At 43.9% G+C, this 461,373-nt stretch carries 430 protein-coding genes, 35 tRNA genes, 6 rRNA genes, 2 other RNA genes, 10 pseudogenes and 1 riboswitch (1 of these 484 only partly in view); of the genes and pseudogenes, 324 read left to right on the top strand and 159 right to left on the bottom strand.

The window, feature by feature from the left end:
* From INT76_RS07935 to INT76_RS07905, 7 genes are all read right to left on the bottom strand, one after another.
* Positions 1 to 323: the 5' portion of a TIGR00266 family protein gene (locus INT76_RS07935; RefSeq protein ID WP_212569917.1), read on the bottom strand. It extends 436 nt beyond the left edge of the window; only the first 323 of its 759 coding nucleotides appear in the window; its start codon is at positions 321 to 323; the stop codon falls past the left edge of the window.
* Between the two features lie 117 nt (positions 324 to 440).
* Complete coding sequence (locus INT76_RS07930; protein ID WP_212569916.1) at positions 441 to 941, bottom strand: beta-class carbonic anhydrase; 501 nt, start codon at positions 939 to 941, stop codon at positions 441 to 443.
* Between the two features lie 159 nt (positions 942 to 1,100).
* Positions 1,101 to 2,477 carry a DNA repair protein RadA gene (gene radA, locus INT76_RS07925; RefSeq protein WP_212573049.1) on the bottom strand — a complete coding sequence of 459 codons (1,377 nt, stop codon included), beginning with the start codon at positions 2,475 to 2,477 and terminating at the stop codon, positions 1,101 to 1,103.
* On the bottom strand, positions 2,474 to 3,007 hold the full coding sequence (locus tag INT76_RS07920) for a histidine phosphatase family protein (RefSeq protein WP_212569915.1): 534 nt from the start codon (positions 3,005 to 3,007) through the stop codon (positions 2,474 to 2,476). Before INT76_RS07920 ends, radA begins: the two co-directional genes overlap by 4 nt.
* A gap of 3 nt (positions 3,008 to 3,010) precedes the next feature.
* A complete protein-coding gene (locus INT76_RS07915; protein WP_212569914.1) occupies positions 3,011 to 3,454 on the bottom strand; it encodes a dUTP diphosphatase in 444 nt (147 codons plus the stop codon).
* Between the two features lie 144 nt (positions 3,455 to 3,598).
* Positions 3,599 to 4,444: a helix-turn-helix domain-containing protein gene (locus INT76_RS07910; protein WP_212569913.1), complete on the bottom strand. Its 846-nt coding sequence runs from the start codon at positions 4,442 to 4,444 to the stop codon at positions 3,599 to 3,601.
* A gap of 570 nt (positions 4,445 to 5,014) precedes the next feature.
* Positions 5,015 to 5,374, bottom strand: coding sequence for a YbaN family protein (locus INT76_RS07905; protein WP_172057127.1), 360 nt, complete (start codon positions 5,372 to 5,374; stop codon positions 5,015 to 5,017).
* Positions 5,375 to 5,500: 126 nt separating this feature from the next.
* Here INT76_RS07905 and INT76_RS07900 point away from each other — a divergent pair, with 126 nt between their 5' ends.
* From INT76_RS07900 to INT76_RS07890, 3 genes are all read left to right on the top strand, one after another.
* Positions 5,501 to 6,106 carry an NADPH-dependent FMN reductase gene (locus INT76_RS07900; RefSeq protein ID WP_212569912.1) on the top strand — a complete coding sequence of 202 codons (606 nt, stop codon included), beginning with the start codon at positions 5,501 to 5,503 and terminating at the stop codon, positions 6,104 to 6,106.
* Positions 6,107 to 6,118: 12 nt separating this feature from the next.
* Entirely contained in the window at positions 6,119 to 7,354 is a 1,236-nt protein-coding gene (locus INT76_RS07895; RefSeq protein ID WP_212569911.1) for an NAD(P)H-dependent oxidoreductase, read from the top strand.
* 80 nt (positions 7,355 to 7,434) lie between these two features.
* On the top strand, positions 7,435 to 8,229 hold the full coding sequence (locus INT76_RS07890; RefSeq protein ID WP_212569910.1) for a formate/nitrite transporter family protein: 795 nt from the start codon (positions 7,435 to 7,437) through the stop codon (positions 8,227 to 8,229).
* Positions 8,230 to 8,317: 88 nt separating this feature from the next.
* Here INT76_RS07890 and INT76_RS07885 read toward each other — a convergent pair whose 3' ends face one another.
* Together INT76_RS07885 and INT76_RS07880 are read right to left on the bottom strand one after the other, a co-directional pair.
* Positions 8,318 to 10,081, bottom strand: a complete 1,764-nt coding sequence (locus INT76_RS07885) for an ABC transporter ATP-binding protein (RefSeq protein ID WP_212569909.1) — start codon at positions 10,079 to 10,081, stop codon at positions 8,318 to 8,320.
* A 1-nt stretch (position 10,082) separates the two neighbouring features.
* Positions 10,083 to 11,789, bottom strand: coding sequence for an ABC transporter ATP-binding protein (locus INT76_RS07880; protein ID WP_212569908.1), 1,707 nt, complete (start codon positions 11,787 to 11,789; stop codon positions 10,083 to 10,085).
* A 163-nt stretch (positions 11,790 to 11,952) separates the two neighbouring features.
* Between INT76_RS07880 and INT76_RS07875 the strand changes: the two genes are divergently transcribed.
* Together INT76_RS07875 and galU are read left to right on the top strand one after the other, a co-directional pair.
* Positions 11,953 to 12,969, top strand: coding sequence for an NAD(P)H-dependent glycerol-3-phosphate dehydrogenase (locus INT76_RS07875; protein WP_212569907.1), 1,017 nt, complete (start codon positions 11,953 to 11,955; stop codon positions 12,967 to 12,969).
* A 23-nt stretch (positions 12,970 to 12,992) separates the two neighbouring features.
* Positions 12,993 to 13,889, top strand: a complete 897-nt coding sequence (gene galU / locus INT76_RS07870) for a UTP--glucose-1-phosphate uridylyltransferase GalU (protein WP_212569906.1) — start codon at positions 12,993 to 12,995, stop codon at positions 13,887 to 13,889.
* A 48-nt stretch (positions 13,890 to 13,937) separates the two neighbouring features.
* Here galU and INT76_RS07865 read toward each other — a convergent pair whose 3' ends face one another.
* From INT76_RS07865 to malQ, 68 genes and pseudogenes are all read right to left on the bottom strand, one after another.
* On the bottom strand, positions 13,938 to 14,621 hold the full coding sequence (locus INT76_RS07865) for a rhomboid family intramembrane serine protease (protein ID WP_212569905.1): 684 nt from the start codon (positions 14,619 to 14,621) through the stop codon (positions 13,938 to 13,940).
* Entirely contained in the window at positions 14,602 to 15,144 is a 543-nt protein-coding gene (locus tag INT76_RS07860) for a 5-formyltetrahydrofolate cyclo-ligase (protein WP_212569904.1), read from the bottom strand. Before INT76_RS07860 ends, INT76_RS07865 begins: the two co-directional genes overlap by 20 nt.
* 36 nt (positions 15,145 to 15,180) lie before the next feature.
* Positions 15,181 to 16,308 (bottom strand): N-acetyldiaminopimelate deacetylase, encoded by a 1,128-nt coding sequence (locus tag INT76_RS07855; RefSeq protein WP_212569903.1) that lies wholly within the window; start codon positions 16,306 to 16,308, stop codon positions 15,181 to 15,183.
* Between the two features lie 11 nt (positions 16,309 to 16,319).
* On the bottom strand, positions 16,320 to 17,018 hold the full coding sequence (gene dapD, locus INT76_RS07850) for a 2,3,4,5-tetrahydropyridine-2,6-dicarboxylate N-acetyltransferase (protein ID WP_212569902.1): 699 nt from the start codon (positions 17,016 to 17,018) through the stop codon (positions 16,320 to 16,322).
* 81 nt (positions 17,019 to 17,099) lie between these two features.
* Entirely contained in the window at positions 17,100 to 17,816 is a 717-nt protein-coding gene (locus INT76_RS07845) for a PASTA domain-containing protein (RefSeq protein WP_212569901.1), read from the bottom strand.
* Between the two features lie 176 nt (positions 17,817 to 17,992).
* A complete protein-coding gene (locus tag INT76_RS07840) occupies positions 17,993 to 18,508 on the bottom strand; it encodes a hypothetical protein (protein ID WP_212569900.1) in 516 nt (171 codons plus the stop codon).
* Positions 18,509 to 18,614: 106 nt separating this feature from the next.
* Entirely contained in the window at positions 18,615 to 19,355 is a 741-nt protein-coding gene (locus INT76_RS07835; RefSeq protein ID WP_212569899.1) for a metallophosphoesterase, read from the bottom strand.
* A 64-nt stretch (positions 19,356 to 19,419) separates the two neighbouring features.
* On the bottom strand, positions 19,420 to 20,769 hold the full coding sequence (locus INT76_RS07830) for a glucose-6-phosphate isomerase (RefSeq protein WP_212569898.1): 1,350 nt from the start codon (positions 20,767 to 20,769) through the stop codon (positions 19,420 to 19,422).
* 82 nt (positions 20,770 to 20,851) lie between these two features.
* Positions 20,852 to 21,394, bottom strand: coding sequence for a hypothetical protein (locus INT76_RS07825; RefSeq protein WP_212569897.1), 543 nt, complete (start codon positions 21,392 to 21,394; stop codon positions 20,852 to 20,854).
* Between the two features lie 69 nt (positions 21,395 to 21,463).
* Positions 21,464 to 21,652, bottom strand: a pseudogene (locus INT76_RS07820) (DUF6572 domain-containing protein); the annotation flags it as partial.
* A 258-nt stretch (positions 21,653 to 21,910) separates the two neighbouring features.
* Complete coding sequence (locus INT76_RS07815; protein WP_212569896.1) at positions 21,911 to 22,306, bottom strand: DUF2147 domain-containing protein; 396 nt, start codon at positions 22,304 to 22,306, stop codon at positions 21,911 to 21,913.
* A 169-nt stretch (positions 22,307 to 22,475) separates the two neighbouring features.
* Positions 22,476 to 23,354, bottom strand: coding sequence for a CPBP family intramembrane glutamic endopeptidase (locus INT76_RS07810; protein WP_212569895.1), 879 nt, complete (start codon positions 23,352 to 23,354; stop codon positions 22,476 to 22,478).
* A gap of 149 nt (positions 23,355 to 23,503) precedes the next feature.
* Positions 23,504 to 23,601: signal recognition particle sRNA small type (gene ffs / locus INT76_RS07805), an RNA gene on the bottom strand.
* 29 nt (positions 23,602 to 23,630) lie between these two features.
* Positions 23,631 to 24,137 carry a tRNA adenosine(34) deaminase TadA gene (gene tadA / locus INT76_RS07800; protein ID WP_212569894.1) on the bottom strand — a complete coding sequence of 169 codons (507 nt, stop codon included), beginning with the start codon at positions 24,135 to 24,137 and terminating at the stop codon, positions 23,631 to 23,633.
* A 51-nt stretch (positions 24,138 to 24,188) separates the two neighbouring features.
* A complete protein-coding gene (tkt, locus tag INT76_RS07795; RefSeq protein WP_212569893.1) occupies positions 24,189 to 26,159 on the bottom strand; it encodes a transketolase in 1,971 nt (656 codons plus the stop codon).
* A 115-nt stretch (positions 26,160 to 26,274) separates the two neighbouring features.
* Entirely contained in the window at positions 26,275 to 27,366 is a 1,092-nt protein-coding gene (ulaG, locus tag INT76_RS07790) for an L-ascorbate 6-phosphate lactonase (RefSeq protein ID WP_024376139.1), read from the bottom strand.
* A gap of 117 nt (positions 27,367 to 27,483) precedes the next feature.
* Entirely contained in the window at positions 27,484 to 29,172 is a 1,689-nt protein-coding gene (locus tag INT76_RS07785; RefSeq protein ID WP_212569892.1) for a BglG family transcription antiterminator, read from the bottom strand.
* Positions 29,173 to 29,457: 285 nt separating this feature from the next.
* Positions 29,458 to 30,174, bottom strand: a complete 717-nt coding sequence (locus tag INT76_RS07780) for an L-ribulose-5-phosphate 4-epimerase (protein WP_212569891.1) — start codon at positions 30,172 to 30,174, stop codon at positions 29,458 to 29,460.
* Positions 30,174 to 31,037 carry an L-ribulose-5-phosphate 3-epimerase gene (locus INT76_RS07775; RefSeq protein WP_212569890.1) on the bottom strand — a complete coding sequence of 288 codons (864 nt, stop codon included), beginning with the start codon at positions 31,035 to 31,037 and terminating at the stop codon, positions 30,174 to 30,176. Before INT76_RS07775 ends, INT76_RS07780 begins: the two co-directional genes overlap by 1 nt.
* Before the next feature lie 4 nt (positions 31,038 to 31,041).
* Positions 31,042 to 31,707, bottom strand: coding sequence for a 3-keto-L-gulonate-6-phosphate decarboxylase UlaD (locus INT76_RS07770; RefSeq protein ID WP_212569889.1), 666 nt, complete (start codon positions 31,705 to 31,707; stop codon positions 31,042 to 31,044).
* A 12-nt stretch (positions 31,708 to 31,719) separates the two neighbouring features.
* The gene (locus tag INT76_RS07765) at positions 31,720 to 32,205 is read right to left on the bottom strand and encodes a PTS sugar transporter subunit IIA (protein ID WP_212569888.1); all 486 of its coding nucleotides are present in this window, start codon (positions 32,203 to 32,205) and stop codon (positions 31,720 to 31,722) included.
* A 63-nt stretch (positions 32,206 to 32,268) separates the two neighbouring features.
* Positions 32,269 to 32,547 (bottom strand): PTS sugar transporter subunit IIB, encoded by a 279-nt coding sequence (locus tag INT76_RS07760; protein ID WP_212569887.1) that lies wholly within the window; start codon positions 32,545 to 32,547, stop codon positions 32,269 to 32,271.
* A gap of 70 nt (positions 32,548 to 32,617) precedes the next feature.
* On the bottom strand, positions 32,618 to 34,066 hold the full coding sequence (gene ulaA, locus INT76_RS07755; protein ID WP_212569886.1) for a PTS ascorbate transporter subunit IIC: 1,449 nt from the start codon (positions 34,064 to 34,066) through the stop codon (positions 32,618 to 32,620).
* Positions 34,067 to 34,369: 303 nt separating this feature from the next.
* Positions 34,370 to 35,548: pseudogene (locus INT76_RS11090) on the bottom strand (G5 domain-containing protein); the annotation flags it as partial.
* 87 nt (positions 35,549 to 35,635) lie between these two features.
* Positions 35,636 to 41,935: pseudogene (locus INT76_RS11180) on the bottom strand (pullulanase); the annotation flags it as partial.
* Between the two features lie 151 nt (positions 41,936 to 42,086).
* Positions 42,087 to 43,031, bottom strand: a complete 945-nt coding sequence (locus INT76_RS07745) for a LacI family DNA-binding transcriptional regulator (protein WP_212569884.1) — start codon at positions 43,029 to 43,031, stop codon at positions 42,087 to 42,089.
* Positions 43,032 to 43,233: 202 nt separating this feature from the next.
* Positions 43,234 to 46,485 carry a Spy0128 family protein gene (locus INT76_RS07740; RefSeq protein ID WP_212569883.1) on the bottom strand — a complete coding sequence of 1,084 codons (3,252 nt, stop codon included), beginning with the start codon at positions 46,483 to 46,485 and terminating at the stop codon, positions 43,234 to 43,236.
* Positions 46,486 to 46,692: 207 nt separating this feature from the next.
* Positions 46,693 to 48,240, bottom strand: a complete 1,548-nt coding sequence (locus INT76_RS07735) for a Spy0128 family protein (RefSeq protein ID WP_212569882.1) — start codon at positions 48,238 to 48,240, stop codon at positions 46,693 to 46,695.
* A 448-nt stretch (positions 48,241 to 48,688) separates the two neighbouring features.
* Positions 48,689 to 51,010 carry a SpaA isopeptide-forming pilin-related protein gene (locus INT76_RS11075; RefSeq protein WP_249116142.1) on the bottom strand — a complete coding sequence of 774 codons (2,322 nt, stop codon included), beginning with the start codon at positions 51,008 to 51,010 and terminating at the stop codon, positions 48,689 to 48,691.
* Positions 51,011 to 51,189: 179 nt separating this feature from the next.
* The gene (pgfM1, locus tag INT76_RS07725) at positions 51,190 to 54,108 is read right to left on the bottom strand and encodes a glycosyltransferase PgfM1 (RefSeq protein ID WP_212569881.1); all 2,919 of its coding nucleotides are present in this window, start codon (positions 54,106 to 54,108) and stop codon (positions 51,190 to 51,192) included.
* A gap of 5 nt (positions 54,109 to 54,113) precedes the next feature.
* Positions 54,114 to 55,073 carry a glycosyltransferase PgfS gene (pgfS, locus tag INT76_RS07720; RefSeq protein ID WP_024383383.1) on the bottom strand — a complete coding sequence of 320 codons (960 nt, stop codon included), beginning with the start codon at positions 55,071 to 55,073 and terminating at the stop codon, positions 54,114 to 54,116.
* Between the two features lie 231 nt (positions 55,074 to 55,304).
* Complete coding sequence (locus INT76_RS07715; RefSeq protein ID WP_212569880.1) at positions 55,305 to 58,655, bottom strand: Cna B-type domain-containing protein; 3,351 nt, start codon at positions 58,653 to 58,655, stop codon at positions 55,305 to 55,307.
* A gap of 671 nt (positions 58,656 to 59,326) precedes the next feature.
* Positions 59,327 to 60,652, bottom strand: a complete 1,326-nt coding sequence (locus tag INT76_RS07710; protein ID WP_428843992.1) for an ISLre2 family transposase — start codon at positions 60,650 to 60,652, stop codon at positions 59,327 to 59,329.
* Positions 60,653 to 60,983: 331 nt separating this feature from the next.
* Positions 60,984 to 61,160 (bottom strand): annotated as a pseudogene (locus INT76_RS07705) (ParB N-terminal domain-containing protein); the annotation flags it as partial.
* A 56-nt stretch (positions 61,161 to 61,216) separates the two neighbouring features.
* A complete protein-coding gene (locus INT76_RS07700; protein WP_212569878.1) occupies positions 61,217 to 61,795 on the bottom strand; it encodes a hypothetical protein in 579 nt (192 codons plus the stop codon).
* Positions 61,796 to 61,840: 45 nt separating this feature from the next.
* A complete protein-coding gene (locus tag INT76_RS07695) occupies positions 61,841 to 63,448 on the bottom strand; it encodes a relaxase/mobilization nuclease domain-containing protein (protein ID WP_212569877.1) in 1,608 nt (535 codons plus the stop codon).
* Positions 63,420 to 64,076: a plasmid mobilization protein gene (locus INT76_RS11070; protein WP_249116141.1), complete on the bottom strand. Its 657-nt coding sequence runs from the start codon at positions 64,074 to 64,076 to the stop codon at positions 63,420 to 63,422. The genes INT76_RS07695 and INT76_RS11070 overlap by 29 nt, the downstream gene beginning before the upstream one ends.
* Positions 64,021 to 64,329, bottom strand: coding sequence for a hypothetical protein (locus INT76_RS07685; protein ID WP_212569876.1), 309 nt, complete (start codon positions 64,327 to 64,329; stop codon positions 64,021 to 64,023). Before INT76_RS07685 ends, INT76_RS11070 begins: the two co-directional genes overlap by 56 nt.
* Positions 64,330 to 64,338: 9 nt before the next feature.
* Complete coding sequence (locus INT76_RS07680; RefSeq protein WP_212569875.1) at positions 64,339 to 67,758, bottom strand: PBECR4 domain-containing protein; 3,420 nt, start codon at positions 67,756 to 67,758, stop codon at positions 64,339 to 64,341.
* Positions 67,758 to 68,450 carry a hypothetical protein gene (locus INT76_RS07675; RefSeq protein WP_212569874.1) on the bottom strand — a complete coding sequence of 231 codons (693 nt, stop codon included), beginning with the start codon at positions 68,448 to 68,450 and terminating at the stop codon, positions 67,758 to 67,760. Before INT76_RS07675 ends, INT76_RS07680 begins: the two co-directional genes overlap by 1 nt.
* Before the next feature lie 15 nt (positions 68,451 to 68,465).
* Positions 68,466 to 70,259: a VirD4-like conjugal transfer protein, CD1115 family gene (locus INT76_RS07670; RefSeq protein WP_212569873.1), complete on the bottom strand. Its 1,794-nt coding sequence runs from the start codon at positions 70,257 to 70,259 to the stop codon at positions 68,466 to 68,468.
* Positions 70,256 to 70,789: a DUF3801 domain-containing protein gene (locus INT76_RS07665; RefSeq protein ID WP_212569872.1), complete on the bottom strand. Its 534-nt coding sequence runs from the start codon at positions 70,787 to 70,789 to the stop codon at positions 70,256 to 70,258. The genes INT76_RS07670 and INT76_RS07665 overlap by 4 nt, the downstream gene beginning before the upstream one ends.
* Positions 70,790 to 70,843: 54 nt before the next feature.
* Positions 70,844 to 71,635: a hypothetical protein gene (locus INT76_RS07660; protein ID WP_212569871.1), complete on the bottom strand. Its 792-nt coding sequence runs from the start codon at positions 71,633 to 71,635 to the stop codon at positions 70,844 to 70,846.
* Positions 71,635 to 71,880 (bottom strand): hypothetical protein, encoded by a 246-nt coding sequence (locus INT76_RS07655; protein WP_212569870.1) that lies wholly within the window; start codon positions 71,878 to 71,880, stop codon positions 71,635 to 71,637. Before INT76_RS07655 ends, INT76_RS07660 begins: the two co-directional genes overlap by 1 nt.
* Positions 71,880 to 72,482 (bottom strand): hypothetical protein, encoded by a 603-nt coding sequence (locus INT76_RS07650; RefSeq protein WP_212569869.1) that lies wholly within the window; start codon positions 72,480 to 72,482, stop codon positions 71,880 to 71,882. The genes INT76_RS07655 and INT76_RS07650 overlap by 1 nt, the downstream gene beginning before the upstream one ends.
* A gap of 189 nt (positions 72,483 to 72,671) precedes the next feature.
* Positions 72,672 to 75,239 (bottom strand): phage tail tip lysozyme, encoded by a 2,568-nt coding sequence (locus INT76_RS07645; protein ID WP_212569868.1) that lies wholly within the window; start codon positions 75,237 to 75,239, stop codon positions 72,672 to 72,674.
* Positions 75,240 to 75,245: 6 nt separating this feature from the next.
* Positions 75,246 to 77,624: a VirB4-like conjugal transfer ATPase, CD1110 family gene (locus INT76_RS07640; protein ID WP_212569867.1), complete on the bottom strand. Its 2,379-nt coding sequence runs from the start codon at positions 77,622 to 77,624 to the stop codon at positions 75,246 to 75,248.
* Entirely contained in the window at positions 77,536 to 77,940 is a 405-nt protein-coding gene (locus tag INT76_RS07635) for a PrgI family protein (protein WP_212569866.1), read from the bottom strand. Before INT76_RS07635 ends, INT76_RS07640 begins: the two co-directional genes overlap by 89 nt.
* 55 nt (positions 77,941 to 77,995) lie before the next feature.
* A complete protein-coding gene (locus INT76_RS07630; RefSeq protein ID WP_212569865.1) occupies positions 77,996 to 78,421 on the bottom strand; it encodes a hypothetical protein in 426 nt (141 codons plus the stop codon).
* Positions 78,422 to 78,475: 54 nt separating this feature from the next.
* The gene (locus INT76_RS07625) at positions 78,476 to 79,225 is read right to left on the bottom strand and encodes a hypothetical protein (protein ID WP_212569864.1); all 750 of its coding nucleotides are present in this window, start codon (positions 79,223 to 79,225) and stop codon (positions 78,476 to 78,478) included.
* Positions 79,226 to 79,237: 12 nt separating this feature from the next.
* Complete coding sequence (locus INT76_RS07620; protein ID WP_024401924.1) at positions 79,238 to 79,468, bottom strand: hypothetical protein; 231 nt, start codon at positions 79,466 to 79,468, stop codon at positions 79,238 to 79,240.
* A 66-nt stretch (positions 79,469 to 79,534) separates the two neighbouring features.
* Positions 79,535 to 82,936 carry an SspB-related isopeptide-forming adhesin gene (locus INT76_RS11065; protein ID WP_249116140.1) on the bottom strand — a complete coding sequence of 1,134 codons (3,402 nt, stop codon included), beginning with the start codon at positions 82,934 to 82,936 and terminating at the stop codon, positions 79,535 to 79,537.
* Positions 82,937 to 83,007: 71 nt separating this feature from the next.
* Positions 83,008 to 83,718 carry an LPXTG cell wall anchor domain-containing protein gene (locus INT76_RS07610; RefSeq protein ID WP_249116134.1) on the bottom strand — a complete coding sequence of 237 codons (711 nt, stop codon included), beginning with the start codon at positions 83,716 to 83,718 and terminating at the stop codon, positions 83,008 to 83,010.
* Positions 83,719 to 83,778: 60 nt separating this feature from the next.
* Complete coding sequence (locus INT76_RS07605) at positions 83,779 to 84,087, bottom strand: hypothetical protein (RefSeq protein ID WP_212569624.1); 309 nt, start codon at positions 84,085 to 84,087, stop codon at positions 83,779 to 83,781.
* A 291-nt stretch (positions 84,088 to 84,378) separates the two neighbouring features.
* A complete protein-coding gene (locus INT76_RS07600; protein ID WP_212569625.1) occupies positions 84,379 to 84,603 on the bottom strand; it encodes a helix-turn-helix domain-containing protein in 225 nt (74 codons plus the stop codon).
* Between the two features lie 7 nt (positions 84,604 to 84,610).
* A complete protein-coding gene (locus INT76_RS07595; protein ID WP_212569626.1) occupies positions 84,611 to 87,115 on the bottom strand; it encodes an SEC10/PgrA surface exclusion domain-containing protein in 2,505 nt (834 codons plus the stop codon).
* Positions 87,116 to 87,129: 14 nt separating this feature from the next.
* Positions 87,130 to 87,267: a hypothetical protein gene (locus tag INT76_RS07590; RefSeq protein WP_212569627.1), complete on the bottom strand. Its 138-nt coding sequence runs from the start codon at positions 87,265 to 87,267 to the stop codon at positions 87,130 to 87,132.
* Between the two features lie 20 nt (positions 87,268 to 87,287).
* Positions 87,288 to 87,977 (bottom strand): hypothetical protein, encoded by a 690-nt coding sequence (locus INT76_RS07585; RefSeq protein WP_212569863.1) that lies wholly within the window; start codon positions 87,975 to 87,977, stop codon positions 87,288 to 87,290.
* On the bottom strand, positions 87,974 to 89,041 hold the full coding sequence (locus tag INT76_RS07580) for a replication initiator protein A (RefSeq protein ID WP_212569862.1): 1,068 nt from the start codon (positions 89,039 to 89,041) through the stop codon (positions 87,974 to 87,976). The genes INT76_RS07585 and INT76_RS07580 overlap by 4 nt, the downstream gene beginning before the upstream one ends.
* Positions 89,042 to 89,050: 9 nt before the next feature.
* A complete protein-coding gene (locus INT76_RS07575; RefSeq protein WP_212569861.1) occupies positions 89,051 to 89,215 on the bottom strand; it encodes a hypothetical protein in 165 nt (54 codons plus the stop codon).
* A 31-nt stretch (positions 89,216 to 89,246) separates the two neighbouring features.
* Complete coding sequence (locus INT76_RS07570) at positions 89,247 to 90,299, bottom strand: DNA cytosine methyltransferase (protein WP_212569860.1); 1,053 nt, start codon at positions 90,297 to 90,299, stop codon at positions 89,247 to 89,249.
* Positions 90,300 to 90,308: 9 nt separating this feature from the next.
* Entirely contained in the window at positions 90,309 to 90,983 is a 675-nt protein-coding gene (locus tag INT76_RS07565; protein ID WP_212569859.1) for a DNA methyltransferase, read from the bottom strand.
* A gap of 271 nt (positions 90,984 to 91,254) precedes the next feature.
* Positions 91,255 to 91,635, bottom strand: coding sequence for a hypothetical protein (locus INT76_RS07560; RefSeq protein WP_212569858.1), 381 nt, complete (start codon positions 91,633 to 91,635; stop codon positions 91,255 to 91,257).
* Positions 91,636 to 91,879: 244 nt separating this feature from the next.
* The gene (locus tag INT76_RS07555) at positions 91,880 to 92,410 is read right to left on the bottom strand and encodes a CHAP domain-containing protein (protein ID WP_212569857.1); all 531 of its coding nucleotides are present in this window, start codon (positions 92,408 to 92,410) and stop codon (positions 91,880 to 91,882) included.
* A gap of 257 nt (positions 92,411 to 92,667) precedes the next feature.
* On the bottom strand, positions 92,668 to 92,961 hold the full coding sequence (locus tag INT76_RS07550) for a bacteriocin immunity family protein (RefSeq protein WP_212573045.1): 294 nt from the start codon (positions 92,959 to 92,961) through the stop codon (positions 92,668 to 92,670).
* A gap of 247 nt (positions 92,962 to 93,208) precedes the next feature.
* A complete protein-coding gene (leuS, locus tag INT76_RS07545) occupies positions 93,209 to 95,710 on the bottom strand; it encodes a leucine--tRNA ligase (RefSeq protein WP_212569856.1) in 2,502 nt (833 codons plus the stop codon).
* 133 nt (positions 95,711 to 95,843) lie between these two features.
* On the bottom strand, positions 95,844 to 96,368 hold the full coding sequence (locus tag INT76_RS07540; RefSeq protein WP_212569855.1) for an ABC transporter permease: 525 nt from the start codon (positions 96,366 to 96,368) through the stop codon (positions 95,844 to 95,846).
* 109 nt (positions 96,369 to 96,477) lie between these two features.
* Entirely contained in the window at positions 96,478 to 98,001 is a 1,524-nt protein-coding gene (gene malQ / locus INT76_RS07535) for a 4-alpha-glucanotransferase (RefSeq protein ID WP_212569854.1), read from the bottom strand.
* 317 nt (positions 98,002 to 98,318) lie between these two features.
* Between malQ and INT76_RS07530 the strand changes: the two genes are divergently transcribed.
* The 6 genes from INT76_RS07530 to pulA all read left to right on the top strand — a co-directional run bounded on the left by INT76_RS07530 (position 98,319) and on the right by pulA (position 105,788).
* Positions 98,319 to 99,569, top strand: coding sequence for an extracellular solute-binding protein (locus INT76_RS07530; protein WP_212569853.1), 1,251 nt, complete (start codon positions 98,319 to 98,321; stop codon positions 99,567 to 99,569).
* Between the two features lie 141 nt (positions 99,570 to 99,710).
* Entirely contained in the window at positions 99,711 to 101,006 is a 1,296-nt protein-coding gene (locus INT76_RS07525; protein ID WP_212569852.1) for a sugar ABC transporter permease, read from the top strand.
* A 1-nt stretch (position 101,007) separates the two neighbouring features.
* Positions 101,008 to 101,850, top strand: a complete 843-nt coding sequence (locus tag INT76_RS07520; protein ID WP_212569851.1) for a sugar ABC transporter permease — start codon at positions 101,008 to 101,010, stop codon at positions 101,848 to 101,850.
* A 98-nt stretch (positions 101,851 to 101,948) separates the two neighbouring features.
* Positions 101,949 to 102,728, top strand: a complete 780-nt coding sequence (locus INT76_RS07515) for a DUF1189 family protein (protein WP_249116138.1) — start codon at positions 101,949 to 101,951, stop codon at positions 102,726 to 102,728.
* Positions 102,729 to 102,737: 9 nt separating this feature from the next.
* On the top strand, positions 102,738 to 103,721 hold the full coding sequence (locus INT76_RS07510; RefSeq protein WP_212569850.1) for a LacI family DNA-binding transcriptional regulator: 984 nt from the start codon (positions 102,738 to 102,740) through the stop codon (positions 103,719 to 103,721).
* 21 nt (positions 103,722 to 103,742) lie between these two features.
* Positions 103,743 to 105,788: a type I pullulanase gene (gene pulA, locus INT76_RS07505; RefSeq protein ID WP_212569849.1), complete on the top strand. Its 2,046-nt coding sequence runs from the start codon at positions 103,743 to 103,745 to the stop codon at positions 105,786 to 105,788.
* Between the two features lie 179 nt (positions 105,789 to 105,967).
* Here the strand turns inward: pulA and nrdI are convergent, their stop codons facing one another.
* The 24 genes and pseudogenes from nrdI to INT76_RS07385 all read right to left on the bottom strand — a co-directional run bounded on the left by nrdI (position 105,968) and on the right by INT76_RS07385 (position 132,353).
* The gene (gene nrdI, locus INT76_RS07500) at positions 105,968 to 106,429 is read right to left on the bottom strand and encodes a class Ib ribonucleoside-diphosphate reductase assembly flavoprotein NrdI (protein ID WP_212569848.1); all 462 of its coding nucleotides are present in this window, start codon (positions 106,427 to 106,429) and stop codon (positions 105,968 to 105,970) included.
* A gap of 27 nt (positions 106,430 to 106,456) precedes the next feature.
* Entirely contained in the window at positions 106,457 to 107,395 is a 939-nt protein-coding gene (locus tag INT76_RS07495; RefSeq protein WP_428843974.1) for a YitT family protein, read from the bottom strand.
* A complete protein-coding gene (aspS, locus tag INT76_RS07490) occupies positions 107,382 to 109,133 on the bottom strand; it encodes an aspartate--tRNA ligase (RefSeq protein WP_212569846.1) in 1,752 nt (583 codons plus the stop codon). Before aspS ends, INT76_RS07495 begins: the two co-directional genes overlap by 14 nt.
* A 105-nt stretch (positions 109,134 to 109,238) precedes the next feature.
* The gene (locus INT76_RS07485; protein WP_212569845.1) at positions 109,239 to 109,691 is read right to left on the bottom strand and encodes a GNAT family N-acetyltransferase; all 453 of its coding nucleotides are present in this window, start codon (positions 109,689 to 109,691) and stop codon (positions 109,239 to 109,241) included.
* Positions 109,691 to 110,053: a hypothetical protein gene (locus INT76_RS07480; protein ID WP_212569844.1), complete on the bottom strand. Its 363-nt coding sequence runs from the start codon at positions 110,051 to 110,053 to the stop codon at positions 109,691 to 109,693. The genes INT76_RS07485 and INT76_RS07480 overlap by 1 nt, the downstream gene beginning before the upstream one ends.
* Positions 110,050 to 110,964: an aldo/keto reductase gene (locus tag INT76_RS07475; RefSeq protein ID WP_212569843.1), complete on the bottom strand. Its 915-nt coding sequence runs from the start codon at positions 110,962 to 110,964 to the stop codon at positions 110,050 to 110,052. The genes INT76_RS07480 and INT76_RS07475 overlap by 4 nt, the downstream gene beginning before the upstream one ends.
* A 73-nt stretch (positions 110,965 to 111,037) precedes the next feature.
* Positions 111,038 to 111,724: a DUF4956 domain-containing protein gene (locus tag INT76_RS07470; protein ID WP_212569842.1), complete on the bottom strand. Its 687-nt coding sequence runs from the start codon at positions 111,722 to 111,724 to the stop codon at positions 111,038 to 111,040.
* Positions 111,705 to 112,451, bottom strand: a complete 747-nt coding sequence (locus INT76_RS07465) for a polyphosphate polymerase domain-containing protein (RefSeq protein ID WP_212573043.1) — start codon at positions 112,449 to 112,451, stop codon at positions 111,705 to 111,707. The genes INT76_RS07470 and INT76_RS07465 overlap by 20 nt, the downstream gene beginning before the upstream one ends.
* A 54-nt stretch (positions 112,452 to 112,505) precedes the next feature.
* Positions 112,506 to 113,027: a PepSY domain-containing protein gene (locus INT76_RS07460; protein ID WP_212569841.1), complete on the bottom strand. Its 522-nt coding sequence runs from the start codon at positions 113,025 to 113,027 to the stop codon at positions 112,506 to 112,508.
* Between the two features lie 220 nt (positions 113,028 to 113,247).
* Positions 113,248 to 114,732 (bottom strand): M56 family metallopeptidase, encoded by a 1,485-nt coding sequence (locus INT76_RS07455; protein WP_212569840.1) that lies wholly within the window; start codon positions 114,730 to 114,732, stop codon positions 113,248 to 113,250.
* A 15-nt stretch (positions 114,733 to 114,747) separates the two neighbouring features.
* Complete coding sequence (locus tag INT76_RS07450) at positions 114,748 to 115,119, bottom strand: BlaI/MecI/CopY family transcriptional regulator (protein ID WP_212569839.1); 372 nt, start codon at positions 115,117 to 115,119, stop codon at positions 114,748 to 114,750.
* Positions 115,120 to 115,490: 371 nt separating this feature from the next.
* Complete coding sequence (locus tag INT76_RS11175) at positions 115,491 to 120,254, bottom strand: Cna B-type domain-containing protein (protein WP_212569838.1); 4,764 nt, start codon at positions 120,252 to 120,254, stop codon at positions 115,491 to 115,493.
* 39 nt (positions 120,255 to 120,293) lie between these two features.
* Entirely contained in the window at positions 120,294 to 121,349 is a 1,056-nt protein-coding gene (locus tag INT76_RS07440) for a hypothetical protein (protein ID WP_212569837.1), read from the bottom strand.
* A 481-nt stretch (positions 121,350 to 121,830) separates the two neighbouring features.
* Positions 121,831 to 123,324 (bottom strand): flavocytochrome c, encoded by a 1,494-nt coding sequence (locus INT76_RS07435; protein WP_212569836.1) that lies wholly within the window; start codon positions 123,322 to 123,324, stop codon positions 121,831 to 121,833.
* 165 nt (positions 123,325 to 123,489) lie between these two features.
* A complete protein-coding gene (gene rpsD, locus INT76_RS07430; protein WP_212569835.1) occupies positions 123,490 to 124,101 on the bottom strand; it encodes a 30S ribosomal protein S4 in 612 nt (203 codons plus the stop codon).
* Between the two features lie 332 nt (positions 124,102 to 124,433).
* A complete protein-coding gene (locus tag INT76_RS07425) occupies positions 124,434 to 124,685 on the bottom strand; it encodes a Veg family protein (RefSeq protein ID WP_002938218.1) in 252 nt (83 codons plus the stop codon).
* A 2-nt stretch (positions 124,686 to 124,687) separates the two neighbouring features.
* Complete coding sequence (gene dnaB, locus INT76_RS07420) at positions 124,688 to 126,043, bottom strand: replicative DNA helicase (RefSeq protein ID WP_212569834.1); 1,356 nt, start codon at positions 126,041 to 126,043, stop codon at positions 124,688 to 124,690.
* Between the two features lie 32 nt (positions 126,044 to 126,075).
* Complete coding sequence (rplI, locus tag INT76_RS07415; RefSeq protein WP_212569833.1) at positions 126,076 to 126,528, bottom strand: 50S ribosomal protein L9; 453 nt, start codon at positions 126,526 to 126,528, stop codon at positions 126,076 to 126,078.
* A gap of 9 nt (positions 126,529 to 126,537) precedes the next feature.
* Entirely contained in the window at positions 126,538 to 128,505 is a 1,968-nt protein-coding gene (locus INT76_RS07410) for a DHH family phosphoesterase (protein ID WP_212569832.1), read from the bottom strand.
* A 116-nt stretch (positions 128,506 to 128,621) separates the two neighbouring features.
* Entirely contained in the window at positions 128,622 to 130,538 is a 1,917-nt protein-coding gene (gene mnmG, locus INT76_RS07405; protein WP_212569831.1) for a tRNA uridine-5-carboxymethylaminomethyl(34) synthesis enzyme MnmG, read from the bottom strand.
* Positions 130,535 to 130,996: pseudogene (locus tag INT76_RS07400) on the bottom strand (NUDIX hydrolase). The gene mnmG and the pseudogene INT76_RS07400 overlap by 4 nt, the downstream one beginning before the upstream one ends.
* A complete protein-coding gene (locus INT76_RS07395; RefSeq protein ID WP_212569830.1) occupies positions 130,974 to 131,417 on the bottom strand; it encodes an NUDIX hydrolase in 444 nt (147 codons plus the stop codon). Before INT76_RS07395 ends, INT76_RS07400 begins: the two are co-directional and overlap by 23 nt.
* A 16-nt stretch (positions 131,418 to 131,433) precedes the next feature.
* Positions 131,434 to 131,886 carry an NUDIX hydrolase gene (locus tag INT76_RS07390; RefSeq protein WP_212569829.1) on the bottom strand — a complete coding sequence of 151 codons (453 nt, stop codon included), beginning with the start codon at positions 131,884 to 131,886 and terminating at the stop codon, positions 131,434 to 131,436.
* 140 nt (positions 131,887 to 132,026) lie between these two features.
* Positions 132,027 to 132,353, bottom strand: a complete 327-nt coding sequence (locus INT76_RS07385; protein WP_212569828.1) for a winged helix-turn-helix transcriptional regulator — start codon at positions 132,351 to 132,353, stop codon at positions 132,027 to 132,029.
* Positions 132,354 to 132,478: 125 nt separating this feature from the next.
* On the opposite strand from INT76_RS07385, the gene INT76_RS07380 reads away from it, so the two are divergent.
* Positions 132,479 to 132,868, top strand: a complete 390-nt coding sequence (locus INT76_RS07380; RefSeq protein WP_002938206.1) for a nuclear transport factor 2 family protein — start codon at positions 132,479 to 132,481, stop codon at positions 132,866 to 132,868.
* A 140-nt stretch (positions 132,869 to 133,008) separates the two neighbouring features.
* Here the strand turns inward: INT76_RS07380 and INT76_RS07375 are convergent.
* The 3 genes and pseudogenes from INT76_RS07375 to mnmA all read right to left on the bottom strand — a co-directional run.
* Positions 133,009 to 133,125 (bottom strand): annotated as a pseudogene (locus INT76_RS07375) (NUDIX hydrolase); the annotation flags it as partial.
* A 130-nt stretch (positions 133,126 to 133,255) separates the two neighbouring features.
* On the bottom strand, positions 133,256 to 133,888 hold the full coding sequence (locus INT76_RS07370; protein ID WP_212569827.1) for an RpiB/LacA/LacB family sugar-phosphate isomerase: 633 nt from the start codon (positions 133,886 to 133,888) through the stop codon (positions 133,256 to 133,258).
* Between the two features lie 27 nt (positions 133,889 to 133,915).
* Positions 133,916 to 135,040 carry a tRNA 2-thiouridine(34) synthase MnmA gene (gene mnmA / locus INT76_RS07365; RefSeq protein WP_212569826.1) on the bottom strand — a complete coding sequence of 375 codons (1,125 nt, stop codon included), beginning with the start codon at positions 135,038 to 135,040 and terminating at the stop codon, positions 133,916 to 133,918.
* A gap of 208 nt (positions 135,041 to 135,248) precedes the next feature.
* On the opposite strand from mnmA, the gene sdaAB reads away from it, so the two are divergent.
* Together sdaAB and sdaAA are read left to right on the top strand one after the other, a co-directional pair.
* Positions 135,249 to 135,920, top strand: a complete 672-nt coding sequence (gene sdaAB, locus INT76_RS07360; protein WP_212569825.1) for an L-serine ammonia-lyase, iron-sulfur-dependent subunit beta — start codon at positions 135,249 to 135,251, stop codon at positions 135,918 to 135,920.
* 12 nt (positions 135,921 to 135,932) lie between these two features.
* Complete coding sequence (sdaAA, locus tag INT76_RS07355; RefSeq protein WP_212569824.1) at positions 135,933 to 136,805, top strand: L-serine ammonia-lyase, iron-sulfur-dependent, subunit alpha; 873 nt, start codon at positions 135,933 to 135,935, stop codon at positions 136,803 to 136,805.
* Between the two features lie 46 nt (positions 136,806 to 136,851).
* On the opposite strand, the gene INT76_RS07350 is transcribed toward sdaAA, so the two are convergent.
* The 11 genes from INT76_RS07350 to yfmF all read right to left on the bottom strand — a co-directional run bounded on the left by INT76_RS07350 (position 136,852) and on the right by yfmF (position 146,957).
* Positions 136,852 to 137,475 (bottom strand): DUF3642 domain-containing protein, encoded by a 624-nt coding sequence (locus INT76_RS07350; RefSeq protein WP_212569823.1) that lies wholly within the window; start codon positions 137,473 to 137,475, stop codon positions 136,852 to 136,854.
* Between the two features lie 120 nt (positions 137,476 to 137,595).
* A complete protein-coding gene (locus INT76_RS07345) occupies positions 137,596 to 138,264 on the bottom strand; it encodes a response regulator transcription factor (protein ID WP_212569822.1) in 669 nt (222 codons plus the stop codon).
* Positions 138,261 to 139,643 carry a HAMP domain-containing sensor histidine kinase gene (locus INT76_RS07340; protein WP_212569821.1) on the bottom strand — a complete coding sequence of 461 codons (1,383 nt, stop codon included), beginning with the start codon at positions 139,641 to 139,643 and terminating at the stop codon, positions 138,261 to 138,263. Before INT76_RS07340 ends, INT76_RS07345 begins: the two co-directional genes overlap by 4 nt.
* 119 nt (positions 139,644 to 139,762) lie before the next feature.
* Positions 139,763 to 140,368 (bottom strand): aggregation-promoting factor, encoded by a 606-nt coding sequence (gene apf, locus INT76_RS07335; RefSeq protein ID WP_212569820.1) that lies wholly within the window; start codon positions 140,366 to 140,368, stop codon positions 139,763 to 139,765.
* Positions 140,369 to 140,508: 140 nt separating this feature from the next.
* The gene (locus tag INT76_RS07330) at positions 140,509 to 141,303 is read right to left on the bottom strand and encodes an energy-coupling factor transporter transmembrane component T family protein (RefSeq protein ID WP_212569819.1); all 795 of its coding nucleotides are present in this window, start codon (positions 141,301 to 141,303) and stop codon (positions 140,509 to 140,511) included.
* The gene (locus tag INT76_RS07325; RefSeq protein WP_212569818.1) at positions 141,296 to 142,138 is read right to left on the bottom strand and encodes an energy-coupling factor transporter ATPase; all 843 of its coding nucleotides are present in this window, start codon (positions 142,136 to 142,138) and stop codon (positions 141,296 to 141,298) included. Before INT76_RS07325 ends, INT76_RS07330 begins: the two co-directional genes overlap by 8 nt.
* Entirely contained in the window at positions 142,114 to 142,950 is an 837-nt protein-coding gene (locus tag INT76_RS07320) for an energy-coupling factor ABC transporter ATP-binding protein (RefSeq protein ID WP_212569817.1), read from the bottom strand. The genes INT76_RS07325 and INT76_RS07320 overlap by 25 nt, the downstream gene beginning before the upstream one ends.
* On the bottom strand, positions 142,950 to 143,489 hold the full coding sequence (pgsA, locus tag INT76_RS07315) for a CDP-diacylglycerol--glycerol-3-phosphate 3-phosphatidyltransferase (RefSeq protein ID WP_212569816.1): 540 nt from the start codon (positions 143,487 to 143,489) through the stop codon (positions 142,950 to 142,952). The genes INT76_RS07320 and pgsA overlap by 1 nt, the downstream gene beginning before the upstream one ends.
* Positions 143,490 to 143,497: 8 nt before the next feature.
* Positions 143,498 to 144,346, bottom strand: a complete 849-nt coding sequence (gene rodZ, locus INT76_RS07310; protein WP_212569815.1) for a cytoskeleton protein RodZ — start codon at positions 144,344 to 144,346, stop codon at positions 143,498 to 143,500.
* A 77-nt stretch (positions 144,347 to 144,423) separates the two neighbouring features.
* Positions 144,424 to 145,707, bottom strand: coding sequence for an EF-P 5-aminopentanol modification-associated protein YfmH (gene yfmH / locus INT76_RS07305; RefSeq protein ID WP_212569814.1), 1,284 nt, complete (start codon positions 145,705 to 145,707; stop codon positions 144,424 to 144,426).
* Complete coding sequence (gene yfmF / locus INT76_RS07300; protein ID WP_212569813.1) at positions 145,704 to 146,957, bottom strand: EF-P 5-aminopentanol modification-associated protein YfmF; 1,254 nt, start codon at positions 146,955 to 146,957, stop codon at positions 145,704 to 145,706. The genes yfmH and yfmF overlap by 4 nt, the downstream gene beginning before the upstream one ends.
* 73 nt (positions 146,958 to 147,030) lie before the next feature.
* Here yfmF and yaaA point away from each other — a divergent pair, with 73 nt between their 5' ends.
* Together yaaA and recF are read left to right on the top strand one after the other, a co-directional pair.
* Entirely contained in the window at positions 147,031 to 147,417 is a 387-nt protein-coding gene (yaaA, locus tag INT76_RS07295; protein WP_212569812.1) for a S4 domain-containing protein YaaA, read from the top strand.
* Between the two features lie 2 nt (positions 147,418 to 147,419).
* On the top strand, positions 147,420 to 148,511 hold the full coding sequence (gene recF / locus INT76_RS07290) for a DNA replication/repair protein RecF (RefSeq protein ID WP_212569811.1): 1,092 nt from the start codon (positions 147,420 to 147,422) through the stop codon (positions 148,509 to 148,511).
* Between the two features lie 143 nt (positions 148,512 to 148,654).
* Here recF and guaB read toward each other — a convergent pair whose 3' ends face one another.
* Both guaB and trpS read right to left on the bottom strand, forming a co-directional pair.
* A complete protein-coding gene (gene guaB, locus INT76_RS07285; protein ID WP_212569810.1) occupies positions 148,655 to 150,136 on the bottom strand; it encodes an IMP dehydrogenase in 1,482 nt (493 codons plus the stop codon).
* 244 nt (positions 150,137 to 150,380) lie between these two features.
* Positions 150,381 to 151,406, bottom strand: a complete 1,026-nt coding sequence (gene trpS / locus INT76_RS07280; protein ID WP_212569809.1) for a tryptophan--tRNA ligase — start codon at positions 151,404 to 151,406, stop codon at positions 150,381 to 150,383.
* Between the two features lie 358 nt (positions 151,407 to 151,764).
* Between trpS and INT76_RS07275 the strand changes: the two genes are divergently transcribed.
* From INT76_RS07275 to INT76_RS07265, 3 genes are all read left to right on the top strand, one after another.
* On the top strand, positions 151,765 to 152,637 hold the full coding sequence (locus INT76_RS07275) for a YitT family protein (protein ID WP_212569808.1): 873 nt from the start codon (positions 151,765 to 151,767) through the stop codon (positions 152,635 to 152,637).
* Positions 152,638 to 152,700: 63 nt separating this feature from the next.
* Positions 152,701 to 154,323: an ABC-F family ATP-binding cassette domain-containing protein gene (locus tag INT76_RS07270; protein ID WP_212569807.1), complete on the top strand. Its 1,623-nt coding sequence runs from the start codon at positions 152,701 to 152,703 to the stop codon at positions 154,321 to 154,323.
* 43 nt (positions 154,324 to 154,366) lie between these two features.
* On the top strand, positions 154,367 to 156,949 hold the full coding sequence (locus INT76_RS07265; protein WP_212569806.1) for a YfhO family protein: 2,583 nt from the start codon (positions 154,367 to 154,369) through the stop codon (positions 156,947 to 156,949).
* A 53-nt stretch (positions 156,950 to 157,002) separates the two neighbouring features.
* Here INT76_RS07265 and INT76_RS07260 read toward each other — a convergent pair.
* Both INT76_RS07260 and INT76_RS07255 read right to left on the bottom strand, forming a co-directional pair.
* Positions 157,003 to 157,075 (bottom strand) — tRNA-Asn (locus INT76_RS07260).
* 5 nt (positions 157,076 to 157,080) lie between these two features.
* A tRNA-Glu gene (locus tag INT76_RS07255) sits at positions 157,081 to 157,152 on the bottom strand.
* 118 nt (positions 157,153 to 157,270) lie between these two features.
* Here INT76_RS07255 and INT76_RS07250 point away from each other — a divergent pair.
* Positions 157,271 to 157,344, top strand: a tRNA-Arg gene (locus INT76_RS07250).
* Between the two features lie 19 nt (positions 157,345 to 157,363).
* Here INT76_RS07250 and INT76_RS07245 read toward each other — a convergent pair.
* Both INT76_RS07245 and rlmH read right to left on the bottom strand, forming a co-directional pair.
* Positions 157,364 to 158,029: a YoaK family protein gene (locus tag INT76_RS07245; RefSeq protein WP_212569805.1), complete on the bottom strand. Its 666-nt coding sequence runs from the start codon at positions 158,027 to 158,029 to the stop codon at positions 157,364 to 157,366.
* 25 nt (positions 158,030 to 158,054) lie between these two features.
* A complete protein-coding gene (gene rlmH / locus INT76_RS07240; RefSeq protein ID WP_212569804.1) occupies positions 158,055 to 158,534 on the bottom strand; it encodes a 23S rRNA (pseudouridine(1915)-N(3))-methyltransferase RlmH in 480 nt (159 codons plus the stop codon).
* 192 nt (positions 158,535 to 158,726) lie between these two features.
* Here rlmH and INT76_RS07235 point away from each other — a divergent pair, with 192 nt between their 5' ends.
* From INT76_RS07235 to purH, 51 genes are all read left to right on the top strand, one after another.
* Positions 158,727 to 159,911, top strand: a complete 1,185-nt coding sequence (locus INT76_RS07235) for a S1C family serine protease (RefSeq protein WP_428843973.1) — start codon at positions 158,727 to 158,729, stop codon at positions 159,909 to 159,911.
* 64 nt (positions 159,912 to 159,975) lie between these two features.
* Positions 159,976 to 160,737, top strand: a complete 762-nt coding sequence (locus tag INT76_RS07230) for a ParB/RepB/Spo0J family partition protein (protein ID WP_212569803.1) — start codon at positions 159,976 to 159,978, stop codon at positions 160,735 to 160,737.
* A 202-nt stretch (positions 160,738 to 160,939) separates the two neighbouring features.
* A complete protein-coding gene (gene dnaA, locus INT76_RS07225; RefSeq protein ID WP_212569802.1) occupies positions 160,940 to 162,307 on the top strand; it encodes a chromosomal replication initiator protein DnaA in 1,368 nt (455 codons plus the stop codon).
* A gap of 153 nt (positions 162,308 to 162,460) precedes the next feature.
* Positions 162,461 to 163,597 carry a DNA polymerase III subunit beta gene (gene dnaN, locus INT76_RS07220; RefSeq protein ID WP_212569801.1) on the top strand — a complete coding sequence of 379 codons (1,137 nt, stop codon included), beginning with the start codon at positions 162,461 to 162,463 and terminating at the stop codon, positions 163,595 to 163,597.
* 60 nt (positions 163,598 to 163,657) lie between these two features.
* The gene (locus tag INT76_RS07215) at positions 163,658 to 163,849 is read left to right on the top strand and encodes a DUF951 domain-containing protein (RefSeq protein ID WP_212569800.1); all 192 of its coding nucleotides are present in this window, start codon (positions 163,658 to 163,660) and stop codon (positions 163,847 to 163,849) included.
* 149 nt (positions 163,850 to 163,998) lie between these two features.
* Complete coding sequence (locus INT76_RS07210; RefSeq protein WP_212569799.1) at positions 163,999 to 164,514, top strand: RDD family protein; 516 nt, start codon at positions 163,999 to 164,001, stop codon at positions 164,512 to 164,514.
* A gap of 113 nt (positions 164,515 to 164,627) precedes the next feature.
* The gene (locus INT76_RS07205) at positions 164,628 to 164,993 is read left to right on the top strand and encodes a helix-turn-helix domain-containing protein (protein WP_212569798.1); all 366 of its coding nucleotides are present in this window, start codon (positions 164,628 to 164,630) and stop codon (positions 164,991 to 164,993) included.
* An 88-nt stretch (positions 164,994 to 165,081) separates the two neighbouring features.
* The gene (gene ychF, locus INT76_RS07200) at positions 165,082 to 166,197 is read left to right on the top strand and encodes a redox-regulated ATPase YchF (protein ID WP_212569797.1); all 1,116 of its coding nucleotides are present in this window, start codon (positions 165,082 to 165,084) and stop codon (positions 166,195 to 166,197) included.
* Positions 166,198 to 166,273: 76 nt separating this feature from the next.
* Positions 166,274 to 166,843, top strand: coding sequence for an aminoacyl-tRNA hydrolase (gene pth / locus INT76_RS07195; RefSeq protein WP_212569796.1), 570 nt, complete (start codon positions 166,274 to 166,276; stop codon positions 166,841 to 166,843).
* Position 166,844: 1 nt separating this feature from the next.
* Positions 166,845 to 170,336 carry a transcription-repair coupling factor gene (mfd, locus tag INT76_RS07190; RefSeq protein ID WP_428843991.1) on the top strand — a complete coding sequence of 1,164 codons (3,492 nt, stop codon included), beginning with the start codon at positions 166,845 to 166,847 and terminating at the stop codon, positions 170,334 to 170,336.
* A gap of 42 nt (positions 170,337 to 170,378) precedes the next feature.
* Entirely contained in the window at positions 170,379 to 170,651 is a 273-nt protein-coding gene (locus INT76_RS07185; protein WP_212569794.1) for an RNA-binding S4 domain-containing protein, read from the top strand.
* Positions 170,638 to 171,009 carry an FtsB family cell division protein gene (locus INT76_RS07180; protein ID WP_212569793.1) on the top strand — a complete coding sequence of 124 codons (372 nt, stop codon included), beginning with the start codon at positions 170,638 to 170,640 and terminating at the stop codon, positions 171,007 to 171,009. The genes INT76_RS07185 and INT76_RS07180 overlap by 14 nt, the downstream gene beginning before the upstream one ends.
* Positions 171,006 to 171,131 carry an SP_0009 family protein gene (locus INT76_RS11170; RefSeq protein WP_282960480.1) on the top strand — a complete coding sequence of 42 codons (126 nt, stop codon included), beginning with the start codon at positions 171,006 to 171,008 and terminating at the stop codon, positions 171,129 to 171,131. The genes INT76_RS07180 and INT76_RS11170 overlap by 4 nt, the downstream gene beginning before the upstream one ends.
* Positions 171,128 to 172,408: a serine hydrolase gene (locus tag INT76_RS07175; RefSeq protein ID WP_212569792.1), complete on the top strand. Its 1,281-nt coding sequence runs from the start codon at positions 171,128 to 171,130 to the stop codon at positions 172,406 to 172,408. The genes INT76_RS11170 and INT76_RS07175 overlap by 4 nt, the downstream gene beginning before the upstream one ends.
* Entirely contained in the window at positions 172,405 to 173,676 is a 1,272-nt protein-coding gene (gene tilS, locus INT76_RS07170; RefSeq protein ID WP_212569791.1) for a tRNA lysidine(34) synthetase TilS, read from the top strand. Before INT76_RS07175 ends, tilS begins: the two co-directional genes overlap by 4 nt.
* A gap of 7 nt (positions 173,677 to 173,683) precedes the next feature.
* Entirely contained in the window at positions 173,684 to 174,226 is a 543-nt protein-coding gene (gene hpt / locus INT76_RS07165) for a hypoxanthine phosphoribosyltransferase (protein ID WP_212569790.1), read from the top strand.
* 20 nt (positions 174,227 to 174,246) lie between these two features.
* Positions 174,247 to 176,220 (top strand): ATP-dependent zinc metalloprotease FtsH, encoded by a 1,974-nt coding sequence (gene ftsH / locus INT76_RS07160; protein ID WP_212569789.1) that lies wholly within the window; start codon positions 174,247 to 174,249, stop codon positions 176,218 to 176,220.
* Between the two features lie 340 nt (positions 176,221 to 176,560).
* Positions 176,561 to 178,117 (top strand): 16S ribosomal RNA (locus tag INT76_RS07155).
* A 196-nt stretch (positions 178,118 to 178,313) separates the two neighbouring features.
* A tRNA-Ala gene (locus INT76_RS07150) sits at positions 178,314 to 178,386 on the top strand.
* Positions 178,387 to 178,905: 519 nt separating this feature from the next.
* A 23S ribosomal RNA gene (locus tag INT76_RS07145) occupies positions 178,906 to 181,809 on the top strand.
* A 91-nt stretch (positions 181,810 to 181,900) separates the two neighbouring features.
* A 5S ribosomal RNA gene (gene rrf, locus INT76_RS07140) occupies positions 181,901 to 182,016 on the top strand.
* The 16S, 23S and 5S rRNA genes sit together here with 17 tRNA genes alongside, the layout of an rRNA operon.
* A gap of 42 nt (positions 182,017 to 182,058) precedes the next feature.
* A tRNA-Val gene (locus INT76_RS07135) sits at positions 182,059 to 182,131 on the top strand.
* Between the two features lie 82 nt (positions 182,132 to 182,213).
* Positions 182,214 to 182,286: transfer RNA gene (locus INT76_RS07130), tRNA-Asp, on the top strand.
* A 52-nt stretch (positions 182,287 to 182,338) separates the two neighbouring features.
* Positions 182,339 to 182,411 (top strand) — tRNA-Lys (locus tag INT76_RS07125).
* A gap of 4 nt (positions 182,412 to 182,415) precedes the next feature.
* Positions 182,416 to 182,497 (top strand) — tRNA-Leu (locus INT76_RS07120).
* Positions 182,498 to 182,511: 14 nt separating this feature from the next.
* A tRNA-Thr gene (locus INT76_RS07115) sits at positions 182,512 to 182,584 on the top strand.
* A 6-nt stretch (positions 182,585 to 182,590) separates the two neighbouring features.
* Positions 182,591 to 182,662 (top strand) — tRNA-Gly (locus INT76_RS07110).
* Positions 182,663 to 182,670: 8 nt separating this feature from the next.
* Positions 182,671 to 182,754: transfer RNA gene (locus tag INT76_RS07105), tRNA-Leu, on the top strand.
* Between the two features lie 12 nt (positions 182,755 to 182,766).
* Positions 182,767 to 182,840, top strand: a tRNA-Arg gene (locus tag INT76_RS07100).
* A 47-nt stretch (positions 182,841 to 182,887) separates the two neighbouring features.
* Positions 182,888 to 182,961, top strand: a tRNA-Pro gene (locus INT76_RS07095).
* Between the two features lie 11 nt (positions 182,962 to 182,972).
* A tRNA-Met gene (locus INT76_RS07090) sits at positions 182,973 to 183,046 on the top strand.
* A gap of 12 nt (positions 183,047 to 183,058) precedes the next feature.
* A tRNA-Ile gene (locus tag INT76_RS07085) sits at positions 183,059 to 183,132 on the top strand.
* 4 nt (positions 183,133 to 183,136) lie between these two features.
* Positions 183,137 to 183,226: transfer RNA gene (locus tag INT76_RS07080), tRNA-Ser, on the top strand.
* 13 nt (positions 183,227 to 183,239) lie between these two features.
* Positions 183,240 to 183,313, top strand: a tRNA-Met gene (locus tag INT76_RS07075).
* 17 nt (positions 183,314 to 183,330) lie between these two features.
* Positions 183,331 to 183,403 (top strand) — tRNA-Phe (locus tag INT76_RS07070).
* Positions 183,404 to 183,423: 20 nt separating this feature from the next.
* Positions 183,424 to 183,497: transfer RNA gene (locus INT76_RS07065), tRNA-Ile, on the top strand.
* Positions 183,498 to 183,511: 14 nt separating this feature from the next.
* Positions 183,512 to 183,599: transfer RNA gene (locus INT76_RS07060), tRNA-Ser, on the top strand.
* Between the two features lie 67 nt (positions 183,600 to 183,666).
* Positions 183,667 to 184,491, top strand: coding sequence for a rod shape-determining protein MreC (mreC, locus tag INT76_RS07055; protein ID WP_212569788.1), 825 nt, complete (start codon positions 183,667 to 183,669; stop codon positions 184,489 to 184,491).
* A gap of 2 nt (positions 184,492 to 184,493) precedes the next feature.
* Entirely contained in the window at positions 184,494 to 185,009 is a 516-nt protein-coding gene (mreD, locus tag INT76_RS07050; RefSeq protein WP_212569787.1) for a rod shape-determining protein MreD, read from the top strand.
* An 84-nt stretch (positions 185,010 to 185,093) separates the two neighbouring features.
* Complete coding sequence (pcsB, locus tag INT76_RS07045; RefSeq protein WP_212569786.1) at positions 185,094 to 186,305, top strand: peptidoglycan hydrolase PcsB; 1,212 nt, start codon at positions 185,094 to 185,096, stop codon at positions 186,303 to 186,305.
* 161 nt (positions 186,306 to 186,466) lie between these two features.
* Positions 186,467 to 187,435 carry a ribose-phosphate diphosphokinase gene (locus INT76_RS07040; RefSeq protein WP_212569785.1) on the top strand — a complete coding sequence of 323 codons (969 nt, stop codon included), beginning with the start codon at positions 186,467 to 186,469 and terminating at the stop codon, positions 187,433 to 187,435.
* Between the two features lie 105 nt (positions 187,436 to 187,540).
* Positions 187,541 to 188,719: a pyridoxal phosphate-dependent aminotransferase gene (locus INT76_RS07035; RefSeq protein ID WP_212569784.1), complete on the top strand. Its 1,179-nt coding sequence runs from the start codon at positions 187,541 to 187,543 to the stop codon at positions 188,717 to 188,719.
* Positions 188,706 to 189,485, top strand: a complete 780-nt coding sequence (recO, locus tag INT76_RS07030) for a DNA repair protein RecO (RefSeq protein ID WP_212569783.1) — start codon at positions 188,706 to 188,708, stop codon at positions 189,483 to 189,485. The genes INT76_RS07035 and recO overlap by 14 nt, the downstream gene beginning before the upstream one ends.
* On the top strand, positions 189,482 to 190,480 hold the full coding sequence (plsX, locus tag INT76_RS07025) for a phosphate acyltransferase PlsX (RefSeq protein ID WP_212569782.1): 999 nt from the start codon (positions 189,482 to 189,484) through the stop codon (positions 190,478 to 190,480). The genes recO and plsX overlap by 4 nt, the downstream gene beginning before the upstream one ends.
* A 1-nt stretch (position 190,481) precedes the next feature.
* On the top strand, positions 190,482 to 190,718 hold the full coding sequence (locus INT76_RS07020) for a phosphopantetheine-binding protein (RefSeq protein WP_212569781.1): 237 nt from the start codon (positions 190,482 to 190,484) through the stop codon (positions 190,716 to 190,718).
* Between the two features lie 127 nt (positions 190,719 to 190,845).
* Positions 190,846 to 191,553, top strand: coding sequence for a phosphoribosylaminoimidazolesuccinocarboxamide synthase (purC, locus tag INT76_RS07015; RefSeq protein WP_212569780.1), 708 nt, complete (start codon positions 190,846 to 190,848; stop codon positions 191,551 to 191,553).
* Between the two features lie 17 nt (positions 191,554 to 191,570).
* Positions 191,571 to 195,296: a phosphoribosylformylglycinamidine synthase gene (locus tag INT76_RS07010; RefSeq protein ID WP_212569779.1), complete on the top strand. Its 3,726-nt coding sequence runs from the start codon at positions 191,571 to 191,573 to the stop codon at positions 195,294 to 195,296.
* A gap of 14 nt (positions 195,297 to 195,310) precedes the next feature.
* Positions 195,311 to 196,771, top strand: coding sequence for an amidophosphoribosyltransferase (gene purF, locus INT76_RS07005; RefSeq protein ID WP_212569778.1), 1,461 nt, complete (start codon positions 195,311 to 195,313; stop codon positions 196,769 to 196,771).
* 45 nt (positions 196,772 to 196,816) lie between these two features.
* Positions 196,817 to 197,839: a phosphoribosylformylglycinamidine cyclo-ligase gene (gene purM / locus INT76_RS07000; RefSeq protein WP_212569777.1), complete on the top strand. Its 1,023-nt coding sequence runs from the start codon at positions 196,817 to 196,819 to the stop codon at positions 197,837 to 197,839.
* Positions 197,836 to 198,381 carry a phosphoribosylglycinamide formyltransferase gene (purN, locus tag INT76_RS06995; protein WP_212569776.1) on the top strand — a complete coding sequence of 182 codons (546 nt, stop codon included), beginning with the start codon at positions 197,836 to 197,838 and terminating at the stop codon, positions 198,379 to 198,381. Before purM ends, purN begins: the two co-directional genes overlap by 4 nt.
* Before the next feature lie 23 nt (positions 198,382 to 198,404).
* Entirely contained in the window at positions 198,405 to 199,952 is a 1,548-nt protein-coding gene (gene purH, locus INT76_RS06990) for a bifunctional phosphoribosylaminoimidazolecarboxamide formyltransferase/IMP cyclohydrolase (protein WP_212569775.1), read from the top strand.
* Between the two features lie 82 nt (positions 199,953 to 200,034).
* Here purH and argS read toward each other — a convergent pair whose 3' ends face one another.
* Complete coding sequence (argS, locus tag INT76_RS06985) at positions 200,035 to 201,723, bottom strand: arginine--tRNA ligase (RefSeq protein WP_212569774.1); 1,689 nt, start codon at positions 201,721 to 201,723, stop codon at positions 200,035 to 200,037.
* Between the two features lie 115 nt (positions 201,724 to 201,838).
* Between argS and argR the strand changes: the two genes are divergently transcribed.
* The 14 genes from argR (at position 201,839) to INT76_RS06915 (ending at position 213,944) form a co-directional block, all read left to right on the top strand.
* A complete protein-coding gene (gene argR, locus INT76_RS06980; protein WP_212573041.1) occupies positions 201,839 to 202,279 on the top strand; it encodes an arginine repressor in 441 nt (146 codons plus the stop codon).
* A gap of 15 nt (positions 202,280 to 202,294) precedes the next feature.
* A complete protein-coding gene (mutS, locus tag INT76_RS06975) occupies positions 202,295 to 204,835 on the top strand; it encodes a DNA mismatch repair protein MutS (RefSeq protein WP_212569773.1) in 2,541 nt (846 codons plus the stop codon).
* A gap of 171 nt (positions 204,836 to 205,006) precedes the next feature.
* Complete coding sequence (locus INT76_RS06970; RefSeq protein WP_212569772.1) at positions 205,007 to 205,315, top strand: YjgN family protein; 309 nt, start codon at positions 205,007 to 205,009, stop codon at positions 205,313 to 205,315.
* Positions 205,316 to 205,394: 79 nt separating this feature from the next.
* On the top strand, positions 205,395 to 207,311 hold the full coding sequence (mutL, locus tag INT76_RS06965; RefSeq protein ID WP_212569771.1) for a DNA mismatch repair endonuclease MutL: 1,917 nt from the start codon (positions 205,395 to 205,397) through the stop codon (positions 207,309 to 207,311).
* Positions 207,312 to 207,357: 46 nt separating this feature from the next.
* Positions 207,358 to 207,948 (top strand): Holliday junction branch migration protein RuvA, encoded by a 591-nt coding sequence (gene ruvA, locus INT76_RS06960; protein ID WP_212569770.1) that lies wholly within the window; start codon positions 207,358 to 207,360, stop codon positions 207,946 to 207,948.
* A gap of 10 nt (positions 207,949 to 207,958) precedes the next feature.
* Positions 207,959 to 208,519, top strand: coding sequence for a DNA-3-methyladenine glycosylase I (locus tag INT76_RS06955; RefSeq protein WP_212569769.1), 561 nt, complete (start codon positions 207,959 to 207,961; stop codon positions 208,517 to 208,519).
* Positions 208,520 to 208,592: 73 nt separating this feature from the next.
* The gene (locus tag INT76_RS06950) at positions 208,593 to 209,003 is read left to right on the top strand and encodes a helix-turn-helix transcriptional regulator (RefSeq protein WP_212569768.1); all 411 of its coding nucleotides are present in this window, start codon (positions 208,593 to 208,595) and stop codon (positions 209,001 to 209,003) included.
* Positions 208,976 to 209,641, top strand: a complete 666-nt coding sequence (locus tag INT76_RS06945; RefSeq protein ID WP_212569767.1) for a CPBP family intramembrane glutamic endopeptidase — start codon at positions 208,976 to 208,978, stop codon at positions 209,639 to 209,641. Before INT76_RS06950 ends, INT76_RS06945 begins: the two co-directional genes overlap by 28 nt.
* 144 nt (positions 209,642 to 209,785) lie before the next feature.
* Positions 209,786 to 210,967 (top strand): competence/damage-inducible protein A, encoded by a 1,182-nt coding sequence (locus INT76_RS06940; RefSeq protein ID WP_212569766.1) that lies wholly within the window; start codon positions 209,786 to 209,788, stop codon positions 210,965 to 210,967.
* Positions 210,968 to 211,022: 55 nt separating this feature from the next.
* Positions 211,023 to 212,162, top strand: a complete 1,140-nt coding sequence (gene recA, locus INT76_RS06935) for a recombinase RecA (protein WP_212569765.1) — start codon at positions 211,023 to 211,025, stop codon at positions 212,160 to 212,162.
* Between the two features lie 251 nt (positions 212,163 to 212,413).
* The gene (gene spx, locus INT76_RS06930) at positions 212,414 to 212,812 is read left to right on the top strand and encodes a transcriptional regulator Spx (RefSeq protein ID WP_212569764.1); all 399 of its coding nucleotides are present in this window, start codon (positions 212,414 to 212,416) and stop codon (positions 212,810 to 212,812) included.
* Between the two features lie 115 nt (positions 212,813 to 212,927).
* Positions 212,928 to 213,194, top strand: coding sequence for an IreB family regulatory phosphoprotein (locus tag INT76_RS06925; RefSeq protein WP_212569763.1), 267 nt, complete (start codon positions 212,928 to 212,930; stop codon positions 213,192 to 213,194).
* Positions 213,194 to 213,613, top strand: a complete 420-nt coding sequence (ruvX, locus tag INT76_RS06920; protein WP_212569762.1) for a Holliday junction resolvase RuvX — start codon at positions 213,194 to 213,196, stop codon at positions 213,611 to 213,613. Before INT76_RS06925 ends, ruvX begins: the two co-directional genes overlap by 1 nt.
* 10 nt (positions 213,614 to 213,623) lie before the next feature.
* Entirely contained in the window at positions 213,624 to 213,944 is a 321-nt protein-coding gene (locus INT76_RS06915) for a DUF1292 domain-containing protein (RefSeq protein ID WP_212569761.1), read from the top strand.
* An 85-nt stretch (positions 213,945 to 214,029) separates the two neighbouring features.
* Here INT76_RS06915 and INT76_RS06910 read toward each other — a convergent pair whose 3' ends face one another.
* On the bottom strand, positions 214,030 to 214,794 hold the full coding sequence (locus INT76_RS06910) for a DpnI domain-containing protein (protein WP_212569760.1): 765 nt from the start codon (positions 214,792 to 214,794) through the stop codon (positions 214,030 to 214,032).
* A gap of 224 nt (positions 214,795 to 215,018) precedes the next feature.
* On the opposite strand from INT76_RS06910, the gene INT76_RS06905 reads away from it, so the two are divergent.
* The 15 genes and pseudogenes from INT76_RS06905 to INT76_RS06840 all read left to right on the top strand — a co-directional run bounded on the left by INT76_RS06905 (position 215,019) and on the right by INT76_RS06840 (position 228,797).
* Positions 215,019 to 215,918 carry a helix-turn-helix domain-containing protein gene (locus tag INT76_RS06905; protein ID WP_212569759.1) on the top strand — a complete coding sequence of 300 codons (900 nt, stop codon included), beginning with the start codon at positions 215,019 to 215,021 and terminating at the stop codon, positions 215,916 to 215,918.
* Between the two features lie 264 nt (positions 215,919 to 216,182).
* Complete coding sequence (locus INT76_RS06900) at positions 216,183 to 217,364, top strand: bifunctional folylpolyglutamate synthase/dihydrofolate synthase (protein WP_212573040.1); 1,182 nt, start codon at positions 216,183 to 216,185, stop codon at positions 217,362 to 217,364.
* 52 nt (positions 217,365 to 217,416) lie between these two features.
* Entirely contained in the window at positions 217,417 to 217,812 is a 396-nt protein-coding gene (locus INT76_RS06895; protein WP_212569758.1) for a hypothetical protein, read from the top strand.
* A gap of 222 nt (positions 217,813 to 218,034) precedes the next feature.
* Positions 218,035 to 219,591, top strand: coding sequence for a quinol oxidase (locus INT76_RS06890; protein WP_212569757.1), 1,557 nt, complete (start codon positions 218,035 to 218,037; stop codon positions 219,589 to 219,591).
* Positions 219,592 to 219,745: 154 nt separating this feature from the next.
* Positions 219,746 to 221,917 carry an anaerobic ribonucleoside-triphosphate reductase gene (gene nrdD / locus INT76_RS06885; RefSeq protein ID WP_212569756.1) on the top strand — a complete coding sequence of 724 codons (2,172 nt, stop codon included), beginning with the start codon at positions 219,746 to 219,748 and terminating at the stop codon, positions 221,915 to 221,917.
* Positions 221,918 to 222,017: 100 nt separating this feature from the next.
* The gene (locus INT76_RS11165; RefSeq protein ID WP_282960479.1) at positions 222,018 to 222,152 is read left to right on the top strand and encodes a hypothetical protein; all 135 of its coding nucleotides are present in this window, start codon (positions 222,018 to 222,020) and stop codon (positions 222,150 to 222,152) included.
* Between the two features lie 3 nt (positions 222,153 to 222,155).
* On the top strand, positions 222,156 to 223,502 hold the full coding sequence (locus INT76_RS06880; RefSeq protein ID WP_212569755.1) for a bifunctional metallophosphatase/5'-nucleotidase: 1,347 nt from the start codon (positions 222,156 to 222,158) through the stop codon (positions 223,500 to 223,502).
* A gap of 1 nt (position 223,503) precedes the next feature.
* Positions 223,504 to 224,007 (top strand): GNAT family N-acetyltransferase, encoded by a 504-nt coding sequence (locus INT76_RS06875; RefSeq protein ID WP_212569754.1) that lies wholly within the window; start codon positions 223,504 to 223,506, stop codon positions 224,005 to 224,007.
* Complete coding sequence (gene nrdG, locus INT76_RS06870) at positions 224,000 to 224,596, top strand: anaerobic ribonucleoside-triphosphate reductase activating protein (RefSeq protein WP_212569753.1); 597 nt, start codon at positions 224,000 to 224,002, stop codon at positions 224,594 to 224,596. Before INT76_RS06875 ends, nrdG (INT76_RS06870) begins: the two co-directional genes overlap by 8 nt.
* A 227-nt stretch (positions 224,597 to 224,823) precedes the next feature.
* On the top strand, positions 224,824 to 226,122 hold the full coding sequence (locus INT76_RS06865) for a glycerophosphodiester phosphodiesterase (protein WP_212569752.1): 1,299 nt from the start codon (positions 224,824 to 224,826) through the stop codon (positions 226,120 to 226,122).
* A 40-nt stretch (positions 226,123 to 226,162) separates the two neighbouring features.
* Positions 226,163 to 226,570 (top strand): annotated as a pseudogene (gene nrdG / locus INT76_RS06860) (anaerobic ribonucleoside-triphosphate reductase activating protein); the annotation flags it as partial.
* A complete protein-coding gene (locus tag INT76_RS06855; protein WP_212569751.1) occupies positions 226,567 to 227,121 on the top strand; it encodes a GNAT family N-acetyltransferase in 555 nt (184 codons plus the stop codon). The pseudogene nrdG (INT76_RS06860) and the gene INT76_RS06855, both read left to right, overlap by 4 nt.
* A gap of 660 nt (positions 227,122 to 227,781) precedes the next feature.
* The gene (locus tag INT76_RS06850) at positions 227,782 to 228,093 is read left to right on the top strand and encodes a type II toxin-antitoxin system RelB/DinJ family antitoxin (protein WP_212569750.1); all 312 of its coding nucleotides are present in this window, start codon (positions 227,782 to 227,784) and stop codon (positions 228,091 to 228,093) included.
* A gap of 12 nt (positions 228,094 to 228,105) precedes the next feature.
* Positions 228,106 to 228,441, top strand: coding sequence for a hypothetical protein (locus tag INT76_RS06845; RefSeq protein WP_212569749.1), 336 nt, complete (start codon positions 228,106 to 228,108; stop codon positions 228,439 to 228,441).
* 2 nt (positions 228,442 to 228,443) lie between these two features.
* Complete coding sequence (locus INT76_RS06840) at positions 228,444 to 228,797, top strand: hypothetical protein (RefSeq protein WP_212569748.1); 354 nt, start codon at positions 228,444 to 228,446, stop codon at positions 228,795 to 228,797.
* Positions 228,798 to 228,805: 8 nt separating this feature from the next.
* On the opposite strand, the gene INT76_RS06835 is transcribed toward INT76_RS06840, so the two are convergent.
* The 3 genes from INT76_RS06835 to INT76_RS06825 are packed head-to-tail and all read right to left on the bottom strand — an operon-like array spanning position 228,806 to position 230,284.
* Positions 228,806 to 229,039 (bottom strand): competence regulator inhibitor paratox, encoded by a 234-nt coding sequence (locus tag INT76_RS06835; protein WP_212569747.1) that lies wholly within the window; start codon positions 229,037 to 229,039, stop codon positions 228,806 to 228,808.
* Positions 229,040 to 229,077: 38 nt separating this feature from the next.
* Positions 229,078 to 229,923 carry an ImmA/IrrE family metallo-endopeptidase gene (locus INT76_RS06830; protein ID WP_212569746.1) on the bottom strand — a complete coding sequence of 282 codons (846 nt, stop codon included), beginning with the start codon at positions 229,921 to 229,923 and terminating at the stop codon, positions 229,078 to 229,080.
* The gene (locus tag INT76_RS06825) at positions 229,916 to 230,284 is read right to left on the bottom strand and encodes a helix-turn-helix domain-containing protein (protein WP_212569745.1); all 369 of its coding nucleotides are present in this window, start codon (positions 230,282 to 230,284) and stop codon (positions 229,916 to 229,918) included. The genes INT76_RS06830 and INT76_RS06825 overlap by 8 nt, the downstream gene beginning before the upstream one ends.
* 156 nt (positions 230,285 to 230,440) lie before the next feature.
* On the opposite strand from INT76_RS06825, the gene INT76_RS06820 reads away from it, so the two are divergent.
* The gene (locus tag INT76_RS06820; protein ID WP_212569744.1) at positions 230,441 to 230,716 is read left to right on the top strand and encodes a hypothetical protein; all 276 of its coding nucleotides are present in this window, start codon (positions 230,441 to 230,443) and stop codon (positions 230,714 to 230,716) included.
* Here the strand turns inward: INT76_RS06820 and INT76_RS06815 are convergent.
* Entirely contained in the window at positions 230,703 to 231,002 is a 300-nt protein-coding gene (locus INT76_RS06815; protein ID WP_212569743.1) for a hypothetical protein, read from the bottom strand. The two genes, INT76_RS06820 and INT76_RS06815, sit on opposite strands and share 14 nt — an antisense overlap.
* Before the next feature lie 737 nt (positions 231,003 to 231,739).
* Between INT76_RS06815 and INT76_RS06810 the strand changes: the two genes are divergently transcribed.
* The 27 genes from INT76_RS06810 to INT76_RS06685 all read left to right on the top strand — a co-directional run bounded on the left by INT76_RS06810 (position 231,740) and on the right by INT76_RS06685 (position 253,413).
* Positions 231,740 to 232,135, top strand: coding sequence for a hypothetical protein (locus INT76_RS06810; protein ID WP_212569742.1), 396 nt, complete (start codon positions 231,740 to 231,742; stop codon positions 232,133 to 232,135).
* Positions 232,136 to 232,181: 46 nt separating this feature from the next.
* Positions 232,182 to 232,268: a DUF7204 family protein gene (locus INT76_RS11250; protein ID WP_428843990.1), complete on the top strand. Its 87-nt coding sequence runs from the start codon at positions 232,182 to 232,184 to the stop codon at positions 232,266 to 232,268.
* Entirely contained in the window at positions 232,265 to 232,435 is a 171-nt protein-coding gene (locus INT76_RS06805; protein ID WP_212569741.1) for a hypothetical protein, read from the top strand. Before INT76_RS11250 ends, INT76_RS06805 begins: the two co-directional genes overlap by 4 nt.
* 50 nt (positions 232,436 to 232,485) lie before the next feature.
* On the top strand, positions 232,486 to 232,659 hold the full coding sequence (locus INT76_RS06800; protein WP_212569740.1) for a hypothetical protein: 174 nt from the start codon (positions 232,486 to 232,488) through the stop codon (positions 232,657 to 232,659).
* A gap of 13 nt (positions 232,660 to 232,672) precedes the next feature.
* Positions 232,673 to 233,098, top strand: a complete 426-nt coding sequence (locus INT76_RS06795; protein WP_212569739.1) for a hypothetical protein — start codon at positions 232,673 to 232,675, stop codon at positions 233,096 to 233,098.
* Between the two features lie 26 nt (positions 233,099 to 233,124).
* Positions 233,125 to 233,673 (top strand): hypothetical protein, encoded by a 549-nt coding sequence (locus INT76_RS06790; RefSeq protein ID WP_212569738.1) that lies wholly within the window; start codon positions 233,125 to 233,127, stop codon positions 233,671 to 233,673.
* Positions 233,674 to 233,786: 113 nt separating this feature from the next.
* Positions 233,787 to 234,194: a hypothetical protein gene (locus INT76_RS06785; protein WP_212569737.1), complete on the top strand. Its 408-nt coding sequence runs from the start codon at positions 233,787 to 233,789 to the stop codon at positions 234,192 to 234,194.
* Between the two features lie 59 nt (positions 234,195 to 234,253).
* Positions 234,254 to 235,918: a glycerophosphodiester phosphodiesterase family protein gene (locus INT76_RS06780; protein WP_212569736.1), complete on the top strand. Its 1,665-nt coding sequence runs from the start codon at positions 234,254 to 234,256 to the stop codon at positions 235,916 to 235,918.
* Between the two features lie 62 nt (positions 235,919 to 235,980).
* On the top strand, positions 235,981 to 237,798 hold the full coding sequence (locus INT76_RS06775) for a MucBP domain-containing protein (protein WP_212569735.1): 1,818 nt from the start codon (positions 235,981 to 235,983) through the stop codon (positions 237,796 to 237,798).
* Between the two features lie 64 nt (positions 237,799 to 237,862).
* The gene (locus INT76_RS06770) at positions 237,863 to 238,168 is read left to right on the top strand and encodes a cytoplasmic protein (RefSeq protein WP_212569734.1); all 306 of its coding nucleotides are present in this window, start codon (positions 237,863 to 237,865) and stop codon (positions 238,166 to 238,168) included.
* The gene (locus INT76_RS06765; RefSeq protein WP_212569733.1) at positions 238,168 to 238,623 is read left to right on the top strand and encodes a conjugal transfer protein; all 456 of its coding nucleotides are present in this window, start codon (positions 238,168 to 238,170) and stop codon (positions 238,621 to 238,623) included. Before INT76_RS06770 ends, INT76_RS06765 begins: the two co-directional genes overlap by 1 nt.
* A gap of 164 nt (positions 238,624 to 238,787) precedes the next feature.
* Complete coding sequence (locus INT76_RS06760; protein ID WP_346267589.1) at positions 238,788 to 240,311, top strand: FtsK/SpoIIIE domain-containing protein; 1,524 nt, start codon at positions 238,788 to 238,790, stop codon at positions 240,309 to 240,311.
* A 243-nt stretch (positions 240,312 to 240,554) separates the two neighbouring features.
* A complete protein-coding gene (locus INT76_RS06755; RefSeq protein WP_212569732.1) occupies positions 240,555 to 241,829 on the top strand; it encodes a replication initiation factor domain-containing protein in 1,275 nt (424 codons plus the stop codon).
* 26 nt (positions 241,830 to 241,855) lie between these two features.
* Positions 241,856 to 242,233, top strand: coding sequence for a hypothetical protein (locus INT76_RS06750; RefSeq protein ID WP_212569731.1), 378 nt, complete (start codon positions 241,856 to 241,858; stop codon positions 242,231 to 242,233).
* 116 nt (positions 242,234 to 242,349) lie between these two features.
* Entirely contained in the window at positions 242,350 to 242,622 is a 273-nt protein-coding gene (locus tag INT76_RS06745; protein WP_212569730.1) for a hypothetical protein, read from the top strand.
* A 51-nt stretch (positions 242,623 to 242,673) separates the two neighbouring features.
* The gene (locus tag INT76_RS06740; protein ID WP_212569729.1) at positions 242,674 to 242,922 is read left to right on the top strand and encodes a hypothetical protein; all 249 of its coding nucleotides are present in this window, start codon (positions 242,674 to 242,676) and stop codon (positions 242,920 to 242,922) included.
* Positions 242,923 to 242,952: 30 nt separating this feature from the next.
* A complete protein-coding gene (locus INT76_RS06735) occupies positions 242,953 to 243,162 on the top strand; it encodes a hypothetical protein (protein ID WP_212569728.1) in 210 nt (69 codons plus the stop codon).
* A gap of 2 nt (positions 243,163 to 243,164) precedes the next feature.
* Entirely contained in the window at positions 243,165 to 243,644 is a 480-nt protein-coding gene (locus INT76_RS06730; RefSeq protein ID WP_212569727.1) for a hypothetical protein, read from the top strand.
* A 13-nt stretch (positions 243,645 to 243,657) separates the two neighbouring features.
* Positions 243,658 to 244,593 carry a conjugal transfer protein gene (locus INT76_RS06725; protein ID WP_212569726.1) on the top strand — a complete coding sequence of 312 codons (936 nt, stop codon included), beginning with the start codon at positions 243,658 to 243,660 and terminating at the stop codon, positions 244,591 to 244,593.
* A gap of 6 nt (positions 244,594 to 244,599) precedes the next feature.
* The gene (locus INT76_RS06720) at positions 244,600 to 244,821 is read left to right on the top strand and encodes a hypothetical protein (RefSeq protein WP_212569725.1); all 222 of its coding nucleotides are present in this window, start codon (positions 244,600 to 244,602) and stop codon (positions 244,819 to 244,821) included.
* Between the two features lie 14 nt (positions 244,822 to 244,835).
* Positions 244,836 to 245,216: a TcpE family conjugal transfer membrane protein gene (locus INT76_RS06715; protein WP_212569724.1), complete on the top strand. Its 381-nt coding sequence runs from the start codon at positions 244,836 to 244,838 to the stop codon at positions 245,214 to 245,216.
* Positions 245,213 to 247,747 carry an ATP-binding protein gene (locus INT76_RS06710; protein ID WP_212569723.1) on the top strand — a complete coding sequence of 845 codons (2,535 nt, stop codon included), beginning with the start codon at positions 245,213 to 245,215 and terminating at the stop codon, positions 247,745 to 247,747. The genes INT76_RS06715 and INT76_RS06710 overlap by 4 nt, the downstream gene beginning before the upstream one ends.
* Complete coding sequence (locus tag INT76_RS06705) at positions 247,744 to 249,753, top strand: MFS transporter (RefSeq protein ID WP_212569722.1); 2,010 nt, start codon at positions 247,744 to 247,746, stop codon at positions 249,751 to 249,753. The genes INT76_RS06710 and INT76_RS06705 overlap by 4 nt, the downstream gene beginning before the upstream one ends.
* On the top strand, positions 249,750 to 250,484 hold the full coding sequence (locus INT76_RS06700; protein WP_212569721.1) for an LPXTG cell wall anchor domain-containing protein: 735 nt from the start codon (positions 249,750 to 249,752) through the stop codon (positions 250,482 to 250,484). Before INT76_RS06705 ends, INT76_RS06700 begins: the two co-directional genes overlap by 4 nt.
* A gap of 2 nt (positions 250,485 to 250,486) precedes the next feature.
* Positions 250,487 to 251,593 carry a CHAP domain-containing protein gene (locus tag INT76_RS06695; RefSeq protein WP_212569720.1) on the top strand — a complete coding sequence of 369 codons (1,107 nt, stop codon included), beginning with the start codon at positions 250,487 to 250,489 and terminating at the stop codon, positions 251,591 to 251,593.
* Between the two features lie 278 nt (positions 251,594 to 251,871).
* Positions 251,872 to 252,231, top strand: coding sequence for a DUF771 domain-containing protein (locus INT76_RS06690; protein ID WP_212569719.1), 360 nt, complete (start codon positions 251,872 to 251,874; stop codon positions 252,229 to 252,231).
* Between the two features lie 48 nt (positions 252,232 to 252,279).
* The gene (locus INT76_RS06685) at positions 252,280 to 253,413 is read left to right on the top strand and encodes a site-specific integrase (protein ID WP_212569718.1); all 1,134 of its coding nucleotides are present in this window, start codon (positions 252,280 to 252,282) and stop codon (positions 253,411 to 253,413) included.
* A 96-nt stretch (positions 253,414 to 253,509) separates the two neighbouring features.
* Here the strand turns inward: INT76_RS06685 and INT76_RS06680 are convergent.
* The 3 genes from INT76_RS06680 to INT76_RS06670 form a co-directional block, all read right to left on the bottom strand.
* A tRNA-Lys gene (locus tag INT76_RS06680) sits at positions 253,510 to 253,582 on the bottom strand.
* Between the two features lie 5 nt (positions 253,583 to 253,587).
* Positions 253,588 to 253,781: non-coding RNA, 6S RNA (ssrS, locus tag INT76_RS06675), on the bottom strand.
* Positions 253,782 to 253,871: 90 nt separating this feature from the next.
* A complete protein-coding gene (locus INT76_RS06670; RefSeq protein ID WP_212569717.1) occupies positions 253,872 to 255,158 on the bottom strand; it encodes a replication-associated recombination protein A in 1,287 nt (428 codons plus the stop codon).
* A 69-nt stretch (positions 255,159 to 255,227) separates the two neighbouring features.
* Between INT76_RS06670 and INT76_RS06665 the strand changes: the two genes are divergently transcribed.
* From INT76_RS06665 to INT76_RS06655, 3 genes are read left to right on the top strand one after another with little or no spacing between them, the layout of a single operon-like run.
* Positions 255,228 to 255,563 (top strand): MazG nucleotide pyrophosphohydrolase domain-containing protein, encoded by a 336-nt coding sequence (locus INT76_RS06665; protein WP_172018567.1) that lies wholly within the window; start codon positions 255,228 to 255,230, stop codon positions 255,561 to 255,563.
* Position 255,564: 1 nt separating this feature from the next.
* Positions 255,565 to 256,035, top strand: a complete 471-nt coding sequence (locus INT76_RS06660) for a DUF3013 family protein (protein ID WP_212569716.1) — start codon at positions 255,565 to 255,567, stop codon at positions 256,033 to 256,035.
* Between the two features lies 1 nt (position 256,036).
* A complete protein-coding gene (locus INT76_RS06655; RefSeq protein ID WP_212569715.1) occupies positions 256,037 to 256,390 on the top strand; it encodes an ASCH domain-containing protein in 354 nt (117 codons plus the stop codon).
* A 152-nt stretch (positions 256,391 to 256,542) separates the two neighbouring features.
* On the opposite strand, the gene INT76_RS11245 is transcribed toward INT76_RS06655, so the two are convergent.
* Complete coding sequence (locus tag INT76_RS11245) at positions 256,543 to 256,629, bottom strand: hypothetical protein (protein ID WP_428843989.1); 87 nt, start codon at positions 256,627 to 256,629, stop codon at positions 256,543 to 256,545.
* A gap of 110 nt (positions 256,630 to 256,739) precedes the next feature.
* On the opposite strand from INT76_RS11245, the gene INT76_RS06650 reads away from it, so the two are divergent.
* Genes INT76_RS06650 through INT76_RS06635 form a run of 4 tightly spaced genes read left to right on the top strand, consistent with a single transcriptional unit; the run spans position 256,740 to position 260,209 of the window.
* Positions 256,740 to 257,768 (top strand): AbiH family protein, encoded by a 1,029-nt coding sequence (locus INT76_RS06650; protein ID WP_212569714.1) that lies wholly within the window; start codon positions 256,740 to 256,742, stop codon positions 257,766 to 257,768.
* Between the two features lie 15 nt (positions 257,769 to 257,783).
* The gene (gene prmA / locus INT76_RS06645) at positions 257,784 to 258,737 is read left to right on the top strand and encodes a 50S ribosomal protein L11 methyltransferase (protein ID WP_212569713.1); all 954 of its coding nucleotides are present in this window, start codon (positions 257,784 to 257,786) and stop codon (positions 258,735 to 258,737) included.
* 1 nt (position 258,738) lies between these two features.
* Positions 258,739 to 259,485, top strand: coding sequence for a 16S rRNA (uracil(1498)-N(3))-methyltransferase (locus INT76_RS06640; RefSeq protein WP_212569712.1), 747 nt, complete (start codon positions 258,739 to 258,741; stop codon positions 259,483 to 259,485).
* Positions 259,486 to 259,489: 4 nt separating this feature from the next.
* Positions 259,490 to 260,209 carry a DUF554 domain-containing protein gene (locus INT76_RS06635; RefSeq protein ID WP_212569711.1) on the top strand — a complete coding sequence of 240 codons (720 nt, stop codon included), beginning with the start codon at positions 259,490 to 259,492 and terminating at the stop codon, positions 260,207 to 260,209.
* Between the two features lie 124 nt (positions 260,210 to 260,333).
* On the opposite strand, the gene INT76_RS06630 is transcribed toward INT76_RS06635, so the two are convergent.
* On the bottom strand, positions 260,334 to 262,697 hold the full coding sequence (locus INT76_RS06630; RefSeq protein ID WP_212569710.1) for a bifunctional 2',3'-cyclic-nucleotide 2'-phosphodiesterase/3'-nucleotidase: 2,364 nt from the start codon (positions 262,695 to 262,697) through the stop codon (positions 260,334 to 260,336).
* Between the two features lie 207 nt (positions 262,698 to 262,904).
* Between INT76_RS06630 and INT76_RS06625 the strand changes: the two genes are divergently transcribed.
* Together INT76_RS06625 and dtd are read left to right on the top strand one after the other, a co-directional pair.
* The gene (locus INT76_RS06625; protein WP_212569709.1) at positions 262,905 to 265,106 is read left to right on the top strand and encodes a RelA/SpoT family protein; all 2,202 of its coding nucleotides are present in this window, start codon (positions 262,905 to 262,907) and stop codon (positions 265,104 to 265,106) included.
* Between the two features lie 3 nt (positions 265,107 to 265,109).
* The gene (gene dtd, locus INT76_RS06620) at positions 265,110 to 265,553 is read left to right on the top strand and encodes a D-aminoacyl-tRNA deacylase (protein WP_212569708.1); all 444 of its coding nucleotides are present in this window, start codon (positions 265,110 to 265,112) and stop codon (positions 265,551 to 265,553) included.
* Positions 265,554 to 265,621: 68 nt separating this feature from the next.
* Here the strand turns inward: dtd and INT76_RS06615 are convergent, their stop codons facing one another.
* Entirely contained in the window at positions 265,622 to 266,269 is a 648-nt protein-coding gene (locus INT76_RS06615; protein ID WP_212569707.1) for a metal-dependent transcriptional regulator, read from the bottom strand.
* A gap of 136 nt (positions 266,270 to 266,405) precedes the next feature.
* Here INT76_RS06615 and INT76_RS06610 point away from each other — a divergent pair, with 136 nt between their 5' ends.
* From INT76_RS06610 to INT76_RS06590, 5 genes and pseudogenes are all read left to right on the top strand, one after another.
* Positions 266,406 to 267,335: a metal ABC transporter solute-binding protein, Zn/Mn family gene (locus INT76_RS06610; protein WP_428843972.1), complete on the top strand. Its 930-nt coding sequence runs from the start codon at positions 266,406 to 266,408 to the stop codon at positions 267,333 to 267,335.
* A 55-nt stretch (positions 267,336 to 267,390) separates the two neighbouring features.
* A complete protein-coding gene (locus INT76_RS06605; protein ID WP_212569706.1) occupies positions 267,391 to 268,155 on the top strand; it encodes a metal ABC transporter ATP-binding protein in 765 nt (254 codons plus the stop codon).
* Positions 268,148 to 269,008, top strand: coding sequence for a metal ABC transporter permease (locus INT76_RS06600; RefSeq protein ID WP_212569705.1), 861 nt, complete (start codon positions 268,148 to 268,150; stop codon positions 269,006 to 269,008). The genes INT76_RS06605 and INT76_RS06600 overlap by 8 nt, the downstream gene beginning before the upstream one ends.
* Positions 269,001 to 269,840: a metal ABC transporter permease gene (locus tag INT76_RS06595; protein ID WP_212569704.1), complete on the top strand. Its 840-nt coding sequence runs from the start codon at positions 269,001 to 269,003 to the stop codon at positions 269,838 to 269,840. The genes INT76_RS06600 and INT76_RS06595 overlap by 8 nt, the downstream gene beginning before the upstream one ends.
* Before the next feature lie 49 nt (positions 269,841 to 269,889).
* Positions 269,890 to 271,782: pseudogene (locus tag INT76_RS06590) on the top strand (M13 family metallopeptidase).
* 87 nt (positions 271,783 to 271,869) lie between these two features.
* On the opposite strand, the gene INT76_RS06585 reads toward INT76_RS06590, so the two are convergent.
* The gene (locus tag INT76_RS06585) at positions 271,870 to 274,485 is read right to left on the bottom strand and encodes a GBS Bsp-like repeat-containing protein (RefSeq protein ID WP_212569703.1); all 2,616 of its coding nucleotides are present in this window, start codon (positions 274,483 to 274,485) and stop codon (positions 271,870 to 271,872) included.
* 174 nt (positions 274,486 to 274,659) lie between these two features.
* Here INT76_RS06585 and purD point away from each other — a divergent pair, with 174 nt between their 5' ends.
* The 62 genes from purD (at position 274,660) to INT76_RS06275 (ending at position 311,862) form a co-directional block, all read left to right on the top strand.
* Complete coding sequence (gene purD, locus INT76_RS06580) at positions 274,660 to 275,925, top strand: phosphoribosylamine--glycine ligase (protein WP_212569702.1); 1,266 nt, start codon at positions 274,660 to 274,662, stop codon at positions 275,923 to 275,925.
* Entirely contained in the window at positions 275,915 to 276,349 is a 435-nt protein-coding gene (locus INT76_RS06575) for a 2-thiouracil desulfurase family protein (RefSeq protein ID WP_249116136.1), read from the top strand. Before purD ends, INT76_RS06575 begins: the two co-directional genes overlap by 11 nt.
* Before the next feature lie 8 nt (positions 276,350 to 276,357).
* Positions 276,358 to 276,846, top strand: coding sequence for a 5-(carboxyamino)imidazole ribonucleotide mutase (gene purE, locus INT76_RS06570; protein ID WP_212569700.1), 489 nt, complete (start codon positions 276,358 to 276,360; stop codon positions 276,844 to 276,846).
* Positions 276,833 to 277,915, top strand: a complete 1,083-nt coding sequence (gene purK, locus INT76_RS06565; RefSeq protein ID WP_212569699.1) for a 5-(carboxyamino)imidazole ribonucleotide synthase — start codon at positions 276,833 to 276,835, stop codon at positions 277,913 to 277,915. The genes purE and purK overlap by 14 nt, the downstream gene beginning before the upstream one ends.
* A 272-nt stretch (positions 277,916 to 278,187) precedes the next feature.
* Positions 278,188 to 279,480 (top strand): adenylosuccinate lyase, encoded by a 1,293-nt coding sequence (purB, locus tag INT76_RS06560; RefSeq protein WP_212569698.1) that lies wholly within the window; start codon positions 278,188 to 278,190, stop codon positions 279,478 to 279,480.
* Positions 279,481 to 279,893: 413 nt separating this feature from the next.
* Positions 279,894 to 280,247 carry a hypothetical protein gene (locus INT76_RS06555; RefSeq protein ID WP_212569697.1) on the top strand — a complete coding sequence of 118 codons (354 nt, stop codon included), beginning with the start codon at positions 279,894 to 279,896 and terminating at the stop codon, positions 280,245 to 280,247.
* A gap of 317 nt (positions 280,248 to 280,564) precedes the next feature.
* Positions 280,565 to 281,566 carry a Holliday junction branch migration DNA helicase RuvB gene (gene ruvB / locus INT76_RS06550; protein ID WP_212569696.1) on the top strand — a complete coding sequence of 334 codons (1,002 nt, stop codon included), beginning with the start codon at positions 280,565 to 280,567 and terminating at the stop codon, positions 281,564 to 281,566.
* Entirely contained in the window at positions 281,566 to 282,312 is a 747-nt protein-coding gene (locus INT76_RS06545) for a GNAT family N-acetyltransferase (RefSeq protein WP_212569695.1), read from the top strand. Before ruvB ends, INT76_RS06545 begins: the two co-directional genes overlap by 1 nt.
* A 1-nt stretch (position 282,313) precedes the next feature.
* The gene (locus INT76_RS06540; RefSeq protein WP_212569694.1) at positions 282,314 to 282,931 is read left to right on the top strand and encodes an HAD-IA family hydrolase; all 618 of its coding nucleotides are present in this window, start codon (positions 282,314 to 282,316) and stop codon (positions 282,929 to 282,931) included.
* A 534-nt stretch (positions 282,932 to 283,465) separates the two neighbouring features.
* The gene (gene rpsJ, locus INT76_RS06535; protein WP_212569693.1) at positions 283,466 to 283,774 is read left to right on the top strand and encodes a 30S ribosomal protein S10; all 309 of its coding nucleotides are present in this window, start codon (positions 283,466 to 283,468) and stop codon (positions 283,772 to 283,774) included.
* A gap of 107 nt (positions 283,775 to 283,881) precedes the next feature.
* Positions 283,882 to 284,508, top strand: a complete 627-nt coding sequence (gene rplC / locus INT76_RS06530) for a 50S ribosomal protein L3 (RefSeq protein ID WP_212569692.1) — start codon at positions 283,882 to 283,884, stop codon at positions 284,506 to 284,508.
* 24 nt (positions 284,509 to 284,532) lie between these two features.
* Positions 284,533 to 285,156 (top strand): 50S ribosomal protein L4, encoded by a 624-nt coding sequence (rplD, locus tag INT76_RS06525; RefSeq protein ID WP_212569691.1) that lies wholly within the window; start codon positions 284,533 to 284,535, stop codon positions 285,154 to 285,156.
* Positions 285,156 to 285,452, top strand: a complete 297-nt coding sequence (locus tag INT76_RS06520) for a 50S ribosomal protein L23 (RefSeq protein ID WP_212569690.1) — start codon at positions 285,156 to 285,158, stop codon at positions 285,450 to 285,452. The genes rplD and INT76_RS06520 overlap by 1 nt, the downstream gene beginning before the upstream one ends.
* A 17-nt stretch (positions 285,453 to 285,469) precedes the next feature.
* A complete protein-coding gene (rplB, locus tag INT76_RS06515; protein WP_212569689.1) occupies positions 285,470 to 286,303 on the top strand; it encodes a 50S ribosomal protein L2 in 834 nt (277 codons plus the stop codon).
* Positions 286,304 to 286,385: 82 nt separating this feature from the next.
* On the top strand, positions 286,386 to 286,667 hold the full coding sequence (gene rpsS, locus INT76_RS06510) for a 30S ribosomal protein S19 (RefSeq protein WP_000533766.1): 282 nt from the start codon (positions 286,386 to 286,388) through the stop codon (positions 286,665 to 286,667).
* Between the two features lie 17 nt (positions 286,668 to 286,684).
* Positions 286,685 to 287,029, top strand: a complete 345-nt coding sequence (gene rplV, locus INT76_RS06505) for a 50S ribosomal protein L22 (RefSeq protein ID WP_212569688.1) — start codon at positions 286,685 to 286,687, stop codon at positions 287,027 to 287,029.
* Positions 287,030 to 287,041: 12 nt separating this feature from the next.
* The gene (gene rpsC, locus INT76_RS06500; RefSeq protein ID WP_212569687.1) at positions 287,042 to 287,695 is read left to right on the top strand and encodes a 30S ribosomal protein S3; all 654 of its coding nucleotides are present in this window, start codon (positions 287,042 to 287,044) and stop codon (positions 287,693 to 287,695) included.
* A gap of 3 nt (positions 287,696 to 287,698) precedes the next feature.
* Entirely contained in the window at positions 287,699 to 288,112 is a 414-nt protein-coding gene (gene rplP, locus INT76_RS06495; RefSeq protein ID WP_002936660.1) for a 50S ribosomal protein L16, read from the top strand.
* A 9-nt stretch (positions 288,113 to 288,121) separates the two neighbouring features.
* Positions 288,122 to 288,328, top strand: coding sequence for a 50S ribosomal protein L29 (gene rpmC / locus INT76_RS06490; protein WP_002936659.1), 207 nt, complete (start codon positions 288,122 to 288,124; stop codon positions 288,326 to 288,328).
* Between the two features lie 23 nt (positions 288,329 to 288,351).
* On the top strand, positions 288,352 to 288,612 hold the full coding sequence (gene rpsQ, locus INT76_RS06485) for a 30S ribosomal protein S17 (RefSeq protein WP_000440801.1): 261 nt from the start codon (positions 288,352 to 288,354) through the stop codon (positions 288,610 to 288,612).
* A 24-nt stretch (positions 288,613 to 288,636) separates the two neighbouring features.
* Positions 288,637 to 289,005 (top strand): 50S ribosomal protein L14, encoded by a 369-nt coding sequence (gene rplN, locus INT76_RS06480; RefSeq protein ID WP_049617486.1) that lies wholly within the window; start codon positions 288,637 to 288,639, stop codon positions 289,003 to 289,005.
* Positions 289,006 to 289,084: 79 nt separating this feature from the next.
* Complete coding sequence (gene rplX, locus INT76_RS06475; protein WP_212569686.1) at positions 289,085 to 289,390, top strand: 50S ribosomal protein L24; 306 nt, start codon at positions 289,085 to 289,087, stop codon at positions 289,388 to 289,390.
* 23 nt (positions 289,391 to 289,413) lie between these two features.
* The gene (gene rplE, locus INT76_RS06470; RefSeq protein ID WP_212569685.1) at positions 289,414 to 289,956 is read left to right on the top strand and encodes a 50S ribosomal protein L5; all 543 of its coding nucleotides are present in this window, start codon (positions 289,414 to 289,416) and stop codon (positions 289,954 to 289,956) included.
* Positions 289,957 to 289,970: 14 nt separating this feature from the next.
* Entirely contained in the window at positions 289,971 to 290,156 is a 186-nt protein-coding gene (locus INT76_RS06465) for a type Z 30S ribosomal protein S14 (protein WP_002936651.1), read from the top strand.
* A gap of 336 nt (positions 290,157 to 290,492) precedes the next feature.
* Complete coding sequence (gene rpsH / locus INT76_RS06460; protein WP_212569684.1) at positions 290,493 to 290,891, top strand: 30S ribosomal protein S8; 399 nt, start codon at positions 290,493 to 290,495, stop codon at positions 290,889 to 290,891.
* 283 nt (positions 290,892 to 291,174) lie between these two features.
* Positions 291,175 to 291,711: a 50S ribosomal protein L6 gene (rplF, locus tag INT76_RS06455; protein WP_212569683.1), complete on the top strand. Its 537-nt coding sequence runs from the start codon at positions 291,175 to 291,177 to the stop codon at positions 291,709 to 291,711.
* A gap of 90 nt (positions 291,712 to 291,801) precedes the next feature.
* Positions 291,802 to 292,158: a 50S ribosomal protein L18 gene (rplR, locus tag INT76_RS06450; protein WP_002936641.1), complete on the top strand. Its 357-nt coding sequence runs from the start codon at positions 291,802 to 291,804 to the stop codon at positions 292,156 to 292,158.
* An 18-nt stretch (positions 292,159 to 292,176) separates the two neighbouring features.
* A complete protein-coding gene (gene rpsE, locus INT76_RS06445) occupies positions 292,177 to 292,671 on the top strand; it encodes a 30S ribosomal protein S5 (protein ID WP_212569682.1) in 495 nt (164 codons plus the stop codon).
* Positions 292,672 to 292,685: 14 nt separating this feature from the next.
* The gene (gene rpmD / locus INT76_RS06440; protein ID WP_024532340.1) at positions 292,686 to 292,868 is read left to right on the top strand and encodes a 50S ribosomal protein L30; all 183 of its coding nucleotides are present in this window, start codon (positions 292,686 to 292,688) and stop codon (positions 292,866 to 292,868) included.
* A 132-nt stretch (positions 292,869 to 293,000) separates the two neighbouring features.
* Entirely contained in the window at positions 293,001 to 293,441 is a 441-nt protein-coding gene (gene rplO / locus INT76_RS06435) for a 50S ribosomal protein L15 (RefSeq protein ID WP_002936637.1), read from the top strand.
* Between the two features lie 13 nt (positions 293,442 to 293,454).
* Entirely contained in the window at positions 293,455 to 294,765 is a 1,311-nt protein-coding gene (gene secY / locus INT76_RS06430) for a preprotein translocase subunit SecY (protein ID WP_212569681.1), read from the top strand.
* Positions 294,766 to 294,907: 142 nt separating this feature from the next.
* Entirely contained in the window at positions 294,908 to 295,549 is a 642-nt protein-coding gene (locus tag INT76_RS06425) for an adenylate kinase (RefSeq protein ID WP_212569680.1), read from the top strand.
* 120 nt (positions 295,550 to 295,669) lie between these two features.
* Positions 295,670 to 295,888: a translation initiation factor IF-1 gene (infA, locus tag INT76_RS06420; RefSeq protein ID WP_002936627.1), complete on the top strand. Its 219-nt coding sequence runs from the start codon at positions 295,670 to 295,672 to the stop codon at positions 295,886 to 295,888.
* A gap of 24 nt (positions 295,889 to 295,912) precedes the next feature.
* Positions 295,913 to 296,029, top strand: a complete 117-nt coding sequence (gene rpmJ, locus INT76_RS06415; protein WP_001808836.1) for a 50S ribosomal protein L36 — start codon at positions 295,913 to 295,915, stop codon at positions 296,027 to 296,029.
* Between the two features lie 19 nt (positions 296,030 to 296,048).
* The gene (rpsM, locus tag INT76_RS06410; protein ID WP_002936622.1) at positions 296,049 to 296,414 is read left to right on the top strand and encodes a 30S ribosomal protein S13; all 366 of its coding nucleotides are present in this window, start codon (positions 296,049 to 296,051) and stop codon (positions 296,412 to 296,414) included.
* Between the two features lie 17 nt (positions 296,415 to 296,431).
* The gene (rpsK, locus tag INT76_RS06405; protein ID WP_004195509.1) at positions 296,432 to 296,815 is read left to right on the top strand and encodes a 30S ribosomal protein S11; all 384 of its coding nucleotides are present in this window, start codon (positions 296,432 to 296,434) and stop codon (positions 296,813 to 296,815) included.
* A 44-nt stretch (positions 296,816 to 296,859) separates the two neighbouring features.
* Complete coding sequence (locus tag INT76_RS06400) at positions 296,860 to 297,798, top strand: DNA-directed RNA polymerase subunit alpha (protein WP_212569679.1); 939 nt, start codon at positions 296,860 to 296,862, stop codon at positions 297,796 to 297,798.
* Between the two features lie 14 nt (positions 297,799 to 297,812).
* The gene (gene rplQ / locus INT76_RS06395) at positions 297,813 to 298,199 is read left to right on the top strand and encodes a 50S ribosomal protein L17 (RefSeq protein WP_067087647.1); all 387 of its coding nucleotides are present in this window, start codon (positions 297,813 to 297,815) and stop codon (positions 298,197 to 298,199) included.
* Positions 298,200 to 298,439: 240 nt separating this feature from the next.
* On the top strand, positions 298,440 to 299,696 hold the full coding sequence (locus tag INT76_RS06390; protein ID WP_212569678.1) for a glutamate-cysteine ligase family protein: 1,257 nt from the start codon (positions 298,440 to 298,442) through the stop codon (positions 299,694 to 299,696).
* Between the two features lie 88 nt (positions 299,697 to 299,784).
* On the top strand, positions 299,785 to 300,261 hold the full coding sequence (locus INT76_RS06385; protein ID WP_212569677.1) for a sigma-70 RNA polymerase sigma factor region 4 domain-containing protein: 477 nt from the start codon (positions 299,785 to 299,787) through the stop codon (positions 300,259 to 300,261).
* A 339-nt stretch (positions 300,262 to 300,600) separates the two neighbouring features.
* A 16S ribosomal RNA gene (locus INT76_RS06380) occupies positions 300,601 to 302,157 on the top strand.
* Positions 302,158 to 302,353: 196 nt separating this feature from the next.
* Positions 302,354 to 302,426: transfer RNA gene (locus INT76_RS06375), tRNA-Ala, on the top strand.
* 519 nt (positions 302,427 to 302,945) lie between these two features.
* A 23S ribosomal RNA gene (locus INT76_RS06370) occupies positions 302,946 to 305,849 on the top strand.
* Between the two features lie 91 nt (positions 305,850 to 305,940).
* Positions 305,941 to 306,056: ribosomal RNA gene (rrf, locus tag INT76_RS06365) — 5S ribosomal RNA — on the top strand.
* 42 nt (positions 306,057 to 306,098) lie between these two features.
* Positions 306,099 to 306,171 (top strand) — tRNA-Val (locus tag INT76_RS06360).
* 9 nt (positions 306,172 to 306,180) lie between these two features.
* A tRNA-Gly gene (locus tag INT76_RS06355) sits at positions 306,181 to 306,251 on the top strand.
* Positions 306,252 to 306,285: 34 nt separating this feature from the next.
* A tRNA-Ile gene (locus tag INT76_RS06350) sits at positions 306,286 to 306,359 on the top strand.
* Between the two features lie 10 nt (positions 306,360 to 306,369).
* Positions 306,370 to 306,441 (top strand) — tRNA-Glu (locus INT76_RS06345).
* A 10-nt stretch (positions 306,442 to 306,451) separates the two neighbouring features.
* A tRNA-Ser gene (locus INT76_RS06340) sits at positions 306,452 to 306,541 on the top strand.
* A gap of 13 nt (positions 306,542 to 306,554) precedes the next feature.
* A tRNA-Met gene (locus INT76_RS06335) sits at positions 306,555 to 306,628 on the top strand.
* Between the two features lie 17 nt (positions 306,629 to 306,645).
* Positions 306,646 to 306,718: transfer RNA gene (locus INT76_RS06330), tRNA-Phe, on the top strand.
* A gap of 15 nt (positions 306,719 to 306,733) precedes the next feature.
* A tRNA-Tyr gene (locus tag INT76_RS06325) sits at positions 306,734 to 306,814 on the top strand.
* Between the two features lie 7 nt (positions 306,815 to 306,821).
* A tRNA-Trp gene (locus INT76_RS06320) sits at positions 306,822 to 306,892 on the top strand.
* Between the two features lie 11 nt (positions 306,893 to 306,903).
* A tRNA-His gene (locus INT76_RS06315) sits at positions 306,904 to 306,976 on the top strand.
* A 10-nt stretch (positions 306,977 to 306,986) separates the two neighbouring features.
* A tRNA-Gln gene (locus tag INT76_RS06310) sits at positions 306,987 to 307,058 on the top strand.
* Positions 307,059 to 307,071: 13 nt separating this feature from the next.
* Positions 307,072 to 307,155: transfer RNA gene (locus INT76_RS06305), tRNA-Leu, on the top strand.
* Positions 307,156 to 307,422: 267 nt separating this feature from the next.
* The gene (locus INT76_RS06300) at positions 307,423 to 307,869 is read left to right on the top strand and encodes a zinc-dependent MarR family transcriptional regulator (RefSeq protein WP_212569676.1); all 447 of its coding nucleotides are present in this window, start codon (positions 307,423 to 307,425) and stop codon (positions 307,867 to 307,869) included.
* Positions 307,866 to 308,570, top strand: coding sequence for a metal ABC transporter ATP-binding protein (locus INT76_RS06295; protein WP_212569675.1), 705 nt, complete (start codon positions 307,866 to 307,868; stop codon positions 308,568 to 308,570). The genes INT76_RS06300 and INT76_RS06295 overlap by 4 nt, the downstream gene beginning before the upstream one ends.
* The gene (locus INT76_RS06290) at positions 308,563 to 309,384 is read left to right on the top strand and encodes a metal ABC transporter permease (protein WP_212569674.1); all 822 of its coding nucleotides are present in this window, start codon (positions 308,563 to 308,565) and stop codon (positions 309,382 to 309,384) included. The genes INT76_RS06295 and INT76_RS06290 overlap by 8 nt, the downstream gene beginning before the upstream one ends.
* An 11-nt stretch (positions 309,385 to 309,395) precedes the next feature.
* On the top strand, positions 309,396 to 310,901 hold the full coding sequence (locus INT76_RS06285; RefSeq protein WP_212569673.1) for a metal ABC transporter solute-binding protein, Zn/Mn family: 1,506 nt from the start codon (positions 309,396 to 309,398) through the stop codon (positions 310,899 to 310,901).
* A gap of 99 nt (positions 310,902 to 311,000) precedes the next feature.
* Complete coding sequence (locus INT76_RS06280) at positions 311,001 to 311,471, top strand: CopY/TcrY family copper transport repressor (RefSeq protein WP_212569672.1); 471 nt, start codon at positions 311,001 to 311,003, stop codon at positions 311,469 to 311,471.
* Positions 311,472 to 311,652: 181 nt separating this feature from the next.
* Positions 311,653 to 311,862, top strand: a complete 210-nt coding sequence (locus INT76_RS06275) for a heavy-metal-associated domain-containing protein (protein WP_212569671.1) — start codon at positions 311,653 to 311,655, stop codon at positions 311,860 to 311,862.
* 31 nt (positions 311,863 to 311,893) lie between these two features.
* On the opposite strand, the gene INT76_RS06270 is transcribed toward INT76_RS06275, so the two are convergent.
* Complete coding sequence (locus tag INT76_RS06270) at positions 311,894 to 312,271, bottom strand: HIT family protein (RefSeq protein WP_212569670.1); 378 nt, start codon at positions 312,269 to 312,271, stop codon at positions 311,894 to 311,896.
* Positions 312,272 to 312,430: 159 nt separating this feature from the next.
* Here INT76_RS06270 and INT76_RS06265 point away from each other — a divergent pair, with 159 nt between their 5' ends.
* Positions 312,431 to 313,078 (top strand): DUF6287 domain-containing protein, encoded by a 648-nt coding sequence (locus INT76_RS06265; RefSeq protein ID WP_212569669.1) that lies wholly within the window; start codon positions 312,431 to 312,433, stop codon positions 313,076 to 313,078.
* Between the two features lie 37 nt (positions 313,079 to 313,115).
* Here INT76_RS06265 and tyrS read toward each other — a convergent pair whose 3' ends face one another.
* Positions 313,116 to 314,372, bottom strand: a complete 1,257-nt coding sequence (tyrS, locus tag INT76_RS06260) for a tyrosine--tRNA ligase (RefSeq protein WP_212569668.1) — start codon at positions 314,370 to 314,372, stop codon at positions 313,116 to 313,118.
* Between the two features lie 230 nt (positions 314,373 to 314,602).
* Between tyrS and pbp1b the strand changes: the two genes are divergently transcribed.
* The 4 genes from pbp1b (at position 314,603) to INT76_RS06240 (ending at position 325,267) form a co-directional block, all read left to right on the top strand.
* Positions 314,603 to 317,008, top strand: a complete 2,406-nt coding sequence (pbp1b, locus tag INT76_RS06255; protein ID WP_212569667.1) for a penicillin-binding protein PBP1B — start codon at positions 314,603 to 314,605, stop codon at positions 317,006 to 317,008.
* A 360-nt stretch (positions 317,009 to 317,368) separates the two neighbouring features.
* On the top strand, positions 317,369 to 320,941 hold the full coding sequence (rpoB, locus tag INT76_RS06250) for a DNA-directed RNA polymerase subunit beta (protein ID WP_212569666.1): 3,573 nt from the start codon (positions 317,369 to 317,371) through the stop codon (positions 320,939 to 320,941).
* 175 nt (positions 320,942 to 321,116) lie between these two features.
* Positions 321,117 to 324,752, top strand: coding sequence for a DNA-directed RNA polymerase subunit beta' (gene rpoC, locus INT76_RS06245; RefSeq protein ID WP_212569665.1), 3,636 nt, complete (start codon positions 321,117 to 321,119; stop codon positions 324,750 to 324,752).
* 155 nt (positions 324,753 to 324,907) lie between these two features.
* Positions 324,908 to 325,267, top strand: a complete 360-nt coding sequence (locus INT76_RS06240) for a DUF1033 family protein (protein WP_212569664.1) — start codon at positions 324,908 to 324,910, stop codon at positions 325,265 to 325,267.
* Positions 325,268 to 325,285: 18 nt separating this feature from the next.
* Here the strand turns inward: INT76_RS06240 and INT76_RS06235 are convergent, their stop codons facing one another.
* The gene (locus tag INT76_RS06235; protein WP_212569663.1) at positions 325,286 to 326,254 is read right to left on the bottom strand and encodes a S66 family peptidase; all 969 of its coding nucleotides are present in this window, start codon (positions 326,252 to 326,254) and stop codon (positions 325,286 to 325,288) included.
* Between the two features lie 87 nt (positions 326,255 to 326,341).
* On the opposite strand from INT76_RS06235, the gene comGA reads away from it, so the two are divergent.
* From comGA to INT76_RS06180, 11 genes are all read left to right on the top strand, one after another.
* Positions 326,342 to 327,292, top strand: a complete 951-nt coding sequence (gene comGA / locus INT76_RS06230) for a competence type IV pilus ATPase ComGA (RefSeq protein ID WP_212569662.1) — start codon at positions 326,342 to 326,344, stop codon at positions 327,290 to 327,292.
* The gene (comGB, locus tag INT76_RS06225) at positions 327,204 to 328,241 is read left to right on the top strand and encodes a competence type IV pilus assembly protein ComGB (RefSeq protein WP_282960473.1); all 1,038 of its coding nucleotides are present in this window, start codon (positions 327,204 to 327,206) and stop codon (positions 328,239 to 328,241) included. The genes comGA and comGB overlap by 89 nt, the downstream gene beginning before the upstream one ends.
* A gap of 1 nt (position 328,242) precedes the next feature.
* Positions 328,243 to 328,557, top strand: a complete 315-nt coding sequence (gene comGC / locus INT76_RS06220; RefSeq protein ID WP_212569661.1) for a competence type IV pilus major pilin ComGC — start codon at positions 328,243 to 328,245, stop codon at positions 328,555 to 328,557.
* Positions 328,517 to 328,945, top strand: coding sequence for a competence type IV pilus minor pilin ComGD (comGD, locus tag INT76_RS06215; protein WP_212573035.1), 429 nt, complete (start codon positions 328,517 to 328,519; stop codon positions 328,943 to 328,945). The genes comGC and comGD overlap by 41 nt, the downstream gene beginning before the upstream one ends.
* Positions 328,917 to 329,210 (top strand): competence type IV pilus minor pilin ComGE, encoded by a 294-nt coding sequence (comGE, locus tag INT76_RS06210; RefSeq protein ID WP_212569660.1) that lies wholly within the window; start codon positions 328,917 to 328,919, stop codon positions 329,208 to 329,210. The genes comGD and comGE overlap by 29 nt, the downstream gene beginning before the upstream one ends.
* On the top strand, positions 329,197 to 329,631 hold the full coding sequence (comGF, locus tag INT76_RS06205) for a competence type IV pilus minor pilin ComGF (RefSeq protein ID WP_212573034.1): 435 nt from the start codon (positions 329,197 to 329,199) through the stop codon (positions 329,629 to 329,631). Before comGE ends, comGF begins: the two co-directional genes overlap by 14 nt.
* Entirely contained in the window at positions 329,609 to 330,028 is a 420-nt protein-coding gene (gene comGG, locus INT76_RS06200) for a competence type IV pilus minor pilin ComGG (protein WP_212569659.1), read from the top strand. The genes comGF and comGG overlap by 23 nt, the downstream gene beginning before the upstream one ends.
* Positions 330,029 to 330,102: 74 nt before the next feature.
* Positions 330,103 to 331,047, top strand: a complete 945-nt coding sequence (locus tag INT76_RS06195; RefSeq protein ID WP_212569658.1) for a class I SAM-dependent methyltransferase — start codon at positions 330,103 to 330,105, stop codon at positions 331,045 to 331,047.
* A 58-nt stretch (positions 331,048 to 331,105) separates the two neighbouring features.
* Positions 331,106 to 332,293, top strand: a complete 1,188-nt coding sequence (locus INT76_RS06190) for an acetate kinase (RefSeq protein WP_212569657.1) — start codon at positions 331,106 to 331,108, stop codon at positions 332,291 to 332,293.
* A gap of 171 nt (positions 332,294 to 332,464) precedes the next feature.
* A riboswitch (THF riboswitch) is annotated at positions 332,465 to 332,555 on the top strand.
* Positions 332,556 to 332,596: 41 nt separating this feature from the next.
* A complete protein-coding gene (locus tag INT76_RS06185; protein ID WP_212569656.1) occupies positions 332,597 to 333,151 on the top strand; it encodes a folate family ECF transporter S component in 555 nt (184 codons plus the stop codon).
* 59 nt (positions 333,152 to 333,210) lie between these two features.
* Positions 333,211 to 334,452 (top strand): bifunctional folylpolyglutamate synthase/dihydrofolate synthase, encoded by a 1,242-nt coding sequence (locus INT76_RS06180; protein WP_212569655.1) that lies wholly within the window; start codon positions 333,211 to 333,213, stop codon positions 334,450 to 334,452.
* A gap of 36 nt (positions 334,453 to 334,488) precedes the next feature.
* On the opposite strand, the gene pepA is transcribed toward INT76_RS06180, so the two are convergent.
* On the bottom strand, positions 334,489 to 335,559 hold the full coding sequence (gene pepA, locus INT76_RS06175) for a glutamyl aminopeptidase (protein ID WP_212569654.1): 1,071 nt from the start codon (positions 335,557 to 335,559) through the stop codon (positions 334,489 to 334,491).
* Between the two features lie 175 nt (positions 335,560 to 335,734).
* Here pepA and INT76_RS06170 point away from each other — a divergent pair, with 175 nt between their 5' ends.
* Genes INT76_RS06170 through ytpR form a run of 3 tightly spaced genes read left to right on the top strand, consistent with a single transcriptional unit; the run spans position 335,735 to position 336,956 of the window.
* Positions 335,735 to 336,019, top strand: coding sequence for a DUF4651 domain-containing protein (locus INT76_RS06170; RefSeq protein ID WP_212569653.1), 285 nt, complete (start codon positions 335,735 to 335,737; stop codon positions 336,017 to 336,019).
* Positions 336,016 to 336,336: a thioredoxin family protein gene (locus INT76_RS06165; protein WP_212569652.1), complete on the top strand. Its 321-nt coding sequence runs from the start codon at positions 336,016 to 336,018 to the stop codon at positions 336,334 to 336,336. Before INT76_RS06170 ends, INT76_RS06165 begins: the two co-directional genes overlap by 4 nt.
* Complete coding sequence (gene ytpR / locus INT76_RS06160; RefSeq protein WP_212569651.1) at positions 336,333 to 336,956, top strand: YtpR family tRNA-binding protein; 624 nt, start codon at positions 336,333 to 336,335, stop codon at positions 336,954 to 336,956. The genes INT76_RS06165 and ytpR overlap by 4 nt, the downstream gene beginning before the upstream one ends.
* Before the next feature lie 58 nt (positions 336,957 to 337,014).
* On the opposite strand, the gene INT76_RS06155 is transcribed toward ytpR, so the two are convergent.
* Positions 337,015 to 337,953 carry an alpha/beta fold hydrolase gene (locus tag INT76_RS06155; protein WP_212569650.1) on the bottom strand — a complete coding sequence of 313 codons (939 nt, stop codon included), beginning with the start codon at positions 337,951 to 337,953 and terminating at the stop codon, positions 337,015 to 337,017.
* Positions 337,954 to 338,034: 81 nt separating this feature from the next.
* On the opposite strand from INT76_RS06155, the gene INT76_RS06150 reads away from it, so the two are divergent.
* The 34 genes from INT76_RS06150 (at position 338,035) to INT76_RS05985 (ending at position 368,844) form a co-directional block, all read left to right on the top strand.
* Positions 338,035 to 338,430, top strand: a complete 396-nt coding sequence (locus INT76_RS06150) for a single-stranded DNA-binding protein (RefSeq protein WP_212569649.1) — start codon at positions 338,035 to 338,037, stop codon at positions 338,428 to 338,430.
* A gap of 327 nt (positions 338,431 to 338,757) precedes the next feature.
* Positions 338,758 to 339,555, top strand: coding sequence for a Cof-type HAD-IIB family hydrolase (locus INT76_RS06145; RefSeq protein WP_212569648.1), 798 nt, complete (start codon positions 338,758 to 338,760; stop codon positions 339,553 to 339,555).
* A complete protein-coding gene (locus tag INT76_RS06140) occupies positions 339,545 to 340,516 on the top strand; it encodes a substrate-binding domain-containing protein (RefSeq protein ID WP_212569647.1) in 972 nt (323 codons plus the stop codon). The genes INT76_RS06145 and INT76_RS06140 overlap by 11 nt, the downstream gene beginning before the upstream one ends.
* Complete coding sequence (locus tag INT76_RS06135) at positions 340,516 to 341,835, top strand: sensor histidine kinase (protein ID WP_212573033.1); 1,320 nt, start codon at positions 340,516 to 340,518, stop codon at positions 341,833 to 341,835. Before INT76_RS06140 ends, INT76_RS06135 begins: the two co-directional genes overlap by 1 nt.
* A complete protein-coding gene (locus INT76_RS06130; protein ID WP_212569646.1) occupies positions 341,828 to 342,514 on the top strand; it encodes a response regulator transcription factor in 687 nt (228 codons plus the stop codon). The genes INT76_RS06135 and INT76_RS06130 overlap by 8 nt, the downstream gene beginning before the upstream one ends.
* A 1-nt stretch (position 342,515) precedes the next feature.
* Positions 342,516 to 343,766 (top strand): ABC transporter substrate-binding protein, encoded by a 1,251-nt coding sequence (locus tag INT76_RS06125; protein ID WP_428843988.1) that lies wholly within the window; start codon positions 342,516 to 342,518, stop codon positions 343,764 to 343,766.
* A 266-nt stretch (positions 343,767 to 344,032) separates the two neighbouring features.
* Positions 344,033 to 344,461, top strand: a complete 429-nt coding sequence (locus INT76_RS06120; protein ID WP_212569644.1) for a PTS sugar transporter subunit IIA — start codon at positions 344,033 to 344,035, stop codon at positions 344,459 to 344,461.
* A gap of 11 nt (positions 344,462 to 344,472) precedes the next feature.
* A complete protein-coding gene (locus tag INT76_RS06115; protein ID WP_212569643.1) occupies positions 344,473 to 344,967 on the top strand; it encodes a PTS sugar transporter subunit IIB in 495 nt (164 codons plus the stop codon).
* A gap of 313 nt (positions 344,968 to 345,280) precedes the next feature.
* Positions 345,281 to 346,126, top strand: a complete 846-nt coding sequence (locus tag INT76_RS06110) for a PTS mannose/fructose/sorbose/N-acetylgalactosamine transporter subunit IIC (RefSeq protein WP_212569642.1) — start codon at positions 345,281 to 345,283, stop codon at positions 346,124 to 346,126.
* 1 nt (position 346,127) lies between these two features.
* The gene (locus tag INT76_RS06105; protein ID WP_249116135.1) at positions 346,128 to 346,961 is read left to right on the top strand and encodes a PTS system mannose/fructose/sorbose family transporter subunit IID; all 834 of its coding nucleotides are present in this window, start codon (positions 346,128 to 346,130) and stop codon (positions 346,959 to 346,961) included.
* Positions 346,962 to 346,977: 16 nt separating this feature from the next.
* A complete protein-coding gene (locus INT76_RS06100; protein WP_212569640.1) occupies positions 346,978 to 347,268 on the top strand; it encodes a DUF202 domain-containing protein in 291 nt (96 codons plus the stop codon).
* A 126-nt stretch (positions 347,269 to 347,394) separates the two neighbouring features.
* Positions 347,395 to 347,676 carry a co-chaperone GroES gene (groES, locus tag INT76_RS06095; RefSeq protein ID WP_212569639.1) on the top strand — a complete coding sequence of 94 codons (282 nt, stop codon included), beginning with the start codon at positions 347,395 to 347,397 and terminating at the stop codon, positions 347,674 to 347,676.
* Between the two features lie 11 nt (positions 347,677 to 347,687).
* Positions 347,688 to 349,310: a chaperonin GroEL gene (gene groL / locus INT76_RS06090; RefSeq protein ID WP_212569638.1), complete on the top strand. Its 1,623-nt coding sequence runs from the start codon at positions 347,688 to 347,690 to the stop codon at positions 349,308 to 349,310.
* A gap of 336 nt (positions 349,311 to 349,646) precedes the next feature.
* Positions 349,647 to 350,060 carry a 30S ribosomal protein S12 gene (gene rpsL / locus INT76_RS06085; protein WP_002940030.1) on the top strand — a complete coding sequence of 138 codons (414 nt, stop codon included), beginning with the start codon at positions 349,647 to 349,649 and terminating at the stop codon, positions 350,058 to 350,060.
* Positions 350,061 to 350,076: 16 nt separating this feature from the next.
* Positions 350,077 to 350,547, top strand: coding sequence for a 30S ribosomal protein S7 (gene rpsG / locus INT76_RS06080; protein ID WP_212569637.1), 471 nt, complete (start codon positions 350,077 to 350,079; stop codon positions 350,545 to 350,547).
* Positions 350,548 to 351,038: 491 nt separating this feature from the next.
* Positions 351,039 to 353,120, top strand: coding sequence for an elongation factor G (gene fusA / locus INT76_RS06075; protein WP_212569636.1), 2,082 nt, complete (start codon positions 351,039 to 351,041; stop codon positions 353,118 to 353,120).
* A 239-nt stretch (positions 353,121 to 353,359) separates the two neighbouring features.
* Complete coding sequence (locus INT76_RS06070; RefSeq protein WP_212569635.1) at positions 353,360 to 355,351, top strand: M13 family metallopeptidase; 1,992 nt, start codon at positions 353,360 to 353,362, stop codon at positions 355,349 to 355,351.
* Positions 355,352 to 355,619: 268 nt separating this feature from the next.
* Positions 355,620 to 356,000 (top strand): hypothetical protein, encoded by a 381-nt coding sequence (locus INT76_RS06065; protein WP_212569634.1) that lies wholly within the window; start codon positions 355,620 to 355,622, stop codon positions 355,998 to 356,000.
* Positions 356,001 to 356,024: 24 nt separating this feature from the next.
* Positions 356,025 to 356,363, top strand: coding sequence for a hypothetical protein (locus INT76_RS06060; RefSeq protein WP_212573077.1), 339 nt, complete (start codon positions 356,025 to 356,027; stop codon positions 356,361 to 356,363).
* Positions 356,364 to 356,522: 159 nt separating this feature from the next.
* The gene (locus tag INT76_RS06055) at positions 356,523 to 356,780 is read left to right on the top strand and encodes a DUF3850 domain-containing protein (protein WP_212569633.1); all 258 of its coding nucleotides are present in this window, start codon (positions 356,523 to 356,525) and stop codon (positions 356,778 to 356,780) included.
* A 268-nt stretch (positions 356,781 to 357,048) separates the two neighbouring features.
* Positions 357,049 to 357,327 (top strand): hypothetical protein, encoded by a 279-nt coding sequence (locus INT76_RS06050; RefSeq protein ID WP_212569632.1) that lies wholly within the window; start codon positions 357,049 to 357,051, stop codon positions 357,325 to 357,327.
* A gap of 50 nt (positions 357,328 to 357,377) precedes the next feature.
* A complete protein-coding gene (locus tag INT76_RS06045; RefSeq protein WP_212569631.1) occupies positions 357,378 to 357,629 on the top strand; it encodes a hypothetical protein in 252 nt (83 codons plus the stop codon).
* Positions 357,626 to 357,787 carry a hypothetical protein gene (locus INT76_RS06040; RefSeq protein ID WP_212569630.1) on the top strand — a complete coding sequence of 54 codons (162 nt, stop codon included), beginning with the start codon at positions 357,626 to 357,628 and terminating at the stop codon, positions 357,785 to 357,787. The genes INT76_RS06045 and INT76_RS06040 overlap by 4 nt, the downstream gene beginning before the upstream one ends.
* Before the next feature lies 1 nt (position 357,788).
* Positions 357,789 to 358,754: a replication initiator protein A gene (locus INT76_RS06035; protein ID WP_212569629.1), complete on the top strand. Its 966-nt coding sequence runs from the start codon at positions 357,789 to 357,791 to the stop codon at positions 358,752 to 358,754.
* Positions 358,751 to 359,440, top strand: coding sequence for a hypothetical protein (locus INT76_RS06030; RefSeq protein WP_212569628.1), 690 nt, complete (start codon positions 358,751 to 358,753; stop codon positions 359,438 to 359,440). The genes INT76_RS06035 and INT76_RS06030 overlap by 4 nt, the downstream gene beginning before the upstream one ends.
* A gap of 20 nt (positions 359,441 to 359,460) precedes the next feature.
* A complete protein-coding gene (locus tag INT76_RS06025) occupies positions 359,461 to 359,598 on the top strand; it encodes a hypothetical protein (protein ID WP_212569627.1) in 138 nt (45 codons plus the stop codon).
* A gap of 14 nt (positions 359,599 to 359,612) precedes the next feature.
* Positions 359,613 to 362,117, top strand: a complete 2,505-nt coding sequence (locus INT76_RS06020; RefSeq protein ID WP_212569626.1) for an SEC10/PgrA surface exclusion domain-containing protein — start codon at positions 359,613 to 359,615, stop codon at positions 362,115 to 362,117.
* Positions 362,118 to 362,124: 7 nt separating this feature from the next.
* Positions 362,125 to 362,349, top strand: coding sequence for a helix-turn-helix domain-containing protein (locus tag INT76_RS06015; protein WP_212569625.1), 225 nt, complete (start codon positions 362,125 to 362,127; stop codon positions 362,347 to 362,349).
* Between the two features lie 291 nt (positions 362,350 to 362,640).
* Complete coding sequence (locus INT76_RS06010) at positions 362,641 to 362,949, top strand: hypothetical protein (RefSeq protein ID WP_212569624.1); 309 nt, start codon at positions 362,641 to 362,643, stop codon at positions 362,947 to 362,949.
* Between the two features lie 60 nt (positions 362,950 to 363,009).
* Positions 363,010 to 363,720: an LPXTG cell wall anchor domain-containing protein gene (locus INT76_RS06005; protein WP_249116134.1), complete on the top strand. Its 711-nt coding sequence runs from the start codon at positions 363,010 to 363,012 to the stop codon at positions 363,718 to 363,720.
* 71 nt (positions 363,721 to 363,791) lie between these two features.
* Positions 363,792 to 367,199 (top strand): SspB-related isopeptide-forming adhesin, encoded by a 3,408-nt coding sequence (locus INT76_RS11045; RefSeq protein WP_249116133.1) that lies wholly within the window; start codon positions 363,792 to 363,794, stop codon positions 367,197 to 367,199.
* Positions 367,200 to 367,252: 53 nt separating this feature from the next.
* Positions 367,253 to 367,762 carry a hypothetical protein gene (locus INT76_RS05995; protein WP_212569622.1) on the top strand — a complete coding sequence of 170 codons (510 nt, stop codon included), beginning with the start codon at positions 367,253 to 367,255 and terminating at the stop codon, positions 367,760 to 367,762.
* 83 nt (positions 367,763 to 367,845) lie between these two features.
* Entirely contained in the window at positions 367,846 to 368,073 is a 228-nt protein-coding gene (locus INT76_RS05990) for a hypothetical protein (protein WP_014638017.1), read from the top strand.
* A 21-nt stretch (positions 368,074 to 368,094) separates the two neighbouring features.
* Positions 368,095 to 368,844: a hypothetical protein gene (locus INT76_RS05985; protein ID WP_212569621.1), complete on the top strand. Its 750-nt coding sequence runs from the start codon at positions 368,095 to 368,097 to the stop codon at positions 368,842 to 368,844.
* Between the two features lie 209 nt (positions 368,845 to 369,053).
* Here INT76_RS05985 and INT76_RS05980 read toward each other — a convergent pair whose 3' ends face one another.
* The gene (locus tag INT76_RS05980; protein ID WP_212569620.1) at positions 369,054 to 369,755 is read right to left on the bottom strand and encodes a hypothetical protein; all 702 of its coding nucleotides are present in this window, start codon (positions 369,753 to 369,755) and stop codon (positions 369,054 to 369,056) included.
* Between the two features lie 61 nt (positions 369,756 to 369,816).
* Between INT76_RS05980 and INT76_RS05975 the strand changes: the two genes are divergently transcribed.
* The 24 genes from INT76_RS05975 to INT76_RS05860 all read left to right on the top strand — a co-directional run bounded on the left by INT76_RS05975 (position 369,817) and on the right by INT76_RS05860 (position 396,285).
* Positions 369,817 to 370,164 (top strand): PrgI family protein, encoded by a 348-nt coding sequence (locus INT76_RS05975; protein ID WP_024399446.1) that lies wholly within the window; start codon positions 369,817 to 369,819, stop codon positions 370,162 to 370,164.
* The gene (locus INT76_RS05970) at positions 370,124 to 372,478 is read left to right on the top strand and encodes a VirB4-like conjugal transfer ATPase, CD1110 family (protein WP_212569619.1); all 2,355 of its coding nucleotides are present in this window, start codon (positions 370,124 to 370,126) and stop codon (positions 372,476 to 372,478) included. The genes INT76_RS05975 and INT76_RS05970 overlap by 41 nt, the downstream gene beginning before the upstream one ends.
* A gap of 21 nt (positions 372,479 to 372,499) precedes the next feature.
* A complete protein-coding gene (locus INT76_RS05965; RefSeq protein WP_212569618.1) occupies positions 372,500 to 375,133 on the top strand; it encodes a phage tail tip lysozyme in 2,634 nt (877 codons plus the stop codon).
* 24 nt (positions 375,134 to 375,157) lie between these two features.
* Positions 375,158 to 375,787: a hypothetical protein gene (locus tag INT76_RS05960; protein WP_212569617.1), complete on the top strand. Its 630-nt coding sequence runs from the start codon at positions 375,158 to 375,160 to the stop codon at positions 375,785 to 375,787.
* Positions 375,780 to 376,058 (top strand): hypothetical protein, encoded by a 279-nt coding sequence (locus INT76_RS05955; RefSeq protein WP_024380958.1) that lies wholly within the window; start codon positions 375,780 to 375,782, stop codon positions 376,056 to 376,058. The genes INT76_RS05960 and INT76_RS05955 overlap by 8 nt, the downstream gene beginning before the upstream one ends.
* Complete coding sequence (locus INT76_RS05950; protein WP_212569616.1) at positions 376,006 to 376,797, top strand: hypothetical protein; 792 nt, start codon at positions 376,006 to 376,008, stop codon at positions 376,795 to 376,797. Before INT76_RS05955 ends, INT76_RS05950 begins: the two co-directional genes overlap by 53 nt.
* A gap of 12 nt (positions 376,798 to 376,809) precedes the next feature.
* Positions 376,810 to 377,328, top strand: a complete 519-nt coding sequence (locus INT76_RS05945) for a hypothetical protein (protein ID WP_212569615.1) — start codon at positions 376,810 to 376,812, stop codon at positions 377,326 to 377,328.
* Positions 377,325 to 379,121, top strand: coding sequence for a VirD4-like conjugal transfer protein, CD1115 family (locus INT76_RS05940; RefSeq protein ID WP_212569614.1), 1,797 nt, complete (start codon positions 377,325 to 377,327; stop codon positions 379,119 to 379,121). The genes INT76_RS05945 and INT76_RS05940 overlap by 4 nt, the downstream gene beginning before the upstream one ends.
* Before the next feature lie 17 nt (positions 379,122 to 379,138).
* A complete protein-coding gene (locus INT76_RS05935; protein ID WP_212569613.1) occupies positions 379,139 to 379,390 on the top strand; it encodes a hypothetical protein in 252 nt (83 codons plus the stop codon).
* Positions 379,391 to 379,392: 2 nt separating this feature from the next.
* Positions 379,393 to 383,175, top strand: coding sequence for a PBECR4 domain-containing protein (locus INT76_RS05930; RefSeq protein ID WP_249116132.1), 3,783 nt, complete (start codon positions 379,393 to 379,395; stop codon positions 383,173 to 383,175).
* A 70-nt stretch (positions 383,176 to 383,245) separates the two neighbouring features.
* A complete protein-coding gene (locus INT76_RS05925; RefSeq protein WP_212569612.1) occupies positions 383,246 to 383,671 on the top strand; it encodes a hypothetical protein in 426 nt (141 codons plus the stop codon).
* 228 nt (positions 383,672 to 383,899) lie between these two features.
* A complete protein-coding gene (locus INT76_RS05920) occupies positions 383,900 to 384,295 on the top strand; it encodes a plasmid mobilization protein (protein ID WP_172001681.1) in 396 nt (131 codons plus the stop codon).
* Positions 384,289 to 385,932 (top strand): relaxase/mobilization nuclease domain-containing protein, encoded by a 1,644-nt coding sequence (locus tag INT76_RS05915; protein ID WP_212569611.1) that lies wholly within the window; start codon positions 384,289 to 384,291, stop codon positions 385,930 to 385,932. Before INT76_RS05920 ends, INT76_RS05915 begins: the two co-directional genes overlap by 7 nt.
* Positions 385,933 to 385,961: 29 nt before the next feature.
* On the top strand, positions 385,962 to 386,378 hold the full coding sequence (locus INT76_RS05910) for a DUF7679 family protein (protein ID WP_212569610.1): 417 nt from the start codon (positions 385,962 to 385,964) through the stop codon (positions 386,376 to 386,378).
* A gap of 7 nt (positions 386,379 to 386,385) precedes the next feature.
* Complete coding sequence (locus INT76_RS05905) at positions 386,386 to 386,613, top strand: hypothetical protein (RefSeq protein ID WP_212569609.1); 228 nt, start codon at positions 386,386 to 386,388, stop codon at positions 386,611 to 386,613.
* Between the two features lie 860 nt (positions 386,614 to 387,473).
* A complete protein-coding gene (locus tag INT76_RS05900) occupies positions 387,474 to 388,799 on the top strand; it encodes an ISLre2 family transposase (RefSeq protein WP_212573030.1) in 1,326 nt (441 codons plus the stop codon).
* Between the two features lie 492 nt (positions 388,800 to 389,291).
* Positions 389,292 to 390,302, top strand: coding sequence for a type I glyceraldehyde-3-phosphate dehydrogenase (gene gap / locus INT76_RS05895; protein ID WP_212569608.1), 1,011 nt, complete (start codon positions 389,292 to 389,294; stop codon positions 390,300 to 390,302).
* Positions 390,303 to 390,459: 157 nt separating this feature from the next.
* Positions 390,460 to 391,656, top strand: a complete 1,197-nt coding sequence (locus INT76_RS05890; RefSeq protein WP_212569607.1) for a phosphoglycerate kinase — start codon at positions 390,460 to 390,462, stop codon at positions 391,654 to 391,656.
* A gap of 582 nt (positions 391,657 to 392,238) precedes the next feature.
* On the top strand, positions 392,239 to 392,754 hold the full coding sequence (locus tag INT76_RS05885) for an FUSC family protein (RefSeq protein WP_212569606.1): 516 nt from the start codon (positions 392,239 to 392,241) through the stop codon (positions 392,752 to 392,754).
* Between the two features lie 75 nt (positions 392,755 to 392,829).
* Positions 392,830 to 393,195: a MerR family transcriptional regulator gene (locus INT76_RS05880; protein ID WP_044676848.1), complete on the top strand. Its 366-nt coding sequence runs from the start codon at positions 392,830 to 392,832 to the stop codon at positions 393,193 to 393,195.
* Positions 393,196 to 393,239: 44 nt separating this feature from the next.
* A complete protein-coding gene (gene glnA / locus INT76_RS05875; protein ID WP_212569605.1) occupies positions 393,240 to 394,586 on the top strand; it encodes a type I glutamate--ammonia ligase in 1,347 nt (448 codons plus the stop codon).
* 48 nt (positions 394,587 to 394,634) lie between these two features.
* Positions 394,635 to 395,033 carry a GNAT family N-acetyltransferase gene (locus tag INT76_RS05870; RefSeq protein ID WP_212569604.1) on the top strand — a complete coding sequence of 133 codons (399 nt, stop codon included), beginning with the start codon at positions 394,635 to 394,637 and terminating at the stop codon, positions 395,031 to 395,033.
* Positions 395,034 to 395,265: 232 nt separating this feature from the next.
* Complete coding sequence (locus INT76_RS05865) at positions 395,266 to 395,799, top strand: YSIRK-type signal peptide-containing protein (protein ID WP_212569603.1); 534 nt, start codon at positions 395,266 to 395,268, stop codon at positions 395,797 to 395,799.
* A 102-nt stretch (positions 395,800 to 395,901) separates the two neighbouring features.
* Positions 395,902 to 396,285: a hypothetical protein gene (locus INT76_RS05860; protein ID WP_212569602.1), complete on the top strand. Its 384-nt coding sequence runs from the start codon at positions 395,902 to 395,904 to the stop codon at positions 396,283 to 396,285.
* A gap of 227 nt (positions 396,286 to 396,512) precedes the next feature.
* Here the strand turns inward: INT76_RS05860 and rnjA are convergent, their stop codons facing one another.
* Entirely contained in the window at positions 396,513 to 398,192 is a 1,680-nt protein-coding gene (gene rnjA / locus INT76_RS05855) for a ribonuclease J1 (RefSeq protein ID WP_212569601.1), read from the bottom strand.
* A 3-nt stretch (positions 398,193 to 398,195) separates the two neighbouring features.
* The gene (locus INT76_RS05850; RefSeq protein ID WP_212569600.1) at positions 398,196 to 398,426 is read right to left on the bottom strand and encodes a DNA-dependent RNA polymerase subunit epsilon; all 231 of its coding nucleotides are present in this window, start codon (positions 398,424 to 398,426) and stop codon (positions 398,196 to 398,198) included.
* A 557-nt stretch (positions 398,427 to 398,983) separates the two neighbouring features.
* Here INT76_RS05850 and tsaB point away from each other — a divergent pair.
* From tsaB to tsaD, 3 genes are read left to right on the top strand one after another with little or no spacing between them, the layout of a single operon-like run.
* Positions 398,984 to 399,667, top strand: a complete 684-nt coding sequence (tsaB, locus tag INT76_RS05845; protein WP_212569599.1) for a tRNA (adenosine(37)-N6)-threonylcarbamoyltransferase complex dimerization subunit type 1 TsaB — start codon at positions 398,984 to 398,986, stop codon at positions 399,665 to 399,667.
* Positions 399,664 to 400,104 carry a ribosomal protein S18-alanine N-acetyltransferase gene (gene rimI, locus INT76_RS05840; protein WP_212569598.1) on the top strand — a complete coding sequence of 147 codons (441 nt, stop codon included), beginning with the start codon at positions 399,664 to 399,666 and terminating at the stop codon, positions 400,102 to 400,104. Before tsaB ends, rimI begins: the two co-directional genes overlap by 4 nt.
* Entirely contained in the window at positions 400,094 to 401,107 is a 1,014-nt protein-coding gene (gene tsaD, locus INT76_RS05835) for a tRNA (adenosine(37)-N6)-threonylcarbamoyltransferase complex transferase subunit TsaD (protein ID WP_212569597.1), read from the top strand. Before rimI ends, tsaD begins: the two co-directional genes overlap by 11 nt.
* A 61-nt stretch (positions 401,108 to 401,168) precedes the next feature.
* Here the strand turns inward: tsaD and INT76_RS05830 are convergent, their stop codons facing one another.
* Positions 401,169 to 402,005: an AraC family transcriptional regulator gene (locus INT76_RS05830; RefSeq protein ID WP_212569596.1), complete on the bottom strand. Its 837-nt coding sequence runs from the start codon at positions 402,003 to 402,005 to the stop codon at positions 401,169 to 401,171.
* Positions 402,006 to 402,247: 242 nt separating this feature from the next.
* On the opposite strand from INT76_RS05830, the gene INT76_RS05825 reads away from it, so the two are divergent.
* From INT76_RS05825 to INT76_RS05810, 4 genes are read left to right on the top strand one after another with little or no spacing between them, the layout of a single operon-like run.
* Complete coding sequence (locus tag INT76_RS05825) at positions 402,248 to 403,522, top strand: ABC transporter substrate-binding protein (RefSeq protein ID WP_212569595.1); 1,275 nt, start codon at positions 402,248 to 402,250, stop codon at positions 403,520 to 403,522.
* Between the two features lie 58 nt (positions 403,523 to 403,580).
* Positions 403,581 to 404,474, top strand: coding sequence for a carbohydrate ABC transporter permease (locus tag INT76_RS05820; protein WP_212569594.1), 894 nt, complete (start codon positions 403,581 to 403,583; stop codon positions 404,472 to 404,474).
* A gap of 10 nt (positions 404,475 to 404,484) precedes the next feature.
* Positions 404,485 to 405,315: a carbohydrate ABC transporter permease gene (locus tag INT76_RS05815; RefSeq protein ID WP_212569593.1), complete on the top strand. Its 831-nt coding sequence runs from the start codon at positions 404,485 to 404,487 to the stop codon at positions 405,313 to 405,315.
* A gap of 9 nt (positions 405,316 to 405,324) precedes the next feature.
* The gene (locus tag INT76_RS05810) at positions 405,325 to 407,532 is read left to right on the top strand and encodes an alpha-galactosidase (RefSeq protein ID WP_212569592.1); all 2,208 of its coding nucleotides are present in this window, start codon (positions 405,325 to 405,327) and stop codon (positions 407,530 to 407,532) included.
* A 51-nt stretch (positions 407,533 to 407,583) separates the two neighbouring features.
* Here the strand turns inward: INT76_RS05810 and INT76_RS05805 are convergent, their stop codons facing one another.
* A complete protein-coding gene (locus tag INT76_RS05805) occupies positions 407,584 to 407,961 on the bottom strand; it encodes a DUF3021 family protein (RefSeq protein ID WP_212569591.1) in 378 nt (125 codons plus the stop codon).
* A gap of 224 nt (positions 407,962 to 408,185) precedes the next feature.
* On the opposite strand from INT76_RS05805, the gene INT76_RS05800 reads away from it, so the two are divergent.
* Together INT76_RS05800 and INT76_RS05795 are read left to right on the top strand one after the other, a co-directional pair.
* Positions 408,186 to 408,893, top strand: a complete 708-nt coding sequence (locus INT76_RS05800) for an AzlC family ABC transporter permease (protein ID WP_249116130.1) — start codon at positions 408,186 to 408,188, stop codon at positions 408,891 to 408,893.
* Positions 408,880 to 409,203 carry an AzlD domain-containing protein gene (locus INT76_RS05795; protein WP_212569590.1) on the top strand — a complete coding sequence of 108 codons (324 nt, stop codon included), beginning with the start codon at positions 408,880 to 408,882 and terminating at the stop codon, positions 409,201 to 409,203. The genes INT76_RS05800 and INT76_RS05795 overlap by 14 nt, the downstream gene beginning before the upstream one ends.
* A 190-nt stretch (positions 409,204 to 409,393) precedes the next feature.
* Here the strand turns inward: INT76_RS05795 and INT76_RS05790 are convergent, their stop codons facing one another.
* The 3 genes from INT76_RS05790 to aao all read right to left on the bottom strand — a co-directional run bounded on the left by INT76_RS05790 (position 409,394) and on the right by aao (position 412,989).
* Positions 409,394 to 411,019, bottom strand: coding sequence for a hypothetical protein (locus INT76_RS05790; protein ID WP_212569589.1), 1,626 nt, complete (start codon positions 411,017 to 411,019; stop codon positions 409,394 to 409,396).
* A 9-nt stretch (positions 411,020 to 411,028) separates the two neighbouring features.
* Complete coding sequence (locus tag INT76_RS05785) at positions 411,029 to 411,727, bottom strand: ABC transporter ATP-binding protein (RefSeq protein WP_212569588.1); 699 nt, start codon at positions 411,725 to 411,727, stop codon at positions 411,029 to 411,031.
* Positions 411,728 to 411,816: 89 nt separating this feature from the next.
* Positions 411,817 to 412,989 (bottom strand): aminoacetone oxidase, encoded by a 1,173-nt coding sequence (gene aao, locus INT76_RS05780; RefSeq protein WP_212569587.1) that lies wholly within the window; start codon positions 412,987 to 412,989, stop codon positions 411,817 to 411,819.
* A 93-nt stretch (positions 412,990 to 413,082) separates the two neighbouring features.
* On the opposite strand from aao, the gene INT76_RS05775 reads away from it, so the two are divergent.
* Positions 413,083 to 413,577 carry a DUF536 domain-containing protein gene (locus INT76_RS05775; RefSeq protein WP_212569586.1) on the top strand — a complete coding sequence of 165 codons (495 nt, stop codon included), beginning with the start codon at positions 413,083 to 413,085 and terminating at the stop codon, positions 413,575 to 413,577.
* 112 nt (positions 413,578 to 413,689) lie between these two features.
* Positions 413,690 to 414,658, top strand: a complete 969-nt coding sequence (locus INT76_RS05770; protein ID WP_212569585.1) for a hypothetical protein — start codon at positions 413,690 to 413,692, stop codon at positions 414,656 to 414,658.
* 58 nt (positions 414,659 to 414,716) lie between these two features.
* Here INT76_RS05770 and INT76_RS05765 read toward each other — a convergent pair whose 3' ends face one another.
* Positions 414,717 to 415,739 (bottom strand): AraC family transcriptional regulator, encoded by a 1,023-nt coding sequence (locus tag INT76_RS05765; protein ID WP_212569584.1) that lies wholly within the window; start codon positions 415,737 to 415,739, stop codon positions 414,717 to 414,719.
* Positions 415,740 to 415,899: 160 nt separating this feature from the next.
* Here INT76_RS05765 and INT76_RS05760 point away from each other — a divergent pair, with 160 nt between their 5' ends.
* Together INT76_RS05760 and INT76_RS05755 are read left to right on the top strand one after the other, a co-directional pair.
* The gene (locus tag INT76_RS05760; protein ID WP_212569583.1) at positions 415,900 to 417,648 is read left to right on the top strand and encodes an ABC transporter ATP-binding protein; all 1,749 of its coding nucleotides are present in this window, start codon (positions 415,900 to 415,902) and stop codon (positions 417,646 to 417,648) included.
* Positions 417,641 to 419,362 (top strand): ABC transporter ATP-binding protein, encoded by a 1,722-nt coding sequence (locus INT76_RS05755; protein WP_212569582.1) that lies wholly within the window; start codon positions 417,641 to 417,643, stop codon positions 419,360 to 419,362. The genes INT76_RS05760 and INT76_RS05755 overlap by 8 nt, the downstream gene beginning before the upstream one ends.
* Before the next feature lie 35 nt (positions 419,363 to 419,397).
* On the opposite strand, the gene INT76_RS05750 is transcribed toward INT76_RS05755, so the two are convergent.
* Both INT76_RS05750 and INT76_RS05745 read right to left on the bottom strand, forming a co-directional pair.
* Complete coding sequence (locus INT76_RS05750) at positions 419,398 to 419,940, bottom strand: GNAT family N-acetyltransferase (protein WP_212569581.1); 543 nt, start codon at positions 419,938 to 419,940, stop codon at positions 419,398 to 419,400.
* A 14-nt stretch (positions 419,941 to 419,954) separates the two neighbouring features.
* Positions 419,955 to 420,740: an L-threonylcarbamoyladenylate synthase gene (locus INT76_RS05745; RefSeq protein WP_212569580.1), complete on the bottom strand. Its 786-nt coding sequence runs from the start codon at positions 420,738 to 420,740 to the stop codon at positions 419,955 to 419,957.
* A 114-nt stretch (positions 420,741 to 420,854) separates the two neighbouring features.
* Between INT76_RS05745 and INT76_RS05740 the strand changes: the two genes are divergently transcribed.
* Positions 420,855 to 422,612, top strand: a complete 1,758-nt coding sequence (locus INT76_RS05740; RefSeq protein WP_212569579.1) for a glycerophosphodiester phosphodiesterase — start codon at positions 420,855 to 420,857, stop codon at positions 422,610 to 422,612.
* Between the two features lie 46 nt (positions 422,613 to 422,658).
* Here the strand turns inward: INT76_RS05740 and INT76_RS05735 are convergent, their stop codons facing one another.
* Positions 422,659 to 422,958, bottom strand: a complete 300-nt coding sequence (locus INT76_RS05735) for a YbaB/EbfC family nucleoid-associated protein (protein ID WP_212569578.1) — start codon at positions 422,956 to 422,958, stop codon at positions 422,659 to 422,661.
* 188 nt (positions 422,959 to 423,146) lie between these two features.
* On the opposite strand from INT76_RS05735, the gene INT76_RS05730 reads away from it, so the two are divergent.
* Positions 423,147 to 424,310, top strand: a complete 1,164-nt coding sequence (locus INT76_RS05730) for an SIS domain-containing protein (RefSeq protein WP_212569577.1) — start codon at positions 423,147 to 423,149, stop codon at positions 424,308 to 424,310.
* Between the two features lie 189 nt (positions 424,311 to 424,499).
* Positions 424,500 to 426,422: a fructose-1,6-bisphosphatase gene (locus tag INT76_RS05725; protein WP_212569576.1), complete on the top strand. Its 1,923-nt coding sequence runs from the start codon at positions 424,500 to 424,502 to the stop codon at positions 426,420 to 426,422.
* A 78-nt stretch (positions 426,423 to 426,500) separates the two neighbouring features.
* On the opposite strand, the pseudogene INT76_RS05720 reads toward INT76_RS05725, so the two are convergent.
* Positions 426,501 to 428,770, bottom strand: a pseudogene (locus tag INT76_RS05720) (Xaa-Pro dipeptidyl-peptidase).
* 298 nt (positions 428,771 to 429,068) lie between these two features.
* Between INT76_RS05720 and INT76_RS05715 the strand changes: the two are divergent.
* The 5 genes from INT76_RS05715 to recG all read left to right on the top strand — a co-directional run bounded on the left by INT76_RS05715 (position 429,069) and on the right by recG (position 434,454).
* Positions 429,069 to 429,803, top strand: coding sequence for a CppA N-terminal domain-containing protein (locus INT76_RS05715; RefSeq protein ID WP_212569575.1), 735 nt, complete (start codon positions 429,069 to 429,071; stop codon positions 429,801 to 429,803).
* Complete coding sequence (locus INT76_RS05710; protein ID WP_212569574.1) at positions 429,800 to 430,744, top strand: serine hydrolase domain-containing protein; 945 nt, start codon at positions 429,800 to 429,802, stop codon at positions 430,742 to 430,744. The genes INT76_RS05715 and INT76_RS05710 overlap by 4 nt, the downstream gene beginning before the upstream one ends.
* Before the next feature lie 23 nt (positions 430,745 to 430,767).
* Complete coding sequence (locus INT76_RS05705; RefSeq protein WP_212569573.1) at positions 430,768 to 431,307, top strand: DUF1697 domain-containing protein; 540 nt, start codon at positions 430,768 to 430,770, stop codon at positions 431,305 to 431,307.
* Positions 431,308 to 431,468: 161 nt separating this feature from the next.
* Entirely contained in the window at positions 431,469 to 432,275 is an 807-nt protein-coding gene (locus INT76_RS05700; protein WP_212569572.1) for a CHAP domain-containing protein, read from the top strand.
* 160 nt (positions 432,276 to 432,435) lie between these two features.
* Positions 432,436 to 434,454, top strand: coding sequence for an ATP-dependent DNA helicase RecG (gene recG / locus INT76_RS05695; RefSeq protein WP_428843971.1), 2,019 nt, complete (start codon positions 432,436 to 432,438; stop codon positions 434,452 to 434,454).
* 26 nt (positions 434,455 to 434,480) lie between these two features.
* Here recG and INT76_RS05690 read toward each other — a convergent pair whose 3' ends face one another.
* Positions 434,481 to 435,332, bottom strand: a complete 852-nt coding sequence (locus INT76_RS05690) for a helix-turn-helix domain-containing protein (RefSeq protein ID WP_212569571.1) — start codon at positions 435,330 to 435,332, stop codon at positions 434,481 to 434,483.
* A 293-nt stretch (positions 435,333 to 435,625) separates the two neighbouring features.
* On the opposite strand from INT76_RS05690, the gene INT76_RS05685 reads away from it, so the two are divergent.
* The 4 genes from INT76_RS05685 to INT76_RS05670 are packed head-to-tail and all read left to right on the top strand — an operon-like array spanning position 435,626 to position 437,901.
* On the top strand, positions 435,626 to 435,955 hold the full coding sequence (locus tag INT76_RS05685) for a hypothetical protein (protein WP_249116129.1): 330 nt from the start codon (positions 435,626 to 435,628) through the stop codon (positions 435,953 to 435,955).
* Positions 435,956 to 435,978: 23 nt separating this feature from the next.
* Positions 435,979 to 436,377, top strand: coding sequence for a hypothetical protein (locus INT76_RS05680; protein ID WP_212569570.1), 399 nt, complete (start codon positions 435,979 to 435,981; stop codon positions 436,375 to 436,377).
* Positions 436,374 to 437,231, top strand: a complete 858-nt coding sequence (locus tag INT76_RS05675; RefSeq protein ID WP_212569569.1) for a hypothetical protein — start codon at positions 436,374 to 436,376, stop codon at positions 437,229 to 437,231. The genes INT76_RS05680 and INT76_RS05675 overlap by 4 nt, the downstream gene beginning before the upstream one ends.
* Positions 437,224 to 437,901, top strand: a complete 678-nt coding sequence (locus tag INT76_RS05670; RefSeq protein WP_212569568.1) for an ABC transporter ATP-binding protein — start codon at positions 437,224 to 437,226, stop codon at positions 437,899 to 437,901. The genes INT76_RS05675 and INT76_RS05670 overlap by 8 nt, the downstream gene beginning before the upstream one ends.
* A 54-nt stretch (positions 437,902 to 437,955) precedes the next feature.
* Here the strand turns inward: INT76_RS05670 and INT76_RS05665 are convergent, their stop codons facing one another.
* The gene (locus INT76_RS05665) at positions 437,956 to 438,918 is read right to left on the bottom strand and encodes an asparaginase (RefSeq protein ID WP_212573026.1); all 963 of its coding nucleotides are present in this window, start codon (positions 438,916 to 438,918) and stop codon (positions 437,956 to 437,958) included.
* Positions 438,919 to 438,984: 66 nt separating this feature from the next.
* Between INT76_RS05665 and INT76_RS05660 the strand changes: the two are divergent.
* A pseudogene (locus INT76_RS05660) lies at positions 438,985 to 440,344 on the top strand (HAD-IIB family hydrolase).
* A gap of 54 nt (positions 440,345 to 440,398) precedes the next feature.
* Here INT76_RS05660 and INT76_RS05655 read toward each other — a convergent pair.
* On the bottom strand, positions 440,399 to 440,851 hold the full coding sequence (locus tag INT76_RS05655) for a universal stress protein (RefSeq protein WP_212569567.1): 453 nt from the start codon (positions 440,849 to 440,851) through the stop codon (positions 440,399 to 440,401).
* 300 nt (positions 440,852 to 441,151) lie between these two features.
* Here INT76_RS05655 and INT76_RS05650 point away from each other — a divergent pair, with 300 nt between their 5' ends.
* Both INT76_RS05650 and rpoE read left to right on the top strand, forming a co-directional pair.
* Positions 441,152 to 442,366, top strand: coding sequence for a pyridoxal phosphate-dependent aminotransferase (locus INT76_RS05650; protein WP_212569566.1), 1,215 nt, complete (start codon positions 441,152 to 441,154; stop codon positions 442,364 to 442,366).
* Between the two features lie 135 nt (positions 442,367 to 442,501).
* Positions 442,502 to 443,089, top strand: a complete 588-nt coding sequence (gene rpoE / locus INT76_RS05645) for a DNA-directed RNA polymerase subunit delta (protein ID WP_212569565.1) — start codon at positions 442,502 to 442,504, stop codon at positions 443,087 to 443,089.
* Positions 443,090 to 443,447: 358 nt separating this feature from the next.
* Here rpoE and INT76_RS05640 read toward each other — a convergent pair whose 3' ends face one another.
* The gene (locus INT76_RS05640) at positions 443,448 to 444,941 is read right to left on the bottom strand and encodes a nicotinate phosphoribosyltransferase (RefSeq protein ID WP_212569564.1); all 1,494 of its coding nucleotides are present in this window, start codon (positions 444,939 to 444,941) and stop codon (positions 443,448 to 443,450) included.
* Between the two features lie 333 nt (positions 444,942 to 445,274).
* Between INT76_RS05640 and INT76_RS05635 the strand changes: the two genes are divergently transcribed.
* The 15 genes from INT76_RS05635 (at position 445,275) to rpsI (ending at position 457,941) form a co-directional block, all read left to right on the top strand.
* Positions 445,275 to 446,657: a glycoside hydrolase family 1 protein gene (locus INT76_RS05635; RefSeq protein ID WP_212569563.1), complete on the top strand. Its 1,383-nt coding sequence runs from the start codon at positions 445,275 to 445,277 to the stop codon at positions 446,655 to 446,657.
* A gap of 24 nt (positions 446,658 to 446,681) precedes the next feature.
* A complete protein-coding gene (locus tag INT76_RS05630) occupies positions 446,682 to 447,797 on the top strand; it encodes a MupG family TIM beta-alpha barrel fold protein (protein WP_212569562.1) in 1,116 nt (371 codons plus the stop codon).
* A complete protein-coding gene (locus tag INT76_RS05625) occupies positions 447,784 to 449,760 on the top strand; it encodes a BglG family transcription antiterminator (protein ID WP_212569561.1) in 1,977 nt (658 codons plus the stop codon). The genes INT76_RS05630 and INT76_RS05625 overlap by 14 nt, the downstream gene beginning before the upstream one ends.
* A gap of 1 nt (position 449,761) precedes the next feature.
* The gene (locus tag INT76_RS05620; RefSeq protein WP_212569560.1) at positions 449,762 to 450,073 is read left to right on the top strand and encodes a PTS sugar transporter subunit IIB; all 312 of its coding nucleotides are present in this window, start codon (positions 449,762 to 449,764) and stop codon (positions 450,071 to 450,073) included.
* 1 nt (position 450,074) lies between these two features.
* Positions 450,075 to 450,407 carry a PTS lactose/cellobiose transporter subunit IIA gene (locus tag INT76_RS05615; protein ID WP_212569559.1) on the top strand — a complete coding sequence of 111 codons (333 nt, stop codon included), beginning with the start codon at positions 450,075 to 450,077 and terminating at the stop codon, positions 450,405 to 450,407.
* Positions 450,407 to 450,847 carry a DUF3284 domain-containing protein gene (locus INT76_RS05610; protein ID WP_212569558.1) on the top strand — a complete coding sequence of 147 codons (441 nt, stop codon included), beginning with the start codon at positions 450,407 to 450,409 and terminating at the stop codon, positions 450,845 to 450,847. The genes INT76_RS05615 and INT76_RS05610 overlap by 1 nt, the downstream gene beginning before the upstream one ends.
* Entirely contained in the window at positions 450,848 to 452,200 is a 1,353-nt protein-coding gene (locus tag INT76_RS05605; RefSeq protein ID WP_212569557.1) for a PTS sugar transporter subunit IIC, read from the top strand.
* Between the two features lie 125 nt (positions 452,201 to 452,325).
* Positions 452,326 to 452,411, top strand: a tRNA-Leu gene (locus tag INT76_RS05600).
* Positions 452,412 to 452,577: 166 nt separating this feature from the next.
* Positions 452,578 to 453,459: a class II fructose-bisphosphate aldolase gene (locus tag INT76_RS05595; RefSeq protein ID WP_212569556.1), complete on the top strand. Its 882-nt coding sequence runs from the start codon at positions 452,578 to 452,580 to the stop codon at positions 453,457 to 453,459.
* A 197-nt stretch (positions 453,460 to 453,656) separates the two neighbouring features.
* Complete coding sequence (rlmB, locus tag INT76_RS05590; protein WP_212569555.1) at positions 453,657 to 454,385, top strand: 23S rRNA (guanosine(2251)-2'-O)-methyltransferase RlmB; 729 nt, start codon at positions 453,657 to 453,659, stop codon at positions 454,383 to 454,385.
* A 9-nt stretch (positions 454,386 to 454,394) separates the two neighbouring features.
* Complete coding sequence (locus INT76_RS05585; protein ID WP_212569554.1) at positions 454,395 to 455,042, top strand: hypothetical protein; 648 nt, start codon at positions 454,395 to 454,397, stop codon at positions 455,040 to 455,042.
* Positions 455,043 to 455,078: 36 nt separating this feature from the next.
* Positions 455,079 to 455,939: a DegV family protein gene (locus INT76_RS05580; protein ID WP_212569553.1), complete on the top strand. Its 861-nt coding sequence runs from the start codon at positions 455,079 to 455,081 to the stop codon at positions 455,937 to 455,939.
* A gap of 49 nt (positions 455,940 to 455,988) precedes the next feature.
* On the top strand, positions 455,989 to 456,882 hold the full coding sequence (locus INT76_RS05575) for a DUF7916 family protein (RefSeq protein ID WP_212569552.1): 894 nt from the start codon (positions 455,989 to 455,991) through the stop codon (positions 456,880 to 456,882).
* A 200-nt stretch (positions 456,883 to 457,082) separates the two neighbouring features.
* Positions 457,083 to 457,529 (top strand): 50S ribosomal protein L13, encoded by a 447-nt coding sequence (rplM, locus tag INT76_RS05570; RefSeq protein WP_024414440.1) that lies wholly within the window; start codon positions 457,083 to 457,085, stop codon positions 457,527 to 457,529.
* A 19-nt stretch (positions 457,530 to 457,548) separates the two neighbouring features.
* On the top strand, positions 457,549 to 457,941 hold the full coding sequence (rpsI, locus tag INT76_RS05565) for a 30S ribosomal protein S9 (protein ID WP_002942223.1): 393 nt from the start codon (positions 457,549 to 457,551) through the stop codon (positions 457,939 to 457,941).
* Between the two features lie 56 nt (positions 457,942 to 457,997).
* Here rpsI and INT76_RS05560 read toward each other — a convergent pair whose 3' ends face one another.
* From INT76_RS05560 to INT76_RS05555, 3 genes are all read right to left on the bottom strand, one after another.
* A complete protein-coding gene (locus INT76_RS05560) occupies positions 457,998 to 459,044 on the bottom strand; it encodes a tyrosine-type recombinase/integrase (RefSeq protein ID WP_044763287.1) in 1,047 nt (348 codons plus the stop codon).
* 90 nt (positions 459,045 to 459,134) lie between these two features.
* Positions 459,135 to 459,323 (bottom strand): helix-turn-helix domain-containing protein, encoded by a 189-nt coding sequence (locus INT76_RS11040; protein WP_024417107.1) that lies wholly within the window; start codon positions 459,321 to 459,323, stop codon positions 459,135 to 459,137.
* Between the two features lie 88 nt (positions 459,324 to 459,411).
* Positions 459,412 to 460,467, bottom strand: a complete 1,056-nt coding sequence (locus INT76_RS05555) for a hypothetical protein (protein WP_228378351.1) — start codon at positions 460,465 to 460,467, stop codon at positions 459,412 to 459,414.
* Positions 460,468 to 461,373 lie beyond the last annotated feature (906 nt).

Genomic DNA, 461,373 nt, shown 5'->3' with positions numbered 1-461,373 from the left:
TACTGCTTAGCACCCAGCTCCAATGCAATAACCTGTCCTGGTGTAGATGGTGCAAGTGCCAGTTTGCCGTCGTCCGCATTAGACACCGCCTGTGTAATGAACATGGACTCGCCAGACACCATTGAGCGGCCGATAGCCCCCATCAACTTACCAAAACCAGACCCCCCACGCGCATTGAGCTTGGTATTCAAAGTCACGCTCGGTGTATGGTAAACCATACTTCCCTGCTGGATGTAGGCCATTTCCCCAGCTTCAAGAGCAATTTCGACTAACGGAAACTGCATATTGCTATCAATTGTGTACTTCATACGATTGTCTGCCATAGGTTGATCTCCTTTGTGTTATATTACTAGTACAAGTATACTCTTTTACTCATCAATTGTCAAGATATTTGAGAAAAAAAACACAAAAAAAATAGACGAAGCCTTACTGGCTCCATCTTATTTAGCTGTAACCTCCATCATGCGGCCTGTATCTACATCATAGACCGCTCCAAAAATTTCAACATCCTCCGGGATTAACGGGCAAGCCTTCAGGAGAGCAATGTCTTCTCTGACACTTTCTTCAACATCTGTAAAGGGCAGAAAATCCTGACCTGCTACATCCACCTGCAAATTCTGTTTGAGCTGTTGGACAAAACCCTCGTTGGTGAAGGTCTGAGCCCCACAGTCCGTATGGTGGAGAACCACAATTTCCCGCGTTCCCAATTGTTGCTGGGAGATAACCAAGGAGCGAATCATATCCTCCGTTACCCGACCGCCGGCATTGCGCAAAATGTGGGCATCCCCCAGAGCCAGCCCCAAGGCCTGCGCCACATGAAGCCGCGAGTCCATACAGGTTACAATCGCCACCTTGGTCTTGGGTTTAAGCGGTAAATGATAGGTACCATGCAAGTCAACATAGGCCTTGTTGGCCTTCATAAAATTTTGAAAATAAGACATAAGACCTCCTTGTCTGATAGATTTTCAGAAAATAGAGTGGTTCTAGCTTACTATAAAGCCCTACAAAAATACAGAAAAAGGCGTTCGACTGATACGAACGCGCTCTTTCTAATGTTGTTTCAAGTTGTCCGCTTGACCATTAAAATTCCCACACCCATTCTATTTAAATACTTTTTGCAGCACTTCACCGATGGTAGTGACGCCGATAACCTCAATTTCTTTCGGCAAGTCAATATCCGTCAAGGAATTTTTAGGTGCGTAGATCTTGGTGAAGCCTAGTTTAGCAGCTTCTTTTATCCGCTGCTCGATGCGGTTGACCCTACGAATTTCGCCAGTCAGACCGATTTCGCCGACGAAGCAATCTTGGGCATTGGTTGGCTTGTCCTTGTAGCTGGAGGCAATGGCCACGGCCACGGCCAAATCAATGGCGGGTTCATCCAGACGGACACCGCCTGCTGACTTGAGGTAGGCATCCTGATTTTGGAGGAGCAAGCCAGCTCGTTTTTCCAAAACGGCCATAATGAGGCTGGCACGGTTAAAATCCAAGCCCGTCGTCGTCCGCTTGGCATTGCCAAACATGGTTGGGGTAACCAAGGCCTGGACCTCTGCCAAGATAGGCCTGGTGCCCTCCATGGTCACGACAATAGCAGAGCCTGTCGCCCCGTCCAGCTGCTCTTCCAGAAAGACCTGGCTAGGGTTGAGGACTTCGACCAAGCCTTGGGACTGCATCTCAAAAATACCGATTTCATTGGTGGAGCCAAAGCGGTTTTTGACGGCCCGCAGGATGCGGAAGGTGTGCTGGCGCTCCCCCTCAAAATAGAGCACGGTATCCACCATGTGCTCCAGGGTCCGCGGTCCTGCCAGGGTGCCCTCCTTAGTCATGTGCCCCACGATGAACGTGGCGATATTGTTGGTCTTGGCCAGCTGCATGAGCTCGTGGGTGACTTCGCGGACCTGGCTGACAGAGCCTTGCACACTGGAAATATCGGGGCTCATAATAGTCTGGATGGAGTCGATGATGAGAAAGTCAGGCTTGATTTTCTCGATTTCGGTCCGAATGGCCTGCATATTGGTCTCGGCATAGAGATAAAACTCGCTGTCGATGTCGCCCAAGCGCTCGGCCCGTAGCTTAATCTGCTGGGCAGACTCTTCTCCTGATACGTAGAGAACGGTGCCGATGGTGGAGAGTTGGGTGGAAACCTGTAAGAGCAGGGTGGACTTACCAATCCCTGGGTCTCCCCCAATCAGGACTAGGCTGCCCGGCACCACACCGCCACCCAGGACGCGGTTAAACTCTTCCATGTTGGTCTTGGTTCTGGCCACTTGGATAGAGGTCACTTCATTAAGTTTCATGGGTCGGGTCTTCTCACCAGTCAGGCTGACCCGCTCGTTCTTGACTTCGGCTACCTCGATTTCCTCCACAAAAGAAGACCAAGCTCCACAATTGGGACAGCGGCCCAGATACTTGGGCGAATGGTATTCACAATTTTGGCAGACAAAGGTTGTTTTTTTCTTAGCGATGATGGTTCTCCTTATAATTCCACTTCAAACAGTTCACAGTAAGCAATGGTTTCTTTATAGACAAACTGGCGGATGAGCATGCCGTGGCAGACGATGACGACGGTATCGTATTGGCGGTAGTTTTCCAAGGCTTTGAGAAAACGAATCCGCACTTGCTCGGCGGTTTCATAGCGCATGGGCGAGTCGACCGCTAGCTCTCCCTTATTTTCCCAAAAGAGTCGATAGGCCTTGTTGGCCTCCTCTGCGCTATCATTCATCCCGTCCAAATCTGGTCGCCATTCATGAAAAAAGGGCTCTACCAAGAGGGGGAGGTTGTGATGACAGGCGATGTAGGTCGCTGTTTCCAAGGCCCTTGTCACACTTGAAGAAACCAGCACTTGGGCTTGAGCAAATAGTGGATTTTTCGCGGCTTCTTGGGCCAGATAGCGTCCATGTTTTGTCAAGGGAGCCAAATCACGGCCAAAACCTCGGTATTCCCACGGTGCTTCACACTGGTCCAACATGCTATAATCCGGCTCGCTATGGCGAACAAAGATGACTTTCATGTCCTAAGCTCCTGTTGAGCCAAACCCGCCAGTTCTCACTCCGTCCGCCTCATCGCCATCGACAACTAAGAAGGGCATAAAGACACCTTGGACAATGCGCTCACCGACCTCTAGGACGACTGGCTCATCTGTGATGTTTTTCATCTGGGCAAAGATATGCCCTTCGTTGGCTGGATTGCCATAATAATCCCCGTCGATGACCCCGACCGAGTTGATGAGGACCAATCCCTTCTTGCGAGGGTTGGAAGAGCGGTCAAAGAGGTAGAGGACCTCCCCTGCCTGCATGTAGGCCTTGACGCCTGTCGGCACCAACTTAATCTCGCCCGGTGCGATGGTGGTTTCCACCGCCACCTTCAAATCATAGCCTGCCGCATGGGCCGTTTCCCGTTTTGGCAATAAGTTTTTATCTGTAAACTGGCTGACCAGTTCAAATCCACGGATTTTCATACACATTCCTTTCATTATTCTTGTTCTATTATACACTAGTTCGCAATAATGGTTCCAAATATAAAAAATTTGAAACATTTCACTTGCCATAGCTCTATTATACAGGAAATTCATAGTGGCTGATACTCTTATGTTCTCAAAAGACTAGCCGTTCCTGTACTCCCCTGCTTCCTGCTCTAAGTTATCGGCTAGTTGGTGCAATTCTGCGACCCTCAACATGGCCAACCCCTTATCAATTAGCTTCTTGTCCTGTCTGAGAATTCCCATCCGAACATTAGCGAAGCCCAGATGGTCAATCCTCAGGCTTTCTTGAGCAATATCGTAAACAACCTGAGTTACCCGAAGGCACTCCTCCTGATGGCCACTATGGAAAAAGATACTGCTAACATTAGCTAATAGGGAAAATTGACTGGAACGAATGTCTTTGAAATCCCTATACTTGGCTAAGGAATCTAAAATTTTATCGACAATTCCCAACAAGCGATCCGGCGAAAAGAGAATCAGAACCGCACTGAGTTTCCGCAAATCTGCTAGATACCAGGTATCGCACTTTTCTAGCTCCTGCCAGATCTGCTGAGCCAAGGCCTGCGATGGATCACTATCTCCATGTTGCCGAATCATCAGATTCAGCCTAGCAATCTTGACGATGGTTTCAATCCGAATATCCTGATAGAGTTTCAGGTAGGCCTCTCCGTCCGCAATCAGTTGCTGCATCTCCTCCTTGCGCACAATGGAGATGTTGTTCTCAAAGCGCTTGATTATTTCCGACCTTCTGGATGGCGAAAAATCGTGGCAGATATAATCAAACTCTGCAAAGGTCATGTCCAATTGGCGCAGAATTTGTTCCATCGTCCAGATATTCGGCAGCTCCTTGTTGTTTTCAATTTTTGACAGAGTAACTCTGGAAATAAAATCACCGCAAACCTGAGCTTGGGTCAGCCCTTTGGATTTCCGAATATCTCGCAATACTCGGCCAAAATCATACCGCATACACCACTCTCCTCAAAAAAATGTAACTAAAGTTTACATTTTTTGAAAATTCTTTTTTTCTATTGTATCATAAGGGTGGTGACAAATCTATTGCCAAAGGAGTTTACGATGAAACAAAAAACAGCTATGATCCAACAACTTGTACTTACTTCACTGTTTTTCGCTCCTGTCGTTCTAGCAGGTGGCTGGTTAATCTGGTGGATGTAAGCACCCCTTTCCTTATGTTCTTCATATAACGGGGTAGTCCAAAGCAGTTGAGCAGCCTTGTCGGCAAGCTCGATGAGACAACAGGTCATCTTGCAATGGATTAACCCTTCTCCTAGTTTTTACCCCCCCATTTACCCTGCAGGCTCCTCCTTCGCAGGGGTATTTTTATGGCTAGGAGAAAAGCAAACGGCTTAAAACCCTATTCCTAAGAATGGTAGTTTTAAGCCGTTTTTACTTATTCAAACACAAACTGGTTATGGTAGAGTTCGGCATAGAAACCGTTGAGTTTTAATAGCTCTCGGTGGTTGCCTTGCTCGATCACCCTTCCGTCTTTGAGGACGATGTCAACCCTCAAATCTGACTTTATTTCTCCGGTATGACCCAAAACAAATAGTAAGTGATGAAGATTGTTAATAGTCCCAGTCCCATTTTGACCAATAAAATAGGAGCCAGCCAGATAGAAATTGCCATGAGTAAGTAAATTTGCCAGATGATTTGCTTTTTTCGTTTGCGGGAAATGGATTTGGTCTCAACGTAATCAGCTACGTAAAATTGATACATTTTTGTATTGCGTAGCCATTTTTCAAACCTTTTTGAACTTCTCGCAAAGCAAAAACCAGCTAAAAGTAAAAAAGGGGTTGTCGGAACTATCGGCAAAACAATCCCAATGACACCAACCATCAAACTAACAAAACCAAATACTAGATAGAATATTCTCTGCATACTAATATTATACCAAAAAACTCGTGAATTTTTGAACAATTTTATCACATTTTCAGAAAACGCTTGCATTTTATTGGATAAACGGGTATGATAAAGGTACCAAATTTAGGAAAGAGAGAAGACGCTATGAAACTTCTAGGACTGGTCGGAACAAACTCCGCTCGCTCAACCAACCGCAAACTCTTGCAGTACATTGAACAGCACTTCGCTGATAAGGCAGATATCGAACTGGTTGAAATCAAGGAACTCCCAATCTTCAATAAACCAGCCAATCGAGAATTACCAGAAACTGTTAAAGAATTGGTCGCAAAAATTGAGGCTGCTGACGGAGTCATCATCGGAACTCCCGAATATGACCACTCTATTCCAGCTGTCCTTATGAATGCCCTTGCTTGGGTATCATACGGTGTCTATCCACTATTAAACAAACCAGTTATGATTACTGGTGCTTCTTATGGAACACTTGGTTCCTCTCGTGCCCAACTACAGCTACGTCAAATTCTCAACGCTCCTGAACTCAAGGCCACTGTCTTGCCAGATGAATTTTTATTGTCACATTCCTTGCAAGCCTTTGATGCCAATGGGGAGCTCATTGATTTAGAAACTAGTCAAAAACTGGATGCCATCTTTGATGATTTCCGCCTCTTTGTCAAGATGACGGAGAAATTGTCCAATGCCAAGGCTCTCTTGAAAAAAGAAGCTGAGAATTTTGACTGGGAAAACCTAGACTAGGGAGGAAATGCTATGAAATTTGTTGCAATCGTTGGCTCTAATGCGGACCAATCCTATAACCGCATGCTTCTGCAATTTATGCAGCGCCATTTTAAAATCAAATGTGAAATTGAACTTCTTGAAATCAAGGATGTTCCCATGTTTAACCAGGACGAGGACCAGTCGGACTGCTTTGCTATCCGCTACCTCAACAACAAGATTACCCGTGCAGATGGGGTCATTATCGCGACTCCTGAGCACAACCACACCATCACTCCAGCCCTCAAAAGCACTCTAGAATGGTTGTCCTTCAAGCTCCATCCACTGGAAAACAAGCCTGTTATGATTGTGGGTGCTTCTTACTATGACCAGGGGACATCAAGAGCCCAAGTTCATTTGCGCAAAATTTTGGAAGCACCAGGTGTCAATGCCTATACGCTGCCAGGCAATGAGTTTCTGCTCGGCAAGGCCAAGGAAGCCTTTGATGTGAATGGCAACATCAGCAATGAAGGCACCGTCAAATTCCTGGAAAGCTGCCTAAATAACTTTATCAAATATGTGGAGGTGGTATCTAAATTGCGCAAACCAAAACCGATTGAACCAGAAGATTTGGACTGTGGGAAGCCGATTGCAACGACCATCACTGGTGTGGATCCCGATGATCCAGATTGGCTAGAAAAGGCTTCTAAATTGGTTAACGCAGTTGAGGGAGACACCTATGTTAAACTGGACAATGGTCTGTTGACCGTTAACCAACTCAATATGTTCCTCAATGCGATGCCATTTGAATTGACCTATGCAGATGATAATAACCAGTTCCTCTACTACAACAATAGTCACCAAGAACCTGATACCATGTTGGGTAAACGGGTACTTGCTCAAGTAGGAAATCGCCTGTCAACTGTCCACGGTACGCTACCTCCTGCCCGCATGAAGAATGTTGAATGGGTTGTCGGTACCTTGCGTAATGGTAACCAGGAATATGTTCGTACCATTGTACCCGGTACCCCTGCTGAAATTATCAACACCCACAACTACCAAGCTATGTACTATCCTGACGGATCCTACGCTGGTATCAATGAAATTATCTTTAATTTCAAACCATGGCTAGATTGGTATCTTGAAGCTACTGGTCAACGCTTGGTTGGTGGTTCGGGAACTGCCGCAGCTCCTGCACATGTTGACGCAACCTCTGGTGCATCAGATGCTGGTAGTGCCCCTGCTACTTCCACACCGACAGATGCAAATTCTGGTGCATCCGCTCACTAATCGTTCACATATAGTGGGAAGAACTCTTCCCACTATATTTTTCAAACAAAACATTGATATTGATTTCACAAGGAGTTCCTATGTCACCATTTCAAGAAAAAATTTCAGCTGCAGTTTCAAAAAAAGAAGCCCTCTTTGATGAGAGTCTCAGCCGCTATGCCCTGCGCTCCATGTTTGCAGGAGCCTATTTGACCATGTCCACAGCAGTGGGGATTATCGGTGCGGATGTCATCGCAGGTCAGTTTCCTGCCCTAGCCCGCTTTACCTTCACCATTATCTTTGCCATCGGCCTAATCTATGTTCTTGTCTTTAATGGGGAGCTGGCGACCTCCAATATGCTCTATCTGACAACTGGGGCCTACTATAAGAAGATGTCTTGGGCAAAGGCCACCAAGATCCTGGTTTATTGTACCTTCTTTAACCTGGTTGGGGCGGTTATTTTGGCCTACCTCTTCAATCAATCCTTCTCTTTCCTCAATCTCAAGGAGGATAGTTTTGTGGTGACAGCAGCGACCATCAAGCTGGGCAAGTCTGATTGGGGCAACTTTATCGAAGGCATTACGGCCAATATGTTTGTGAATATGGCAATCATGGGCTACATGCTGCTCAAGGAGGAATCTGCCAAGATTTTCGTCGCTATTTCTGCCATCTTTATGTTTGTCTTCCTGATTAACGAACACTTGGTGGCCAACTTTGCTGCCTTTATGCTCCTGGCCTTTAATCATGCCAAGGAAAATGTTGAAACCTTTACGCTCATGAATATCTTGCGCCAGTGGACGGTGGTTTTCTTTGCCAACTGGCTGGGTGGGGGGCTCTTTATCGGTATCGCCTACGCTTGGCTCAATCAAACCAAAACCAACCATATTGAGCAGTAAGCCGACCACAAAAACAGCCAAGATAAACCACGTCCTAAACGTTTAAGGATTGTGGTCTGCTTATCTTGGCTGTTTATTTTTCTATATATTATTCAAACACAAACTGGTTATGGTAGAGTTCGGCATAGAAACCGTTGAGTTTTAATAGCTCTCGGTGGTTGCCGCGCTCGATAACCTCACCATCCTTGAGAACGATAATCTGGTCAGCGTTGAGGATGGTCTTGAGGCGATGGGCAATGACAAAGCTGGTCCGGCCTGCAACGATGGCTTCCATGGCTGACTGGATTTTGCTTTCGGTCACTGTATCGACGTTTGAGGTCGCTTCATCTAAGATGAGAACCTGTGGGTCTGTCAAGAGGGTGCGGGCGATAGAAATCAACTGTTTCTGCCCTGTGGAGAAAACATTATTCTCATCGTCTACATAGGTATCGTAGCCTTCTGGCAGACTCATGATAAATTCATGAATATGGGTAGCCTTGGCCGCAGTCTCCGCTAATTCTTGCGGTACATCTCCTGCACCAAAGGCGATATTATCCCGGATGCTGCCTGAAAAAAGAACAGATTCTTGCAAGACGATGCCGACGTTTTGACGGAGGCTATCCAGATCAAATTCACGAATGTCTGTACCGTCAAATCGAATAGAGCCACTGTCTACATCGTAAAAACGGTTGATAAGGTTCATGATGGTGGTTTTGCCAGATCCTGTCGGTCCAACTACGGCTGTCATCTGCCCCTTTGGAGCTGTGATGGTCACATCCTTGAGGATGGGCTTGTCTGCTTCGTAGCTAAAGCAAACCCTGTCAATCTCCACCTGTTCCCGCAACTCTGTAAAGGCAGGAGCCTGTTGTGGACGCACTTCCTCAGGTTCATCAAACATCTCTTGGATACGGTGGGCGCCAGTGAAAGCCAGCTGCATTTCGGCCCAGCTAGAGGCAACCTGCATGAGAGGTTGATAGTACTGCTGCGAGTATTGAACAAAGGTAACAACCAAGCCGAGAGCTGCTGCTGTTGTCAACTGTTCATCTGCAAGAGCAATCGTTGAGCCGGCAAAGATAACAATAGCTGTATTGACCAGGCTAAGACCATTCATAACCGGAAAGAGCATTCCTGAGAAGATTCGTCCCTTAAAGGTAGCCTTTCTGACCTTGGCATTTTGCTCTAAAAAGCCTTCTACCACTTGATCCTGCAAGCCTTGGACAATGATGGCCTTTTGCCCAGAAATATTCTCATCCATATAGGCATTGAGCTTGCCGACCTCTTTTTGTTGCAAATCGGAATATTTCCGCGACAGACGGATAATGAAAAAGAGAAAGACAAAGGCAATCGGACTGGTAGCAAGCACTACTAACGCCAACTTGGCGTGTTGGACAAACATCATGACTACAATGCCTACATAGAGAACTGTCTGGGTCACAACCGTAATCAAGGACATATTGAAGGCATTTTGGATGTTATCCAAATCAGAAGTAAAGCGAGAAAGAATCTCACCGTCCTGATGGCGGTCAAAGAAGCTGACGGTCAATCTTCCCAACTTCCCAAACAAACCCTTACGCATCTGGTTGGTCGACCGTGAAATAATGCGATTAAACAAGAGCGAGTAGGTCACAGTGGAAAGAGTCAGGAGAACTACTACCAGTAAAACCGTCATCGCTGTTGCAAAAAACTGACTGGAATCACCTGTCTGCCCATCGGCCGCGGCTTGAACTAGCTGAGTCAGCTGAGCAACTGCTCGCCCCATTAGAACAGGGGTGAAGACCTGCATGAGGGTGGAAAGAAGAATCGTAACAAAGATAATTACAAAGGACAGCTTAAATTGCTTGAAATAGGTCCAAAAAAAGCGTGCTGTTTTCATCTTAATCCTCCTTTCCTTTTTGGGTTTCAAAGATTTCACGGTAAACAGGATTGGTAGCTACCAGTTCCTTATGAGTTCCTTGACCAATCAAGCGCCCCTCATCCAACACAAGGATGGTATCAGCCTTGACCACCGAAGAAATTTTTTGAGCGATGATAATGGTTGTCGTTTCTTTTAGCTCCTTATTGAGAGCCTCTTGAACTAGCTTTTCAGACTTGGCATCCAGAGCTGAGGTTGAGTCATCCAAAATCAAAATCTTAGGATTGGATACTAGGCCACGAGCGATGGACATCCGCTGCTTCTGACCTCCTGAGAAGTTGTTGCCTCGCTCCTCTACACTACTCTGGTACTTGTCCGGCATCCGATGGATAAATTCCATGGCTTGGGCGATGCCTGCCGCTCGTTCAATCTCTCTCTCCTCGGCATCATGCTTGCCCTGACGGATATTGGAAGCAATGGTTCCTGTGAAAAGAATGGCCTTCTGCAACACAATCGATACGGTTTGGCGCAGGGTGCCACGACTAACCGTTTTAATATCCACTCCGCCGATTTCGATGCTTCCTTCCTGTGGGTCAAACAAACGAGGAATCAGCTGGGCCAAGGTGGACTTACCAGCTCCTGTCGCCCCGACAACCCCCACCATTTGACCGGCCGCAATCTCAAAACTAATGTCCTTGAGAGTCGGTTTGTCATCTTTAGGATAGGTAAAGGTCACGTGATTAAAGCGAATCGTTGGACTTAGCTCTTGATCTGGCTTTTCTTCAAAAGTCATAGCCGGCTCTGTTGTCAGCACCTCGTTCATCCGCTGGATAGATACCATAGCCCTGCTGGCATTGCTGCCCATAAAGCCAACCATGATAATCGAGAACATGATTTGCATCAAGTAAGTACCAAAGGAAGCCAGCTTGCTGACCGCTTCTGGATTGCTGCCAATCATGTTGTAAACAGCCATATAAGCAGCATAGATAGACAGATAAGAAACTAGGATAAAGGTCGGCTCCAAGATGGAAAAGCCACGTCCAATAAAGAGGTTCAGATGAAGCAAATCGTCAGAAACTTCTTCAAATTTATCTGCCTGATTTTTTTCTTGGACAAAGGATTTAACAACCCGTACTCCACGCAGATTTTCCTTGGCAATCGCATTGATACGATCCACCAATTTTTGAAATCGACCAAAACGAGGCATCATAATCCCCATAATCGTCATCATCGCAAGACTGATGAGAATAATCATCAAAAGGACAATCCACCACAGTTGGGGCAAGGTTGTCACTGCAAAAACAATTCCTCCAATAAACAGCAAGGGCATCCGCAGCAAGACCTGAAAGGTCATCATGAGCAAGTTTTGCACCTGAGAAACATCGTTGGTCATTCGAACGACCAGATTGCCCGCGTTAAATTCTTCAATATTCGCATACGAAAAAGACTGTATCTTCCGAAACAGTTGCTCGCGCAAGTCCGCAGATACAGACTGAGCAATATAGGCAGCAAGAACGGTATTGCAAGCTCCTGCCAACAGACCCAACATAGCCACACCCAAAAGCCAGCCGCCCATCTGCAAGATGGCAGGCTGGTTATTTTCTGCCACAGCAGCCAAAACACTCTGTAAGAAACGAGGCTGCAAGAGGCTGGCTGTCACATAGAGGAGGATGAGGAAAACGGATCCCAGAGCCTGCCACTTGTATTTTAATACTGCTTTAATTACCATAAAAACTCCTTTTCAAATTACACTATATAGTAACACATTCAGCCTTGACTTTCAAACGCTTACCCCTCTTTTCTTCCTACTTTATTATTTTCTTCATTTCTATGCAAAATATTCACAAATATGGTAGAATGAAGATAATTACAATCTTAGGAGAATGACCGCTATGAAGCAACAAACCATCGCTGTCCTAGGACCTGGTTCTTGGGGAACCGCTCTTTCTCAGGTTCTTAATGACAACGGCCATCAGGTGCGCATCTGGGGAAATATCCCAGAACAAATTGATGAAATCAATGAACATCATACAAACACCCGCTATTTCAAGGACATCGTTTTAGATGAAAAAATCAAAGCCTACAAGGATTTGACTGAAGCCCTTGAGGGAGTAGATGCCATCTTGTTTGTCGTTCCAACCAAGGTAACCCGTCTAGTAGCCAAACAAGTAGCCGAAGTTCTCAAGCACAAGGTCGTGATCATGCACGCTTCAAAAGGCTTAGAACCAGACAGCCACAAACGCCTTTCCCAAGTGTTGGAAGAAGAAATCCCAGCGGAACTCCGCTCCGAAATTGTCGTAGTATCTGGCCCGAGCCATGCAGAAGAAACCATCGTTCGCGACATCACCCTGATTTCTGCCGCTTCTAAAGATCTAGATGCAGCCAGCTATGTACAAAATCTCTTTAGTAACCGATACTTCCGTCTATACACCAACAATGATGTTATCGGTGTAGAAACTGCCGGTGCCCTCAAAAATATCATTGCTGTCGGAGCTGGTGCCCTCCATGGCCTTGGCTACGGCGACAATGCCAAGGCAGCCATCATCGCGCGCGGTTTAACAGAAATCACACGCTTGGGGGTTGCCATGGGCGCCAATCCCTTGACTTACAGCGGTCTATCAGGTGTGGGAGATTTGATTGTAACAGGTACCTCTGTTCACTCCCGTAACTGGAGAGCAGGCGACCAGCTTGGCCGCGGTGAAAAGCTAGAAGACGTTGAGCGCAACATGGGCATGGTTATCGAAGGGCTTTCTACTACCAAAGCCGCCTACGAGCTAGCGCAAGAACTGGGCGTCTACATGCCCATTACTCAGGCTATTTATAGCGTCATCTATCAAGGTGCCAGCATCGATGAAGCCATCAAGGGCATCATGTCTGGCGAATTCCGTCACGAAAACGAATGGCACTAAGCTTTTGATAATAGGAGAATACGATGAAAAAAGTAAGAAAAGCTGTTATTCCAGCAGCAGGCCTCGGCACCCGCTTTTTACCAGCTACAAAGGCACTGGCAAAAGAGATGTTGCCTATCGTTGACAAACCAACCCTGCAATTTATCTTTGAAGAAGCGCTCAAATCGGGTATTGAGGATATTTTGGTGGTGACCAACAAGGCCAAGCGCTCCATTGAGGACCACTTTGATTCCAACTTTGAATTGGAGTACAACCTTAAAGAAAAAGGCAAGGACGACCTCCTGAAATTGGTTGATGAAGCAACCGCTATCCGCCTCCACTTCATCCGCCAAAGCTATCCAAAAGGTTTGGGAGATGCTGTTCTTCAGGCCAAGGCCTTCGTCGGAAACGAGCCCTTTGTTGTCATGCTCGGAGATGATTTGATGGACATCACAGACCCCACAGCCACTCCTTTGACCAAGCAGCTGATTGATGACTATGAGCAAACTCATGCCTCAACCATCGCTGTCATGCCTGTTCCTCACGAAGAAGTTTCCTCTTATGGCGTTATCGCCCCTCAGGGAGAAGGCATCAATGGTCTTTACAGCGTTGACACCTTTGTGGAAAAACCAAAACCAGAAGAAGCGCCATCTGACCTCGCCATTATCGGTCGCTACCTCTTGACGCCAGAGATTTTCAATATTCTGGAAAACCAAGAACCCGGTGCAGGCAATGAAGTCCAGCTGACGGATGCTATTGATACCCTCAACAAAACACAGCGCGTATTTGCGCGTGAGTTTAAGGGCAAACGGTACGATGTAGGAGATAAGTTTGGATTCATGAAGACATCCATCGACTACGCCTTGCAACATCCTCAGGTGAAAGACGACCTCAAACAATACATTCTCGATATTAGCAAACAACTAGCTGAAACAGAATAAGACTCTAAAACAACGAACAAGCCTCCCCCCTCGGATGGCTTGTTTTTGTTACAGAAGATAAAAAAGCGACAGAGCAATCATGCCCACTAATAATACAAGATAGCCTAATAGGGCCAAGAACTTTTGCTGTCGGCTAAAAAGCCTAGATTCTAGTAAAGGTGGTAAGAAAATGACTGTCAAACAGCCTCCAACAGCCCCACCAAGATGACCGGCCATACTGACTGCGGGGTTGAAAAATCCCAACATCAGATTGAGCACAAGCAAGGCTGTGTACCGCTGACCCAAAACTCTGAGATAGGGAGTCCGACTTCCGTAACGAAGCAGGGCCATGGCCCCAAATAAACCAAAAAGGGAGGTGGAGGCTCCTGCCACGATCACATTGGGAGTGAAAAAGAGGACAAAGACATTCCCCATAAGCCCAGACAAAAGATAGAGCAAGAAAAATCGTTTAGAGCCAAAGAGAGGCTCCAGTTGGTAACCTAAACTATACAGGGTGATGCTATTAAAGAAAAAATGCTGCCAGCCAATATGTACAAAGATGGGCGACAGCAAACGCCAAAACTGACTAATGTCCACTTTGAGAACGTCACCATAGAGCCCACCAAACTCATAAATCGTTCCAGCTGATGTCGCCTGTCCAAACCGCAACACCTGCATCAGTAAAAAGACCACCGTCGTCAACAGCAACAGTCCATTGGTTACCGGATAGCGTTTATCCATCCAAGTCCTCATAAATAATTACCTCCTCTACCGCACAATCAAAAGCCTCCTCCTGAAAGTCAGCTTCTTGCCAGCTGCATAGGATACTGACTGTCTTACCCTGATAGGTCTTCAAGTAACGATCATAGTAGCCACCACCATAGCCGATACGATAGCGAGCCGGATTCCAGACCAACCCCGGTACTTGGATAAGATCTATCTCAGAAGCAGGAACCGCCTCAGACGAGATGGGCTCCCAAATGCCAAAGGTTGATTGCACAAGCTGTTCAGGGTCATATTCTACAAAAATCATATCCCTCTTGCCATCCGTCTTAGGAACCAAAAGGCGCTTCCCATCTTTCTGAGCCTGATCAATCAGCATTTGGGTATCAAACTCATGTGGAAGAGATAGAAAGGTCGCCACTGTCTTTGCCTGCTGATAATAGGCCGTCTGAAACAGCTGCTGGCTTCCCCATACACTCCAAGCCTGTCTATCTGTACAAGACATAGCCTTCAATTTTGTCAGCATGAGCTTTCGAAGTTCCTTCTTAGACATCCTTCCTCACTTTCTGAAAAAGGCTGGAAATCCAGCCTACTTTACTTTCACTTTCAAAAAATCGCTCAACTTATCCACAGCAAAGGGGAGAACTTCCTCTTTAGGATTAAGACGGGGATTGTGCAGGGGATAAGGCGTGTCCACACCCAGCCAAAACATGACGCCCGGCACCTTGCTTAACAGGTAGCCAAAGTCTTCTCCCGTCATGGCAGGCGGACAGTCAATCACCTCCACACCATCTACACCGTCAAAATACGCCATCAATTCATCGGCTAGCTGAGGATGGTTTTCCACAGGCAGATAACCACTAGGATTGAGCTCGATTTCCAAGTCCACACCAAAGGACAGGGCAATCCCTTCCGCCACTTCCCGCACCCGCTTTTGCACCAAGAGGTTCATGCTTTGGGTCAAGGCTCGAATAGTTCCATGAAGAAAGGCGGTTTCCGCAATGACATTGTTGGTTGTACCAGCCTGCATATGACCAAAGGTCACAACCGCACCTTCAATCGGATCCACATTGCGGCTGACCACCGACTGAACCTGCGTCACAAAGTAACTGGCAGCGACTAAGGCGTCATTGGCGGTATGGGGAAAAGCTGCGTGACCACCTTTTCCTATAAACCGTATCCTGACCTCACAGGTGCCAGCAAAGAGGGTCGCACGGTTGGTGGCCAATTGACCGACTTTGAGGTCAGGTCGGATGTGGAGGCCATAAAATTCATCTGGCAGCCAATCACCAAAGGCTCCCGCTTCATACATGAGCATGCCCCCTGCGAGATTTTCCTCCGCAGGCTGAAAGAGGAAGAGAAGATTGTTTCTCGGTTGCTGCTCTGCCATTTTCTCCAAAAGCCCCAGAGCAATGGTCATGTGAAAATCATGGCCACAGGCATGCATCCGATCTGGATGGAGAGATTTGAAGTCCAGGACTGTTTCCTCCACAATAGGCAGACCGTCAATATCCGCTCGCCAGCCGATGGTTTTTTCAGGCGCAGAACCTGTCAGATAAACAAGGATCCCCGTCTTCCAAGTACGAACCTGGGAAAAAGAGCAATCTTGGAGCAGGCCCGAAATAGCCTCCATCAGAAAGGCGTGGGTTTTAAATTCCTCCATGCCCACCTCAGGAATCTGATGGAGGGCACGGCGTGTTGCGATTAAATCAAGCATATTTTCTCCTCTTAGAGGGTACGGAGGGCATCTTCCAAGGCTGTTTTTTGCTGGGTTTTTTCGTCGATTTCCTTGATGATGCGGGCTGGAACCCCTGCAACCACCACATTTTCAGGAACATCTTGGGTAACAATGGCACCAGCCGCCACAACCGAACCGTTGCCGATTTGCACGCCCTCGATGACCACAGCGTTAGCCCCGACCAGAACATTGTCACCGACACGAACTGGCTCAGCAGAAGCTGGCTCAATCACACCTGCAAGGACAGCTCCCGCACCGATGTGGCTGTTTTTACCAACGGTCGCACGACCGCCAAGGATAGCCCCCATGTCGATCATGGTTCCAGCCCCAATCTCAGCACCGATGTTGATGACAGCTCCCATCATGATAACGGCATTATCGCCAATGGTTACTTGATCACGAATAATAGCACCTGGCTCGATACGGGCATTGATGGTGCGTTTGTCCAGCAATGGTACAGCTGAGTTGCGGCCATCTTGCTCGACCACATAGTCCACATTCTCGGTCAAGTTTGCCAAAAGTGGCTCGACATCCTTCCAGTCACCGAAAAGGACATTGCCAAGTTTTGTCACCTCAGCTGGCACAGCTCCTGCCAATTCTCCTTCAAAAGTGACCTTAACATTGGTTTTTTTCACAGTATTACCGATAAAAGCAATAATTTCTTGTGCAGTCATTTTTTGTGCAGTCATAGTGGTTCTCCATTTCCCTTATGTATTTCCCCATTATATCAAAATTTTCTGATTTTTTATAGAAAAAGAAAACAAGAGCGATTACTCTTGCTTGTTTTGGGGTAGGAAATTGGGGATCCGGCCCACCAACTGCCCTAAATCTAACTGCTTCTTAGCAGCAGCCTGAGCCAGTTTTCGGCTCTCTTCAAGGGTTGCCTCGTCTATATACTTTAGTTTCAGGATACTTCCCTTGACAACGGTGCTACTAAACAGACTTACTTTAGGCTCCATATCTAGGACGGTGTTTACTTGCTGATTGGCCCAGCGCGCTTCTGCTTTCAGTAGTTCATAGGCTGGTTTTAAGCCTAGATCTTTAAGGTGTTCTCTGGCTTCTGTAATAGATAGACCAAGGAGATTGGGAATCGGGACATCTAGGTTGCTAGAGTCAATGATTTCTTGAGTGACATAATAGAGTTTGATGACGCTCCCCTTGTCTACCCGACCTGATTTTGGAATCATATCTACAATCTCATTGTCACGAGCCGTACTATATTTTTTATCTGGCTTAACAAGCGTTACTGTAACAAGGAAGCCAAGTTTTTCTAGCAGTTCTTTTCCTTCCAATAAATCCAAATCTAGGACATTGGGTATCGAAATCCTATTTTTTTCCTTTTCATAATTTCGATCCAAGGCTTTATCAAGAATCGGGGCAGCTGCCTGAACAGCATCACCAATAATTTTGGCAGTATCTGGTACAGTATTTGCCCACTTATCAAAACTTTTCAAGGGATTGTTTCCCCCTTTTGCTTTCTTCGCCATAGCATCCTCCTGAAGCTTTCTAACACCTATTATATATATATATATATATATGATTTGTCAAGTAGAATCGCAAACATTTCTTCCTGATATTTCAAGCCCATGCTTTGTTGATAAGATCCTTTTTTAAGCTCTCCGAGGGCAAAAAAATTCCAGCTGAGCTGGAATTTCCTGCTTTATTATTCAGCTGACTCCATTTGTTGACGGGCTGTTTCCATAGCCGATTTCAACTGGTCACGCGCAGTTTTCAGACTAGTTATAACGGTATCACGAGCTGAGTCTGGGATAACTGTATTATCATCTCCCAGAGCCGCGAATTGAGAAGCGAGGATTTGTTGCTGCTCATCCATGGTTTGAACCACTTTGTCACGGAAAGGTTGAAGGGTTGTCTTAGCGGCATCTGGTGCATCTGCAATGAGGGCATCGAAGTCTGCCACATAAGAATCAATGAGAGATTTGAATGCTTCTTTGAAATCTCCAAATGTCTGCACTTTATCAATCTCTTCATCTGTCAGGTAAGTAACCGTAGATTCTGCAGCACTACTTGAGCTTGAAGAGGAGGAAGAAGCCTCTGTGGTCGTTTCTTTCACGGTTGAAGAAGAAGACGCAGAAGTGTCATCCGTCTTACTGGAGCACGCTGTCAAACCACCGACAGCGAGAAGGGCAACAAGGGAAAGAACTAATTTCTTTTTCATCAAATTTCTCCTTTTTTATTGATACCACTATACTAATACAAATTTGCATAGATGTCAACTGATTATGTACTTGTTCAGCAAGATTGCATTTGTGAAAAACAAGATGCTAATCCTCTACCACCCGATGGGGCTCAACACAGCCAACGGTGTAATCTCGTACAACACCTGTATGATCCAATACAACTCCGTGCAGTACGCCGCCATAAACAGCCCCGCCGTCAATGCCAAGTTTTCCATCCTGACTAGTCCAAATCTGGCTGATACGCAGATTGGTCTGGTAAAGACTAAAGACCGGAGTGTGCCCAAAAACAATCCACTTGCCCGTATTGTTGTAGGCTTCGTGGAATTTCCCCCGCAACCAGACCTTATCATGGTCGCTGGTATCTCGCCAATCTAGCAAGGTCAAATCGACTCCTGCATGAACAAAAATATAGTGATCTGTTTCCAGATAGTAGGGACAGTCCTTAACAAAATGGATGAGTTCGCGATAGTTTTCTGCTACCCGATTTGCATCCACCATGCCATCCACCGGAGCATCTAAGGGGCGCCCCAAAAGGGAGTTAATAGTAGTATCTCCGCCATTTCGCCGGTAATGGTCATAGCGATCTAGCGGGTCGTTCAACCAGGCTAAAAACATCCGCTCGTGGTTTCCTGTCAAACAGATGGCTCCTTTTTTCTGTACCAACTCCTTGACCAACTCCAAGCAGGCCTTAGAATTTTCCCCACGGTCAATCAAATCTCCTATGAAAATCAACTGTTGGCGGTCTGGATTCCATTTTTTCAACAAATCTGTCAGCAGCTCATACTTGCCATGGACATCTCCGACAACAAAAAATTCCTTCTTCATCCCCATTTTCTTTTCTCTCCCCCTTCTCGTACCAAAAACTGACCGTTTCCGGTCAGTCTGCATGTTATAGGCGAGCGTTGAGTTCAGCGCCCAATTCTTCAAAGCCTGGTTTGCCAAGAAGGGCAAACATATTTTTCTTGTAGGCTTCTACACCTGGCTGGTCAAATGGGTTAACCCCGTTGAGGTAGCCAGATAGGCCGATGGCAAGCTCGAAGAAGTAGATGGTGTAGCCCAAGGTATACTCGTCTTGTTGTGGAAGTGTCAAGTACATGTTTGGCACGCCGCCATCTGTGTGGGCAAGAAGCACACCGTCAGTTGCTTTTTTATTAACGAAATCAACATCCTTGCCTTCCAAGTAGCCGAGGCCGTCAAGGTCTTCAGCCATTTCTGGAATCAGGACATTTTTTCTTGGTTTATCTACACGGACAACTGTTTCAAAGAGGTTGCGGTTTCCTTCTTGAATGAATTGGCCAAGTGAGTGCAAGTCAGTTGAGAAGTTGGCAGAAGTTGGGTAAATGCCTTTTTGGTCTTTTCCTTCTGACTCACCAGCCAACTGTTTCCACCACTCACTAAAGTATTGAAGAGATGGCTCGTAGTTAGCCAAAATTTCTGTTACATAGCCTTTTCTGTAAAGGATATTACGGATAGCTGCATACTGGTAGGCTTGGTTTTCTGCAAGTTTATCAGAAGCATAAGCCTTACGCGCTGCGTTTGCACCTTCCATAAGGGCGTCAATGTCTGCACCTGCTGCTGCAATTGGCAACAAACCTACTGCAGTCAGAACGGAGAAGCGGCCACCAACATCATCTGGCACAACGAAGGTTTCCCAGCCATTGGCATCTGCTTCTACTTTAACAGCACCACGCGCCTTATCTGTTGTTGCATAAATGCGCTTGTTGGCTTCTTCTTGACCGTATTTCTTCACAAGCAGTTCCTTGAAGACACGAAACGCGATGGCAGGCTCTGTGGTTGTACCAGATTTTGAAATCACGTTGACAGAGAAATCCTTATCCGCAACGTAGTCAACCAAATCAGCCAAGTAGCTAGACGAAATGGAGTTCCCTGCATAGAGAATTTGCGGTGCCTTGCGTTCTTCTTTTGAAAGCAAGTTGACAAATGAATGGTTCAAGAAATCAATAGCAGCTTTAGCGCCAAGGTAAGAACCACCAATACCGATAACGACCAAAACGTCACTTTCTTTTTGAATGGTTGCAGCCGCTTCTTTGATGCGGGCAAACTCTTCCTTGTCATAGTTTTCTGGCAGATCAAACCATCCCAAGAAATCGCTGCCTGCGCCTGTTCCCTTGCGCAAAAGTTCGTCTGCAGCGGTTACTTGTGTTTGCATATAATCTACTTCATGAGGCGCAACGAATTGGCCCAATACTTTTGAATAATCAAATGTAATATGTGTCATCTTTTTCCTCCCTTTATGTACCATATTTATGATAACGCTTTATTGTTTTTTTTTCAAGAATTATCTTCGTTTTCATATATTTTCATAAAACAGTTGCTTGTTTTCTTTTAATCGTTGCAAAGATGGGCCGACGCGCTTGTTGGTAGTGGTCTTCTAGGGTTTCCCCTGTCTTGGTCACCGTAATGAAGCGCGGAAAAATCTTGGAAAAAAGCCAGAGAAAGAGGGTGGTCGGGTACCAGATGGCCAGTACTTCAAAGATGAAACGCGCATTGTTGCCTCGCAGGAGATAGCGCTGCCGGTACTCCTCTTTGAGCGACGGGTGTGGAATAAAAATATGAAAGGCCAGCTGACGGCGCAGCAACATTCTAAAAAAGATTCGCAGGAAAAAATTGAGGGCAACTAGCACGGTCTTCCCCTCATCGTGCAGGGCAAAAGCCTTATCCACATAGGTTTTTCTATACTTCTTGTCTTTGATGGGCCTCTTGGTTGACTTCCGCTCTTCTTTGGTCAAATGGCTGACGCTGGTATTGTCATACTTGATGTCAGAGAGTTCTAAGTCAACCACATGCCGATAGCGTTGAGCCAGAGTGGTTTTTCCCATACCTGGAAAAGCAAATACAAACATACAATCACTCCTTTAATGCTCCTAGCATACCATACAAACCCTAAGAAATCCTAAAAGTTGATTGACAAACTATTCCGGCAAGACAGTTTTCAGGCTTATATCTGTCGGCTGCAGGATTTTTTGAACCTGGGCCAGAAAAGCCAAGCCATTGTCTGACGGGGAGTATTGGAAGGTGATATTGATGATCTTCTTATCAAAGTTATCGCCATAGCTGTCCACATACTGCTTGCTTTCGATAAAGTGGATGTAGTTGTTCAGCCAGAAAAAGTCTAGGTGGGGGATTTGCAATCGTCAAAATCAGCACTCGAATAGCAACAAATTTTCCTTCTGCGATTTGTCCATCTCACCCATTTCGTTTTGTCTGTGAATCGCGTGATATTCACTCAGAATCTCCTTGATAGACTCCCCTTGACCAGCTTTAGACCAAGCCTGTTCTAGCTGTCGGTTTTCATCAGTTTACTCTCCCATTATACCAAAAAAGCTATCTAGAAATGCGGTTCAAGATAGCTTATATATCTATTTCAAGTATTTATTACCGTATTCCAAGTAATTTGGTTTTTCATTTTTATTCAGTGCAAAAACCAAGGTTCCTGCCAATGGTTCTTCCAAATCCGTCGGCTGAATCAGGAGAGCCAAGGACTTATCTTTTTCTGGGAAAATAATCGTGTAGGTTTCTTGTTCATCCACTTCTATGGTGTAATAGCTCAAACTATTCTCAAAACCAAATCCATTTTGCACGTAATCTAGCTTTTCACCGTCCACGGTCAGTTGCTTTTTATCAATTTCAATAACAAGCTCTGTACCGTCGGCAGCCTGAGCATTCCAAGTTCCGATAATTTCATCCGAACCACTACAAGCTGATAGGCTAACAAGCCCTATCAAAAGTGAAAGAATGGTTAACACTTTTTTCATAATCTCTCCTTTATAAAGTACCATAACGTATCATTGGTTCGTCCATGTTTTGCCCCCCATAGGGGCCATTTACATGTACTCCGAATTTTGCTGCAACTGTATTCGGAAGCTTTCTCATTCTTCCATAAATCCCGTACAAAACCTATTCTCCTTGCCTCCGCTAGTAGTTTCATTGTCTTCTTGCTGGAAGTGATAACCAGCTAGCACGATTCTTTTTAAGGAGGTAGAGGTAAAAGCCGATTAGGCCGATTGCCAGAACTGTTACCACAAAGCCAGCTTCAAAGCCGTAACTTCCGCCAGTCAAAAAGGAGTGGCTCTCCTTTACCCTACTGGTAAAGAGGCTGGTCGGAAGCTGAAAGCCTGAAACAGGAATCCCCAAGATTGGCCCCAGAATAAAGTTCCAACCCGAATGGAAGCCGCTGACAAACCAAATGGTGTCATGGTAATAGAACATCATGCTCATAACCAAGCCAATCAATATGGTGTTGACGACACTGATGACAGAAGCACCTGCATTGGTCATGTGTCCAAGACCAAAGATGACGGAGTTTAGGATAATGGCGAGAACTACCCCTAGTTTCAAGGCAAATTGGGTCATCAGGAGGGAGCGTAGGAGAAATTCTTCTAAAAACCCTTGGAAAATAAAACCAACCAAGGTTAGGCCAAGTAGGAGCAGGTTCACATCCTGATTGATAGAGATTGCCAGCCCTCCCGCAACAAGATTGACCAAAAAAACAAGCAGCAGGCAGCCGAGTGAAAAGAGCCAGCCTGAGCCATAGCGGAGAGCCAGCTTCTTTTTTGTCATCCCTAGAGAGGCAGGGCTTCGTTTAAGATAGAAAAAGACAAAAAGAAGCAGGAGAATAACCACCACAGCACAAACCATCAGAAGAACCAGAAGATTGCCCTTTTTAACAAAAGGGGACAAGCCCCACTGCATTAGAAGCATCAGCACCAGATAGAACAGGTAGGTCAAGCCTACCGACTTCCAGCTGACCCTTTCGGTGCGGGCGGTGTTCATGGTCGAATTCAAATCCAGTATCGATTTCATAAAAGACTCCTTTCCTCATGTTATTACCCTCATTTTAACATATTTTGGGTGGCAAGTCACATTCTTTTGGGCAAATCCCCTATTTTGCCACCATTTCTAAAAATAAGACAAAGAAAACCCTCTGAAAGCTTGATTTCAAAAGGGTTTTTAGACTGTACGCAAAAAGAGCACACACCCGACTTCGCTTAGGGCTGCTGGATTCCTCCCCTGACCCGCTTCACGCACGAATGTTGCTCCAAGGATTATTATACCACAAAATCAAAATATGGCAAATCTCTAACTGTGGTCCGCATCGTCCATCTGTTTAGCCATCTTTTGTTTTTCCCGGCGTTGGCGAAAAAAATCCTGCATGATGGCGGCACATTCATCTTCCAGAATACCTGTTTCCACTGTGACCCGATGATTGAGGCGACTGTCGGTCAAAATGTTATACAGGCTGCCTGCTGCCCCGAACTTTTGATTGGCAGCCCCATAAATCACCTGTGGAATGCGAGCTAGACCAATAGCCCCGCTACACATGACGCAGGGTTCAATGGTGACAAAGAGCGTTGTATCCAGCAAGCGCCAGTTGCCCTCCAGTCGGTTGGCTTCTTGGATGGCCATGACCTCCGCATGCATGATGGCCTGATTGAGTTCCTCACGGGCATTGTGCCCTCTGCCAATAATCTGACCATCCTTGACAATGACACAGCCAATAGGAATTTCTTCCTTGTCCAAGGATTTGCCTGCTTCCCGCAAGGCTTCTCTCATAAAATATTCTTTTTCTTCTTGTGTGTAGTCCATGATTCCATTATAGCAAAAAACAGCCTCCAAGGGCTGTTTTAATAGACTATTTTAGAGTTCGCCAACCAACTTCACTACATTTTCCACGGTGAAGCCGTAGTTGTCGATAACAGTTTGGGCTGGAGCTGATGCACCGAAGGTGTCGATACCAAGAACTTTCCCATCCAAGCCAACATACTTGTACCAGCTTTGAGTTGCACCCATTTCGATTGCAAGACGGCGACGGATAGCGTTTGGAAGGATTTCTTCTTTATAAGCTGCGTCTTGAGCATCGAAGAGTTCAGTAGATGGTACAGAAACCACGCGCACCTTAGTGCCTGCTGCTTCCAGTTCCTTGGCTGCTTTCACTGCCAAGTTCACTTCTGAACCGGATGCCAGGAGGATGGTATCAAAGCCTGCTACCTCATAGACCACATAAGCACCTTTTGCAACCTTGTCAAAGTCTGTTCCTTCTTCGACAGTCAAGTTTTGACGAGTGAGAACAAGAGCTGATGGTGTAGACTTGCTGGTCAGTGACAAGTACCAAGCCGCCTGTGTTTCACGCGCATCCGCTGGACGGAAGACATTGAGGTTTGGCATAGCACGCAGACCTGCCAAGTGCTCGATTGGCTCGTGAGTTGGCCCATCTTCCCCAACTGCGATAGAGTCGTGGGTGAAGACATAGGTCACTGGAAGTCCCTGAAGGGCTGACAAACGAACGGCTGCTTTCACATAGTCTGAGAAGACGAAGAAGGTACCACCGTAAACACGAAGTCCACCGTGAGCTGCCATACCGTTCAAGATGGTACCCATGGCAAATTCACGGACACCGAACTGGATGTTGCGGTTGAGTGGGTTCACTGAGTCCTGCAAACCATCTTCTTTGATGTAGGTCATGTTGGAGTGCGCCAAGTCAGCTGAACCACCGAGGAAGGTTGGCAGCACCTTAGCTGCTGCGTTGAGGGCATCTTGTGATGAGTTACGGGTTGCTTGTGAGAAGCCATTTTCATAAACCGGGAAGTCTTCTGGCTTGATTTCAACTACATCGCGACCTTCCAAGATAGCTGTTACTTCAGCTGCTAATTCTGGATGAGCTGCCTTGTAGCCTTCTACCAATTTCACCCACGCATCGTAGGCTGCTGCGCCACGGTCTGCTACATTTTCCTTGAAGTCAGCATAGACTTCTGCTGGGATTTCAAATGGTGCGTAGTTCCAGTCAAGTGCCTTACGAGTAGCTTCTGCTTCTTCTGCACCAAGCGGCGCTCCGTGAACAGCGTTTGTACCTTGTTTATTTGGAGAACCATGACCGATGACAGTCTTGATTTCGATAAGAGATGGTTTGCCGGCTGCTTTGGCTTTTTCAATAGCAGCAAAAATAGCATCCACATCGGTACCGTCTGTCACGAGATCTGTATGCCAACCGTAGGCGTTGTAGCGGGCACGCACATCTTCTGTGAAGGAGTCTTTGGTTTCGCCATCCAAGTTGATGTCATTTGAGTCGTAGAGAACGATGAGTTTTTCCAGTTTTTGAAGACCAGCGTAAGAAGCGGCTTCAGCAGATACACCTTCCATCAGGTCGCCATCACCACAGATAACGTAAGTGTAGTGGTCAAAGATTGGGAAGCCGTCACGGTTATACTTCGCCGCAAGGAAGCGCTCTGCTTGGGCAAAACCAGTCGCAGTTGAGATTCCCTGTCCAAGAGGACCTGTTGTAGCATCTACACCTGCTGTGTGACCAAATTCTGGGTGACCTGGTGTTTTTGAACCCCACTGACGGAAGTTCTTAATTTCGTCCATGGTTACATCTGCAAAGCCTGACAGGTGTAGCAGTCCGTAGAGAAGCATGGAGCCATGACCTGCTGACAAGATAAAGCGGTCGCGGTTAATCCAGTTTGGCTGAGCTGGGTTGATACGGAGTTCCTTTGTAAATAGGCTATAAGCCATCGGAGCTGCTCCCATCACCACACCTGGGTGGCCTGATTTGGATTTCTCAATGGCATCAATTCCGAGGAAACGGATAGCATTTACGGATAGATTTGACATAGTTTTCTCCTCTTTTAAAAAGTCTCGTTTCTATTATAACATAAAGCGGTTACGGTGTCTTTGCTTAATCACTATTTACAAAAGGCAGGACTGTCGTCCCGCCCTGGAGGTTCTATTAGAGCAAGGCCTTGAACTGAATGTTGGAATCTTCCAAGAAGCAGTCGTCAAAGCCGCGTGGGTGATGGTATTCAATGCGGTCTTTATCCAGTGGATAGGTGTACTTGCCGCCAACTTCCCAGATGAATGGGTGGAAGTCATATTGGAGGCGTTCCTTGCGCATCTTCCAGAGTTGGAGAATCTCATCCGTTGAAGCCATAAAGTTGGACCAGATGTCATAGTGGACTGGGATGATGACCTTGGCACGCAGATTTTCTGCCATACGGAGCAGGTCGATAGAGGTCATCTTATCCTGAATACCGATTGGGTTGTCACCGTAGTTGTTGATGGCAACGTCGATATTGAAGTCACGGCCGTGTTTGGCAAAGTAGTTTGAGAAGTGGGAGTCTGCACCGTGGTAGATGGTTCCGCCCGGTGTTTCAAAGACGTAGTTGACTGCCTTGCGGGCCATGAGTTCATCGGTTACAGGAAGTCCTGCTAATTTGCCGCCATTTTCTTCGTAGCCTTCGATAGGGAGGGTCACCAAGCAAGTACGGTCGAAGGATTCCACAGCGTGGACCTTAATGTCTTTGAATTCAAAGCTGTCGCCTGGTGCGATGCGGATGATGCGGTCAGCTGGCACGCCCCATTTTTCCCAGATGTCGCCACTCTCAACTGGGCCGACAAATTTCACATGGTCCAGTTTCGGGTTGTTGATGATGGCTGCTGCGGTGCTGATGTCCATATGGTCACTGTGGACATGGGAAACTAGGTAGTAGTCCAATTCATTGATGGCAAATGGGTCAATGACCATGGGTTGCACGCGCAAGTTTGGCTGCAATTTGCGGACACCCGCCATGTTGGCCATTTGGTGGCCCCACACCATGTCTTTTACTTTTTTAGTGGATTTTCCACGAGATGACCAGAGGTCCATGACCACATTGGCTCCTCCTGGGGTCTTGATCCAGACGCCACAGTTGCCCAGCCACCACATGGCAAAGTTGCCTTCTGGCACGACTTCTTCTTCGATTTCTTCGTTGAGCCAAGTTCCCCACTCTGGGAAGGTTGAGAGAATCCATGATTCCCTAGTTATGTCTTGAACTTTAGCCATTTTCATTCCTCCTTAAATGGTTCGATAGTTTTATACACCTCTAGTATATGCCCATCACTCAACAAAAAAAAGACCAAATAAAACACAGGTCTGTGTTCACATTTGGACTTTTACAGCTTAATAAAGATCGGTTTCTACTTCTGCGTCTGATAAACTCGCCAGAAGTTCGTTGGTTACTAAGCTCTGCAGGCGCTGTTTGAGTTCCTGAGCAGTCTTTCCGTCTGGGATATAGGCGGCCAGTAACTTGTCCAATTCGGCGGAAAAACCGCGCTTGTCATCTGCCAGAAAACGATACTTGGCAAAACGAGTCAACTTCAGCACATCGTCAAAATCTAAGATGGGATGAACCTGTATGAGCGGATGCTTGGTTTCCAGAGCCTCACTGGTCGAGATGAGGAAATCGACTTCCAAGAGGTCTTCCACACTCTTGAATTGTTCGGTGGTGAAAATCCCTGAAACCAGCTTGCCTGGCAAATGGTGCTGGACTTGTTTGACCAACAGTTTTTGAACAGCTACACCTTCGTCGCAAATCAGATAAACCTTGCGGCTATTTTCTGTGCGACTGCCGCTGCGCCTCAAGGCTCCACCCAGATGAATGGTCAGATAGGCAATATCTTCGTCGGTCAGGCTAATCTTCCATTCTTCTTCTAGCAGGCGGGCCGACAACTTGGTCATACGAAAGAGGGTGCTGTACTTATCCTGGATTTGCTTGACCATGGGATTTTTAGACAGAATCCCGTAGGTTTTCCGAAAGAGTAAGGCTTTACAGTGGGCCAGAAGACTCTGAGCCAGTTCTTCCTTGTTTTCTAGCTCAAAAGAAGAGTGGACTTCAAAATGCCAGATAAACTGCTCCACCACGCGCTTGAGGTCAGCAAAATCTTGGCTGGTTACATGGATGTCCTTGTCCTTTCGGTAGGACAGCAGTAAGATGGCAATCAGAGAAACCTCAATTTCATCCAAACCAATGGCAAAGCTATCCTCTAGGGCTTGCTTGAGATTTTGGGTAATCTTGTACTCGATTCGTTTGCGAATCAGGGAAAAGTCTTTGATAATACTATCTTTTTCTTCCTGATCCAAAACCATATTTCGGTAACTGAGCAGCAGATAGGGGAGAACCTTCAGCATAAATTCAATTTCATACCGGTTAATTTTCTTTCCTAAGTCCTTTTCAAGCCGATAGACTTGCCCTTCTAAAAAGTGGGTCACTGCCATGGAAAGGAGCTGTTGGCAGCCTGGAAAGGCATGGACTTTTGTTTCCAAAACCTTAAGGAAACCCTCATTGGCCTCAGCAAAAAGATTATAGAGTAGGGAGTGCATGTATTGGATCTTATTGAGAGGGTGGCAGTTTAGGTCATAGCCCTGTGACTTGGAAACATAGAGAGTCATCTTGTACTGCTCCTTAGCCAGCTGGCTGCGAATCTCACTCAGGTCATTCAACACCGTATTGCGGGACACCTCTGTCAATTCCATCAGTTTTTCAATGGTCACTCGCTCGGTTGTAATACAGATATAAATCATCATGAGCTGAATCCGCTCATTCATGTTCATGATGTAACTATAAGAATCCAGTGAGTCCAAGAGAACCTGACAGGCGGCTTTTTGCTCTGGACTTAATAGGATTCCCACTCGAGGTTGGCTTTCAATGGACTCCACTTCCTTGGGGAGAGAGCTGTTAATTTTATCCAGATGGTAGTAGATTTTTCGGCGAGATTGCTGGAGTGCCCTTGATATGGCCATAATGGTTTCTGGCTTTTTCAAGCGGATTAGGTACCGTAAGAGGGCGCAACTACTCTTATCCAGTGACATCTTTTCCTCCTTATATTGGTATCGGTTTCATTTTAACATATTTTACCCTGATATCAAACCAAGTTGAACTGCTCATCCATCAAAAACACCACGGCCAAGCAAAAAAAGCTTCCCAGAACCACAAAAACAAGACTAGGCAATACGACAAGCATTCTAACCTAGTCTGATATTTTTATAGGTATTTTGATTTTTCTCTTGCTTGAAGGACAAGGCGACGAGATGTTGGCATGACTGCAATTACCCAAATCCAGTCAACGACGTCATTCAAGCTAAGAAATGCCAACATTAGTGGGCATCACCCTTTTGACCATAGTAGGCATTAGGGCCGTGTTTGCGCAAGTAGTGCTTGTCCATAATGTACTTAGGAGCTGGCTCAACCCGTGGGTTGATTTGCTCGGTGTAGCGGTTCATGCGGGCTACTTCTTCCAGAACGACACTATGGTAAACAGCTTGGGCTGGATCTTTCCCCCAGGTGAACGGACCGTGGTTGCGGACAACGATACCTGGAACGGCCACTGGGTCAATGCCACGACGTTCAAACTCCTCGATGATGACAGCCCCCGTTTCTTTTTCGTAGGCTGTATTCACTTCATCAGCTGTCAGGGAGCGGGCGCATGGCACCGGTCCATAGAAATAGTCGGCATGGGTCGTTCCGTAAAAAGGAATATCCCGACCAGCCTGCGCCCAGCCCACTGCTTCCGTTGAATGGGTATGAACAACGGCATGGACATTTGGCCAAGCCTTATAGAGGGCGACGTGGGTAGCCAAGTCTGACGAAGGATTGAGGTCGCCTTCCACCACATGGCCATCTAGGTCTGTCACCACCATATTTTCTGGAGATAATTTCTCATAATCCACACCAGAAGGTTTGATCACAATGCGGCCCAACTCACGGCAAACTTCTGAAACATTTCCCCAAGTGAACTTGACAAGTCCGTGAGCAGGCAGGGCCACATTGGCTTCATAGACGCGCTGGCGCATTTCCTGTAAATCTTTTGGCATTAGCGTAACCCCGCTTTCTCAATCAATGGGTAGAGGAAGTCTTGTGCTTCCTTGATAGCCGCCCGTGTTTCCTCTACACTTTCACAGTTTTCAGACCACATCTCAATCAAAAACGGCCCTTGGTAGTTGGTCTTTTTCAAGACATCAAACATAAGTTCCCAGTCCACACAACCTTGACCAAATGGCACATCGCGGAATTGGCCCTTGGAGTTTTCAGTTACTGCATAGGTGTCTTTGAGGTGAAGGGCTGCGATGGAGCGGTGGCCTAGGTAAAATTCACTCCAAAGGTCATTGTGCCAAGCAGACACGTTTCCAGTATCTGGGTAAACAAAGAGATAAGGCGAGTCGATTTCTTTCTCAACTGCTAGGTATTTTTCAATAGAGTTGATGAAGGGATCATCCATGATTTCAATGGCCAGCATAACTTGGGCCTGTTCTGCCCAGTCGCAGGCCTTGCGGAGATTTTTGATGAAGCGGGCTCTGGTTTCAGGCGATTTTTCCTCATAGTAAACGTCGTAACCAGCCAACTGGATGACCCGCACACCCAAGTCCTGCGCCAGTTCGATACACTGGCGCATGGTTTCTAGGGACTTAGCTTCAAGGGCAGGGTCATTGGAACCCAGCGGATAGCGGCGGTGGCCTGAGAAGCAGATGGTCGGGATGCGAACGCCTGTTTCATAGATGGCCTTGACCAGCTCCAATCGTTCTTCCTTAGTCCAGTCTAAGCGGGCCAAACGGGCATCACTTTCGTCCACCGACATTTCTACAAAGTCAAAGCCCAGTTCTTTGGCAAACTCCAAGCGCTCCTTCCAAGTAAAGTGCTTGGGCGTTGCCTTTTCATATATTCCGATTGGTCGTGCCATAGGCCTACCCCCAGATACGACGGATTTCGTCTTTGAATTCACGTGCTGCAGCTGCTGGATCGGCAGCTTCGGTAATACCGCGCCCTGCGATAAAGGTGAAGACATCCAAACCTTCAAAGAGTTTGAGGGTATCGACATCCAAGCCGCCTGTCACAGACACACGGAAGCCCATGTCAATCAGTTTTTTCACCTTGGTCAGGTCTTTTTCACCCCAAGTTTCGCCGGCAAGAAGGGCGTCACGGGATTGGTGGTAAATCGCTTGGGAAATACCAGCATCTAACCACATTTGGGCATGTTCATAGGTCCAGTCACCGTAGAGTTCAACCTGAATTTCTCCCTTATCACCGCGCACTTCTTGGATGGCCTTGAGGGCAGCTTTCATAGTTGGGATGGTTGCGGAACAGATACAGGTCATCCAGTCCGCCCCACGAACGGCGTTGTTTTTGGCAACCGTACCACCTGCGTCCGCGCATTTGGTGTCGGCTACGATGATTTTTTCTGGGAAGAGGCTGCGCAGCACTTCAACCAATTCGCTGCCCACCTGAAGCAGGCAGACGGTACCAGCTTCAATAACGTCAACCTCATGGCCAACTGACACAGCAGCCTTGATAGCACCCTGCAAATCTGAATGATCCAGAGCGACCTGTAAATTTGGGATATGTTTTGTCATCTGTCTTTCCTCCTAGCTTTCCAAGTCTAAGCCTTCTAAGTACGGGCTATTTTTTGATTCCTCAACCATGGCCAAAACTTCCTCTGGACTTTGACAGGCCAACAGACGCTCAATAGAATTTTCCAACTCAAAGAGGGCGATAATCTGCGGAATGGCTACTGAAGTGTGAATTTTTGGATCGGTTGCTGCCAAGGTCAGAAGGACTGAAACTTCTTTACCGTCTGAAAAAGTGACTGGTTTTGTCAAGGTTATCAAGGCAAAGGAGTCTTTCAAGACACCAACACCTGCCTGGGCATGCGGCATAGCCATGCCTGGCATAAGGACATAGTAGGGACCGTATTCTTCGGTAGAGGCAATGATGGCGTCGTAGTATTCTTCTGTCGCTGCGCCGCTTTCAATCAGGGGTTCAACTGCCAGATGCACAGCCTCCTGCCAGGTTTCTGCCGTCAAACCCAGACGGATAGAATTGTTTTCTGTGAATGCTTTTTTTAGATTCATTAGTCTTCCTTTCTCTTTATGTGAAAGGAGTTGGAACTTCCTCGCCCAACTCCTTTTCCACTCTTACAAAACTTCGCTGAGTTTTGCAGTGATTTCTTTATCGTCCATCAAGTTGTCCAAACCGATGAGTTTCCCTTTTGTGCGGCCTTCCAGCTCGCTAATTAGGTGAAGGGATGCGATGACGATATCATAGTTTGCAGCGAGGCCTTTTGCCTCACCAACACTGCAAGACGCTACGTCGAAATCTGTTTGACCAAGACTACGCAGGGCATTTTGCACTTTCATTTTGATCACCATAGATGATCCCATACCATTACCGCAAGCGGTTAATACTTTCAACATAGTTGTTACCTCCATTTTTTATTTTGTTTTAACTATCTAAGTTGGGGCAGCTACATGAGCTGAGAAATTGTTATTCGGTAGGAGCTTCACCGCGGTAGTAAGCATCCTTATCTTTTGCTTTTGCATACTGCAACTGAGGAATAATCAAGAGGAAGAGGCAGACTGCAACATAACCGATAACACCTAGGTACTTGAAGGCGTAGCCAAATGGCAACCATGGCACTTCAAAGTCAATGTTTCCGTGATAACCACCGCTCAACTCAAGCAAGCCGACACAAACTGCACCGAGGGCAACTTGCAGGACACCTGAGATGAAGGATAGAATCGCCGCTGCTTTCCAGCCACCGCGTTTATCCGCATATACAGCAATCGCAGCGTTGTCGAAGAATACTGGCACGAAACCAGTGATGATAAGGATTGGGCTCTTGAAGACAATCAGAAGAACAATGGTAATCAACTGACCGATGAGACCGAAGGCAAATCCTGAAAGAACCGCATTGGAAGAACCAAAGCCATAAGAAGCAGCAACGTCCACCGCAGGGAAGGAACCTGGAAGCAGTTTGCTAGAGATACCTTGGAAGGCGTTAGTCAATTCTGCAACGAACATCCGTACACCCTGCATCAAGATGAAGAGGTAAACAGAGAAGGTGAAGGCGGTTTGTACTACATACATGAAGAAGGCTTGTTTAGCTGGGTTGTAAAGTGTACCAGAGGTGATAACTTCTGGGTTTGCCATGATTTCCGGGCCCAAGACGAAGAGGATAATACCGAAGAAGACCAACATCAAGGTAGCAGATGCTACTACTGTATCATGGAAGATGGATAGGAACTTAGGCAATTTCAAGTTGTCAAGGTTTTCTTCCTTCTTGCCTAATTTTGGAGCAACCTTGTCTACGAACCAAATCGCAAATTGTTGTTGGTGACCGATGGCAAAACCACCGCCGCCAGTCAAGCGCTGAGTTGCTTCTACTGTCATGTTTGAACTTACTGCCCAGTAGATACCGCAAAGGATACCGATTGCTGCTGTACCGAAGTCATTGCGAAGACCTGGGATTAGGAAGAGAACCATAAGAGAGATGGTCGCAGCCTGTTGCACCATGATGTGACCGGTGATGAAGAGGGTCCGCACCTTTGTCAACTTACGAAGAGCAACCAAGAGAATGTTCACCCCAAAACCAATCAGAAGGGCTGTCGTTGCCGCGCTAACAAAGTCTGGAAACTCTTCTGCAATCTTAGTATTTGCTGCAGCCAGACCGAAGTAAGGGTCAATAACCGCCGCATCAATTTGGAATTTGAAGTTCAAAGCTGCCAAAATCGGACGGAAGGTTGTTACCAATCCACCAGCTGCCACGTTTAGAATCATGTAGCCGACAGTTGCTTTGATGAAGCCTGCAAAGACATCATGCGCAGGCTTTTTGAGGAGGGCGTAGCCGACCAACACCAAGAGACCTACGAAGAAAGCTGGGTTCTGCAAGATATTCTGTGAGAACCAGTTAAGAGGGACGTTTAGAAAATCCATTTCTCATTTCTCCTTTTTTGAATTGATTTTTTCTACAATTTCATTATAAGGTTTGAAAGCGCAAACAAAAAGACCAAGAATTACACAGGAGACTGTTCACTTTTGGACTGTCACAAAAAAACAATCCCCTCGTGAACACACAAAAACGGTTGAGAAGATTGTCTAGCCCAATTGGCTGGCAGAAGCCTGAACCTTGTTCCACTTCAATTTCAAGCTGTCCCCGAAGCTTCATTTACCGGCAATAATAGGATGCTTCCGATGAAAAAACTCCCAACAATTGTTGAGAGTTTATTTCTTGAAGGGCTATTGTTTCCGACGTTTGCGGCTAGCAAGACTCAAGCCTGCTGCTAGAGCTGTCAAGCCTACTGCTGTCGTGAGGGTCGAAGCACTTTCTCCTGTCGCTGGCAGAGTCGGTTTGGAATTTGTTGTAGCCTGTGGAGCTTCCTTCACTGGCTTCGCATTCGTTCCTTCTGCCTGTTGGAGAGGAGCCTGCTCAGGTTTTTCAGGAAGCGCCTGACCAGAACCAACCACTACCTTACGATGTTGAGCAGGAGTAGTTGCCTCTGTTAGCAGATTGCTTGCAATCAACTGACCATCCACCCAAACATCTTGGTAGGTACGCATCAGTCTGCCTGTTTGACCTTCTTGAAGAACCTTCTTGACTCCTGTTGCAAGATTAGGGTCTTTGATGACTTCCTCAAGGAAGGACAATTCTTCGACTTCTGTACGCTCTTTTACTAGGAAGTCAAGAGATGGAAGGCTGTGGCCTTGGTCCAATACTTCCCAAATGATACCTTCTACTACATCTCCCTTGACGGTCACGCGAATATCTGGTGCAACCAACTCTTCTGATAACAATTTGGTTGATACTCGCTGACCTTGAACCCAGACATCTTCATAAGTCCGAACTAGGGTTGCAGTTTTGCCTGCATCAAGTCCTTCTGTTAGGGTCACAGGTTCAGTTTCAACCCGTTCCTTCACTTGGAAGTCTAGCGCTGGAAGTTCCTCTGCGGTTGGGGCATTGTCTGGAACCTGAGTCACAAGACTGCCCTTAGCAACCAAGCGGTTGACGGCTTCTGTGCGCTCTTCGGATACCAATTCTGTCGCAACCACCTGACCAGCTACAAGAACATCGCGGTAAACCTTGACGATTTGCCCTGCCTGACCTTCGCGAAGGACGCGGGTCTGACCAAGCGGCAAATCTGCGTCTTCTTGTTCTTCTTCGACGAAGTTTAGAACCTGACGCTCTACACGCTCTTGAGTGGTAAAGTCTAGCGCTGGAAGTTCCTCAGCGGTTGGGGCATTGTCTGGAACCTGAGTCACAAGACTGCCCTTAGCAACCAAGCGGTTGACGGCTTCTGTGCGCTCTTCGGATACCAATTCTGTCGCAACCACCTGACCAGCTACAAGAACATTGCGGTAAACCCTGACGATTTGCCCTGCCTGACCTTCGCGAAGGACGCGGGTCTGACCAAGCGGCAAATCTGCATCTTCTTGTTCTTCTTCGACGAAGTTTAGAACCTGACGCTCTACACGCTCTTGAGTGGTAAAGTCTAGCGCTGGAAGTTCCTCTGCGGTTGGGGCATTGTCTGGAACCTGAGTCACAAGACTGCCCTTAGCAACCAAGCGGTTAACAGCTTCTGTGCGCTCTTCGGATACCAATTCTGTCGCAACTACCTGACCGGCAACAAGAACATCACGGTAAACCTTGACGATTTGCCCTGCCTGACCTTCGCGAAGGACGCGGGTCTGACCAAGCGGCAAATCTGCGTCTTCTTGTTCTTCTTCGACGAAGTTTAGAACCTGACGCTCTACACGCTCTTGAGTGGTAAAGTCTAGCGCTGGGGGTTCCTCAGCGGTTGGGGCGTCTTTAGGAACTTCAGTGATGATTTCCTTGCCCAGACGAAGAACGGTTGCTGTCAGTGGATCTAGGGTAATCCGATCTGCTGAAATTCTTACCCCTGAAGGGTTGGTCAAGGCCTTGATACCTGCCATCTGATTGTCAACCAGAACCTCTGCCTGAGCCAAATCTCTCAGATGTTCTGGCAGTACAAAACTACGTTCGCGGCTATCAGCGTTGACAAAGACTGCGTAGCGCACACCGTTTGAAGAGATGGTTTGGTAAGCGATCACTAAATCTTGCTCTCCAATGCCATCTTTTCCTGGCTGACTGATAAGACTTACTTTAGCATCCACTTCCGCCTTACTACCTAAACTAAAGGCATCTGTTGATCTTCTCAGCTCAATTAGACCTCTTGTATAGGCTTGGCTGCGTGTGTTTTCTGGGTAGCGTTCGCTATCTGTCGCCTTGGTCCAATCAAACTTGTTAACTGCATCGCTTGAATCGTAGGAATCATGGATGTAGTATGGGTAATCAAACGGGCGGCCGTCCGCATCGGTCAACAGATGAGATTTATTTGGCACCTTATCCTCTGTTACCGGCCCTTGGTAATCCGGATGACGGAATTGCTTGGTTCGTCCATATTCTTGTCCAGAATGGATGAATGGGGTTCCTTGAGAGGTCAGCACCAAGAGATTGCCCAAACGCAGGCGTTGGTGAATTTCTTTGTAGTTCTCCTCTTTGGATGGATCTTTCTTGATCGATTGGGCGATAATGTCAAAGAGGGTCAAATTATCATGCGCTGCAATATACTGGATGACATCACCCGGATCATCCGCGACAAAGTTGCCCGGTTGCGCCTTGATATTGTTAAAGAGTCCCCAGATATTTTTCGCTCCGGTAGTCAGGAAGGCTGGTTGACCTTCATTTGGATAACCTGATTTGAGAGTATTGCGAATATCGTCTGAGAAGACCGCTACTGTATCTGTTGACTTCATCCAGTCTTGGTCAGCGGCTGCTACTGGCTGGTGGGTATCCCCTGTAAAGGTGCGCCAGCCTTCTCCTAGCATAATAATGTTTGGATTGAGTGCCTTAGCCGCCGCAAAGGCTTCCGCCACACTAGCAGCATCATGATCTCCCATCATATCAAAGCGGAATCCATCCACCTTAAACTCATCCACCAAATACTTGATGGAATCTACCATCACCCGACGGCTCATATAATGGGTGGTACCAAGACGACCACCACCAAAACTGGTCTTAGCAGTTCCGTCTGCTTCCATGAAATGATAATAGTTTGGCTCTAAATCCTCAAAGAGGTGGGTCTTAGCTGTATGGTTATAGACCACATCCAGAATAACACCCATGCCGCGCTTGTGGATTTCATTGACCAGATTTTTAAATTCTTCAATGCGTTTTAGTGGATCTGTCGGATCTGTCGAATACATTCCTGTCAGGGCAAAGTAACCCTGCGGGTCGTAGCCCCAGTTATAATTACTGTTGCTGGAAGCATAGTCTGTCAGACGTTCTCCATTCTTCAGCTCATTGACATAATAGTAGCTCATGACTGGTAGGAGTTGAATGTGGGTAACCCCCAATTTTTGCAGGTAATCTAGGCGTTCAACAAAGGAAGCAAAGGTTCCAAACTGTGCCTTGAGTTCCCCAGCGATGGCTGGATCAGAAGTAAAGTCACGAACATGTGCCTCGTAGATGATGGCATCTTCGCGTTGCTTGAAGTTTGGAATATCCGCAAAGCCTAAATCGCTCGGACCAACCTCCTTGGTGTCTACGAAGGCAGCCTTAGCCACCTTATAAGCGGGGCTAGTGGTTGCCAAGTCGCTATTCCACTCTGCCAGAGATTTGGCATAAGGATCCAACACTAGCACGGTCTGACCGCCTCGACTAATTTCGTAATGGTAGTAGTACCCTCGGAAATCGCTGATTCCTGCAACAGAGTCTTGAGTCAGCTCAAGATTCCATTCTCCCTTGTCCCCCTTGACCATACTTACTCGGCCACGTTCAATGCTTTGGTCGTCCTTGTCGTAAACCACAACGGACACAGCATCCGCGCTTGGTGACCAGAGGGTCATGGCAACCTTGCTGCCATTTTCTTTGACGCGGGCACCTAGTTCACCCTCATACTTGTAGATGCTGTCCTTGAGCTGCCAGCTCATGTGGGTTGTAAAGGCGTCGCTGCCATACCGCACGGTGTAGTTGGCCTTGGTTGGGTCAAAATTCCCTTGTATGAGGACTTTTTTACCAGCAGCATCCAGCGTGATACCGGTGATTGTCACCGGTTGACCATCCTTGTCTGTCACCTGTAATTTCTCGCGGATGCTTGCTTCATCTGCTCCCTCTAGGGTTGTGAAATTCCCTTCCAACCGGTCTATTCCTGTATGTTGTGCTCCATTCAATCGCACACTATTGACAAAGTAAGGGTTGGTATAAATGGTTGGGTCATTATCCTTCAGGAAGATTTGGCTGTGTTTTTTCAATTCGGTAAAGATATAGTTGTTTGGCTGAATCTTGGCATCGTCATTGGTCTTGCTTTCGTCTACCAGCAGGAAACCAAGACTTTGAGGAAGATCCTTGAGGGCAATATCAACATAGCGCCCTTTTTGTCCGACCGCTTCAAAGTTGACACCATCTGGCCAGCTGCCAATTGTATCCGATGGTGTTTGAACATCTCCCCAGACCCAAAGACCCTTTCTATCATAATTTCCGTCTGTGCGGAAATAGTTGACACGGATCATGCCTGCTTCCAAAGGACGGTAGCTATGGATGTTGAAATCCTTGTCTACCCAAGCTTCATTCATCTCCTGACTGAGAACTTCGATATGCTTGTTCTCTGTTAGATTTTTGCCTTCGGTATTGTTAATCAAGAAGCTAATCTGATCACGGAAACCATCCGACATCTTGATGTCCATATAGTAGCCGTAGTCATCTTGACCCGCTTGCGAGAAGCTGAGGGCACCTGTCGGCCAATTGCCTGCTTTTTCAGATGGTGTTTCCACATCATCCCAAAGCCAAAGACCTAGATTGCCAACGGCATCAGATGGTAGAGATTTGAAGTGCAGACGGAAGTAGCCTTGTTCGATTGGCTTTTCCGCTTGAATCGGTGACTCCGCACCTAAAATACTTCCCTGGCTTGCCTTGAGGAGCATGGTACCGCCCTCTGACAAGCTTGGCGCTTCCAGACTGATGATCCACTTGCCATCTTTCTGGGTCGCCTGATACTCTCTTCCACTGTAATAATCTCTCAGAACCGTTGTAGCATCCGACGCCTCTAAGTGGATTTCCCGCTTGTCCGCATTACGTGAATAGAGGATATAGGCGCTGTCATTTTCATAGGTTCGTTTAGACAAGAGCCAGCCCTGATTGTCTTGGCCTGCCAGCGTCGCATTATCTCCACGCGCTAAGAGAAGGGAATTGTCCTTGCGGAATTGCAGCAGTTTTTGATAATGCTTGTGCACATCGCTGTTTTCTACCTGCGACCAAGCAAAGTCATATCGGTTATCGTATTGAGGCCAATTGTTTTTACCTGATTGACCCAGTTCCTCACCGTAGTAGATAACCGGCTGCCCCTTGGCTGTCAACAGCATGGTAGCCGCAAGTTTTAGTTTGTCAAGATTGCCCGCAACAGACGCTCCGCCCAGACTGTATAGGAAGCCATCCTCGTCATGGCTGCCCAAAAATTGTCCTAGGGAAGCCGAGCTAGTCAGAACCTGACCGCGAGCAGTTAGCTCATCATTAGCTGCTCGCATCTGGCCATTGACAAGCTGTTTGGCAATCGACTTGAAGCCAAAGTCCAGCAAGCTGTCCATGGTTCCGATACCCAAGTCACCCTTGTTGTCCTTGTAATTGGCATCCCAGGTTTCACCAATCAAATGGAAATCTGGGTCCTTGTCTACCAGTTCGTTCTTGAAGTGCTGCCAGGTTGTATCATCAACGTGCTTCACTGTATCCACGCGGAAGGCGTAGATGGAATTCCCCTTCTGCGTTTTTGATTTCTGAAGCCAAGCTGTCTGCCAGTCTACCAACTGGCGACGAACCTCATGGTTTTCGGTTTTGAAGTCTGGCAAGTCTGCTAGGGAACCAAGCTGGTCGTCACCCTTCTTGTCTTCTTCCTTGCTGCGCACCATATTGCCAAAGGTATCTTGAGTGCCATAACCAGCGTGGTTGAGAACCACATCCACAATGATGTTGATGCCACGTTCAGCGGCTTGGTCAATCAACTCATGGAACTCCTCCATGGTTCCCAAGTGAGGATTGAGCTGATTAAAGTCTTTAGCCCAGTATCCGTGGTAGGCGTAGTATTCACCGTCTGTTGGATTGCCCGCGTCAGCGGAAATATTTTCTACAATCGGAGTCACCCAAATAGCACTGACACCTAATTCTTTGAGATAATCAAGTTTTTGGGTCACACCCTTGAAGTCGCCGCCACGATAGACACCTCTCTGGTTCTTGGCACCGGCATAGTCCATGTTATAAGGATTGTCATTGCTGGTATTGCCATTATAGAAGCGGTCGGTGACCATAAAGTAGATGACTTGCTCATCCCAGTCTTTCTCGCCAGCCTGCTTATTCCGATCTGTGATGGTTACGTGTACTTGGGTTTCGTAGTAGCCATTGTTCTTATCGTAGGCCTTGACTGGCAAGGTGTATTGACCCGGTTGGATGGCTGAAGTAGCATTGATCGTCACGCGGTTCAATTCTGGAGAGATAGGAACGATACCGCCCCCCAGTTGAGTGGTATCTACCTCCATCTTCACAATCGGTACATTGGTCGGATTGGTTACATTGACCGTCAAAAGCCCGCTTTCGTTGTAGTGAAAGGCTTGCTTGACTTGGGCAGTCAACTGGATATTTTCTTTCCCAGCTTCAGCTTTACTGGTATCTAGCTCTGTTTTTTCCTCTACATAGTAAGGGTTGGTATAGATAGTGGTGTCATCATTGCGCAGGAAAATCTGACTATGCTTTACCCGATTTCCAAAAGCAAGGTTGACAGTCTGTTGACTGGTGTTTTGGTTAACTAAAAGAAACTCCAGACGGGAATTTAGAGCCTTGGACAGAGGAACATCCACATAACGGCCATACTTTCCTTGTTTGGTAAAATCAAGGGCATCGTGAGGCCAATTCTTGCTTGGTTCGGTCGTATCTCCCCAAGTCCAAACACCCCAGCCTTCATAGTTGTTATCATCGCGCAGATAGTTGATGCGGATGGTGTTTTCATCTTTGAGTGGCTCGTAGCTAGAAACGCTGTAATCACTAGCAATCCAAGCTTCATTTTGTGCTGGGACGAGGAGTTCAATCTTCTGGTCATCTTCTGTGACTTTTTTCCCATCCTTAAGCAGGAGGTAGCCGATGTTGCCTGAATTTGCTGCCTTCTTGATGTCAACATAGTGACCGTAGCTGTCCGTCTTATCACTGGAGAAATTTACTGTATCGTGTGGCCACTTAGCACCGTCAGATGGTTTTTCAACACCGCCCCAAACCCAAAGACCTTGTTTGTCAGCTTGTGTCCCGTCAATCGTTTCAAAGTGCAGACGAATACTGCCGTCTTCAATCGCAGGTTGGCTGGTCTGGCTGGCAGAATCAGCCGGTGCTTGCAGGGCCGCTGGTGCCACTGGAGTTGCTGTCGCATCAGAGTTAGGCTCAGCTACTGGTGTTTCCAGATTTGCTTGCTGCCCGTCAGCTGACGAGCCAGTGCTTGTTTCAGCAGATTTTGGAGCTTGCTCTGTCTGTATTGTTGCACTTGGCTGAACACTCGCATCTTCGCTCGTTGTGACAACAGTTGTAGTAGTTGTTGTTTCTTGCTTTTCTGTTTCAGATTGGTCTGGTGACACTACCTGAGTTGCTGAATTCTCTGCCAAAGCTTCTTCTGCCTGAATAGGGGCTGGCCCTAAGAGCATGAAAGAAGCCGCAATCCCAACCGATGCGATACCTACCGTTAATTTACGAATCCCGAAAACCTGTTTCTTCTCTAAACGGCCTTCTTGTTTCAACTTGCGAAACTGATTGTTTGCCATATAATCCTCCTTGTTTCACAACCCAATTCCTTGAGTCTATCCTATCCTAAGTATAAAGGATTATACAGTTTTTGCAAACGTTTTCCTAGATGTTACCGATAACAGAATATAATAAAAAATTGCAGGCCCCATTTGGGAACCTGCTACTGTTTTATCGTGTTGTTTCTCTGACAACTAGCTCTGCCTGACAGTAATGACCCGGTTGCGATAGACGCCCGCCATCAATCAAAGTCATCAGCTGACGGACGCAGATTTCTCCCATCTTAGTAATCGACTGCTTCATGGTTGTGAGTTTCGGCGATGCCACCCGGTCAAGAAAGACTCCATCAAAGCCAATAATGCCCACATCTTCTGGAATCCCTTTCCCCAGCGTCTGCAAGCCCCGCTCAATCCCCAGCGCTAGGCGATCCGAAGCGCAGATAAAGCAGGTATTGTCTGCTATATGAGGCAAACTCAAGATAAAGGCTTCTGCCTGTGAGGAGCGATTCTCCAGTTGATAAATGGTGCCTTGTAAGTTGTGACCTTCCAAGGCTTGGCGATAACCGGCCTCCCTAGCCCGCTCAAAGGACTCCGGCAGATTCATGCCGATAAAGACCAGCTGCTCATAGCCCCGCGAGATTGCGTATTCTGTTGCTTCAAATGTCGCCTTCTGATTGTCCGAGTCTACAAACGGAATCCCTTGAGCATTTTCTCCAAAAAGAATAACCGGCTTCTCCAGCTCCTTGATCCAAGTGTAGTCACTCTCCCGCATACCGGTAATGATATACCCATCGCACTGTCCCTGGGCCTGCTGAACATCCGTCACCAGCTGCAAGGCATAGTTGCGCCGCTCCAATTCTTTGGCAATTCCCGCCAGTAAATTCATATAATAGGGTTCAACAACGTCCATCTTCTCTAGAATGACCACCTTGACAACCAAGCTGCGTTGCTGGGCCAAGGCTTTGGCGACTACATTTGGCCGGTAATCCAAGTCTGCCATCGCCTGCAAGACTAGCTCCCTCAGTTCCTTAGTAACTTGTTCAGGGTGATTGAGAACTCGCGAAACCGTCATCTTAGATACATTGGCCCGTTTGGCCACATCCGCTAATGTTGTCATATCTCCCCCTTTCTTGCCACTCTTTGTGCAAACGTTTTCTTTATCCATTATACCCTATTAGACAAGAACCTGTAAAGAAAAATTTGATACTTATTACCAAAATGTCATGAAAGAGGGGGACAGACTAATTAAACCATAAAAAAGAACCCCTGCTCTTGCAGAGGTCCTCTCTACACAAACCTTATAGAATCATCGGTTTTGATTATGCATTCCGTTTGTGGAAGAAATATCCAAGTCCAGCTACCACAAGACCAATAATACCACTGATAACCATCCATACATTTGAGGATTCACCAGTATTTGGCAAGACTTGTTTAGATGGTGTGTTGCCACCTTTTGCTGGTGGTGGTGTTTGACCATCTGTTGTAGTCGTCGATTCAGTCGTGGTTCCTGTTGTAGTAGTTGCTTCTGTTGTGGTCGTTGACGCTTCAGAAGTAGTTGCTTCTGTTGTGGTCGTTGACGCCTCAGAAGTAGTTGCTTCTGTCGTGGTCGTTGACGCTTCAGAAGTAGTTGCTTCTGTAGTTGTTGTGGACTCTTCAGAAGTAGTTGTTTCTGTAGTTGTTGTAGACTCTTCAGATGTAGTTGCTTCTGTGGTTGTCGTGGACTCTTCAGAAGTGGTGGCTTCTGTTGTAGTTGTTGACTCTTCAGAAGTGGTGGCTTCTGTAGTTGTCGTGGACTCTTCAGAAGTGGTGGCTTCTGTTGTAGTTGTTGACTCTTCAGAAGTAGTTGTTTCTGTAGTTGTGCTTTCTGTAGTAGTTACAGTAGGCTCCTCAGTAGTTGTTGTAGTTGTAGTTGTGGTTGTAGTTGGCTCTACATAGATGTTCTTAAATGTAGGAACCGCTGATGTAACAGTTGCTACCAACTGACCTTGACCGTTGTCAACTACTTCTACTGTGACTTTGGCAGTTGTCTTATCGTAGGTAATACCTTCAAGACCTGCTTCTTTTTCGCTGATTGTGTAAGCGTAGGTGCCAGCTTGAGTGTAAGTGATTGGCGCAAAGGTAATCGAACCACCTGCAGCATTCTTCACTGTCTCAATTTCTGGACCATTTTCTGCTGACAAGACAAATTCAAATTCATCTGCTTTCAGCTCACGACCTTCCAAAATCTTCTTAGCTGACAATTGAGCACTTGCTTGAGTAGTGCTGTAGCCATTTTCAAAGGTTTGGTCATCATTCTCATAAGTAACGGCTGTTACCAACTGGCCTTGTTCGTTGTCTGTAACAGTGACAGTTGCCTTAACAGTTGTGTCATCGTACTGAACGCCACCGAGTGAACCTTTCACTTCTGAGATAGTGTAAGTGTACACATCTGCCTTCGTGAAGGTAAGGGCTGAGAAGTTGATGTCACCATTAGCAAGGTTCTTAACTCTCTCTACTTCTTGACCATTTTGGTCTGTCAAGACAAACTCAAATTCGCCCGCTTTCAACTCACGGCCATTCAAGACTTTCTTAGCTGAAAGACTTGCCGCACCTGGAGCTGCTGAATAAGTGTTTTCAAAGGCGTTATCACCATTTTCAAAAGTAAGAGCAGCTTGCAGTTGACCTTGACCATTGTCTGTCACAGAGACGGTTGCTTTGACATCAGTAGTATCGTATTGAACACCACCCAAGTTACCTTGTACTTCTGAGATGGTATATTTGTACTCACCTGCTGTATTGAAAGTAAGCTCTGCAAAATTGATTTGGCCGTCAGCAGTGTTTTTCACAGTTTCAACAACTGTTTGAGTTGCGTCTTCCTTCAATTGGAATTCAAACTCATCGGCTTTCAGAGTGCGGCCATCCAATCTCTTAACAGCTGGGATTTTTACCTTAACCGGACTAGCTGTATAAGTGTTTTCAAAAGTTTGGTCGTTGTTTTCATAAGTAACAACTGCTTCCAAAGCACCTTGTTGATTGTCTGTGACAACAACAGTCGCCTTAACAGCTGTATCGTCATATGTAACGCCACCTAAATTACCCTTGACTTCTGAGATAGTGTAGGTGTAGGTACCAGCAGTAGTATACTCAATCTCAGGGAATACAACCTTACCAGTTGTTGTATTCTTAGCTGTCAAGGAAGTTCCATCTGTACCAGTCAAGGCAAATTCAAACTCATCGGCTTGGAGAGTTCGACCAGTCAGGGCCTTGTCCGCTTCTAATGCTAGTTTGGTAGAGGCCGCCTTATAGGTATTGGTAAACTCTGTACGGTCATAGGTTATTGCCGCCTGCTTCATACCACCACTTTCAGTTACTTGAACTGTTACTTTAATATCAGTATCCGCATCGTCCGTCACACCTGCTAGGCCACTAGCAACTTCTCGGATGGTATATGTGAACTCACCAACTGTTGAAAACTTAATCTTCTCAAAGGTGACTGTTCCATCAGCTGCGTTCTTAACTGTTTGGACGACATTACCAGTCGCATCATCTACCAATTCAAAGGTAAATTCATCTGCATTGAGGGTACGGCCATCCAATACCTTGTTCACTGTGAAGACTGCTTCATCTGAACGCACACCAGAACCGACACCATCAGTAGTTGTGAGTGGCGCAAATGGACGAGAAACAAGAGCGGCCATCGGAGTGCCATCTGAGGTAACCACAATATCGTTATATGCCTTCTTATCAACCTTATCAACTGGTGCAGTCAAGAAGGTTTTGTAGATAATAAAGATACCACGGTTGCTCAAGTCACCTGCATTGATAGTGAAGTTGTTAGCATCTGTGATAGTAACAATAGATGGGTCATTAGCTGTGAAAGAGGTTCTAGGTCCGTTGTCCCAGTTAGCGAAGTAATAACCAGTGATTGGGGTTGCCAATTCTTGACCTTCTGGGATGACATCCTTAATCACAACTTGGCCAAGATTGTTCACATCTCGGTTAACACGGATACGCCAATTAATATAGTTTGGATTTGCAGAATCTTGAACTCCCCATTTAGAATAGCCTTGAGGCTCTTCATCCACCTTGATACGAGTCAAAGTATATTCTGGTGCGCCTTGGAGGGTAAAGGTTTGTGCTACATTGTAAGGAGTTGAATCATTCCATACAACCGTGAATAAGAAGGAAAGCTTCTTCGTTTCATTCAACCGAGCAAAATAAGCAGCATCTGTAATGGTCACAGTTACCTTGCCTGTGGATGGATCAGTCGCCATTTGAGCGATTGTTTCTCCCGTAGGCGCAGTAAGCGGCTGAGTCATTGGTTGCTCTAATTTGAAAACAGATGGTACTGAATAAACCAGTGTATCCCCGTTATTCAAGACAGTCGCATCATCAAAGGTATAAGTCGGATTCACATAGAACTTAGCTTCACCGTAAGATGCATTGTTAACTACAGGGTTATTATTGACAGTAAAAGCTGTAGAAACAGTATATCCAGATGTTAATTCATTCGCTAAAGTAGGAATAGATAGCGCCGAAAAAACAAGTACTGCCGCTGATAGTAACCCCATCAATTTGCGAAATACTTTCATTTTCTTTCTCCATAAGTATATTTTAGGTATAAAACACCTCTATTATTATATACTCTTTTAGCCAAAAATACAAGTAGTTTTGCTTGTGTTTTTGAAAAAAACTGACATTTTTTTGCTTGTTTCAAACGCAACATTTCCAATAAAAAAAGAACCTGAAATAATCCCAAGTCCTTTTTTTAGAGCAAAACAAATCCAGTATCTGTCCATTTAAGCCTTTGTAGATTTTCTGTAGAAGATACCTGCTACCACTAAAAGCACAAAACCAACAAAACCTGTAATTAAACCACTCTCTTCACCGGTCTTAGGAAGAATTTTGCCCTTCTTAGATGCCGGTAGTGGCTCTGTAGTTGTTGTTGACTCCTCAGAAGTAGTTGGCTCTGTTGTAGTCGTTGATTCCTCAGTAGTAGTTGCTTCTGTTGTAGTCGTTGATTCCTCAGTAGTAGTTGTTGTGGTGGTTGGCGCCACATAGGTATTTGTAAATGCTGTACGATCGTAAGTCGTAGTAGCTTGTTTAACCCCTCCATTATCAACGACAGTTACTGTTGCTTTAATATCAGTATCCGCATCGTCCGTCACACCTGCTAGGCCACTAGCAACTTCTCGGATGGTATATGTGAACTCACCAACTGTTGAAAACTTAATCTTCTCAAAGGTAACTGTTCCATCAGCTGCGTTCTTAACTGTTTGGACGACATTACCAGTCGCATCATCTACCAATTCAAAGGTAAATTCATCTGCATTGAGAGTGCGACCATCTAAGACCTTGTTCACTGTGAAGACTGCTTCATCTGAGCGACTACCCGATCCCACTCCATCAGTTGTGGTGAGTGGCGCAAATGGACGAGAAACAAGAGCGGCCATTGGAGTGCCATCTGAGGTAACTATAATATCGTTATATGCCTTTTTATCAACCTTATCAACTGGGGCTGTTAGCAGGGTTCTATAGACGATGTAGATACCACGGTTGCTCAAGTCACCTGCATTGATAGTGAAGTTGTTAGCATCTGTGATAGTAACAATAGATGGGTCATTAGCTGTGAAAGAGGTTCTAGGTCCGTTATCCCAATTCTCAAAGTAATAGCCTGAGATTGGACTTGCCAATTCTTGACCTTCTGGGATGACATCCTTAATCACAACTTGGCCAAGCTTGTTCACATCTCTGTTAACACGGATACGCCAGTTAACATAGTTTGGATTAGATGGGTCTTGGGTGCCCCACTTAGAATATCCTTGAGGCTCTTCATCCACCTTGATACGAGTAAGCGTATATTCTGGGGCACCCACAAATGTAAAGGTCTGCGCTACATTGTAAGGAGTTGAATCATTCCATACAACCGTGAATAAGAAGGAAAGTTTCTTCGTTTCATTCAACCGAGCAAAATAGGCAGCATCTGTAACGGTCACAGTTACCTTGCCTGTGGATGGATCAGTCGCCATTTGAGCGATTGTTTCTCCCGTAGGCGCAGTAAGTGACTGGGTCATTGGTTGCTCTAATTTGAAAACAGATGGTACTGAATAAACCAGTGTATCCCCATTATTCAAAACAGTCGCATCATCAAAGGTATAAGTCGGATTCACATAGAACTTAGCTTCACCGTAAGATGCATTGTTGACTACAGGGTTATTATTAACAGTAAAAACTGTAGAAACAGAGTACCCCGTTGTTAATTCATTCGCTAAAGCAGGAATAGATAGCGCCGAAAAAACAAGTATTGCCGCTGATAGCAGCCCCATCAATTTGTGAAATACTTTCATTTTCTTTCTCCATAAGTATATTTTAGGTACAAAGTACCTATTATATTATATAATCTCTTGCGAGGGATTGCAAGAATTTTTAATATCTTAAATCCAAGTAGCACGCTGGTCAGATATCATTAAATCACCCTTGCATTTCAAACAGTCTATAAATCCTGAAACACTAGATTCCGATGGGATACTAACTCAATATAAGAATACGCCCCAAGGAAATATTCTCCCTATAGTTTGTCACACCTTTTTGCTCACAAAATCCACAAATAATCTTAACTACACTGGAAACTCTATGAAGTCACAGCATGGCTAGTGATTTTCAGAAACCAAAAAAGAAACTAGGACAACCGTAGTTCCTAGTTTCTCTATTTTAGACATTGAATGCCAAAGATGGAGCTAAACTCTATCAAGTTTGTTGACAAAGTAGGCTACCTAGCCCAGAGGGTGTCAAACCTTAGGCCTTTTCTTTATGGTAGTAATAACCAATTCCTGCAAATAATAGAATCACAAGACCCGCAACTACATTCCAAACCGTACTACTTTCTCCTGTTTTCGGCAATACTTTCTTGGAACCGGTTGGGTTTACACCCAAGGTTACCGGTGGTACACCGCCTCCATCTGTAGTAGTGGTCGCAGGGTCTACCGTCGTTGAGGCGGTGGATCCTACTCCCTCAACACTAGTCGTTGACTCTGTTGTTACTGCTTCAGTTGTCGTTACCTCACTTGTAGATTCTGAAGTTGTTGGTTCCTCAGTAGTCGTTGTAGCAGTCGTGGTCGGCTCCGAAGTTGTGACAGTTGTCGTACTTTCTGTCGTCGTAGCAGTCGTGGTCGGCTCCGAAGTTGTGGCAGTCGTCGTGCTTTCTGTCGTCGTAGCAGTCGTGGTCGGCTCCGAGCTTGTGGCAGTTGTCGTACCTTCTGTCGTCGTAGAAGTCGTGGTCGGCTCCGAAGTGGTGACAGTTGTCGTACTCTCTGTCGTCGCAACTGTTGTTTCGGTAGTTGTTGTGGTAGTCGTTGTCGTCGGTGCTATATAGACATTAGTAATAGTCACTGGAGCAGATGTTACTGCAGCAGTCAGCACTCCTCCTGATCGTGTTACCTGGACAGTCACTGTTTTAGGAGTTGTGTCGTACGTCACCCCTGTGAGTTGTGTATCCACCTCACGAATCGTGTAATTGTAGCTGCCAACAGCCTTCTCCGTAACTTCAACATTAGCAAAAGTGATTAATCCGTTAATATCATTACGCGCTTCTGCAACTTCCATTCCCTTAGAATTGTACAGTTTAAAGGCAAACTCACTATCTACCAATGAACGACCTGTTAATTGCTTTTCTGCAGTAATCGTCACAGTAGCAGGAATAGGTTTATCCTTCACAGCAATTGCGCTGTTATTGACACCAAGCGTTACAGTGTATTCTGTTGTGTCAAGATAATAACCGGTAGGAGGGGTCTTTTCTTTGATAATAAACTGTTTCCCCAGCATTGTCTCTGCATACTGTCTGGTCACAGCAAGACCCTTATCATTGGTCGTAACTTCTTGAACTGGAACAGAACCATCCACAGCAGTAACTGTATAAACAGCACCTGCCACAGGAAGAAGAGTTTCCTCATCTACTTTATTAATCTTAATTTTATACGCTGTTGAAGCTGTAATCGTTCCGCTGAACTGCGATCTTGCTGTAGCAGTCATGCTAGTTCTGTTATTATTGCTCCGCTGAGTCAATACTGTACCATCTGACTTAGTTAAGGAAACTGTGTTAGCAACCATACTACCGTCATTTGGAGTAGTGGTCTTGTAGACGACAAAGTATTTTTTGGCTCCATCTTTGAAGGTAATAGTAAAGTGAGTGTATGTTGCATTCCATTGTAGACTATAGTCAACACCTTCTACTAACTTGGTACCACTTGGACCTGTCGCCGCATTGGCCATATTTGGATTATGCCACACTTCGACAGACTCAGGAATGTATCGGATTGTGGCATAAGCTGGGTCAGTTGGCAAACTGTCCGTCAATACAAGATTGCTTCCGTAATCCTGACCGCCAGTATTCACTCTCACACGCCAGTAAGAGTAGAACTCCCCTGAACTTTCCGCACCAATAGCTGCAAGTGCAGGCGACTCCCAATGACCCTTGTTTGCCATTCCACCATTCTTAGCAAAGTTTTCATATCCATTCACTCCCCCAGCGGTTATTGTTGTTGTGCTATATAAATGTGACTCTGTCTGCTTCAGGGAAGACGACTCGTAATTGATTCGTGTTTTCACCTGATCTGAGTCAAACCGATAGGAAATCGCAAAGTCACCAGATATGGTGTCTACCAAATCACCCTTAGTAATTTCAAGGTATTCCTGCAAATTTTGCAAGGTCACTGTGACAGTACCACCTTGTCCAGACCCCTTAGAAGCAAAGGTGGCAGTGGCGATTTTTACCTTGGTCTTTAGATGCTCCAATTGAATAGGAACATCAGAAGATAGCGTCATCGGAGCAGGAAGTTCAAATGTGAAGTAATCCCCATCTTGGAGATTGCCCTTATAATTAGTCAAGTCAAATGTCAGTCTTAAGCGACTTGAGCGACCTGTTATCAGTTGATAAACTCCTTCTGCGTCTGTCTGCAAAATAGTATCGTCATCTTTGATATGCTCAATACCAGTGACAACACCTGTCAACTCTTTTGCTTCAACCTTCGCTGCATTCAAGTTTGTCACAGTAAACAAACTAAATACCGCAATGATTGCCATCAATGTTGATTTTAAAGAAACAAATCTCTTCAAATTCATACATTACCTCCTTGATAGTAAGTATCAGAACGACCTTCTTTAAAGTTATTCCAATACTTACCATTATACCTCTTTTTCTCTCATAAAGCAACTTCTTATAGGTTTGAATATCAAATTTTTTTGTTTGAGGAAAGACAAAAAATCCCCCAAACAATAGCATTTGGAGGATTTGAACATCGCTATTTTTTCTTCTCTTTGTCTTTTCGCCAGAGGTCAAAGATGAAAAGTAAATCCACAATAGAGATAAGGGCGCCAGCCGTTGCTCCTTGAGGAGAAAAGGTCATTTCAATCTTATGCTCTCCACTGGTAATCGGGAAAGAGAGCAGGCTATCCCAAGCTCTGGTGGTTTTCACTTCTTTACCATCCACTTTCACCCTCCAGCCTTCACTGTATGGGATACTGGTCATCATGACAGTGCTGTCGTCTGTGATGTTCACCGTACCTGTCACTTTGGTGTTGGTCCACTCCTCCACCTTCATGTTTTGAGCCAGCCGATCGTTCAAGACACGCTGGATAGCATCATTGTTGGCGCGTATCAACCCAGCACCTGTCATATTCACTTCATCCATAGTAAAGCGGAACTCCAAGACAGTTTCCTGCCCTTCTGTGTTGGAAGTTAACTGCCAGAGTTGCTTTTGGGTGTAGGTTTGCTGGTTGGTAAACCATTTGTTGTTTAGGAGGATAGACACCTGATTTCGAGTCTGGTTAAAATAAACCGGCAGAAGGAAGTAATAGGTGTACCGGCTTTTAGGAACAATCTTATACCGTACGATTGCAGGCTGGTTCTTATCCACTCGATTGTAGAGTGTTTCGCCATTTTCATTGACAGTTTCTTCAACGTTTTCTGTTTCGATAGCTGTGAAACTAAAGGCTTCAAAATATTTCTCGTCCGTTCCAGCCATCGAATTAAGAATGATATTCTGGTTGGCCACCGGATTGTTGCGACCAAACTGAATGCTCTGGGTTACAGAATTGGTCCCAAAAGCCGCTGAGAAAACATTTGGATTTTCATAGACAATGTAACGGTCATCTTCATAGACTGTTTTGGTGTAGTAGGTCGGAATATCAAAACGATGAGAATAGCGACCAAAGTACATTTTTTCTGGATGCTGGTCAACTTCTTCCTGAGTATAATCCTTGCGATCCATATAATAGCGCACACCATAGAGCGCATCTGTCAACTGGGTTCCATTAGCGTACTGAGTCGCCGCATTGACCCCGGCATCTCCCATATAGGCAAAGAGATCCATGGTTGAACGCTCCAAACTAGAGCTAAAGGTCGCAAGCCCTGGATAGGAAATCAAACTCGGTACCGTTTTAGAATAAGCAAAACTACCGCCGATACGATAAAAAGTCGCATCGCTATTCGCCTGAACACTATCAGTAACCCGCTTGACCGAGGTGGTCGCATCGTGAAACTTATAGGCGTCCGCATAGCCCAAGGTGACCTGTGACAGGTAAGCATTGTAGCCCAGCTCTGCCACAGTCATAAGGACCAAGACTGACCAAAACGCCGCTTTAGGCTGCAGGTAAACAAAGAGAAGCACCAAGCCCCAGCTCATCAAGGTCAAAGACAATTGGGTCAAGAAGATTCCTTTTGACAAAAGGAAATAAACCAGAGGAATCGCTGCTAGCAAACTAGCTACCAAGACAAGCCGTAACTTAGAAGGCATGTTTTGTCTGCGCCAAACCAGAAGGGCCAGACTACCAAGTACCAAAACAAGCAAGATTCCCACGAGAACCGGCTGACCTTTCACAAACTCCGTTACAGCCAAGGGTTGTTCAGGTGCCAAATAAGTGTAGTCCTGACCAGACACATACAGACCAGTCAAGGTTAAGACGACTGCACCAACCGCCAAACCAACCAGAGGCATCTTTGTCGCAGCTTTCAAGGCCTGATAAGCTAACAGTACCAAGAAGAAGGAAACAATCCAAGAAAAACGGAAGAAGAAACCGGCCGGGTTCTGTCCCATGTGCCAAATTTTGCTGACAAACTCATTGATAAAGGACAAAAAGAATAGTAGCAGTACAATCCCCGCTCCAATCTTTCGATTGCGGTGCACACTCTTTGTCAAGAAATAAAGAATCGCACCAATAAGAGCTAGAGCTCCCACATAGATGTTCGGTAAGCTTGGACCTGCCGACCAAGAGTTGTTGTCAAAACCGCCGATCATCAGCTTAGACAGGATGTCCAAGGGGTTAATCTGTAAGGCAAAGCTAAAGGTCATTCCTCCATCTACCTGCCCTTTACTATTGAGGAGGTTAACAATAACCGGAGCTAACAGGAAGGTGGTCGCCAAAAAGCCTAAGACAGAGTAGAAAAAAGCCATAAAGAGCGGTCTGAAGTAATTAAGAAGGCACTCCTTTTTATTTTTTCCTTCTGACAGTTTTGGTGTCATGTAGTAACAAGCATAAAGAGCCACAAACAAGCAGATCATATAGCCCATGTAGAATTGCAAAAAGACTGTCAGCGCCAATGTAAGGATATAGCGATAAGGCCTGCCTCCATCAAGCATCTCCTCCAGATTAAGAATAACCAGAGGAAGCATAATCATAGCATCATAAAAAATCGGGTTCATCTGGTAAGATACCAGCATCCCAGACAGGGCATAGGCGGTTGCTAAGACCGGAACCAACCACACCTTGCCAGACAAGCCCTTGTAGCGTCTGATTAAGAGGTGGGCAAAACTCAAACCGATAACCCCATAGCGCAGCCAGATGGTCAAAAAGACTGCTAAACTATAATGCCCCAAAGGCATGATGATATAAAGGATATTAAAAGGACTCAGCAAATAATAGGCTACAACCCCTGTCATCTCTCCGCCTAGTGACTTGGTAAAAGAATAAAGAAATCCCGACCAATCCCCTGACAATAGGCTTTCCTTTAAAAAACCGTAAAAACTGATGTATTGCTGACCAAAGTCGACTGCCATTAGGCTCTTGTTACCAAAGGGATACATGCCCATAAAGAACCAGACGACTAGCATAATCATCATCGGCAAGAAGGCACTGGCCGCATACACACAAGCCTTGCGATGGCCTTTATAAAAAGCCGTCAAAGACTGAACCCAGCCTTGCTCCTGAATTTTCTTTTTCATCTCCATTAACCAACTCCATCTTTTCTAGCTTCGTCAATATTGGTTTCACCAACAATAAAGTGAGGACGGCGCTTGACCTCGTAATAAATTTTGCCGATATACTCACCTAAAACACCGATTGAAATCAACTGGACACCGCCGAATAAGATAATTGCCGCTATGGTTGTAAAGTAACCACTGACCGAATGTCCCGGATCCATAAAGTAGCGAACCAACTCGATAAAAAGGTACACCAAGGCCAAACCAATACTGAACAATCCAAGCTGGATGCAAATACGCAAGGGCTTGTCGTTGAAGGAAATAATCCCCTGAATGGCGTAGTTCATAGACTTTTTAAAACCAAATTTACTTTCACCTTCCTCGCGTACCTGATTTTTATATTGAATGACCTTTTCCTTGAAGCCAATCCACTCGTACAAGCCTTTGTTGAAACGATTGTATTCCGGTAGAGCAAGGAAGGTATCGACCGCCCGACGACTAAGGAGTTTTAGCTCTGACTTGCCATCTGTCAATCGAACATCCATCACCTTGTTGGACACATAGTAAAAGAGATGGGCAAACAGGCTGCCAATCTTAGATTCCCCAGTCCGATCACGCTGACCGCTAACCAAATCGTACCCTTCCTGATAGGCGGCTACAAACTGCGGAATCAGAGATGGTGGATGCTGCAAATCACCATCCATAACCATCACAGCATCTCCTGTCGCATACTTGAAACCTGCTAAAATACCGCCTTCACGACCAAAATTACGACTCAGACTGATGTAGCGAATCCGCTGATCCTGCTCAGCCAACTCTCGCATAATAGCAAGTGTAGCGTCCTTGCTCCCATCATCAATATAAAGCAATTCATAATCATCCAAGGTAGAGCCCAACATAGCCTGCAACTGCTCAGTCATCTTGGCATGGGTTTTTCTTATCATCTTTTCTTCATTGAAAAATGTAATCAATAGGGACAGTTTCATCTCTTCTCTCTTTTCTAAACTAGTAGGTCCTTTTCTAGTATCTTCTATCAGTTTCTATATTTTGCTATCACATTCTATTATATACTTTGCTGGGCATTTATTCAAAAATTGCTGCCCAATATACCCTCTCACTATTATACCTTTTTAAATGATTCTTTTTCAAGCCCCACACATAAAAAAGAGAAAGGATTTCCCCTTTCTCTCATTCACTTTTAAAGGTTATCCACCAGTTTAGGCCCTCTTCTTGTGGAAGTAGAAGCCAAAACCAGACACTAGAAGGATTACCAAACCAAGAAGGGTAGTCCAAATTGTTGAGCTATCACCAGTATTTGGCAAGACTCTCTTCGGTTTAGCCGGCGGTTCTTCAGTCGTTGTAGAAGGAACCGATGGTTCTTCCGTAGTTGTGGTCGTGGTTGTTGTTGACTCTTCAGTGGTTGCTTCTGAAGTGGTCGTTGTAGGCTCTTCAGTAGTGGTTGTGGTTTCTTCTGAAGTAGTTCTGGTTGGCTCTTCAGTGGTTGTGGTTTCTTCTGAAGTGGTCGTGGTTGACTCCTCAGTTGTAGTCACTTCTGAAGTAGTGGTTGTTGGTTCTTCAGTGGTAGTTGACTCTGTAGTGGTTGTGGTTTCCCCTTCAGAAGTGGTTGCTTCCTCGGAGGTAGTTGTCGTTGTTGCTTCAGTAGTCGTTTCTTCCGTGGTTGTTTCGGTAGTCGTTGACTCTGTAGTGGTTTCAACAGTTGTTGTTTCAGTGGTTGTGGTTGTTGTAGTCGGTGCATACTGATCCGTAACCACCAACTTACCATTCTTGTACTCAACGGCGTTGCTGTTGGTGTCAAGAACGGTTACACTGCCATCATAGTTCACTTGGAAGGTGATGTCCGTTACTGCGACATAGCCGTTTGGTGCCGCTTCTTCGTGGAAGACGTACTTGCCTGGTTTCAGGTTAAGCTCTTTAGACTTGCCTGCTTCTGAAGTCCATTCTTCAACCTTGTTCTGTTGCTCGTCGAAGATTTGGATAGCAGCGCCTGCGATTTCTTCACCGCCGAGGTTGACCTTAGAGAAGGTCACTTTCTTAGGTGTTTCGTCGTATTGGTCTGTGATAACCAGTTTGCCATCCTTGTACTCAACGGCGTTGCTGTTAGCATTGAGAACTGTTACACTACCATCGTAGTTAACCTTGAAGGTAATATCTGTTACCGCTACATAGCCGTTTGGTGCGGCTTCTTCGTGGAAGACGTATTCCCCTGGCTCTAGGGTTAATTCCTTAGACTTATCTGCTTCGGAAGTCCAACTTGCTACTTCCGTACCTTGGGTATTGCGGATTTTGATTTCCGCACCTGCGATTTCTTCACCGCCTAGGTTGACTTTAGAGAAGGTTACTTTCTTAGGGGTTGTGTCGTATTGGTCAGTAATCACCAATTTGCCATCCTTATACTCAACGGCATTGCTGTTGGTATCAAGAACGGTCACACTACCGTCATAATTCACTTGGAAAGTGATGTCTGTTACTGCTACATAGCCGTTTGGTGCCGCTTCTTCGTGGAAAGTGTATTCTCCAACAGGGAGATTTAACTCGTGTGACTGACCCTCTACCGAAGTCCATTCAGCCACTGGTGTACCTGTTGCTGTAAGGCCCTTGAAGATTTGAATCTGAGCGCCAGCAATTTCTTGGCCACCAAGGTTAATCTTGCTGAAGACTACTTTCTTTTCAACAGGGGTGTGGCTATTCTTGATGGTAAATCCAGTAGAGGCGTCGCCTGTGATAGTTTTTGTATAATCTGTTGGAACAACTTCATCAACAGTATAGTCAATTTTCACGCCAGCTTTGTAGACGTCTAAATTAGTAAATTCACCCTTCCAGTTGCCATCTTGGTCAACTTGAACATCTTTCCGTGCAACCTCGACGCCATTTGCATTAAGAACTACGGTGATAGTAATTGGGCGAATACCGTCTTGGTCATTGGCATCATCCCATTCTTTTACGAATGAAACTTTGGTTTTTTCGGGGGTATGACAGTTCGTGATGGTGAAGCCAGTTGTAGCATCGCCTTCTGTCTTAATCAATTTGTAACCTGGAACAGCTACTTCTGTGACAGTGTAGGTAATGTTTTGACCAGCAGCATCTGTTTGTGGAAGGTCTGTGAAACTTCCTTGCCATTGAGTTGCTTCTGTCAGTTCGATTGTTTTACCAGCAACTTCTTGACCATTTGCCAAAAGCTTCATAGTGACGGATGTTGGACGCTTACCGTCTTGGTTGTTGCCATCCTGCCAAACTTTCTTAACAGGGATGCTGATCAACTTTTTATTTGTAACGGTCTTTGTGAAGGTCTTGGTAACGGAGTCGAACTCGCCGCCTGTTACCTTGATTTCCTCAGATGATAATTGGTAGCCAGTTGGTGCTTCTACTTCTTTGATAGTGTAGTTACTACGAAGCAGGTTGCTGATGCTGCCTTTACCGTCTTCTCCGGTTACAATCTCACCGATTTTTTTACCAGAAATATCACGATAAACTTCAAACTTAGCCCCTTTCAGCGGCTCGCCTTGCTCGTTAACCTTTTCCAGTTCGATTTTGAAAACAGTTCCTTCAATGGTTGCACCCGCTTGTTGGTAAATTTCACGCTCGTTGTGCACTAAGGTTTTACCATTATCATAGGTGAGTTTACCAGTATTGAGGAAAGGCTCTCCATTCTCGGCGGTGTAGGTCAATGGCATTTCATAGGTAATCTCATAACCATATCCTGCTGGAATGTCGCCAATGTTAAGGCGGAACCATTTCTTACCATCTGGAGTAACACCGGTTTCTGGTGTAATGGCCTGTTCAACGCCGTTTACCATAACTAAGGCATTGCTGGCATTGTAATCCCAGTTACCCTTGCGAACAACTAGTTTGGTAAAGTTAGCGGAGATATCTGTTTCATCATAGTAAACAACATCTTTCATTTCTACCATTGGCTGGTTAACAAGGACGGTGTAACGAAGCGTTTGTCCGTTATCAATAAAGTAACCGTTTTTGAAGAAGGTTACAGGGGCCGCCTTTGGTACGCCAACATAATCCAGTTCGCCAAGGTTGATAATGCGACCTGACCCACCAAAGTCCACATTAAAGGTCATTGGGATCTTGTGAGCAGATACATTACCAAAATGGTCTACAGCCACGTTGACAAAGAAACTTCCTTTGATGTCAGACATGGTTTCTACATTTTTTGAGTAGGTAACCGTTGCTGTTCTATTAACTGAGTCAAAGACCAATTTCCCAAAGTTTTTGCCCTCATACACTAGATCAAGCGCAGGGACGGCTGATGAATAGCGAATTTCAGCCGGTAGTTTGAGAGTGGTCGTATCTCCTTCTTTGACTGAACCATCATTAGGAATGACAAATTTCACGTCAACCTTCATATTGGTCCAAGCACCGATTGAGAATGTGCTACCCGGCCCAGACAACACCTCTTGGGTTCCCATGTGTGTTACCTTTATTTCCGTAATCACATCTCTGGTTGCAGCTTTTGCCTCTGCAGACAAAGAAAAAGCTCCAAAGAGGGAAACCAGGAACAAAAGGGAAGCCAATAGGCCTTTTTTCAATTTCTTCATATTTCCTCCTATAGTTTTGATTATTGCAAATCAGATAGAGCAAACCATCGTATTTGCAACACTGCTACTTAATAGTAACAAAAATGTTCCCCAATCCAAGACGAATCCATGCCGTTCACATACTGCTCATTAACCCCCCGTTTTGTTAATTATCCAGCATATCTACAGTCAATAGGTCGATGCAACTATCTCGTCCAAAGAGTGTTACTCTCAGATAGCCTATAAATTGGGATTCACATTTGGGAACTCCTAAAGGAATGCTTATCCTTAAAAATGAGTTCCACAAATTATTATAGCAAAAATACCTATCAAAGTAAACAAGCCCCCAGCTGTTGTATGTGTCTGAATTTTTGGGAAAGCTCAAAATCCCTTTAAAACCCTAAGAAAGCAGATAGTTTTCACTTACGAAAAAAGACCGAAACAAAGTTTTTTCTTTGCTTCAGTCTTGACGTGATTGTTTGCTTTATGCTACAATACTGTTTGACTGATTAAGCAAAACACTACTTTGTCTTAATCGGTGGTGTAGGAGTTAGCGCTCCTGCACCTTTTTTTGTTTTCTTAATAAAATTATTGTATCACAAACCATACAAAAACACAAGCAAAACATGACGAAAAAGCCCCTAAAAATTTCATTTTTTAGCGGTATTCTATGGTTTATCTGTTAATAAATGTTACTTTGCATGCGTCAGCCATCGACCGTTCTTATGACCAGAACGATAGCGTCTGATATTAGGTGGTTCTATTATCTTCTTGTTGGCCCTTCCTGCGCTAAAACGCTGGTTCTGGTAAGGTTGATAGGATTTGCGCCAATCCCCAAAGAATAACTGTTCTAGTTGGTCTATCCTCTCAAGAAGAATCATCTTAGCCATCTTACAAGCTCCCTTAATCGACCAATACATCCCTCTATGTTTCATGCGATAAGTGATTTTATGATGTTGGCTCTCCATCACACCGACACCCTTATGAGATAAATTTCTTAGTTTAGCTGGCTTGGTATCCTTAAAGTTGCGTATCATCTTCTGTCGGAAGCTATAGTAAGTCTCATACTGTTCTTCTGTCTCAATGAGGGATTCTACCGTATCTAGTACTGTGATGAGTAGAGGTTTCTTGTGAGTTTGGATAGCTTTCTGAGCTAAATTGTATAAGGTTTCTGGATAGGGTTTGAAGAAGGTCTTCAGTTTTTGATTCAGATGGTACTCATCCCAGAAATGTTCATGACGTTTAATACCCAGTGCCTTTTTGATTTCTTGAAAGGTGCGCTTGGTATAGCCTTTCCCGTTATCTGAATTGGTAATAAGGATAGTTTGGTCTGTAATCTCAAAGTGATTATAGAGATAGTCTAGTAACTCTTCCTTAGCTTTCTCGTGATTGGCATGGACAATCTCATATTTATTTTCGAGGATATAGCGGTTCCTTCCTACCTTCTTGGAACCTGTATGAATCAGAAAGTGGGCTAAATCGGTGTTAAAGCGTTCATCTCCAGCTGAGGTTGTTTTGACCATCACACCATCCCCTTCTAGGTAGATTTTATTTGCTTTAATTTTTTCTGGTGCTTGTTCTTCCTCCAGGTAAAAGCGATAGCGCTCTTTTTCTTCCAAGAGTCGTTCGGATACTTTAGTGGCTTTCAATACGGCATCCTTCGTTACTTGGATACGGTATGCATCCCATACTGTTCGACAAACTTCCCTATAGGAGAGTTTTGAGGCATGTTTGGCCATATGAAAGATGAGTTCAGGAGAATAACGCATGTATTTCTTGAGACCTAACCAGTCATCTACTGGATAACGAGTTTGGTGTCCTCTTCGCCAGCGATTTCGTGAGAAGGTGATTTCTCCGAAAGTAAAGAGAATAGTTCGTTCCGTGGCATCGACTCGTTTATAGCCGTTCTTTCGCATAGTTGGAGCGATAGACTCATCATACTCCCTAATTCGTTTTAAGAACTCTTGCTTGCGCCATTCATCCATTTCTTCCACAAAGTGTCGTTCATTAAATGTCATCATGTTATCTATTCTACTGAATTTGAAAATAATTGAAAAATATTTGGAAGAGAAAGAGAAAATGTATTTACAAACTCCATATTTCATGAGATACTGTCCTTATGGTTGTCTTGAATTTAAAAAAATTCTGAGTTAAGCACATATCAAGATAGCCATTGCTCCCTTCGTCTTACGTGGGGAGCTTTTCTTATATCCTCATCAATCATCTACAGATGCATCTAATAAATCCTTGATTTGTTTAAATGCTGATACGTCTCCCTGCAGAGCTTTCTGAAGTATGACAAGAGAGAGTGCCATTTCATTTGTTGGGGCAAGCTCCATATTCAAAAGAAGCGAGATAGCGACCATGCCCCTCTATGATAACATTGTTCTCATCGATGGCAATCGGAACATTATTGCCAAACGATTGTATCGACTCTTTGATTTGTTGAATTTGATAACGTGGATGCTTCTTCGCATTGTTCTCATAAGGGATAATCTCCGATAAGTTGATGCTTTCAATTTTCATATAAGTATTGCTCCTGTTTTAATTTTCTAACCTATACGTCCCATTTTCATTCCGTCTTAATTTAAGATATCGTCAACCTTTTTGAAACATTGGTCTAGTTCTTGCAACAACCACACACATTCATCAAACGTTCGGATACTATATTCTGGAAACTCAACTCGGTAGCGGTGTCTACCAACTCGTCTTTCCAATTCTGACTCTTTTTCTTTAAAATAGTTGACTAGTTCCTCTTCACTCATTGAGACTGGATATGTTTTTAATTCATGCAGTTCGTTCTTCCAATCAAAAGTCACTTTCTCAAAGTAGAATGAAAACGGAAGATAACCAAAGACATTTATCAATGTATTCAAATCAGACAATGAGTTCACATGACACGGATTGTGTCCCCAAGCAATACCAAAATGACTAATTGTCCAATCTGTATGATAAACAGATAGTGTAACCTCGTGATAGATAGCATCTGTCGCATCCTGCAGTACGACATAATAATACCCTGCGAGCTGTTCTTCGTCCCTTACCTTATTTCTTACATACTTCGAGCTATCTTCCACATACTCCACAAAATCTAATTGTATTAGCTTCTCTACTAGTTCTTTCTGTAATGTCTCTTTAAAATAGTGATGTATTTTTCTCATAATAAACCTCTTTCTTTTATAGCCTTGTTTTATCACATACGATGATTATAGACTCAACGTATTTTCTTCTTTTCTGTGGTGTACATGGTCACGTATCTTCTCGTAGGTTTGATAGTTACCGACAATTGACTGAACCTTATCTTGTAAGACTTGTCGTTCCACATTGGTTTCTAAAAGCTGTTTCTCTATCCGTCCTCGATTGAGTTTCAGAGGATCAACTTGATACCGTTCAAATATTTCTTGACCGATGGTTTTTCCTTCTTCAAATGCTAACAATGCACCAGATAACTTATTCAATTTCTCGATCCGTTGTTCTAAAATAGAGAGAGTTCTCTCCGTTTTTTCAAGCTGCTTCATAAATTTAGTTTCTAACTCTTCAAACTGTTCAGGTGCTGTGACCTCGTGTTTGGATAAGAACTCAAATTCCTTAATCAAGTTATCGAGTTTGGAAATATAAGGGTGCTTGTTCAGAATAACTTGACCATTGTTATAAGCCAACTGTTTCATCACTGTATCACCCCTCATATAGCGATTTTTTTCGGACTTCTGTTCATTCATGAAATAAAAGTAGTCCGATTTTTTCAAGAATAATTCAAAGCGACCATCCTCTAATTGATCTACTTTATCAAGAGGAATTTTTATCAGCCCTTTATTATTGACTCCATAAACAACCTCTACATAAATCCCTGATGCAGTTTTCTCTTTGACCTGCCAATCCTCAATCGTTAATCGCATTTCAAAGTCAGCTTCTCGTTCACGAACCATCTTCTCATACTCAGATTGGATCACTTCAATAGAATGGACAACCTTATTTTTTGCAACTCGCTCTGCAATACTATTCAAACTATACTGCCCTTTTTTAGACAAGGCTGCCTCACGAGTGTTTCGTTCTTGACGATGATCAAGCAAACGATAGGTTGCTTCTTTGCCACTAAAATCGACATCCAAATTCATTGCTTTAGCTTTTGCCCTAAAGTCAGAAATAGAGGTGGAATGGTTCAAGAGAAAATCTAAACGTGACTTGATTTCTCGTTTGAAACTAAACTGTCTTCGATATGCACCATAACTAGAATGAGCATTTAATTCATTTTTTCGTTCAATGATTTTAGCTCCGTGTCGGTCTGCATACTTATCTGAAATGTTTTCTAAACTTCTCTTTGTTCCTTTTTGCCATCTGAATTTTTTTAAAGTGGTTAGGTTGGTAGATGAGAAAATGATATGGTTGTGGATATGGCCTTTGTCTACATGAGTTGCCATCACCATCTGATAGTGACCTCCAGTCAACTCTAAAATGGTTTGACGACCAATCTCATGAATTTCCTCTAGCGTTAGTCTATCGTTCGGACTGAATGATTGGATAATATGATGAGCAAGCGTACCTTTTCCTGTTTTTAAATCAGAGCGTTCTTCTCTTCCGAATCGTTGGTCTGAAAGTTTCTTCATCAATATCATTTCAGTTGCTGAATGACTTAGACTTTCCACGTGATGACCAGATGCCAATTGATGACACAAGGTAGATCCATTCGCAATCAATGGGAATAGACTATCCTCCTTTAGTGAGCCTTCCACCGTTTTTGCTTCATCCAAAATATAGTTAATGGATCGATACAGTCGCTCTACATTTTTAATCTGATGTACTTTCGTGTAGACCATCGTATTTTCCTACCTTCATGATATTTTTATCGCTTATATCTGCGAGCAACTCCTCAATCCGTTTCATTTCGTTTAAGAGTGTTATGACTTGTTCAGTTGAAACTTGTTCATCTGTGTTGGCTACTTTTGCGATTTGGTTGATATTGACACCGATTGAGTTAATCTCTTTTCTCAATTCTATCAGCCCATCAAAATTGACGACAACGACTTTTCCAGTTAATGCCATTAGACGTGCATAGTTTGAAAAGTTCTTCAAACCAACAGCTCTCATTCTCGCTTTTATATCTTTATTTTCTTGTTCGTTCACAAAAAATAGTTTTTGAATTGGACGACTGCGCTCTGTCTCTTGTCCCATTTTTTTCGGTTCCTTTCTACCTATTTTCCGACCTACCAGACCGACCTCCTTCCATCTGGCAAGCATAGCACTTGTATATACAATTGCGATTTTTGAAGTTTTTAGCCCTATCCCAATTGTGCCGACTGGCACTTGGGAGAGGACTAACTCTTCAAACTTTTGGGGAAATCCCCAAGCCCCTAGTGCGTGCTGGCGCACGTATCTCTGATGCCCTGCATCAGAAAAGCTCTCCCTCTCGTTTGAGCTGGTTTTTCCAAAATTCGAACTGTTCATCAGATGCTTCTTCCAATAAAGCGATACTGATTTGGTAGTCTTCTACCAAATCAATCTCTTGTTTTGCGAGGGCATCTCGGGTTGTTTTGAGTTCATGAAGCATAGCTTGTCGTGATTTTTCAAATTGTTCTTCTATCGGCTGAAGGACATGTTGGTCATCCAACCGATAAAGATGAGTGGTTAAAATATTATCCAGTGTTTTCATTATTTTGAGTTCCTTTTCTACTGCTGTTGACTTTTTTACTGAGTTCATCGAGAAGGCCTAGCGTTCCTGATTGGGCAGCTTGCCTTCCTGCTTTTTTGACTGTTCTTCCTCTTTTCTTTGTTGCTCGACAAGTGCATGAGATTGTTTTTCAGCTCGAGCGAGACGCTCCTCAAACGATAATTTTTCTATTGGCTTGACGACTTCTTTTGTCTGTTCCAGTTGTTTTTCCAGCTCTCTATCCAACGAATAGATTAGCTGTTGGGCTTCTTTTTGGACGATTTCTAATTGTGCTTCAAGGTCGGTTAACGCTGCCTTATCCTCCGTCCAAGAAGCTAAGTAAGCGAAAGTATAACTTCCTGTATCTAGACCATAATGGTTTGATACGATGTAAGCGACAGACTCCGCTTGTAATTCTGCATGGCTATACTTCAATTCTTTATCCGTCGTTTTTGAGGAATGGAGGTCCGCATGAGCCAGTTCATGATAGATGGTTTTGAGGGTCTGTTGTTCAGACATGCCAGACTTAATGACAATTTTTTGGTCCTTCCGTGAATAGTAGCCATTGGCTTCACCAAGGTTTGCCTCAAACTCGAAACGTAGTCCTTTTGACTGCGCATACTCTTTGGCAGAACGATAGAGTTTGGCATAATTTTCGTGAGTGCCCTCCAATTGATAGATGGGTTTGGGCAGCTCCTTTCCTTCTGTTTGAGAGACATCGAAGACCGGAACGAGTTTAAAAATAGTACGAGTGGCATCGTTCCCCTTGTCATCTTTTAGGATTTCCCCAGTCTCTGGGTCTTTTACTTTTACAACCATCGGAGCGAAAATACGTAGACTCTTTTCTCCCTTTTTGACACTTCTTCCAAAATCTTCTTTCCAACTCTTAAAGGAAGTGACAGCTTGCACATCTGGTTTTTGTGCCTTTAACAACATCATATTTCGATAAGAATAGTGAGGAAAGCGACTCATGGTTTTGAGAAATTCCTTGTACTGTGTGGAATCCAAGTATTGATGAATTCCCTCTTTTAGGTGTTGAGCCAATCCTGCTCGATCTTTTGAAGCTAGTAACTCATTGAGTTTATTTTGGCTACTTGGTTGAGCATAAGAGGATTGGTCAACGGATTCTGGTTTCGTTTTTTCTGACATCTGTCCCTCGAAAGATGGTTGGTTGTGGTAGACCATATCTTCTTCCATATTTGGTTCAGATGATATTGATTGAACCAAGTTTTCTACTACCTGAGCTAGGATTGGTTTAAAGACTTCTCCCCCATCTTTGATATATTCCTGGTTGATAGATAGTTGGTCTAATTGACTGTCTCGGTAGCGATAGACTCCTAGAATGGTCCTCTCCTCCATTGAATCTTCCAACTGTAAAGCTAAGGTTTGACGAAGTTTTAAGAGACTAGCAGGAAAGGTTGTGCCATCGACTGTTCGCATTGCTAGAACCACATCCTCATCTCCAGACCGAATGGCCTTATCCATATCCAACTGTTTCAATTTAGGGACTTCTGACAAATCTCCAAAGTAGAATGAGTCTGATTGGATAATGGCTTCCAGTTCTGGAAGAACCTTAATTTTATCAAAGGCTGCGCCCTTATTCGCAATTAAAATGGAATCAAAATCCCCTTTCCCATTCGCAAAATCCTCGAGGGTTTGGCTGGCAGTTTGGTGCTCACGATAAGGAAAGATACCTGTAAGATGCATGAACTTATCTCGGCCAAACTGGACAGCTAAACTAGAGATACTCCCCCCATCTTTATACAAATAGATGACATGAGAATCTGCGATGGTATCCAAATACCATTGAGCAGTTTGTTGGATGGTTGGTGCATACCGGTTCAATTTGGCAATATCTTTTTGATTGGCTGGATGATAGTACCTCTTTTCAATTGACTTTCCATCATCCTTTGTAGTAAAATGAAGTAAAGGCTGAGGCTCAGTTTGGCTTGGTGACAAGTCATTCAAAGGTTGCGATTCGTTCGCTTCAGGTAGAGGTGCTGCCTCCTGCTTAGCAGGAAAATCCCCGATTGTACCCTCAGCGCTTTTTTCATGCCCTTGAGCTTGCTCGAGGGCATTTTCTTTTTGGTAGGAGACGGCTGTTTGTTCTTGCATCCTCTCACTGATTTGTTTATCCAACTGGTCGATTGCTTGATGCACAGATAAAATCCGTGATGATTCAACTCGTTGAGTATCTAATACTAAGGAAAGACGTCTGGCAAATAATCGATCTAAGTCGGTTGTGATAAACGGTCCGACTACAGTTTCTAATTCAGACGCTAATTTGGGAGGGGATGGAAGTTGTAGCTGTTCCTGTACAGTAGCTGCCATCCTCTCGATCCAATCGAAATAATGTTCTTCTGCTGTTTTTGATGTCTTAGCCCTTGTTTCTTGATAAAGGACTTTATCTGCATTATTATCTTTTTCTGTCAACTGTTGTCTGTGCATCATTTGCTTTTCCGGCATTGTCTTCTCCTTTTTTATACGTTGTAATTGTTCATTCCAGTCGGACTTCTCTTCTCCTTGAACTAGAGGTGGTAAATCTGCCACAAAGCGAATCCCCTTATCCTCTAAACGAGAAAGAAACTTACGACCTGCAGAATCATTATCAACCGCTAATGTAATGACTGATTGATTGTCTACTTGTTTAAAATGCTCACTGCTTTTTGCGAGATTTGCGAGGGCTTTGGGAGTCTTCTTTCGATCCGCCTCATAGACTCTCCCACGTCTGATATATAAAATCTCCATATAATGTCGGCTGAGGACTCCTTCTTTTAATCCATCCATTGCCACTAAACGGACATCATTTAATTCGCTCTTATGGAGCTCGTAGTAGCTCATTAGGTCTATTGGGGCTTCTGCCACGATTAAACGCTTAGGTGTACCAATATCTACATTAAACCCACTTGAACCGTCTGAATGCTTCATGATTTGTTTGAGACGTCCTCTATCGTAAAGCTCTCTGTTTTCCACGATCCCTTGTAAGGAACCACCAATCATTTTTCCTGTGGCATCTAATGTTTTAAATAAGATGATTGGCTCAATGCCTTGTGCGTTCTGATAATTGGTCTGTGCTAATACCCCTTTTTCATCAAAGAAACGAATCGTCTCCTCTGATAAACCCCTTTCGTTTTTTAAGTAATCAACCATCAGGGTCTTGTCCTTACTTTCATAACGTGACAGGTAGTTCGAAAATTCCTTATGGGTATCGTCTAGTGACGTGACCGTCGGAAAAGAACCCGTCTCTACATACTGCTTCGCCTCTTTAAAAGAAACTTCCCTAATCAATCGAACGAGTGCAATAGGATCGCCATACTTATCTCGTGAGTACCAATTAAACCAATTTTTTCGGACATCAATGACAAGAGAATCATGGTCTTTCCATCTATAATAGCGACTATTATCTGGTTTCAGTTCCATTCCTAAGCTTTCTGCAACACCTACAATATTGACTTGTCTTAATTCTTTTACTGTAGCCATTAAAGTCCCCTTTCTAGTTCCTGGCTTTCTACCTTATCTTCCTGAGTCTGTGTTTCTAAGGCGAGTTCTTGAATCGAGGTAAAGCCCATCTGATGGAGTTCATTTAAGACAGCTCTCCCATCTCCAGTCAGTAGCGCTTGGTCCATAAAAACAGGAGTCGCTTCAAAGAATAGCTCAGATAGGTCATCTTTCTCGTATATCTCTTTAATCGGTACCTGGTAGAGCTGAATCACTCTTCCTTGATACAGGGCCTCGACGTGGTGCTTCAGATAATACTCTGCATCTCCTTTTTCTTCCTTTGTAGGGTCGTAGACCATCGCTACCACCTCTCTTGTTCCATCTATACAATCAATGGTCCGTACGAGAAGTGCTTGGTTATTTCTAGCCAATTCTCGGTTGACTTCATTAAGCATTTCTTGGGGGAAGCTGGTGTTTTCTACCTCTTCAAATGGGTGCGTAAGATGAGGAAGTGCTACTTCTAACCAATCCATCAGCTGTTGGTAAGAACTACGCTCATCTTGGTAGTTTGTGAGAAGGGGGCGATGTAAGAACTGTTCTTCATCGACCCAGTTACTTCTATAGTCCGCCACTAGGATCTCTTTTTCATCTTGACTAATACCAATCATGGCATAGTCCATTTCATTCGCAAGTGGTTCTTGTAGGGTATTTGTCAGTATTTTTTCTTTTTCCATTGGTATCCTTTCTATCTATGCGACACTGTCCTTTTTGATATTGTCATCCCATTCCTGAATATCGTGGTTAGCCATATTATAGGTAAACCATGTTGGATCCTTTGGATGATTTGCGAGCAAGTGTGCTCGAGGGTGACTATCTAGGTTGTATTTCTTATCCCTGAATACATTTTGTTTGGAAATAAAGACCAGGGCTTCATCTAGGCCAATACGTGCGACTTCATCAGGAGTGAGAAGGGGGCGACCAATTGTTTGGATGCTTTCACTCGATGAACCTTGTTGGCTATAAGTTTGACTCGTATTGCGTTGATGAATAGTTTGTTTTCCTGAGCGCATAGAGAAGTATTCCATTGTATCTTTGTCATTGGTTCCAAGGTAGAGCAGCGTCCCACAGTTATTGAGAATGGTTTTCCATTCATCTTTATAGGTTGTTTGAATCTGACTGATGGCTTGGACGATGATATCAATAGAGATTTCCCGTGAGCGCAAGGAAGAGAGAGACTCTGTAAAATAGGGAATTCGGTTTAATTGAGCGAACTCATCCATGATGGCTCGTAGATGGATGAGGTTTTCTGGATTGTATATAGGGTGGCGACCTTGTAAGATTTCATCCGCTATATTGGGGAGAATACGAAACATGGTCACAAACAACAAATTAGCTAAGAAGTTATAGGTTTTATCTGTTTCAGGGATGGCAATAAAGACAGCTGTTTTTTCTAATTGCCATTTCTCAATGTCTAGGGTATCCTCTTTCACGATATGTCTCACATCATCATGATCAAAGACCGCAAAGCGAGATGAGGTAATGGCCAAGACAGACATCAGGGTTTGACCCCCAAAGTTTTTCATAAAGAGGGTGAATTGCTTGGAGGCATAGTTATTGGGAAGGAGCTGTTCTAATTCGTCAAACATCAGCTCCACGGGGCTTTTTGTATCCGGATGTTCCCTCTTAAGCATTCGAAGCATATCGGCAATTTGTGCAAGATGAGGGGTCACTTCATGATACTTGGAGCTAAAATAGAGATAGCCAATTAAGGCACGTATCAATAACATCTCCGCCTGCGCCCAGAAGTCTTCCCCCTGGTTATCCGATCGCTTTGTCCCGTGAATAATGGACTCAGCCACCCTGTCAATATCCGTTTCCGTTGTCATATAGTGAAAGACATTGAATTGACAGGTATTCTGTAAGGTTACTAAATCAAACACCTTAATCTTATAGCCTGCTTGTTTTAGTGAATGCCCTACTTCATGGACCAATAAGCCTTTCGGGTCTGTAACGACAAAAGAGCTATTCGTTTGTAAGAGACCAGGCTTTACGAATGCCCGTGTCTTCCAGTCACCCGGCAACCCCGTCACTAAGGTATTCTTATTGACCTGGAATTGATAGGGGAGTCTGGCATTAAACATGCCCATACGTGCATGTTGGGTCAAAATCTTATCATTTTCAGGCTCTTCATCCCGAAAGTTCTTCAACTCTTCCACCGTCGCAAAGCGAGCTGAACCATGTTCTTCTCTTGAACGATACAATCGATTGTCCCCTGACCGAAAGTAGAGAGCGAGCACTCCTAGAAAACTGAGGCTACCTAGACAGAGGGAGAAGACACTAGGGACGGGGTCTAGCAACGGCTGATGAAAGGGGTGGGCTAAGAACCACGCAACTTGTCTCAACCGAAAAGGATCGTAGGAAGAGAGGGATACAGGAGCTAACTCGATGCTTTTCGCTATCCAGTGTCCTATATAAAACGCCACAAGTCCCATGATGATATACGGTTCTAGCAGCCGTTGTGACTTGTTTTTAGCTTGTGTCATTTGGTGACCTCATCTACTTTTTGAGTTACTTTTGAGGCAGCTACTGCTTCTTTCTGGAGTTCTTGTAGAGCTTCTGATTGTTTGGTCGCATCCTTTAAGCGTTCCTCAAAGGATTTCTTAACTGGTGGCTGAGACAAGAGCTTTCCAAAATCTGCGGCTGTTTCTGGATTGGTGGCACGCTCGATGACCTTTTCAAAAGCTGTCTCCATGACGGCATGATGTTTCGTTTCAAACGATAGTTGGGTCAGTCCATCGTCCAGTGTCCTCATAGAAAAGCTAATATCATACATATTCAGCACACTACGCAATTGTTCCAAATTCATCTCTGTTGTACGGAATTCCTTGATTTCTTTAGGGGCATTGGTCGCCATAAAACGATTCCACTTCTGTTCTCCAACCTTGGGGCGGTTCCGATAGAGATCAATAGCCCCCTCTCCTTTTTCCAGCAACAATAATAATCCCTTTACCAGGAATTCTCCGGTCAATTTTCCAGCATGTTTCAACTGGTACATACTTTTTTCTTGTTCCATAATTGTCCTTTCTGGTATGAAAAAAAGACTATATGATTGTGCATATAGTCTGTCTTATTCTGTAATCGGGTAGTCACTCAATTTGGGGTCTTTATCAACCGAAAAGCCAAATGTTCCTTTTTCATTGCTGATGATATCCAACTGGAGGAGTTCTCGACTGACACTTCCCTCACGATTGACATTGATCACATACCCCATCTGATACCCTGTTTTTGTAGCTGTGATCGACTCAAGGATGACGGACTGGACTGTGCCCGTTTGGGCTGACCAGTCGCCCCCTGTTCTAAAATTTTCCAAACTACTGGTATTGCCTGAAAAATAATGTGGAATAAAGTACCGACAAAAGACATCTAGCTTGCGACTCATCACTGTCAGCCTTTGTTCTTCTTTCAATCGTTCTGCCAGCTGTGTGATGGCGGTTTCTTGCGATTGAATCCGTGCATAAGCAAATCCTCCTAGACCAACTCCTGCTAAAGCAAGGACCAGCACCATAACAAGCAAGGGATTTCGTGAAGCCTTGACCGTTTGAGCGGGAGTTGCTTGTTCAACTTCTGTGTGTGGTTTTTGGGTAAAGGGGAGTTTTTTTGACAAAAGAGGTTGCTTCGTTGGTTTGTGATTGCCAAAGGTCATGACGACCTCATCGATCAGCTGTCCCTCAGGAAGAGGCAATCTCACCTCTAAGGTCTCTAGGATCTCTCCTTGTTCTGTCTTATGCATAAGCAAACAAGTCGCAGACAGCCCTTCTCTAGCGCATTTCGTCTGTTCTTGTTCCATTCGAGCAATCAAAGCGTCTTTATTCTCAAATTCCCCTGTATAGGAGGCTTGAGGAATACTCAATCGAAACATTAGTGGTCACCTCCTGAAGGATGGTGAGGATGGGGCGATAGAAAGAAGCGCTCCACTTCCGCATCTGTCTTCTCACCGCTATTATGGAGCTGAATCAAGTATTCCGCATAGGCTTCTCGATGAGACTGTTCTTTTTTCTTAATTTTAGCCTGTAGATCCTCTAGCTGAGCGTAGAGTTTTTGTAGTTCAGCTTCTTCTTTTTCTTTTTTCTTCTTGGCATCTTGCCAGGTTTGTTTTTTAACCATTATTCGTCTCCTGTTTCTGTAGTGGTGATGGTTCCATAATCTGGAAGGTTGGGTTCTTCTTCTCCGCTTAATTGGAGAACCGCCGGCTGAATGGCATTGAGCTTTAACTCTCCCTCCTTGTCTCGTATGTAAGACAATTTCAAAATGGTTCGATTACGAACATTTTTTTGCGCTTTTTCATAATTGTCCTTCTTCTCCAACAGAGTGTTGGTATAAGTGACTTGTACAAGGGCAATATTGGTTTTCGTATTGATATAGATATCTGCCTCTTTGAATTCAAAATCCACCACATAGCCCTTATAGGTTTGACTGACTGCTTCCTCCTCTTTGGAGACCTCTTGTTTATAGAGATTTTCTGTCATAAAGGGCTTGTAGCGATTGCGGTTTGTCCCTAAATCTTTCTTGGTATAGTAGGCGCTTAAGAAGTCGTTTACGTCTTGATAAGCTAATTCTTCCTTGGTTTTCGTCTGGGTAGATGTTTCCTCTTGGCTAGGCTTTGGGGCTGTTAGCTGTCCCACTCCATAGCTCAATAGTAGTAACAATACAAGTCCAATCCCTCCTGCGATCATGCGGAGGCGTTTGACTTTTTCTTCATTGATCATTGTCTTTCCTTTCCTAATTGAGGTTTATAAAAATCCCTCTCATAACCACTGCCAATGACAGAACATAATTCTCGTCTTCTGTCCCTCGCTTTTTCTGTTACCTGTGAAACAGGTGGTGGAAATGGCTCTAGTAGAGGTTGTGTGTTCTTTTTTCTCTTGAAAAATACCATTCTATGATGTTCTCCTTTATTACTTTGGTGTCGCAAACGTGTAGTACACACTAGGCTTACACACCCGCCAATGAATTTTATCTTGTACTCCGCCCCAATTACATTCAGACACTAAGAATGTCCCATCTGGGTTAACCGCTTCCACAATGCCTACATGTCCATACTGAGGAGGAGTTCCGTCAAATCCTCCCATGGTCGATACAACTGCACCAACCACTGGTCGTTCTCGCTTCTTCCAGCCCTTTGCGACTAAACTAGTCACCCAATCTTGGCCATTTCCAAGATAGCCATAGCTTCCAGATAGGTCTGTGATAGACCCCAACTCCACAAGACGGTTGTAACTAAACCAAGTACATTGACCGACAGGATAACCGCTACCTGGTGCCGTGCTCTTGACCGTTGCTTCAGATGGGAAATGGCTTATCTTGTTTCTGTAGGCTTCAGGGAAGTTCCACGAAGCGACAAGGCTACTACTGCCTCCAACTGGACTCTTTAAGTACTGCGCTACCTGTTTGGCATTGTTTTGGCGCTCTAGGAGCTTATCTCCTGCGTTGCCTTCCCAATAGACCAAGAAGCGTTCTGTTAAGCTCTCGACACTCTCATTGCTTGTAAGAATCTGACGAGCTAGTTCTCTATAATAGGGGACATCTCCATGAAAGAGAAAATCAATCTGTAATTCAAGGTCATACCACTTCTTGCCTTTTTGTTGGGTATATTGGCGCAAAAGGGTATGACGAATACTCCCGTCTCCTGTATCGGTCCACTGGCCTAGTCCTAACCCTCTCCTTAGGATATTGGGATAAGAACCATTGTATATGGCTGGGCCTCCCATCTCTAACCAAGCTGGGTCATCCCATGATGAAGCACTCGCCCCTACAGGAGGATTGAGGTAATCGCCTTCTGCACGTTTGGCTGTGATGGACGACTCTGTCCAGAAGTTACCCAACATGGCTGACATCCCATTAATCGTTGCTTGGGGTTCGTACTTTTTCACATAGTCAGCTGCTTCTTTGATGCGACCAGCCATATCCCCTGAAAAGTCAATAGTCGATAGGACACTCGTTGTCTGATTGTAATGGACAGACGGCAAGTAGAAACCTGGATTGACAAACACCCACTCTTTGGAGGTCTTGTCTTTGTCGGTTTTGAGTTTTTGATAGCTGATTTCTTGGCCGTTATCTGCGTTTACCTTAGCCAGTTCTTGTCCGGTAGTGACCTGATCTCCCGTTTGGACTCGCAGTTCTGACACGTTGTAGTAGGTAAATTTGGCACGACTGGTTTCAATCGTAAGGGTATTGTCTGAAACAGTGACCTTTCCTGCCATCGATGCGTAGAGCTGTTTGCCTCGCTCCACCTGAATCAGGGTATTGTTATACAGTTCATCTGTCGAAACATATCCAAAACGCTTTGTAATCACAAGAGGCTGGCCTACTCCTTCTTCTCGCTTGGAATAGATGGGATTTTCTAACTCTTGATAGCTCCTGTAGTAGCCAGTTTCTTTGGATATCTCCAGCAATTCCTCAAACTCTGCTAATTTTTTTTCAGAGAGTTTCCATTTAAAATGGCTATCTGGACCATATAGGTCTCTCATAGTTCTTAAATGGTCCTTATCATTATTAAGGTTATACCAAATACTGTATTCCATATCAGACATCGTTTTGGATGGACCTGGGTTGCCTCCTATTATGCTTTGTTGGTATCTTCTTTTCGATACCTCAGAAGGATCTTCCCAGATTTGGGTTTGACGGTAATCTTGATAAACGAAATTGGTATACTGTAAGACCTCATCGATATCTGTCCAATAGTCTACTTCTTCATTTGAACGGGAGCGGTCCAATTTTGAAAAGTGTAGCCAAGAATCATTGAGGTGAAACTCATTTTGTTGCATGGGACTGGGGTTGCCTAGATAGGCTGCCGCAACGACCACCATGATAAACACAAGCAGGTAAGACTTAATGGACAAGGGATTGAGTAGAATCTGTTTAAAGGGGCTACTTAGCCAGTTCAGCACTCGAAAGGTAGTTTTTCCTGTCTTGGCTACCTTGGTGCGAGCCATTCGTTTCCGTAGTTGTTGGATACGACTAGCTACCTTTGTTTCCCATCTCTCTTCTTTCAAGGTACGGGTAAAGCCATTTCCTCTGACAAAGTTATATCCTCTATTTCCTATCCCATAAGACAAGCGGACGGTATACTTTCCTAGTTTGGCCACTCCTTTAGTGGTTTGTTTCCCTTTTTGCAGGCCATATTTTGATTGGCGAATGGACTGGCGCTTACTCGCGATGTCTCCCATCACCTCGTGTTCGGATACACCACTTTCGGTCATCGAACGGCTCGTCTGATAGCCTTTCTTGACCAATTTTCTAGGAACAGACCCTCCGTTTCGCTTGTATTGGGTCTTTAGGACCTTTCGCTTCAGCTTGACTTGTTGCTTGGCTACTTGAATGGCTTCTTTATCCTCTTTATTGACCTTGGCTTTTCGTAGGGCACGTTTGCTTAATTTGTAGTCTCTTTTACTGAGTTTTACAGCCTTTCTTGGCTTATAAGAAGCATAGTGCCTGTTTTTTGCCGCAATCTCTTCCTTCTTCATCTCTAGCTACCCCTTTGGATCGGTATTGGTAATTCGGTAGAGTTCCGTTTCTTTTGGAATCAGATTCTCAAAGGGAACGAGGATCGGTTTGGCATACAGTAAGCCTGAGCCTTTTGATTTGGGGCGCTCGATATACTTGATCAATCCTTCTGGAATATCCAGGACTGTCCGAAGCAATTCAATATCTTTTTTATTGTGTTCCAAAAGCAAGAGGAAGTCCGTATTAGATAAGAGGTTTCTTCCCTCTTCATAGGCAAGAATGGTGCCTAAATTTTGGGTAATCCCTGTAGGCATCCCTCCGTATTTCCGAATACGTGCCCATAGCTCCGCAAAGAAAGCCGCATCCTTCGGGGTACGGAAGGTCAAGTGTAATTCATCCCAATAAAGGCGAATGGTTTTTCCTTGTTCTCGTGCCTGGATAACCTGTTGCCAAATATAATCCTGTAGCACCAACAAGGCAAAGGGTTTTAGTTTATGAGAGAGTCCCTTTAAGTTAAAGACAATCAAGCGAGAAGACATATCCACATTGGTCGGATGGGCAAACAGATTGAGACTGCCTCTGGTGTAGATTTCTGCCTTAGTAGCTAATTCTTCTGCGGCCTCTTCCTCTTGTTCTTCAAGGACGGTCTGCCAGTCCTGTAAGGTAGGGTGCAAAAAGCGCTGATAGGTTTCTATGGTGACACGGTCAATGATACTGATATGATTGTCTGTCACTTCTTTTAAGACCGATTCAAAGAGGTTCATTAGCAGGTTGGCTTTTTCCGCAATGAAATCGATCTCGTTTCCATCTGTGTCTGTTAGGACTTCATCTGTTTCCGGAAGATCCAATAGATTCAAGTGGGTAGAGGATTTGGTAGATAGCTGAATCACTTCTCCGTGAAAGGCTTCTGCGATATCCCCATACTCGCTCTCGGGATCGACCACAATAATCAGATCCTTTGGAAAGCGGAGCAAGGTGGGAATAATCTCCGTTGTTTTGACGGTCATTCCCTTACCTGCACCGGAGGAACCAAGGACAACACCATTTGACGCTTTTAAATCATGTTTCCGGTCTAAGGTAATGGTATTATTAGACAATTGATTCTGGCCGTAATAAATCGCTTTGGGGCTACTGGATTGCACATCTAAGTTTGTGAATGGGATTTGTGTTGCCACGTTAGCGGTTGTAAAGGGACGCATATAGGTTTGTTTGACATCGAGAAAGGCTTCCCCAATAGGTAGGATGGTATTTAGTCCTGCTTCCTGGTAATAGAAGCAATCCTCAAATCGGACTCCCAAGGTGCGACCTGCCGAAGCGACTTTTTCTCGATGAAGTAGTAACTGTTCCTTGGTTTCTGCGACAATCATCACAGCCATGACTCCTTGAAAGGCTTTCTGGTCTTTCTCCGTTGTCTCTTCTTTCCAGCGCTTTGTGGCTTGACTGGTTTCTTGTGCAAGGCCCGAGGTGGTCAATTCTGGATCAATCACCCCCGCCTGCATCCCGTCCATGTGCCCTCGAAAGAGTTCACGTTTAGCTAGTGCCTGTGTTTCTGTCAGCTTCTCTTCAAATTCTCCCTCTTCATACGGTGTCGCATGGACCGTAATGGCTAACTCAATGCCTATATCCAGTAATTTCTTAATGAGGCGGTCCGATAAGAAGGTCGGGTAGTGCTTGATGTACATCACTTTAGCCCAGTGTTGGTCCACTAGTAGATGGTCTTCTTTAAAGTGGATGCGATTAGGCGCAATGAAATCTTTTGCCCGTAGGCCAGACAAGGCGATGTCTTTATAGGTGTAAGGGAAATAAGGATAGCCCTGTAAGAGCCAGTAGAGAATGTTTAGGCGACCTAGACCGTCTACTTCTTCCACAGTCACACCAACCTGGTCAAACTGTTCTTGTATACTGTGAGCCATCTCATGGAGCTGGCTATCTGCCTGGATTTCTTCCCCTGCTTTCGTGGTTAGGGTCACATATTTCTCTATCTGGAAGTTTTTAGCATCCGCAATAAAGCGTTTTGAAATCAAATCGTTGTATTCTTGGCGATAGGTATCTAGTCCATCGCCTATGAGAGGATAGATAATATGATTAAGAGCTGATGACTCCTGACGTTTATTGATAACCAGCAGTTGAAAATGATGGTCTGCATCTAAACTATTTAAGGCTTCTCCATAGCTGTCAATCACAGCTTCTCGTTGGTCATCATTTGCGGAAGTATAGGCCACGTCTCCTAAGCGATAGGTTCGTGACCAACGTTCCTTTGCGATATGCATTAAGCCATTTTCTTTTAAACTCGTAAAGAAGATGGCATTTTGTGTACTAGGTTTGAGGGTTCGTTTCAGCCGATTCTTGCGTGCTTTCTCGGCTTTGGTCAACCTCTGTGATTTCCATATGCGATCTAAAATCATGGCGGGTAAACTCTCCTCCTTTTGTCGGTTGTTCGGTCCTATAGGACCGTTTTTGAATGGTTAGTGAAAAGCGATACCGTTCTTTTAGCTCGATATCCTTTTTCGTACCGTATAAAAAAACGGGAACTAAAATAGCTCCCAGTAGAATATAGCCAATCCACTTTGGAAAGTGGGTAACAGATAATAGGACAGACAGCCCTATCGAGCCGAAGGTCCCAATCGTCATGACCAGCTGTCTCTTTGTACGACCAAAGAGGACAGGTGGCTCATAGTCAGTAAATGTCCGTAGAAATTCGGATCCTAGTTTTTGTGCCATGGCACCTCCTCCAATAGAAAAAACCTCACTCTGTAAAAAAGTGAGGTTTTTCATACTATTCATCTCGTTTAGTATAAGAATCCCAAGTAACTAGCAACGCAAGAAAAATCGCTATCCCTGCAATGGTATATACTCTTGACTCTGTCCAAAGTAGTGTTGTCATATCAAGCTGAGCTCTTCCAGTATTAGCATAATATAAACTACCTATAATTGCATATATTAATGCTATTCCTAATCCAATTGATATAGCTGTCTTCAACCATGTAAAAAGAAAAAAAGGTGTGAGAAGCAACACAAACAAAGATCGCCACAGAAATATAGATACTAATCTAAGGAAAGAGAATAGTCTTGTCCAGAAGCCACCCCTGATTTTCTCCTGACTGTTCTCTGAGAACAATTCTTCCACAAGTCGATGGGCCTGTTCTTTATCTTTCGCATAGAGCGTAAATTCCTTGTAGTCTTCCATGTGTTCATTTTCCATAGTCGATTCTCCTAATCTTTCTCCTGCTTCTAGTATACCATAATTTCCCTTGTTTTACATAGCCGAAAGCAATTGTTTGGCCTTTCGTTGACTGCCCCATAATAGAACTATAAAGATGATTCCTTTACCGATAGAAGAAATCGCTGTCCCCCAAGTTTCAAAATCCCCCTGCATATTGACTTTCATTAAATCTTCCGTAACGAGGACTGGATAGAAACGAACAATCAATAAGAGAAGTAACCCTTGAAAGGCAGCTGCTCCAAAGTATTTTAAGATATTGATGGCTATTGAGCGTGTCGCATCCGACATGAAAAAGGCTATCAATAGTGATCCGACAGCCTTCAAGAGATACATTTCAAGCGCTCGCATATAGACAATCAACTTTGTGCTCAATTTAGCTATCCCCTCGGTAGCACCTCCAACTAGCCAGAAGATATTCTTGAAAAACCAACCTTCAGTTTGGTCATATTGACCTTGCCAGCTTACTTTTTCAGCTGGTATAACACCGTCAATCGTGCGGATGACCATATTTACTATCTCAAGAATCATATCAAAGATAGAGCCAGATAACATCACTAATAAATAGGCTAGGATATATTTAAAGGCGACATCCATCCAGAGTTCACGAGTAATACCTCCGCCCTCTTGTTTCATGTACTTATACCAGGAGTCCATCTCAATCAAAAAGAAGATAGCGATAATAACCACGGCAACAGGTTTGACTCCTTTATCTACTTGATTGACGGTATCGTTTAAGATAGGGCTATATTGTGAGAGATTTTTTGTTAGTTCTGCAACATCCACATAACCCCCTCCTTATCCAAAGTTAAAGCCTGTCATCGCAGCCACAATCGCCGCTGCAATAGAAGCTGCACCAACAGCCATCATGCCTCCGTAAATCATTCCGTCTTTTCCTCTCGTTTCTCGCTGAGTATCCCGTTCAGCTTTTCCAACAGAATATTCTTCCCAGCCCGACCAGACCGCAAATAAGCCACGGACCGTTCCCGCAACCCCTAGGGCTGTAATAACAGTTGTAACAGTATCCATGTGTGTACCTCTTTTTCTTAAAAATAAAAAGGCAGTTTTTGACATGCCTAGGTCAGATAGTAATTATTAGTCTTCCTTACGCTTACGGAGTCCAAGAAGGCTTGTAAACAAGGTTACTACACCTGCAATTGACAAGCTATAAGAAGCCGCATCACCTGTATTAGGCAATTGTGCTTTAGCCGGTGCTTGTGGTTTTGGAGCTTCCGGTTGTGGTGGCTCAGGTGTGTTCGTCACAACCTTGTTTGAGATAACAGGGTTACCATTGACATAGAGTGTGTACTCATTGACAACTTCTCCTGAGGCAACTCGTTTCACTGTGATATAGCCATCCGCACCGAATGCCTGGTCACGTGGAATTTGTGCCAAGAACGCTTCCTTGAAACGAGTCTCAAATTTGCCTGTTTGGGCATTGTAGACTGTTTCTGTATATGATGATAAGTCATCACCTTTCTTGATCACTGTTCCATCTGGTAGTGTAAAGTCAACCTTAGCTTCAATCACAAATGATTGGTAGTCATCGTAGCTGTGTTGGAGAAGGTCCACAAAGCGATACTCTTTAATATCGTAGCCACGTCCAGCAGGAATCACCCAACCTTCTAGCTTGTAAGTCACAAGGTCACCAATTTGGATAGTACCATTATTAATAGACTTACCGTCCTTATCCAGCACATCCTTATGGACGACGAGTTGTGGTACTTCGTTTGTGACGATGTTTCCGTAGTAGCCATTTCCAAAATCTACTTGGAATGTTTGGTTGGTAATGGTACCGACAAAGTCTTGTTTCATCTTGAATGACAAGTTGCGGGTAATATCTAAGCCTTGTTGGACGTAGGCCTTGTAAAAGGCTTCAGGGTTTTTAGCCACCCAGAGATAGAACTCACCTACTGGGCTAATACCCGAGTCTTTAATCAGCGCTTGGAGTTTTTTATCTAGGCTGTCTTTCGAAAGAACGTGAATCATATCAAACAGTTCACGGACATCATCTCCGTTGGCAGCTGTGATAGAGTTGACTACTAAGGAAGTACCGTCAATCGCTTCATCTAGGTAGTCATCTACGTACAAGAAGCCTTTTCCAATCGCATGTTTAGAAGCTACAATCCCTTTGTATTGATCAAAGTCTTGTTCTGCCACATAGTTTAGGACGGTGTTTGGTAGGACAGATTGACCGTTGATAGAGTTTCCTTTGTCATCGACCACATCTTTCTTTGGCTGGATGAGGTTATCGTCTGGAGTTGGATTTTCTCCATTTGGTGTTTCTGGAGTACGTGGCGTTTCTGGGTCGTTTCCTGGTGTGTAGATAACAGGAATGTTTGAGACCACCTTGTATTCGCCTTTAGGAGTAGCAATCAAGGTTGTAAAGGTATTTTTATACGTACCGCCATCATTGATTGGACGACCAACGAAATAAGCTAGTGGAATCGTCACATCTTGGTCACGTTTCGCATTAAGGTAGTCAAGCGTTGCTTGTGTAGCTAGTACAGTTGCCTTGCCGTTTTCATCATAGCTGATGGTCCAAGCTGTGTTTTTCGCTTCTGTCGCTTCACGGTCAATCTCAAATCCTGCTGGGAGTGGATCAAGCATGGTATAGCTAGTGACTACTTCACGACCTGCGACTAGTGGACTGTTTGTCAATACCCAAGTTTGAATCGAGCCCTTTGGAACTAGTTTACCATTTACATTGACACCATCTTCATTCACTACAGCTTTAATATTGGCTGGAGTTTGTTTGACGATAACTGGATGAACAGACACTGAATAAGTTTTCTTCTCAGGAATTTCTTTGGTGTTTGGTGTTCCTGGTTCTGGCTTTGGAATATCAACTGTTTTTGGTTGTGGAGGAGTTGGTTCTTCAGGAATCGTTATAATGAATGTCGGTACTTTCATATTGATTGAATAGCCAAAGTCACCTACTGCAACTGCGTTGGCATTTCCACCAGCAGAGTTATGTGTTTCAATGATAATGTCTCCTGCCTTGTAAGCTGTAAAAACTGCAACACCATCCGGAGTAGAGCTTGTCCCAGCTAACGCACGACTGTCACGAGCTTTTCCGTAAGTGTAACCTAAATCTTCACCTGATTTGACCGTACCTTGATCAAGTGCTGTCAATCCACCACCAATCGAAAGAATTAGGGCGTGTGGTAAACGAGTTGTCTGCCCACCATCTGTATCAACTGCGACATAACTCCAAAAGTAAGCATCATCTGAACCCTTGACACGATAATAGCGACGCAGACCATCTGCAGGGCGGTTTGTCAACCAATCAAAACCATCAATGGCATTGATAGCTCCGTCTTCATTCCATAAGACAACCCATTCTTTACCAAATGACGTTTCTTCACCATATTTTTCAAACTTGACTTCTAAATCACGACGACTACCATCTGCAAGAAGAATACCATTTGGAATGGTTACCCATTCATTAGGACGAACAGACCACACCTGGCTAGCATTGCCTTTTTCATAGGTGCTGATGCCATCATTTTCTTCTGTATGCTTATCTCCTGCATACAAGCTAGGAGCTCCAGTAGGAGCAACATTTCCCCATTCAACACGAGAAATGATATGAGCATTATCTAAGATTTTGTTGGTATCTTTGACAAGGACGTTATAGCCACCGTTCGGGTCTGCAATATCCGCCCAGCTAGAGACGTTCCCTTGTCCCATAGCTACCAACCTGTTTCCCAAATCCATTGGAGAGAAGTTGCCCCATTTCTCAGATGGGAATTCACCAACTGGAAAACTATGGCCTTGAATACCAGCAGAAGGATTGCCTACATCTTGGTTTTCGATTTGAGCAGTGATGGCATCATACTCTGCCTGAGCCTGTGCATTATGAGCTTCTCTAGCTGCTTTATCTCGATCATAGACTGCCTTGGCCTTATCATATTCTGCTTTGGCTTTAAGATAGTCTGGGTTATTGTAATCAATGACTGTTTTTTGTTTTTCCCACTCCGCAAGAGCTTCTTGGTATTCCCGCTCTACTCGCTCAACTTCTGCCTTGTTATATTCTTCTGCTTCTTTAATGGCAGATGTATTCGCTTCTTGCTTGACTGTAGCTTCTTGGACCGCTTCTACTTGTTTGGCAAGATCTCCTTGAGCCTGGTCTAGGTTGTCGTAGACGATAGGTTTACTGTCTTCAGTAACGGTAACCCCTGCTTCTTTAGCATCAGTCACAACCTTGTCTAGCTCAGTAGACGTTACAGGACTTGTCAATTCACCTGTTTTCTGACCTGTTTCTGCCTGAGTCGCTAGACTTTCAGCTGATGGAGCTTCTTGTACTGTTTCAAGGTTGGTGGCAGGATTAGGGTTGACGACCTCAACTGCTGGAGTCGTTTCTGTCACAATTTCATCTGCGAGAGCCACATTTGAAAATACTGTAACACCCATGAGCGTCACACCACAAGCTAGGCCTTTTGCCCATTTTTTCTTACGGAAGAATCCGTGACCTTTGACATCTTTTTGATACATACTCGTATCTCCTTTACTTTATTTGATTTTTCTTAGTTTAACGACATTTCGGTCAGTATTGTTTTTATGGATTAGATTGATTTTTTACGATAGTAGCCTATTGCACCTAGTAGGAATGTTCCAATTAGAGCGAGGAGAGATTGTGCTTCTCCTGTATTTGGCAGGGTCTTCATCTGACCATCCGCTGTTTTGACACTAATAGTCTTATCCTTGTTTACGACTGCGCCGATGGACTCCGCAGAAACGGTCGCTGTTGACCCATCCGCATAGCGAATGACTGGCTGGCTATTGTCCGTACTGATGATGGTATAGCCAGTATCTGTCACAATAGGTGTATCTGGAGTGACTGTTTCTACTGGTTGTTTGGTTTCTGTCGAGATAGTTCCAATTTGACTCTCACCCTTATTAGCCGCTTCTTCTGCGGTTTTAGGTGGGGTAGGAGTGTCAGGTTGTGGAATATCCTGCTTTGGTTCTTCCTTTGGGGTGTCTGGTGTCGTAGACGGTTCAGTTGGTTGGGTAGGAGTTTCCTCCTTTGGTTGATCCGTAGACGGAAGCGTTGGGTCTACTGGTACAGTTGGTTCTTCAGGAGTTGTTGGTTCTTCCGTTGGAGTTGTAGGTTCGACTGGTTGACTTGGCTCAACTGGAGTCAGAACGTCTGTACTCGGTTCTGTAGGTGTAGATGGTTGTGTGATGTCAATCGGGGAGGATGAGTCAATCGGAGTTGTTTCATCTGCGAAAGCTACAGCACTATTTGACAAGACAAGTGCTGATAGTGTAAGCATAGAAAGTATGTTCTTTTTGTTTAACATAGTGTTACCTCAATATTTGTTTTTATGTTTTGATTAGTTAGGACGGTGATACCCTTTTCCAGTCAAACGTAGGATAGACTGGTTCTTATAGCGTTCTCTTCTTGCAATCAATATATGATCACGCTTGATGGTTCTAATTTGTCGATAGAGCTTCTGAAATGGAATCACTTCCTCTACCATTTTTAGCTCTCCATCCACAATCGCTCTTCTTGGAGTTGTACCATAATTTGGACGAAGGGTGACAACCTCACCTGTCAATAGATACGCTGTTACATTCCCTTGACCTCCTAACTTTCGTAAATCAGAGAGTGTCATCTCTCTATCTGGTCTTATTTCATTCATGACAATTCTCCTTTTTTTGGATTGAATGAAAGGCTGCATTTACAGCCATGCCGAAAGCTCCCGTAGAGCTTTGCCGTGTTTCATGCGCACGTTTTGAGTCTAAGAAAACGCAAACTCTTACTAAAGCAGGACACGTCAACTAGCTTTAGTCGTGTTGTGGCTGGACTAGATATCCTTTTCTAGTTCGTTACTCGCCCCCATTTTTCTTTTATCCATAGCCACGCTGTATCAGGGCAAGCCTTGTATTTGATTGTCAATGTGCTGTAGTTTTATGACGTTTCGGTCAAGTCGTTATTTTTGCACGGTATCTGCTGGAATTTGTATGCCCAGCAGATCAGATACGGGGACTTGGAAGAAGGTTGCGATTCTCTCTATGTTTTCTACATTGGTTCGACTAGCTCCCCTTTCCCAATTTGAAATTGTTTCACGTAGTACTCCTATCTTGTCTGCCAGTTCCTGTTGACTTAATCCAGCTTGTTTTCGTAGGGTTTTAATGCGTTGTGCAGTATGTGTCACAAGTAGCTCACCCCTCTTTCTTTTTCCGTGAGAAGAAGACGAGACTAGCTAGAGCTAGACCGAGTACGGTCAAGGAAGAAGTTTTCGTTCCTGTAGCTGGTAGACTAGCTTGTGTGGTCTTTGTTGGTTGAGAGATTGGTTCGGATGTTTGTGTCGGTACTTTCGGAGCTTCGGATACATAGCCTGTGATACGACCTGTTTCATCCACAACTGGAACTGGTTGACCCCCTTCACGGATAATAGTCTCATACTGTTTAGCTAAGTCTACTTGACGCTGTGCTTCAAGGACGGCTTGGTAAGCAGATAGGACAGTTTGGTAGTGATTGGATGCTTTCACTTCTTCTTGTTTCAATTCAGCTAGTGTTTCAAGCGCTTCTGTCAAGAGGGCTTCTTTTGCCTTTAGGCTATTTGTAGCTTGTAAAAGATGAGCTTTAGCGTTTTCTAGTCGAGCAGGAGCTTCTTCTAGCTTGACGAGATAGGCTTGCGCTTCCTTCAGTGTTGTTTGAGCAGTAGAGAGTTGGGTTTGAGCAGCCACTACGTTTACTTGGGCAGCTTCTAGTTCTGCTAGTACTTGATTCAGTTTATCTTGTTCAATAGACAGTTGTTCTTTAGCTTTATCTAGAGTAGCTTGTTTTTGAGTCAAAGTTTGTTTGACTTTAGCTAGATTCGCTTGTTTCACCTTGACATCAGCCTGTAGGTTAGCTAGGTTTGCCTGTGCTTCTTTGTGTTCCACTTCAGCCTTTTGAACAGCTTCTTGGGCCAGTACAAGGTTAGTTTCAGCTTTTGGTGTCAAGATTGGCACTGTATTGGCAGTTGCCAGTCTTGATTGAGCAGTAGCTACTTGTGCTTGTGCAGCTGTCTGTTCGTTAAGAGCCTTTGTTTTAGCTTCCTGAGCTTGGTTATTTGCGGTAGTCGCTTGGGTAAGACTTGCTTGAGCTTGGTGATAATTGGCCAAGATTTGATCACTTGTGTGAGGATTGGCAATAGCTGTTTTATCAAAGCGAGTTTGGTCCATAACTTCTGAATCAGCGACAATCAGAAAATGTACTGCAGTCATTCCCTTAGTGGTCGACAGATCCACTCCAAGATACATATCTTGTCCAGATACACCAGCAATCGATAGAGCGTGGAGATACTCCATATCGCTAAATAGAAATGAGAGGAGAGCTTGATAGATCGAGCGCTTAGCATTCGCTTTGGTCATCGTTTTTTGTTGGATGCTTTCTGCATAGAGGTTCTCATAAATTTGGCTTCCTCTCTCCACTCGTTCATCTGAGATAGTAGTTAGACCCATTGTTCTAGCTGCGTCATTTATAGCTTTTGCATCATGACCTTTTTTCCCAATTTGTTCTAAGTTCCAATTATCTGCCACATAGCTAGTTGCCACTCTATTCGCAAATTCTACAGCTCCCAGAGTCACAACTGTTTCTTGTGTACCAAGGGCTCTACGAACCTGATTCAGCAAATCAGAAGCAAATAGAGATAGTTCAATCCGTTCTGCTTCTGTGAGGTTGTTGGTGTCCAGTACGACTGTCTCATCATTTGGATTGACTTTAAAACTGTTTTGTTTTCGTAACGTAGGTGCAAGGGCAATAAGTTGAGTAAATGAGGCATTGTCGTACTCTTTGCCATACTCTTTCAGAGCAGCGATGTACTCAGAACTGAGTGTGATAGTATTGATACTATTTTTCTCGTTTTCTGCTTCTTGAAAGGCAGTTTGAGCTGTAACAAGTTGCTTAGCTGTTTCCTCTGCCTGGGCTGTAGCCTCGTTGGCTAGCTGTGTTTTGACATCAAGTGTTTGATTTGCCTGAGTAAGAGCTTGGTTAGCTTCTTCGATAGCTGTTTGACGGTTTTCATCTGCCAGTTTAGCAGTAGTCAATTCTGTTTGAGCTGTAGTTAGAGCTTGTTTGGCTTCTGTTAGTTGTTTTTCAGCTTGTTCAGCTTTAGCGACAATTTCTGCCTGACCTGTACCATCTAGGATAGCTTGGGCTGTATCGACATCTTTTTGTGCTTCTGTGACAGCTTGTGTCTTCTCATTGACATCTGCCTGAGCAGTTGATACAACAGCTTCTTGGTCTGTGACAGCCTGCTGGGTACTCTCTTCTGCTTGTTTTTTGTCTTCTAGGTTTTGACTAGTTTCCGTAACAGTAGCTTCAGCTTGGTTGATTGTTTCTTTTGCCTTAGAGATATTTTCAGGTGTAGCTTGTTCAACAAGTTCTGCGGCTTCGACAAGCTCAGTCTGGGCTTGATTGACAGTCTCTTTAGCTTCGTCAACATCTGTTTGAGCTTGGTTCACCACTTCTTCTTGTGCTGTTACAGTTTGGTTAGCTTTATCTAGTTCAGCTTTAGCGGTTGTCATGTCTGCTTCTGTGACAGTAACTTGTTCGCTTGCGCTTGTTTCCGCAACTGGTTTTGGTTCAATTGTTTGTGGTACTTCTTCTGCATGGACCACTTCACGGCCTGTAGATAATACTGCGGTTGCGAGGGCTCCTAATACGGTTAATTGTTTCATGTTCTTTGTCTCCTTTAGTTTGGTTGTCGGCTGGAATGATAATCTTCCATCTCTTTCTCTAACTGTGCTAGTGCTTTTTTCTTCTCCTCGGGCGGTAAATCAAATATCGCTTTTGGGATGGTGATGTGTTCACCTTCTGTATTTAATATCATCTGGCTTCTCCTTAATTTGGTTATTTTATTTTCGTTGTACTTTCATTCGTTGCAGGGTCTAGCTGATTGACTATAGCCAACTCAAATGTTTGTTTCTCAGTAGCTGGAAGCTCAGAGATAGTCTTGTATGGGCTTTGGTTGGTTTCCCAGGGACTGCTAAATAGAGCCAGGTTTCTTTCTCTCCTCTTAATGAATGTAGCGTAGGTTTGAGAGAATTCGCTCAGGTCAAACCGTTCCTCATAGTCTCTTATTCGGTCAGATGGTAGGGAGAGATGGTGCGCAACAATGACTAATCGTTGGTTGGCATAGGGCTGAGGAATTAAGGTTCTTAATACTGTAAAACTCTGTGATTGACTCCTGTAAGAAAATGAGAGCTTCACATCATATTGAGTGTAAGACATAGTGAAATCATCTATCACATCGGTAGTGGTCACTGCATACTTCTCGAAGTAAGTTGATCGTTCGACACGAAGCTGATGTAAAGCCTGATCTAAGTTATCGTATAGATGTCTAAGGTGTTTAGAACTGAATGAGATACCGATGAGAAGCGAGAAGATTATCAAGATCCCCATCTTAGGTAAGTCCGAAGAACGGGAGATGCGAGTGAGTAAAAATAGGCTGATTCCAAATGCGAGACAGAAGGTTAAAAAAATCTTTTTTGTCGGGTGAACACAGTTTTCAAATTGTTTTCGTAGGTCTTCTTTTCTCATGCTTGACCTCCCTCATAAAAGCGTTGAGCATTTAAGTGAGCTACTCTCCTGACTTCTGCTTGTCTCTCTGTTTTGAGGTTTTCAAGCATAGCTAGTAGATAAGCCAAGGGCTTATCGCAATCATGAGGAATATGGTCAATCATATTCAAGACCTCTGTGCTTGTCGCAAAGCCTTCTGTGAGATACTGACCTATTCTCATTTTTTGATTATGGGTTAAGGTATAACCGTGAGGATAGATATACCGATCATTGTACTTATCCGCAATCACCTGTAGTAGCGAATAATATTCGGGTGCTACGTATTTCTCCTTATTTTTATTTGGTGGAGGTGTAGCAGCTCCAGCTCTCCTAGAACTATTATCTAGTAACTCAGTATTACTTAAATCTATCTTACTTCCGTCCGTATTATGGACGCCCTGATGTCCAGATTTTGGACGTCCATTTTCTGGACTCCCATTTTTCGTTGATTTTTCTGGATTTGTTGGGCGTCCATTTTTTGGACTCCCATCTTCATCTTCTGGAGCTTTAGGGAGTTCAAAGAGGACTTCTCCTTTCAGATTGACCGTTTTTACATGGGTATAAACGACCTTTCCTTTATCTCTTCCTGAGGGAATAAAATCTGCCTGATAATGCTCATACTCCTGGAGATTGGCATCGACATTCTGGAGATAGAGGCGGTTGGGACGATTAGCTCCTTGACTGACTTCTCGTAGTAGACCAATTTCTTGTAACTCCTTCTTGATTTTATGGACAGTCATTTTTCCTTTGTCCAATACCTCCATCAGTTCCTCTACTGTATAAACCATAAAGACTGAACCATTCTCATCGACATAATCTTTAACTCCCTGATGATATGAACGAATGCTCAATAAACACCGATTATAGAAAGCTCCATAAGCCAGCTTGGCATCATTGGATAGCTTTCTAGCATAAGGGCTGGTCAGCTTGATTTTCTTCTTTACTCTTCCATCAGAACCATACTCTTTTTCAATACTCGGTAAAAAGATTTGAGGAATTTGGTAAAAGGTTTGAGTGCTGATTTGATCAATTGTAATATCTGCCATTTGGGTCTCCTATCTTGTTTTCAATAAAGCTGTCTGTCCAGATGGTGTAAAGAATATAAGACCTGAGATCTCCCATTCTTGCATAATAGCGACTGCTTTAGAGAGCGAAACTCTTTGGCTATTCATAATATCAGTGATAACGCATTTTCTTGCGAGTAATTCTTTTTGTGTCATGTACATCTCCTAAAATAATGTAATATGTGACTTATATTCGTCTTGCTATCGCCTCAATCACATTTACCGTGACCGAGTTGCCAGCCTGCTTGTACAGCTGGCTATTACTATTTACTGCCTGGGCCTTATCAAAAGCCCAGTCTGGAAATCCCTGCAACCTCCAACACTCCCGAGGTGTCAGCTTGCGGATTCTGAAACCATCCGACAGATGATTATTCTCCTGCCAACTATTCCTAGTCAATGTCGGTGCCAAATCATGTTCACCACCAGCGTTGAAACCGTGGCCACGCTGAATGATTTTAGGCTCCAAGCCTCCACCCTGCATGGTTCGGATTGTTGGGCAAATTCCATTCGGATCATATACGCAACCGCTCTGATTAAAATTAGGCTGCAGAACACCAACTATTTTGATACCCTCGCCTTTATTCGTAGTAATAGTTGGAGAGAGCCCTTCTGTAGAATAAACCTCCCCATTCATACCATGGCCAGATGGATTGACATTTCCTACTCTTTTGGTGTTGACAGAGCTAGCTTCCGACTCATTTCCTCCGAAAGGAAAAATCGCTCGTCCACCTGCTCCTCTAAGATGTCCGATAATGAACACCCGCTCACGGTTCTGGGGGACTCCAAAATTCTTGCTGTTGAACACCTGCCATTCCGCATCATACCCCAGTTCCTCCAACGTGCAGAGGATGGTCTCGAATGTATTTCCGTCGTCGTGGCTGAGGAGTCCTGTGACGTTCTCAAGGAATAGATACTTAGGTCTGAGAATAGAGGCGAACCGAGCAATCTCAAAGAACAAAGTCCCTCTAGTATCCTCAAATCCTCGCCGCTTTCCAGCAATGCTGAAAGCCTGGCACGGAAATCCTCCACAGATAGCATCCACACGTCCGATTCCTCGAACAATGTCATCTGTGACTGCTGTAATGTCATGAAATTCAAACTCTCCTTCCGTATCGTGAATTGCTTTATAGCTCTTTCTGGCAAATGGATCAATCTCACAGAAACCGACACATTCATGGCCCGCACCTTCCATACCAAGACGGAAACCACCGATACCAGCAAATAGGTCTAGGAATTTCATCTATACCTCCTAAAATAACTTTATCTGTGATTTGTATTCATCAAGTCTGGCCAGAGCTGACTGATAAATCTGTCCGTCTTTCTCACAGCCGACATATTCCAGCCCATACTCTTCAAATGCAATTAAGCTACTAGCTGACCCAACATGAGTATCTAAAATTTTGTCACCCTCTTTGGCATATTTTTGAATAAGCCAAAGATACAAATTCACAGGTTTCTGCGTAGGGTGTATCCTTTTCTCATTCAATCGCTTGTTTCCTTGTTGGATATGACCTTCTGCAATGGATTTTCCTTGCATCATCCCATTCCACATATAGCGAAACAATCGCACGCTATCATGCAAACTGCAGTAAGCAATCTCGCAGTCTGAAAAACTTGATTCCCCATTGATTTTGTCCCAGACAATACGACCTGGACCAAAATCATACTGGTAATAATTTACACCCCAGATAATCTGATTCTTTGAAACTCTGATCAGTTCATCAAAGTAATCCTTGCCAGGTACATCCCATTCGCTCGTCTGTCCATACAAACGTTGGACGCCAATTGGGCTGATTTTCCGTCCATAGAACTTCCGCTTTTCGGGTCCGCTGAAGTACGGTGGGTCCGCAATCGCAAGGTCAAAGTAATTATCAGGGTACTCACGCATGACATCCATGCAATCTGCGTGAATAAATTTATTCATGCTATCCCTCCAATCCCTGTAAATAGGTCTAGGAATTTCATCTAACCTCCTCAAAACAATTCTATCTATCCAATTCTCCTGCTTCAATTTCATTTCAATAAGCCAAAATAGATAAATATACGGTAAAAAAATATTAGGGCATTCATCAGAAAGAGGAATAAGTTCAACAAGTAAGGTTCTCTTCGGTAATAGTTGATAATAAACATCGGATAAAAGGTTAACGCAAAGATAATGTTGACTAGACTTAATATACTCATATACTCTAACTCCTTTATATATGGTTCATCAACTTCGGATAAAACTCCAAGGTTAGCCACAAGGCTTCTTCATAAGTTAGTTGACTAACATGTCCCCAAGTATGATTCCTACAGCGTTGGTAATAGGGATAGCTCCCGTGTTTATTTTTAGGACTTAGTTCATGGATAATACCTTCTCTCTCATTCCTCCAAAGCAAGCTAGAAGGTTGGGAGGAATAACCTTTTCCTAGCCAAACACGTCCTAAATCATCGTGTGGAGATATTTTTATTTCTTCAGTGTGTGTAATAGCATTTTCCACGACTTCAATATCTTCTAAATCATCTTGACTATGATCAATAACTTCAAAAATTTCTAATGTATCTAAATTCATTATGATTTCAATTTGATTTGACATCCGATAAAGCATCCTTTCAACATTTTGAGCAAGCAAAAAAGAGAGCAAATTCATGCTCTCTTAGGCTAATGAGGTATTTTATTGTCGTTTTCCCAAAACTCTAGACACTTACCCAGCTGTTTTTTATGTACTCCCAGACCTGATTGCAAGTTCCCATTTCCTAGTCATTTTCGGTGAAATCCAAGCTGCCGAACAACGGAAAAAACGCAGTCCAAGACTGCGCTTCGCTCATGGAAAAGTCCGATTAGGCCAGCGGATAGATATAGCTCACCATTCCTTCGCCTGTCGTTGTGGGATTGAACCACCCACGCACGTTGGCTGGATAAGTCGTTCCCGCATAGTTGGATTCAACGATTTGGATAGCCCCGTCTTCACGGACTTCTGTCACATAACCAACATGACCGTAGCCTCCATCCGTCCAGACAATGACGGCGCCAACCTTGGGTACGGTTCCAACTTCAAAACCTGCTACAGCCGCGCTGACTGCCCAATCACCAGCATTCCCCCAGTAGTTCATCACCCATGGAGCCGCTTCTTTGGCTCCCCAAGTGCATTGGCCCCAAGGATAGGTATTGGCCGTATATTCCACTGCAACTTCAGAAATTTGGTTGTTGGACAAGTCCACAACTTCCTCCACTACTGCACTTGCCCATTCCAAAGCCACCGCATCTGAAATCCCTGCGGAAGCGGTATTCGCAGAAACCTCTTGACCAGCAAAGGCTAGCAAGCCCAAAAGAGTTGCACTGCCGAGAGTAAGTGTTCGTTTTAATATCATTGTGTTTTCCTCTTTTTCTTAATATAGGTTCATCTTAGCCCACTAGGCTTTCAGACACCTTAAAGAAAACTTAGAAAAAACTTAAACCAACTGAAAAACTGACTCCTTAAAAAAACATCTCTAACAGGGGCCAAAAATTTTTATAAAAAACACCGAAAATTTGTAAGAAAAAGGCCTATCCTCCGATAGAGGTAGACCTTGGTTGCTTTTTATCTTTGCCCATCAGCAGATGGAGCAGAATCTGAATATTTTGAACATCATGGAGCAGTATTGAAATGGACGCCAACCGAAAGCAAGCCACTGGCAAGATTTCTATCAAATTGACCAACTGTGGCTATTTGTTGATAGAAGGCGCCCACTTCAGGTGATAGGGTTCTTTCCTGAGCAAGGTTGCGTACAGCGAGCTGCCGAAGTTCTTCAGCCAAGCCTGCCATATGATTGGCTTCCTTTTGAGGTTCGAGCAGCAGCTTGTCCTTATACTCGACCAATATTTCTCGTTCCTCTGAAGTCAATGTTGGAACTAAAATCAGATTGATGATGTCATCTATCAGCTTTTCAGTTTTTTCATATCCTTTTTACCTCGATTCTTGGAGAGAGTTGGAAACAATCAAATAATTTGGTTATTTGACAACAATATTAACCAATTTAGTTGACTTCGATAGTCTACGGATAGACTGTTGAAGGTGGGAGATAAACAAACAAACGAGGCGATTGTTACTTAGTAACGATATTGACGAGTTTGTTTGGCTCCAACAGTCCAGTGAACTGTTGGAGGTTGGAAATGAGCAAATAAATTGGTTATTTGACAACAATATTAACCAATTTATTTGGTACACTAATCACCTTGACGATTTCTTTACCGGCTACTTCTGCCTGGATTTTTTCATTTGCGAGGGCGATGCTTTCCAGTTCTTCACGGCTGGCATCCTTTGGCACCATGAGTTTGGCTTTGACCTTGCCCTTGATTTGGACAACGATTTCCACTTCGTTCTCTACCAGCTTGCTCTCGTCATAACTTGGCCAAGCCACATGAGAGATGGACTCTTGATTACCTGTTACCAGCTGCCAGAGTTCCTCCCCCAAGTGTGGGGCAAATGGTGCCAGCAACTGGATGAAGCCCTTGGCATACTCGACATAGAGCTGGTCTTCCTTGTTGGCTGCGTTGACAAAAATCATGAGCTGGGCGATAGCGGTATTGAACTTGAGCCCTTCGATGTGCTCGCTCACTGTTTTCACGGTTTCATGGTAGACCTTGTCCAGGTGCCCATTATTTTCTGCCACCAGCTCCTTCTTGGTCAAGAGGCGGTAAACCCGGTCTAGGAATTTACGCGAACCTTCCAGACCTTCCTCAGACCAGGCGATAGAGGCATCCAGCGGCCCCATAAACATTTCATAAACCCGCAGGGTGTCCGCCCCGTACTGGTCAATGACATCATCTGGGTTGACCACGTTTTTCAGGGATTTAGACATCTTGGCTGGCGCTTGTTCCAGTTCTTCCCCCGTTTCGATATGGAAGAAGGAACCGTCCCGTTTTTCCACCTTATCGGTCGCAACCAGAGCCCCACGGCCATCGCGGTAGCTGGTTCCCAAAATCATCCCTTGGTTAAAGAGTTTTTGGAAGGGTTCCTTGGTTGGAACGACACCGATGTCATAGAGGAATTTGTGCCAGAAGCGGGCGTAGAGGAGGTGAAGAACGGCATGTTCGGCACCGCCGACATAGATGTCAACTGGCAGCCATTGTTTGAGCAGGTCTTCGTCAGCCAATTTCTCGTCATTGTGGGGGTCGATGTAGCGCAGGTAGTACCAGCTTGACCCTGCCCATTGTGGCATGGTGTTGGTTTCCCGGCGACCCTTGACCCCATCTTCGCGTACCACTTCCAACCAGTCTGTCAGATTGGCCAGCGGTGATTCACCCGTGCCGGAAGGCTTGATGTCAGCGGTTTTTGGCAAGACAAGAGGCAGGTCTTTTTCTGGTACAGCTGTGGATGTTCCATCTTCCCAATGGATGATTGGAATGGGCTCTCCCCAGTACCGCTGGCGGCTGAAGAGCCAGTCGCGGAGGCGGTAGGAAATTTTCTCCTCACCCAAGCCTTTTTCTTCTAGCCAGCTCACCATCTTGGCAATGGCTTCTTCCTTGTTGAGGCCATCTAGGAAGCCGGAGTTGATATGGGGACCGTCTTCTGTGAAGGCTGCTTCTGCTACATTGCCACCCTCCAGAACAGGAAGAATCTCCAGGTCAAACTGTTTGGCAAATTCCCAGTCCCGCTCGTCGTGAGCCGGAACGGCCATGATGGCACCTGTTCCGTAGCTGGCTAGGACATAGTCGGCAATCCAGATTGGAATTTCTTTGCCATTGACAGGGTTGATGGCATAGGCACCTGTCCAGACTCCCGTTTTTTCCTTGGCCAGGTCGGTGCGGGCCAGGTCTGATTTGAGAGAGGCTTGGCGCTTGTAGTCTGCTACAGCTTCTGCCTGCTCAGGCGAAGTAATGCTGTCAACCAAGTTGTGCTCAGGGGCAAGGACGGCGTAGGTCGCCCCAAAAAGGGTATCCGGACGGGTGGTAAAGACCGTGAAGTCCTTGTCTGTATTCTTGATTTTAAACGTAACATTGGCACCGGTTGACTTGCCAATCCAGTTGCGCTGCATATCCTTGATTGACTCTGGCCAATCAACCTCTTCCAGGTCATTGAGCAGGCGCTCGGCATAGGCTGTGATTTTCAGCATCCATTGGCGCATGGGCTTGCGGACAACGGGATAGCCACCACGCTCTGAGGTTCCGTCAGGAAGAACCTCTTCATTGGCAATGGCTGTTCCCAGTTCCTCCACCCAGTTGACAGGCACTTCTGCCTCGTAGGCTAGGCCTTTTTCATAGAGCTTGGTGAAAATCCACTGGGTCCACTTGTAGTAGTTGGGGTCTGTTGTATTGATTTCACGGTCCCAGTCGTAAGAAAAGCCAAGGGCGTTAATCTGACGCTTGAAAGTGGCGATATTTTGGGCTGTAAAGTCTGCTGGGTCATTACCTGTATCCATGGCGTACTGCTCCGCTGGCAGACCAAAGGCATCCCAACCCATGGGGTGAAGGACATTGTATCCTTTCGCACGCTTGTAACGGCTGAGGATGTCGGTCGCAGTGTAGCCCTCTGGATGGCCTACGTGCAGACCCGCACCAGATGGATAAGGGAACATATCTAGGGCATAGAACTTAGGTTTGGTGGCGTCTGTTCCTGTTTTAAAAGTATGATTGTCCGCCCAATATTGTTGCCATTTGGGCTCGATTTCCTTGTGATTGTAGAAGCTCATGTCTTTTTCTCCAAAAATAGTTTATCGCCCTATTATACCATGTTTTGGAATCTAGGGAAACCTAGGAGATAGAAATCCAACAATTCTGCCGACCCAAACCAAAAACCTAGCTCATTCCAAGCTAGGTCTTTGATTAAATATCTGTTGCATTCGGTGTCAAATTTGGTGTTTCTTTTGGTTTGCGGAGCAAGAAAAAGACCGTCAGACCAAAGTAGATTGCAAACAAGACAACGGATAAAATGTAACTGCCCAGTACCGTACCAGTCATAATAGAGCGTATTGTTTCATTGGCAAACTGGCTAAATAGACCACGCGTTACAATGAACGTGTAGGTCGCCATCAGCAAGGTACCAAACAAATAGCCCATATAAACATAGGATGCCAGTTCATTTTTCTTTTGAAGCAGGAAGACAGCTGCGCCGACCACCAGCAGCAATAACACTATACCAAAGATTTTTTGCACAATCCCTGTCTGGAAAGCCAACAAGGGTTCATAGATGGCAAGAAGTTCTGCTTCGGTTGCCACACCTGCAACTGCTTGCTGCTGCGCCAGTTGCTGAGCAGCATTAGGCGAAGAAGAAAACGCCCCGATGACACGCCATACGCTTGCAATCCCAGACAAGACAACAAAGATGTATAAATGAATTGGTTTTTTCATCCGGAATACCTCCTAAATTTTCTTAAGTATACTCCTTTATATTTGGTTTGTCAATATGTTTTGTTAACGACAAAAATATCTGACGGCAAAATAGCCATCAGATAGGTGTTTAGTCAACTGTTTCTAATTGGCTTAGGCGCTTGTTTTGACGGCGATAGGTAGTCGTCAAGTCTAACAAGTTTTCTTCAATAGCTGGGGTTAACTGGTCTGCCGTCATCCGCCATACCCAGTTGCCGCCTAAAGTGTTTGGCAGGTTCATCCGGGCTGTGCCGTCCAAGTCTAACAAATCCTGCATGGTGACAACAGCCATAAAGGCAACTGAGCCGAATAAGGTTCGCAACATGGTGTGGTTGATAGACTCATCCGGTCTGCGGTTGGTGTAACGATCCAAGTATTCCTTGGAGGCGTCATCCAGCTCTTTTTCATACCAGCCACGAATGGTGTCGTTATCATGGGTACCTGTATAGGCAACCACATTATTGCGGTGGTTGTGTGGCAACTCGATGCTATCTCCCTTTGGATCAAAAGCAAATTGCAACACCTTCATTCCTGGGAAACCTGTTGTTTCTCTGAGTTGGATAACCTTATCTGTCACAGTTCCTAAGTCTTCTGCAATAATGTTCAGATCTCCCAATTCCTGACGAATGGCTGCAAACAGCTCAAAACCAGGCGCTTCTACTCGATAGCCATTAACAGCTGTTTCTTCTCGGGCAGGGATTTCCCAGAAGGAGGCAAAGCCGATAAAGTGGTCAATGCGCACCATATCATACATCTTAAAGCTTTCCCTCAACCGCGCAATCCACCAGGTAAACCCATCTGCCTTCATGGTATCCCAGTCATAAATTGGATTACCCCAGAGCTGTCCAATTTCAGAAAATGCATCCGGCGGACACCCTGCTACAACACTTGGACGGCCCTCTTCGTCCGTTTTAAAGAAGTGTGGGTTTGCCCACATATCAGACGAGTCTGCTGCGATATAGATAGGCATATCACCGACAAACTCAATCCCCTTCTCATTGGCATAGGTTTTAAGAGCCTTCCATTGGCTAAAGAAAAGATACTGAGTGATGCGGTGGTAATCCATTTGCTCTGCTAGGAGCTGACGGTAGTGTTCTAGGGCATGAGCCTGTCGCAGACGGATGGCATCGTCTTCCCATTCTGTCCAAGCCTTGAGGTCAAAATGTTCCTTGATAGCCATGTATTCTGCAAAAGTGTGGATCCAGAAGTCATTTTCTCTCAAAAACGCCCAATATTCTTCTGGCAAACCGTGAGATTTGAGAGTCGCTACCGCCTTTTCAAGTACAGGTCGGCGACCGTGGAAGATTTTAGCGTAATCGACTTCTTCAGGATTGCTGCCAAAGTCAACCCCTTCCAAATCACTGGGACTGAGCCAGCCGTTTTCAATTAAGAAATCAATATCAATAAAGTGCGTGTTGCCTGCAAAGGCAGAGAAGGACTGATAGGGAGAATCCCCGTAACTGGTGGTTCCTAGGGGCAGGATTTGCCAGTAGCGTTGCTTGGTGCGGACGAGAAAATCAACGAATTCGTAGGCCTCTCGACCGAGCGAACCAATGCCATACTTGCCCGGCAAGGACGAAATATGCATCAGTACCCCACTTTGACGTTCTTTCATATAGGTATACCTCGGTCAGTGAAATTAAATAGTTTAAGAAAGTTGTTTGACGCGCAAACGTTTGCTACACCCATTATATAATGATAGCGCTAACAAATCAAGCAGAAATAAAGCATTTTTTCATTTTTATCATTATCTCCCCTTTTTCTTCTATTATATATCACTTTTCTAGAGTAGGACTTTAAAATTTTTTATAATTTCCTCGCAAAAACTCTTGCAAACGCATTCAACTTGTAGTATAATTACTTTAGTTTAAGAAAACGTTTGCGTTAAGCTGACGTATCATCAAATTTATTTTTATTCTTGGAGGGAATAATATGAAACACAAACTTCTTAAGAGCGTAGCTCTTCTTGCTGCATCCACTGCTGTCTTGGCTGCTTGCTCGAACTCATCAAGTTCTTCAAGCTCATCAGAGGCAAGCAAAGAACTGACAGTCTACGTTGACCAAGGCTATGAGGCTTACATCAACGACGTGAAAGCTTCTTTCGAGAAAGAAAATGGCGTGACTGTTACCGTTAAAACAGGTGATGCTCTTACAGGTCTTGACAACTTGTCACTCGATAACCAATCTGGTTCAGCTCCAGACGTTATGATGGCACCATATGACCGCGTAGGCAGCCTCGGTGCTGAAGGTCAGCTTGCAGAAGTGAAATTGGCTGAAACAAGCAAAACAGATGACGTTACAGAAACTCTTGTAACATCTGGCGGAAAAGTATACGGTTCTCCAGCAGTTATCGAAACCTTGGTAGCTTACTACAACAAAGACCTTGTTTCTGCAGCACCTAAGACATTCGCTGAATTGGAAGAATTGGCTAAAGACAGCAAGTACGCTTTTGAAGGTGAAACTGGTAAAACAACTGCCTTCCTTGCTGACTGGACAAACTTCTACTACGCATACGGACTTCTCTCAGGTTACGGTGGTTATGTATTCGGTGAAAACGGTACAGATCCTAAAGACATCGGTCTTGCAAACGAAGGTGCTGTAAAAGCAATTGAATACGCAAAAACTTGGTATGAAAAATGGCCTCAAGGTCTTCAAGATGCATCTGCTGCAGGTAACTTGATCCAAACTCAATTTACAGAAGGTAAAACAGCAGTTATCATCGACGGCCCATGGAAAGCAGCTGCTTTGAAGGAAGCTGGTGTAAACTACGGTGTAACTACCATCCCAACTCTTCCTAACGGTGAAGCTTACCAAGCCTTCGGTGGTGGTAAAGCATGGGTTATCCCTTCAGGTTCTAAGAACGCTGAATTGGCTCAAAAATTTGTTGACCACTTGACAGCTACTGAACAACAAAAAGCTCTCTACGACGCAACAAACGAAGTGCCTGCTAACACTGAAGCTCGTGAGTACGCTGTAAGCAAGAACGACGAATTGACAACAGCGGTTATCGAGCAGTTCGCATCTGCACAACCAATGCCAAACATCTCTGAAATGAGCACAGTTTGGGAACCGGCTGCTAACATGCTCTTTGAAGCAGTAAGCGGTAAGAAAGATGCTAAAACTGCTGCAAACGATGCTGTTCAGTTGATTAAAGACCAAATCGCTCAAAAATACGGTAACTAATCACTAATCGAACATAAAGTGGACTGGGAATTCCCCCAGTCCACTTTTCTTAAAAGCAGTCTATTACTATGTCAGTGTCACCGGGAGGAGAGGAAGTCTGACCTAAACTTCCCCCTCCCCTTTTATTTAAAAGGAGATTTTATGACTAAACAGCAAAATCCAGGTAAGGCACTCCTCTTGTCCCTTATCCCAGGTCTTGGACAGATCTATAACAAGCAAAAAGCCAAAGGATTTATCTTTTTAGGAGTTTCCATCGCCTTTCTCGCTTATTTCCTTACAATCGCAGCTGCTGAGTTGAGCAACTTGATTACCCTCGGTAGCGTCCGCGGGCAAGACAACTCCCTCTTCATGTTGATTCGCGGGTCACTCCACTTGATCATCCTTGTGGTCTATTTGGCTTTTTATGCCCTGAACCTAAAAGATGCCTATCAAACGGCCAAGCGTTGGAATGCGGGAATGCCTGTTGCAACTACCTTCCAAGAAATGCTGAAAAATATTTACAGCAACGGCTTCCCTTATTTATTGATTATCCCTTCTTATATTGCAATGACCTTTGCTATTATCTTCCCGGTCGTTGTAACCCTCTTTATCGCCTTCACCAACTACGATTTCCAACATTTGCCACCAGGCGCACTGTTGGACTGGGTAGGCGGTACCAACTTCGCTAACATCTGGCAATTGAGTACCTTCCGTTCTGCATTTGGCTCTGTCCTTTCTTGGACAATCATTTGGGCTCTCTGCGCTTCTACGGCTCAGATTGTTATCGGTATCCTGACCGCTATCATCGCAAACCAGCCATTCATTAAAGGAAAACGTATCTTCGGTGTTATCTTCCTTCTTCCTTGGGCTGTTCCTGCTTTCGTGACCATCTTGACGTTCAGCAATATGTTCAACGATAGTGTCGGTGCAATCAATACACAGGTCTTGCCTTTCTTGAGCAAATTCTTGCCATTTATCGATAACTTCTTGATTCCTTGGAAGACTGACCCATTCTGGACCAAAGTAGCCCTTATCATGATGCAGGCTTGGCTTGGATTCCCTTATATCTATGTCTTAACCTTGGGTATCTTGCAGTCTATTCCAAACGATCTCTACGAAGCTGCCTATATCGATGGCGCAAGTGCTATCCAGAAATTCCGCAACATCACTCTGCCAATGATTCTGGCCGTTGCAGCACCAACTCTGATTAGTCAGTACACCTTCAACTTTAACAACTTCTCTATCATCTACCTCTTTAACAACGGTGGCCCTGGTAGTGTCGGAGGTGGAGCTGGTTCAACAGATATTCTTATCTCATGGATTTACAAGCTAACAACTGGTACAGCACCTCAATACTCAATGGCCGCAGCCGTAACCTTGATTATTTCCATGATTGTCATCAGCATTTCGATGATTGCCTTTAAGAAACTAAATGCCTTTGAAATGGAGGATGTGTAAGATGAAATTATCTGTGAAAGCAAAACGCCGCATCAACCAGACATTGACCTATCTCTATCTGATTACCCTGTCTGTCATCATCATCTATCCTCTCTTGATTACCATCATGTCCGCCTTCAAATCAGGTAACGTGGTGGCCTTCAAGCTGGATAGCAACATCAACTTTACCTTTGACAACTTTAACAAACTCTTCAGCGAGACACTGTACGGCACTTGGTACCTCAACACCTTGATTATTGCACTCTTGACAATGGTCATCCAAACGAGTATAGTTGTACTTGCAGGATATGCTTATAGTCGTTACAACTTCTTGGCTCGCAAGCAGAGTTTGGTCTTCTTCTTGATTATTCAAATGGTGCCTACCATGGCTGCCCTTACAGCCTTCTTCGTTATGGCCCTCATGCTCAATGCGCTCAACCAAAGCTGGTTCCTCATCTTCCTTTATGTCGGTGGTGGTATCCCAATGAACGCTTGGCTCATGAAAGGCTACTTTGATACGGTGCCAATCTCTCTTGATGAATCTGCAAAACTAGACGGTGCTGGTCACTTCAGACGTTTCTGGCAAATCGTCCTCCCTCTCGTTCGTCCAATGATTGCGGTGCAAGCACTCTGGGCCTTCATGGGACCTTTTGGAGATTACATCTTGTCCAAATTCTTGCTTCGTGAAAAGGAATTTTATACTGTTGCGGTCGGTCTTCAAACCTTCATCAGTGATGCAAAAAATCTGAAGATCGCTTACTTTGCGGCAGGGGCTATACTCATCGCCCTCCCTATCAGTATCTTATTCTTCTTCCTACAAAAGAACTTTGTATCTGGTTTAACAAGTGGTGGTGACAAGGGATAAACTTTGTCCCACCCTTTTCCCGTTTTGGGGCCAGAAGTTCTTTCCTGAATCTCTAAAACTCTCATCTATTTACTACTAGAAGAAAGGTTGGTTTCTCTGTGCCCTATCCATTTTCCTACTTTTCAAGCCTTATCAGCCCTCACAAAATTTTTGGCAACCGCCACTTACTAACCCTCTGGCAGCGCTTGTTTACAACTATCTTTTTGATTGCGCTCTTGGTTATTCCTTCATCCCTGCAAACTGTGACACTAAAAACCTATCCGCTTGATAACTTTGTAGAAGGTGTTTACGATCCGTTGACAGATGAGGTGATGACCGACTTGAGTCAGCACATCCAAGTGACAGATGGCCAGTTGACTTACACTGGAAACAAGACCTATGAAAACATTACATTTGGCGACCAAATCAGTACAAGTTCCGGTTTTTCCTATCAGTTCCAGACAGATCGGTTACTCATTCGTAAAGGAGAATCCCTGCTGGTGGATGTGCCTTACCAAGACTTCAGCAGCCGTGACTTTGCAGACAAGGATTCGCTATCGGCAGCCATTTCGCGCGTCTGGTACCAGCAGAACCGCATTCCTGTAAGCCTGAGCATTACCTTCGTTTCCGCCTTCATTCTGGCAGCCAATATGCTCTTTATCCTGCTGGGGGCTACCTTCTTCTTATACCTGACTAAGAAGTCCAAACTGTTTCATTTTAATAGCTTCAAAGAATGCTACAACTTCTCTCTCAACTGTCTCGGACTTCCCACTATTATCGCCTGTCTAGTTGGCTTCTTTGGCCAGCCCTTGACAACACTTATTACAACACAAAATATCCTTTTTGTGTTACTCTTAATCTGGGTATTTTTCAAGACAAAATTTAGAGATAGGACTTAGGAGGTTTTTATGCGTGCTACCATTAAAGACGTTGCTAAATTAGCCGGCGTTTCGCCTTCAACGGTTACCCGTGTTATCCAAAATAGCCCGTCCATCAGTCAAAAGACCAAGGACGTGGTACGCAAAGCAATGAAGGAACTCAACTACCATCCGAACCTTAACGCACGAAGCCTAGTGAGCAGCTACACGCAGGTCATCGGGCTAGTACTGCCAGACGATTCAGATGTCTTCTACCAAAACCCCTTCTTCCCAACAGCTTTGCGGGGAATTTCTCAGGTAGCCGCAGATCACAACTATGCCATCCAAATCAGCACTGGAAAAAATGAAGAACAACGACTAGAGGCAATTTCTCAGATGGTCTATGGCAGACGGGTAGATGGGCTCATCTTCTTGTATTCCAAACCAGATGACCCGCTTGTCCAGTTGGCCATTCAGCACAAGTTTCCTTTCCTCATTCTAGGAAAGGCAGCTTCGCCTTTTATCTCCCTAGTTGACAACGACAATATTCAGGCAGGTTTTGAAGCGACCAGTTACTTTATCAACAAGGGTTACAAGGATATTGCCTTCGTAGCCGGTAACAAAGAGTTGGTCGTTTCCCAAGACCGTTATCAGGGCTATAAAAACGCCCTCAAAGCCTATAATCTTCCTCTTGATGAGAACAAGGTCAAATTCGTTTCCGGTTTCCTCTTGGAAGACAGCTCCTACAAGATTACTAAAAAGCTAACCAAACAAAAACTGGATGCGATTGTAACAACAGATACCATGGTGGCAGAGGGTATCGTCCGCTATCTGGATGAAATTGGCACAAAGCTGCCTATTATCTCCTTCGACTCTGTAAAACCAAAATTGAATATTGACGCCTATGTGGACGTCCACGCCATCAAACTAGGACGCGTAGCTTTCAACACTCTCCTTCAAATCATTAACGATAGCAAAGAAGACAAGCAGGTTTGCTACCGCCGCGTCATTCCACATACTATTATCGAACTTTAACAGAAAGGAGCCTTTTGGTTCATGGCATTACGACAATTCCAAGCTTACTTAGACGATGTAGCTACGATTCGCTTGGTCATGGAAAAACGATTCGATGCTGAACAGATGCATTTTACCGTCGAATCAGCAACTACATCCCAACTCTTTATCCATTCAAGAATTGAAGACAAGGATCTGGTTATCTACCAATTGACCAGCCTGACCGCTCTCAATCTGGAAACCAATTACAAGGTCTACGACCAAGACCGCAACGCCTGTGAATTGGGCTACGGTCATATCGTCCGCTCCAAACTCTTTGACCAACTCTTTACCTACGATCAGGAAGATTTGGGAGCTAGTTACAGCCCGACCCATACCACCTTCAAGCTGTGGGCCCCAATTTCCAAACATGCCTTTCTCGTTTTGGAAGGCCAACCCCATGCGATGAAACGGATGGAAAAGGGTGTCTGGCAGGTAAGTGTTGATGGCGACTTGGAAGGAAAAAGCTACCATTACCTCCACAAGATGAACGGTGAGTGGATTGGGGTACATGATCCCTACGCCCTGTCATCAGAGGCTGGACATGGCGACAGCTACGTTATCAACCTAGAAAAACTTGCCAAACCACGTCGGGCTAAGACCCAAGTACCTATGTCTCAAGCTATCATCTATGAAATGAGCGTCCGTGACTTTTCTTGGCAAAAGGAGGCTGGCTTCAAACATCGCAGCCAATTTCTCGGTTTGACCGAATCTCCCCAGCTAAACGGCCTGACACTAGGGATGGACTATGTAAAGGACTTGGGAGTAACCCATATCCAGCTGATGCCTCTCTACGACTTTGGCAGCGTGGATGAAACTTATCCGCAAGCGGTCTACAATTGGGGTTACGACCCCGTTCAATACAACGTTCCAGAAGGCTCATTCTCTAGCCAGCCCAACGATCCGTACGCGCGTATCCTTGAGCTGCAAGAAGCCATTCAAGCCTACCACGACGCAGACATCAGCGTGATTATGGACGTCGTTTACAACCATGTCTACCACGCTGAAGAATTCTCCTTTGAGCGCATTGTTCCAGGCTACTTCTACCGCTATGACCACAACGGCCAGCGAACAGACGGAACCTTCTGTGGCAACGATGTCGCCAGCGAACGCAGCATGGTACGAAACTATATCAAACAGTCCGTCAAACAATGGGCTAGCATTTATGGTTTTGATGGTTTCCGTTTTGACCTGATGGGGATTATCGATAGCGAAACCATGAACCAAATTGCCGATGAATTGGCGGCCATTCACCCAAATGCCTACATCTACGGAGAGGGTTGGAAGATGGGTACCGGCCTAGCCTTTGAAGAATTGGCTCACCAGTATAATGCAGAGCAATTGCCGACTATCAGCTTCTTCAACGATGACTACCGTAACACGCTGAAAGAAGTGCTGCTAGAGCCGCAACAACTCGTCTACAAGCAACTTCATGAGAAGATTCAACACCTGCTCACCGGAAGCCGTTATGGTCACTTCCTCAGTCCACGTCAATCACTCAACTACATCGAGTGCCATGATAATGCAACAGCCTTCGACTACTTCCACATCCAAAACCCACAGTGGACTACCCATCAGCAAAAACGGGCTGCCAGTTTAGGTCTTCAGCTAACATTGATTTCGCAAGGGATGGCCTTTATCCACAGTGGTCAAGAGTTCTTCCGCACCAAGGACGAAATCGACAATACCTATAACATTCCAGACCGTATCAACCGTTTGGACTGGACACGGGCCCTACGCTATCAAGAACATATCGAATTTATCCGCGCGCTCATTGCCTTCCGCAAGGGCAATCCGAGCCTAACCCAGGATAGTTACGACACCATTCATGATAGCTGTGATTTCTACTGGTTGACAGAGTTTGTCCTCCGCTATCGGGTTACCTCCGAAACAGGGACTATCCAGTTTATCATCAACTTCGCAGATACAGACTTTACCTTTGAAAAAGAAGACGGCAAGACCATTCTCTTCAACTATCCACCTATCGAGGACGAAGACAGCCCAACCATTCGTCTGGCAGGTCAAAGCATCTCGATTTCGATGAAGTAAGTCTACTAGCTCAGATTGAAGAAAGCCCATTTGGGTCAACTTTCTTCAATCTTTTTCTTTTCATCAAAAACAAAAAAACTCCTAGAAATGCGAAACGATCACATTTCTAAGAGTTTTTTATGTTGTACCCATTTGTAGGGGGCGACGTTTTGAAAATTACCTGTGCGGCAACTTGTACTTTATTCAGCCGCCATCAAATCCAACAGCTTGCGTCCTACGCGCTCAATATCATTTTGTAAACCGCGTAGCTCAAAGTTGTCTAAAACCGGAAAACCAAAGCGTTCCGCATATTGCTTGGCGGTGAGGCAGTACTGATGATTGAAATTGCGGTTGCCCGAACCGACCACTCCCAAACAGCGCTTGTAATTGTCCTTGTAGGCAATAAAATCCCCCAGAGGATTGGTCAAAATCTCGACATCCCCATTGTCTACTCCATTTCCTCCCTCTAGGTAGGTAGGCAGAAAAGCTGCAAAAGGAGCATCTAGGGCATAAAAAGGAATTTCCTGTTTGACCAGATCTTTGACATGCACTGTTTCTACATCTAAGTCCGATTGAAACTGTAAGAAGGTTGTCAGGCGTTTGACAAAACTCTCTGTATTGCCGCTTAGGCTAATATAGACTAGGTAAAGTTTGTTGTTCATTGTTTTCCTATCATTATGTAGCTTCCATCAATCGCTTTCGACAAAGCGACCGATAATGTTTACGTTATCTGATACCGATACAAAGGCTGATTTATCAGCCTTTTTCATGATATATTTGAAATCCGTGAACTCTGCTCGGGTTATGATGGTTAGCAAAATCGTTTTCTGTTCATGATTGTAGGCTCCTTCAGCCCCATTGATAATAGTCACCCCACGATGCAGTCGCTTGTGAATCATCTTGATAACACGCTCCGGATGACTCGTAATAATCATGGCCTGCATCCGCTTTTGTTTGACAAAGATAACGTCTGTCATGCGACTGGAGATAAAGAGAGCTACCATGGAGTAGAGGGCATACTGCCAGCCAAAGGTCATCCCAGCAATCAACATGATACTTGCATTGACAATGAGCGAGATGCTTCCTACCTGCTTGCCCGTTTTCTTGCGAATCAGAATACTGACAATATCTGTTCCCCCGCTAGATACATTATTGCGCAAGGCAAATCCGATTCCTGTTCCGAGCATCAAGCCACCAAAAATGGTATTGACCAAGGGGTCGTTAGTTAAGGTCACATGGGGCATGAATTGGATAAACAAGGAGCTGAAAGAAACGGTAATGAAGGTAAAAATGGTAAACTTGTTGCCAATTTTGTACCAGGCCACTATCAGCAAAGGAATGTTGAGGCCGTAGTAAACCAAGGCAATCGGAACATCCAGCTGGGCATAGGTTTCAGCAAGAGCAGATACTATCTGGGCCAACCCCGTCACCCCTGACGAGTAGACCTTCCCCGGCCTGAAAAAGAAGTTGACGGCAATGCTGGACAGAAGGCCATAGATGATGGAGCCGGAAATCCGTTCCGCATACTTCTCCTTGGAGATGCTAGAAATAACTGACCAGAATTTATTTTTTCTTGCCTTGCGGATAAATTGTATGCGTAGTTTTCTGAAAAATTTATTCATTTTCAACTGTAATGGAGAGAGCGAGTTCCTCTAACTGTGCTGTGGCAACTCGGCTTGGAGCCTGAGTCATCGGGTCAGAAGCCTTGTTGTTCTTAGGAAAGGCAATCACTTCACGAATATTGTCCTCTCCTGCAAGCAGCATGACAAATCGGTCTAAACCGATAGCCAAGCCACCGTGTGGCGGGAAGCCATATTCCATCGCCTCTAAAAGGAAACCAAATTGTTCATTGGCATCTTCTGCAGTGAAGCCAAGTGCTTTAAACATCTGCTCCTGCATCTCCTTGCGGTTAATCCGCAAACTGCCGCCACCCAGTTCGTAGCCGTTGAGAACGATGTCGTAAGCTACCGCACGAACCTGAGCCAAGTCACCCTCAAGATGGTGAGCTGTATCCTGAGTAGGCAGGGTAAATGGATGGTGGGCACTCATGTAGCGCCCTTCTTCTTCAGACCATTCAAACATTGGCCAATCCACAATCCACAGGAAGTGGAACTTGTTTTCATCAATGAGGCCCTGCTCTTTGGCCAGACGCGTACGAAGGGCGCCGAGGGTATTGTTGGCCACTTCCAGTTCATCTGCCACAAAGAGAACCAAATCCTTGTCAGCTAGTTGTAAACCTTCTGTCAAGTTTGCTGTAATGTCTGTTAAGAATTTCGCGACAGGCCCAACTAGCTCGCCCTGGTCGTATTTCACCCAAGCCAATCCCTTGGCACCAAACTGTTTTGCGTAGTCTGTCAGCTTATCAATATCTTTTCGGGAGTAGCTCTCCGCTGCTCCTTTCACTACGATAGCCTTGACAACTGGCGCCTGTGAAAAGACTTTGAAATCAATCTCCTTGACAAGTTCTGTCAAGTCCTGCAGGAGCATCTCAAAGCGGGTATCCGGCTTATCACTGCCATAGAAGTTCATGGCATGGTCATAGGACATACGAGGTAGGGGGAGGCTAATATCAATTCCCTTGGTATCTTTCAATACCTTAGCAATCAAACCTTCCACAATATCCTGAATTTCCTGCTCGGACAGGAAGGAGGTTTCCAAGTCAACCTGTGTAAACTCGGGTTGACGATCCCCGCGCAAGTCCTCATCGCGGAAGCATTTGACAATCTGGTAGTAGCGGTCAAAACCAGCATTCATCAATAACTGCTTGGTAATTTGCGGACTCTGCGGCAGGGCATAGAAATGCCCCTTAGACACCCGGCTTGGAACGAGGTAGTCACGCGCCCCTTCCGGCGTAGACTTGTTCAGCATCGGTGTCTCAACATCAATGAAGTCCAAGTCATCCAAGTAATTGCGAATGCTGTGAGTCACCGCAGCCCGCAGTTTAAAGTTGGCCAGCATCTCCGGACGACGGAGATCCAGATAGCGGTAGCGCAAGCGAGTATCTTCGCTAGCCTCGATACCATCCTTGATTTCAAATGGTGTTGTCTTGGCTGTATTCAAAATGGTAAGACCGGTTACTTGTAACTCCACTGCTCCAGTAGGCAAACTCTCATTGACCTGCTCACGATCCACCACAAGACCTGTCACTTCGATAATATATTCACTGCGCAGGCTCTCTGCCTTTGCCATCAAGTCGCTCGTAACTGTTTCAGGATTGATGACCAGCTGCATAATTCCCTCACGATCTCGCAAATCAACAAAAATCAACCCACCCAAGTCACGGCGACGGCCTACCCAGCCCTTTAAAGTAATTTCCTGTCCGACATGCTCCTTGCGAACACGTCCAGCATACATAGAACGTTTCATAAATTCCCTCTTTTACTGATATAATACCTATTCATTCTATCATACTTTCAGGTACTTTTGGGGAAATTGTACGCATTTTCTCAGTGAAAATCAGAAAAACCAGCATTAGTTTGCTGGCTTTTGATAGAGCATATCCATATGCGGGATTCCGTCTTCTAAATAAACTTCAGAAACCTGTTCAAAGCCTAAGGAAGCATAGAAAGCTTCTAGGTAAGCTTGAGCCCCAATTTTTATCCTGTCTTCCTTCAAAACTCGAACAATATAATCAATGGCTTGTTGCATCATGGGTCTTCCCAAGCCTTGGCCACGATGGCTGGCCCTAATGACAACGCGGCCGATTGAGGCTTCATCATAGGAAAGACCCGGCGGTAAAATCCGCAAGTAGGCGACTATTTCTCCATTTTCCTGAGCAAAAAGGTGGTAGGACTGCACATCTTTACCATCTACCTCTGGGTATGGACATTCTTGTTCCACAACAAACACGTCTGTCCGAAGGGCCAAAATTGCGTAAAGTTCCTTCAATGTCAATTCATCAAATGCTTTTAATTGCCAGTCCATCAGTCAACCACCTTTTCAAATTCAACAGCCACTGTTGTACCTTGCGCCCCCTCCTTGGCTAGTTGTTGGAAAGTTAGGAGTTGGGCACTTTTTTTCTCAATCTCATAGCGCGTTCCATCTGTTGCGGTCAAAAGAACCTGGCCTTCTTCTAGGGTCAAGGTAGCATCTGCTACGAGGACATAGTCCCCGGCAGAAATACTCCATTTCCCATTATCTTCGTCAAATTCATAAGTGACATTCCAAGCCTTGCTGTGCCAGTCACCTTCTAACCAAGCGGCAGTTTCCTTGCTTTCGTTTTTGCAGGCTGCCATTGTCAGGAGAGATAGGCAAGTGATAAGGAGTAGCATATATTTCTTCATCATGGTAAGGTATTCCCCGCTTTCTGATAAATTCTGTACCATTCTGGTCGTGTTAATTGAATCGTTCCTGCCTGAGCTATCTTTTGAATTCGCTCAGGATTCATAGAACCGACGATAGTCTGAATATTGGCTGGATGGCGCATAATCCATGCCACAATAATCGCTTCACAGGAAACGTTGTATTGGGCTGCTAAGTCTGCCACCGCCTGATTTAACGCCTCATAGTCCGGATGGTCAATAAAGATTCCCTTCTGCAGACTGATCAAGAAGGGTGACCAAGCCTGAACGGTAATGTTCTTCAGTTGGCAATAATCCAATAAACCGCCGTCCCGCATCGTGGCCGCATCTTCCTTCATATTAACATGAAGACCCGCATCCAAAAGCGGTGTATGGGCAGGTGAAAATTGCAGCTGGTTCACAGCCAGTGGAGCCTCTAGGTAGGATTGGAGCAGTTCCATCTGATAGATATTCTGGTTGCTGACACCAAAATGTCGAACCTTTCCGGCTTTTTTCAGTTGATAGAATGCCTCAGCCACCTCTTCTGCCTCCATGAGCGCATCTGGCCTGTGGAGAGCCAGAACATCCAAATAATCGGTTTCCAATCTGGAAAGAATCCCCTCTACGGAGCTGATGATATGCTCCTTGGAAAAGTCAAAATAGCCTTTGCGGATACCGCATTTGGATTGGAGGAATCGTTCTTCTCGTTTGCGCCCCAGAAGCTTGCAAGCCTGAGCGAAACGCCTTTCTGACTCCCCGCCACCATAGATGTCGGCATGATCAAAGAAGTCTATCCCAACCTGTGCGGCTGCATCAAGAACCTTGGCCGCCTCTTGTGGAGTTAGGGTCGCCATCCGCATGTAGCCCAGAGCAATCCTTGAAACTTCCAAACCTGTCTGACCTAGTGTTTGTTTCATACTGATACTAGCACCTGCTTTCTGTTTGCCTGTACTTATTATAGCATAGAAAAGAGAGATTGGTGCCAATCTCTCACAAAGTCTTTTTCTTCTGTGCTAGTTTACTGATGCTGATTTCAATCTCGTCACTGATTGCCAGCAGTTTGTCTATCACCTGCTTGTCGCTCAAGTTTGCATCCAACTCCACATTGTAAGATAATTCAAGACTGTTGGATTTTTTGATGTTTTTAATGCCAATCAACTCAACGTATTTACAAGCATTGATGAAGGTCGCCTCAAATAGCAATTCATAATCCAGATTGCGCGGGACACGGATCACAATGCTGCGTCTAGTCTGACTCACTGTTGCAAAGCTGCTATTTTCTAAAAACAGCAAGATCATGCAGACAAAAAAGGTAAACAGGGCAGAAAGAAGCAGGAAGCCCATCCCACTGGCTAAGCCAATGCCTGTTGCGATGAAGACCGATAATAGCTCTTTTGCCCCGCCTGCCGCCGAGCGGAACCGAATCATGCCAAAGGTTCCGGCGATAGCAACACTTGTACCCAAATTGCCATTGACCATAAAAATAATCATGGTCATCAATACAGGAAGGATCGTCAGGGTGATGACAAACTCTTTTGAATAAAGCGTTTTGTGCTTATATACGATTGCCAACAAAACCCCCAAGGCCAGACTGACCAGCAAACTCAAAGCAAGACTAGACGGATCTGCTGGGCCTGCGTTAGTTTCAAATACACTCTTAAACAATTGCTCTTTCAAACGAAATCATCTCCTCCTGATTTTCCATCAATTTCGTATGGGCTGTACCATATTTAGAAAAAGATACTCTGGTCAAGCCGTACTTATCAATAATCTCTTGCAGCCAATCTGGATAAACTTCTGGAACCTTAATCTCCATGATGACCTGATTATCATCCAACAAAGGATAGCCATATTTCCCTGCAAATAAATCAACATCGTAATGGCGGTAAAGAATGTTCTGGTCAATCGTCACCCGCACTTTCCGGTCTTCAATCCCTTTCAGAGAATAGCGATCGTAGTAAATATACATCATCGGCTGGATGGTTCCATAGCGCTGGCGAAGCTCAAGCATGGTCGCTTTCAGTTCTTCGTTTGAAATGCTGTCGTCTGCAACAGAATGTACGACATAGTTCAAAACAGACTCTGGCCGGCTCGTTAAGCGATCTTTCAGACCAATTCCCATGTCTTTTTTCTTGATTTCTAAAAATACCTGACTATCTGCCGTTGGATAGCGATCGTAGGTTCGCATACGGATCTTTTCACGCTTCCATAGCCGTTCAGCCGAATCCTGAATCATACGGTAATCAGGGGTATCAAAATAGATGTTGCTGATGGTGGAGCGTGGGTATTCATCCTCAACAAGATGCTGCTCAAACTCTGTAAGAATGGCTTCCAATTGATGGCGATCAACGAGGTATTTGGTTTCGATACGCTTGAATTTTGTTTCTAATTTCTTTTTCATAATTTTCTCTTTCTACATTTGTCGTTTTTAGTGTTAAGATGAAGAGTGGTTCCCCACTCAGTCATCATCTTCTTGTACGGATAGTATTTGAGGCTGCTTTGCATCAACCGTATACTCTTGTTCGGTTGATGAGTTCTTAGCCTGTACTTCTATCAAATAGACTGCCTGCCCTTGTTTACGCTTGAGCTGAACCTCGAGTCTATCGATATTCTGATAATTGACAGGAGCAATAGATACAGCTTCTTCTAAGGAAAGCGTCGTATCCTGCAGCAATTGACGCTTCTTATCAGACAGGCGCTTCACCTTCTTGCTTCGTATTTGTTTGGCGCCGAGATCAATTTGGTAATCCATCAAGCGACCATCCTGAGCAACTGTTACCTCATAAGAAACTTGTCCTGCTTCCTCCTCCATCTCTAGCTCAATGAGCGTCACAGGCCCTCCCTGTGTATCTGCTGCAATCATTGCTTGAAGCTCTGCTATGGGAAGCCCTGCCTCCAGAGCCTGAAGCTGAGTATAGGATGCCATACAACATAGGGCTAAAACAGCTGCTAGTATCGGTTTCAAACGATTAGTTTTCATAGGCAAACTCACTTTCTACAAATGTCGTTTTATTATATTCTACAGTTGTAGTATATAAATTGCAAGTATTTTGCTTTCATTTTTTAAAAAATTTGCAAAAAACGGACCAAGAGGTCTATCCGTTTTAATTTGAAGCCTTATCTTCAGAGAAAAAATAAAGAGATTGGATGGTATTTCCAATCTCTAATAAATGGGGGGGCAAGAAAAGAAAGGGAGCAGATTAGTCGTCACTGTCGGCATCATCTGCATCAGTATCACTCGTATCTGTATCTGTATCCGTATCTGTTTCGGTGTCTATCTGCTGCGTAGCTGTGCTGGCCGGAGTTTGTTGATTGACAACAGGAGTGCTTGTCGCCCCTTGTTGTTCTCCAGTGGCAGTGTCAACGACTGATTGGACTACGGGTTGTGAGCTTGTTTCCGACGGAACGCTAGTAGTTACAGAGGACGAAGTCGTTTGTTCAGATGAAGTGGTAGAGTTTTCTACCAAACGGACTGTTTCTTTTTCAAGAGTAAGGATGTCACCGGTCGCCTTGTCTACCAAGGCCTTATATTGGGTATCCCCTTTCTTGAATTGGATATGGTACTGATTGTCCTGAATCGTAATTTGAATATCTGTTAGGTCTGACGGCTTTAGCTTCTGCTGCTCGGTAACGAGCGCCAAGGCCTGATCTTTTGTTAGACCTTCTGCCTGGCTCATCTGAACCAGCTCATCTTGGGTGGTTCCCATTGCAACGACAAAAATTGACCCTGAAAAAAGGATAGAGAATAGTGTCACAAGGCTAACCAGAACGGTTAAGTATTTCTTCGGCAGCCTGCTGTCCATGATAGCAATAATCCGTCTTTTCAAGTTAAATTTATTTGAATAAAAGCAACTAGATAATAAAACAGGTTGTTGCTTGCTCCTGTGGATCATGGTAATAATGGTTTCTCCATAAAATGAGCGATAGGTTTCATCACGATTATGAAGAACGCTATGGTCACAGTAACACTCAGCGGCTTCTTGCACTTCTTTGCAAGCGAAATGAACAATCGGGTTAAACCAGTGAGCGGCTTTTACCAGAAGAACTAGGAGGTTCACATAAATATCCCGATGGCGATAGTGGGTCAGTTCATGCTCAAAAATTAAGTCCAGTTCTTCTAGTGTGTAGTTTGTATCTGGTAGCAGGATAACTGGGTTTCGTAAGCCAAAAATCATGGGGCTGGAAACCTGGGGATAGTGAACCAGACGAATGGCTTTTTTGATTCCAAATTCAGCCTTGATGGCATGAAAGCTCTCCAAAATCTGAGGGTCAGTAATCGGTTTGCCCCAACGCAGCAATAAATTGCGGAATTTTAAATAAGAAAAGATGGAACGACCGATGATGACTAAAAAGCCAATCAACCAAATACCCAAGAGGATATAGCCCCAAGGAAGGCCTGCCAACATGTCCCACATGCTAGATTGATGAACAGCAGCTTCTTGTGTGCCTGTTGCAACAGTCTGGCCACTAGTAGAAACGACTGAAACTGTTTCTTCTAAACGGATCCCCTGACCGATTCTTGGTCTAAAAGGAAGAATTAGGCTCACTAAAAGAGTGACCCAAACGACGTAGCGAATGCGGGCAGACACTTGATTTTTCAATAAGAGAAAAACTCCACTGAACAATACAATCAATAATGATTTATACAAACTAAGTAAAAGAAAAGAAAGAAGGTTGGTTTGCACAAGTACTCTCCTTTGTTATTTTTTATTGAGCAGCTCTCTTAATTCTGCCAATTCATCATCAGAAAATTGGTTGGATGAAAACAAGTTTTTCACCAATCCGCCAATTGAATTGCCCTCGTAGCGGTGTAGGAAGTGAGAGGTTTCAATCTTCATATAATCATCCTCTGAGATAATCGCCGAATAGTGGCGTTCCCGTCCATGGCGCTCACTTTTTAGGAAACCTTTTTCCGTCAGTCGCGCTAAAATTGTCAACAAGGTCTGTGGTTTCCAGTGATTATCTTCTCCCAATGAAGCAATGATTTGGGAAGAGGTGACAGGATTGGGCAAATGCCAAATCACCCGTAATACTATAAATTCTGCATCTGGTAACCGTTTAAAATCAACCATTTTTTATCCTCATACATTCTATTTTATTATATTCTACACTTGTCGTTTTGAATTGTCAACTGGCTTGATTGTCATTTTCATCAATTTTTTAAACTTTTTTATCAACAGCTTGTGGATAACTTTTGGGCTCCTTTGCAATCATAGGTCCCTAAATGATGGTTATCCACTGTCAACTCCCAGCTATTTCGATATACGATAAGGATTTTTTTGGAGTTAACCGACACTGCCACATCGTTTCAGTTTATTTCTTTACTATTACGACTCTCGCCAGCCATCCATTCTTTCCACAAACAGAAAAGCCCCCTACCCGGACCAGGATATGCCCAAGCAGGGTGGCTTTTACTTAGTGGATATAACACTATTTTTACCTATTAAACATTAGGTTCTTTTTTCCAGCCGAATCCTACCAAGCCAATCAGTAGGAATACCATTCCAACCCAAACCGCAGCAAGAGTGTTTCCGTCCCCTGTGCGTGGTAATGTTGTTTTTGGTTTTGGTGGAACTTTCGGTGGAATGTAGGTATTTTCAACTACAAACCCTTCAGAAACTGTACCGCTGACTGCCGATTGATAGCCATCTACCTTATCTTCTGTAATAGTGTAGACAATTTCCTTGCCATCCTTGTATTTCGGAAGATTTGTAAAGGTGTGCTTCCAATCAGTTTGTGCAGTCACATCCTGACTGGCTACTTCTTTGCCATCAGCCATAAGACGAACGGTAATTTTAGCTGGACGTTTGCTGTCCTTGTTTTCTTGATCAACCCATTTCTTGGTCACAAGAATATCGATAGTTGAAACGTCGTATTGGTCTGTGATAACCAGTTTGCCATCCTTGTACTCAACGGCGTTGCTGTTGGTGTCAAGAACGGTCACACTGCCATCGTAGTTCACTTGGAAGGTGATGTCTGTCACTTTTGTGTAGCCTTTAGGAGCCGATACTTCTCGGAAAGTATAAACTCCGACTGGTAGTGTAAATAGGTGCTCCTGCCCTTCAACCGTTGTCCACTCTTCTACTGGTGTACCTGTTGCCATCGCTCCCTTGAAGATTTGAATTTTCGCTCCGGAAATCATCTTCCCATCAGGATCGACCTTACGCAAGGTTACCTTGATATCTCCCGGCACATGCTTATTGGTAATTGTAAAGCCAGTTGCCGCATCGCCAGAGATTGTTTTTTCGTAGTAAATTGGTACATCTTCATCAACAGTGTAGACAATTTTCACGCCTGCTTTATAGACATCTAGATTGGTAAATTCACCCTTCCAGTTGCCGTCTGCATCCACTTCGACTAATTGACTGTCCACTTTTACGCCATCTGCAAGCAAATGAACCAATATCTTAAGCGGACGAACCTCATCATGATTATTAACATCATCCCAGACTTTCTTAAAGGAAACCTTGGTCTTCTCTGGCGTATGGCTGTTCTTGATGGTAAAGCCTGTTGCCGCATCGCCCGTGATTTCTTTGGTGTAGCCTTGTGGGAGTACTTCGTCTACCGTATAGGCAATCTTAACGCCTGCTTTATAGACATCTAGGTTGGTAAATTCGCCCTTCCAGTTGCCATCTTGGTCCACCTGAACTTCCTTACGGTCAACTTCAGTGCCATCTGCCTTGAGGATAACAGTGAGTTTGTCCGGACGAATACCGTCTTGGTTGTGGGCATCATCCCAGACTTTTTCAAAGGAAACCTTGGTCTTCTCTGGCGTATGGCTGTTCTTGATGGTGAAGCCTGTTGCCGCATCGCCCGCGATTTCTTTGGTGTAGCCTTGTGGAAGTACTTCGTCTACTGTATAAGCAATCTTCACGCCTGCTTTATAGACATCTAGATTGGTAAATTCACCCTTCCAGTTGCCATCTTGATCCACCTGAACTTCCTTACGGTCAACTTCAGTGCCATCTGCCTTGAGGATAACAGTGATCTTGTCCGGACGAATACCATCTTGGTTGTAGGCGTCATCCCAGACTTTTTCAAAGGAAACCTTGGTCTTCTCCGGCGTATGGCTGTTCTTGATGGTGAAGCCTGTTGCCGCATCGCCCGTGATTTCTTTGGTGTAGCCTTGTGGGAGCACTTCGTCTACACGATAGGTGATCCTGTTACCATTCTTGTAGACATCCAAGTTGGTAAACTCGCCCTTCCAATCACCAGCAGCATCCGTCTGAATCTCTTTGCGTTCTTTTTCGACATTATCTGCGTAGAGAATTAGGGTAATCTTATCTGGACGAATACCATCTTGGTTGTAGGCGTCATCCCAAGTCTTAGAAACTCGAATAGAAGTTACTTCAGGAATCCGCTTGTTGGTAATCGTGAAACCGTTAATCATAGGGATTTCATACCCTGGAACACGATCTTCCTGAACGGTATAAACAATCTCGCGACCATCCTTGAATCGAGGAAGATTGGTGAAGGTATGTTTCCAGCCAGTTGCAGCTGTCACTTGCACAGATTCGATTTCTCTACCATCCGCAAAAAGACGAACAGTGATGGCCGCCGGACGGAATCCGTCTTGGTTGCCGCTATCGCTCCAAATCTTGGTTACTTCTAATTCCATCCGCCCATCAAAGGTGTTGGTTACGGTCAGGCCATTTTCTTTCTTCAGATAATCCTGAGGAGTTGCTTCGTTGCCACTCGCATCCACTTCTTTGACAGAGAAAGTATATGGATTCTCGTTTAAGTCTTGAGCATAGAGATCTTCCCAAGCCACTGTGGTGGTGCCTGGTGCTAACGACTTGATAGGCACACCCGGCACTTCTTCAACAGGGCCACCTGCAATTTGGCGATAAAGTTTAAACCAAGTAGTCGGAACGGTCAGACCTGGTCCGATATTTTCCCAAACCTTTCTCGCTTCCACGCGAGTCTTCGGACGTTCGTTGGACACATAGATCCGTTCTCCATAGATTGGATACTGGGTATTGTTGGTTGGAATATCGACCAGTGAGAAGGTCACAGGCTCTGTCAGCGGTGTATAGCCTGTTGGTGACACTGTTTCTGTTAATAGATAGGTTCGACCATCTGCCCAAAGAACCCAGCCTAAGGTTGACTGGTTCCCTTCGATCAAGGCAGTTCCGTCAGGGCCTGTTGTAAAGGTTACTGGTTGACCGTTCTTATCCTTAACGTCCACAATGTTATTCCCGTCGCGATATGACAATTTGAAGGTTGCCCCAGGAAGAACCTTGGCAAAATCATTCTTGTCGCGCTTCACGATTGTGATACTTGGGTTAGAGGCAGTACCAGAACCTGATGAAGCGATATGAGTAGATGAAGAAATGACTTTCCGGTATTGACCCATCGATACCGTATTGCTGAAGGATACATTACCCGTACCCAGAACACGCGCATCATAGGTCACCCTGACTTCCTCGCCATCAGGCACATTGTTGAAGGTAATCGTATTGGTTTTTGAGTCAAATCCATAATCCAGAGTGTAGTTCCCCTTTGTCACTCTAATCAATTCTGGAAGCAGGCGAAGCTCTGGCGATAATTCATCCTTAACGGTGTAAGTATTGGCTTCTGGGAATACATCACTCTTTTCTTCGTTCAAAATCAACTCGAAAGTTGCCACATAGCTGTTGGCAGCTGTTGGATCGTGAATGAGGTGCTTATCCAATTTCGGGTTGTAGTTGTAGATAACCGATACCTCATCCGAAGTTAGCCCATTCCACTTAGCAACGTTCTTCAAGACCTTGCCTTGGTTGTTTTCATTTTGGAAAGCCTCTGTATTCAGCCGTTGCAGAGTTTGAGCATCCTTAACAATCAAATCATAAGTCAGTCGGTAGGTCGAATACAGTTGACCAGCATTCTTCGGCAAATTGGTAAGTGTGAAATCAACACCCGTTGCGGTTTCTTGAGGAGTGACCGTACCGTTTGTATCAAACACATCCCCTTCCGCATTGCGTCCCATGATTTGAAGATTTCCTGCCTGATATAGTTTCAGGTAGTCGGTATCAAAGGCGTCTGAAATAACCTGTCCATCTAGTGGGTTGGTAAACTCGATTTCATAGCTGAAAACAGGATATTGAACACCATTGATGTCGACCCGGTTAAAGCCTTTGTAGGTCTTCTTAATTGTCTGCTTCTTAGGAATGACCAGATCATACATTGGAAGGGTAGAGTCCGCCAGCCGCAATGATGCATTGTTGATGTGACGTGGGTTAATCACATTGTTAGATACAGCATAGCCCGCATCATGAGCCTTATTCAGCCATTCTTGGTTGATTCCCGTACGAATATAGACCGTCACTTCACGAATCTGGCCTGTCGCACTTGGTTGGAAACCTCTGGTGGTCTTCGCTTCATCTTGATAAAAATGAATATCTGGCCCCTGGTATTGTCCCCCTGTACGATTTACCAGAGTATAGCTTTCTCCAGGCTGAAGCCCTTGAATATCCACATCGATTAAGGTATCGTTGTAGGTGACTCCGTTGAAAATAGTGTAAGGAATATCATCTACCAGACGCACCAGCATATTATAACCTTGTGCTGGAATCGGAATGGTTATTTTCCAATAGGCTTCCAAAGAGTTATAGCTCAAGGCAACCTTTTTAGGTTTCAACTCTTCACCAATTCCCACAGAAATTGGTCGGTTTGGAGTTGTGTAGCGTTTCCCAACACGGATGCCGTTATTGATGTTGACGCTACCAATAACACCTGTTACATCTGTAATGGTTGTGGCTGTAATGACATAACTAGCCTTGCCATCCGAAGAAGGTGGCGTATAGTCCCAACCCGTGATTTTCCCATCTGCCCGACGTCGCACAGTCAACTGATTCCAGGTAAAGGTTCGGTTTTCTGTTGTGCCATTTTCATGGGTAACTGCCACGGTAATGCCTGTTCCTGTGAAATAGGTCCGGTCTGGCTGCAACACATTGTCTTCAAACTTGACACCGCCAACTGTCATCAATTTGTCCTTGTTGACATTGATGGTCCAGGTGATAGAGTACAAATTGGTCGAGCCCGAAACAGGATCTGCAGGGCCAGCAATTTTTGTCAGTCCGTCAAACTCAATTCGAACCGTCTTCTCCACTGTTTTTGGATCAGGATTTTCATCACTTTTCACCGTTGCAACGTTTTTGGTTTCTTCCGGCGTGCCAACCCCTGTAATATCATTGTAATTAACAGTGGCAGTATAAGTGATGGTCAAGACCTCTTCATGCTCCAAGTTCAAACCTGAAATAGTAAACTACTTACCGCTGTAATTCGGAGTAACACTGAGAACGCCTTTTTTGTTAGAAGTAACAGTCACATCCTGATTAGGGGTCAGGGCTGAACCAAGGAGGGTGTCCGTGATGACTACATTCCTGTTATCTCCTTCTGAAGTAACCTTCAGAGTGTACTGAACCTTACCATCTGCCTTAACGTGAGCCGCCTCTTTTTCCAAGGTCAGGCTTGACGTTTGATCAAAGGTGAACGTTTTGCGAATCTTAGAGTTAAAGGTAACCTCATTCACATTACTTGAAAACTTCCCTTTGAATTGGACAGTAAACTTAACGTTTGCCATCGCAGACAGGCGAGCAAAATTTGTGGCATCTGCCTGATTAAATTCTACATAGACAACGTTGTTAACAACTCGAAAAACGTTATTAGAGAGTGTCGCAGTTCCGTTAGAATCCTTAATCTCAATATCGAAAGTCGTGTTGGCAACATCGGCAACTTGAAAAGCTACCGGAATAGCATAGGACAAGGTCGCCCCGTTGTTTAGCTGTAAACTCTCCGTTTCAGCAAAATTCAAAATAATGTCATACTCACCATTTGGTCGAACAACATAATTTCCTTGTGCATCCTGTGTGGCATCAATGACTACATCCGTTAAAACGTTGGTCAAATCAGTTAATCCAGCACTACGAGGCATACTCCGGAAACTGGTTACTCCTTTTTGAGTGGCTGACGACTGCGTAGTCGTTTCCGCTACTGCTGCTTCTTCCTTCTGCTCAATAACAGGCGCAGCTTCTGTTGAATTACCTGCTTCAGTTACTGGCGCAGTAGCTTCTTCTGAGTTTGTCGCTACCGGCTCCTCCTTACTCAGCTCTGCTGTCGTACTTTCTTCACTAGCTGTCGGTGCAGCCTCTGTCTGACCAGTTGGTTGCGACGTCTCCGTTGTCGAAGTCGTCGTTGAAGTGGTCTGTTCACTGGTCACTTCTGTCGCCGTAACAGTTGTTTGGTAGCTAGTCAAACTAGGAAGAAATACCCCAAGCAAGAGCACTAATAATTGGAACCAGGCTCCAATTTTCCTTTTCATAAAACCATCCTTTCTAGAATGATGCATCACCATATCTCAATAATAGGCAACACATGACCCGTTCTTATCCGATTCCCCTAACCAAACAGATAAGAACAGAGCTTCCATTTTTGAATTTTCCGGCAGTATCTACCGAATGCTTGCAACAAACCCATTCTAAAATGTCATCCTAAGAAGGTCCCCCCATTTTAAAACAAGAATGTTTCAGCACGTTTATTATATAACAATCTTTATGAAAACGCACGCATTTATCGGTTTTTGACTTCTATCTTTCTTCTATGAAATACAAGGGTTATCCCTTGAAAAATGCGACTTTTCCTACATATTTCTTCATGTCAACCCTTCTCTAAATAATCTGTTTTTTCCGTACGTTTTATCTGTTTTTATGCTTTTTATTAAGCAAATAAAAAGGCTATCCATCACTTGTGGATAACCTTTTCGTTTATATGTCGCTACTCTATCACAAACAGAAGCGACGCCATTACTTCACATACGCAGCTGATTGTGTTCCCGCCTGGCGACCGAAAACAATGATGTCCGCCACTGCATTTCCTCCGATACGATTCTTACCGTGGACTCCGCCTGTTACCTCACCTGCTGCATATAGGCCTGGGATTGCCTGTCCGTTGGTGTCCAGAACTTCTGCATTCGTGTTGATCTTGACGCCTCCCATTGTATGGTGGACACCCGGAGCCACCTTGATGGCGTGATAAGAGCCTGTGTTCAGGGCATGATCCATACCTGATGTCCGGCCAAAGGCTGCATCGTTCTTGTCTGCCACTGCCTGATTCCATGTATCCAACGTCGCCTGAAGGGTTTCTGCTGGTACATCAATCTCTTTAGCCAGATCCGCTACTGTCGCGTCAGTTGTTACCAAGCCCTTTGACTCATATTGGGCAATGGCCTTCACCCGATCTTTCAGGGCATCATCAAAAATAACATACGCGTAGTTTGGTTCCAATGCATTGATGGCCGCGGAAACCTTGTCACGCGTTTCTAGTTCATTTACAAAGCGTTCTCCCTTGGCATTGACTAAGATAGCTCCCTCGCCACGGACTGCTTCTGTAATCAGATAGGAGGTCTCTTGCTCAACTGTTGGGTGAATTTGGATTTGTTCCATGTCCACCGTTGCAGCTCCCTCATCTTCAGCCAAGGCGATTCCATCACCTGTGGAGCCCGGCTGGTTGGTTGTTACATATCCTTCCAATGCTGGATTCAACTTAGCAACCATGTCTAAGTCTGCTCCAAAACCACCGGTTGCAAGAACGACAGCTTTCGCAGAAATCGTTTTTTCTTTGCCATCAATCTTCACTTTCACTCCTGTTACCGCTCCATCTTTAGCAGTAACATCCGTTACCTCGGCATTGACAAAAATTGGAACTTTCCGTTCTACCAAGTTATAATAAAGGCCGTTAACCAAATAGCCACCTACCGCTGAACCATCGGCAGGACGGTGAGTCCGTTTTTCACTCATACCTCCTGTTGTTGTGATGTTGCTCAGGGTGATTCCTAGACCATCCAGCCAGTCAATCGCACCAGCAGAATTATCCACTAGATAGCGTAACAAGTCTGGATTATTGGTTCCTCCACCACCTTTTAAGGTTTCTTCGTAGAATTTATCATTAGAGTCTGCGATACCCTCAGCTTCCTGAAACTTAGTCTGAGAGGCGTTCATCCCTGCAGAGGACTTAGCGGTATTTCCGCCAATCACTGGCATCTTTTCTAAGACGACTACGTTAGCACCAGCGTCCTTTGCGGAAATGGCAGCAGACATCCCAGCACCGCCTGAACCCACAACGATGACATCGTAGCTATCTTTCAACTCCGACGGATCTGTATAGACTTTCTCAGAAGCACCAGATACAGCTTCTTCAGTCGTTGTTGTTGTTTCCTTCGTCTCCGTCTTACCGCAGGCCACTAAGATAAATGCCGCCACAAAAGCCAACAAGAAACAAAACAAACTTCTCCTTTTCATATAAAGACCTCCTTTGGTTATATAATGTTTATCTGTTTCTATTTTATCCTATACTGAAAACATTTTCAACGGTTTTTGTTGTTTTTTTCACAAATTCTATTAGGCTTTCTGATAGCACAAAAAACCAGTCCAAAATAGGCTGGCTTGAAAATACAGATATAGATCTTAGAGCATTTTGTTGTAGAATTCTACGACAAGTGCTTCGTTGATTTCTGGGTTGATTTCATCGCGTTCTGGCAAGCGAGTGAGTGAACCTTCAAGCTTTTCAGCATCGAATGATACGAAAGCTGGACGGCCAAGAGTTGCTTCAACAGCTTCAAGAATAGCTGGAACTTTCAAAGATTTCTCACGAACTGAGATCACTTGACCAACTTCAACGCGGAATGATGGAATATCTACGCGTTTGCCATCCACAAGGATGTGACCGTGGTTTACGAATTGACGTGCTTGACGACGAGTAGTTGCCAAACCAAGGCGGTAAACAACGTTGTCCAAACGACGCTCCAAAAGAAGCATGAAGTTGAAACCAAGGGTACCTTGTTTGATTTTAGTAGCTTGTACGAACAAGTTACGGAATTGTTTTTCACCCAAACCGTATGAGAAACGCAATTTTTGTTTCTCAGCCAACTGCAAACCGTACTCTGACAATTTAGAACGGTTGTTTGGTCCGTGTTGACCTGGCACATAGTTGCGGCGTGCCAATTCTTTACCAGTGCCTGTCAATGACAAGCCAAGACGACGTGCTTGTTTCCAAGATGGTCCTGTATAACGTGACATGTGTTATGTCCTCCTAAAATAAAAAATATTTGTAGGAAATAACGGTTTAAGCAAACCTGATTCGTGCAGGAGGCCTTCATCGAAACAGCAACGATTACTCTTCTTGCTGGCCTTCTGTTGACGAGCTTCATTTTGCCCTGCTGTTATTTCGCACGAAGAATAGTATAACACAAAAAAAAGGCTCTGTAAAGCCTTTTTCACAACTTATTTCTACTTGTCAGCCATTAGATGCTCACACTAGTTCCTTTACAGAATAAAAGCGATTCTTTTTGTATAGTATAACAGAAATAGCCGTGGCTTTCCACAGCTATTCGTCTTATTGTAAAGCCCCATTAGTCCAAATAATGAATCAAAATCTTTTCTGTCAAAATATCAGAATAGGTATAGGATTCGACAAAGGTATTGTTCGGATCTTCAAACTCAACGATAAAGAGCGATTGATATACCTCCACAATACGTCCTTGCTTGTTCTTCTCACGCTTACGACCATTTTCCAGGGTCAACTCCACAATTTGTCCTTCGTGGTCCTTAATATCTTGCTTGATCTGCTTCATTTTTGCTACATCGGTAAATGCGTCACTCATTCTTATCCATCCTCTCTCTTGGAAATACTTGAAAACTTATTGTACTCTTTTTGGAACATGAGTTCCACAGTTCCACGCGCACCGGAACGGTTTTTTTCGATAATAACCTCAACTGTATTGTTTGGGATGCCGCCATCTTCCTGCTCACCACGTTCATAGTAGTCATCACGGTAGAGGAAGGCAACGATGTCCGCATCCTGCTCGATAGACCCGGACTCCCGAATATCAGACAAAACAGGACGCTTGTCCTGCCGCTGTTCGACCCCACGGGAAAGCTGGCTGAGAGCAATAACCGGCACCTTTAATTCCTTGGCCAAAATTTTAAGCTGGCGGGAAATTTCTGAAACCTCTTGTTGGCGATTCTCCCGGCCTGTTCCCGTAATCAACTGAAGATAGTCAATCAAAATCAAACCGAGATTCCCTGTTTCCTGCGCTAGTTTCCGTGAACGCGAGCGAATTTCGGTAATCTTAATCCCCGGAGTATCGTCGATGTAAATGCTAGCCCGAGCTAAATTAGACTGGGCAATCATCAATTTCTGCCACTCCTCATCATTCAGCTGACCGGTACGAATAGACCGAAAATTGATAACCCCTTCCGAGGCCAGCATCCGGTCTACCAAACTTTCTGCACCCATCTCCAAAGAGAAGATAGCCACGGTCAACCCCAACTTGGTTCCGATATTCTGAGCAATATTGAGGGCGAAGGCCGTTTTTCCGACCGCAGGACGGGCTGCTAAGATGATCAATTCTTCTTCGTGCAGACCCGTTGTCATCGCATCGAGTGCCGGATAACCAGTCGCAATCCCTGTGATATCCGAAGTCTGACGAGAACGAATCTCCAAGTTCTCGAAGTTGATATTAAGAATATCATCAATCTTTTTAAAACCGCTGCGGCTAGCACCCTCGCTGACATCAATCAAGGCCTTCTCAGCCTGGGCAATAATATCGTCCGATTGGTCAGAGCCTTCATAGGCCTGGTTAATCGAATCGGTCAACCGGGCGATCAGCTTCCGCAGATTGGATTTTTCTGCAACAATCTTGGCATAGTACTCCGCATTGGCCGAAGTCGGAACCGAGCTAATGACCTCAGCCAGATAGGTGAGGCCACCGATATTTTCTAAATCTCCGTGATTGGCCAAATAATTGCGCATGGTCGTCGCATCGATGGCTTCGTTGCGATCCGACAGGGCAATCATTGCCTTAAAAATCAGCTTATGGGCATATTTGAAAAAGTCATCCGCATCAATGTACTCACGGACGAAGACTAGTTTTCCCTCATCGATGAAAATGGCCCCCAAGACCGACTGTTCCGCCAAAATGTCCTGAGGCTGAACCCGTAATTCATCCAGTTCTGCCAAAATTTTCACCTCCTATCCCTTCTTTTTTCACCCTAAGCCTCTTTTATGCTCAAGTTGATAACACCTGTAACATCTTGATAGAGTTTTACTGGCACATCAATTAGGCCCACCGCACGAATTGGATGTTCCAACTGAATGTGGCGCTTGTCAATCTTGATACCGAATTGTTTTTGCAACTCCTCTGCAATTTTCTTGCTGGTAATAGAGCCGAATGTCCGACCGTCTGGCCCAACCTTCTCAACAAACTGAACCAAGGTAGCTTCTTCGGCCAACTTTGCCTTGATGGCTTGAGCTTCCGCTACCATCTCCGCATGGGCTTTCTCTTGTGATTTTTGCTGGCCGCGCAACTCACTGATGGCTTGGTTGGTGGCTTCTTTGGCAAGCTGTTTCTTAATCAGGAAGTTTTGTGCATAGCCAGTTGGCACTTCCTTGATTTCACCTTTTTTACCTTTTCCCTTTACGTCTGTTAAAAAAATGACTTTCATGTTCTTCTCCTATTCTTCCTTTTCATTCAGTTCTTCCTGAATCTTCTCTCGCAAACTTTCTTGAACATCTTCCAAGCTCTGGTCATAAATCTGAGCTGCTGCCTGATTGAAATGACCACCGCCGCCCATTTCTTCCATTATCCGCTGGACATTGATTTTACTGCGGCTTCGAGCCGAGATAGCAACATAGTCCTTCAAGTTACGAGTCACCACAAAGACTGCCTCAATACCTGCCATCTCCAGCAGGGTATCAGCCGCCTTACTTGGAATGACAGTATCATAGGCCACATCATCCTCACCACAGGCCAGAATGATATGATCATCTATTTTTCTTCCTCTCAGGATCAATTCATTGATTTGACGGTAATCCTCAAAATCAGTTGCCGCCAAATGCTTAATTTCCAAACTATCACTGCCTCTGGTTCGCAGATAACTCGCCACATCAAAAGTCCGACTGGTCACGCGCGAAGTAAAGTTCTTGGTATCTAGCATAATCCCCGCCATAAGCAGGCTGGCTTGCAGCCGATTAAGTTTGTGGTGTTTGTCATTTTGGAACTGAATTAGTTCTGTCACCAACTCACTTGCAGAACTTGCGCCACTTTCAATATAGGTCAGCACCGCATTAGCAGGAAAATCTGTATCTCTACGATGGTGGTCAATCACAACCACCTGCTCAAACAAATTGTAGAAGTCCTTCGACAAGGTTAAGCCTATCTTGGAATGATCCACCATAATCAGCAAGGATTGAGCTGTTACCTTCTTCATGGCTTCTTCAACTGTCAGAAGGTTGGAGCAATTCTCCTCTTTAAGTTTGTTAATGGCCCGAACAACGTCTGAGGAAGACTCATTTTCCTGATAGACTGTATAGGCATTGTTCATAACATTTTGAGCAAAATGCTGCATCCCCACCGCAGAACCCAAGGCATCCATATCCAGATTTCGGTGTCCAACCACAAAGACCGTATCAACTGAACGCAGCTTATCTGACACCGCCGTCATCATCGCTCGCGTGCGTGTCCGAGTTCGCTTGACAGAAGAAGCAGACCCGCCACCAAAGAAGAGCGGAGGCTTGCTTTCATCATTTTCTTTGACCACGACCTGATCACCGCCGCGCACCTCTGCCATGTTCAGGTTTTGCAGCGCCACCTGACCAATCTGCTGGTGATTATCATTGCCAAAAGCCAAGCCCATACTCAAGGTCAAAGCCAAGTCCAGATTTTTAGCCTCTTCACGAAACTTGTCAATCATTGAAAACTTGCCGTCAATCAATCGCTCTAAGACCGCATAATCCGTGAAGAAATAGAAGCGATCCATCGTACCACGGCGGTAGTAAATTCCATTTTCATGGGCAAAATCAGATACAAATTGAGCCAAGAAGGAATTGACCTGACTAATCTGAGAATCTGTCAGACTATCTTCTAGTTCATCATAATTATCGACAGAGATAATCCCAATAACCGGCCGGCTACCAATCAAATTCGTCGTAGCCTTGTACTCAGTAGAAGCATCGAAAAAGTAAAAAAGCCCCTGTTCAAAATCAACATGAACGGCATAGCGTTGGCCAGAAAAATCCGCATAAATCCGGTCTTCATCCAAACCAACATCAATAATTTCTCGCAGTTTCTTCTGGTCAAAATCACCGTTTTCTTGAGCAAAAATCAGTTCAGCATAGGGGTTGAACCATTCCACCTGATTGGTTTCCGGTGCCACCTTAATGACGCCTATTGGCATCTTGTCCAAGAGCTTCATCAAACCAGAGTTGGCTTGCGCATTTAGGTACTCAATCTGCTCCAACTCGTCAATTTCGTAGGAACACTTTTGATAAACAAACAATAATACCAGCAACAATAAGGCTATAAAAAGTGCCAAAAATGAGATGGTTGGCGCAGGAAAGAGACTATTGATTGCGGTCAATAGTCCAAATAAAATAAGACCAATCATCACAAAGTGAATTGTTGCAAATCGAAATTTTTTCATCACTAACCTCTGCCTGCCATTGTACCACAAAACCAGCTAAAAAGCTAGTTTTCATCTGATTTTAAAGCATTTGACACACAGCTGAAATATAGCAAGTATTGACAAACAGACAGTCTTTACAGACTGCCCTTTTCTTTGTTCTTGGAAATAGACCGACTCCGACCTTCCAAATACACCATCAGGATCGAAACATCAGCAGGATTGACACCTGAAATCCGACTGGCCTGACCAATGGTTTCCGGAGAAATCAATTTGAACTTCTGACGCGCCTCGGTCGCAATGGAGTCAATGTCATCCCAGTCAATGTCCGCTGGAATGCGCTTTTCTTCCATGCGCTTCATCTTCTCTACCTGCTCCAAGGCCTTGGCAATGTACCCCTCGTACTTGACTTCCGTTTCAATCAATTCAATGGTTTTAGCATCCAATTCCTCTGCCGCAGGACCAACGAAGGCTACCACATCCGCATAGGTCACATCTGGACGACGCATAAACTCTTTGGCAGTCAGAGCATCTGTTAGTGGTTTAAAGCCCATGGCAACAACCTTTTCGTTGGTTTCCTTAACTGGCTTGAGTTTGATAGACTCCAAGCGTTTCATCTCATTGTCAAACTGGTTTTTGTGGATTTGGAAGACCTGCCAGCGTTCATCATCCACCAAGCCCACCTGACGACCGATTTCCGTCAGACGCATATCCGCGTTGTCATGACGCAAAATCAAGCGGTATTCTGCCCGACTGGTCAAGAGGCGGTAAGGCTCCACCGTTCCCTTGGTCACCAAGTCATCAATCATAACCCCGATATAGCCGTCGCTTCGTTTCAAAATCAACTCAGGTTTGCCCTGCACCTTGAGGGCCGCATTGATACCAGCGATAATCCCCTGACCAGCCGCTTCTTCATAACCCGACGTTCCGTTGGTTTGACCTGCTGTAAAGAGCCCAGAAATCTTCTTGGTTTCCAGTGTTGCCCGCAACTGGTGAGGCATGACCATATCGTACTCAATAGCATAGCCTGTCCGCATCATCTGAGCATTTTCCAAACCTTTGATGGAGTGAATCAAGTCCTTCTGCACATCTTCTGGTAGACTGGTTGACAACCCTTGAACATAGATTTCGTCGGTATTACGGCCTTCTGGCTCTAGGAAAAGCTGGTGGCGTTCCTTATCCGCAAAACGAACAATCTTGTCCTCAATAGACGGACAATAACGTGGACCAATCCCTTTGACAATGCCCGAAAACATAGGTGCCCGATGAAGGTTGCTGTTGATAATTTCATGGCTGGTCGCATTGGTATAGGTCAGCCAGCAAGGAATCTGGTCCTGCAAGTAATCCTCATCCCTGGACAAGAATGAAAAATGGTTTGGTTTTTCATCTCCTGGTTGAATCTCGGTTTCGTCGTAGTTAATGGTACGAGCATTGACACGCGGTGGCGTTCCTGTCTTAAACCGACCGATTTCTAGACCTAGCTCTTTTAAATTATCTGCCAGCGTGATGGAAGCTAAGCTGTTGTTAGGCCCTGACGAATATTTGAGGTCCCCGATGATAATCTCACCACGCAAGGCTGTACCCGTCGTCACCACAACTGCCTTGGCTGAGAATTTCTGGTTGGTAGCCGTGCGGACACCGATAACCTTGCCATCCTCCACCAAAATCTCATCAATCATCGTTTGACGTAGGGTCAGATTTTCCTGACGCTCCACCGTCCGTTTCATCTCCGCTGCATACTCTGCTTTATCCGCCTGAGCCCGCAAGGCACGAACAGCTGGACCTTTGCCCATATTGAGCATTTTCATCTGGATATAGGTCTTGTCAATATTGCGGCCCATTTCGCCACCCAGGGCATCGATTTCTCGTACCACAATCCCCTTAGCAGAGCCACCGATGGAAGGGTTGCACGGCATAAAAGCCACCATATCCAAGTTAATGGTCGCAAGCAAGGTCTTACAGCCCATGCGACTGGTTGCCAAACCAGCTTCTACACCAGCATGCCCCGCACCAATCACGATGACATCATAGTTTTCTGCAAATGTGTGTGTCATGTTGTTTTCTCCTTCAAATTCATAATCTGTTTGATTTGCCCGTTCCAGTTTGGCAATTCCTCTGCCAGGAAAGCTGGTACGACATCTAGGTTGACAAGTTTGTCAACGTCTATCCATTCACAAGGTTGCTTCAACTTGCCTTCTATCATTTCATCAGGCATTTCTCCAATAGGCTCAACGACAAAATGAAACTCGATGTTGTGAAAGTGTATACCTTCCTGTGTAAATTGATTTTCGACAACAAAAGCCAGTTGATTGACACGACTGTCAACCCCTAATTCTTCTTTGACTTCTCAAACAACCGCATCTGCCGCCACCTCATTGACCGCAATAGCACCACCAATGGTATAATAACGGCCCTTATTATCTTTGGTCAGGAAAATCTTCCCATCCTTTATAATCAATGCAGTCGCCCGAACACCAAAAATTTGGTTGTCAACTTTGGTTCTGAAATCCATTCATCCTTCTCTTTTCTAAAATCTCTTCTAGATATGGAACTAAGTTGCTCTTGTTTTCATTGTTATAGGTTAACCATAGAAAGTCAGTATGCTCTTCTGGGTCAAGAAAGATTGTTTTCGGCTGTTCAGGAAGTGTTACTTCATAGACCAGCCTTGTAAACACCGTCTGTTTCTCTTCATCAAACTGACTATCTTCATGGATAATGGTCAGATTTTCCTTAGCTATCAAAATGCCTGTTTCTTCATAGCATTCTCGAACAGCAGCATCACGAGGCAATTCATTCTCCTCAACACGCCCCCCTGGAATATCCCAATGCTGCGGAAATACATTCGGCTCTCCACGCTTAATCTGCGAACGCTGAATCATCAAGTGACTGTCTGCAACAGTCAGCAAGACATGGGCAATCAATTTAACAGGCATGGTTTCCTCCGCTACTTTAGTTGTCTTTGTTCATAAAATGCTTTAGCTGTCCGTCCCAGTTGGCTAGCTCGGTCTTAAGAAAGGCTGGGTTGAGATCCAGTTTCTCTAAGTCCGCAAAAGCAACCCATTCACACTGGCGAACAGAATTCCCTTCTTCCAGATTGGTAGCTGGATTAGACAGTGGGGTAACTATATAGAGAAATTCAATCTGATGATAGGATTTCTCCTGCAAGGTGAACTGATTTTCAACGATAAATGCTAGTGGTCCAACCTCCACATCAATTCCGATTTCTTCTCGCATTTCCCGTTGCACAGCTTCCTCAGTCGTTTCATCAAGCTGAATGGCTCCGCCCAAGGTGTAGTAGTTCCCCTCCGGTGCTTTTACAAGAAACAGTTTCTCATTTTTTACTAACAATCCCGTCGTACGAACACCGAAAATTTGATTGCCGACCACTGTACGAAAGTCCATCTTCTCTCCTCAATAGCAAAAATAGCCAAAACTCTCGAAAATTGTACGCTAAAAAAGCCTACAATTCCCATGAGCTTTGACCATCATGATGATTGTTACTCTTATTCTATCAAAAGATTTGTAGAATTTCAAATCTAGTGTTACGCTAACGTTTCAATATATTCTAAGCCCCAAGCCTCAACAGCATCCAGCACCAAACGAAATTTTTCACCCATTTCAGTCAAGCTGTACTCTACACGAGGGGGGACTTCTGCATAGACCGTGCGACTAATAATGCGATCCTCCTCCAATTGTCTAAGGTGCCTTGTTAACATGGTTTGAGTAATACCTGGAATCAGTCGCTGTAGTTCATTGAAACGTTTCGTTCCTGTACTGAGTTGGTGGATAATCACCAATCCCCACTTACCAGTCAAGACTTTTTGCGTTGTTGCAAAAGGACAAATACCATATTCACTAACTTTTTTCAAAAAAATTCTCCTTTATTTATCACAATAGTATCACTTTTGATACCAACAAATGCAAAAGTACCTACTTGCATAATTGATTGATTGGACTATAATTGTACTATATCAAAAAAATTGGAGGACATCAAATGTCAACAAACTTGGAAATTTTTAATGCCTATAACAATGCTCTCATCGCTGGTGATTTTGCAGCTCTTTTTGAAACTATGGCAGATGACATTATCTGGCATCAACCCGGAAATCATTCAACATCTGGTGCTAAAATTGGTAAAGAAGTACTCGGAGCACATCTAGCAACTTTCGCCGAAAAAACAAATGGAACTTTCAAAGTAGTGACAAACTGGGTGTCAGATAATGATACTCTTGTTGCCGCTAACGTAACATTCCTCGGTACTAGAACAGATGGTGAAGAACTAAACATGAATGGCATCGATCTTTTCCGTATGGAAGATGGCAAAATCAAGGAAGTTTGGCTCTTCTCAGCCGACCAAACCGCCGAAGATGCTTTCTGGGGATAAGATAAAAAGCTCAGCACGAGGGTGCTAAGCTCAGACTGAAGACAAAGTCGTTAGAATTGTATTTCTAACGGCTTTTTCATATGTAAAGTAGTATAATAGAGATAGGAATACTAGTTAATATGAAGAGGGAGGATCGCTAAAATATCCCAATGTTGCGGAAATACGTTCGATTCTCCACGCTTAATCTGCGAACGCTGAATAATCAAGTGACTGTCTGCAACAGTCAGTAAGACATGGGCAATCAGTTTGACAGGCATGCTTCCTCCTAATCTCACAAAAAATAGCCAAAACTCTCGAAAATTGCAGGACAAAAAAGCCTACAATTCCCATGAGCTTTGACCATCACAGTTCTTGTTAGAAATATTGTATCAAATCTGCTTCTAAAGTTCAAACCTTATAAGCTGTTAACTTTTCTAAAAGGAGCTTATTCTTCCCGTTTTGATAAATGTAGTCAACAAATATTTTTCGACTTAAAATTTTAGTCAATAGATGTTTATCAAAGTGTGGTAAAATTTCCAAAAAAGAGCGTGTTGTCAACTGATGAAGTTGCACTAACTCAGTTGCTTCTTTCTTTTTACGTTCAGCATCTTGAACTGGATAGCCTGTATTAAAGTCTCCATCAAATAGTTTTTCCAAGGTATATCGCAAATTCAACTCGCCAGACCAACCAAAATTTAAGCCTAGTGGCAAAGAAACTACATTACCGTTGTTAATCCGACCAAATAGATAGGCATCCTGAGGCGTTTGAACAAATCCACAACGTAAACCTGGCAAACTATTGCAAGCCATCATCATTCCTTGACCAGAAGAACAGCCCGTTACAATAAAGTCAGCTGCATTTGTTTCAATCAACAGACTAACCATAACAGCAACTTCCACATAGGTGTAGTTTTCTATTTCTTCTGGAAACACGCCTAGATTAACAACATCATGGTGTCCATCCACTACCTCACAAACTGTGTCAAACAAGAGCTGGTTGATTTCAGTTCTTGTACTAGCTTGAATAACTACAACACGCATTCTCCCCCTCCTTGACATCTCTGTCAACTAGATATACTGACAAGCCTCTCCATCTTTATAAGCCATATCAATCATGCCGCCTCCCAGACACTCTTGACCGTCGTAGAAAACAACGGCTTGTCCTGGTGTGATAGCCCGTTGTGGCTCTGCAAAGATGACTTCTGCCTTGTCACCTCTCACCTTGACAGTCACTTGACTATCTGGTTGACGGTAGCGGAACTTAGCTGTACACTCAAGTGTGAATTCTTCAGGCATATCACGTGTAAAGTGCACTTGACTAGCCTGTAAAGAAGTTGACATCAAGGACTCATGATAGAAGCCTTGACCGACATAGAGGATATTTTTCGACAGGTCTTTTCCGACAACAAACCAAGGCTCATTATCCCCACCTATTTGTCCGCCGATACCAAGCCCGCCCCGCTGGCCGATAGTATAGTACATAAGGCCTGTATGCTCTCCCATGTCACGACCGTCAACCGTCATCATCCGACCGGGCTGGGCTGGCAGATACTGCCCTAAAAATTCTTTGAAGTTCTTTTCACCGATAAAGCAGATACCTGTCGAGTCTTTCTTCTTAGCTGTCGCCAAGCCTGCTCGCTCTGCTATTTCCCTCACCTGAGACTTTTGTAAATGGCCGAGTGGAAACATGGTTTTCTGCAGCTGTTCCTGTGAGAGTTGACTGAGGAAGTAGGTCTGGTCCTTGCCATTGTCTGCCCCACGTAACATATGGACGGTGCCGTCCTCGTCGCGTGATACCTGAGCGTAGTGACCTGTCGCCACATAGTCCGCACCCAAGTTCATAGCGTAATCCAAGAAAGCCTTGAACTTGATTTCCTTGTTACACATGACATCTGGATTGGGTGTGCGACCTGCCCGATACTCTGCTAGGAAGTATTCAAAGACCCGATCCCAATACTCTTTTTCAAAGTTGACAGAGTAGTAAGGAATTCCGATTTGGTCTGCTACCGCAGCCACATCTTTGTAGTCTTCTGTTGCTGTACAGAAGCCATTTTCGTCCGTGTCGTCCCAGTTTTTCATGAAGATGCCGATCACATCGTAGCCCTGCTCCTTGAGCAAGAGAGCCGTAACCGATGAATCCACACCGCCACTCATACCGACAACGACACGAGTTTTAGAGTTGTCAATTGACATAGTTTTCTCCCATCTTTTCGTTTTTAACGTACGATTTGAAGGTCGCCGTTTCCAAAAGTCGATTGAAGGTCGATTTTGAACATCTTGTATTATACCACAGAGCCCTAAATATTGCATGAAAGACACCGGTAAAAGATAGTGCCTGTCTTTATCATCTTCTCTTCAAATTTTTGTTATAATAAAGACAAGAAAGATTCTGAGGAAACCCATGAAAAATTTAAAATTTCAATCGGTCTTTGATATTATTGGGCCTGTTATGATTGGACCTTCCTCTAGCCACACAGCTGGAGCAGTTCGCATCGGAAAAATTGTATCATCTATCTTCGGCGAAAAACCAACCGAAGTGGAATTTCAACTCTTCAATTCCTTTGCCAAAACCTACCGAGGGCACGGAACAGACGTTGCCCTCGTTGCTGGCATTTTGGGCATGGACACAGATGACCCGCGTATCCCTGACTCACTTGAACTCGCTCGGCAGGAAGGAATTAAGGTTTACTGGCGTGTCAACAAAGACAGCAATACACCGCATCCAAATACGACACGGATTATCATCAAAAACGACCGCAAGTCTATTTCTGCAACAGGTGTGTCCATCGGTGGCGGAAATATCCAGGTTACTGAACTGAATGGATTCTCTGTCAACCTCAACATGAATACCCCAACCATCATCATCGTCCATCAGGATGTTCCTGGAATGATTGCTAAAGTAACCGATGTCCTATCCAAGTACAACATCAATATTGCTCAGATGAACGTCACCCGTGAAAAAGCCGGTGAAAAAGCCATCATGATTATCGAAGTTGACGCCCGTCAGTGTGAAAATTCAATCGCCGAGATTGAGAAAATCCCGCACTTGCACAATGTCAACTTCTTCAACTAGAAAGAGAAAACGATGTTTTATACCATAGAAGAATTGGTCCAACAAGCCACCGAGCGTTGCGGTGGCAACGTTGCTCAGCTAATGATAGAAACCGAGATTGAATTAACCGGTCGTAGTCGCGAGGAAATCTTGACACTCATGTCAAGAAACTTGACAGTCATGAAATCCTCTATCGTAGATGGACTTTCTGAGAGCAAGTCTGTATCCGGACTAACTGGCGGTGATGCTGCTAAGTTAGACCGTTATATTGCCACTGGAAAAACCCTGTCCGATCGAACAATCTTGTCTGCCGCTCGCAATGCCATCGCTGTCAATGAACTCAATGCCAAGATGGGGCTTGTCTGTGCAACTCCAACCGCAGGATCCGCAGGCTGTTTGCCAGCTGTCTTAGGTGTTGCCAGTGAGAAGTTACAACTGACTGAACAAGATCAGCTTGATTTCCTCTTTGCTGCTGGTGCTTTTGGCTTAGTCATTGCCAACAACGCTTCTATCTCTGGTGCAGAAGGAGGATGTCAGGCCGAGGTTGGTTCTGCTGCAGCCATGTCCGCCGCCGCTTTGACTCTGGCAGCAGGCGGAAGTCCTTATCAGGCCAGCCAAGCAATCTGTTTCGTAATCAAAAATATGCTCGGTTTGATTTGCGACCCAGTTGCAGGGCTAGTCGAGGTTCCTTGCGTCAAACGCAATGCAATGGGAGCCAGTTATGCTCTTGTTGCAGCAGATATGGCTCTCGCAGGTATCGAGTCTAAAATCCCAGTTGACGAGGTTATCAACGCCATGTATCAGGTTGGCTCCAGCCTTCCAACCGCCTTTCGTGAAACAGCTGAGGGCGGTCTAGCAACAACCCCTACTGGTCGCCGGTTAGCCCAGGAAATCTTTGGAGAATAGTTGACAAGGGTGTAAAGAAACTAAAAAGGAGCGTCCGCTCCTTTTCTTATTGTTTTGTAAAGGTAATCGTATCTTTATCGAAGAGATCGTTGTCAACCTCTGTCAATACCAATGTCTTGCCATCAAACGTATAGGTTTCTGCCTCGCCATCAACGTAGGCAATTTTTTTATCCAAATCAAAGATAACTTGCTCAATGTCTTGTTCTCCATCTGCCTCTAACTCTTGCAAGGTTGCTTGATTTCCCTTGACAGTCAAGGTATAGGTTTCGTTGAAAATGGTTGCGGTATAAGTACCATCCAGTTCAGACGTTTCCACCAAGGCAATGCCGTATGCTGCTGCCGCTTGGCTCGCCGCAGTGGCTGTCTGATTAGCAGTCGTCGTTGTGCTTGAATTGCTTGTATTGTTTTGGGAAACCACGACTTGATCATCATCATCAACGTCGTATCCAAGTTGCTGCTCCAAACGGTCATCCAAATCATCATGACGATCCATCAAGGCGCTAGCCCCCATAATAGCGATATTGGAAACAAGAACGATAGCAACCGCTGCCAAGATAACTTGAGTCTTACTCATACCATTGATCTTGCTTTTGATCTTTTGCCAAAAACCTTCTTTTTTTCCAGTTCCGTCTTGCACATCAATAATTTCTTGTTTGTGATTGTTTTCCATGATTCTTTCCTCTTAATTTTATTTTGTCTATTATTTCAACAGCTCTCCTGTTGATAATTTAATTATAGACTCCAAATATGAACTCTTTAGGTAGAACTTCTAAACAATTTCTAAACAATTCTAAACAGTTAAACGATAACCTGCTCCCCAAACCGTTTCAATCAGGTCTGCACCCAGTTTATCCCTAAGGCGATTGACATGAACTGTAACAGTCGCACTATCTCCCACATAATCATATCCCCATATCGCTTCAAAAAGATGTTCTTTTGAAAAGACGCGGTTGGGGTGCTTGGCTAGGTAGACCAAAAGCTCAAACTCGCGATTGGGAAGTTTGATTTCTTTTCCATCCTTTTCGACCTTCCAGTTCTCCAGATAAATGGTCAGATTTCCGACCGTCAGCTCTTCCTTGTTCACCGGCTTGTGAAAACGTTGGTAGCGAGATAGATGCGCTTTAACACGCGCCACCAGCTCCATCGGGTCAAACGGCTTGCTGATATAGTCATCTGCACCCAAACCGAGTCCTCGTACCACATCCATCGTTTCCTGCTTGGAGGTGACCATAAGGATTGGAAAATCCACCTGATCGCGCACATCGCGGCAAATATCGTAGCCTGTTTTATTAGGCAGCATGACATCCAGAATGAGGAGCTGATAATCCTCCTTTTGAAGCTGACTTTCTACCAAGCCACCGTCATGGAGGACATCTACCTGATAGCCCTGCATTTCCAAATAATCACGCTCCAAGTAAGCAATTTCCAAATCATCTTCTGCAATAAGTATCCGTGTCATCTTGCATCCTTTCTAGGCAGGAAAAAGGTAAAGCGTAGACCGCCTTGGTTTGCAACTTCTACACTACCGCCCAGACGGGTCATGATATTTTTGATAATAGACAAACCCAGTCCGTGGCCGTCAACCTGTTGCCGCGCCTGATCCACTCGGTAAAATTCATCAAACAAGGCAGGCAACTTATCCGCCTCTACTCCATGTCCATTGTCGGCAAAAGTCCAGATAACCTGATTATCCCTTGTCCATCCTTCAATAGTCAGAACCAACTGTTCCACATTGGCGTATTTGCGGGCATTGTCCACCAAGTTATCCAATATTCTGCGAAATTGAACCAAATCAACACTGGTTGGAAGTTCTTCAGGCAGATTGACCTCAAAACGAATTTTTTCATCAGCCAGCTCCGCCTCTTTTTCTGCAACATATTCTTGCAAAACTGTTCTCAATTCCACATTCCGACAGTCAAAAGGCAGTTTGTCCGTTTCCAGCTGAGAAAAAACAAAGAGTTTTTCCAATAACTTTTCCATAACCTGCGACTTTTGGTAGATAATGGACAAGTATTGCTTTTTCTTCTCCTCTGTATTGGCCACGCCATCTAAAATTCCCTTAGCATAGCCTTTGATAGAGGTTAGCGGAGTCCGCAAATCATGGGAAATGTCAGCTACCATCTGAGTCCGATTCTGCTCATAACGCTCATTTTGCTCTTTCGTTTCCAATAGGCTCTTCTGCATTTGATTGAAGCCCTGAGTTAAATCCTCAAACTCCCTATCTCCCTGATAGTGGATTGGGGTCTGGTAGTTCCCATCTTGGATTCGCTCAACTCCTCGATGCAATTCATCCAAGGGGAGCAGGATAACCTTGAGAATTCGCTTAGTAAAGATAAAATTGATGCCAACAATCAGCAAAATGCTGACACCGCCGATTACAGCGATTTGAAGAAGGAAGGATTGAAACTCATTTATCTCCTGCTGATCTTCCGTATCCTCGATCAAAGCGTAGATTCGATACGACTTTCCATCTGCTTCCATTTCACGACTGATGACAATCTCATCTTCCACATAGGAAATATGGGTCGTCTGCGAAACGGAAACATTGGTCACATCCTCCACATCCTCTTGGAGGGTTGAGTAGACTGTCTGTCCATTGTGAGAAATGTAGAGCTGGGCTCCATTTGCCGCTAACTGATTGGCCAACCCAGCAAAATCTGTGCCAGAAAATTGTTCCACACTGGTCTGACTTGCCGCTGTTTTTTGACTGGACGTCATTTGGCTGCTGCGATGCAGGTAAAGGTTGTTGACAACATAGACACTGATTCCCAACATGGCTACCAAAGAAATAATCAACATAGACATGTTGAGTCGAAAAATGCGTTTTTGTAAGTTCATCGTGATTTCATTTCTAATTTTTTTCACATTATAAATAAAATAAAGAAGTTTGTAAAGATAAATGAACAGAAAAAAGATTGGGGACTCCAATCTTTTCGTCTAATATTTCATTCCTCGGCTTAGTACCAACCGTTTGCCAACCAGAATTGGTAAGCTGCTGACCATGAACCGTAACGGCTTGTAACGTAAGCGTCTGCTACACGCTCTTGGTTCTCAGCTGAATAATCGCCATTCAAGTAAGTGTTGGTCAACTGGTAGCGACCAATGTAGATACCATTTTGAGCGGTATAGCTACCACCTGATTCTTTCTGAGCAATCCACTCCTTAGCAGCAGCATCTTCTGCACTCAGATTTGAAGTGTAGCCCCCTGTTGTAGTAGCAGTGGTAGTGGTTGTTGTCGTTGCTGCAACTTCTGTTGTTTCAGCTGCTGCAGTTTGTGCTGGTGCTTCTGTGGCTGGAGCAGCAACGGCTTCAGCACTTCCTTCACCCAAATCAAGAACCTGACCTACATAGATGAGGTCTGGGTTGCTGATTTTATTCACAGACGCCAGTTTCTCAACAGTTGTTTTGTGTGTTTCTGCAATTTGAGACAAGGTGTCGCCAGATTTTACAGTATAGGTATTGGCTGTTGTGTTGGCACTAACCAAAGATGCTGCAAGCATAGATGCAGTTGCGACAAGAGTTGTAAGGGTTGATTTGATTTTATTCTTAGTTGTAAATTTCATAATTGAATTCCTTTCTTTCAACTAAAGACTATCATACCCTCTTATTGTTACTTGCCCTTTATAGAATCATTACAAATATTACAAGTAAGTTGAGATTAGACAAAAAAACGCTTGTTTTAGCGTTTTTTCGGCGTTTTCTTCTAATTTTTCAGGAAGTAAAGGGCTAGACCCACAAGGAACATAACCGCAATTGCAAGGCTATCTGCCATTTTCCAACTCAATACACGGTACTTGCTGCGGCCATCTCCCCCTTGATATCCCCGCGCTTCCATCGCTGTTGCCAAAGCATCTGCCCGCTTAAAGCTTGAAGCAAACAGAGGAATCAGGATAGGAATCACCGCCTTAACCTTTTGCACGATACTTCCTTCACCAAAATCAACCCCCCGCGCCCGTTGAGCGTTCATGATGCGCGTTGTATCATCCATCAAGGTCGGAACAAAGCGCAGACTCATCGAAAGCATCAAGCCAATCTCGTGGACAGGTACCTTGAAGCGAGTCAGCGGTGCAAGGCCAGCTTCAATGCCATCTGCTAAACTGAGCGGCATGGTGGTTAATGTCAGCAGGGTCGAGAAAAAAATAATCAAAACAAAGCGAACAAAAATAATCCCTGCCTGCTCAATCCCTTCGACGGTCACCTTCAAAAACCAAAATTCCCACAAAACATCCTTACCAGTCGTAAAGAAAATTTGGAACAGAGTTGTGAAAAGGATAATCCCAATCATAGGCTTCAAACCGTTCAAAAAGAAACTCAATTTGATGTTTGACAGAAAGAGCAACAGCATAACAAAAGCAAAAAGGAGAGCATTGGTCACTAGATTATTAGCCCAAAAGACGATCATCAAAAAGAGGAACATGGACAAAAGTTTGCTACGAGGATCCAAGCGATGAATAAGGGAATCCCCTGGAATATATCGGCCTAAAATCAACTTATCCATGCTCTATCACCTCCGTAAATTCCGCCAAGGTAATCGGAAGGCGTTCAAACACAAAGCCACGGCGCTCCAAATTGGCAGCGAATTTAGTGATTTTTGGTACCCCAAGCTGAATACTTTCCAGAAAATCTACCTTTTGGAAAATATCGCTTGGCCGTCCTGCTTGAAGGATTTTCCCCTTCTCTAGAACATAAACAAAATCAGCAAAGTTAGCCACATCGTCCATCAAATGGGTCACCAGCACAATTGTCATCCCCGATTGGTGAAGTCCTTTAAAAAGTTCCATCAATTCCTTGCGGCCAGCCGGATCCAGACCTGCAGTCGGCTCATCCAAAACCAAGACATTTGGTTCCATAGCTAAAATCCCTGCAATGGCCACCCGCCGCATCTGTCCTCCAGACAACTCAAATGGACTGCGCTCAAATAGTTCTTCTGAAATACCGACCAGAGCCAGCTTTTCACGCGCAATTCTCTCAGCTTCTTCCTTGGAAACACCAAAATTTTGAGGACCAAAGGCCACATCCTTTAAGACTGTTTCGTCAAATACCTGACTCTCAGGAAATTGAAAAACCAAGCCCACCTTCTTGCGTACTTGTTTGATGTCCTTATTGACCGAAGTAGATGTTATTTCCATTTGGTCAATGAAGACGCTGCCTGAAGTTGGCACGTTCAAGCCATTGAGTAGCTGCAAGATAGTGGATTTCCCTGAGCCCGTATGCCCAATAATGGCCGTATATGAACCATCACAAATCTCCAAATCCACGCCAAAAAGCGCACGTCCCTCAAAGGGAGTGCCTGCTTGATAGGTATAGGTTACTTGTTGGAGAGTAATTCCCATAGTGTATCTTCTAATTCCTCTTCTGTAAAATAGCAAAGCGGCAAATCGATTCCCTTCTGACGAAGCCTTTCAGCCAGCTCAACTGAAAAAGGTCTATCCATGCCTAATTCCTGTAAATCAGTCCGCATAAAGAGTTCTGCTGGACTGCTAATCGACTCAATTTTGCCTTGTTTCAGCACCATTACCCGATCGCTAAGGGCCACCTCATCCAAATCGTGGGTAATGGAAATAACAGTCATCTGATGCCGATCCTTAATATCTTTCACAATCCGTATCAGCTCCAAGCGACCTTCTGGATCCAACATGCTAGTCGCTTCATCCAGAATGATGATGTTAGGGCGCAGTGCTACCACACCAGCAATAGCGACTCGCTGTTTTTGTCCACCTGAAAGACGGGCAGGTTCTCTCGTCTTGAATTCTGCCATCCCCACCAAGTCCAGAGCTTCCCGAACACGGCTACGCATATCTTCCAGAGGAATGCCTTGGTTTTCTAGACCAAAGGCCACATCATCTTCAACCGTTGCCCCAACAAATTGGTTATCTGGATTTTGAAAAACCATGCCAATCTGACGGCGCTTCTCCCAGACATTTTCAGGAGTCAGCAATTCACCATCAATGATAATTTCACCCGACTCCGCTTCCAGCAGACCATCAATCAAGCGAACAGTCGTTGATTTTCCTGAACCATTATGCCCGATAATGGACAGCCACTCCCCTTGTTTCACGTGAAACGTTACATCGTCCAAGGTGTAGGTAGAGGCCTCTTCATCGTACTTGTATTTGAGATTCTTTACTTCGATTATATGTGTCATTATCTAAAAGTATCTTTGAATAAATAAGCCGCGCCCTTAAAATAATCATAACCTGAATACAGGGTGAAAAAGAGGGCAACGTAAAGGGTAATTTGTCCTAAAACATTCCAATGCAGGAGCAAAAAAATCACCGCAAACATCTGGGAAAAGGTTTTTATTTTTCCAGGCATAGCCGCAGCCAATACTGTTCCACCATTTTCTACTAGAAGCAGACGCAGACCAGTCACAGCCAGCTCGCGACATATTATGAGAGCCACCACCCAAGCAGAGGCAAAACCTAGTTCCACCAACATAATGAAAGCAGTCATCACCAAAATTTTGTCTGCCATTGGATCAGCAAATTTGCCAAAATTGGTCACAACCTTCCACTTGCGGGCCAAATACCCATCTAAATAGTCTGTCAGACTAGCTAAAGCAAACAAAAGAGCTGCCAAAACATGGCTAATCGTCGTATCCCAGACGGTTAAAAGCAAGATAAAAAGTGGTATCACTAGAATGCGCCCGACTGTCAAGGCGTTGGGAATATTTTCTTTTTTCATTTTTTCCTTTACTCAATCGTTATCACAATTGTTGCAGACTGACCGGTCAAAGCCGATAAATCTACTTTTTGTCCTGCAATAGTAACATCAACACCCTCTACCACTCCCAGAACCAAACTTGCGCTAGTGATTCCTTCTGCCAGACTGGTTGACACTGTTGGACTTTCAGGCGACAAGGTAAAACCTGTCGCAATTGTTGAATCCGTCAAACTGACCCAACTGGTCGCATCCTTGACAGACAAGGCCACATCAACTGTACCAGTTACTCCTTTAACCGTCACCGCTAACTGATCTCCACCTCCGGATACTGTTAATTTTAGATTAGTATCCTGACTGCTAGACGAACTACTTGAGCTGGCTTCTGAAGACGAGCTAACTGATGAACTTGCTTCTGTACTTGTCTGTGACACAACAGTATAGGAGCTGGCAGGAGTTTGTCTGCCTGCCTGATTTTGAACACGAGTTAAAACAATATAGGTCACAAAAATCAAGATGAAAGTTGCGGCCAATAGAAGGTAAATCAAGGGAAGATAAGACTTTGGTCGATTTTTCTTCACCTTGTAACCCCGCTTCAATTCTGAAGCAGACTCTTCTTCTTCACCTTCTTCATAATAAATCACCAGCTGCTTATTATCGTAGGCATCTAACAAAACAGCCGCATCTAAATCCAGAGCTTCCGCATATTTTTGCAAAAAAGACCGAGTGTAGGCCGGATCTGGAATAAAATCGAAATCATTGTACTCCAAGGCCTGCAAATATTTAGCCTGAATCTTGGTCATCCGTTGCAATTCCACAAAATTCCAGCCACGACTCTCGCGAGCAGTCCTCAAAACCTCTCCTATACTTTTTTGCCTCATAAGCGCCTCTCTCAATCTATAATTTTCAATACACTATTGTAACAGATTTCTAAGGAAATTTCGATGAAAATCGACCACTATTTTGGAAAAATAATAAAATCTGTCATATCGCTCTGCTTGATAAAGCGCCGACCAGCGTCCAACACATCCTCCAAACAAATACCCATCAAGGTTTGAGGAATGTCAAAAATAGACTCTTCCCATCCATGAGATACAAAGTGACTAGCTGTGAACTCCAAGGAATTCAAACTTCGGATAAAATCGCCCATCATTTCCTGTTTTAACAGTTGCAAGTGTTCTTCTGTCACATCTGTGTCAGCTTCAAAATTCAAAAGAGCCTTTTTCAACAAACTGGACACTGCAATCGACTCCACCGTATCCCCTGTTATTACCAGAAAATGATAGTCTGGTCGTACGGTTAACTGGAAACTGAAAGAACTGTCTATTTTTCCCTGTTCATAAAGAGATTGGTAGCGTTTAGAAGTCCATCCCAACAGCATAGCAAATAAGAGTTGTAGCGATAGGCGGTAGCGTTGAATCTCCTCTATTGAAAAACTATTGTTTCCGCGCAAACCAAAGGCCAGCTTGGGCATAGCAACTTCCATAGTTTCTGTCCGATGCTCCACAATAGACTCCTTGACCAGTTCAGCACGCTCAATCACCACCTGCCCATCATCCAGCTGAGCTTGTTGGTAACTCTGAATTTGCTGCCAAACCTGCTCTAAATCAAAATTCCCAATCACAAACAGACTCATATTGCTGGGTTGATAAAAAAGCTCAAAGTTTTCATACAAGGCCTCAGCTGTTATATCCTGTACCGAAGCGACTGTTCCGGCAATATCAACAGCTAGAGGGGTATTAGGATAAAGGCTAGCCAACATCCCTGTGTAAAGACGATAATCTGCATCATCTTGGTACATCTCAATTTCCTGACCAATAATCCCTCGCTCTCTTTCAACGTTTTCATCTGTGAAATACGGCTCACGGACAAAACGTTGCAAAAGCGCCAAAGAAGGCAAGACATCTTCTGTGGTCGAAAAAAGGTAGCTAGTCTGGTGAAAACTAGTGTAGGCATTAGCACTTGCCCCTAAAGCTGCAAATTCCTGAAGAACATCTCGATCATCTTCAGTTTCAAAAAGCTTGTGCTCCAAAAAGTGAGCTATCCCTGTCGGATACTGAATAAACTGTGAACTTCCCTTCGGTTTAAAAATCGTATCCACCGCTCCAAACTGACTGGTTAACATCCCATAGGTTTCATGAAAGTCTGTTTTAGGAAACAAGATAACTGTCAACCCATTGTCAAGTTTGGTTTGGTAAACCGTACCTTTCATATAGGGGTAGGTTTTCTTTGTAAACTTCATTTGTCCACTCCTTCCATGAAATATACAGCCTGCAAACGAACAAGATGGGCTACCCGAACCAAATCATCGATTGACACTTGGTTGACAGCTTCTATCCACTCCTGCCAAGTCAGATAACGCTCTCCCAACACTGCCTGATTATAGGCTTGTTCTAATAAATTACTCGGTCGATCCTGAGCGAGTCTAGCAGAGTGTATCAACATGTTCTTGGTAAGGAGAATTTCCTCCTCTGTCACCTTGCCCTTTTTTATATCAAGAAGTTGCTGGTTAATCAACTTCATGGTCTTAAGACGATTCTTTCCATCAATACCCGCATATACCTTCATCATTCCAGAAAAAATAGTCAACTGACTACCGATTGTATAAGCCAAAGATTCCTTTTCTCGCACATTCATAAAAAGTTTAGAATGTGAAAAACCACCAAATAAACCATTAAAAACCATAAGGGCAGGGTAGTTTACATCGTTGTAAAGGACATCTACCGAATATCCCAATTCTAAAATCGACTGTCGAGCCGCTTTACGCTCAACCTTCTCTCTAGTAATCTTTGAATAATCTTGATGGTATTCCAATTCCAACTTGGGATTGCGGTGAGTGAAAGAAAAGCGTTCAAACCCCTTGACAATTGTGTCAACCTCTACTTGACCAACTATAAAAATATCAATCTTATCTAATTTGAGCATATTCTGCAAGGCTTGGTAGACCGTCTGAGCCGTTTCCTTAGCAACTAAATCAAAGCGCCCCACACGCGGAATCTGCAATGCTTCTTCCTGAAAAAAGAGTTTGTTCAACTCCACATCTGCATGGTAGTAGTTATCTTCTACCTCTGCCTCTAAAAAACTAAGGAGATTCTTTTGTTCAACCTCAAAGAAGTCTGTATCAAAAGCCGCGCCTTTCACTAAAGGATTATAAAGACAAGAATAAAGCAAGTCCAATATCTGAGGTGTCACATCCTCTCGGTTGGGTAAATGTTGGGCATTAACATAGGAAACTGTCACGTCAACAAAATGTGTTCGTCCCCGTTTGGCTACGGTTGTTGACAGACGAGCCCCGTAAAGTGCTGCCAACTTTTTCCGCAAAGCCTGCGCTGTTGGAAAATCTTGATTGGCAATTTCAAGTAAATTGGCTGCCAAAACACGACCTGCTATCCTATTTGGATCCATGGGTGCCGCAAACCGAATCTTGATACGGTTGGTTGTAAATTGATCTGTCGGAATAAAATGGAGATCTACTCCCTCTTGTAACTTCATTGATTCCCTCTTTCAAACATTGTAAACTTAATTATACCATTTTGTGGTATAATATTCCCTAAAGAGGTAACTTATGGAATACAAATTATTTGACGAATATATCACATTACAAGCCTTGCTCAAGACCACTGGTATCCTCCCTTCAGGTGGAGCTATAAAAAGTTTTCTAGAAGACTATCAGGTTCTTTTCAATGGTGAGGAAGAAAAACGCCGTGGCAAAAAAATACGTCTGGGTGATCAGATTGACCTCCCTCAGTTGGGCTTGACTCTGACCATCGTCGCACCCAGTCAAGAAGAAATTGCAGAACATCAGGAAAATTTGGCTGAAAAAGAGCGTGTAGCAGCACTTGTCAAACAGATGAACAAACAAAACAAGCAGAAAAAAACAAGCCCGTCCACCCCTAAAAAAGCAAGAAAATCAGTAGCGGATAAAAAACCTGTCCGCTTTCCAGGTACCTAATCATGTGGCTAGAATCACTGCATCTGCACCATTTTCGTAACTACGAAACATTAGATATTGACTTCCATCAGGGATTGAATGTTTTTTTGGGACAAAACGCTCAGGGTAAAACCAATATTTTAGAAAGCATCTATTTTCTTGCCCTGACTCGTAGCCACCGAACCCGAACTGACAAAGACTTGCTCCAGTTTAATCAAAAAAATCTATCTGTCAGAGGTATCCTTCATCGAACTAGCGGTAAAGTTCCACTTGACATCGAGTTGACAGAAAAAGGCAGGATGACCAAGGTAAATCACCTGAAACAAACGAAACTATCTGATTATATCGGTCATCTCAATGTTGTCCTCTTTGCACCAGAAGATTTACAGTTGATTAAAGGGGCACCAGCCCTCCGTCGCAAGTTCATAGATGTTGAACTCGGACAGATTAAACCCATTTATTTGTCTGACCTTTCAAACTACAATCACATTCTAAAACAACGAAACTCCTATCTGAAGTCAGCTGAAAAAATCGATGATACTTTCCTATCTGTCTTAGATCAACAGTTGGCTGAATATGGTAGTAGGGTTATTCAACACCGATTGGAATTTCTAAAGAAGTTAGAACATTTTGGTAGACAGAAGGTAGCAGATATTTCCAATCAAAAAGAGGAATTATCTCTTCACTACCAATCCTCCATAAACTTTACAGATGACGTCAATTTAGTTGACAGCTTTTTGACAGAATTGGAAAGATGCCGTAAACGAGATTTGTTCAAAAAAAATACAGGTGTTGGCCCTCATAGAGATGACCTCCAATTTTATATCAATGGTGTCAACGCCCATTACGGTAGTCAAGGACAACACCGTAGCCTTGTCCTCTCACTCAAGTTAGCTGAAATTGAACTCATGAAGGAAGTGACTAGAGAGTATCCCATTTTACTGCTTGATGATGTGATGAGCGAACTTGACAATACTCGACAAATCAAATTATTAGAAACCATCTCTGATACTATTCAAACCTTTATTACAACGACCTCACTCGATCATCTCCACAAACTTCCTGAAGAGCTTAAAATCTTCACGATTGAACAAGGTAGGATTCAGGAATCCTAATCATCACTTTACAGGAGTGTAAAGTTCAGTTACAAGAGAGGTTGGGCTCAAGCCCAGCCTCTTAATTTATCAACCAATCTTAAAATAAAGAAAAGAGGTGAAACCCACAGATAAACTCTCTGGTCTCACCTTTTTTTCATACATTATTGTACGGAGTAGTTTGGTGCTTCGTTAGTGATTTGAACATCGTGTGGATGACTTTCCTTCAGACCCGCACCTGACATTTCGATAAACTGGGCATTTTCCTGTAACTGTTCCAAGTTGGCTGCACCAACATATCCCATACCAGAACGCAGACCTCCAACCATTTGGAAAATCATATCTGCAACAGAACCTTTGTATGCTACACGACCCTCGATTCCTTCTGGAACTAGCTTGTTAGCTTCATTGACAGAAGATTGGAAGTAGCGGTCTTTTGAGCCTTGTTTCATAGCGGCAATTGAGCCCATTCCGCGGTAAGTCTTAAACTTACGACCTTGGAAAATTTCAGTTTCACCTGGTGCTTCATCGGTTCCTGCAAACATAGAACCCAACATAACCGCATGACCACCAGCTGCCAAAGCTTTTACAATATCACCTGAATACTTGATACCACCATCCGCAATAATGGTCTTACCGTATTCACGCGCAACACCAGCCGCATCATAAATGGCCGTCACTTGGGGAACTCCCACACCAGCAATGACACGAGTCGTACAGATTGAGCCTGGTCCAATACCAACCTTGACTACATCCACTCCCGCTTCATAAAGGGCACGCGCTCCTTCAGCAGTTGCAATATTTCCAGCAATCAAGGTCTTGGTTGGGAAATGATTTCTGATTTCTTTAATCTTGCGTAAAACACCTGCAGAGTGTCCGTGTGCTGTATCAATAACAATTGCGTCTGCACCCGCTTCAAAAAGAGCTTCTGCTCGCTCGAAGGTATCCGAAGTTACACCAACAGCTCCTGCAACTAGCAGGCGACCAAATTCGTCCTTGGCAGAGTTCGGAAACTCGATTACTTTTTCAATGTCTTTGATGGTAATCAAACCAGATAGACGACCATTTTCATCCACCAACGGTAGTTTTTCAATGCGGTGCTTGTGTAGAATTGCTTCTGCAGTTTCTAAATCTGTGCCAACTGGTGCAGTAACCAAATTTTCGCTGGTCATATTGGTTGAGATAGGTTGGCTATAATCTGTAATAAAACGCATATCGCGGTTAGTGATAATACCGACCAGTTTACGGTTTTCCAAGGTTTCAACAATAGGAACACCTGAAATCCGATAAGTTGCCATGAGTTTTTCTGCTTCTTCAATTGTATGCTCTGGTGTCAGGAAGAAAGGATCGATAATGACGCCATTTTCAGAGCGTTTTACCTTACGAACCTCGTCAGCCTGCTCCTCGATAGACATATTCTTATGAATAACACCAAGACCACCCGCACGGGCCATGGCAATCGCCATTTTACTGTCAGTTACAGTATCCATGGCTGCAGAGATAATAGGAAGATTCAGGGTCAAATTTGGTGCCAACTGTGTTTTCAAATCGATATCATGCGGCAAGACATGACTTTCTGCCGGTATCAGTAAGACATCATCAAAGGTGAAGCCTTTTTTCAAAAATTTAGTTTCCCAATTTGACATGGATGAATTCCTCTTTTCTTCTTTCATTATCAGTTCAGTCCTACGCTGAAAGGTTTTTTATTTTAATTATGATAAACATTTTAAAATCATTTGTCAACGATTATTCGCTTTAAAATCTATTCTCACAAAAATTCAGAAAATTCATTCCTATTTCCTTTTAAATTAACGAACGTTTTTTTATTTTTTGTTCTAATCAACAACAAAAGAGAAACATTCTTTTCTGTTTCTCTTTTTATTGTTTACCTTATTTAAAATAGTTGATTCCCATAGCAGTCTTAACCTGATCTAAGGTGCTAGCAGCAACTTGACGTGCCTCCTGACTTCCCTTGTGCAACATGGCATAAACCTGTCCCATATCTTTAGCAAATTCCAGACGGCGTTCACGAATTGGGCCTAATTCTCTCTCTAAAATATCGAGAAGATAGCGTTTCGTCTTAACATCACCCAGACCACCACGCTGATAGTGTTCTTTCATCTCGGCAATGGTTGTTGCATCTTCTTCGCGGCCAAATACATCCAGATAGTGAAAAACCATATTGCCCTCTATCTTCCCTGGGTCCTCAACACGAATATGATTTGGATCAGTATACATACTCATCACTTTCTTTTTGAGAGTATCCATATCATCAGCCAGATAGATCCCATTTCCAAGCGATTTGGACATCTTAGCATTTCCGTCCAGACCAGGTAGCCGACCAGCAGCTTCATTTTCAGGATAGATACCTTCTGGTTCTACCAAAACATCCGTATGATAGGCGTTATTAAAACTCCGGACAATCTCACGCGTCTGCTCTATCATGGGCTTTTGGTCAGTTCCTACAGGAACAAAATTTGCCTTAAAGGCTGTAATATCTGCTGCCTGAGAAATAGGATAAACAAGAAATCCTGCTGGAATTCCTTCACCAAAACCTTTCTGAGCAATTTCCGTTTTAACAGTTGGATTGCGTTCCAGACGTGCAACAGATACAAGGTTCATGTAGTACATGGTTAATTCAGCCAATTCCGGAATTTGACTCTGGATAAAAATTGTTGTCTTTTCCGGATCAAGCCCTGCTGCCAGATAATCCAAAGCCACATTCCCGATGGAGTCGATAATGGTTTGAGGATCTTTAGCATGATCTGTTAGCGCCTGCTGATCTGCAAGAAAGACAAATAACTCATGTTGTCCTTGATTTTGTAAAAGAACACGATTTTTCAAGGAGCCTACATAATGACCGATATGTAGTTTTCCTGTCGGCCGATCGCCTGTCAAAATAATTGGTTTCGTCATAATTCTCTCCTTTTTCCCAAATAAAAACCCACGCACAGTAAAACTGTGCGAGGGCGTCTAGGACACGGTGCCACCTCACTTTGAGCATTCCACTCATCTCTGCCTAAAAGGCTGCACATAAGGCCTGCTAGCCGAATCCTTATTGTTTCAGATTCCGTTTGTAAATCAGCCCATTCATCAACTGCTATCGCCTGTTTCCACCGACCACAGACTCTCTAAAGATAAGCAATCCACTACTCTTCTGATTCGTTTCAATTATATACCGTAAAAAAAAGAAAGTCAAGTTGTCCAATCTCTTGACGGCAAGGCCTTAATCAGCGATAATAGAGAATGGACTTTATGGAAAGGCATAGACACTATGAATCAAAAACTAAAAGATGTGGTCCTAGTAACGCTGGGATCCTTTATCATGGCTGTTGGTTTTAACACCATGTTTTTAGAAAATAAAATTGCTTCAGGCGGGATGGGAGGTTTGGCCATCAGTTTACACGCCTTGTTTGGTTGGGACCCAGCTGATTTCGTCCTCTACTCCAATATCCCGCTCCTAATTCTTTGTTTACTCTTTTTAGGAAAAGGAACCTTCATCAAGACTGTTTACGGTTCTTGGATTTACCCAATTTTCATCAAGTTGACAGCAAGTTTACCAACCTTGACACACAATACACTATTGGCTGCAATTTTCGGTGGCATTATTTTAGGTGTTGGGTTGGGTTTTGTCTTCCTTGGAAACTCCTCGACTGGTGGAACAGGAATCATCGTTCAACTCATCAACAAGTATACTCCATTTTCGCTGGGAGTTATCATGGGAGTAATCGATGGAATCGTTGTTGGAATTGGCTTTGTAGCTTTTGATCCAGACACGGTTATGTACTCTATTCTCTCCCTGCTAACCATCACTTATATTGTCAACATGATGATGACAGGTGCGGATTCTTCTCGTAATGTCATGATTATTTCTAAAAAACACCAGGCAATCAAAGACTACATTACCAATGTGGCAGATAGAGGGGTGACAGAACTCCCTGTTATTGGAGGCTTTACAGGAAATGAACAACGGATGTTGATGACAACTGTATCACGGCCTGAGGTTCAACACCTCGAAAATGAAGTGCTTAATGTTGATGAAACAGCTTTTATCATCGTCATGCCAGCTACTCAGGTCAGAGGTCGCGGTTTCAGTCTGCAAAAAAGCCATCAACCTTTGGATGACGACATCCTGCTTCCAATGTAATTTTAATTGAAAATTTAAGTAGATTCTAGTAGAATAAACCTAATAGAGAAAAGAGGAGAATTTATGCTTACAGTATCAGACGTATCCCTACGTTTCAGTGACCGAAAACTGTTTGATGATGTCAACATTAAGTTTACAGCAGGAAACACTTATGGTCTTATCGGGGCCAATGGCGCTGGTAAATCAACATTTTTAAAAATCCTTGCTGGAGATATTGAACCAACAACTGGTCATGTTTCGCTTGGACCAGATGAACGCCTATCTGTTCTTCGTCAGAACCACTTTGACTACGAAGATGAGAGAGCGATTGATGTTGTTATTATGGGAAATGAACAACTTTACAACATCATGAAAGAAAAAGATGCCATCTACATGAAGGAAGATTTTTCTGATGAGGATGGGGTTCGTGCAGCCGAATTGGAAGGAGAATTTGCGGAACTTGGAGGCTGGGAAGCCGAGAGTGAGGCCTCTCAACTTCTTCAAAATCTTAATATTCCAGAAGAACTCCACTACCAGAACATGAGCGAGTTGACAAATGGTGAGAAGGTAAAGGTTCTTTTGGCCAAAGCCCTCTTTGGCAAGCCTGATGTCCTGCTTTTGGACGAGCCTACCAACGGTCTGGACATTCAGTCTATCAATTGGTTAGAAGATTTCTTGATTGACTTTGAAAATACGGTAATTGTTGTTTCTCACGACCGCCACTTCCTCAACAAGGTATGTACACACATGGCTGACCTTGACTTTGGAAAAATCAAGATTTTTGTTGGTAACTACGACTTCTGGAAACAATCGAGCGAATTGGCTGCAAAATTGCAGGCTGACCGCAATGCCAAGGCAGAAGAAAAAATCAAAGAACTCCAAGAGTTTGTTGCTCGTTTCTCTGCTAATGCTTCAAAATCCAAACAAGCTACCTCCCGTAAAAAAATGTTGGATAAAATTGAATTGGAAGAGATTATCCCATCCAGTCGTAAATACCCATTCATCAACTTTAAAGCGGAACGTGAAATTGGTAACGACCTCTTAACTGTTGAAAACCTCAAGGTTGTGATTGACGGTGAAGTAATTTTAGACAACATCAACTTTATCCTTCGTCCAGGAGATAAAACAGCTCTTATCGGACAAAACGACATCCAAACAACGGCTTTGATTCGTGCCCTGATGGGAGATATTGACTATGAAGGAACTGTCAAATGGGGTATTACAACCAGTCAATCCTATCTTCCAAAAGACAACAGCCGTGATTTTGACAGTAATGAAACAATCCTTGACTGGCTTCGTCAATTTGCTAGCAAAGAAGAAGACGACAACACCTTCTTGCGCGGCTTCTTGGGCCGGATGCTCTTTTCAGGTGACGAGGTTAACAAGCCTGTAAACGTCTTGTCAGGGGGAGAAAAAGTGCGCGTGATGTTATCCAAGCTCATGTTGCTAAAATCCAATGTCCTGATTCTGGATGATCCAACCAACCACTTGGATTTGGAGTCTATTTCCAGTCTGAATGATGGTCTCAAAGCATTCAAAGAATCGCTTATCTTTGCTAGTCATGACCATGAATTTATTCAAACCTTAGCCAACCATATTATCGTTATTTCAAAAAATGGAGTCATCGACCGTATTGATGAAAACTATGACGAATTCCTTGAAAATGCTGAAGTACAAGCAAAAGTACAGGAACTTTGGAAATCTTAATACATAAAAAGGCGACAAAATCGCCTTTTCTTTTCATCAGCCTATGAGAATTACAACCAAACACCCCAAACCAATTGTCTTTTTCAGCCTTTCCTTTATCTTCCCCTTCCTCATAATGCTCCTTTTATTGGCATTTAGAGGAATTTGGTGGGGAAGTGACACGACTATCTTAGCTAGTGATGGCTTTCACCAGTATGTGATTTTTAATCAATTACTGAGAAATAGTCTGCATGGAGAAGGCTCTCTCTTTTATACCTTTACCAGTGGATTAGGTTTAAACTTCTACGCTCTAATTGCCTACTATCTTGGATCTTTTTTATCTCCTTTTACCTATTTCTTTGATCTGGAAAGCATGACAAATGCCCTTTACTTGTTTACTCTTATCAAGTTTGGCCTTATTGGTTTATCCCTTTACACCAGCTTGTCAGGGATTTACAAAAGACTATCTCCTTGGATGGCTCTGCTTTTATCAACAAGCTTAAGTTTGATGAGTTTTTCAACCAGTCAACTGGAAATCAATAGCTGGTTAGACGTGTTTATCTTATTGCCGCTTGTTTTATTAGGTTTACACAAGTTGACAACAGGAAGAGGAAAAGTCCTTTATTTTAGCAGCCTGCTCTGTTTATTTATCCAAAACTACTACTTCGGTTACATGGTTGCTATCTTTATCAGCCTTTGGTTTTTAGTTCAGTTATCATGGGATTTTAAAGGACGTATTCGCTATTTCATAGACTTTACAGTAGTGTCTATTCTTGCAACACTATCCAGTATGATCATCCTATTGCCAATCTATTTGGATTTGAAAACCCACGGGGAGACTCTCACCAAGATTACAGACTTACAAACTGAAAATTCTTGGTATCTGGATTTATTTGCAAAAAATCTCGTTGGAAATTTTGATACTACAAAATTTGGAGCTATTCCTATGATTTATGTAGGGTTGTTTCCGCTTATCCTGACTTTACTTTTCTTCACTCTATCATCTATCAAATGGTACGTTAAACTAGCCTATGCAAGTCTTCTTGGTTTTATTATAGCTAGTTTCTACCTCCAACCTCTTGATTTGTTCTGGCAAGGCATGCATGCCCCTAACATGTTTCTCCATCGCTATGCCTGGGCATTTTCCTACACCATTGTCTATATGGCAGCTGAAACCTTATCGCGGATAGAAGAATTAAAACAATTGAAACAAATAATCTTCCCATTCCTTTTCTTATCAGCTGGCTTTCTTTTGACCTATCTATTCAGACAGCAATACACTTTTTTGGATACTTTCCAGTTCATCTTCTCATTAGAATTTCTCATCGCTTATGCCTTATTACTCTTTTTCTTTGTCAGAAAAAAACTAGGGTGCAAATTCCTCAATCTAGCCTGTCTCGGTTTTGTTCTCCTTGAGATGTCTATTCATACCAATTTTCAGATAGAAGGGATTGCAAACGAATGGCATTTCCCTAGTCTTTCCGGTTATCAAGAAAACTTGACAGCTATTGACAATATTGTAAAGTATACAGATGAAGAAAATGATCAATTTTACCGGATGGAAGTCTTAAAACCTAAGACAGGAAATGATAGCATGAAATACAACTACAATGGCATTTCTCAATTTTCATCCATACGCAATCGTTCATCTAGTGCTATGTTAGACAAACTGGGTTTTCGTTCTGATGGTACCAACCTCAATCTACGTTACCAAAATAATACGTTGATTGCAGATAGCCTCTTTGGCATCAAATACAACCTATCCTCCACAAATCCTACCAAGTTCGGTTTTGACTTTGTTCAAAGTGATCAAAATGTCAATCTGTATAAAAATCAGTTTGCCCTACCGCTTGCTATTTTGACCAATGGAGTTTACAAGGATGTCACTTTTACCAATCAGACACTTGACAATCAGACTCTCTTTCTTAATCAACTGACAGGACTTCGTTTACAATATTATTCAAGCTTGACACCTTTGTCAAGCAGCAATACAAGTGAGTTAGGTGATCGTATTATCGCTAAACCTATTGACTCTTCTACGGACGCTGTTGTCAATTACCGACTAGCTATTCCAGCCAACAGTCAAGTTTATGTCAATCTTCCAAAACTCACTTTTACTAATTCTGCCAGTGAGAAAATTCGTATTTCTTTTGAACACCAGTCTCAAGAATTTACAGTTGACAATAGTTTTTCTTTCTTTACTGTAGGTTCCTTCCCTGAAGCCAGAGAGGTAGAAGTAACAATTTCCTTTCCAGAAAATAGTCAGGTGAGTTTTGACCCACCAGAATTTTATCGATTAGATACTGTCAATTATCAGACGGCTATGGAAGCCCTCAGTAGTAAGAGAGTCCACGCAGCAGCCGGTGGTAATAAAATCACTTTGGATTATACAAGTTCATCAGATGCTTCTTTGTTGTTGACGCTGCCCTACGATAAGGGATGGTCAGCCAAGTTAGATGGAAAACCTGTTCCTATATCACGCGCCCAAGATGGACTGATGAAAATCGATGTAGAAAAAGGGGATGGAACAATAGTCCTTACCTTCATTCCACAAGGATTCTATCTAGGTCTTATTTGTTTCATCAGTGGTATTTTTCTCTTTACTAGCTACCATATTCTTTGCATCAAAAGACATAAAAAAGGCTGAGGTACTACTTCAGCCTTTTTTCAAAGAAAAACATCTCCGAAGAGATGTAAGAACTCCGCCAACAGGGCTCGAACCTGTGACATCATGATTAACAGTCATGCGCTCTACCGACTGAGCTATGGCGGATTCAACAGTCCGTACGGGATTCGAACCCGTGTTACCGCCGTGAAAAGGCGGTGTCTTAACCCCTTGACCAACGGACCATTTTAGCACAATACCTAGTATAATATAGACCTATTTCTTTGTCAAGCATTTTTTCCCTTTTCAATAGGTATCTTGACATCATGCCTGCTTTAGGTTAAAATAAGATGGTTACTGTACGGTTCCATAGCTCAGCTGGATAGAGCATTCGCCTTCTAAGCGAACGGTCGCAGGTTCGAATCCTGCTGGAATCATTCGTAAGGCTTAGTCTGTCTAAGCCTTTTTTTCTTGCCATAAATGATAATTGATAAAAAGAAGTGGGAAAAGAAGACCAATAAGAGCATATTCATGAAAACGGAAAGATAAAAGAGTGGAAACAACCACACCAACCATGAAACTTAGAATGGTAAGAAAGATGTTTCGCCCTGTTTTTTTCAAGGCTAAATCTTTTTCTACAACCCCTTTAAACCATAGATAGGCGGCGTTTTTAACATTTCCCGTCATCATAACATTCGCATATGGAACCCCTCTGAGGTGACGGAAGGTTTCCACCTGAATAGAAGCCACAAATGCTAAAAGAGCAATCGTAAAGAAGGGTGGCATGATCGGCGATAAAAGAATGGTGATGAGAACCAGACAAAGCATGATAAAGCTGCTGCTAAAATGCCAAGGAAGCTGCTTTGAAACAAACCATTTCTTAGCAAGATAGGTAAAAAATTGACCGATAACAAAAAAATAGATTGGAATGAAGAAGTTGATGACCTGTCGCCAATCTCCCTGGGCAAAGTAAAAAGCAAGAGAAATAACATTCCCTGACTGAACTCCCGCAAAACGTCCACCTTGAGTAATATAGGTAAAGGCGTTTAAATAACCACTGATAAAAGTAAGGCAGCTAGCTACTCGCAATCCTTCAAAAATACGATAATCTTTTTTAGGCATAAAAACTCCAGAGTTTCACGTGAAACTATTTATGATAAGGACTTCCCTGTTGAATCATGTAGGCACGATAGATTTGTTCCAGAAGAACCAGACGCATCAATTGATGAGGAAGGGTTAACTTACCAAAACTCATCAAAAGATTTGCTCTTTTTTTCACAACCGCATCCAAACCGAGGCTTCCGCCAATGACAAAAGTAAGGTCAGAGTAACCTTTGACCATTGCTTCTGATAACTGGTGACTAAACTGTTCAGAAGCGAATTGCTGTCCCTCAATCGCTAAAACAATGACAAAATCTCTTTCACCAATCTTTGTCAGAATGCGGCTAGCTTCTTTTTGGAGGATAAGGTCGTTTTCTGCCTGACTAGCCCTATCAGGTGTTTTTTCATCAGGTAATTCAAGTATTTCTACCTTTGCAAAACGCCCCAAACGTTTTACATACTCAAAAACTCCCTCTTTTAAATATTTCTCTTTCAATTTTCCAACACTGATTACTTTTATTTTCATAAAAACATTGTATCATATCCACAGATGATTGCTAAATAGAAAATAAAAAAATCCTTTCCATACTCCCTTTTATACACATCATCAACTGACTTATCCACAACCTGTGGATTGATTTTTGAAAATTTTAAGTTATAATTAAGAAAAAAAGAGTAGCCTTAAGGAAAATTTAAGAAAATAGGAAAGGAAAGTTATATGAAAAAATATTTGAAATTTGCTATCTTATTTGTCGTTGGTTTCGTTGGTGGACTTGCAGGAGCGCTTGTTGCCCCTTTGTTTCAAACGTCTAATTCCATACCACAAACACAAAGTTCAACAGGTTCTACAACCGTCAGCAATGTTCAGTATGACAATGAAACTTCCACCACAAAAGCTGTGGAAAAAGTTCAAAATGCCGTTGTGTCCGTTGTAAATTATCAGCAGGCCAGCAATAATCTAACATCTATCTTTGGTAACACAGAAAGTTCAGATGAGTTAGCAGTAGCAGGAGAAGGTTCAGGTGTTATTTATAAGAAAGAAGGCGACACAGCCTACATTGTAACCAATACACACGTCATTACCGGTGCTGAAAAAATTGACATCTTATTGGCTTCTGGGGAAAAAGTAGAGGGTGAATTAGTAGGTTCAGACACTTATTCTGACCTAGCAGTCATTAAAATTGCTGCAGAAAAGGTGACAACAGTCGCTGAATTTGCAGATTCCAACTCCATCAATGTAGGAGAAACAGCCATCGCTATCGGAAGTCCTCTAGGAAGTGTTTATGCCAATTCGGTAACCCAAGGTATCGTTTCAAGTCTTAGTCGGACTGTAACCTCTCGTTCTGATGATGGTCAGACTATTTCCACCAACGCTATCCAAACAGATACAGCTATCAACCCAGGAAACTCAGGCGGGCCTCTTATCAACATTCAAGGTCAGGTTATTGGTATTAACTCTAGCAAGATTACTTCCAGCTCTAATAGTAACTCTAGCATAGCAGTTGAGGGGATGGGATTTGCTATTCCATCAAATGATGTTGTCACTATTATCAACCAACTGGAAACTGACGGTAAAGTCATTCGACCAGCTTTAGGTGTTCATATGGTCAACTTGACAGACCTATCAACCAGTCAATTAGAAAAAGCTGGATTAGCAGATAGTGACCTAACTTCTGGTGTCTTGATTGTTTCTACTCAAGCTGGATTGCCAGCAGATGGTAAATTTGAACCTTATGATGTAATCACAGCCATTGACGGAGAAACGATTGAAACGAAGAGTGATCTTCAAAGTGCGCTCTATAACCACAAGGTAGGCGATACAATTGAAATTACATTCTATCGTAAAGGAGAAAAGAAAACCATCTCTATCCAACTAACCCATTCAACAGATGAATTGTCTTGATTTAGTTTGTCAATCTAACTTTACAATATTGTAAAGTTAGATTTTTTTTGTTAGAATAAGCCTTATGGAAGAACTACAATATATTGACCCAAAAGATATTAAACCAAATCCTTACCAACCCAGACAAGAATTCCAACAAGAAAAAATCGAAGAACTAGCTCAGTCAATCAGGGAAAATGGAATCATTCAGCCTCTGATTGTACGAAAATCGTCTATCATCGGTTATGAGTTACTCGCAGGAGAACGCCGGCTGCGAGCTAGTCAACTGGCAGGGTTAAAAAAAGTTCCTGTTGTAATCAAACATCTCACAGACGATGATTTGCTTTACCAGTCTATTATCGAAAACTTACAACGAACTGATCTCAATCCAATTGAAGAAGCTGCATCTTATCAAAAATTAGTAGAAAAGGGATTAAGGCATGATGAGATTGCTCAAATTATGGGAAAATCACGGCCTTATATTACTAATCTTACTCGATTGCTCAACCTATCTCCTGAAACCATCCAGGCTGTAAAAGAAGGAAGAGTATCACAAGGACACGCGCGCCTCTTGCTCTCTCTGTCAGCGGAACAACAAGCAGCATGGGTGGAAAAAATTGAACAGTCTGATATAAGTGTCCGCAGATTAGAGAATCTATTAGCCAGCAAAAAAGGGAAAAAAGCACGCAAGAAAACAGATCTCTTCATTCAAGAAGAAGAAGAGAAACTCAGTCGTTTACTGGGAACGAAAGTTCAAATAAAAAACAAAAAAGATGGCCAAGGGCAGATTACTATTTCCTTTGCCAGCCCTCAAGAATTTGAGCGTATTATCAACACTTTAAAATAAAGCTGTGTATAGAAAAAGATTATCGACATTCTTATTCACAGTAAGATAAACAGTTAGAGGCTAGACTACCAAGGTATGTAGCCTCTTATTCACATCTTGTGGAAAACTTTTGTGAACAGTGTGGAAAAAGAAAAAACTTGTGGAAAACTTTTCTAATTTGTGATACACTAAAAAAGCAAATAATGCAGAAAGGAGGAGAATTGTGAGTCAAGAACAAGTATTTTGGAATCGGTTCATAGAACTGGCTCATACGACTTTTAAGCAATCCATTTATGATTTCTATGTGGCAGACGCTAGGTTACTAGAATTAGAAGGAAATCAAGTAACAATTTTTCTAAACAGACCTTTTAAAAAAGATTTTTGGGTGAAGAATTTTGAGGAATTACTTCGAGCAGCTGGTTTTGAAATCTATGGTGAACTATTAACGATTCAGTATCAGGTTTCAGAAAATAACTACCAATCTTCTTCTTCGCAAAGTCAAGTAAACACTGTGGCAGAAAAAGAAAATAATACAGTAAACCAACAAAACTACTTGCAGCCAGTTCGATCAGATATCAAGTCACAATATACTTTTACAAATTTTGTCCAAGGAGATAACAACCAGTTCGCTAAGGCCGCAGCGTTGGCAGTTTCGGATAACCTGGGCGAACTCTATAACCCTCTGTTTATCTTCGGAGGACCTGGTTTAGGAAAAACTCACTTGCTCAATGCGATTGGCAATAAGGTTCTCGCTGATAATCCCCAAGCCCGTATCAAATACGTCTCATCAGAAACATTCATCAACGAATTCTTAGAACACTTGCGTCTCAATGATATGGAAACCTTCAAGAAGACCTACCGCAATCTGGATTTGCTCTTAATTGATGATATCCAATCCTTGCGCAACAAGGCCTCCACTCAGGAAGAATTTTTCCATACTTTCAATGCTTTGCATGAGAAAAATAAGCAAATTGTTCTAACCAGCGACCGCAATCCTGATTATTTGGACAATTTAGAAGAACGCTTAGTAACCCGTTTTAAATGGGGATTGACCAGCGAAATTACACCTCCTGATTTTGAAACGCGAATCGCTATTTTACGCAACAAATGTGAGAATTATCCTTACGAATTTACCGATGATACCCTCTCGTATCTGGCTGGTCAATTTGATTCCAATGTCCGTGATTTAGAAGGAGCTCTCAAGGATATTAACCTTTTAGCTACCATGCGACAATTGTCTGAAATCACAGTGGATGTAGCAGCAGAAGCGATTCGTTCGCGAAAACAAACCAATCCACAAAATCAGGTTATCCCTATTGAGCGAATTCAGTCAGAAGTAGGGAATTTCTATGGAGTCAGTCTAAAGGAATTAAAGGGAGCAAAACGGGTACAGCATATTGTTCATGCCCGACAAGTAGCAATGTATTTAGCGCGTGAATTGACTGATAATTCCCTCCCAAAAATTGGTAAGGAATTTGGCAACCGCGACCACACCACAGTAATGCATGCCTACAATAAGATAAAAACCATGTTGGCAGAAGATGATAATCTCGAAATCGAATTAACCACTATAAAAAACAAAATCCGTTAGCTGTGGATAAAAAAGAAAAAGGAGCTGACTTTTTCCACAAGTTGTGAACAAGGATTTTTCCTTACCAAAAAAGCTTTTATTGGCTTTTTCCACACAGTTCACAGTCTCTACTATTACTATTAACCTTATAGATTATTAAATAAAGGAGAATCCATGATTCAATTTTCTATCAATAAAACTGTTTTCCTTCATGCTCTTAATATCACTAAAAGAGCTATCAGTAGCAAGAATGCTATTCCTGTATTATCAACTGTAAAAATTGATGTCACAGGAGAGGGAATTACTTTAACTGGTTCTAATGGACAAATTTCCATCGAACACTTTATTTCTGTTCAGGACGAAAATGCAGGGCTCTTGGTTTCTTCAACAGGTGCTATCCTGTTGGAGGCAACATTCTTTATCAATGTTGTTTCCAGTCTGCCGGATATTATTTTAGATGTTCAGGAAATTGAACAAAAACAAGTTGTCTTGACCAGCGGTAAGTCTGAGATTACCCTTAAAGGAAAAGAAGCAGACCTCTATCCACGTTTGCAGGAAGTGTCCACTGTCAAGCCTCTTATTTTGGAAACTAAATTATTGAAGCAGACTATCAACGAAACTGCCTTTGCGGCCTCAACCCAGGAAAGCCGTCCTATTTTGACCGGTGTTCACTTTGTCCTAACAGATAATAAAAAACTTAAAACAGTTGCGACAGATTCTCATCGCATGAGTCAGCGCAAACTGACGTTGGACAAAGCAGGGGATAATTTTAATGTTGTTATCCCAAGCCGTTCACTTCGAGAGTTTACAGCTGTTTTTACAGATGATATTGAGACCGTGGAGGTCTACTTCTCCAATAATCAGATGCTTTTTAGAAGTGAGCATATTAGCTTTTATACCCGTTTATTGGAAGGTACCTATCCAGATACAGACCGTCTGATTCCTACGGATTTCAAGACAAGTGTCATCTTTGATGCAGCTAATTTGCGTTATGCAATGGAGCGGGCTCGTCTTTTGTCCAATGCAACTCAAAATGGAACGGTTAAACTGGAAATTACCAACGGTCTAGTATCTGCCCATGTTCACTCACCAGAAGTCGGAAAAGTCAATGAAGAGTTGGACACACTAGATGTTACAGGACAAGATTTGGTTATTAGTTTTAACCCAACCTACTTAATCGAGGCTCTTAAGGCTGTATCAAGTGAGCAGGTTAAAATTAGCTTTATTTCACCAGTACGTCCGTTCACTCTGGTTCCAAATACTGAGAATGAGGAGTTTATTCAACTCATCACACCTGTACGAACCAACTAATGAAACGCCTACGGGCGTTTTTCTTGTTTATGATATAATAGAATCAAAAAGGAAGTTTTTATGTACCAATTAGGATCCTTTGTCGAAATGAAGAAACCCCATGCCTGCACCATCAAGGCAACGGGTAAAAAAGCCAACTGCTGGGAAGTTATCCGCCTAGGTGCAGACATTAAAATCCGCTGCACCAACTGCGACCATGTGGTCATGATGAGCCGCTATGATTTTGAGCGGAAGATGAAAAAGGTCTTATAAGATTCTTCTGCAATCCTACAAAGCTTGTTAAACCAGTCTTTTCCACAGAAAAATCAAATACTGGTTGTGCAACTTTGACAGGATTTTACTGCTAGGTTGCTTGTCAAAAGAACCTCCATCAGTTAGGATTAGGATGAAAGGAGGCTGCTATGCTAGAACATAATCCTATCCCTGTTTCTACCCGACTCAAAGAACTTCTCTTTGATTATCTCCTGATTTTAGCTTATTTGACCTGTCTTGCCCTTATCAGTCTTAGTTTTTATTTCCTCGTTTTTGGTGAAATACCTGTCTTTACAGCACTGCAGTCTCAGCTCATCGCTACTTTCACATCTGTTTTTCCGATTATTGCCATCTTTAGCTGGATGGACAGCCGGGGCGGTAGCTGGGGCAAGAAAAAGGCAGGTTTAAGGGTTGTGTATCAAAAATCCCCTTTGTCCTCAGCCCTGATTCGCAATAGCATCAAGTTTCTTCCTTGGCAGCTGGGACACATGGGGACCATTTCTGGAATTTATTCCAATTACACCAGCCCATTTGGATATATTTGTACCTTTCTCAGCTTAGGCTTACTCATCCTTCTTTTAGTTATGGCCATCAAGAGAAAAGACAAGCGCCATCTGGGAGATTTACTGGCTGGAAGTCAGGTTGTGATGGAAACAAGTCTTTAGTGAATAGGAAGTAACAGCCTGCAACTAGTAGTTGCGCATTTTTCCTAAAAAGTGCTAGTCAACAGTTCTATTCTAAGCTATAATAGACTTAGAAAAAAGAGGAGGAAACGACGATGAATCAGTTGGCCCAACAAATCAAAAAGTTACGCACTGGTCAAAATCTGTCTCAGGATGACTTAGCCGAAAAACTCTATGTTTCACGCCAATCCATCTCAAAATATGAAAATGGTGAAGCAACGCCAGATATGGACAAACTGGTGCAGCTGGCAGAAATCTTTGGTGTCAGTCTGGATTATCTGGTTTTAGGAAGAGAGCCTGAGAAGGAAGTGTTAGTTGAACAACGAGGAAAAATGAATACTTGGGAATTTTTAAGTGAAGAATCCAAGCGGCCAGTTGAAAATAAAGAAATGTTTCTGTTTTTCCTCTGTATGGTCATCTGTATTTTTGCAGTTTGGATCTTGACCATGATTACAAAATAATTTTCAAGTCCTGCCATTTGGCAGGTTTTTTCTTTATTTTTCTGCTATAATAGTCATGATTGAATTTTTAATTGGAGAGTAAGAAAACATGGCTTTAACAGCAGGTATCGTCGGTTTGCCAAACATTGGTAAATCAACCCTATTTAATGCAATTACAAAGGCAGGAGCAGAAGCTGCCAACTATCCCTTTGCGACCATTGATCCCAACGTGGGAATGGTAGAGGTTCCAGATGAACGTTTACAGAAGTTGACAGAGTTGATTACACCCAAAAAGACCGTCCCAACAACCTTTGAATTTACAGATATTGCAGGTATTGTCAAGGGCGCATCAAAAGGCGAAGGACTTGGTAACAAATTCTTGGCCAATATCCGTGAGGTGGACGCCATTGTCCATGTGGTCCGGGCCTTCGACGATGAAAATGTCATGCGGGAGCAGGGCCGTGAAGATGCCTTTGTGGACCCGATTGCAGATATTGAAACCATCAATTTGGAGCTGATTTTGGCTGACCTAGAGTCCATCAACAAGCGCTATGCCCGTGTGGAAAAGATGGCTCGTACTCAGAAAGACAAGGATTCTCTAGCAGAGTTTGCGGTTTTGGAAAAAATCAAACCTGTTTTGGAAGATGGAAAATCAGCTCGGACAGTTGACTTTACAGATGAAGAGCAGAAAATCGTCAAACAACTTTTCCTCTTAACAACAAAACCAGTTCTCTATGTGGCCAATGTGGATGAAGACAAGGTAGCAGACCCAGATGCCATCGACTATGTGCAACAAATCCGAGCATTTGCAGCGACGGAAAATGCAGAAGTGGTTGTCATCTCAGCGCGTGCAGAAGAAGAAATTGCAGAGTTGGATGATGAAGACAGGGCCGAATTTTTGGAAGCTATCGGCTTGACCGAATCGGGTGTGGATAAGTTGACTCGGGCAGCTTATCATTTGCTAGGACTTGGCACCTACTTTACAGCTGGTGAAAAGGAAGTCCGTGCTTGGACTTTTAGAAGGGGAATGAAAGCACCACAAGCGGCCGGAATCATTCACTCAGACTTTGAAAAAGGCTTCATCCGTGCGGTCACCATGTCCTATGAAGACCTGATGAAGTATGGTTCTGAAAAGGCTGTTAAGGAAGCAGGCCGCCTCCGTGAAGAAGGAAAAGAGTATGTCGTTCAGGACGGCGATATTATGGAATTCCGCTTCAATGTCTAAGTTTTTTGCTGAAAAATAATTAAAACCAAGGCTGAAATCAATTTTCAGTCCTTTTGGTCTTATTGAAAGGAAAGAAATGGTTAAAATGATTGTTGGTCTGGGAAACCCAGGCAGTAAGTACCATGAGACCCGCCATAATGTCGGTTTTATGTTGATTGATAAGATTGCAGAGAGAGAGAAAGTGACTTTCAGCAATGATAAAATTTTTCAAGCAGATATTGCCACTACTTTCATTGATGGTGAGAAAATATTTTTGGTCAAACCAACCACCTTTATGAATGAATCTGGTAAGGCTGTTCAAGCTCTTATAACTTATTACGGGCTAGATACAAGCGATATGTTGGTTGTTTATGATGATTTGGATATGGCAGTAGGTAAAGTCCGTTTCCGACAAAAAGGCTCTGCCGGAGGACATAATGGCATAAAAAGCCTTATCAAGTACCTAGGGACACAAGAATTTGATCGAATTAAAATTGGAATTGGTCGTCCTAAAAATGGTATGTCTGTCGTTCATCATGTTTTGTCACATTTTGATGAAGAAGACAAAATTGCTATCCAACTCACTTTGGAAAAACTTGACAAAGCTGTCAACTTCTATTTACAAGAAGACGACTTTGATACAATTATGAGAAAGTTTAATGGTTAATATGAATTTACTTGATTTATTCCATCGAAATAAACAGGTGATGAAATGGCAGGCAAAGCTGAACCAATCTAGTCGCCAACTCGTACTGGGACTATCAGCCAGTACCAAATCTTTGATGATGGCAACTGCTTTTGATTGCTTGAGTGAAAAAATCATGATTGTTACTGCCAGTCAAAATGAAGCAGAAAAGCTTACTGAAGAATTAGGGTACATACTAGGAAGTGAGTATGTATACAATTTCTTTACAGATGACAGTCCAATTGCTGAATTTGTCTTTTCTTCTAAGGAACGCACCCAGTCTCGAATTGAATCCCTGCAGTTTCTATTGGATAAACGGCGTCCAGGTGTGTTGGTAGTCAATCAGGCTGCCTGCCGCATTCTCCTTCCTAAACCGGACACCTACCGCACATCTGGTGTTCAGATAGAAATCGGTCAGGAAATTGAACTTGACAACTTTGTCAACTTACTAGCACAAGCTGGTTATAAAAAGGTTTCCAGAGTTCTTAACCCAGGTGAGTTTAGTTTGCGGGGAGATATTCTTGATGTCTATGAAATAAATAGTGAATTTCCCTATCGTTTAGAGTTTTTCGGTGATGAAATTGACAGTATTCGAACCTTTGACATTACTAGTCAACGCTCTCTTGAAAATCGTGAAAAGATTTTTCTATCTCCAGCCACAGAAATAATTTTGACAGCAGAAGACTTTAAGCGTGCCGAGGAGAAGCTTGAGAATGCGATTCAAACAGCACAAGTTGAGGAACAAATTTCTTACCTAAAGGAAGTTCTTTCTGATGTCAGAAGTCAGTATCGCCATCCCGACCATAGAAAATTTCTTTCATTTTTCTATGAACAAGAGTGGACTCTTTTTGATTATCTTCCTACGGGGTCTCCTATTTTTTTAGACGATTTTCATAAAATTGCAGATGCCCACGCCCAGTTTGATAAGGAGATTGCTGAAACCTTGACACAAGATTTACAAAATGGTAAATCAGTGTCAAGTCTGAATTATTTTTCATCTGCTTATACTCATTTTAGACAGTATAGACCAGCGACTTTTTTTTCAACTTTTCAAAAAGGTCTTGGAAATCTTCGATTTGATGGAATCTATCAATTTAACCAGCATCCTATGCAGGAATTTTTCCACCAGATTCCATTGTTAAAAGAAGAGTTGAATCGTTATGCAAAATCCAATCACACTCTTATTTTACAGGCTAGTTCTCAAACATCCTTGCAACAACTGAAAAAAGCATTGGAAGAATATGGGATTGATTTACCCTACCGTGAGCCAACTCAGTTGGAAGTTGGTCAGCAGCAAGTGACGATTGGATCCCTCACAGCTGGTTTTCATTTTTTAGATGAAAAGTTAGTAGTCATCACGGAACGTGAAATTTTCAATAAAAAAATCAAGCGAAAACCTCGCAGGAGAAATATATCTAATGCAGAGCGATTAAAGGATTATACAGAGCTGTCAGTTGGTGATTATGTGGTTCATCATGTCCATGGTATCGGGCAATATTTAGGGATTGAAACGATTGAGGTATCGGGTATTCATAGGGATTATTTGACCATTCAATACCAGCAATCAGATCGGATTTCATTGCCGGTTGAGCAGATTGATTTGTTGTCGAAATACCTAGCTTCTGACGGGAAAACACCGAAAATAAATAAGTTGAACGATGGTCGTTTCCAACGCACCAAGCAGAAGGTTCAAAAGCAGGTTGAAGATATAGCAGATGATTTGATTAAACTGTATGCCGAACGCAGCCAGCTCAAGGGCTTTGCCTTTTCTCCAGATGATGCTCACCAAGAGGAGTTTGATAGACATTTTGCTCATGTGGAAACCGAGGATCAACTTCGTTCAATCGAAGAGATTAAAAAGGATATGGAAAAAGATGCTCCTATGGATCGTCTTTTAGTCGGTGATGTAGGCTTTGGAAAAACTGAAGTAGCCATGAGGGCAGCTTTTAAGGCTGTGAATGATGGGAAACAAGTGGCTGTCTTAGTTCCGACAACCGTTTTAGCTCAGCAGCATTTTACTAATTTTCAAGATCGCTTCTCAGAATTTCCAGTTACTGTGGAAGTATTGAGTCGTTTTAAGACAAAAGCAGAGCAGGCATCGACCTTGGAAAGACTGAAAAAGGGACAGGTGGATATTATCATTGGCACCCACAGACTTTTTTCAAAAGATGTTGTATTTGCTGACTTGGGTTTACTGGTCGTTGATGAAGAACAACGATTCGGTGTAAAGCATAAGGAGCGGTTGAAAGAGCTCAAGAAAAAAATTGATGTCTTAACTTTGACAGCGACTCCGATTCCAAGAACCCTGCAAATGTCTATGCTGGGAATTCGTGATTTGTCAGTGATTGAAACACCTCCTACCAATCGCTATCCGGTGCAAACCTATGTCATGGAATTGAATCAAACAGTGATTCGGGATGCCATTATGAGAGAGATGGATCGTGGCGGTCAAGTTTACTACCTTTACAATAAAGTTGACACAATTGAACAAAAAGTAGCTGAATTAAGAGAATTGGTTCCAGAAGCTTCCATTGGTTATGTTCATGGTCAAATGTCAGAAATTCAACTAGAAAATACTCTTCTTTCTTTCATTGAAGGAGAATACGACCTTTTGGTGACAACCACAATTATTGAAACAGGGGTGGATATTCCAAATGCCAATACCCTTTTTATTGAAAATGCAGATCATATGGGCTTGTCAACCCTCTATCAATTACGCGGTCGAGTTGGTCGTTCAAGCAGAATAGCCTATGCCTACCTGATGTATCGCCCAGATAAAAACTTGACAGAAGTAGCCGAAAAGCGCTTAGAAGCTATTAAAGGCTTTACAGAACTTGGTTCAGGCTTTAAGGTTGCCATGCAGGATCTATCTATCCGTGGTGCAGGTAATATTCTGGGAGCAGCCCAAAGTGGTTTCATCGATTCAGTAGGTTATGAACTCTACTCTCAGTTGCTAGAAGAAGCTATCTTGAATAAACAAGGACAATCTCCTAAACGTCAAAGCAGCAATACAGAAATTAATCTTTTCATAGATGCCTACCTTCCTAGTGATTATATTTCTGATCAACGCCAGAAAATTGAAATTTACAAGCGCATCAAACAGATTGACAGTCGTGTCAACTATCAGGAACTACAGGATGAATTGATAGACCGATTTGGCGAGTATCCAGATGTGGTTGCTTATTTATTGGAAATTGGTCTTCTCAAATCTTTTTTGGATCAAATTTTTGCCCAGACGGTTGATTTGAAAAATCAGCAGGTAACTGTTCGATTCGAAGGTATAGCAGGTCAATACTTCCTTACTCAGGATTATTTTGAAGCCCTGTCTGTTACCAACCTCAAGGCGCGAATTGCCGAAAACAAAGGGCAGATGGAAGTGATTTTTGGTATCCAAGGCCGTAAAACAGTTGAAATATTGGAAGAATTGCTTCAATTTAGTGAGAAAATGTTGGAAATCAAGGGGCGAAAAGCCTAAAAATGGTTGAAACATGGTAAAATAATGAGATGAGGTGAAATTATGCGATTAGATAAGTATTTAAAAGTATCTCGAATTATCAAACGTCGGACTGTTGCTAAAGAAGTTGCAGATAAGGGACGGATTAAGGTAAATGGTATTTTGGCCAAGTCATCAACTGATTTAAAAATCAATGATTTGATTGAAATTCGTTTCGGAAACAAGTTATTGACGGTTAAAGTTTTGGAAATGAAGGATAGTACAAAAAAAGAAGATGCCCTCAAAATGTATGAAATCATCAATGAAACAAGGATAGAGAAAGATGAAGAAGTCTAATATTCTCCAAATTAACAACCAGTTTATTCAAGATGAGTTGCAAAAAACAAAGACCTACCAGCAAGAAAAACGGCGAAAAAATCGTTTTATGGCTTCTATTTTAATATTGGTCATCTTTTTATTCATTCTTCCCACTTATAACTTGGTTGAAAGTTATAATACTCTGAAAAAAAATGAAGCCAAGTTGGTTGAATTGCAGAAACATCATGAAGAACTCTCTCAAGAAAAGAAAGTGGAAGAAGCTCTCTTAAAAAAACTTCAGGATGAGGATTATGCTGCTAAGTATATCCGCGCTCGCTATCAATTTTCAAAAGATGGTGAAATTGTTTACAACATTCCAGGATTATTGCCGAAATGACAGAAGATATTTTAAAAACCGTAGAAACTTTTTTACGCTACTCTGATGAAAAACTAGAAGAATTATCCAAAAAGAATCGAGAATTAAAATTAGAAGAACCGACTGGAAAGGAGGGGGCATGAAGAAACAGCTACTTGTATTATTATTTCCCGTATTATTTAGCCAAATTAAGGTAGACAGTACTGAAATTCCTTTTGAACCCCAACCAGAAATACAATACCAACTTACCTATAAAGAATATAGTAGTGACTTTCGTACCATACCTACCAATCCAAATGTCTATCAAGAAATCAATAGCTATCTTGACAGCGACTTGACAGAAGTTGCAGGCACCATTCATCCAAATGATAGACTAACGATAGTCGGCGTTGCTATCAACCAGTCTCAGAAGCTAGTTTTTGAGTTAGATAATCAAACCTATATCCCGGCTGATCAGTCTTTGATTTATGACGATAAAATTACTGATTATCTCCCTGTGGCAGGTGATTGGTGGTTAGAAAAAGATTTTCAAGTTTTTTCCAGTCCGATTGCTAACCAGGCTAAACCTGTATCGACCGATTTAAAGGCCTATCAATCCGTTCAAATCAGCGAGCTGGTTGCAACTCCCTTAGGTCAATTCGCCCATATTAGTGGCAAGGGATGGATCAGTACAGAGTATTTGACACAGACAGATAACCGTATTAAAGCTGTCGAAGAACTTTTACACAGCAAATACCAAACAGACACCATTTCTGTATATGTCAAGCAATTGTCAACCAACCAAGAAACAGGAATTCATGCAGACAAATTGATGTATTCTGCTAGTATCGCTAAGTTACCAATCCTTTATTATGTTCAGGAAGAATTGGATGCAGGTTACATTAACTTGACAGATAAATTACAGTACACAGACCAATCTATCACCTTCCCCGGATCTTATGCAACTGGCGGAAGCGGTTCTCTGCCTAAGACTCCTGATCAGGCTTATTACAGTCTGGAAGATTTGATTCAGCGAACAAGTAAGGAGTCGGACAATGTGGCAAGCAATTTGTTGGCCTACTACATCACTCATCAATTCGATGAAGATTACCAGTCAACTGTTTATGAAGCAACTGGACAAGTATGGGATATGTCTTCTCGTATGGCAACAGCCCGGATGGCAGGTTTGATGATGGAAGCTATCTACGAACAAGATGGGTATGTGTTAGAAAGTTTGTTAACTACGCAGTTTGACAACCAACGTATTTCGAAAGATATTGAGGTTCCAGTTGCCCATAAGATTGGAGATGCTGATGATGTGAAACACGACGTTGCAGTTGTTTATGCGGATTCTCCATTCATCCTTTCAATCTTTACAGACAAATCTAGCTATGAGATGATATCTCAAATCGCTAACGATATTTATGGGATTCTAAAATGATGAACAATCGATTTTTAAAAGTGGCACAGGATGGTCACTTTTTTGATAAGCATAAAAAAGTCTTAGTTGCTGTATCGGGAGGAAAAGATTCCATGAACCTCCTTCATCTCTTATTTCGTTTACAAAAGGAGTTGGAGATTAATCTTGGACTTGTTCACGTCAACCACAAACAGCGCCCCGAAGCAGACCAAGAAGAGGAGTACCTGAGAAATTGGGCTAGAGAACAAGAACTCCCCTTCTATTCTACAGCTTTTACAGATTCTTTTTCAGAACAGAAAGCAAGAAAATTCCGTTATCAATTTTTCCAGAAAGTGATGCAGGAAGAGGGGTATTCGGCCCTGGTAACAGCTCACCATGCAGATGACCAAGCAGAAACAATCTTTATGAGATTATTACGAGGAAGTCGCTGGATGCATCTGTCTGGGATTCAAGCTGTTCAAAAGTTTGCTGATGGAGAATTGATTCGCCCTCTGCTTAGTTTTTCCAAGACTGAGTTAGAAGACTTATTTCATTTCGAGGACGAAAGCAATGATTCTCTGATTTATTTTCGTAATCGTGTTCGTCATGCCTACTTACCCTTGATGCAGCAGGAAAACCCACAATTTTCCAAACAATTATTGGAATTTGGCAAAGAACAGCATCTCCTTCATCAAGCCCTCCTTGACTTGTCAGCTGGCATCGATCTAACAAATCTTCAAGTTTTTCGCCAACAAACAGAGGCTGTTCAATATGTTCTACTCCAACTTTATCTGGAAAAATTCCCTGACTTGCAGCTGAGCAAGTCCCAATTTGATATGGTAATGGCTATTTTGAGAACCAAGGCCAACTACCGACATAAGTTGAAATCAGGCTATTATTTGATAAAGGATTACGAACGATTTTCTATTACAAAAATCCTACCTCAGACGGATACTTTTTCTGAAAGTTACATGATAAAATCAGAAGGTATTGTTGAAATCGGTCGATTTCTTGTATCACTCAACCAACCCTTAGAAGGGGCGCAGCAAGTAATAAACTTAGAGCCGGACAAACCAATCCTAATCAGGAAGCGACAGGCAGGCGACACTATTCTCCTACATCAAGTCAACAAAAAACTACGCCGTCTTTTTATTGATAAAAAAATTTCACAAACAAGAAGAGAAGAGCCAATCGTGGTGGAACAAGATGGAAAAATCTACGGAATTCTGGATATCGCTATCAGTGATTTGAGTAAATCGTTAAAAAATGATATAATCAAAGCTACATTATATATAAAAATGAAAGAGTAGACGAAGCATGCTGGAAAAAGATATTAAAAAAGTTCTGATTACTGAAGAAGAAATTGCTGCAAAATGTAAAGAACTAGGTAAGGTCTTAACAGAAAACTATGCGGGTAAAAATCCTGTCTTGGTTGGCATTTTAAAGGGTTCTATTCCTTTTATGGCTGAATTGATAAAACACATTGACACGCACATTGAAACAGACTACATGGTAGTATCAAGCTATCACGGAGGAACTGAGAGCAGCGGCACTGTAAAAATTATCAAGGATCTGGATAAAACTATTTCTGGTCGCGATGTTCTTTTTATTGAAGATATCATTGATACAGGCCGTACTCTTAAAGAACTAAAAGAACTATTCTCGCTTCGTCAGGCTTCCTCTATTAAAATTGTGACTCTTCTTGATAAACCAGAAGGCCGCGTTGTAGAAATCGAACCAGACTATACTTGCTTTACTATTCCAAATGAATTTGTCGTTGGTTTCGGCTTGGACTACAATGAAAACTATCGTAATCTTCCTTACGTTGGTGTATTGAAAGAGGAAGTTTATTCAAATTAGAAAAAAGGTTATTCTTATTTATGAACAATCAACCAAATAAAGGATTTATCAGAAATCCTTTTCTCATTATTCTACTCATTGCTACTATTATTACAGGATTTCAATTTTTCCGTGCAGGTAGTCAGGTTGCCACTCATCAGATTAGTTACTCACAAGTTGTAGAAGAACTCAAAGATGGCAATGTAAAAGAAATTACCTACCAACCCAATAGTAGTGTGATTGAAATTACAGGAACCTATAAAACAGAAAAAGAAGCAGAGAGCGAATTGTCAAGCTCCATCAAGCTGTTTCAATTTTCAGATACGCAAAAATATAAAAAATTTACTTCTATTATATTAGCTGCAGATACAACCGTAGCCAATCTTGAAGCTCTAGCAGCAGAAAGTAATGTTAAGGTGACGGTGAAACCAGAAAGTTCAAATGGACTTTGGTTGAGTATTCTGGTCAATGTTTTCCCATTGGTTATCGTCGGCGTCTTCTTAATGATGATGATGAATCAAGGTGGAAACGGTGCGCGTGGTGCTATGAACTTTGGCCGCAACAAGGCCAAAGCTTTGGAACAAAGCAACATTAAAGTACGTTTTTCAGATGTAGCTGGCGCGGAAGAAGAAAAACAAGAATTGGTTGAAGTTGTTGAGTTTCTTAAAGATCCAAAACGCTTTACCAAGCTCGGCGCTCGCATTCCTGCTGGTGTCCTGCTAGAAGGCCCTCCAGGAACAGGTAAGACTTTGTTGGCTAAAGCTGTTGCCGGTGAAGCTGGTGTTCCATTCTTTTCTATATCTGGCTCGGACTTCGTAGAAATGTTTGTCGGTGTCGGTGCCAGCCGTGTTCGCTCTCTTTTTGAAGATGCAAAAAAAGCTGCCCCAGCCATTATCTTTATCGATGAAATTGATGCCGTAGGCCGTCAACGTGGCGTCGGTATGGGTGGAGGAAACGACGAACGAGAACAAACCCTCAACCAACTCCTTATTGAAATGGACGGTTTCGAGGGGAATGAAGGAATCATTGTTATCGCAGCTACCAACCGCAGCGACGTTCTGGATCCAGCTTTATTGCGTCCCGGACGTTTTGACCGCAAGATTTTGGTTGGTCGTCCAGACGTTAAAGGACGAGAAGCCATCCTTAAAGTTCACGCTAAAAACAAGCCTCTTGCTGACGATGTAGACCTAAAATTAGTAGCCCAGCAGACACCAGGGTTTGTCGGCGCTGATTTAGAAAACGTTCTAAACGAAGCTGCTCTTGTAGCCGCTCGTCGCAATAAGACAGTCATTGATGCTTCTGATATTGATGAAGCAGAAGATCGCGTGATAGCAGGACCATCCAAGAAAGATCGTCATATTTCTGCCCGTGAGCGTGAAATTGTAGCCTATCATGAAGCAGGCCATACCATCGTTGGACTTGTTCTATCAAATGCTCGTGAAGTACATAAGGTTACTATCGTACCGCGCGGTCGCGCAGGTGGTTATATGATTGCTCTTCCAAAAGAAGATCAAATGTTACTTTCTAAAGACGATATGAAGGAGCAATTGGCAGGTCTGATGGGCGGTCGAGTAGCCGAAGAAATCATTTTCAATGTTCAAACAACTGGCGCTGCAAACGATTTTGAACAAGCTACTCAAATGGCTCGTGCTATGGTAGCTGAGTACGGTATGAGTGAAAAAATGGGTCCAATGCAGTATGAAGGAAATCATTCAATGTTTGGCGGCTATACGACACCAAAACATATTTCTGAACAAACTGCTTATGAGTTGGATAATGAAGTGCGCAATCTCTTAAATGAAGCCCGCAACAAGGCTGCTGAAATCATTCAAGCCAACCGTGATACCCACAAGCTTATTGCAGATGCCCTCTTGAAATACGAAACACTGGATAGTATTCAAATCAAATCTCTTTACGAGACCGGTCAGATGCCTTCAACTTCTGAGACAGAAGAAGAAGCTCGCCCTCTTTCTTATGATGAAGTAAAAGAAAAAATGCAACAAGCAGATGAATAAAACAAAGAGGTTGGGTTTGGGCCCAACCTCTAATTAATTGCTCAAACCATAAAGTCTGCAAAATCCCAGACTAAAACCGCCCTGTTTTAACCAAAAAATAATAGTATTATAAATAGAAAAATGATTGTAAACTTTTTTCAAAAAAAGGAGAAAAAGTAGTTGACAGGGTCGTAGGTATCTGATATACTGATATAGTTGTCGCCTGATGAGGGCGAGCACAAGACCTTTGAAAATTAAAGAAGACGAACCAAACGTGCAGGGTGATTTATCTAAGAGATAAATCGTCAATGACAAAACAATAAACGGATAAGCCAGAGTGCTTAGCCGGACAAACGATTATTTAAATGAGAGTTTGATCCTGGCTCAGGACGAACGCTGGCGGCGTGCCTAATACATGCAAGTGGAACGCATGGTGGATACCGGAGCTTGCTCCACCATTCATCATGAGTCGCGAACGGGTGAGTAACGCGTAGGTAACCTGCCTCATAGCGGGGGATAACTATTGGAAACGATAGCTAATACCGCATAACAGTATTTATCGCATGGTAAATACTTGAAAGGAGCAAATGCTTCACTATGAGATGGACCTGCGTTGTATTAGCTAGTTGGTGGGGTAACGGCTCACCAAGGCGACGATACATAGCCGACCTGAGAGGGTGATCGGCCACACTGGGACTGAGACACGGCCCAGACTCCTACGGGAGGCAGCAGTAGGGAATCTTCGGCAATGGGGGGAACCCTGACCGAGCAACGCCGCGTGAGTGAAGAAGGTTTTCGGATCGTAAAGCTCTGTTGTAAGAGAAGAACGAGTGTGAGAGTGGAAAGTTCACACAGTGACGGTAACTTACCAGAAAGGGACGGCTAACTACGTGCCAGCAGCCGCGGTAATACGTAGGTCCCGAGCGTTGTCCGGATTTATTGGGCGTAAAGCGAGCGCAGGCGGTTTGATAAGTCTGAAGTAAAAGGCTGTGGCTTAACCATAGTACGCTTTGGAAACTGTCAAACTTGAGTGCAGAAGGGGAGAGTGGAATTCCATGTGTAGCGGTGAAATGCGTAGATATATGGAGGAACACCGGTGGCGAAAGCGGCTCTCTGGTCTGTAACTGACGCTGAGGCTCGAAAGCGTGGGTAGCGAACAGGATTAGATACCCTGGTAGTCCACGCCGTAAACGATGAGTGCTAGGTGTTGGGTCCTTTCCGGGACTCAGTGCCGCAGCTAACGCATTAAGCACTCCGCCTGGGGAGTACGGCCGCAAGGCTGAAACTCAAAGGAATTGACGGGGGCCCGCACAAGCGGTGGAGCATGTGGTTTAATTCGAAGCAACGCGAAGAACCTTACCAGGTCTTGACATCCCGATGCCCGCTCTAGAGATAGAGTTTTACTTCGGTACATCGGTGACAGGTGGTGCATGGTTGTCGTCAGCTCGTGTCGTGAGATGTTGGGTTAAGTCCCGCAACGAGCGCAACCCCTATTGTTAGTTGCCATCATTAAGTTGGGCACTCTAGCGAGACTGCCGGTAATAAACCGGAGGAAGGTGGGGATGACGTCAAATCATCATGCCCCTTATGACCTGGGCTACACACGTGCTACAATGGCTGGTACAACGAGTCGCAAGTCGGTGACGGCAAGCTAATCTCTTAAAGCCAGTCTCAGTTCGGATTGTAGGCTGCAACTCGCCTACATGAAGTCGGAATCGCTAGTAATCGCGGATCAGCACGCCGCGGTGAATACGTTCCCGGGCCTTGTACACACCGCCCGTCACACCACGAGAGTTTGTAACACCCGAAGTCGGTGAGGTAACCTATTAGGAGCCAGCCGCCTAAGGTGGGATAGATGATTGGGGTGAAGTCGTAACAAGGTAGCCGTATCGGAAGGTGCGGCTGGATCACCTCCTTTCTAAGGAAATGGAAACCTGTACGTTAGTCTTCTTTAATTTTGAGAGGTCTTGTGGGGCCTTAGCTCAGCTAAGCGAAACCGTTAGGTTGAAGCTTTGTCGAAACTAGCGGAGCTAGTGCACGACAGGGACCAGCGTCTCAAGAAATGATATTATATCGAAACAATTAAATACGTTAACAGGTACATTAACATGTACGGGGCCTTAGCTCAGCTGGGAGAGCGCCTGCTTTGCACGCAGGAGGTCAGCGGTTCGATCCCGCTAGGCTCCATTATCTAGGATACAAAGAGATGTTCGGCTTGCCGACATTTCTGTAGAAAAATAGGGAACTGACGCAGTGTGCTTGACACACAAGGCAGTTCATCATTTTTCCTAAGAAATGAATCTCGTGTTCAACTAGATAAGATGATATTTGAATACGAACCTAAACTTTCTAGGAATAAGTCGAAACCATCTAGTGTCTTATGGACACGTCGCTGGTTCACTCCTTATTCTACGCAAGTTTTGCGCAAGTCGCACCGGTTCTTAATATCATGTATTTGTCCATTGAAAATTGAATATCTATCAAACAATCCTGATATATCTGAGAAGATATATTAAGAATAGTAACAAGAAAATAAACCGAAAACGCTGTGACTATTTAATGAGTTTAAACAAGTTACGAAGACGTTAAGAAATCCGTATGAAAATAGGAAACTAACGCAGTGTGTCTTGCACACAAGTCAGTTTATCATTTTCACTAGGATTTTAGTCTGAGTACAATTTCTAGTTTAGAAAAAACTAGTAATAAGGTTAAGTTAATAAGGGCGCACGGTGGATGCCTTGGCACTAGGAGCCGATGAAGGACGTGACAAACGACGAAATGCTTTGGGGAGCTGTAAGTGAGCATTGATCCAGAGATGTCCGAATGGGGGAACCCACTAGCTACTGGCTAGTATCCCTACCTGTTAAGGGTAGCGGAGGGAAGACGCAGTGAACTGAAACATCTAAGTAGCTGCAGGAAGAGAAAGCAAAAGCGATTGCCTTAGTAGCGGCGAGCGAAAAGGCAGGAGGGCAAACCGAGAAGTTTACTTCTCGGGGTTGTAGGACTGTAACGTGGACGGATAGAGTATAGAAGAATGGCATGGGAAGGTCAGCCAAAGAGAGTGAGAGCCTCGTATTCGAAATAGTCTATCTACCTAACAGTATCCTGAGTACGGCGAGACACGCGAAATCTCGTCGGAATCTGGGAGGACCATCTCCCAACCCTAAATACTCCCTAGTGACCGATAGTGAACCAGTACCGTGAGGGAAAGGTGAAAAGCACCCCGGAAGGGGAGTGAAATAGAACCTGAAACCGTGTGCCTACAAGAAGTTCGAGCCCGTTAATGGGTGAGAGCGTGCCTTTTGTAGAATGAACCGGCGAGTTACGATATGATGCGAGGTTAAGTTGAAGAGACGGAGCCGTAGGGAAACCGAGTCTGAAAAGGGCGGATTAGTATTATGTCGTAGACCCGAAACCATGTGACCTACCCATGAGCAGGTTGAAGGTGCGGTAAGACGCACTGGAGGACCGAACCAGGGCACGTTGAAAAGTGCTTGGATGACTTGTGGGTAGCGGAGAAATTCCAAACGAACTTGGAGATAGCTGGTTCTCTCCGAAATAGCTTTAGGGCTAGCGTCGATATGTAAGAATCTTGGAGGTAGAGCACTGTTTGGATGAGGGGGCCATCTCGGTTTACTGATTTCAGATAAACTCCGAATGCCAACGATTCATGATCGGCAGTCAGACTGCGAGTGCTAAGATCCGTAGTCGAAAGGGAAACAGCCCAGACCACCAGCTAAGGTCCCAAAATAATTGTTAAGTGGAAAAGGATGTGGGGTTGCACAGACAACTAGGATGTTAGCTTAGAAGCAGCTATTCATTCAAAGAGTGCGTAATAGCTCACTAGTCGAGTGACCCTGCGCCGAAAATGTACCGGGGCTAAAACAATTTACCGAAGCTGTGGATAACACTTAGGTGTTATGGTAGGAGAGCGTTCTATGTGTGGAGAAGGTATACCGTGAGGAGTGCTGGAACGCATAGAAGTGAGAATGCCGGTATGAGTAGCGCAAGATGGGTGAGAATCCCATCCACCGTAAGACTAAGGTTTCCAGGGGAAGGCTCGTCCGCCCTGGGTTAGTCGGGACCTAAGGAGAGACCGAAGGGTGTATCCGATGGACAACAGGTTGATATTCCTGTACTAGAGTATGAAGTGATGGAGGGACGCAGTAGGCTAACTAAACCCAGCGAATGGAAGTGCTGGGCTAAGCAGTGAGGTGTGAAATGAGTCAAATGCTTATTTCTGTAACATTGAGCTGTGATGGGGAGCGAAGATTAGTAGCGAAGTTAGTGACGTCACACTGCCGAGAAAAGCTTCTAGCGTTGTATCATACTCTACCCGTACCGCAAACCGACACAGGTAGTCGAGGCGAGTAGCCTCAGGTGATCGAGAGAACTCTCGTTAAGGAACTCGGCAAAATGACCCCGTAACTTCGGGAGAAGGGGTGCTCAGCTAAGCTGAGCCGCAGTGAATAGGCCCAAGCAACTGTTTATCAAAAACACAGCTCTCTGCTAAATCGTAAGATGATGTATAGGGGGTGACGCCTGCCCGGTGCTGGAAGGTTAAGAGGAGGGTTTAGCGTAAGCGAAGATCTGAATTGAAGCCCCAGTAAACGGCGGCCGTAACTATAACGGTCCTAAGGTAGCGAAATTCCTTGTCGGGTAAGTTCCGACCCGCACGAAAGGCGTAATGATTTGGGCACTGTCTCAACGAGAGACTCGGTGAAATTTTAGTACCTGTGAAGATGCAGGTTACCCGCGACAGGACGGAAAGACCCCATGGAGCTTTACTGCAGTTTGATATTGAGTATCTGTACCACATGTACAGGATAGGTAGGAGCCAATGAAGTCGGGACGCCAGTTTCGACAGAGGCGCTGTTGGGATACTACCCTTGTGTTATGGCTACTCTAACCCGGTAGGTTTATCATCTACGGAGACAGTGTCTGACGGGCAGTTTGACTGGGGCGGTCGCCTCCTAAAAGGTAACGGAGGCGCCCAAAGGTTCCCTCAGATTGGTTGGAAATCAATCGCAGAGTGTAAAGGTATAAGGGAGCTTGACTGCGAGAGCTACAACTCGAGCAGGGACGAAAGTCGGGCTTAGTGATCCGGTGGTTCCGTATGGAAGGGCCATCGCTCAACGGATAAAAGCTACCCTGGGGATAACAGGCTTATCTCCCCCAAGAGTTCACATCGACGGGGAGGTTTGGCACCTCGATGTCGGCTCGTCGCATCCTGGGGCTGTAGTCGGTCCCAAGGGTTGGGCTGTTCGCCCATTAAAGCGGCACGCGAGCTGGGTTCAGAACGTCGTGAGACAGTTCGGTCCCTATCCGTCGCGGGCGTAGGAAATTTGAGAGGATCTGCTCCTAGTACGAGAGGACCAGAGTGGACTTACCGCTGGTGTACCAGTTGTCTCGCCAGAGGCATCGCTGGGTAGCTATGTAGGGAAGGGATAAACGCTGAAAGCATCTAAGTGTGAAACCCACCTCAAGATGAGATTTCCCATAACTTTATGTTAGTAAGAGCCCTGAGAGAAGATCAGGTAGATAGGTTGGGAGTGGAAGCGTGGCGACATGTGAAGCGGACCAATACTAATCGCTCGAGGACTTATCCGAAGAAAAGTCCAGCATCGGTTATCTTGTAGGTAGATATTCAATTTTGAGTTGACAAATATGGAAGAATATTTTATACTCAGACAGTAACGAGTTAAGTGACGATAGCCTAGGAGATACACCTGTACCCATGCCGAACACAGCAGTTAAGCCCTAGAACGCCTGAAGTAGTTGGGGGTTGCCCCCTGTGAGATACGGTAGTCGCTTAGCACATAGGGAGTTTAGCTCAGTTGAGTTAGGCTCTTTACCCTTGGGAGTTTAGCTCAGCTGGGAGAGCATCTGCCTTACAAGCAGAGGGTCAGCGGTTCGATCCCGTTAACTCCCATAAGTTATGAAGACATTAAGAAATCCGTACAAGAAAAGGAAGTTTATCTTTTACTAGGATTTTAGTCTGAATACAATTAATAGGTCCCGTAGTGTAGCGGTTATCACGTCGCCCTGTCACGGCGAAGATCGCGGGTTCGATTCCCGTCGGGACCGTTCAAAATGTCTGGGAGACATTTTGAAGAAGTAAGAAGAATAGATTGATTCAGACTCGTTAGCTCAGTTGGTAGAGCAATTGACTTTTAATCAATGGGTCGCTGGTTCGAGCCCAGCACGAGTCATTATGCGGGTTTGGCGGAATTGGCAGACGCACCAGATTTAGGATCTGGCGCTTTCGGGCGTGGGGGTTCAAGTCCCTTAACCCGCATAGGAAAGAAATAAGCCGGCTTAGCTCAGTTGGTAGAGCATCTGATTTGTAATCAGAGGGTCGCGTGTTCAAGTCATGTAGCCGGCATTCAATGCGAACGTAGTTCAGTGGTAGAACACCACCTTGCCAAGGTGGGGGTCGCGGGTTCGAATCCCGTCGTTCGCTTAGGCGAGGCCGGGGTGGCGGAACAGGCAGACGCACAGGACTTAAAATCCTGCGATGGCAACATCGTACCGGTTCGATCCCGGTCCTCGGCATAGTAATAGAGCGCACCCTTAGCTCAACTGGATAGAGTACCTGACTACGAATCAGGCGGTTAGAGGTTCGACTCCTCTAGGGTGCATGACTCGCTTAATGGCAACATTAGGGGAGATTTATTTTTAATGGCATCGGGAAGTAGCTCAGCTTGGTAGAGTACTTGGTTTGGGACCAAGGTGTCGCAGGTTCGAATCCTGTCTTCCCGATTGTTTTATATGGCGGTGTAGCTCAGCTGGCTAGAGCGTCCGGTTCATACCCGGGAGGTCGGGGGTTCGATCCCCTTCGCCGCTATAACTTGTTGCTGGACCTTTAGCTCAGCTGGTTAGAGCTCTCGGCTCATAACCGAGCGGTCGTAGGTTCAAGTCCTACAAGGTCCATATTGGAGGATTACCCAAGTCCGGCTGAAGGGAACGGTCTTGAAAACCGTCAGGCGTGTAAAAGCGTGCGTGGGTTCGAATCCCACATCCTCCTTGAATAGTAATAACGCGGGATGGAGCAGCTAGGTAGCTCGTCGGGCTCATAACCCGAAGGTCGTAGGTTCAAATCCTGCTCCCGCAATTTCCGATTGTGGATATGGCTCGGTAGCTCAGTTGGTAGAGCAATGGATTGAAGCTCCATGTGTCGGCGGTTCGATTCCGTCTCGCGCCATTTTTCCCAAGTTCTACCTTGGGCGCGTAGCTCAGATGGTTAGAGCGCACGCCTGATAAGCGTGAGGTCGGTGGTTCGATTCCACTCGTGCCCATCATATTTTACAATGGAGAATTACTCAAGAGGCTGAAGAGGACGGTTTGCTAAATCGTTAGGTCGGGTAACTGGCGCGAGGGTTCGAATCCCTCATTCTCCGTAATTTGACGAGATTATCTTCTGATATTCTCGTTTTCTTATATCTAGGTGCTTGGTTGGGTGGTTTTATGAATAAAATATCTCGTTTGATTATCGCTGGTTCTATCTTTCTGGTTTTGTCGTTAACCTTGTTGTTTTTAACTTTTGGTAAAGGAATCCGGATTCCTTATTTAACAGACGGGATTCATTTTGTGCTGTCTCCCATCCACAATCTGCTTGCAAAGCCGACTCAATTTCTTTCTGAGCAAAAGGATGTTCTGTCGGATTTGATAGAGGCTTATGATGAGAATAAAGAATTGAAACAGACGGTATCTAGCTTGGAAAGTCAAATTGCTGAAAAGGATACTTTGGTCAAAGAAAATGAAAGTTTGCGCCAGAGTCTGGGTATGGTGGAGATGCATGCAGATAAGCATTTTATTCCAGGATTTGTATCTGTCCGGACACCTGCGTCATGGAGCAAGCAAATGATCATTGATCTTGGGCAAAACGATGGGGTCAGCAAGAGCATGTTGGTCGTTGCCAATGGAGGTCTTGTAGGGATTGTGACTTCTGTTGAGGCCGAATCAGCGGTTGTCAAACTCTTGTCTAATTCTGATGAGTTCACTAAAATTCCTATTAAAGTTTCCATCAATTCAAAGGAAATTTATGGTATTTTAGCTGGTTATGATACAGATAGCAATAGCTTTATTATCAATCAGTTGAATGGAACGGATGATATTCCTATTGGTAGTGAAGTAGTTACCAGTGATTTGGCAGGTACTACCCCCTCTAATATCCAAATTGGAAAAGTTATTTCTGTTAAGAGCAGCACGGATAATTTGAATAGAGAATTGTATGTTGAACCGGCAGCGGATTTCTCAAATCTTTATTCTATACTGGTGGTGGGGAATTAGTTATGACAAAAAAATATATTTCCTATTTTGCCCCGCTGATTTTATTTGTTGCCTTTTTAATTGATGGGCAGCTGTCTACGCTACTAATCAACTGGGCGCCAGACAGAGTGATTATTGCTAGTCATTTGCTGCTGATGGCGGGGATTTTTTTGACCCAGTATTTACCAATTTCTTATATGATTGTGTTGTTTACTTTACTCGGTTTGAGCTATGATTTGTACTACTTGGGTGTTTTGGGTATTGCAACGACACTGTTTCCTTTGATGGCTTATATAGTGTATTATTTCCATCAGGAGTTGGGGTTTAAGCGGATTACAAATTTAATTCTCTTGTTGGTTTTGGTCTTTGGATTTGAGTTTACAAGCTTTCTCTTTGCTCGTTTGTTTCATATGACCAATCTGTCAATGTTTATCTTTGTTTTTTATAATTTGGTACCGACATTGGTCTTTAATTTCTTGCTGTTGCTGATTTTCCAACCTCTTTTCGAAAGGTTTTTTGGAATTACAAATAAGACATAGAAATGTAATAAATGCGTAATATTATTACGCGTTTTTTTTGTTAAAATGGTATAGTCAATAAGATTAGAGGAGTTATAGCACTGTATGAAGAAAAAAATTCTCGCCACCTTACTGTTAAGTACAATTGTAATGACGAATGTTGGAAATGCGGCTGTAGTAAGCGCTAATGATGTAGACAACCAGATTACAGCACAAGACAATAAAATCAACGCGATTACAGCTCAACAGGCTGCAGCTCAGGCTCAAGTGGACGAAATTCAAGCGCAAGTTAATACGATTCTTGCGGAACAGGAAAAACTGACAGCTGAAAACGAGCGTTTGGAAGCAGAATCTCGCTCTCTCAGTGCAGATATTGAGCGTCTGTCAGCAGATATTGTTTCTCGTGATGCAGCTTTGAAAGAACAAGCGCGTAGCGCACAGACAGATGGGTCGGCAACGAGCTATATCAACACTATTTTGGATTCGAAATCTATCGTTGATGCAGTATCTCGTGTGAATGCGATGCGTGAGATTGTTTCAGCAAACAACCGTATGTTGGAACAGCAAAAAGCTGATAAAGAAGAAATTGCTGAAAAGCAAAAAACAAACCAAGAAGCGATCAATACAGTTGCAGCTAACCGTCAAAAATTGGCGGATGATGCGCAAGTCTTGCAAGTAAAACAAGCGGATCTTCAGGTTGCACAATTGAACTTGGCGGCTGAAAAGGCAACTGCGGAAAATGAAAAGGCTTCTTTGTTAGAACAAAAGGCAGCTGCAGAAGCAGCTGCAAAGGCAGCAGCAGAACAGCAAGCGGCTTACCAAGCTCAACAAGCAGCCTTGGCTCAGCAGCAACAACAGCCGGTTGCAGCACCAACTGTTGTTCCTTCTTCAAGTGCATCGAGCGATGATGGTGGTTCGGTTTCAACCTATACACCAGTTGCAACGACAACAAGTAGTAGTTCAGCGGCGGCTAATAACGCTCGTTATGATGCTTCATCTTATCCAGTTGGTGAATGTACTTGGGGTGTGAAATCACAATTGTCATGGGTTGGTCCATATTGGGGTGATGCAAAACACTGGCTTGCTTCAGCAGCTGCGGAAGGCTTCCGCACAGGAACAACTCCACAAGTAGGTGCTATCGCAGTTTGGACAGGTGGCTACTACGGTCACGTTGCTTTGGTTATTGCAGTTGAAAGTTCAACCAATATTCAAGTTTCTGAATCAAACTACATGGGACGCCGTTATGTTGGTAACCATCGTGGTTGGTTTAACCCAACAACTACTTCAGAGGGTGCGGTGTTCTACATTTACCCATAAGCATGAAAAATCTAGACTGCTCTTGATAGTCATATCAGGAGTGGTCTTATTTTTTATGATAGAAACTATAAGGAGATGGATTGAGTCATCTTTTTTATTTTTGTTTGAAAATTGTTCCAAAAAGGTTTACAATAGAAAGGTAGAAAAGATAGGAGGCAGTCATGGCGTTTAACGACTTAAAGTTGTTTGCACTTTCGTCGAATCAAAAGCTTGCAGCTACAGTAGCACAGAAGATAGGAATTCCTTTGGGGAAATCAACCGTTCGTCAATTTTCAGATGGTGAAATTCAGGTAAATATTGAAGAATCCATTCGTGGTAGCCATGTATTTATCCTTCAGTCAACCAGTTCACCCGTTAATGACAACTTGATGGAGATTTTAATTATGGTGGATGCTTTGAAACGAGCATCTGCGGAGTCGGTAAATGTTGTAATTCCATATTATGGATATGCGCGCCAAGACCGGAAGGCACGCTCTCGTGAACCAATCACTTCAAAACTAGTTGCTAACATGTTAGAAATAGCTGGGGTGAATCGCTTGTTGACGATTGACTTGCACGCTGCTCAAATCCAGGGATTCTTTGATATTCCTGTGGATCACTTGATGGGAGCGCCCTTGATTGCGGATTATTTTGAGCGTCGAGGGATGACGGGAGAAGGATATGTTGTTGTTTCTCCTGACCATGGTGGTGTGACTAGGGCGCGTAAATTGGCTCAATTCTTGAAAACACCGATTGCCATTATTGATAAGCGTCGGAGTGTGGATAAGATGAACACTTCCGAGGTGATGAACATTATTGGTAATATTGATGGTAAAACGTGTATCTTGATTGATGATATGATTGATACGGCTGGAACCATCTGTCATGCGGCAGATGCTCTTGCAGATGCGGGAGCAACAGCGGTTTATGCTTCTTGTACTCACCCTGTTTTGTCTGGGCCTGCTATGGATAATATTAGTCGGTCGGCTATTGAGAAGCTGGTTGTTTTGGATACGATTGAGATTCCTGAAGATCGTTTGATTGATAAGATTGAGCAAATTTCTACTGCGGATTTATTGGCGGATGCGATTATCCGTATTCATGAAAAACGTCCGCTTTCTCCTCTGTTTGAGACAGCAACAGGGAAATAGCCAAAATAGATAGGAAGTTCTTCTTTTGGAGGGCTTCTTTTCTATTATCCATTTTCAGAAAATTATATTATAATAGTAGTACCTTAGTTTGAGGGGAGGAAGAGAATGGATTTAAGTCATCGTTTTAACAAGAATTTAAATCGAATTGAGGTATCAATGATTCGGCAGTTCGATCAGTCTATCTCGGATATTCCGGGAATTTTGAAACTGACTTTGGGAGAACCTGATTTTACGACACCAGGTCATGTGAAGGAGGCAGCTAAGGCTGCTATTGATGCGGATAAGAGCTACTATACTGGGATGGCAGGTTTGCTGGAACTACGTCAGGCGGCGGCTGAGTTTGTGGCGGAAAAGTATGGTTTGACTTACAATCCAGATAATGAAATCCTGTCAACTATTGGAGCGACAGAGGCTCTTTCTGCTAGTCTAGTGGCGATTTTGGAGGCGGGAGATACTGTTCTTTTGCCAGCTCCAGCTTATCCGGGCTATGAGCCAATCGTCAATATGGTGGGAGCCGATATTGTTGAGATCGATACTACGGCCAATGATTTTGTTCTGACTCCTGAGATGCTGGAAGAAGCTATTGTGGAGCAGGGGGATAGGCTTAAGGCAGTTATTCTCAATTATCCAGCAAATCCAACAGGGGTAACCTATTCTCGTGAGCAAATTGTTGCTTTTGCAGATGTGCTTCGGAAATATCCTGTCTTCGTCTTGTCTGATGAAGTGTATGCGGAATTGACTTATACTGGGCAACCCCATGTATCCATTGCCGAATATTTGCCTGAACAGACCATCTTAATTCAAGGTTTGTCCAAATCCCATGCGATGACAGGGTGGCGGATTGGGTTGATTCTATCGCAAGCAGCAATCATTGCGCAGATTATTAAGAGCCATCAGTATTTGGTGACGGCGGCAGCGACTCCGATGCAGTATGGAGCCCTTGAAGCGTTGAAAAACGGTAAGAACGACGCTTTACCAATGCGTCAGGAATACATACAGCGGCGTGATTATATCATCGATAAGATGACGGACATGGGCTTTAAAATTATTAAACCGGATGGAGCGTTTTATATTTTTGCTAAGATTCCAGCAGGATACAATCAGGATTCGTTTTCTTTCTTGCAGGAATTTGCACGAAAAAAAGCCGTTGCTTTTATTCCAGGAGCTGCTTTTGGTCAGTATGGGGAAGGTTATATCCGTATTTCTTACGCTGCTAGTATGGAAAAAATCCAGATTGCGATGGAGCGCTTGAAGGAATTTTTGGAAGAAGATGGAACGAATTGAAACAAGAGGGCTTGTCCTTTACAATCGAAATTTTCGTGAAGATGACAAGTTGGTCAAGATTTTTACGGAAAAGGCTGGGAAGCGGATGTTTTTCGTGAAACATGCTTCTAAGTCTAAGCTGGTGGTCTCTATTCAGCCGATGACTTATGCAGATTTTATTGTGAAAATCAACGAGGATGGCCTCAGCTATATCGAGGATTTTCATCAGGTTCAGGCCTTTAAACAAATCAATCAGGATATTTTTCGTTTAAGTTATGCGACCTATGTGTTGGCTTTGGCCGATGCTTGTTTGCAGGATAAGGTGTATGATCCAGCTCTTTTTGCCTTCTTAGTCAAGACCTTGGATTTAATGGAGGCGGGTTTGGACTATGAGGTTTTGACGAATATTTTTGAAATTCAGTTGCTAGGGCGGTTTGGGGTTTCGCTCAATTTTCATGAATGTGCTATCTGCCATCGGGTGGGCTTGCCTTTTGATTTTTCCTACCGCTATGCAGGGCTGCTCTGCCCGCAACACTATCACCAAGATGAACGCAGGCTTCATCTGGATCCTAATGTCCCTTATTTGATTGAGCGATTTCAGGCTATTTCTTTTGATGAGTTGGAAACAATTTCCCTCAAGGAGGAGATGAAGCAAAAGCTACGCCTTTTTATCGATCAAATCTATGAAGAGTACGTCGGGATTCACTTGAAATCTAAGAAATTTATTGATGACTTGTCCTCCTGGGGGCAAATCATGAAACCAAGAGAAACAGGGGAAGAAAAATGAAACGAATTGCAGTAGATGCTATGGGTGGAGATCACGCTCCTCAGGCTATTGTGGAGGGAGTTAATCGCGCCTTGGCAGAATTTCCAGATGTGGAAATTCAACTCTATGGGGATCAGGCTAAGATTCAGCAATATTTAACAGCAACAGATCGGGTATCTATCATCCACACAGATGAGAAAATCAACTCAGACGATGAGCCGGTCAAGGCTATCCGTCGGAAAAAAACAGCTTCAATGGTATTAGCGACGCAGGCTGTTAAGGATGGGAATGCAGATGCTATCTTATCTGCAGGCAATACAGGTGCTCTGCTAGCGGCGGGAGTCTTTGTGGTAGGGCGTATCAAGAACATTGACCGTCCGGGCTTGATGTCCACTTTGCCGACCATGGATGGTAGTGGGTTTGATATGATGGATTTGGGAGCAAATGCGGAAAACACCGCCCACCATCTCTATCAGTATGCGATTTTAGGTTCTTTCTATGCTGAACATGTTCGGGGAATCAAGCGACCGCGCGTGGGCTTGTTGAACAACGGTACGGAAGAAACCAAGGGAACTCCAGTTCATCAAGAAGCCTTTGCTTTGTTAAATCAAGAACCATCTATTCATTTCATCGGAAATGTAGAGGCGCGTGAGTTGCTCAATGGAGTAGCGGATGTGGTGGTGACGGATGGTTTCACGGGAAACGCTGTCTTAAAAACCATTGAAGGAACTGCGAAGAGCATCGTCGGCCAGCTGACAGGCGCTATTAAAAACGGTGGTCTTCAGGCAAAAATGGGCGGCTTGCTCATCAAATCAACACTCAAAACGGCTCTAGGTACTATGGATTATAAGAAGGCTGGAGGAGCAGTCCTTTTGGGACTTAAGGCACCTGTTATCAAGGCTCATGGTTCTAGTGATGCAACGGCCATTTACTACACCATCAAACAGGTTCGGACGATGCTCCAGTCCGATGTCGTGCAAAAATCGGTTGAAAAGTTTTCTGTAGTGGAGGAATAAGATGACAAAAGAGGAAGTATATCAACGTGTAGAGGAAATTATTCAGGAAGAAAAAGGTGGGGACTTTAGTGTCCGTCCAGATCTGTCCTTGAATGATGTGGCAGAAGATTCTGTTGAAATTATGGAATTTGTCATCACCTTGGAAGATGAATTTAGTGTGGATGTGCCAGACGCTGCCATTGAGCGATTTGAAATCCTGTCTGACATTGTGGATTATATTTATGAAAACAAAAAATAACGTTCGTAATTTACGGACGTTATTTCTTTTGTGTAGGCGTATTCATAGCGTGATTCTTGAATAAGCGAATATTCTGTGATAAAATAGAGTAACAGACTGATTTATAATATGAAAGGCGAACGTTTTAATGAAGGGCGAATTACTTTACTCTGGAAAAGCGAAGGATATTTTTGCTACTGAAGATGAACACTTGATTCTATCTGCTTACAAGGATCAGGCAACAGCTTTTAACGGTGGTATGAAGGAGCAGATTGTTGGTAAGGGGAAGCTCAATAACCAAATTTCTTCTCTCATCTTTGAGAAGATGGAAGAGGCAGGTTTTGCTACTCACTTTGTTAAGAAGGTATCAGAAACTGAGCAGCTCAACAAGAAGGTGGACATCATCCCGCTTGAGGTGGTTTTGCGTAACTATACAGCAGGTTCTTTTGCCAAACGTTTCGGAGTTTCTGAAGGAATCAAGCTGAGCCGGCCAATCGTTGAATTTTACTATAAGAAGGATGAGTTGGACGATCCTTTTATCAATGACGAGCATATTTATTTTTTGGGATTGGCAAGTCCGGAGGAGTTGGCCTATATTAAGGCAGAAACGCGCTTAATCAATGCTTTTTTACTTGATTTATTTGGGCAGATTGATTTGACTTTGGTCGATTTCAAGTTGGAATTTGGTTATGATAAGTCAGGGAAAATTATCTTGGCAGACGAGTTTTCCCCAGACAATTGTAGGCTTTGGGATGCACAGGGAAATCGTTTGGACAAGGACGTTTTTCGTCGGGGTCTGGGGGATTTGACTGAGGTTTACCAAGTGGTATTGGAAAAATTGCAAGAAGTAGTTTAAAAGGAAAAAGGAACATCATGGATAAACGAATTTTTGTTGAGAAAAAAGCGGATTTTCAGATTAAGGCGGAGTCGTTGCTTAAAGAGTTGAAGCATAATTTGCAGTTGCACACTTTGACGAGTCTTCGCTTAGTTCAGGTTTACGATGTATTTCATCTGAGCCCGGAATTGGTTGAACCGGCAGAAAGACATATTTTTTCTGAACAGGTAACCGATAGGATTTTGTCTAAGGAGTCAGTTCAGGAAGCTCTAGCGCATTCGCTTTATTTTGCCATCGAGGCCTTGCCGGGTCAGTTTGATCAGCGAGCAGCTAGCTCTCAGGAAGCGCTCTTGCTTTTGGGCAGCGACGATAAGGTTCGAGTGAACACTGCTCAACTGTATCTGCTCAATCAAGATTTGGCAGAAGATGAATTGGCTGCTATTAAGAAATACTTGCTCAATCCTGTGGATTCGCGTTTTAAGGATATTGATTCTCCTCTGGCACCACAGGAATTTTCGGCATCTGACAAGACGATTCCTAATCTTGATTTCTTTGAAACCTATACAGCAGAAGACTTTACGCGTTATAAGCGTGAGGCAGGCATGGCTATGGAAGTGGATGACCTGCTCTTTATTCAGAGCTACTTTAAGTCAATCGGTCGTGTTCCGACTGAAACAGAGCTCAAGGTGTTGGATACTTATTGGAGTGACCACTGCCGTCATACGACATTTGAAACAGAGCTAAAAACGATTGATTTTTCTGCGTCCAAGTTCCAAAAGCAGCTTCAGACTACTTACGATAAGTATTTGGCGATGAGAGAGGAATTGGGACGGACGGCTAAGCCACAGACTCTTATGGATATGGCAACAATTTTTGGACGCTATGAGCGAGCAAATGGCCGCTTGGATGATATGGAAGTGTCTGACGAAATCAATGCCTGCTCCGTTGAAATTGAAGTGGATGTCAACGGTGTTAAGGAGCCGTGGCTTCTAATGTTTAAAAATGAAACTCATAACCATCCGACTGAAATTGAGCCATTCGGTGGGGCGGCTACCTGTATTGGTGGGGCAATCCGTGATCCGCTGTCAGGTCGCTCTTATGTTTATCAGGCTATGCGGATTTCGGGTGCGGGAGATATTACAGCTCCTATTTCCCAGACTCGCTCAGGGAAATTGCCACAGCAGGTTATCTCTAAGACAGCTGCCCACGGTTACTCGTCCTACGGCAATCAGATTGGTCTTGCAACTACTTATGTTCGCGAATACTTCCACCCTGGTTTTGTAGCTAAGCGGATGGAGTTGGGAGCAGTGGTTGGGGCGGCTCCAAAGAGTAATGTGGTTCGTGAAAAGCCAGAGGCGGGCGACTTGGTTATCCTCCTAGGAGGTAAAACAGGTCGTGACGGAATTGGTGGAGCGACAGGTTCCTCTAAAGTTCAAACGGTTGAATCGGTGGAAACAGCTGGTGCAGAGGTTCAAAAAGGAAATGCTATTGAAGAACGTAAGATTCAACGCCTATTCCGTAACGGTCAAGTCACTCGTCTGATTAAGAAGTCTAATGACTTTGGTGCTGGTGGAGTCTGTGTGGCTATCGGTGAGCTGGCAGATGGTTTAGAAATTGATCTGGACAAGGTGCCGCTCAAGTACGCTGGACTTAATGGAACAGAAATTGCCATTTCTGAATCTCAGGAGCGGATGAGTGTGGTCGTCCGTCCGGAAGATGCTGAAAAATTCATTGCAGCCTGTGCCGAAGAAAACATTCATGCGGTTGTGGTCGCTAAGGTTACTGAAAAGCCAAACTTGGTCATGGTTTGGAACGGCCAAACCATCGTGGATATCGAGCGTTCCTTCTTAGATACCAACGGTGTTCGTGTGGTGGTGGATGCCAAGGTAGTTGACAAGGCTGTCAACCTTCCTGAAACTCGTCTTACCTCCGCTGCTAGTCTGGAAGAAGATGTACAGACTGTTTTAGCCGATCTCAACCATGCCAGCCAGAAAGGGCTGCAGACCATATTTGACAGCTCGGTCGGCCGTTCAACTGTCAACCATCCAGTTGGTGGCCGTTATCAGATAACACCAACTGAAAGCTCTGTTCAAAAATTACCAGTCCAACATGGGCTGACCACAACAGCCTCTGTAATGGCGCAGGGTTACAACCCTTATATTGCGGAATGGTCGCCTTACCATGGTGCAGCCTATGCGGTCATTGAGGCAACGGCTCGCTTGGTAGCAACGGGTGCCAACTGGTCACAGGCGCGTTTCTCTTATCAGGAATATTTTGAGCGCATGGACAAGCAGGCAGAGCGGTTTGGCCAGCCAGTAGCAGCTCTTCTTGGTTCTATTGAAGCTCAAATCCAGCTAGGGTTGCCGTCAATCGGTGGTAAGGACTCTATGTCTGGAACTTTTGAAGAATTAACCGTACCTCCAACTCTGGTTGCTTTTGGTGTGACGACGGCGGATAGCCGCAAGGTTCTTTCGCCAGAATTTAAGGCTGCGGATGAATACATCTACTATCTGCCAGGCCAAGCGATTGGTCAGGAGATTGACTTTAATCTGATTAAGTCCAATTTTGAGCTTGTGGCAGCTATCCAAGACAAGCATAAGATTTCAGCAACAGCAGCTGTGAAATACGGTGGCCTTCTTGAAAGCCTTGCTTTGATGAGTTTTGGAAACCGAATTGGTGCTAAGGTCGAGCTGGAACAACTGGAAACCTGCTTAACTGGTCAGCTTGGCGGCTTTGTCTTTACTTCAACCGAAGATATTGAGGGAGTTGTCAAGATTGGTCAGACTCAGGCGGACTTTACACTGCTTGTCAATGGTGTAAACCTAGCAGGCGCTAACCTCCTCAAGGCTTTTGAAGGAAAATTGGAGGAAGTGTACCCAACAGAATTTGAGCAAGAAGAAGTGCTGCAAGAGGTACCTGAGGTGGTATCAACTACGGTAGTTGCTGCCAAAGAAAAGGTCGAGCAGCCACTAGTTTACATCCCAGTCTTTCCAGGAACCAACTCTGAGTATGACTCTGCCAAGGCCTTTGAACAGGCTGGTGCCAAGGTTAATTTGGTACCATTTGTAACTCTTGATCATGCTGCTATTGAGAAGTCCGTTGCAAGCATGGTAGCTCATATTGAGCAGGCCAATATCATCTTCTTTGCTGGTGGATTCTCGGCAGCAGATGAACCAGACGGTTCAGCTAAGTTTATTGTCAACATCTTGCTCAATGAAAAAGTACGAGCGGCTATCGATGCATTTATCGCTAAGGGTGGTTTGATTATCGGTATCTGTAACGGTTTCCAAGCCTTGGTTAAGTCTGGTCTATTGCCTTATGGTAATTTTGAAGAAGCTTCTGCAGAAAGCCCAACCCTCTTTTACAACGATGCCAACCAGCACGTTGCTAAAATGGTAGAAACCCGCATCGCCAATACCAATTCTCCTTGGTTGGCAGGGGTAAAAGTTGGGGATATTCATGCTATTCCAGTTTCACACGGTGAAGGAAAATTTGTTGTGACAGACGAAGAGTTTGCTGCGCTTCGTGATAACGGGCAAATTTGGAGCCAGTATGTCGATTTTACTGGTCAGCCAAGCATGGATTCCAAGTACAATCCAAATGGTTCTGTCCATGCGATTGAAGGGATTACCAGCAAAAACGGACAAATTATCGGTAAAATGGGACACTCAGAACGTTATGAAGACGGTCTCTTCCAGAACATTCCTGGTCAAAAAGACCAACACTTGTTCCGCTCAGCTGTTCGCTACTTTACAGGAAAATAAGAAGAAGGATTACAATGACGTACGAAGTAAAATCTCTGAATGAGGAATGTGGAGTTTTCGGTATATGGGGTCATCCCCAAGCAGCCCAAGTGACCTACTTTGGTCTGCATAGTTTGCAGCATCGAGGACAGGAAGGTGCAGGAATTTTATCAAATGATGGCGGTCGGCTGAACCGCTACCGCGATACAGGTTTGTTGGCAGAGGTCTTTAAAAATCCGAGTGATTTGGAGAAATTAACAGGGTCTGCTGCCATCGGCCATGTCCGCTATGCAACGGCAGGTACGGCCTCCATCAACAATATCCAGCCTTTTCACTTTGAATTTGCAGATATGGAATTTGGTCTGGCTCACAATGGTAATCTAATTAACGCAGTTAGCCTGAAGGCAGAACTAGAGCGGAACGGTGCAATTTTTTCCAGTAGCTCGGACACAGAGATTTTGGCCCACTTGATTCGTCGTAGCCACAATCCGAGTTTGATGGGCAAAATAAAGGAAGCACTCAGCACAGTCAAGGGTGGGTTTGCCTACATCCTTATGCTGGAAGACAAGATGATTGCTGCCTTGGATCCAAATGGTTTTCGTCCTCTGTCGATTGGTCAAATGGCCAATGGTGCTTGGGTTGTTTCAAGTGAAACCTGTGCTTTTGAAGTCGTCGGTGCCAAGTGGGTGCGTGATGTTCGTCCTGGAGAAATTGTTATCATTGATGACAGTGGCGTTCATTACGATAGCTACACAGACGATACTCAACTTGCAATTTGTTCCATGGAATATGTCTACTTTGCTCGGCCGGATTCAGTGATTCATGGGGTCAATGTTCATGCAGCTCGTAAGAAAATGGGGCGCAGGCTGGCTCAAGAATTCCAGCACGAAGCAGATATTGTCGTTGGTGTTCCTAATTCTTCTCTGTCTGCTGCTAGTGGCTTTTCAGAGGAATCAGGCCTGCCAAACGAGATGGGCCTGATTAAAAATCAGTATACACAACGCACCTTTATCCAACCGACTCAGGAACTGCGAGAACAGGGGGTTCGGATGAAGCTGTCAGCCGTATCCAGTATTGTCAAGGGCAAGCGTGTGGTGATGGTAGATGATTCGATTGTTCGGGGAACAACCAGCCGTCGAATTGTTCAACTCTTGCGTGAAGCGGGAGCGGCAGAAGTTCATGTGGCTATTGGTAGCCCAGAACTTAAGTATCCATGTTTTTATGGGATTGATATTCAAAATCGCCGAGAATTGATTTCTGCCAATCATACGGTGGATGAGGTTTGTGAAATTATCGGAGCAGACAGTCTGACCTATCTGTCATTGGAAGGTATGATAGAAGCCATTGGCATTGATACAGATGCGCCAAATGGCGGTTTGTGTGTAGCTTACTTTGATGGGAAGTTTCCGACCCCTCTGTATGATTACGAGGAAGAATATATCCGCAGTTTGGAAGAAAAAACAAGTTTTTATATCGACAATGTGAAAAAAGGTTGATAACTTGCTGTTTTGCAGCGTTACGATAAGGAAAAGGTGAATATTATGACAGAAAAAAATGCCTATGCTCAATCTGGCGTTGATGTAGAAGCAGGCTATGAAGTTGTTGAGCGGATAAAAAAACACGTTGCACGCACCGAGCGTGTAGGTGTTATGGGTGCCTTGGGTGGCTTTGGCGGAATGTTTGATTTGACCCAGTTGGACGTGAAAGAGCCAGTCCTCATCTCGGGTACGGATGGTGTAGGAACCAAGCTCATGCTGGCAATCAAGTACGATAAACACGACACTATCGGGCAAGACTGTGTGGCCATGTGTGTCAATGACATTATTGCTGCAGGTGCGGAGCCGCTTTACTTCTTGGATTATATTGCAACTGGCAAAAACGAGCCTGCTAAACTAGAGCAGGTGGTAGCTGGCGTAGCAGAGGGATGCGTGCAGGCAGGCTGTGGTCTTATCGGTGGTGAAACTGCTGAGATGCCGGGTATGTACGGCCCAGATGATTATGACCTAGCTGGTTTTGCGGTCGGTGTAGCTGAGAAATCTCAGATCATCGATGGTAGCAAGGTTGCTGAAGGGGATGTTTTGCTGGGACTGGCTTCTAGTGGTATCCATTCTAACGGTTATTCCTTGGTTCGTCGGGTTTTTGCAGATTATACAGGCGATGAGATTTTGCCAGAACTGGAAGGCAAGCCTCTCCAGGCGGTTTTGCTGGAGCCTACTCGTATCTATGTTAAGGCTGTTCTTCCTTTGGTAAAAGAAGGCCTGGTCAACGGCATTGCCCATATCACCGGCGGCGGCTTTATCGAAAATGTTCCCCGTATGTTTGCAGATGATTTGGCCGCTGAAATTGAAGAAGCTACCATTCCAGTTTTACCGATTTTCAAGGCACTTGAAACCTATGGTCAAATCAAACATGAGGAAATGTTTGAAATCTTCAACATGGGAATTGGTTTGATGCTGGCTGTCAGCCCAGATAAGGTTGCGCGTGTCAAGGAATTGGTTGACGAGGAAGTTTACGAATTAGGCCGCATCATCAAGAAAGAAAATCAGAGTGTAGTGATTAAATGAAAAAAATAGCTGTATTTGCATCGGGTAACGGATCTAATTTTCAAGTGATTGCGGAGCAATTTCAGGTGGAGCTGGTGTTTTCGGATCACCGTGATGCCTACGTCTTAGAACGTGCCCAGAATCTGGCTGTACCCAGCTTTGCTTTTGAACTCAAGGAGTTCGCTGACAAGGTAGCTTATGAGCAAGCAATTGTGACATTACTGCAAGAACGGGCTATTGATTTGGTGGTTCTGGCAGGGTATATGAAGATTGTCGGCCCAACCTTGCTTTCTGCTTATGAGGGGCGCATCATCAATATCCACCCAGCCTATCTGCCAGAGTTTCCCGGTGCGCATGGGATTCAAGATGCTTGGGAGGCTGGCGTCACAGAAAGTGGTGTGACCGTTCATTGGGTAGACGCTGGTGTGGACACAGGGCAGGTCATCAAGCAGGTGCGCGTGCCGCGTCTGCCCGATGATAGCCTTGAAACCTTTGAAGCAAGGATTCATGAGGCGGAGTATGAGTTATATCCGGCTGTCATTAAGGAATTGCTGGCTGAGTAAACATTGAAAAACAAGGAGTAAACATGACAAAACGTGCGTTGATTAGCGTATCAGATAAGGCGGGCATTGTAGAATTTGCCCAAGAATTAACCAAAATGGGCTGGGAGATTATTTCAACCGGCGGCACCAAGGTTGCTCTTGATAACGCAGGGGTGGCTACCGTTGCCATTGATGATGTGACGGGTTTTCCTGAAATGATGGATGGTCGGGTCAAGACCCTTCATCCAAAAATTCACGGAGGACTATTGGCTCGTCGGGATTTGGAGAGTCATTTGGCAGCTGCGAATGAGCATGAAATTGGATTGATTGATTTGGTAGTGGTTAACCTCTATCCTTTCAAGGAAACCATCCTGCGTCCAGATGTGACCTACGATTTGGCGGTGGAAAACATTGACATCGGTGGGCCGTCCATGCTTCGTTCTGCTGCAAAAAACCATGCTAGTGTAACAGTAGTAGTGGACCCTGCGGATTATACAACGGTTCTGTCTGAATTGGCAGATGGGGGGGAAACCAGCTATCCAACCCGTCAGCGTTTGGCAGCTAAGGTTTTCCGCCACACAGCAGCCTATGATGCTTTGATTGCGGATTACTTTACCAAACAGGTCGGTGAAAGCAAGCCTGAGAAATTGACCCTAACCTATGATCTCAATCAGCCTATGCGTTATGGAGAAAATCCACAGCAGGATGCAGATTTCTATCAAAATGCACTTCCGACGGCCTACTCCATTGCCTCAGCAAAACAGCTCAATGGTAAAGAACTCTCGTTCAACAATATTCGCGATGCGGATGCGGCTATTCGGATTATCCGTGATTTCAAGGATCGTCCAACAGTGGTGGCCCTCAAGCATATGAACCCTTGTGGCATTGGTCAAGCAGATACCATCGAAGGAGCTTGGGATCATGCTTATGCGGCGGATCCGGTATCTATTTTCGGAGGTATTGTTGTCCTTAACAGAGAGGTAGATGCTGCGACGGCTGAAAAGATGCATCCGGTATTCTTGGAAATCATCATTGCTCCGAGCTACTCGGATCAAGCGCTAGCTATTTTGACCAATAAAAAGAAAAATCTGCGCATCTTAGAACTGCCATTTGATGCTCAGGATGCTTCTGAAGTTGAAGCAGAATATACGGGTGTAGTCGGTGGCATGTTGGTGCAGAATCAGGATGTGGTAGAAGAGAACCCGGCGGGTTGGCAAGTGGTGACGGAGCGTCAGCCTTCAGAGCAGGAATGGACTGCCTTGGAGTTTGCTTGGAAGGCTTGTAAATATGTCAAGTCTAACGGTATTATCGTTACCAACGACAAAATGACCTTGGGTGTGGGGCCTGGCCAGACCAATCGTGTGGCTTCTGTCCGGATTGCAATAGAACAGGCCAAGGAACGTTTGGATGGCGCAGTTCTTGCTAGTGACGCCTTCTTTCCATTTGCAGATAATGTGGAGGAAATTGCTCATTCTGGTATCAAGGCTATTATCCAGCCAGGCGGTTCTGTCCGAGATCAAGAATCTATTGATATGGCCAATAAGTATAGTTTGACCATGGTCTTTACGGGAGTAAGACACTTCCGTCACTAATATATTCTTCCTAAAAGCCAACTGAAAAGTTGGTTTTTTGGCGCACAAAAAAGCAAGGAAAGGAAATCCTTGCTTCTTTTGTTTACATTTTTTCAGGAGTATCAACACCGAGGAGGCGAAGTGCTTCTTTGAGGACTAGACCAGTCGTGTAAGCGAGCGCCAAGCGGCTATCGCGCTCTGGGCTTTCATCCAAGATACGGGTATGAGCGTAGTATTTGTTGAAGGCTTGAGCTAGGTTGATAGCATATTTGGCTACTAAGGATGGGTCAAATTTTTCACCAGCACGTTCTACAATATTTGAGAAGTTTTGGATGTGCTTGATGATGTCCCAGCTTTCAGCGTCTGCTAGTTTGTAGTCATTTTCTGCGGCTGGTACAAAGTCTGCCTTGCGCAAGATAGACTGGATGCGGGCGTATGCGTATTGAACATAAGGGCCGGTTTCTCCTTCAAAGGAAACCATAGCCTCTAGGTCAAAGTCATAACCGTTGTCACGGTCAGTCTTGAGGTCGAAGAATTTAACTGCTCCGATACCAACTGCCTTAGCCACTTCTTCCTTGTTTTCCAGTTCAGGATTTTTAGCTTCAATCTGAGATAGAGCGCGGGAAACTGCTTCGTCAAGGGTTGGCTCAAGGAGGATGATGTTCCCCTTACGGGTAGAGAGTTTCTTCTTGTTCTTAGTTACCAAGCCCATAGTGACGTGAACCATATCGTCGCTCCAGTCAAAGCCCATTTCCTTGAGGACGGCCTTGAGTTGCTTGAAGTGGTTGATTTGTTCTTGACCTACAACATAGATGTTTTTCACAAAGTCGTAGGTACGCTTGCGGTACATGGCTGTTGCCATATCGCGAGTGATGTAGAGAGTAGCGCCGTCTGATTTCATGATGAGGGCAGGAGGCAGGTTGTAGCTTTCAAGGTCTACGATCTTAGCTCCTTTAGATTCTTTAAGAAGGCCCTTGTCTTCAAGGATTTGGATACCTTCGTCCATCTTGTCATTGTAGAAGGCTTCTCCGTTGAAACTATCAAAATGAACATTCAATTTTTCATAGATACGGTTAAATTCCACCAAACTTTCGTCGCGGAACCATTGCCAGAGTTCCCAAGCTTCCTCATCGCCATCCTCTAGTTTTTTGAACCATTGACGTGCTTCTTCGTCCAACTCAGGTCTTTCTTCTACTTCAGCGTTAATGCGGACATAGAGTTTGAGGAGTTCATCGATTGGATTGGCCTCAATAGTAGCCTTGTCACCCCACAGTTTATAGGCAACAATCAGCATACCGAACTGCTTACCCCAATCTCCCAAATGGTTGATGCGGATTGGAGTGTAGCCCATCTTCGCGTAAATGTTAGCAAGGGCATCACCAATAACAGTGGAGCGTAGATGACCCACGGAGAATGGTTTGGCGATGTTTGGACTGGACATATCGATGGTCACATTGTGGCCTTGACCGATGTTGAGCTGTCCATAATTTGCTTGCTCGCTGATGACTTGCGTCAGTACTTGGTGAGAAATGGCAGCCTTGTCCAAGAAGAAGTTGACATAAGGACCAGTCGCAACGACTTTTTCAAAGCCTGCGGCGTCTACTTTTTCAGCAATGTCTGCTGCGATTGCCTGAGGAGCTTTGTGCTCGACCTTTGCTAGTGAGAAGGCAGGAAAGGCAATATCTCCCATTTCAGATGATTTTGGTTTTTCAAGCAGGGCATAAATAGCTGTTACATCGAGATGAGGCAATACGGCAGCTAATCTTTCTGCTACGAGATTTTTTTGATTCATAGATAGACCTCCAGAGTTACTGATTCTATTTTATCACATTTCTGCCCTAATAGATGTGAAAATTTTCCTGATTTTGTTATAATATTTCTATAAATATACACTTTGAGGTAAAATGATGAATAAAATAGAGCGACATGAGTTAATCAAGTCGATGATTCGTCAGGAAAGAATTGGACGACAGGCGGATATTCAGGAACGATTGAATGCGCGTGGGGTGATAGTGACCCAAACGACACTTTCGCGGGATTTGCGGGAGCTAGGGGTTATCAAAATCCATGACAACGGAAGATCCTACTATTCCCTGTCCGTAGAAGATGAGGCTGTTAATTACAGTCAGCTTTTAGCAGAATATGCTTACAAGGTAGAGAGGGCTAGTTTTATACTGGTCTTACATTCAGAACTGGGCGAGGCAGCTCTTATGGCCAACATTATTGACGCTGAAAAACCGGCCACGATTCTGGGAACGCTAGCTGGTGCCAATACACTCTTGGTGATTTGTCGAGATGAAGAGGCAGCCAAGCAAGTGGAGGCGGAGATTAACCATTTTTTGATTTAGATTGAGAGAGAGAAGATGGCAATAGAAAAAATTTCTCCGGGAATGCAGCAGTATCTGGATATAAAAGCCAAGCATCCAGATGCTTTTTTGCTTTTCCGTATGGGAGACTTTTATGAATTGTTTTATGAGGATGCAGTTGAAGCAGCTCAAATTTTAGAGTTGACCTTGACCAGCCGCAATAAAAACGCGGAAAATCCTATTCCGATGGCTGGGGTTCCCTATCATGCGGCCCAGCAGTATATTGATACCTTGGTGGAGTTGGGGCACAAGGTGGCGATTGCTGAGCAAGTTGAAGACCCTAAAATGGCTGTCGGTGTGGTCAAGCGAGAAGTAGTGCAGATTATTACTCCAGGAACGATGACGGATTCTTCTAAATTGGGTTCTGAAAGTAATTTCCTGGTGGCGATGGATCGTCAGGGTTTGCGCTATGCCTTATCCTATATGGATGTGGCGACTGGGCAATTCTATGTGACGAGCTTAGAAGATTTTAGTAGTCTTTGTGGGGAAATCCGCAATTTGCGGGCACGTGAAGTGGTGGTTGGTTCCCCCTTGTCAGAAGAGGAGGAGACCGTTTTGACCCGTCAGATGAACCTGCTCCTGTCTTTTGAGGAAGAGGTATTGGATGATGTCCATCTGATAGACGCTTCTCTAACCGAGTTAGAGAAGCAAACAGCTGGTAAGCTTCTTAGCTACCTCAAGCGAACCCAGTTGCGGGATTTGGTTCACTTGCAAAAGGTGATTCACTATGAAATCAAAGACTACCTGCAGATGGATTACGCGACCAAGGCTAGTCTGGATCTGCTGGAAAATGGTCGAACCGGTAAAAAGCATGGCAGTCTTTACTGGCTGTTGGACGAAACTAAAACAGCCATGGGGATACGCTTGCTGCGGAGCTGGATTGATCGGCCATTGATTGATAAAGAGCGGATTGAGGCGCGTCAAGAGGTGGTTGCAGTTTTTCTGAACTATTTCTTTGAGCGCAGCGATTTGGTGGAGAGTCTCAAAGGAGTCTATGATATTGAGCGACTAGCCAGTCGGGTTTCTTTTGGGAAAACCACACCCAAGGATCTTCTTCAATTGGCTCAGACGCTGGCCAATGTTCCTGCGATTAAGGGGATTTTGCAGCAGATGGAGCAGCCAGCCTTGTCTAGTTTGGTTGCCAACCTAGACCCGATTCCTGAACTTCACGCTCTTATCAGCTCTGCTATTGACCCAGAGGCGCAAGCAACCATTACGGAGGGCAATATTATTCGGTCTGGCTTTGATGCAACCTTGGATCAGTATCGTCTGGTCATGCGAGAGGGGACGGGCTGGATTGCGGAGATTGAAACTAAGGAGCGAGCGGCTTCTGGTATTACCAATCTCAAAATCGATTACAACAAAAAAGATGGTTACTATTTCCATGTGACCAACTCCAACTTAGGCAATGTGCCGACACATTTTTTCCGCAAGGCCACTCTGAAAAATTCAGAGCGTTATGGAACAGAAGAATTGGCCAAGATAGAAGGTCAAATGTTGGAGGCGCGTGATAAGTCGTCCAATCTGGAGTATGAGATTTTCATGCGTATTCGTCAGGAGGTTGAAAAGTATATCAGCCGCCTGCAAAAATTAGCCCGAACGATTGCGACAGTTGATGTGCTTCAGTCCTTTGCGGCTTTGGCTGAACAGGAGCGTTGGATACGTCCGGTCTTCACTCAGCATCGCGACTTGTCTATTAAGGATGGTCGTCATGCGGTAGTGGAGAAGGTTATGGGCAGACAAACCTATATTCCAAACTCTATCTACTTAGATAACAAGACCAATATGCAGTTGATTACAGGCCCCAATATGAGCGGGAAATCCACCTATATGCGGCAGTTGGCAGTGATTGTTATCCTGGCTCAAATGGGTTCATATGTGCCGGCAGAAGAGGCTGAATTACCGATCTTCGATGCGATTTTCACGCGAATTGGAGCGGCGGATGATTTGGTCAGCGGCCAATCGACCTTTATGGTTGAGATGATGGAAGCCAACAAGGCCGTTCGTCTTGCGACCGAGAGCTCCTTGATTCTTTTTGATGAGTTGGGGCGTGGGACTGCAACTTATGATGGCATGGCCTTGGCTCAGTCAATTATTGAATATATTCACGATAAGATAGGAGCGAAGACTCTATTTGCTACCCATTATCATGAACTGACGGAACTCAGTCAGACTTTGGAGCATTTGGAAAATGTCCATGTATCTACTCTCGAAAAGGATGGACAAGTAACCTTCCTGCATAAGATTGCCCCTGGACCTGCCGACAAGTCCTATGGGATTCATGTAGCTAAGATTGCTGGCATGCCAGATAGTTTGCTGGCACGGGCAGATAGCATCCTCCAATCACTGGAAAATCAGGGTCAGCACTATCAAGCCCCTCGCCAACCAATCCAAGAAAATGGTCAGCTAGACTTGTTTGCCAGTCCACATCCAGTTGTGGAGGAGCTGGGCAAGCTAGACCTTTACAATATGACTCCTATGGAAGCGATGCAGGTTTTAGCAGAGTTGCAGAAAAAGCTAGGGAGCGACTCTGTGTAATACAGGATTTTAGCCTGTCAGAATGATTGGGAAAACAAGTTGTATCCTCCGGCCTAGATTTTGGCCGGAGGATGGCGTACTTTGATTATCTTGCTGAAAAGAAAGGGCGGTCCGATTAAGGACGGCCCTTTGCGTTGTGGTATAATAGAAAGAAAGCAAAAGGAGAAGTAGATGAACAGAGAATCGTATTTTGACGGAGGCCTGTTGTCCTATATCGGGCATAGCTTGTTGGCGGCTCTTGTAACTGTCTGTACTCTTGGTATTTGTGCGCCCTGGGGTATATGTCTTATGTATAAATGGAAGGCCAAGCATACAGTCATTGATGGCAGACGCCTTTATTTTGATGGAACAGCCTTGCAGCTTTTTGGAAATTGGATGAAGTGGTGGTTGCTAACTCTGATTACTTTTGGCATTTACGGTTTTTGGCTTCACATTAAACTGGAGCAGTGGATTGCCAAGCATACCCACCATCTCTACTAATCGTCTTGAATCAAAAAAGGGATGATGAGCTCATTACCAACCTCACTAACCGCTGCCCTGCAGCTTAGAAAGAAAGCCTATGTCACATATTATTGAACTACCGGAACTGTTAGCCAACCAGATTGCTGCTGGCGAGGTGATTGAACGTCCGGCTAGTGTGGTCAAGGAATTGCTGGAAAATGCGATTGATGCCAAAGCTAGTCAAATCACCATTACAATTGAAGAAGCCGGTCTGAAAACTATTGAGATTACAGATGACGGAGAAGGAATCGCACCAGATGAAGTCGCTTTAGCCCTGCGCCGTCATGCGACCAGTAAGATTAAGAGTCAAGCAGATCTCTTTCGTATTCGGACACTGGGGTTTCGCGGGGAGGCTCTGCCTTCTATTGCCTCGGTCAGCCAGATTACGATTCGTACAGCAAGAAAAGGACTTTCACACGGTTTGGAACTGATTAGCCGTGGAGGAAAAATTGACTCTCAGAAGACCATTAGTCGACCGGTCGGAACACAAATTATCGTTGAAGATCTTTTTTTCAATACTCCTGCCCGCCTCAAATATGTCAAAAGCCAACAGGCGGAGCTGGCACATATTATTGATGTTGTCAACCGGCTCAGTTTAGCGCATCCAGAAATTGCCTTTCATCTAATCAATGAAGGCCGAGAGCTTATGCATACAGCAGGAACTGGCAATCTAAGACAGGCGATTTCAGGGGTTTACGGTATCGCTTCTGCCAAAAAAATGGTGGAAATCAGTGCTCAGGATTTGGATTTTCAGGTGTCCGGCTACGTTTCTTTACCAGAATTGACCCGAGCCAACCGCAATTATATCAGTATCTTTATCAATGGCCGCTACATCAAGAATTTCTTACTCAACCGAGCTATCTTGGAGGGGTATGGCAGCAAGCTTATGGTTGGACGCTTTCCGCTAGTCGTCATTTCCATTGAGATTGATCCCTATCTGGCTGATGTCAATGTCCATCCGACCAAGCAAGAGGTTCGTCTATCTAAAGAAAAGGAATTGATGGCTCTTATTCGTAAGGCTATTGAGGATGCTCTGGGTCAGCAGGATTTGATTCCTGACGCCCTTGAAAATCTGGCAAAATCTAGCACTCGTGTGAAACCAAAAACCGAGCAAATGACCTTGCCTCTTCGTCAGACCAATCTCTACTACGACACGGTTCGACAAGATTTTTATGTCAAACCAGAAACGGTTGCAGAAGCCATTAAACCCTTGGAAGAAGAGCAAAAAGAGGAGCAGCCAAGGGCAATCAAGTTTGCCCAGCGCCCAACTCAAGTAGTGGAGGACATGGAACATCCCGCCCTCACCCAGCAAGAACTGGCTAAACTAGTTGACCGCCTAGAAGGAGAGGAGAGTTCAACCTTTCCGGAGCTGGACTATTTTGGTCAGATGCATGGAACCTATCTCTTTGCACAAGGAAAGAACGGGCTCTATATCATTGACCAGCACGCCGCACAAGAACGGGTCAAATATGAGTACTACCGAGAGAAGATTGGTCAGGTAGATGCCTCTGCCCAGCAGCTTCTGGTGCCTTATATGTTTGAATTTCCACAGAATGATGCCCTTCTTCTCAGCCAGCGGATGGATGCCCTGCGTCAAGTTGGTGTCAACCTAGAAGAGTACGGTAGCAATCAATTTATTCTTCGGGAGCACCCTATTTGGATGAAGGAAGACGAGATTGAGTCAGGCATCTACGAGATGTGCGATATGTTACTACTAACAAATCAGGTATCCATCAAACAATACCGAGCTGAACTTGCCATTATGATGTCCTGCAAACGGTCTATCAAGGCGAACCACGCTCTGGATGACTACTCGGCGCGTGACCTTCTCCGCCAATTGGCTTCTTGCCAAAATCCATACAACTGCCCACATGGGCGCCCTGTACTCGTGCATTTTTCTAAATCTGATATGGAAAAAATGTTCCGTCGGATTCAAGAGAACCACAGCAGTCTACGAGAACTTGGCAAATACTAAAGAAACACACCTGTCAACTAAGTTGACAGAATGGTAAAGGAAAATTATGTACGACTATATCAAAGGAACACTGACTAAAATCACTGCGAAGTACATTGTCATTGAAACTGGAGGACTGGGATATATCCTCCATGTCGCCAACCCCTACGCCTTTTCAGGAAAGGTTCAGCAAGATATGACAGTCTATCTTCACCAAGTGATACGCGAAGATGCCCACCTTCTTTACGGTTTTGCTACTGAAGCTGAAAAAAATGTTTTTCTCAGTCTGATTTCGGTATCGGGTATTGGGCCAACAACGGCTTTAGCCATTATTGCCGTAGATGATAATGAAGGTCTGGTGCGTGCGATTGAACAAAAAAACATCAGTTACTTAACCAAGTTTCCAAAAATCGGGAAAAAAACAGCCCAGCAGATGCTCCTAGACCTAGAAGGTAAGTTTGTCATGGCTGAATCGGAAACTCTTAGTCAACCAGCACCAGCCTTATCAAACAATCTGGCTCTGGACGAAGCCATGGAAGCCATGGAAGCCTTGGGCTATCGATCAAGCGAACTCAAGAAAATTAAAAAATTCTTTGAAGGAACGACAGATACGGCTGAGAATTACATCAAATCAGCCCTCAAGATGCTGATGAAGTAGGGAGTGTGCAATGAAACGATGTGGTTGGGTCAAGATGACCAATCCAATATATGTAGACTATCATGACCAAGAATGGGGCCAACCCCTCCATGATGAACAGGCACTTTTTGAATTGCTCTGCTTGGAGTCCTATCAAGCTGGACTGTCTTGGGAGACGGTTCTCAACAAGCGCCAGGCTTTCCGCTCAGCTTTTTTCAACTACGATGTTCAAAAAGTCGCGGCTATGACAGATGGGGAGCTGGACAAGCTTCTCGACAATCCCAACATCATTCGTCACAAGGCTAAATTGTATGCGACCAGAGCCAATGCGCAGGCTTTTGTCAAGGTGCAGGAGGAATTTGGCAGCTTTGACCACTATCTCTGGTCTTGGGTAGAGTTTACACCGCTTGACAACTCTGTCAAGTCCTTCCGAGAAGTGCCGACCAAGAATGACTTGTCAGAAGGTATATCAAAAGACTTGAAAAAACGAGGCTTTAAGTTTGTCGGGCCTGTCTGTGTCTATTCCTACTTGCAGGCAGCAGGACTCATCAATGATCATGAGGACAGCTGCGAGTGGAAAAGAGTAAGGTAAAAGAAATTTGACAGTGCAGTCAAAGGATTTTGTCTTGTAACCTGCTCAAACAAGTGTAAACTGGAGGAGTAAGATGACCATTGGTAACACAATCAAGCAGCTAAGACTGACGCACAATCTATCGCAGGAAGTCTTGGCAGAGCAATTAGGCGTTTCACGCCAAACGATTTCTAATTGGGAGAATGACCGAACGGTGCCTGCCTTAGATTACATGAAAAAACTGAGTGAAGAATATCAACTATCTTTGGATCAGCTACTTCATCTGGAAACAAATGGAAGAGGCAAGGCCAAGCTGTCTAAACGGCTGCTTTTCTACCTAAGCTTCCTGTTTGGTTTTCTCTTTCTCTTACCATTTTCAGAGAGCAGTTTGTCAGCCTTGGTGCTCTTCTTCACCGCTGTCGTGATTGTTCTTGCCTCTTGGGATCTTGCACGATTACTATTCAAAGAGGTGGTATTATGGCACTCCCGAAGAAAGAAATTCTAGTCTTTCTCTTCCTTTACACGTTTATCTTTTTACTGAATGGTTACCAGCTTCTCCCTAGAGCGGTATGGGGTCCATTTCAACTTGCTGCTTATGTCCCTTTGGCCCTCCTAGGTCTGTATGTCTGGAGGAGAGAGTTGGCAGACAAGCTAGGCTGGATTGTCCAGCACAAGTGGAAGTCCTGTCTTATTCTGCTTCTTGGCTATGCCTTGGCAATATGCTGTGATGGTGTATTTTCCCTGATTCTGGCCTACTTGCAGGAATTGGCAGGTGGTACAGTAACTATGGCTAATGAAGGGAATATAGGGAAGATACTTCAGCTCTACCCCGCATGGATGATTATTCCTATTGTGGGAATCCTAGGTCCGATAGTTGAAGAGTTGTTTTATCGGCAATTTTTAGCAAGTTACTTAGAGGATAGGTTTGGTAGGGCAGTGGCAATAGGCTTGTCTGGTTTGCTATTTGCTGCCAGTCATCTGCATAGCTGGGAATTACGGGAAGTGATAGGTTTACTGGGCTATCTAGGTTCAGGCTTGGTTTACTCAGGTTTATTTTTAAAAACCAATCGAAATATCTACTTTTCCAGCATCCTCCACATTTTTGGAAACAGCAGCTTGCTCCTTATTTACTATCTACAATAACGAAGAAACTGGCTGGAAACCTCCTAACGGAGAGTTTCCAGCCCAATCTCTTCTTTTTTATGTTACAATGATACAAGATAAAATGACGATACATTACGAACTGACTAGATGAGCAGGTAACTGTAACCTAATCAGAGGAGGAATATGAAAGCAGAACTAATCGCTGTGGGTACAGAGATTTTGACAGGACAGATTGTCAACACCAACGCCCAATTTCTATCGGAGAAATTTGCGGAGCTAGGGATTGATGTTTATTTTCATACGGCAGTTGGTGACAATGAAGGCCGTTTATTATCAACCCTTGAAGTAGCCAGCAAGCGGAGTAATATGGTCGTTCTTTGCGGTGGTTTGGGACCAACTGAGGACGACCTGACCAAGCAGACCTTGGCACGATTTTTGGGGAGGGAGTTGGTATTTGATTCCCTAGCAATGGAGCGGCTGAACCGCTTTTTTGCCAGCCGGCCAGGCCGAGTTCGGACTGCCAATAATGAGCGGCAAGCGCAGATTATTGCGGGAAGTCAGGCTCTTCAAAATCCGACTGGTTTAGCAGTAGGTGGGTTGATAGAGCAGGATGGGGTGACCTATGTTGTGTTGCCTGGGCCTCCAGGAGAACTCAAGTCCATGTTTGCACAAAGCCTACTGCCGCTTATTGGTCAATCCAACCAGCAGCTCTATTCCCGAGTCTTGCGTTTTTTTGGGATTGGTGAGAGCCAGTTAGTGACGATTTTGGCGGACATGATTGAAAACCAAACAGATCCAACACTAGCCCCTTATGCAAAGACAGGAGAAGTGACCCTTCGCCTGTCAACAAAATCAACCAGCTCTAGACAGGCCACAGCCAAGCTGGATCAGCTGGAAGCGGAGATTCTCAGCCATGCTAATCTAAGTGACTTGCTGTATGGCTATGGTGAGGATAATAGTCTGGCCCAAGTTGTTGCCCAATCCTTGGGGGAACAACAACAGTCTATTGCGGTGGTTGAAAACTTGACAGCTGGGTTGCTGCAAGCCGACTTGACACTCGCTTTACAGGATCGTCAACTTTACAAAGGCGGTCAAATTCTGACCAATAGCGAGGCCAATCTAGAGCTTGCCGGAAAAGAAGCAGAGCGCATTCGTCAGTTGCACCAAACAGATAAGGGGTTAGCAGTCTTGGGAACCTTCAACCCACGCTCTCAAGCAGACAATGTAATGGCTACCTTTTATCTAGCAACAGCCAGTTTGGATGGCATCATAACAGAGGAAGTTGCACTTGGCGGTTACTCATGGCCAGCCATCCGTCAAATCGCCTGTATGAACGCTCTGGACCATGTGCGTAAGACTTTATGAACGAGCAAAATTTTGCTATAATAGACTAATTGAACAAATAGAGGAGAGTAGAACCGTGGCAAAAAAACCTGGTAAAAAATTAGAAGACATCACCAAAAAATTTGGTGACGAGCGTAAAAAGGCGTTGGATGATGCCCTAAAAAACATTGAAAAAGATTTTGGTAAAGGTGCCATTATGCGCCTTGGTGAACGAGCAGAGCAAAAGGTGCAAGTCATGAGTTCAGGAAGCCTGTCCATCGACATCGCTCTTGGTGCTGGTGGCTATCCGAAAGGTCGTATCATTGAGATCTACGGACCAGAATCTTCTGGTAAGACAACCGTTGCCCTTCATGCTGTTGCTCAAGCTCAAAAAGAAGGCGGGATTGCTGCGTTTATCGATGCGGAACATGCCCTTGATCCAGCCTATGCGGCAGCGCTTGGTGTTAACATTGACGAATTGCTCCTTTCTCAACCAGACTCTGGTGAGCAGGGACTTGAAATTGCTGGAAAATTGATTGATTCTGGTGCAGTTGATCTGGTGGTAATCGACTCTGTTGCGGCCCTTGTTCCGCGTGCAGAAATTGATGGGGACATCGGAGATAGTCATGTCGGCTTGCAGGCTCGGATGATGAGTCAGGCTATGCGCAAGCTTTCAGCCTCTATTAACAAGACTAAGACGATTGCCATTTTCATCAACCAGTTGCGTGAGAAAGTAGGAGTCATGTTTGGAAATCCGGAAACCACACCGGGAGGACGCGCTCTTAAATTCTATGCTTCTGTCCGCATGGATGTTCGCGGCAATACCCAAATCAAAGGAACTGGCGAACAAAAGGATCAAAACGTTGGTAAGGAAACCAAGGTGAAGATTGTCAAAAACAAGGTGGCTCCTCCTTTCAAAGAAGCTGTCGTGGAAATCATGTACGGTCAGGGAATTTCACAAACGGGTGAGCTAATTGAAATTGGCACGAATTTGGGTATCATCAATAAGGCGGGTGCTTGGTACTCATACAATGGCGAGAAGATTGGCCAAGGTTCTGAAAATGCCAAGAAATTCTTGGCAGATAACCCAGCTATCTTTGCTGAAATTGATCGTAAAATTCGCGTTCACTACGGCTTGATTGAAGATACAGAACCTTCTGTAACTGAAGAAGTTCCTGCCCCAGCAGGTCAGGACGTCATTTTGGATCTAGATGGTGGCATCGAGTTGGAAGACTAATCTACCGTAAAAATCTGTCAACTACTTGCTTTGAACATTTCCGTCAGCAACTAAATACAGAACATAGCAAGTCTGAGAAAAGATTCTCAGGCTTGTGCTATTTTTAAGTGAAAACAGACAAAAAACAGATAAAAATCTTTGATTTTTCCTCAAAAACCGAAGAATTTGAGAAAATAGGTCTTCAGACTGAGTATTTATGTGGTATAATGGAATATAATGTTTTTTAAAAGATGTAGCAAAGGAGAGACTACATGATTAAAATTTATACAGTGTCTAGCTGTACCTCTTGTAAAAAAGCAAAAAATTGGCTGAATGCCCACCAATTATCATATAATGAGCATAACTTAGGAAAGGAAGCAATCACCAAAGAAGAGATCCTCAACATTCTGACCAAAACAGAAAACGGGATTGCCAGCATCGTATCATCCAAGAATCGTTACGCCAAAAGTTTGGACTGCGATATTGAAGAGCTGAGTGTCAATGAAGTGATTGATTTGATTACCGCTAATCCGCGTATCTTGAAGAGTCCAATTCTGATTGATGAGAAACGTTTGCAGGTTGGATACAAGGAAGACGACATCCGCGCCTTTCTACCGCGCTCTGTCCGCAATGTTGAGAACGCTCAGGCTCGCATGCGGGCTGCTCTTTAAGCAAAGATAGTTTGAAAGAACTCTTGAGCGGAGTTCTTTCTCCATTTTATTCCATTGAATGATAGGATAAAATATGATATAATAATCTGGATAGGAAAAGAAAGAAGGTGTAAGTATGGGATTCACAGAAGAAACAGTTCGCTTCCGTCTCGATGATACCAATAAGCAAGAAATCAGCGAAACCTTAACCAATGTGTATCGTTCTCTGGATGAAAAAGGCTACAACCCCATTAACCAAATCATTGGTTATGTATTAAGTGGAGATCCTGCTTATATTCCTCGCTACAACGATGCCCGCAACCAAATCCGTAAGCATGAACGCGATGAAATTGTGGAAGAATTGGTTCGTTTTTACCTGAAAGGAAATGGGATTGAGCTCTGATGAGAATAATGGGACTAGATGTCGGTTCAAAGACAGTAGGCGTTGCCATTTCTGATCCGTTAGGTTTCACGGCGCAGGGGCTTGAGATTATTTCAATTGATGAAGAAAAAGGTTTGTTTGGTTTCGACCGCCTCAAGGAGCTTGTTGACCAATATAAAGTGGATCAGTTTGTCATTGGTTTGCCCAAAAATATGAATAATACGAGTGGTCCTCGTGTGGAAGCAAGCCAAGCCTACGGCGAAAAACTGGAGCAATTATTTGGCCTTCCGGTACACTATCAGGACGAGCGTTTGACCACGGTTGCTGCAGAGCGGATGCTGATTGAACAAGCTGATATTAGCCGCACCAAACGTAAGAAAGTTATCGACAAATTAGCAGCTCAGCTGATTTTACAAAATTATTTAGACAGAACATTTTAAGGAGACAGACATGGCACACGATCATCACCACGATCACAATCACAATCACGACGAGCGCGAGCTCATTACCTTAGTAGACGACAATGGGAACGAAACCTTGTTTGAAATTCTCTTGACCATTGATGGCCAAGAGGAATTCGGAAAAAACTACGTTCTACTCATCCCAGCAAGTGCTGAGGAAGACGAGAACGGTGAAGTTGAAATCCAAGCCTACTCTTACATTGAGAACGAGAATGGCACAGAAGGTGACCTTCAACCAATCCCAGAAGATGCAACAGAAGAATGGGATATGATTGAAGAAGTCTTCAATAGCTTCATGGAAGAAGAGTAAACCACTTTACAAAACCCCTGTTTCTGAGAAACAGGGGTTTTTGCGTGTGAAAATGAGGGGGGCTAAGAGGTACAGTTTTCAGAGATTACAGTTTACGGTACCACCCTCTGCCTAAAAATTCAATGAACCCCTTGTCTCGTAAGATTTGCAGCTGTTGACGAAGTTTATCCTTGATGTGATGGTTATTCGGATAACGACTTCTCAACACGGGCTCAAAAGCGTAGAGGGCTTCTAAATGAAACTCTTTCTCAGGAATCTTATCCAAACAATTCAATGTTGTGAGAAGCCATCCCTTGGTTTCTGGTGTTTTATCTCGTAAGAAAAGAGTTTGATTAAAGTCTCTTGCTACATGCTCTGGTTCTCTACACTGTCCATCTCTAATAAGAAAAACTTTGCCTTTTGAGGAAACCTTGGATAAATCAATCGTACACCCAACCCAACCAGCGCGTCTTGCTGTAGGAGCCAAGGGCTTTCGTTTGATGATGATGTCGGGTGTCACAAAATGTTTCGGCAAAACTAGAAAATTTTGAACTTGGTAGGTGGCTGTATAGGTCAAAAAGAAGAAGTTTGGATTATTTTCTGCTGAAATTCTCTCTAACATGGTTGAATAAGCGCCATCATTGATGGTGGTAGAGAGTTTTCCTTTTTTACTTTTTAATTCATACTCTTCTTTACATACCTGACAGAAAAAATCTGCGACGGGCTGGTTATTTGCAAAGGAGAGAAGTGGTTTGCAACCACAGCTTGGGCAATAACCGTTGTCTTCCACCCAGTTTTCCGTCAAGACTCTTGCAATCTGAGATTTGCTTTTATAGTTACCGATTAGATGGGTATTAAATTCGAGTTTCATGTTTTATTTCTTTCTGCTTCTTAGTAACTTCTATTTTACCAAATAAATTTCCTCTTCGTTAGTATAAAAATGAATGAGGAAATACTGAAATAATTGTCATTGGTAAAAATATTTTGTTTTCGTTCGGATGTAGCGAAAATCTGAAGAAAAATTCGACAAATTAAAACCTAATTTTATCGGTATTTGGTATACTATTTACATATACAACTTAAAAGGAGCTTGTCGTGGACAACAAAGAGTTTGGGTTAAAAATTCGTGATTTGCGAGAGAAGCTATGCTTTACACAGGAACAATTTTGTGAGGATGAAACAAAGCTATCCATTCGTCAATTGACTCGTATTGAGGCTGGTACATCTAAGCCAACCTTCTCCACTATCAACTATATTGCCGGTCGATTAGGAATGACACTTTACGAACTCATGCCAGATTATATAGAGTTGCCGGATAGATATAAAATATTAAAATATGATATTTTGAGAACGCCAACTTATGGTGAGGAAGAGATGCTTGATAGACGAGACAGTCAACTTACGGAGATTTATGATGATTATTATGCTCTCTTGTCGGAAGAAGAGCGTGTAGCAGTAGATACCATCCAATCAACGATTGATGCTTTTGAATCTGAAACAGATCTCTATGGTAGAGATATTTTGGATAAATATTTGCAGAAAATACTTACTAAAGAACACTATTCCGTGAATGACTTGTTAATTATTCGACTATTTATTGAGCATATAAGATATAAAGAGACAGATTCGGATAGTTTCCAAATATTTTTAACATTAGTTAAACAACTTCCTGAACATGTGACTAAAATCGCATCAAATGACCTATTTGTTTTAAGAGATGTTCTCTTAGTTATTGTTAGCGTACTCGGATCAAAAAGATTGTATACTTATCTTCCGGGTTTATTTTCAAGTTTAGACGATATTTTGAAAATTTCTCAAGATTTTCAAAAGAAAGCCATTCTAAGTATGCTCAAGTGGAAGTATGAGTTATTTGTGAATAAGGATAAAGAAAAGGCAATTGCTTTATATGAAGAAGCAATTATTTTTGCTAATTTACTTGAAAATGACTTTTTGGTAGAAAAATTGAAAGAGTCTTGGAAATTAGATAATGAGTAAAAGATGACATTTTTGTCCTGTTAGATACTCTTCTTTTGGTATAAACTAGGTTTATCAAAACAAAAGGAGATTATCATGTTTAACTTTTTTGGAAAATTTATTATTTTTGGAGAAGACTGGAGTAAGTGGTTGGGTCAATAGCCCACCACTTTTCTCTTTACTTTTCTAGTGGGTTCTTGTTAAGATAGAAGGAGTTTTGGAGGTGAGAGTGTGCAGTTAGAGGAGTGGTTGGAGTCCAAGCAGGGGCAGGTATTCCAGTATAAGATGGAGAAGATTCGGTATGCTCTGGATTTACTGGGGAACCCTGAGGGGAACTTGCCGATTATTCATGTGGCGGGAACGAATGGCAAGGGGTCTACCATTGCTTTTATGAATCAATTATTGCAATCGCAAGGGCTGAGGGTTGGCACCTTTGTTTCGCCTCACATGGTCAGCGTTCATGACCGAATCTGTATCAATAACCAGCCAATAGCAGATGAACACTATCGCCAGTTGTTAGAGCAGATCCTTGATTTGGAGCAAGAAGTAGCAAGGGTCTACGAGCCTTTTCGCTATTTTGAAGTCATGGTTCTCATGATGTTTCTCTACTTTAAAGATAAGGCCTTGGATGTTGTTTTACTAGAAGTTGGGATTGGTGGCCTACTCGATACTACCAATGTGGTAGACCCTTTGGTCAGTGTCATTAGCACAGTAGGGATGGACCATCAGGATTTGCTTGGCTCTTCCTTAGGGGAAATAGCAGAGCAGAAAGCGGGAATTATCAAGCCCAAACGACCGGTCGTTCTAGGGCCAGTAAGGCCTGAAGTTCTAGAAATTTGTCAAAGAAAAGCTGAGCAAGCAGGGGCGCCACTTTATCGTTCGGGATGGGAATTTCAATTAGAAGAAGGACGTTTTGAGAATGGGAGTTTAGCATTGGACGCTTTGGAACTGGGATTAGCAGGCCGTCACCAGGAAGAAAATGCGGCGGTTGCCTTGCAGGCTTTTTGGCTCTTTATGCAAGCAAGCGAACGAGAGATTGACCGCGAAAAGGCCAAGCAGGCTCTAGCCCAAACACGCTGGGCAGGCCGGCTGGAGCAGGTCAGTCAACGACCCACTATTTTTCTAGATGGCGCCCACAATGTTCCCGCTGTTGAGCGTCTGGTAGCCCATATCCAAAACCAAAGAGAGCAAGACGTGACCATTCTTTTCTCAGCTCTCAAACGCAAGGATTTTAAAGAAATGTTGGAGCTTATCCAACGAGAGCTACCCAAGGCGAATCTACTGTTGACAAGTTTTGCCTACGATGGCGCCATTTCTGATGAGGACGGATTGGCAGGAAGTACCTATGTAGCAGATTATCAGGCTTTTCTGAAAGAATGGCGCAAGAAAGGTGTCGGTAGCCTCTACATTACAGGATCGCTCTATTTTATTTCCCAAGTTCGCAGGCTATTTGAGCATAAATATTGACGGTTCTTGGGGAACTAGGGTATGATAGGGGAAAACATATCTGGAGGCTCTCATGAAAAAAATTTTTACCCTAGCTATTCTCTTGGCTGGCTCCGTATTTCTTATCGCTTGCGACAGCGACGATGACCAAACGGTTGCCTCCAGCCAGACTCAAACAAGCCAATCGTCTAGCACAACGGTTGCTTCAACCGTAGAGGTGACAACTGAGTTGGATGGTACCTATGTGTTTAAGGGAGTAGAAGAAACTAAGACGTTGACCATTCAAAACGGAACTGGCACCATGGATACTCTGGATGTAGATGGCGAAACAGAAACAGAGGCAGTGACGGTGGACGGAGCCAATAAGGTTCTGATTGTCGGAGATGACCGCAAATCATATAATCTGGAAGGAAGCAACCTAACACTGACAGAAACAGACGGTGAAGTGAAGGTCTTTACCAAACAATAATTAGAACTAGGGACGGAAGAATTTTTCTTCCGTTTTTTTGCGAATAAGTAGGTATGGATAAGCTGAAAGAACTAAAACAGGCTATTGATGCCTTTTATCAAAAAGAAAGACATACTTTTCGAGAGCTGGAGCGTTACGCTAAGTTGCAAGGAATACTGAACAGGAAATGACAGATTGCTCTCTTTTTGATATAATAAGCTAGATTATAGCAAGGAGCGCAAGATGACAGAAAGAGAAGCAGACTACAAGCAAACAGAACAGTATTCACGCAAAAGACGTAGTGGAGCAAGACGCAGACAGGAAGGTGTGCCATTTAACGAGGATTTTAAGCAGCAGCTCCTTCCAACGCGGCTTGGGCCAGCTCTTTTTTGGAGTGTTTTGCTCAGTCTTTTGAGTGTGGGTAATCCTTTTTTGACCAGTTTTGCGACAAACATTCAATCTCAAAATCTTTATGCGGGATTTGCCATGCAGGCGGGTCAGAGTCCATACGGGGATTTCTTTGGAACCAACGGCGTACTCTACTACCTGATTGCCTTTGTGGGCTCTTTCCTTGGTAGCTCTATTGGGCTAGCAATTCTTCAGTTTGTGGCGTTGTTGATTGCGGGTGTTTTCTTCTACAAAATTGTAGCTTATTTCAGCCAATCTCAGGAAACAGCAAGCAATTTCAGTCACTGGTTTTATCTCTTTATTCTGGCGCTGAATTTTGGAGGACTTTATGCTAGTATTTTTGCCCTGCCTTTCCTCTTGACCAGTATTTGGTTCTTGATTCGCTACTTTGAGAAGGCAGTGAAGGACGAAGCCTTTATCCTCTACGGAATTGATGCGGCACTGGTCTTTTTGATTGATCCAAAGAGTGCGGTCTTGTGGTTGGTTGCCTTTCTCGTTCTTCTTGTTTACAATGCTCAGCACCGTCAGATGGCACGCGGTTTTTATCAGTTACTGGCATCGCTCTTTGGATTTTTGTTGATCGTCTACTCTGTCGGTTACTATACCTTTGTGGAGCAAATTTTGGGGATGGCTATTCAACAGACCTTCTTCTACAATATCCGTCTCAACTTTGGTTACGAAGGAATCCTCTGGACAGCAGGTCTCGTTCTAGGAGTGTTGGTTGTTACTGGTTTTTTGAAGCATATTCTGATGACAATTGCCTCTCTTGGACAAAAACAACACACCTATATCAAGGTTGTAGTCTTACTGGGTTTTCTGGTGCAGACAATCTTTATCATTGGGAATCCAAACTTTGACCTCAATCAGCTGACTGTCCTCTTTCCTTACGGTTTTGTGATGGCTGTTGCACACATGAAAGTTCAACCGAGTGAGTCAGAGGAGCTAGAGGACATGGAAGGTGAGGAACCTCCAGTTGTTAGCTACTTAAAAACCAGTCTTTTCCTGCCAATTCTGGCTTGTCTGGTCATTCCAATTCAGCCAATCTATACCTACTTCCTACAAGCAGACGTACATCAGGAGCGTAGCCAAATCGCCCAATACATCCGGGAAAATTCAGAAGCTACGGATACCATCTATGCTTGGGATGATAGTGCGCAGGTCTATCTGCAGAGTGAACGGTTGGCTGCTGCGACCATTATTACAGCAGAGCCTTATCTCAATACAGAGGAGAATCAAACATCTGTAACCTATGATTTAAACAAAAATCAGGCTTCGTACATTGTCGTGCGAAATGGTCTGGTTATGCTAGAGGCGGTCAAGGCTAACTTAGAAGCCAATTACAGCAAGGTGGATCTGGGGACTAGTCAGTTGAGCCTTTATCAGAAAAATTGATGAAAACGATTGTGGAAACAATCATTTTTCTTTGTTTAGAATTACTATATATAGTGTTTAAAAATAAAAAAATGATTTTTTTATACTAGATATTGATTTTTTGGATGTGAAGTGATACACTATATAGAGCGACAAGTACGAGGAGGTTGGAGCAATGGGTGCTACAAATACTGTTTTGAAAGAGTTGGATATTACCGTTTTGAAACGGGATGGCCGTAGTGTGGCCTTTGATCAGGAGAAGATTTTTGCGGCCTTAGGGCGGGCCAATCAGGAGCTGCAACATCCTATTTCACAACCTGCTTTAGCGGGAATTCGTGATGCTGTTTTGGCGGAGATTGCTCGTCGCTTCAGTCAGGACATTCAAATTTATGAAATTCAAAATATAGTGGAACAGGAGTTGCTCAAGGCTCACCAGTACGAGTTGGCAGAGAAGTATATCCAGTACCGCACCCAGTGTGATTTTCGTCGCCATCAGGCCATGGATATTAACTTTGAAATTCATAAATTGTTAAGCAAGGATCAGGCGGTGGTCAACGAGAATGCGAATAAGGACTCAGATGTTTTCAATACCCAACGGGATTTGACTGCTGGGATTGTGGGCAAGTCCATCGGACTCAAACTTTTGCCACCGCACGTTGCTAATGCCCATCAGAAGGGTGATATTCACTACCACGATCTGGATTATAGTCCCTACACTCCGATGACCAACTGCTGTCTGATTGATTTCAAAGGGATGTTGTCAGAGGGCTTTAAGATTGGAAATGCTGAAGTAGAGAGCCCTAAGTCTATTCAGACGGCGACGGCTCAGATTTCGCAAATCATTGCCAATGTGGCTTCCAGTCAGTACGGGGGATGTTCGGCCGATCGAATTGACGAGGTGCTGGCGCCTTATGCAGAGCTCAACTATCAGAAGCATCTCAAGGATGCACAGGAGTGGGTTGTTGAGGGTAAGCGAGAAGAGTATGCGCGTGCGAAGACCCAGAAAGATATTTACGATGCCATGCAGTCTTTGGAATACGAAATCAATACTCTTTTCACTTCCAATGGACAAACGCCTTTTACATCGCTTGGTTTTGGTCTAGGCAGTTCGTGGTTTGAACGTGAAATTCAAAAAGCTATCCTCAATATTCGTATCAAGGGGCTGGGAAGTGAAGAACGAACAGCAATTTTTCCAAAACTGATTTTCACAGTCAAACGCGGGCTTAATTTGGAGCCGGATTCGCCTAACTATGACATCAAACAACTGGCTCTGGAATGCGCCACTAAGCGGATGTATCCAGATATGTTGTCCTATGATAAGATTATTGACTTAACAGGTTCCTTCAAGGTGCCGATGGGCTGCCGCTCCTTCCTTCAAGGTTGGAAAGATGAAAACGGACAGGATGTAACTTCTGGACGGATGAATTTGGGAGTGGTAACAGTCAATTTGCCGCGTATCGCACTGGAGTCGGCCGGTGATATGGCCAAGTTCTGGGAAATTTTTGATGAGCGGATGGCGATCGCTAAGGATGCTCTGGTTTACCGTGTTGAGCGGGTCAAGGAAGCGACGCCTGCAAATGCCCCAATTCTTTACCAGTATGGAGCTTTCGGGAAGCGGCTGAATAAGATGGATGAGGTGGATGAGGTCTTTAAAAATCGTAGAGCCACCATTTCTCTGGGCTATATTGGACTGTATGAGGTCGCAACGGTTTTCTTCGGTGGACAGTGGGAGAATAATCCGCAAGCCAAGGACTTTACGGTTGAAATCATCAAGCGAATGAAGGAGCTGACGGCGGCGTGGGCAGATGAATATGGCTACCATTTCTCTGTTTACTCGACACCGTCTGAGAGTTTGACAGACCGTTTCTGCCGCATGGATACAGAGAAGTTTGGTATCGTCAAGGATATTACGGACAAACAGTATTACACGAACAGCTTCCACTATGATGTTCGGAAAAATCCAACACCGTTTGAAAAATTGGATTTTGAGAAGATTTATCCAGAAGTTGGGGCTAGTGGTGGATTTATTCACTACTGTGAATACCCTGTTCTTCAACAGAATCCAAAGGCTCTTGAGGCGGTTTGGGATTATGCTTACGACCGTGTTGGTTACTTGGGTACCAACACGCCGATTGACCATTGTTTTGCCTGTGGTTTTGATGGAGATTTTGAACCGACCGAGCGCGGTTTCAAGTGTCCGAACTGCGGCAATAGCGATCCCAAGACAGTGGATGTGGTCAAGCGGACTTGTGGTTACTTAGGGAATCCACAGGCGCGTCCGATGGTCAATGGTCGTCACAAGGAGATTGCTGCCCGTGTGAAACACATGAATGGCTCGGGCTTGTAAATGAACAGACTAGCTTCCACAGTCAGTTTACTGGCTGTGGAAACTTTTTCAGACTAAATAAGCAGCTAGCTCTGCTTTGCTACAAAAGAAAGAGGAAAAAATGGGGAAATACCAATTAGATGACAAGGGGAAGGCTTTAGTGGAGCGCTATCACGAGAAGCATTCCACTGTGAAGCAGGACAAGAAGGCGCGTGTGCGGGAATTGCTCAAGCAAGTAAAAAACAAGAAGAAATAATCGATGGATTTTACAGATATTAGCATTCTTCATACCAATGACCTGCATTCCTACATAAAGAATTTTCCGAAAAAGGCCCAGCTCATCGCGGATATTCGGGCCGGCAATGAGAAAAAAGGTATTCAGACCTTTGTTTTTGACAGCGGTGATTTATTTTCGGGAAATATTTTTTTCAACATGTACCGAGGCGTTAAGGAAATTGAGTTGATGAATCAGATTGGTTGCCAGGCCATGACCTTGGGCAATCACGAGTTTGATCACGGGGATGAACTGCTTAGCCGCTTGAACGATTTTGCGGCCTTTCCAGTTGTGTCGTCCAATCTGCGTTACCGTGATGGAGAAGCGGTTGATGAACTGGTGCCGCTGGAGGATGTTTTGGAGTTTACTATGGCTGAAAAAACACTCTATGTTTTGGGGTTGACCACCTTAGAAACTCAGGAAGTCGCCTCGCCGACAGACAATATTCTCTTTGAAGATCCCCGACAGGCTCTACGGAGGCAGGTTGACCAGATTGTGAGCAAGAACCCTCAAGCCCACATAGTTTTGCTCAGTCATCTAGGCTACGATGAAGATCTGGACTTGGCAAAGGAATTTCCAGAAGTTAATGTGATTTTAGGTGGGCATACCCATACGATTTTAAAAAAACCTAGTCAAGTGGGCAGAGTCAGCATTTGCCAGACAGGGCAATATGGTCGTTTTGTAGGCCATCTGTCCTTGCGGTGTTATGCAGATGGGCGGCATGAGGTGTTGGCTTATGACTTGATTGAGATGGAGAAATTGACCGGAGAAGACAAGGCGGTTAAGGCCATTATCGACCAGATGAAGTCGGAACGGGACGCAGCTTTTTCCAAACCAATCGCGGTTCTTCCGCATGCGCTAGATGGAGAGCGCGACAGTATTCGTCAAGGCGTGTCCAGTCTCGCTCCTGTCGTCTGTCAGGCCCTTTTTGAGCGGGCCGGCCAGGTGGGCTTGCAGGCAGACGGTGCGGTCATCAACGGTTTTGGTATTCGTGCCTCTTTGTCTGCAGGACCAATCTACTATTCGGATCTGGTCAAGGTTTTGCCCTTTTCTAAGCGCGTGCTGCTGGTTTCTATCAAGGGCAGCGATTTGGTAGCTAGTCTAAAGACAGGTCTTTATCCGCAGCTGTGGGGCATTTCCCCAGACGGTGAAGATTTTGTTGTCAATGGCAGAGCTGTTGAGGCGGACAAGAACTATCAGATTGTAACCAATTCCTTTGTCTGGAGTGGCAAGGATAATTATGATGATTTCCACCAGGCAGAAATTGTACAGGATTTAGGCTTGGATAGTGACGTCATCAGTGAATTTTTCAGAAGACAGTTTGGAGGCTAGGATGGAATTAAGAAGACCAACTTTGGCAGACAAGGCAACTATTCTCGATATGATTGCGGAGTTTGAACGAGAAGAAAGCGCCATGGATGGGGGAATTTACTCTAAGGGCATGGATTATGAGGCCTGGCTTGAAATGAATTTAGCTAGCGAAATCAGTCTTTCTTTGCCTGAGGGGCGCGTGCCGGCTATTCAGTTTGTTTCTTTTGATGAGAAGGGACAGGCAATTGGTTTTCTTAACCTTCGACTACGGCTCAATGAGTTTCTCTTGCGAGTTGGTGGCCATATTGGTTACTCTATTCGACCTAGCCAACGCGGGAAGGGCTATGCCAAGGAGCAGTTGCGATTGGGACTGCAGGAAGCTAAGGCCAAAAATATCCACCGTGTGTTGGTGACCTGTAAGGAGACCAATACAGCTAGCAGACGGGTGATTCTTTCTTGTGGCGGTCAGAAGGAAACCACGGTGTCAGGTATTGAAAGTTATTGGATAGAGGTACATCATGAATAACCCAAAACCCCAAGAATGGAAAAGTGAGGAACTGAGTCAGGGGCGTATTATTGACTATAAACCCTTTAACTTCATTGATGGTGAAGGAGTCCGCAATTCTCTCTATGTCAGCGGCTGTATGTTTCACTGCGAGGGTTGCTATAATGTTGCTACATGGTCTTTCAAGGCTGGGATTCCCTATACGGCGGAGTTGGAAGAGCGCATCATGAAGGACTTGGCCCAGCCCTATGTGCAGGGCTTGACCCTACTGGGAGGGGAGCCCTTCCTCAATACAGGTATTTTGATTCCTTTGGTTAAGCGGATTCGCAAGGAACTCCCGGATAAGGATATTTGGTCTTGGACGGGTTATACTTGGGAAGAGATGATGCTGGAAACACCGGATAAACTGGAGTTACTCAGTTATGTAGACATTTTGGTCGATGGACGCTATGATCGCACCAAGCGCAATTTGATGCTGCAATTTCGTGGCTCGTCCAATCAGCGCATCATCGATGTCCAACAATCTCTCGCTAAAGGTGAGGTGGTCATTTGGGCCAAGCTGAACGATGGCAAACAAGCCTATGAACAGATGGAGAGAGATGAACGATAATATCATTACAGATAAAAGAACAGGCTAAAATCAGAGGTGTGTGAACTTTGGTTTTAGCCTTTTACTGTCCGATCTTTTTGTTCGTTTTCTCAAGCTTGTGGTTGAAAAGGAAAAGATCTCCTGAAAAATAGTGGTTTACATTTACATGAAAAAATGGTGTAATAGTGGTAACTCATTTGCTCGGTGAAGCAAGAAACTGTTTTGAATGAAAGATGTGGGGATAGAAAATGGGAAAACGAATTATCGGTTGTTTGTTGTTGGTAGTTGCGATTGCGGGCTTGTTTATCCGCCATACGATGCTTTCCACCATGACCACTCTTAAAAAAGAACAGGAGAAGTTTCAGCAGCAGTTGACAACAACTCAAGACGATATTCAAGCTTTGGCTGGAGAAATTAGCAAGGAAAATCAGACGATAGCGGATTTAACCACTCAGGAATCACGCTTGATAGAGGAGAAAACCAGTTTGGAAGGAAAGATTCTCTATCCTGTTATGGTTTCTCACAGGGGTTACAACGATATTGCGCCTGAGGAAAGTGAGATTTCCTACAAAAAGGCGGTGGAAGATGGCTTTACCCATCTGGAAGGGGATATTCACCTGACCTTAGACGGAGTGGCGGTTCTGCACCACGACGAAACGATTAACCGTATCGCGCGGAATCCGGATGGTTCTCGTTTGGCCAGAACGCTGAAAATATCAGAGCATACTTACGAGGAGTTGCGGCAGTATGATTACGGTATTTACAAGGGAGCGGAGTATCGTGGAACAGAGCTATTGACCTTTGATCGTTTTATCGCCTTGGCTAAGGAGTTGGGTGTTGAAATGCTTCATGTTGAGTTGAAGCAGGATTTGAATGCAGACCAAAAAAAGGCTCTCTACGAGATTACACAGAAGTACGGTATGGCAGAGAAGACAGGTTGGGCTACCTTTTATTGGGAGGAGTTTGCAGATTTTGACTTATTTGCTCCTGAAGCACAGTTGGAGGTACTAGCGGGCACATTTAGGCCGAATTTGATAGAAACCCTTCAAGCCCTTTCCAATGGGAAGCGAAAAATCATTGCTTCAGTAGGGCCAGGTGTTTCTGCGGATAATATTGTGAGCATCACAGCCGCAGGTTTTGATGTCTATGTCTGGACTGTGGATAAGGCCAGTGATTTGGCTTACTATGGAAATTTGGCTATCAAGGCAGTCATCACTAACAAATCCAGCAGTTTGGAAGATTTATTAAAAGCGGAGCCTCGAGCGCGTATGCAGGTGGTGACATCAGAGTTGCAACAAGTAACCACTTCAAGGAGTACAGCGCAAGCCACGGTCTATACCCTTCAGGTCAAACAATTCAAACAAAACAAACGTGCCGATGACTTTAAGGATAAGATTGCCACCAGAAAGGCAGACATCAAACAGATGAAGCAGCACATCCAAGTCATCCTCTGGGCATCTGGAGCCGGCGCTGCACTAGGGCTTCTCTTATTTAGCCTATCCTTCCTCAAGAAAAAAGAGAAAGCGAACGAAGAAAGTGTGAGTTAAAGGCGTGTAAAAGTATTCAAGGGGCAGCCGCCCCTTTTGTAACGTTGCCACCTGGTCCTTCAAGGCCGGCATTCCCTACACCAGGGAGCTGGAAGACCGCATTTTAGCAGATCTGGCCCGGCCCTATGTGCAGGGTCTAACCCTCTTGGGCGGAGAGCCCTTTCTCAATACAGGGACCGTCCTCCCCCTCGTCAAGCGAGTTCGGACGGAATTGCCAGACAAGGATATTTGGTCCTGGACAGGCTATACATGGGAAGAATTGATGTTGGAAACGCCAGACAAGCTGGAGTTGCTCAGCCAGTTGGACATTCTCGTAGATGGTCGCTATGACAACAGCAAACGCAATCTTATGTTGCAGTTCCGAGGCTCTTCCAACCAACGCATTATTGATGTGCAACAGTCCCTCAAACAAGGACAGGTGGTTATTTGGGAAAGGTTAGAGAAATGACAAAACGGAATTTTCTATTTTCGTCAACAGAAGATTTGATTGCTAAGCAGGCTCAATCTATCAAAGAGTTGTTTGATAGAGAATATAGAGATGACTACGGAGAGTGGAATTTGAAGCAGCCCTATGGCTACGCGCCGCAAGACTATCATTTGTTAGCCTATCTAGGCGAGGACTTGGTGGGTCATATGGGCAGTCAGGTTCGTACTATTTCTGTAGGAGCTGAAGAGTGTCTTATTGCGGGAATCGGAGGAGTTTTAATAGCGCCAGAATTTCGTGGGAAAGGATTGGGGAGAGATATGATGTCCCGCTTGTTAGAGGAAAATACGCAAACTTTAGCAGTTGATTTTTCTTATTTGGGTTGCCGAGAAGAAGTGGTCCCTTACTATGAGGCTTGTGGATTTTATCGAATCAATCGTATGGAGACTCATGTTGACCGGCTGACAGGCAAGGAGCAACAGCAGATTTCGGCGACCATTATGATTACATCGGCTAAGAAAGACAAAAAAGATTTTCCAGAAGAAGATATTGACCTCAAGGGACGGGCTTGGTAAAGATGAGTGGGAACATCATTCCTTTTGGAGTGATGTTTTTTTGAACAAAAGTAGAGTAACTAGGCATTTTCAAACACAAAAAGCCTAGGATAAAACTAGGCTCGCTGATTACATTTTATAGTCATTTGAATTAACTTTGATACATCGTCACTTTCGGCTTGCCGTACTCTAGTACAGCCTGCACTTCAGTTCCTTGTCTGAAAGCTAATTCATTCGACTATATGTCAACATCTCAGCACAGTGGTTGATTGGCTTTAACAGTCACTACTCTGACTGTGGGAGCTATGTGCGGGCAGAAGTAAAAATGTCTGGATTTTGACCAAATTATCTTCTAAATACACAAAAAGCCTTGCAGGACAAGGCTTAAGGAGATATCGGATTATCCTCCCTGAAGTCTTTAAGGGATAATAGGAAATAGATATGCTGACAAGTAAAATCAATAAAATCAAGGGTTTATCATTTTTAGTTTTTTAAAAAGAGTATTAAAAGATATTATTTTTTGACCAAATTTTGACCAAATGTAGAACAAATTTGAGATATATATCAAAGAATGTTAGTGAAACTACTAATGTTTTTTGATATGTATTTTATAGTATTTTGTTTGCGTTTGATAAGTAAAAGTGATACAATTGATATACAATTAACAAGAGAGGTACAGAGATGGCTACTAAGATTTTTTCAAAAAGAGTTGATTCTGACTTATTAGATAATGTATCAAAGCTTTATGCTTCTCTAGGAACAAGTACACAAGAAGCGTTTGTTATGTTTCTTCATAAAAGTTTAGAGGTTCAGGGATTACCTTTTGATTTGCGTAAAAAAGAAGATGAAACAAATTTTGATGAAAACGGAACATATATAAGTGAGGAACGACTTTTAAAGGCAAAACAATTTATTGCTGAATATGACAAAGCTAGAGCTGTTGATTTTGATAGTGATAACCCAGAGCATCTATTGTGGCTTTTAGAGGAATGATAGGGGTCTGGTATGGAAGTACGGGAATTTGATGTTGTAATATCCTATGTGCGTTACGCAGATGGCACAGGTGGTAAAACTCGTCCAATGGTTGTTACTGCTGTTGATGGAGAAACAATTGTAGTAAGGCGGATAACTAGTAAGTTCTTTAATAAATCAGAATATATCCAACAAAAGTATTATGAAATAAAGGACTGGGAAAGAGCTGGTTTGAATATGTCTTCGTGGGTTGATATTAAACCACCTATGCGAGTCAATAGAAATAAGTTTGTTATTAGAATTGTAGGGCATTTAACAAAACGGGATATTGATGGTCTTAGCAGTTTTTTATCTAGTAGAGGAGAATAAATATGAAAAAGATTTTAGGTCTATTTGTTGTAATGATGTCACTGTTTGTTTTGGTTGCTTGTGGCAGCAAACAAAGTCTTGATGGTGAATATCATAGGTATGCTATATCTTCTAATACTAACGAAATGACGGTATCAGAAGTTGAAAAAATATCAATTGAAGGCGTTCAGGGAACTTTAGAGGGGGACACGTTTAGTATTGATGAAGACAAGAAGATTTTGATTTTTGAAGGCGTTAGTTATCCATATGTTTTTCAAGATGATGTTTTGAGTTTCAATGGAAATACATTTGTAAAGTTAGGTACGAAAAAGTACGAAGAAATTTATGCTGAATATGAAGCGACTTTAAAAGACTAGAATTTTATCTAGTCTTTTTCTGTTTGATATTGTTTTAGTTCTTCCAGTATTTTTTCTAATGGTTCTATTGAAATTAGTTCATCATTTGGACTTATGGTTTCGTTGTCTAATATATAATCAAAAATAGCTAGGTAGTTAGTTCCGGGGAATGTTTTTCTTACGATTTTAACATTGCCTGTTGTAAGTGTACCATTTTTAATTGCTTCTTCAAAGATTTGTAAGACATTATCATAGTTATACATAATTATCACCTCTTACTTTTTAATTCGTAAAAGAAGTATCAATAAGCAAGAGAAAACCAAATATTTTTAGCGTTCTTTTTTGCTTTTGCAGCAGTCAGTTTTTGATTGTTGTAACAATAATATATTTCAATGCCTTTTCCCCAATAATGTTGAAGGGAGAGGTGAGTTGGTAGCTTATTTTTAAAGGATGGTTTAGATAGTTCTGGCACTTGTAAGCTGGTTACTATGTCATTAAATTCTAGTAGGTATTCTAAATGCTCTAACGGGTCTATTTTGACGTTCTGATAGTCCAGAATAATCTTAGAGGATATTTCTTCCAGAAAGCCTTTAAGGTTATTATTTTTGAGTGTGAGATAGTCTTGGATGATTGTTTCGATTGTTTTTGGGGATATGGTACTGTTGTCACTTAAGAGCTGTGTTAGTCTAATTTTTAAGGTTTCTGATGAGATTTCAAGGTCTTTTAATATTTCTTGAAAAGTCTTGTTGTCTTTAACAATTTTTCCGTATAGGATGATGTCAGGAGCGAGGATTTGTCCAGCAAAAAGATTGGCTTCCGATTCTTGCGGAGATTGTTCATGTGAGAATGTAAAAACTGATCCTTCATGTTCTAGTAGAAAGTGTCCTAACTCGTGGCATTTTGTGAAATTTTGCCGGTGCGGGTGATGCGCTTTTTGATAAGAAATGGATGAGTGGCCGTGCTTGTCTATGATAGACAGACCGGCTATATCATTATGTAGGTTGTGTTCCATGACAAGAATATCAAGTTTGTTTGTCATATAATGAAAAAATGAATGATAAGAATATTGGTGTGTTTTAATATCATTCATTTTCATGTATTTATAGATATAATTTTGAGCAATGGATGTGATGCGTTGTTTAGTCACTGTTTCTTGCCTTCTCTCTTGCGTTGATTAAACGCTGTCGTTCAAGCAGAAACTTTTTTAAGTCAACTTCTAGCTGTGCTTTATCTTCATCAGATAATCCTTTGGAAGTGTTGCGGTAGAGAATTTCAAAATCGGATAAGTCGATGTCTTCTTCAGGATTGCGAATATCAGAGTTTCCTTTCAAGTATTCACTAGAAACATTAAAAAGCTCGGCTAATTTATCTATTGTTGGATTGAGAGGCGTTCTAATACCTTTTTCCCAGTTAGAGTAAGAGTTTTGAGCAACTTGTAAAGATTCAGCAACTTGTTTTTGGGTCAAACCTGATTCTTTGCGAAGTTGTTTAAGGCGTTCAGCAAACATAAATTGTGCCTTTCAAAATTTTTTTGAATTAAGTGAAAAAAAGTGTTGACAAAAATATCTCAATGAGATATACTATAAATATCCCAACGGGATAATAAAAACAATTATAACATATGAAAATATGTTGGAAAATAAAAAGTAAAGGAAAAAAAGAGAATGGAAAATAAAGTAGATATTTCAACTCACGCAGCTTTGAGTGAGTATGAAAAAGGGAAAATTTATCTAGCTATACAATTTCTACATGTAACAAATTTTGTTTCTCTAAAACAAGGAGAATTTGAACTTCCAAACAGTATTAAGGAAACGGTTAGAAACAACGCAGAGAATTACAACAAATACATTGAACGAGGTCAAAAAATTATTGATGAGTTTAAACGAGCAATGAGAGAGTTATCAGATGAAATGATTGCATCTGCAGTTAATCCTGAGTAAGTTCCTTGGAAAACTCATCACAGAACCATTCGTAATAACGGTTAAATTGAGGTTCATCTCTATCTTCAGTAAAAGCTCTTAATTTGGAACTGAAGTAGTTAATCAGTTCATGTAGAATTTCTTCATCCGGATTGATAGTAGAATCAGAATTTATATATTCTTTTAAATCGCTTTTAAGGGAATTCAAGGGTTCATCAAGAGCATCTGGATTCCCTACTTTATAAGCGTTTATGAAATCGATTTTATGATTTTTAAAGGTACTAATTATATTCTCAGTTACAGTCAAATCTTTAATCTCCCTTAATAGTTACAATCATACAATCAAAACCATTCTCTTGGTTGTATGATTCTAGCTATTAAAGCTAGAAGGATTTAATTTTTGTTTATTTTGTTCAAAAGCCAATCAAAATAATATCTGACAATATTAGAAATGATTGCAGAAATGAACATATGAAAAATATTCATTATTATCTCCTTACAATTTTGAATTGTACATTGAAAATAATAAATAAAAAGTGCGTCAGACAACCTGTACTAGACTGGCTGAACTAACACACGAATTGTACCAAATTCATTATACATTAGTTTTAAGTCACTGTCAATTATTACTTGGTTTTAGGACAATCTAAGGTTTATGCTAGTTAACCTGTGTAGAGCGAAAAACTAGAACTGCTACCGAAAGAAAGTAGGTGGAGGCAAAGCCTGTGTGACATTGGGAGATGGTAAAGCAGGAACTGCGGGCGGTATGTGAGTCTTTCAGGACTTGCTATGGGTAAGGTGAGAAGTAATTTCGTGACTTATCCGAAGTAGTAGCTTTTTTGTTATACACAAAAGGTGAAACTATGCGAAGATATGAGCGTAGTATTTGAACGTTTAGACGGTTTATTAAACATAAGCCGTCTTTTTTGTTTTTACGATATGTTTATTTTTACGATATGTGATTATTTATATTTAAAAGGGGTAACAGTTATGATTGTTACTCTTTTTAAGTATGAAACTAAAGAAAGGTAAAGGAGATTATATATGGCTACAATGAGAATGTTGTATTTAGGAGTGCTGGAACATGGTGTCTTGACAGGTGAATTTACATGGCATTATGGATCGGTAGAAGTTAAGGAAACAGCGAAACAATACCGTATGACTGAAGAAGCTGATAAGGCCACATGGTACAGTAGTTATGAAGGCCAGACCTTCTCAAAATCGGATCTATCTTTCATGGGAAATTCTATGGGGTATAGGGGTTTGTTTAGTTTAGAGGATAACGAGGAAGCCATCATGGATTCTATTAGGGCAGATTTGTTGGAAGAAAAAGAGTATTTAGAAGATTGTTATAGTCGTGCAGTTAAGAAGGGTAGATCAGGAAGTCGTTTGAAATTGCATATAGAAGAAATCAATCGGGCATTATCTGTATTAGGGTAGTGCCTGTTCAATTTTAGATAAGGTATTGAAGGAAGGTGTGGGAGATATGACTGATTTTAAGTGCAAAGCAGACCTTGAGCGGAAGTACAGAGGGCAGCGGTTGTATAGTGTGAAAATGGAGGAAATACGATGAAGAAAGATAATGATAATAGTACTATCTATGTTGGTAGATTATATTTGTTTGGATTTCTCCCACTATGGAGAGTAAAACATACTAAAAATATGTGGAAAAAATTAGCCATGTTAGAAAGCTCTAAAAATAAGGTTGTTGAGTATAGATTTGAGGAGAATGACAGATGAAATTTACTCTTTTTAAGTATAAAACTAAAGAAAGGTAAAGGAGATTATATATGACTGATTTTAAGGGGAATGAAGAATTTGATAGTGAAATGTGGTTTTTTTGTTATATTTTGTTCACTATTACAATGATTTTATTTGCTGTATTTATGATTCTTTATCCGGATGTAACGAATGAAATACTTAAACTTTTTATTGAAAAATTAGAATGGTTTTTTATGGAATAGGTTGGTTTGAGGAATGAAAATAAAAGATTTTCTAAAACAAGTGATGTCAGATGTTCGTTTAGAAGTTGCTGAGTATGATGATTTTTATAATGGTTATGTCACAACAGAGGTTTTCACTGGAAGACCTGAGGATATTCTTGAGAAGAAAACATTATCCGCTATGCAGGAGAATTTCTTGGGGTTGGATATTTCCCAAGTAGAATTTTATCAATTTAAAAACAATGGTTTTACATGTATTTGTATCACTCAAAGGATTGGAGAGAATGTTGTGGATGAAGATGAAGAATTAAGTAAGCAAAACAAAGAAGCGGTGTTAGCTTTTTTGACTACTGTTTGTATTATTATTTTAGTTGCAATTTTGGATAGTATCTTACATCCAGATCTTGTTTATGAGATTATTGATAAGTTTAAACAATGTCTATTGATATGGACAATTTGAAAAATGTCCATTAGGAAGGAAATTTTATGAAATTTTTTAAAGAAAAAAAGAAAGGTATGTTGTTAGGTGCAAAGGTAGATGTTTTTGATCAGATCAGCTTTAAGCAGGAAGATGTTAAATTTTTGGGAGAAACACTTGAAATGGCTCCTGCGAAAAAAATGTTGTTAAATATATTGGATGGACGTTTAAAAAAGTTATATAAAGATAGAGAGTCTTTTCCTGAACGATTTAAGGATGAGTTGGCAATACATATAGGTGTTGTAAAAGAAGAAAAAATGTTCGTTGAATCTCTACCTGATGTTCTTTATACAGTGGAAAGAGTTAATCTTAATTTATTAAAAATTAATGGTTTAGATGGAAGTTGTTATGAACTTTCTTTGTTGAAAGTGATTATCGGTGGTTGGGTTTATCAATTAAAAGATATTGGTTCTGATAGAGTTGAAGAAATTGTTACAACATCTAATAAAAATTATCTTTCAATTGTTGAAAAATGTTGTGTTGGAGATTATCTTTTCCCAGATAGTCTTTTATCTGTTGCTTTAAAAAGAATGAGAGAAAATAGAAATGAGAGTTAAGGAAGGTTTATAGTGTTATTGATATTAGTTTTTATTTTTATTTTATTATTGGTTGGAGCTTGGGCTTTAGTTCGAGGTGGAACTATGGATTAAGGGCTAAGTTGTATGTTTATATGGTTATCTTCTCAAAGGAGCGGTTGTTTTCCCCCCTACATTCCTCCGGCCGTTCCTTTGAGAAGATAACTTCGATAATATTTAAGGGAGAGGTGAGTTCGATTTGTGAAATTAGAATTGTAAAGAAAGCAATCTTTGATTGTAATATGCAAACGGATAGGTATATTTGGGGTGTTGTTGTAATCAACAATTCTGAAGAAGAATACAGTCCGGTATATCCTTATATCAGAAGTGAACGTGATATGGGGGCGTTAAAAGAGTTTTTGGAAACATTTAAAGATGATTTGTTGGCGTTTTATTTGAAAGGTGATGGCTTATATTTTAGCCGTCATCTTTTTTATTTTGACACGGAGTTAAAAGATCGCTTTAAAAATCGTTGGTTTGAAAGAGGGGTATTGATTGATTAAAAATTAAAGGAAATTAAATAAATTAACAAAATAATAGTAAGTGAGAAAGTGAGAAAGAAATGCAGAAATTTGGTTTTAGGAAAGTTGGGAAAGTTCTTGTAGCTTGTGTGTTGGCAATGTTTGTGACTGTATCAAATACAGTTAATGCTGAAGAAGTATCTTTGGTTAGTCAAAGTACGGATTCTGCTCTTAAGCAGGAAGCTGAGCTGACAGAAGAAGGAACTGAAGAAGGAATCTTGTTGGATAATGTTCAGAAAACTGTACCTGCTACAATTCAGGAAGAAGCTTTTAAAGAAAGCTCTGATTTGGAAAGTGAGATTGTGGTTCAGGAAGAAACTCTTCTTGATTTAAAAGTAGAGGAAGAAGGCCTTTTAAAAGAAATTGCTGCTAAAGAAACGGCAATTGGGGAACTTGAAAAAGAAATAGTTGCTACTGAGGATGAATTAAATATCTTGCAATCAGAGGCTGAAAAGTTAAGTGAGGAAATTACTGAGCTGGAAAATACTGTACCGGATATGGTAAGTCACCGAGGCAATTCTGGAGATAATGTGGTTCCTGAAGCTAGTTTACTTGCTTATCAGAAAGCAGTAGAAGATGGTTTTACCCATTTGGAAGGTGATATTCAGATGACTGCAGATGGGGTGGCTGTTATGCACCATGATGAAACAATTAACCGTATTGCACGTAATGTGGATGGTACTGTTATTGCTGAAGTGGTAAAAATTTCAGAGAATACCTTTGATTATCTTTCTAAGTTTGATTACGGTCTGTACTTGGGTGAGGAGTTCCGAGGTACGAAGCTTTTGACTTTTGATGAGTTTGTTTCTTTTTCTAAAGAATCAGGTGTTGATATTCATGTTGAATTGAAACAAGACTTTGATCTTGAGCATAAAAAAGCATTGTATGAAATAACTCAGAAACATGGTATGGAAGATAAAACAGGCTGGGCAACATTTTATTGGGAAGAATTTGAGGACTTTAATAGTTTCGCTCCTGAAGCTCAATTGGAAGTGTTAGCGGGAACTTTCAGACCTAATTTGATGGAAACCTTACAATCTCTTAACAATGGGCAGCGAAAGGTGATTGCTTCTGTTGGGCATGGTGTACATCCTTTGAATGTTCAAAAAATTATTGATGCAGGGTTTGATGTGTATGTTTGGACTGTTAATTCTTCTGATGCTTTGAGTCGGTATGAAGGGATGGATGTTAAAGCTTTCATAACGGATAGCTCATTTAAATTGGTTGATAGTCTTAAAGTAAAAGGAGAGTTGGAATTAAAACGGCAGGGGTATCAAACTTTGTTACTTAAGAAACAAAGCTTAGAAACTCTTTTGAAAGATTTAGAAGTATCTAAGTTGTTTGGTTTAGCTGAGTTGGATCAATTTAAGCTTTGTTTGAATCAACTTCAGAAAGATATTTTAGGTCAGGAGGTTTTGATTTCTGATTTGAAAGGTGTTGGGAACGGATTTTATGCTAAAAATTCTGTTTTTTCTGTTTTAACGGCAGAAGATGAATTAAAGCAGGAAAAAGGTATTGAATCTTTTGATACAAAATCTGAAACACTGAAAATTGAATCTGAAGCACATAAAGTAGTTAATCAAGCTACTGTTGCTACTCTTCCTAATACCGGTGATACTGCTACATTAGGCTTGTCTTTTGTTGGTATTGGTTTGCTGTTGTTATCTGTGCTTGCACAATTTGGATTTGTTAAAAAAGGTAATTAAAAAATTGACCTTGTTATGTCATTAAACTGGCTAATTAAAAAAAGAAAGTGAGTTTTATTTTTATGCTTAAAAATATGGTTAAAAAACCTAATCATTTTAAAGCGCATCAACATAGTCGGTTTTTGAAAGGATTTGGTTTGGTTTGTGGCGTTGTTTTGGCGGGAGTTGTTTTGCTTAGTCCGGTAGTTTCTGCTGAAGAAATTACAACTACTTCGGTAGAAGTTGAAGTTGTTGAAGTCATTGAAACTGTTCCTGTTAGTGTAGAGGCCACGGATGATTTGAATGCTGCCGTTGAACTTGCAAAAGGAACTGAGGGCGTGCAGGTGAATGAATTGCCTGTAAATGACCTTGGTTTAGTTGATAAAAACAAGGTGACTGATGTTGTTGACGCAGTGAAAGAAGATTATGCTCAACAGGCAGAGTCTATTGTTGCTACGGTTGAAGCTCATCAGGCTGAGATTGTTGCTGTTGAAGTGCATAATGCAAGTGAAGATAAGCGATATGCAGAAGAAGTAGCAGCTTACAATGAAGCGTTGAAAGAAGCTAAATCTCAAGAGATTGTATCTAGTGATGGAATCACTGTATACGGTCAATTTGATGACACTAAAAAGGAATCTGTGCAGTATTATGGTGGCATTAAGGTGTTAGTTGATAATGCTTCTTATACCTCCGAAAACTTTCTCAATGGTGCTATCCGTTGGAATGATGACACTCAGGTAGTAGAGGTGAAAAATGCTACTGTCCGAGAAGATTCCAAAGTAGCTGAAGATTATTATGCTGCTGGTGGTTATATCTATATGGTTGAAGGGTTGAAGAAAGGAGCTAGTTTTAAAATCACGAACCTTGGGAAGACTCAATCAGGTGGTAATATCAACGCTGTCTTTACCGTTTCTGAAGACCTGTCAACAACTGGTACAGAACGCCTTCGTATTTTTAAATCTCAAACTGGTGATGGTGCAATTACTTTTGGTTATTTGGACAGTCAGTATTTGCCGTTAGACATTGATTTTGTGGATGATAAAGGTAATGTTTTGAATCTGGTAGTGTCTGTTATTTCTGGTGATTTGGATGCATGGCAAGCTCAAAGTTTGCGATTTGATGGTAAACATTTGACTACTCTTATTCCATCAGAGTCTGGTTTGTCAGAAAAAGATGGTTATCAGTATGATGGAACGAAAGCGGGTATTTTTGTAAATGATTTTGATAAAGCACCGCTTGGCACATTGATGTATGTTGGTAGTGGAAGCATTAACTATACTCACTACGCATCTTATTTGGTAGCAGATGGTACTCGTGGGAAAACTTCTCCTTTGAAGTCTGGAACGTATAAAACAGCTAGTGGGGAGTTGGTGGATGCAGGTATTCAGTTTTCCCTTTTTGGTGATAGCATGATGGTATCAAAAGTTATTAAGGTGCCTGAAGTGCCGGTCTATAAAGACCGTCCGGAAACTAAAGTTGTTACTTTCCAATTGTCAAAATTTGATGTTGAAAAGGATAAAGGTTTGATCCGTGTTCGTTATGTGGATGACAATGGTAATATTCTTGAAGACTGGAAAGAATCTAGCAACTATTTGGATAAGCCTTATGAAACAACTGAAAAAGTTTTTGATGGCTATGAATTTAAGTTGGTTGAAGGAAATCCAGTGGGTTATTTTGTGGCTGAAACACAGGAAATTGTGTATGTCTATAAAAAGAAGCCTGTTGTGACTCCAGAAACACCTAAAATTGAACCTGAAGCACCTAAAGTAGTTAATCAAGCTACTGTTGCTACTCTTCCCAATACAGGCGATACTGCTACACTAGGCTTGTCTTTTGTTGGTGTTGGTTTGCTGCTGTTATCTGTGCTTGGACAACTTGGATTTGTTAAAAAACGTAATTAAAAAAATTGACCTAGTTATGTCATGAAACTGGCTAATTTTTAAAAAAAAGAAAGTAGGAAAAAATATGTTAAGAGAATCTCTTAAATTGAAACCGGAATTTGTTGGTACAGCCTTTTATGAAGGGCTTGGGAATGCACCTCGAAGTGTTGACGGAAAAGCTGGGAAATATCAGCGACATATCTTGAACTCGCCTGTTCACGGGATTTTTCACGTTATCACAGAAGCTACCGCAGAGGTCTTTCCGTTTGATTGTCAGGTGAAGGTTATTGAACCGCTTTTCTATCCTGACCGTGCTGTAAATGGAACTTCTGTTGCGCCTGCATTAAATGTTTTGGCCAAAGGTTTGGAAATCGTGAAAGGTGGTAAATAATGGCTAAAGTTGGATTGAATTTTGGAGAAAAGATGCAAATTGTTGACAAGAGTTATCGAGTTCTAAATGACGGGCTTGATATTCAGGCTCTTTTGGGTGAAACGACGTTTGGACGTGTTGAAGGGGCGGATATTATCTATGATGAAGTTCGCGAACAAGGTACAGTATCCAATGTCAATACTGGTGAAATTCGTGGTGTTGTTGTTGGTGTGCGTTTGAGCGCTCAAAAAGGCACTCATTTTGTGACAATTACAGATATGTTGCCGACTGAAATTGAAGATTTGGGCTTGCAGTTCCGTGATCCTGTTGAATTGGAAGATGTTGTTGTTACTTATTCAGGTTTCAATTATGAGGACAATTTCAAGCTATTTGCATCTCGCATCAAAAAGGCTGGTGGGCAGAAGTTGCAACATCAACCAAAGCCTGAGCAGCAACAACAAAAAGACCACAACTAATTTAACAGAATTGGGTGGTTAGTATGTTGAGGTCGCTGTTTGTATACAAAGGATGGCGAGTCCGTCCTTTTCATCAACATATTAAGGCAGTAACATTTTTTGTAATGTTGCTGCCTTTTTTGTTTATGTTAGGTCTATATGGTTATTGGCATTATCAGGATATAATGGTAGAGCCTATTTTATATAGCGGTATTTTTATTGCTATTTTGCTATTTTTTATTATTATGGTTGAGATTTTCAATCGCTATTTATATCTTAAAACAACTTTTTTTGGTAGGTTGGATAATCTACGGGTTTTGTCAAATTATCTTTATCAGCATAATTACTTTTTTATGAAAAAGACTGGTGACAAGAAATCTGTGAAATTCCCTAAGGTGTATGTAAAGCGTGATAAATATGGCTTGGATGCTACTTTTATTTTGCAGGGAAATAAATTTCAGGATAAGTTTTTAAACATAGCTAAAGATTTGGAAATTATGTTTGACGGTGACTTTATTGATAAGGTCTTTATTAAAGGATTTGTATCTTATACGATTGCTTTTGGCCGGATAGAAGGTAGGGTAAATGTTAGAGATGTTGTCTTAACAGATAAAGGTATACGTCTGATGGACAATATTTATTGGGATTTTAATGAGCATCCACATTTGTTGCTTGCTGGTGGTACAGGTGGTGGAAAGACTGTATTACTTTTCTCTTTGATAAAAGCGTTGGCTGAATTTGCTTATGTAGATATTTGTGATCCTAAGAAATCTGACTTTACTGGTTTAAAGGATATTCCAGTTTTTCAATCCCGTGTTTTTTTTGAAAAAGAAGACATGATCCAATGTTTGAAAGATAATGTTGAGTTTATGGATAAGCGTTATGAGGCTATGGCTAATCATCCTGATTTTAGTCCTGGTAAGCGATATTCCGCTTATGGTATGAAACCTAAGTTTATTGTTTTTGATGAATGGGCCGCTTTTATGGCTACTTTAGATAATGATTATAAGTCATATGCTTTGGTTCAGGAATATTTGACGCAGATAATTTTAAAGGGGCGTCAAGCTGGTTTGATTGTTGTTTTGGGTATGCAGCGTCCTGATGGCGAATACGTGAAAACAGCATTGCGTGATAATTTTATGAAACGTGTTAGCGTGGGTCATTTGGAAGATACCGGCTATAACATGATGTATGGGGAGGCTAATAGGAATAAAGAATTTAAGAAGATTGATAAAATCAATGGAAAAAAAGTTCGTGGTCGTGGCTATATTGCCAATGGTGGCGAGATTGCCCAAGAGTTTTTCTCACCGTTTGTTCCATTTGATGAAGGTTTTTCTTTTATTGAGTTGTTTCAGTCTATGTCAGTAATTCCATTTGAAGGTGAGGAGTTTTCGGTTTTTGGTATGTCTGAAGTGGGAGTGTTAAAAACTGATGAAGCTGATGTTTTTGATGAAGGACAGGATGATGTGTCTAGTGAGTTGAAATTGCTTAAAGATTATGCGGTTGAAACAGGTCTTGATATAAAAGTTCTGCGAAAAATTATTGATATTCTACGCGGCCTAGGTCATGAATTTGAAAAGATGGATAATAGTTTGTGTTTGACACCGGAGCAGGAAATTATCCTGAAGGGGGTAGTGTCTGAATTTGAAAAGGGTCAACCAAGCTATGCTAAGGCTGTTGAGGTCTATTTTGAAGGAGAAAATCCGTAGTTCTGAGAGCCAAGGGCAAGGGCAAGGGCAAGGGTGAGCGGAGCGAACCCGAAGCCCGAAGCCTGAAGCCTGAAGGCGGAAAGGGCTACGGATTTTTGAATTTGACCCCCAAATTTCTAATAGGGGGGTAGAAAATGAAAAAATGCAGTTTCCAACCAGTCCTAATCGTAGGTGGCTCAACGGATTCCGCGATTTTTAAAGTGTACTAATTTTGCGAAAAAAAACGTACTAGGGGGTTAAGGTTTGTCTATAGGAAAATTTATCGGTGGGAAGCACTTAATAGCGTTGAGAAAATCAACAAAAACTAGCCAGAAGCAGTTTTCAGAACTGACAGGGATAGCTGTTGATTCTATCCGGTCGTGGGAACAAGGCAGACGGATGTTAACGGTTGAAAAGTATAGAGAGATTAAGTCGCTTTTGGGGTATGTTTCTAATAGTCAAGGAAATTTACGAGTGATGATTGACTATTTACGTATTACATTTAAACATGTAAGGGATTTGGATTTCTTTTGTCGTAAATTTCTTTGTTGTAGACTAGATGAGTTTGTGTCTGAGGAAACAAAGATGATGATGTATACGCACTTATGGCGCAGAGGTGACATTTGGATTTTTGATTTTGGTGATAAGTCAAAAACAGAAAACTATCAAATTACCTTGCAGCTCTCAGGAGCTGGCTGCCGTCAAATGGAATTGATATTTGAAAGAGAGGGTCTTACTTGGTCTGATTTTTTACAAAAGCTTTATTTCGAACGTGATGATATGAAAGTGACTCGATTAGATGTGGCTATGGATGAAATGTATAGAGGATTTGAAAATGAATCTGAGCATTTCCTGTTGTCGGACATGATAGCAAGGGTCTATCAAGGGCAGGTCGTGTTTGATAAATTGAAAACTTGGAATCACATTGGCGGTGGACAGTTATTATTTCATAAAGTCAATGAAATGGATTTGACAGATGATGGCGGCCAAGGTATTTCGCTTTATTTTGGTTCTCGTCAATCAAATTTGTATTTCAACTTTTATGAGAAACGCTATGAGATTGCTAGAAAGGAGAAAATGACTCTTAGTGAGTCTTTGGAAGTTTTCGGGATTTGGAACAGGTATGAGTTGAGATTTTCTCAGGAGAAGGCGCATAAGGCTGTTGAGGAGTATGTCTGTGGTATTGACCTTGCAGAAATTGCTAAGGGAATTATTAACAAGGAAATACAAGTTTATGACGGTACGAATCCTTATGGCGCATTTCTTCCGGATAAGAAATGGCAAAGCCTTTTTGGTGGCGTTGAGCCTTTGAAATTATCTGTTAGTCCTGAAGCTTATTCGATTGAGCGCACGGTCAAGTGGCTGATGTTTCAAGTTGCGGATTCTTTGGCCTTGATTGATGAGGCGGATAAGATAATGAATACTCAATATCTTGAAATGATATTAGAGTCCGGGGAAATCAGTGAACGAGGTCAAAAAATTCTGGATTTATTGGGTTCAGGCACTAGGAAAGATATTGAGGAATACCTGAGGGAATGATTAAAGAAAGGGTGGTTGTGGATTGATTGAATGAAATTGAGGATTATTTAGCTAGAAATATAGAAAATATTGACCTAATCATTGAGCAGGTCGTTTTTTATTTGCCTGAAAGTTATTTTTACAAACCAGAAATACAATCCGGACGTTTTTTAGAATTAAGACAAGGGATGGATGAAGTTACTAAAAAGATGAAATTTTGGGCTTATCGTGGGGATAGAGGCTTGACTCAAACTTTGAAGAAATTACAACGTGAATATGCAGTAGAACTAAAAAACTTAGCAATCAGGAAACGTAGAGAATTACAAGATGAGTTGTTGTTAGAATCGCTTGAGATGCAATGTGCTTGTATGATAAGCCTGATTAGTACTTTTAAGCTACTGAAGCATTTAAGAACGTTTGATTAAGATTGAAAGGAAAAGAACAATGATTTTTGAATATCGGGTGAGAAGTCCAACTGTTAAAACTTATATACGGATATAGGATAAAAAATAAAAATGAGAAAGAAAAAAGGTAAAATAAAATGGCAAATAATCGTACAGATGCGGATAAGAAGTTGTTGGCAGTATCTCAGGAATTGTCACAAGCGCTTGTGACCTATAATTGGGAAGAAGCGTGGACAAAAGCTGGGGAGTTGAATGGACTCTTGAAAAATCGTGAGGGATTGACTTTGCCGCCGTACATGCTTGATATGTTGGCTCAACATTTGAAAAGCTTCTACTATCAGAATAATCAGGTACAGAAAGCTCACAAGGCTATGTCGGCTATTGGACACAAACTAGAAGAGTTCAAGTAGTTCAAGAGATAGGTTTTTCCTATCTCTTTTTATTTTGGTAAGGAGAAAATTATGTCAGTAAAAATGTATCAAATTGATTATTCACGTTCTGATGAGAAGAAATTCTACTCTATGAACCGTTCATATGAAAAGTTGAAAGAATTGACCTATGGTGAAATGTGTTGTGAAATGCATAAAGACCTTGAAGAAATGGTTGACTCAGGTTTTTTGGAAGCAAGTGATGCTTTTAAGATTGAAGGTGACATAGCGGCCTATAATGAACTTGCGGAAGAATTTTATCATTTTGTGTCGGAGGACTAGTCATGGAAGAAGTATTAAGGACAATAAAATATGAAAGCATTGATTAGAAATCCTAAAAATGGTCGGAAAGCTTGGTTTAGCTTTCCGTTTTATTTTGGTAAGTTGTCTGCCATTGGACATTCTTGTTCTTATGATGACGAGGTGGAAATTGTGGCTTTTGAAGGGGTTGAGGTACTTCCTCTTGGACAGGCTACACTTTATGATTTAGAGATGGTCAATAGAATAGCGGAAGGGATTTAGTCATGTTAGCAAAAATTAGATTGTATAAGGATGGTTCAGGTCAATTCCTGCCTAGACCAGTTGACCTGATGCGATTTAACGAAGAAGATATTCGGCAGCGTTTAGTTGATTTAGGCTATGACTACAACTCTGATTTAATGATTGTTGGTTTTGAAGACTGGCAAATTGAAAGAATCCTGACTTTGGAAGAAGCTTACCGGATTAGGGATTTAATCAAATCAGCTTATTCTGGAAATGATTTCTTAGTATGTCATATGCTAGGTAACCATTCGTTTTCGATTGAATCTATTTTGACAAATCGTTATGCTTTCTTGTCCAAGGATGAAGAAGAAGCAATGATAGAAGTATCTAAGTATTATGATGCGGATACTTTGATTAGAATTTTTCGCAAAACAAATACTTGGGTTAATTTCATTGTTGCCTTTGTTTCATCTGGGGAGCTGTTAAATACATCTCAAGGTTTTTATTTCAAAGTAAATTGAAAGGAGAAGATAGTTGATTAAAAAGATTAAAAGCAAGGAAAAGAAAGAAATTCTACCGAAGCGTTTTAACCAGAAGAATTACAACAGGATTTTTCTGGCTGGTTTGGTAGTGTTTGTGCTTCTTTCTTTCTTGGTTATTGTTTCAAATTTGATTAGAAACACGAGGCCGACAGAACCTGTTCGACAGGTATTGTCTGAGAAGACAGCAGAAAATCGTCGTCTGGAAAATTACCTAAATAATTTCGTTTATTATTATTTCAATTTTTCGGAAGATACAGCTATACAGACCACTCAGATTGAAAAGCTGGATAGCTTTTATGCGGACAGTGTGGTTTCAAAAAATCAAGGTTATACAAGGCAGCCAAGTGTTTTGAATACTTACAGGCTACTAGAATTAACTGACACTCATGCGACCTATTTGGTTTCGTACACTGTCACCTCAACGACTCGTGAAGGTACAGAAGATGTTGTGCGCAGGCTAGATAATGCGGTGGAATTTAATGTGCCTTATATTGTTGTTGGGGATAAGTATTATATCTCTGATTTGCCTTATTTTCAGTCTGTTAGGTCTAATCAGTTAGAAGAACTAGCAGATGATAAAAAAATGGTGTTAGAGGCTGACAATGTGCTGAATTCGGACAAGTATTCGGACTTGAAAGACTTCTTGAACTTATTTTTTGTGAACTATGTATCTAGTCAGGATAACTTAAATTTGATTGCTAAGGACGTAACGGTTCTAACTGCTACGAAATTTAAGACTCTTGATTGGGCATATGTAGATGAAAGCTCAGACACTATGCGGGTGTATGCACAGGCCACTTTTGAAACGGTCGGCAATACTCGTAGTGAAAACTTTAGCTTTGAAATTGTCCAGAAGGATGATGGATATTTCATTGAAAAATTAAGCCATGGTATTCCGTTTGGCTATAACGAAAAAGAGGAGAAATAGAATTATATGGAAACGTACAACTATATTATTAAACAATTTGGTGATCCGCTGTTGGCAGGGGCAGTTGCTTTTGGCTTCGGCTTTTTTTTGTTTAAGCAGAAAAAGCCTACGCTAGCTATTGGAACTCTTCTAGGTGGAGCGGGGCTGTATTATATCATGCACAATGTCATTTCGGTTCTTCAGGCTTTGGAGCCGTTCGCTAAAGCGGTTATTGACTTCTTTAGTTAAGAAAGGGGAAGTAGATGAAAGACAAGAAACTATTTTCCTACAAAGAGGCATTAGAGCAGCCTCATTGGATTAGATCCATAGCCAAAATTTATACTTTTAGCTCTGCGGTAAAGTTCTCAAGGTTCGTCTACTTCACTATCTTAGCGCTTGTATTCTTTCTCTTAATTAGGATGATGCGCTTTATACCCTTGAATTATAACATCATGCTGACTGTTTTTTCATCTTGGGTAGTAGCAGGTATTCTTGAGGATTTGAAAGTAGATGGCAGACCATTTGCCTTTTATTTCAAAGATTATTTGGTCTATTACTTCACTTATGGACGAAAAGAGCGGCAGATTTATATCAACAAGGGTAAGGTTTATCAAAGGCATGACTTGGAAGGAGAAGATAATTGAGAGTAACAAAATTAGAAGAAAGTAACGTTTGGGCTTTTCATGAGAACTTGGTATTGATGCGGGATGGTTCTGTATTTGGCATATACAGGATTCCTTCTATGGTGGCCAATACTATGTCTTCAGAAGGCAAGGAAAAAACCAAAGCTATTGTTTCTGCGGTGGTGGGCGATTTAATTCCCTATGTGGATTTTGAAATCAATGACGTGCCTATGCCAAGGGATATTATTGACATTATGGAAAAATTATCTGAGCGCTTAGATGATGATGAGGTCTATATTGACCTTGCGAACACTATCTTTAATAAGATGATTCAATCCATTTATGAAACAAACGGTCAGCCGTTTGAGTATTATCATTATTTGACAGTGCCTCTAAAATCTCTACATATTTCTGTTGATATGAAAGAAGTCATGAGGCAGGGCTACCGTCATGTAAAAGATGTGGTTCTTCAAGGCTTGGGCTTACAAGAAGATATTTCGTCCGATTGGCACAAGAAATACCATGAGCAGCGGCTGGTTCTGGAAAAACACTTAACCTTGCTAAATGCGGTTCGTATTCCTGTGGAAGAGTCTATCTTACTGAACCGTATTCAGTACCTTCGTGGTATGCACTATGATAAGGACTATGAGATTCTGAGTGTTAAAAGTTCTGTCCAGAATTTGGATGATGTCAATATCAGTTTTGAGAATGTCAGTGTCTTGAAGCTGTCTAGTGTAGACGAGGAGTCCTATGTTGGTTTCTATCCGGTTGACCAGTTGCCAACCAATGTGTCGTACCTGCATTTGATGGAAGAAATTCACAAGTTAAATTTCTCTGTTGAAAGCAAGATTAAAGCTAAGTTTCCTAGTACAAAGGGCTATTTTTCGCTAATGGGTCAAACCAAGCGAGCGCAGGATAAGATTAAAAATGCAGTGATAGACAACGAAAAAGAAGGTGATGGAGTCAAAACGAAGCAAGTTGTGGATCATCATCTGTTAGAAGATATTGAAGAACGTATTTCTGCAGGTGAAAAAATGATTTCTTATATGCATGTTTTGATTCTAACAGCGGACAGTCTGGAAGAATTAAAAGCTAGAAGAAATATCCTTCGAGGCACTCTGTCCTCTATTGGGGTTGGTGTGTTGGAAGCAAATGCAGATCAAGTATACCTCTTTTATAAGACCATGCTTGGTAAGACGTTAGAATTTTCGGATAGGAACTTCATCCAAAAAATTTCAATTGAAGGTTTTGCGGAAAACCTCTTTTTTGTTAGTCAAAAAGTTGGAACGGATGTCGGTTTCTATCTTGGCAAGGTTGATAATCAAATTGAGTCTTGGTTTGGAGATTATCGGGCTGCTCTTGCTTCGTCTGTTAATTTGGTTTTTTCTGATGTTTTGGAAGCTAATAAGCAGGATGTGCATGGAAAGGTGACAAACAATCCTCATATTGCCGTAACGGGTGATACAGGCTCTGGAAAGTCGTTCTTGCTTAAGTTGCTTTTTGTGTATCACAGTCTACTAAGAACCAAATCTCTGTATATTGACCCTAAAGATGAAATCAAAGGTCAATTCTTAAAAGTTGCGGATGAGCTGGAAGTGGCAGGCCTCTATCCGGAATTGGTTCGCTACATACGTTCTTTTAATTTTGTTTCTCTGGATGTTAAAAACAAAGAGAACAAGGGCATGCTTGATCCGATTGTATTCTTGGATCGTGCAGAAGGGAAATCCTTGGCAACAACAATGGTTAAGACGATTAAACCGGCTATGTCTGATAAGCAAGAAAAAGGTTTCCTTGAGGCTTTGAACCAAGTGTATTCTGATAAAGAAGCAGGTCTTGAACGAGGTATGCTGCATGTCTTTGAACTGATGGCTAAGTCAGAAATTGAGGAAGTGTGTGATTTAGGAGAGCTGTTGTTTACTAAGTCCACCGATTCGGTTTTAAACGTTGCGTTTTCGAGAGGAGAAAACAAAGGTATTGATACCACTTCTAAAATTACAGTTGTGGGTATCAAAAATTTGGAACTGCCTCTGGAGTCTTCAAAATTGGAAATCACTGACTCAGAGCGTGACGGTCTGGTAATCTTATATGCAATTGGCTATTTCTGTAAGAAGTTTGGCTCTGATGACCATTCAGAAGAAACGCTTATGATTATGGATGAGGTGTGGCTGTATAAGTCTACTTCTGCCGGTCAAAAAATCCTAAATGATATTAAGCGTTTGGGTAGGTCGCAGAACAATTTCTTATTAGTGGGTACTCAGTCAGTGGCAGACATTGAAACAGGTGGAGATGAAACAGGTTTCGGTACGGTATTTGCCTTTTACGAAGAAAAAAATCCGGATAGGGTTTTGGACTTCATCAAAGTGCCGATAACTCAAGAAACTCAGATGTGGCTACAGAACATGACAATGGCCCAATGTATCTACTATGACACTTACGGTCGAAAAGAGCGGATGACAGTAGATGGTACTATCTTCCCAGAAATGGCTCGATTGTTTGATACTGTCAAGGTCAAGTCCAAGGACGAGAAGAACAGTTGGGAGGCGCTGGAATGAGTACAAACTTGTTTGAGTATAAAGATGGTGCTTTCTATGTGATTCAGTCCGGTCAAGAAATTGATTTAGCTGATATTGGTTCAAAACTGTTGTTGGATGTTGATTGGAATCCTTTAAGCGGTTTGGACTATGTATGGAACAGTATCTTTAATGGTGTGATATGGCTTGCGAAATTCTTCTTTGAAATCTATGTTAAGCTATATGACGTTTTGGGTGCTGGTACGGGTGCGGTAGATGATCTGATTGAAAAGGTTATCAATCAGAATGCAACCTTTTTTGAAACAGTATTCAATGCGATTGTACCATACGCAGTTGTCTTTTTATTTCTCTACGCTTTGTATATGCAGGTGACCCGTCGTGGTTCAATCTTTAAAATCATGCTTGTAGGTATCTTTACCATGTCCTTTGTTCGTGCTGCCTATATCCCGCTTGGCAATGGTGAAACAGGCGTGTCTATGGTCTATAATCGTGTATCAACGACAATAGATGATATAGCCTCAAGTGTGATGGATGGTTTTACGGGTTCATCTGATAATCAGGCGCTTGTGACCTACTTTGAAGAAGTTATGTGGAAACCCTATCAGGGTATGAACGCAGATATGTCTAAAGATGGTAAATATAACCTAACGGACGATCAGCTTATAGCCCTGTTTGGCTATCGTGATGGTAATGATGATTATAGGATTTTAGGAGAACTTATTAAGAATGTAGTTGGTACGAAGGAAGAACCGATTGTTAAAAATATCCGTACTTTAGGGAATAAGTTTGCTTACATATTAGTGATGTTTGTAGAAGTTAATTTGTTTGGTATTGTGCTAGTTGCCTTTTCTATCTTTGGTTTCTTCCTGAAGACCTCGGTATTGTTTATCTTTTACTTTTTACCATTTTTATTGCTGATAGCTATTTTCCCATTCTTCTCTCAGGTGATTTTCAACACTTCTAAGACGGTTGCCGGTGCGTTGTTAATCTCTGGTTTGGTTGGTATTTTTTCAACGCTGTTTATGCTGTTCAATACTTCCTTAAATGATTTTTATTTGTTGTTGTTTGGTGGAAGTATTATCATGTCTGTATTTATGCGTGCTGTCACTTATTATCTGATGTGGAGATTTAGAGGTTGGATTGGAAGATTATTTACAAGAGGTCGTTTAGCGCCTGCTGGTCGGATTTTAAATACCTTTAAGCAGAAGACAATCCAGACGGCAAGCAAGGGTCTTGAAATGTTACAGAAGCCTACTAGAGGTGGGATGTTGTTGGCCACCGCAGGCACTAAGATTGGTTATGATATGGTATCTAAGGGGTATCAACATATATCAACTAATCGTTCTGTTAATCGTAAAATGCGTGCTGGTGATAGTTTTGAAGTCGCTTCTTTGAAAACAGAAAGAGATAAGGAAGTTAAGTTTTTGAAACGTTCTGAGTCACGTCAAAAAATTGCGGATATGAAACATAAGGGGCAAGTTTTAATCCATGACCTGATGTCAAAAGGCTATCGTCAAGATAGTTTAGAAAGCAGAGAACATCAGGAAAAATCATTGTCTGCTCAAAATAAAATTGCGGCAGGCCGACTTGACCTAACCAATCGCAGACAGAGAATTAAGCGTTTAAATAATGCTATTCAATTCCGACGAGCAACAGAGAAGTTTCGCAAGTCAGAAACCAAACCACTGAAATTTCATGATCCATCAGGATTTGATAAGTCAGTGCTTCAGAAAGTACCTTCAGTCAAGGTCAGATCTTCAGAAGCTCAACTTAATTCTGAAACGAAACCTTCAGTGTCAGGCTCTATCCCTTCAGTTAAGGTCAAGCCTTTAAAATCTCCTACTCGTTCTGAATCGACTTCCTCGTTGTTTCAATCAACACCGTCGATAAAGACGAAAACATCATTAGAATCTCGTTCAGTATTTGTAGATTTTCGTAAGAAGAAAATCCTCTCAAATTCTAGATCAGAAAAACAATCTACTTCAACGTCTGTATTAGGACGTTTAAAAAGAAAGGAAAGAATATGAAAAAACATTATGTGATTAGTGCTTTAGTGCTAAGTGGTTGCTTATCTTCAGTTGTAAAAGCAGATGAGGCTGTTCCAGTGCCTCCTGCAGAAACAGTGGTTACTGTTGCGGTTGATGCGCCTATTGAGGAAGTTGTAACAACAGAGAATATTGTCAATGAATCAGGTTCATCCGCTGAAGTTGTTCCTACACCTGATGAAAAACCTATTGAGGAATCAGGAACGACTATTGAAACTGATAAACCGATTGAATCAACTGAAGAAGTACCGGTTGACCCTAATACACCTCCAGCCATTGAAACAACCGTGGGAGAAAAACCAACTGAAGAAACAGTGACAGCTCCTGTTGTGAAAGATGAGGCTACTATTAAAGCTGAAGAAAATACCGGGGCAAGCAGTACGGGTGAAGCTAAACCTATCACTACACCTGTCATTGATGAGCCCATTGTGACGAATAAGGGTGATGTTATTCTAAGCACGCAAGATGGTGCTGTATTGGTTCAGACTGAAGCTGGGCCAGTCTTGAAAGAAGCTGTTGAAATTGGGGCTGTAAAGCAATCTGATGGCACGGTTGCGGTTAAAACGAATACAGGTGAATTAAAGGTTCTTCCTCGTACAGGTGAAGAGCTTAATATTATCTTGTTCTTCCTTGGAGTCTTTGCCTTGGCAGGGGCTGCGGTTGTTTTTTGGCGAGACAATCTTGTCTCGTTCTTAAAACGAATTAAGAAATAACCATGAAAAGCAAGAAAAGATTAGCTAAGTTTTTTGTATGTTGTTTGGTATTATTCCCTTTGATTTTGCCTGTAATTATTTTGATGTTGTTTTCATCTGGCCGTTCGGACACCTCGGAATATACCAACAGTTGGTCTACGGGTGATCCATATACACATAATCTTTTCGTTAAGCGTTTTGGTATTACTGCTACTCAGTTAGATGGTTATTTGGCCTCAACTGGTATTGATTATGATAAGAGCCGTATCAATGGTCGTTTGCTTTTGGAGTGGGAGCGTGAGAGTGGTGTGGATGTCCGAGCTATCGTGGCTATGGCACAGATGGAATCCGGCTTTGGTACTGCTGGAGTAGCTCGTTTGCCCGGGGCTAACATGTTCGGCTATGGTGCTTTTGATAGCAATCCGGAAAATGCGGCAAATTATAATGACAAGATAGCGATTGTCGAGCTTGCTAAGGTTACATTGAAGGCAAATAAAAATGAGTCTTTCAAGGTACAAGATGATAAGGCTAGAAAACATGCTAGCGGCAGCTTAAATGTAAGCACAGAAGGTGGTCTGTATTTTACAGACACTTCTGGCAGTGGAAAACGTAGAGCCGAGGTCATGAAGCGAGTTGATGATTTTATCAACGCGAATGGTGGTACTCCGCAAGCTCCTCTAAGTAGAAATACTGTTAGAGGAACTGGAGTCGCTAATCCGGGTGAAATAACACTTGACTTACCTAGTGGCTATACATTGGATAGTCCAATTGATATTAACGGGTATATTGCACAATCGTATCCGTGGGGTCAATGTACTTGGTTTGTGTTTAATCGAGCTAAAACATTTGGTATTCACTTTGATCCGTATATGGGCAATGGTGGAGATTGGAAGTTTAAAGCAGGATATGTAGTGACACATGTACCTACGAAACATGCTGCTATTTCTTTCAGTCCGTATGAGTTAATATCAGATCCTACATATGGACATGTAGCTTTTGTGGAAGATGTGAAGTCAGATGGTTCTATCTTGATTTCAGAAGCCAATCTTAAAGGTCTGGGTATGGTTAATTATAGGGTTATTGATGCCTCAACTGCAAGAACCCTTTCTTATGTAATTGGTCATAGATAGGAATGTTCGGAATAGAATCGAAAAAGTTGGCTACCTGGACAAGGGTTTGTTCGGGAAAATCTGCCAATGTCGGCTTATCGATGTGAGATTTTGTTTGGATAATAGAGAAGCAAGTCACTGCTTTGTGGCTTGCTTTATTTTTTTGTTTTTAACATCTATCGAATGTTCGGAATAGAATCGAAAAAGTTGGCTACCTGGGCGAGGTTTTGTTCGGTAAAACCAACCGACATCGGCTTATCGATGTGAGATTTTGTTCGGATAATAGAAAGAGGAATTATATGGGAGCATTATTAGAAAAGCAAAAATTAAAACAAAGTCAGGTATTCAATGTATCAATACCTGTACCAGAAAATCTGGTAGTGATGGATAAAGAAGAGTACTTAGAATTGCTGGCCAAGTCTGAGGAAGGGCGTTGGTGGGTTGTTGATGATGTATTAGAGTTATTGAGCATTAGTCGCAGCACACTGATTAACGAAATTTTGTTAAATCCGCGTTTTAAAGATGAAATGGACATTGAACGAAACAAGAACGGGTTTGTATTATACCCAATAAGAAAAGGTAGTCCATACAGATTTTTGGCATCCAGAACACGAAAATATTTTGAAGAAAACTTTGCGTCAATATTGTTGTTTAAATAAATGTGATATACTATCAGGGATAAACTCCTTGATTGGAAAGGAGAAGAAGTGTCTATATCATATAGAAAAAGAGGTAAACATAAACTTTGGGATTATAGAGTATTTGATAAAAAAGGTTGTGTAATAGCTTTTGATTCAGGGTTTAAAACCAAGAGAGAAGCTATGTATAATGCGGTTGAAATTGAAAGAAAATTGCTTTTGACGAATGTTTTTACACCAAAAGCTACTTTGTACGAATTGTGGCTCAAGTGGCATGAGTTGATAATTGTACCAAGTAAATTAGCAAAATCATCTAAAGATAAGCATATTCAACGTGGCAAAGTCATTAAGGAAAATTTTGGAGATATGCCTGTAACTGAAATAACGCATAGTCAATACCAAAAGTTTATAAATGACTATTGTAGCAGAGTCTTAGTAGATCAAGTTAGACGTTTTAATAAAGTTGTTCAATCTGTTTTAGTGATGGCTCAACGTGATGGCGCGTTACTTACTAATTTCACTGAGGAAATCGTTTTTGAAGGTGAAACAAGTAGAAAAAAGGCTGCCGACAAACATATTAGAAGTATGGAAGAATATGAAAGATTGCTAATTGAGTTGAAAAAGCGTATTTCTGAAAGTGACTCAGTTACACCGGTGCTATTATATTTGTACTTCACAACTGGTTTTCGTCCGGGAGAGGGAGCAGGTTTATGTTGGCCTGATATTGATTTTGAAAAGATGGTCATAAAGACTTATCGTCGCTATTCAGGAGATAGCAATAGTTTTTATCCTTCAAAAAATAAGTGGTCAGAGAGAGTAGTTCCGATGAGTGCTGAGTTGGCTACTATTTTAAAACTTTTACAGCATAAACAAGAACGGATTTTGTCAGAAAAAGGGGTAACTAATCCTGAAAAATTGGTATTTTTTGATTGGTTATATGGAGTTCCAACAAGTACAGCTATTAGTAAGTATTTAAATAAAGTGTTAGCAGGTATGGGCTGTGACTATAAGTTGACTGCTTATAGTGGAAGGCATAGCTATGGAAGTTATTTATTAGCTAAGAAAGTTGATATTTGGGTGGTAGCTAAAATCTTAGGTCATAAAGATATTCAGCAGCTAATGGAAACCTATGGTCATTTATTACAGGAAATTGAAAAAGAAGGTTTTCAGGAAATAAGAGAATTGTTAGTTATTCAAAGATGATTTTAAGAAAAAGAGTTTTTGACCAAATTTTGACCAAATTTCCTTCAAAAACAAGAAAAAGCCTTGCAGGACAAGGCTTAAGGAGATATCGAATTATCCTCCCTGAAGGACTCGAACCTTCGACCCATGGATTAAGAGTCCACTGCTCTACCAACTGAGCTAAGGAAGGGAAAGAAAAATGCTGTATTGGTACCGGTTATTCAAAGATTGTATTGATCCCGCACGCTAAAAGCAGGTGGGTGACGTGTTTCTGACTTAGTTGCTTCTGGGTGTGCCAGCCTGCATACTGTCAAAAGATCTTTGTCTCCCTAGTAATACAAAAATAGTCGGTCAACACATAGGTATGAATTCGTATACCACAGCAGTTCTTATTTCTGATTTTATCTTACCACATTTTGGATAAAAATCAAGAGAAAATCGTACAAAAAATGGAAGCGTTGTCAGACAACCCCCTGTTCTCAGTTGTTTTTCTGCCGATTTTTTTGTAATTTTTTGATTTTTTCTTGGGTCAAACCCAAGGCCCGCTCGTATTTCCCAGTGTCGTTGGCGGTAAAGTAGTCCGCATGAAGTAACTTGTCGGGCAGGTATTGCTGGTCTACCCATTTTTCAGGATAGGCATGTGGATACTGGTAGCCAATGGCATTTCCCAGCTCCTTGCTGCCAGCATAGTGGCCATCCCGCAGGTGATTGGGAATAGGCAGATGACCGTTTTTCCGCAAATCAGCTAGGGCCGCGTCCATAGCCAGATAGGCAGAATTGGATTTTGGAGAAAGGGCCAAATCAATGACTACATTGGCAATCAAAATCCGGGCTTCTGGAAATCCGATTTTCTGGGCCGCTTCAAGGGCTGTCACGGTATGAATCTGTGCCTCTGGATTGGCCAATCCGATGTCTTCATAGGCAATGACCGTCAAGCGACGAGCCAGACTAGGCAGGTCTTCTGCCTCAATCAAACGAGCGGCATAGTGGAGGCTAGCATTGACATCACTCCCCCGAATGGATTTCTGCAGGGCCGAGAGGATGTCGTAATGGGCATCGCCGTTCTTGTCCATGCTGATGTAGGACTTTTGCAGGCTATTTTCCACAGCGTCTAGGTCAATGTGGCGGCTACCGTCGTCGCTTTCCTTGGTGGAAAGCACAGCTAATTCCAGCGAATTGTAAGCGGCACGCAGGTCGCCGTTGGTAGCATTTGCCAGAAAATCCAGAGCCTCAGGCTCAATGGTGACGGGGAAATCAAAACCGCGTTCGGTGTCTGTCAGAGCTAGTTCCAAGGCTTGTCGGATGTGGCTGGTTTGCAAAGGCTGCAATTCAAAAATCTGCACCCGACTGCGAATGGCAGGCAGAATTGAGAAGAAGGGATTTTCAGTCGTTGCCCCAATCATGATAATATTGCCATTTTCCAAGAGAGGAAGTAGAAAGTCCTGTTTGGTCTTGTTGAGGCGGTGGATCTCATCGAGCATGAGAACCAGACCGCCAGAAAATTTAGCTTCCTCAGCGATTTCCTGCAGGCGTTTTTGGTTATCTGTCGTGGCATTAAAGGTCCGAAAGGCATACTTGGTCGTGCCAGCAATGGCGGACGCAATCGAGGTCTTGCCAATCCCTGGCGGACCGTAGAGAATCATGGACGACAGCATATTGGCATCAATCATGCGGCGGATAATCTTTCCAGGACCGACCAGGTGCTCCTGACCGATTACCTCATCAATGGATTTGGGCCGCATACGAAGGGCGAGATTGGCTGGCATAGGCTTCCTTTCAGTGCATTTATGGTATAATCATTATACTACAATTTTAGGATTTGGAGAGAAACGAAGATGGCGGAGTTGACGGTGAGTGTTTTGGAAGAATACTTGCGTGACCACTATGGGACGACAGTTCCAGAGCAAAGTCTCTTTATGAAATTAGTGGAAGAAATTGGTGAAGTGGCAGAGCTGCTGAACAAGCGTGCAGGCCGCAAGATGATGGACGGCGAAGAAGACAGCTCTGCTTGTCTAGCAGAAGAACTAGCTGATGTTATTCACTATGCTGTAGCCTTAGCAGCGGTAAATCAACTAGATTTAACCAAGTCCATTTTGGAGAAAGACGAGCGGGCTTCCGTCAAATACGGGCGAGAAATAAATTTATTGGAATTTATAGAAAAGAGGAAATAGAATGGCGAAACATGGCTTTTTAGATGTGCTGGAAGCAGCACTGGACAAACATTTTACTTATGATTACGAGCTCAACTGGGACAAGAAGAACCACGCTGTTGAATTGGCTTTTATCTTGGAAGCGCAAAATGTGGCTGGGATCGAAACGGTGGACGACGAAGGCAATGCGTCTGCGGAGGATATTTTCCTGGAGGAGTATGTCCTTTTCTACAATCAGGACAAGTCTCGCTTTGACGAGGAAGACTACCTGGTCGCTCTGCCATTTGACGCCAAGAAGGGCTTTTCAGCCGAGTTTCTGACCTATTTCGCAGACTTTCTCAAGGACACCGCCGACCAAGGTCTAGATGAACTCATGGACTTTTTGGCGGACCCAGAAGCCCAAGAGTTTGCCATTGCTTGGGACGGAGAGGCTTTTGAAAAAGGCAGAGCAGAATTGGTGGAAGGGGAATTTTACCCATATCCGAGGTATTGAGATGGTTCATGAAATGTTATTGGCTCCAAAACCTTTTGAAATGATGAAGTCTGGTCAGAAGACCACTGAACTACGACTTTATGACGAGAAGCGCAAGCATATACAAATTGGAGATGGCATCCATTTTTATTGTACAGAAAATCAGGCTAAGGTGCTGAAAACAGAAGTGCTAGACATTCATATATTTGATAATTTTACCCAGTTATATCGAGAACTGGATTTGTTGTCTTGTGGGTATACGAAAAGCAATGTCGGAGAGGCGAAACCAGAAGATATGGAAGTTTACTATTCACGAGAACAATTAGAACAGTACGGCGCAGTTGGTATAGAATTGAGGGTAATAGATTCTATTTGACATTCTGTTTTCTCTCTTGCTTGACTGCAAGTGAAATTTTTGCTATTATAAAAATAGAAAAGGCGCTGAGTTCCAGCTCAACGCCCAGTAGGACCATAACGATGGTTCAGCTTTTGGACAAAATAGACCGCCAGCTTGAAATCTGGGGCGGTCTATTTTTTATCTAGCATGGTTACGATGGTTGTAATGATCAAACCAAGCATATTTACAAGTAAGCTTGCAAAAGCTATGATGACCATTAGTTTATCATAACATTAACTTGTAAAATGGGCTAGAAATCGGTACAATAATTTTAAATAAAATTGTATACAATTTGTAATAATGGATGAGAAAATACTTTGGAGGGGAAATGTACATTACTTATATTGTTGGAAACGGATTAGATATACAATATGGTCTAAAAACAAAGTATAAAAACTTTTATGAATTTCAAAATGAAATTTATCAAAATAAGAAAGAGAAAAATGACTATTCAAACTTTATATATGAAGCCCTTTTCAAGGACAAAGTGAATGATTATGAGAACTGGTCAGACTTTGAGTTATCGATTGGAAAATTGACTAGGGATAATGAAGAGATTACTAAGACCAATGATGCAAAAGAAAAGTTTATTAATGATTTATCTGATGTAATTGATGATTTACGATTTTATTTAAGTGATGTTCAAAAGTCATTTGAATATGAACAAAAAATTATTGATTTTGGAGAGACATTCAACCGCTTAATTAGTGATTTACCCAACCTAAATCAGCCACTAATTACTAAACTTTTCGATGAAAATAGGTTTGAACATGACATTGTTAATTTAATGACATTAAATTATACTAATGTATTAGATAAATTATTTGAGAAGTCGAAGGATACATATAAGAACAACTATCGGTCTAGTTCAAGTTCAACGTATAATTTTATTGTGAGAAAACCGATTCACTGCCATGGAAGTTTAGAATTGAACACAATCCTTGGTGTCAGTAATTCAGAACAGCTATCGGATGAATTTTCTGAGGAGCAGAAAGAATTTTTAATAAAAAATTTGAGTCTCTCAGGAGTTCGTGAAAATCTAGATATTAGAAACGAACAAATTATCAAAAATTCAGATATTCTCATTATTTATGGAGCATCATTGGGACAGACAGATAGCTATCTTTGGGAAAAAGTAGCAAAATGTTCATTAGAGCGTGGTGTTCCGATAATCATTTACCACTATGTTGAAAATTTTGATGCCGGAAATCCAATTCGAGTGAGACGTCTGTATACAACTTTTGAAGATAGGTTTGTTAACAATTGCGGAATTGACTCGGAATTAGAACAACAATTGAGAAAAAATATTATTACAGTTATTGGTAAAAGTATTTTTAAATTAGTTGATATAGAGTAGAAAAGGAAAACAAACATGAACTCATGGCAAGAATTAACGATTCACGTTCATCGTGATGCAGAAGAGGCAGTTTCAAATCTCATGATTGAAACGGGCAGTCAGGGAGTGGCTATTAGCGATTCAGCTGACTATGTGGGGCAGGAGGATCGTTTTGGTGAACTCTATCCCGAGGTGGAGCAGTCAGACATGATTGCCATTACGGCCTACTATCCTGACACTTTGGATATTGAGGAAATCAAGGCAGTTTTAGCTACTCGCTTGGCGGATTTGACAGGATTTGGCTTGGAAACAGGTCAGATTAGCTTAGAAAGTCAGGAATTGGCAGAGGAAGACTGGGCGGACAACTGGAAGAAATACTATGAGCCATCCCGCATCACCCACGATTTGACCATTGTGCCGTCTTGGACGGACTATGAGGTGACTGCAGGTGAGAAAATTATCCGCCTGGATCCAGGCATGGCTTTCGGTACAGGAACCCACCCGACCACTAAGATGAGCCTTTTTGCTCTTTCTCAGGTCCTGCGTGGTGGTGAAACGGTTATTGACGTTGGCACAGGTTCAGGCGTCCTTTCCATTGCTAGCTCCCTCTTGGGTGCCAAGGAGATTTATGCCTATGACTTGGATGAGGTGGCGGTGCGTGTAGCTCAGGAAAATATTGACCTTAACGCCAATACTAGCAATATTCATGTCGCAGCAGGTGACCTTTTACGTGGTGTTGACATTGAAGCGGAAGTCATCGTTGCCAACATCTTGGCGGACATTCTCATTCATCTGACCGAGGATGCCTACCGTCTGGTCAAGGACGAAGGCTACCTGATTATGAGCGGCATCATCGCGGATAAGTGGGACATGGTGCGAGCATCTGCGGAAGCGGCTGGCTTCTTCCTTGAGACCCACATGATTCAGGGTGAGTGGAATTGCTGCGTCTTTAAGAAGACGGCTGACCGCTCAGGCGTGATTGGAGGCTAGGATGCAGCAGTATTTTGTCAATGGCAGAGCGCCGCAGGGCATTTTCCAGATTAGCGATAAGGATACTGCCAAGCACATGTTTTCTGTCATGCGCCTACAGGCAGGTGACCAAATTGTTTTGGTCTTTGACGACGGTATTAAACGCTTGGCGCGTGTGGTGGATAGCCAGAGCCAGTCTGTTGAAATCATCGAAGAATTTGCAGACAATGTTGAATTGCCTGTTTCCGTCACCATTGCCATGGGCTTTCCCAAGGGGGATAAGCTAGAATTTGTCTCCCAAAAGGCAACAGAATTAGGTATGGCAGCCCTTTGGGCCTTTCCAGCTGACTGGTCTGTGGTCAAATGGGATGGTAAAAAACTGGCTAAAAAAGCAGAGAAGTTGGAAAAAATTGCTCAAGGAGCAGCCGAGCAAAGCAAACGCAATCGCATTCCAGCTGTTCGTTTATTTGAGAAAAAAGCGGATTTCCTAGCCCAACTAGCAGGATTTGACCAGATTATTCTGGCTTACGAAGAAGCCGCTAAGGAAGGCGAACAAGCTAACCTGGTGAAAATCTTGTCTGGTTTACAAGTTGGCCAATCGGTCCTCGTTATCATCGGCCCAGAAGGCGGCGTGTCGCCTGAGGAAGTGGCTGCTTTTGAAGGAGCAGGAGCAGTCAAAACAGGTCTAGGTCCTCGTATCTTACGAGCAGAAACCGCTCCGCTTTATGCTTTATCTGCTATTAGCTACGCGATGGAATTGTTGAGGTAAATCCATGTTTGCTTTGGGAACCATTATCAATACGCTGGCCATTGCGTTGGCTGGCTTTTTAGGGGTCTGGTTTGGTCACCTCCTCAAGGAACGGCATCAGTCTGGTTTGACCATGGCTAGTGGGATTGCTATTTTATTTCTTGGGATGGCTGGTACGCTGGAAGGATTGCTAGCGGTGGCGGGCGGTCGTTTGAGCAGTCAGAACGGGATGCTCTTGGTCGTGAGTCTATCTCTTGGAACCTTGATAGGCGAGGTGCTTCATATTGAGGGCTGGTTTGAACGATTGGGCATTTGGTTGCGGGAAAAGTCTGGAAATGGTCAGGACTCTCAGTTTTTAGATGCCTTTTTGACCGCTTCGCTGACCGTCTGTATCGGGGCGATGGCTATTATCGGCTCTATTCAGGATGGTTTGACAGGAGATTATCAGCTGCTGGTGGTCAAAAGCATTTTGGACTTTATCATCATTTTCATCATGACCTCTAGTTTGGGAAAGGGAGCAGGTTTTTCAGCGGTACCAGTCTTTCTTTTTCAAGGGCTGATTACCGTGATGGCTCATCTTATTGAACCACTTATGACTGCGCAGGCTCTTTCTAACCTTTCTCTGATTGGCTCCAGCTTGATTTTTTGTGTCGGTGTCAATATCGTTTGGGATAGGAAAATCCGAGTGGCCAATATGTTGCCGGCCGTGCTTGTTGCGGTGATATGGACTTATTTTTTAAGATAAATCAAAAAACGAACAACGATTAGATTCCTTTTTCTAGGAACCGATTGTTGTTCGTTTTTAATGTAATGGAATAGATAGTTTTGGGTTATTTTGTTGTTATTGGCCCCCAAAACCCTTGCTGATTTTAGTGTTCTTTTTTCTTGCTCCATTTTCCGACAAAGCCAATTAGGGTCAAACCAATGAGGCTGAGGATAGACTGGGTTTCACCAGTGTTAGGTAGGGTTTGCTTGCTGGTGCTTGGAGCAGGTGTATCGGCAGGCAAGGTAACCCGTTGACCAGATGACAGAATGATGGTTTGGTCGGTATTCGGTGTTAACTGAATAGGCTTAGGCTCAGTATAGACAAAGCGGAACTCGCCAAAGCCTTCGTTTGCCGTTGAAGCTTGCAGGTAGATAATGCTTTCTTGGTTGCCAATCAAGCCTTTGGCACGGTCAGCGGTCAAAAAGCGCAGGTCAAGGCCCTTGATACTGTTAGTGAAGGTCCAGTTGTTGTCTGCTGTCGGGTTGATGACCTTTTCAGCGATGATGTAGTTGATGATGGCTTGGCGATTTTCAAGATTGAGCAGACGATTGAGTGATGCTTCGCGGACGCCAGGGAAGGTGCCGTTGGTACGATAGTTATTGGTTACAACGATAAATTCTTGGTCTGCTGTGACAGCTTGTCCCATGTATTGCAGGTTGCGGACACGGCTGGCGCTTTCATTGACCAGCTTGCCGCTGCGGTCGTATTTGTTTGGCTGAGTGATGTCGTACTGGTAGGTTACGCCGTCAATCACGTCGAAGTTGTAAGTACGAAAATCTGTGTTGATGAGGTTTTGTGGTTCTGTGGCCTGTGGGTCAATCTGGTTGAATTGTCCAGCAGACATTTCCAACCATTCTTTGAGTTGGGCACCGTTGATCTTCAAAATAGCTGCAACATTATCATAGAGATAGAGGTCGGCAACGTTTTTAATGGCAATCGGACCTGCTGGGATGTCTGTATAGGCCGAGGCGTCGCCTCGGGTGCCGGCCTTGAATGGGGCAGCGGCAGAAAGGATAGGCAGATTTGCTTCAGGAGTACCTGCTAGCTGCTGTTTGGCATACCAGATTTGGGCATTGTTGACGATTTGAACAGATGGGTCGTCTTGCACTAGGGCAAAGAAGCTGTTGATTGGAGCGGTTGTTACGCCGACTTGTTGGCGGACGTATTTGATGGTTTCGTTGTGGGCTTCTTGGGCGAGGTCAACAATGCGGCTGTCGGCCACAGAAGACTTGGTGTCAATCTTGCGGATAGCGGCCTTGCTTGCTGTTGTTGTCCATTTTCCGTCTGTGTAAGTTAGGCTGAGGTCAATAACTCCTAGGTGGTCGCCATATTTACCAGCCATAGTGACAGGGGTTCCGTTGATTTTACCAGTGGTGTCATCCACACCGGCGTATTTGGCATAGAAGCTTGGTTTTGCTGCTGTTCCTGGAAATTCTGCGTGGGAATGGCCTGTGATGACCGCATCAACTCCAGCCAGGCTTGCGATTTGGTAGCCGACATTTTCCTCACCAACTTCGTATTGGTCATCTCCGATACCAGAGTGAGAAAGAACCAAAACGATGTCTGCGCCTTTTTCACGAATGACGGGAACGATGTCACGAACAGCCTCAACAGCATCGCGAACAATCACCTTGCCTTCCAAGTAGGCCTTGTCCCAGTTGAGGATTTGTGGGGGTACAATCCCTGTAATCCCGACATTCAGGTTGACCGTTTTACCGGCGGTGTCTGTAAATTGTTTTTGAATAATCGTGTAAGGTTGGTAGGCAAAATCCTGTGTCGTCGGGTTGATAACATTGGCATTTACCAGAGGCATACCTGCAGTGGCAATGACTTTTCTCAGGTAGTCAAGTCCGTAGTTGAACTCGTGGTTTCCGAGTGTTCCGGCGTCAAAACCAAGCGTGCCAAGGGCCGCGTACATAGGGTGTTGTTCACCTTCTTCAATCGGGTCGACGATGGATTTATAGTTGCCCAGAGGAGTTCCTTGAATGGTGTCGCCGTTGTCTACCATGATGACGTTTGGATTCTCCTGTTTAGCTTCTTCAATTAAGACGGCTGTTTTGGCCAAGCCTAGTGTTTCAACAGGTTTATCCTGATAGTAATCATAGTTGACCAAGTTGGTATGGAGGTCGGTTGTTGCTAGGATGCGTACATCGACAGACTGCCCTTCTACGGGTTGGCTAGTTTCGGTAAGAGCCTGAGGGGTTATTTCTGCTGTGGCTGCTTCTGTGCTAGGGCTTGTGACAGCAGTAGTTTCGGTGCTAGGCTGACTGGTTTCGGTTGTTTCTGTTGCAGTTGTACTGCTGCTAGGGTTGCTCGTTTCGCTTATGCTTGGACTAGTTTCGAGACTGGTGCTAGGCTGGCTCGGTTGTTCAGTAGTCACTTCATTGGCATGGATGATTCCTGCATTGGCAGATGCCAAGAGGGCCAGACTCAGCGCTAGGGTGCACTTGCTAAATTGGGATTTCATAAATAACCTCCGGTTGTATAATCTTGCAAAAACTATTATACAGCTTGAAAGCGAAAACATCAATGCCTCGTGAAGTATTGGATGGCGAGTCAGGGGGGATAGAAACCAGAAAAGCACCTGTTTACAAGGGTTGTGAGGAATCACCCTTTTTCTTTTTCGGTGAAAGTGGTAAAATAGTAGGAAACAGTTGGATATGAGGGGAAATCAATGAAAGAAATCAATTTAACAGGAGAGGACGTCGTTGCGCTGACAGCTCAATATCTGCCAGAAGAAGATGTTGTCTTTGTGCAAAAAGCGCTTGACTATGCGGTCGAGGCCCACAAAGGACAGATTCGTAAGTCAGGGGAACCTTATATTGTTCACCCGATTCAAGTAGCAGGGATTCTGGCGGGGCTTCAATTGGATGCGGTCACGGTAGCTTGCGGCTTTCTCCATGATGTTGTAGAAGATACCGAGATTAGTCTGGATGAGATGGAAGCGGAGTTCGGTCCAGATGTTCGTATGATTGTGGATGGCGTCACCAAGCTGGGTAAGGTAGAGTACAAATCCCATGAAGAGCAGCTGGCAGAAAACCATCGCAAGATGCTAATTGCCATGTCTAAGGATATGCGCGTCATTTTGGTGAAACTAGCAGACCGTCTTCACAATATGCGCACCCTAAAACATCTTCGACCAGATAAACAAGAGCGCATTTCGCGTGAAACAATGGAGATTTACGCTCCCTTGGCCCACCGTCTGGGGATTTCCTCTGTCAAGTGGGAATTGGAAGACATGGCCTTTCGCTATCTCAATGAGGTGGAGTTCTATAAGATTACCCGCATGATGAGTGAAAAGCGTAGGGAGCGGGAAGCCTTGGTCAATGAAGTCGTTGACAAGATTCGCGAGTACGCAGCGGAGCGTAACCTCTACGGCCAAGTGTACGGTCGTCCTAAGCATATCTACTCTATCTACCGCAAAATGCACGACAAGAAGAAGCGGTTTGATCAACTCTATGACCTCATTGCCATCCGCTGCATCATGGAAACCCCGAGCGATGTTTACGCTATGTTGGGCTATATCCATGAACTCTGGCGGCCAATGCCCGGACGTTTTAAGGATTATATCGCTAGCCCCAAAGCCAACGGTTACCAGTCCATCCATACGACCGTTTATGGGCCGAAAGGGCCGATCGAGTTCCAGATTCGGACGGCAGAAATGCACCAGGTCGCTGAATACGGGGTTGCTGCTCACTGGGCCTACAAACGTGGTGGCAAGGCAGTTGCCAAGCAAAAAGAACTTAAATGGATTCACAATCTGATAGAGCTGCAGGCAGAAGCAGGGGATGCTCAATCTTTTGTAGACTCGGTTAAAGAGGATATTTTTACAGAAAGAATCTACGTCTTTACACCCGACGGAGCCGTTCGCGAGCTGCCCAAGGATTCGGTGCCGATTGACTTTGCCTATGAAATTCATACCAAAGTCGGTGAACGGGCGACAGGTGCCAAGGTCAATGGGCGCATGGTTCCCCTGACAACCAAACTCAAGACAGGGGATCAGGTAGAAATCATCACCAGTGCCAACTCTTTTGGCCCGAGTCGCGATTGGGTCAACCTGGTCAAGACCCATAAGGCCCGTAACAAAATTCGCCAATTCTTCAAAAATCAGGATAAGGAATTATCCGTTTCTAAAGGACGCGACCTGATTCAGAATCTGCTTTTAGAAAACGGCTATGTTCCCAACCAGTACCTTGACCGCAAACACATGGACGAGGTACTCCAAAAAACCAGCTACAAGACAGATGAAGCCCTTTTTGCGGCAGTTGGTTTTGGGGAAGTATCTGCCGTGTCCATCTATAACCGCCTGACTGAAAAAGAGCGTCGTGAAGCTGAACGGGCCAAGGCTAAGGCCGTCGCAGACGAGTTGGTCAAGGGCGGTGAAGTCAAGCACGAAAATAAGGACAGCCTTAAAATCCGCCACGAAGGCGGAGTTGTGATTGAAGGGGCGTCTGGCCTCCTGATTCGGATAGCCAAATGCTGTAACCCAGTACCAGGAGATGAGATTGTCGGTTATATTACCAAGGGTCGCGGCGTGGCTGTCCACCGGGTTGACTGCATGAACCTCAAGAGCCAAGAGAGCTACGAAGTCCGTCTAATTGACGTCAGCTGGGAAGACGACAATTCCAATAAGGAATACATGGCCAACATTGACATTTACGGGCTCAATCGTTCTGGTTTGCTCAATGATGTCCTCAAGGTCTTGACAAATGCCAGCAAGAACATTTCTTCTGTCAACGCCCAGCCAACCAAGGACATGAAGTTTGCGACAATCCATGTTTCTTTCGGGATTTCCAACTTGGCGACCTTGACCAGTCTGGTGGATAAGATCAAGTCCGTACCAGAAGTCTATTCAGTGAAAAGGACCAATGGATAAAAGATGAAAATTGTAATACAACGTGTGGCACGGGCATCTGTCAGTATTGAAGGCGACATCAAAGGCCAGATTGAACAAGGCCTGGTTCTCCTAGTGGGAGTTGGCCCTAATGATGGAGAAGAAGATTTGGCCTACGCCGCTCGCAAGATTATCAATATGCGGATTTTTGCCGATGATGAGGGCAAGATGAATCGCTCGGTTCAGGATGTGGGAGGGGCTATTTTGTCCATCTCCCAGTTCACCCTCTTTGCGGACACCAAGAAAGGCAACCGACCTGCCTTTATCGGCGCGGCTTCTCCAGATAGAGCAAACACCCTCTATCAGCAGCTCAACCAGCTACTGGCTCAAGCCGTTCCTGTCCAAACAGGTGTTTTTGGGGCAGACATGCAGATCGACCTAGTTAATGACGGGCCAGTCACTATTGTACTCGACACCAAGAATAAGTAGGGCTCGGGTCTTTGTCACCCTGTGTTCCAAGTATAGAAAAAAACCAGCACCGTTTTTGGGGGCTGGTTTTATACTGCTTCAACATAGAGCTGCTGGGCAATGGCAAAGGGAACAGCCAGTTCCTTGCCCTTGTACTGGATAGTCACGGTCTGGGAAAAGTCATCAAGAGCGACAACTTCTATTTTATCTTGAATGGCAAGGTCATGCTGTTCTAGATACTGGAGAAGTTGGTAGTAGTCCTGAATCCGAACGAGTTGGTAATGTCCGGCTTCCCTCAGGCTAGCAAGGGTGGTCTGGTAGCGTTCAACCAGGAGCTGACCAGCCTTGGGAATGCTGCCGCCGTGCGGACAGATGGTCGGGTAGTCCAAGAAGCTATCCAGCCGGTTGATAAAGTGGTCTGAAACGGTATGTTCCAAAATTTCAGCTTCTTCATGCACTTGCTCAGGGGAATAGCCCAATTGCTCCACTAAAAAGACCTCGATGAGCCGGTGTTTGCGGTAGAGGTTGGCTACCATTTCAAGGCCGGTTTGACTGAGCAGATAGCCACTGTTTGTGTCTTTGAGAATGAGTTGCTCTGCTAATAATTTTTTCATCATTTCTGACACTGCAGGGGCGGAAACCTGCATTTTTTCAGCGATTTGTTTGTTGGTCATTTTCTGATGAGTCTGGCTGAGTTCGTGGACGCACTTGAGGTAATCTTCTTTGTTGGGTGTCATGGTCATCTCCCTTTCTGTTACCATATTATATCAAAAAATCAATAAAAGGGTTGACAGAAAGAATTTTTTAATATATATTAAAACTGAAATTAAGTATGCTTAACTTTTAAAATAACCATTCCAAAAGGAGATATCCATGATAAAACGAATCATTGCAGGACTGACTGTTCTCTTATCAGCAGTCCTCTTGGTGGCCTGTCAGCCATCTGAAAAAGAAAATGTTGGAGATAAAAAACCAACAGTCACTGTTACCACATCCTTTCTCTACGACATGGTGTACCAGCTAGCAGGCGATGAGGTCAATCGAGAGTTGATCATTCCGGCTGGGGAGGATCCCCATGTTTATGTAGCCAAGTCCAGTGACTTGAAGAAGCTTCAGACAGCTGATTTGGTATTGTACCACGGCTTGCATTTTGAAGGAAAAATGATTGAGGCACTGGAGCAGTCGGGTGTTGCTGTGACAAAGAATATCAAGAACAGCGACCTCAACACCATGGAAGAAGATGGAGAAACCATCCTTGACCCTCACTTCTGGTTTTCAATCCCTCTTTACAAGTCGGCAGTAGAAGTTGCTTCTCAGGAACTGCAAAAGCTTATTCCGGCTAAGGCGGACATGGTTAAAGAAAACACGAAGACTTATTTGACGCAGTTGGATGAGTTGGACAAGTGGATTGCCAAGGAATTGAGTGTAATTCCTGCAGAAAGCCGCTACTTGGTTACACCGCACGATGCTTTTAACTATTTTGCTTCTAGCTATGACTTTACCCTTTATGCACCGCAAGGTGTTAGCACCGATTCAGAGGTGGCTAATAGCGATATGATTGAAACGGTTGACCTGATTGTCAAGCATCAGATTAAAGCCATTTTCACTGAATCTACAACCAACCCTGAGCGGATGGAAAAACTGCAAGAGGCCGTTAAAGCCAAGGGCGGTCAAGTAGAAGTCGTGTCAGGGCACGGGAAGGAACTCTTCTCTGACTCGCTTGCACCAGAAGGAGAAGATGGTGACACGTTTATTGACATGTATAAACACAATGTCAATCTGATTGTTCAACACTTGAAATAAGGGAAGAGCCGGCTAGCTGGCTCCCCTTTCATTTACAAAGAGAAGGAGAAAAGACATGACCGCAGCTCTGACTATTGAAGGCTTGCAGGTTGCTTATGGAACCAGAACAGCTCTGGATGCCGTCCACCTGTCTATTCCGGCGGGGAGTCGCGCGGCCATAGTTGGGCCAAACGGAGCCGGAAAATCAACTTTGATGAAGGCGATACTGGGCTTGGAAAAGCCGGTTTCTGGCAAATTGGAGTTGCTGGGTCAATCGGACAACTTGGCCCAGATTATTGAGCAAAAGGTAGCCTATATTCCTCAGTCCAGTCAGGTCAACTGGCAGTTTCCGGCTACGGTATTTGAGATTGTCCTTATGGGCCGTTTCCCCCATATCAAGGGCTTTTTCAGGATTCCAAGCCGCATAGACAAGGAGCTAACGGAAGCCGCTCTGGAGCGGATGAATTTGCAGGATTTACACCACAGACAAATTGACCAGCTATCGGGCGGACAACGCCAGCGAGTGTTTATTGCTCGGGCCTTGGCCCAAGAGGCAGAGCTCTATCTGATGGATGAGCCCTTGGCAGGCATTGACCAGCTGACAGAAACCATCATCATGGACACCCTCAAGGATTTCCAGAAAGAAGGGAAGACCTCTGTGGTCATCCACCATGATTTGTCCACCTTGGATACTTATTTTGATTACCTCATCTGGCTCAATCGTACAATTGTAGCAGCAGGGCCAATGGAGAAAGTCTTAAAGGCAGACTATTACCAAGCTACCTATGAGGTAGCTGACCAACTCTTTTTGAAGGGAAAGGGAGGTCTAATGCATGCTTGATATTTTACGGGACTATTCCTTTTGGACGGTAGCCTTGGGTACAATTTTTCTGGCGCTAGCCGCCAGCGTGATTGGCAGTATCAGTGTACTGACCAAGCAAAGCCTGATTGGAGATAGCCTGGGGCACGCCTCTTATCCGGGAGTCATCGTTTCGTTTATGGTCTTTCAATCCCGCAATCCCTTCCTTCTGATGTTGGGAGCTATGCTGGCGGGTTATCTCTCTTATGGTCTGGTTCGGTGGATATGCAAAGATGGCAAACATAGCTTGGTCAACGCCCTCTCCCTAGTTGCTGCTTCTTTTTTCGGTCTTGGCATGGTCTTAAAGAATTATATTCAGGGACACGAGGCCTTTGCAGGGGCTAGTCAGGCAGGATTGCAGACCTATTTGTTTGGTCAGGCAGCCTTTATCCAATTGGATGATGTGGGTTTGATTTGCCTCGTATCCCTTCTAAGCCTCAGTATCTTTTTTGCCTGTTACCAGCAGTATAAGATTTTCCTTTTTGATGCCGTTTTTGCGGGTTTGGTGGGCGTAAGGGTGAAATGGTTGGAGCGATTGAGCATGTTTTTGATGATTTGCCTGATAGCGGTGGGGCTCAAGTTGGTCGGGGCGGTATTGATGAGCAGTTTTTTGATTGCTCCGGCGGTCTGGGGCCTACTCTTGGGGAAAAGCTATCGTCAGACCCTCGGCTTGTCGGCTCTAATCGCCATGGGTTCGGCTTTTGCAGGAACTTGGATGAGCTCGGTAGTGTCGGGTTTGTCGACGGGGCCTAGCATCATTGTCTGTATGTCGGTCAGTGTGTTGCTTGCTTTTGCTTATGTCACCTATGTGAGAAAGGAGAACAGCCGTGTTTGAAGTCTTTCTGATTCTTTATCTGGTTGCCTTCTCCTGCAGTTTAATGGGCTCTATCTTGGTGCTCCGCAACCAGTCCATGTTGGCAGACGCCCTCTCCCACTCTGTCTTGTTGGGAATTGTTCTAGGATTTTTTGTCAGCCATAGCTTAGATTCGCCCCTTTTAATGATGGGAGCCAGTTTGTTTGGGGTGCTGAGTGTGTTGGGGATTGATGCCTTACATAGCCGCAAAGTCAATCATGATGCTGCTACGGGCTTGATTTTTTCATTTTTCTTTGCCTTGGCAGTGATATTGATTTCTCTCTTTGCTCGCAATGTTCATCTGGACTTGGATATGGTGTTGATGGGAGAGGTGCTCTTTGCTCCCTTGCATCGAGTAGACATACTGGGGCTATCTATACCAGTTGCCCTCTTTAAGTCAGCTTTGCTTTTATTCATCAATGCCACTTTCTTTGCTTTCGTGTATCAACCGCTCAAACTTTTTCTCTTTGATGAGCGTCAGGCTCGTCTGTCAGGGATAAAGGTCAAGGGACTGCAATTGCTGATTCTCTTTCTAGTATCCTTAACGACGGTCCTATCTTTTGAGGCTATCGGCTCCATGACGGTTATCGTATTTCTAGTAGCGCCTTCTATGGTAGCTCTGCCTTGGTCAAAATCCTTTGGACAATTGCTCTTTCTGGGGCTTGTTGTGGCTTTGGGAAATGTTTGTTTGGGTTATCTCTTAGCCTGGACCTTTGATTTAACCATGTCCGGAACCTGCGCGGTCGTTTGCTTACTGATTTTTTGCGTCAGCCATTTCTTAAAAAATACCTTGAAAACCAAGTCTGGCAAGTGAAATTGCCAGCGTTTTTTGATATGATGGACGTATCATGAAAGGAGAAGATATGACACGTTTACAAGATGATTTTTATGAATATGTCAATGGCGAATGGGCTAAAACAGCCGTCATTCCTGATGATAAACCTCGGACAGGCGGCTTTACGGATCTGGCAGATGATATTGAGAAGCTGATGATTGCAAAAACCAATGACTGGTTGGCGGGTCAAGATGCGCCAGAAGATAGCGTTTTGCAGAACTTTGTCAAGTTCCACAGACAAGTGGCGGACTACGACACCCGTGACCGTCTGGGTGCAGAACCAGCACAGGCCTTGATTGCTGAGTACAAAAACCTGGCTTCCTTTGAAGAGTTTACTAGCAAACTAGCGGAATATGAGTTGGCAGGTAAACCAAACCTCATGCCCTTTGGGGTGTCGCCTGATTATATGGATGCGACAACCAATGTCCTCTGGGCTTTTGGTCTGTCGACGATTTTGCCAGATACGACCTACTATGAAGAAGGGCATGAAAAAGGGGCGGAATTGCTCCAAACTTGGAGGGAGTGCCAAGAGGCTCTTTTACCTAAATTTGGCTTCACAGACGAGGAAATTGCAGACCTTTTGGATAAGATTTTGGCTTTGGACGCGATCATTGCCAAGTATGTATTGTCCAATGAAGAAGGCTCTGAATATGCTAAACTCTACCATCCTTACAAGTGGGAAGATTTTGCTGCCTTGGCATCCAACCTGCCTCTGACAGACTTCTTCAAGGAGATTTTAGGACAGGTGCCAGACAAGATTATCGTTCCAGAAGAGCGCTTCTGGCAGGCTGCTAATGAGATTTATAGCCCTGAAAACTAGGACTTGCTTAAAGCTTACCTGATTCTGGCGGCCACAAATTCTTACACAGCCTTCCTGTCTGATGACATCCGCATTCTGTCAGGTGCCTACGGCCGGGCTCTTTCTGGCACACCACAGGCACAGAGCAAGGAAAAGGCTGCCTACAACTTGGCTCAGGGCTTCTTCAGTCAGGCTCTAGGACTCTGGTATGCAGGTGAGAAATTCTCCCCAGAAGCCAAGGCGGATGTGGAAGCCAAGGTTGCCAAGATGATTGATGTCTACAAGTCACGCCTAGAAACGGCAGACTGGTTGGCAAAAGAAACCCGTGACAAGGCCATTGTCAAACTCAATGTTATCAAGCCTTACATTGGCTATCCAGAAGAATTGCCGGCCCGCTACCATGACAAGATTGTGGAGGAAAGCAGATCCCTTGTGGAGAATGCGATTGAATTGACAAAGGTGGACATCCGCTATGCTTGGAGCAAGTGGAATCAGCCAGTCAACATCAAGGAATGGGGCATGCCGGCCCACATGGTCAATGCCTACTATAATCCGCAGAAGAATTTAATTGTCTTTCCTGCGGCCATCTTGCAGGCGCCGTTTTATTCCTTGGAGCAGTCTTCATCTGCAAACTACGGTGGGATTGGAGCGGTCATTGCCCACGAAATCTCCCACGCCTTTGACTCCAATGGAGCAGCCTTCGATGAACACGGCAGCCTGAAAAACTGGTGGACAGAAGAAGACTATGCAGCCTTTGAAGAGCGAACTCAAAAAGTGATTGACCAGTTTGAAGGCCAAGATTCTTACGGGGCTAAAGTCAATGGCAAGTTAACTGTTTCTGAAAATATCGCAGACTTAGGTGGTATTGCAGCGGCCTTAGAAGCTGCTAAGACAGAGGCAGACTATTCTGCAGAAGAATTCTTTACCAACTTTGCCCGGATTTGGCGGATGAAGGCCCGGCCAGAGTTTATGCAAATGCTAGCAAGTGTCGATGTTCATGCACCGGCCAAGCTCCGCACCAACATTCAGTTGCCAAACTTTGATGATTTCCACGAAACCTTCAATGTTCAAGAAGGGGATGGCATGTGGCGTGCCAAAGAAGATCGCCTGATGATTTGGTAGCAGACAAAAAACTCAGCTGTTCGCTGAGTTTCAGATGAAAGGCAAACTATTTGTTCAAGTAGTTTGTCTTTTTTGTAGCTATGATAATCATCTACCATAGATGTAATAAACCGCTCCCTCGGAGGTGGTTGTCGGATTGAACCAGCCTCGGTGATTGCCGATGTAACGTCGGCCCATGTAGTTTGATTCGGATACCTGAATCGAGTAGGTGCCTTGGACCGCTGTTACCAAGGCGACATGTCCGTAATAGCCCCCTGTCCAGACTGCGACGGAGCCGACCCTAGGAACTGTTCCGACTGTAAAACCAGCATTTTGAGCCGACTTGACCCAATGTTTGGCGTCCCCCCAGTAAGGGCCGACCCAAGGGAGCTGTGATTTGACACCCCAGGTACACTCGCCAGTTGGATAACTGGAAGCGTCGTAGAAAAGATTGTTGACCTTGAAAGTAGCAGAATGAAGGCCCTTGTTTTGGCCGCGCTGTTCTTGATAAGCGTGGATGTGATAAGTGCCGTTTCCGCTGTGGTTGCTAGTAGGGATGGTGGCGGTGTAAGTCCGCTCTCCGGTTTGACTTGCTTCGTACCAAACCAAGTCATCCTGACCGTCTTTATCTGACCAAACAGCAAAGCGGACAGTTCCTTTGTCATAGACGTTGGACAGAGTCGCTTGATAAACACCGGCAGAGGTGGCCTTGGTGTCCAAATGGATAGGCTGTCGGGCCTGAGTCAAATTAACCGTTTTAGCGATATAGCCGACTCGGCTGCCATCAGCATAGGTAATATAGACGTGGTTTTGGTAATGGCCGTTGTGTCCCTGATGATCAGAGTACTGGATGTGGACGGAATAACGGCCGTCTTTTGCGGTAGCTTCTCGCCACAGGAGGTTGCTTTGATTGTCAGTAGACCAGGTTGCAACAACAACCGATTGAATTTTCTTTCCAGCTGGGCTTTCTTGGACGACGATCTTATACTGACCGGTTTGAGCGTTTAGGCTTTCTAGCTGGATGGATGGCTCCTGCTGAGATGGGAGATCTTGTTTTTGGACGGTAACTTCTGTTTTTCCTACGCCACTAAAACCTTCTTTTCCTGTTTCCTGCGTATAAAGGTGGATGTGGTAGGTTCCTGTGTCGAAGTGATGATCTTTAAGAGCAATCTTAAGACCATACGTCCCATCTTCGTTTTTCTTCGCCGTATACCAGTGCAAATCATCCTGCCCCTTGTTGTCCGACCAGGTTGGCAGCTTAACGTGCGTGACAGTTTTGGGAAGATTTTTCACAGTAACCTCCAGCATTCCATCTTTAGTCAGCTTGGTGGAAATGTCTGGTGAACTAGGTTGGTCGTAGTGCGTTTTGTCTACCGTAATCTTGGCATTGCCTAAGAAACGCGCTTTGCTGTCTGTTTCACTTCGTCCGTACAGGTGGATATTGAAATTTCCTGTGTCTGATTTGTGATCTGTAAGGGGGATGCGCAGATGGTAGCTGCCATCTGCATTTTTGCTGGGAATGTGCCACTTAAGGTCGTCTTGTCCGTTCTTATCTGACCAGGTTGGCAGTTTGACTTCGGTGATGGTGTCGGGGAGATTGTCCACTCGAATATCCAAGAAGCCGGGTTGCACTGCTTGGGCGGTAACTTTGGGTTTGGCAATTCCTTGCAGGTGACGGTCTTCCACACCAATCTTCGTGTTGCCCAAGAAACGCGCCTTGCTATCGGACTCTCCTTTACCATAGAGGTGGATGGTATAGTTCCCTGTATCTGCTTTATGGTCAGATAGGGCAATCCGCACAGTGTAGCTTCCGTCGGCTTGCTTTGTGGCAAGGTGCCACTTGAGGTCATCTTGTCCATTCTTATCTGACCAAGTTGGCAGTTTGACTTCGGAGATGCTTTCTGGAACATTGTCCACTTGAATATCGATAAAACCAGGTTGGTTTATCGCCGCAGTTAGAGTGGGAGGTGTCTGCTTGATCAAATGTCCGTCTTCCACATGGAATTTAACGTGACCTAACATGGTGGACGGCTGCTGCTCTCCTTCTCGTCCGTAGAGGTGAATGAGATACATCCCCGTGTCTGATTTGTGATTGGACAAGGCGATGCGCAGACCATAACTTCCATCTGCGTTTTTTGTGGCAGTGTACCATTTGAGGTCGTCTTGCCCTTTGTTTTCCGACCAAGTTGGTAGTTTGATTTCGGTGATGCTTTCTGGAACATTGTCTACCCGAACATCCAAAAATCCTTTTTCAGACACATTGGCAGTGATTGTTGGCTGCGGTTTTGGCCGTTGGAAAGAACTGCTTCCCAGAAGAATGTCTTGCTGGTCGATGGTAATATAGGCTTGAATCGTGTAGGAACCGTAAGTTCCGTGTTGAGCTAGGTCAATGTCTGTCTGCAGTTGACCTGCATCGTACCACTTACTATCGTCTTTCCCTTGTTCATCTGACCAAACAGCATAGCGGATAGGCAGTCCTGCTTGCTCAGCGGAACGTTGGTAGAAGACCGAAAGTGTCCGTCCGTTGAGCTGGGTCTGTATCGGTTGATGGAGCTTGGTTGGGTCTGTTAAGCTTGGCGTAGAAAGACTTGTTTCAATAGTGGTGGTCTGTCTAGGCTCATTCCTAACTTCTGTTGTTGTGGTTTGGGCCTGGATGACACCCCCGTTAACAAGGCTTGCTAACAACAAGCTGGACGATAGCAAAAGTGTTGGATATTTTTTCATTTATTACCTCCTACCCTACCTGTTCGAGAAAGGAAAAAGGAAATGGAAAAAATTTGAAAATTAGTCCTTGGCCAAGAAGAAGCCTGATTCTCCGAACGTTCTTTGCCTATTTATAGAAATTTCCGACCGTTTCTGCTATACTGTTTTTATAAAATCCGTAATTTGAGGTGAAACATGAAGTTACTCGTTGTTGGTTCAGGCGGTCGTGAGCATGCTATCGCTAAGAAATTGTTAGAATCTGATCGCGTTAGTCAGGTTTTTGTTGCGCCGGGAAATGATGGTATGACTCTGGACGGTCTGGATTTGGTCAGTTTGGGGATAGATGAACACGAGGCTTTGATTGCCTTTGCCAAGAAAAACGACATTGCCTGGACCTTTGTCGGGCCGGATGATGCGCTGGCAGCCGGTCTGGTGGATGATTTTGAAGCGGCAGGTCTTAAAGCTTTTGGGCCGTCCAAGCGAGCGGCCGAGCTGGAGTGGTCCAAGGATTTCGCCAAGCAAATCATGGTCAAATATGGTGTTCCAACGGCTTCCTATGCCACTTTCAGTGATTTTGAAGCAGCCAAAGCCTATATCGAAGAACAAGGCGCTCCTATCGTTGTAAAAGCGGATGGTCTAGCCCTAGGCAAGGGAGTAGTCGTTGCTGAAACAGTGGAGCAAGCGGTGGAAGCTGCCCGCGAAATGCTTTTGGACAACAAGTTCGGCAACTCAGGTGCTCGCGTTGTTGTTGAAGAATTTTTGGCTGGAGAAGAATTTTCTCTCTTTGCCCTTGTCAACGGCGACCAATATTATATCCTGCCGACAGCGCAAGACCACAAGCGGGCTTATGATGGTGATAAAGGGCCAAACACCGGCGGTATGGGAGCTTATGCCCCAGTTCCTCACCTGCCTCAGAGCGTCATTGATGAGTCGGTGAGAACTATTGTCCAGCCTGTTCTTGAAGGCATGATTGCAGAGGACAGACCTTATCTGGGGGTTCTCTACGCAGGCTTAATTTTGACTGACAAAGGCCCAAAAGTTATCGAGTTCAACGCTCGTTTTGGCGACCCTGAAACCCAGATTATCCTACCGCGCTTGACCAGCGATTTTGCCCAAAACATCGACGACATCCTCCACAAACGTCCGACAGAGCTGACTTGGCTGCAAGGCGGCGTAACCCTTGGCGTGGTGGTGGCCTCAAATGGCTACCCCCTCGATTACGAAAAAGGAGCAGTGTTGCCAGCTAAGACAGAAGGCGACATCATCACCTACTATGCAGGAGCTAAGTTTGGAGAAAAGGGCGAAGCCCTGCTGTCTAATGGCGGTCGGGTCTACATGCTGGTCACCACAGCGGGCGATGTTTCAGCTGCGCAGAAAAAAATCTACCAAGAACTATCCCAACAAGACACAAGTGGCCTCTTTTATCGTACAGACATCGGGAGCAAAGCGCTTGGAAAATAGACAGGCCTGTGTTCTCGTTAGTGCCTGCCTGCTCGGAGAAAATTGCAAGTACAACGGAGGCAACAATTACAATCAGGCTGTTGTTGATTTTGTTGCTGACAAAGCTGTCCTACCCGTCTGCCCAGAGGTTGCAGGCGGTCTGCCTGTTCCGAGAAAGCCGGTAGAGATTGTTGGCGGAAGTGTCCGGGACGCGGACGGAAAATCCTATGACAGCGCCTTTCAGCTGGGCATTGCCAAGACGCTTGAAAGTATCGAAGGACAAGACATCGAACTGGCTATTTTGCAATCCAGAAGCCCGTCCTGCGGCCTTAAGCAAATCTATGACGGAACGTTTTCGGGTCAGAAGGTTGCAGGCAGCGGCTTATTTGCTCAAGCCCTGCAAGCAAAGGGCTATCAGGTAGTTGATGCAGAAGATATAAAGTGAGGTAACTTATGAATCCAATTATTTCCATCATTATGGGGTCCAAGTCGGATTGGGCGACCATGAAAAAGACAGCTGACTTACTAGACCAATTTGGCGTAGCTTATGAAAAGAAGGTTGTTTCTGCCCACCGCACGCCCGATCTCATGTTCAAGCATGCCCAAGAAGCACGCGCTCGCGGCATCAAGGTCATCATCGCAGGCGCAGGCGGTGCAGCTCACCTGCCCGGCATGGTAGCAGCTAAGACAACCTTGCCGGTCATCGGCGTGCCAGTCCAATCCCGCGCTCTCAGCGGAGTAGACTCGCTCTACTCCATCGTCCAAATGCCGGGCGGTGTGCCAGTAGCGACCATGGCCATTGGTGAAGCGGGTGCTACCAACGCTGCTTTAACAGCCCTGCGTATCTTGTCCATCGAAGATGCAGCTATTGCAGAAAAACTAGCAGTCTTTGCGGCTGAGCAGGGAGAAATTGCGGAGGCTTCAACAGATGAACTCATCTAAAACAATCGGAATTATCGGCGGTGGCCAGCTGGGCCAGATGATGGCCATTTCTGCCATTTATATGGGGCACAAGGTCATTAGCCTTGACCCAGCCGCGGACTGCCCGGCCTCCAAGGTCAGCGAAGTCATCGTCGCTCCCTACCACGATGTAGAGGCTCTTCGACAACTAGCCGAGCGCTGCGATGTTTTGACCTACGAATTTGAAAATGTAGATGCAGACGCCTTGGATGCGGTCATCAAAGAAGGCCAGCTTCCTCAAGGAACAGACCTGCTCCGCATTTCTCAAAACCGTATTTTTGAAAAGGACTTTTTAGCGAAAAAAGCCGGAGTTGCTGTCGCTCCCTATAAGGTGGTTACCTCAAGCCTGGATCTTGAACATCTGGACTTATCCAAGCGCTATGTCCTCAAGACGGCAACCGGCGGCTATGACGGTCACGGTCAGGTGGTCATCCAGTCGGCAACCTCCGTCCTTCAGGCCAGCAAATTGGCCAATTCAGCCGAGTGCGTCTTGGAAGAGTTTGTCACCTTTGATATGGAAATTTCGGTTCTGGTATCCGGCAACGGCTCTGCCTTTACGGTCTTCCCTGTCCAGGAAAATATCCACCGCAACAACATCCTTTCCAAAACCATCGTGCCTGCCCGCATCTCTGATGAGCTGTCGCAAAAGGCCCAAGCCATGGCCCTGCAAATCGCAGAAAAATTGGACTTATCAGGCACCCTCTGCGTTGAAATGTTTGTCGCCGGTAACGACATTTTGGTCAATGAGATTGCCCCGCGGCCTCACAATTCAGGCCACTATTCCATTGAGGCCTGCAATTTCTCCCAATTCGATACCCATATTCTGGGCGTACTGGGCCTGCCCCTGCCGCCAATCAAGCTGCACGCGCCGGCTGTCATGCTCAACATTCTCGGCCAGCACATGGAAAAAGCTCAGACCTTTGTTCAAGAAAACCCTAGCGCCCACCTCCACCTTTATGGTAAACTAGAAGCCAAGCACAACCGCAAAATGGGGCATGTGACCCTCTTTGCCGATGACGCCGCAGAGTTTGGGGAAGGGATGGATTGGTAGGTAGGATGTGACTAATACAGGAACAAGATTAGAAGATTATGTTCAATATGTTTATTCTCGACTACTACAATTAGACGACTTTGAAAATGTTTTAGTTTCAAAAAGAGTAACTATGAAAGGTCAGATTGGAATTAGCTGATGAATCTAATCAAAAGTTTGTTCTATTCCCGATTCCTTTTGCCACATCTCAAGATTTGACATCTTATACAACAATAATTGCAGAACCAAATGCTATAAAAACTGATTTTCTAATAAATTACTGAGGAGAAAAAATGATCAATCGTTATTCCCGCCCTGAGATGGCGGCTATTTGGAGTGAAGAAAACAAGTACAAGGCCTGGCTGGAGGTGGAAATCCTCGCAGACGAGGCCTGGGCTGAGCTGGGTGAAATTCCCAAGGAAGATGTGGCGCTGATTCGTGAGAAGGCGACCTTTGATATTGACCGGATTTTGGAGATTGAGGAGGAGACCCGTCATGATGTGGTGGCCTTCACCCGTGCGGTTTCAGAAAGTCTTGGCGAGGAGCGCAAGTGGGTCCACTACGGTCTGACCTCGACCGACGTGGTGGATACAGCTTACGGCTACCTTTACAAGCAGGCCAACGACATTATCCGCCGTGACCTTGAAAACTTCACCAACATTATCGCCGACAAGGCGCGTGAGCACAAGTACACCATTATGATGGGCCGTACCCACGGTGTCCATGCGGAGCCAACGACCTTCGGATTGAAACTGGCCACTTGGTACAGCGAAATGAAGCGCAATATGGAGCGTTTTGATGTGGCTGCCAAAGGTGTGGAAGCTGGTAAAATTTCTGGTGCCGTGGGCAATTTTGCCAATATTCCTCCATTTGTGGAGGCCTACGTCTGTGAAAAATTGGGCATCCGTCCGCAGGAGATTTCCACCCAAGTCCTTCCCCGTGACCTTCACGCAGAATACTTCTCAGCCCTGGCTCTGATTGCAACGTCCATCGAGCGGATGGCGACAGAAATCCGCGGCCTGCAAAAATCTGAACAACGCGAAGTCGAAGAGTATTTCGCCAAAGGCCAAAAAGGCAGCTCTGCCATGCCCCATAAACGCAACCCTATCGGCTCTGAGAATATGACCGGTCTTGCCCGCGTTATCCGCGGCCACCTCGTCACGGCTTTTGAAAATGTAGCCCTCTGGCACGAACGCGACATTTCGCATTCGTCTGCGGAGCGCATCATAACGCCGGATACGACAATTCTTATTAACTACATGCTCAACCGCTTCGGCAATATTGTGAAGCATCTGACCGTCTTCCCTGAAAACATGAAGCGCAATATGGAGTCGACCTTTGGGCTCATTTACAGCCAGCGTGTCATGCTCAGTCTGATTGAAAAAGGGATGACCCGTGAAGAAGCCTATGATTTGGTACAGCCAAAGACCGCGCAGTCCTGGGATAATCAAGTGGACTTCAAGCCTCTCCTTGAAGCAGATGAGCGCGTGACAGCCAAACTGACTCAGGCAGAGATTGACGAACTCTTCAATCCGGATTACTATGCCAAGCGGGTAGATGAAGTCTTTGAGCGACTAGGATTATAAGATTGAAAAAACGGGAATGCCATACCTGACGAACCATATCAGAACATATTTTTTAGAAATTAAAAATGAATACATAGAAACCAGAAGTCATCCTAGAGAAGATTTTCTAGAATGGTTTATCCAAAGAAAGATGACCTGAGGAATGAGATGGGGTCTTGTTATTCTGCTCATGTTTGTCGTGCAGCCGACGACGTATTACCCACGAGTTTCGCTGGTGTTCTTTTACATAGGACTGGCTCTTCTGATGGTTTATTTATGCGGGCAATTGTTTTTCCTGTTAACATTTATTTATCGTCGTCTCACCAGACGGTAATAGATTGCTGGAAAGGAACCTTCTTGAACACCAAGGAGGTTCTTTTTGGATGGTCACTTTTTTGGTATAATGAGAGAACAAGAGTAGGAAAGGAGTCGACATGGACAAGGGAAAAATGAGCTACAAAAACCTGCGCAACCGCCTTTTGGAGAGGTTGACAGAGGAAGAAATGCGCCGCTATCGAACCAGTCAGGGGAAGTTGCGTAAAGACTTGCTTAAGACCCGCAAGGGCTGTGTGGGCTGTACCTTGTTGCCAATCGCAACGCTCCTGGGCCTTCTCTTCTTTTGGCAGGAAAAAGATCTCAAAATGGCTTTTCTTTTGGTTTGTTTCCTCCTTCTAATTGGAGTTGGAATAGCGATGCTGGCCTCCTTAAAGGGCTACAAACTCGACTTATACAAGGCGCAGATTGCTTTTGTTGAGGAATTGCTGGGTCAACGCACGGAAGAAAGCTAATTTTTCCAATTCAGAATTGGTTTAAGGAAAAATTAAGCTAGCCTAGTTATACTATGAACATCCTAAAACTTCTTTTTCATATAATCTCCACAAAAAAGCCGGTCCTCCGGCTTTTTTGTTTTTGTCATTTTGGGGCAAACAACAAAACTACCCAGCCGATTGGGCTGGGTGGTTTCGGGAGATTATATGAAAAAGATAGGGTACTGAACGCTGTTCAGTGAAGTGTGCTATTTCTAGCTTGTATAGAGTATAAACAATCAAGCTTAAAGGATTCTAAAACAATCTCTTTTTCCTCTCAACTATGCTATAATAATCCTATGACTAGAATTTTAGACAATGAATTGATGGGCGATGAGGAGTATGTTGAGCGTACCCTGCGTCCGCAGAAATTAAATGAATACATCGGCCAGGACAAGGTTAAGGACCAGTTGAAAATCTTCATCGAGGCGGCTAAGCTCCGGGATGAAGCCCTGGACCACACCCTGCTGTTTGGCCCTCCAGGTCTGGGGAAGACGACCATGGCCTTTGTCATTGCCAACGAACTGGGGGTTAATATCAAGCAGACCAGCGGTCCTGTTATTGAAAAGGCAGGCGATTTGGTGGCCCTTCTCAATGATTTGGAGCCTGGCGATGTCCTTTTTATTGATGAAATCCACCGCATGCCCATGGCTGTGGAAGAAATTCTCTACTCTGCCATGGAGGATTTCTACATTGACATCATGATTGGAACTGGCGAAGCCAGCCGCTCGGTCCATTTGGATTTGCCGCCTTTCACTTTGATAGGAGCGACAACGCGTGCGGGCATGCTATCCAATCCTCTGCGGGCCCGCTTTGGCATCACCGGTCACATGGAATATTATGAGCTGGATGATTTGACCGAGATTGTGGAGCGGACTGCCGACATCTTTGAGATGGAGATTACCCATGAAGCGGCCATTGAGTTGGCCCGTCGTTCGCGGGGCACGCCTCGGATTGCCAATCGCCTTCTCAAGCGGGTGCGGGATTTTGCCCAGATTATGGGCAATGGCCTGATTGACGATACCATTACCGACAAGGCCCTGACCATGCTGGATGTGGACCGTGAGGGTCTGGACTATGTGGACCAGAAGATTCTCCGCACCATGATTGAGATGTATGGCGGTGGTCCCGTTGGACTCAACACCCTGTCGGTCAATATCGCCGAGGAGCGCGAAACGGTGGAGGACATGTACGAGCCCTACCTGATTCAGCAGGGCTTTCTCATGCGGACACGGACAGGGCGGGTTGCGACAGCCAAGGCCTACGAGCACTTGGGTTATCCCTATAGGGAGGAAAAATAATGGCAGAGCAGACCAGTCAGATTGCCGCCTTGTTTGGAGATTGGCCTGAAACCCTTATCTGGACCTGTTTAGAAGGCCGTATGGGTCAAATCCATGTCGATGACAGCCAGTCACCCCAGTCAGCCCTAGCTCTCTATGGCCGGCAGAGCTTCTTTGCCTTTTTAGCCGGAAAACCAGATGCGGCCTTGCTGAGAAAGTGTGAAGGCAAGGACATCATCCTAGTGCCGCAAGATCAGGCTTGGGCAGACTTGATTGAAAGTCAGTATGGCCACAGAGTGCGACTTTTCACCCGCTACGCCACCAAGAAAGATACCTTATTTGATAGAGAATATTTGGAAGGTTTGGTCGACTCCCTGCCCGAGGGATTTGAAGTAACCAGCATCAACCGCAGCTTGTACGAGGCCTGTCTGGTAGAAGCCTGGTCGCAGGATTTGGTGGGCAATTTCGCAGATTTTGAGCAGTTTGCCACATTTGGCTTGGGTTATCTAGTCTTGCACAAGGGTCAGGTGGTTTCAGGGGCCTCATCCTATGCCAGCTATTCAGGCGGGATTGAGATAGAAGTCGACACCAGAGAGGGTTACCGAGGGCAAGGTTTGGCAACGATTTGTGCTGCCAAACTGATTTTGACCTGTCTGGAGAGAGGGCTCTACCCTAGCTGGGACGCCCATACACTGACTTCCTTGAAACTTGCGGAAAAACTGGGCTATGAACTAGATAAAGCCTATCAAGCATACGAATGGAGATAGAATGACAACACCGACCTTTATTTGGGATTTGGATGGAACGCTTTTAGATTCTTACGAGGCTATTTTGGCTGGTATCCAAGAAACCTATGAACAATTTGACATCCCTTTTGATCGAGAGGAAGTAAGAAATTTCATCCTCCGCTATTCTGTCAAGGACTTGCTGGTACGCGATGCTGACCAGTATGGTCTGGATAGTGAGGAGCTCAACCGCGTGCGGGCGACTTCCCTGAAGGAGAAAAATACGCAGATTCCCTTGATGGATGGGGCGCGTGAGATCTTGGCCTGGACGGCAGAGCAAGGCATTCAAAACTTTGTCTTCACCCACAAGAGTGACAATGCCTTTCAGGTCTTGACTGATTTGGGCATTATCCAGCATTTTACAGAAATCCTGACCAGTGACTCAGGCTTTGCCCGCAAACCAAGTCCAGAAGCCCTGCTTTATCTGATTGACAAGTACCAGCTGGACAAGGGAACCACCTATTATATTGGCGACCGTCTCCTGGATGCAGAAACAGCCATCCATGCCGGCATTTCTAGTATCAATCTGCAAATCGACGGCTTAGAACAAAACCAAAAAATCAGTCATTTACTGGAAATAAAACATCTTTTTGCCACTTAAGGAAAGATTAAGGAAGGTAGGCTATACTTTAGGTATTCTTTTTCATATATCTCCTTGAAATCTCCTAATCGCAACAGTTGGGAGATTTCTTTTGTACAAAAAATTTCAAAATTCTTTCAGTTTTCTTTAAGCTAGCTCGGGTATAGTATAGTCATCCTAAAACTTTTACTGAAAGATTTTCAGTATCGTCATCCATAAGAGCTAAAGCTCAAACGGCTGGCATATCTTTTTCATATATCTCCGAGAAATCAGTCGACCTAGGTCGGCTCTTTTCTTTTTTGTCAAAGAAGGAAATCTTCTACTATATAGACAAGAAATTCTAAATGTGTCCCCTATCCAAGAAAAATGCAAAAAATGAGCATAAACCCTTGCAATGGCTGGTATCTTCTGTTATACTACTATGGTGCCGTAAAAAATACGGCTGTAGCTTTGATGCAAGAGGTTGCGACACGCTCGGTTGCATTGCCACGCAACTCGTGTTGGTTTTCTTGTGGAGCTAGCCTATTATCTTAAATAGACGAAAAGGAGAAAAAGATGGCAAACAAAAAAATCCGCATCCGCTTGAAAGCGTACGAGCACCGTACACTTGACACAGCCGCTGCAAAAATCGTTGAAACTGCAACTCGCACAGGTGCAACAGTTGCTGGACCAGTTCCGCTTCCAACTGAACGCAGTCTTTACACGATTATCCGTGCGACTCACAAGTACAAAGACTCTCGTGAGCAATTCGAGATGCGTACCCACAAACGCCTTGTTGATATCATCAACCCAACTCAAAAAACAGTTGACGCTTTGATGAAATTGGACTTGCCAAGTGGTGTAAATGTAGAAATCAAACTCTAATCTGATTTCGCACAGAGCATAAAAAACGCTCGTTAAAAACTTTTTTGAGCATGAAAAACGCTCATAAAAAACTTTTTAAAATTATCAAGAAAAGGAAATATTTTCTCATGACAAAAGGAATCTTAGGGAAAAAAGTGGGAATGACTCAAATCTTCACTGAATCTGGTGAATTTATCCCTGTTACTGTCATCGAAGCAACTCCAAACGTTGTTCTTCAAGTGAAAACAGTTGAAACTGATGGCTACGCTGCAGTTCAAGTTGGTTTTGATGACAAACGCGAAGTTTTGAGCAACAAACCTGCCAAAGGCCATGTAGCTAAAGCTAACACAGCTCCTAAGCGCTTCATTCGTGAATTCAAAAACATTGAAGGCTTGGAAGTTGGACAAGAAATCACAGTTGACACTTTCGCAGCCGGCGATGTTGTGGATGTAACTGGTACATCTAAAGGTAAAGGTTTCCAAGGTGTTATCAAACGCCACGGTCAATCTCGTGGTCCGATGGCTCACGGTTCTCGTTACCACCGTCGTCCAGGTTCAATGGGTCCTGTGGCACCTAACCGTGTCTTCAAAGGCAAGAACCTTGCAGGTCGTATGGGTGGCAACCGTGTAACGATTCAAAACCTTGAAGTTGTACAAGTTGTTCCAGAAAAGAACGTCATCCTTATCAAGGGTAACGTACCAGGTGCTAAGAAGTCTCTTATCACTATCAAGTCAGCAGTTAAAGCTGGTAAATAATAAGGAAAGGGGAAATCAGTCGAAATGGCAAACGTAACATTATTTGACCAAACTGGTAAACAAGCTGGTGAAGTAGTTCTTAACGATGCGATCTTTGGTATCGAGCCAAATCAAGCAGTTGTATTTGATGTAATCATCAGCCAACGCGCTAGCCTTCGTCAAGGTACTCACGCAGTTAAAAACCGCTCAGCAGTATCAGGTGGCGGACGCAAACCATGGCGTCAAAAAGGAACTGGACGCGCACGTCAAGGTTCTATCCGTTCACCACAATGGCGTGGTGGTGGCGTAGTCTTCGGACCAACTCCACGTTCATACGCCTACAAACTTCCGCGTAAAGTTCGTCGCTTGGCACTTAAATCTGTTTACTCAGAAAAAGTTGCTGAAAACAAATTTGTCGCTGTTAACTCACTTGAATTTACAGCTCCAAAAACTGCTGAATTTGCAAAAGTACTTGCAGCGTTGAGCATTGATTCAAAAGTCCTTGTTATTCTTGAAGAAGGCAACGAATTCGCAGCTCTTTCAGCTCGTAACCTTCCAAACGTGAACGTTACAACTGCAACAACTGCAAGCGTTCTTGACATTGTAAATGCAGACAAACTTCTTGTAACTCAAGCAGCTATCTCTAAGATCGAGGAGGTTCTTGCATAATGAATTTGTATGATGTTATCAAAAAACCTGTCATCACAGAAAGCTCAATGGGCCAACTCGAAGCAGGCAAATATGTATTTGAAGTTGACACTCGTGCACACAAACTCTTAATCAAACAAGCTGTTGAAGCAGCCTTTGAAGGCGTTAAAGTTGCAAATGTTAACACCATCAACGTGAAACCTAAAACAAAACGCGTAGGTCGTTATGTAGGTCGCACAAACAAAGTTAAAAAAGCTATCATCACTCTTACAGCTGATTCTAAAGCAATCGAGTTGTTTGCGACTGAAGCTGAATAATCAAAGGAGGAATTAACGTGGGTATTAAAGTTTATAAACCAACGACAAATGGCCGTCGTAACATGACTTCTTTGGACTTCGCTGAAATCACAACAAGCACTCCAGAAAAAACCTTGCTTGTTGCTTTGAAAAACAAAGCTGGTCGTAACAACAACGGTCGTATCACTGTTCGTCACCAAGGTGGTGGCCACAAACGCTTCTACCGTTTGGTTGACTTCAAACGTAACAAAGATGGCGTTGAAGCAGTTGTTAAAACAATCGAGTACGATCCAAACCGTTCAGCTAACATCGCTCTTGTGCATTACACAGACGGTGTGAAAGCGTACATCCTTGCTCCTAAAGGTCTTGAAGTTGGTCAACGCATCATCTCAGGTCCAGAAGCCGACATCAAAGTTGGTAACGCACTTCCACTTGCAAACATCCCAGTCGGTACTGTGGTTCACAACATCGAGTTGAAACCAGGCCGCGGTGGTGAGTTGGTTCGTGCTGCTGGTGCATCTGCACAGGTTCTTGGTCAAGAAGGTAAGTATGTTCTTGTTCGTCTTCAATCAGGCGAAGTTCGTATGATTCTTGGCACTTGCCGTGCCACTATCGGTACAGTTGGTAACGAACAGCACAGTCTTGTAAACCTTGGTAAAGCTGGACGTAGTCGCTGGAAAGGTATCCGTCCAACCGTTCGCGGTTCTGTAATGAACCCTAACGATCACCCACACGGTGGTGGTGAAGGTAAAGCACCGGTTGGTCGTAAAGCTCCATCTACACCATGGGGTAAACCAGCTCTTGGTTTGAAAACTCGTAACAAGAAAGCTAAGTCTGACAAACTAATCGTTCGTCGCCGCAACCAAAAATAGGCTAGCTTAGATCCGCCAGCTCGGTAGCGCACATCTTGTGCGCAGGCCGCTGTGGTACATATTTTAAAGGAGAAAATACTAAATGGGACGCAGTCTTAAAAAAGGACCTTTCGTCGATGAGCATTTGATGAAAAAAGTTGAAGCTCAAGCAAATGACGAAAAGAAAAAAGTAATCAAAACTTGGTCACGTCGTTCAACGATCTTCCCAAGTTTCATCGGCTATACAATCGCAGTTTACGATGGACGTAAACATGTGCCTGTATACATTCAAGAAGACATGGTAGGTCACAAACTTGGTGAATTTGCACCAACTCGTACTTACAAAGGTCATGCTGCAGACGACAAGAAAACTCGTCGTAAATAATTTAGGAGGAAAACACAATGGCAGAAATTACTTCAGCTAAAGCAACTGCTCGCACAGTACGTGTTTCACCTCGTAAATCACGTCTTGTCTTGGATAACATCCGTGGCAAAAGCGTAGCAGACGCAATCGCAATCTTGAAATTCACCCCAAACAAAGCAGCTGGAATCATTGAAAAAGTCTTGATGTCAGCAATCGCTAACGCAGAAAACAACTTTGGTTTGGAAAAAGCAAACTTGGTAGTCAGCGAAGCATTCGCAAACGAAGGACCAACTCTTAAACGTTTCCGTCCTCGTGCGAAGGGTTCTGCTTCACCAATCAACAAACGCACTGCTCACATCACAGTAGTGGTTGCAGAAAAATAAGGAGGTAAAAACGTGGGACAAAAAGTACATCCAATTGGTATGCGTGTCGGCATCATCCGTGATTGGGATGCTAAATGGTATGCTGAAAAAGAATACGCGGATTACCTTCATGAAGATCTTGCAATCCGCAACTTTATCAAAAAAGAGTTGGCAGAAGCGTCTGTTTCAACTATCGAGATCGAACGTGCTGTGAACAAAGTAATCGTAAGCGTGCACACAGCAAAACCTGGTATGGTTATCGGTAAAGCTGGTAGCAACGTTGACGCACTTCGTGCACAACTCAACAAATTGACAGGCAAGCAAGTACACATCAACATCATCGAAATCAAACAACCTGATTTGGATGCACACCTTGTTGGTGAGTCAATCGCTCGTCAGTTGGAGCAACGTGTGGCATTCCGCCGCGCTCAAAAACAAGCGATCCAACGTGCAATGCGCGCTGGTGCTAAAGGTATCAAAACACAAGTTTCTGGTCGTTTGAACGGTGCTGATATCGCACGTGCAGAAGGCTACTCAGAAGGAACTGTTCCTCTTCATACACTTCGTGCGGATATCGACTACGCTTGGGAAGAAGCTTTGACAACTTACGGTAAACTTGGTGTTAAAGTATGGATCTACCGTGGTGAAGTTCTTCCGGCTCGTAAAAACACTAAAGGAGGTAAATAACAAATGTTAGTACCTAAACGTGTGAAACACCGTCGTGAATTCCGTGGAAAAATGCGCGGTGAAGCAAAAGGTGGTAAGCAAGTAGACTTCGGTCAATACGGTCTTCAAGCTACTACTAGCTCATGGATTACAAACCGCCAAATCGAAGCTGCCCGTATCGCTATGACCCGTTACATGAAACGTGGTGGTAAGGTTTGGATTAAAATCTTCCCTCACAAATCATACACCGCTAAAGCTATCGGTGTGCGTATGGGTTCTGGTAAAGGTGCTCCTGAAGGTTGGGTAGCTCCAGTTAAACGCGGTAAGGTAATGTTTGAAGTTGCAGGCGTTTCTGAAGAAATCGCACGCGAAGCATTCCGCCTTGCTGGCCACAAATTGCCAGTTAAAGTAAAATTCGTAAAACGTGAAGCAGAATAAGGAGAAGACATGAAACTTCAAGAAATTAAAGATTTTGTAAAAGAACTTCGTGGCCTTTCTCAAGAAGAACTTGCTAAGAAAGAAAACGAATTGAAGAAAGAACTCTTCGAACTTCGTTTCCAAGCTGCTGCTGGTCAACTTGAGCAAACTGCTCGTTTGAACGAAGTGAAGAAACAAATTGCACGCATCAAGACTGTGCAATCTGAAACGAAATAATAGATTGGGAAAGGAGAATTTCAATGGAACGCAATAATCGTAAAGTTCTTGTTGGACGCGTTGTGTCTGACAAAATGGACAAAACCATCACAGTTGTAGTTGAAACAAAACGTAACCACCCAGTCTATGGTAAACGTATTAACTACTCTAAAAAATACAAGGCTCATGATGAGAACAACGTTGCTAAAGAAGGCGATATCGTTCGTATCATGGAAACTCGTCCGCTTTCAGCTACAAAACGCTTCCGTCTTGTAGAAGTTGTGGAAGAGGCAGTTATCATTTAATCAAGCTGAAAGGAGAAAATTGACATGATTCAAACAGAAACTCGTTTGAAAGTTGCTGACAACAGTGGCGCACGCGAAATCTTGACTATCAAAGTCCTTGGTGGTTCAGGACGTAAATTCGCTAACATCGGCGACATCATCGTTGCTTCAGTAAAACAAGCTACTCCTGGTGGTGCGGTTAAAAAAGGTGACGTTGTAAAAGCCGTTGTCGTTCGTACTAAGACAGGTGCTCGTCGTGCTGATGGTTCATACATCAAATTCGATGAGAATGCTGCAGTTATCATCCGTGAAGATAAAAACCCTCGCGGAACTCGTATCTTTGGCCCAGTGGCACGCGAATTGCGTGACGGCGGTTTCATGAAAATCGTTTCATTGGCACCAGAAGTACTATAATTTAACAAACTAAGTCCCCTGTTGCTTTACGAGAGTAACAGGGTGCCCTCAAGGGCGTAAGAAATATAGGAGAAATCAAATGTTTGTAAAAAAAGGCGATAAAGTTCGCGTAATCGCTGGTAAAGACAAAGGCGTTGAAGCTCTTGTTGTAACAGCACTTCCAAAAGTAAACAAAGTTGTTGTTGAAGGTGTTAACATCGTTAAAAAACACCAAAAACCAAATAGCGAAAACCCTCAAGGTGCTATCGTTGAAATCGAAGCGCCAATCCATGTGTCAAACGTACAAGTTCTTGACAAAAATGGTGTTGCAGGACGCGTTGGTTACAAATTTGTAGACGGCAAAAAAGTTCGCTACAACAAAAAATCAGGCGAAGTGCTTGATTAATCACGAAGGAAAGGAGAAGTAACATGGCAAATCGCTTAAAAGAAAAATATCTTAAAGAAGTAGTTCCTGCTTTGACTGAACAATTCAACTATTCATCAGTTATGGCTGTGCCAAAAGTAGATAAGATTGTTTTGAACATGGGTGTTGGTGACGCAGTTTCTAACGCTAAAAACCTTGAAAAAGCTGCCCAAGAATTGGCATTGATTTCAGGACAAAAACCACTTATCACTAAGGCTAAAAAATCAATCGCCGGCTTCCGTCTTCGTGAAGGTGTTGCGATCGGTGCAAAAGTTACCCTTCGTGGTGAGCGTATGTACGAATTCTTGGATAAATTGGTATCTGTATCACTTCCTCGTGTTCGTGACTTCCACGGTGTTCCAACAAAATCATTTGACGGACGCGGTAACTACACCCTTGGTGTCAAAGAGCAATTGATCTTCCCAGAAATCAACTTCGACGATGTTGATAAGACTCGCGGATTGGACATCGTTATCGTTACAACAGCTAACACTGACGAAGAATCGCGTGCCTTGCTTGCTGGCCTTGGTATGCCGTTTGCAAAATAAGAGGGAGAGAATAAATGGCTAAAAAATCAATGATCGCTAAGAACAAACGCCCAGCTAAGTTCTCTACACAAGCCTACACACGCTGTGAAAAATGTGGACGTCCACACTCAGTGTACCGCAAGTTCAAATTGTGCCGTGTATGCTTCCGCGACTTGGCTTACCTTGGACAGATTCCAGGCGTAACAAAAGCTTCTTGGTAAAATAAGATGTGAGAGCGTTTAGCAACCAACGCAAAGATAGGAGAATTGACGACGAAGTTTACTTCTAGGAAAATCTATCTTCTTTGCTAAGGTTGTAGCTCGAACTCAATTAAAACATGATACTGAGGGCGTGACGGACAAAGTGAAAAAAGGAACTCTAGCGAAGAACGCTTGCGCTCTAGATAGAGTTATCTTTTTCACACGGGCCGTAGCCTGAGTTCAAATATTAGGATGCACTAGCATCATACTAGCAAATTCAAACTTTGCGTTGCCTATCAGGCACACATTAACTAGCAAGTGATTTATTCAAACTGCTAGTAAGAGGAGAAACAACAAATGGTTATGACTGACCCAATTGCAGACTTTTTGACACGTATTCGTAACGCTAACCAAGCAAAACACGAAGTGCTTGAAGTGCCTGCATCAAACATCAAAAAAGGAATTGCTACAATTCTTAAAAACGAAGGTTTTGTAAAAAACGTTGAATTCATCGAAGATGACAAACAAGGCATCATCCGCGTATTCTTGAAATACGGACCAAACGGTGAGCGTGTTATCACCAACTTGAAACGCGTTTCAAAACCAGGTCTTCGTGTTTACTCAAAACGTGAAGATATTCCTAAAGTCCTTAACGGACTAGGTATCGCAATCGTCTCTACCTCAGAAGGTCTTTTGACTGACAAAGAAGCTCGTCAAAAGAACGTTGGTGGTGAGGTTGTTGCCTACGTTTGGTAATCTTTTAGCTTCCAATTTCGTCATGTGACTATGTTAGGGCGTCTTGGTATACTTGAGTAGCTCTGCCTTGCCCATTTAGAAATTGAAACCTAAGAGGATGATGCTGTCAAATTTCATAATGTGATTTGATGATATCATGAAACCAAACATGAACAAGATACACGAATTGAACACGCCTACAACTCTTTGTTTTTCATCGAGTTGCTTAACGGTTCAGTATCTTGTTTGCCCCGTGAAAACTAGTCGCTTGGCGGCTTGATAATCTAACAGGAGAAAAAATAATATGTCACGTATTGGTAATAAAATCATTACATTGCCAGCTGGTGTTGAGATCTCTCAAAAAGACGGCTTGGTAACTGTAAAAGGACCAAAAGGCGAACTTACTCGTGAGTTCCCAACAGCTATTGAAATCCGTGTGGAAGGTACTGAAGTAACTCTTCACCGTCCAAACGATTCAAAAGAAATGAAGACTATCCACGGTACAAGCCGTGCTAACCTCAACAACATGGTTGTTGGTGTTTCAGAAGGCTTCAAAAAAGAACTTGAAATGCGTGGTGTCGGTTACCGTGCACAATTGGCAGGTAACAAATTGACACTTGCAGTTGGTAAATCACATCCAGATGAAGTGATTGCACCAGAAGGTATCACATTTGAAGTTCCATCACCAACACTCATCAACGTGTCTGGTATCAACAAAGAAGTTGTTGGTCAAACAGCAGCTTACATCCGTAGCCTTCGCGCACCTGAGCCATACAAAGGTAAGGGTATCCGTTATGTTGGTGAATTCGTTCGCCGCAAAGAAGGTAAAACAGGTAAATAATAGCTTGCTGGAGTGGCTAGACCACTTGGCTAACTATTTCTCAAACTTGTCTTTTATGAAGACATGATCATACATTAAGAGGTGAATATTGTGATTTCAAAACCAGATAAAAACAAAATCCGCCAAAAACGCCATCGTCGCGTTCGCGGTAAAATCTCTGGAACTGCTGCTCGCCCACGTTTGAACATTTTCCGTTCTAATACAGGCATCTACGCTCAAGTGATTGATGACGTAGCGGGTGTAACGCTCGCAAGCGCTTCTACTCTTGATAAAGAAGTTTCAAAAGGTACTAAGACAGAACAAGCTGTTGTTGTAGGTAAACTCGTTGCTGAACGCGCAGTCGCTAAAGGTATTTCTGAAGTGGTCTTTGACCGCGGTGGGTATCTCTATCACGGACGTGTGAAAGCTTTGGCTGAATCAGCTCGTGAAAACGGATTGAAATTCTAATAGGGAGGACACTAAGAAATGGCATTTAAAGATAACGCAGTTGAAATTGAAGAACGCGTAGTAGCCATCAACCGTGTTACAAAAGTTGTTAAAGGTGGACGTCGTCTTCGTTTTGCAGCTCTTGTGGTTGTTGGTGACCGTAACGGTCGCGTAGGTTTCGGTACTGGTAAAGCTCAAGAAGTACCAGAAGCTATCCGCAAGGCAGTTGAATCTGCTAAGAAAAACATGATTGAAGTACCAATGGTTGGTACAACAATCCCACACGAAGTCTACTCTGAATTCGGTGGTGCCCGTGTCTTGTTGAAACCAGCTTCAGAAGGTTCTGGAGTTGCTGCCGGCGGTGCAACTCGTGCGGTTATTGAATTGGCTGGTGTTGCAGATGTGACTTCTAAGTCACTTGGTTCAAACACACCAATCAACATCGTGCGTGCAACCGTTGAAGGTTTGAAACAACTGAAACGTGCTGAAGAAGTGGCTGCACTTCGCGGCATCTCAGTTTCTGATTTAGCATAAGAAAGGAGATTGACATGGCTCAAATTAAAATCACTTTGACTAAGTCTCCAATCGGTCGCAAACCAGAACAACGTAAAACAGTTGTTGCCCTTGGACTTGGCAAATTGAACAGCTCAGTTGTCAAAGAAGATAACCCAGCTATTCTTGGAATGGTCAAGGCTATCTCTCACTTGGTAACCGTTGAAGAAGTTAAGTAAATAAAATAAAACAGACATGAGTCGCATAGAGAAATCTTTGCGACTTAACGTCAGTTTACTATCAGCGAGTTTGTGGACGAAGACTCTTTGCTCTCCACAAGCGCTAGCATGAAAAAGAGGAGAAAACAAATAATGAAACTTCATGAATTGCAACCTGCTACAGGTTCTCGTAAAGTCCGCAACCGTGTAGGTCGTGGTACATCATCAGGTAACGGTAAAACTTCAGGCCGTGGTCAAAAAGGTCAAAAAGCTCGTAGCGGTGGTGGCGTACGTCCAGGTTTTGAAGGTGGACAAACTCCATTGTTCCGTCGTCTTCCAAAACGTGGATTTACCAACATCAACGCAAAAGAGTATGCGATTGTTAACCTTGATCAATTGAACGCTTTTGAAGATGGTGCAGAAGTAACACCAGTTGTACTTATCGAAGCTGGTATCGTTAAAGCTGAAAAATCAGGAATTAAAATTCTTGGTAACGGCGAATTGACGAAGAAATTGACAGTGAAAGCTGCTAAATTCTCTAAATCAGCTGAAGAAGCAATCACTTCAAAAGGTGGTTCAGTAGAAGTCATCTAAGAGGTGACGGCCTATGTTTTTTAAACTACTAAAAGATGCCTTAAAGGTAAAAACGGTTCGTAGTAAGATTTTATTTACCCTTTTTATCCTTTTGGTTTTCCGTGTGGGGACCCACATTACCGTTCCAGGTGTCAATGCAAAAAGCTTAGAAGCTCTGTCAAACGTACCTTTCTTGAATATGCTTAGTCTTGTATCAGGAAATGCGATGCGTAACTTCTCGGTTTTTGCTTTGGGAGTTAGTCCCTATATCACCGCTTCCATCATCGTTCAGTTGCTGCAGATGGATATTGTGCCCAAGTTTGTAGAATGGGGCAAACAGGGAGAGGTTGGACGTCGCAAACTCAATCAAGCGACTCGCTATATTTCTCTCGTGTTGGCTTTTGTTCAATCGCTTGGTATAACCGCTGGCTTCAATGCTCTTTCAGGAGCTAAGCTGACAACCATGCCACTCAACTGGCAAACCTATCTTTTGATTGGTTCTATTCTCACTACAGGTTCTATGATTGTAACCTGGCTGGGAGAACAAATCACCGACAAGGGATATGGAAATGGAACGTCTATGATTATCTTTGCAGGGATTATTTCATCGCTGCCAGGAACCTTCTATGATATTTATGTTGACCGTTTTGTAAACATTGAATCAAGCCGTTTGACAGAATCTGCTATTTTTGTAGCTCTCTTGGTCATTGCTATTCTTGTAATCATCTACTTTACGACCTTTGTTCAACAAGCAGAATACAAGATTCCGATTCAGTACACAAAGCGTGCGCAAGGGGCTCCATCTAGCTCTTACCTACCACTCAAGCTGAACCCAGCAGGTGTTATTCCGGTTATCTTTGCAGGTTCCATCACTGCAATTCCAACCTCCATCATCCAGTTCCTAGCGAGTCAAAATCAGACAGCAGGCTGGCTCTTGACAGTTCAGGAGTTCTTCGATTATTCGACAGTGAAAGGGATGATTGTTTACGCAGGATTGATTGTCATCTTTACCTTCTTCTATACTTTTGTGCAAGTAAATCCAGAAAAAACTGCCGAAAGTCTTCAGAAAAGCGCAGCCTACATTCATGGTGTGCGTCCAGGTAAAGGAACAGAAGAATTTCTTTCCAAATTGTTGACAAGGCTAGCGACAGTTGGGGCGCTTTTCCTCAGCTTTGTTGCCCTGCTTCCAATTTTGGCTCAAAATCTTCTGGGACTGTCATCCAATATTGCCTTTCTCGGTACTAGTTTGATTATCGTAATCATGACCAGTATCGAAGGAATCAAACAGTTGGAAGGCTATCTCTTGAAGAGAAAATATGTCGGTTTCATGGAAATCACAAAATAGGAACTGCCTAAACAGTTAGGCAGAAGCAACGAGTGGGCGCTCAAGCACCGAACGAGGTCTTGATTGTCCACTCCCTATTTTGTTTTTAGATAAGTTTGTCAACAATGGCAAATTTATGTGAAAATAAAATAAGGAGTTTGTCATGAATCTTTTAATTATGGGCTTACCAGGTGCTGGTAAGGGTACGCAGGCTGCAAAAATTGTTGAAAAATTTGCTGTGGCCCACATCTCGACAGGGGATATGTTCCGCGCTGCCATGGCTAACCAGACTGAAATGGGAGTCTTGGCCAAATCATACATCGACAAGGGTGATCTTGTTCCGGACGAAGTAACCAATGGAATCGTTAAAGAGCGCTTGGCACAGGATGACATCAAGGAAAAAGGCTTCTTGCTGGATGGATATCCGCGTACAATTGAGCAAGCCTATGCCCTAGATGAAAATCTAGCTAGTCTGGGTATTGATTTGCAAGGTGTTATTAACATCGAGATTGACCCTGCCAAATTAGTAGAACGCTTGAGTGGCCGTATTATCCACAAGGTGACAGGTGAAACCTTCCATAAAGTCTTCAATCCACCAGCAGGTGACTACAAGGAAGAAGATTATTACCAACGTGAAGACGACAAACCTGAATCTGTCAAACGCCGCTTGGAAGTAAATATTGCCCAAGGTGCACCGATCATTGAGCATTATCGTGCCAAAGGATTGGTTCATGACATCGAAGGCAATCAAGACATCGAATTAGTATTTGCAGCTATCGATGCTGTTTTATCAAAATTGCAATAAATAAAGGGATTTAGCTTGCTTTTTCAATTTCAAAATGATAAAATAGGCTAGTCTGACTTATAATTGTTACCTCTGTGTTCAGAGGGCATCAAATCGAAATTTAGAGGGGGATACTTTTGCATGGCGAAAGAAGATGTGATTGAAATTGAAGGCAAAGTAGTTGATACAATGCCGAATGCTATGTTTACTGTTGAGTTGGAAAATGGGCACCAAGTTCTTGCGACTGTTTCAGGTAAAATCCGTAAAAACTACATCCGTATTTTGGTCGGAGACCGTGTGACAGTTGAACTAAGTCCTTATGACTTGACGCGTGGACGTATCACATACCGCTTTAAATAATCGAAATACTTGGAGGGATTAAACATGAAAGTAAGACCATCGGTCAAACCAATTTGCGAATACTGCAAAGTTATTCGTCGTAATGGTCGTGTTATGGTGATTTGCCCAGCAAACCCTAAACACAAGCAACGTCAAGGTTAAGAAATAGAAAGGAGAAAACATGGCTCGTATTGCTGGAGTTGACATTCCAAATGACAAACGTGTAGTAATTTCATTGACTTACGTTTACGGTATCGGTCTCGCAACTTCTAAGAAAATTCTTGCTGCTGCAGGTATCTCAGAAGATGTTCGCGTGAAAGACTTGACATCTGATCAAGAAGACGCTATCCGTCGTGAAGTTGATGCGATTAAAGTGGAAGGTGACCTTCGTCGTGAAGTGAACTTGAACATCAAACGTTTGATGGAAATCGGTTCATACCGTGGTATCCGTCACCGTCGTGGACTTCCTGTCCGTGGACAAAACACCAAAAACAATGCCCGCACTCGTAAAGGTAAAGCTGTTGCGATCGCAGGTAAGAAAAAATAAAATAGGAGGTAGAAAAATTGGCTAAACCAACGCGTAAACGTCGTGTGAAAAAGAATATCGAATCTGGTATCGCTCATATTCACGCTACATTTAATAACACTATTGTTATGATTACTGATGTGCATGGTAACGCTATTGCTTGGTCATCAGCTGGTGCTCTTGGTTTCAAAGGTTCTCGTAAATCTACACCATTCGCAGCACAAATGGCTTCAGAAGCAGCTGCTAAATCTGCACAAGAACACGGTCTTAAAACAGTTGAAGTTACCGTTAAAGGCCCAGGTTCAGGTCGTGAGTCTGCTATCCGCGCTCTTGCTGCCGCTGGTCTTGAAGTAACAGCAATTCGTGATGTGACTCCTGTACCACACAATGGTGCTCGTCCTCCAAAACGTCGCCGTGTATAATCAGTTTAACGATACACAGCTTTTCGTTTAAGAGGGAGTAAGAAATGATTGAGTTTGAAAAACCAACTATAACAAAAATTGATGAAAATAAAGATTACGGCAGATTTGTCATCGAACCACTTGAACGTGGCTACGGTACAACTCTTGGGAACTCACTTCGTCGCGTACTTCTCGCATCACTACCAGGTGCTGCAGTAACCTCCATCAAAATTGATGGCGTACTCCACGAATTCGACACAGTTCCAGGTGTCCGTGAAGATGTTATGCAGATTATTCTGAACATCAAAGGCATTGCTGTAAAATCTTATGTCGAAGACGAAAAGAAAATCGAACTGGATGTAGTAGGCCCAGCAGAAATTACTGCCGGAGATATTCTTACAGACAGTGACATTGAAATTGTAAACCCAGACCATTATCTCTTTACCATTGCTGAAGGCGCTAAGTTCCAAGCCACTTTGACAATTGGTTCAGGACGCGGCTACGTTCCAGCAGAAGGAAACAAGAAGGATGATGCACCTGTGGGAACACTCGCAGTAGATTCTATCTATACGCCAGTGAAAAAAGTCAACTACCAAGTTGAACCAGCTCGTGTTGGTAGCAATGATGGTTTTGACAAATTAACACTTGAAATCATGACAAATGGCACCATTATTCCTGAAGATGCCTTAGGTCTTTCAGCGCGCATTTTGATGGAACACTTGGGTCTCTTTACTGACTTGACCGAAGTAGCAAAATCAACAGAAGTGATGAAAGAAGCCGAAGTTGCTTCTGACGATCGCATGCTTGATCGTACAATTGAGGAATTGGATTTGTCTGTCCGTTCATACAACTGTCTGAAACGTGCAGGTATCAATACTGTATTTGATTTGACAGAAAAAACGGAACCAGAAATGATGAAAGTACGAAATCTTGGACGCAAGAGCTTGGAAGAAGTCAAAGTTAAATTGGCTGATCTTGGTCTAGGATTGAAAAAAGATAAATAATATAGGAGGAAATCATGGCATACCGTAAACTAGGACGCACTAGCTCACAACGTAAAGCGATGCTTCGCGATTTGACAACTGACCTTTTGATCAACGAATCAATCGTAACAACTGAAGCTCGTGCTAAAGAAATCCGTAAAACAGTTGAAAAAATGATCACACTTGGTAAACGTGGAGATTTGCATGCCCGTCGTCAAGCAGCTGCTTTTGTACGCAACGAAATTGCATCAGAAAACTACGACGAAGCTACTGACAAGTATACTTCTACTACAGCACTTCAAAAATTGTTCTCTGAATTGGCACCTCGTTATGCAGAGCGCAACGGTGGATACACTCGTATTCTCAAAACTGAACCACGTCGTGGTGATGCTGCACCGATGGCAATTATCGAACTTGTATAAAATCATCAATTTTGTTGAGTGTTATGATGGTGGAGTTCTGCGTGAGCTCTTAGTCTAGCTCTGGTCTACCGCTGGGGTGTTTCCCAGCGGTAACACTCATCATCAGATGAAAAACGTGACGCTTGTTTACGAAATTACTCTAACCTAGAATAATTTCGTAAGCAGGCGTTTTTGTTAAGCCTTCTCAGTTGACCCAGCTCCATATTTTGCTATACTAATAAAAACATAGTAGGAGATGGCATGGAAAGAGCAAAAGAATTATTGAAACGTCGCTACTTAGATCCTATTAAGGATAACCCGGAGATCTATATCGGCATTGAGTTGGAATACCCCATCGTTCACCTAGATGGACAAGCAACCGACATCCAACTTGCCAAGCAATTGATGGTTGAGCTAACCCATCGATTTGCTTTTAAAGTGGAAAAAATGGATGATGAGGGAAATCCCATTCAGTTACGGCATGCGAATGACGACTGTATTCTGTTTGAAGTGTCCTACAATACCATTGAATTTGCATTTGCCAAAGCCAAGAAAATCCAAGAAGTGGAAGAGCGTCTGAAGCAATATGTAGAATATATCCAGACTTTTTTGCGCCAACAACGGCATGAGTTGCAAGGAAAAGGAGTCAATCCTAATTGGCAGATCAATGATAACCGCCCTGTTTCCTCTCCACGCTATCAAATGTTAATGGGCTTTTTAACCCTAGCCAAGGATTATCCAACGATGCACCTGTATCCAATTTACGGAGCCTTTATCTGTGGAAACCAAGTACAATTCGATGTTTCCAAAGCGAATGTTTTCCGAGTGCTCAACGCTTTTAATAAGATAGAGGCAGTTAAAGCCTACTTATTTGCAAATTCAGCCTCGCCCACCGTTCTTCCAGACGCGACTATTTCACGCGATCACTTTTGGGAGGCGTCTATGCATGGTTTTTTCAAGGAGAATATAGGCCTTTATTCTGAAGAATTTCATTCTGAGGAAGACTACCTTGCTTACATGGGACGTTCGGCAATTTTTCACGCAGAACGAGAGGGCGAATTTTATTATTTTTGCCCGTGGCAAGCCCAAGACTACCTCAAGCAGTCTCAAATACTGGCCTATGATTCCAAAGGATTGCAACGAATACTACAACCGCTAGAAAAAGATTTTGACACCCACCGCTCTTATCATTATCAAGAATTAACTAGCCGGGGGACTGTTGAATTTCGTAGCGTTTGTGCCCAGCCGTGGGAAAAGACATTTGCCCCAACAGCCTTTCAGTTGGGCTTGTTAGAAAACCTAGCCTCCTTTGAGCAGATATTATTAACAACTGATTTTTACCAAATATATGGCACTGATTATCAAGCGCTCCGGCAGCGTTTTTCCAGAAACAATGTAGAGCCTACAGAGCTAGAGGCGATTCGACAACTGTCTAAAGAGTTGCTGGATTGTTCTATTCAGGGCCTTTGTCAAAGAGGCTATCAAGAAGAAAAATATTTACAAGGACTGCTAACCTAAGTTTGGCAGTTTTCATATTCCCAACAGGACAAAGAAGTCCTGTTGTCTTTTGTTGAGAAATAGTAGACTAAAGAGGAAAGGAGAACATATGGAATTTTCAAGACTCTATCGGAAAGTGTCCGGCATCGTCCACCGTGCCCGCAAGGACTATTATATTAAGCTCTGGGAAAAAGACGACTGGGACCAGGAAGGGATGCTGGTCCTCCATCAACTGCTGAGGCAACATCCCCAGTTGGCCAGCGATGATTCCAGCCTCTATCGCTACTACAAGGTTAAGTTCAGGAATCACATCAAAGATGTCATTCGCAAACAAGAAAGTCAGAAACGCCGGTTTGACCGCATGGCTCACGAAGACCTAGACACTCTCTCCCACCTAGTAGCCAGTCCCGGCCTTATGAACGACGACTTGGTCATTCTTCGCGGGATGTTGCGCGACTATCGCCACCAACTTCCGGCCTCCCAACAAGCCAACTATGATCAGCTGATAAGCGGCGGCCGCTTCAAAGGCCGCAGAACAATGCTATCGGATTTAAAAAGCTACCTCAGTGACTACAAACCTAATTAGGAAGAAGGAGTGCCTTCTTCCTAAACTGCTATTGAATGAAGAAAGCACAAGTCCCATTATTAACATGCAGTATAAGGAGCTTCTCCAAGCAATAGAGGGGCATCAGAAGCGGTCACGAAAAAAATCACGAAAAAAATTCAAAAAAGGAGAAAAAGTAGTTGACAGGTGCGTAGGTATCTGATATACTGATATAGTTGTCGCCTGATGAGGGCGAGCACAAGACCTTTGAAAATTAAAGAAGACGAACCAAACGTGCAGGGTGATTTATCTAAGAGATAAATCGTCAATGACAAAACAATAAACGGATAAGCCAGAGTGCTTAGCCGGACAAACGATTATTTAAATGAGAGTTTGATCCTGGCTCAGGACGAACGCTGGCGGCGTGCCTAATACATGCAAGTGGAACGCATGGTGGATACCGGAGCTTGCTCCACCATTCATCATGAGTCGCGAACGGGTGAGTAACGCGTAGGTAACCTGCCTCATAGCGGGGGATAACTATTGGAAACGATAGCTAATACCGCATAACAGTATTTATCGCATGGTAAATACTTGAAAGGAGCAAATGCTTCACTATGAGATGGACCTGCGTTGTATTAGCTAGTTGGTGGGGTAACGGCTCACCAAGGCGACGATACATAGCCGACCTGAGAGGGTGATCGGCCACACTGGGACTGAGACACGGCCCAGACTCCTACGGGAGGCAGCAGTAGGGAATCTTCGGCAATGGGGGGAACCCTGACCGAGCAACGCCGCGTGAGTGAAGAAGGTTTTCGGATCGTAAAGCTCTGTTGTAAGAGAAGAACGAGTGTGAGAGTGGAAAGTTCACACAGTGACGGTAACTTACCAGAAAGGGACGGCTAACTACGTGCCAGCAGCCGCGGTAATACGTAGGTCCCGAGCGTTGTCCGGATTTATTGGGCGTAAAGCGAGCGCAGGCGGTTTGATAAGTCTGAAGTAAAAGGCTGTGGCTTAACCATAGTACGCTTTGGAAACTGTCAAACTTGAGTGCAGAAGGGGAGAGTGGAATTCCATGTGTAGCGGTGAAATGCGTAGATATATGGAGGAACACCGGTGGCGAAAGCGGCTCTCTGGTCTGTAACTGACGCTGAGGCTCGAAAGCGTGGGTAGCGAACAGGATTAGATACCCTGGTAGTCCACGCCGTAAACGATGAGTGCTAGGTGTTGGGTCCTTTCCGGGACTCAGTGCCGCAGCTAACGCATTAAGCACTCCGCCTGGGGAGTACGGCCGCAAGGCTGAAACTCAAAGGAATTGACGGGGGCCCGCACAAGCGGTGGAGCATGTGGTTTAATTCGAAGCAACGCGAAGAACCTTACCAGGTCTTGACATCCCGATGCCCGCTCTAGAGATAGAGTTTTACTTCGGTACATCGGTGACAGGTGGTGCATGGTTGTCGTCAGCTCGTGTCGTGAGATGTTGGGTTAAGTCCCGCAACGAGCGCAACCCCTATTGTTAGTTGCCATCATTAAGTTGGGCACTCTAGCGAGACTGCCGGTAATAAACCGGAGGAAGGTGGGGATGACGTCAAATCATCATGCCCCTTATGACCTGGGCTACACACGTGCTACAATGGCTGGTACAACGAGTCGCAAGTCGGTGACGGCAAGCTAATCTCTTAAAGCCAGTCTCAGTTCGGATTGTAGGCTGCAACTCGCCTACATGAAGTCGGAATCGCTAGTAATCGCGGATCAGCACGCCGCGGTGAATACGTTCCCGGGCCTTGTACACACCGCCCGTCACACCACGAGAGTTTGTAACACCCGAAGTCGGTGAGGTAACCTATTAGGAGCCAGCCGCCTAAGGTGGGATAGATGATTGGGGTGAAGTCGTAACAAGGTAGCCGTATCGGAAGGTGCGGCTGGATCACCTCCTTTCTAAGGAAATGGAAACCTGTACGTTAGTCTTCTTTAATTTTGAGAGGTCTTGTGGGGCCTTAGCTCAGCTAAGCGAAACCGTTAGGTTGAAGCTTTGTCGAAACTAGCGGAGCTAGTGCACGACAGGGACCAGCGTCTCAAGAAATGATATTATATCGAAACAATTAAATACGTTAACAGGTACATTAACATGTACGGGGCCTTAGCTCAGCTGGGAGAGCGCCTGCTTTGCACGCAGGAGGTCAGCGGTTCGATCCCGCTAGGCTCCATTATCTAGGATACAAAGAGATGTTCGGCTTGCCGACATTTCTGTAGAAAAATAGGGAACTGACGCAGTGTGCTTGACACACAAGGCAGTTCATCATTTTTCCTAAGAAATGAATCTCGTGTTCAACTAGATAAGATGATATTTGAATACGAACCTAAACTTTCTAGGAATAAGTCGAAACCATCTAGTGTCTTATGGACACGTCGCTGGTTCACTCCTTATTCTACGCAAGTTTTGCGCAAGTCGCACCGGTTCTTAATATCATGTATTTGTCCATTGAAAATTGAATATCTATCAAACAATCCTGATATATCTGAGAAGATATATTAAGAATAGTAACAAGAAAATAAACCGAAAACGCTGTGACTATTTAATGAGTTTAAACAAGTTACGAAGACGTTAAGAAATCCGTATGAAAATAGGAAACTAACGCAGTGTGTCTTGCACACAAGTCAGTTTATCATTTTCACTAGGATTTTAGTCTGAGTACAATTTCTAGTTTAGAAAAAACTAGTAATAAGGTTAAGTTAATAAGGGCGCACGGTGGATGCCTTGGCACTAGGAGCCGATGAAGGACGTGACAAACGACGAAATGCTTTGGGGAGCTGTAAGTGAGCATTGATCCAGAGATGTCCGAATGGGGGAACCCACTAGCTACTGGCTAGTATCCCTACCTGTTAAGGGTAGCGGAGGGAAGACGCAGTGAACTGAAACATCTAAGTAGCTGCAGGAAGAGAAAGCAAAAGCGATTGCCTTAGTAGCGGCGAGCGAAAAGGCAGGAGGGCAAACCGAGAAGTTTACTTCTCGGGGTTGTAGGACTGTAACGTGGACGGATAGAGTATAGAAGAATGGCATGGGAAGGTCAGCCAAAGAGAGTGAGAGCCTCGTATTCGAAATAGTCTATCTACCTAACAGTATCCTGAGTACGGCGAGACACGCGAAATCTCGTCGGAATCTGGGAGGACCATCTCCCAACCCTAAATACTCCCTAGTGACCGATAGTGAACCAGTACCGTGAGGGAAAGGTGAAAAGCACCCCGGAAGGGGAGTGAAATAGAACCTGAAACCGTGTGCCTACAAGAAGTTCGAGCCCGTTAATGGGTGAGAGCGTGCCTTTTGTAGAATGAACCGGCGAGTTACGATATGATGCGAGGTTAAGTTGAAGAGACGGAGCCGTAGGGAAACCGAGTCTGAAAAGGGCGGATTAGTATTATGTCGTAGACCCGAAACCATGTGACCTACCCATGAGCAGGTTGAAGGTGCGGTAAGACGCACTGGAGGACCGAACCAGGGCACGTTGAAAAGTGCTTGGATGACTTGTGGGTAGCGGAGAAATTCCAAACGAACTTGGAGATAGCTGGTTCTCTCCGAAATAGCTTTAGGGCTAGCGTCGATATGTAAGAATCTTGGAGGTAGAGCACTGTTTGGATGAGGGGGCCATCTCGGTTTACTGATTTCAGATAAACTCCGAATGCCAACGATTCATGATCGGCAGTCAGACTGCGAGTGCTAAGATCCGTAGTCGAAAGGGAAACAGCCCAGACCACCAGCTAAGGTCCCAAAATAATTGTTAAGTGGAAAAGGATGTGGGGTTGCACAGACAACTAGGATGTTAGCTTAGAAGCAGCTATTCATTCAAAGAGTGCGTAATAGCTCACTAGTCGAGTGACCCTGCGCCGAAAATGTACCGGGGCTAAAACAATTTACCGAAGCTGTGGATAACACTTAGGTGTTATGGTAGGAGAGCGTTCTATGTGTGGAGAAGGTATACCGTGAGGAGTGCTGGAACGCATAGAAGTGAGAATGCCGGTATGAGTAGCGCAAGATGGGTGAGAATCCCATCCACCGTAAGACTAAGGTTTCCAGGGGAAGGCTCGTCCGCCCTGGGTTAGTCGGGACCTAAGGAGAGACCGAAGGGTGTATCCGATGGACAACAGGTTGATATTCCTGTACTAGAGTATGAAGTGATGGAGGGACGCAGTAGGCTAACTAAACCCAGCGAATGGAAGTGCTGGGCTAAGCAGTGAGGTGTGAAATGAGTCAAATGCTTATTTCTGTAACATTGAGCTGTGATGGGGAGCGAAGATTAGTAGCGAAGTTAGTGACGTCACACTGCCGAGAAAAGCTTCTAGCGTTGTATCATACTCTACCCGTACCGCAAACCGACACAGGTAGTCGAGGCGAGTAGCCTCAGGTGATCGAGAGAACTCTCGTTAAGGAACTCGGCAAAATGACCCCGTAACTTCGGGAGAAGGGGTGCTCAGCTAAGCTGAGCCGCAGTGAATAGGCCCAAGCAACTGTTTATCAAAAACACAGCTCTCTGCTAAATCGTAAGATGATGTATAGGGGGTGACGCCTGCCCGGTGCTGGAAGGTTAAGAGGAGGGTTTAGCGTAAGCGAAGATCTGAATTGAAGCCCCAGTAAACGGCGGCCGTAACTATAACGGTCCTAAGGTAGCGAAATTCCTTGTCGGGTAAGTTCCGACCCGCACGAAAGGCGTAATGATTTGGGCACTGTCTCAACGAGAGACTCGGTGAAATTTTAGTACCTGTGAAGATGCAGGTTACCCGCGACAGGACGGAAAGACCCCATGGAGCTTTACTGCAGTTTGATATTGAGTATCTGTACCACATGTACAGGATAGGTAGGAGCCAATGAAGTCGGGACGCCAGTTTCGACAGAGGCGCTGTTGGGATACTACCCTTGTGTTATGGCTACTCTAACCCGGTAGGTTTATCATCTACGGAGACAGTGTCTGACGGGCAGTTTGACTGGGGCGGTCGCCTCCTAAAAGGTAACGGAGGCGCCCAAAGGTTCCCTCAGATTGGTTGGAAATCAATCGCAGAGTGTAAAGGTATAAGGGAGCTTGACTGCGAGAGCTACAACTCGAGCAGGGACGAAAGTCGGGCTTAGTGATCCGGTGGTTCCGTATGGAAGGGCCATCGCTCAACGGATAAAAGCTACCCTGGGGATAACAGGCTTATCTCCCCCAAGAGTTCACATCGACGGGGAGGTTTGGCACCTCGATGTCGGCTCGTCGCATCCTGGGGCTGTAGTCGGTCCCAAGGGTTGGGCTGTTCGCCCATTAAAGCGGCACGCGAGCTGGGTTCAGAACGTCGTGAGACAGTTCGGTCCCTATCCGTCGCGGGCGTAGGAAATTTGAGAGGATCTGCTCCTAGTACGAGAGGACCAGAGTGGACTTACCGCTGGTGTACCAGTTGTCTCGCCAGAGGCATCGCTGGGTAGCTATGTAGGGAAGGGATAAACGCTGAAAGCATCTAAGTGTGAAACCCACCTCAAGATGAGATTTCCCATAACTTTATGTTAGTAAGAGCCCTGAGAGAAGATCAGGTAGATAGGTTGGGAGTGGAAGCGTGGCGACATGTGAAGCGGACCAATACTAATCGCTCGAGGACTTATCCGAAGAAAAGTCCAGCATCGGTTATCTTGTAGGTAGATATTCAATTTTGAGTTGACAAATATGGAAGAATATTTTATACTCAGACAGTAACGAGTTAAGTGACGATAGCCTAGGAGATACACCTGTACCCATGCCGAACACAGCAGTTAAGCCCTAGAACGCCTGAAGTAGTTGGGGGTTGCCCCCTGTGAGATACGGTAGTCGCTTAGCACATAGGGAGTTTAGCTCAGTTGAGTTAGGCTCTTTACCCTTGGGAGTTTAGCTCAGCTGGGAGAGCATCTGCCTTACAAGCAGAGGGTCAGCGGTTCGATCCCGTTAACTCCCATTTTATTAAGCGGGTGTAGTTTAGTGGTAAAACTACAGCCTTCCAAGCTGTTGTCGCGAGTTCGATTCTCGTCACCCGCTTTGAACATATGTTCATACCCAAACAAGTAGGTTTGGGCGCGTAGCTCAGATGGTTAGAGCGCACGCCTGATAAGCGTGAGGTCGGTGGTTCGATTCCACTCGTGCCCATTAGCATTATGGTCCGTTGGTCAAGGGGTTAAGACACCGCCTTTTCACGGCGGTAACACGGGTTCGAATCCCGTACGGACTGTATTGATATTGGAGGATTACCCAAGTCCGGCTGAAGGGAACGGTCTTGAAAACCGTCAGGCGTGTAAAAGCGTGCGTGGGTTCGAATCCCACATCCTCCTTGAATAGTAATAACGCGGGATGGAGCAGCTAGGTAGCTCGTCGGGCTCATAACCCGAAGGTCGTAGGTTCAAATCCTGCTCCCGCAATTTCCGATTGTGGATATGGCTCGGTAGCTCAGTTGGTAGAGCAATGGATTGAAGCTCCATGTGTCGGCGGTTCGATTCCGTCTCGCGCCATTAATTTAATATTTTGGAAGGGTAGCGAAGAGGCTAAACGCGGCGGACTGTAAATCCGCTCCTTCGGGTTCGGGGGTTCGAATCCCTCCCCTTCCATACCTTTACGGGCATAGTTTAAAGGTAGAACTAAGGTCTCCAAAACCTTCAGTGTGGGTTCAATTCCTACTGCCCGTGTTTTTATAATGGCGGGTGTGGTGAAGTGGTTAACACATCAGATTGTGGCTCTGACATTCGTGGGTTCGATTCCCATCACTCGCCTATTGATTATTGGGGTATCGCCAAGCGGTAAGGCAAGGGACTTTGACTCCCTCATGCGTTGGTTCGAATCCAGCTACCCCAGTTAAAAACTATATGCCGGCGTGGCGGAATTGGCAGACGCGCTGGACTCAAAATCCAGTGTCCGCAAGGACGTGCCGGTTCGACCCCGGCCGCCGGTATAGTTTATAAAGAAGAAACGTTGTTTATCAGCGTTTCTTTGTTTTTGTACGAAAAACCAGTATTTCTTTTGTTTTTGTGCGAAATTTGTACGAAAGACCAGTATTTACTCAAATGAGAACGAATTAAGTCAGTGTCTTTCAGTATATTTTTGCTGCTGGGATTCTCTATAACGAAGTTTTTTTGAAAATGAAGTGAAAATGATTAATATTTTTTATTTTTATGATATAATTAACGAGTTAATTAAATGATTAAGGATTGGTGCAAATATGGAAACATTGGCTCATCAGATCGATCAGAGTTTGCATGATATTGTTTTATGCTCGGAAAATCAGCTGGAAATCTTGGTTGGGACTTGTCAGAGTGGAGTAACCTTGACCAATACTCAGGAACATATTTTGATGCTGATTGAGAATAATTCCTATACAAATACGGAGATTGCTCGTCAGCTGAATGTAAGCCAGGCTGCGATTACCAAGGCGATTAAGTCCTTGATTGCTCAGGAGATGTTAGTGGCTGTTCGAGATAGCAAGGATGCTCGGGTGGTGCGTTACAGTTTGACCGAGACAGCCAAGCCGATTGCTGCGGAACACGCTCATCATCATGCTCATACGATTGCCTCTTATAAGGAACTTCTGTCAGCTTATTCGGAGTCTGAGCAGGCAGTCATCAGTCGTTTTTTGACAGATTTGGTTGGAAAGATAAAGAAATCATGAGATATATTACAGTGGAGGATCTGTCCTTTTATTACGACAAGGAGCCTGTTTTGGAACACATCCGTTACCATTTGGACAGTGGGGAATTTGTGACCTTGACGGGGGAGAACGGGGCTGCTAAGACGACTTTGATCAAGGCAACACTGGGTATCTTAAAGCCCAAACAAGGGAAGGTTTATATTTCTGAAACGAGTATTTCTGGGAAAAAATTGCGGATGGCTTATCTGCCACAACAGATTGCGAGTTTCAATGCTGGATTTCCCAGTACAGTTTATGAGTTTGTTAAATCCGGTCGCTATCCGCGGCAGGGATGGTTTCGTCGGTTAACAGCTCATGATGAGGAGCATATTCAGACGAGTTTGGAATCTGTCGGGATGTGGGAACATCGCAATAAGCGGTTGGGTTCTTTGAGTGGTGGACAAAAACAGCGAGCGGTGATTGCTCGGATGTTTGCATCAGACCCGGATATTTTTATTCTGGATGAGCCGACGACAGGAATGGATGCCGGTACCAAGGAAGCTTTTTATCAGCTGATGCACCATTCTGCTAAAAGGCATGGGAAGTCGGTCTTGATGATTACGCATGATCCGGATGAGTTGGAAAAATATGCAGACCGTAATATCTATTTAGTGCGGAATCAGGAGTCGCCATGGCGCTGCTTCAATGTTCATGAGAAGGACGAGGAGGTGGGCCATGTTTAATGCGCTAGACTTGTCTGTTTTTAACTATGATTTCATGCAGAGGGCCTTCTGGGCGATTATTGCGATGAGTTTGTTTTCTCCGATTTTGGGTGTCTTTCTGATTTTAAGACGGCAAAGTTTGATGAGCGATACGCTTAGTCACGTTTCGCTGGCGGGAGTGGCTTTTGGCTTGGTTTTAGGAGTTTCTCCTACTTTTTCAACCATTTTGGTGGTTATTATCGCTGCGGTTTTCTTGGAGTATTTGCGCACCATTTACAAGAACTTCATGGAGATTGGGACAGCGATTTTGATGTCAACGGGCTTAGCGATTTCGTTGATTGTGATGAATCAGTCGGGAGGAAAATCGAGTTTAAGCTTGGAACAATACCTTTTTGGTTCGATTGTGACAATTAGTCAGGAACAGGTAGTGGCTCTGTTTATTATTGCTTTAGTGGTTGTTCTGTTAACCGTGTTCTTTTTGCGGCCCATGTATATCTTGACTTTTGATGAGGACACTGCTTTTGTTGATGGTTTGCCGGTTCGAGCTATGTCTATTGCCTTCAATGTGGTGACAGGGGTTGCGATCGCACTGATGATTCCTGCTGCGGGAGCATTGTTGGTTTCAACTATAATGGTTTTGCCGGCTTCCATTGCTTTACGATTGGGAAAGAGCTTTAAAGCTGTTATCTTTATTGGGATGGCGATTGGTTTTGTGGGAATGGTAGCAGGACTCTTTACTTCCTACTATGCAGAAACACCGGCCAGCGCCAGCATCACCTTGATTTTCATCAGTATTTTCCTGCTGGTGAACGTATTCCAAAAATTAAAAAAATAAGGAGTATTTCGATGAAAAAGTTAGTTAGATTTGGTTTGGGATTGAGCGTATTGCTCTTGGCTGCCTGCAGTCAGGGAACAAGTTCTCAGGATGACACAGTGGATATTGTTACTACCTTCTACCCTGTCTATGAGTTTACCAAACAAGTAGTGGGAGATGAGGGAAATGTTAATCTCTTGATAGAGGCAGGAACAGAGGTTCATGATTTTGAGCCATCTGCCAAGGATATTGCGACCATCCAAGAAGCAGATGTTTTTGTCTATGAAAATGAGAACATGGAAACTTGGGTACCTGAGGTTGTTGAGTCGGTTGATACTGACAAGGTTCATGTTGTTAAGGCGACGGAGGGCATGCTTCTCTTGCCAGGAAGTGAAGAAGACCATGACCACGCGGAAGGGGAAGGCCATGAGCACGCTTATGATCCCCATGTTTGGTTGTCCCCAGAGCGCGCGATAACTCTTGTAGAGAATATTCGTGACAGCTTAGTGGCTAAATATCCGGAAAAGAAAGATGCTTTTGAAGAAAATGCGGCAGCTTATATTGAAAAGTTGGATACCTTGGATATGAAGTATTCGGAAACCTTGTCTGCGGCGAAACAGAAATACTTTGTGACACAACACACTGCCTTTGCCTACCTAGCTTTAGATTATGGTTTGAAACAGGTGTCTATCACGGGTGTTGCAGCAGATGAAGATCCGACTCCATCACGTTTGGCAGAATTAGCAGAATACATCAACAAGTACGGCATCAAGTATATTTACTTCGAGGAAAATGCTTCTAAGTCCGTTGCAGAAACTCTTGCCAAGGAAACAGGTGTTCAGTTGGATGTGCTCAATCCTCTGGAAAGCTTGACGCAGGAAGCAATGGACAAGGGTGAGAATTATATTTCTGTTATGGAAGCAAACTTGGCAGCTCTTGAAAAAACCACTAGTCAGGCAGGTTCAGAGATTTTGCCAGAAGATGGGGGAGAAACGGCTCAGACCGTTTACAATGGCTATTTTGAAGATAGTGCAGTAAAAGATCGGACGCTTTCTGATTATGCTGGTAATTGGCAGTCTGTTTACCCTTATCTGGTGGATGGAACCTTGGATCAGGTCTGGGACTACAAGGCTAAACTCAAAGGTGGCATGACAGCAGAAGAATACAAATCTTACTACGATACGGGTTACAAGACGGATGTTGACCATATCAACATCACAGACAAGACCATGGAATTTGTAGTGGGTGACAAGTCCTACAAGTATACTTACAAGTATGTCGGTTACAAAATTTTGACCTATAAAAAAGGCAATCGTGGCGTGCGTTTCTTGTTTGAAGCAACAGATGCGGATGCTGGAGATTACAAGTATGTTCAATTTAGTGACCATAATATTGCACCAGTTAAAACTGGTCACTTCCATATCTATTTTGGTGGAGAGAGCCAAGAAAAATTATTGGAAGAGTTGGAAAATTGGCCAACCTACTACCCAGATGGATTGACTGGTTTGGAAATTGGTCAGGAAATGTTGGCTCACTAAGAGAGTAAGACTGAACAGAGCGTTCGGTCTTTCTTCTTGACAGAATTTGACTACAAGTGTAAACTAAATTTAGAAATCTGATTGGTTGGAGGTGAGAGTGTGGAGCAGACGATTTCAGCTGCGGAGTGGCAGGTTATGCGGGTTCTTTGGGCGCAACCTGGGGCGACTTCTCAGGAAATCATTCAGGCCTTGCAGGAGGGGTTTGATTGGCAGGCGACAACCATTAAGACGCTGCTGGGGCGGTTGCGGAAGAAAGACTATTTGCGCATGGTCAAGGAAACTAGCAAGTATCATTATTACCCGCTAATCAGCGAAGAAGCACATTTGCAGGAGCAGGTGGAGCTCTTACTGGCTACCATCTGTTCCACAAAACAGGGACAGTTGGTCGAAAACCTGCTGGACACAGGGATTTTTTCCAAAAAGACTTTAGAAAAGTTGGCGATAAAAATTCGTCAGTTGCAAGAATCAGCACCTGAGCATGTGGTCTGTCAGTGCTTGGCAGGTCAATGTACCTGCGGACATCATCATACTCTTCGAAAATCAACCTCAGACGTTGTTGACTTGATTTGAAGAGTGTAAAGTTCCGGTGGAGCTTTACAGCCTACTACCTGAAAATGCGAAAGTAGTAGGGTTCTATCTGCTCTTGGAGAAACGAACTTCGTTCGCCCAATTTCCAACCTCCAAAGGTTCCCCAAACCTTTGGAGGTAGTCTGATTTTGATTTTCATTGAGTATAAAAAAGGAGAAAGAACATGAAACAAACCTTGAAATTGAAAAACTTGTCTTGTCAAAACTGCGTCAAACATGTGACCAACCATCTCTTGGAGTTGGATGGAGTGGAAGAGGTGAACATCCAGCTGGAAGAACAATTGGCTGAGGTGGAAACTTCAGTGGCCTACGATTTGGAGGCTTACCAAGAGGTGCTGGAAGATACGGTCTATGAAGTAGAAGAGTTGATATAAGCAAGCGTAAAAGCAGCCGTCGGGCTGCTTTTTATAATGTTTGAAGAAAGTGGGCGAGTTCCAGTTTGGCTTGGGGGAGTGTGATCTTATCCCAGAAGCCGTCTGATTGAAAACGTGGGATTAGGTGAACATGGAAGTGGGTTCCTGCATCGAATAAGCGGTCGTTACAAGCAAGAGTCACGCCGTCAATTGCCAATGCTTGACAGAGTTTCTCAGTTAAGAAGACTTCTAAGTCCGATAATTCATAACGAACAGCAGGAGGAACTTGACTAAGTGTGTCATAGTGTTCTTTGCTGATAATCAGCAGGTGCCCCGTTTGAATCGGGTCAATATCCCACACGAGTTTGAAATGTTCTGTCTGGTAGAGGATGTCTGTTTCATTGAGTTGATGGCAAAAAATACAGGTCATAATTCTTCCTTTTATGCGTAGCTTTTAAATAGTATAACACGGATTGGATAGTGAAAGAACGGAATGTTACAAATTTGTAACACTTTTGTAACATTTGTGATATAATAATCCTAGCTAATTTACGAATAAGTAAATGAGAAGAAAAAAAGGAGATGAACAATGCAGGGAAGAAACAGGGCAAAGGCGAGAATAGGGGTAATTTTTTTAGGTGGAATTTTCAGTGGTTTCCTCCTTCTTTTAGGAGCTCTATGGTTATTTGGCGGAAGCAAGCAAGAAGCGACTCAGGCCAAGAGTACGTCAGGTACGCCAGCAAGTTCTAGTTTAGTGAGTACAACGGAAACTCTTGCGACAGAGGTTAGCCAAGAGGATGTTCAAGAAACGATGACGACTGAGGCGGTGGCGACTTCGCCAGCCTCATCTACTCCTCAGACGGCTGCAAGTAATACTATCATAGCTGCTGAAATTAAGGGCGGCAACTTCCGGTCGGTTGAAGGCAGCTGGGTCAATCAGTCGGGAGACCAGTTGGTCTTTAGCGACAGAGGCTTAGTTGGGGAAAAACAAACACTCGAAATTGATGCAGAAGCTGGGAGTCAGGGAACTGTCAAAGGGTATCTGCTGGGACTTCATTCTGGCGGGGCTCAGATAGAATTTATTCCAGCTGGTCAAGCGCTAGCGACTTTTACAGACCCCTCAACAGGTCAGTCTTTTGCGGATGTTTCAGACCATCAACGAGATCGCATCTGGATAGGCCAGACCTTATACGGGATAAGCGAAAAAGAAAGTTTTTACTACCGCACAGCGGATTAAGAAAAGGGCTGAACCATCGGTTCAGCTCCTTTTGTGTTTAATAGGTCAAGACAAAGTATTTCTTTTTACCGCGGCGGATAACGGTCAACTCACCGTCAATCTTGTCGCTGTCGGATAGGTTGTAATCCAGGTCTTGTACGCGTTCGCCATTGACATAGATGGCTCCGTTTTGAACATCCTCTCTGGCTTGGCGTTTGGAATTGACAACGCCTGAAGCAACCAGCAGCTCAACGATATTTCTGTCATCAGTAGCTTGAACAGCATAGTTTGGCACATTGCTGAGTCCCTGTTTGAGCTCTGTTGCGGACAGGTTTTTGATGTTTCCGGCAAAGAGTTGCTCGGTGATGTTGAGGGCTTGGTGATAAGCTTCTTCACCGTGAACCAGAGTCACCACTTCCTTGGCCAAAATCTTCTGAGCCAAGCGCTCATGGCGTGCTGCATCAAATTTTTCCTCAATTTCTGCAATTTCATCCAGTGACAAGAAGGTGAAGATTTTCAGGAAACGAACGGCATCATCGTCCATGACATTGAGCCAGAATTGGTACATTTCGTAGGGTGAGGTCTTGTCCGCATCCAACCAAACGGCATTGCCTTCGGATTTGCCAAATTTCTTGCCGGTTGAGTCGGTGATGAGGGGAACGGTCATGACGTGACCGGTCTTGTCAGCCTTGCGGCGCAGCAATTCCGTACCCGCAGTCATATTGCCCCATTGATCAGAACCACCGATTTGCAAGGTTACATTATGCTTGTCGTTGAGCTCATAGAAATCGTAGCCCTGCATAATCTGGTAGGCAAACTCGGTATAGGAAATCCCTGTTTCAATCCGTTTTTTGACAGATTCCTTACTCATCATGTAGTTGACGGTGAAGTATTTTCCAACATCGCGCAAGAAGTCGATAAAGCTGATCCCTGAGAACCAGTCGTAGTTGTTGACCATCTGGGCCTTATTGTCACCATTTTCAAAGTCCAAGAAACGGGAGAGTTGGCCTTGGATTTTTGTCACCCAACCATCTACGGTGTCTTTGGTTTGAAGGCTGCGCTCCGCATCTTTGAAGGAAGGGTCGCCGATGAGTCCAGTTGCTCCGCCAACAAGAGCGTAAGGCTTGTGTCCAGCCAGTTGCAGGTGGCGCATGACGAGGATTGGAACCAAATGTCCTAAATGAAGACTGTCTGCTGTTGGATCATAGCCTGAATAATAAGAAACCACTCCTTCTGTCAGGGCTTTTACGAGGGCTTCTTCGTCTGTCGTTTGAAAGACCAAGCCGCGGGCTTTGAGTTCTTCAAAAATGTTCATGAGGCTTTCTCCTTTTGGGTAAGATACTTGGGCATTGACCACTCCAACAAAACGAATGGCTCCAGGCGACAGTCTGAGTGCACAGTAAGCAAATCAATACAAGAATAGGAAACAAACCGTTTTCTGCAGGTGTGGTGCCCAAGTTCAATTTTAAATTTTACCCCCTATTATATCACGAAATTGTGGAAAATAAAGAATTTTTGGTATAATAAAAGGATAAGGAGTTAATTATGACGTCTAAAGAAGAAAACAAGGTAGCAAAAAACGAAGAAAAAGAAACCTTTCCCCTTTCTCCAAAGGAAATTGGTGGAATTGTTTTGCGAACCTTTAAACTATTGTTGGATTTTGCGGGGGTACTGATTTTCCTGGTCGCTTTGTTTGGAATAGGGGTTGGTTTGGGTTATGTTGGTAGCTTGTTTGATAATGTTACTGTTCCAGATACGACTCAGTTGGTTCAAGAAGTATCAGAAGTCAGCCGTATTTCCAAGGTGGTTTACTCAAATGGCAGTCTGATTTCTGAGATTAACTCGGATTTGTTGCGGACGCCGGTTGAAGGAACTGCGATTTCAGATTATCTCAAACAGGCGGTGATTGCAACAGAGGATGAAACCTTTGAAAGCCATAACGGAGTGGTGCCAAAGGCGGTTATTCGTGCTGCGCTCGGTTCTATCGGTTTGGGTTCATCCAGTGGTGGTTCTACTCTGACTCAGCAGTTGATTAAGCAGCAGATTGTAGGAGATGCGCCAACCTTTACGCGGAAGGCCAATGAGATTGTATCGGCGCTGGCTCTTGAACGAGTGATGAGCAAGGAAGAGATTTTAACGACCTATCTCAATGTGTCGCCTTTTGGTCGAAATAACCAAGGTCGTAACATTGCTGGGGCAGAAGAAGCTGCTCAGGGAATTTTTGGACGGCCAGCCAAGGATCTGACCGTTCCTCAGGCAGCCTTCATAGCAGGCTTGCCTCAAAGTCCGATTGTCTACTCACCCTACCATTCGGACGGCAGTTTTAAGGCAGACGAGGACATGGCCTTTGGTATTGAGCGCCAAAAAGATGTGCTCTATAATATGTACCGCGCAGGTTATCTCAGTCAGGCAGATTATGAAACCTATAAGGCTTATGACATCAAACAGGATTTTATTGCTCCAAATCCAGTGACCGGTGATACAAAAGACTATCTTTATTATGAGGTAATGGAAGAAGCTGAACAGGCTATGTATCAGTACTTGGTGAAACGTGACCAGGTATCTGAGAACGACCTCAAGAATGATGCGACAAAGGAAGCCTATACAGAGTTGGCCAAAAAAGAATTGAGTCAAGGGGGCTACACGGTTTTCAGCACGGTGGATAAAGGCATTTACGAAACCATGCAGTCGGTTGTAGCCAATTATGGCCATGTTTTAGATAGCGGCAATACCTATGTTGAAACGGGTAGTGTCCTTATTGATAATACCACAGGTGCGATTTTAGGGTTCATCGGCGGTCGTGACTATGCTTCTAACCAAAACAACCACGCCTTTGATACGGAGCGCTCACCAGCGTCAACGATTAAACCTCTCTTGGCCTATGGGATTGCAATGGATCAGGGCTTGATTGGTTCAGCAAGTATCCTGTCCAACTACCCAACCAACTTTTCTTCTGGGGCGCCGATTATGTACGGAACCAGTCGTGGTACGGGAATGATGAATTTGCAGACGGCGATTGACCAATCGGTGAATATCCCAGCCTTCTGGACCTATAAGATGTTGCGTAACGCAGGTGTGGACGCCAAGGCTTATATGGATAAGATGAATTATCATATTCCTCTGTACGATATTGAAAGTGTGCCTTTGGGTGGCGGGGTAGAAATTTCTGTGTTGACCAACACCAATGCCTACCAGGCTTTGGTAAGCGGTGGTGTTTACCACAAGCATTACATCGTTGAAAAAATCACTGCACCAGATGGAACCGTTGTTTACCAGCATGAGGTGAAACCGGTACAGGTTTACTCCAAAGCAACTTCAAGCATCATGACTCAGTTGCTGAGACAGGTGGTGAATTCTGGCTTTACGACGACCTTCCGTAGCAGGTTGGGAGGCCTAAACCCACAAGCGACGGGTGTTGACTTTGTAGGGAAAACCGGAACCAGTAATGATGTTAATGATGTTTGGTTAATGCTGGCTTCTCCTAAAGTAACGTTAGGAACTTGGGCCGGGAATGATGATAACTCCCAGATGTATGTCTGGACAGGTTATCACAATAATTCCCAGTATGTGGCTCACATCGTTGATGCTCTCTATCGGATCAACCCAAGTATGTTTGAAGGGCGTTTTGAGCTAGATAGTAGCGTTATCGCTTCATCAGTTGTTGCTTCAACTGGTCAAAAACCAGGAACAGTCCAAGTCAATGGGCGTCAAGTTCAGGTTTCAGGTGCCATGACGACTAGTTATTGGGCTAAAAACGGCGCTCCTGTAACGACCTATAAATTCATGGTGGGTGGAACGGATAGCGATTATGCACAGGCGTGGAATAGTTTGTTCGGAACAGGACAGACCCCTAGTCAGACCCCAAATGATAACAACTCGACAAACCAGAATAGTACCAATACATCCTCTTCGGAAAACACGGGGGCATCTTCTGAGAATTCAAATGATTAGGCTTGAAAAAGTTCGGAAATTATGCTATACTAACTGAAACTATTTGTCGTGTGCCTTGTTTGAAATATTGTCCAAACTAAGGCTTGCAGCAGTTAAATCATACTTTTACAAGGAAGATTTAGCTGCTCTTTTTGTGTCTATTTGACGAAATTTTAAGATTTGTCATGTATTCTTAAAATTTCTAAATATTCAGAAAAGGGATGAAGTATTGGTCAGCTATTGACTATTGTAATCGGATGGTCCTTCATCCGAGCGCTCGCTTGTACTTGGTTTTACGACCAAGACAAGGTGTGAACAGATTCTTGTTTTAGGAGAAATTCTTGAGGCGAGGTCTTAGAACTGATAAAAAGGAGAAAACTTTTGGCAGGACATGAAGTTCAGTACGGCAAGCACCGTACACGTCGTAGTTTTTCAAGAATTAAGGAAGTTCTTGATTTACCAAATTTGATTGAAATCCAAACGGATTCATTCCAAGATTTTTTAGACCATGGTTTGAAGGAAGTTTTTGAAGATGTACTTCCGGTCTCAAACTTTACAGAAACCATGGAATTGGAATTTGTGGGCTATGAGCTGAAGGAGCCAAAGTATACATTGGAAGAGGCGCGTGCGCACGATGCCAACTATTCGGCACCAATCTTTGTGACCTTCCGTTTGATCAATAAGGAAACCGGCGAAATCAAGACTCAGGAAGTCTTCTTCGGTGAATTTCCAATTATGACGGAAATGGGTACCTTTATCATCAACGGTGCAGAACGTATCATCGTTTCTCAGTTGGTGCGCTCACCAGGTGTCTACTTCAATGACAAGGTAGATAAGAATGGTAAGGTTGGTTACGGTTCAACCGTTATCCCAAACCGTGGTGCTTGGTTGGAGTTGGAAACAGACTCAAAAGACATCGCCTATACCCGTATCGACCGTACGCGTAAGATTCCATTTACGACCTTGGTGCGTGCCCTTGGTTTCTCAGGGGATGATGAAATTTTTGATATTTTTGGTGACAGCGAATTGGTTCGCAACACCGTCGAAAAAGACATCCACAAGAATCCAGCAGATTCTCGTACAGACGAAGCCCTCAAAGAAATCTATGAGCGCCTGCGTCCAGGTGAACCAAAAACTGCAGAAAGCTCTCGCAGCCTTCTGACCGCGCGTTTCTTTGACCCACGTCGTTACGATTTGGCCCCTGTTGGTCGCTATAAGATTAACAAAAAACTCAGCTTGCGGACTCGCCTTCTCAACCAAACCTTGGCAGAGCATGTCATCAATGGTGAAACCGGCGAAATCGTCTTGGAAGCAGGAACACTCTTGAATAGAGATGTGTTGGAAAAAATCGACGAGCAATTTGATCAGCTCAACTTAGTAGAGTACATTCCAAATGATGCAGCTGTTTTGGTGGAGCCAGTCTTGTTGCAAAAATTCAAGATTGTGGCACCGAAAGATCCAGACCGAGTTGTGACCGTGATTGGTAATGCCAACCCAGCTGAAAATGTGCGTACAGTCACACCGGCAGATATTTTGGCGGAGATGAGTTACTTCCTCAACCTAGCTGAGGGTCTTGGTCGTGTAGATGATATTGACCACTTGGGGAACCGTCGTATCCGTGCGGTCGGCGAACTTTTGGCCAACCAAGTCCGTATCGGTTTGACCCGTATGGAGCGGAACCTGCGCGAGCGTATGTCTGTTCAAGACAACGAGGTCTTGACGCCGCAACAAATCATCAACATTCGTCCAGTCACCGCTGCCATCAAAGAATTCTTTGGTTCATCCCAGTTGTCCCAGTTCATGGACCAACACAACCCGCTTTCTGAGTTGTCTCACAAGCGCCGTTTGTCAGCCTTGGGGCCTGGTGGTTTGACTCGTGACCGTGCTGGTTACGAGGTGCGTGACGTACACTACACCCACTATGGCCGTATGTGTCCGATTGAAACGCCTGAAGGACCAAACATCGGTTTGATCAACAACTTGTCTTCTTACGGACACCTCAACAAATATGGCTTCATCCAAACGCCTTACCGCAAGATTGACCGTGCAACTGGTACAGTTACGAACGAAATCGTTTGGTTGACAGCCGATGAAGAAGATGCTTACATTGTAGCTCAATCGACATCACCACTTGATGAAAACAACCGTTTCGTTGATAAGATTGTCATGGGTCGTCATCAGGGTAACAACCAAGAATTCCCAGCTGAATCAGCGGATTTCATGGATGTTTCACCTAAGCAGGTAGTTGCGGTGGCGACAGCTTGTATTCCTTTCTTGGAAAACGATGACTCCAACCGTGCCCTCATGGGTGCCAACATGCAGCGTCAGGCCGTTCCATTGATTGATCCTAAGGCTCCGCTAGTTGGTACTGGTATGGAATACCAGGCTGCCCATGACTCAGGTGCGGCCATTATTGCCCAACATGATGGAAAAGTAACCTATGCGGATGCGGACAAGGTTGAAGTACGCCGCGAAGATGGTTCCTTGGATATTTACAAAATTTCTAAATTCCGTCGTTCCAACTCAGGAACGGCTTACAACCAACGTACCCTTGTAAAAGTGGGCGATGTGGTTGAAAAAGGCGACTTTATCGCCGATGGACCTTCCATGGAAAAAGGGGAAATGGCCCTTGGTCAAAACCCTATCGTTGCCTACATGACTTGGGAAGGGTACAACTTCGAGGACGCGGTTATTATGAGTGAACGTCTGGTGAAAGATGATGTCTACACCTCTGTTCACTTGGAAGAATATGAATCCGAAACCCGCGATACCAAGTTGGGCCCTGAAGAAATCACCCGCGAAATTCCAAACGTTGGTGAGGATGCCCTTCGCCAGTTGGATGAAATGGGTATTATCCGCATCGGTGCCGAAGTAAAAGAAGGCGATATCCTGGTTGGTAAGGTGACACCGAAAGGTGAAAAAGACCTGTCTGCAGAAGAGCGCCTCTTGCACGCCATCTTCGGTGACAAGTCACGTGAAGTCCGTGATACTTCTCTTCGTGTACCACACGGTGCCGATGGTGTCGTTCGTGATGTGAAGATCTTTACCCGTGCCAACGGTGATGAATTGCAATCTGGCGTTAACATGCTGGTCCGTGTCTACATTGCCCAAAAACGCAAGATCAAGGTCGGTGATAAGATGGCCGGTCGTCACGGTAACAAGGGTGTCGTTTCCCGTATCGTTCCTGTGGAAGACATGCCATACCTACCTGACGGAACTCCTGTTGACATCATGCTCAACCCACTGGGGGTACCATCTCGTATGAACATCGGTCAGGTTATGGAACTTCACTTGGGTATGGCTGCTCGTAATCTGGGCATCCACATTGCAACACCAGTTTTCGATGGTGCAAGCTCAGAAGACCTTTGGTCAACTGTCAAAGAAGCAGGCATGGACTCAGATGCCAAGACCGTTCTCTATGATGGACGTACCGGTGAGCCATTTGACAACCGCGTATCTGTCGGTGTCATGTATATGATCAAGCTTCACCACATGGTGGATGACAAGCTCCACGCGCGTTCAGTCGGACCATACTCACTGGTTACTCAGCAGCCACTCGGAGGTAAGGCTCAGTTTGGTGGACAACGTTTCGGTGAGATGGAGGTTTGGGCCCTTGAAGCCTACGGTGCTTCAAATGTCCTTCAAGAAATCTTGACCTACAAGTCAGATGATGTGACAGGCCGTCTCAAGGCCTATGAAGCCATCACCAAAGGCAAGCCAATTCCTAAACCAGGTGTTCCAGAATCCTTCCGCGTTCTTGTCAAAGAGTTGCAGTCCCTTGGTTTGGATATGCGGGTCCTTGATGAAGATGACAAAGAAGTGGAATTGCGTGACCTTGATGAAGGTGAAGATGATGACATCATCCACGTAGATGACCTTGAAAAAGCACGTGCAAAAGCCGCAGCGGACGCTGCAGCAGCCTTCGCAGCTGAAGAAGCTGAGGGCAAAGAGTAGTCTGATTTGAAGCCGACGAGGTTTTCAGATGGTGGCTGGGAGAAATAATGGCCTGAGCTTAAAAAGAAAAGCGAGGGGCCTCTCCCTGAAACCAGAGGACATCAGATGTGCTGTGTTAATCAAGAAATTGAGGTGTGGATTTCCAGCCTCTCACAAAGAAAGAAAGGGATAATTAGTGGTTGACGTAAATCGTTTTAAAAGTATGCAAATCACGTTAGCTTCACCGAACAAGGTCCGTTCATGGTCCTATGGTGAAGTTAAAAAACCTGAAACAATCAACTATCGGACACTCAAGCCAGAGCGCGACGGACTCTTTGATGAAGTCATCTTTGGTCCAACCAAGGACTGGGAGTGTTCATGTGGGAAGTACAAACGGATTCGCTATAAGGGAATTGTTTGTGACCGCTGTGGTGTAGAAGTGACTCGGGCTAAAGTTCGCCGTGAGCGGATGGGTCACATCGAGTTGAAGGCACCTATTTCACATATCTGGTATTTCAAAGGGATTCCAAGCCGCATGGGCTTGACCTTGGATATGAGCCCACGGGCGCTTGAGGAAGTCATCTACTTCGCTGCCTATGTGGTCATTGATCCAAAGGATACTCCGCTTGAGCACAAGTCTATTATGACAGAGCGTGAATATCGTGAGCGCCTGCGCGAGTATGGCCATGGTTCTTTTGTCGCTAAGATGGGGGCAGAAGCTATCCAAGACTTGCTCAAACAAGTGGATCTTCCAACTGAAATCGCAGCTCTCAAGGAAGAGTTGAAGACTGCAACTGGTCAAAAACGGATCAAGGCAGTTCGCCGTCTGGATGTCTTGGACGCCTTCCAAAAATCAGGCAACAAGCCAGAATGGATGATTCTCAATATCCTACCTGTTATTCCACCGGATTTGCGTCCGATGGTCCAGTTGGATGGTGGCCGCTTTGCTGCCTCTGACCTGAATGAACTCTACCGCCGTGTTATCAACCGGAACAACCGTTTGGCCCGCCTCTTGGAACTCAATGCGCCAGGCATCATCGTGCAAAACGAAAAACGGATGCTCCAAGAAGCGGTGGATGCTTTGATTGATAACGGTCGCCGTGGTCGTCCAATCACAGGACCAGGTAGCCGTCCCCTTAAATCCCTCAGCCACATGCTGAAAGGGAAGCAGGGGCGTTTCCGCCAAAACTTGCTCGGTAAGCGTGTTGACTTCTCAGGTCGTTCCGTTATCGCCGTTGGTCCAACTCTCAAGATGTACCAATGTGGTGTGCCACGTGAAATGGCCATCGAGCTCTTCAAACCCTTTGTCATGCGCGAAATCGTTGCCCGCGAAATCGCTGGTAACATGAAAGCTGCCAAACGCTTGATTGAGCGTGGCGACGACCGTATTTGGGATATTCTAGAAGAAGTCATCAAAGAACACCCTGTGCTCCTCAACCGCGCACCGACCCTCCACCGTTTGGGTATTCAGGCCTTTGAACCAGTCCTGATTGATGGTAAGGCTCTTCGCCTCCACCCATTGGTCTGTGAAGCCTACAACGCCGACTTTGACGGTGACCAGATGGCGATTCACGTTCCATTGTCAGAAGAAGCGCAGGCAGAAGCTCGTATCCTCATGCTGGCTGCTGAGCACATCCTTAACCCGAAAGATGGTAAACCAGTTGTAACCCCATCTCAGGATATGGTCTTGGGGAACTACTACTTGACCATGGAAGATGCCGGCCGTGAAGGCGAAGGCATGGTCTTCAAGGATGCGGATGAGGCTGTCATGGCTTACCGCAATGGCTATGTTCACTTGCATACCCGTGTTGGTATCGCAACGGACAGTCTTGACAAACCTTGGAAGGACAATCAAAAGCACAAGATTATGATGACCACTGTCGGAAAAATCTTGTTCAACGCGATTATGCCAGAAGGGCTTCCTTACTTGCAAGAGCCAAACAATGCCAACTTGACAGATGGAACGCCAGACAAATACTTCTTGGAACCAGGTTCAGACATCAAGGCTGCCATTGTAGCATTGCCACTCAACCAACCGTTCAAGAAGAAAAATCTTGGAAACATCATCGCTGAAATCTTCAAGCGTTTCCGTACAACAGAAACCTCAGCCCTGCTTGACCGTCTTAAAGACCTGGGTTACTATCACTCCACCCTTGCTGGTTTGACAGTGGGGATTGCCGATATCCCAGTTATCGACAACAAGGCAGAAATCATTGAAGAATCTCATGAACGTGTAGAGCAAATCAAGAAACAATTCCGCCGCGGTATGATCACAGAAGATGAGCGTTATGCAGCGGTGACTGACGAATGGCGTTCTGCCAAGGAAAAATTGGAAAAACGCCTGGTTGAAAAACAGGATCCGAAGAACCCAATCGTTATGATGATGGACTCTGGTGCCCGTGGTAACATATCCAACTTCTCCCAGTTGGCCGGTATGCGTGGACTCATGTCTGCTCCGAACGGACGAATCATGGAATTGCCAATCCTGTCTAACTTCCGCGAAGGTCTCTCCGTACTCGAGATGTTCTTCTCTACTCACGGTGCCCGTAAGGGTATGACGGATACGGCCTTGAAGACGGCCGACTCAGGTTACTTGACTCGTCGTTTGGTTGACGTGGCCCAAGATGTCATTATTCGTGAGGACGACTGTGGTACTGACCGTGGTTTGGACATCACCTCTATCACCGATGGCAAAGAGATGATCGAGCCATTGGAAGAGCGTCTGCAAGGTCGTTACACCAAGAAGACCGTTAAGCATCCTGAAACTGGTGCGGTTATCATCGGTCCAAATCAGCTGATTACCGAAGATATTGCTCGTGAAATTGTCAACGCTGGTGTGAAACAAGTAACCATCCGTAGCGTATTTACATGTAACACTCGTCACGGTGTCTGCCGTCACTGTTACGGTATCAACTTGGCAACAGGTGATGCGGTTGAAGTGGGTGAAGCAGTCGGTACAATCGCTGCCCAATCCATCGGTGAGCCTGGTACCCAGCTGACCATGCGTACCTTCCACACGGGTGGTGTAGCCTCAAACAGCGACATCACTCAGGGTCTTCCTCGTGTCCAAGAAATCTTTGAAGCCCGTAATCCGAAAGGGGAAGCGGTCATCACAGAGGTCAAGGGTGAAGTCACAGCTATCAAAGAAGATGCAGCAACCCGCACCAAGAAAGTCTTTGTCAAAGGCAAGACTGGTGAAGGCGAATATGTGGTGCCATTTACAGCCCGCATGAAGGTTGATGTTGGTGACCAAGTGGCGCGTGGAGCAGCCCTGACAGAGGGGTCTATCCAGCCAAAACGCCTGCTTGAAGTACGCGACGTCTTGTCTGTGGAAACCTACCTTCTTTCTGAAGTGCAAAAGGTTTACCGTAGCCAAGGGGTAGAAATCGGCGACAAGCACATCGAGGTAATGGTGCGTCAAATGCTTCGTAAAGTTCGTGTCATGGATCCAGGAGATACAGACCTTCTTATGGGAACTCTTATGGACATCACTGACTTTACAGATGCCAATGCTGAAGTGGTTATCGCAGGAGGAATTCCAGCAACTGCTCGTCCAGTCCTCATGGGTATCACCAAGGCTTCCCTTGAAACCAACTCCTTCTTGTCAGCAGCTTCCTTCCAGGAAACAACTCGCGTCTTGACGGATGCAGCTATCCGTGGTAAGAAAGATCACCTTCTCGGTCTCAAAGAGAATGTCATCATCGGTAAGATCATCCCAGCCGGTACTGGTATGGCTCGCTACCGCAACCTTGAACCACAGGCTGTCAATGAAGTCGAAATTATCGAAGACATTGTAGCAGAAGAAGTTGCAGAAGAATTGGTAACGGACTAATAATCAGTAAGTCCATCTCGCAAGAGATGGGCTTTTTTTGTCGATATCCTGCCAAACATTCGGAATTTGGGATAGTGAAGAAACTTTCAAGCTGATTTTTTTCTAAATGAAAAGGAATCCGCTATAATAAAACCAGAAGAAGGAAGTGTGACAGTATGTATCGAGTAGTAAAATTATATGGCGACTGTGAACCATGGTGGTTCTTGGATGCTAGCTGGGAAGAAGATGTGATAGCGAGTCAAGTGTTCCAGAACTACGATGAAGCTCTTAGTTATTATCAAAAAGAATGGGTGCTTCTATCCGAACGTCTTCCTGAAAAGCGAAGTAAAAATGGCCTGATGACCACTTTTTGGAACCCCAAGGATCTTCACTGGTGTGAAGAGTGCGACGAGTATCTGCAATACTATCATTCGTTGATGCTGATAGAGTGTGGAGAAAGTCTACCTCCTGCCTTCCGGAAGAAATCGGCAGGTAAACGGGTTAGGCCATGCCAGTTCAAGCAAAAACAAGCATAATCATCAAAAAAAGCTCGGTTAGTCCGAGCTTTTTGCTGTCTTAAAGTGGAGACTCATGTCATGGCTATCCAAGCTAACCTGACTGCCGATTGTAATGGTAAAAAGAGGCTGGGTATGGGCAAAGTCGACATCATAGAGGACAGGAATGGTTTTGAGAAGGGGGTGCTTGTCCAAAATCGCCAGCAAGATTTCCTCGGTCATCTTGGTTTCCTTCGGAAAACGCCCTAAGACGACAGCCTGTGGATTTGGGTAGGCTTGGAGGAGAGCAGTCAAGTGGCGAGCGATAATCAGATAATCGTCGTCTTCTGCCTCCTCCAAAAACAGAATGTACTTGTCCGGTTTGGGAGCAAATTCCGTCCCTGTCAGCAGATTGAGTGTTGAGATGTTTCCGCCTATAGCAATACCAGAGGCCTGGCCCGGATTGTAGACCTTCCACTCAGTTGGGTAGAAAGTGCGAGGGGCGTCGGGTAGGTACCAAGCATCGCTAGACCATTCTGAACTAGGCGTCAGTTCATAGGAATCTTGTGTCACAGCCTTGAGCCAGGCTTCAGTTTGGTAGTCTTGTCCGGCTTCCATCTTAAAACTAGAATAGGATGGGCCCATATAAGTTTTCATACCCGTTTTGGCATAGATGGCATTGAGCAGGGCTGTCGTATCCGAGTAACCACAGAAAATCTTAGGGTTTTGAGCGATGAGGTCGTAGTCCAGATAAGGAAGTAATTCGTTGCAATTAACACCGCCAATCGTTGTTAGGATGGCATCAACAGACGGGTCTGCAAAGGCCTCGTGCAAGTCTTCTACCCGGCTGGCAATGCTGGCAGAATCAAAGAGGTCATGTTCGAAATAGTTACTGGAAAAGGAAACGTCAAAGCCAAGTTCTTCTAATTTCTCTTTGGCGCTCACATTGGCATTGAAACCACCGATAGCTTGGATAGATAGGGATGGGCTGATCACACGGATGTGGTCCCCTTTTTTTAGTTTTTTCATAGGAAACCTCCAAAACTTTTTCTCATTTTAGCAGAAATTTTTTCCAAATGCAAAGGCAGTTGCGAATAAACTAGGTAAGGAGGCTTTATGGTTCAAGAATTAGCAAAAAGTATCATCGCAGATGCGGTAGACAAATATGTGACAGACCTCTATCTGGTTCCTCGTGCCCAATCCTATGAGTTGTACGAGCGCTATGATGATGAGCGGGTCTTTGTCGGAGAATATGATGAAGCAGAATTTGCAGCCCTGATTAGCCATTTTAAGTTTATGGCGGGCATGAATGTCGGAGAAAAGCGCCGCAGTCAACAGGGCTCCTGCGATTACGATTATGGCAAGGGCACCATTTCCCTGCGACTCTCAACCGTGGGTGATTACCGCAATAAGGAAAGTTTGGTCATCCGCTTCTTGTATGAGGGCGTTCACGACCTCCGCTACTGGTTCAACGCCTTAGAGGAGGTTTCTCAAGAAATCAAGGGACGAGGGCTCTACCTTTTTTCGGGCCCAGTCGGCTCTGGCAAAACCACCCTCATGTATCACCTTGCCAGGCTGAAATTTCCCAAGCAACAAGTACTGACTATCGAGGATCCTGTGGAAATCAAGCAGGACGATATGCTCCAGCTCCAGCTCAATGAAGCCATTGGGGCAACCTATGACAATTTGATCAAGCTATCCCTGCGGCACCGGCCTGACCTGCTCATTATCGGGGAAATCCGTGACCAAGAGACCGCAAGGGCGGTCATTCGGGCTAGCCTGACGGGGGCCACGGTCTTCTCAACCGTCCACGCCAAGTCCATCTCAGGGGTCTATGCCCGCCTCTTGGAGCTGGGTATTCGTGAGGAAGAGCTGAAAAATGCCCTCCAAGGCATTGCCTACCAGCGATTGATTAAGGGAAGGGGGATTGTCGATTATGCAAACAGGGACTACCAAGAGCACTCCAACCACAAGTGGAATGAGCAGATTGATCAGCTTCTTGCAGACGGACATATCGATGCTCGGCAGGCGCAGACCGAAAAAATTATCGATTTTAGGCCAGCGTAAGGTCATCCAGCTCTTTAACAACCTCTTTGCCAGCGGCTTCCATCTCGCAGAAATTGTTGATTTCCTCCAGCGCAGCCAGCTCTTGGCAGAAAGTTACATTTCCCTTTTGCGGCAAGGCCTGACGGCCGGCAAAGCTTTTTCGGACCTGCTATCGGATTTATCCTTTTCGGATACGGTGGTGACTCAGGTCTCTCTAGCCGAAATTCACGGCAACACAGCCCTCAGTTTACAGCATATCGAGGATTATCTGGCCAAGATGGCCCAGGTCCGCAAGAAATTGATTGAGGTGGCTACCTATCCCATCATCCTGCTGGCTTTTCTCATGACCATTATGCTGGGCTTGAAAAACTACCTCCTGCCCCAGTTGGAGGAGGGCAATCTCGCCACCACTCTAGTCAACCATTTTCCACAGCTTTTCCTAGGGGGCCTCTTGCTCATGGCCTGTCTCAGCTTGCTGGGTCTGATCTGGGTGCGTAAAACCAGCAAAATCAAGGTGGTCCGTGTCCTATCCAGGCTGCCCTTCCTTGGGAACTTTGTCAAGATTTATCTGACAGCCTATTATGCGCGTGAGTGGGGAAGTTTGATTGGTCAGGGCTTGGAGCTGGGGCAGATTGTGACCATCATGCAGGAGCAACCATCCGCTCTCTTTCAGGAAATTGGCCGGGACTTGGGCCAGACCTTGACCAGGGGGCAAAGTTTTTGCGACCAGATTTTAAGCTATCCCTTCTTTCGCAGGGAGCTCAGCCTCATCATCGAATACGGCCAGGTCAAGTCCAAGCTGGGGGCGGAGTTGTCCCTCTATGCGGACGAGTGCTGGGAGGAATTTTTCAGCAAAATCAACCGCGCCATGCAGCTGATTCAGCCTCTGGTTTTCCTCTTTGTGGCTCTGATGATTGTCTTGATTTACGCAGCCATGTTGCTGCCGATTTACCAAAATATGGAGATTTAAAATGAAAAAATTGATGAAGATAAAAACAAAAGCATTTACTTTAGTGGAAATGTTATTTACCTTGGTGATCATTTCCATTCTCTTGCTACTCTTTGTGCCCAACCTGAGCAAGCAAAAGGATGCGGTCAAGGATACAGGCGGGGCAGCCGTGGTCAAGGTGGTGGAGAGCCAGGCCGAGCTCTACGAATTAAGTCACGGCGGAGATGCGACCCTATCAAAACTGGTAGAAAATGGAGCAATCACAGCGGAGCAATCGCAGACCTACAATGAATATTATGCAAAACATACTGACAAGGCTCGCACGGTCAACCCGTAGGGGTTTTACTCTGCTAGAGAGTCTGCTGGTTCTCTTTGTGGTAAGTTTCTTAGCTGTTCAGTTGGCTGGCTCTGTTCAATCAGCTTTTCAGGCAGTGGAGGAGACCCTCTTCTTTTGGGAATTTGAGCACCTCTTTAGGGATAGTCAAAAGCTGGCTGCGGCCAGCCAGCAGACGGTTGTCTTAGAGTTACGGGAGGAAGAATTATCCAACGGCTACCACCGATTGGAGGTGCCAACATCCATTCATCTTGTTGAAGAAAAGAGTCTGGTGTTCAATCAGGAGGGAGGGAATTCTTCTCTGGCCAAGTTAGTCTTTCAAACGGAGCAAAAAACAGTGCGGTATCAATTATACTTGGGGAGTGGTCGCTATAAAAAAACAGAAGAATAAGGCGTATATTTTATTGGAAAGTTTGGTAGCACTGGCTATACTGGTCACAATCAGCAGCCTATTCTTAACTGCCATTGATCAGGGGCGTCAGCAGGAGGCGGAAGAACTGATACAACAGGAAGTTCTCCATCTTGCAAAAATGGCTGTTCAGACCAAGCAGGATACCCTCAGTTTGAATGGGGTGACGGTGGTTATTGAGCGCTCGCAGGATTCCATTCGCGTCATGCATGAGGGAAGAGAGGTTCTTTATGTTGAAAAAGACTAGGGTGGCAGCGTTTACCCTGATGGAATGCTTGTTGGCCTTACTCGTCCTCTCTGGCAGTTTCTTGGTGTTTGATGGTTTGACCAAGTTGGTCAGTCAAGAAGTTCGCCATCAGACAAGCAGTGTGGATAGGGACTGGTTGGTATTTGCGGAGCAGCTACGGACGGAGTTTGATGGGGTGTCGCTCCTAAAGGTAGAAAATAATCGAATCTATGTGGATAAGGATGGTCAGCTACTTGCTTTTGGCAAGTCTAAGGGAGATGATTTTAGAAAGACCAATGACAAGGGTCAGGGTTACCAGCCCATGCTCTACCATCTTCAGTCTGTTCAAATCAGCCAGTCGGATGGATTGGTGCGCATCGATTTGACCTTTCAGAACGGCAAGCGGAGGACATTTCTTTATGATTTTACAGAAGCGAGTTAGGGCGGGGGTCTTGCTCTATGCCCTCTTGATGTTGGCTATTTTTAGTCTGTTCTTACAATTTTATATCAATCGCCAACTCGCTGAAAGCAGAAGTTTCTTCGCTCAAAAAGAGGGAACGAAAGCGTATTTGATGGCAGATCTAACCATGGATCAGCTAGATCGTGACTGGGCCAAGCAAGCGGCAGCGGACAAACAAGCGTTTCAGACGACCAGCCCATCTTTGCAGAAGCAGGAATCGGCTGCGAATCTTTTGGAGATACCCAAGGAAGGCGAGCAAGGTTTCACGGAAGGTTTGGTACACTACCGCATGCAGGGAAGTCAGGTCGACATCGACGTTCAGCTCTCTGATGGGCATACTTTTTCTTATCGCTTTTACCGTCCTCAAACTCGTGACTAGCCGCGTTTTTTAGATTCCTTTTCTCATTCACTCAATCCCTAGTAAATTCTAGGGATTTTTGTTATGATAAGGATATGAATTTTGAAAAGATCGAACAGGCCTATGGCCTTTTATTAGAAAATGTGCAGACCATCCAGAACTTGCTTGTGACCAATGGCTACGATGCCTTGATTGAACAAAATGCAGCCTATTTGTCGGCTGTCCATGATCATCAAGTGATTGAACAGAACAATCAGACCTTGAAGAAGTTGAAGTTAACCAAGGAAGAATGGCGGCGCAGTTTTCAGTTCCTATTTATCAAGCTCAATCAAACAGAGCCCCTTCAATACAATCACCAGTTTACACCCGATAGTATCGGTTTTATTCTGACCTTTCTTTTGGATCATTTGCTTGAAAAAGAAAATATAACCGTACTTGAAATTGGTTCTGGAACAGGCAATTTGGCCCAGACCATTCTCAACCATAGTCAGAAGAAGCTGGATTATTTGGGGATTGAAGTGGATGACCTCTTGATTGATTTGTCGGCTAGTATCGCGGACGTGATGAAGGCTGAAATTAGTTTTGCACAAGGAGATGCGGTTCGCCCACAAATTCTGAAAGAAAGTGATCTTATTCTCAGTGACCTACCGATTGGTTACTACCCAGATGACAGCATTGCCAGCCGCTACAAGGTGGCTAGCAGCGAGGAAAAGACCTACGCCCATCATCTACTGATGGAGCAATCGCTCAAGTATTTGCAACAAGGTGGGTACGCCATTTTTCTTGCTCCAAATGATTTATTGACCAGTCCGCAGAGCGACCTGTTAAAGAGCTGGTTACAAGCAGAAGCCAGTATCGTTGCAATGATTGCCTTGCCGAGCAATTTGTTTGGAGCCCAATCCATGGCCAAGTCGATTTTCGTCCTGCAAAAGAAAACGGTTCAACAGCAAATGCCGTTTGTCTATCCCTTACAGGATTTGCAGGATGCCCAAGCAATGCAGGATTTTACAGCTAAATTCAAAAAATGGAAACAAGGCTAATGCATTTTCAGGGAAAATTTGATATACTGTCTTAGAAAACGCTTTAAAGGGGGAAATTATGTCAAAAACAATAGCCATCAACGCAGGAAGCTCGAGCTTGAAATGGCAGCTTTATCAAATGCCAGAGGAAACAGTTCTTGCAAAAGGAATTATCGAGCGAATCGGCTTGAAAGATTCAATCGTAACCGTTAAGTTTGGTGAAGAAAAAGCAACTCAGACTCTGGATATTGCAGACCATGTTCAAGCAGTGACCATCTTGCTGGAAGATTTGACCAAGCATGGGATTATCTCGGATTTTTCAGAAATTACTGGTGTTGGTCACCGAGTGGTTGCCGGTGGTGAAATCTTCAAAGATTCAGTTGTAATTGATGATCAGGTATTGGCGCAGATTGAAGAATTGTCTGCTTTGGCTCCGCTTCACAATCCAGCTAACGCTGCTGGTATCCGTGCCTTCAAGAATATCTTGCCTGAAGTAACTAGTGTGGCTGTTTTTGATACTGCCTTCCACACAACCATGCCAGAGGTTGCTTACCGCTATCCGATTGCTAACAAGTACTACACAGATTACCAAGTGCGCAAATACGGTGCTCATGGAACATCCCATTATTATGTTTCTCGCGAAGCGGCTAAGCTGCTCAATAAGCCACTGGAAGAAGTTAAGGTTATCACTGCCCATATTGGAAATGGCATTTCGATTACCGCTGTGGATGGGGGCAAGTCAGTCGATACTTCTATGGGCTTCACACCGCTTGCAGGACCAATGATGGGCACTCGTTCAGGTGACATTGACCCAGCGATTATCCCTTATTTGATCGAGCACGACCCAGAGCTCAAAGATGCGGCAGATGTTATCAACGTTCTCAACAAGCAGTCAGGTATCCTCGGTATTGCGGAAGTATCCAGTGATATGCGTGATGTGGAAGACGGCCTTCTGGCTGGCGAACCAAAATGCACACTGGCCTTCAATATGCTGGTTAATCGTCTGCAAAAATTCATCGGACAGTACTTTGCTGTGCTAAATGGTGCAGATGCCCTCGTCTTCACAGCAGGTATCGGTGAAAACTCTACTCTTGTTCGTGAAGCGGTTGTCAAGGGCTTGTCTTGGTTTGGTATGGAAATCAACCCAGAGAAGAACGTCCGCGGTGCAGAGGGCGACATCTCAACATCGGATTCGCGTGTGAAGGTCTTGGTGATACCAACAGATGAAGAATTAGTCATCGCCCGTGATGTAGAACGCTTGAAATAAACAGCACACCCCTGTTCTCACTTTGGGAATGATGTAGAATAAAAACAAGGCTACTAGGAAGTCCCTAGCAGCCTTTTTTCTAACTGGGGAAAATAAATCCTTCGACGGATAAAAAGAATATCTGGTAAAAACAACGGAATTATGGTAGAATAAACAGGCAACGAAAGGTTGCACAGAGTAGATGGTTTGCGTTAAGTGTGTGTGGATGGGATGTTGCTACACAACGAAGCGGAAAGCGCGGTAAACCATTGCATCCGCTGTCGAAAACGACAGCTCCAATCATAGTATAAGGAGCGATTGTATATGGGAAAGAAAATTCCTAAGTTGACGGTGCAGCTTTTGGCTGCCCTTGCCCTGGTTCTGGCTTTGGTGATGCTTGTGGAGAATCTATTGTCCATTCGAGTATCAGAGACCCTTCAGTTTCAGTTTACCTTTTTGCCCAACGCCCTTCTCGGTGCCCTTGCTGGGCCTGTCTGGGGAACGCTCGCCGCAGTTGTGGCAGACCCAATCTTCGTCTTAATGAGCGGTCAGAGTTTTCTGCTTGGTTTTGTGGTGATTGAGGGAGTTTCCGCCTTTATCAACGGTTGGTTTTTCTACAAGAAACCGCTGGATGTCAAGGAAAAGAAGGATTGGCTATATGTGACAGGAGTAGTCCTGTTGCTGCAAGTAGTGATTTCTTTGGGCTTGACGCCATTGGTATTACACCTTCATTTTGGTACACCTCTGGCGGTCCTCTATGCGCCTCGTCTTGTCAAGGCTGTTATTGAGGTACCGTTGAAAATTGTTGTTCTGATGCTGGTTTTGCCTCAGTTGCAGGCTATTCCAGAGATTGGCAGATTGCTGGGAATTAGAAAATAAATACAGAAGCAGCAACTCATCCCTTTGTTGCTTCTTTTATGTAAGAGAAAGGGAAATCGATGAATTATCAAGAAGCCTTAGACTGGCTATTGGCTCGACCGCAAACAGATTTGGAGGGAGGGGTAGCCCGCGTTCAGTATTTGTTGGACTTGTTGGGCAATCCTGAAAAAGAAGTACCGACAGTTCATTTTGTGGGAACCAATGGTAAGGGTTCCACCTTAAACGCCCTGCAATTCATGCTGATGAAGGCAGGTTATCGGGTTGGGCGGTTCACCTCGCCTTCCATCCTAGATTATCGGGAGCAGATTGTCTGCCAGCAGGAAATGATTCCAAAAGAGGCTTTGGCAGCTATCGTTACGGACTTGCTTCCTTTGGTTGAAGAAGCACCTGGGCAGGCCATTTCAGAATTTGAAATCCTAGTAGTGGTGATGTTTGTCTACTTGGCACGCTACCAAAAAGTAGATATTTTATTGGTGGAGGCTGGGATGGGCGGTCTCTTAGACGCAACCAATGTCCTGCAGCCCCTAGCAGTCGTCTGCCCTTCAATCGGTTTGGATCATCAGTCTTTTTTGGGAGAGAGTCACGCCGCTATTGCCCGCCATAAGGTAGCTGTTCTGAAAGAAGGGGTACCGTTTGTCTATGCAACGGACTTGGCAGAAGTGGAAGCCGTCTTTGAGGAAAAAGCTGCTGAGTTGGGAAGTCCAAGCTATGCTTTGGGACGAGATTTTACAGTAAAAGAAGTGGCTGATGGCTTTGATTTTGAAGGGCTAGGGCATCATTTGAAAGGGCTTCGTCTTCAGATGTTAGGCCGTCATCAGCAAGCTAATGCAGGTCTGGCCATGATGACCCTTCTTCTGCTGCAGGAGCAGTTTTCGGCAGTGGATGAGAGGGCTATGCGAGAGGGGTTGGCCCAAGCTCATTGGCCGGGACGGATGGAATTGTTCGGGGATAGTCTTATGTTGGATGGAGCGCACAATAACGAGAGTGTGGCCGTTCTCTGTCAGCTCTTGGAACGTCAGTATTCAGACCGAGAAGTCAACATCTTATTTGCCGCTATTAACACCAAGCCCATCGATACCATGTTGGCCTCTTTGAGTCAGCGTGGCAGGGTGACGGTGACCAGTTTTGACGACCCTCGGGCAGTAGATTTGGCGGATTACCCAGCTGCCTATCCGCGGATAGAGAGTTTTGAAAGCTGGTTGGACCAAGCGGACTTGAGCAACCCTAAAAAGCTATACCTTGTTACAGGATCACTTTACTTTATTACCTTTGTTAGAAAGCATATAATCAGTAAACAATAAAAGGCAGGACCGTTATGTCCATGCCTTTTTCAATCATTAGTATTGTTTGATGAGGTCAACCGTTGAGCGGTCTAGTTTTTTGACAATGGCTTGCAAGAAGGCCTGAGCTTCCAAGAAGTCATCCATACTATAAAGAGTTTGGTGGGAATGAATGTAACGAGCGCAGACACCGATGGTCGTTGATGGAATTCCTTGGTTTTTCAGATGAGCAGCCCCTGCATCTGTTCCGCCTTTTGCACAGTAGTATTGGAATGTAACACCAGCTTCTTCGGCAGTTGTCAGCAGGAAGTCCTTCATGTTTTTCAAGAGAATGTGGCTTGGATCGTAGAAGCGTAGGAGGGTTCCGCCACCAACCTTGCCTTGCTCTCCAAAAATGTCACCGGCCGGTGAACAATCTACTGCCAAGAAAATATCAGGATTGAACTTGGTTGTAGACGCGTGAGCGCCGCGCAGCCCGACCTCTTCCTGAACATTAGCGCCGGCAATCAGTTGATTAGGAAGGGGCTGACCAACTAGGCTCTCTAACAATTCAGTGACCATAAGAACGCCGAAGCGGTTGTCCCAAGCCTTGGAAATGACATTTTTTCCATTGGCAGTGAGGATGGTTTCGTTTTTAGGAACTAGAATATCTCCCGGGCGGACACCGAAAGCCCATGCTTCGTCATAGGTAGCAAAACCAGCATCGAAGATGATGTCAGCGATAGCAGGAAGGCCAGAAGTATTGCTACCCCGAGAAAGATGCGGAGGTAGGGAACCGGAGATGGCAGGTATTTGTCTGCCGTCTTGCAATTGCAGGGTAAAGGCTTGACTGGATACAACCAGCGGATTCCAACCACCCAACTCTACCACGCGGAAGGTTCCGTCGGGCTTGATTTGGCTAATCATGAAGCCGACCTCATCCATATGACCGGCAACCATGATGCGGGGAGCGTTTGGCTCAGCTGCCTCTCTAATACCAAAGATGCCACCCAAACCGTCAGTTTCCACTCGGTCTACCAGCGGACTTATTTTGCTGCGAAGATGGTCGCGGACAGGGCCTTCAAAGCCAGCTAAGCCTTGTAGCTGGGTCACTTCTTTAATTTTTTCAAATAGGATTGAATCGGTCATGCTATTCTCCTTGAGATAAAGTATTCTTGCTTCCTTGAACGTTTGCCGCTCAAGGGCAGTTTTCAGTGACTATATTTTACCATGTTTTGACAAAAAAGGATGGATTTATCCTGTCTCGTCCTCCTTGGCTATCTTATGACTTGCCAAGGAGAGGCTTTGTGGTAAAATAAAGAGTATGAATAAGAAGAAAACAGCCCTGCTAGCGGGCTTGATGGGAGCGGGAGTGCTCGCTGCTAGTGCTCGGTTTTATATGAAGACCCAGGAAGAACGAAAAAAAGCGCAGGCCTTGCAGCAGGTGCGGGAGTTTTTTGCGGACTTGGGCAGTATTGCTACGGTATTTATTCAGGAAGCAGAGTCAACCAAGAATTTTTTAAAAGGCGGCGTCGTAATGGAAGATGGTCGGGTCTTTCTTTTTGAAAATAATCGTGGCGTGATTGCTTACGAGGAGGAAGTGAGATGATCTTCCCTAAAAGCTACGAGGAGATTGCAGAGTTGATTCAGTCAGAACAACGGACGGTCTTTCTCTTTGTGACAGACTGGTGTGGGGATTGTCACTACCTTAAGCCCTATCTGCCAGAAATTGAGTCCGCCTTCCCAGAACTGCTATTTGTGCAGTTGGATCGAGACGACTTTATGCCACTGGCAGAGCAGTGGACAATTCTGGGGATTCCTAGTCTGGTTGTTTTAGAAAAGGGGCAGGAAATCGGTCGTTTTGTGGACAAAAACCGCAAAACCAAACAGGAAATAATAGACTTTTTAGAAGGATTGGAAGAATGATTTTTACATATAATAAGGAACATGTCGGTGATGTCCTCATGGTCATTGTAGCTGAGAACAAGGAACAAGCCGTTCAGTTTGAACGCAAGGGTCAGGTGGCGCGTGTTTTCCTAGAGGAAACAGGCCAGACGGTTGCGTGGAATATTTTTGAAGTATCAACCTTGGTTAAAATTGCTGGCAATGGTCAGGTTTTCTTGACAGATGAGCAAGTAGCGGTCTTGAATGCTGAGCTGAGTAAGGAAGGTTTTGCAGAAGTCTTGGTCAATGACAATGCTCCTAAGTTTGTCGTTGGTCAGATTGTGGACTTGGTTCCCCACCCAGATAGCGACCACCTCAATATCTGTCAGGTTAATGTCGGTGACAAAACGGTACAAATCGTAGCTGGTGCGCCAAATGCTGCCCAAGGTCTGAAAACCATTGCGGCTCTTCCGGGAGCAATGATGCCAAGCGGCAGCCTCATCTTCCCAGGGAAACTGCGTGGTGAAGACAGCTTTGGTATGATGTGCAGTCCGCGTGAATTGGCTCTGCCAAACGCCCCACAAGTCCGTGGCATTATCGAACTAGATGATTCCGCAGTGGTCGGAGAAGCCTTTGACCCAGCCAAACACTGGAAGGGATAGAAAAAGAATCGAACGGGCGTCCGTTCGATTTTTATCGTAGAGCAATCTTTTGTAAAGGCTAATGCTGCATTAAAAATTCCTGTATTTGTTCTGCGATTTGTTGAGGGAGATAATCATGGATATAGTGAGGACAATCTAATTGTATAATCTCTATGTTACTTGCCTTCTTGCTGAATTGTTGAGCGTAACCCAGCCATTCTGCCTGTGAAAAACCTGTTCCTTCGCCGTTTGAAACGAATAAGGTCATCGGAATAGTGGGAGTAGGTATGTTAGCCACAGTATCAGCATTTGCTTTGAGCTCTTCCAATTCATTTAGTGTATTGGTTGAGATTGGACGATAGTGTAACAGGGCCTGATAGGTCGCTTTTTCCTGTTTGGAAAGATAGGATTGGGTAAGGGCTGGTTGGTTGGCAAAATTGGGAAAAAACCGCGTAATTCCAAAATGAGATGCAACTGCAAGGAAATGAAACAGCGGAGTGTTTATATCCATTGTTTGGTAGGAGGCAGGAAATGCCATGTCTAAGCCTATAATGGCAGCCACTTCATTAGGGTAGTGATTCGCCCAATAAAGTGCCTCCAGGCTGGATAAAGAATGGGGGCAGAGGATCACCGGCCCCTGAATCCCCAACTGTTTTAAGGCTGAGCGAGTATCTGTTACAATGGTTTGTATATCTCGCGGCTCATCAATATCCTCGCTAAATCCATAACCAAATTTTTCAATCACAACAATTCTAAACTGAGCTTTTAACTGAGAAGTAAGAGCCTGAAAATCGAGTATGGGAGAGATGGTTCCCCCACCTGCCATGAATACAAGTGTTTGTTCACCCTCTCCCTCGACCAATACATTCATTTTTTTGTCTTTAAGAGTGACTGTTTGTCCTAGGGGGTGCCGCAGCGGCTGTTCAAGCAAAAGTTGAATCTGGTGATTGCAGTAAATACCTACGATAGCTATCGTGACAACTATCAGCAGACGGTGTAATAGACCCTTGCGCTTCATTGGACTGCTCCGATACATTTATTTTTATTATTGTACCATTTTTTACATTGTTCTACGAATAAACAAGTAGGAGGATATAAAATGTACAATAAAGTAATTGCTATTGGCCGCTTAACAGCCACACCTGAACTTACCCAGACCAAGAGTGGAAAAAATTTGAGTCGCGTCACCGTTGCAGTAAACAGACGGTTCAAGTCGGAAAACGGTGAGCGCGAAGCAGATTTCATCAATGTTATTTTCTGGGGCAAGTTGGCCGAAACACTCGTTTCCTATGCCAGCAAGGGAAGCCTGCTGTCTGTTGATGGTGAGCTACGCACCCGCAAATATGAAAAAGATGGCAGCAACCATTATGTGACAGAGGTTTTGGGTCAATCCTTCCAGCTACTAGAAAGTCGTGCCCAACGTGCCATGCGCGAAAACAATAGCGGCGAAGATTTGGCGGACTTAATCTTGGATGAGGAGGAACTTCCCTTCTAACAGCGAAACAGGCTTGATTCAGGCCTGTTTTTCTTGTATTATCTGTGCGCTAAAAAGTGACATTTGTCATCTGCTTTCGGTGACAGGCGTCATTCAGACTGACTGAATGAATTTGGTATACTAAAACTGGATAAGTCTATTCTTTAGTCGTTTGATGTGGTTGTCACCTAGTATCCTTTTTCCTTTACAGCTAGAGGGTAGGCAGGAGTTATTTTAGGAAAGTAGAGGCATACCTAAAATAAAAAGCAGGCTACATGACAGTATCAGCCCAAAAGAGGGAGCCAGAAATGGTATAATGAGAGCAAGCGAAAACAAGGAGGAAGTGGGATGTACCAAATTGTATTCAGTGATATTGATGGAACCTTGATTCAGAGTGATTTTCAGGTGGGATTGCGGACAAAGACCGCGATTCGTCGGGTTGTAGATCAAGGCAAGATTTTTGTGCCAGTGTCTGCTCGGATGCCTAGAGCCATTCAGCCAATCGTAGATAGCCTTGGCATAAGCTGCCCGATTATTTCTTATAATGGTGCTTTGATACAAGATGAAACAGGCGAAGTCCTATTTTCTCAAGGTATGGATATAGGGCAAGTCAGAGCGATTTGCCGGTTTATTGAAGAGCAACATGAGGCGATTGCATGGAATGTTTACAGTTATGACAGGTGGTATGCGCAAATCCGCCCCAGTGAATGGGTTGACCGAGAAGAAGCAATCGTGCAAGTAGATGCTGAGCGAGTGGAGCTAGCTGCCTTGGAGCAGTTAGAGCTGGCTCATAAGGTACTCTTAATGGGTTCCCCGCTTTTGATACCTGCTCTTGAAGTTAGTTTAAAAGAAGAATATCCAGAACTCTCTATTGCACAGTCTGCCCCCTACTTCATCGAAATTATGGCAGCTGGTATAGAAAAAGGGAGAGCAGTCGCCAATTTTGCGGCCTGCAAGGGAGTTGACTTGGCCAATACCATGGCCTTCGGTGATAACTACAATGACATAGAAATGCTGAAAACCGTAGGACTAGGCGTTGTAATGGGAAATGCACCAGATGACATCAGGTCGCAGTTTGATTGCGTGACTGCTGATCACAACCATGATGGGATAGCCTTGATTTTGGAGGGGGTAGATGAAGTTTAAATTAACCTATAAAAAAGCTTTGACCTGCTTTCTCTGGCTAATAGCAAGTGGCATAATCGCTCTCATCTACTTTCAGGGAACTAGAGTAACAGTGGTGGATAATCAGGTCAAGGTTGGTGTGACCTACATGACGATGAACAATCATTTCTACAAGACCCTCAATTCGGAAATAAAAAAGAGTGTCAGCGATCATAATGGCATTCTCTATGTCAGGGATCCTGAGTTGGATGAAGTGCGCCAGAGTCAGCAAATTGATTATTTTAGGGAAATGCAGGTTGATGTTATTGTTATCAATCCGGTTAAGCGAGACAGCCCAGAAATTATATCTGCCCTTAAACAGGCTCAGGCGGAAGGGATTAAACTAATCGTAGTAGATACTCAGCTAGAGGGAATAGAGGTGGACTCGACCATCGTTTCTGATAACTATCAAGCAGGTGTTCTCAATGCACAAAATATGATGGCAACAGTGGAGCAGGCAGATATTTTGTTGCTGGAACACACCAATACGGTTTCGGCACGCGATCGAATCCAAGGTTTTTTAGATACCATTGAAGGTAAAGAGGCTTATAAAGTCGTTGCCCGCAAGGATACCTTGGGGCAAACGGAGGTGGGAATGCCTGAGGTGATGGAGGTCATCAATCAGGGCATCAACTTTACGGTTGTCATGGCTCTAAATGATACGAGCGCCTTGGGTGCCTTGGCCGCGATTAAGGAAAAAGGTCTTGAAGAGAAAATATATATCTATGGTGTAGATGGTTCGCCAGACATGAAAAATCTTCTGTATCGCACAGATGATATTCAGGCAACAGTCGCTCAGTCGCCCATAACGATGGGAGAAAAGACAGCGGAAATCCTTTTTCGTTTGGTGGAGGGCAAACCTGTCGCCAAGGAATACATTATTCCAGTCGATTTAATTACAAAGGAGACCATTGGGCAGTATGATATAACGGGGTGGCAATGATGAAGAATATCCGTAGCATTCGGTTTAGCAAGATGGCCTTGATTGTCATCAATCTTGTGGCCCTTGTTTACAATGTTTCTCTCTATCTTTACTCTACTAACTATATTGTTTCCAAGGGAGCCAGTCATTCTCTTTTAGAGCGGCTAGATCGGATTCCTCACTCTCCGACGCAGGTCTTTTTTAGCACCATTCTGTTGTATGCCCTTTTGCTCTTGGTTATCTTTTATCGAGATAATCACAAGGAAGGCCCATCTTCTATCTACGACTGGCTTAGTTTGGTAGAAATTGTTCTCATGATTGCCATCTTCATCACCTCCCAATCCTCCTACAATGGGTTGATTTTACTGGTGTTTGCGGATATTTTCTACAATTCTAAGGAGTTCAACACCACTAGGGGGAAGCGCTACTGGTTGGCTCTGGTCTTCTTTAGTTTCACCGCCTTGTTAATTTCCAATTATGATATTCTTTCACTATTTGTCCAGCTGCCCTCGTTAGATGCCTTCATTAGTTTTTATCCTCAGTCCATTAAAATTGCCATCTTATTTTTTAAGAACTTCTTAGTTTCTCTCAATATGGTGGTCTTTATCATCTCTCTTTTATCCTATATCATGTATTCCATCACGCAGCGCCATAATATTGAGGAAGAATTACGGATGGTGTCCAAGGTCAATACCGATCTCAACAGCTATGTTGCCCTGACTGAAAAAATCGTTGAAGATAGGGAGCGCAAACGGATTGCTCGTGAAATCCACGACACTCTGGGGCATGCCCTGACGGGAATTTCGGCAGGGATTGATGCAGTGCGGGTCTTGGTCGATTTGGATCCACCGAGAGCCAAGGAACAGCTACAAAGCATGTCTGTTGTTGTGCGAGATGGGATTCGGGATGTTCGTGGCTCGCTTAACAAGCTACGACCAGGAGCCTTAGAGGATGGTAGCTTGAAAGAAGCGCTTAGTCGCATGGTGCGAGAATATGAGTTTATATCCCATCTGAAAATTGAGCTCAACTACCAGTGGGATAAAGTTGATTTAGACAGTATGAAGGAAAATGTTGTGTTTCGTGTTATTCAAGAGTCCATTACCAACTCTTTGCGACACGGGCATGCTAGCAGGGTGACCATTGACCTACTCAATCAGGACAAGTACATCATCAGTATACAGGATGATGGAGTCGGCTTTGATCAGCTAGAGTATGGTTACGGTCTAAAGCATATGCGAGAACGTCTAGCTATCCTAGGAGGCAGTGTACGGTTTGAAAATCGAGATGGCTTTTTTACATGGATAGAGATTCCGAAAAGAAATGGAGAAATGTATGATTAAGGTATTGATTGTTGATGATCAGGAGCTGATTCGTGAATCTCTTAAAATAGTGCTGTCGGCCCACACAGACATCGCAGTTATCGGTAGTGTCAGCGACGGAACAGAGGTGATAGATGCGATTCAGAAAGAACGTCCCCATGTTATTCTTATGGATATTCGCATGCCCAAGATGGACGGTGTTCTCTGTACCAAGTTGGTCAAGGAAACCTATCCCGACATCAAGATTATCATTTTGACGACCTTTGATGATGATGACTTTATCTTCAGCGCTCTCAAATATGGAGCTTCTGGCTACATCCTCAAAGGAGTTTCCATGGAGGAATTGCATCAGGCGATTTTGACAGTTTATAATGGGGGAGCCATGATTAACCCAGATATTGCCACTAAGGTTTTCAAAATTTTCTCCCAGATGGCTCACTCCAATATCAGCATTTCCGTGGAAGAAAAGCATGTGGAAGACATGACCCAGAACGAATGGCGACTGATTCAATTAGTTGGGCATGGCCTCTCCAATAAGGAAATTGCGGCCAAACTATACCTGTCAGAAGGAACCGTTCGCAACTACCTCTCCAGTATTCTTTCCAAACTAAACCTGCGGGATCGAACCCAGCTAGCTATCTGGTCAGTTCAAACAGGTGTCACCATGAAGGATTTGAGTCAGGATGAAAAAGATAATTGATATGTTCACCAAGAAACCGCTTGTCTTTTCTCTATTAGCAGGTTTCATCTTATTGACTTCTGTTGGGATTTATCTCCGAAGCCAAGGCCCGATTGTTATTCGGCTCGGTCTATATTCTGGCAGCAGTTGGGATGTACCTAACAGCAAGGACAATCGCGCTATTGACCTTGCCATCGCCAAATTTGAAGCAGCCCACCCCAATGTCAAGGTGGTTTATGAGAGCGGAATTCCCAAAGATGATTATTCGGCCTGGCTTGCAGACTCTATTTTGTTAGGGGAGCAAACGGATTTATTTATGGTGCCAGAGGATGATTTTAGCTTATTGGCCTCAACCGGGGCCCTGCAGAATCTGACTCCCTATCTCACCAAGCAAACCAGGAGTTCCTATTATCCCTCCGCCTTGGAGGCGGGCAATTATCAAGGAAACTATTATGCCCTTCCATTTGAATGCAACCCTATCATGATGTGTGTCAACAAAGATCTGTTGGACAAGGAAGGACTTTCCCTGCCGAGTCAGACTTGGACATTGGAGGATTTTTACGAGATTTGTCAGGCGGTTACCAAGGATACGGACGGAGATGGTGTTATCGACCAATATGGCAGTACGGATTATGATTGGCAAAAGGCCCTCATTGCCTATGGAGGAGACATCTATGATCAAGACAAACACCAGCTGACCTTGGCTACCAGTCAAATGAGGGAAGCCCTGTCTTTTATTTCTAAATTGGAAGCACTGAACAACAACTACAAGGTTTCGTCCGATGATTTTGATCAAGGAAAGGTCGCCTTTTACCCCATGACCTTAGCTCAATACCGAACCTACAAACCCTATCCTTATCATGTAGCTAAGTATTCCAGTTTTTCGTGGACCTGTATTCAAATGCCTGCCGAACAGCCAGCATATAAGGCTACTCAGGTTCAAACCTCCCTCTTCGCCATGAGTTCCCAAACCAGTCATCCAGATTTAGTCTGGGAGCTGATGACCATTCTTTCTCAGGATGAAGCTATCCAGCAAGAGTTGGTCAATAAGTCCCAGGGGATGTCTGTCTTAAAAGCCGTCATGACCAGTCAGGAAACTCAAGCTACCTTGAATTTAGCAGATATGGGGGTCAATTCCTTGACTCTTGAAACCCTTAATCAAGTGATGAGTGACTCGAAAGTCACCCCGCGCTTTAAACATTATAAGAGCATTCTAGTTGATTGTGACTACCTGATTAACCAAGCCTTAGATAACAAAACTGTCGATACGTAACTCTTAAGTATACAAAGAGAAATAGAAGAAAAAATGGGAGAATAATGAACTGCCCCCGAAAGTTAGATCTAAAATCTAACGAAGGGAGCGGTTCATTTTTTGTTACCCAATTTTTCTGCGCGTGTGACATCTGTCACAAAACACTTGACAATCCTCATCGAAAACAGATGACATCCGGCAATAGGAAAGCGATTTCGTCGGTGTTAAAATGAAGAAAAATAAATAGGGCTGAGGCGACACTCAGTCTAAGGAGAGGAGAAAGCCCGATGAACTATCTAATGCTCATCAGTCATGGCGGCTTGGCTGAAGGTCTCAAATCGACCCTAGCCATGTTTGCTGGGGACAAGGTCAATCAGGTCTTGGCTTTTGGCCTGAAGGAGGGACAGTCGGTTGACGCCTTTGCTGAAGAAGTCCGAGCTAGTTTGGAAAGATTGGACGACGCAGAGTTTATCCTTTTGGCTGACATTGTTGGCGGTAGCCCCCTGGCAACGACCTGCAACGTCTTGGCAGAACTTGGCAAGTTGGAAGGCACAAGGATTCTTGGCGGTATGAATCTGACCATGGCCTTAACCACAGCGGTCATGATGGATACCTTGGATGGAGAAGCTCTAGTTGCAACGGTTCTGTCTGAAGCAACAACAGCTTTGCAAGAATTTAAAGTCGCAAGTAGCGATGATGAAGACGACGATATTTAGGAGGAAAAAAGATGTCAGTATCATTTGTGCGTATCGATGACCGGATGATTCATGGTCAGACTGTAACCCGTTGGGCAAAGGAATATCCCTGTGACGGGTTGGTAGCTGTCAATAATGCAGCGGCAGGAAATGCTGTTTTGAAGCAGGCTTACAAAGCTGCCTCTGATAAAAAGACCTTTGTCTGGACAGTGGATGAGTGGGCTGCGAAATCGCAAAAGGTTTTGGAATCGGACAGTCGCTATTTCTTGATTACCAAAAATCCACTTGATATGAAAAAAATCTTGGTCGATCAGGGTTTTGTGCCAAGTGCGGTGAAGGAAATCATCGTAGGACCGTGCAATGACCGTCCGGGCGCTGTGAAACTAGGGAACAATCAATCGATTACCCAAGAAGAAGCGGAAGCCTTTCAAGCCATTCAAGCAGCAGGCTACAAGGTGAAGTTCCAGCTCTTGCCAGATGTGTCCATTGGTTACTGGGATGATTTCAAATCTAAATTCGGTTTTTAATACTTGATGAAAATCAAAAGTAAACGGGGTAAGGAAACTGGCAGTAGCAGGTCAACATCCTCTGCGGTACACCCGCCAAGGTGAGTTACCAGCTCTTAGAACCTGTGTTTACAGTTCAGCACTTCCATCTAAGGCTAGTTTTTCAGCTCCTCATCGTTCGTTTTTTTCAAAATACAGTCAGTATTCCCTCAAAAAACTGCCTTGATTAGCGAAAAACTATCTCTTACATCAAGCACTTCACTTGTGAATACAGGTTCTTCGTTTTGATTTTTAAAAAGTATACCCATTCATTAACAAAAAAGGAGAGTATATTATGACTATTTCTTGGTTACAAGCGGCTTTGCTAGGCCTCTTTGCTTGTTTGTCATCCATGCCAGGATTGGGAGGAACTTCTATCGGGAACTATACCCTCGGACGTCCCTTGGTCGGTGGCTTGGTCTGCGGTTTGATTTTGGGAGATGTTGCAACTGGGGTTATCTGTGGGGTTGCCATGCAGTTGGTATACATCGCTTTGGTAACACCAGGAGGCACTGTGTCGGCTGATGTTCGTGCGGTATCCTATATTGGCATTCCTCTGGCTATGGTTGCCATTCACTCACAAGGTTTGTCGGCTGACTCCGTTGATGCTGCTAACCTGGCTAAATCGATGGGAACTTTGGTTGGAACGGTCGGTACGGTTCTCTTTTACGGGACAGCGACCATGAACCTCATTTGGCAGCACATTGGTTGGAAAGCGATTGAAAAAGGGAATTTTCGTAAAATCTACGCGGTGGATTTTGGATTGCCATGGATTTCCCATATCATTTTCTCCTTTATTCCAACGGTCATCATGTGTAAACTCGGTGCAGATGCGGTAACAGCGCTTAAAGAGTTGCTTCCGATGGATGGTATTCCTATGAAAACCCTCTTCACGGTCGGTTCTCTTCTTCCGTGTGTGGGGATTGCCATTCTTTTAAAACAAATTGTTGAAAAAGCAACAGACTTCATCCCATTCTTTGTTGGTTTTACCTTGGCTGCTTCGCTAGGATTGAACCTCGTGTCTTGTGCAGTTATTTCACTCATCTTCGCTGTTCTTTTCTATGAATTGCAGATGGCGAAAAACCTTCGGGTAGCTGCTGTATCAAGCGGTGATTTTGACGATGACGAGGAGGATATCTAAGATGACTAAGAAAATAAGTAAAAAAACATTAACCAAAGCCTTCCATCACTGGTACTATGGCAACCTGACCTGTTTCTCTCAAGAGCACATGCAAACCTTCGGTTACTTGGCATCTATGCTGCCAATCGTTGAAGAACTGTATGATAAAAAGGAAGATCAGGCCAAGTCTATGCAGACCTACACAGCCTTCTTTAACACGGAGCCTCAATTAGGAGCCCTCGTAGTCGGCATTACTGCTGGTTTGGAAGAAGCACGTGCCAATGGTGCAGAAGAAGTAGATGACGAAACAATCAACGGACTTCGTGCCGGATTGATGGGGCCGATTGCAGGTATTGGAGATTCTCTCATTGTCGGAACCTTGATTCCAATTATCCTTGGGGTAGCCTTAGGCTTGTCCACTGGCGGTTCACCGCTCGGAGCAATTTTCTACATTGTTGTATGGAACCTGCTTGCTTACTTCGGTATGAAATTCGCTTACTTCAAGGGATACGAACTGGGAGACAAGGCAGTTGCCTTTCTAGTAGGACCACAAGGTCAAGCCATCCGTAAGTCCGTTTCAGTTGTCGGCGGTATGGTTATCGGAGCTGTTGCGGCAACATGGGTACCTGTAAAAACAGCGTTTGAATTGAAAAATGCCGACGGGGAAGCCTATCTCGTGCTCCAAAGTCAGTTAGATGGCGTATATCCAGGTTTGCTGACAGCAGTATTTATCGTATTTTGTTGGTGGTTGATGGCCAAGAAAAATCTGTCACCGATTAAAGTGATGCTCCTTTTGGTAATCATCGCCTTGATTGGTGTCTTGACAGGCTTCTTCAATCCAGGCTTGCAATACTAAGATAGGGAGACTGCTTATGACACAAGATGAATTGGTGCGGGGCTACGAAGCTGAGATAAGCTACCAAAAACATATGATTGACAATCTAGGTCGATGGCTGACCCTCATGTTTCTCCTCGCCAGTATAGGCGGACTGCTGATTTATTACTTTAAGGAAAGCAATATCCCCCTCTTCATCTTGGGTCTTGCTTTAGCAATCCTTGGAGGTCTAGCAGTCCTCCTCTTCGGATATGGTATCTATAAAGGACGCCTTAATCTCATGAAAGTCATCAAGGATTTTGATGATAAGGTAGCTAAATCAGGTTAGGGAAACAACATCTCAAATTTTCTTTTTGAGATGTTTTTTCTTGACTATTTTTGACCAAGTGATACAATGAAAGAAGATATTAGCACTCTTAGGACAAGAGTGCTAAAAAACTATGGAGGTTTCCCTATGTTAAAACCATTAGGCGATCGTATCGTCGTAAAAATTGAAGAAAAAGAACAAACTGTCGGCGGCTTTGTCCTTGCCGGTGCCAGTCAAGAAAAGACAAAAGAGGCCCATGTTCTGGCCGTTGGCCAGGGTATCCGCACTCTGACTGGCGAATTGGTTGCACCAAGTGTGTCAGTTGGTGATAAGGTTCTCATTGAAGCCTTTGCTGGTGTGGAAGTGAAGGATGGCAATCAACACCTGTTCATCATTCGTGAAGCAGACATCCTAGCAATCGTAGAATAAGAGGTAGAAAAATGGCAAAAGAGATTAAATTTTCAGCAGATGCCCGCGAAAGTATGGTGCGAGGCGTTGATATTCTAGCAGATACCGTTAAGGTTACCTTAGGCCCAAAAGGGCGCAATGTTGTCTTGGAAAAGGCCTACGGCTCTCCCCTCATCACCAATGATGGTGTGACCATTGCAAAAGAAATTGAGCTGGAAGACCATTTTGAAAATATGGGTGCGAAACTGGTATCTGAAGTGGCTTCCAAAACCAATGATATTGCAGGTGATGGAACAACGACAGCGACTGTTTTGACTCAAGCAATCGTCCGCGAAGGTCTGAAAAACGTAACCGCAGGGGCTAATCCAATCGGTATCCGTCGTGGTATCGAGGCGGCAGTTGCAACAGCGGTTGAGGCCCTGAAGGCTAATGCCATTCCAGTTTCAGGAAAAGAAGCCATTGCTCAAGTAGCAGCTGTATCTTCTCGTTCTGAGAAGGTTGGTCAATACATTTCCGAGGCTATGGAAAAGGTAGGAAACGACGGAGTTATTACCATTGAAGAATCTCGCGGAATGGAAACAGAGCTGGATGTAGTGGAAGGAATGCAATTTGACCGCGGTTACCTTTCACAGTACATGGTGACGGATAACGAAAAGATGGTAGCGGAGCTGGATAACCCCTACATCCTCATCACCGATAAGAAGATCTCAAACATTCAGGACATCCTGCCACTCTTGGAAAGCATCCTTCAAAGCAATCGTCCGCTACTCATTATTGCAGATGATGTAGATGGTGAAGCACTGCCAACACTTGTTCTCAACAAGATTCGTGGTACCTTTAATGTTGTTGCTGTTAAGGCGCCAGGTTTTGGTGACCGTCGCAAGGCTATGTTGGAAGACATTGCTATCTTGACGGGCGGAACGGTCATCACAGAAGATCTTGGTCTGGAACTCAAGGACGCAACCATTGAAGCGCTTGGTCAGGCTGCCAAGGTAGCGGTGGACAAGGATCACACAACGATTGTTGAAGGAGCAGGCGATCCAGAAGCTATTGCCAACCGTGTAGCAGTGATTAAGTCACAGATTGAAGTGACAACTTCCGAGTTTGACCGTGAAAAATTGCAAGAACGCTTGGCTAAATTGGCGGGCGGTGTTGCTGTAATCAAGGTCGGTGCAGCTACGGAAACCGAGTTGAAAGAAATGAAACTTCGTATCGAAGACGCCCTCAATGCTACCCGCGCAGCAGTAGAGGAAGGAATCGTATCAGGTGGCGGTACCGCTCTGGTCAACGTCATCGATAGTCTGGCGCAGTTGAACCTTTCAGGAGATGAAGAAACAGGACGCAAGATTGTCCTTCGGGCTCTGGAAGAACCAGTTCGCCAAATTGCCTACAATGCCGGCTACGAAGGCTCGGTTATCATTGATAAACTGAAGAACTCAGAATTGGGAACAGGCTTCAACGCCGCAACAGGCGAGTGGGTCAACATGATTGAAGCAGGAATCATCGATCCCGTTAAGGTGACTCGTTCAGCCCTGCAAAATGCAGCCTCAGTGGCTAGTCTCATCTTGACCACCGAAGCTGTTGTTGCCAACAAACCAGAACCAGCAGCGCCAGCTATGCCAGCAGGCATGGATGGAATGGGCATGGGTTACTAATAGCATCATGCAAGCACAGTCATCAGGCTGTGCTTTTGTGCTAGTGTCATTCTTGCCTGAGAGCCTCTGGGAGTTCGTTTCACAGCAAATGATTTGATATTGGCCCGGCTTGCCTGATGAAAGAATTAAAAAATGCTGGGAAAGACATGAAATTTCAATTATATCTATTTGACAAGAGGTTTTGTTTATGGTACTATGATAAACGGTACTTTTTACTTTTGGTCTCTCAAAAGTGTACAGAGACGTGCTGACAAATGTTGCAAAAGTACACGCAGTTCTGGGCTGTCACCAAGTGCCAGAGCAACCAAAAATAAAAATATATACAGGAGAATGTAGATGCCTACAATTAACCAGTTGGTTCGCAAACCACGCAAGTCTAAAGTAGAAAAATCTAAATCACCAGCTTTGAACGTTGGCTACAACAGCCGTAAAAAAGTTCAAACAAACGTTTCTTCACCACAAAAACGTGGTGTTGCGACTCGTGTCGGAACTATGACACCTAAAAAACCTAACTCAGCCCTTCGTAAATTTGCCCGTGTACGTTTGAGCAACTTGATCGAAGTAACTGCCTACATCCCAGGTATCGGCCACAACTTGCAAGAGCACAGTGTCGTTCTTCTTCGCGGTGGACGTGTAAAAGACCTTCCAGGGGTGCGTTACCATATCGTTCGTGGTGCACTTGATACTGCAGGTGTTAACGACCGTAAGCAAGGCCGTTCTAAATACGGTACAAAACGTCCAAAAGGTTAAGAAAGGGGAAATATAAATGAGTCGTAAAAATCAAGCGCCTAAGCGCGAAGTATTGCCAGATCCATTGTATAACTCAAAACTTGTAACACGTTTGATTAACCGCATTATGTTGGACGGTAAGCGTGGTACGGCTGCATCAATCGTTTACGGTGCTTTTGATCAAATCAAAGAAGCAACTGGTAACGATGCACTTGAAGTGTTTGAAACAGCAATGGAAAACATCATGCCTGTACTGGAAGTACGTGCACGCCGTGTCGGCGGTTCTAACTACCAAGTCCCAGTTGAAGTTCGTCCAGAGCGTCGTACTACACTTGGTCTTCGTTGGTTGGTAACCATCGCTCGTAACCGTGGTGAGCATACAATGGTTGATCGCCTTGCGAAAGAAATCATGGATGCAGCTAACAACACAGGTGCGGCTGTTAAGAAACGTGAAGACACCCACCGTATGGCTGAAGCTAACCGCGCATTCGCACACTTCCGCTGGTAAGATAGGATATTTTAGCGTTAAGCAAATGCTAGCCAAAATAGGAAAAGCGACGAAGAAACTTCAGTTTCTAGGAGATTTTGTCTTTTTGGCAGACATTTGTAGCTAAAATTCAACTAAGATTAAGATACAAGGATGTATAAAACGCATAGCAAAAATAGGAAATGCGACGAAGAGTCTGTGGACTCTAAGAGGATTTATACCAAAAGGTAACCACACTTGTAATTGGCTAAAGCCAAAACAATTGCGTCTCTTTTTTGCCAAGCGTTTAGTCCGAGTTCAATTAAGATGTGAGGACGTTAAGTCAGTTCTACATAAATCAATTGAGATTATGGTACCAACTTCTCGTTCTATCATCACAAAATCGGATTGGGGCTTGCCCCATCCACTTCACACCATTAGTTTAAAATCAAGCGGGTGGGACTTGCCCACTCGCTTTTCTTAAAATATGGTATAATAAACTGTAAAACAAAAAATATAGGAGAACAAACCTCATGGCACGCGAATTTTCATTAGAAAAAACTCGTAATATCGGTATCATGGCGCACGTTGACGCTGGTAAAACAACGACAACTGAGCGTATTCTTTACTACACTGGTAAAATCCACAAAATCGGTGAAACTCACGAAGGTGCATCACAAATGGACTGGATGGAGCAAGAGCAAGAGCGTGGTATCACTATCACATCTGCTGCGACAACCGCTCAATGGAACAATCACCGCGTAAACATCATCGACACACCAGGACACGTTGACTTCACCATCGAAGTACAACGCTCTCTTCGCGTTCTTGATGGTGCGGTTACCGTTCTTGACTCTCAATCAGGTGTTGAGCCACAAACTGAAACAGTATGGCGTCAAGCAACTGAATACGGAGTTCCTCGTATCGTATTCGCTAACAAGATGGATAAGATCGGTGCTGACTTCCTTTACTCAGTAAGCACACTTCATGAGCGTCTTCAAGCAAATGCTCACCCAATCCAGTTGCCAATCGGTTCAGAAGATGACTTCCGTGGAATCATCGACTTGATCAAGATGAAGGCTGAAATCTACACCAACGACCTTGGCACAGATATTCTTGAAGAAGACATCCCAGCTGAATACCTTGAGCAAGCAGAAGAGTATCGTGAAAAATTGGTGGAAGCAGTTGCGGAAACTGATGAAGAACTCATGATGAAATACCTTGAAGGTGAAGAAATCACAAATGAAGAATTGAAAGCGGGTATCCGCCGTGCAACCATCAACGTTGAATTCTTCCCAGTATTGTGTGGTTCAGCCTTCAAGAACAAGGGTGTCCAATTGATGCTTGATGCGGTTATTGACTACCTTCCAAGCCCAGTTGATATCCCAGCGATTAAGGGTGTCAACCCAGACACAGATGCTGAAGAAGAGCGTCATGCTTCTGATGAAGAGCCATTTGCAGCTCTTGCCTTCAAGATCATGACTGACCCATTCGTAGGTCGTTTGACCTTCTTCCGTGTGTACTCAGGCGTCCTTAACAGCGGTTCATACGTTATGAACACTTCTAAAGGTAAACGTGAGCGTATCGGGCGTATCCTTCAAATGCACGCAAACAGCCGTCAAGAAATTGAAACTGTTTACGCTGGTGATATCGCCGCTGCGGTTGGTTTGAAAGATACAACAACTGGTGACTCATTGACAGATGAAAAAGCGAAAGTAATCCTTGAGTCAATCCACGTTCCAGAACCAGTTATCCAGTTGATGGTTGAGCCTAAGTCTAAAGCTGACCAAGACAAGATGGGTATCGCCCTTTCTAAATTGGCTGAAGAAGATCCAACATTCCGCGTTGAAACAAACGTTGAAACTGGTGAAACAGTTATCTCAGGTATGGGTGAGTTGCACTTGGATGTCCTTGTTGACCGTATGCGTCGTGAATTCAAGGTTGAAGCAAACGTAGGTGCTCCTCAAGTATCTTACCGTGAAACCTTCCGTGCTTCTACACAAGCTCGTGGTTTCTTCAAACGCCAGTCTGGTGGTAAAGGTCAATTCGGTGACGTTTGGATTGAATTTACACCAAACGAAGAAGGAAAAGGCTTCGAGTTCGAGAACGCTATCGTCGGTGGTGTGGTTCCGCGTGAATTCATCCCAGCGGTTGAAAAAGGTCTCGTAGAATCTATGGCTAACGGTGTACTTGCTGGTTACCCAATCGTTGACGTCAAAGCGAAGCTTTACGATGGTTCATACCACGATGTCGACTCATCTGAAACAGCCTTCAAAGTGGCGGCATCTCTTGCCCTTAAAGAAGCAGCTAAATCAGCTCAACCAACTATCCTTGAGCCAATGATGCTTGTAACCATCACTGCACCAGAAGACAACCTTGGTGACGTTATGGGTCACGTTACTGCACGTCGTGGTCGCGTTGACGGTATGGAAGCTCGTGGTAACACACAAATCGTTCGTGCTTATGTACCACTTGCCGAAATGTTCGGTTACGCAACAGTACTTCGTTCAGCAACTCAAGGTCGCGGTACCTTCATGATGGTATTTGACCACTACGAAGATGTACCTAAGTCAGTACAAGACGAAATCATCAAGAAAAACGGCGGCAATGCATAATTGCCCACCTACACCTACCTTCGGGTAGGTGTTTTTTATTTCCAATCATTTAGGCTTACTTGAAAAAATAAGAGAATCAATAGATGGGCAACAGAGAAAAAGCAGATATAAATGTTAAAATTTTTATAAGGCAGATCGATGAAAGAGTCGTTTAGGACCGCTAATTACTAAAGGAGGATGTGTATGGTGATGAAACGGTGGTACTAAGCACATTAACAATAAAAAGAAAGGATAGAAACATGAGAAAAACCCTAAAATCTTCATTAGTAGCAGTCGCCTGTGCGACGTTTTTGGCAGCCTGTGGCACAAGCAATTCCTCGGCTCCCAAGGCAGGTGAAGCAACACCACAGACGGATTTTCATTCTTACATCAACGCGCAATGGTTGAAAGATACAAAATTAGGTGCCGGTGAATCGCAAATAGATAATCTGAGTCAACTCTCTGAGAAAACGCAAGAAGCGATACAGGAGATGATTGACCAGCTGGATATGGACTATTCCAAGCTGCAAGCTGGTAGTGATGAGAAAAAACTTATTGATTTTTACCGATTGGCAGCCGATTTTGATACTCGCAACAAATTGGGGTTAGAGCCTATTAAGCCTTATCTAGAGGAGATTAAAAAAGCCTCTACCATGGAAGAACTCAACAAGGTTCTGGTGGCCCTATACGGCAAAAACATCCGCAATTTGCTTCATATAAACGTTACTCAAGATATAAAAGACAGTAACAAAAACACCATCTATGTTGACCCTCACGAGTTAAGTTTTCCAAAAGAAAATTATGATGGCACAGATGAATTTTCATTGAAAAATCAAAAAGCCTTTAAAGCCTATCTGCAGGAAGTGTTTAGCTTGTCAGGAGAATCCTCAAAAGAAGCCTCTTCTAAGGCAGATCTCCTCTTTAATTTGGAAAAAGAGATGGCTGCAGTGCAACGGCCAAAAGAAGAAGCCAATAACTTTGAAGCCATGTATAACGAGAAGACTTGGGATGAGGTCAAAGCACTGGTTCCCAACCTACCGATTGCTGAGTTGGTTTCTGAGTTAGGACTTCAGAATGCCCCAACGACAGTCGTATCAGATCCAGATGCTCTAAAAAAATTAAATGAACTCTATCAAGAAAAGAATTTAGACGCTCTTAAGGCTCTGCTCCAATATCGTGTGATTGCCCATTACAATGCTTATCTGTCAAGCAATTTAATCGAGGCAAAAGCGAAATACGACGGCGTAGCAACCGGTGCGGTAGATACTCCGAGTCAGAAAGAAGTTGCTCAAGCGGCCATTGATGCAAATTTCTCCGATATGATTGGCAAAGTTTACGTTAAACACCATTTTTCAGAAGAATCCAAGGCTAATATCCTATCTATGGTTCAAGAGATTAAAGCGACTTATGCAGAGCGAATCAAAGCAGTGCAGTGGATGTCTGAAGAAACCAAGATGCGGGCCTTGAAAAAACTAGATACATTGGTTGTTAAAATCGGCTATCCAGACCAGTGGAAGGATTACTCACAACTTGCTATCCAATCCAAGGAAGAAGGGGGAAGTCTTCTTTCTAACTTCGATATGGTAAAAACACTTGAATTGCGTGAAGAGATGGGGCAATTTGGCAAGCCTTTTGATAAGTCGCAGTTCGGCATGCCTTCTCACACGGTGAATGCCTATTACAGCCCAACTAACAACGAAATTGTCTTTCCAGCGGGGATTTTACAGGCTCCTCTCTACGATCCAAAAGCCAGTCCAGAAGAAAATCTGGGCGGAATCGGGGCTGTTATCGGTCATGAAATTTCCCATGCCTTTGATAAGGCTGGCTCCCAATTTGACGAAAATGGCAATCTTGTCAACTGGTGGAAGCCAGAAGATCTTGAAAAATTCAACAAAAAGGTTCAGCAGGCAGCAGATATCTACTCTAAACTGGAGGTGGCTCCAGGCTACTATGTCAATGGCGAAATTTCAACCGGTGAAATCATGGCGGATCTCGGTGGCCTGACGGTTGCTATTGATATTGCTCAGAAAAAAGGCTACGATACGAAGAAAGTCTTTGAGTCTTATGGCAGAGCATGGCGTGAAGTCACTACCAAAGAGTTTGCCATTGCCAACATTAGCGATGAGCATCCACCTGCTAAATACCGGGTTAACAACATTGTCAACCAAATTGATCAATTCTATACAGACTTCAATGTCAAAGAAGGTGATCCCATGTATGTAAAACCAGAAGATCGCTTACGGGTGTGGTAAACGATTATAGAGGCTTCTGCAGCTCAAAATGGGCAGCAGTCCTCTTTTTAGATAGAAAAACACACAGCAGTTACAGACCGCTGACCAACAAAAATAGGTTGAGGTAGACAGGTTTTTTATGGGAAGTTTCTCTATTTTTTACATAGGATGAACCGGGTAAGTGTCTAGAGTTTTGGGAAAACGACAATAAAATACCTCATTAGCCTAAGAGAGCATGAATTTGCTCTCTTTTTTGCTTGCTCAAAATATTGAAAGGATGCTTTATCTGATGTCAAATCAAATTGAAATCATAATGAATTTAGATACATTAGAAATTTTTGAAGTTATTGATCATAGTCAAGATGATTTAGAAGATATTGAAGTCGTGGAAAATATTATTACACACACTGAAGAAGTAAAAATATCCCCATATGATAATTTAGGGAGAGTTTGGCTAGGAAACGGTTATTACTACAAACCTTCTAGCTTACTTTGGAGGAATGAGAGAGAAGATGCTATCCATGAACTACGTCCTAAAAATAAACACGGGAGCTATCCCTATTATCAACGCTGTAGGAATCATACTTGGGGACATGTTAGTCAACTAACTTATGAAGAAGCCTTGTGGCTAACCTTGGAGTTTTATCCGGAGTTGATGAATTATATATAAAGAAAGTCACAATAAGGAGACGTTATGACTCAAGAAGAAATAGACAAGATGATTGAAGATTGGGTAGAGAATGGCTTTCCCAGTGAATTGAAACGATTGATACCTGCTGAGGAGACTGAACCAATATATGAATGTATTCCTATAGATATTAAAGATACGGAGGTTGGTATATTTAACCCTATAGCAGAAATAGGTAGATTGGGTTACGACAAAGCTAAGAAAGTTATGTTAGAAGTTTACGATCATGATTTGTCTGAAGATGAATATCCTTTACTGTTAACTTCGGGCTCTCCTTTGGATTTTTTCGAGGCTGTTTTTCTTAAACGTTACGAGGAGGGAGAATATGGAAACAGGAATTTGTAGGATATGTGGCTGTACTTGGAATACGCCATGTATTGATTCTATTCATGGAGCTTGCTGGTGGATGGATATAGACAGAACTCTTTGCAGTCATTGTTTCTGGAAACTGACTGAAGAAGAGCTTGTAAGTATAATATAAAACCTTTACGTGGAGAAAAGTAAATGACACAACATATGTTGAAATGTTATCCGCAGTATTTTGAAGCGGTCAAAGATGGTACGAAACCTTTTGAATGTCGGTATAACGATCGAGATTTTAAGGTTGGGGATGAACTACTATTGAGAGAGTATGATCCCCAAAAAGGTTATACAAGCCGATGTATTGTTAGAAAAGTAACCTATGTGTTGTCAGACTTTGCTGTTTTAAGGAATGGTTATGTAATTTTAGGAGTGACAAATGAACCCATTGATTATTTTTAACATTAGTTTTGCTTTTATTTTCTATCCCATGTTCATTAGTAACTATCACAAGAGAGAGCCCTATTTGTTAGATTTGTTTATCTTTGTAATAAATGCTTTGGCATCAATGTATTCGATTTTTAATTACTTGGGCTTGCTGAAGTGAGAAGTTGGAAAAGGTTAAATGTTATGACCTAAGAAGAAATAGATAAAATGATTGAAGATTGGGTAGAAAATGCCTTCCCTAGTGAATTAAAACAATTGATACCTGAGAAGGAGATAAGCTGATATGGCTATTACAGATAGAAAATTATTTTTAAGCACCTTAAAAGATGCTAGAAGTAGAGCTATCCTATTAGAACGACTAAAGTCATCCATACTTAACAATACCGCAGTCGATTTAGAAACTGTACCATTTGCAGGAACTAATTCTACTAACCTAGATGAAGCTATCCAATGCTACATTGACTACGGGGAATTGCCGCTAAGTGGGAAACTAGAAGATTTTTGGAAAGCCTATGAACAAGCTCTACAACTAGATAACTTAGAGGAAGAATATGGAAAGTAAGATCATTGAAAAAGTCCAAAATCATTTGGAGTTGGCTTACGATGCTCCAAATGATGGAAGATGGTTTGACTTTCTTAGGTTGCTTAGAGTTCATTTTCAGTGATGAAAAACCCAAACATTATGATTTTGGAGCTACTAAAGATTGGTTGCCAAAGTCAAAGAAATTCGAGGAATGGGAACATGGAATCGGAACAACAATGACATTCTCGCACCAAGAAATGGCAATTTACTTACTATTTCCAATGTGGGAAGAAGCAGAAAATGATACCGAAAATCCTGATTTAGTGGAGGAACTAACATGACAAGACAAGAATTAGTGAAAGAAACAATGCAGTTAAGGAATCTGACTGAATGGGAGGCTAATGCAATCATAAACCTATTAGAAGCCCAACATATTATTGCGTTTTCATCAGATAATCAATTGGGTTGTAATCTACAAAAATTTAGCATGGGGGATTAGGATGGCATACGGAAGAAAAAGTTTAATTCAAATACAATCGAGTGAGATTCACTACCAACTCCCAAAAGTTTTAGTAGGAATAGCCTATTATCAAAAATTATGCGCAGAAGCAAAATTTCTATATATGCTGATCAATGACCGTTTAAAATTGTCCATCCAAACAGCGAAGGATACCGGTAAATTTGTGGATGAGCATGGGGATGTATATGTTATCTATCCGAATGAAGAATTAATCAGGGATACCGGTTATAAGAAAGATAAGATTATCAAGTTAAAGAAAGATCTGATAAAGTACCATCTACTAGACGAAGAGAGACAAGGACTAAGACAACCCAATAGACTGTATCCTAAAAATGTTGTGTCTGACCCAGTTTTATTAGATACACCTTTCGAAGAAGCCCCAAACCCTTGGGAATTTTCTGAAGTCGGAAATTCCGACTTCAAGAACTCTGAAATTCCGAACTCAAGAAGTCGGGAAAACCGAATTCAAGAAGTCGGAAATACCGAACCAAGTAAGAATAAAATAATTAAGAATTACATAAGTAATAGTAATAGTTCTAGAAAGAGCGAGACAATTTCTGACGAAATTCCTCCCTCTCCTCAACCCAATTTCACACTGACCCGTTCTCAATCTGAAAAATATATCCCTCCAAAATATTATTCTCTCCTCCAAACAATAGCTGATCGCTATAACGGAAAGTTCTGTCAGATTGACTTGTTTACTGGAGAAACTCAGAACTATCACTTAACCCACAAGCAAAAAATGATGATTGGACAGTACCTAGATAATGACTGGGTAACGAGTCAAGAAGTACTAGATATGATTGACAGAGTCCCTGTTGACTGTGAGAGTCCTCTCGCTTATCTATTAAAAATGCTTGAAAACCTCAAAACAGAAAGACAAGCAGAAGTCAGGAGAGTGGCTCATTTAAACGCTCAACGCTTTTATGAGGGAGGTCAAACATGAGAAAAGAAGACCTACGAAAACAATTTGAAAACTGTGTTCACCCGACAAAAAAGATTTTTTTAACCTTCTGTCTTGCATTTGGAATTAGCCTATCTTTACTCACTTACATCTTCCATCCGCCGACCTTCCCTAAGATGTTTCTCTTGATAATCTTCTCGCTTCTCATCGGTATCTCATTCAGTTCTAAACACCTTAAACGTCTATACGATAACTTAGATCAGGCTTTACATCAGCTTCGTGTCGAACGATCAACTTACTTCGAGAAGTATGCAGTGACCACTACCGATGTGATAGATGATTTCACTATGTCTTACACTCAATATGATGTGAAGCTCTCATTTTCTTACAGGAGTCAATCACAGAGTTTTACAGTATTAAGAACCTTAATTCCTCAGCCCTATGCCAACCAACGATTAGTCATTGTTGCGCACCATCTCTCCCTACCATCTGACCGAATAAGAGACTATGAGGAACGGTTTGACCTGAGCGAATTCTCTCAAACCTACGCTACATTCATTAAGAGGAGAGAAAGAAACCTGGCTCTATTTAGCAGTCCCTGGGAAACCAACCAAAGCCCATACAAGACTATCTCTGAGCTTCCAGCTACTGAGAAACAAACATTTGAGTTGGCTATAGTCAATCAGCTAGACCCTGCAACGAATGAAAGTACAACGAAAATAAAATAACCAAATTAAGGAGAAGCCAGATGATATTAAATACAGAAGGTGAACACATCACCATCCCAAAAGCGATATTTGATTTACCGCCCGAGGAGAAGAAAAAAGCACTAGCACAGTTAGAGAAAGAGATGGAAGATTATCATTCCAGCCGACAACCAAACTAAAGGAGACAAAGAACATGAAACAATTAACCGTATTAGGAGCCCTCGCAACCGCAGTATTATCTACAGGCCGTGAAGTGGTCCATGCAGAAGAAGTACCACAAACAATTGAACCAAAACCAGTTGCGGAAACAAGCGCAAGCGAACAAGTTACTGTCACAGAAGCAGACATGACAACCGCTAAAGCTGAACTAGATAAAGCTAACCAAACTGTAACAGCACAAGAAGAAGTGGTGAACCAAGCTCAAACAGATGTTGACGAAGCTAAAGAGACTGTCAATCAAGCCCAGACTGAGCTTGTCGAAGCCGCAGAACTTGTTGAACAAGCTACACCTGAAAATATCTCTAAGGCAAAAGAAACAATCAACCAAGCTGAAGCTACTGTTACGGAAACTAGTCAAAACCTAGAAGACAAAAAACAAGCAGAAGAGAGTACCCAGCAGGCTGTCACAGACCAAGAAGCTGTTGTATCAACTGCTCAGGCAGATGTCAATGAGAAGACACAAGCTGTCACAGAAGCACAAAAAGATGTCGATACAGCCCAAGCTATCCTAGATGGTACAGGTCAGGCAGAAATTGTCGCTAAAGCTGAACAAGCTGAAAAACAACTAACAGAAGCCAAACAAGCTCTAACTACAGCTCAAACAGAATTGACTACTGCTAAACTGGCAGATGAAAACCGTCAAACAGCTATCGAAGAAGCTAACCAAGCTCTTACTCAGGCAAATCAAACACTTGATGTCAAAACACAGCTAGCCAACGAGGCTACAGCCCAGGCAGAGGAAACAGCTAAGCAACTTGTTACAGCTCAAACTGCCTTTCAAGAAGCAGAAAACGAGAAAAATAGTATCAATACTATCACACTCAGTTCTGAGTACATCGCTGCTCTGAAAGAGTATGGCAAAGAGTACGACAATGCCTCATTTACTCAACTTATTGCCCTTGCACCTACGTTACGAAAACAAAACAGTTTTAAAGTCAATCCAAATGATGAGACAGTCGTACTGGACACCAACAACCTCACAGAAGCAGAACGGATTGAACTATCTCTATTTGCTTCTGATTTGCTGAATCAGGTTCGTAGAGCCCTTGGTACACAAGAAACAGTTGTGACTCTGGGAGCTGTAGAATTTGCGAATAGAGTGGCAACTAGCTATGTGGCAGATAATTGGAACTTAGAACAAATTGGGAAAAAAGGTCATGATGCAAAAGCTATAAATGACGCAGCTAGAACAATGGGTCTAACTACTATCTCAGATGAACGAGTGGAGAGAGGAAGCCAAATTTATGAGAACCTCTATGCAGAAAGCATCCAACAAAAAACGATGACCAAAGCGAATGCTAAGCGCTCGATCTATCAAGCTCTCCTCTCATTTCTATTTAGCGATATGGAGTATCTCCACGCTCTATCGATTGCTGGTGTATCTGGACAAGATATGTATCTTGGAGTGGATCTGTCGACCACTAAGGGAATGACTGCAGTACATTTTCTGATTGTCGCTGATTCAGAAGTTATGGACCAAACTCGCTTTGATAAAACAGCTATTGCCAATCCTCACACAAGTGATCAAATCTTGGCCAATTATCACCAAGCTCAAGCAAGTCTTACCCAAGCGACTACCGCAAATAACCAAGCTCAGGAAGCTAAAACAAAGGCTCTTAACGAACAGACAGCTGCACAAGCACAAGTAGCTACTGCTCAATCAAGACTGGCAACTGCCAATACAGTGCCAATCTTGACACCAAAAGCTGAAACTAACCTTGTACTGGCCCAAGAAGCTGTTCAAAAGGCTGAAGTGGAACACAAAGAAGCACAGGCAAACCTAGCTAACCTACAGGCTGATGTCAAGGTGAAACAAGCGAATCTAGCTAAAGTCAAACAAACTTTGACTCAAAAACAAGCTACTCTAGATAAAGCTAAAGAACAACTGTCTATTGAACAAGATAAACTGAATCAAGTACTAGCAGAACTAGAAGCTGCCCAAGTAAACGTAGTGGCTGCTCAAACCCAACTCTCTACTGCTCAAACAACACTGAAGGAAGCGCAAGCCTATCTCGTCAAGCTAGAAGAAGCTCCTGCTCGACTAGAAAACGCTAAAGCTCATCTTTTACAAGCTACAAATAGCCTAAAGGCAAAAGAAGCCCTCTTGACAGAAGCGCTTGAAACACTAGCTGAATTGAAACAAGAAGAAGTGAAAGCATCCAATCACTACCAAACTGTCCTATCTGCTTACCAAGCCGTCCTTGAAGCACAGCGTCAAGTAGACTTAGCTAAACAGTATGAGACTATTATCCGTGAAGGGGGTCAACCAGTTCCAGTTGTGGATGAAACAGGTCGTATCACAGGCTATGTATCCGAAGCTCCGAAAGTACCGACACAAACATCCGAACCAATCTCTCAACCAACAAAGACCACACAAGCTAGTCTACCAGCTACAGGAACGAAAACTTCTTCCTTGACCGTACTCGGTCTAGCTCTAGCTAGTCTCGTCTTCTTCTCACGGAAAAAGAAAGAGGGGTGAGCTACTTGTGACACATACTGCACAACGCATTAAAACCCTACGAAAACAAGCTGGATTAAGTCAACAGGAACTGGCAGACAAGATAGGAGTACTACGTGAAACAATTTCAAATTGGGAAAGGGGAGCTAGTCGAACCAATGTAGAAAACATAGAGAGAATCGCAACCTTCTTCCAAGTCCCCGTATCTGATCTGCTGGGCATACAAATTCCAGCAGATACCGTGCAAAAATAACGACTTGACCGAAACGTCATAAAACTACAGCACATTGACAATCAAATACAAGGCTTGCCCTGATACAGCGTGGCTATGGATAAAAGAAAAATGGGGGCGAGTAACGAACTAGAAAAGGATATCTAGTCCAGCCACAACACGACTAAAGCTAGTTGACGTGTCCTGCTTTAGTAAGAGTTTGCGTTTTCTTAGACTCAAAACGTGCGCATGAAACACGGCAAAGCTCTACGGGAGCTTTCGGCATGGCTGTAAATGCAGCCTTTCATTCAATCCAAAAAAAGGAGAATTGTCATGAATGAAATAAGACCAGATAGAGAGATGACACTCTCTGATTTACGAAAGTTAGGAGGTCAAGGGAATGTAACAGCGTATCTATTGACAGGTGAGGTTGTCACCCTTCGTCCAAATTATGGTACAACTCCAAGAAGAGCGATTGTGGATGGAGAGCTAAAAATGGTAGAGGAAGTGATTCCATTTCAGAAGCTCTATCGACAAATTAGAACCATCAAGCGTGATCATATATTGATTGCAAGAAGAGAACGCTATAAGAACCAGTCTATCCTACGTTTGACTGGAAAAGGGTATCACCGTCCTAACTAATCAAAACATAAAAACAAATATTGAGGTAACACTATGTTAAACAAAAAGAACATACTTTCTATGCTTACACTATCAGCACTTGTCTTGTCAAATAGTGCTGTAGCTTTCGCAGATGAAACAACTCCGATTGACTCATCCTCCCCGATTGACATCACACAACCATCTACACCTACAGAACCGAGTACAGACGTTCTGACTCCAGTTGAGCCAAGTCAACCAGTCGAACCTACAACTCCAACGGAAGAACCAACAACTCCTGAAGAACCAACTGTACCAGTAGACCCAACGCTTCCGTCTACGGATCAACCAAAGGAGGAAACTCCTACCCAACCAACTGAACCGTCTACGACACCAGACACCCCAAAGGAAGAACCAAAGCAGGATATTCCACAACCTGACACTCCTACCCCACCTAAAACCGCAGAAGAAGCGGCTAATAAGGGTGAGAGTCAAATTGGAACTATCTCGACAGAAACCAAACAACCAGTAGAAACAGTCACTCCAGATACACCTATTGTGACAGATACTGGCTATACCATCATCAGTACGGACAATAGCCAGCCAGTCATTCGCTATGCGGATGGGTCAACAGCGACCGTTTCTGCGGAGTCCATCGGCGCAGTCGTAAACAAGGATAAGACTATTAGTGTCAAAACAGCGGATGGTCAGATGAAGACCCTGCCAAATACAGGAGAAGCACAATCTCTCCTCGCTCTAATTGGAACATTCCTACTAGGTGCAATAGGCTACTATCGTAAAAAATCAATCTAATCCATAAAAACAATACTGACCGAAATGTCGTTAAACTAAGAAAAATCAAATAAAGTAAAGGAGATACGAGTATGTATCAAAAAGATGTCAAAGGTCACGGATTCTTCCGTAAGAAAAAATGGGCAAAAGGCCTAGCTTGTGGTGTGACGCTCATGGGTGTTACAGTATTTTCAAATGTGGCTCTCGCAGATGAAATTGTGACAGAAACGACTCCAGCAGTTGAGGTCGTCAACCCTAATCCTGCCACCAACCTTGAAACAGTACAAGAAGCTCCATCAGCTGAAAGTCTAGCGACTCAGGCAGAAACAGGTCAGAAAACAGGTGAATTGACAAGTCCTGTAACGTCTACTGAGCTAGACAAGGTTGTGACTGATGCTAAAGAAGCAGGGGTTACCGTTACTGAAGACAGTAAACCTATCGTCTACGACAACCTAGACCAGGCTCAAGGAGATCTTGCCAAACAAGTAGAAGCGGTCCAAGAAGCTACAGTCAAGCAAGAAGCGAATACATCTGCCATTAAAGAAGCAGAAGAATATAACAAGGCAGAAGTTGAGCGAGTAGAGCGGGAATACCAAGAAGCTCTTGCGGAGTGGGAAAAACAAAAAACAGTCATTGATTACAATAACCCAGACTATCTTAAAGCCAAAGCAGAATATGATAAGGCCAAGGCAGTCTATGATCGAGATAAAGCAGCTAGAGAAGCTCATAATGCACAGGCTCAGGCAGAGTATGATGCCATCACTGCTCAAATCGAAAACCAAGATGTAGGCAATCCTTCTGCTGGTATTCAAGGCCATAGTTTTCCAGTTGGTGAATTCCCATCTGAGAAATGGGGCAACTTCTCTCCAATGGATTTGGGAAACAGGTTGGTAGCTATGGGACAAGGGAACGTCTCTAGCTGGGCGGATATTGCAGACCCGAACGGTGGCTATAACGTCCTTGTCAAAGATACCAACAAAATCTTAGATAATGCTCATATCATTTCTCGTGTTGAATGGGGAAATGTTGCTCCTACTGGAGCTCCTAGCTTGTATGCAGGAGATAAGCATACAGAAGAAAATGATGGCATCAGCACCTATGAAAAAGGCAATGCTAGCCAGGTGTGGTCTGTTCGTCCTAATGAATGGGTAACCATTCCAAATGGTATTCTTCTTGCAGATGGTAGTCGTCGTGATTTAGAAGTCAAGTTTGAAAAATATGGTGAAGAAACGTCATTTGGTAAAGAATGGGTTGTCTTATGGAATGAAGACGGAGCTATCAATGCCATTGATGGTTTTGATTGGTTGACAAACCGCCCTGCAGATGGTCTGCGTCGCTATTATCGTGTCAAGGGTTCAGATGATGCTTACTTTTGGAGTTATGTCGCAGTTGATACAGATGGTGGGCAGACAACTCGTTTACCACACGCCCTAATTCTTTCGATTGGTGGTGGATTGACAGCACTTGATCAAGGTACGGTCAAATCAGGTGAAGATTTAGGTTACACTTACGGAAAAGCTCGTGACAGTCGTGCGTTAGCTGGGACAAGCTCTACTCCGGATGGTGTTGCAGTTTTTACAGCTTACAAGGCAGGAGACATTATCATTGAAACACATAACTCTGCTGGTGGAAATGCCAACGCAGTTGCAGTAGGTGACTTTGGCTATTCAATCAATATGAAAGTACCGACATTCATTATAACGATTCCTGAAGAACCAACTCCTCCACAACCAAAAACAGTTGATATTCCAAAGCCAGAACCAGGAACACCAAACACCAAAGAAATTCCTGAGAAGAAAACTTATTCAGTGTCTGTTCATCCAGTTATCGTCAAACAAACTCCAGCCAATATTAAAGCTGTAGTGAATGAAGATGGTGTCAATGTAAATGGTAAACTAGTTCCAAAGGGCTCGATTCAAACTTGGGTATTGACAAACAGTCCACTAGTCGCAGGTCGTGAAGTAGTCACTAGCTATACCATGCTTGATCCACTCCCAGCAGGATTTGAGATTGACCGTGAAGCGACAGAAGCGAAAAACACAGCTTGGACCATCAGCTATGATGAAAACGGCAAGGCAACTGTACTAGCTACACAAGCAACGCTTGACTACCTTAATGCGAAACGTGACCAAGATGTGACGATTCCACTAGCTTATTTCGTTGGTCGTCCAATCAATGATGGCGGTACGTATAAAAATACCTTTACAACCTTGATTGCTACTCCTAAAGGCGAATACAAGGTGGTCTCAAACATTCCTGTTATCTACACACCAGGAAACGACCCAGAAACGCCACGTACTCCAGAAACACCAAATGGAGAAAATCCAACTCCAGACGATAACCTCATCCAGCCAAAGAAAGATGTGGTCGATGACAAAGGAAACTCTATCAACGGTCAATCTGTCCTACCAAACACCGTCCTAAACTATGTGGCAGAACAAGACTTTGATCAATACAAAGGGATTGTAGCTTCTAAACATGCGATTGGAAAAGGCTTCTTGTACGTAGATGACTACCTAGATGAAGCGATTGACGGTACTTCCTTAGTAGTCAACTCTATCACAGCTGCCAACGGAGATGATGTCCGTGAACTGTTTGATATGATTCACGTTCTTTCGAAAGACAGCCTAGATAAAAAACTCCAAGCGCTGATTAAAGACTCGGGTATTAGCCCAGTAGGTGAGTTCTATCTCTGGGTGGCTAAAAACCCTGAAGCCTTTTACAAGGCCTACGTCCAACAAGGCTTAGATATTACCCGCAACTTGTCATTCAAGATGAAACAAGACTTTGTCGGTACCATTACCAACCAAACATTCCAAGTAGATTTTGGAAATGGCTACTACGGAAACATCGTCACAAACGAAGTACCACAACTCGTCGTCCATAAGGATGTGCTGGATAAGGACGGTAAGTCTATTAATAATGGTACTATCCAAATTGGTGACCTTGTGACTTACAAGCTAGAAGGTTGGGTGATTCCTGCTGGACGTGGCTACGATATTAAAGAGTATCGCTTTGTGGACCTTCTCCAACACAGCTACGATGACTACCAATCATTTGTGATTGAAGCTAAGGTTGACTTTACACTACCAGATGGAACAGTGATCAAGAAAGGTGATGACTTATCATCATATACAGAAACAGTCTACAATGCCCAAACAGGCAAATTTGAGACTCGTTTCAAGGAAGCGTTCTTGGCACAAATTCCACGTGACCAGGCATTCGGTGCGGATGGCTATATCACAGTGAAACGAGTTGCCTCAGGAGAAGTTGTCAATGAGTACACACTCTATGTCAATGGTAACCCTGTTATCTCAAACAAGGTTGTGACGAACACACCTGAGCCACCACAACCGGAAGCTCCAAAACCACAAGCACCGGCTAAAGCACAATTGCCTAATACAGGTGATGCGGCTTCTTATAGCTTGTCAATTGCAGGTGTAGTAACCTTGTTTACAAGTCTTCTTGGACTACGTAAACGTAAAGACGAAAACAACTAGTTTTCCCTCTTGATTTATGGTATAATAAATCAAAAAAGGAGAGGGAGATACGGATGAGAAAGGAACCTACTATGGAAGCACAAGTGACAAAAAATGGATATAAATATTATGTCCATAAACCACGTAAACCTATTCCAGTAACCCCTCAAGCCGTTCCTTCTAAAGCGAAATGGAAGAAGGGCCTAACATGGTTAGGTGGGGCTCTATTAGCTGGTCTAAAGAACCTTCCCTACTTGATTATGCGAACAGCTATTCTGCTTGTCACAACACCACTCATGATTCTGTTGTTTATCTTTAACTTAATCAAGAGCCTGATTGTGACAGCAATTGGTTGGTTTGTGTTTAAAGTGGTAGTATTCTTCCTTTTGGGATTTAGTATACAAGGATATGGTTTGCTAACTCGGAAGGAAATTCCAGCTCCAGAGTGGTTTAATAATCTCATGTCTACATTTGTATTCCCTCATGGAGTTCCGATTTATTACGGGTGGGAAACAACGATTATCGTTGTCCTTGCCATCATTACAGCCCTCTCCTTAACCATTTATTCACGAGATGACCTTTAATCGGTCATCCCACTATACGAAAGACACTAAGAAACGATACTTAGTGTCTTTTTTCATTTTAAAAAACGAAAGCGAGAAGAAACATGAATCAAATTGTTGATTTTATTAATAAAATTGGAGACATCGGTGGTGTTATTGGCCTTGGTTGGGCTGCCTGGGGTGCCTGGGACCTAGCTATTGGTATCCGCCGAGAATTAGAAGATAAGCGAGATAAAGGAGTTCAAAGTATTATTTTAGGGGCTTTGCTTGGTGCTACATTAAAAGGTCTCTTTTCAGCCCTGGCATCTGGGCTACAAGGTATTGTTGGTTAATAAGAAAGTGAGGTAGTTGTGATGGATAAATCTACTCTTGACCAACTAACCATGAGTTTAAAAGACTACAACCCAACGGCTTATCAGTTAATGGGTACAGTCTCAGAGGCAATGGAGAAGGTGGGCTTGTTGCTTCTTCTCCTCTTCATGGGTCTCAATCTACTGAATTGGCACCAACAGCTAAAGTCCAATGGTGGGGAATTAACCCTACAGCTATGGTTCGAGGAGATTATCAAGTACGTTATCGCAGTCTTTCTAATCCTTTACTTGGATGAACTATTCGATGCTTTAACCTGGTTATTCAATGTCATTATCAAAGTAATATCAAAAACAGCGATTAAAGAAATAAAAAATGAGGTAAAATTTAGCTGGACAGATCTAAATTGGGCATCCAAGGCCTTTTTAGAAACAGTATATAATTGCGTAGATTTCATCGGCCAAATCTCAACCAAACTACTCATCCTCTTGCGTTCCTTCACCCTCTATACCTATATGGGAATCGGTAAGATTGTAGTCGCTTGTTATATGATGGATGCCCTTAGACCAATCTGCCTCGGTTTTCTCAAACACTATGCGGCCGCCGCCTTACAGGGACTCATCCTTGTTGTTGTTATCATGCTTTATCCAGCCATTGTGACGGATGATTTGCTGACGGTGGCACGAACAGGAGCTTGGACAAGCGCACTAATGGCCATAGGAAAAGGAATTATCTACATTATCATGTTATTTGGCAGCCAACGAATGGCCAAAAGTATTATGCAGGTGAACTAGAGGAGGATAGACTATGATAAAAAAATACCTGCCGATTGTAAGGCAAGTATTGATGAAGATTGCAAAAAGGATAGTAAGACTAACATTCTGGGGGCTATTTTTTTCATTACGTATGTTCTTATGTTATAGCTTATGGCACAACTTAACCAACAACCATCATTTGTCCCTTTTTGTGGGCTTTTGGCTTGCTTGTGGAACTGATTTTCTGTTTACAGAATTTTTTTAAGGTAATCTAGGAAAAAGAGTTCATTAATAAAATATAATGTCTTTTTCCACCAAGATAAACTGTCGATATCGTATTTTATGGAATACTCACAATTTTTCAAGACTTTCAAAACAAGTCTTTGGTTGTAAGTTAGTAATTGTAAAATAAAATAATACAATAAGACAATGCCAAGAATACAGATAACTAAAACGAAAAATACGATAAAAATGTCACCAATATTTTGTGTAGCTTGTGAAAGCTCATTAATGATAGCTTGTTTCTGTAGAGGGCTTACAATGTCATCTATGCTTTTTATAAAAATAGTCACAAATATATTTGTGACCAAAGCAAGCACAGTGGCTAAGATTCCACAGCTCCATTTCGCAAAATCAACATACTTTTTTAATGATTCTTCAATTTCTTTTATAAGTAATTGTCTGTCTGCTTTATCAAAATCGTTCTCTATAGTTGGTGTGAGTGAATATATTTTATATTTGGAGTACAGATAAACTCCTCGTAAAACTAGAAGGATTATACCAAAGTTTATCAGATATCGGTATCCATATTGCAATGTTTCGATAATGTTAGGAATGGAAAACACAATGGCAGTATACATGATAATTTGTGCCAGTTGAAGGGCTATTAATACTGGTGTTGATATTTGTTGTTGTATTTTTTTAAAGACAAGATGATAAGTATAGCTCATGATATGACTCCCAATTCAAATCATTTTATTTTTAATTATACCACATAAAGAAAGGAGATCTATGACACGCTTAGGAAGTGAATTTCTAAAAGCCTTAGATAACTATGAGCGTCCCATTTGGGGTTATATGACATTGAGGCAAGTTGTTTTACTATTTGGAATTATCCTCACCGTCATTCTGACAGCCACCATGATTTGGCTCCAACTACCGAGCTTTCTCATATACAGTATTGCCCTCTTGTTTCTTGCTCCTTTTGTTATCTTTGGCAACCACATCGACGAGAAGATAAAAGACGAACTGCGCTTCTTCCTCGCCAAACAAGAACGAACCTACCAAACAGATTTCGATAGAAAGGACTATGCTGCTAATGCGTTTATTCAACCAAAAGAAAACCCAGAAACTCTCTAAAGCAGAAAGAGAGCGGGCTAAGCGTCTCAGGCGAACCATGACTGCCTCCACGCAAAACACCTTGAACTACCAATGGCTAACACCGGATGGCCTGATGACAGTAACGAGTGATACCTATTCTAAAACCTATCGTTTAGGAGATACGAGTTATATCACAGCTACGGATGATGAGCGTCTCGATGTTATCGAGACCAATGCGGATATTTTTCAATCCTTAGATATTGACAATGATCTCCAGCTCCTGATTCTCAATCGGAGAGTCGAAACGACCAGTCTTTCTTCTCTTCGATACGAGCTAACAGGAGATGGCTATGACGATTATCGGAAAGAATACAATGAGATGATCACGGATCGTTTTTCAGATGATCAAAATACTTTTAAAATCGAAAAATATGTGACCATTACCACGCAAGCCAACCAAGACCATCAAGCTAAACGAATTCTAGATGATATGGCCAATGTGATAGAAAGCCAGTATAGTAGTATTGGTATTTCTTTTAAAGAGATGGATGGCTTAGACCGTCTCTTAATTTTTCGAAAGATCTTAAGAAAAGAAGCCTTCTTAGATTTTACATACGAAGACATTGCCATCTCTGGTTTATCAACCAGGGATTTTATTGCGCCCAATTACATTAAATTTGACAAGGATCATTTCCGAATAGACGATGCCTATGCCAGAGTGCTCTATGTGCGGGACTATCCGACTTTCTTAAATGATAAGCTGATTAAAAATATCCTGGATACAGGTATTGAATTAGCCATTAGTCTCCACGCTAAACCCTATGATACTGCGGCTGCTATGAAAAAGGTCAAAACAGTTCAATCGAGCGCAAAACGTGAATTGATCAAGAGTCAAAAAGAAGCAGCTAAAGCAGGAGTTCCTGGAGAGTTGATTGCTGGAGGAAAGGCAACGGAAACCTCTCGAGAGACAGAAAAGTGGACCGAAGAGCTTCAAGACAATGACCAGAAAATGTTTTCTGGAGTGATGACGGTCTATCTGATGGCTGATAGCCTAGAAGAATTAAACGACTACACCGAACAGGTTCAACGATCTGTCCGTAAGAATACCGTTGAATTGGATAAATGTTACCTCTATCAGGAAGAAGCCCTCAATACCATTCTTCCAATTGGTATCCCTTTTATCAATGTCAAACGTCGCTTTATGCGGGATGTGACGACCAGTAACTTAGCTACCCAAGTCCCCTTTACCAATGTGGATTTACGCTCTAGTAGCCCACGTGCGGTCTACTATGGTCAAAATCAATTGTCTAAGAACCCCATTACCCTAGACCGAGAGAAAGACCTCAATACTCCCTCGGGATGTATCTTTGGTATATCTGGTTCAGGGAAGTCAGTCTTTGCGAAGGCTGGAGAGATAATTCCGACTCTTCTACGGTATACAGAAGACCGCATTATTATTGTGGATCCTGAGGCAGAATACTTGGATATTGGTCAAGAATTTGGGGCAGAAATCATAACGGTCTCTCCAGGTTCTCCCCATCACTTTAATGTATTGGACCTTCCAGATAAAGAAAAATTACAGGTAGAAGATAGTGACCCTATTGGACAAAAGGTCAATCTGTTGTCTACCTTGTTTGAAAATATCTTGACGGAATTCTCGGATGATGATTTTTCCATGATTGATCGTGTCACCAAACAAACCTATGAGACAGTAGATCAACCAACCTTCAAAGACTGGCAAGCCATCTTACTCCAACAACCAGAACAAGTAGCGAAGGAGCTTGCTCTAAAGGTTGAACCTTATACGATGGGCTCCAATGATATTTTCTCCCATCAGACCAATGTCAATATGGACAGCCGCTTTATTATCTTTAATCTCAAGCAACTAAGCGGAAAGTTAAAACCCTTTGCCTTACTGGTTATTCAGGATTATATCTGGAACCAAGTTGTGAACCATCAGGGAGAAACGACAACCTGGCTCTATTTTGACGAGCTACAGCTTTACTTCAAACACAGTCTACAAGCTACCTTCTTTACCGAATTGTATTCTAGAATCCGTAAATATGGGGCGCTACCTATAGGCATTACTCAGAACCCTGAAACAGTCCTCTCTACAGAAGAAGGAAGGAAACTAGTGGCCAACTGCGAGTTCTTAGCGCTTCTAAAACTCAAACGAACAGATTTAGAAGTCTTATCACAGATTATCCATCTAACCCCATCCTTAGAGCGCTTTGTCTTGCGACCTAAAGCTAAAGGCACAGGCTTGATTGTGGCTGGCGATACCATTGTACCTTTTGAAAATCCGATTCCCAAACATACCAAGCTCTATCAATTAGTCGCAACGGATGCCTGATGAGAAAGCAGGTGAATATTTATGTACGATAGTGATCCAAAACAACTTAAGAAAGAAGGGAAATCCAGAGTAAAGAAACAGGTCCAAGAGATGAAAGGACAGGTGCCGAAAACAGCTCGACTAGATGCCAGATCAACCTATCAACGGGCCAAGAAAAACTATAAGCAAGCTAAGAAAGACTATCGCCTTCATAAAGGACCGAAACCTACTGCGAGAGCTCTTTATTTTAAGAAGGAGTTAGATAAAGCGAAAGTAGATAAACAAGTCGCTAAAACCATCTATAAACGAAGTAAAAAGGCAGATAGTACCTATATTCCCAATCGGATCAAGCGTAGGGCGAAACAAGGTGCTTATGTCAAAACTAGACATGATACGGAAAAGGTCATTCGAGACAATGACATCTTGGATGATTGGGTTAAAGCTAGACAAGACATCCGACAGTTTCGCTATCAAAAGGCAACTAGTCAACGAGCTCTTCATAGTGGAAAAGAGCTTGGAAAGTACACCATCAAGCAGATCTATGCCCAGGCAAACCGTGCGTATAACTTTACCAGGGGTCGTGGGTTTACTCGAACTCCGAAAGAGTTTTCGTGGGAGTATAAGCTCTCAAAGAGAGTGAAAAACGTCAGACACCGCTTGGCTCAAACCAAGGCGGGAAAGGTCGCTAAAGGCACAACAACTGTTCTACGTGTTGCTTCTAATCCTATCCGATCGGTCTTAGCCAATCCTTTAGCGATAAAATCCTACTTTATCCTCTTTCTTTTGTTTGGCATTGTTTCTCTGTTTATGGGTATTTTTGCCGGAAGTGGTCCTGTCCAACAAAATGAATTTGATCTCAATCAATCCTGGCTTCAAGTGTCTAAACGAGATCGAGAGAAGTCCACAGACACGGTTGACTATTGGACCAATATCGACGACGTTCTCTTTTTTATGAACTACCGTTATGGTAGTGAATGGAACCCAGAAAGTCCCTGGAAAGAAGGATTGGGGGGAGATGTGAGTGCTCTTTTAGGTTTCAATCACTATTCGGATGCCTTAGATGATATTTGGAATCATCTAAACAGCGACCCTCACAATCTAAAAACCATGCTCGATTTAACCGGCTCTAGCTCTTCTTTACAGTGGACAAAGCTAGGGAAGAGCGAACAAAAGGAATACGAAGAGCTTATCAACCTATCCAAAGAAGTTGGACGCTATCCTCTTTACGAAGAATTAGCCAATCCCTTCTCTACAGAAAACGAAGACACAAGAGGACAGCCCCTTGTCATTTTAAAACGCTTTGGTTATACCTCCCCAACTGAACTGTATGATAAGACCCAGCTAAAGGCAACCGCCGGTCAAACCTTACGAGCTCCTTTAGCTGGGAAGGTGGCCATTAGTGGAAATCAGGTTCGTATTTCAACCAAGGAGGCTATCTTTACCTACGAAGCGGTCGGAAGTATTCGGGTAAAGGATCAGTCAAGTGTTATGGTTGGAGAAGAAATAGGTAAAGTTACAACAGATGGTTACCAAGAAATCCGCTATCAAAAAAGAGAAGCAGAAGCCACGACTCGAACGCCTGAAAAATGGACGGCAGTCAATCCTGGATTCTACTTTTCTTCGGTCACCTATAATCAGACGACCTCGGTTCTCACAACCTTAGAGGGTGACTTAGGGCAGAAATCTCGTAGGATTCGAGATTATCTCAAATCGAAACTTCCCACCTTAACAGATAATGGCCTTTCAGCTATGTTAGGAAACTTTGCGACGGAAAGCAATATCACCGCAAAGCGGGCAGAAGGAGACTATCTCAGCCCTCCTGTGGGGGCAAGTACCAGTTCCTGGGATGACCCAGCTTGGTTAGATATGGGCGGACCTAGTATATATAACGGATCTTATCCGAATATCCTAAAGCGAGGTTTAGGTTTAGGCCAATGGACGGATACGGCAGATGGCTCTGTACGGCATACCCTACTTCGGCAATACGCCCAACAAAAAGGCAAGAAGTGGTATGACTTAGAACTACAGCTTGACTTTATGTTGGAAGGGGATAGTCCCTACTATGTGACTATCGTCAAAGAAATCCTCACCAGTAACGAGGATGTGGGCACACTCACCCAACGCTTTCTCCATCAATGGGAAGGAAATGCTGGTGACAAACTCTTAGAACGTCAACACAATGCTAAACAAATCCATGCCTTTTTAACCCAACAGATTGTTGGAGAAGGTGGTGTAGCTTCTTCTTGGAATTTCCCGGAAGCCTACCGGTCTCAAGTGACTATTTTCCCTAGTCAAGCAGCTCTCACAACACAAGCAGGGAGTGGTTATCCACCTGGTCAGTGTACCTGGTATAGCTACAATAGGCTTGTGGAACTAGGGTCTATCACAGACCTATCTGGAAGCTATGGCTATCTTGGAAATGGGCAAGATTGGGTCAGAAACTTAGTGGCTAAAGGTTGGTCCTATAGCATGACGCCAACAAAAGGGGCAGTCGTCTCTACAGTCGGTGGATTTGACGGAACTCCTCCTCAGTATGGGCATGTAGGGATTGTGGAAGCTGTTAACCCAGATGGAAGTTTTCTTGTGTCTGAGTGCAACTGGGGCGGTGTCCAGGATAAAATTCATTGGCGAGTCTGTCGTCCAGCTCCATACTATAGCTTTGCGAAACCAAAATAAAAGAAAAAAGGAAATAGACATCAAATGAAAATGATCGATACAGAAAAACTGAAACTCTTACAGCTCATTGGACTAGGTATGGCCGCGGTAACGGTTCTTGGCTTAGTGTTCTGGTTTAGTGTGGCTGGTAGCTCGAAAGCACCCACAAAGGCAGAAAAGCCACCAATAGCCAAACAAGTCGAAGGAGGAGAGTTGACACAAGAGTATATCAAATCCTTCCTCAGTGCCTACTTTACAAAGAAGGACCTGGGAGAGAATCGAAACCGCTACCTGCCCTTTATGACAGAAGCAGCCTATACCCAAGAAGTAAATACCGAAGAAGAACCAACCAATCAAACCTATAAGGGCTATGTGGTAGATACCAAACTCAAATCGGCAACTATCTACATCGATAGCGAAAATAACGATGTCCTCGCCCAGGTTTCCTATACCCAAACGCAATTACAAAAGAAAAATGATTATACCAATGCCCAGGTGGATGTGTACTCTCAAACGACGCTCCGCATCCACTATATCAAACAGGAAAATAAATACCTGGTCAATCGTATTGAACCTATCCTCATTGTGGATACCTTAACAGCTGATCAAACCGCAGCGCTACCAACCCTTAACCAACCTACCCAATCAATAGAAGGAGAAGAAACCCATGACTAAATTAGAACACTTACAAAAACAACGTAAAAAAGCAGAAGAAAAACAAGCAGACTTCCTCGCTAAAGCCAAAAAAGAGGAGGAGAAAATCAAAGAGCTAGACACCCAAATCATTTTAGCCAAATACGAAGAACACTCAGATTATTTGGCAAAACACCACCTCACCTGGGCAGATATTAAGCGCCAGATAGAAGAAGGAAAGCTGAAAGGAGAAACAAAACATGTACCGTTTAACCAATCTGACCTTGGACACGATAACGACCTACAAGAATAAGGACTTGGTCTACCAAGCTCTGGATAGAGAAAATGCCAAGGTCAAACATCAGGAAGCTCAAAGTCTGCTTTTAGTGGAAGAATTGGATAAAAAAGGAGTCGTTCTTTTTCAAGAAGAGATTTTTCTTCCCTTTGACGGCATCGCAGATGGTCTATTTCTGAGAAAGGAAAAGGTAGAAGAGCCGACAGAAAAGCCCCTTCCGTTTTGGAAGAGGGGCACGTCGCAAAAACAAGAGCCAGAAGTTTCATCACGACCTCAACAAGAAGAAACGGTCCAAAAACGAAAATCCCTACGTCTGTTACCTTCTCTTTTACTTGGGATGTTAATGGTTAGTTTCCTTGCTTTAGGCTACACTGTGTTTCTGGTTCTAGATCAGAAAGAAGAAATGCGCACACTCTCTCATCAAATAGAGACCGTAAAAACCATCCAAAAGGAAAGTGGACATCTGGATGCAGTCGTCCGCTATTTCCTTCCTCGTTACTATTCAGAAGTCGCAGAACTAGGGGATTTTGTCTCCTCCAAACTCCAGCTAAACCACCAACCAGGTCAACTCCAGTCCGTGATTCTGGAGAATGTCGAACAAACGGAAGACCAGCTGTATCACCTCACCTACGTCCTCTCTCTAAAAGAAGATGGGGCAAACCAACAAAAGCGCCTAGAGCTAACACTTCAAGTAGAACCTACCTCTCTCTATGGCTACTTGATTGTAGACCATCCCAAAGAGACAGCCTACCCATAGAAGGAGAATCAGATGGATCAAGAAAAAACAACCCATTCCATAGCACTAAAAGGGAAAATAACAGTAGAAAACGTGATTGCGGCGCTTTATACGGTAGCCAAAGCATTGCATGATAACCGCCAATATAAGATGGAACATCGGACCTTCGAGGGAGAAACCCGCTTCAATGACTTTATGGCAGCAGCTAGTGAAAAGGATATGGAGCGCCTCCTACATAGTGAGGTCCATTTAGAAAAACTCAAGCATTATTTAGAAGAACATAAGGTTGGCTTTACTTACTATCAAAAAGAGGAAGAAACCCTCCTATTCTTTGAAACAAAAAATCGTCTCTTGGTAGAAAAAGCCTTGAAGCAGATGATTTCAGACATTACAAAAGACCCTAAAGCTACCGAAACATTCGCAAACCATATTCTTCGCAAACCCCATGAGATGACACCAGAAGAAAAAATCGCCTACTATAAGACCCATACGGTCTATACAGGCTTGACACCTGTTGTCACAAAAGACCTCGGAAAGGAAAAAGAGCGATGAATCGTAGAAGCAGTTGGCCCTACTTACTTGTAGGGCTTTTCTTATGTCTTTGTTTCCAATCCTTCTATCGCTATTACCTCCTGTCGACAGATGCCGTTCCCTTTATGGGGATGCTTCGGATGAGGTGGTTAGTGGAACATCTAGAACAATTCTCCTTGACCTTCTCACTTGAACCACACTTCCTATATGCAGGTCTCCTTGGTTTTCTTCTTCCCTTATTGGCTTATGTCTCAGGAGACAGACAGGTCTATCGAACAGGAGAAGAACAAGGGAGTGCTCGCTTTGCGACCTTAAAAGAGATGAAGCGTTTTGAGGATAGAGAAATAGACAAGAACATGATTTTCACCAAACGAGCTAAGATGGGTCTCTTTAATTTTCGCTTAGCCTATCATGTCCAACTCAATAAAAATGTGATTGTCATTGGTCTTCCAGGAGACGGAAAAACCTTTACCTTTGTATTGCCTAATCTTATGCAGCTGAATTCTAATTTTGTGGTCACAGACCCCAAAGGAAACCTGGTTCACGAAACTGGTAAGATGTTAGAAAAGCATGGCTATGCGGTCAAGGTCTTTGACCTTATTCGCCTAACAAACTCCGATCGCTTTAATGTATTTGAGTATATGAGGTCTGAGCTGGATATTGATCGAATCTCAGAAGCTATTACGGAAGGAACGAAAAAGAGTGAACATATGGGAGAAGATTTCTGGGTACAGGCAGAACTCATGTTGCAGCGGGCGCTCATTGGTTATCTTTATTTTGATTCTAAGGATCCGAAAACAGGTGTTTCTCACTACACCCCTCATTTGGGACATGTGGCCGACCTCTTACGCCATCTGTATCGAGAAGATCCGGATAATCCAAGCCCAGTTGAGCAGATGTTTGAAGAGCTAGAAGAACACCAACCAGGTAACTATGCCTATAAGCAGTGGAAACTCTTTCAGAACTTTAAAGGCGAGACTCGAAACAGTGTCGTTGCGATTCTATCAGCTCGTTATTCCATCTTTGATCACCAGGATGTCAGAAACTTAATTAGCACCGATACGATGGAAATGGATACCTGGAATACCCATAAGACCGCTGTCTTTATTGCGATTCCTGAAACCAATAACGCCTTTAACTTCTTATCTTCTATCCTCTTTGCGGTCGGCTTTGAAGTGCTGACCCATAAGGCAGATGCCATTTTACAAGGAAAGGTTCCAGGTTATAGCAGACAGAATTTAAGACATATTCAGTTTATCTTAGATGAATTTGCGCAAATTGGCCGGATTCCAAACTTTGCCCAAGTTCTTTCGTCTATTCGAAGTCGAGAGATGTCCATTAAAATCATTATCCAAGCCGTGAACCAATTGGAGTCCCTTTATAAGAGTGACTGGAAAACAATCTTTAATAACTGCGCAACCCATGTCTTTTTAGGGACTAACGACAAGGACACCATGGAATACTACTCGACCAGGAGCGGGAAGCAGACGATACGCACTCGCTCCACCTCAAAAACACATAGCTATCGCAATGGTTCTTCTGGAGAAAATAAGCAAATCCAAGGCCGTCCTCTATTGACACCAGATGAGGTGGCTCGTATCGGTATTGAGGAAGGCTTGGTCTTTATCTCCAAGCAACATGTCTTTAAAGACCAAAAAGCCAGTGTCTATGACCACCCAAGGCACGTAGAGATTGCTCATTCTCCACAGGATGAGAATTGGTATGACTATGTCCGGTTGGGAACAGATATCGACGGACTATTGCTATATACAGATGATGTGACCCCAACATTTGAACAGCTAACTGCAGCTTAAGTAGAAAGGAAGAAGAAATGACAGAAACACAGGTAAGACTAGGCTATTTTGAAAGTATTTGCCAGGTCTTGGCACTAGAAACAGAAGATTTGACTGTGGAACACCCAGGTATCTGGAAACTCATTCAGACGGCAGACGAGGCAACTTTCTATCGATTGGCTCCTCATCTCTTTCTAACAAGAGACCGAACAGAACCTCTTCTAGCTTATCCATTAGAAGCTACAAAAGAAGAATATGAACGGTTTCGTCGATTACTAAAAGGAGAATAAGTATGGTCTTTACAAAAGCACAAGCCAAGGCTCTGTCCATCTTAGAGGTCGCAAAACGCCTCGGAATGGAGATGGAACGGAGCTCGCACAAGGAATATTACTGGAAAGAACACGACTCATTTAAAATCAATACGGTAAAAAATACCTGGAACTGGTATTCTCGAACCGGAAAATTTGGGGATACCATTAGCTTAGTTCAAGAAATAAAAGGTGTGAGCTATAAGGAGGCGATGACCTTTCTGGAAACAGGAAATTTTCCTGAAGCCACCATTGTAGAAGAAGAGCGTAAACCCTTTAGGTACACGCTATCCCCTTACGAGAAACCCTTCAGGAAAGCAAGAAGCTACCTCAAACAGACGAGAGGTTTGTCTGATGAGACGATTGATTTCTTCTTGGAAAAGGGAATACTGGCAGAAGCAAGCTACCGAGATAGAGATGGTTACGTGGAGGATGTCCTCGTCTTTAAATTTCTGGATCGGAACCATCACATCGTCGGAGCGAGCCTACAAGGTCTTTCTCCTTTTCCAGACCGTCACGAAGGTAAAGGCTATCTCAAGAAAATCATGTATCAATCAGAAGGAATCGCCGGTTTAAACGTGACTATCGGCTCTCCTAAGCGTTTGATTGTGGCGGAAGCTCCAATTGACCTGATGAGCTATTATGAGCTCCATAAGGACGAATTAGAGGATGTCCGTTTAGTTGCGATGGATGGTTTAAAGGAGGGAACACTGTCTCGTTATGCCATGGAAGTTCTCCAGGAAAGAGGCGAAGCAAAGGAAGTCACTTTGGACTACACACAATCGAAAGACTTACGTCAAGCGTCAAACTTTCTATCTGAAACAGCTCGCTTAACGAAAGTATTTCATGATAACGCCCATCAGGATTTCCTCACTCTTGCGGTAGACAATGATAAGGCTGGTCAAGACTTTATTGATCAGCTACAGGAGAAAAAGATTCCAGTTGTTGATGGAAGACCACCTCTAGCAACTAATGAGGAGAAAATGGACTGGAACGCTTATCTCCAGCTAAAAAAGAAAGGACAACTAATGGAACATCAAAATAAACGCCTCACTCAAAACAAAGAAGTTGAACCACACCGAAAGGAAACAAGGTCTAAAAAAACAAAGACAGCAGAAGAACATTATTTCGATTGGATTGAGAGGATGGCAGCTACTGTACAGGAACATCTCCATCTGCCATCACCTCCCAAAGTAGCGTCTGAATTAGAAGCCATAGTTGAACCGTTTATCACAACTGACTTAGATCGACTATTTGCCAGACGTCTCTCCTTAGCATTGGATACCCAACGAGTTGAATCGTCACAGATTTTATCTGTACATCAAGCAATCGACCAGCTGGATAGACAAATTAATGAACAACTACAGGAGAAAGAGCTTCAAACCTCAAAAATAGCAGAAGATTACCTTTTGACAGCGGTAAGAGGAGACTTACCTACATTAGAGGAGCTATATTCTTCAGCCATATTTTCTGATAAACCAAGTGTTGTTGAGTACTTAAAAGATTGGTCTGCAAATACAGAGGAGGTGCAGAGAGTTATTGATTTCCTCACCCAGTTAGATCCCGTCAGACGAGATTGGCTTACACCAGTAGAATACTTTTTAGATGATATAAGAACCAGTCAACTAGAAGAAGAGATAGCCGATGAGGAGGAACAACAAGAACAAGTAGCTAGCTTAGACCAAAAAGAAAAAGCTCCTGACCGAGGTCAAGAGCCTATTAGCAATGCGGGCGATTTACATCGCAATCCCGATTCTTTAGGAGATCTTTCTCCAAGGACAGCATCGAAGCCTGTTGTGAACGAATCACAACCTGATTTTCCTGTCATTGCTCCCTTAAAGTTTACCACTAAGGGAGAGTGGATGTCAACTCTAAAACCAGGTTACCATGTGATTACCGATGGCGAATTGAGGCGACTCAATAAATTTGCGCCAGGACTACAAGCAACGGCTCAGTGGTATTTGAATGAAGTGGCGGGAAGTACAATTACCTATCTCTATCAAGATAGAGACGGCATTGGACGATTAGACGTGCAATTCTCTGATGAAAATTTTGCACACCTGACAGGTATCTCTCCTAAGGGAATTGAGATGAAGCAAGTTGTCTATGATTTTGCGAATGGACAGGGGGATTATGGCAATATACAAGTTTCACATTCCATCAAAGATAAATCCATGGTATTGCCACTATTGCCAGATATTCTGTCATCTCAAGCCTTTGTCTTTAATGACTTATCAACGGTAGAGAAGTTTCATAAGATTGATTTGGAACAAGCAATCAAGACAGATGATGAAGATTTGTTGCTAGCTATTCGAGATGTAGATGGTATTGGGGTTCCTGCTTCCGTCATGCGAATAAAAGAAAAACTATCTGTAGAACTAGAAGGAAAAGAACAAGTTGTCCTGGGAGTATATCGTGAACGAGACGGCGTTATCGAACAACTATCTATCCATCCAGACTATGTAAAAGATGGTGGACAGTCTATGATGACCGTCCTAAAAAATAAACAATATGAAACTCTTTCGACCTTACAAACGATGCAAGAAGAAACAAACATAACAAGCCTTTCTTCTGACAGACTACAGGATGAGCCAGCTCTACCAGTCTCCATGATGGATTCTGATGCGGATGGTATTTCAGATGAAGAAGAGAAAAAACAAGGAAGTAACCCTTACGATTTTCGCTCTCAACCAGCTACTAAACACCAAGAGGAAAGAGAAGAACAAGAGGTAGAAGACAGTAGCCTAGTTGTCGCAAACTTAATCCAAAATCAAGACATCGCTGGCTTAAACCGTCACCTAAAAGACGGCATTAAAGAGTATCTTGATTCGGATAAATACAAAGACTATTTAACTAAGATGAGTCAACTGAACAACTACTCCAGTCGCAACCTTCGTCTCATTCTTGCTCAACAGCCAACAGCTAGTCAAGTTGCTTCTTTCAAGCAATGGAAAGAAACGTTTGGTCGCCATGTTAAAAAAGGGGAGAAGGCCCTTCGTATCTTTGTCCCTATCACTTATATCAAGAAAGACGAGAACAATCAACCTATCTTAGATAAGGATGGAAAACCAGAAATAGGTACTACCTTCCGTCTCAAAGCTGCAGTCTTCGATGTCAGTCAAACAGACGGAAAAGAGATGCCGAAAGCTATTTCAGATGTCAAAGACCAACTAACTGATCAGGACTACGGCAACCTTTATCGAACCCTGATGACAATTGCAAAAAACAATCATGTCTCCGTTCGCTTCGAGGAATTGGAGGAAAGTAGGAAAGGATATTATGACACAGTCAACCACCAAATCGTCTTAAATAAAGTTGGGATGAATAAGTCGCAACTCATCAAAACCTTCCTTCATGAGACGGCTCATTCTGAACTCCATCACAAGGACCATCCACAGAAAGACCAACTGACAAGAAGCACCGCAGAACTCCAAGCAGAAAGCGTTGCGTATGTGGTTGCATCTTACTATGGACTGGATACTTCTAACTATTCCTTCGGTTACTTAGCGAGCTGGTCGCAAGATAAAGACACGCTGAGAGACCTAGAAGCACAGCTCGATATTGTCCAACAAGAAGCTAAAAGTTTGATTGAGCGCATGGATAAGGAAATGGAAGTCTTACGCTTATCTCAGACTAAACAAACCCAACATCAGTTTGAAAATAAATTAAATCATTTTAAAGAACAATCAGACCAACAACTCAAAGAATTACAGGAAAAGAGGCAAGCAGAAGCTACCTCAAAAAAGGAAAAGGGTATCTCGAAATGACCAATCGAGATGTTCCAACACCGCCTAAGGTCACCTTAAAAACAACCAATCACCAAGGAGGAAATGTATCATGACACCAAAACAAGAACACCAACTCATTCTCATCCTATCTGACTTCGTGCCAGTACTGGATGGAGATATTGTCCAAGCAATTGTCCCAGAAGCTCATCGTCTGACACGACAAATCATTTTAGCCAAACTCGAAGAAGAGGATGACTTCTTACTACAAGAACCTTCATTGTCTGACTGGGTAGAAGAAAACAAAAGAGTCCTTCAAGAAGTCAGCGATGAGGAATTTCAAGAGGTCTTAAGAGAAACCATTCTCATTACAGAACTTCAAATCGGCCACTCATTATTTGACCCATTAACGGACGGACAACGAGGTCAATTAGCGGAAACTATTTTTCAAAACAAAATCAAAAATGAGGAGACCTCCTGTAAAAAATCAGTTGGTTTTTTCTCCAAAGCAACACAATTTTTAAGGGGAAGCCGTTAAAAAGAACAATCATTTTTTGAGAAGTGCTGCTCAAAAATTGAGCACTAGGGGCTTGGGGCCTTCCCCAAAAATGAAAAAGGAGAGAAGGGAAAAATATATTTTTGACCTTCTCTGACTTTCTTAAATATCGCATTTGCCCGGGCAGATGCTACGCTTGCCGGAAGAAAGGTAGGGGTTGGCACCTCATTAAAAAAGCACGGATTCTACTAGGATAGGAGGAAAGATTGAATGCCACAGAATATGAATAGGCGTAAAAGACAATTACGTAAAGAGGTTTATTTCACGAAGGAGGAATACCAACAAATAGAAAAGAATATGGAACAGATGAAGGCAAAGTCTTTCCAATACTATGCCAAAAATCAATTGATTCATGGTCAGCTAGTTCAAATTGATTTTCCAGAGCTGAAAGCTCTTCGAGTAGCTATCAATCGAATTGGGGCCAACATCAACCAAATAGCCAAGCAGGCCAATGAGGACCAACACACCTCTACTGAGATGTTAGAACAAGTCTTGGGTCATCTAACGGAAATTCGAGAAATGGTTTCAGCCAAATTATCCAGCGAAGAAAAGCAAAGTCTCCAAGCAAGAAAACGAATAGTAAGGATGGATATAGATGAATGGTAGCCATTAAACCACCAATCCAAATTAAGACTCCAGCTAATCTGAAACGTGCAGTTACCTATATACTAAAAGAAGCTAAAACAGTTCTGCCTATGAAAACAAAAACTGATTTCCCCTTTCCAATTGTATCGAAAAATGGGAAATTACATTTTCAATTGGTTTCTGGTCATCAGATTGAGGATGTATCTATTGCAGATGAGGAAATGATTCTCACAAAACTAGCCGCAGCCTTTCATAAAGGAGACGATGACTTAAAAGAATTGACAGACAATAAACAAGTGCTTGCCCATCATATTATCCAATCATTCTCGCCAGAAGATAATCTAACTCCAGAACAGGTTCATGAGATTGGTCGGAAAACCATGCTTGAGTTTCTAGGACCAGATTATCAATTTGTGATTGCGACTCATACAGATAGAGATCATCTGCACAATCATATCATCGTCAATACGACCAATAGCTCAACGCTAAAAAAATTACGTTGGCAGAAAAATACTCTAAAAAATTTACGGGCTATTTCAGATAAACATGCGGCCAAGTATGGCGCAAAAATTATTGAGCCAACGATGAAAAACTCTTATACTAAATATTCTGCCTGGCGCAGGCAAAATAATTTTCGTTATGAGTTAAAACAACGTCTGGATTTTCTCTTGAAACATTCTACCTCGTTAGAAGATTTCAAAGAAAAGGCAAAGGCTCTTGAGGTTCAAATCGATTTTTCTGGTAAGTTTGTCAAATACCGTTTGCTTACTCCTTTGGATGGGAAGCTCCAAGAAAGAAATACCAGGGACGACACTTTATCTAAGAAAAGACTCTACACCCTCGAAAAAATCAAAGAGAGGGTCTCAAAAAATCAACTTACTGTTCCTACATCCAACATAAAAGAAATGTATCAACAGTATAGAGAAGAAAAGGAACTGGATTTTGAATTGAAACTAGATGTGGCTTCTTGGCAAGTCGAACAAGAAAGCCCAAAAGGAATTTATCTTCAACTGGATATGGGAGCTTTAGATAGTGGAACCATCCTGATTCCTTCTCATAAGGTTGATAAAAAAGAAGATGGTTCATACACCATCTACATTAAGGAAAAAGATTATTTTTATTTTCTCAATCCTGACTACTCGGAGAAGAATCGGTACATGATGGGGGTGACTGTGGCAAGACAGTTAGCTAAACAAAATGGTGAGGTGCTCATTACAAAAAATCCTCATATTTCATCCATGAGAGAATTAATCAAGGAATATAATTTCCTAGTGCAACATGGTGTGACTGATGGAGAACAGTTTAGCCATTTGGAGGAACGCTTTAATCAAAAAATAGCCGATGTAGAAAAAGAATTGAAACGCTTAGATGGTCGCTTAGCTCGTTATCATAAAATCGAGGGAGCACTTCTTGCCTTAGAAAAAACGCCAGAGAATACCTTGCCTGCACTTCAACTATTGGACGAGATGGATCTGCCAAGAGACGTCAGTCTATCAGATGTTTCCCAACTCATTCGGCAGTATGATATTGAAAAAGGAGCGCTTCAAGAATTCTTCAATGATACCTTGAGAGAGTATACCAATTACCGTGAACTGCAAGATGTAGTCCGTGTAAGAGAACAAGCTCATAAGCATGCACTGGAAGAAAAAAGATTGTAGGTATGATATACTAGGTGTTAGGAGAAGTCATGGGAAAAAATTATTATTATGTTCGAGTGGAAACACTCAAAGGAGATATCATTGACTTTCAACTTCCCAATGACTTACAAGCGGGAATGAGGGCTTATCGTCATGAACATCCTCAAGATTGGGAAGAGTTATTCCGTGATGCGCTGATCAATATTCCAAGCTCAGCGTATACCAAAGCGAATAACTACCAGCCAATGATTCGTTTAGCTTGTATCCGTAAAGTATTCACGCAGAAGAAGCAACAGCGCCGTAGAAGTAGGGGGCAATTTCTTACGAGAGAGAACTGGAGCCAAAGGGGAGTGACTCATTTTTTCGAAAGTGCCTGTTTTATTCAACATGATTATTCTCGATGGAATCAGTGTGTCTTGTTGTGTGACTATGCCAGATGGCGTTATCGTTTCCGTATCAAAAAATAGGAGCGCTATGTTTAAAAAAGATGAACTGTATACAGAACCTAGAGAGTCAAACTCTAACCGTTGTCTATTTATTTCTTCTATCAAAGGAGACCCTGAGGAAGTACTCTATCAAGCAATTGTCCAGGATGGTATGACACAAGAAGAACAGGAACAATTAAAAAGAGATATTGGTATTTTTTGGAAGGAGCGAGAGGCAGCACTAAAAGAAAGAACAGAACAATTGACAGATTTGTAGAAGTGTGTCATACTGTAGATGGATGGCGTTGTCATAAGACACAGATCCCATTCACTTTTTACTCAATTTTGAGCGTATAGTATGAGCACGGCTATACGGCTTGGCAGAGCTTAAAACTGTTATGTTAAATGGTTTAAAAAATCTCCCCAGATTATTTTTGACCTCTAAATAGTATATAAGGTAGCTATATGTTGTCACCTCGTGCTCACTTTATAGAGACCCCAATTTTCACCCAATACCTGTTGGGTGTTTTTCTTTGTACAGAAAAAAGCTTCCAGTCAGGAAGCTAGAAGTAGGTGTCTACGGTATTCGTCAGAAAGGTTTAAAGTGTGTAGACAACCATAAGGATAGTATCTCACGAATCCTTCGGATTGTACAGTAGTAAAGAGAAATATTTTAGTATATTAGTTGACAATCCGTCTGCCTTTATAATATACTAAAAGAGGAGAATGTCACCGCATACTCCATCCTCTTTACTGTTAATGCATATAGTATGAGCATGGCTATATGTTCTAACAGTGTGAAACTATTTTTCATGTTGTGGACTCCAGGTAAGAGTCCATTATCTCCTATATGGACAGCTGCGCACGCTGTCCTTCGTGCTTACATATTACTTTCTTATCAAGTTGAGGCATCCAAAATATTGAGTGCCTCGGCTTTTTTAGTCGAAAAAAACTTCTCACAGTGAAGTGAGAAGTAGAGTTGTCCCTGTTGTATACGCAAAATTGTACTAGTAAATATACAGAAAAGAAAGAAAAACAACTCTATAGACTAGTATGCCATGAAAAAATAGATTTGTAAAGAGTTACAAACAAAAACTGTTTTCAATCATTTTCAAATCGAGTACAATAGATGACATGATGACATTTAATGAACGACACTTTGTGGAAGAGATGGATGAATGGCGCAAGCAAGAGTTTTTGAAACGAATCAGGGAGTATGATGAGTCTATCGCTCCAACTATGCGAAAGAACGGCTATAAACGAGTCGATGCCACAGAACGAACCATTCTCTTTACTTTCGGAGAAATCACCTTCTCACGAAACCGTTGGCGAAGAGGACAGAAAACTCGTTATCCAGTAGATGACTGGTTAGGTCTCAAGAAATACATGCGCTATTCTCCTGAACTCATCTTTCATATGGCTAAACATGCCTCAAAACTATCTTATAGGGAAGTTTGTCGAACAGTATGGGATGCTTACCGTATTCAAGTAACGAAGGATGCCGTGTTGAAAGCCACTAAAGTATCCGGACAACTCTTGGAAGAAAAAGAGCGTTACCGCTTTTACCTGGAGGAAGAACAAGCACCAGAAAAAGTCAAAGTAAATAAAATCTACCTAGAAGGGGATGGTGTGATGGTCAAAACAACCTCAGCTGGAGATGAACGCTTTAACACCGATTTAGCCCACTTTCTGATTCATACAGGTTCCAAGAAGGTAGGAAGGAATCGCTATATCCTCGACAATAAACATGAGATTGTCCATAAAAATCACGATAAAGCTAAAGAAGAGTTACTAGACTATCTCTATAACCACTTTGAGATTACAGACCAAACTATCCTTATTACCAATTCAGACAACGGGAAAGGCTATACCAAGCGCACCTTTCAAGAAATCAAAAAGGCACTGGGTATTAAACGTCATGAACATTTCTGGGATGAGTACCATCTGAATCAGAAACTGAAGACCTTCTTCAAACCCTATCCAGAAACCTTATACAATTTAGCTCAGAAAGCTATCCAGACTCACAAGAAACCTCTACTCATCACAGTACTAGATACGGTAGAATCCCTCATTGAGACAGAAGAACAGTATGAGACTTACTATAGCTTCCGACAGAAGATGATACGCAACTTTAAGGATACCAAGCCAGCTAAACTAAGAAATTTATCTCATAAGGGTGTCGGTGTGATGGAGAGCCAACATCGTAAAATCACTTATCGCATGAAACATAGAGGGATGTATTGGTCGATTAAGGGAGCTTGTACGATGGCTAAGATGATTCTCCTGGAGCGGATAAACCAACTAGATGAGTTATTCTTCGGGGATTGGCGCAAATCCTATCAACCTTACCAGAACCAGCGTTTTAGCGCAGGAAGGGCCAACAAGAAGATAAAAGAACCACCTAATATCAGACGCTATCGTTCTGGTCATAAGAACGGTCGATGGCTGACGCATGCAAAGTAACATTTATTAACAGATAAACCATAGAATACCGCTAAAAAATGAAATTTTTAGGGGCTTTTTCGTCATGTTTTGCTTGTGTTTTTGTATGGTTTGTGATACAATAATTTTATTAAGAAAACGAAAAAAGGTGCAGGAGCGCTAACTCCTACACTACCGATTAAGACAAAAACGGACTTTGCTTAATCAGTCAAACAGTATTGTAGCACAAAGCAAACAATCACGTCAAGACTGAAGCAAAGAAAAACTTTGTTTCGGTCTTTTTTCGTAAGTGAAAACTATCTGCTTTCTTAGGGTTTTAAAGGGATTTTGAGCTTTCCCAAAAATTCAGACACATACATGAACCGGTAAGCAGTTGCATTTTTTTGGAAATCAGTATATAATAGAAATGTTGAAAAGTAATTTGTATATTTACATGTTACGGTTTTCACAATCTACTAAAAGGCTTGCCTTTTAAACTAAAACAACTCGATTTTCATAAGGAGGAAATCATTCATGGTAGTTAAAGTTGGTATTAACGGTTTCGGTCGTATCGGACGTCTTGCTTTCCGTCGTATCCAAAACGTAGAAGGTGTTGAAGTTACTCGTATCAACGACCTTACAGACCCAGTAATGCTTGCACACTTGTTGAAATACGACACAACTCAAGGTCGTTTCGACGGTACTGTGGAAGTGAAAGACGGTGGTTTTGAAGTTAACGGTAAATTCGTTAAAGTTTCTGCTGAGCGTGAGCCAGGCAAAATTGACTGGGCTGCTGACGGCGTAGAAATCGTATTGGAAGCAACTGGTTTCTTCACATCTAAAGCTGCTGCTGAGCAACACATCCACGCTAACGGTGCTAAGAAAGTTGTTATCACTGCACCTGGCGGAAACGATGTTAAGACTATCGTGTTCAACACTAACCACGACATCCTTGATGGTACTGAAACAGTTATCTCAGGTGCTTCATGTACTACTAACTGTTTGGCACCAATGGCTAAAGCTCTTCACGATGCATTTGGCGTTCAAAAAGGTTTGATGACTACAATCCACGGTTACACTGGTGACCAAATGGTTCTTGACGGACCACACCGTGGTGGTGACCTTCGTCGTGCGCGTGCTGCTGCAGCAAACATCGTTCCTAACTCAACTGGTGCTGCAAAAGCTATCGGTCTTGTAATCCCAGAATTGAACGGCAAATTGGACGGTGCTGCACAACGTGTTCCAGTTCCAACAGGATCTGTAACTGAGTTGGTTGCAACATTGAACAAGAAAGTAACTGCTGAAGAAGTAAACGCTGCAATGAAAGCTGCTGCTACTGAATCTTACGGTTACACTGAAGACCAAATCGTTTCTTCTGACATCGTAGGTATCTCTTACGGTTCATTGTTCGATGCTACTCAAACTAAAGTTCTTGAAGTTGACGGTGAGCAATTGGTGAAAGTTGTATCTTGGTACGACAACGAAATGTCTTACACAGCTCAACTTGTTCGTACTCTTGAGTACTTCGCAAAAATCGCTAAATAAGGCATTATTGAGGGAAGCTGAGCTTCCCTTTTTTGGTGTCTAGAAAGCAAATGTTCGCTTTTATGAAAACCCTTGTGAAAAAATTTATTTAGAGAAGAAAAAAACTAGAAAATATGGTACAATAGAGGGGTAAAAAAATTTAAGGAGTCTATATCTCATGGCAAAATTGACTGTTAAAGATGTTGAGTTGAAAGGCAAGAAAGTTTTGGTTCGTGTGGACTTTAACGTGCCTTTGAAAGACGGCGTTATCACAAACGACAACCGTATCACCGCAGCTCTTCCAACTATTAAGTATATTCTTGAGCAAGGTGGCCGTGCTATCCTCTTCTCTCACCTAGGCCGTGTCAAAGAAGAAGCAGACAAGGCAGGCAAATCTCTTGCACCAGTAGCGGCTGACTTAGCAGCTAAATTGGGTCAAGAAGTTGCTTTCCCAGGCGTTACTCGTGGAGCTGAATTGGAAGCTGCTATTGATGCGCTGGAAGACGGTCAAGTTCTTCTTGTTGAAAACACTCGTTTCGAAGATGTGGATGGCAAGAAAGAATCTAAGAACGATCCAGAACTCGGTCAATACTGGGCTTCACTTGGTGATGGTATCTTCGTAAACGATGCCTTTGGTACAGCTCACCGCGCCCACGCATCAAACGTTGGTATCTCTGCAAACGTGGAAAAAGCAGTGGCTGGTTTCCTTTTGGAAAATGAAATTGCCTACATCCAAGAAGCTGTTGACAATCCAGTTCGTCCATTCATCGCCATCCTTGGTGGTTCAAAAGTATCAGATAAGATCGGTGTTATCGAAAACCTTCTTGAAAAAGCCGACAAGGTTCTGATCGGTGGTGGTATGACTTATACCTTCTACAAGGCACAAGGTATTGAAATCGGAAACTCCTTGGTGGAAGAAGACAAACTGGACATCGCTAAAGAATTGCTTGAAAAATCAAATGGCAAACTAATCTTGCCAGTTGACTCAAAAGAAGCCAACGCTTTTGCTGGCTACGATGTGGTTCGTGATACAGAAGGTGAAGCCGTTTCTGAAGGCTTCCTTGGTCTGGACATCGGTCCAAAATCGATCGCTAAATTTGATGCAGAATTGACTGGTGCCAAAACAGTTGTTTGGAATGGCCCAATGGGTGTCTTTGAAAACCCTGACTTCCAAGCTGGTACTATCGGTGTGATGGACGCTATCGTGAAACAACCAGACGTGAAATCTATCATCGGTGGTGGTGACTCAGCAGCGGCAGCCATCAACCTCGGCCGTGCAGACAAATTCTCATGGATCTCAACGGGCGGTGGTGCATCAATGGAATTGCTCGAAGGAAAAGTATTACCAGGCTTGGCGGCTTTGACAGAGAAATAAGTTAAATAGACTTGAAGGCTAAAATGCAACGGATTTCCGTTGCATTTTGTGCATCGCGTAGAGTTTCTACGAAGCTAGGCGAGTTAGAAAGTCTAGCAAGGTATAAAGTCTTGTCTGGTCTTGCAGCATTGACTGAAAAATAGGCGGTAAGTTATCTCAAAATATCTGGGAGATATTTTGAGGTTGGAAATAGAAGAAGCGAAGCTTCTGTCAAAAATGATTCCGTAGCTTGTCACTTTGTTTTTATTGGGTGACAACTTCAAATAGTCCACTGGACTATTTGAACCCCGCAATGTTGAATAGGTTGGTCACAAGCGTAGCGAAGTATTGAGGATTGTTTCCCAATCCTTATTTCCCACCTTTCACAGTTTCCCAAACTGTGAAAGCCATTCAGCTACTGCGCATGAAAGATATGTGACGAAAAGAGTTGGGGAACCAACTCTTTTTTACTGTATAGGCTAGTCTTTCTGTGAACGTGACTGATAAGGTTTTCCGGTTGCGAAAGAGTTGGAAGTCTACCGTTTTTTGGGGTTCTTCATATAATTCATTTCTTATTTGGTAGTTTCGTGTTAGAATAGAGATATGTTTAAGCAATATCGATTTAACCCAAAACTTTTTAAACTAGGTATGCGCACGCTTAAATCAGGAATAGCGGTTTTTTTGGTTATCCTGCTCTTTGGCTTTTTTGGTTGGCAGGGTGTGCAGATAGCAGCCTTGTCTGCGGTGTTCAGCCTACGAGAGGATTTTGATAATAGTGTGCACTTTGGAGCTTCCCGCATACTGGGCAACTCTATTGGTGGGTTCTTTGCTCTGGCTTTCTTTCTTTTGGATCAATGGCTCCACAATCAATTCTGGGCTACACTTCTTTTTGTACCCATTTTTGTCATGTTGACCATCATGACAAATGTGGCCATGAATAACAAGGCGGGGATCATCGGCGGTGTATCAGCTCTGCTCATTATCACCTTGTCAGTTCCGGACGGAAATACAATCCAGTATGTTTTTGTTCGGGTATTTGAAACATTTATCGGTGTTTTTATAGCTATTTTGGTCAATTATGACCTCAATCAAATAAAAAAACGTTTTCAGACAAAATGATGTTAGAAAACATAACATATCCTGTTGACGAGGGTAGCCATTTACCCTATAATGGTAGGCAGAAAGGAGTTCGTTATGAAAGAAAGAGAATTACGCCGTTCCTTAGCGATTTTTCCTATCGGCAGTGTCATGAAACTGACTGACCTGACCGCTCGGCAAATCCGCTACTACGAAGATCAAGGCTTGATTAAGCCTGACCGTAACGAGGGGAACCGTCGTCTTTACTCTTTGAACGACATGGATCTTCTTCTGGAGATTAAGGACTTTTTGGATGAGGGTTTGAACATCGCAGCGATTAAGAAAGAATACGCTAGTCGCGAGGTGAAAGTTCACAAACAAACACAAAGCCTGACTGATGAAGATGTCCGTCGTATCTTACATGATGAATTTCGTAAACAAGGACGTTTTTCAAGTCCTAGCAGCATCTTTCGTTCATCCTAAATTTAGGAATCAGTTAATTTTTTACAGTCAAAAAGGAGACGTTTATGGCAATTACAGTAGCGGACATCAAACGCGATATTAAGGAAAAAAATGTAACTTTCCTTCGTTTGATGTTTACAGACATCATGGGCATCATGAAGAATGTGGAGATTCCAGCGACTGAGGAGCAAGTAGATAAGGTTCTATCTAACAAGGCCATGTTTGATGGTTCATCCATCGAAGGCTTCGTGCGAATCAATGAGTCTGACATGTACCTCTATCCTGATTTGGATACTTGGACAATCTTCCCTTGGGGTGATGAAAATGGTTCTGTTGCGGGTTTGATCTGTGATGTCTATACAACTGAAGGCAAGCCATTTGCAGGGGATCCTCGTTCCAATCTGAAAAAAGCACTCCGCCACATGGAAAAACTTGGTTTTAAATCTTTCAACCTTGGGCCAGAGCCAGAATTCTTCCTTTTCAAACTTGACGAGCATGGCAATCCAACTCTTGAAGTGAATGATAAGGGTGGCTACTTTGATTTGGCGCCAACGGACTTGGCGGATAACACCCGTCGCGAGATTGTCAATGTTTTGACCCAGATGGGCTTTGAAGTAGAAGCTAGTCACCATGAGTGTGCGGTGGGTCAGCATGAGATCGACTTTAAGTATGATGACGTTTTGAGCGCTTGCGATAAGATTCAGCTCTTCAAATTGGTTGTTAAGACTATTGCGCGCAAGCATGGTATGTATGCAACTTTTATGGCTAAGCCTAAGTATGGCATTGCTGGTTCAGGGATGCACTGCAATATGTCACTCTTTGATCAAGAAGGCAAGAATGCTTTCTACGACCCTAAAGATCCAAACGGAATGGAATTGTCAGAAACGGCCTACCATTTCCTTGGCGGTTTGATGAAGCATGCTTACAGCTATACAGCTATTATGAACCCAACAGTCAACTCTTATAAGCGTTTGGTTCCTGGTTTTGAAGCACCCGTTTATATCGCTTGGGCAGGGAAAAACCGTTCTCCATTGATTCGTGTACCGGCATCTCGCGGGATGAGTACTCGTTTGGAATTGCGTTCGGTGGATCCAACTGCTAACCCTTACTTGGCACTTGCTGTGCTTCTGGAGTCAGGTTTGGATGGTATTGAAAATAAGATTGCTGCACCTGCTCCGGTTGAAACAAATATTTACGTTATGTCAGAAGCAGAGCGTAAAGCGGCTGGTATCATTGATTTACCGTCAACCTTGCACAATGCCCTCAAGGCACTTCGTAAGGATGAGGTGGTTCGCGCAGCCTTGGGTGAACATATTTACACCAACTTTGTGGAAGCCAAGAAGATTGAATGGGCAAGCTATGCCACTTACGTTTCCCAGTGGGAAATTGATAATTATTTGGATTTGTATTAACAAGTGGAGCTGGAGAACCAGCTCTTTTCTTTACAGGGAGGCTAGAGAATGAAACAAGAGGATTTGGTTCGGGAAGTCTTTTACCGGCAATACCAGGCTCACTTTGGAGCGGTGGGTAGGGACGAGCTGGAACCGGAAGATTTTTATCTGACTCGGGAAAAAGATGGAGAGGTGCAGGGCTTGCTCCATGCGCAGAAGATTTTAGAAAACATTCATATCAAGGCTCTGGTCGTTGCAGAGTCATATCAAGGTCAAGGCTTGGGTTCAGAGCTAATCAGGGAACTGGAGTCTGTGGCGCGTGATAAGGGAGCCAGCAGTATCACCTTGTCGACTAAGTCTTATCAAGCCAAAGATTTTTATCTAAAAATGGCTTATGAGATGTATGCTTCTCTTGATGATGTCCCCCGAAAAGGCCTTACCAAGTATCATTTTATTAAGAGGTTGTAGGACTTTCAAAGAGAGAAGGCAGTAGCGATGAGAGAGTGAGTCAAGGACGGAATATTCCGTCTTTTTATAAGGCAGATGCCCCTATTTCCATTTGGAAATAAGGGGTGTCTGATTTTTATCTATTTTTTGTCTACATCGTGAAAAAAGCCTTCAGCTTGCATTATAATGTTTTATGAAAGAACATAGGAACAGGTCCGCAGATGCACATAAAATATAGCGTTTAAAAGGAGTGATGCAAGATGGAAGGAAATCAGCAGCAAACATACAGCCGCAAACAAAAACTGGGGGGGTAAAAAAAGGAGTACGACAACGCTGTCTTCATTATGGAATTCGCAAGTTTAAGACAGGAATCTTTTCAGTGGCAGTAGCCGTTTTTGCGACCAGCCTAGTTGGAGGTTTTATGGTGCAAGCGGTGGAGGCGTCACAATTAACCCCTAATACAGGGAAGACGGTTGCAGGGACATCCTCCACAGGAGAAGAAAAGCTAGTAGCTCTACGGGCGGAGATTAAAGCCGAAATTGAGAAAATAAGATCTGCAGGTATCAAGTATCTGAATGCTAGTAAAAAAGCTTTAATTGATACAAGATTGGCAGAAATCGAAGCCAGTCTGCCTATGGATACGGCCGACAAATTAGAAGAGTCGCGCATCTTTCTAGTAGATGTTAACAGCATTTTGCTGGACGGGGATATTTTACTTGAAAGAGCCAAACAGGAAGCGATTGCTGCCATCCAACAGCGGGCGGAAGAATGTAGGAAGATTATTTAGGAAAAAGCTGCTGAGCATTATGACCATCATCTCAAATACCTAGACGAGTTGGTAAAAAGCCAAATTGATACCCTAACTACTACTCCGCAAACCAATGCGGATGTGGAAATTCAAAAAATACAGACTCTGGCAGTGATGCAACAGTTTTTAGACGCAATTACCAACACAAGTCCTCAACAACCTCCTCAAATAGACCCGCCTAAAGCAGATACTGAAACACCGGAACAACCAAAAGTGTCTGAGCAGCCGAAATTACCGGAACAACCTAAAGCATCTGAGCAGACAAAATTACCGGAAGAACCTAAAGCATCTGAACAACCGAAACAAACTGACACTAAAGGGGTAACTCCTAAGCTGGCTACTACCAAACAGCTACCTCGTACAGGAACTAGAACTGACTCTATCCTTGTTAAAATCGGGTCTATCTTGTTAGCGATGTTGGGAATTAGTTTGCTGCTATCAGTCGGGAAAAGACAAGGTGACTAAGGAAATAAAAAATGTTCTTTAGATTGGTTTACTAAAGTAATAATGATAAAGAGGCTGGGCAAAAACTAAACGTTTACCCTTCCGGTTAAAATTTGAACAATCAAAAATAGCTTAGAATCAACGTTTCTGATGACGCAATTCTAAGCTATTTTCTATTTTTAAGACTTTCCCAGTCCCTGGTGATGTGGGCTTATGGCCCTTGTTCAAACCACCCGTTTGACGGGTGGTCATTTATCGGGAGTGAGTATCATCGGAATAATGATGGGTTCACGCTCGGTTTTTTCATATAAGAAGGGTCTGAGGGCGTTGACAATAGCGCCGTTTAGGGTTTGGATGTTGGCATCCTTATTTTTGAGGGCGATACGGATAGCGTTGAAGAGGACGCGCTGGCTTTCTCGGATGAGTTCGCCAGATTCGCGCATATAGATGAAGCCACGGCTGAGAATATCTGGGCCGGCAAGAATCATCTGGGATTGGAAGTCCACTGTTGCGACAGCAAGGACAACACCGTCTTCTGATAAATCTCTACGATCCTTGAGGACAGCAGCGCCGATTTCGCCAATGCGATTGCCATCGACATAGATGTCTTGTGCATTGAAATGGCCGGCAATGCGGGCAGTTTTTTTAGTTAGGGCTAGAACGTCCCCGTTTTCCATGATGAAGATGTTTTCCTTCGGAACACCAGTATCAACCGCCAGACCTGCATGGATTTTCTGCATGCGGTACTCTCCGTGAACAGGCATGAAGAATTTTGGTTTAATGAGGCGGAGCATGAGTTTTTGTTCCTGCTGACCACCGTGTCCAGAGGTGTGGATGTTGTTAATCTTGCCGTGGATGACCTCAACCCCAGCTTCAATCAGAATGTTGATAAGTTTGTTAACGCCAGTGGTATTTCCTGGAATAGGGCTTGAGGAGAAGATGACTGTATCTCCGGGCTGGAGCTGAACCTGACGGTGGGTACCATGAGCGATACGAGAGAGGGCAGCCATTGGCTCTCCTTGGCTTCCCGTACAGAGAATCATGATTTCGCTGGCAGGGTATTCCTTGATTTCATTAGGCTCAATAAAGGTGCCTTTTGGAACCTTGATATAGCCCAGTTCGATCCCGTTAACAATGGCCTTTTCCATCGAACGGCCAAAGACTGCAATCTTACGACCAGTTTTGACAGCGGCATCTGCTGCTTGCTGGAGACGGAAGATGTTGGAGGCAAAGGATGCGAAGATGATCCGACCGTGAATGTCTTCGATTAACTTCATAATAGATTGACCGACGACCTTTTCAGAATTGGTAAAGGTCGGCACCTCAGCATTGGTCGAGTCTGAGAGCAAGCAAAGGACGCCTTCTTCTCCGAGAGCGGCCATGCGGTGGAGGTCTGCAGGTTCACCAACGGGAGTGAAGTCAAACTTGAAGTCGCCTGTGCAGACAATCTTGCCCTGCGGGGTGTCAATGACCACACCTAAGGGCTCTGGGATAGAGTGAGTGGTGCGGAAGATGCTAATTTTGAGTTTCTTGAAAGTCAGCTCTGTCTTGTGGTTGATTTCGTGAAGGGTCGCATCCCGTAAGAGGCCGTGTTCTTCTAACTTGCCTCGGATGAGGGCAAGAGCAAGAGGACCGGCGTAGATAGGGATGTTGGCTTGTTTGAGGAGGAAGGGAATTCCGCCGATATGGTCTTCGTGACCATGGGTAATGACCAAGCCTTTTACTCGATCCAGATTGTCGACGATATAAGAGTAGTCAGGGATAACGTAGTCAATGCCCAGTAGTTCATCTTCAGGGAATTTGATACCAGCATCCACTATGATAATTTCATCTTGGTATTCAATGCCGTAAGTGTTCTTCCCGATTTCTCCCAAACCACCGATGGCAAAAACGCCAACTTCTTGAGGTTTTAGATTGACTGATGACATGGGTTAGAACTCCGTAAGTTTATAGTCAGCATGAGTTTTTTCATACTCAAGGTGGTTATCAGATAAGAGCTCGATGAACTCGATGTTGTAAGAGGTATTGTCTTCTACCAGCTGGCGAGCAATGATACGGCCTTCCAGTTCGCTTGCGGCATCAACCTCTAGGTAGAGGGCGTGGGTTAGCTCGCGGCGTGGACTGCGTTCTTTGCTCTCTTGGTAAAATACTTTATAAATCATATGGGTGTAATCTTCCTTTCGTTTTTCGGCTGGCAACTATGAAAAAAGCGTCAAGTAGGGCTAGGCTACTTGGTTTTTCCTATTTTGTTTTCTGGAGTTGTCATGTATTTTTTCAGTGTTGCAATTACTCATATTATACCATAAAAAAGGAGATGGTAAAAGGAATTAGCAAGGAAATGAAAATGTGTAATTGTTTTCATGGAAAGGATATAGATCGTTTGACAAAAGATACTCATATAGACAGATTGCGAGTACCTTTTTAATCAGGCTATTCAGTATGACCAGATTGTAGAATTAAAAAGAGAAACCAATGCATGACAGACTGGGAAATCGCATCTCAGTCTTTTTCATTATTTGAAAAAAAGGTCAAGATAGCTTACAATAGAGAGTAGCATTGAAAAGTCTTTCAGCTTGCTTTTGGTAGTCGCTCTAACTATCTGGGAGATAGTTAGAGGTTGGAGATATGGCTTGCGGAGCAAGTCACTTCTGCTGAGTACGACAAGGCGAATTAACGCAGTAATAAAAGCAAATCGAATGACGTAAAGAAAGAGAAGAAGATGAAAATACTAGCTTTAGACAGCTCTAACCAGGCCTTGTCGGTTGCCTTGGTGGAGGATGGTCGCTTGCTGGCGGAAACCTTGCTGGCTGTCAAGAAAAATCATAGTATCAGCCTTATGCCTGTGGTCGATTTTTTGGTGGCTCAGGTGGGCTGGACGCCCAAAGACTTGGATCGGATTGTGGTGGCTGAGGGGCCCGGTTCCTACACGGGTCTTCGTGTGGCGGTGGCGACTGCCAAGACTCTGGCCTATACCCTTAAGATTGATTTGGTCGGGGTATCCAGTCTTCAGTCCTTGGTGCCACAGAGTCTGACAGGTCTGGTGGTTCCCCTCATCGATGCGCGCCGAAACCATGTCTATGCCGGTGTTTATGAAAATGGCAGAGCTCTAGAGTCAGACCGCTACTGGTCTTTTGAGGACTTGCTTTCTAGCCTGTCTGGCAAGGAAAACCTGACCTTTGTTGGGGAGGTGGCAAACTTTATCGAGCAGATTGAGAAGATTTTGCCTGACGCTCGTTACCAAACAAGTCTACCTTCTGCCTACCAGTTGGCTGTGATTGGTCAAAATTTGCCTGCGGTTGACGTTACCAGTTTTGAGCCCAACTATCTCAAGCGGGTGGAGGCAGAGGAAAACTGGCTTAAAGATAACCAAGCTGGCTCAGAGAGTTATATCAAGCGCGTATGATAGAGATTAGACACTACAATGGGCAGGGAAATCTGGCGGAGGCTGTTTTGGCAGTCATGCAGTCGGTTTATGAGCAATCCCCTTGGACTTTTGAGCAGATTGCCTCTAGCATGGCGAGTCAGGATGAAGATTATTATCTGGCCTATGAGGGTCAGGAGATAGTCGGATTTTTAGCTGTTCAGACGGTGCTGGATGAAATGGAAATTTTGCAGATTGCTGTCAGGGCTGATTTTCAGAGGATGGGAATTGCAAGCCAACTCTTAGCTGCTGTGATGGACTGGGATGGGGACATCTTCCTTGAAGTGAGGGAGTCGAACAGCGCAGCTCAGGCTCTCTATACACGCCAGCATTTTACCAAAATAGGAAAACGAAAAGACTACTACCGCCATCCTGTCGAGGACGCGGTGATAATGAAGAGAGAACGGAATGAAAGATAGATTGATTTTGGCGATTGAGACCTCGTGTGACGAAACCTCGGTGGCTGTTTTGCGAAATGAGGCGGAGCTTTTGTCCAACGTCATTGCCAGTCAGATTGCCAGTCACCAGCGTTTTGGCGGGGTGGTGCCCGAGGTGGCCAGCCGTCACCATGTGGAAGTGATCACGGCCTGTATCGAGGAAGCTTTGTTGGAGGCGGAGGTGACGGCAGAGGACCTGACGGCTGTTGCCGTGACCTATGGTCCCGGTTTGGTCGGAGCCTTGTTGGTTGGTATTTCTGCCGCTAAGGCGTTTGCTTGGGCTAATGGCTTGCCGCTCATTCCTGTCAATCACATGGCAGGGCATTTGATGGCGGCACGGGCGGTTAAGGAGTTGGTGTTTCCGCTTTTGGCGCTCTTGGTCAGCGGTGGGCACACGGAGTTGGTCTATGTGTCAGAAGCGGGTGATTACAAGATTGTCGGTGAAACGCGAGATGATGCGGTCGGCGAGGCCTACGATAAGGTTGGCCGGGTCATGGGGCTACCCTACCCAGCTGGTCGGGTTATTGACGAGTTGGCGCATGAGGGGCAGGATGTTTATGACTTCCCTCGCGCTATGATCAAGGAAGATAATCTGGAGTTTTCTTTCTCTGGACTCAAGTCTGCCTTTATCAACCTCTACCACAATGCCCAGCAAAAAGGTGAAACCCTGTCCAATGCAGACCTGTCCGCTTCTTTTCAAGCCTGTGTCATGGATATTCTCATGGCCAAGACCAAGAAGGCTTTGGAGCAATACCCTGTTAAGACCTTGGTTGTAGCGGGCGGTGTGGCAGCCAATCAGGGTTTGAGAGAGCGGTTGGCGGCTGAAATCACCGATGTGGAGGTCATCATTCCTCCGCTTCGCCTCTGCGGTGATAATGCGGGCATGGTTGCCTTGGCAGCGGTCAGTGAGTATAATAAGGAAAACTTTGCTGGTTGGGATTTGAACGCCAAGCCAAGTTTGGCATTTGATAGCTTGATGATGTAATGACATACAAAAAAACTCTTACAGAATGGCTTAATGATATTCTGTGAGAGTTTTTGTGTTGTTAGCGATGCAATTTCCGCCATTTGGTCGGGGATTGCTGGTAGTGGCGCTTGAAGGCTGTTGAGAAGTTAAACTGGTTGGAATAACCAACTGCTTCTGCGATTTCTTGCAGGGTTTTATTGGTGTTTTTCAACAACTCACAGGCTTCGCTAAGCCGGTACTGGATGATAAATTGCTGGGGAGAAATATTGACCTGCTCCTTGAAAAGGCGGCTGAAGTAGTGGCGGTTGAGATTGCACTGTTGGGCCAAGTCATCAACCGAAATGGGTTTCTCGAAGTTGCGCTCGATAAAGTTAATCGCTTCACGGATATAAAATTCTTTGATTTCGTCATGGTTGCTATCCCTACGAGTCAAGGATTCTTCAATCAAAGCGTAGATAAAGAGATAGAGGTGGCCAATGATGAGGGCACTCTTGGCCTGATGGTTTTCCAGGATAGCGGTCATTTCCTGATAGACCGGACTGAGTGTAGGCTCACTTTTCTGGGAAAAAATAGGCTGCTGGCGAGATAGACCAGCCTGTCTTAAAAAATGCTCGGTCTTTAAGCCGTCAAATTCCACCCAGATATAGGTCCAGGGGTCTTTTTCATCCGCCTCATAGCTACAAATCATATCGGGAGAAATGAGGAACCCCTGCCCTGCGCTTAGGCGATGCACACGTTGGCCTTTGGTGTCGTAAAAATGCCCAGATCCAGAAACGATATAGTGAAAAAGATAGTGCTGTTTGGCTGTTGGACCGAAGGAGTGAAGGGGTAAACATTCTTCCATCCCAAATTGGATAGGATAGAAATCCATGTAGGAACGGTTGTTAAAGACATAAAATTCCATCTTGTTTGTCATAAAAATGTTAGCTCCTTAGGCGGTGTATGAAATAAAAACACATCGAATCCGCTTTCATTGTACCATAATTATATGAATTTGTGACATTTTATATGATAAAATCCAAAAAAATCTCAAATTCATATAGAAGAGGTCAAATTATCCTATTTTTTTGAAAGCGTTTTTTTGATATGCTGATATTAGAAACAATCAACATAAACTCAAGAAGGTTTTCTTGAGCAAAGAAAAAAGGAGTTATATTGATGAAAAAAGTACGTTTTTATGCTGGTATTTTGGCGACAAGTGCTTTGCTGGCAGCTTGTTCAAATTCAGGCACTAGCGAGTCTTCTTCAAGTGCCAACTCTTCAGGGAAAACAGAAATTTCCTATGCTATCTGGGATTCTGGTCAGGAGCCGGGCATTCGCAAGATTGCAGACAAGTTTGAAGAAAAAAATCCAGATATTAAAATCAACATCCAAGTGGTGGACTGGGACAACTATTGGACCATGTTAGAAGCTGGAGCGACTGGTGGCTCATTGCCAGATACTTTCTGGATGCACTCCAATGAAATTTACCGTTATGGCTCCAATGAAATGCTTCTGCCGTTGGATGACTATCTGGCTAAAAGTACAGAAGCCAAACTGGAAAACTTCCCAGATGGTCTCAATGAAATTTACAATATCAACGGCAAGCAGTATGCTGTTCCAAAAGATTTTGACACCATTGGTCTTTGGTACAACAAGAAGATGTTTGATGAAGCAGGCATTGCCTATCCAGATGATACCTGGGATTGGAATAAGCTCAAAGAAGTTGCCAAACAGTTGACCAAGGCAGACGGCAGCCAGTATGGTTTTGGTGCAGGTCTCAGCAACCAAGAAGGCTACTACAATTTCATCTACCAAAATGGCGGCACTGTGATTACCGATGACAAGAAGTCTGGTTACGATGATCCAAAAACCATCGAAGCTCTGGATTACTACTTCAGCTTCGTTAAGGAAAAACTTTCTCCAGCTCTGACAGTAGACAAGGAGCGGGCAGAAGCCTTCCAAAATGGTCTAGTTGCCATGAGTGTCTTTGGTTCATGGAACCTATCAGGTTTTTCAGCCAACGACTATATTCGTGAAAATGCGGATGTAGCAGTTTTGCCAAAAGGGCCAGATGGAACACGTGCAACCATTTTCAACGGTCTAGGAAATGCTATTGCGGCGAACACCAAGAACCCAGATGCTGCTTGGAAATGGGTAGAATACCTCAGCTCTAAAGAAGCCCAAGAAATGCAGGCTAGCCTAGGTGTTGCAATCTCTGCCTACAAAGGAACTGCAGATACTTGGGTCAACTCCAACAAGGACTTTGCTATCAAGAACTATGTTGACATGTTGGATTATGCTCAAATCCGTCCTTATTCTCAAACAACCTTGAAATGGGAAGATAAGGCCTATGAGCTTTTGAAACCAGCGTACTTGGGAGAAGAAGCTACAAAAGATGCGGCTCAAAAAACCGCCGATATGATGAACGAGGAACTAGCTTCAGAAAAATAGAAAAGGGGTCTGGGGGAGAGTGATGCTTCTCCAGGCCTTATCATTTAAGGAGTCTGTTATGTTTAAAAAGAAAGGGAGCTTAAACGAAGCCCTCTGGGGCTGGGCCATGGTGGCCCCAACCATTATTGGATTGTTGGTGCTCAACATCATCCCTATTTTTCAAACCCTGAAAATGAGTTTCCACAAGAGTGGTGATTTCGGCCGCAATGATATTTTTGTTGGGCTAGCCAACTATCAGCGGATGCTGGGTGATGCCCAGGTCTGGCAAGCCACTTGGAACACCTTTAAGTACACCCTTTTGGTCGTTCCAACGACAGTGGTTTTAGCTATTTTATTGGCAGTATTGCTCAATTCTAAAATAAAGGGTAGGCATGTCTATCGAACCATCTTTTTCCTTCCTATGGTAGCGGCTCCGGCAGCAGTAACCATGGTTTGGAAATGGCTCTACAATACCGATTTTGGCTTGATTAACTTTGTTTTGGGCAAGATTGGCATTGGGCGGATCAACTGGATTGAAGACCCCAAAATTGCTATGTATTCTATTGCCCTGATTGGCATTTGGAGTACAGTTGGTTACAGTATGATTTTGATTTTGGCTGGCTTACAGGAAATACCCAAGGATTACTATGAAGCGGCCAAGATTGATGGGGCTAGTCCTGTCAAACAGTTCTTTCAGATTACCCTGCCCTTGGTATCGCCGACCCTCTTCTTTGTGGTGGTGACCAGCATTATCCAGTCCATGCAGGTCTTTGATGTGATCTACATGATGGAAGATATCCGCAGTCCAGCCTACGATAAGACAGTTTCCTTGGTTTATCTCTTCTACAACAATTCCTTTAAATATACGGACAAGGGGTACGGTTCGACCATTGTTATCTTGCTCCTGGTCATTATCCTCTTGATCACTGCCCTGCAGATGAAGGCCCAGAAAAAATGGGTTCACTACAATTAAGGAGGTTGGTATGAAACAAACAAGTATAAAACAAACCATCTGGATACATTTCTTTTTAATTTTGGTTGCACTGGGGATGATAGTACCCTTTGTCTGGATGGTTCTGACCTCTTTTAAGTCGGTGACAGAGTCCACTCAGATGAATCCCTTTCATTTCTTTCCTAGCCAATGGCTGATCAGCAACTACACAGAAGCCATCAGAACCAATAATTTCCCCATCTTGTATTTCAATACCATCATGATGATGCTTTGGCGGATTTTTAGCTCGGTCATGTTCTCAGCTATGGCGGCCTATGCCTTTGCTCGCTTGGAATTTCCAGGCAGAAACTTCCTTTTTGGTCTGGTTCTCTTTCAGATGATGGTGCCGCCTCAGCTCTTTGTTATTCCGCAGTATTTGATGATTGACCAGTTGGGGATGCGCAATACTATTTTTGCCTTGGTTTTCCCAGGAATTGTCAGTGCTTTTGGAACCTTTTTGCTGCGGCAGTTCTTCGTTGGACTGCCTAAGGAGTTGGAAGAGTCTGCTAAGCTGGACGGCTGCAATATCGGTCAGACCTTCTTTAAGGTGATGTTGCCACTGGCTAAGTCTGGACTGATTGCACTAGCGATTTTTACAGCTCTCTTTGCTTTCAAAGACCTGCTCTGGCCTTTGATTATCAACTCTAATGCCGACAAGGCAACCCTGTCAAGTGCGCTGTCGAAAATTCAAGGGGCCTATTCAGTTAACTACCCACAACTGATGGCCGCTAGTGTTCTTGCTATTTGGCCCATGGTCACGCTCTATATTATTTTCCAGAAACAATTTATTCAAGGAATTGCCACTTCTGGTGGAAAACTTTAGGAGGATCCTATGCCGATTCACTATACAGAAACGACACAAGAATTTCATCTCTACAATGAGGTTCTCAGCTATATTTTCCATGTTTTGCCCAACGGGCATCTGGGCAATCTCTACTTTGGTAAGAGATTGAGCGAGAAGGCTTCTTATCTACGCTTGAGAGAATATGGCTATCGGCCGCTGACTTCATTTGTTTATGAAGACGAGCCATCCTTTTCTCTCCAACATACGCGGCAGGAATACGCCTGCTATGGGACGACAGATTTTTCCTTGCCAGCCTTTGAAATCGAGCAAGCAGATGGGAGCTGCCTATCTCACTTTGTTTACCAAGGACACCGCATCTTTCCGGGCAAGCCAAATCTGGCTGGTCTGCCTCACCTTTATGTGACAGAAGAAGCAGCGGCACAAACCTTGGAAATCATTCTGATGGATTCCAATACTGACACGCAACTGACCTTATCCTATACCATTTTCAATGACAAGCCGGTGCTGAGCCGTCATGCTCGTTTCGAGCAGTTGGGAGGGCAGGCTGTCAAATTGCAGCGAGCCTTGTCCATGTCACTGGATTTGCCTGATTGGGATTACGAGTGGCTGCACCTAGATGGGGCTTGGGGAAGGGAGCGGCATCTGAAACTGAGCCCACTCCACCAGGGTTGTCAGTCCATTTATAGTCTGAAAGGGGCCAGCAGCTCAGAGCACAATCCCTTCATGGCCTTGAAACGGCCGACAGCAGATGAGTACCAGGGTGAGGTTCTGGGATTTTCCTTGATTTACAGCGGGAATTTTCTGGGGCAGGTCGATGTTAGCTCCTTTGGCCAGACCAGGGTCAGCATGGGCATTCATCCAGACCGCTTCACTTGGCTCTTGGAAAAAGGGGAATCCTTCCAGACTCCAGAAGTGCTTCTAGTGTATAGCGATCAGGGTTTGAATGGGATGAGCCAGGCCTTCCATGATGTCTATCGAGAGCATCTGATGCGAGGCTTCTGGGGACAAAGGGAGCGCCCTGTTTTGCTTAATAACTGGGAGGCCATGTCCTTTGATTTTGATGAAGAGCAGATTTTGACTCTTGCCCGCAAGGCTGCCTCTGTCGGAGTAGAGCTCTTTGTCATGGATGACGGCTGGTTTGGCGACCGCAACCATGAGCGGGCTGGTTTGGGGGATTGGTCTGTCAATCTGGACAAGCTACCAAGTGGTCTGACCGGCATTATTGACCAGGTGCATGGTCTGGGCATGAAATTTGGTCTTTGGATTGAGCCAGAAATGGTCAACAAGGACAGCCAACTCTATCGAGCTCATCCGGACTGGATTCTCCATCATCCCAAGCACAGTCAATCCCATGGCCGTTACCAATACACGCTTGATTTTTCAAGAGAAGAAGTCTACCAAAACATTTATGACCAACTCTACAAACTCCTGTCCGAGCATGAGATTGACTACATTAAATGGGATATGAACCGCTATATGACTGAGGTTTATAGTCTGGGTCATCCGATCGAGCGGCAGGGAGAAATTTTCCACCGTTATATGCTCAACCTCTATCGGCTTTATGACAATCTGACTAGTAGCTTCCCCCATGTTCTCTTTGAATCCTGTTCAAGTGGCGGTGGTCGCTTTGACCCAGGTCTGCTCTACTATGCTCCTCAAACCTGGACCAGTGACAATACAGATGCCATCGAGCGCTTGAAGATTCAGTACGGAACCTCCATGGTCTATCCCTTGGTCAGCATGGGCTGCCATGTGTCAGAAAGTCCCAATCAGCAGGTTGGTCGGTCAACTCCCCTTTCCACCCGGGGAAATGTCGCCTTCTTTGGCAGTTTTGGTTATGAGTTGGACTTGTCTGATTGTCATCCAGATGAATTGGAAGAGATAAAAGAGCAGATTGCCTTTTACAAGCAACACCGCTCAACCTTCCAATTCGGAACCTTTACCCGCCTCCTCAGTCCTTTTGAGGGGGAAGATGTTGCTTGGCAGGTAGCGTCAAAAGATGGTAGTCAGGTCATCGTCGGTTTTTACCGTCGCCTCGTGACCGCCAATCTTGGTCTAGCCCGCCTTCGCCTAAAGGGGTTGGACGAACAGGCTCTTTATGAACTGGATGGAAAAACCTACTATGGCAGTGATTTGATGTATGCAGGACTTCCGATTCACAACGAGGTCCATGTTCAAAAAGACAAGGACTTTTCATCAAGGCTCTACATTCTCAAAAGAATAGAGGAGTCATAATCATATAAAAAAACTTGGTTTTCGTGAAAAACCAAGTTTTTTGAATGTCCTTTATCCTTCCTTGCCCCGAAAAAAGACATAGCCGATAGTCCAAGCGATGACGCCTGTTAGGACGAAAATTCCTGCTGCTAGGGCCAGATTGGCTAGATTAAAAGCGAACCAGCCGCTGATAAAGAGAGTCGGAAAGACGACCAGGGCCATAAAGAAAGTGTGGACCAGGGTCCGTTTTCGTAAAGGCCAAGAGTTGATATCATAGATGTTCCAGGTTCCGGCAATTCCAGCAGCGATAAAGCCAACACAGAAGGTCTGCCAGGCTTGACTGGGCTGGCCATTGAACCGCCAAATCGAGAGAGCACAGAGGCCAAAGGCCAACAAAACTCCTAGAACACGAAGCAGGGTCACTTTAATATAGGGTCTAAATTCAGCCATAGAGATTGTCCACCTTCCTTTTTCATTTATAGGGATAGCATAGTTCTTTTTCTGGAAAGATACAATAGCAAAATGAAGATGTCTTGGGTTTGAACAGGTCGATTCAAGGGAAAGGCTTGCTTAGATAGAAGGAAACATCGGTCAGAAATTTCCTCTGAAAAAGATTGACAGAGGTCACTTCCTGCCCTATACTAGAGAAATAAGATACGAAAGGAAGTGAGTCGGTGAAAAGAGATGGAAGGGCCTTGCGACAAGGTTTTAAGGATGCGATTCCTACGGCACTTGGCTATGCCAGTATTGGGCTTGCCTGTGGCGTTGTTTCAGTCAATTCAGGCATCCGCCCATTAGAAATGGCGCTGATGAGCATACTGGTTTATGCAGGAAGCGCCCAGTTTGTGATGTGTGCGATGCTCTTAGTGGGGGCGCCGATTGCGTCAATTGCTGTAACGGTATTTTTTGTCAACCTGCGCAATTTTTTGATGAGCCTGCACACAACTACCGTGTTTCAAGGCAACAGCCTAGGTTCCAATATCTTGATTGGTAGCTTTTTGACGGACGAGTCCTATGCTCTTCTCCTGCGAAAACAGCTAACGGATGGCCAGGTACCGCCAGCATGGATGTATGGAAATAATTTTGCCGGCTATTTTTCTTGGGTTGTGTTTACCATCCTTGGGAATGTGCTGGGAAGTATGATTCCAGACCCTGAACGTTTTGGTTTGGATTTTGCCTTGGTCGCTATGTTTATTGCAATTTTTGCCGGTCAGTTGGAGGCTATGGTTCGCCAAATGCCGGTTGTGAAAATTGGTCTCATTTTGGGGACGGTGTTTGTATCCTATCTCGGTCTGACCTTTTTTGTGTCCTCCTATGTGGCGGTTTTGGTTGCGACTCTTTTGGGATGTACAGTGGGGGTGATGGCAGATGGTCAGCAATGAAGTACTTATCGTTATTTTATTAGCCATGCTAGTAACATGGATTCCACGGATTTTGCCCTTTATTTTGACGCAAAACAGGGAATTGCCCCCTGTCTTGGTGCGCTTTTTGAGTTTTTTGCCGGTGACCATCATTTTCGCCCTCACCTTGTCCAGTATTATGGATGAGCAAGTTGGGCGACTTCCTGTTTTTTTGCCTGTGGAGAGCTTAGCGGTCCTTCCGACCTTCTGGGTGGTTGCCAAAACCAAGAATATCCTACTAGCAGTCATGGTCGGGGTTGTAACGACAGCTCTTTTGCGACTGGTCTTTTAAGCAGACTTTAATAAGAAGAGGGAGTGGGAAAGAACTCAACAAATCGAAGAAGAGTTCGTCTTCCCACCCCCGTACAGTTGATTAGGTCAGATTTGGAGTGTTGAACACGAACAAATCTGCCAATCAACCACTGCGTCAAGATGTTATCACGAACTCTAAGAAAAGAGGCTGCTTTTTGCCAGCCTCATTTTTATGACTTGAGCCGGAAAGTTTTTGGTGCTTTTTTCAGCAAAATCCAATAACCCAGGCTCACATAGATTATCATCCCTAAAGAAACCAGTAGGATATAGGTTTGACTTCCCAACTGAATGCGGGTATTGAGGTAGGCCACCCAGTAAAGGGCACCGCTTAGAAAGCGATAGACAGGGTTGACCACTTCCATATCCTTGGTAAAGGGTTGGAGGATATAGTAGATGAAAAGATCATGAAAGGAGAAAAGAGCTGTAAGACTGGCTAGGAGCAGGGCTGTTAGAAGGTAGGTTGATAAAGGAAGACTGGCGCGAGTCAATAGAATCAAGACTAGCAGCAAACTTCCAGAAAAATAAGCGTTCAACCGAGCAGTTTGGGCGAAACGATAGTTGAAACCGGCAATGATGGTTTTGGGCTCGCGATAAAATGGATAATGGAGCAGAGAAATATCACAGTTGACAAAGACCATCTGTGCCACTGCCTTGCCCATCGAAGCAATGTACATAACCATAAAAGCAAATGGGAGGCAAACGATATAGTTGGCATTACTTATCTGAAAGTCCTTCTTGATGAACCAGCGAAGGACTTCTAATCCTAGAAAAACAGCAAGGAGAAAAACCAGCCGGAACCGCAATCTTTTGAATAGGATGGAGCGGTGACGGTCAAATAACAGAGCGTTCAGGTAAGCCATGCCTGACAGATTGGACAGGTCTTTCCCTTTTTCTAAGCTGAGTTTATGTTGCATCTGAAAGCCTTGGCGAGTATACTCATTGCCCTTGCTCAATTCAGCGACTTTCTGATCCATTTGTAGGGATTCGTCCATGCAATATTGCAGGTAGTCTAGGTGGTTGGTCTGCTGTTTCAAGTAGCGATAGCTCAACCAAATCAGCAAGGGCTGGACTACTAAGACTGGAAGCAGCAGCCCCAGTGACAGGTTTGCACGAAAGAGGATAGTAAGGGCGTAGAGGATGATGACAAGTGCAATCCATGCCCAAGAATGCCAAGAGGTGCGGCGAGTAAAGATATGGCGCTCAAAGAACCAGCGATTGAGTGCACTTCCAGTAAAATGTCCAGCAGGAACGGTTAGAAGTCCAACCGGGAAGAAGATCCATTCCTTGCTTAAAAAGCAATAGACAAGCAGGGCAGGAACATAGAACAGACTTGTTAAGATGGGCTCTACAAAGAGTTGACTCTGGAGAAAATCGGAATGAGAAAGTCCGAAATTCTGCATAAATTCGCGGTCAGACTTGGAAATAAAGGGGTCTACTCCTTTGCTAAAACGGTAGGATAGACCGATAAATAAAAACCAGAAAACAAAGCCCAAGAGCCAAGTGTTAGGAAGGATTTCCCAGAAAGTGAGGCTGCCAGTAGCCAGAACGTTCATCCAGTAGGATGCATGGAAAAAATGAAAGGTCAGCCAGAATCCCTTCATCAACAAACGTCCAGGAAGCGACAGGGTGCGCAGGATCAGGAAAAGACCAGACTTGAAACCGTAGGACTTAAAGATGCTTTCCGGAATCTGCTTGCCTAGGATGGGGATTTTTCGCAGGTAGTAGAAAAGTCCATTGACAGCTCGGTGAAGATTGTATTTTTCCCGATACCAGAAATAACGTAGCATAGTCTTCATAGTGGCCTCCTATTCAGCGGTCAATAAATCCACGATTTCCTGCTCAAAGTCAGCGTCGTGCAGCTTATCGCTTGGAACGGCCTGAAGTTCCTGATGGTGCAGGAGGACGATTTCATCACAGAGGTCTTGAGCCAACTGCAAAATATGAGTGGAAAAAATAATGACAGAATTCTTTTTCGCCTCACGAATCAACCGTTTAAATTCCAAGGCAGCCACAGGGTCAAAAGAAGTCAAGGGTTCATCTAATAGAAGCACAGGCGGCTGGACAATTAAGGACAGGAGCAGCTGCACCTTGTTTTGCATTCCGTGAGAGAAATCTTTGAGCAGACGGTGTTGGTCTGGCTCGCTGATGCCGACCAAATTGAGCCAGTCTTCCGGTCCGCGGTCAGTCTTGAGTTGATTTTTGTGAATGTCCATGTAAAAGCGGACAAATTCAAAAGCGGTCATAAAGGCAGGCAGCTGCGGGTAGGTTTGGGTAAAACCGATATCCGTATTTTCGTAGTCAATCTCCTGACCGTCTTTGGAAAAGAAGATGCGACCGCTGTCTAGGCTTAAGTTGCGGGCAATACAATTAAACAGGGTTGTTTTACCCGAACCGTTTCGTCCCAAAAGCCCATAAATCTTCCCTTTCTCAAATGTAAAGGAGGCGTTGACAAACAGCTTGTTTTGATCAAATTGCTTAGAGATAGTTTGGATATGTAAGTTCATATTGACCTCCGGATAGATGATTCTGCCTTTATCATACAGCAATAAACAAAAAAATTCAAGTAATTTTTGACTTGAATTTTTCGGTCGTTTTAGTAATGCAAGCTTCCTGCCACCCAGCCGGTTGCTAGACAATAGGTGATGTTAAAGCCGCCTGTGTGAGCATTGATGTCCAGCACCTCTCCTGCGAAGTGTAGTCCGGGAACCTTTTTACTTTCGAGCGTTTTGGGATTGATTTCCCTGAGGTCGACGCCCCCCTTGGTCACAAAGGACTTGGCCAAGGACATCTTACCTGTGATGTGAATGGGCAGCGCTTTTAACTTGGTAAGGAGATTTTCTCGTTCGGAGGTGTGGACTTGTTTGACCTTGCAGTCATAGCCTTCAGCAAAAAAGTCAGCCAAGCGTTCTGGCATGAGTTCGCGAAGGGCATTCTTGACGGATTTTTCCCGATTCCTTTCTAGGTGCTCAGCCAAGTCTTGCTCAGAATGGGTTGGCAAAACATCCAGAAATGCGGTTTCTCCCCCTTTAACAAAGCTAGAAAGGCGAAGAGCGGCAGGACCCGATAGACCAAAGTGGGTGAAGAGTAAATCGTGGGTGATGCGGTGCTTGCCAAAGGTTAGGGTCACATCGTCTAAGGAAATACCTTGCAACTTTTTGTGGGGGAAATTGGTCAGAAGCGGGCTTTCGACTGCCTCGATTTCTGTTACAGCCAGCTTGAAGTGCCGCGCAATCTCATGGCCAAAGCCGGTTGAGCCAGTGGAGGGATATGCCTTGCCACCGGTTGTCACAATGAGTTGGGAAGCAGTGAAGGTTTCGTCAGGTGTGTTGACATGAAATAGGTCGTCTATCTTTTTGACCGAAACGACTTCTTTTCCGGTGCGAATATCGACTCCGTTTTCCAGCATCTTCATCTCCAAGCACTTGATAATGGTCTGAGAACGGTCGGTGGTTGGAAAGACTCGGCCGTGATCCTCTACCTTGAGTTTGACCCCATTTTCCTGAAAAAAGTTTATGATGTCATGGTTGTCAAACTGAGAGAAGACGCTGTAAAGAAAGCGACCGTTTCCAGGGATGCCTGCCATGAGGTCGTCCAAGGTTCCGTTATTGGTCACATTGCAACGTCCACCCCCTGTTCCGGTCAATTTTTTACCCAAACGGCGGTTTTTTTCCAGAAGTAGAGTGGATTTTCCGTAGAAGCTTGAAGAGATGGCGGCCATCATGCCGGCAGGCCCTGCTCCGATAATAATTGTATCGTATCTTGTCATGGCTCTATTTTACCATAAATTTGACAGGGATAGGCGGTTGTGGTAATATTTTAATGATACAAACATTAAGAAAATCAAGTCACTGAGGATACTATGGGAATTGAAAAAACAGTCAGCGAATTAGCAGAAATTTTGGGGGTCAGTCGGCAAGCGATGAACAACCGTGTCAAGTCCTTGCCGGAAGAATTCGTTGAGAAAAATGAAAAAGGTGTGACCGTTGTAAACCGCGCAGGTTTGGTCAAGTTGGAAGAAATCTACAAAACCACAATTTTTGAGGATGAGCCGGTTAGTGAAGAGGTCAAACAGCGGGAGCTGATGGAAATCTTGGTTGATGAGAAAAACGCAGAGATTGTCCGCCTTTATGATCAGCTCAAGGCCAAGGACAAGCAGTTGGCTGAAAAAGACGAGCAGCTGCGGGTCAAGGATGTTCAGATTTCTGAGAAGGACAAGCAGTTGGATCAGCAACAGCAGTTGACCCTTAAAGCCATGGCGGACAAGGATGTGCTCAAATTGGAATTGGAAGCGGCCAAGGCTCACGTTGAGGAAGAAAAGGCCAAAGGCTTCTTTGCTCGTCTATTTGGAAAATAGTCAAAGGAAGGACCGGAGCAACCGGTCTTTTTTGCTGGTAAAAAAGAGTTTATAATAAAAGAAAAATATGTTATACTTTTATTATTAAATTATTTTCATCAGGAGGAGATGTATGTTAAAAGAAAAACGTAACAAAGGATTGGTTGCGGGGATTCTGCTGGCCATTGTCTTCATCGTCATCGGAGCGTTCGCAGGTTTCTTCATGTGGCAATCCACAGATCCAACTAGTCTTGAAAAAGGTCAGCATTTTTACACTGGTGAAGATAGCAAGGCTAATTCTTTTGATTATCTTATCTTAAATGTCTATGGGGTCTACGAAGAACCGATTGCGACAGTTGAGAATGGCGGAACAGTGGTTTGGATGGTCATGCACGAGAATGGCTTGGTCGGATTGGAAGCAAGCGAGAATGATGCCACCATCAAGGAATTGATTGCCAAAGGGGATGCTTTGTTTGAAAACCCTGCAAAACTAGTGGTAAAATTCTACGATGCACGATACACGGAAACCTCAGGTATCCAAGACTACTCATCAACCATGCAGGGTATCATTGAACCATCCAGTGAAGTGGGTCAGCTCTTCAGCTACTACACCTATGTTTCCTATTCCGAAGCTAACTGGCAACGGATTTGGGCAGTTGGTGCTGCTGTGGTACTCATTGGTCTCGGAATTGCAATCTTTGTGAGTGTTCTACTTCGTCGTAACCGTACCAACCGTGCTTATGATGAAATCTACGCTAGCTACCCGGAGTTAAATGGTGACATCAGCCAGTTGACAGCCTTGGCAGATTTCCAAGATGACGTCTTGCAGATTTTGGTCTACAAGAATCATCTGATTTGCTACCACAGGTACTTTAGTGCCATCAATCTGACGGAAACAACTCAGATTTACCATCACATTACAACGCAACGCCATGGCTTCTTCGTAACCAATCGATTCTCTCAATTGGTGAGCCTCCGAGAAGGTAGCACGAAGAAAACCACCCAGATAATTAAAAACATCGGTACCGGCACAGATATTCAGTTGCAACACACCTTTAATTTTATCTCAGAACACTTCCCAAATATTCGCTTGGGTGTTTAATAAAGAATAGAAGACCTCTGGTTTGAATGAACCAAAGGTCTTTTGTTTTGTCTGCGCATTAGTCTGTATCTTGTCTTTTCTTAGATTGGAAAAGTTGGCAGCGTTCTCTGGCTTCTTCATTGCAAGGGCAGATCATCGGCTGCTTTTTGCTAGCAAAGTGCCGAACTTCTTTTGGATACATCCCGCGATAGCGTTTAAAGAGAGCAGAGAAGCGGCTGTGGGAATTGTAGCCGACCGATTTGGCAACATCAACGATGTCCAATTGAGTCGTCAGCAGCAGGTTTTCCGCAATAGCCACGCGTTTTCGCTGGATATACTCGGTGATACTCATCTGGTGCGTCTTCTTAAAGCAGTTTTTCAGCTTGGTTCCGCTCATCATCGCAATCTTCTCCAGTAATTCCTGAGGCAGATCTGAAGAATAATGGTCGTTGATATAGTCAGAAACATTCTTAATGGCTTCTTTATCCGACTGGGGCAAGGCAGAGGACTTGGCTGCTGATGCGAATTCATTCAAGGTGATGCTCAGCCACTCCTTGGCCTTGGCTTCAAAAAAGAGATCCGCAGAAGGGGAATCCATCTGACAGCTGAGAATATCGTTGGCCAGTTTTGCCATGGGCCGGGTGACGCGCTCTCTTGTATCGAAAAAAATATCGGACACCCGAACCTCTTTTAAAACTTGCTGATTGGATAAATACTGCTCAATCATCTGTTCCTTAAAATCGATGCCAATACTGAAATAGGGATAATTTTTTCTTAATAAAAAACGGGCATCTTTTCGGTCGGAACTTAAAACAAACATGGTATTTGCAGAAAGGGTTTGATAGGTGCTTAAGTATTTTCCGCTCCCCATTAAAATGTAGGTTGATGTAATGTGGTTGGAAGTGCCGTCTGTGTGCGGACAGACGATAATATCTTCCTTAAGGAAAAAATGATGGATGGTGATGTGAAAGACGGCCGTTTCATAAGACCAATAGATTCCCTTAACCTCCTTACTATCAATGAAGCAGGCTTCTCCTGCAGGAGAGAATCGGCTGCATTTTCTACGGTTGCTGCTGCCTAGGATTTTTTCTAATTGATTCATTTTATTCTCCAAAATAACACGATTAGACATTATAGCGATAAGACATACTTGCTTGTCTATATTGTACCACGAACAATAAAGTAGTACAATGAGTACACGGCTCTTGAAATAATCCATTTTCTTTTTAGAAATAAGGTCTAATCGTGATAGGGGAGGTTTTATGGCACAGGTTTATCAACGGTTATTGTCTTATGTTCCTAAACAAAAATACCTAGCTTACTGGGCTATAGCTTTTTCCGTCCTTTCAACCCTGTTGATTATTGTAGCCTACTACTGCTTGGGGGAATTTTTGAACCTGCTGATTGTCAAGGAGGCTTTATTGCGGGCACAATCCTATGCTACCCGCATTGTTGCTTTCTTGCTGGCGGGCGGAATAATGTATTTTATATCGGTTAGCTTGGCTCATGTATTGGGCTTTCGTTTGGAAACCAATCTCCGCAAGTTTGGTATCGATGGATTGACAGCGGCCAGTTTCCGTTTTTTTGACAAACAGTCTTCTGGCAGGGTTCGCAAGCTGATAGACGATAATGCAAGCCAAACTCATATGATCGTAGCCCATCTGATACCTGATATTGCAGCAGCTGTTCTTTTTCCGATTGCAACAATTGTCCTAGCCTTTGCTGTCAGTATGAGGGTTGGTCTGGTAATTCTGATTTTTACCTTGCTGGCTATGGGGTTATTGTACTTGATGACAGGGCAAAAGGATTTTATGAGAATTTATCAGGATTCTCTGGAGCGGCTGAGCAGCGAGTCGGTTGAATATGTTCGTGGGATGCAGGTCGTCAAGGTCTTCGGGGCTGATGTCGCCTCCTTTAAGGCCTTTCATCAAGCCATCACCAACTATGCCAACTATGCCTTGAATTATTCCATGTCCTGTAAAAGGGCTTTTGTAGGTTTCCAGTGGCTTTTTTACGGCATGGTGGCTTTTTTCGCTCCTGTCATACTTTTGGCAGATAGTTTACTTGGCAATCCAAGGTTCTTTGTGGTGGAGTTGATTATGACCTTATTTTTAAGCGGGGTACTCTTTACCAGCTGCATGAGGGTCATGTATGTATCAATGTATTCCTACTTGGGTGTCAGCGCTGTGGATAGACTTGAGGGTCTTTTTGCAGAGATGCAGGAAGAAAAATTACAGTTTGGAAGCCGCGAACAGTTTGATCACTTTGGTATTTCCTTTGATAAGGTTTGTTTTGCCTATTCGGATGACTTGGTGATTAAGGAGCTGACTGCTGACTTAGAAGGCAACAAACTCTATGCCTTAGTTGGGTCATCTGGCAGCGGAAAAACAACCTTGGCAAAACTGATTTCGGGTTTCTATAAGCTGAAATCTGGCCAGATTAAGATCGGCGGCTACCCTTTAGAAGCTTATAGCGAAGAGGCTTTGAGCAGGCATATTGCCTTTGTTTTTCAGGATGCCAAACTCTTTAAAAGCAGCATCTATGACAATGTTCAAATCGGCAATGTCACTGCTAAGAGAGAAGAGGTCATGCGTGCCCTGCACTTAGCTGGCTGTGACAGTATCTTGGACAAATTTCCAGAAAGAGAAGAAACAATCATCGGCAGCAAGGGAGTCTACCTGTCTGGAGGAGAAAAGCAGCGGCTGGCTGTTGCCCGTGCTATCTTGAAAGATGCAGACATCATTATTTTGGATGAGGCCAGTGCTGCAGTTGACCCAGAAAATGAACACGAACTGCAAAAAGCCTTTTCACATCTGATGAAGGGGAAAACAGTCATTATGATTGCCCATCGGCTGACGAGTATACGACAGGCCGACGAGGTCTTGGTGCTGGAGGACGGCCGGCTGATTGAACGTGGAACAGATGCTGAATTGATGAGTCAGTCGACCCATTACCGCTATCTGCAAGAACTCTATCGAAAAGCCAATGAATGGAGGGTAAGCAATGATTGATATGCTTAAAGAAACATTTGCCCTGACAGATAGGGGAGCAAACGATTTGTTCAAGGCCAGCATCGCCAGCTTCTTTGTCTATGTGTCCAATATGCTTCCGACTTTCTTATTAATGCTCTTGGTAGACCATTTTCTTTTGGGACATGAAAAAAGTTCCTGGTTTTATCTGGGGTTGTCTGCATTTATTTTGCTGCTTCTCTACTTGATTTTAAATGCGGAGTACGATTTGCTCTACAATACAACCTACAAGGAAAGTGCCAACCTGCGGATTGACATTGCCCATAAGCTCAGCAAGCTCCCCTTGTCCTATTTTTCAAAAAATGATTTGTCTGATGTCTCACAGACCATCATGAGTGATGTCGAAGCCATTGAACACGCCATCAGTCATTCCGTAGCCAAGGTTCTTGCTTTTGCTGTCTTCTTTCCCCTTGTGTCTGTCTTGCTACTGACAGGCAATCTGCTATTGGGTCTGGCTGTTGTTTTGCCGATTGTTGCCAACTTCTGCCTGCTTCTTTTATCAAAAAATCTTCAACTTAGAGGGAATAAGAAATACTTTCACCGTCTTAGGGAAAACTCGGAGAGTTTTCAAGAAGCGATTGAATTACAACAGGAAATCAAAAGCTACGGTTTGACGGAGAAGGTCCGAGCAGAATTATACCAAAAAATGGACGAGAGTGAGCGGATACATTTGTCAGTGGAATTGCTGGTTGGGCTGACAACGACCTTTTCAGGGATTGTATCCTATCTTTCCCTAGCTGCGGCAATTTTCTTCGGCATACAGCTCTATATGTCGGGGGAAGTTTCCATTCTCTATGTTCTAGGCTATCTCTTAGTTGCTATGAAGTTAAAGGAGGCGGCAGACGGCATCAATGGTTATATGGCGGAGTTGTTTTACTTAGATGCCCGTGTTAAGAGGATCAAAGAAATCCGGAAAATGCCCGTGCAGGAAGGAAAAGAGGTGGTCAGTGAACCCTATGACATCTGCCTGCAGGATGTGACCTTTGCTTATGAGAGCCACACCCCTGTCTTAAAAGGTGTCACCTTCACAGCTCGGCAAAATCAGGTGACCGCTATTGTTGGTCGATCTGGCTGCGGCAAGACCAGTATCCTGCGCTTGGTTTCTCGGCTCTACGATTATGATGGAGGCCGAATTTTGATTGGCGGCAGAGATATAAAGCAGCTTGCAACGGGCTCTCTCTTTTCCAAGCTGTCCATCGTTTTTCAGGATGTGATCCTGTTTAACGCTTCGGTTCTAGATAACATTCGTATCGGACGGCAAGACGCGACAGATGAGGAGGTCAAGGAAGCGGCACGACTGGCAAATTGCCATGAATTTATCACCAGATTGCCAGAAGGCTATGATACCTTGATTGGAGAGAATGGAGCCAGTCTGTCTGGCGGAGAACGCCAACGCCTGTCTATCGCACGGGCCTTTCTCAAAAACGCCCCTATTATTATCCTGGACGAAATTTCCGCCTCACTCGATGTGGAAAATGAGAAAAAAATTCAAGACAGCCTGAACCAGTTGATCAAAGATCGAACCGTTTTAGTCATTTCTCACCGATTAAAATCCATTGAAAAGGTAGATCAGATTGTCGTCCTAGACGATGGGCGGGTAGAAGCTGTCGGTCAGCATCAAGACCTACTGAAAAGCTCCAAGCTCTATGCCAGTCTAATCAAGAATGCCCAGCAAATCGAGCAATATCAGTATTGATAGAATACGAAAAGGCAGGAATCCCCTGCCTTTTACTATGCTTGATTTTCCCATTCTTCTCTGAGAATACCATATTTAATCGAGTCGTAGTACTGCCCTTTCCAATAGCGAACTTTGCGGATATGGGCTTCTTTTGTCATCCCTAATTTTTCAGCTGTTCGCATCATTCCAGGATTGCCTGACCAAGTAGTTAGACCGATATGTTCCAATTCTGGGAATTGATTGAAAATATGATCAATCCAGAGTCTGAGGGCCTGAGTTCCATAGCCGTTTCCCCAGATGCTGTCATCGTAGATTTCAATCCCAATTTCCAGCCAGCGGGTTGCTTGGCATTCCCAGTAGTAAGAAACAAAGCCGATAGGGTTCTCATCCAGGAGGATGGCCCGTACAGAATCTTGTTGCAACCACTGGTAAAGCGGGGCTTGCTGAAAGTCTTCAAAACGATTGAAGGCTTGGTAATCATCAAAATAGGGGGCGGCGAATTCCTTCCAGCGAGGAGCTGGTTGGCTGTGGCCGATTTGCCAAATGGTTTTGAGCTGGTCAACTGTAAATGCTTGAAGCGTTAGAGATCGAGTCATAGCCGTTTCTTTCTCTAGTAGTACTCACCCTGACGGTAGTCCCATGAATTGAAGTGGTCAGATAGGTGCATCATAATTTTGTCGATGTCCAATCCCTTGCGGATAACGACTGGACATGGGCTGATAGAGCGGCTGTCCTTGCCCTGTTCTGGAATGAGCTTTCCTTGAGCATCGACCATGGATACCATGACACCCTGTTCATAACGGGTTTCGATGGTCTTGTCCGGCTGGATGGAAGCAACGTAGTCATCTGCTTCGATAATCAAATCTACCTTTGAGGCGATTCGTTCGCCGATTCCTTCAACCTTGCCACGGTTGCCTTTGCCAGAAGGGTTGGCTGAAGAAGCATAGACCATGCGTCCCTCTTTTTCCCACATTTCCTTGGCGATTTGTTCACCTGCGACTCCGAACTTGATAACGAAGCAGGAGGTGCCACGGACGTCTGTCATCAGTTCCTCACGACCATCCCCATAAGCCTTGAGCTTTTCGTAGGCCTCAGGTTTCCACGGTAGGATACAACCAAGGAGGATGTCCTCATCCCAGTGTTTCTGGTAGAAGGCGTCGATTTCAGGGGTCAGCTGGGCCAGGGTGCGCAATTCGTCCATGCTTCCGCATAGAACGACACCAGGCTTGTTGCGTTTGCGCTCTTTGGCATCAAACTTACGCTCCAAACCAGCCTTGTCAGCGGTCATAATAATATAACCGACCTTGGTTGGGCAGACGATGACACCACCTTCTCCCTTGATAATGCTAAGACCTTCTTGAGAAAGGTTTCCATCCCAATGAATTTGTTTTGTCATAAGTTCCTCCTTGGTAGAATTTTCAGATAATTCGATTATATCAGAATTTTGTGAAAAAACAAGTCAAATCAGAAACACCTTGAAATTTAAATCTGAATATGGGAAACTAGGAATATGAAAAAAATAAACACGGAATTTCAAAAAATATACTACAATCTGGATAAAATCCTGTTGCTCTTTTTTACCCTGTTTGTGCTGATGGAGTTTGTCTGGATTCCTCTCAATTCTTGGCTGGCAGAGTATTTTCTCAGCCTAACCGGTTATACCTACTTGACGGCCTCCAATTTTCTGGCAGTGTTTACGAGCAATTGGTTGGTGACGGGAGGGTTTGTTTCCCTCTTTTTGGTCAACATTCTAGTGGCTTATCTGGAGATTGCTTTGATTTTTACAGGAGTTTGGCAGCTGTTGGATACAAAAGCCAAGCGGTTGTCAGCCTATATCAGGTCGGTTCAAAAACATCTGTTTGAGGTCATCAAGGAAATCACCTTATCAAAGGTTCTATTTTTATTGCTGTATTCGGTTATCCTGCTTCCTTTTCTCAGAAAAATTCTCAATATCTACTATTTCAAAAAGCTGCTGATCCCTCAGTTCATTGTGGACTACCTGTCCAACAATCTCTGGGTGGCAATCCTTATTTTGCTGTCGCTCATTTTCTTTTTCTGGTTGGGTTCTCGCTTGATGTACGCCTTGCCTGAGATTTTCTTTGAGCATGAAAAGGTGAAAGATGCCGTTCTTTATTCATGGGAGAAGACCAAAGGGCGTAAGCAGATTTCGTCTGGTTTGCGCTTGCTGTGGATTACGCTTCAACCCAGCCTTCTATTTTGGGCTTTTGGTTTGTTGCTCTACGGTCTGCAAGTCTTTGTGGATAGCGCCTTGCCGACGGTGGCACCTGTGTTGGTTCTCCTGTCCTTTGTTCTGGTCAAGCTGGCCTATTATAGTGCCATTGCGCTCTTTATGATGAAGCTAGTGGCCTTGCTGACAGGGTGGAACTTACCGGTTTATCCTCGAAAGAGTTTGCGACACGGTCTTCGTTTGAGCATTCTTTTGGTATCGAGCCTTTTCTTCCTTGTTCAGGGAGTGGTTACCTTTTATTTCCCTTTTGAAACCATGCCTTTGACCATTTCCCATCGCGGAGTGGACGATGCTAATGGTGTGCAAAATACGATTGAGGCACTGGAAAAAACTGCCCAGATAGCGCCAGACTATGTTGAAATGGATGTTCAGGAAACCAAGGACTTGGAGTTCGTAGTCATGCACGATACGGATTTGACCCAGTTGACGGGCAATCCGGGCGGAACACATGATTATACCTTGGCAGAGCTGACGGGGATGATGGCTTCGGAAAATGGGATGTCTAGCCCGGTACCGTCCTTTGATGCTTATTTGGATCGAGCGGATGAATTGGGGCAGAAACTACTGGTTGAAATCAAGGTGACCAAGCAAGACTCCAAAGAGCTGATGCCCAACTTCCTGAAAAAATATGGTCAGCGCCTAATTGCCAAGGGGCACCAAATGCAGTCCTTGGATTATGGAGTCATCCAGAAGGTGAGAGCCTATGATGAACGGTTGGTTTCTTATTTCATTCTTCCTTTTAACTCTATTTATCCAGATACTGTGGCAAATGGCTACACCATGGAATATTCTAGTTTGGATCAAGACTTCTTGCTTCGCTCCTGGTTGAAGGGGCAGACGGTTTATGCCTGGACGCCCAATGACGAGGACAGCATGAAGCAAATGATTACCCTGCAGGTGGATGGTATCATCACTGATCAGTTGTCAACGATGAAGACACTGATGAAAGATCTGAAGGATAACCGGCAGTATGCGGATCTCTTTCTCTTCCAACTCCAGTCCCTACTCTATCGCTTTTAAACCAAAAGACGTGAGCCGATTGTAAAAGGCTCACGTCTTTTCGATATTAAAATGGAAGTTTTCCTGCGAAGGCTCCTAATTTTTTCTGAGTAGCCTCGTCAATCTTGGTGAGGGCATCGTTAATTGCCTGTACCGTCATATCTTGCAGGGTTTCAAGATCCTCTGGGTCTACAACTTCGGCTTTGAAGTCAATGCTGACCAGCTTTTTATCTCCTGTAAAGGTTGCACTCACCAAATCTTGGGCCGAAGTACCGGTAAACTGACTTGCAGCTAGCTCAGCCTGACTTTTCTCCATTTGTTTCTGTAACTTCTGCGCTTGGCGCATCATATTTTGCATATTCATCATAAGTAATTCCTCCAAAATGTCTTGACCACTTATTATACCATGTTTTGTGAAGGGTGGAAATAGGGAAATAAGATAGGGTGAGCAATATTTTAATATATTAACCTATTTTCTATTGACGGAAAAAGGAAGTTGGGGTATAATAAAAGCAAATAGTGGTTATAACCAGTAATACAATACAGGAGGATGCTATGTTTCATTTGGCAAAGGAAGAATTAGAACGATTGGGAGCAATTATTACTGCACCTGAAATTTACCAGCAGCCGAAACTATGGAAGGAAGCGTATCAGCTTTATGTTGATCAACTAGAAGCGATTGAGGCTTTTCTTACAGGTGTTCGTGCCAAGCATGAATTTATTCAGGTTATCTTCACAGGGGCTGGTACATCAGATTTTGTGGGACAGACCATTGCCAACTATCTCAATCAAGTCAACGATCTCAAACAGATTCGTTTCCTAACGGTGGGAACGGTGGAGTTGGTCAGTCGCCCGCACGACTATCTTCAAGCGGATGTGCCAACCATCTTGGTTTCTTTTGCCCGCAGTGGCAATTCACCAGAGAGTGTCGCAGCAGTAGAAGTCGCAAAACAGTTGGTCAATCAGCTCTATCAAGTGACGATTACCTGCGCACCGGAAGGTAAATTGGCTCAGGCAGCCAGTGGAGATGCGGACAATTTACTCTTGCTTCAACCAGCAGGGTCAAACGATAAGGGCTTTGCGATGACAGGTAGCTACACCTGTATGTCTTTGACAGCTCTTCTAGTCTTCTCGCCGGCCGATCAGGCTACAAAGGCCGCATGGGTGGATACGATTGCCCGTTTGGGGCAAGATGTCCTAGATCGCGAGGACTACATTTTAGAATTGATTGATATGGATTTTGAGCGAGTAATCTATCTGGGAGCAGGTGGTTTTTACGGTCTAGCCCATGAAGCGCAGCTGAAGATTTTGGAGCTGACAGCAGGAAAGATTGCCACCATGTATGAATCTCCTCTAGGCTTCCGCCATGGACCAAAATCCTTCGTTAATGATAAAACAATTGTGATTGAATTTGTTTCAAATGATTCCTATACACGACTGTATGATGTGGACCTGCTCAATGAGGTACACGGTGATGGAATAGCTGCTCGAGTTGTAGCCCTATCTGCAACTGCTTTAGACAAGACAGAAGCGCCTAATTTCGTTCTCGCAGCTGGTGGTGAGGATTTGCCAGATCTCTTTTTATCCTTCCCTTATATCCTATTTGCCCAAACCTTCTCCTTATTGGCGGCAGTCAAGTGTGAAAATCTGCCTGACACCCCTTCTCCGACAGGTACGGTCAATCGTGTTGTGCAAGGTGTGATCATTCACCCCTTGTAAAAGTAAAGAGCCTGGGAGATTCCCGGCTCTTTTGTCTTCTAACCAAAGTCGTTGTTATCTCAAAACTGGCAAAATGACGTTTCGTATCCGAGATGGTTTTCTTTGAGAATTGGGACTGAATGTGATAGACTGATGAAAGGAAGCGCTTTCTAGCCGAATACTCATTGTCAAACCAAGGAGGATAGTCCAGTGAAACGTTACTATCAGTTGCTCAAAGAAACTTTTCCAACCAAGACGGCTGTCTTGACAGAACTCATCAATTTGGAAGCCATCCATCACCTGCCTAAGGGAACAGAGTATTTTGTCAGTGATGTGCATGGGGAGTATCAGGCTTTTGATTACCTTTTGAGAAGTGGTTCGGGCTTGCTCAAGGAGCGGATTCAGGCCTGCTTTGAGGATCTCTCTATTAGGGATGTAGACTTAGACGATTTCACCCTCTATGTCCTCTATCCGGAGGAAAAGATGGAGAGAGAGACCAGTCGTTTGGGGCGCAAGGCCTTGGAAGCTAAATTGGCCAGCCATATTCCTTACCTGATACAAGTAGTGCGCTTTGTGGGCAGCAAATATACGCGCTCCAAGGTGCGCAAGGCTATGCCCAAGGAATTTGCCTATATTATCGAAGAACTGTTGGCAGAAGTAGAGCGTAGGCGCAACAAGGCGGACTATTTTCAAGCTATTATAGACAAGGTGCAGGCTCTGGGGCAGTTGGATGAGTTAGTCATCGCCCTATCGCGTCTGATACAGGAGTTGACAGTAGATCATTTGCATCTCGTGGGCGATATTTATGACAGAGGTCCTGAGCCAGACAAGATTTTGGACCGTCTGCAGGGGCAGCGTTCGGTGGACATTCAGTGGGGAAACCATGACATTACTTGGATGGGGGCTTTTTCAGGATCCCATGTCTGCATGGTCAATGTCATTCGCATAGCAGCCCGCTACAATAATCTCAGCCTGATCGAAGACCGTTATGGCATCAATCTGCGCCGCTTAATAGAGTACAGTCAGGCACATTATCAGCCTCTACCTGCCTTGACTCCTATTTTGGATGGAGAAAGTATCAGTCAAAGTGAAGCTGATTTGCTCAACCAACTCCAGCAGGCTACTGCCATTCTTCAGTTTAAGCTGGAAAATGCCTTGATTGAACGGCGGCCAGACTTTCAACTGGGTCATCGTCAGCTTTTAGCCAAGGTCTGTTATGAAGACAAAACCATCTGCTTGGATGGACAGACCTATCCCTTGCAGGATTTTGAAACCAGCTGTCTCAAACCAGATTCCCCTTGTCAGCTTACCGCAGAAGAAGAGGAAATACTGGAGCAGCTGATGTACCGGTTTCAAGCCTCTGAGCGACTGGCTCGCCATGTAGACTTGCTCTTTGAAAAAGGTAGTATGTACCTCGTTTACAACCAACAGCTGCTGTTTCACGGCTGTATTCCCCTACATGACAATGGGGATTTCAAATCCCTGCGCATCGAAGGAGTCAGCTACGCGGGCAAGGATTTGCTTGATTTCTATGAGGAGCAGATTCGCCTGGCCTATCGCCAACCCCACATCCATGATGATTTTGCTACCGATCTGTTCTGGTACCTCTGGATAGGGGAAACCTCCTCCCTCTTTGGAAAAACAGCCATGACCACCTTTGAACGCTACTATATAGCAGACAAGGCCACTCATGAAGAAAAGAAGAATGCCTACTACCAGCTCCGCAATGATCCAGCCATCTGCCAGATGATTCTGACAGCCTTTGGGCTGGGGTCAGACAGCCACATTATCAATGGGCATACACCGGTCAAAGAAAAGGCTGGGGAGAGTCCTATCAAGGCGGAAGGTAAAATGCTGGTGATTGACGGAGGTTTTGCCAAGGGGTATCAGAAGAAGACAGGGCTGGCAGGGTACACTCTGGTCTACAATAGTTTTGGTTTGCAGCTGGTGGCCCACCGGCCCTTTACCGGTGTGGAAGATGTTTTAGATGGTGGTGGAGATATTATTTCTGCCCAGCGCTTGGTAGAGGAGGTGGATGAGCGGATTCTCGTGAAATCTACAACCATTGGAGAACAGCTGCAGCAAGAAATCACTGCTCTGGAACACCTGTATCATCATTTTGAGGACTATTGATGCAGTGTCATTCGTTCTTTGAAAAAAATAGCATGGAGTCGCCTGTTGAAAGGACGAGCTTCATGCTATTTCTATCTCTTATTCGTAAGGAAGCAGCAGGCTTGATGCTTCTAAGTCAACATGAATCTGCCAATCGCCGTTATCGCGGATGGTACATTCAAAGTCAGTCGTATAAAGAATCAATGTCAGTTTGCTTCCTTTAGCTAACCTGTAAATCGTAGGCTGCAGTTCCCAGCGAATATCCAGCCATTCGTTTGCAGGCACCTCTTCAATCTGCAGGAGCTGAGTTCGGTTTTGTAGGTTGAGGAAACCTTTGGTTATCAGACGGTGAGGCGTATCGACAAAAGGCAGCTCCATCAAGCTTTCTTGGGCATGATAGCGGCCGTTGTCAAGACTGGTCCGCGCTTGGATGGTAGGATAAGGCGTCAGACGCTTGCTGTTGCCCACCTCTAGCAACTGGGCGGACAGAAGACCTTTTGCTACGGTTGATTTAACGCGTAATATCAGGGTTGCCTTGCCGTTCAAAAGGAGGTCCTCTTCGATAGATAAGTCCAGACGAATTTGGTTGGCCTTACCTGCGTAAAGGTCGTTATGGAAGCTTTGGTAGGATTTGCCATAATTGGCAAAGGTCTCTTCCTCGTAGTGGTTTTCTATGATAGCCTGCTTATCTCCGAGAGCAAGTTTTGCTAGTTTGTCAGCGCCGAAGGTATCAAGAGTTGTCCAGGTCTGTTCGTCCGCATTATCTTGCCAGACAACAGTTGGCAGTTGGTAGCCGTTATTGTGGTTGAGCAACTTCTGACTGAGCAGGGCGTTCATGGATTCGCGGAAGTCAATGGACTGCCAGTTGTTCATGTAGACATGGGCGCCATTGTGGAAGAAGAGGTGTTTTTTGATGGAGGCGGGCAGGGCGTGAAACATATTCCAGACATGGATGGGTTTGACATTCCAATCTTGGGAACCGTGGGTAAAGACCACTTGGCAACGCACCTTGTCTGCATGAAGCAGATAGTTGCGGTCATGCCAGTATTGATTGTAATCGCCGCTAGCTCGGTCCAGCGCTCGTCCTTCTGCTTCTAGGGCTGCCGTGTATTGCTCCTTGTTGCGGAGGAAGTCACCCGCCTGTAAGCTCTTGGAGTAGGTGAGGGCGGTCAGGCTATCCAAGTCTTCACCCGGATAACCACCCGGGCTGGTTACTAGCCCGTTTTCGCGGTAGTAGTCATACCAAGAGGAAATACCAGCTTCTGCGATGATGACCTCTAACCCCTCAACACCTGTGGTAGCAAGGGCATTTGACATGGTACCCAGATAGGAAAGTCCGGTCGTTGCGACCTTACCACTGGCCCAGTCGGCTTGCACACAAACGGAACGGCTATGGTCTTGGAAGGCGCGAGCCCGACCATTGAGCCAGTCGATGACTGCCTTGAACCCATTGACCTGCTGGTAATCGCCGGAGGTCATTAAACCCGTTGAACCTAGGGTGCCGACACCCGACACATGAAGGCTGGCAAAACCACGGGACAAGAAATAGTCGTTGAGAGAGTAGGAAGTGATATGCCCCAATTTTTCAGTTGCAGGCCCAGTCGGTAAGGCTGTTAAAGGCTGAGTTTCTGCCACATAGGCAGGTTCAGTCAGTTCAATCCTTCCTGCAGGCTTGACGGTCAATTCCCCTCCATCTTATGAAGGGCCTTGTCGCTGGCTGCTTCATTGACTCCCTGATGGTAAGGGCTGTTGGTAATGATAGCCGGGATAGGCCCGTCAAAGCGTGGACGGAGGATAGAAAGTTTCACTAGGTCAGGCAAACCGCTCTCTGCAGTATCAACGCTGGTTTCGACATAGACTACCTCGCGGATGAGGTCTTTGGTCGAAAAGGTCGCCAGCGCCTTCCCGTTGAAGAAATGGTAGTGGTTGTCCTCGGGAATCAGGCCGTCACTGACGAGTTGATCAATCAAGCTATTCCCTGACTTTGTCCGAGTATTGAGCAGGTGATAAAGGTTGTCAAGGATGGCACCAAACTGAATAGGAAAGCGCGTGCGCTCCACGAAGTCAGACACATCGGTGTAATCCAGATGCGGAACGAAGCCCAGCAACTGAAAGGCGACCTGATAGAAAACAGTAGCAGTCAGTTCCCTATCGGACTGAAAAAAGGTCAAGAGGTCGCAATCCCAGTCTGCGATGAGATTGGAGAGGGCCCAGTCAGGATCTCCAGAGAGAAAGAGAGTTTTTCGGACAAACTTTTCTAGATTGTCTTTGGCAGACCAGCTAGGGTCTAGCTCAAAATCAAGTGCAGCTAAGTCCTTGAGGAGGACAGCCTCCTCACATGGAATGTAAGAATATTGATTGAAACGCATAAGTACTCCTTGCAATGATTTCAGTACACTTGTTATTATAGCTTATAATCGGTTCTTTGTCTAAAAAAGGCCGGCCGAAAGAGCAAATGGCCGCCCGAATAGCCAGTAGCAGACTGATGAGTGCAAGGCGACGATTTTCATAAGTGTCAGAGTTGAATTTTACAAGATTCTGTTGTAAAATCCTTACGAAGAAAACCGAACAAACCATCTGTAAAAATTGACAGTGAAATATTTGTCAAATCCTACTTTTTACTTTACAATAGAAACGTATCCACCCCCGAGGAGAAAGATAAAATCCATGTTTAGAGTTGAAAACCAGATTGTGCCTGCGCTGCGGGTCAACAATCGCAGTGTAAACCAGACCTTCCTAGAGGAAAATCTAGGGATGAAAACCTGGTTAGAAGAAGGGCCGTTTGTAGAGCTAGGAGCGCTCACAAGCCCAACGGTTCAGTTAGTCCTAGTCGAATCGCCGAGTATGCGCACCAGAGCAGTCCAAGGGCCTAAAAAGTTAGCCAAGATTGTTATCAAGGTCGCCCAAGCTCAGGAAATCGAGGCCTTGTTGGCTCGTGGTGCTTCATTTACCAACCTTTATAAAGGAAAAAAGGGATACGCCTTTGAAGCGACCTCGCCTGAGGGGGATTGTTTTTTGCTCCACGCAGAAGAAGATCGAGCCGACTTGGTTGCTATCTTGCCGCCAGCTGTCTTTACAGCCTCTGAGGACTTTGATAAGCTGACCGAATTTGAAGTGGAAGCAATCTATATCCGTAGCCCTCAGCCGGCTGTCAGCCAGGCCTTCTATCAGAAGCTCTTGCCCAATCAGCAAGTCTTGTTTTTCCAAGAAGGACAAGGACCAGATCTCTTGACAGCAGCAGAAGAGGTTTGGGATTTGGATAGCCTGCGATTGAAAGTAGCCAAGGACGCAAACTGGTCTGACTTGGAAGAACAGCTGGAAGTTCCTTATTTCAAGGACAGAAAAGGTCGCTTCCTTCAGACCCTTGACCCAAGCAAGATAGAACTTTGGTTTGAAAAATGAGCGAACGTATTCTAGAAAAAATCAAGAGCCAGATTGAGCACCGTGTGTATCCAGGTGCCAGTCTGGCCCTTTATCATCAAGGGCAGTGGCAGGAATACTATGTGGGCAGTCAGGATGGCTTGGAGCCGGTTACGGCTGGCTTGACCTATGACTTGGCCAGTGTTTCTAAAGTAGTCGGCGTGGGAACTTTAGTGATTTTTCGGGTCAATAGCGGAGCCTTAGAGCTAGACCGGTCACTAACATCCTATTATCCAGCCTTTCAGGATGAACGGGTCACCATTCGCCAACTCTTGACCCATACCAGCGGTATCGACCCCTATATCCCTAATCGCGACAGTCTGAATGCCCAAGAGTTAAAAGAGGCTATCAATCGGCTTAAGGTTACAGACAACAAGCGATTCCACTATACGGATGTTAATTTTTTATTGCTGGGCTTTTTGTTGGAGGAGATGACAGGCCGCCGTTTGGATGAGCTGATTGATGAAGAGGTTCTTGAGCCTTTTGGAATGAGTGAAACGTCCTTTGGGCCAGTATCTCAGGCCGTTCCTACGGTTCGGGGGCAAAAACCTGGACTGGTTCACGATCCCAAGGCGCGTGTTTTGGGAAGGCATGCAGGCAGCGCCGGACTTTTTTCCACCGTTAAGGATTTGGAAATATTTTTGGAACATTATCTGACAGATGATTTTGCCAAGGACTTGACACAGGACTATGGTTTTGATGCGGAGAGAAAGCGGTCACTGGCCTGGGATAAAAAGGGGGATTGGCTGTCCCACACAGGCTATACCGGTACCTTTATCATGTACCATCGCAAGCATCAACAGGCGGTCATCTTCTTGTCCAATCGAACCTTTGAGAAGGATGAACGGCCCCAGTGGAAGAAGGATCGCAACCAGCTGATGGAGCTGATCCGAACCGTAATGGATGCCAAAATCAGCCGCTAATTGCAGGTGGAAGGAGAATCAGTATGCGTTATGTCTTGCTCTTGCGCGGCATCAATGTCGGCGGGAGGAATAAGGTTGTTATGGCAGACTTGCGAAAGCAGGTTCAGGCATTGGGCTTTACCAGAGTAGCTACCTATATCAACAGTGGCAACCTTTTCTTTGACAGTCTGAAAAGTGTTGAAGACATCAGCGCGATGTTCCAAGCATTTTTTGAGCAAACCTACCCATTTGTGACAGCTTTTTCCCTGTTTAACCACGAAGATTATCAGGCAGACTACCTCTCCTTACCAGCTTGGTGGCAGGGAGAACTAGCGCGAAAAGATGTTCTTTTTTATACTGAGCAAGTGGATCGGCAATTGGTCAAGGACCGAGTGGCGGCGCTGCCGATGGGAGATGAGCTGGTTCATTTTGGGCGGCTAGGTGTTTACTGGGGAAAGCGCGAGGAGAAGAACTACCTGCAAACTGCCTATCACAAGTTCTTGCTCAAAGAACCCTTTTACAAGCAGGTCACGATTCGCAATGGCAAAACATTGGAAAAAATAGGAGAGTTCCTGAGCCGATAAGGCTGGAACTTTTTTGTTATCAAAATGTCATAAAATTGTCATCTGCTGATTCTTTTTACGGAAAAATCGCTTTAAAAATACATAAACTTTTAACATTGTTATCATTTTTATGTCACAATAGCCTGATAGACTAATCCTATCAACAATTTGGAGAAAAGAAAATGAAAAAGTATCTAGGAAAAGCAGTTGTAGCCTCTCTTGCTTTGGGAGCAGGTTTCTTTGTTTCTAAGCAGGTTAGTGCAGATACCTATACGGTTCGTGAGGGTGATTCATTTTATTCAATCGCTCAAGCCTTCCAGATGGATATTTATGAACTAGCAGCGAACAATCAGCTGGGGATTTATGATTTGATCGTGCCGGGTCAGACCTTGGAAGTACCAAGTCAAGCTCAAGCTCCGGTTCCTGCGGCTGCTCTTCCTGCGACTGGTACGACTGCCTATACCATTGAATACGGCGATTCATTTTCTTCAATCGCTCAAGCCTTCAATATGGATTATATCGAGTTGGCTTCTATCAACAATCTCAGTATTTATGATTTGCTGATTCCGGGTCAGACCTTGCAGGTGTCGGGTCAAGTTCAGCCAGAAGCGGCAACAGAAATAGCAGACAGCTACTATCTGCCTGGATACAGCTATGAACCAGGCATCAATTATCCTATCGGTCAATGTACCTGGGGTGTGCAAAAGGTTGCTAGCTGGGCAGGCGACTGGTGGGGGAATGCCGCTGATTGGGGGGCAAATGCCGCCCGTGACGGTTTCCGTACCGGATCTACCCCTGAGGTGGGAGCTATCATTTCATGGAATGACGGGGGACTGGGGCATGTGGCCTACGTTATCGCTGTTGAAAGCGAAACCCGCATCCAGGTTCTTGAAGCCAACTACCGTGGTCAGCAATGGGTAGACAACTTCCGCGGCTGGTTCAACCCGATTGACAGTGTTAGTCAAATCACCTACATCTACCCAAATTAACCAAAACAAACTGCAAATAATAGAGCGAACAAGCTTCCAAGAGCTGTTCGCTTTTTATGTGTGTCGGAAATAGGGCACTTTTGAACGGAGAATTTCTTTCTTCCGGTCTTTTATCGTTTTGGCTGAGTGAGGTCGGTGGATTTTTTGATATAATGAAAGCATGATACATTTGGATGACAACTTGGCAGTCTTACCGGGGATTGGCCCCAAGTCTGCGGAGAAATACAAGAAACTGAATCTAGTAACGGTAGGAGATCTCTTGTTTCACTATCCTTTTCGTTATGAAGATTTTGAAAGCAAGTCGGTTCTGGACTTGCAAGATGGAGAGAAGGCACTCGTGCTGGGACAGGTAGTAACACCGGCTCAGGTTCAGTACTATGGTTTTAAACGCAACCGCCTGCGCTTTTCCATCAAGCAGGGAGAACTCATTATTTCGGTTTCCTTTTTTAACCAGCCCTATCTAGCGGATAAGGTCGAAGTGGGAGCAGATATTGCTATTTGGGGGAAATGGGATAAGGCAAAAGCCAGTCTGGTTGGGATGAAAGTCATGGGACAGGTGACAGAAGACTTGCAACCGGTCTATCATTTGGCTCAAGGAATCAGCCAGACCAATCTCGTCAAATTAGTCAAGGCAGCAGTTGACAAGGGCTATCTGGAATTGGTGACCGAGAATTTACCTCAAATTTTACTGGATCGTTACCAGCTCATGAAACGCAAAGAAGCCGTTTTTGCCATGCACTTTCCAAAAGATTTGCAGGAATACCGTCAAGCACTCAGGCGGATAAAATTCGAGGAATTGTTCTACTTCCAGCTACGTTTGCAGGTACTAAAGGCAGAAAATAAAAAACAGACCAACGGCCTTGCGATTGCCTATCAGGCAGAGGCTTTGAAGGAAATGATGGGGCGTCTGCCTTTTGAGCTGACCCAGGCCCAAGAAACGGCCCTGTCGGAGATATTAGCCGACATGCAATCAGGGAGCCACATGAACCGGCTTTTGCAGGGAGATGTCGGCTCTGGAAAGACTGTTGTGGCAGGCCTAGCCATGTACGCAGCCCATACCGCCGGCATGCAGTCTGCCATTATGGTACCGACTGAGATATTGGCTGAACAGCACTATGACAGTTTGAGCCAACTCTTTCCTGACTTATCTATTGCCCTCCTGACCGGAGGAATGCGGGCAGCACCGAGGCGGACAGCCCTTGCGGCCATTGCTTCAGGACAGGTAGATATTATCGTCGGCACCCACGCCCTCATTCAAGAGGGAGTCACCTATCATCAGCTAGGCTTGGTCGTAACCGACGAACAGCACCGATTTGGTGTCCATCAGCGCCGGCAGCTCCGTGAAAAAGGAGAGAATCCGGATGTTCTCATGATGACAGCGACACCTATCCCACGAACCTTAGCCATCACAGCTTTTGGGGAGATGGATGTGTCGATTATCAACCAGCTTCCGGCCGGCCGCAAACCCATCATTACCCGCTGGGTCAAGCATGAACAGGTTCCAGTTGTCCTTGAATGGCTGGAAAAAGAGCTGACCAAGGGAGCTCAGGTCTACTTTATTTCTCCCTTGATTGAGGAATCTGAAGTCCTTGATTTGAAAAATGCAGTAGCGCTCAAGGAAGACCTGTCTGCCTATTTTGGTGAGCGAGCCAAGATTGCCCTTCTTCATGGCAAGATGAAAAACGAGGAAAAAGATGCGATCATGCAAGATTTTAAGTCTGGACAAACAGATATTCTAGTATCCACCACAGTTATTGAAGTGGGGGTCAATGTTCCCAACGCCACAGTCATGGTGATTATGGATGCGGATCGTTTTGGTCTCAGTCAGCTTCATCAGCTACGTGGCCGCGTCGGGCGTGGGCATAAACAGTCCTATGCTATCCTTGTCGCCAACCCCAAAACAGAATCCGGTAAGGATCGGATGAAGATTATGACCGAAACGACCGACGGCTTCATCCTAGCAGAAGAGGACTTGAAGATGAGGGGGGCTGGGGAAATTTTTGGCACCCGCCAATCTGGCTTGCCAGAATTTCACGTTGCCAACATCATTGAGGACTACGCCATCTTAGAAGAAGCTAGGCGCGTTGCCAGCCAGATTGTGGCTGACAAAGACTGGCAAAACCAACCTCAATGGCAAATCCTCCTTCCCCACCTTCAAAGGAGTGACAATTTAGATTAGACGACAAAAAAGCCCGTTGGATCTTTTCAACGGTATTTTTTTACTTCATCTTCCAACATCGTCAGCAAGTCCTGCTCATCTGTCAAGCGCAGGATGGCCAAACCATTCTCAATCAAGGCATCATCCCCACGGCAGATGCCGAGACGAACCTGAGCAAAACCGAGGGAATCATAGCGTTTCAGTTTTTTGGCGAGTTCTAAGGTTCTAAGGGTAATCTTTTCACAATCTTTAAGTAACTGGTTGTAAAAATAAATAGTTGATACATTGGTAAGGATACTTACTTGAGCTTCTTTGATATTGTGAAAGTCTTTGTACTTTTCTAAGCTTTCAAAAATACGCTTGGTCAAATGAGGCAGATTTTTCACAGGAAAAGCATACAAAATAGTTTGTAAGAGTTTTAGATCACTCATATACCAAGTATCTTGCTTGTCCAAATAGTGATAAATTTTTTCAGTCAATTGCTCAAATTCCCTATCTTTTTTATTAGGGCCATGTTGTCGCATAAATAGAACAATTTTTAGGACGCTTCGTAGATGCTCAACAGGAACATCATGTTGCTTACTCAGATAGTCATCACAACTATCAATTAAACGCTGAATCTCAGCTATCTTAGGTTTTTGAGCGACTTTTTGATATTGAGAAAATATTTTTTGGCGGTTACTTGGCTGATACAGATTACAGATGTAATGAAATTCTTCCACGGACATGTTAAGTTGATCAAGCAAGAAAATCATATGCTCAACACTCGGCACAACATGATGATTTTCGATTTTAGATAGGGTCGTCATTGACAAGAATCCACCACAAACCTTTTTTTGAGTCAGCCCCTTAGAGCGCCGAATAGTTTTATAAACACTTCCAAAATTCCAAGTAAACATGCGAACCTCCAAAAAAGTTGAATATTGTTTATGTTTTATGAAATAACCTTGAAGCTATTGTATCATAGAATTACAAAAGATTGGAGGTTGTTATGAAAAATAATAAAATAATTCTGTTTTATCTAGCAGTTTTGCTCTATATCACATCAATGGGTTGGCCGTGGAGTTTCCCTTGGCCATGGTGGAAATAGACATCGTAGAAAGGAGATGAGTCCAATGGACTAATAAACTTTGGATATTTTGTAATGCTTATGTTTTGTTAAAAATTTTTCAAAATGGAGGAAGACGATATAATGAAAAAGATAAGAAAAATAATAGTGGCCGTTCTCATGACAATGACTTTAACTACAAGTGTTACAGTTCTAGCGGCTACATACGGTGACTACTACAATGGTGTTAGAAATACAGAGTTTTTTCAAGTAAAATATTTTGGTGAAGCTTGGACGACTCGTAGAGGTCATACAACTTGGATTAAATATTATCGTAGCGGTCGATATTTAGGTGGAGCTATCGCTATGAAAGACTCTTGGCGCCCTGCAAGTGATAGAGTATACAGCTCTGTTAATATTTGGGACTCATTCAATCCATGGGCACCAAAGACACAATTCTATTACAAACTATAAAATACTAGTCAGGAGAAATGATAATGCTTTATAAAGAAAACTGGAAAAAAGAAATATTCTTTCTTGACAGTTTAACTGTCTTTATCATTTCTCTTTTTATTTACTTTCAAAAAGGAAGTTTTTGGCTACCATTTGGTTTTCTATGGTTTAATGCAGCCATACTTATTATTCAACTAAAAAAACAGCAGCATCACATTCGAGTTCATCACATATTAGGAGAATCAAAGGCTGGCTTTATCTATAACTACCTGAAGTTACATCTGAGTGCGCTATTTTGTTCCTATGTAATTGCATCTGGGCTATATGTTTTTCTAAAATCTGATGACTCTTATAGACCCCTGCTACTTTGTTTATTATGGGTAGTATTGCTTTATCTTAATAATATCTGGATAATTGCTCTGACATTAAGGAGGTTGCTATGAAGAGTATTTCATTACTGGTTCTCAAAAAGCGGTGGTTTTTGTTTTTAATCTTATTGATAATGGTTTTTATGACCAACTTGGTTTTTTGGAATGAGAGCACCCAACTTTTTCGTAATTTTTCATCAATGGAAAGAATGAGGATAGAAGGAGAAAAAGGAAGTTATGAATCATATTATATTCCTGTGGCGGACGAGAATAATTTTGTTGCCCCTATGAGTCTTACTGAACGGCAGAAGATTTATCAAGCCTTCTCGGCATTCATGGACGGGAATCAAAAAATGTATGCGAATAAACTTAGTTTTATAGCACATGGGGAGGAACTTCGCTTAGTGAGTCAAGACGAGCTCAAAGATGCGTTACTAGGAGAAGAATTGGAGGACTACCTCTTTAATGATTTACTGCTTCCAAAGGGAGAAAAAACAGAGAAATTATTTCATGATTTAAATGCGATTGGGTCATCAATTGGACTGAGGACCATGTTCTCATCTTACCAAATTAATAAAGATTACTTTCTGAACAATTTCTACTTTGCTTTAGGATTTTCAGCGTTAATCCTACTTTTTTCTTTTTTTGTTTTCCAATCCTTAGTGAAAGCAAGCATGAAAATATGTCAGAATGAACTCCGTGTATTGCGAGTAGTAGGAGTGGGTAAAAGGCGGCTGGTCAAAAATTATTTGTGCTTGTTTTTCTTACCAGTTGTTTTAGGGGTTTTAGTATTTATTTTGCTAGTTTACACCAGTAGTGGTACATTCATCTGGACGGATTTTTTAAGTTTAAGTTGTATTAACGGTTTGTTTTACCTATCATTGTTTATCAACGTTAATCGAAATATGAAAGAGGTTTTCTATGATTAATTTAGAAAATATTCAAAAAAAATATCGCGATACAATCATATTTGAATCAGCAAATTTTCACGCAGATGCCGGACAGATTGTCCTTATACTTGGTAAGTCAGGTATTGGAAAGACAACCTTATTAGAAATCATAGCAGGTTTACGGACACTTGATTCTGGGGAGTATGTCTATCAAGGTTCTAAACTATCTTTTGCTGACGATGAAACTATGAGTGCTTTTCGAAATAAGCATGTTGGCTATATTTTACAGGATTTTGCATTAATAGAAGATTATACAGTTGTAGAAAACCTCTTGCTTCCAGTCTTGTATAGTCAGACAGTTAGTCGTGAAGAAGCGGCAGCTCATGCGGAGTCTCTTGCTGGGAAATTCGGGCTAAGTAATGTATTAGATAAGAAGATTAAATCAGTTTCTGGTGGTCAAAAACAAAGGGTAGCTATTATTCGTAGCCTGATTTTAAAACCAGATATTTTGCTTGCTGATGAACCTACAACGAATTTAGATAAAGAGAATTTTCAACTAATCATAGATATGTTTCAAGAGTTAAAAAAAGAAGGAAAGTGTATTATCATCGCTACGCATGACGAGCGGATTCTTGAATTTGCTGATAAAGTCTATCAAATTGAACATAAAAAAATAACTCTTTTAGAGAAGATAAAGGCGTTAGAATAGGGTTTCTAACGCCTTTGTCTCCGAACTGAACAGCCCGTTTCACGAGCTTTTTTCTTACCCTTGAATATAGTCAGCCAACTCTTGCCCTTTTAGGCCGGCAGCAAGGGCGATGAGGAGCTTGAGTCGGGCTTTTTGGGCATTGAGTTCTTTGACAAAGAGGATGCCCATTTCCCGAAGTTGGACACCGCCGCCGGGATAGGCATAGACTGGTTCTGCAATGCCATTGAAACAACGCGAAACCAAAACGATTGGCAGGCCCTTGTCGAGTAGGCTGCAAAGGGCAGGCAGGATGGCAGGAGGCAGGTTGCCCGCCCCGAGTGCTTCTAGAACCAGTCCATCAACTCTTGTCTGCTGGAGGGCATCTAAGAGAACGGTGTCCATATCTGCATAGACCTTGATGATGGGAACGATTCCCTCAACCTTGGGCAAATCAAAGCGGACACGGGGGTCAGCGGTCTTGAAATAAAGGATTTCTCCCTTTGTGACCAGGCCAAGTGGGCCGTGTGTTGGAGTTTGGAAGGTGGATACATTGGTTGTATGGGTCTTGGTAACGTACTTGGCGGCGTGAATCTCATCATTCATCACGACCAGTACCCCCTTATCAGCGGATTTATCGTCAGCCGCTACCCGTAGCGCACAGAGGTAGTTGTATACTCCGTCGCTCCCCAACTCATTGGAGGAGCGCATGGCTCCAGTCAGGACAATGGGGCGAAGGGGGAGTTCCATCGTATCTAAGAAATAGGCGGTTTCCTCTAAGGTGTCCGTGCCGTGGGTGATGACAAATCCGTCATAGTTTTCTGCTTCGGACTTGATTTTTTGATAGAGGGCGGACATGTCCTTCAGCCGGATGTGGGGGCTGGGCAGATTGAGGAAGTCTAGTGCAGTGACGGTGATACCATCCAGCGGATGAGAAACCGTGGTCATAGGGTTGACAGCGCTGGACGAAACTTGGCCCTTGTCATCGGCCTGCATGGAGATGGTGCCACCAGTGTGCAAAACGAGAATGTTTTTCATTATCTTTCAGATTCTTTCAATTTTATGATATACTAATTGTATCATAAAAAGGGAAGGTAGGTGAAAGGGTTGACAGTAAAAGCGGTCTTTTTTGACATTGATGGAACGCTCTTAACAGATAGTCGAACGGTTAGCAAGTCAACCATTTTAGCTATCAACGCCCTGAAAAAACAAGGGATATTGGTTGGATTAGCCACAGGTCGTGGGCCACGGTTTTTGCTTCAATATATGGCTTCGCTTGGATTGGACATCGCTATTGCCTACAACGGGCAGTACATTTTTTCTCGTGAGCAGGTACTCTACACCAGCGAGCTTTCTCGCGAAGCGTTAGAAGTGATGATGGACTATGCAGAAAGTCATCAAAAGGATTTGTCTTTTGGGATGGCGAATGGAATTGCCGGCAGCAATATCATGAGCTTTGGAGTGGGAAATTTGGCCTACCGTATTTCCCGGATTGTTCCCAAGTCCTGTGCAGGAGTGATTAACTTTATCTTTAACCGGCTCATCAGGCGCTTGCGCCCCCAGAAAAAGGCCAATTTTGAGGAGGTGCTTGGAAAGCCGGTCTATCAGATGATGTTGCTTGCGACCGAGCAGGAAACCAAACAATTGGCGGAGCGGTACGAATTTTTAACCTTTACCCGTTCTAGTCCCTATGCGGCAGATATTATTAACAAAGGCAATTCAAAATTAGAAGGGATTCGTCGGGTTGGAGAGAGGTATGGCTTTGGTCCGGAAGACGTGATGGTGTTTGGCGATTCCAATAACGACATCGAGATGCTGGAGGGAGTTCGCTATTCAGTGGCTATGAAAAACGGCACCAGACGGGCACGCCAAGTCGCTTCTTATGTGACAGACAGCAACAACAAAGAAGGCATATACAAGGCTCTAGCCCACTTTGGTCTTCTAGGAGAAGGTGTTCATGTTTCAAAGTAAGGACGCGCAGTTCAACCAAGTCAAGGCTTTTCATGCGGTCATGGACGGCACTACGCAAGAAAAACCGCTTGCTTACGATTCAGAATATGCCAGCCATCGGGCGGATTTTAAAATCGAAGAGCTGGTCGAATTTTTACACGCAACAGTTGACAAGGATGAGGATTTTGACAAGCTCCTTCTTGGCCTCCATCAGGCCTTAGACAAGGCTGCTTCCAAGGCAAAAACCAAACCCTACCCGACCAATCCGCTGGTCGGTCAGGTGGATGCCCTCCTTGACCTTCTTTATCTAACCTATGGCTCTTTCGTTCTGATGGGAGTAGACCCAGAGCCGATCTTTCGTCTTGTTCATCAGGCTAATATGGGGAAGATTTTCCCAGATGGGAAGGCCCACTTTGACCCTGTGACCCATAAAATTTTAAAACCAGATGACTGGGAGGAACGCTTTGCTCCTGAGGCGGCCATCCAAGAAGAAATCAACCGGCAACTCAAGCCTTAAACAAAAGACTCAAAACCGCGGTTTTGAGTCTTTGCTATTTTGTGAGCCTGTGGATTAGATGCTCTTGTCACTGTTGCGGACGATGAGCAGGTCGATGGTTGCGTGACGCATGATATACTCAGAAGAAGAACCGATTAACAAACGCTCAAAGGCATTCAGTCCGGTTGCTCCCAAAAGCATCAGGTCAGCTCCAGTTTGTTTTGGAATATCCAAGGATAGAAGTGTTTTTGGATTTCCAAATTCGATAACAGTTTGCACATCCTCCAAACCAGCATTTTTAGCTTCTTGCTGGTATTCTGCCAAAAGGTCCTTGGCCTCTTTTTCAAGAGATTCGTAGACGGAGGCATCGAAGGCTACGACATTGTGCAAGGCGCGTGTATCAATGACATGGGCGATAACAAGACGGGCCTGATTGCGCTTGGCGACATGGATGGCCTTGTGAAGGGCAAGTTCTGCTCCTGAGGAGCCATCAACAGCGACAAGGATAGTTTTATAAGATTGGGTCATAGTTCTTCACTCCTTTCCCAATGGCAAAGCCGAGAGGCCCAGTTGACAGGAAGCAAGACCGAACAGCAGCTCCTCCAAGCTGGACAGATGGATGGTCGACACCCGACTGCCACGGAAGGGGAGAACGTGCTGGGAGGAACCATTCCGCCTGGAACACGACAGAAACCCGATTCGGTAGGAACAAGCAGGGTGCTATGTATACATATATATTATAAGCTATTTTCAAAGAAATGTAAAGTATTCTTGTGATTTTTCTTCATTTGAGCTACAATATGTACAGAGAAAGTTCGAGGTGATTCCATGAGACAATTTACCAAGTCCACAAAATTGGAAGACGTAGCCTATGATATTCGTGGGCCAGTTTTAGAAGAAGCGATGCGTATGCGAGCCAACGGCGAGAAGATTCTGCGTTTGAACACGGGAAATCCTGCGGAATTTGGCTTTACGGCTCCAGACGAAGTGATTCGCGACTTGATACACAATGCGAGAAATTCAGAAGGCTACTCCAACAGTAAGGGGATTTTCTCAGCCCGCAAAGCAATCATGCAGTACTGCCAGGTCAAGAAATTCCCAAATGTAGACATTGAAGACATCTACATCGGCAACGGTGTCAGCGAGTTGATTGTCATGTCTATGCAAGGGCTCTTGGATAATGGGGATGAAGTGTTGGTTCCTATGCCGGACTACCCATTGTGGACAGCTGCAGTCAGTCTGGCTGGAGGCAAGGCGGTTCACTATGTCTGTGATGAGGCTGCTGATTGGTACCCAGATTTGGACGATATGCGTGCTAAGATTAGCGACCGAACCAAGGCTATCGTCCTTATCAACCCCAATAACCCAACTGGGGCTCTCTATCCAAAAGAAATTTTGGAAGGGATTGTCGAGTTGGCACGCCAGCACGAGCTGATTATTTTTTCAGATGAGATTTACGACCGTATGGTTTTTGATGGTCAGGTGCATATTCCTATTGCAACCTTGGCACCGGATCTCTTTGTCGTGACCATGAATGGCTTGTCCAAATCCCACCGCATCTGTGGCTTCCGTGTGGGTTGGATGGTTCTTTCTGGGCCTAAGCGTCATGTCAAGGACTATATTGAAGGGCTCAATATGCTGTCCAATATGCGTTTGTGCTCCAATGTCCTTGCCCAGCAGGTTGTCCAGACTTCCTTGGGAGGGTACCAGTCGGTTGACGAATTGTTAGTTCCGGGTGGCCGCCTGTACGAGCAAAGAGAATTTATCACCAAGGCCATCAACGATATTCCTGGCCTTTCAGCCGTCAAGCCTCAGGCTGGTCTTTATCTCTTTCCTAAGATTGACCGCGAGATGTATCGGATCGATGACGATGAGCAGTTTGTGCTGGACTTCCTCAAGCAGGAAAAAGTTTTGCTGGTGCATGGCCGAGGATTTAACTGGAAGGAGCCTGACCACTTCAGGATTGTTTACCTGCCGCGCGTAGATGAGTTGGCAGAAATTCAGGAGAAGATGACTCGCTTCTTGCGTCAATACCGTCGCTAGATAGAAGGTCTGGGAACTGTTTCCCAGACTTTTTCTTCTTTGAAGGGGAAAAAGAGAAAAAGCTTGCTTGAATCCTTTGACTATTTTAGGAATTTAGCGTAGAATAGAAAGGAAAGACAAAAAAGGAGAACAACCTTGGAATTAAACGTATTTGCAGGACAAGAAAAAAGCGAATTATCCATGATTGAGGTGGCGCGTGCTATCTTGGAAGAACGTGGACGTGACAATGAGATGTATTTCAATGACTTGGTTAATGAAATTCAAAACTACCTTGAAAAATCAAATAGCGAAATCCGTGCGGCCTTGCCAACCTTCTACTCTGACTTGAATGTGGATGGCAGCTTTATTCCGCTAGGGGAAAACAAGTGGGGCCTTCGTTCTTGGTACGCTATTGATGAGATTGACGAAGAAGTCATCACTCTTGAAGAAGAGGATGAGGATGCACCAAAACGCAAGAAGAAACGTGTCAACGCCTTTATGGATGGTGATGAAGATGCTATTGACTATGGCCATGACGATCCAGAAGATGAAGATGGATACGGTGCTTCTAGCTCATCTTCAGATTACGATGATGAAAATCCAGACGATGAAAAAGACGAGGTGGAATCCTACGATTCAGAAATCAACGAAATCATTCCAGACGATGATTTGGTGGACGAAGACGTTGATTTGAGTGAAGAAGATGACGATTTTTCAGACGACGAAGTCTTGGAGGAAGAATAAATTGTCATTTGACACCCCGTCCAAATGCCAAAAAGATACTATCGGGTACCTCTTTTGAGGTCATAGCTCCCTATTCGTAGGGGGCTATTTTTATTATTTTTATTCCTAAAAAGGAGAAAAAACGACAACAACCAAGTATGTCTTTGTGACTTGTCAGTGCCATCTAGAGCTGCTGTCGCGGCCAACCATCCGGAAGACACAGTTCACTGCAGCCCTTGAAAACCAGAAGAAGTAAACCTCGAAGGGGCGTGCGAAAAAATAGATAGGGTTGCATAGCCTCAAACAAAAAGCGAACACGTTTGGACTTCGATAAGCAGAAATCGACCGTTGTTCGCTGTTTAGTGTTGTAAAAGGCTGGCTAGTCCTCAAATTCCGCTAGTAGGTTAGCACGGACTTGATCGAAGGACATGTCTTTTATGAGGCGACCATCTTCAAAGATAAGTTCCAAGAGGTCATCAGAAAAATCATCGGAGGCTGTCAAGCCGTCAACAAAGCTGTCAAGACTAGGAACTTTGACCCGGCCTCTCTGGGATTTTTTCAAGCCGTCATCTGTTTTGGGATTCTTGAAGATGACTTTTTCTTCCCCGTTGATAATGATGGAGGTTGCTTTAACAGCAAAGCCCAAGGTGTCACGGGTATGGTGTTGATAGGTCAGAGATCCGACACCGAAGACGAGGTTGCTGGAAGCAAAGCCCTTGTCTTTGAGTCCGTGGAGGATACGCACCATTTTTTCATAGTTGACCCCATCTCCATAGATGGCCCCAATGTGTGGGTCGAGTACCTTGTAGCCTTTGGAATTGACCGTGCCGCCAAAAATATCCCAGAGGCATTCAATCAACCCCTTACGTTCATGCTCAGTCTGGGCTTCTGAGTCGCCACAGATAATGCTGTAAGAGTCGCCGCTGTCTGGGCGGATAACCAAGCGCGCATTGTCTGGACGGGCCATGATTTCTTCTTTAAGGAGGGGTAGGTTCTGGGTGATGTTGTGCCAGAAGTCCGTTGTGTCTGACACGATGGAAATCATGGAGTCGGGGAAGGTTTCCATCAGGTAGCGGAAGGTTGGCAGTTCATCAATCCCATGGGCGCTCATAACAGAATGTTCAGAGGCAGGAATGGAGGTGCCGATGAGATTGTTAGAGCCATAGTAGGCTTCTACAAAGGAGATAGCCGGGATGGTGTCCGTCCCCAGAAAGGCGATGAGGTGCCCTGCTCCAGATGTTTCTGCACTTTCCAAGGAACTCATTCCCCGCATTGAAAAATCATGGGCTTGAAAGGGAATGTGATCCATGGAATCACAAGTGTCCTTGGCCAGCTGGGTCAGGGTTTTGCGATAGGCGCGTGCAACACTAGCAGATACAATCGGTTGCCAGAGGGACATATTGAGCAAGGTTTCGATGTAGTTGGTCAGCCAGAAAAAGTCTGGGTGGGTATTTTCAATCGTCAAAATCGGTACTCGAATCGCCACAGATTTTCCTTCTGGAATGGCCTTGATTTTAAGCGGCAAATAGCCTAAATCATGGAGCTGTCCGATATGGTCGCTGGCAAGATTTCCTCCCAATGTCCGCTGGATAAAGGCTTCATATTCTTCTAAGACATCCGCTTTGGGGCGGCTGAAGAAGTTTTTCTCAAAATAATCAAGGAAATATTTTTTAACAAAAGCCTGAAAACCAAAAGCGACAGCTCGGTCTAGGTGAGGAGCCTGCTTGTTGCTGCGAGGTGTAAATGTGCTGTAAATAACTTGTGACCCCTTGGGATACATAGGTCTGTGAGAAACCTTGTAAAAATCACACAGCAGGGTCGGAACTGCGGATGCTCTTAATTGGTAGCGGGGTGTCTGCTTTATTTCTTTCATTTTCATCAACCTCCGAATGTGTTAGGTTTATTATATCAAAGTTTGGGATAAAGGGGGCTTAAAAAGGGAAAAACCTGCAAAAGAATCGTTTTTTACTATGAGGTTCACATTTTTTTGCCACCAACTTATGGAAAAGGAAGTAAATTCCGACCAGCTTTTTAAAAGTCTGCTAAAGGGTGAACTACTTTTAGAGGAAGGAATGTTTGTCAGGGCTTCCTCTTTTTATTGTTTCTGCGCTTTCCGCAAGGAATACGGAAAATTTGGAATGAAGGGAATCTTTTTCTTTCTGGCTCTTCATAGTATAATAGAAGAAAAAGAAAGGGCTTACAAATTATGTTGACATTTCCAAAGGATTTTGTCTGGGGCAGTTCGACCTCAGGTCCCCAAAGCGAAGGCAGAGTAGCTGGGGATGGAAAGGGAGAGAACCTCTGGGATTATTGGTACTCCCTTGAACCAGACCGTTTCCATGGGCAAATCGGCCCAGAAACCACCTCCACCTTCTACCTCAACTACGAAAAAGATATTGACCTCCTGCTGGAAACAGGGCATACCATCTTTCGAACCTCCATTCAGTGGTCTCGCCTCTTCCCGAAAGGAGTTGGAGAGGTCAATCAAACAGCCCTTGCCTTCTATCGAAAGGTGTTTAGCCTGATTAAGGACAAGGGGATTGAGCTGATGGTCAATCTCTACCACTTTGATTTGCCCTTTGAACTGCAAAAAATCGAGGGCTGGGAAAATCGGGCCATCGTAGACGCCTATCAGGCCTATGCCCGCTTTTGTTTTGAAAACTTTGGGGATCTGGTCGATCGCTGGATTACCTTTAATGAACCCATTGTCCCCGTCGAATGCGGCTACCTATACGATTATCATTACCCCAATAAATTGGATGCCAAGGCAGCAGCCCAGGTGGCCTACCATACCCAGCTCGCGAGCTCTCTGGCTGTCAAGGAGTGCCATGCGGTCAATTCCGCCTATAAGATTGGCATTGTTCTCAACCTGACACCAGCCTATCCGAGGAGCCAGCATCCTGCTGATCTCAAGGCCGCCCGTATTGCGGAACTCTTTCAGGCCAAATCTTTCCTTGACCCATCCGTCAAGGGGGAATACCCGCAGGAATTGGTGGCCATCCTAAAAGAGCACGACCTTTTACCGACTTACAGGCCAGAAGACCTAGATGTCATCCGCCAACACAAGGTTGACTTCCTGGGTATCAACTACTACCAACCCTTACGGGTGGCTGCACCGCGCTATCTGCCTCACCCAGATGCTCCCTTCCAGCCTGACTTTTACTATGACCATTATGTCATGCCCGGCCGGAAAATCAATCCTCACAGGGGCTGGGAAATTTATGAAAAAGGGATCTATGATATTGCCCAAAGCATCAAGGAAGACTATGGCAATATCGAATGGCTCCTGACCGAAAACGGGATGGGTGTTGAAGGCGAGGAGAAGTTCCGTGAAAATGGCTTTATTCAAGATGATTACCGCATTGACTTTATCAAGGGCCATTTGAAAGAATTGCACCGGGCCATCGAAGAAGGATCCAATTGCAAGGGCTATCTCCTCTGGACCTTCATTGATTGCTGGTCTTGGTTAAATGCCTACAAGAATCGATACGGCCTGATTGAGCTCAACCTGGAAACCCAGGAGCGAATCATCAAAAAATCCGGCCACTGGTTTAAAGAATTGAGCCAAAATGGGGGCTTTGAACCCTAAGGCAGAATAAGAAAGGACAAAGACATGGTTCAGCTAGGTTTTTCTCTTTATCCTGAAGGGCATGATCAGGAATCGTTGTGGAACTATATCCAGCAATTTCCAAGGGAGATGTTTAGCCGCGTCTTTCTCAGTTTTCTCCAGCTAAATCCATCCGACCAGGCTCTGTTGCATCACTATCAGCAGATCGTTGCCATCTGCAGAGAGGCTGGTTTTGAAGTGGTAGGAGACCTCAGTCCCCAGCTCTTAACAGGTTTGGGCTGGGAAGCAGATATACTTGGTCAGGCCAGGGCTTTTGGTCTGACTGGTGTGCGGTTAGATGAAGCTTATTCCGCAAGTCGGATCAAGGAGTTACTGGATCAGGAAAGGGAAATGACCCTAGAACTCAATATGAGTGTGGACAGTAAGCTAGTCACAGATTTGTTGGCCTTGGGGGTAAGCCCTGAGCGGTTAACAGCTTGCCACAACTTTTACCCTAAAGCCTACACAGGTCTATCAAAAAGTCATTTTCACTTCATGAATCAAGTCTATCGAACCATGGGGCTTGCGACCGCTGCCTTTGTGTCTGCCGCCTCTGCCCAGCAAGGGGCTTGGGCGTATGATGAGGGTCTGCCCACTCTGGAAGAACACAGGCAGCTAGCCTTGGCAGACCAATTGCGCTACCTGCTGGCAGCGGGAGATGTAGACACCATCATCTTGTCCAATCAATTTATCTCAAAAGAAGAACTTCAGATAATGATTGAAGTGTTTGAAACCAATAAGGAAGAAATTGAGTTGGAATGGGAAAGTGATTTGGTCTTGACTCCGCTTGAAGAGGCTATCCTAGCCTATCCTCATCACTATCGTCCAGATATTTCTGACTACTTAATTCGCTCTACCATGCCACGGCTGGTTTATGGTCAAAAAGACCACCCCGTCCGAATCCAAGAAAAAAAGGCCAAACGTGGAGACATTCTTTTGGCCAATCAGAATTACGGACGTTACGCAGGTGAGCTTTCTCTAGCCTTATGCGACCTTGAGCTGGATGAGCGAACCAATATTATTGGACGGCTCAGTCCTTATTCGATAGAATTACTCGATTTTTTGAAACCAAACGACGCGTTTCGACTACGGAGAAAGGAGGGAATCAGTGAACCAACGTGAAATGGCCCTGCTGGAGATTTTTCTCAACCACTCCCAGCAAGGCTACCTCAGCAGCCGTTTTTTGGCTGAGGAAATGAGCCTGTCCGATCGGACCGTTCGCAAGATCATCAGGGATGTCAGCCAATCTCAGGATCAACTGGGTCTTCGGATTCATTCCCTGCCCAGCAAGGGCTATCGCCTAGAAATTGTCGACCCAGACCTCTTTCGCTCCACCTATGAGACCATCAAGGCTGACCGGAGTTCCCACAAGCAAAGGGGGAATTTGGAATGGCAACGGGATCGGGAGCATTATCTCCTCCACCAACTATTTTTTGAAGGGGAAAAGATTCCTGCCCAAGACTTGACCAAGCTCCTCCATATCAGCCCATCGGCCCTCTCCAAACTTCTTGCCAGCATACGAGAGCGCTTGACTCCCTACTCCTTAAGCCTCAGTCGCAATGAGGAAGGGAATCTGGCAGTTGAAGGCTTTGAGCGGGACAAGCGTCACTTTATCGTTGAATATTTCCTCTCTCGGCAGGTCAATCAACCCTTACTGGGCTACTTGGAGGAAATTCCCCTTTTTGAAAACATCGACACCCGAAAACTCTACACTGCTATTTTAGAAGTCAGTCGGGAAGAGGATTTATCCCTTTCGGATTACAGCCTGACCAACTTACTGGTTCACCTAGCCTTGGCTATTGAGCGGATTTCCTCGGGACATACAGTTCGCCCTCTCCCTCTTGGACAGGAAGAAGCTTATATCAAGTCCAGAGAGATTTCCCTCAAAATGATGGAGCGGATTCGCCTCTATCTAGGAATTGACCTGCCTCAGGCGGAAGCAGACTACATGGCCCTCCATCTGCTGGGCAAGGGCAATACCAGTCTGCCCAGTGATTTTCAGCCTATTTCTGACAGTGATTTAATGCTCGTTCTGGAGGACTTATCCAAGCACCTGCCCCAGGGCTTGGTGGCAGACGATTTGCTCCTAGAGGGTTTACGGGATCACCTGTCGCCCCTCTTGCTTCGACTTCAAAATGGCATTCGTCTGGACAATCCCCTCTATCAGGAATTAAAGGATAGTTATGGCAGTTTGATTGTAGCAACCAAAGAGGCTTTCTCCAAGCTGCCCTGCCTAGTTCTTTATCAGGTATCCAATCCAGAATGGGCCTATATCACCCTCCATATCTTGGCGGCCTTAGAACGGCAGAAGAGCAAGGAAAGCTTGCGGGTTTTACTGGTCTGCGGTACAGGTGTCGGCAGTGCCCAGGTCTTGCAGCATCGCCTCATGAGCCATTTTGGGCAGCGCTTGGACATTCTGGCCTGTGTCAGTTTTCATGAACTCTTCCGTCAAGATTTGAGCCAGGTTGATCTGATCCTTTCTGCTATTGATCTGACTGGTCACGTTTTTCCAAAACCGGTTATTTCCATCAGTGTTTTGCTGCCTCAGGCAGACATTCAAAAAATAGAAGCTTACTTAGCCACAGGGCATTCATCGGGTCAAGGCCAGGTTCATCCCCTGTCAGAATTGGAAGAAGCCTGTCAGCACTGTTTTTCAGAAGACCGCTTTTTCTATCAAGAGGAAGCCATGTCCAAGGAAGACTTACTGAAAGAGATGATTGGCCGACTGACGGACAGTAGCAAAGAAGGTTTTGTCGAGGACTTTTACCAGCAGATTCTCACACGAGAGGAGCTGGGCAGCCTCATCTTTGCAGAAGGAATCGCCTTTCCTCATCCAGCCAAGTCTTTGTCCATGCAAGAAGAAATCGTCGTGGCTATTTGTTCTAGACCCTTGGTCTGGAATGAAGATGGACAGGATGTTTCAGTGGTGATTCTCCTATCTCCCTCTCTCTGGGAAAACAAGCACATGAAGCTACTGACCCAGCACCTGGCCCGATTATTAGACAGTATAACCTTTCGCGAGCGTCTCCTCTTGGAGCCGACTCTAGACACACTTACACAACTCATTTGCACAAAGGAGGTATAAAATGAAAACAATTATGTTAGTTTGCAATGCAGGGATGTCAACCAGTATGCTGGTTACCAAGATGGAAAAGGCAGCAGCTAGTCAGGGGGTTGAAGCCAAGATTTTTGCTGTCCCTGTTTCCGAAGTGGATCAGGAATTTGCTAGCCAAACCATCGATGTCCTGCTGATTGGTCCTCAAGTCCGCTTTATGCTGGACGAATACAAGTCCAAGTTTGAACCAGCTACCAAGGTATCAGATATCAATATGATGGATTACGGGACCATGAATGGGGAAAAGGTATTTGCAGCAGCCATGTCCCTTCTAGGTGATTGATATGGATAAGGAACAAGAATTGCTAGAAGCTGTCATGAAGCTGATTATGTATGGCGGGGATGCCAAGAGCCATGCTGTGGAGGCTATCCGAGCTGCTAAGGCCTTCCAGTTTGATCTGGCTGAAGAAAAACTTCAGCTGGCCCAACAATCCTTGAGCCTGGCCCATCACGGACAAACAGACCTACTCACCCAAGAAGCCAAGGGCGATAAGGTTGCTCTCAGCCTGCTCATGGTGCATGGACAGGACCACCTCATGAACGCCATTACCTTTTTAGATATGGCCAAAGAAATGGTGGATGTCTATCGGAAATTAGAAGAAGTAGGAGGGAGTTAATGGAAGCTCGACTAAGTGTTAGAGGAACGGCCCCAGCCATCTACCAAACCCTCTTGGACCTTTTTCAAAAGGATTACCAATCCGCCACAGGCCAGACCATTCAACTGGAGGCTATCAAGGAAGGGTTGACCTACCTGAAACATTTTGGGAAGCAGGGGGAGCAGTCCGTTAGGATCACAGTAGGAGAGCTTATCCCCGACAAACAGTACACCGTCGCTGTTCAATCCAACCGAGGTGTACAGTGGATTACCTACCAACTTCTGCCCCTTGAAGATGGCAGGACGGAGGTCACCTACACAGAGGACTACCTACCGGAAGGAAAGTTTCAACAGTGGAACTATCGTTTGCTCCTGCCCCTCATGAGAAAGGGTCTGGAAAAAAGGATGACATTACAAATCGAAAAACTTGCAGAATTTGCAGAAAAAAAGGAGGTTTCCTAAATGGATACATTTTTGAAAATTGCAGGTAAGTTAGGGTCACAAAAGCACCTAATTGCTATACGGGATGCCTTTATTGCCATGTTCCCGCTGACCATGGCAGGGGCTATCGCTGTCTTGTTAAACGTATTGGTGCGGGATATTCCGACCAATATGGGCTGGACTGGCTTTGCGGAAGCTATGAAGCCTCTGATTGAGCTCAACGGCTATGTTTACTTTGGTACCATTGCCATCATGGCCCTAGCCTTCGTCTTTGCCCTCGGCTACAACCGGGCCCAAGCTGAAAAACTCAACCCGATTGCAGGGGGCTTGGTTTCATTTGCAGCCTTCATCTCCACCATTCCACAAACCCTGACCATTGTGACTGATCTGACTGGTTTGGACAAGTCAGTTTTGACCAAGTTGACTAATCTTGGCCTGATGGTATCTGGCAGCAACCTAGAAACTTCCCAGTGGGGCGTTATTTCTGTTGCCTATGCGGGGGCAACTGGCCTCTTTGCAGCCATGCTGATTGGTCTCTTGTCAGCCGAAGTTTATATTTTCTTTATGAAGAAAAATGTCATCATCAAGATGCCTGATAGCGTACCACCTGCGGTCAACAAGGCTTTTGCGTCCATGATTCCGGGGATTGCAGCCATCTATGTATCTGCCCTAGTTGGTTATCTATCAACCCTTCTGACAGGCCAAGCCTTGAACGATTTGATTTCCACCTACATCCAACAGCCTCTGATGGGCTTGTCTCAGGGCTGGTTCAGCGTGGTTCTCCTTTCCTTCCTAGTCCAGCTCTTCTGGTTCTTCGGCCTACATGGACACAACGTATTGGGGCCAGTCATGGACGGGATTTACCTGCCAGCCCTCTTGGAAAATACAGCTGCCTATGAAGCGACCAAGGATGTCAGTCAACTGCCATACCTCTGGACCCGTGGTTCCTTTGATGCTTACGGCCAGATGGGAGGCTCCGGTGTCACCATCGCCCTGATTATCGCCATCTTCCTCTTCTCTAAAAGACAGGAATACCGTGCAGTTGCCAAACTGTCTGCTCCGATGGGTATCTTCAACATCAATGAACCCATTACCTTTGGTATCCCAATGGTTCTAAACCCACTCTTTGTCGTACCATGGTTGATTGTACCGCCTGTCTGTGTGGGCATCGCCTATGCCGCGACCGCTGCAGGGCTCATCCCGCCGGTTTATGTATCCATTCCGTGGATTACCCCTCCAGGTCTTTACGCCTTCTTGGCAACCGGAGGAAATGTCATGGCTGGTCTTGTTTCCCTCTTTAACGTCTTTGTAGCCTTCTGTATCTGGGCACCGTTCGTTATCGCGGCCAACAAGGTTCAAGCTCCTCAAGACTAAAGATGATACGGGCCCGAAGCCTCTTTCGGGCCTTTTCTTTTTCCAAAAAAGCAAAAAGGTTCGAAAAAGGGTAAAAAAGTCTTGACAAGGGCAGCATCCGCATGATATACTAAATCTTGTGTTAAGCGGGGATGGCGGAATTGGCAGACGCGCAGGACTAAGGATCCTGTGGCCGCTTTAGGCCGTGTGGGTTCAAGTCCCACTCTCCGCATCGCAGGCTAGCTTCGGCTGGTCTTTTTTTATTTTGTAGCCCTTATGAAAATTCATGTGAAAACTTTCTCAAAAGCCTGCAGTTTGAGCTAGCATTTTCCAAAGAAAAATGGTAAAATAAAGCCGTATGGGGTCTAACCCTTAAAAAATATTAGGAGGCTATCGAAATGCCATTAGTTTCAGCAGAAAAATTTGTCCAAGCAGCCCGTGACAACGGTTATGCAGTTGGTGGATTCAACACAAACAACCTTGAGTGGACTCAAGCTATCCTGCGTGCCGCAGAAGCTAAGAAAGCTCCAGTTCTTATCCAAACCTCTATGGGTGCAGCAAAATACATGGGTGGCTACAAAGTTGCTCGTAACTTGATTGCTAACTTGATCGAATCAATGAACATCACTGTTCCTGTTGCGATTCACCTTGACCATGGTCACTACGAAGACTCTCTTGAGTGTATCGAAGTAGGTTACACTTCTATCATGTTTGACGGTTCACACCTTCCAGTAGAAGAAAACCTTGCAAAAGCTAAAGAAGTGGTTGAATTGGCACATGCTAAAGGAATCTCAGTTGAGGCTGAAGTTGGTACTATCGGTGGTGAAGAAGACGGTATCGTTGGTAGCGGTGAATTGGCTCCAATCGAAGATGCAGTAGCAATGGTTGCAACTGGTATCGACTTCTTGGCAGCAGGTATCGGTAACATCCACGGTCCATACCCAGCAAACTGGGAAGGTCTTGACCTTGACCACTTGAAGAAATTGACTGAAGCTGTACCAGGATTCCCAATCGTATTGCACGGTGGTTCAGGTATTCCTGATGAGCAAATCCAAGCAGCTATCAAATTGGGTGTTGCAAAAGTAAACGTAAACACTGAGTGCCAAATCGCATTTGCGAACGCTACTCGTAAATTTGCAGCAGCTTATGAAGCAAACGAAGCAGAATACGACAAGAAGAAACTCTTCGACCCACGCAAATTCTTGGCTGACGGCGTAAAAGCTATCCAAGCCTCTGTTGAAGAGCGTATCGACGTATTCGGTTCAGCTGGTAAAGCCTAATTGAAAAAAGTGAAAGGGTTTGTCCGAAAGGGCAAGCCTTTTTGATATTCTGTTAGCCAAGTAAAACTAGCACTTTTCTGCGAAGGCTTTATGATTGCGAATCGGTAAAATCGAAGAGCGGATCTACCATTTTTAGACAGCGCACTTCTTAACCCTCTCACCTTGGACTGGCTAGCTAGGTGTGATATAATAAAACCATGGAAAAAAACGATATTGTATACGGCGTTCATGCTGTTGTGGAAGGCTTGGAGGCCAATACCGGCAACAAACTCTACATTCAGGATGATTTACGCGGCAAAAATGTAGAAAAAATCAAGGCACTGGCTGCAGAAAAGAAGGTGTCAATTTCTTGGACTCCTAAAAAGAGTTTGTCAGAAATGACGGATGGAGCTGTCCATCAAGGCTTTGTCCTGCGGGTATCCGAATTTGCCTATGCGGACTTGGCGGCTATTTTGGAAAAAGCGCAAGCAGAAGACAATCCTTTAATCCTCATCCTAGATAGTCTGACAGATCCGCACAACTTTGGCTCGATTTTGCGAACCGCAGATGCCACTCAGGTGGCGGGCATTATTATTCCCAAGCACCGAGCGGTCGGTGTGACCCCAGTTGTGGCCAAGACCTCAACGGGTGCGGTCGCCCATGTTCCGATTGCCCGTGTGACCAATCTCAGTCAGACCCTTGATAAACTCAAGGAGGCGGGCTTCTGGATTTTTGGAACAGACATGAATGGAACCCCAAGTCACAAGTGGAATACAGCAGGCAAGCTAGCCCTTATTATCGGCAACGAAGGCAAGGGAATTTCTCCAAATATCAAAAAGCAAGTTGACGAAATGATTACCATCCCTATGAAGGGGCATGTGCAGAGCCTAAACGCCAGCGTGGCAGCGGCCATTCTCATGTACGAGGTCTTCCGAAAGAAAATATAGGAGCAAGGCATGAAGATTTTGGACGTGTATCCTCTCACAAAATACAAGACAGATGACTATGACTTTATTCTGTTTGATATCTATTACTCAAAAACGAAGAATTGCTTCTCTTTCTGTTGTGAATTGGCAGAACAAGCAGAGCAGTATCCTTTAGAGGATTTACTGGAACAGTATTGGTTAGTTTGTGGTGACTATTGTGGTGAGGCAATTGAGATGGAGGGCACAAATCGTTTTTTGCTCGAAGTTGAAACGATTGACAACACGAAAGAGGATTTCATTCATATTTTAAATTTTTCGACAATCATTGGGAAAAATGTTCTCAATTTTCCAGTCGGTAAATTCGAGTGTATGGGCGTTTTTTGTGAAGAGGTTAGTCATTTCGTCCTCAATCAACAAGAAATCAAATTGCCGATTTATCGATATAGAAATGATCGAGATGGCATGGTTAGATTTGAAAACAAACATGCAGAAGCAGTACTAATATACAATCATCTAATGAAAGAAAAATCTTATGAGTTTCCTAAGGTTATGGGTACGACATTTGATTTCATTTATATCAAAGACTGGAAAGCCTATCTAGTAGGCAAACAAGGAGAGAGTGATTGTCAGCTTCGAATAGGTGTTGATGGAGTGGAAGAACTAGAGATAATAAAGTGACAAGTACTTAAAAAACAGTTAACATAGGAGAATATCATGACATTTAAGATTGTAACGGACTCCACGGCTGACTTGCCAGTGGCCTGGGTCAAGGAAGAAGGAATCACAGTGCTAGGTTTGACAATCAACCTAGATGGGGTTACCTATGAAACGGTCGGAGAGAATGCTTTGACCAGCGAGGCTCTTCTTGAAAAAATGCAAAAAGGCGGTCTGCCGACCACCAGTCAGGTCAATGTCGGACAGTTTGAATCCGTCTTTGAAGAGGCGGCTAAGGCGGGGCAGGAGGTCTTGTATCTAGCATTTTCTGCCGCTCTATCTGGAACCTACCAGAGCAGTGTTATTGCACGGGATATGATTAAAGATACTTATCCAGATGCAGTGATTGAACTAATCGACACCAAGGCCGCGGCTATCGGAGAAGGATATTTGGTCATGCAGGCTGCGAAAGCTCGCAAGGCTGGGAAGACCCTCGCAGAAACCAAGGCTTTAGTGGAAGAACTAGCACCGCGCTTGCGAACCTATCTTCTGGTCGATGACCTCAACCACTTGGTGCGGGGTGGCCGTTTGTCTAAAGCCGCTGCCCTTATCGGTGGCCTAGTCAACATCAAACCCCTCCTCAGTCTAAATGCAGAAGGAAAATTAGAGCCTGTTGCCAAGATTCGTGGTCGCAAGAAGGGGATTAAGGAAATGCTCAGCCTGACCTTGGACAAACTGGACCACACCACCGTCATGGTGGCCTACACAGGAGAGGATACCACTGCTCAGGAAATCAAGGCCAGTCTCTTGGAGCAACCGGCTGTAGAAGAAGTCCTCTTGGCTCCACTCGGCCCAGTGATTGCGACCCATACCGGCGAAGGAGTTATTGCCCTTATATCTATCGGAAAGGAAAAGAGATAAGTTCTCTTTTTCTTCACAGGAAAAAAGAAAACGCTTTCTAGGAGAAACAATGAAACGACTATTATCATGTTATGCGAGCGATATTGCTGCTTTTGGCAAGGAAGAACTCAAACAATCCATCTTGGCCAGCGAAGGCCGTACCCTGATGGGGGAAACCGTCGTAACGGCGGCTCCCTTGATTGCCGGCGTCACCAATGCTGAGATGATGGCAGCCTTTGGCTGTGATCTTTTGGTGCTCAATGAATTGGACGTCTTTGAGCCGAACATTGTCGGTTTTGAGCCCTGTGCCAATCCGATTGCGGCCATTAAGGATTTGACAGGCCGACCTGTCGGTATCAATCTGGAGCCTGTCGATGACACATTATCTGTTCTGGATGAACAGGTTCAACTGTCACCAGGGCGCAAGGTTAGCCCAGAAAGTCTAGCAAGAGCCAAGGCTTTGGGAGTTGACTTTATCATGCTGACAGGCAATCCCTCTACGGGGGTATCAATGACGGCTATTCAATCCGCTATTGCGCTGGCTGTTCAGGAGTTTGATGGCTTGGTGTTTGCAGGCAAGATGCACGGTGCAGGACTGGGTGAATCAGTTGTGGACGAACGAGCCCTCCTCAGCTTCATCGACCTAGGCGCAGACGGGGTTTTGATTCCTGCGGTTGGAACGGTGCCTGGTGTCAGAGAGGAGCTAGTAGCGCCTATTGTTGCTAAAATCAAAGCCAAGGGCGGCTTGGTCATTTCCACTATTGGAACCAGTCAGGAGAGCGCGGACAGTCAGACCGTTCGAGAATTTGGCTTGAGTAACAAACGGGTTGGCTCCGACGTTCACCATATCGGCGATGGCAGCTATGGTCGCATGCCTGACCCTGAAAATATTCTAGCCCTCTCCCTTGCTGTTCGTGGAAAACGGCACACCTATTTCAAGATGGGCCAGTCCGTCAAACGTTAAATATGGAAACAAACTTTGCGGCTCTGCCTTTGCCAAAAAAAGAAGAAAATCAGAGCAAAATAGCTTGACTTTGGTCTTTTTCTTTTGATATAATGGTAAACGGTATTGTTTACCCCATTTGAAAGGCCCCGGAACCTTCCAAATACCTGCGGACCGGAACATCCGCCCTGTAAACAAAAACGATTCGTATAGGAGAAATCATGAACAAAACAACCTTCATGGCTAAACCAGGCCAAGTTGAACGTAAATGGTATGTTGTTGACGCAACAGATGTACCTCTTGGACGCCTTTCAGCAGTAGTCGCAAGCATCCTTCGTGGTAAAAACAAGCCAACTTTCACCCCTCACACTGACACTGGTGACTTCGTTATCGTCATCAACGCTGAGAAAGTGAAATTGACTGGTAAAAAAGCAACTGATAAAGTATACTACACTCACTCATTGCACCCAGGTGGTTTGAAATCTATCACTGCGGGTGAACTTCGTTCTAAGAACGCTGTTCGTTTGATTGAAAAATCAGTTAAGGGTATGCTTCCACACAACACTCTTGGTCGTGCACAAGGCATGAAACTGAAAGTGTTTGTAGGTGGCGAGCACACTCACGCTGCACAACAACCAGAAGTACTTGATATTTCAGGTCTTATCTAAGGGAAAGGACGTAATCTAAATGGCACAAGCACAATACACAGGTACTGGTCGTCGTAAAAACGCGGTTGCACGCGTACGTTTGGTCCCAGGTACTGGTAAAATCACAGTAAACAAAAAAGATGTAGAAGAGTACATCCCACACGCTGACCTTCGTTTGGTTATCAACCAACCATTCGCAGTTACTTCAACCCAAGGTTCATACGACGTTTTCGTCAACGTGAACGGTGGTGGTTACGGTGGTCAATCAGGTGCGATCCGTCACGGTATCGCGCGTGCATTGCTTCAAGTTGACCCAGACTTCCGCGATTCATTGAAACGCGCTGGCCTTCTTACTCGTGACGCTCGTATGGTTGAACGTAAGAAGCCGGGTCTTAAGAAAGCACGTAAAGCTTCACAATTCTCAAAACGTTAATCAAAACCTTATTATACCAACGATTATGGCACTTTTTTGGTGCCAGTTGGTGTTAATTATAATGATAAGTCGTTTAAGAGACTTAAAGCATCGGCATCTTGCTGGTGCTTTTTTTCTGGCATCAATTCTAGATAATACTGTTGTGTTGTTAAGATAGAGTTATGACCTAGACGACGAGAAATATAGTCTAGGCTAATATCTTTTGAAAAGAGAAATGAGGCATGCGTGTCACGAAGTCCATGAAATGTCGTTTTTGTTAATCCCAACTGTTTTAACAGCTTTTGAAGTTGACCAGCTTGCTTGAATCCATTCCAATCAAAGATATAGCCTTCTTTTGTTTGTGCAAGTTTTGTCACAGCTTGATAAACATCTTCGTTGATAGAAATATCACGCTTAGAATGTTTGGTTTTAAGCTGGGTATCGTCATTAGTTGGACTAATTGATCGAAGAATTTTGATACCATATTCAAAAATATCTTCTTTTTTAATTCCTAAAAGTTCTCCACGTCTTGCTCCTGTCTCAAGGGCGAGAGCAACAAGAACATTAAATTCATCCTCAGTATGACTTAGGCAGTATTGTCTGAGTTTTTTAAATTCTGTGATAGATAGTGGAATATTTCGTTTAGCTTGTTCTTGCCCTTTTGCTTTTAAAAGATGACCAAAGTCATTGCTAATCAAACCACGAGCATACGCATATTTCAATGAACCACGGATTTTAAGAACAAGTTCTTTTACTGTTTTTTTAGAGTGGGTTTCAGCATATTGGTCGATTTTCTTTTGCATGACGAGATCGTCAAGGTGTTTAAGTTGAATACCATCAAAAAGGTCATCAACTACTACGAGAGTTCGTTTATAGTTTATAAAGGTGGCTTCGCGAACATCATTTTTCTTGACCGTATGGACCCAATTTCTATAAAAATCAGGAAATAGGGTGGATCGTTCGGCAATGTTCTTGCCACGACCTTTTTCAAGTTCCATTTCTAATGTCCAAAGCTCAGCATCTTTTCTGTTGCTAAAGGTTTTGGTTTCTCGTTTATATTCTCCTTTCTTATAAAGTGATACAGTTGCACGGTAAGAGTTACCACGTTTTGTTATTGTTGCCATTTTATCAGCCTTTCTATAAAAAATGATTGATAAAATAGACTAGTCACATATAGGATATATGAAAAATCTAATTTTATCAATCATTATCCGTCAATCGCAGTGGCTTTCAATAAATTTAATCAGTTTTGACTTCAAATAGCGCTCTTGTTTTCCTACCATAAAGCATTGAAAGTCTGGGTGACTTCTGATGTACTTATCAAATGATTTAGGATCTATTCCAAGTAGTTCCGCTGCTTGTTGTCTATTTAACAGAAGAGGAGAATTATTTTGAGGTAACATATAGAATTCCTTTCATTTTCTAGATACAAGTATTATGCCACATGTGTAATGAATTGAGGCTAGATTTTTGAAAAATGTGCAATGTTGCCTAGCGTTTCAATAAAATATAAGCGTAGGAACGAGGAAATTCCTCTGGTCTATTGTGTCCCAGAGCCTTTGTCACAATTTTACACGCTTTTCTGTCGAGTGAGATGCCAACTAACTCTTTACGCAGATGGATAACTTCTTTACGATTTCTAATCTTGGAAATTTCGCGTGCTACACTGCGATAAACACGCTCTGCATACTCAGCACGATACTTATGTGGCTTTAATGCAGTGGGAACTTTCTTTCCATCAAAATCGTCGAGAATTAAATCCTTGGGAACATGAAACACTCTCTTTTCTCCTGCTCGTTGGAAAATAGCGACTAACCACTCTTCCTCCTCTTGACTAGTGGCCATGATGGGAGACCAGCGATCTCTGCGTCCTTTTGTGTGATGTTTACGGCCGTCTAAATTTAAATACCAACGGCCATCACGGCCACGTTGCATAGCATTACCAGTGACGTGGACCAGTTCACTTTTACGCAAGCCTGTTGCGGCAACTACTTTATGCCAGTAGTCGTTATTTTTGTTGGATAAACGATAGTCTGTATGTAATACACGATTGTTCATGCGATTTGCACGTGTACGTGGTTGTGTAGCGATGAAATTAGTTGAGGAAACTCCAAGAACTTTGGCCAATGCTGCTTTGTAGGTAGCTTGTGTATATGGACTTAATCCAATTTCTATACAATATTGTAAGTATTGATTGATTAGTTCTATCCAACCTTCCGTATCTTTTTCAACATTACCTAATGCCATTAACTGTTCTGGCGAAATGTTAATTGAAACCCATTTTGCAAAACGATGCCATGAACCTGAATAGTCATGGAATGTACGATGAGTGTGGATTAACTCAATGTCATCTCCTGTTTCTTTGGCCTCTTTACGTTTAATGCCTTTTCCTTTTTTGAATCGTTTCTTTAAACTTGATACTCCTTGAGAATTGACAAACTGAAGTCGACCTTCTGGTGTTTTAAGTGCTTTGTTTTGTTTTTCTATCGCATGTTTTTTCATCTTTCTACGATCTGAACGTGATCGTCTCTTTTTATTTTTAGTCATAACTGACTCCTTTCTTTTTGATACCAATAGTTGAGGTGTTTTCGATTAACGCGATACTTCCGAAAACAGTGTCTTCCTGCTGCGGCAGGTGTTCTTTATGTTTTTTTGATTGGAGAAGACTACTCCAATGCTCAATTTGGATTCTAGAGCTTGAATAATTGAAACGCTTTATAACGTTTATTTTTTGTATTTTTTCGATTTGAACGATTTCTTGCTTTGGTTTCGCTATTCGTAAAACTGGATTATAACTATGGACTCAGTAATATTTCCTCCTTTATGATGCAGAATTTATTTAATAATATTTCAATTTGATTGTGACTATATCTTTGTTACTTTATCTGGACCTACGGCCTAAAAACTCCTTTCTATATTTTGTTAGTTGAATAACTGAGTCATTATTTTTGAAATAATTGAACCTTACGAATATGAAATCGCACTATTTCCTCCTGTCTATCTGATGTTGAAAAAACACCAGATAGTGTTTAGCTCTAGTCATTCAATTTTTACGATATTACTATGCCACATTTTCAAAATCAAAAAAACACAGAAATATTTTTCTGTGAATAGATAAGAAGCTGAAAAGTATTCGACATGCCAATTCTGTAGAAAGGAAATAGTATAACTTAAAAAGGTAAAAGATGACTTTTCAAAAATCCATTACCTTAACGAATCAATTGATAGTGAAACTAGTCCATTACTAGCTAAAAGATGGTTAAGTAGAGTTTCCCATTTTATCGCTAAATGTGGAATAGTAAAGAAGTCTAAGTTTTCTTAAAAAGTGGATTTGAATAGAGGTCCATTATGATAGAAATAATGGTGTATTAGAGTAGCTCACTTTGATTTGCGATATGGACTTTTAGAATAATCCATATTTTCAGTAATGTTGGAATACTAAAGAAAACCATG

This window comes from Streptococcus oriscaviae (genome assembly GCF_018137985.1).
GTDB lineage: Bacteria > Bacillota > Bacilli > Lactobacillales > Streptococcaceae > Streptococcus > Streptococcus oriscaviae.
The sequence above is the reverse complement of the archived record's forward strand: the minus strand, read 5'-3'. Positions and strand labels throughout refer to the sequence as shown.

Bases quoted from the DNA above. Each gene is read 5' to 3' on its own strand.
- INT76_RS07930 (WP_212569916.1), bottom strand. From the start codon at position 941: ATGTCTTATTTTCAAAATTTTATGAAGGCCAACAAGGCCTATGTTGAC.
- INT76_RS07920 (WP_212569915.1), bottom strand. From the start codon at position 3,007: ATGAAAGTCATCTTTGTTCGCCATAGCGAGCCGGATTATAGCATGTTG.
- INT76_RS07915 (WP_212569914.1), bottom strand. From the start codon at position 3,454: ATGAAAATCCGTGGATTTGAACTGGTCAGCCAGTTTACAGATAAAAAC.
- INT76_RS07910 (WP_212569913.1), bottom strand. From the start codon at position 4,444: ATGCGGTATGATTTTGGCCGAGTATTGCGAGATATTCGGAAATCCAAA.
- INT76_RS07905 (WP_172057127.1), bottom strand. From the start codon at position 5,374: ATGCAGAGAATATTCTATCTAGTATTTGGTTTTGTTAGTTTGATGGTT.
- INT76_RS07900 (WP_212569912.1), top strand. From the start codon at position 5,501: ATGAAACTTCTAGGACTGGTCGGAACAAACTCCGCTCGCTCAACCAAC.
- INT76_RS07895 (WP_212569911.1), top strand. From the start codon at position 6,119: ATGAAATTTGTTGCAATCGTTGGCTCTAATGCGGACCAATCCTATAAC.
- INT76_RS07890 (WP_212569910.1), top strand. From the start codon at position 7,435: ATGTCACCATTTCAAGAAAAAATTTCAGCTGCAGTTTCAAAAAAAGAA.
- INT76_RS07885 (WP_212569909.1), bottom strand. From the start codon at position 10,081: ATGAAAACAGCACGCTTTTTTTGGACCTATTTCAAGCAATTTAAGCTG.
- INT76_RS07880 (WP_212569908.1), bottom strand. From the start codon at position 11,789: ATGGTAATTAAAGCAGTATTAAAATACAAGTGGCAGGCTCTGGGATCC.
- INT76_RS07875 (WP_212569907.1), top strand. From the start codon at position 11,953: ATGAAGCAACAAACCATCGCTGTCCTAGGACCTGGTTCTTGGGGAACC.
- galU (WP_212569906.1), top strand. From the start codon at position 12,993: ATGAAAAAAGTAAGAAAAGCTGTTATTCCAGCAGCAGGCCTCGGCACC.
- INT76_RS07865 (WP_212569905.1), bottom strand. From the start codon at position 14,621: ATGAGGACTTGGATGGATAAACGCTATCCGGTAACCAATGGACTGTTG.
- INT76_RS07860 (WP_212569904.1), bottom strand. From the start codon at position 15,144: ATGTCTAAGAAGGAACTTCGAAAGCTCATGCTGACAAAATTGAAGGCT.
- INT76_RS07855 (WP_212569903.1), bottom strand. From the start codon at position 16,308: ATGCTTGATTTAATCGCAACACGCCGTGCCCTCCATCAGATTCCTGAG.
- dapD (WP_212569902.1), bottom strand. From the start codon at position 17,018: ATGACTGCACAAAAAATGACTGCACAAGAAATTATTGCTTTTATCGGT.
- INT76_RS07845 (WP_212569901.1), bottom strand. From the start codon at position 17,816: ATGGCGAAGAAAGCAAAAGGGGGAAACAATCCCTTGAAAAGTTTTGAT.
- INT76_RS07840 (WP_212569900.1), bottom strand. From the start codon at position 18,508: ATGAAAAAGAAATTAGTTCTTTCCCTTGTTGCCCTTCTCGCTGTCGGT.
- INT76_RS07835 (WP_212569899.1), bottom strand. From the start codon at position 19,355: ATGAAGAAGGAATTTTTTGTTGTCGGAGATGTCCATGGCAAGTATGAG.
- INT76_RS07830 (WP_212569898.1), bottom strand. From the start codon at position 20,769: ATGACACATATTACATTTGATTATTCAAAAGTATTGGGCCAATTCGTT.
- INT76_RS07825 (WP_212569897.1), bottom strand. From the start codon at position 21,394: ATGTTTGTATTTGCTTTTCCAGGTATGGGAAAAACCACTCTGGCTCAA.
- INT76_RS07815 (WP_212569896.1), bottom strand. From the start codon at position 22,306: ATGAAAAAAGTGTTAACCATTCTTTCACTTTTGATAGGGCTTGTTAGC.
- INT76_RS07810 (WP_212569895.1), bottom strand. From the start codon at position 23,354: ATGAAATCGATACTGGATTTGAATTCGACCATGAACACCGCCCGCACC.
- tadA (WP_212569894.1), bottom strand. From the start codon at position 24,137: ATGGACTACACACAAGAAGAAAAAGAATATTTTATGAGAGAAGCCTTG.
- tkt (WP_212569893.1), bottom strand. From the start codon at position 26,159: ATGTCAAATCTATCCGTAAATGCTATCCGTTTCCTCGGAATTGATGCC.
- ulaG (WP_024376139.1), bottom strand. From the start codon at position 27,366: ATGGCTAAAGTTCAAGACATAACTAGGGAATCATGGATTCTCTCAACC.
- INT76_RS07785 (WP_212569892.1), bottom strand. From the start codon at position 29,172: ATGTCACTGGATAAGAGTAGTTGCGCCCTCTTACGGTACCTAATCCGC.
- INT76_RS07780 (WP_212569891.1), bottom strand. From the start codon at position 30,174: ATGCCAAAAGATTTACAGGAAATGCGCCAGCGCGTCTATGAAGCCAAT.
- INT76_RS07775 (WP_212569890.1), bottom strand. From the start codon at position 31,037: ATGGCACGACCAATCGGAATATATGAAAAGGCAACGCCCAAGCACTTT.
- INT76_RS07770 (WP_212569889.1), bottom strand. From the start codon at position 31,707: ATGACAAAACATATCCCAAATTTACAGGTCGCTCTGGATCATTCAGAT.
- INT76_RS07765 (WP_212569888.1), bottom strand. From the start codon at position 32,205: ATGAATCTAAAAAAAGCATTCACAGAAAACAATTCTATCCGTCTGGGT.
- INT76_RS07760 (WP_212569887.1), bottom strand. From the start codon at position 32,547: ATGTTGAAAGTATTAACCGCTTGCGGTAATGGTATGGGATCATCTATG.
- ulaA (WP_212569886.1), bottom strand. From the start codon at position 34,066: ATGGATTTTCTAAACGTCCCTCTTAACTGGTTCTCACAGAATATCTTG.
- INT76_RS07745 (WP_212569884.1), bottom strand. From the start codon at position 43,031: ATGACAACATTAGCGGATGTGGCCAAACGGGCCAATGTATCTAAGATG.
- INT76_RS07740 (WP_212569883.1), bottom strand. From the start codon at position 46,485: ATGAAAGTATTTCGCAAATTGATGGGGTTACTATCAGCGGCAGTACTT.
- INT76_RS07735 (WP_212569882.1), bottom strand. From the start codon at position 48,240: ATGAAAGTATTTCACAAATTGATGGGGCTGCTATCAGCGGCAATACTT.
- INT76_RS11075 (WP_249116142.1), bottom strand. From the start codon at position 51,010: ATGAATTTGAAGAGATTTGTTTCTTTAAAATCAACATTGATGGCAATC.
- pgfM1 (WP_212569881.1), bottom strand. From the start codon at position 54,108: ATGAAAAAGAAAATTCAGGAGCAAGGCTGGGTTCAGTCTTTGACGGCT.
- pgfS (WP_024383383.1), bottom strand. From the start codon at position 55,073: ATGAAACTGTCCCTATTGATTACATTTTTCAATGAAGAAAAGATGATA.
- INT76_RS07715 (WP_212569880.1), bottom strand. From the start codon at position 58,655: ATGAAGAAATTGAAAAAAGGCCTATTGGCTTCCCTTTTGTTCCTGGTT.
- INT76_RS07710 (WP_428843992.1), bottom strand. From the start codon at position 60,652: ATGACATTTAATGAACGACACTTTGTGGAAGAAATGGATGAATGGCGC.
- INT76_RS07700 (WP_212569878.1), bottom strand. From the start codon at position 61,795: ATGAGAAAAATACATCACTATTTTAAAGAGACATTACAGAAAGAACTA.
- INT76_RS07695 (WP_212569877.1), bottom strand. From the start codon at position 63,448: ATGGTCTACACGAAAGTACATCAGATTAAAAATGTAGAGCGACTGTAT.
- INT76_RS11070 (WP_249116141.1), bottom strand. From the start codon at position 64,076: ATGAACAGTTCGAATTTTGGAAAAACCAGCTCAAACGAGAGGGAGAGC.
- INT76_RS07685 (WP_212569876.1), bottom strand. From the start codon at position 64,329: ATGAACTCAGTAAAAAAGTCAACAGCAGTAGAAAAGGAACTCAAAATA.
- INT76_RS07680 (WP_212569875.1), bottom strand. From the start codon at position 67,758: ATGGCTACAGTAAAAGAATTAAGACAAGTCAATATTGTAGGTGTTGCA.
- INT76_RS07675 (WP_212569874.1), bottom strand. From the start codon at position 68,450: ATGGAAAAAGAAAAAATACTGACAAATACCCTACAAGAACCACTTGCG.
- INT76_RS07670 (WP_212569873.1), bottom strand. From the start codon at position 70,259: ATGACACAAGCTAAAAACAAGTCACAACGGCTGCTAGAACCGTATATC.
- INT76_RS07665 (WP_212569872.1), bottom strand. From the start codon at position 70,789: ATGGAACAAGAAAAAAGTATGTACCAGTTGAAACATGCTGGAAAATTG.
- INT76_RS07660 (WP_212569871.1), bottom strand. From the start codon at position 71,635: ATGTTTCGATTGAGTATTCCTCAAGCCTCCTATACAGGGGAATTTGAG.
- INT76_RS07655 (WP_212569870.1), bottom strand. From the start codon at position 71,880: ATGGTTAAAAAACAAACCTGGCAAGATGCCAAGAAGAAAAAAGAAAAA.
- INT76_RS07650 (WP_212569869.1), bottom strand. From the start codon at position 72,482: ATGATCAATGAAGAAAAAGTCAAACGCCTCCGCATGATCGCAGGAGGG.
- INT76_RS07645 (WP_212569868.1), bottom strand. From the start codon at position 75,239: ATGAAGAAGGAAGAGATTGCGGCAAAAAACAGGCACTATGCTTCTTAT.
- INT76_RS07640 (WP_212569867.1), bottom strand. From the start codon at position 77,624: ATGATTTTAGATCGCATATGGAAATCACAGAGGTTGACCAAAGCCGAG.
- INT76_RS07635 (WP_212569866.1), bottom strand. From the start codon at position 77,940: ATGGCACAAAAACTAGGATCCGAATTTCTACGGACATTTACTGACTAT.
- INT76_RS07630 (WP_212569865.1), bottom strand. From the start codon at position 78,421: ATGGAAAATGAACACATGGAAGACTACAAGGAATTTACGCTCTATGCG.
- INT76_RS07620 (WP_024401924.1), bottom strand. From the start codon at position 79,468: ATGGATACTGTTACAACTGTTATTACAGCCCTAGGGGTTGCGGGAACG.
- INT76_RS11065 (WP_249116140.1), bottom strand. From the start codon at position 82,936: ATGTATCAAAAAGATGTCAAAGGTCACGGATTCTTCCGTAAGAAAAAA.
- INT76_RS07610 (WP_249116134.1), bottom strand. From the start codon at position 83,718: ATGCTTACACTATCAGCACTTGTCTTGTCAAATAGTGCTGTAGCTTTC.
- INT76_RS07605 (WP_212569624.1), bottom strand. From the start codon at position 84,087: ATGAATGAAATAAGACCAGATAGAGAGATGACACTCTCTGATTTACGA.
- INT76_RS07595 (WP_212569626.1), bottom strand. From the start codon at position 87,115: ATGAAACAATTAACCGTATTAGGAGCCCTCGCAACCGCAGTATTATCT.
- INT76_RS07590 (WP_212569627.1), bottom strand. From the start codon at position 87,267: ATGATATTAAATACAGAAGGTGAACACATCACCATCCCAAAAGCGATA.
- INT76_RS07585 (WP_212569863.1), bottom strand. From the start codon at position 87,977: ATGAGAAAAGAAGACCTACGAAAACAATTTGAAAACTGTGTTCACCCG.
- INT76_RS07580 (WP_212569862.1), bottom strand. From the start codon at position 89,041: ATGGCAGATATTACAATTGATCAAATCAGCACTCAAACCTTTTACCAA.
- INT76_RS07575 (WP_212569861.1), bottom strand. From the start codon at position 89,215: ATGACACAAAAAGAATTACTCGCAAGAAAATGCGTTATCACTGATATT.
- INT76_RS07570 (WP_212569860.1), bottom strand. From the start codon at position 90,299: ATGAAATTCCTAGACCTATTTGCTGGTATCGGTGGTTTCCGTCTTGGT.
- INT76_RS07565 (WP_212569859.1), bottom strand. From the start codon at position 90,983: ATGAATAAATTTATTCACGCAGATTGCATGGATGTCATGCGTGAGTAC.
- INT76_RS07560 (WP_212569858.1), bottom strand. From the start codon at position 91,635: ATGTCAAATCAAATTGAAATCATAATGAATTTAGATACATTAGAAATT.
- INT76_RS07555 (WP_212569857.1), bottom strand. From the start codon at position 92,410: ATGATATTAAAACGAACACTTACTCTCGGCAGTGCAACTCTTTTGGGC.
- leuS (WP_212569856.1), bottom strand. From the start codon at position 95,710: ATGAGCTTCTACAATCACAAGGAAATCGAGCCCAAATGGCAACAATAT.
- INT76_RS07540 (WP_212569855.1), bottom strand. From the start codon at position 96,368: ATGAAAAAACCAATTCATTTATACATCTTTGTTGTCTTGTCTGGGATT.
- malQ (WP_212569854.1), bottom strand. From the start codon at position 98,001: ATGAAAGAACGTCAAAGTGGGGTACTGATGCATATTTCGTCCTTGCCG.
- INT76_RS07530 (WP_212569853.1), top strand. From the start codon at position 98,319: ATGAAACACAAACTTCTTAAGAGCGTAGCTCTTCTTGCTGCATCCACT.
- INT76_RS07525 (WP_212569852.1), top strand. From the start codon at position 99,711: ATGACTAAACAGCAAAATCCAGGTAAGGCACTCCTCTTGTCCCTTATC.
- INT76_RS07520 (WP_212569851.1), top strand. From the start codon at position 101,008: ATGAAATTATCTGTGAAAGCAAAACGCCGCATCAACCAGACATTGACC.
- INT76_RS07510 (WP_212569850.1), top strand. From the start codon at position 102,738: ATGCGTGCTACCATTAAAGACGTTGCTAAATTAGCCGGCGTTTCGCCT.
- pulA (WP_212569849.1), top strand. From the start codon at position 103,743: ATGGCATTACGACAATTCCAAGCTTACTTAGACGATGTAGCTACGATT.
- nrdI (WP_212569848.1), bottom strand. From the start codon at position 106,429: ATGAACAACAAACTTTACCTAGTCTATATTAGCCTAAGCGGCAATACA.
- aspS (WP_212569846.1), bottom strand. From the start codon at position 109,133: ATGAAACGTTCTATGTATGCTGGACGTGTTCGCAAGGAGCATGTCGGA.
- INT76_RS07485 (WP_212569845.1), bottom strand. From the start codon at position 109,691: ATGGACTGGCAATTAAAAGCATTTGATGAATTGACATTGAAGGAACTT.
- INT76_RS07480 (WP_212569844.1), bottom strand. From the start codon at position 110,053: ATGATGAAGAAATATATGCTACTCCTTATCACTTGCCTATCTCTCCTG.
- INT76_RS07475 (WP_212569843.1), bottom strand. From the start codon at position 110,964: ATGAAACAAACACTAGGTCAGACAGGTTTGGAAGTTTCAAGGATTGCT.
- INT76_RS07460 (WP_212569841.1), bottom strand. From the start codon at position 113,027: ATGAAAACTAATCGTTTGAAACCGATACTAGCAGCTGTTTTAGCCCTA.
- INT76_RS07450 (WP_212569839.1), bottom strand. From the start codon at position 115,119: ATGGTTGATTTTAAACGGTTACCAGATGCAGAATTTATAGTATTACGG.
- INT76_RS07440 (WP_212569837.1), bottom strand. From the start codon at position 121,349: ATGAAAAGGAAAATTGGAGCCTGGTTCCAATTATTAGTGCTCTTGCTT.
- INT76_RS07435 (WP_212569836.1), bottom strand. From the start codon at position 123,324: ATGAAAAGGAGAAGTTTGTTTTGTTTCTTGTTGGCTTTTGTGGCGGCA.
- rpsD (WP_212569835.1), bottom strand. From the start codon at position 124,101: ATGTCACGTTATACAGGACCATCTTGGAAACAAGCACGTCGTCTTGGC.
- INT76_RS07425 (WP_002938218.1), bottom strand. From the start codon at position 124,685: ATGAGTGACGCATTTACCGATGTAGCAAAAATGAAGCAGATCAAGCAA.
- rplI (WP_212569833.1), bottom strand. From the start codon at position 126,528: ATGAAAGTCATTTTTTTAACAGACGTAAAGGGAAAAGGTAAAAAAGGT.
- INT76_RS07410 (WP_212569832.1), bottom strand. From the start codon at position 128,505: ATGAAAAAATTTCGATTTGCAACAATTCACTTTGTGATGATTGGTCTT.
- mnmG (WP_212569831.1), bottom strand. From the start codon at position 130,538: ATGACACACACATTTGCAGAAAACTATGATGTCATCGTGATTGGTGCG.
- INT76_RS07395 (WP_212569830.1), bottom strand. From the start codon at position 131,417: ATGCCTGTTAAATTGATTGCCCATGTCTTGCTGACTGTTGCAGACAGT.
- INT76_RS07390 (WP_212569829.1), bottom strand. From the start codon at position 131,886: ATGGACTTTCGTACAGTGGTCGGCAATCAAATTTTCGGTGTTCGTACG.
- INT76_RS07380 (WP_002938206.1), top strand. From the start codon at position 132,479: ATGTCAACAAACTTGGAAATTTTTAATGCCTATAACAATGCTCTCATC.
- INT76_RS07370 (WP_212569827.1), bottom strand. From the start codon at position 133,888: ATGCGTGTTGTAGTTATTCAAGCTAGTACAAGAACTGAAATCAACCAG.
- mnmA (WP_212569826.1), bottom strand. From the start codon at position 135,040: ATGTCAATTGACAACTCTAAAACTCGTGTCGTTGTCGGTATGAGTGGC.
- sdaAB (WP_212569825.1), top strand. From the start codon at position 135,249: ATGAAAAATTTAAAATTTCAATCGGTCTTTGATATTATTGGGCCTGTT.
- sdaAA (WP_212569824.1), top strand. From the start codon at position 135,933: ATGTTTTATACCATAGAAGAATTGGTCCAACAAGCCACCGAGCGTTGC.
- INT76_RS07350 (WP_212569823.1), bottom strand. From the start codon at position 137,475: ATGGAAAACAATCACAAACAAGAAATTATTGATGTGCAAGACGGAACT.
- INT76_RS07345 (WP_212569822.1), bottom strand. From the start codon at position 138,264: ATGACACGGATACTTATTGCAGAAGATGATTTGGAAATTGCTTACTTG.
- INT76_RS07340 (WP_212569821.1), bottom strand. From the start codon at position 139,643: ATGAACTTACAAAAACGCATTTTTCGACTCAACATGTCTATGTTGATT.
- apf (WP_212569820.1), bottom strand. From the start codon at position 140,368: ATGAAATTTACAACTAAGAATAAAATCAAATCAACCCTTACAACTCTT.
- INT76_RS07330 (WP_212569819.1), bottom strand. From the start codon at position 141,303: ATGGATAAGTTGATTTTAGGCCGATATATTCCAGGGGATTCCCTTATT.
- INT76_RS07325 (WP_212569818.1), bottom strand. From the start codon at position 142,138: ATGGGAATTACTCTCCAACAAGTAACCTATACCTATCAAGCAGGCACT.
- INT76_RS07320 (WP_212569817.1), bottom strand. From the start codon at position 142,950: ATGACACATATAATCGAAGTAAAGAATCTCAAATACAAGTACGATGAA.
- pgsA (WP_212569816.1), bottom strand. From the start codon at position 143,489: ATGAAAAAAGAAAATATTCCCAACGCCTTGACAGTCGGGCGCATTCTA.
- rodZ (WP_212569815.1), bottom strand. From the start codon at position 144,346: ATGAGGCAAAAAAGTATAGGAGAGGTTTTGAGGACTGCTCGCGAGAGT.
- yfmH (WP_212569814.1), bottom strand. From the start codon at position 145,707: ATGAAGTTTACAAAGAAAACCTACCCCTATATGAAAGGTACGGTTTAC.
- yfmF (WP_212569813.1), bottom strand. From the start codon at position 146,957: ATGAAGTTACAAGAGGGAGTAGATCTCCATTTTATTCCGACAGATCAA.
- yaaA (WP_212569812.1), top strand. From the start codon at position 147,031: ATGGAATACAAATTATTTGACGAATATATCACATTACAAGCCTTGCTC.
- recF (WP_212569811.1), top strand. From the start codon at position 147,420: ATGTGGCTAGAATCACTGCATCTGCACCATTTTCGTAACTACGAAACA.
- guaB (WP_212569810.1), bottom strand. From the start codon at position 150,136: ATGTCAAATTGGGAAACTAAATTTTTGAAAAAAGGCTTCACCTTTGAT.
- trpS (WP_212569809.1), bottom strand. From the start codon at position 151,406: ATGACGAAACCAATTATTTTGACAGGCGATCGGCCGACAGGAAAACTA.
- INT76_RS07275 (WP_212569808.1), top strand. From the start codon at position 151,765: ATGAATCAAAAACTAAAAGATGTGGTCCTAGTAACGCTGGGATCCTTT.
- INT76_RS07270 (WP_212569807.1), top strand. From the start codon at position 152,701: ATGCTTACAGTATCAGACGTATCCCTACGTTTCAGTGACCGAAAACTG.
- INT76_RS07265 (WP_212569806.1), top strand. From the start codon at position 154,367: ATGAGAATTACAACCAAACACCCCAAACCAATTGTCTTTTTCAGCCTT.
- INT76_RS07245 (WP_212569805.1), bottom strand. From the start codon at position 158,029: ATGCCTAAAAAAGATTATCGTATTTTTGAAGGATTGCGAGTAGCTAGC.
- rlmH (WP_212569804.1), bottom strand. From the start codon at position 158,534: ATGAAAATAAAAGTAATCAGTGTTGGAAAATTGAAAGAGAAATATTTA.
- INT76_RS07235 (WP_428843973.1), top strand. From the start codon at position 158,727: ATGAAAAAATATTTGAAATTTGCTATCTTATTTGTCGTTGGTTTCGTT.
- INT76_RS07230 (WP_212569803.1), top strand. From the start codon at position 159,976: ATGGAAGAACTACAATATATTGACCCAAAAGATATTAAACCAAATCCT.
- dnaN (WP_212569801.1), top strand. From the start codon at position 162,461: ATGATTCAATTTTCTATCAATAAAACTGTTTTCCTTCATGCTCTTAAT.
- INT76_RS07215 (WP_212569800.1), top strand. From the start codon at position 163,658: ATGTACCAATTAGGATCCTTTGTCGAAATGAAGAAACCCCATGCCTGC.
- INT76_RS07210 (WP_212569799.1), top strand. From the start codon at position 163,999: ATGCTAGAACATAATCCTATCCCTGTTTCTACCCGACTCAAAGAACTT.
- INT76_RS07205 (WP_212569798.1), top strand. From the start codon at position 164,628: ATGAATCAGTTGGCCCAACAAATCAAAAAGTTACGCACTGGTCAAAAT.
- ychF (WP_212569797.1), top strand. From the start codon at position 165,082: ATGGCTTTAACAGCAGGTATCGTCGGTTTGCCAAACATTGGTAAATCA.
- pth (WP_212569796.1), top strand. From the start codon at position 166,274: ATGGTTAAAATGATTGTTGGTCTGGGAAACCCAGGCAGTAAGTACCAT.
- mfd (WP_428843991.1), top strand. From the start codon at position 166,845: ATGAATTTACTTGATTTATTCCATCGAAATAAACAGGTGATGAAATGG.
- INT76_RS07185 (WP_212569794.1), top strand. From the start codon at position 170,379: ATGCGATTAGATAAGTATTTAAAAGTATCTCGAATTATCAAACGTCGG.
- INT76_RS07180 (WP_212569793.1), top strand. From the start codon at position 170,638: ATGAAGAAGTCTAATATTCTCCAAATTAACAACCAGTTTATTCAAGAT.
- INT76_RS11170 (WP_282960480.1), top strand. From the start codon at position 171,006: ATGACAGAAGATATTTTAAAAACCGTAGAAACTTTTTTACGCTACTCT.
- INT76_RS07175 (WP_212569792.1), top strand. From the start codon at position 171,128: ATGAAGAAACAGCTACTTGTATTATTATTTCCCGTATTATTTAGCCAA.
- tilS (WP_212569791.1), top strand. From the start codon at position 172,405: ATGATGAACAATCGATTTTTAAAAGTGGCACAGGATGGTCACTTTTTT.
- hpt (WP_212569790.1), top strand. From the start codon at position 173,684: ATGCTGGAAAAAGATATTAAAAAAGTTCTGATTACTGAAGAAGAAATT.
- ftsH (WP_212569789.1), top strand. From the start codon at position 174,247: ATGAACAATCAACCAAATAAAGGATTTATCAGAAATCCTTTTCTCATT.
- mreC (WP_212569788.1), top strand. From the start codon at position 183,667: ATGAATAAAATATCTCGTTTGATTATCGCTGGTTCTATCTTTCTGGTT.
- mreD (WP_212569787.1), top strand. From the start codon at position 184,494: ATGACAAAAAAATATATTTCCTATTTTGCCCCGCTGATTTTATTTGTT.
- pcsB (WP_212569786.1), top strand. From the start codon at position 185,094: ATGAAGAAAAAAATTCTCGCCACCTTACTGTTAAGTACAATTGTAATG.
- INT76_RS07040 (WP_212569785.1), top strand. From the start codon at position 186,467: ATGGCGTTTAACGACTTAAAGTTGTTTGCACTTTCGTCGAATCAAAAG.
- INT76_RS07035 (WP_212569784.1), top strand. From the start codon at position 187,541: ATGGATTTAAGTCATCGTTTTAACAAGAATTTAAATCGAATTGAGGTA.
- recO (WP_212569783.1), top strand. From the start codon at position 188,706: ATGGAACGAATTGAAACAAGAGGGCTTGTCCTTTACAATCGAAATTTT.
- plsX (WP_212569782.1), top strand. From the start codon at position 189,482: ATGAAACGAATTGCAGTAGATGCTATGGGTGGAGATCACGCTCCTCAG.
- INT76_RS07020 (WP_212569781.1), top strand. From the start codon at position 190,482: ATGACAAAAGAGGAAGTATATCAACGTGTAGAGGAAATTATTCAGGAA.
- purC (WP_212569780.1), top strand. From the start codon at position 190,846: ATGAAGGGCGAATTACTTTACTCTGGAAAAGCGAAGGATATTTTTGCT.
- INT76_RS07010 (WP_212569779.1), top strand. From the start codon at position 191,571: ATGGATAAACGAATTTTTGTTGAGAAAAAAGCGGATTTTCAGATTAAG.
- purF (WP_212569778.1), top strand. From the start codon at position 195,311: ATGACGTACGAAGTAAAATCTCTGAATGAGGAATGTGGAGTTTTCGGT.
- purM (WP_212569777.1), top strand. From the start codon at position 196,817: ATGACAGAAAAAAATGCCTATGCTCAATCTGGCGTTGATGTAGAAGCA.
- purN (WP_212569776.1), top strand. From the start codon at position 197,836: ATGAAAAAAATAGCTGTATTTGCATCGGGTAACGGATCTAATTTTCAA.
- purH (WP_212569775.1), top strand. From the start codon at position 198,405: ATGACAAAACGTGCGTTGATTAGCGTATCAGATAAGGCGGGCATTGTA.
- argS (WP_212569774.1), bottom strand. From the start codon at position 201,723: ATGAATCAAAAAAATCTCGTAGCAGAAAGATTAGCTGCCGTATTGCCT.
- argR (WP_212573041.1), top strand. From the start codon at position 201,839: ATGAATAAAATAGAGCGACATGAGTTAATCAAGTCGATGATTCGTCAG.
- mutS (WP_212569773.1), top strand. From the start codon at position 202,295: ATGGCAATAGAAAAAATTTCTCCGGGAATGCAGCAGTATCTGGATATA.
- INT76_RS06970 (WP_212569772.1), top strand. From the start codon at position 205,007: ATGAACAGAGAATCGTATTTTGACGGAGGCCTGTTGTCCTATATCGGG.
- mutL (WP_212569771.1), top strand. From the start codon at position 205,395: ATGTCACATATTATTGAACTACCGGAACTGTTAGCCAACCAGATTGCT.
- ruvA (WP_212569770.1), top strand. From the start codon at position 207,358: ATGTACGACTATATCAAAGGAACACTGACTAAAATCACTGCGAAGTAC.
- INT76_RS06955 (WP_212569769.1), top strand. From the start codon at position 207,959: ATGAAACGATGTGGTTGGGTCAAGATGACCAATCCAATATATGTAGAC.
- INT76_RS06950 (WP_212569768.1), top strand. From the start codon at position 208,593: ATGACCATTGGTAACACAATCAAGCAGCTAAGACTGACGCACAATCTA.
- INT76_RS06945 (WP_212569767.1), top strand. From the start codon at position 208,976: ATGGCACTCCCGAAGAAAGAAATTCTAGTCTTTCTCTTCCTTTACACG.
- INT76_RS06940 (WP_212569766.1), top strand. From the start codon at position 209,786: ATGAAAGCAGAACTAATCGCTGTGGGTACAGAGATTTTGACAGGACAG.
- spx (WP_212569764.1), top strand. From the start codon at position 212,414: ATGATTAAAATTTATACAGTGTCTAGCTGTACCTCTTGTAAAAAAGCA.
- INT76_RS06925 (WP_212569763.1), top strand. From the start codon at position 212,928: ATGGGATTCACAGAAGAAACAGTTCGCTTCCGTCTCGATGATACCAAT.
- ruvX (WP_212569762.1), top strand. From the start codon at position 213,194: ATGAGAATAATGGGACTAGATGTCGGTTCAAAGACAGTAGGCGTTGCC.
- INT76_RS06915 (WP_212569761.1), top strand. From the start codon at position 213,624: ATGGCACACGATCATCACCACGATCACAATCACAATCACGACGAGCGC.
- INT76_RS06910 (WP_212569760.1), bottom strand. From the start codon at position 214,794: ATGAAACTCGAATTTAATACCCATCTAATCGGTAACTATAAAAGCAAA.
- INT76_RS06900 (WP_212573040.1), top strand. From the start codon at position 216,183: ATGGAGAAGATTCGGTATGCTCTGGATTTACTGGGGAACCCTGAGGGG.
- INT76_RS06895 (WP_212569758.1), top strand. From the start codon at position 217,417: ATGAAAAAAATTTTTACCCTAGCTATTCTCTTGGCTGGCTCCGTATTT.
- INT76_RS06890 (WP_212569757.1), top strand. From the start codon at position 218,035: ATGACAGAAAGAGAAGCAGACTACAAGCAAACAGAACAGTATTCACGC.
- nrdD (WP_212569756.1), top strand. From the start codon at position 219,746: ATGGGTGCTACAAATACTGTTTTGAAAGAGTTGGATATTACCGTTTTG.
- INT76_RS11165 (WP_282960479.1), top strand. From the start codon at position 222,018: ATGGGGAAATACCAATTAGATGACAAGGGGAAGGCTTTAGTGGAGCGC.
- INT76_RS06880 (WP_212569755.1), top strand. From the start codon at position 222,156: ATGGATTTTACAGATATTAGCATTCTTCATACCAATGACCTGCATTCC.
- INT76_RS06875 (WP_212569754.1), top strand. From the start codon at position 223,504: ATGGAATTAAGAAGACCAACTTTGGCAGACAAGGCAACTATTCTCGAT.
- nrdG (WP_212569753.1), top strand. From the start codon at position 224,000: ATGAATAACCCAAAACCCCAAGAATGGAAAAGTGAGGAACTGAGTCAG.
- INT76_RS06865 (WP_212569752.1), top strand. From the start codon at position 224,824: ATGGGAAAACGAATTATCGGTTGTTTGTTGTTGGTAGTTGCGATTGCG.
- INT76_RS06855 (WP_212569751.1), top strand. From the start codon at position 226,567: ATGACAAAACGGAATTTTCTATTTTCGTCAACAGAAGATTTGATTGCT.
- INT76_RS06850 (WP_212569750.1), top strand. From the start codon at position 227,782: ATGGCTACTAAGATTTTTTCAAAAAGAGTTGATTCTGACTTATTAGAT.
- INT76_RS06845 (WP_212569749.1), top strand. From the start codon at position 228,106: ATGGAAGTACGGGAATTTGATGTTGTAATATCCTATGTGCGTTACGCA.
- INT76_RS06840 (WP_212569748.1), top strand. From the start codon at position 228,444: ATGAAAAAGATTTTAGGTCTATTTGTTGTAATGATGTCACTGTTTGTT.
- INT76_RS06835 (WP_212569747.1), bottom strand. From the start codon at position 229,039: ATGTATAACTATGATAATGTCTTACAAATCTTTGAAGAAGCAATTAAA.
- INT76_RS06825 (WP_212569745.1), bottom strand. From the start codon at position 230,284: ATGTTTGCTGAACGCCTTAAACAACTTCGCAAAGAATCAGGTTTGACC.
- INT76_RS06820 (WP_212569744.1), top strand. From the start codon at position 230,441: ATGGAAAATAAAGTAGATATTTCAACTCACGCAGCTTTGAGTGAGTAT.
- INT76_RS06810 (WP_212569742.1), top strand. From the start codon at position 231,740: ATGGCTACAATGAGAATGTTGTATTTAGGAGTGCTGGAACATGGTGTC.
- INT76_RS11250 (WP_428843990.1), top strand. From the start codon at position 232,182: ATGACTGATTTTAAGTGCAAAGCAGACCTTGAGCGGAAGTACAGAGGG.
- INT76_RS06805 (WP_212569741.1), top strand. From the start codon at position 232,265: ATGAAGAAAGATAATGATAATAGTACTATCTATGTTGGTAGATTATAT.
- INT76_RS06800 (WP_212569740.1), top strand. From the start codon at position 232,486: ATGACTGATTTTAAGGGGAATGAAGAATTTGATAGTGAAATGTGGTTT.
- INT76_RS06795 (WP_212569739.1), top strand. From the start codon at position 232,673: ATGAAAATAAAAGATTTTCTAAAACAAGTGATGTCAGATGTTCGTTTA.
- INT76_RS06790 (WP_212569738.1), top strand. From the start codon at position 233,125: ATGAAATTTTTTAAAGAAAAAAAGAAAGGTATGTTGTTAGGTGCAAAG.
- INT76_RS06785 (WP_212569737.1), top strand. From the start codon at position 233,787: ATGGTTATCTTCTCAAAGGAGCGGTTGTTTTCCCCCCTACATTCCTCC.
- INT76_RS06780 (WP_212569736.1), top strand. From the start codon at position 234,254: ATGCAGAAATTTGGTTTTAGGAAAGTTGGGAAAGTTCTTGTAGCTTGT.
- INT76_RS06775 (WP_212569735.1), top strand. From the start codon at position 235,981: ATGCTTAAAAATATGGTTAAAAAACCTAATCATTTTAAAGCGCATCAA.
- INT76_RS06770 (WP_212569734.1), top strand. From the start codon at position 237,863: ATGTTAAGAGAATCTCTTAAATTGAAACCGGAATTTGTTGGTACAGCC.
- INT76_RS06765 (WP_212569733.1), top strand. From the start codon at position 238,168: ATGGCTAAAGTTGGATTGAATTTTGGAGAAAAGATGCAAATTGTTGAC.
- INT76_RS06760 (WP_346267589.1), top strand. From the start codon at position 238,788: ATGGTAGAGCCTATTTTATATAGCGGTATTTTTATTGCTATTTTGCTA.
- INT76_RS06745 (WP_212569730.1), top strand. From the start codon at position 242,350: ATGGCAAATAATCGTACAGATGCGGATAAGAAGTTGTTGGCAGTATCT.
- INT76_RS06740 (WP_212569729.1), top strand. From the start codon at position 242,674: ATGTCAGTAAAAATGTATCAAATTGATTATTCACGTTCTGATGAGAAG.
- INT76_RS06735 (WP_212569728.1), top strand. From the start codon at position 242,953: ATGAAAGCATTGATTAGAAATCCTAAAAATGGTCGGAAAGCTTGGTTT.
- INT76_RS06730 (WP_212569727.1), top strand. From the start codon at position 243,165: ATGTTAGCAAAAATTAGATTGTATAAGGATGGTTCAGGTCAATTCCTG.
- INT76_RS06720 (WP_212569725.1), top strand. From the start codon at position 244,600: ATGGAAACGTACAACTATATTATTAAACAATTTGGTGATCCGCTGTTG.
- INT76_RS06715 (WP_212569724.1), top strand. From the start codon at position 244,836: ATGAAAGACAAGAAACTATTTTCCTACAAAGAGGCATTAGAGCAGCCT.
- INT76_RS06705 (WP_212569722.1), top strand. From the start codon at position 247,744: ATGAGTACAAACTTGTTTGAGTATAAAGATGGTGCTTTCTATGTGATT.
- INT76_RS06700 (WP_212569721.1), top strand. From the start codon at position 249,750: ATGAAAAAACATTATGTGATTAGTGCTTTAGTGCTAAGTGGTTGCTTA.
- INT76_RS06695 (WP_212569720.1), top strand. From the start codon at position 250,487: ATGAAAAGCAAGAAAAGATTAGCTAAGTTTTTTGTATGTTGTTTGGTA.
- INT76_RS06690 (WP_212569719.1), top strand. From the start codon at position 251,872: ATGGGAGCATTATTAGAAAAGCAAAAATTAAAACAAAGTCAGGTATTC.
- INT76_RS06670 (WP_212569717.1), bottom strand. From the start codon at position 255,158: ATGCCAGCCAATCTCGCCCTTCGTATGCGGCCCAAATCCATTGATGAG.
- INT76_RS06665 (WP_172018567.1), top strand. From the start codon at position 255,228: ATGGCGGAGTTGACGGTGAGTGTTTTGGAAGAATACTTGCGTGACCAC.
- INT76_RS06660 (WP_212569716.1), top strand. From the start codon at position 255,565: ATGGCGAAACATGGCTTTTTAGATGTGCTGGAAGCAGCACTGGACAAA.
- INT76_RS06655 (WP_212569715.1), top strand. From the start codon at position 256,037: ATGGTTCATGAAATGTTATTGGCTCCAAAACCTTTTGAAATGATGAAG.
- INT76_RS11245 (WP_428843989.1), bottom strand. From the start codon at position 256,629: ATGGTCATCATAGCTTTTGCAAGCTTACTTGTAAATATGCTTGGTTTG.
- INT76_RS06650 (WP_212569714.1), top strand. From the start codon at position 256,740: ATGTACATTACTTATATTGTTGGAAACGGATTAGATATACAATATGGT.
- prmA (WP_212569713.1), top strand. From the start codon at position 257,784: ATGAACTCATGGCAAGAATTAACGATTCACGTTCATCGTGATGCAGAA.
- INT76_RS06640 (WP_212569712.1), top strand. From the start codon at position 258,739: ATGCAGCAGTATTTTGTCAATGGCAGAGCGCCGCAGGGCATTTTCCAG.
- INT76_RS06635 (WP_212569711.1), top strand. From the start codon at position 259,490: ATGTTTGCTTTGGGAACCATTATCAATACGCTGGCCATTGCGTTGGCT.
- INT76_RS06630 (WP_212569710.1), bottom strand. From the start codon at position 262,697: ATGAAATCCCAATTTAGCAAGTGCACCCTAGCGCTGAGTCTGGCCCTC.
- INT76_RS06625 (WP_212569709.1), top strand. From the start codon at position 262,905: ATGAAAGAAATCAATTTAACAGGAGAGGACGTCGTTGCGCTGACAGCT.
- dtd (WP_212569708.1), top strand. From the start codon at position 265,110: ATGAAAATTGTAATACAACGTGTGGCACGGGCATCTGTCAGTATTGAA.
- INT76_RS06615 (WP_212569707.1), bottom strand. From the start codon at position 266,269: ATGACACCCAACAAAGAAGATTACCTCAAGTGCGTCCACGAACTCAGC.
- INT76_RS06610 (WP_428843972.1), top strand. From the start codon at position 266,406: ATGATAAAACGAATCATTGCAGGACTGACTGTTCTCTTATCAGCAGTC.
- INT76_RS06605 (WP_212569706.1), top strand. From the start codon at position 267,391: ATGACCGCAGCTCTGACTATTGAAGGCTTGCAGGTTGCTTATGGAACC.
- INT76_RS06600 (WP_212569705.1), top strand. From the start codon at position 268,148: ATGCTTGATATTTTACGGGACTATTCCTTTTGGACGGTAGCCTTGGGT.
- INT76_RS06585 (WP_212569703.1), bottom strand. From the start codon at position 274,485: ATGAAAAAATATCCAACACTTTTGCTATCGTCCAGCTTGTTGTTAGCA.
- purD (WP_212569702.1), top strand. From the start codon at position 274,660: ATGAAGTTACTCGTTGTTGGTTCAGGCGGTCGTGAGCATGCTATCGCT.
- purE (WP_212569700.1), top strand. From the start codon at position 276,358: ATGAATCCAATTATTTCCATCATTATGGGGTCCAAGTCGGATTGGGCG.
- purK (WP_212569699.1), top strand. From the start codon at position 276,833: ATGAACTCATCTAAAACAATCGGAATTATCGGCGGTGGCCAGCTGGGC.
- purB (WP_212569698.1), top strand. From the start codon at position 278,188: ATGATCAATCGTTATTCCCGCCCTGAGATGGCGGCTATTTGGAGTGAA.
- INT76_RS06555 (WP_212569697.1), top strand. From the start codon at position 279,894: ATGGACAAGGGAAAAATGAGCTACAAAAACCTGCGCAACCGCCTTTTG.
- ruvB (WP_212569696.1), top strand. From the start codon at position 280,565: ATGACTAGAATTTTAGACAATGAATTGATGGGCGATGAGGAGTATGTT.
- INT76_RS06545 (WP_212569695.1), top strand. From the start codon at position 281,566: ATGGCAGAGCAGACCAGTCAGATTGCCGCCTTGTTTGGAGATTGGCCT.
- INT76_RS06540 (WP_212569694.1), top strand. From the start codon at position 282,314: ATGACAACACCGACCTTTATTTGGGATTTGGATGGAACGCTTTTAGAT.
- rpsJ (WP_212569693.1), top strand. From the start codon at position 283,466: ATGGCAAACAAAAAAATCCGCATCCGCTTGAAAGCGTACGAGCACCGT.
- rplC (WP_212569692.1), top strand. From the start codon at position 283,882: ATGACAAAAGGAATCTTAGGGAAAAAAGTGGGAATGACTCAAATCTTC.
- rplD (WP_212569691.1), top strand. From the start codon at position 284,533: ATGGCAAACGTAACATTATTTGACCAAACTGGTAAACAAGCTGGTGAA.
- INT76_RS06520 (WP_212569690.1), top strand. From the start codon at position 285,156: ATGAATTTGTATGATGTTATCAAAAAACCTGTCATCACAGAAAGCTCA.
- rpsS (WP_000533766.1), top strand. From the start codon at position 286,386: ATGGGACGCAGTCTTAAAAAAGGACCTTTCGTCGATGAGCATTTGATG.
- rplV (WP_212569688.1), top strand. From the start codon at position 286,685: ATGGCAGAAATTACTTCAGCTAAAGCAACTGCTCGCACAGTACGTGTT.
- rplP (WP_002936660.1), top strand. From the start codon at position 287,699: ATGTTAGTACCTAAACGTGTGAAACACCGTCGTGAATTCCGTGGAAAA.
- rpmC (WP_002936659.1), top strand. From the start codon at position 288,122: ATGAAACTTCAAGAAATTAAAGATTTTGTAAAAGAACTTCGTGGCCTT.
- rpsQ (WP_000440801.1), top strand. From the start codon at position 288,352: ATGGAACGCAATAATCGTAAAGTTCTTGTTGGACGCGTTGTGTCTGAC.
- rplN (WP_049617486.1), top strand. From the start codon at position 288,637: ATGATTCAAACAGAAACTCGTTTGAAAGTTGCTGACAACAGTGGCGCA.
- rplX (WP_212569686.1), top strand. From the start codon at position 289,085: ATGTTTGTAAAAAAAGGCGATAAAGTTCGCGTAATCGCTGGTAAAGAC.
- rplE (WP_212569685.1), top strand. From the start codon at position 289,414: ATGGCAAATCGCTTAAAAGAAAAATATCTTAAAGAAGTAGTTCCTGCT.
- INT76_RS06465 (WP_002936651.1), top strand. From the start codon at position 289,971: ATGGCTAAAAAATCAATGATCGCTAAGAACAAACGCCCAGCTAAGTTC.
- rpsH (WP_212569684.1), top strand. From the start codon at position 290,493: ATGGTTATGACTGACCCAATTGCAGACTTTTTGACACGTATTCGTAAC.
- rplF (WP_212569683.1), top strand. From the start codon at position 291,175: ATGTCACGTATTGGTAATAAAATCATTACATTGCCAGCTGGTGTTGAG.
- rpsE (WP_212569682.1), top strand. From the start codon at position 292,177: ATGGCATTTAAAGATAACGCAGTTGAAATTGAAGAACGCGTAGTAGCC.
- rpmD (WP_024532340.1), top strand. From the start codon at position 292,686: ATGGCTCAAATTAAAATCACTTTGACTAAGTCTCCAATCGGTCGCAAA.
- rplO (WP_002936637.1), top strand. From the start codon at position 293,001: ATGAAACTTCATGAATTGCAACCTGCTACAGGTTCTCGTAAAGTCCGC.
- secY (WP_212569681.1), top strand. From the start codon at position 293,455: ATGTTTTTTAAACTACTAAAAGATGCCTTAAAGGTAAAAACGGTTCGT.
- INT76_RS06425 (WP_212569680.1), top strand. From the start codon at position 294,908: ATGAATCTTTTAATTATGGGCTTACCAGGTGCTGGTAAGGGTACGCAG.
- infA (WP_002936627.1), top strand. From the start codon at position 295,670: ATGGCGAAAGAAGATGTGATTGAAATTGAAGGCAAAGTAGTTGATACA.
- rpmJ (WP_001808836.1), top strand. From the start codon at position 295,913: ATGAAAGTAAGACCATCGGTCAAACCAATTTGCGAATACTGCAAAGTT.
- rpsM (WP_002936622.1), top strand. From the start codon at position 296,049: ATGGCTCGTATTGCTGGAGTTGACATTCCAAATGACAAACGTGTAGTA.
- INT76_RS06400 (WP_212569679.1), top strand. From the start codon at position 296,860: ATGATTGAGTTTGAAAAACCAACTATAACAAAAATTGATGAAAATAAA.
- rplQ (WP_067087647.1), top strand. From the start codon at position 297,813: ATGGCATACCGTAAACTAGGACGCACTAGCTCACAACGTAAAGCGATG.
- INT76_RS06390 (WP_212569678.1), top strand. From the start codon at position 298,440: ATGGAAAGAGCAAAAGAATTATTGAAACGTCGCTACTTAGATCCTATT.
- INT76_RS06385 (WP_212569677.1), top strand. From the start codon at position 299,785: ATGGAATTTTCAAGACTCTATCGGAAAGTGTCCGGCATCGTCCACCGT.
- INT76_RS06300 (WP_212569676.1), top strand. From the start codon at position 307,423: ATGGAAACATTGGCTCATCAGATCGATCAGAGTTTGCATGATATTGTT.
- INT76_RS06295 (WP_212569675.1), top strand. From the start codon at position 307,866: ATGAGATATATTACAGTGGAGGATCTGTCCTTTTATTACGACAAGGAG.
- INT76_RS06290 (WP_212569674.1), top strand. From the start codon at position 308,563: ATGTTTAATGCGCTAGACTTGTCTGTTTTTAACTATGATTTCATGCAG.
- INT76_RS06285 (WP_212569673.1), top strand. From the start codon at position 309,396: ATGAAAAAGTTAGTTAGATTTGGTTTGGGATTGAGCGTATTGCTCTTG.
- INT76_RS06275 (WP_212569671.1), top strand. From the start codon at position 311,653: ATGAAACAAACCTTGAAATTGAAAAACTTGTCTTGTCAAAACTGCGTC.
- INT76_RS06270 (WP_212569670.1), bottom strand. From the start codon at position 312,271: ATGACCTGTATTTTTTGCCATCAACTCAATGAAACAGACATCCTCTAC.
- INT76_RS06265 (WP_212569669.1), top strand. From the start codon at position 312,431: ATGCAGGGAAGAAACAGGGCAAAGGCGAGAATAGGGGTAATTTTTTTA.
- tyrS (WP_212569668.1), bottom strand. From the start codon at position 314,372: ATGAACATTTTTGAAGAACTCAAAGCCCGCGGCTTGGTCTTTCAAACG.
- pbp1b (WP_212569667.1), top strand. From the start codon at position 314,603: ATGACGTCTAAAGAAGAAAACAAGGTAGCAAAAAACGAAGAAAAAGAA.
- INT76_RS06240 (WP_212569664.1), top strand. From the start codon at position 324,908: ATGTATCGAGTAGTAAAATTATATGGCGACTGTGAACCATGGTGGTTC.
- INT76_RS06235 (WP_212569663.1), bottom strand. From the start codon at position 326,254: ATGAAAAAACTAAAAAAAGGGGACCACATCCGTGTGATCAGCCCATCC.
- comGA (WP_212569662.1), top strand. From the start codon at position 326,342: ATGGTTCAAGAATTAGCAAAAAGTATCATCGCAGATGCGGTAGACAAA.
- comGB (WP_282960473.1), top strand. From the start codon at position 327,204: ATGAGCAGATTGATCAGCTTCTTGCAGACGGACATATCGATGCTCGGC.
- comGC (WP_212569661.1), top strand. From the start codon at position 328,243: ATGAAAAAATTGATGAAGATAAAAACAAAAGCATTTACTTTAGTGGAA.
- comGD (WP_212573035.1), top strand. From the start codon at position 328,517: ATGCAAAACATACTGACAAGGCTCGCACGGTCAACCCGTAGGGGTTTT.
- comGG (WP_212569659.1), top strand. From the start codon at position 329,609: ATGATTTTACAGAAGCGAGTTAGGGCGGGGGTCTTGCTCTATGCCCTC.
- INT76_RS06195 (WP_212569658.1), top strand. From the start codon at position 330,103: ATGAATTTTGAAAAGATCGAACAGGCCTATGGCCTTTTATTAGAAAAT.
- INT76_RS06190 (WP_212569657.1), top strand. From the start codon at position 331,106: ATGTCAAAAACAATAGCCATCAACGCAGGAAGCTCGAGCTTGAAATGG.
- INT76_RS06185 (WP_212569656.1), top strand. From the start codon at position 332,597: ATGGGAAAGAAAATTCCTAAGTTGACGGTGCAGCTTTTGGCTGCCCTT.
- INT76_RS06180 (WP_212569655.1), top strand. From the start codon at position 333,211: ATGAATTATCAAGAAGCCTTAGACTGGCTATTGGCTCGACCGCAAACA.
- pepA (WP_212569654.1), bottom strand. From the start codon at position 335,559: ATGACCGATTCAATCCTATTTGAAAAAATTAAAGAAGTGACCCAGCTA.
- INT76_RS06170 (WP_212569653.1), top strand. From the start codon at position 335,735: ATGAATAAGAAGAAAACAGCCCTGCTAGCGGGCTTGATGGGAGCGGGA.
- INT76_RS06165 (WP_212569652.1), top strand. From the start codon at position 336,016: ATGATCTTCCCTAAAAGCTACGAGGAGATTGCAGAGTTGATTCAGTCA.
- ytpR (WP_212569651.1), top strand. From the start codon at position 336,333: ATGATTTTTACATATAATAAGGAACATGTCGGTGATGTCCTCATGGTC.
- INT76_RS06155 (WP_212569650.1), bottom strand. From the start codon at position 337,953: ATGAAGCGCAAGGGTCTATTACACCGTCTGCTGATAGTTGTCACGATA.
- INT76_RS06150 (WP_212569649.1), top strand. From the start codon at position 338,035: ATGTACAATAAAGTAATTGCTATTGGCCGCTTAACAGCCACACCTGAA.
- INT76_RS06145 (WP_212569648.1), top strand. From the start codon at position 338,758: ATGTACCAAATTGTATTCAGTGATATTGATGGAACCTTGATTCAGAGT.
- INT76_RS06140 (WP_212569647.1), top strand. From the start codon at position 339,545: ATGAAGTTTAAATTAACCTATAAAAAAGCTTTGACCTGCTTTCTCTGG.
- INT76_RS06135 (WP_212573033.1), top strand. From the start codon at position 340,516: ATGAAGAATATCCGTAGCATTCGGTTTAGCAAGATGGCCTTGATTGTC.
- INT76_RS06130 (WP_212569646.1), top strand. From the start codon at position 341,828: ATGATTAAGGTATTGATTGTTGATGATCAGGAGCTGATTCGTGAATCT.
- INT76_RS06125 (WP_428843988.1), top strand. From the start codon at position 342,516: ATGTTCACCAAGAAACCGCTTGTCTTTTCTCTATTAGCAGGTTTCATC.
- INT76_RS06120 (WP_212569644.1), top strand. From the start codon at position 344,033: ATGAACTATCTAATGCTCATCAGTCATGGCGGCTTGGCTGAAGGTCTC.
- INT76_RS06115 (WP_212569643.1), top strand. From the start codon at position 344,473: ATGTCAGTATCATTTGTGCGTATCGATGACCGGATGATTCATGGTCAG.
- INT76_RS06110 (WP_212569642.1), top strand. From the start codon at position 345,281: ATGACTATTTCTTGGTTACAAGCGGCTTTGCTAGGCCTCTTTGCTTGT.
- INT76_RS06105 (WP_249116135.1), top strand. From the start codon at position 346,128: ATGACTAAGAAAATAAGTAAAAAAACATTAACCAAAGCCTTCCATCAC.
- INT76_RS06100 (WP_212569640.1), top strand. From the start codon at position 346,978: ATGACACAAGATGAATTGGTGCGGGGCTACGAAGCTGAGATAAGCTAC.
- groES (WP_212569639.1), top strand. From the start codon at position 347,395: ATGTTAAAACCATTAGGCGATCGTATCGTCGTAAAAATTGAAGAAAAA.
- groL (WP_212569638.1), top strand. From the start codon at position 347,688: ATGGCAAAAGAGATTAAATTTTCAGCAGATGCCCGCGAAAGTATGGTG.
- rpsL (WP_002940030.1), top strand. From the start codon at position 349,647: ATGCCTACAATTAACCAGTTGGTTCGCAAACCACGCAAGTCTAAAGTA.
- rpsG (WP_212569637.1), top strand. From the start codon at position 350,077: ATGAGTCGTAAAAATCAAGCGCCTAAGCGCGAAGTATTGCCAGATCCA.
- fusA (WP_212569636.1), top strand. From the start codon at position 351,039: ATGGCACGCGAATTTTCATTAGAAAAAACTCGTAATATCGGTATCATG.
- INT76_RS06070 (WP_212569635.1), top strand. From the start codon at position 353,360: ATGAGAAAAACCCTAAAATCTTCATTAGTAGCAGTCGCCTGTGCGACG.
- INT76_RS06065 (WP_212569634.1), top strand. From the start codon at position 355,620: ATGTCAAATCAAATTGAAATCATAATGAATTTAGATACATTAGAAATT.
- INT76_RS06060 (WP_212573077.1), top strand. From the start codon at position 356,025: ATGACTCAAGAAGAAATAGACAAGATGATTGAAGATTGGGTAGAGAAT.
- INT76_RS06055 (WP_212569633.1), top strand. From the start codon at position 356,523: ATGACACAACATATGTTGAAATGTTATCCGCAGTATTTTGAAGCGGTC.
- INT76_RS06050 (WP_212569632.1), top strand. From the start codon at position 357,049: ATGGCTATTACAGATAGAAAATTATTTTTAAGCACCTTAAAAGATGCT.
- INT76_RS06045 (WP_212569631.1), top strand. From the start codon at position 357,378: ATGATGGAAGATGGTTTGACTTTCTTAGGTTGCTTAGAGTTCATTTTC.
- INT76_RS06040 (WP_212569630.1), top strand. From the start codon at position 357,626: ATGACAAGACAAGAATTAGTGAAAGAAACAATGCAGTTAAGGAATCTG.
- INT76_RS06035 (WP_212569629.1), top strand. From the start codon at position 357,789: ATGGCATACGGAAGAAAAAGTTTAATTCAAATACAATCGAGTGAGATT.
- INT76_RS06030 (WP_212569628.1), top strand. From the start codon at position 358,751: ATGAGAAAAGAAGACCTACGAAAACAATTTGAAAACTGTGTTCACCCG.
- INT76_RS06025 (WP_212569627.1), top strand. From the start codon at position 359,461: ATGATATTAAATACAGAAGGTGAACACATCACCATCCCAAAAGCGATA.
- INT76_RS06020 (WP_212569626.1), top strand. From the start codon at position 359,613: ATGAAACAATTAACCGTATTAGGAGCCCTCGCAACCGCAGTATTATCT.
- INT76_RS06010 (WP_212569624.1), top strand. From the start codon at position 362,641: ATGAATGAAATAAGACCAGATAGAGAGATGACACTCTCTGATTTACGA.
- INT76_RS06005 (WP_249116134.1), top strand. From the start codon at position 363,010: ATGCTTACACTATCAGCACTTGTCTTGTCAAATAGTGCTGTAGCTTTC.
- INT76_RS11045 (WP_249116133.1), top strand. From the start codon at position 363,792: ATGTATCAAAAAGATGTCAAAGGTCACGGATTCTTCCGTAAGAAAAAA.
- INT76_RS05995 (WP_212569622.1), top strand. From the start codon at position 367,253: ATGAGAAAGGAACCTACTATGGAAGCACAAGTGACAAAAAATGGATAT.
- INT76_RS05990 (WP_014638017.1), top strand. From the start codon at position 367,846: ATGAATCAAATTGTTGATTTTATTAATAAAATTGGAGACATCGGTGGT.
- INT76_RS05985 (WP_212569621.1), top strand. From the start codon at position 368,095: ATGGATAAATCTACTCTTGACCAACTAACCATGAGTTTAAAAGACTAC.
- INT76_RS05980 (WP_212569620.1), bottom strand. From the start codon at position 369,755: ATGAGCTATACTTATCATCTTGTCTTTAAAAAAATACAACAACAAATA.
- INT76_RS05975 (WP_024399446.1), top strand. From the start codon at position 369,817: ATGACACGCTTAGGAAGTGAATTTCTAAAAGCCTTAGATAACTATGAG.
- INT76_RS05970 (WP_212569619.1), top strand. From the start codon at position 370,124: ATGCGTTTATTCAACCAAAAGAAAACCCAGAAACTCTCTAAAGCAGAA.
- INT76_RS05965 (WP_212569618.1), top strand. From the start codon at position 372,500: ATGTACGATAGTGATCCAAAACAACTTAAGAAAGAAGGGAAATCCAGA.
- INT76_RS05960 (WP_212569617.1), top strand. From the start codon at position 375,158: ATGAAAATGATCGATACAGAAAAACTGAAACTCTTACAGCTCATTGGA.
- INT76_RS05955 (WP_024380958.1), top strand. From the start codon at position 375,780: ATGACTAAATTAGAACACTTACAAAAACAACGTAAAAAAGCAGAAGAA.
- INT76_RS05950 (WP_212569616.1), top strand. From the start codon at position 376,006: ATGTACCGTTTAACCAATCTGACCTTGGACACGATAACGACCTACAAG.
- INT76_RS05945 (WP_212569615.1), top strand. From the start codon at position 376,810: ATGGATCAAGAAAAAACAACCCATTCCATAGCACTAAAAGGGAAAATA.
- INT76_RS05940 (WP_212569614.1), top strand. From the start codon at position 377,325: ATGAATCGTAGAAGCAGTTGGCCCTACTTACTTGTAGGGCTTTTCTTA.
- INT76_RS05935 (WP_212569613.1), top strand. From the start codon at position 379,139: ATGACAGAAACACAGGTAAGACTAGGCTATTTTGAAAGTATTTGCCAG.
- INT76_RS05930 (WP_249116132.1), top strand. From the start codon at position 379,393: ATGGTCTTTACAAAAGCACAAGCCAAGGCTCTGTCCATCTTAGAGGTC.
- INT76_RS05925 (WP_212569612.1), top strand. From the start codon at position 383,246: ATGACACCAAAACAAGAACACCAACTCATTCTCATCCTATCTGACTTC.
- INT76_RS05920 (WP_172001681.1), top strand. From the start codon at position 383,900: ATGCCACAGAATATGAATAGGCGTAAAAGACAATTACGTAAAGAGGTT.
- INT76_RS05915 (WP_212569611.1), top strand. From the start codon at position 384,289: ATGGTAGCCATTAAACCACCAATCCAAATTAAGACTCCAGCTAATCTG.
- INT76_RS05910 (WP_212569610.1), top strand. From the start codon at position 385,962: ATGGGAAAAAATTATTATTATGTTCGAGTGGAAACACTCAAAGGAGAT.
- INT76_RS05905 (WP_212569609.1), top strand. From the start codon at position 386,386: ATGTTTAAAAAAGATGAACTGTATACAGAACCTAGAGAGTCAAACTCT.
- INT76_RS05900 (WP_212573030.1), top strand. From the start codon at position 387,474: ATGACATTTAATGAACGACACTTTGTGGAAGAGATGGATGAATGGCGC.
- gap (WP_212569608.1), top strand. From the start codon at position 389,292: ATGGTAGTTAAAGTTGGTATTAACGGTTTCGGTCGTATCGGACGTCTT.
- INT76_RS05890 (WP_212569607.1), top strand. From the start codon at position 390,460: ATGGCAAAATTGACTGTTAAAGATGTTGAGTTGAAAGGCAAGAAAGTT.
- INT76_RS05885 (WP_212569606.1), top strand. From the start codon at position 392,239: ATGTTTAAGCAATATCGATTTAACCCAAAACTTTTTAAACTAGGTATG.
- INT76_RS05880 (WP_044676848.1), top strand. From the start codon at position 392,830: ATGAAAGAAAGAGAATTACGCCGTTCCTTAGCGATTTTTCCTATCGGC.
- glnA (WP_212569605.1), top strand. From the start codon at position 393,240: ATGGCAATTACAGTAGCGGACATCAAACGCGATATTAAGGAAAAAAAT.
- INT76_RS05870 (WP_212569604.1), top strand. From the start codon at position 394,635: ATGAAACAAGAGGATTTGGTTCGGGAAGTCTTTTACCGGCAATACCAG.
- INT76_RS05865 (WP_212569603.1), top strand. From the start codon at position 395,266: ATGCAAGATGGAAGGAAATCAGCAGCAAACATACAGCCGCAAACAAAA.
- rnjA (WP_212569601.1), bottom strand. From the start codon at position 398,192: ATGTCATCAGTCAATCTAAAACCTCAAGAAGTTGGCGTTTTTGCCATC.
- INT76_RS05850 (WP_212569600.1), bottom strand. From the start codon at position 398,426: ATGATTTATAAAGTATTTTACCAAGAGAGCAAAGAACGCAGTCCACGC.
- tsaB (WP_212569599.1), top strand. From the start codon at position 398,984: ATGAAAATACTAGCTTTAGACAGCTCTAACCAGGCCTTGTCGGTTGCC.
- rimI (WP_212569598.1), top strand. From the start codon at position 399,664: ATGATAGAGATTAGACACTACAATGGGCAGGGAAATCTGGCGGAGGCT.
- tsaD (WP_212569597.1), top strand. From the start codon at position 400,094: ATGAAAGATAGATTGATTTTGGCGATTGAGACCTCGTGTGACGAAACC.
- INT76_RS05830 (WP_212569596.1), bottom strand. From the start codon at position 402,005: ATGACAAACAAGATGGAATTTTATGTCTTTAACAACCGTTCCTACATG.
- INT76_RS05825 (WP_212569595.1), top strand. From the start codon at position 402,248: ATGAAAAAAGTACGTTTTTATGCTGGTATTTTGGCGACAAGTGCTTTG.
- INT76_RS05820 (WP_212569594.1), top strand. From the start codon at position 403,581: ATGTTTAAAAAGAAAGGGAGCTTAAACGAAGCCCTCTGGGGCTGGGCC.
- INT76_RS05815 (WP_212569593.1), top strand. From the start codon at position 404,485: ATGAAACAAACAAGTATAAAACAAACCATCTGGATACATTTCTTTTTA.
- INT76_RS05810 (WP_212569592.1), top strand. From the start codon at position 405,325: ATGCCGATTCACTATACAGAAACGACACAAGAATTTCATCTCTACAAT.
- INT76_RS05805 (WP_212569591.1), bottom strand. From the start codon at position 407,961: ATGGCTGAATTTAGACCCTATATTAAAGTGACCCTGCTTCGTGTTCTA.
- INT76_RS05795 (WP_212569590.1), top strand. From the start codon at position 408,880: ATGGTCAGCAATGAAGTACTTATCGTTATTTTATTAGCCATGCTAGTA.
- INT76_RS05790 (WP_212569589.1), bottom strand. From the start codon at position 411,019: ATGAAGACTATGCTACGTTATTTCTGGTATCGGGAAAAATACAATCTT.
- INT76_RS05785 (WP_212569588.1), bottom strand. From the start codon at position 411,727: ATGAACTTACATATCCAAACTATCTCTAAGCAATTTGATCAAAACAAG.
- aao (WP_212569587.1), bottom strand. From the start codon at position 412,989: ATGACAAGATACGATACAATTATTATCGGAGCAGGGCCTGCCGGCATG.
- INT76_RS05775 (WP_212569586.1), top strand. From the start codon at position 413,083: ATGGGAATTGAAAAAACAGTCAGCGAATTAGCAGAAATTTTGGGGGTC.
- INT76_RS05770 (WP_212569585.1), top strand. From the start codon at position 413,690: ATGTTAAAAGAAAAACGTAACAAAGGATTGGTTGCGGGGATTCTGCTG.
- INT76_RS05765 (WP_212569584.1), bottom strand. From the start codon at position 415,739: ATGAATCAATTAGAAAAAATCCTAGGCAGCAGCAACCGTAGAAAATGC.
- INT76_RS05760 (WP_212569583.1), top strand. From the start codon at position 415,900: ATGGCACAGGTTTATCAACGGTTATTGTCTTATGTTCCTAAACAAAAA.
- INT76_RS05755 (WP_212569582.1), top strand. From the start codon at position 417,641: ATGATTGATATGCTTAAAGAAACATTTGCCCTGACAGATAGGGGAGCA.
- INT76_RS05750 (WP_212569581.1), bottom strand. From the start codon at position 419,940: ATGACTCGATCTCTAACGCTTCAAGCATTTACAGTTGACCAGCTCAAA.
- INT76_RS05745 (WP_212569580.1), bottom strand. From the start codon at position 420,740: ATGACAAAACAAATTCATTGGGATGGAAACCTTTCTCAAGAAGGTCTT.
- INT76_RS05740 (WP_212569579.1), top strand. From the start codon at position 420,855: ATGAAAAAAATAAACACGGAATTTCAAAAAATATACTACAATCTGGAT.
- INT76_RS05735 (WP_212569578.1), bottom strand. From the start codon at position 422,958: ATGATGAATATGCAAAATATGATGCGCCAAGCGCAGAAGTTACAGAAA.
- INT76_RS05730 (WP_212569577.1), top strand. From the start codon at position 423,147: ATGTTTCATTTGGCAAAGGAAGAATTAGAACGATTGGGAGCAATTATT.
- INT76_RS05715 (WP_212569575.1), top strand. From the start codon at position 429,069: ATGTTTAGAGTTGAAAACCAGATTGTGCCTGCGCTGCGGGTCAACAAT.
- INT76_RS05710 (WP_212569574.1), top strand. From the start codon at position 429,800: ATGAGCGAACGTATTCTAGAAAAAATCAAGAGCCAGATTGAGCACCGT.
- INT76_RS05705 (WP_212569573.1), top strand. From the start codon at position 430,768: ATGCGTTATGTCTTGCTCTTGCGCGGCATCAATGTCGGCGGGAGGAAT.
- INT76_RS05700 (WP_212569572.1), top strand. From the start codon at position 431,469: ATGAAAAAGTATCTAGGAAAAGCAGTTGTAGCCTCTCTTGCTTTGGGA.
- recG (WP_428843971.1), top strand. From the start codon at position 432,436: ATGATACATTTGGATGACAACTTGGCAGTCTTACCGGGGATTGGCCCC.
- INT76_RS05690 (WP_212569571.1), bottom strand. From the start codon at position 435,332: ATGTTTACTTGGAATTTTGGAAGTGTTTATAAAACTATTCGGCGCTCT.
- INT76_RS05685 (WP_249116129.1), top strand. From the start codon at position 435,626: ATGAAAAAGATAAGAAAAATAATAGTGGCCGTTCTCATGACAATGACT.
- INT76_RS05680 (WP_212569570.1), top strand. From the start codon at position 435,979: ATGCTTTATAAAGAAAACTGGAAAAAAGAAATATTCTTTCTTGACAGT.
- INT76_RS05675 (WP_212569569.1), top strand. From the start codon at position 436,374: ATGAAGAGTATTTCATTACTGGTTCTCAAAAAGCGGTGGTTTTTGTTT.
- INT76_RS05670 (WP_212569568.1), top strand. From the start codon at position 437,224: ATGATTAATTTAGAAAATATTCAAAAAAAATATCGCGATACAATCATA.
- INT76_RS05655 (WP_212569567.1), bottom strand. From the start codon at position 440,851: ATGACCCAATCTTATAAAACTATCCTTGTCGCTGTTGATGGCTCCTCA.
- INT76_RS05650 (WP_212569566.1), top strand. From the start codon at position 441,152: ATGAGACAATTTACCAAGTCCACAAAATTGGAAGACGTAGCCTATGAT.
- INT76_RS05640 (WP_212569564.1), bottom strand. From the start codon at position 444,941: ATGAAAGAAATAAAGCAGACACCCCGCTACCAATTAAGAGCATCCGCA.
- INT76_RS05635 (WP_212569563.1), top strand. From the start codon at position 445,275: ATGTTGACATTTCCAAAGGATTTTGTCTGGGGCAGTTCGACCTCAGGT.
- INT76_RS05630 (WP_212569562.1), top strand. From the start codon at position 446,682: ATGGTTCAGCTAGGTTTTTCTCTTTATCCTGAAGGGCATGATCAGGAA.
- INT76_RS05620 (WP_212569560.1), top strand. From the start codon at position 449,762: ATGAAAACAATTATGTTAGTTTGCAATGCAGGGATGTCAACCAGTATG.
- INT76_RS05615 (WP_212569559.1), top strand. From the start codon at position 450,075: ATGGATAAGGAACAAGAATTGCTAGAAGCTGTCATGAAGCTGATTATG.
- INT76_RS05610 (WP_212569558.1), top strand. From the start codon at position 450,407: ATGGAAGCTCGACTAAGTGTTAGAGGAACGGCCCCAGCCATCTACCAA.
- INT76_RS05605 (WP_212569557.1), top strand. From the start codon at position 450,848: ATGGATACATTTTTGAAAATTGCAGGTAAGTTAGGGTCACAAAAGCAC.
- INT76_RS05595 (WP_212569556.1), top strand. From the start codon at position 452,578: ATGCCATTAGTTTCAGCAGAAAAATTTGTCCAAGCAGCCCGTGACAAC.
- rlmB (WP_212569555.1), top strand. From the start codon at position 453,657: ATGGAAAAAAACGATATTGTATACGGCGTTCATGCTGTTGTGGAAGGC.
- INT76_RS05585 (WP_212569554.1), top strand. From the start codon at position 454,395: ATGAAGATTTTGGACGTGTATCCTCTCACAAAATACAAGACAGATGAC.
- INT76_RS05580 (WP_212569553.1), top strand. From the start codon at position 455,079: ATGACATTTAAGATTGTAACGGACTCCACGGCTGACTTGCCAGTGGCC.
- INT76_RS05575 (WP_212569552.1), top strand. From the start codon at position 455,989: ATGAAACGACTATTATCATGTTATGCGAGCGATATTGCTGCTTTTGGC.
- rplM (WP_024414440.1), top strand. From the start codon at position 457,083: ATGAACAAAACAACCTTCATGGCTAAACCAGGCCAAGTTGAACGTAAA.
- rpsI (WP_002942223.1), top strand. From the start codon at position 457,549: ATGGCACAAGCACAATACACAGGTACTGGTCGTCGTAAAAACGCGGTT.
- INT76_RS05560 (WP_044763287.1), bottom strand. From the start codon at position 459,044: ATGGCAACAATAACAAAACGTGGTAACTCTTACCGTGCAACTGTATCA.
- INT76_RS11040 (WP_024417107.1), bottom strand. From the start codon at position 459,323: ATGTTACCTCAAAATAATTCTCCTCTTCTGTTAAATAGACAACAAGCA.
- INT76_RS05555 (WP_228378351.1), bottom strand. From the start codon at position 460,467: ATGACTAAAAATAAAAAGAGACGATCACGTTCAGATCGTAGAAAGATG.